General features: G+C 60.6%; 344 protein-coding genes, 1 tRNA gene, 1 other RNA gene, 5 pseudogenes and 1 riboswitch (1 of these 352 cut by a window edge). Of the genes and pseudogenes, 188 read left to right on the top strand and 163 right to left on the bottom strand.

The window, feature by feature from the left end; genetic code table 11:
• Positions 1-264: 264 nt before the first annotated feature.
• Complete coding sequence (locus KSS91_RS28065; RefSeq protein ID WP_126048271.1) at positions 265-1,938, top strand: putative bifunctional diguanylate cyclase/phosphodiesterase; 1,674 nt, start codon at positions 265-267, stop codon at positions 1,936-1,938.
• A 135-nt stretch (positions 1,939-2,073) separates the two neighbouring features.
• On the opposite strand, the gene KSS91_RS28060 is transcribed toward KSS91_RS28065, so the two are convergent.
• Positions 2,074-3,471, bottom strand: coding sequence for a NorM family multidrug efflux MATE transporter (locus KSS91_RS28060; protein WP_095964442.1), 1,398 nt, complete (start codon positions 3,469-3,471; stop codon positions 2,074-2,076).
• A gap of 157 nt (positions 3,472-3,628) precedes the next feature.
• Here KSS91_RS28060 and KSS91_RS28055 point away from each other — a divergent pair, with 157 nt between their 5' ends.
• Positions 3,629-4,549 carry a LysR substrate-binding domain-containing protein gene (locus tag KSS91_RS28055; RefSeq protein WP_015097348.1) on the top strand — a complete coding sequence of 307 codons (921 nt, stop codon included), beginning with the start codon at positions 3,629-3,631 and terminating at the stop codon, positions 4,547-4,549.
• A 130-nt stretch (positions 4,550-4,679) separates the two neighbouring features.
• Here the strand turns inward: KSS91_RS28055 and KSS91_RS28050 are convergent, their stop codons facing one another.
• The 3 genes from KSS91_RS28050 to KSS91_RS28040 all read right to left on the bottom strand — a co-directional run bounded on the left by KSS91_RS28050 (position 4,680) and on the right by KSS91_RS28040 (position 7,081).
• A complete protein-coding gene (locus KSS91_RS28050) occupies positions 4,680-6,173 on the bottom strand; it encodes a YifB family Mg chelatase-like AAA ATPase (RefSeq protein WP_217836702.1) in 1,494 nt (497 codons plus the stop codon).
• A gap of 178 nt (positions 6,174-6,351) precedes the next feature.
• Positions 6,352-6,522, bottom strand: a complete 171-nt coding sequence (locus KSS91_RS28045) for a hypothetical protein (RefSeq protein ID WP_167399546.1) — start codon at positions 6,520-6,522, stop codon at positions 6,352-6,354.
• A 22-nt stretch (positions 6,523-6,544) separates the two neighbouring features.
• Positions 6,545-7,081, bottom strand: coding sequence for a hypothetical protein (locus KSS91_RS28040; protein ID WP_007989502.1), 537 nt, complete (start codon positions 7,079-7,081; stop codon positions 6,545-6,547).
• Positions 7,082-7,273: 192 nt separating this feature from the next.
• Between KSS91_RS28040 and KSS91_RS28035 the strand changes: the two genes are divergently transcribed.
• Positions 7,274-7,537: a HigA family addiction module antitoxin gene (locus KSS91_RS28035; RefSeq protein WP_217836701.1), complete on the top strand. Its 264-nt coding sequence runs from the start codon at positions 7,274-7,276 to the stop codon at positions 7,535-7,537.
• A gap of 11 nt (positions 7,538-7,548) precedes the next feature.
• Here the strand turns inward: KSS91_RS28035 and KSS91_RS28030 are convergent, their stop codons facing one another.
• Both KSS91_RS28030 and KSS91_RS28025 read right to left on the bottom strand, forming a co-directional pair.
• Positions 7,549-8,067 carry a BRO-N domain-containing protein gene (locus KSS91_RS28030; protein WP_217836700.1) on the bottom strand — a complete coding sequence of 173 codons (519 nt, stop codon included), beginning with the start codon at positions 8,065-8,067 and terminating at the stop codon, positions 7,549-7,551.
• Positions 8,068-8,456: 389 nt separating this feature from the next.
• Complete coding sequence (locus KSS91_RS28025; RefSeq protein WP_007980822.1) at positions 8,457-8,717, bottom strand: accessory factor UbiK family protein; 261 nt, start codon at positions 8,715-8,717, stop codon at positions 8,457-8,459.
• 419 nt (positions 8,718-9,136) lie between these two features.
• Here KSS91_RS28025 and glnK point away from each other — a divergent pair, with 419 nt between their 5' ends.
• The 4 genes from glnK (at position 9,137) to sutA (ending at position 11,913) form a co-directional block, all read left to right on the top strand.
• The gene (glnK, locus tag KSS91_RS28020; RefSeq protein WP_002555808.1) at positions 9,137-9,475 is read left to right on the top strand and encodes a P-II family nitrogen regulator; all 339 of its coding nucleotides are present in this window, start codon (positions 9,137-9,139) and stop codon (positions 9,473-9,475) included.
• 35 nt (positions 9,476-9,510) lie between these two features.
• Complete coding sequence (locus KSS91_RS28015; RefSeq protein WP_015097345.1) at positions 9,511-10,848, top strand: ammonium transporter; 1,338 nt, start codon at positions 9,511-9,513, stop codon at positions 10,846-10,848.
• A gap of 214 nt (positions 10,849-11,062) precedes the next feature.
• Positions 11,063-11,488, top strand: coding sequence for a secondary thiamine-phosphate synthase enzyme YjbQ (locus KSS91_RS28010; RefSeq protein ID WP_015097344.1), 426 nt, complete (start codon positions 11,063-11,065; stop codon positions 11,486-11,488).
• A gap of 101 nt (positions 11,489-11,589) precedes the next feature.
• Complete coding sequence (gene sutA / locus KSS91_RS28005) at positions 11,590-11,913, top strand: dormancy-specific transcriptional regulator SutA (protein WP_015097343.1); 324 nt, start codon at positions 11,590-11,592, stop codon at positions 11,911-11,913.
• Positions 11,914-12,099: 186 nt separating this feature from the next.
• Here sutA and KSS91_RS28000 read toward each other — a convergent pair whose 3' ends face one another.
• Genes KSS91_RS28000 through lptM form a run of 6 tightly spaced genes read right to left on the bottom strand, consistent with a single transcriptional unit; the run spans position 12,100 to position 16,716 of the window.
• Positions 12,100-12,807 carry an HAD family hydrolase gene (locus tag KSS91_RS28000; RefSeq protein WP_095964314.1) on the bottom strand — a complete coding sequence of 236 codons (708 nt, stop codon included), beginning with the start codon at positions 12,805-12,807 and terminating at the stop codon, positions 12,100-12,102.
• The gene (gene xerC, locus KSS91_RS27995) at positions 12,804-13,703 is read right to left on the bottom strand and encodes a tyrosine recombinase XerC (RefSeq protein ID WP_217836699.1); all 900 of its coding nucleotides are present in this window, start codon (positions 13,701-13,703) and stop codon (positions 12,804-12,806) included. The genes KSS91_RS28000 and xerC overlap by 4 nt, the downstream gene beginning before the upstream one ends.
• A 2-nt stretch (positions 13,704-13,705) precedes the next feature.
• Positions 13,706-14,431: a DUF484 family protein gene (locus tag KSS91_RS27990; protein ID WP_217836698.1), complete on the bottom strand. Its 726-nt coding sequence runs from the start codon at positions 14,429-14,431 to the stop codon at positions 13,706-13,708.
• A gap of 13 nt (positions 14,432-14,444) precedes the next feature.
• Positions 14,445-15,275 carry a diaminopimelate epimerase gene (dapF, locus tag KSS91_RS27985; RefSeq protein WP_126048259.1) on the bottom strand — a complete coding sequence of 277 codons (831 nt, stop codon included), beginning with the start codon at positions 15,273-15,275 and terminating at the stop codon, positions 14,445-14,447.
• Positions 15,276-15,279: 4 nt separating this feature from the next.
• Positions 15,280-16,527 carry a diaminopimelate decarboxylase gene (gene lysA, locus KSS91_RS27980; protein WP_217836697.1) on the bottom strand — a complete coding sequence of 416 codons (1,248 nt, stop codon included), beginning with the start codon at positions 16,525-16,527 and terminating at the stop codon, positions 15,280-15,282.
• Between the two features lie 12 nt (positions 16,528-16,539).
• Positions 16,540-16,716 carry an LPS translocon maturation chaperone LptM gene (gene lptM / locus KSS91_RS27975; RefSeq protein WP_007980804.1) on the bottom strand — a complete coding sequence of 59 codons (177 nt, stop codon included), beginning with the start codon at positions 16,714-16,716 and terminating at the stop codon, positions 16,540-16,542.
• A 330-nt stretch (positions 16,717-17,046) separates the two neighbouring features.
• Between lptM and cyaY the strand changes: the two genes are divergently transcribed.
• The 3 genes from cyaY to rnk all read left to right on the top strand — a co-directional run bounded on the left by cyaY (position 17,047) and on the right by rnk (position 18,243).
• The gene (gene cyaY / locus KSS91_RS27970; RefSeq protein ID WP_007980802.1) at positions 17,047-17,379 is read left to right on the top strand and encodes an iron donor protein CyaY; all 333 of its coding nucleotides are present in this window, start codon (positions 17,047-17,049) and stop codon (positions 17,377-17,379) included.
• 4 nt (positions 17,380-17,383) lie between these two features.
• A complete protein-coding gene (locus tag KSS91_RS27965; RefSeq protein WP_217836696.1) occupies positions 17,384-17,605 on the top strand; it encodes a DUF1289 domain-containing protein in 222 nt (73 codons plus the stop codon).
• 227 nt (positions 17,606-17,832) lie between these two features.
• Positions 17,833-18,243, top strand: coding sequence for a nucleoside diphosphate kinase regulator (gene rnk, locus KSS91_RS27960; protein ID WP_007980800.1), 411 nt, complete (start codon positions 17,833-17,835; stop codon positions 18,241-18,243).
• Positions 18,244-18,250: 7 nt separating this feature from the next.
• On the opposite strand, the gene KSS91_RS27955 is transcribed toward rnk, so the two are convergent.
• Both KSS91_RS27955 and KSS91_RS27950 read right to left on the bottom strand, forming a co-directional pair.
• On the bottom strand, positions 18,251-21,094 hold the full coding sequence (locus KSS91_RS27955; protein ID WP_217836695.1) for a class I adenylate cyclase: 2,844 nt from the start codon (positions 21,092-21,094) through the stop codon (positions 18,251-18,253).
• 194 nt (positions 21,095-21,288) lie between these two features.
• On the bottom strand, positions 21,289-21,534 hold the full coding sequence (locus KSS91_RS27950) for a TIGR02647 family protein (protein WP_057712785.1): 246 nt from the start codon (positions 21,532-21,534) through the stop codon (positions 21,289-21,291).
• Between the two features lie 118 nt (positions 21,535-21,652).
• Here KSS91_RS27950 and KSS91_RS28450 point away from each other — a divergent pair.
• Positions 21,653-21,730, top strand: a pseudogene (locus KSS91_RS28450) (outer membrane lipoprotein carrier protein LolA); the annotation flags it as partial.
• A 15-nt stretch (positions 21,731-21,745) separates the two neighbouring features.
• On the opposite strand, the gene KSS91_RS27945 reads toward KSS91_RS28450, so the two are convergent.
• A complete protein-coding gene (locus tag KSS91_RS27945) occupies positions 21,746-22,030 on the bottom strand; it encodes a hypothetical protein (protein WP_217836694.1) in 285 nt (94 codons plus the stop codon).
• Positions 22,031-22,154: 124 nt separating this feature from the next.
• On the opposite strand from KSS91_RS27945, the gene KSS91_RS27940 reads away from it, so the two are divergent.
• A complete protein-coding gene (locus tag KSS91_RS27940) occupies positions 22,155-22,814 on the top strand; it encodes a glutathione S-transferase family protein (RefSeq protein WP_217836693.1) in 660 nt (219 codons plus the stop codon).
• 129 nt (positions 22,815-22,943) lie between these two features.
• Here the strand turns inward: KSS91_RS27940 and argH are convergent, their stop codons facing one another.
• Entirely contained in the window at positions 22,944-24,338 is a 1,395-nt protein-coding gene (argH, locus tag KSS91_RS27935) for an argininosuccinate lyase (RefSeq protein WP_217836692.1), read from the bottom strand.
• A gap of 524 nt (positions 24,339-24,862) precedes the next feature.
• On the opposite strand from argH, the gene KSS91_RS27930 reads away from it, so the two are divergent.
• From KSS91_RS27930 to KSS91_RS27900, 7 genes are all read left to right on the top strand, one after another.
• Positions 24,863-25,609, top strand: a complete 747-nt coding sequence (locus KSS91_RS27930; protein WP_015097334.1) for a LytR/AlgR family response regulator transcription factor — start codon at positions 24,863-24,865, stop codon at positions 25,607-25,609.
• A 138-nt stretch (positions 25,610-25,747) separates the two neighbouring features.
• Complete coding sequence (gene hemC, locus KSS91_RS27925; protein WP_217836691.1) at positions 25,748-26,689, top strand: hydroxymethylbilane synthase; 942 nt, start codon at positions 25,748-25,750, stop codon at positions 26,687-26,689.
• A complete protein-coding gene (locus tag KSS91_RS27920) occupies positions 26,686-27,453 on the top strand; it encodes a uroporphyrinogen-III synthase (RefSeq protein ID WP_217836690.1) in 768 nt (255 codons plus the stop codon). Before hemC ends, KSS91_RS27920 begins: the two co-directional genes overlap by 4 nt.
• 16 nt (positions 27,454-27,469) lie before the next feature.
• On the top strand, positions 27,470-28,633 hold the full coding sequence (locus KSS91_RS27915) for a uroporphyrinogen-III C-methyltransferase (RefSeq protein ID WP_217836689.1): 1,164 nt from the start codon (positions 27,470-27,472) through the stop codon (positions 28,631-28,633).
• Positions 28,630-29,868, top strand: coding sequence for a heme biosynthesis HemY N-terminal domain-containing protein (locus KSS91_RS27910; protein WP_217836688.1), 1,239 nt, complete (start codon positions 28,630-28,632; stop codon positions 29,866-29,868). The genes KSS91_RS27915 and KSS91_RS27910 overlap by 4 nt, the downstream gene beginning before the upstream one ends.
• Before the next feature lie 263 nt (positions 29,869-30,131).
• Positions 30,132-30,683: a disulfide bond formation protein B gene (locus KSS91_RS27905; protein WP_217836687.1), complete on the top strand. Its 552-nt coding sequence runs from the start codon at positions 30,132-30,134 to the stop codon at positions 30,681-30,683.
• A 177-nt stretch (positions 30,684-30,860) separates the two neighbouring features.
• Entirely contained in the window at positions 30,861-31,319 is a 459-nt protein-coding gene (locus tag KSS91_RS27900; RefSeq protein WP_015097328.1) for an Rsd/AlgQ family anti-sigma factor, read from the top strand.
• 60 nt (positions 31,320-31,379) lie between these two features.
• On the opposite strand, the gene KSS91_RS27895 is transcribed toward KSS91_RS27900, so the two are convergent.
• A complete protein-coding gene (locus KSS91_RS27895; protein ID WP_217836686.1) occupies positions 31,380-32,045 on the bottom strand; it encodes an FKBP-type peptidyl-prolyl cis-trans isomerase in 666 nt (221 codons plus the stop codon).
• A 192-nt stretch (positions 32,046-32,237) separates the two neighbouring features.
• Here KSS91_RS27895 and KSS91_RS27890 point away from each other — a divergent pair, with 192 nt between their 5' ends.
• Complete coding sequence (locus tag KSS91_RS27890) at positions 32,238-33,326, top strand: AlgP family protein (RefSeq protein WP_217836685.1); 1,089 nt, start codon at positions 32,238-32,240, stop codon at positions 33,324-33,326.
• On the opposite strand, the gene KSS91_RS27885 is transcribed toward KSS91_RS27890, so the two are convergent.
• A complete protein-coding gene (locus KSS91_RS27885; protein WP_217836684.1) occupies positions 33,323-33,787 on the bottom strand; it encodes a TIGR02444 family protein in 465 nt (154 codons plus the stop codon). The two genes, KSS91_RS27890 and KSS91_RS27885, sit on opposite strands and share 4 nt — an antisense overlap.
• A gap of 50 nt (positions 33,788-33,837) precedes the next feature.
• On the opposite strand from KSS91_RS27885, the gene KSS91_RS27880 reads away from it, so the two are divergent.
• The 5 genes from KSS91_RS27880 to KSS91_RS27860 all read left to right on the top strand — a co-directional run bounded on the left by KSS91_RS27880 (position 33,838) and on the right by KSS91_RS27860 (position 39,800).
• On the top strand, positions 33,838-35,748 hold the full coding sequence (locus KSS91_RS27880) for an ATP-binding cassette domain-containing protein (RefSeq protein ID WP_217836683.1): 1,911 nt from the start codon (positions 33,838-33,840) through the stop codon (positions 35,746-35,748).
• Complete coding sequence (locus KSS91_RS27875) at positions 35,748-36,329, top strand: mechanosensitive ion channel family protein (RefSeq protein WP_015097323.1); 582 nt, start codon at positions 35,748-35,750, stop codon at positions 36,327-36,329. The genes KSS91_RS27880 and KSS91_RS27875 overlap by 1 nt, the downstream gene beginning before the upstream one ends.
• A gap of 225 nt (positions 36,330-36,554) precedes the next feature.
• Positions 36,555-37,187 (top strand): homoserine/homoserine lactone efflux protein, encoded by a 633-nt coding sequence (gene rhtB / locus KSS91_RS27870; protein WP_015097322.1) that lies wholly within the window; start codon positions 36,555-36,557, stop codon positions 37,185-37,187.
• Positions 37,188-37,347: 160 nt separating this feature from the next.
• Complete coding sequence (locus KSS91_RS27865) at positions 37,348-39,246, top strand: FTR1 family protein (RefSeq protein WP_217836682.1); 1,899 nt, start codon at positions 37,348-37,350, stop codon at positions 39,244-39,246.
• Between the two features lie 98 nt (positions 39,247-39,344).
• Entirely contained in the window at positions 39,345-39,800 is a 456-nt protein-coding gene (locus tag KSS91_RS27860) for a YaiI/YqxD family protein (protein WP_007978855.1), read from the top strand.
• Between the two features lie 119 nt (positions 39,801-39,919).
• Here KSS91_RS27860 and elbB read toward each other — a convergent pair whose 3' ends face one another.
• Positions 39,920-40,588 carry an isoprenoid biosynthesis glyoxalase ElbB gene (gene elbB, locus KSS91_RS27855; RefSeq protein WP_217836681.1) on the bottom strand — a complete coding sequence of 223 codons (669 nt, stop codon included), beginning with the start codon at positions 40,586-40,588 and terminating at the stop codon, positions 39,920-39,922.
• 115 nt (positions 40,589-40,703) lie between these two features.
• On the opposite strand from elbB, the gene KSS91_RS27850 reads away from it, so the two are divergent.
• Entirely contained in the window at positions 40,704-41,939 is a 1,236-nt protein-coding gene (locus KSS91_RS27850) for a sterol desaturase family protein (RefSeq protein WP_217836680.1), read from the top strand.
• On the opposite strand, the gene KSS91_RS27845 is transcribed toward KSS91_RS27850, so the two are convergent.
• Positions 41,920-42,552: a DedA family protein gene (locus KSS91_RS27845; protein WP_015097318.1), complete on the bottom strand. Its 633-nt coding sequence runs from the start codon at positions 42,550-42,552 to the stop codon at positions 41,920-41,922. The two genes, KSS91_RS27850 and KSS91_RS27845, sit on opposite strands and share 20 nt — an antisense overlap.
• A gap of 207 nt (positions 42,553-42,759) precedes the next feature.
• Here KSS91_RS27845 and hemB point away from each other — a divergent pair, with 207 nt between their 5' ends.
• A complete protein-coding gene (gene hemB / locus KSS91_RS27840) occupies positions 42,760-43,773 on the top strand; it encodes a porphobilinogen synthase (RefSeq protein ID WP_217836679.1) in 1,014 nt (337 codons plus the stop codon).
• A gap of 18 nt (positions 43,774-43,791) precedes the next feature.
• A complete protein-coding gene (ppk1, locus tag KSS91_RS27835) occupies positions 43,792-46,014 on the top strand; it encodes a polyphosphate kinase 1 (protein ID WP_015097316.1) in 2,223 nt (740 codons plus the stop codon).
• Between the two features lie 147 nt (positions 46,015-46,161).
• On the opposite strand, the gene ppx is transcribed toward ppk1, so the two are convergent.
• The 5 genes from ppx to KSS91_RS27810 form a co-directional block, all read right to left on the bottom strand.
• Positions 46,162-47,664, bottom strand: a complete 1,503-nt coding sequence (gene ppx, locus KSS91_RS27830) for an exopolyphosphatase (protein ID WP_217836678.1) — start codon at positions 47,662-47,664, stop codon at positions 46,162-46,164.
• A 201-nt stretch (positions 47,665-47,865) separates the two neighbouring features.
• Positions 47,866-48,603: an amino acid ABC transporter ATP-binding protein gene (locus KSS91_RS27825; protein WP_217836677.1), complete on the bottom strand. Its 738-nt coding sequence runs from the start codon at positions 48,601-48,603 to the stop codon at positions 47,866-47,868.
• Positions 48,590-49,240, bottom strand: a complete 651-nt coding sequence (locus KSS91_RS27820; protein WP_126048223.1) for an amino acid ABC transporter permease — start codon at positions 49,238-49,240, stop codon at positions 48,590-48,592. Before KSS91_RS27820 ends, KSS91_RS27825 begins: the two co-directional genes overlap by 14 nt.
• Positions 49,237-49,905 (bottom strand): amino acid ABC transporter permease, encoded by a 669-nt coding sequence (locus tag KSS91_RS27815; RefSeq protein WP_217836676.1) that lies wholly within the window; start codon positions 49,903-49,905, stop codon positions 49,237-49,239. The genes KSS91_RS27820 and KSS91_RS27815 overlap by 4 nt, the downstream gene beginning before the upstream one ends.
• 22 nt (positions 49,906-49,927) lie before the next feature.
• Positions 49,928-50,713 (bottom strand): transporter substrate-binding domain-containing protein, encoded by a 786-nt coding sequence (locus KSS91_RS27810; RefSeq protein WP_217836675.1) that lies wholly within the window; start codon positions 50,711-50,713, stop codon positions 49,928-49,930.
• A 256-nt stretch (positions 50,714-50,969) separates the two neighbouring features.
• Between KSS91_RS27810 and KSS91_RS27805 the strand changes: the two genes are divergently transcribed.
• The 6 genes from KSS91_RS27805 (at position 50,970) to KSS91_RS27780 (ending at position 57,186) form a co-directional block, all read left to right on the top strand.
• Entirely contained in the window at positions 50,970-51,677 is a 708-nt protein-coding gene (locus KSS91_RS27805) for a FadR/GntR family transcriptional regulator (protein ID WP_217836674.1), read from the top strand.
• A 121-nt stretch (positions 51,678-51,798) separates the two neighbouring features.
• Positions 51,799-52,128 (top strand): thioredoxin TrxA, encoded by a 330-nt coding sequence (gene trxA / locus KSS91_RS27800; protein WP_003206727.1) that lies wholly within the window; start codon positions 51,799-51,801, stop codon positions 52,126-52,128.
• 247 nt (positions 52,129-52,375) lie between these two features.
• Positions 52,376-53,635, top strand: coding sequence for a transcription termination factor Rho (gene rho / locus KSS91_RS27795; protein ID WP_003206716.1), 1,260 nt, complete (start codon positions 52,376-52,378; stop codon positions 53,633-53,635).
• Positions 53,636-53,776: 141 nt separating this feature from the next.
• Positions 53,777-55,243 carry a 4-hydroxy-3-polyprenylbenzoate decarboxylase gene (gene ubiD, locus KSS91_RS27790; protein WP_015097311.1) on the top strand — a complete coding sequence of 489 codons (1,467 nt, stop codon included), beginning with the start codon at positions 53,777-53,779 and terminating at the stop codon, positions 55,241-55,243.
• Positions 55,243-56,211, top strand: a complete 969-nt coding sequence (locus tag KSS91_RS27785; RefSeq protein WP_015097310.1) for a CDP-6-deoxy-delta-3,4-glucoseen reductase — start codon at positions 55,243-55,245, stop codon at positions 56,209-56,211. The genes ubiD and KSS91_RS27785 overlap by 1 nt, the downstream gene beginning before the upstream one ends.
• Positions 56,212-56,517: 306 nt before the next feature.
• The gene (locus tag KSS91_RS27780) at positions 56,518-57,186 is read left to right on the top strand and encodes a gamma-glutamylcyclotransferase (protein WP_007978886.1); all 669 of its coding nucleotides are present in this window, start codon (positions 56,518-56,520) and stop codon (positions 57,184-57,186) included.
• On the opposite strand, the gene glpT is transcribed toward KSS91_RS27780, so the two are convergent.
• The gene (gene glpT, locus KSS91_RS27775) at positions 57,162-58,511 is read right to left on the bottom strand and encodes a glycerol-3-phosphate transporter (RefSeq protein WP_015097309.1); all 1,350 of its coding nucleotides are present in this window, start codon (positions 58,509-58,511) and stop codon (positions 57,162-57,164) included. The genes KSS91_RS27780 and glpT overlap by 25 nt on opposite strands.
• A 327-nt stretch (positions 58,512-58,838) precedes the next feature.
• Between glpT and KSS91_RS27770 the strand changes: the two genes are divergently transcribed.
• Positions 58,839-59,456, top strand: a complete 618-nt coding sequence (locus KSS91_RS27770) for an energy transducer TonB (RefSeq protein ID WP_217836673.1) — start codon at positions 58,839-58,841, stop codon at positions 59,454-59,456.
• A gap of 41 nt (positions 59,457-59,497) precedes the next feature.
• Here KSS91_RS27770 and KSS91_RS27765 read toward each other — a convergent pair whose 3' ends face one another.
• Positions 59,498-60,475: an NADPH:quinone oxidoreductase family protein gene (locus KSS91_RS27765; protein ID WP_217836672.1), complete on the bottom strand. Its 978-nt coding sequence runs from the start codon at positions 60,473-60,475 to the stop codon at positions 59,498-59,500.
• A 150-nt stretch (positions 60,476-60,625) separates the two neighbouring features.
• On the opposite strand from KSS91_RS27765, the gene KSS91_RS27760 reads away from it, so the two are divergent.
• Entirely contained in the window at positions 60,626-61,033 is a 408-nt protein-coding gene (locus tag KSS91_RS27760) for a flagellar basal body-associated protein FliL (RefSeq protein WP_095964287.1), read from the top strand.
• Between the two features lie 157 nt (positions 61,034-61,190).
• Here KSS91_RS27760 and KSS91_RS27755 read toward each other — a convergent pair whose 3' ends face one another.
• The gene (locus KSS91_RS27755) at positions 61,191-61,643 is read right to left on the bottom strand and encodes an EVE domain-containing protein (RefSeq protein WP_217836671.1); all 453 of its coding nucleotides are present in this window, start codon (positions 61,641-61,643) and stop codon (positions 61,191-61,193) included.
• 195 nt (positions 61,644-61,838) lie between these two features.
• On the opposite strand from KSS91_RS27755, the gene KSS91_RS27750 reads away from it, so the two are divergent.
• On the top strand, positions 61,839-61,994 hold the full coding sequence (locus KSS91_RS27750; RefSeq protein ID WP_007978897.1) for a hypothetical protein: 156 nt from the start codon (positions 61,839-61,841) through the stop codon (positions 61,992-61,994).
• Between the two features lie 35 nt (positions 61,995-62,029).
• On the opposite strand, the gene KSS91_RS27745 is transcribed toward KSS91_RS27750, so the two are convergent.
• The 4 genes from KSS91_RS27745 to KSS91_RS27730 form a co-directional block, all read right to left on the bottom strand.
• A complete protein-coding gene (locus KSS91_RS27745) occupies positions 62,030-62,635 on the bottom strand; it encodes a 5-formyltetrahydrofolate cyclo-ligase (RefSeq protein WP_007978899.1) in 606 nt (201 codons plus the stop codon).
• An 86-nt stretch (positions 62,636-62,721) separates the two neighbouring features.
• Positions 62,722-62,900: non-coding RNA, 6S RNA (gene ssrS, locus KSS91_RS27740), on the bottom strand.
• 30 nt (positions 62,901-62,930) lie between these two features.
• The gene (locus KSS91_RS27735) at positions 62,931-63,248 is read right to left on the bottom strand and encodes a cell division protein ZapA (RefSeq protein ID WP_007978902.1); all 318 of its coding nucleotides are present in this window, start codon (positions 63,246-63,248) and stop codon (positions 62,931-62,933) included.
• Positions 63,245-63,454: a TIGR02449 family protein gene (locus tag KSS91_RS27730; protein ID WP_007982902.1), complete on the bottom strand. Its 210-nt coding sequence runs from the start codon at positions 63,452-63,454 to the stop codon at positions 63,245-63,247. Before KSS91_RS27730 ends, KSS91_RS27735 begins: the two co-directional genes overlap by 4 nt.
• 194 nt (positions 63,455-63,648) lie before the next feature.
• On the opposite strand from KSS91_RS27730, the gene KSS91_RS27725 reads away from it, so the two are divergent.
• The 9 genes and pseudogenes from KSS91_RS27725 (at position 63,649) to gcvH (ending at position 72,871) form a co-directional block, all read left to right on the top strand.
• Positions 63,649-64,206 carry a YecA/YgfB family protein gene (locus KSS91_RS27725; protein ID WP_015097303.1) on the top strand — a complete coding sequence of 186 codons (558 nt, stop codon included), beginning with the start codon at positions 63,649-63,651 and terminating at the stop codon, positions 64,204-64,206.
• A gap of 27 nt (positions 64,207-64,233) precedes the next feature.
• Positions 64,234-65,568: a Xaa-Pro aminopeptidase gene (gene pepP / locus KSS91_RS27720; RefSeq protein ID WP_015097302.1), complete on the top strand. Its 1,335-nt coding sequence runs from the start codon at positions 64,234-64,236 to the stop codon at positions 65,566-65,568.
• On the top strand, positions 65,565-66,752 hold the full coding sequence (ubiH, locus tag KSS91_RS27715) for a 2-octaprenyl-6-methoxyphenyl hydroxylase (protein WP_217836670.1): 1,188 nt from the start codon (positions 65,565-65,567) through the stop codon (positions 66,750-66,752). The genes pepP and ubiH overlap by 4 nt, the downstream gene beginning before the upstream one ends.
• A 37-nt stretch (positions 66,753-66,789) precedes the next feature.
• A pseudogene (locus tag KSS91_RS27710) lies at positions 66,790-66,900 on the top strand (tetrameric acyl-CoA thioesterase); the annotation flags it as partial.
• A 9-nt stretch (positions 66,901-66,909) separates the two neighbouring features.
• Complete coding sequence (locus KSS91_RS27705; protein ID WP_162831824.1) at positions 66,910-68,127, top strand: 2-octaprenyl-3-methyl-6-methoxy-1,4-benzoquinol hydroxylase; 1,218 nt, start codon at positions 66,910-66,912, stop codon at positions 68,125-68,127.
• A gap of 246 nt (positions 68,128-68,373) precedes the next feature.
• On the top strand, positions 68,374-69,378 hold the full coding sequence (locus KSS91_RS27700) for an extracellular solute-binding protein (RefSeq protein ID WP_015097299.1): 1,005 nt from the start codon (positions 68,374-68,376) through the stop codon (positions 69,376-69,378).
• A 204-nt stretch (positions 69,379-69,582) separates the two neighbouring features.
• Complete coding sequence (locus KSS91_RS27695) at positions 69,583-71,199, top strand: ABC transporter permease (protein ID WP_217836669.1); 1,617 nt, start codon at positions 69,583-69,585, stop codon at positions 71,197-71,199.
• Between the two features lie 156 nt (positions 71,200-71,355).
• On the top strand, positions 71,356-72,438 hold the full coding sequence (gene gcvT / locus KSS91_RS27690) for a glycine cleavage system aminomethyltransferase GcvT (RefSeq protein ID WP_015097297.1): 1,083 nt from the start codon (positions 71,356-71,358) through the stop codon (positions 72,436-72,438).
• Positions 72,439-72,487: 49 nt separating this feature from the next.
• A complete protein-coding gene (gene gcvH, locus KSS91_RS27685) occupies positions 72,488-72,871 on the top strand; it encodes a glycine cleavage system protein GcvH (protein ID WP_007978918.1) in 384 nt (127 codons plus the stop codon).
• Positions 72,872-73,001: 130 nt separating this feature from the next.
• Here the strand turns inward: gcvH and KSS91_RS27680 are convergent.
• A pseudogene (locus KSS91_RS27680) lies at positions 73,002-73,139 on the bottom strand (DegT/DnrJ/EryC1/StrS aminotransferase family protein); the annotation flags it as partial.
• A 147-nt stretch (positions 73,140-73,286) separates the two neighbouring features.
• Here KSS91_RS27680 and gcvP point away from each other — a divergent pair.
• The gene (gcvP, locus tag KSS91_RS27675) at positions 73,287-76,160 is read left to right on the top strand and encodes an aminomethyl-transferring glycine dehydrogenase (protein ID WP_217836668.1); all 2,874 of its coding nucleotides are present in this window, start codon (positions 73,287-73,289) and stop codon (positions 76,158-76,160) included.
• Positions 76,161-76,347: 187 nt separating this feature from the next.
• Here the strand turns inward: gcvP and KSS91_RS27670 are convergent, their stop codons facing one another.
• From KSS91_RS27670 to KSS91_RS27650, 5 genes are all read right to left on the bottom strand, one after another.
• Positions 76,348-76,665, bottom strand: coding sequence for a DUF2388 domain-containing protein (locus KSS91_RS27670; RefSeq protein WP_085723777.1), 318 nt, complete (start codon positions 76,663-76,665; stop codon positions 76,348-76,350).
• A 68-nt stretch (positions 76,666-76,733) separates the two neighbouring features.
• Positions 76,734-77,183, bottom strand: coding sequence for an NfeD family protein (locus KSS91_RS27665; RefSeq protein WP_095964278.1), 450 nt, complete (start codon positions 77,181-77,183; stop codon positions 76,734-76,736).
• A gap of 8 nt (positions 77,184-77,191) precedes the next feature.
• Positions 77,192-78,112, bottom strand: coding sequence for an SPFH domain-containing protein (locus KSS91_RS27660; protein WP_015097293.1), 921 nt, complete (start codon positions 78,110-78,112; stop codon positions 77,192-77,194).
• 84 nt (positions 78,113-78,196) lie between these two features.
• A complete protein-coding gene (tfpB, locus tag KSS91_RS27655) occupies positions 78,197-79,981 on the bottom strand; it encodes a type IV pilus assembly ATPase TfpB (RefSeq protein WP_217836667.1) in 1,785 nt (594 codons plus the stop codon).
• Positions 79,982-80,071: 90 nt separating this feature from the next.
• Complete coding sequence (locus KSS91_RS27650; protein ID WP_217836666.1) at positions 80,072-80,410, bottom strand: ACT-like domain-containing protein; 339 nt, start codon at positions 80,408-80,410, stop codon at positions 80,072-80,074.
• Between the two features lie 126 nt (positions 80,411-80,536).
• On the opposite strand from KSS91_RS27650, the gene KSS91_RS27645 reads away from it, so the two are divergent.
• On the top strand, positions 80,537-81,001 hold the full coding sequence (locus KSS91_RS27645; RefSeq protein WP_008015415.1) for an Lrp/AsnC family transcriptional regulator: 465 nt from the start codon (positions 80,537-80,539) through the stop codon (positions 80,999-81,001).
• Between the two features lie 108 nt (positions 81,002-81,109).
• Here KSS91_RS27645 and KSS91_RS27640 read toward each other — a convergent pair whose 3' ends face one another.
• On the bottom strand, positions 81,110-82,477 hold the full coding sequence (locus KSS91_RS27640; protein WP_217836665.1) for a CYTH domain-containing protein: 1,368 nt from the start codon (positions 82,475-82,477) through the stop codon (positions 81,110-81,112).
• Between the two features lie 157 nt (positions 82,478-82,634).
• Between KSS91_RS27640 and argE the strand changes: the two genes are divergently transcribed.
• Together argE and argA are read left to right on the top strand one after the other, a co-directional pair.
• Positions 82,635-83,804: an acetylornithine deacetylase gene (argE, locus tag KSS91_RS27635; RefSeq protein ID WP_217836664.1), complete on the top strand. Its 1,170-nt coding sequence runs from the start codon at positions 82,635-82,637 to the stop codon at positions 83,802-83,804.
• Between the two features lie 244 nt (positions 83,805-84,048).
• A complete protein-coding gene (gene argA / locus KSS91_RS27630) occupies positions 84,049-85,347 on the top strand; it encodes an amino-acid N-acetyltransferase (RefSeq protein ID WP_150716308.1) in 1,299 nt (432 codons plus the stop codon).
• Between the two features lie 148 nt (positions 85,348-85,495).
• On the opposite strand, the gene tauA is transcribed toward argA, so the two are convergent.
• Positions 85,496-86,485: a taurine ABC transporter substrate-binding protein gene (gene tauA / locus KSS91_RS27625; RefSeq protein ID WP_217836663.1), complete on the bottom strand. Its 990-nt coding sequence runs from the start codon at positions 86,483-86,485 to the stop codon at positions 85,496-85,498.
• A 363-nt stretch (positions 86,486-86,848) separates the two neighbouring features.
• Here tauA and KSS91_RS27620 point away from each other — a divergent pair, with 363 nt between their 5' ends.
• The 9 genes from KSS91_RS27620 to KSS91_RS27580 all read left to right on the top strand — a co-directional run bounded on the left by KSS91_RS27620 (position 86,849) and on the right by KSS91_RS27580 (position 95,874).
• Positions 86,849-88,180, top strand: a complete 1,332-nt coding sequence (locus tag KSS91_RS27620) for an OprD family porin (protein WP_217836662.1) — start codon at positions 86,849-86,851, stop codon at positions 88,178-88,180.
• A 407-nt stretch (positions 88,181-88,587) separates the two neighbouring features.
• Positions 88,588-89,928, top strand: a complete 1,341-nt coding sequence (locus tag KSS91_RS27615) for an OprD family porin (protein ID WP_095964269.1) — start codon at positions 88,588-88,590, stop codon at positions 89,926-89,928.
• Positions 89,929-90,219: 291 nt separating this feature from the next.
• A complete protein-coding gene (locus KSS91_RS27610) occupies positions 90,220-90,858 on the top strand; it encodes a peroxiredoxin (RefSeq protein ID WP_015097285.1) in 639 nt (212 codons plus the stop codon).
• A 316-nt stretch (positions 90,859-91,174) separates the two neighbouring features.
• The gene (gene ssuE, locus KSS91_RS27605) at positions 91,175-91,768 is read left to right on the top strand and encodes an NADPH-dependent FMN reductase (RefSeq protein ID WP_015097283.1); all 594 of its coding nucleotides are present in this window, start codon (positions 91,175-91,177) and stop codon (positions 91,766-91,768) included.
• Positions 91,769-91,874: 106 nt separating this feature from the next.
• A complete protein-coding gene (locus KSS91_RS27600; RefSeq protein ID WP_102699625.1) occupies positions 91,875-92,840 on the top strand; it encodes a sulfonate ABC transporter substrate-binding protein in 966 nt (321 codons plus the stop codon).
• Between the two features lie 41 nt (positions 92,841-92,881).
• Positions 92,882-94,030: an FMNH2-dependent alkanesulfonate monooxygenase gene (gene ssuD, locus KSS91_RS27595; protein WP_015097281.1), complete on the top strand. Its 1,149-nt coding sequence runs from the start codon at positions 92,882-92,884 to the stop codon at positions 94,028-94,030.
• Between the two features lie 9 nt (positions 94,031-94,039).
• Complete coding sequence (ssuC, locus tag KSS91_RS27590; RefSeq protein WP_217836661.1) at positions 94,040-94,822, top strand: aliphatic sulfonate ABC transporter permease SsuC; 783 nt, start codon at positions 94,040-94,042, stop codon at positions 94,820-94,822.
• Positions 94,819-95,625: an aliphatic sulfonates ABC transporter ATP-binding protein gene (gene ssuB, locus KSS91_RS27585; protein WP_217836660.1), complete on the top strand. Its 807-nt coding sequence runs from the start codon at positions 94,819-94,821 to the stop codon at positions 95,623-95,625. Before ssuC ends, ssuB begins: the two co-directional genes overlap by 4 nt.
• A 33-nt stretch (positions 95,626-95,658) precedes the next feature.
• Positions 95,659-95,874: a TOBE domain-containing protein gene (locus KSS91_RS27580; protein WP_007967989.1), complete on the top strand. Its 216-nt coding sequence runs from the start codon at positions 95,659-95,661 to the stop codon at positions 95,872-95,874.
• Between the two features lie 175 nt (positions 95,875-96,049).
• Here the strand turns inward: KSS91_RS27580 and KSS91_RS27575 are convergent, their stop codons facing one another.
• Both KSS91_RS27575 and KSS91_RS27570 read right to left on the bottom strand, forming a co-directional pair.
• Entirely contained in the window at positions 96,050-96,688 is a 639-nt protein-coding gene (locus KSS91_RS27575; protein ID WP_217836659.1) for a TetR/AcrR family transcriptional regulator, read from the bottom strand.
• 223 nt (positions 96,689-96,911) lie between these two features.
• Positions 96,912-98,288, bottom strand: a complete 1,377-nt coding sequence (locus KSS91_RS27570; RefSeq protein ID WP_015097275.1) for a glutamine synthetase family protein — start codon at positions 98,286-98,288, stop codon at positions 96,912-96,914.
• A gap of 278 nt (positions 98,289-98,566) precedes the next feature.
• On the opposite strand from KSS91_RS27570, the gene KSS91_RS27565 reads away from it, so the two are divergent.
• The 4 genes from KSS91_RS27565 to KSS91_RS27550 all read left to right on the top strand — a co-directional run bounded on the left by KSS91_RS27565 (position 98,567) and on the right by KSS91_RS27550 (position 103,040).
• Positions 98,567-98,917, top strand: a complete 351-nt coding sequence (locus tag KSS91_RS27565; RefSeq protein WP_083884603.1) for a hypothetical protein — start codon at positions 98,567-98,569, stop codon at positions 98,915-98,917.
• Positions 98,918-98,955: 38 nt separating this feature from the next.
• Positions 98,956-100,314 carry a glutamine synthetase family protein gene (locus KSS91_RS27560; RefSeq protein WP_015097274.1) on the top strand — a complete coding sequence of 453 codons (1,359 nt, stop codon included), beginning with the start codon at positions 98,956-98,958 and terminating at the stop codon, positions 100,312-100,314.
• Positions 100,315-100,374: 60 nt separating this feature from the next.
• Positions 100,375-101,733 carry an aspartate aminotransferase family protein gene (locus tag KSS91_RS27555; RefSeq protein ID WP_217836658.1) on the top strand — a complete coding sequence of 453 codons (1,359 nt, stop codon included), beginning with the start codon at positions 100,375-100,377 and terminating at the stop codon, positions 101,731-101,733.
• A gap of 194 nt (positions 101,734-101,927) precedes the next feature.
• The gene (locus tag KSS91_RS27550; RefSeq protein WP_015097272.1) at positions 101,928-103,040 is read left to right on the top strand and encodes a polyamine ABC transporter substrate-binding protein; all 1,113 of its coding nucleotides are present in this window, start codon (positions 101,928-101,930) and stop codon (positions 103,038-103,040) included.
• Positions 103,041-103,043: 3 nt separating this feature from the next.
• On the opposite strand, the pseudogene KSS91_RS28650 reads toward KSS91_RS27550, so the two are convergent.
• A pseudogene (locus tag KSS91_RS28650) lies at positions 103,044-103,127 on the bottom strand (outer membrane lipoprotein carrier protein LolA); the annotation flags it as partial.
• A 153-nt stretch (positions 103,128-103,280) separates the two neighbouring features.
• On the opposite strand from KSS91_RS28650, the gene KSS91_RS27545 reads away from it, so the two are divergent.
• From KSS91_RS27545 to KSS91_RS27530, 4 genes are all read left to right on the top strand, one after another.
• Positions 103,281-104,378, top strand: a complete 1,098-nt coding sequence (locus KSS91_RS27545; protein WP_217836657.1) for a polyamine ABC transporter substrate-binding protein — start codon at positions 103,281-103,283, stop codon at positions 104,376-104,378.
• A 73-nt stretch (positions 104,379-104,451) separates the two neighbouring features.
• On the top strand, positions 104,452-105,594 hold the full coding sequence (locus tag KSS91_RS27540) for an ABC transporter ATP-binding protein (RefSeq protein WP_015097270.1): 1,143 nt from the start codon (positions 104,452-104,454) through the stop codon (positions 105,592-105,594).
• Positions 105,595-105,629: 35 nt separating this feature from the next.
• Positions 105,630-106,511, top strand: coding sequence for an ABC transporter permease subunit (locus tag KSS91_RS27535; RefSeq protein ID WP_191624904.1), 882 nt, complete (start codon positions 105,630-105,632; stop codon positions 106,509-106,511).
• Positions 106,508-107,398 (top strand): ABC transporter permease subunit, encoded by an 891-nt coding sequence (locus tag KSS91_RS27530; protein ID WP_015097268.1) that lies wholly within the window; start codon positions 106,508-106,510, stop codon positions 107,396-107,398. Before KSS91_RS27535 ends, KSS91_RS27530 begins: the two co-directional genes overlap by 4 nt.
• A 141-nt stretch (positions 107,399-107,539) precedes the next feature.
• Here the strand turns inward: KSS91_RS27530 and KSS91_RS27525 are convergent, their stop codons facing one another.
• Positions 107,540-108,181, bottom strand: coding sequence for an HD domain-containing protein (locus tag KSS91_RS27525; RefSeq protein ID WP_217836656.1), 642 nt, complete (start codon positions 108,179-108,181; stop codon positions 107,540-107,542).
• Positions 108,182-108,486: 305 nt separating this feature from the next.
• Between KSS91_RS27525 and KSS91_RS27520 the strand changes: the two genes are divergently transcribed.
• Positions 108,487-109,452 carry a GlxA family transcriptional regulator gene (locus tag KSS91_RS27520; protein ID WP_217836655.1) on the top strand — a complete coding sequence of 322 codons (966 nt, stop codon included), beginning with the start codon at positions 108,487-108,489 and terminating at the stop codon, positions 109,450-109,452.
• Between the two features lie 118 nt (positions 109,453-109,570).
• Here KSS91_RS27520 and KSS91_RS27515 read toward each other — a convergent pair whose 3' ends face one another.
• Both KSS91_RS27515 and KSS91_RS27510 read right to left on the bottom strand, forming a co-directional pair.
• Positions 109,571-111,970, bottom strand: a complete 2,400-nt coding sequence (locus KSS91_RS27515; RefSeq protein WP_217836654.1) for a penicillin acylase family protein — start codon at positions 111,968-111,970, stop codon at positions 109,571-109,573.
• Positions 111,971-112,073: 103 nt separating this feature from the next.
• Positions 112,074-112,655 (bottom strand): DUF6436 domain-containing protein, encoded by a 582-nt coding sequence (locus tag KSS91_RS27510; RefSeq protein ID WP_217836653.1) that lies wholly within the window; start codon positions 112,653-112,655, stop codon positions 112,074-112,076.
• Positions 112,656-112,751: 96 nt separating this feature from the next.
• On the opposite strand from KSS91_RS27510, the gene bipL reads away from it, so the two are divergent.
• Complete coding sequence (gene bipL / locus KSS91_RS27505) at positions 112,752-113,699, top strand: phospholipase BipL (RefSeq protein ID WP_217836652.1); 948 nt, start codon at positions 112,752-112,754, stop codon at positions 113,697-113,699.
• Between the two features lie 59 nt (positions 113,700-113,758).
• Here bipL and KSS91_RS27500 read toward each other — a convergent pair whose 3' ends face one another.
• Entirely contained in the window at positions 113,759-114,511 is a 753-nt protein-coding gene (locus KSS91_RS27500) for a DUF2059 domain-containing protein (RefSeq protein ID WP_217836651.1), read from the bottom strand.
• A 108-nt stretch (positions 114,512-114,619) separates the two neighbouring features.
• On the opposite strand from KSS91_RS27500, the gene KSS91_RS27495 reads away from it, so the two are divergent.
• Positions 114,620-115,252: a 2OG-Fe(II) oxygenase gene (locus KSS91_RS27495; RefSeq protein WP_217836650.1), complete on the top strand. Its 633-nt coding sequence runs from the start codon at positions 114,620-114,622 to the stop codon at positions 115,250-115,252.
• 2 nt (positions 115,253-115,254) lie between these two features.
• Positions 115,255-115,740, top strand: a complete 486-nt coding sequence (locus KSS91_RS27490) for a 2-thiouracil desulfurase family protein (RefSeq protein WP_217836649.1) — start codon at positions 115,255-115,257, stop codon at positions 115,738-115,740.
• A gap of 122 nt (positions 115,741-115,862) precedes the next feature.
• Here KSS91_RS27490 and KSS91_RS27485 read toward each other — a convergent pair whose 3' ends face one another.
• Entirely contained in the window at positions 115,863-116,447 is a 585-nt protein-coding gene (locus KSS91_RS27485) for a transporter substrate-binding domain-containing protein (protein WP_217836648.1), read from the bottom strand.
• A gap of 135 nt (positions 116,448-116,582) precedes the next feature.
• Between KSS91_RS27485 and KSS91_RS27480 the strand changes: the two genes are divergently transcribed.
• Positions 116,583-117,008: a DUF4399 domain-containing protein gene (locus tag KSS91_RS27480; protein WP_015097257.1), complete on the top strand. Its 426-nt coding sequence runs from the start codon at positions 116,583-116,585 to the stop codon at positions 117,006-117,008.
• 59 nt (positions 117,009-117,067) lie between these two features.
• On the opposite strand, the gene serA is transcribed toward KSS91_RS27480, so the two are convergent.
• A complete protein-coding gene (serA, locus tag KSS91_RS27475) occupies positions 117,068-118,297 on the bottom strand; it encodes a phosphoglycerate dehydrogenase (protein WP_007976393.1) in 1,230 nt (409 codons plus the stop codon).
• Between the two features lie 204 nt (positions 118,298-118,501).
• Between serA and KSS91_RS27470 the strand changes: the two genes are divergently transcribed.
• The 4 genes from KSS91_RS27470 (at position 118,502) to KSS91_RS27455 (ending at position 122,796) form a co-directional block, all read left to right on the top strand.
• A complete protein-coding gene (locus KSS91_RS27470) occupies positions 118,502-119,896 on the top strand; it encodes a D-2-hydroxyglutarate dehydrogenase (protein ID WP_032829505.1) in 1,395 nt (464 codons plus the stop codon).
• Positions 119,897-119,936: 40 nt separating this feature from the next.
• Positions 119,937-120,602: a fumarylacetoacetate hydrolase family protein gene (locus KSS91_RS27465; RefSeq protein WP_217836647.1), complete on the top strand. Its 666-nt coding sequence runs from the start codon at positions 119,937-119,939 to the stop codon at positions 120,600-120,602.
• Between the two features lie 253 nt (positions 120,603-120,855).
• Complete coding sequence (locus KSS91_RS27460; RefSeq protein ID WP_217836646.1) at positions 120,856-121,782, top strand: SdiA-regulated domain-containing protein; 927 nt, start codon at positions 120,856-120,858, stop codon at positions 121,780-121,782.
• Positions 121,783-121,878: 96 nt separating this feature from the next.
• Positions 121,879-122,796: an SdiA-regulated domain-containing protein gene (locus KSS91_RS27455; protein ID WP_217836645.1), complete on the top strand. Its 918-nt coding sequence runs from the start codon at positions 121,879-121,881 to the stop codon at positions 122,794-122,796.
• 146 nt (positions 122,797-122,942) lie between these two features.
• Here the strand turns inward: KSS91_RS27455 and rpiA are convergent, their stop codons facing one another.
• A complete protein-coding gene (rpiA, locus tag KSS91_RS27450; protein WP_015097253.1) occupies positions 122,943-123,617 on the bottom strand; it encodes a ribose-5-phosphate isomerase RpiA in 675 nt (224 codons plus the stop codon).
• 336 nt (positions 123,618-123,953) lie between these two features.
• Between rpiA and ilvA the strand changes: the two genes are divergently transcribed.
• Positions 123,954-125,468, top strand: a complete 1,515-nt coding sequence (gene ilvA / locus KSS91_RS27445; RefSeq protein ID WP_007976404.1) for a threonine ammonia-lyase, biosynthetic — start codon at positions 123,954-123,956, stop codon at positions 125,466-125,468.
• Positions 125,469-125,507: 39 nt separating this feature from the next.
• The gene (locus KSS91_RS27440) at positions 125,508-125,933 is read left to right on the top strand and encodes a DUF2269 domain-containing protein (protein ID WP_015097252.1); all 426 of its coding nucleotides are present in this window, start codon (positions 125,508-125,510) and stop codon (positions 125,931-125,933) included.
• Between the two features lie 91 nt (positions 125,934-126,024).
• Here KSS91_RS27440 and KSS91_RS27435 read toward each other — a convergent pair whose 3' ends face one another.
• Positions 126,025-126,681 carry a histidinol-phosphatase gene (locus tag KSS91_RS27435; protein ID WP_015097251.1) on the bottom strand — a complete coding sequence of 219 codons (657 nt, stop codon included), beginning with the start codon at positions 126,679-126,681 and terminating at the stop codon, positions 126,025-126,027.
• Between the two features lie 143 nt (positions 126,682-126,824).
• Between KSS91_RS27435 and KSS91_RS27430 the strand changes: the two genes are divergently transcribed.
• A complete protein-coding gene (locus tag KSS91_RS27430; protein WP_003229203.1) occupies positions 126,825-127,304 on the top strand; it encodes an RNA pyrophosphohydrolase in 480 nt (159 codons plus the stop codon).
• Positions 127,305-127,326: 22 nt separating this feature from the next.
• On the top strand, positions 127,327-129,606 hold the full coding sequence (ptsP, locus tag KSS91_RS27425) for a phosphoenolpyruvate--protein phosphotransferase (protein ID WP_217836644.1): 2,280 nt from the start codon (positions 127,327-127,329) through the stop codon (positions 129,604-129,606).
• 114 nt (positions 129,607-129,720) lie between these two features.
• Here ptsP and KSS91_RS27420 read toward each other — a convergent pair whose 3' ends face one another.
• Positions 129,721-130,467: an NRDE family protein gene (locus tag KSS91_RS27420; RefSeq protein WP_217836643.1), complete on the bottom strand. Its 747-nt coding sequence runs from the start codon at positions 130,465-130,467 to the stop codon at positions 129,721-129,723.
• A 134-nt stretch (positions 130,468-130,601) separates the two neighbouring features.
• Between KSS91_RS27420 and KSS91_RS27415 the strand changes: the two genes are divergently transcribed.
• The 3 genes from KSS91_RS27415 (at position 130,602) to KSS91_RS27405 (ending at position 133,309) form a co-directional block, all read left to right on the top strand.
• The gene (locus tag KSS91_RS27415; RefSeq protein ID WP_217836642.1) at positions 130,602-131,384 is read left to right on the top strand and encodes a sulfite exporter TauE/SafE family protein; all 783 of its coding nucleotides are present in this window, start codon (positions 130,602-130,604) and stop codon (positions 131,382-131,384) included.
• A 97-nt stretch (positions 131,385-131,481) separates the two neighbouring features.
• Positions 131,482-132,288 (top strand): prolipoprotein diacylglyceryl transferase, encoded by an 807-nt coding sequence (lgt, locus tag KSS91_RS27410; RefSeq protein WP_015097247.1) that lies wholly within the window; start codon positions 131,482-131,484, stop codon positions 132,286-132,288.
• A 49-nt stretch (positions 132,289-132,337) separates the two neighbouring features.
• Entirely contained in the window at positions 132,338-133,309 is a 972-nt protein-coding gene (locus KSS91_RS27405; protein WP_217836641.1) for a thymidylate synthase, read from the top strand.
• 124 nt (positions 133,310-133,433) lie between these two features.
• Here the strand turns inward: KSS91_RS27405 and cadR are convergent, their stop codons facing one another.
• Complete coding sequence (cadR, locus tag KSS91_RS27400) at positions 133,434-133,883, bottom strand: Cd(II)/Pb(II)-responsive transcriptional regulator (protein ID WP_217836640.1); 450 nt, start codon at positions 133,881-133,883, stop codon at positions 133,434-133,436.
• A gap of 93 nt (positions 133,884-133,976) precedes the next feature.
• Here cadR and KSS91_RS27395 point away from each other — a divergent pair, with 93 nt between their 5' ends.
• The 7 genes from KSS91_RS27395 (at position 133,977) to KSS91_RS27365 (ending at position 142,553) form a co-directional block, all read left to right on the top strand.
• Complete coding sequence (locus tag KSS91_RS27395) at positions 133,977-136,238, top strand: heavy metal translocating P-type ATPase (RefSeq protein ID WP_217836639.1); 2,262 nt, start codon at positions 133,977-133,979, stop codon at positions 136,236-136,238.
• Between the two features lie 16 nt (positions 136,239-136,254).
• A complete protein-coding gene (locus tag KSS91_RS27390; RefSeq protein ID WP_217838481.1) occupies positions 136,255-137,118 on the top strand; it encodes a LysR family transcriptional regulator in 864 nt (287 codons plus the stop codon).
• A gap of 251 nt (positions 137,119-137,369) precedes the next feature.
• Entirely contained in the window at positions 137,370-138,446 is a 1,077-nt protein-coding gene (locus KSS91_RS27385) for a putative 2-aminoethylphosphonate ABC transporter ATP-binding protein (protein ID WP_217836638.1), read from the top strand.
• Positions 138,446-140,170 carry a putative 2-aminoethylphosphonate ABC transporter permease subunit gene (locus KSS91_RS27380; protein ID WP_217836637.1) on the top strand — a complete coding sequence of 575 codons (1,725 nt, stop codon included), beginning with the start codon at positions 138,446-138,448 and terminating at the stop codon, positions 140,168-140,170. Before KSS91_RS27385 ends, KSS91_RS27380 begins: the two co-directional genes overlap by 1 nt.
• A gap of 33 nt (positions 140,171-140,203) precedes the next feature.
• Positions 140,204-141,229, top strand: coding sequence for a putative 2-aminoethylphosphonate ABC transporter substrate-binding protein (locus tag KSS91_RS27375; protein WP_015097240.1), 1,026 nt, complete (start codon positions 140,204-140,206; stop codon positions 141,227-141,229).
• 135 nt (positions 141,230-141,364) lie between these two features.
• Positions 141,365-141,931 (top strand): phosphonate degradation HD-domain oxygenase, encoded by a 567-nt coding sequence (locus tag KSS91_RS27370; protein ID WP_217836636.1) that lies wholly within the window; start codon positions 141,365-141,367, stop codon positions 141,929-141,931.
• A 91-nt stretch (positions 141,932-142,022) separates the two neighbouring features.
• A complete protein-coding gene (locus KSS91_RS27365; RefSeq protein WP_217836635.1) occupies positions 142,023-142,553 on the top strand; it encodes a hypothetical protein in 531 nt (176 codons plus the stop codon).
• 12 nt (positions 142,554-142,565) lie between these two features.
• Here the strand turns inward: KSS91_RS27365 and KSS91_RS27360 are convergent, their stop codons facing one another.
• Both KSS91_RS27360 and KSS91_RS27355 read right to left on the bottom strand, forming a co-directional pair.
• A complete protein-coding gene (locus tag KSS91_RS27360) occupies positions 142,566-143,942 on the bottom strand; it encodes a GTPase/DUF3482 domain-containing protein (protein WP_217836634.1) in 1,377 nt (458 codons plus the stop codon).
• On the bottom strand, positions 143,935-145,305 hold the full coding sequence (locus KSS91_RS27355; protein WP_217836633.1) for a DUF2868 domain-containing protein: 1,371 nt from the start codon (positions 145,303-145,305) through the stop codon (positions 143,935-143,937). Before KSS91_RS27355 ends, KSS91_RS27360 begins: the two co-directional genes overlap by 8 nt.
• An 85-nt stretch (positions 145,306-145,390) precedes the next feature.
• Here KSS91_RS27355 and KSS91_RS27350 point away from each other — a divergent pair, with 85 nt between their 5' ends.
• Positions 145,391-145,903, top strand: coding sequence for a dihydrofolate reductase (locus tag KSS91_RS27350; protein ID WP_102673480.1), 513 nt, complete (start codon positions 145,391-145,393; stop codon positions 145,901-145,903).
• A gap of 122 nt (positions 145,904-146,025) precedes the next feature.
• Here the strand turns inward: KSS91_RS27350 and KSS91_RS27345 are convergent, their stop codons facing one another.
• Complete coding sequence (locus KSS91_RS27345; protein ID WP_217836632.1) at positions 146,026-147,417, bottom strand: L-cystine transporter; 1,392 nt, start codon at positions 147,415-147,417, stop codon at positions 146,026-146,028.
• 242 nt (positions 147,418-147,659) lie between these two features.
• Here KSS91_RS27345 and KSS91_RS27340 point away from each other — a divergent pair, with 242 nt between their 5' ends.
• From KSS91_RS27340 to KSS91_RS27330, 3 genes are all read left to right on the top strand, one after another.
• Positions 147,660-148,715 carry an HAD family hydrolase gene (locus tag KSS91_RS27340; RefSeq protein WP_217836631.1) on the top strand — a complete coding sequence of 352 codons (1,056 nt, stop codon included), beginning with the start codon at positions 147,660-147,662 and terminating at the stop codon, positions 148,713-148,715.
• Between the two features lie 745 nt (positions 148,716-149,460).
• Positions 149,461-149,748 (top strand): DUF6124 family protein, encoded by a 288-nt coding sequence (locus tag KSS91_RS27335; protein ID WP_102699986.1) that lies wholly within the window; start codon positions 149,461-149,463, stop codon positions 149,746-149,748.
• Positions 149,749-149,935: 187 nt separating this feature from the next.
• Positions 149,936-151,408 (top strand): PAAR domain-containing protein, encoded by a 1,473-nt coding sequence (locus KSS91_RS27330; protein ID WP_217836630.1) that lies wholly within the window; start codon positions 149,936-149,938, stop codon positions 151,406-151,408.
• Between the two features lie 565 nt (positions 151,409-151,973).
• Here the strand turns inward: KSS91_RS27330 and ilvD are convergent.
• From ilvD to KSS91_RS27300, 6 genes are all read right to left on the bottom strand, one after another.
• Entirely contained in the window at positions 151,974-153,815 is a 1,842-nt protein-coding gene (ilvD, locus tag KSS91_RS27325) for a dihydroxy-acid dehydratase (protein ID WP_007976450.1), read from the bottom strand.
• Between the two features lie 366 nt (positions 153,816-154,181).
• The gene (locus tag KSS91_RS27320) at positions 154,182-154,640 is read right to left on the bottom strand and encodes an REP-associated tyrosine transposase (RefSeq protein WP_217836629.1); all 459 of its coding nucleotides are present in this window, start codon (positions 154,638-154,640) and stop codon (positions 154,182-154,184) included.
• Positions 154,641-154,793: 153 nt separating this feature from the next.
• Positions 154,794-156,020, bottom strand: a complete 1,227-nt coding sequence (locus tag KSS91_RS27315) for a multidrug effflux MFS transporter (RefSeq protein WP_007978937.1) — start codon at positions 156,018-156,020, stop codon at positions 154,794-154,796.
• A complete protein-coding gene (locus KSS91_RS27310) occupies positions 156,013-156,978 on the bottom strand; it encodes a diiron oxygenase (RefSeq protein ID WP_007978939.1) in 966 nt (321 codons plus the stop codon). The genes KSS91_RS27315 and KSS91_RS27310 overlap by 8 nt, the downstream gene beginning before the upstream one ends.
• A gap of 5 nt (positions 156,979-156,983) precedes the next feature.
• Complete coding sequence (locus KSS91_RS27305; protein ID WP_007978941.1) at positions 156,984-158,054, bottom strand: SagB family peptide dehydrogenase; 1,071 nt, start codon at positions 158,052-158,054, stop codon at positions 156,984-156,986.
• Positions 158,055-158,448: 394 nt separating this feature from the next.
• A complete protein-coding gene (locus KSS91_RS27300) occupies positions 158,449-159,645 on the bottom strand; it encodes a class I SAM-dependent rRNA methyltransferase (protein WP_217836628.1) in 1,197 nt (398 codons plus the stop codon).
• A gap of 153 nt (positions 159,646-159,798) precedes the next feature.
• On the opposite strand from KSS91_RS27300, the gene KSS91_RS27295 reads away from it, so the two are divergent.
• Both KSS91_RS27295 and mutM read left to right on the top strand, forming a co-directional pair.
• On the top strand, positions 159,799-160,668 hold the full coding sequence (locus KSS91_RS27295) for an HDOD domain-containing protein (protein WP_102699978.1): 870 nt from the start codon (positions 159,799-159,801) through the stop codon (positions 160,666-160,668).
• 42 nt (positions 160,669-160,710) lie between these two features.
• A complete protein-coding gene (mutM, locus tag KSS91_RS27290) occupies positions 160,711-161,523 on the top strand; it encodes a bifunctional DNA-formamidopyrimidine glycosylase/DNA-(apurinic or apyrimidinic site) lyase (protein WP_217836627.1) in 813 nt (270 codons plus the stop codon).
• A gap of 141 nt (positions 161,524-161,664) precedes the next feature.
• Here mutM and KSS91_RS27285 read toward each other — a convergent pair whose 3' ends face one another.
• From KSS91_RS27285 to KSS91_RS27265, 5 genes are all read right to left on the bottom strand, one after another.
• A complete protein-coding gene (locus KSS91_RS27285) occupies positions 161,665-161,916 on the bottom strand; it encodes a YfhL family 4Fe-4S dicluster ferredoxin (protein WP_003195146.1) in 252 nt (83 codons plus the stop codon).
• Positions 161,917-162,095: 179 nt separating this feature from the next.
• Positions 162,096-162,575 carry a pantetheine-phosphate adenylyltransferase gene (coaD, locus tag KSS91_RS27280; RefSeq protein ID WP_015097227.1) on the bottom strand — a complete coding sequence of 160 codons (480 nt, stop codon included), beginning with the start codon at positions 162,573-162,575 and terminating at the stop codon, positions 162,096-162,098.
• Between the two features lie 115 nt (positions 162,576-162,690).
• Entirely contained in the window at positions 162,691-164,286 is a 1,596-nt protein-coding gene (locus tag KSS91_RS27275; RefSeq protein ID WP_217836626.1) for a GMC family oxidoreductase, read from the bottom strand.
• A gap of 152 nt (positions 164,287-164,438) precedes the next feature.
• Positions 164,439-164,984: a twin-arginine translocation pathway signal protein gene (locus KSS91_RS27270; protein ID WP_217836625.1), complete on the bottom strand. Its 546-nt coding sequence runs from the start codon at positions 164,982-164,984 to the stop codon at positions 164,439-164,441.
• 28 nt (positions 164,985-165,012) lie between these two features.
• Positions 165,013-166,443 carry a coniferyl aldehyde dehydrogenase gene (locus KSS91_RS27265; RefSeq protein WP_126048109.1) on the bottom strand — a complete coding sequence of 477 codons (1,431 nt, stop codon included), beginning with the start codon at positions 166,441-166,443 and terminating at the stop codon, positions 165,013-165,015.
• Between the two features lie 145 nt (positions 166,444-166,588).
• On the opposite strand from KSS91_RS27265, the gene KSS91_RS27260 reads away from it, so the two are divergent.
• On the top strand, positions 166,589-167,260 hold the full coding sequence (locus tag KSS91_RS27260) for a TetR/AcrR family transcriptional regulator (protein WP_015097223.1): 672 nt from the start codon (positions 166,589-166,591) through the stop codon (positions 167,258-167,260).
• A gap of 34 nt (positions 167,261-167,294) precedes the next feature.
• A complete protein-coding gene (locus KSS91_RS27255) occupies positions 167,295-168,149 on the top strand; it encodes a sulfurtransferase (RefSeq protein WP_217836624.1) in 855 nt (284 codons plus the stop codon).
• A 121-nt stretch (positions 168,150-168,270) separates the two neighbouring features.
• On the opposite strand, the gene KSS91_RS27250 is transcribed toward KSS91_RS27255, so the two are convergent.
• The 5 genes from KSS91_RS27250 to KSS91_RS27230 are packed head-to-tail and all read right to left on the bottom strand — an operon-like array spanning position 168,271 to position 173,615.
• Positions 168,271-169,110, bottom strand: a complete 840-nt coding sequence (locus KSS91_RS27250) for an AraC family transcriptional regulator (RefSeq protein ID WP_217836623.1) — start codon at positions 169,108-169,110, stop codon at positions 168,271-168,273.
• A 3-nt stretch (positions 169,111-169,113) separates the two neighbouring features.
• A complete protein-coding gene (locus KSS91_RS27245; RefSeq protein ID WP_217836622.1) occupies positions 169,114-170,112 on the bottom strand; it encodes a hydrolase in 999 nt (332 codons plus the stop codon).
• Between the two features lie 56 nt (positions 170,113-170,168).
• Entirely contained in the window at positions 170,169-170,777 is a 609-nt protein-coding gene (rsmD, locus tag KSS91_RS27240) for a 16S rRNA (guanine(966)-N(2))-methyltransferase RsmD (RefSeq protein WP_015097219.1), read from the bottom strand.
• Positions 170,777-172,267: a M16 family metallopeptidase gene (locus tag KSS91_RS27235; protein ID WP_217836621.1), complete on the bottom strand. Its 1,491-nt coding sequence runs from the start codon at positions 172,265-172,267 to the stop codon at positions 170,777-170,779. Before KSS91_RS27235 ends, rsmD begins: the two co-directional genes overlap by 1 nt.
• Positions 172,260-173,615, bottom strand: coding sequence for a M16 family metallopeptidase (locus tag KSS91_RS27230; protein WP_217836620.1), 1,356 nt, complete (start codon positions 173,613-173,615; stop codon positions 172,260-172,262). The genes KSS91_RS27235 and KSS91_RS27230 overlap by 8 nt, the downstream gene beginning before the upstream one ends.
• 343 nt (positions 173,616-173,958) lie before the next feature.
• Between KSS91_RS27230 and ftsY the strand changes: the two genes are divergently transcribed.
• The 4 genes from ftsY to rpoH all read left to right on the top strand — a co-directional run bounded on the left by ftsY (position 173,959) and on the right by rpoH (position 178,153).
• Positions 173,959-175,491: a signal recognition particle-docking protein FtsY gene (ftsY, locus tag KSS91_RS27225; protein ID WP_217836619.1), complete on the top strand. Its 1,533-nt coding sequence runs from the start codon at positions 173,959-173,961 to the stop codon at positions 175,489-175,491.
• Entirely contained in the window at positions 175,488-176,159 is a 672-nt protein-coding gene (gene ftsE / locus KSS91_RS27220) for a cell division ATP-binding protein FtsE (protein WP_007975383.1), read from the top strand. Before ftsY ends, ftsE begins: the two co-directional genes overlap by 4 nt.
• On the top strand, positions 176,156-177,178 hold the full coding sequence (ftsX, locus tag KSS91_RS27215) for a permease-like cell division protein FtsX (RefSeq protein ID WP_007975385.1): 1,023 nt from the start codon (positions 176,156-176,158) through the stop codon (positions 177,176-177,178). The genes ftsE and ftsX overlap by 4 nt, the downstream gene beginning before the upstream one ends.
• Positions 177,179-177,298: 120 nt before the next feature.
• Positions 177,299-178,153, top strand: a complete 855-nt coding sequence (gene rpoH / locus KSS91_RS27210) for an RNA polymerase sigma factor RpoH (RefSeq protein WP_007975386.1) — start codon at positions 177,299-177,301, stop codon at positions 178,151-178,153.
• 159 nt (positions 178,154-178,312) lie between these two features.
• Here rpoH and mtgA read toward each other — a convergent pair whose 3' ends face one another.
• Positions 178,313-179,035, bottom strand: coding sequence for a monofunctional biosynthetic peptidoglycan transglycosylase (gene mtgA, locus KSS91_RS27205; protein ID WP_126048094.1), 723 nt, complete (start codon positions 179,033-179,035; stop codon positions 178,313-178,315).
• 74 nt (positions 179,036-179,109) lie between these two features.
• On the opposite strand from mtgA, the gene KSS91_RS27200 reads away from it, so the two are divergent.
• The 4 genes from KSS91_RS27200 (at position 179,110) to trmB (ending at position 181,352) form a co-directional block, all read left to right on the top strand.
• Positions 179,110-179,490 (top strand): DUF423 domain-containing protein, encoded by a 381-nt coding sequence (locus KSS91_RS27200; protein ID WP_217836618.1) that lies wholly within the window; start codon positions 179,110-179,112, stop codon positions 179,488-179,490.
• Between the two features lie 71 nt (positions 179,491-179,561).
• The gene (thiS, locus tag KSS91_RS27195) at positions 179,562-179,762 is read left to right on the top strand and encodes a sulfur carrier protein ThiS (protein ID WP_160386128.1); all 201 of its coding nucleotides are present in this window, start codon (positions 179,562-179,564) and stop codon (positions 179,760-179,762) included.
• Positions 179,763-179,822: 60 nt separating this feature from the next.
• Complete coding sequence (locus KSS91_RS27190) at positions 179,823-180,617, top strand: thiazole synthase (protein WP_007975390.1); 795 nt, start codon at positions 179,823-179,825, stop codon at positions 180,615-180,617.
• Between the two features lie 9 nt (positions 180,618-180,626).
• Entirely contained in the window at positions 180,627-181,352 is a 726-nt protein-coding gene (gene trmB, locus KSS91_RS27185) for a tRNA (guanosine(46)-N7)-methyltransferase TrmB (RefSeq protein ID WP_015097212.1), read from the top strand.
• A 131-nt stretch (positions 181,353-181,483) separates the two neighbouring features.
• Here trmB and KSS91_RS27180 read toward each other — a convergent pair whose 3' ends face one another.
• The 10 genes from KSS91_RS27180 to KSS91_RS27135 all read right to left on the bottom strand — a co-directional run bounded on the left by KSS91_RS27180 (position 181,484) and on the right by KSS91_RS27135 (position 188,464).
• Entirely contained in the window at positions 181,484-181,807 is a 324-nt protein-coding gene (locus tag KSS91_RS27180) for a DUF3392 domain-containing protein (RefSeq protein ID WP_007975393.1), read from the bottom strand.
• 9 nt (positions 181,808-181,816) lie between these two features.
• Positions 181,817-183,022, bottom strand: coding sequence for a radical SAM family heme chaperone HemW (hemW, locus tag KSS91_RS27175; protein WP_225923717.1), 1,206 nt, complete (start codon positions 183,020-183,022; stop codon positions 181,817-181,819).
• Complete coding sequence (rdgB, locus tag KSS91_RS27170) at positions 183,019-183,615, bottom strand: RdgB/HAM1 family non-canonical purine NTP pyrophosphatase (protein ID WP_007975395.1); 597 nt, start codon at positions 183,613-183,615, stop codon at positions 183,019-183,021. The genes hemW and rdgB overlap by 4 nt, the downstream gene beginning before the upstream one ends.
• Positions 183,612-184,046, bottom strand: a complete 435-nt coding sequence (locus tag KSS91_RS27165) for a DUF4426 domain-containing protein (RefSeq protein ID WP_015097210.1) — start codon at positions 184,044-184,046, stop codon at positions 183,612-183,614. The genes rdgB and KSS91_RS27165 overlap by 4 nt, the downstream gene beginning before the upstream one ends.
• Before the next feature lie 26 nt (positions 184,047-184,072).
• On the bottom strand, positions 184,073-184,693 hold the full coding sequence (gene metW / locus KSS91_RS27160; RefSeq protein WP_007975398.1) for a methionine biosynthesis protein MetW: 621 nt from the start codon (positions 184,691-184,693) through the stop codon (positions 184,073-184,075).
• A 7-nt stretch (positions 184,694-184,700) separates the two neighbouring features.
• A complete protein-coding gene (metX, locus tag KSS91_RS27155; protein WP_217836617.1) occupies positions 184,701-185,840 on the bottom strand; it encodes a homoserine O-succinyltransferase MetX in 1,140 nt (379 codons plus the stop codon).
• A gap of 184 nt (positions 185,841-186,024) precedes the next feature.
• Entirely contained in the window at positions 186,025-186,318 is a 294-nt protein-coding gene (locus KSS91_RS27150) for a DUF167 domain-containing protein (protein WP_015097208.1), read from the bottom strand.
• Positions 186,319-186,322: 4 nt separating this feature from the next.
• Positions 186,323-186,913 (bottom strand): YggT family protein, encoded by a 591-nt coding sequence (locus tag KSS91_RS27145; protein WP_126048084.1) that lies wholly within the window; start codon positions 186,911-186,913, stop codon positions 186,323-186,325.
• A gap of 10 nt (positions 186,914-186,923) precedes the next feature.
• Entirely contained in the window at positions 186,924-187,742 is an 819-nt protein-coding gene (proC, locus tag KSS91_RS27140; RefSeq protein WP_217836616.1) for a pyrroline-5-carboxylate reductase, read from the bottom strand.
• Between the two features lie 35 nt (positions 187,743-187,777).
• The gene (locus tag KSS91_RS27135; protein ID WP_015097206.1) at positions 187,778-188,464 is read right to left on the bottom strand and encodes a YggS family pyridoxal phosphate-dependent enzyme; all 687 of its coding nucleotides are present in this window, start codon (positions 188,462-188,464) and stop codon (positions 187,778-187,780) included.
• Positions 188,465-188,520: 56 nt separating this feature from the next.
• Between KSS91_RS27135 and KSS91_RS27130 the strand changes: the two genes are divergently transcribed.
• Positions 188,521-189,555 carry a type IV pilus twitching motility protein PilT gene (locus KSS91_RS27130; RefSeq protein WP_217836615.1) on the top strand — a complete coding sequence of 345 codons (1,035 nt, stop codon included), beginning with the start codon at positions 188,521-188,523 and terminating at the stop codon, positions 189,553-189,555.
• Between the two features lie 84 nt (positions 189,556-189,639).
• Here KSS91_RS27130 and KSS91_RS27125 read toward each other — a convergent pair whose 3' ends face one another.
• Positions 189,640-190,260, bottom strand: coding sequence for a C40 family peptidase (locus KSS91_RS27125; protein ID WP_015097204.1), 621 nt, complete (start codon positions 190,258-190,260; stop codon positions 189,640-189,642).
• Between the two features lie 251 nt (positions 190,261-190,511).
• Between KSS91_RS27125 and KSS91_RS27120 the strand changes: the two genes are divergently transcribed.
• Positions 190,512-190,931, top strand: a complete 420-nt coding sequence (locus KSS91_RS27120; RefSeq protein WP_102699957.1) for an NINE protein — start codon at positions 190,512-190,514, stop codon at positions 190,929-190,931.
• A 91-nt stretch (positions 190,932-191,022) separates the two neighbouring features.
• Here the strand turns inward: KSS91_RS27120 and KSS91_RS27115 are convergent, their stop codons facing one another.
• The 7 genes from KSS91_RS27115 to gshB form a co-directional block, all read right to left on the bottom strand.
• Positions 191,023-192,294 (bottom strand): dihydroorotase, encoded by a 1,272-nt coding sequence (locus KSS91_RS27115; RefSeq protein ID WP_217836614.1) that lies wholly within the window; start codon positions 192,292-192,294, stop codon positions 191,023-191,025.
• The gene (locus tag KSS91_RS27110; protein ID WP_104450136.1) at positions 192,291-193,310 is read right to left on the bottom strand and encodes an aspartate carbamoyltransferase catalytic subunit; all 1,020 of its coding nucleotides are present in this window, start codon (positions 193,308-193,310) and stop codon (positions 192,291-192,293) included. Before KSS91_RS27110 ends, KSS91_RS27115 begins: the two co-directional genes overlap by 4 nt.
• A 27-nt stretch (positions 193,311-193,337) precedes the next feature.
• Positions 193,338-193,841, bottom strand: a complete 504-nt coding sequence (gene pyrR, locus KSS91_RS27105) for a bifunctional pyr operon transcriptional regulator/uracil phosphoribosyltransferase PyrR (protein WP_015097201.1) — start codon at positions 193,839-193,841, stop codon at positions 193,338-193,340.
• A 79-nt stretch (positions 193,842-193,920) separates the two neighbouring features.
• A complete protein-coding gene (ruvX, locus tag KSS91_RS27100) occupies positions 193,921-194,358 on the bottom strand; it encodes a Holliday junction resolvase RuvX (protein ID WP_007975412.1) in 438 nt (145 codons plus the stop codon).
• The gene (locus KSS91_RS27095) at positions 194,358-194,930 is read right to left on the bottom strand and encodes a YqgE/AlgH family protein (protein ID WP_015097200.1); all 573 of its coding nucleotides are present in this window, start codon (positions 194,928-194,930) and stop codon (positions 194,358-194,360) included. Before KSS91_RS27095 ends, ruvX begins: the two co-directional genes overlap by 1 nt.
• Positions 194,931-195,119: 189 nt before the next feature.
• Positions 195,120-196,019 carry an energy transducer TonB gene (locus tag KSS91_RS27090; RefSeq protein ID WP_015097199.1) on the bottom strand — a complete coding sequence of 300 codons (900 nt, stop codon included), beginning with the start codon at positions 196,017-196,019 and terminating at the stop codon, positions 195,120-195,122.
• A 64-nt stretch (positions 196,020-196,083) separates the two neighbouring features.
• Entirely contained in the window at positions 196,084-197,037 is a 954-nt protein-coding gene (gshB, locus tag KSS91_RS27085) for a glutathione synthase (protein ID WP_217836613.1), read from the bottom strand.
• A 346-nt stretch (positions 197,038-197,383) separates the two neighbouring features.
• Here gshB and pilG point away from each other — a divergent pair, with 346 nt between their 5' ends.
• The 15 genes from pilG to madM all read left to right on the top strand — a co-directional run bounded on the left by pilG (position 197,384) and on the right by madM (position 214,968).
• Positions 197,384-197,788, top strand: coding sequence for a twitching motility response regulator PilG (gene pilG, locus KSS91_RS27080; protein ID WP_007987791.1), 405 nt, complete (start codon positions 197,384-197,386; stop codon positions 197,786-197,788).
• 57 nt (positions 197,789-197,845) lie between these two features.
• Entirely contained in the window at positions 197,846-198,211 is a 366-nt protein-coding gene (gene pilH, locus KSS91_RS27075) for a twitching motility response regulator PilH (protein WP_007975417.1), read from the top strand.
• Positions 198,212-198,221: 10 nt separating this feature from the next.
• Complete coding sequence (locus tag KSS91_RS27070) at positions 198,222-198,761, top strand: chemotaxis protein CheW (protein WP_217836612.1); 540 nt, start codon at positions 198,222-198,224, stop codon at positions 198,759-198,761.
• 153 nt (positions 198,762-198,914) lie between these two features.
• Entirely contained in the window at positions 198,915-200,975 is a 2,061-nt protein-coding gene (locus tag KSS91_RS27065) for a methyl-accepting chemotaxis protein (RefSeq protein WP_217836611.1), read from the top strand.
• 37 nt (positions 200,976-201,012) lie between these two features.
• A complete protein-coding gene (locus KSS91_RS27060) occupies positions 201,013-207,027 on the top strand; it encodes an Hpt domain-containing protein (protein ID WP_217836610.1) in 6,015 nt (2,004 codons plus the stop codon).
• Positions 207,020-207,481 (top strand): chemotaxis protein CheW, encoded by a 462-nt coding sequence (locus tag KSS91_RS27055; protein WP_104450128.1) that lies wholly within the window; start codon positions 207,020-207,022, stop codon positions 207,479-207,481. The genes KSS91_RS27060 and KSS91_RS27055 overlap by 8 nt, the downstream gene beginning before the upstream one ends.
• Positions 207,482-207,702: 221 nt before the next feature.
• Positions 207,703-209,373, top strand: a complete 1,671-nt coding sequence (gene mdcA / locus KSS91_RS27050) for a malonate decarboxylase subunit alpha (protein WP_116579621.1) — start codon at positions 207,703-207,705, stop codon at positions 209,371-209,373.
• Positions 209,373-210,263 (top strand): triphosphoribosyl-dephospho-CoA synthase, encoded by an 891-nt coding sequence (locus tag KSS91_RS27045; protein ID WP_217836609.1) that lies wholly within the window; start codon positions 209,373-209,375, stop codon positions 210,261-210,263. The genes mdcA and KSS91_RS27045 overlap by 1 nt, the downstream gene beginning before the upstream one ends.
• Complete coding sequence (locus KSS91_RS27040; protein ID WP_008001147.1) at positions 210,263-210,562, top strand: malonate decarboxylase subunit delta; 300 nt, start codon at positions 210,263-210,265, stop codon at positions 210,560-210,562. The genes KSS91_RS27045 and KSS91_RS27040 overlap by 1 nt, the downstream gene beginning before the upstream one ends.
• The gene (locus KSS91_RS27035) at positions 210,555-211,406 is read left to right on the top strand and encodes a biotin-independent malonate decarboxylase subunit beta (RefSeq protein WP_007975426.1); all 852 of its coding nucleotides are present in this window, start codon (positions 210,555-210,557) and stop codon (positions 211,404-211,406) included. Before KSS91_RS27040 ends, KSS91_RS27035 begins: the two co-directional genes overlap by 8 nt.
• Positions 211,403-212,206, top strand: a complete 804-nt coding sequence (gene mdcE / locus KSS91_RS27030; RefSeq protein ID WP_217836608.1) for a biotin-independent malonate decarboxylase subunit gamma — start codon at positions 211,403-211,405, stop codon at positions 212,204-212,206. Before KSS91_RS27035 ends, mdcE begins: the two co-directional genes overlap by 4 nt.
• Complete coding sequence (locus KSS91_RS27025; protein ID WP_217836607.1) at positions 212,200-212,820, top strand: malonate decarboxylase holo-ACP synthase; 621 nt, start codon at positions 212,200-212,202, stop codon at positions 212,818-212,820. The genes mdcE and KSS91_RS27025 overlap by 7 nt, the downstream gene beginning before the upstream one ends.
• Positions 212,817-213,728: a malonate decarboxylase subunit epsilon gene (mdcH, locus tag KSS91_RS27020; protein ID WP_217836606.1), complete on the top strand. Its 912-nt coding sequence runs from the start codon at positions 212,817-212,819 to the stop codon at positions 213,726-213,728. The genes KSS91_RS27025 and mdcH overlap by 4 nt, the downstream gene beginning before the upstream one ends.
• A 57-nt stretch (positions 213,729-213,785) precedes the next feature.
• The gene (madL, locus tag KSS91_RS27015) at positions 213,786-214,202 is read left to right on the top strand and encodes a malonate transporter subunit MadL (RefSeq protein WP_217836605.1); all 417 of its coding nucleotides are present in this window, start codon (positions 213,786-213,788) and stop codon (positions 214,200-214,202) included.
• 1 nt (position 214,203) lies between these two features.
• A complete protein-coding gene (gene madM, locus KSS91_RS27010) occupies positions 214,204-214,968 on the top strand; it encodes a malonate transporter subunit MadM (RefSeq protein ID WP_217836604.1) in 765 nt (254 codons plus the stop codon).
• Between the two features lie 111 nt (positions 214,969-215,079).
• Here the strand turns inward: madM and KSS91_RS27005 are convergent, their stop codons facing one another.
• A complete protein-coding gene (locus KSS91_RS27005) occupies positions 215,080-215,994 on the bottom strand; it encodes a LysR family transcriptional regulator (protein WP_015097186.1) in 915 nt (304 codons plus the stop codon).
• A gap of 212 nt (positions 215,995-216,206) precedes the next feature.
• On the opposite strand from KSS91_RS27005, the gene trhA reads away from it, so the two are divergent.
• Positions 216,207-216,824, top strand: coding sequence for a PAQR family membrane homeostasis protein TrhA (gene trhA, locus KSS91_RS27000; RefSeq protein ID WP_217836603.1), 618 nt, complete (start codon positions 216,207-216,209; stop codon positions 216,822-216,824).
• Here trhA and KSS91_RS26995 read toward each other — a convergent pair.
• Positions 216,821-217,738, bottom strand: a complete 918-nt coding sequence (locus tag KSS91_RS26995) for a LysR family transcriptional regulator (protein WP_217836602.1) — start codon at positions 217,736-217,738, stop codon at positions 216,821-216,823. The two genes, trhA and KSS91_RS26995, sit on opposite strands and share 4 nt — an antisense overlap.
• Positions 217,739-217,847: 109 nt before the next feature.
• Here KSS91_RS26995 and KSS91_RS26990 point away from each other — a divergent pair, with 109 nt between their 5' ends.
• The 3 genes from KSS91_RS26990 to KSS91_RS26980 are packed head-to-tail and all read left to right on the top strand — an operon-like array spanning position 217,848 to position 220,399.
• Positions 217,848-219,089 (top strand): D-amino acid dehydrogenase, encoded by a 1,242-nt coding sequence (locus KSS91_RS26990; protein WP_217836601.1) that lies wholly within the window; start codon positions 217,848-217,850, stop codon positions 219,087-219,089.
• Between the two features lie 27 nt (positions 219,090-219,116).
• Positions 219,117-219,467: a RidA family protein gene (locus tag KSS91_RS26985; protein WP_217836600.1), complete on the top strand. Its 351-nt coding sequence runs from the start codon at positions 219,117-219,119 to the stop codon at positions 219,465-219,467.
• 29 nt (positions 219,468-219,496) lie between these two features.
• Positions 219,497-220,399 (top strand): transporter substrate-binding domain-containing protein, encoded by a 903-nt coding sequence (locus KSS91_RS26980; RefSeq protein ID WP_126048042.1) that lies wholly within the window; start codon positions 219,497-219,499, stop codon positions 220,397-220,399.
• Positions 220,400-220,503: 104 nt separating this feature from the next.
• Here the strand turns inward: KSS91_RS26980 and KSS91_RS26975 are convergent, their stop codons facing one another.
• Positions 220,504-221,223, bottom strand: coding sequence for a 16S rRNA (uracil(1498)-N(3))-methyltransferase (locus KSS91_RS26975; RefSeq protein WP_217836599.1), 720 nt, complete (start codon positions 221,221-221,223; stop codon positions 220,504-220,506).
• A gap of 142 nt (positions 221,224-221,365) precedes the next feature.
• Positions 221,366-222,772, bottom strand: a complete 1,407-nt coding sequence (locus KSS91_RS26970; protein ID WP_217836598.1) for an adenosylmethionine--8-amino-7-oxononanoate transaminase — start codon at positions 222,770-222,772, stop codon at positions 221,366-221,368.
• 223 nt (positions 222,773-222,995) lie between these two features.
• On the opposite strand from KSS91_RS26970, the gene KSS91_RS26965 reads away from it, so the two are divergent.
• The 3 genes from KSS91_RS26965 to KSS91_RS26955 all read left to right on the top strand — a co-directional run bounded on the left by KSS91_RS26965 (position 222,996) and on the right by KSS91_RS26955 (position 226,587).
• Positions 222,996-224,765, top strand: coding sequence for a flavin monoamine oxidase family protein (locus tag KSS91_RS26965; RefSeq protein WP_217836597.1), 1,770 nt, complete (start codon positions 222,996-222,998; stop codon positions 224,763-224,765).
• 650 nt (positions 224,766-225,415) lie between these two features.
• The gene (locus KSS91_RS26960) at positions 225,416-225,967 is read left to right on the top strand and encodes a cytochrome b (RefSeq protein WP_217836596.1); all 552 of its coding nucleotides are present in this window, start codon (positions 225,416-225,418) and stop codon (positions 225,965-225,967) included.
• 32 nt (positions 225,968-225,999) lie between these two features.
• On the top strand, positions 226,000-226,587 hold the full coding sequence (locus tag KSS91_RS26955; RefSeq protein WP_015097179.1) for a YceI family protein: 588 nt from the start codon (positions 226,000-226,002) through the stop codon (positions 226,585-226,587).
• A 180-nt stretch (positions 226,588-226,767) separates the two neighbouring features.
• Here KSS91_RS26955 and rhlE2 read toward each other — a convergent pair whose 3' ends face one another.
• The 4 genes from rhlE2 to ahcY all read right to left on the bottom strand — a co-directional run bounded on the left by rhlE2 (position 226,768) and on the right by ahcY (position 232,270).
• Positions 226,768-228,630: an RNA helicase RhlE2 gene (rhlE2, locus tag KSS91_RS26950; protein ID WP_217836595.1), complete on the bottom strand. Its 1,863-nt coding sequence runs from the start codon at positions 228,628-228,630 to the stop codon at positions 226,768-226,770.
• Positions 228,631-228,852: 222 nt separating this feature from the next.
• On the bottom strand, positions 228,853-229,668 hold the full coding sequence (locus KSS91_RS26945) for a substrate-binding periplasmic protein (RefSeq protein WP_126048033.1): 816 nt from the start codon (positions 229,666-229,668) through the stop codon (positions 228,853-228,855).
• 186 nt (positions 229,669-229,854) lie between these two features.
• Complete coding sequence (gene metF, locus KSS91_RS26940) at positions 229,855-230,700, bottom strand: methylenetetrahydrofolate reductase [NAD(P)H] (protein WP_104450110.1); 846 nt, start codon at positions 230,698-230,700, stop codon at positions 229,855-229,857.
• A 160-nt stretch (positions 230,701-230,860) separates the two neighbouring features.
• Entirely contained in the window at positions 230,861-232,270 is a 1,410-nt protein-coding gene (ahcY, locus tag KSS91_RS26935) for an adenosylhomocysteinase (protein WP_007975450.1), read from the bottom strand.
• A gap of 23 nt (positions 232,271-232,293) precedes the next feature.
• Positions 232,294-232,393, bottom strand: a riboswitch (S-adenosyl-L-homocysteine riboswitch).
• Positions 232,394-232,591: 198 nt separating this feature from the next.
• On the opposite strand from ahcY, the gene KSS91_RS26930 reads away from it, so the two are divergent.
• Together KSS91_RS26930 and KSS91_RS26925 are read left to right on the top strand one after the other, a co-directional pair.
• Positions 232,592-232,996, top strand: coding sequence for an acyl-CoA thioesterase (locus KSS91_RS26930; RefSeq protein WP_102699934.1), 405 nt, complete (start codon positions 232,592-232,594; stop codon positions 232,994-232,996).
• 145 nt (positions 232,997-233,141) lie between these two features.
• Positions 233,142-234,038 (top strand): formate/nitrite transporter family protein, encoded by an 897-nt coding sequence (locus KSS91_RS26925; protein ID WP_217836594.1) that lies wholly within the window; start codon positions 233,142-233,144, stop codon positions 234,036-234,038.
• A 3-nt stretch (positions 234,039-234,041) separates the two neighbouring features.
• On the opposite strand, the gene KSS91_RS26920 is transcribed toward KSS91_RS26925, so the two are convergent.
• Positions 234,042-235,211, bottom strand: a complete 1,170-nt coding sequence (locus KSS91_RS26920; protein WP_217836593.1) for an MFS transporter — start codon at positions 235,209-235,211, stop codon at positions 234,042-234,044.
• A gap of 319 nt (positions 235,212-235,530) precedes the next feature.
• Here KSS91_RS26920 and KSS91_RS26915 point away from each other — a divergent pair, with 319 nt between their 5' ends.
• Positions 235,531-236,364 carry an EamA family transporter gene (locus KSS91_RS26915; protein WP_217836592.1) on the top strand — a complete coding sequence of 278 codons (834 nt, stop codon included), beginning with the start codon at positions 235,531-235,533 and terminating at the stop codon, positions 236,362-236,364.
• A 49-nt stretch (positions 236,365-236,413) separates the two neighbouring features.
• The gene (locus KSS91_RS26910) at positions 236,414-236,797 is read left to right on the top strand and encodes an MAPEG family protein (protein WP_217836591.1); all 384 of its coding nucleotides are present in this window, start codon (positions 236,414-236,416) and stop codon (positions 236,795-236,797) included.
• A gap of 142 nt (positions 236,798-236,939) precedes the next feature.
• Here the strand turns inward: KSS91_RS26910 and mltA are convergent, their stop codons facing one another.
• The gene (gene mltA, locus KSS91_RS26905) at positions 236,940-238,124 is read right to left on the bottom strand and encodes a murein transglycosylase A (protein ID WP_217836590.1); all 1,185 of its coding nucleotides are present in this window, start codon (positions 238,122-238,124) and stop codon (positions 236,940-236,942) included.
• A 128-nt stretch (positions 238,125-238,252) separates the two neighbouring features.
• On the opposite strand from mltA, the gene KSS91_RS26900 reads away from it, so the two are divergent.
• Entirely contained in the window at positions 238,253-238,702 is a 450-nt protein-coding gene (locus KSS91_RS26900) for a c-type cytochrome (RefSeq protein WP_217836589.1), read from the top strand.
• Positions 238,703-238,832: 130 nt separating this feature from the next.
• Here KSS91_RS26900 and KSS91_RS26895 read toward each other — a convergent pair whose 3' ends face one another.
• The 4 genes from KSS91_RS26895 to KSS91_RS26880 form a co-directional block, all read right to left on the bottom strand.
• Positions 238,833-239,228: a DUF1090 domain-containing protein gene (locus KSS91_RS26895; RefSeq protein ID WP_102699240.1), complete on the bottom strand. Its 396-nt coding sequence runs from the start codon at positions 239,226-239,228 to the stop codon at positions 238,833-238,835.
• A 96-nt stretch (positions 239,229-239,324) separates the two neighbouring features.
• Entirely contained in the window at positions 239,325-241,004 is a 1,680-nt protein-coding gene (gene ligB, locus KSS91_RS26890; RefSeq protein WP_217836588.1) for an NAD-dependent DNA ligase LigB, read from the bottom strand.
• Between the two features lie 253 nt (positions 241,005-241,257).
• Positions 241,258-242,448, bottom strand: coding sequence for a methionine adenosyltransferase (gene metK / locus KSS91_RS26885; RefSeq protein WP_008050251.1), 1,191 nt, complete (start codon positions 242,446-242,448; stop codon positions 241,258-241,260).
• An 18-nt stretch (positions 242,449-242,466) separates the two neighbouring features.
• Complete coding sequence (locus tag KSS91_RS26880; protein WP_217836587.1) at positions 242,467-243,462, bottom strand: ArsR/SmtB family transcription factor; 996 nt, start codon at positions 243,460-243,462, stop codon at positions 242,467-242,469.
• 262 nt (positions 243,463-243,724) lie between these two features.
• Here KSS91_RS26880 and tkt point away from each other — a divergent pair, with 262 nt between their 5' ends.
• The 6 genes from tkt (at position 243,725) to fba (ending at position 250,086) form a co-directional block, all read left to right on the top strand.
• Positions 243,725-245,722, top strand: coding sequence for a transketolase (tkt, locus tag KSS91_RS26875; RefSeq protein ID WP_015097167.1), 1,998 nt, complete (start codon positions 243,725-243,727; stop codon positions 245,720-245,722).
• Positions 245,723-245,873: 151 nt separating this feature from the next.
• A complete protein-coding gene (gene epd, locus KSS91_RS26870) occupies positions 245,874-246,926 on the top strand; it encodes an erythrose-4-phosphate dehydrogenase (protein ID WP_217836586.1) in 1,053 nt (350 codons plus the stop codon).
• 12 nt (positions 246,927-246,938) lie between these two features.
• Complete coding sequence (locus KSS91_RS26865; RefSeq protein ID WP_007975464.1) at positions 246,939-248,102, top strand: phosphoglycerate kinase; 1,164 nt, start codon at positions 246,939-246,941, stop codon at positions 248,100-248,102.
• 35 nt (positions 248,103-248,137) lie between these two features.
• On the top strand, positions 248,138-248,359 hold the full coding sequence (locus tag KSS91_RS26860; RefSeq protein ID WP_015097165.1) for a hypothetical protein: 222 nt from the start codon (positions 248,138-248,140) through the stop codon (positions 248,357-248,359).
• 56 nt (positions 248,360-248,415) lie between these two features.
• Positions 248,416-248,757 (top strand): MliC family protein, encoded by a 342-nt coding sequence (locus tag KSS91_RS26855; protein ID WP_217836585.1) that lies wholly within the window; start codon positions 248,416-248,418, stop codon positions 248,755-248,757.
• 264 nt (positions 248,758-249,021) lie between these two features.
• Positions 249,022-250,086: a class II fructose-bisphosphate aldolase gene (gene fba, locus KSS91_RS26850; RefSeq protein WP_007975467.1), complete on the top strand. Its 1,065-nt coding sequence runs from the start codon at positions 249,022-249,024 to the stop codon at positions 250,084-250,086.
• A 192-nt stretch (positions 250,087-250,278) separates the two neighbouring features.
• Here fba and KSS91_RS26845 read toward each other — a convergent pair whose 3' ends face one another.
• The gene (locus tag KSS91_RS26845; RefSeq protein ID WP_217836584.1) at positions 250,279-250,947 is read right to left on the bottom strand and encodes a polysaccharide lyase family 7 protein; all 669 of its coding nucleotides are present in this window, start codon (positions 250,945-250,947) and stop codon (positions 250,279-250,281) included.
• Positions 250,948-251,268: 321 nt separating this feature from the next.
• Between KSS91_RS26845 and KSS91_RS26840 the strand changes: the two genes are divergently transcribed.
• From KSS91_RS26840 to KSS91_RS26830, 3 genes are read left to right on the top strand one after another with little or no spacing between them, the layout of a single operon-like run.
• Complete coding sequence (locus KSS91_RS26840) at positions 251,269-253,392, top strand: putative bifunctional diguanylate cyclase/phosphodiesterase (protein WP_217836583.1); 2,124 nt, start codon at positions 251,269-251,271, stop codon at positions 253,390-253,392.
• 45 nt (positions 253,393-253,437) lie between these two features.
• Positions 253,438-253,953, top strand: coding sequence for a YgjP-like metallopeptidase domain-containing protein (locus tag KSS91_RS26835; RefSeq protein WP_217836582.1), 516 nt, complete (start codon positions 253,438-253,440; stop codon positions 253,951-253,953).
• Positions 253,954-253,963: 10 nt separating this feature from the next.
• Positions 253,964-254,260, top strand: coding sequence for a winged helix-turn-helix domain-containing protein (locus tag KSS91_RS26830; RefSeq protein ID WP_126048012.1), 297 nt, complete (start codon positions 253,964-253,966; stop codon positions 254,258-254,260).
• A gap of 97 nt (positions 254,261-254,357) precedes the next feature.
• Here the strand turns inward: KSS91_RS26830 and KSS91_RS26825 are convergent, their stop codons facing one another.
• Positions 254,358-254,810, bottom strand: a complete 453-nt coding sequence (locus KSS91_RS26825; RefSeq protein ID WP_015097160.1) for a GNAT family N-acetyltransferase — start codon at positions 254,808-254,810, stop codon at positions 254,358-254,360.
• Between the two features lie 258 nt (positions 254,811-255,068).
• Between KSS91_RS26825 and KSS91_RS26820 the strand changes: the two genes are divergently transcribed.
• Positions 255,069-255,806, top strand: coding sequence for a substrate-binding periplasmic protein (locus KSS91_RS26820; RefSeq protein ID WP_217836581.1), 738 nt, complete (start codon positions 255,069-255,071; stop codon positions 255,804-255,806).
• A 155-nt stretch (positions 255,807-255,961) separates the two neighbouring features.
• Here the strand turns inward: KSS91_RS26820 and yccS are convergent, their stop codons facing one another.
• The 9 genes from yccS to betI form a co-directional block, all read right to left on the bottom strand.
• Entirely contained in the window at positions 255,962-258,145 is a 2,184-nt protein-coding gene (gene yccS, locus KSS91_RS26815) for a YccS family putative transporter (RefSeq protein WP_217836580.1), read from the bottom strand.
• A gap of 224 nt (positions 258,146-258,369) precedes the next feature.
• Positions 258,370-259,548 carry a BaiN/RdsA family NAD(P)/FAD-dependent oxidoreductase gene (locus tag KSS91_RS26810; protein ID WP_217838479.1) on the bottom strand — a complete coding sequence of 393 codons (1,179 nt, stop codon included), beginning with the start codon at positions 259,546-259,548 and terminating at the stop codon, positions 258,370-258,372.
• 152 nt (positions 259,549-259,700) lie between these two features.
• Positions 259,701-261,038 (bottom strand): ATP-dependent RNA helicase DbpA, encoded by a 1,338-nt coding sequence (dbpA, locus tag KSS91_RS26805; protein ID WP_238540823.1) that lies wholly within the window; start codon positions 261,036-261,038, stop codon positions 259,701-259,703.
• Between the two features lie 105 nt (positions 261,039-261,143).
• Positions 261,144-262,571, bottom strand: coding sequence for a multidrug transporter subunit MdtD (gene mdtD, locus KSS91_RS26800; RefSeq protein WP_217836579.1), 1,428 nt, complete (start codon positions 262,569-262,571; stop codon positions 261,144-261,146).
• Positions 262,572-262,704: 133 nt separating this feature from the next.
• Positions 262,705-264,042, bottom strand: coding sequence for a TldD/PmbA family protein (locus tag KSS91_RS26795; protein WP_015097156.1), 1,338 nt, complete (start codon positions 264,040-264,042; stop codon positions 262,705-262,707).
• Entirely contained in the window at positions 264,042-265,484 is a 1,443-nt protein-coding gene (locus KSS91_RS26790; RefSeq protein WP_217836578.1) for a TldD/PmbA family protein, read from the bottom strand. Before KSS91_RS26790 ends, KSS91_RS26795 begins: the two co-directional genes overlap by 1 nt.
• A gap of 275 nt (positions 265,485-265,759) precedes the next feature.
• On the bottom strand, positions 265,760-267,460 hold the full coding sequence (gene betA / locus KSS91_RS26785) for a choline dehydrogenase (RefSeq protein WP_217836577.1): 1,701 nt from the start codon (positions 267,458-267,460) through the stop codon (positions 265,760-265,762).
• 180 nt (positions 267,461-267,640) lie between these two features.
• Complete coding sequence (betB, locus tag KSS91_RS26780) at positions 267,641-269,113, bottom strand: betaine-aldehyde dehydrogenase (RefSeq protein WP_015097153.1); 1,473 nt, start codon at positions 269,111-269,113, stop codon at positions 267,641-267,643.
• 60 nt (positions 269,114-269,173) lie between these two features.
• Entirely contained in the window at positions 269,174-269,767 is a 594-nt protein-coding gene (gene betI / locus KSS91_RS26775) for a transcriptional regulator BetI (protein WP_007975486.1), read from the bottom strand.
• A 381-nt stretch (positions 269,768-270,148) separates the two neighbouring features.
• Here betI and KSS91_RS26770 point away from each other — a divergent pair, with 381 nt between their 5' ends.
• Entirely contained in the window at positions 270,149-272,089 is a 1,941-nt protein-coding gene (locus KSS91_RS26770; protein WP_225923779.1) for a BCCT family transporter, read from the top strand.
• A gap of 255 nt (positions 272,090-272,344) precedes the next feature.
• On the opposite strand, the gene choV is transcribed toward KSS91_RS26770, so the two are convergent.
• From choV to KSS91_RS26755, 3 genes are all read right to left on the bottom strand, one after another.
• Positions 272,345-273,523 carry a choline ABC transporter ATP-binding protein gene (gene choV, locus KSS91_RS26765; protein ID WP_015097151.1) on the bottom strand — a complete coding sequence of 393 codons (1,179 nt, stop codon included), beginning with the start codon at positions 273,521-273,523 and terminating at the stop codon, positions 272,345-272,347.
• Positions 273,520-274,365, bottom strand: a complete 846-nt coding sequence (gene choW, locus KSS91_RS26760) for a choline ABC transporter permease subunit (protein ID WP_041474967.1) — start codon at positions 274,363-274,365, stop codon at positions 273,520-273,522. The genes choV and choW overlap by 4 nt, the downstream gene beginning before the upstream one ends.
• Positions 274,366-274,442: 77 nt before the next feature.
• Complete coding sequence (locus KSS91_RS26755) at positions 274,443-275,390, bottom strand: choline ABC transporter substrate-binding protein (protein WP_217836575.1); 948 nt, start codon at positions 275,388-275,390, stop codon at positions 274,443-274,445.
• A 435-nt stretch (positions 275,391-275,825) separates the two neighbouring features.
• Here KSS91_RS26755 and KSS91_RS26750 point away from each other — a divergent pair, with 435 nt between their 5' ends.
• On the top strand, positions 275,826-277,202 hold the full coding sequence (locus KSS91_RS26750; RefSeq protein ID WP_007995657.1) for an L-serine ammonia-lyase: 1,377 nt from the start codon (positions 275,826-275,828) through the stop codon (positions 277,200-277,202).
• Between the two features lie 523 nt (positions 277,203-277,725).
• Positions 277,726-278,829, top strand: a complete 1,104-nt coding sequence (gene gbdR / locus KSS91_RS26745) for a choline metabolism transcriptional regulator GbdR (RefSeq protein WP_007975492.1) — start codon at positions 277,726-277,728, stop codon at positions 278,827-278,829.
• 112 nt (positions 278,830-278,941) lie between these two features.
• Here gbdR and KSS91_RS26740 read toward each other — a convergent pair whose 3' ends face one another.
• The 6 genes from KSS91_RS26740 to KSS91_RS26715 all read right to left on the bottom strand — a co-directional run bounded on the left by KSS91_RS26740 (position 278,942) and on the right by KSS91_RS26715 (position 284,444).
• On the bottom strand, positions 278,942-279,208 hold the full coding sequence (locus KSS91_RS26740; protein WP_007995656.1) for a hypothetical protein: 267 nt from the start codon (positions 279,206-279,208) through the stop codon (positions 278,942-278,944).
• A gap of 385 nt (positions 279,209-279,593) precedes the next feature.
• A complete protein-coding gene (locus tag KSS91_RS26735) occupies positions 279,594-280,757 on the bottom strand; it encodes a gamma-butyrobetaine dioxygenase (protein ID WP_217836574.1) in 1,164 nt (387 codons plus the stop codon).
• Positions 280,758-280,770: 13 nt separating this feature from the next.
• Positions 280,771-281,247, bottom strand: coding sequence for a thioesterase family protein (locus KSS91_RS26730; protein WP_217836573.1), 477 nt, complete (start codon positions 281,245-281,247; stop codon positions 280,771-280,773).
• A gap of 164 nt (positions 281,248-281,411) precedes the next feature.
• Positions 281,412-282,377, bottom strand: a complete 966-nt coding sequence (locus KSS91_RS26725; protein ID WP_102700688.1) for an L-carnitine dehydrogenase — start codon at positions 282,375-282,377, stop codon at positions 281,412-281,414.
• Positions 282,378-282,517: 140 nt separating this feature from the next.
• On the bottom strand, positions 282,518-283,405 hold the full coding sequence (cdhC, locus tag KSS91_RS26720) for a 3-dehydrocarnitine:acetyl-CoA trimethylamine transferase CdhC (RefSeq protein WP_007975497.1): 888 nt from the start codon (positions 283,403-283,405) through the stop codon (positions 282,518-282,520).
• A gap of 94 nt (positions 283,406-283,499) precedes the next feature.
• Positions 283,500-284,444, bottom strand: coding sequence for a choline ABC transporter substrate-binding protein (locus tag KSS91_RS26715; protein WP_217836572.1), 945 nt, complete (start codon positions 284,442-284,444; stop codon positions 283,500-283,502).
• Positions 284,445-284,669: 225 nt separating this feature from the next.
• On the opposite strand from KSS91_RS26715, the gene KSS91_RS26710 reads away from it, so the two are divergent.
• The gene (locus tag KSS91_RS26710; RefSeq protein WP_217836571.1) at positions 284,670-285,665 is read left to right on the top strand and encodes a GlxA family transcriptional regulator; all 996 of its coding nucleotides are present in this window, start codon (positions 284,670-284,672) and stop codon (positions 285,663-285,665) included.
• Here KSS91_RS26710 and KSS91_RS26705 read toward each other — a convergent pair.
• The 3 genes from KSS91_RS26705 to KSS91_RS26695 all read right to left on the bottom strand — a co-directional run bounded on the left by KSS91_RS26705 (position 285,662) and on the right by KSS91_RS26695 (position 289,363).
• A complete protein-coding gene (locus tag KSS91_RS26705) occupies positions 285,662-288,322 on the bottom strand; it encodes an RHS repeat-associated core domain-containing protein (protein ID WP_217836570.1) in 2,661 nt (886 codons plus the stop codon). The two genes, KSS91_RS26710 and KSS91_RS26705, sit on opposite strands and share 4 nt — an antisense overlap.
• 162 nt (positions 288,323-288,484) lie before the next feature.
• Positions 288,485-288,901 carry a DUF3010 family protein gene (locus KSS91_RS26700; protein ID WP_217836569.1) on the bottom strand — a complete coding sequence of 139 codons (417 nt, stop codon included), beginning with the start codon at positions 288,899-288,901 and terminating at the stop codon, positions 288,485-288,487.
• A gap of 60 nt (positions 288,902-288,961) precedes the next feature.
• Positions 288,962-289,363, bottom strand: coding sequence for a lysozyme inhibitor LprI family protein (locus KSS91_RS26695; protein ID WP_217836568.1), 402 nt, complete (start codon positions 289,361-289,363; stop codon positions 288,962-288,964).
• A 224-nt stretch (positions 289,364-289,587) separates the two neighbouring features.
• Between KSS91_RS26695 and KSS91_RS26690 the strand changes: the two genes are divergently transcribed.
• The 8 genes from KSS91_RS26690 to KSS91_RS26655 all read left to right on the top strand — a co-directional run bounded on the left by KSS91_RS26690 (position 289,588) and on the right by KSS91_RS26655 (position 299,462).
• The gene (locus tag KSS91_RS26690; protein WP_015097138.1) at positions 289,588-290,565 is read left to right on the top strand and encodes a dipeptidase; all 978 of its coding nucleotides are present in this window, start codon (positions 289,588-289,590) and stop codon (positions 290,563-290,565) included.
• A 78-nt stretch (positions 290,566-290,643) separates the two neighbouring features.
• Entirely contained in the window at positions 290,644-291,174 is a 531-nt protein-coding gene (locus KSS91_RS26685; protein WP_007975505.1) for a DUF5943 domain-containing protein, read from the top strand.
• Between the two features lie 15 nt (positions 291,175-291,189).
• Positions 291,190-293,250 (top strand): dimethylglycine demethylation protein DgcA, encoded by a 2,061-nt coding sequence (gene dgcA, locus KSS91_RS26680; RefSeq protein WP_007975506.1) that lies wholly within the window; start codon positions 291,190-291,192, stop codon positions 293,248-293,250.
• Positions 293,251-293,404: 154 nt separating this feature from the next.
• Positions 293,405-295,348: a dimethylglycine demethylation protein DgcB gene (dgcB, locus tag KSS91_RS26675; protein ID WP_015097137.1), complete on the top strand. Its 1,944-nt coding sequence runs from the start codon at positions 293,405-293,407 to the stop codon at positions 295,346-295,348.
• A complete protein-coding gene (etfA, locus tag KSS91_RS26670; protein WP_217836567.1) occupies positions 295,348-296,568 on the top strand; it encodes an electron transfer flavoprotein subunit alpha in 1,221 nt (406 codons plus the stop codon). The genes dgcB and etfA overlap by 1 nt, the downstream gene beginning before the upstream one ends.
• A 15-nt stretch (positions 296,569-296,583) precedes the next feature.
• Positions 296,584-297,354, top strand: coding sequence for an electron transfer flavoprotein subunit beta (etfB, locus tag KSS91_RS26665; protein ID WP_015097135.1), 771 nt, complete (start codon positions 296,584-296,586; stop codon positions 297,352-297,354).
• Between the two features lie 148 nt (positions 297,355-297,502).
• Complete coding sequence (locus KSS91_RS26660) at positions 297,503-298,069, top strand: GNAT family N-acetyltransferase (RefSeq protein ID WP_217838478.1); 567 nt, start codon at positions 297,503-297,505, stop codon at positions 298,067-298,069.
• A 226-nt stretch (positions 298,070-298,295) separates the two neighbouring features.
• Positions 298,296-299,462 carry a retropepsin-like aspartic protease gene (locus KSS91_RS26655; RefSeq protein ID WP_217836566.1) on the top strand — a complete coding sequence of 389 codons (1,167 nt, stop codon included), beginning with the start codon at positions 298,296-298,298 and terminating at the stop codon, positions 299,460-299,462.
• A 775-nt stretch (positions 299,463-300,237) separates the two neighbouring features.
• Here KSS91_RS26655 and gbca read toward each other — a convergent pair.
• Positions 300,238-301,533 (bottom strand): glycine betaine monooxygenase oxygenase subunit, encoded by a 1,296-nt coding sequence (gene gbca / locus KSS91_RS26650; protein ID WP_217836565.1) that lies wholly within the window; start codon positions 301,531-301,533, stop codon positions 300,238-300,240.
• Between the two features lie 283 nt (positions 301,534-301,816).
• On the opposite strand from gbca, the gene gbcB reads away from it, so the two are divergent.
• Positions 301,817-302,917 carry a glycine betaine monooxygenase reductase subunit gene (gbcB, locus tag KSS91_RS26645; protein ID WP_095964136.1) on the top strand — a complete coding sequence of 367 codons (1,101 nt, stop codon included), beginning with the start codon at positions 301,817-301,819 and terminating at the stop codon, positions 302,915-302,917.
• 127 nt (positions 302,918-303,044) lie between these two features.
• Here the strand turns inward: gbcB and KSS91_RS26640 are convergent, their stop codons facing one another.
• From KSS91_RS26640 to KSS91_RS26630, 3 genes are all read right to left on the bottom strand, one after another.
• Complete coding sequence (locus tag KSS91_RS26640) at positions 303,045-303,869, bottom strand: SDR family oxidoreductase (protein ID WP_126047966.1); 825 nt, start codon at positions 303,867-303,869, stop codon at positions 303,045-303,047.
• Between the two features lie 198 nt (positions 303,870-304,067).
• Positions 304,068-304,268 carry a hypothetical protein gene (locus tag KSS91_RS26635; RefSeq protein ID WP_217836564.1) on the bottom strand — a complete coding sequence of 67 codons (201 nt, stop codon included), beginning with the start codon at positions 304,266-304,268 and terminating at the stop codon, positions 304,068-304,070.
• A 187-nt stretch (positions 304,269-304,455) separates the two neighbouring features.
• A complete protein-coding gene (locus tag KSS91_RS26630) occupies positions 304,456-305,496 on the bottom strand; it encodes a threonine aldolase family protein (RefSeq protein WP_217836563.1) in 1,041 nt (346 codons plus the stop codon).
• A 144-nt stretch (positions 305,497-305,640) separates the two neighbouring features.
• Here KSS91_RS26630 and KSS91_RS26625 point away from each other — a divergent pair, with 144 nt between their 5' ends.
• From KSS91_RS26625 to KSS91_RS26585, 9 genes are all read left to right on the top strand, one after another.
• Positions 305,641-306,369, top strand: a complete 729-nt coding sequence (locus KSS91_RS26625) for a TraX family protein (protein WP_225923778.1) — start codon at positions 305,641-305,643, stop codon at positions 306,367-306,369.
• A 260-nt stretch (positions 306,370-306,629) separates the two neighbouring features.
• Complete coding sequence (glyA, locus tag KSS91_RS26620) at positions 306,630-307,883, top strand: serine hydroxymethyltransferase (RefSeq protein ID WP_007980421.1); 1,254 nt, start codon at positions 306,630-306,632, stop codon at positions 307,881-307,883.
• Between the two features lie 23 nt (positions 307,884-307,906).
• Positions 307,907-309,157, top strand: a complete 1,251-nt coding sequence (locus KSS91_RS26615) for a sarcosine oxidase subunit beta (protein WP_007980419.1) — start codon at positions 307,907-307,909, stop codon at positions 309,155-309,157.
• Between the two features lie 15 nt (positions 309,158-309,172).
• Entirely contained in the window at positions 309,173-309,502 is a 330-nt protein-coding gene (locus KSS91_RS26610; protein ID WP_007980417.1) for a sarcosine oxidase subunit delta, read from the top strand.
• Complete coding sequence (locus KSS91_RS26605; protein WP_217836562.1) at positions 309,499-312,516, top strand: sarcosine oxidase subunit alpha; 3,018 nt, start codon at positions 309,499-309,501, stop codon at positions 312,514-312,516. The genes KSS91_RS26610 and KSS91_RS26605 overlap by 4 nt, the downstream gene beginning before the upstream one ends.
• A 165-nt stretch (positions 312,517-312,681) precedes the next feature.
• Positions 312,682-313,314: a sarcosine oxidase subunit gamma gene (locus KSS91_RS26600; protein WP_104450050.1), complete on the top strand. Its 633-nt coding sequence runs from the start codon at positions 312,682-312,684 to the stop codon at positions 313,312-313,314.
• A gap of 150 nt (positions 313,315-313,464) precedes the next feature.
• The gene (gene purU, locus KSS91_RS26595; RefSeq protein WP_015097122.1) at positions 313,465-314,322 is read left to right on the top strand and encodes a formyltetrahydrofolate deformylase; all 858 of its coding nucleotides are present in this window, start codon (positions 313,465-313,467) and stop codon (positions 314,320-314,322) included.
• Between the two features lie 220 nt (positions 314,323-314,542).
• Positions 314,543-315,742, top strand: coding sequence for a formaldehyde dehydrogenase, glutathione-independent (gene fdhA / locus KSS91_RS26590; RefSeq protein WP_015097121.1), 1,200 nt, complete (start codon positions 314,543-314,545; stop codon positions 315,740-315,742).
• A 220-nt stretch (positions 315,743-315,962) separates the two neighbouring features.
• The gene (locus KSS91_RS26585) at positions 315,963-316,523 is read left to right on the top strand and encodes a DUF2780 domain-containing protein (protein ID WP_217836561.1); all 561 of its coding nucleotides are present in this window, start codon (positions 315,963-315,965) and stop codon (positions 316,521-316,523) included.
• A gap of 1 nt (position 316,524) precedes the next feature.
• Here the strand turns inward: KSS91_RS26585 and yihG are convergent, their stop codons facing one another.
• On the bottom strand, positions 316,525-317,412 hold the full coding sequence (gene yihG / locus KSS91_RS26580; protein WP_217836560.1) for a 1-acylglycerol-3-phosphate O-acyltransferase, YihG family: 888 nt from the start codon (positions 317,410-317,412) through the stop codon (positions 316,525-316,527).
• A gap of 164 nt (positions 317,413-317,576) precedes the next feature.
• Between yihG and rloA2 the strand changes: the two genes are divergently transcribed.
• The 3 genes and pseudogenes from rloA2 to KSS91_RS26565 all read left to right on the top strand — a co-directional run bounded on the left by rloA2 (position 317,577) and on the right by KSS91_RS26565 (position 321,162).
• Positions 317,577-318,083 (top strand): retropepsin-like aspartic peptidase RloA2, encoded by a 507-nt coding sequence (gene rloA2, locus KSS91_RS26575; protein ID WP_015097118.1) that lies wholly within the window; start codon positions 317,577-317,579, stop codon positions 318,081-318,083.
• Positions 318,084-318,124: 41 nt separating this feature from the next.
• Positions 318,125-318,214, top strand: a pseudogene (locus KSS91_RS26570) (two-component system response regulator CreB); the annotation flags it as partial.
• Between the two features lie 323 nt (positions 318,215-318,537).
• Entirely contained in the window at positions 318,538-321,162 is a 2,625-nt protein-coding gene (locus KSS91_RS26565) for an RHS repeat-associated core domain-containing protein (protein ID WP_225923716.1), read from the top strand.
• 49 nt (positions 321,163-321,211) lie between these two features.
• Here the strand turns inward: KSS91_RS26565 and KSS91_RS26560 are convergent, their stop codons facing one another.
• The 8 genes from KSS91_RS26560 to KSS91_RS26525 form a co-directional block, all read right to left on the bottom strand.
• Complete coding sequence (locus tag KSS91_RS26560) at positions 321,212-321,841, bottom strand: glutathione S-transferase (RefSeq protein ID WP_217836558.1); 630 nt, start codon at positions 321,839-321,841, stop codon at positions 321,212-321,214.
• Between the two features lie 179 nt (positions 321,842-322,020).
• Complete coding sequence (locus KSS91_RS26555) at positions 322,021-322,200, bottom strand: hypothetical protein (RefSeq protein WP_217836557.1); 180 nt, start codon at positions 322,198-322,200, stop codon at positions 322,021-322,023.
• The gene (locus KSS91_RS26550; RefSeq protein WP_217836556.1) at positions 322,197-323,327 is read right to left on the bottom strand and encodes a PepSY-associated TM helix domain-containing protein; all 1,131 of its coding nucleotides are present in this window, start codon (positions 323,325-323,327) and stop codon (positions 322,197-322,199) included. Before KSS91_RS26550 ends, KSS91_RS26555 begins: the two co-directional genes overlap by 4 nt.
• A 72-nt stretch (positions 323,328-323,399) precedes the next feature.
• Positions 323,400-325,835: a TonB-dependent siderophore receptor gene (locus KSS91_RS26545; protein WP_217836555.1), complete on the bottom strand. Its 2,436-nt coding sequence runs from the start codon at positions 325,833-325,835 to the stop codon at positions 323,400-323,402.
• 130 nt (positions 325,836-325,965) lie between these two features.
• Entirely contained in the window at positions 325,966-326,940 is a 975-nt protein-coding gene (locus tag KSS91_RS26540; RefSeq protein ID WP_217836554.1) for a FecR domain-containing protein, read from the bottom strand.
• Complete coding sequence (locus KSS91_RS26535; RefSeq protein ID WP_217836553.1) at positions 326,937-327,455, bottom strand: RNA polymerase sigma factor; 519 nt, start codon at positions 327,453-327,455, stop codon at positions 326,937-326,939. Before KSS91_RS26535 ends, KSS91_RS26540 begins: the two co-directional genes overlap by 4 nt.
• Before the next feature lie 194 nt (positions 327,456-327,649).
• The gene (locus KSS91_RS26530) at positions 327,650-328,357 is read right to left on the bottom strand and encodes a 3'-5' exonuclease (RefSeq protein ID WP_217836552.1); all 708 of its coding nucleotides are present in this window, start codon (positions 328,355-328,357) and stop codon (positions 327,650-327,652) included.
• Complete coding sequence (locus KSS91_RS26525; RefSeq protein ID WP_217836551.1) at positions 328,354-330,294, bottom strand: putative nucleotidyltransferase substrate binding domain-containing protein; 1,941 nt, start codon at positions 330,292-330,294, stop codon at positions 328,354-328,356. Before KSS91_RS26525 ends, KSS91_RS26530 begins: the two co-directional genes overlap by 4 nt.
• Positions 330,295-330,547: 253 nt before the next feature.
• Between KSS91_RS26525 and KSS91_RS26520 the strand changes: the two genes are divergently transcribed.
• Entirely contained in the window at positions 330,548-330,994 is a 447-nt protein-coding gene (locus KSS91_RS26520; RefSeq protein WP_217836550.1) for a response regulator, read from the top strand.
• 180 nt (positions 330,995-331,174) lie between these two features.
• Here KSS91_RS26520 and KSS91_RS26515 read toward each other — a convergent pair whose 3' ends face one another.
• Entirely contained in the window at positions 331,175-333,352 is a 2,178-nt protein-coding gene (locus KSS91_RS26515; RefSeq protein ID WP_217836549.1) for a malate synthase G, read from the bottom strand.
• Positions 333,353-333,919: 567 nt separating this feature from the next.
• On the opposite strand from KSS91_RS26515, the gene KSS91_RS26510 reads away from it, so the two are divergent.
• Positions 333,920-334,438 (top strand): glycine cleavage system transcriptional repressor, encoded by a 519-nt coding sequence (locus tag KSS91_RS26510; protein ID WP_095964119.1) that lies wholly within the window; start codon positions 333,920-333,922, stop codon positions 334,436-334,438.
• Positions 334,439-334,653: 215 nt separating this feature from the next.
• Here KSS91_RS26510 and rarD read toward each other — a convergent pair whose 3' ends face one another.
• The 5 genes from rarD to KSS91_RS26485 form a co-directional block, all read right to left on the bottom strand.
• Entirely contained in the window at positions 334,654-335,541 is an 888-nt protein-coding gene (gene rarD / locus KSS91_RS26505) for an EamA family transporter RarD (protein WP_217836548.1), read from the bottom strand.
• A gap of 217 nt (positions 335,542-335,758) precedes the next feature.
• Positions 335,759-336,733: a serine/threonine protein kinase gene (locus KSS91_RS26500; RefSeq protein WP_102670838.1), complete on the bottom strand. Its 975-nt coding sequence runs from the start codon at positions 336,731-336,733 to the stop codon at positions 335,759-335,761.
• A gap of 209 nt (positions 336,734-336,942) precedes the next feature.
• A complete protein-coding gene (locus KSS91_RS26495; RefSeq protein WP_217836547.1) occupies positions 336,943-338,844 on the bottom strand; it encodes a PhoX family protein in 1,902 nt (633 codons plus the stop codon).
• 65 nt (positions 338,845-338,909) lie between these two features.
• Complete coding sequence (locus KSS91_RS26490) at positions 338,910-339,674, bottom strand: TOBE domain-containing protein (protein ID WP_217836546.1); 765 nt, start codon at positions 339,672-339,674, stop codon at positions 338,910-338,912.
• A gap of 63 nt (positions 339,675-339,737) precedes the next feature.
• Entirely contained in the window at positions 339,738-340,478 is a 741-nt protein-coding gene (locus tag KSS91_RS26485) for a ComFC family protein (protein ID WP_217836545.1), read from the bottom strand.
• 93 nt (positions 340,479-340,571) lie between these two features.
• Here KSS91_RS26485 and bioB point away from each other — a divergent pair, with 93 nt between their 5' ends.
• The 10 genes from bioB to KSS91_RS26435 all read left to right on the top strand — a co-directional run bounded on the left by bioB (position 340,572) and on the right by KSS91_RS26435 (position 353,088).
• Complete coding sequence (gene bioB, locus KSS91_RS26480; RefSeq protein WP_217836544.1) at positions 340,572-341,627, top strand: biotin synthase BioB; 1,056 nt, start codon at positions 340,572-340,574, stop codon at positions 341,625-341,627.
• Positions 341,628-341,787: 160 nt separating this feature from the next.
• Entirely contained in the window at positions 341,788-342,966 is a 1,179-nt protein-coding gene (gene bioF, locus KSS91_RS26475) for an 8-amino-7-oxononanoate synthase (protein ID WP_015097099.1), read from the top strand.
• Positions 342,959-343,690 carry an alpha/beta fold hydrolase gene (locus KSS91_RS26470; RefSeq protein WP_102674208.1) on the top strand — a complete coding sequence of 244 codons (732 nt, stop codon included), beginning with the start codon at positions 342,959-342,961 and terminating at the stop codon, positions 343,688-343,690. The genes bioF and KSS91_RS26470 overlap by 8 nt, the downstream gene beginning before the upstream one ends.
• Positions 343,683-344,495, top strand: a complete 813-nt coding sequence (gene bioC / locus KSS91_RS26465) for a malonyl-ACP O-methyltransferase BioC (RefSeq protein WP_217836543.1) — start codon at positions 343,683-343,685, stop codon at positions 344,493-344,495. Before KSS91_RS26470 ends, bioC begins: the two co-directional genes overlap by 8 nt.
• Positions 344,492-345,172, top strand: coding sequence for a dethiobiotin synthase (bioD, locus tag KSS91_RS26460; protein ID WP_217836542.1), 681 nt, complete (start codon positions 344,492-344,494; stop codon positions 345,170-345,172). Before bioC ends, bioD begins: the two co-directional genes overlap by 4 nt.
• Positions 345,173-345,294: 122 nt before the next feature.
• Positions 345,295-345,591, top strand: a complete 297-nt coding sequence (locus KSS91_RS26455; RefSeq protein ID WP_217836541.1) for a pyrroloquinoline quinone biosynthesis protein PqqE — start codon at positions 345,295-345,297, stop codon at positions 345,589-345,591.
• Positions 345,592-345,869: 278 nt separating this feature from the next.
• Entirely contained in the window at positions 345,870-347,675 is a 1,806-nt protein-coding gene (locus KSS91_RS26450) for a phenylacyl-CoA dehydrogenase (protein WP_217836540.1), read from the top strand.
• Between the two features lie 197 nt (positions 347,676-347,872).
• Complete coding sequence (locus tag KSS91_RS26445; protein ID WP_217836539.1) at positions 347,873-349,165, top strand: GGDEF domain-containing protein; 1,293 nt, start codon at positions 347,873-347,875, stop codon at positions 349,163-349,165.
• A gap of 85 nt (positions 349,166-349,250) precedes the next feature.
• On the top strand, positions 349,251-351,047 hold the full coding sequence (locus tag KSS91_RS26440) for an acyl-CoA dehydrogenase C-terminal domain-containing protein (RefSeq protein ID WP_217836538.1): 1,797 nt from the start codon (positions 349,251-349,253) through the stop codon (positions 351,045-351,047).
• 262 nt (positions 351,048-351,309) lie between these two features.
• Positions 351,310-353,088 carry an acyl-CoA dehydrogenase C-terminal domain-containing protein gene (locus KSS91_RS26435; RefSeq protein WP_217836537.1) on the top strand — a complete coding sequence of 593 codons (1,779 nt, stop codon included), beginning with the start codon at positions 351,310-351,312 and terminating at the stop codon, positions 353,086-353,088.
• Between the two features lie 226 nt (positions 353,089-353,314).
• Here the strand turns inward: KSS91_RS26435 and KSS91_RS26430 are convergent, their stop codons facing one another.
• Positions 353,315-354,244 carry a LysR family transcriptional regulator gene (locus KSS91_RS26430; RefSeq protein WP_217836536.1) on the bottom strand — a complete coding sequence of 310 codons (930 nt, stop codon included), beginning with the start codon at positions 354,242-354,244 and terminating at the stop codon, positions 353,315-353,317.
• A 169-nt stretch (positions 354,245-354,413) separates the two neighbouring features.
• Between KSS91_RS26430 and KSS91_RS26425 the strand changes: the two genes are divergently transcribed.
• Together KSS91_RS26425 and KSS91_RS26420 are read left to right on the top strand one after the other, a co-directional pair.
• Positions 354,414-355,697 (top strand): aspartate aminotransferase family protein, encoded by a 1,284-nt coding sequence (locus KSS91_RS26425; RefSeq protein WP_217836535.1) that lies wholly within the window; start codon positions 354,414-354,416, stop codon positions 355,695-355,697.
• A 206-nt stretch (positions 355,698-355,903) separates the two neighbouring features.
• Positions 355,904-356,062 (top strand): YqaE/Pmp3 family membrane protein, encoded by a 159-nt coding sequence (locus KSS91_RS26420; protein ID WP_003228885.1) that lies wholly within the window; start codon positions 355,904-355,906, stop codon positions 356,060-356,062.
• Between the two features lie 145 nt (positions 356,063-356,207).
• On the opposite strand, the gene KSS91_RS26415 is transcribed toward KSS91_RS26420, so the two are convergent.
• The 10 genes from KSS91_RS26415 to KSS91_RS26370 all read right to left on the bottom strand — a co-directional run bounded on the left by KSS91_RS26415 (position 356,208) and on the right by KSS91_RS26370 (position 367,175).
• Positions 356,208-358,034: a S9 family peptidase gene (locus KSS91_RS26415; RefSeq protein ID WP_217836534.1), complete on the bottom strand. Its 1,827-nt coding sequence runs from the start codon at positions 358,032-358,034 to the stop codon at positions 356,208-356,210.
• Positions 358,000-359,172 (bottom strand): pyrroloquinoline quinone biosynthesis protein PqqE, encoded by a 1,173-nt coding sequence (pqqE, locus tag KSS91_RS26410; RefSeq protein WP_217836533.1) that lies wholly within the window; start codon positions 359,170-359,172, stop codon positions 358,000-358,002. Before pqqE ends, KSS91_RS26415 begins: the two co-directional genes overlap by 35 nt.
• A complete protein-coding gene (pqqD, locus tag KSS91_RS26405; RefSeq protein ID WP_015097086.1) occupies positions 359,144-359,419 on the bottom strand; it encodes a pyrroloquinoline quinone biosynthesis peptide chaperone PqqD in 276 nt (91 codons plus the stop codon). Before pqqD ends, pqqE begins: the two co-directional genes overlap by 29 nt.
• Positions 359,416-360,168, bottom strand: a complete 753-nt coding sequence (pqqC, locus tag KSS91_RS26400) for a pyrroloquinoline-quinone synthase PqqC (RefSeq protein WP_007993179.1) — start codon at positions 360,166-360,168, stop codon at positions 359,416-359,418. Before pqqC ends, pqqD begins: the two co-directional genes overlap by 4 nt.
• 129 nt (positions 360,169-360,297) lie before the next feature.
• Positions 360,298-361,209, bottom strand: coding sequence for a pyrroloquinoline quinone biosynthesis protein PqqB (pqqB, locus tag KSS91_RS26395; RefSeq protein ID WP_217836532.1), 912 nt, complete (start codon positions 361,207-361,209; stop codon positions 360,298-360,300).
• An 81-nt stretch (positions 361,210-361,290) separates the two neighbouring features.
• Positions 361,291-361,365 carry a pyrroloquinoline quinone precursor peptide PqqA gene (gene pqqA, locus KSS91_RS26390; RefSeq protein ID WP_003444522.1) on the bottom strand — a complete coding sequence of 25 codons (75 nt, stop codon included), beginning with the start codon at positions 361,363-361,365 and terminating at the stop codon, positions 361,291-361,293.
• A 160-nt stretch (positions 361,366-361,525) separates the two neighbouring features.
• Entirely contained in the window at positions 361,526-363,955 is a 2,430-nt protein-coding gene (gene pqqF, locus KSS91_RS26385) for a pyrroloquinoline quinone biosynthesis protein PqqF (protein ID WP_217836531.1), read from the bottom strand.
• Between the two features lie 38 nt (positions 363,956-363,993).
• Positions 363,994-364,788, bottom strand: a complete 795-nt coding sequence (locus KSS91_RS26380) for a carbon-nitrogen hydrolase family protein (RefSeq protein WP_217836530.1) — start codon at positions 364,786-364,788, stop codon at positions 363,994-363,996.
• Positions 364,789-364,800: 12 nt separating this feature from the next.
• Positions 364,801-366,483, bottom strand: a complete 1,683-nt coding sequence (locus KSS91_RS26375; RefSeq protein WP_217836529.1) for a flavin monoamine oxidase family protein — start codon at positions 366,481-366,483, stop codon at positions 364,801-364,803.
• A 230-nt stretch (positions 366,484-366,713) separates the two neighbouring features.
• Positions 366,714-367,175: an Lrp/AsnC family transcriptional regulator gene (locus KSS91_RS26370; RefSeq protein ID WP_007980298.1), complete on the bottom strand. Its 462-nt coding sequence runs from the start codon at positions 367,173-367,175 to the stop codon at positions 366,714-366,716.
• Positions 367,176-367,360: 185 nt separating this feature from the next.
• Between KSS91_RS26370 and KSS91_RS26365 the strand changes: the two genes are divergently transcribed.
• On the top strand, positions 367,361-369,715 hold the full coding sequence (locus KSS91_RS26365) for a glucose/quinate/shikimate family membrane-bound PQQ-dependent dehydrogenase (RefSeq protein WP_217836528.1): 2,355 nt from the start codon (positions 367,361-367,363) through the stop codon (positions 369,713-369,715).
• Between the two features lie 194 nt (positions 369,716-369,909).
• Positions 369,910-370,590, top strand: a complete 681-nt coding sequence (locus KSS91_RS26360; protein ID WP_217838476.1) for a zinc metalloprotease — start codon at positions 369,910-369,912, stop codon at positions 370,588-370,590.
• A gap of 16 nt (positions 370,591-370,606) precedes the next feature.
• Here the strand turns inward: KSS91_RS26360 and KSS91_RS26355 are convergent, their stop codons facing one another.
• The 3 genes from KSS91_RS26355 to KSS91_RS26345 form a co-directional block, all read right to left on the bottom strand.
• Positions 370,607-371,035, bottom strand: coding sequence for a hypothetical protein (locus KSS91_RS26355; protein WP_217836527.1), 429 nt, complete (start codon positions 371,033-371,035; stop codon positions 370,607-370,609).
• Positions 371,025-371,627: a nucleotidyltransferase domain-containing protein gene (locus tag KSS91_RS26350; RefSeq protein ID WP_217836526.1), complete on the bottom strand. Its 603-nt coding sequence runs from the start codon at positions 371,625-371,627 to the stop codon at positions 371,025-371,027. Before KSS91_RS26350 ends, KSS91_RS26355 begins: the two co-directional genes overlap by 11 nt.
• 68 nt (positions 371,628-371,695) lie before the next feature.
• Positions 371,696-372,016: a DUF3077 domain-containing protein gene (locus KSS91_RS26345; protein ID WP_217836525.1), complete on the bottom strand. Its 321-nt coding sequence runs from the start codon at positions 372,014-372,016 to the stop codon at positions 371,696-371,698.
• Positions 372,017-372,594: 578 nt separating this feature from the next.
• Here KSS91_RS26345 and KSS91_RS26340 point away from each other — a divergent pair.
• Positions 372,595-372,960: a type II toxin-antitoxin system RelE/ParE family toxin gene (locus tag KSS91_RS26340; RefSeq protein ID WP_102674224.1), complete on the top strand. Its 366-nt coding sequence runs from the start codon at positions 372,595-372,597 to the stop codon at positions 372,958-372,960.
• A complete protein-coding gene (locus KSS91_RS26335; protein ID WP_008051594.1) occupies positions 372,953-373,258 on the top strand; it encodes an XRE family transcriptional regulator in 306 nt (101 codons plus the stop codon). The genes KSS91_RS26340 and KSS91_RS26335 overlap by 8 nt, the downstream gene beginning before the upstream one ends.
• Positions 373,259-373,332: 74 nt before the next feature.
• Here KSS91_RS26335 and KSS91_RS26330 read toward each other — a convergent pair.
• Positions 373,333-373,409: transfer RNA gene (locus KSS91_RS26330), tRNA-Ile, on the bottom strand.
• 15 nt (positions 373,410-373,424) lie between these two features.
• Positions 373,425-376,776, bottom strand: the 3' portion of a protein-coding gene (locus tag KSS91_RS26325) for an EAL domain-containing protein (RefSeq protein ID WP_217836524.1). Its footprint extends 395 nt past the window's final position; the window shows 3,352 of its 3,747 coding nt (coding positions 396-3,747); its start codon lies beyond the right edge, outside the window; it ends in the stop codon at positions 373,425-373,427.

Raw genomic sequence — 376,776 nt, 5'->3', positions numbered from 1 at the left:
AGGTAATTTCAGGAGTCAGTCACGAAATGGGCCGGCATTTTAACAGGCTCAGCGATTTGTGCTGCTCTGTCCGACTTGTGACGTACCGCGCTATCTGTAATTGCCGGTTTTGTTACTTTCACGCAGGATGCGCAACGAATTTGCGGCTAATGTTCGTAATTCCGGATACAAAGGGCTCGTTTTGATAACTGATGTCATTGTCATTGGTCATCGGGACGGCATAATGCCCGTCGCCTACATCTTTGCAGAGTCTAGGGAGCTAGCTTGTCTACGCCTGTCGAACCCTTGCGTTTGCTGCTACTGGCCGAAGAGCCAGCGTGGGCAGCGTTGTTGCGCGAGTGTCTGGCTCCGATGGGGAGCTCGGCCGTGCTCATCAGCGCGCCGAGTTGGGAGTCGGTCAGCAGCCTGTTCGATGACAACCGCAGTGCGGTGTTATTGACCATCCCGCAACTTCAACCGGCGCCGGGCCGTTGCAGCCTGCCGACGGTGTTGCTGCTCGACCATGAGCCGCTGACCCCGCCCGACGGTGTAAGTGACTGGCTGGTGCGCGATCATCTCGATCCGGGCATGTTGCGCCGCTGCCTGCGCCATGTGCGCGAACGTGGCGTGCTGGAAAACACCCTGCAACGCCTGGCCGAGCAAGATCCGCTCACCGGCATCGCCAATCGCCAGGGCTTCCAGACCCTGTTGACGGCGCGCCTGGCGGAAAACGACGGTCGCGGCCTGGCCCTCGGTCATCTCGACCTCGATAACTTTCGTTACGCCAATGACGCCCTCGGCCATCAGGCCGGTGATCGCCTGATCCTGCAAGTGGTGGCGCGGCTCAAGAGCCAGCTTGAAGCCGGCGATCAACTCGCGCGCCTGGGCAGTGATGAATTCGCGCTGCTGATCGATACTCGTCGGGCACCCCAGCGTGCCGAGTGGATGGCCGAGCGCATCAGCGAAGCGCTGGCCGAACCCTATTGGGTCGACGGCGAAAGCTTGTTGATCGGCTCCAGCCTGGGCATCGCTTATGCCCGGGCCCAGGCCGGCGCGGACCCGCTGATGTGGCACGCGCACATTGCCATGCAGCAGGCCAAAAGCACCCAAGGCTGCACCTTTCACATTTTCAACGAACGCATCAATCGCAATGCCCGCAGCATCGCCGACCTCGAAACCGAACTGCGTCGGGCACTTCGCCGCGATGAGCTGGAGTTGCACTACCAGCCACGGCTGAACCTTGAAGACGGACAGATCGTCGGCCTCGAAGCGTTGGTGCGCTGGCGCCATGCCGAGCGCGGCTTGCTGCCACCAAGTGAATTCGTGCCGCTGGCCGAGCAAAGCGGTCTGATCGTGCCGCTGGGCTACTGGGTGATTTCCCGGGCCTTGCGCGACATGCAGGCGCTGCTTGAGCTGGGTTTGCCGCCGTTGCACATGGCGATCAACCTGTCGTTCCGGCAATTCCAGGACAGCCAGTTGCTGTCGACCCTGAGTCGCCTGATTGCCGAGCGCGGCGTCGAGGCGCAGTGGCTGGAGTTCGAACTGACCGAAACGGCCGTGATGCGCCGCAGCGACCTGGTCAAGCAGACCATGGACGCCCTCGGGCGCCTCGGTGTGCGCTTCTCTCTCGACGACTTTGGCACCGGCTTCTCGTCGTTCGTGCACCTCAACAGCCTGCCGATCACTTTGCTGAAAATCGACAAGAGCTTTGTCGGCGGCATGGAACAGCGTGAGGAAAACCGCAAGCTGGTCCACGCGATGATCAACCTGGCGCACAACCTCAACCTTGAAGTGGTCGCCGAAGGTGTGGAGACATCGGAGCAGCTGGATCTGCTGCGCGGGTTCGAATGCGATCAGGTGCAGGGGTATTTGATCAGCAAGCCATTGCCGCTGGCCGAGCTGGTGGAATATCTGATGTTTGGCTCCAGCCAGCAGCCGGCGCTGGAAGTCGTAAGCTGATCACGAGTAATTGGTTGCCACGGAACCCTGTAGGAGCGAGCTTGCTCGCGATGGTCGTCAACGATAACGCTGGTTGGCAGGTGCCCCGCGGCGTTCTCGTGTTTATCGCGAGCGGGCTCGCTCCTACAAGGGATCTCAGTCAGGCTGAGCGACTTCGAAGCGCTGCTCTGACGTCGTTTCGCGCTTGATCATCCGCTTCATCTTCCACTCAAACCCCAGCGTCAGGCTCACCGCCGCACACGCCAGCCCCAGCGCCAGGCCCCACCAGACACCCGTTGGCCCCCAGTCCAGGTGGAACGCCATCCACCACGCGGCCGGAGCGCCAATCAGCCAATAGCACCCCAGGCCCACCAGGAACGTGGTCTTGGCATCCTTGAGCCCGCGAATGCAGCCCATGGCGATGGTTTGGGTGCCGTCGAACAGCTCGAACCATGCCGCCACCGCCAGCAGGCTCACGGCAAGGTTGATGACATCGCGGAACGCCGGGTCGTTGTGGTCGAGAAACAAACCGACCAACTGATTCGGCAACAGCCAGAAGACCATGGCGAAACACAGCATCGCCGCCGCTCCGAACGCAATGCCGACCCGCCCGGCCAGCCGCGCATCAAGCAGTTGCCCGGCGCCGTAATGCTGACCGATGCGCATGGTGATCGCATAGGAAATCCCCGCCGGCACCATGAACGCCACCGAGACGATTTGCAGGGCGATCTGGTGTGCACCCAGTTGCGTGCTGCCCATGGTGCCCATGCACAGCGCGGCGAAGGCAAACAGCCCGACTTCCACCGCGTAGGTGCCGCCAATCGGCAGGCCCAGACGCCACAGTTCCTTCAGGTACTGGCGGTTCAGCCGTGACAGGCCCTGACGCAGCGGATAGGCCTCATAAGCCGGATGCCGGCGAATGTGCCACGCCAGCGCCAGGGCCATCAGGTTGGCGACAATCGCCGTGACCAGCCCGATGCCCATCAGCCCCAGCTTCGGCAGGCCGAACATGCCGGTAATCAGCGCATAGTTGAGCAGGAAGTTGGCCACGGTCCCGCCCAGGCTGATAACCATCACCGGTGTCGCGCGGCCAATGGCGCTGGTGAACCCGCGCAGGGCCATGAAGCTCAGGTAGCCGGGCAGGGCGAACGGCAGGAAGATCAAAAACTGCCCGGCCATCTGGACATTGCTTTCGGTCTGGCCGAACAGCAGCAGCACCGGTTTGAGGTTCCACAGCAGCAAACCGGCGACCAGCGCCATCAGCCATGCCAGCCACAACCCGGCCTGGGTCAGCCGGGTCGCCCCGAGAATGTCGCCGGCTCCCTGACGGATCGCGACCAGAGTGCCGACGGCAGCAATCACGCCGATGCAGAAAATCGACACGAACGAATAGGTCGCCGCGCCGAGTCCGCCACCGGCCAGCGCCTCGGGACTCAGGCGCGCCATCATCAGGGTGTCGGTGAGGACCATCAGCATGTGCGCCAACTGCGAGGCAATCAGCGGCCCCGCCAGCCGCAGGATGGCCCAGAGTTCAGTACGTGCTGGATGCTGCATGGTCATCACGCTCGATTCTGGAAGTGGACAGGAAAGGGTCGATTCTCGGCGCTCTGCGGCGTTTGCACAAAGGGATAAAAAGGATGGGTAGCATGATTCAAACTCATGCTGGATAGTTTCTGCTAGGGTATCCAAAACCGCTGTAGGAGCTTTCCTGATGTCGCGTCGTCTTCCTCCCCTATATGCCCTGCGCGCATTTGAAGCGGCGGCGCGACACACGTCGTTTACCCGGGCCGCGGAAGAACTGTCGATTACCCAAAGTGCGGTCAGCCGACATATTCGTACGCTCGAAGAGCATTTTGCCTGTCGCTTGTTTCACCGCAGTGGCCGCAACCTGCAACTGACCGAGTCGGCCCGTTTGTTGTTGCCGGGTATTCGCGAGGGCTTCACCGCCCTGGAGCGCGCCTGCAATACATTGCGCGCCGAAGACGACATCCTGCGCATGAAAGCCCCGTCGACCCTGACCATGCGCTGGTTGCTGGCGCGTCTCAGTCGCTTCCGTCATCTGCAACCGGGCAACGAAGTGCAGCTGACCAGTGCGTGGATGGACGTCGATTCCGTGGACTTCAACGACGAGCCGTTCGACTGTGCGGTGCTGTTAAGCAACGGACATTTCCCTCCGGACTGGGAGGCGAGTTACCTGTTCCCCGAGGAGTTGATCCCGGTCGGCGCGCCCAACCTGCGGGGCGACCAGCCCTGGGATGTCGAGCGCCTGAGCAACACCGAGTTGCTGCACCCGACGCCGGACCGCCGCGACTGGCGCAACTGGCTTGAGCGCATGGGCCTGGCCGAGCAGGTGTCGCTCAAGGGTGGGCAGGTGTTTGACACCCTGGAACTGGGCATGATCGCCGCCGCCCGAGGCTATGGTGTGTCTATGGGCGATCTGCTGATGGTCGCGGAGGACGTGGCTCAGGGACGCTTGAGTCTGCCGTGGCCGACAGCGGTTGCCAGCGGCTTGTGTTACTACCTCGTGTGGCCGAAAACCCGTCCCGGCGGCGAACGCATGCGCCGGCTCAGCGACTTTCTGCAAAACGAAGTCCGGTCCATGGAATTGCCGGATGTCGTGCATCTGAGTTGAAAGGATGTCTGCGGTTTCTACCCGGGCAAGCCCGCCCCCCACAGGGTTGGCGTCGATATGCCATCGCATGAACGACGCAGAACCTGTGGGAGCGGGCTTGCCCGCGAAGGGCGCGCCTCGGTTTCAGCACTCACTGAGTCGCCGGCCGATACTGCAACGCCTCCGCCAGATGCTCACGGCTGATCGCATCAACCTGTTCCAGATCCGCCAGCGTCCGTGCCACCTTGAGCAAGCGGTGCGCCGAGCGCAGTGACAGGGTCAGTCGTTCACAGGCGGATTCCAGCCAGTGCTCGTCGGCTGTGGATAACTCGCAGTGCCGGCGCAGGCCCGGCAGATCGAGAAAGGCGTTGGCACAACCCTGGCGCTTCTGCTGGCGCTCACGAGCCTGGGCGACAAGCACCGCAGCACTGGCGCTGTTCTCGCCAGGCTTCACTTTGGGATTCAACGCCGTGGCTTCCCGGGCGACAGTCAGGTGCAGGTCGATGCGATCGAGCAGCGGCCCCGACAGCTTGTTGCGATAACGCTGCACCATGTCCGGCGTGCAGGAGCAGCGCCCGCTTGGCTCGCCAAGATATCCACAGGGGCACGGATTCATCGCCGCCACCAATTGAAAACGCGCCGGAAAGCGTACGCGATCTTTCGCTCGCGAGATGACGATATGTCCTGATTCCATCGGCTCCCTCAGGACCTCCAATACCCTGCGTTCAAACTCGGGAAGCTCATCAAGAAACAAGACGCCGTGGTGGGCGAGGGTGATTTCACCCGGCTGCGGTTTCGAGCCGCCACCCACTAACGCGGGGCCAGAGGCGGAGTGATGGGGCTGGCGAAAGGGGCGCTGTGGCCAGTGACGCAAGGGCACACAACTGGTGACCGATTGAATCGCCGCCACTTCCAGCGCCTCGCTTTCGGTCAGCGGCGGCAGCAGCCCTGGCAAACGACTCGCCAGCAAGGTTTTTCCGGTCCCCGGGGGACCACTGAGTAACAGGTTGTGAGCGCCTGCAGCCGCAATCAGCAGCGCACGCTTGGCCGCCAGCTGCCCTTGCACTTCATTCAGGTCGGGATAAGGTTTGCTGGCGCAGAGCAGTCCATCGGAAGCATAAGGCTCGATCGGTGTATGCCCGTTGAAATGCGCGACGGCCTCCAGCAAATGGTCAACGGCAATCACTTTCAGTCCCGACGCCAGGCACGCTTCCTCAGCATTCGCCCGTGGCACCATCAGCCAGCGCCCGGCCTTGCGCGCCGCCAACGCCGCCGGCAACACCCCTCGAACTGCCCGTACCGCACCTGACAGGGCCAACTCCCCCAAACACTCCACGTCATCCAGTGTCAGCGTCGGCACCTGCACACTGGCCGAGAGAATCCCCAGGGCGATCGCCAGATCGAACCGCCCGCCATCCTTGGGCAAATCCGCTGGCGCCAGATTCAGCGTGATTCGCCGCGCCGGAAATTGCAGCCCCGAATTGATGATCGCACTGCGCACCCGATCCTTGCTTTCCTTCACCGCCGCCTCGGGCAGGCCGACCATGGTCAGGGATGGCAGGCCGTTGGCCAGATGAACTTCTACGGTGACGGCAGGCGCCTCCACGCCGACCTGGGCGCGGCTGTGGACGATGGAGAGGGACATGGTCGTTCCTTGAGTTGAAGAGCACCGCTTCCTGCGGGTTTTTGAAGGGTAGACGGGGGAGAGGGAATTGGTGGGGTGGATACGTGGGCAAAATTTCACGGGATATTGCGGTTACGAACCAGGGCATTGGCGAGGTACAAAAAACCGCCATTTAGACGGTTTCTTTCACGAAAGAGGTTCAGCTTCGTCCACCGGCCAACCAACCACCTGGCTCAAGTTCTTTACCGCGCGCGATGGCGACTTCAATAAAGCGTCGTTGATTGGCCGATAAATTTCCAGCCAAACGACGTGCTTCGGCGTGAAACTCAACAACTTGTAACAGCTTCGCCTTTCGCTTTTTTGGGCTCATACACACCTCCTGCGATTGGATGTTATTGGTCGCTCAAGTAGATGACAAGGCGGTTGTTATGGTCAAAGTCGAACCCGAGATCTCGATAATAAAAAACAACGTTCGGATCAGGGTCCTGGATTTCGATCTCTCTGCACCCAAGCATACGCGCATAGAAATCAGCGGCCAGTATCGCGATCGGGGCGATCAAGCCACGAAGCGGATGGGATCTGTCTGGATCACTCTGCAGAAGAACTACCTTCAGACAGAGAGCGCTCCTTCGCGGTGTTGCATAGCACAAGCCACACAGATTCTGCCCATACCAAATTGCCAAATCCAAACCTTTGGCATCTTTGCGCTTCCAGTCGGGGATGTGATCCCATGGGTATATTGTTGCTCCTTCCCATAAATGACATTTCTCTAACGCTGCTGCGGTAATCGGCTCAAACCTGACAGCTGCTACGTCCATTTTTAATGCACGAGGCGCGATGTTTTTAATAAATGCTTGGTAGGTAAGCTTCCGTGCGTTCGATTTAAAAGTCTGGTTACGAAGGTCCGTGCCTTTCCCTTTTCTTCTCATTGCTAACGTCTATGGAATATCAAGGCGAAAAGCGTAGGCGGAACGGGTCCGGGGAATAAATCAGGCTGGAGAGCTGCTTTTTGTAGGACCCTGCCGAGACAGATGAAGGACATCGGTGAAAGAGCGTGGATGGTCTTGCCGGATGAAGGCTGCTGCTTATGATCTCGCTGAATGCAGTCGTAGGAGGTGTGAATGAACAGGAATGGGATGTGCCCGATTCATCCTGGCGAAATTCTCTGCGAGGAGTTTTTGAAGCCGCTGGGCGTTACAACCGATGCTCTGGCTCGCTCGTTGAACGAGCCAGAGGCGGAAATAAGCGATGTTGTGAATCTGCGGAGCGATGTCAGTGTTGGTCTGGCGCATAAGCTATCCATTCACCTGAACACTACACCCGATTTCTGGCTGAATCTGCAATCGACCTATGAGTTGCGCTCAGCCCAGATCGAGTGTGGTTGAACGTTAAATATTCAGAGCGACTGCAGGACACGTGAAGCCCGCTTCCACCACGGTTTTACCGGGCGTCTGGACAGCTCGCGCTCTGTCATCATCTGCGGCACATCCTGCAACCGAATCCACGGCTGGTTATTCCAGTGCAGCAAGCTCAACGACATTTCCGGCCAGTTGAGCAGGCTCAGTTGTGGGCGTTCGGTTGTGGTGGGGTGTTGGGTGTCTCGCAGGGCGGGGACGACTTCGTGGGTGAGCCATTCACGCAAGGCTCGGTATTCGGGGCAGTAGTGGTATACGAGCATGGCGTAGACGCCGGATTCGCTGATCAGCAGGGTGTTTTCGATGCGGCCGTAGATGAGGGTTTGGGTGGTTTGGTATTGGTCGGGATCGAGTTTTTGGAGTTGGCGGTCGTTGAGGTGAATGCGGAGTAATCGGCCCAGGTCACGGGCGCTGAACCAGGGTTGGTTTTGTATTAGGAGGGCGTGGAGGTGGAGTTTGTGGCGGGTGAAGATCTGGGGGGTTAGGTAGTTTTCTTCCATCGTGCAGTTCTCGGGGTCGAGTGAAGAGAAACTGCCTCTGATCGTCGCCAAACGAAAAGGGTGGCAGCCATGCGCGGGTTGGCGAACCGGTGACGCCCGAAAAACCGGCAGACCTTAAGGTCTCCCACGCACAGCTGCCATAACTCAAGATGGGGAGAAACTCCCTATTTCGAATGTGGTCGTAGTGCGTCGGGGTTTTTCCAGGTCGCCAAACCCAGTGCTGAACATTCAGCGGGGATGAGCTTAGAGACCGGATACCTGGCGGCGCAATCGGACGGCGGCGTGATGTTTGTAGGACGTTGCCGGGATTTTTGCGGGGCTTGGGATCAAAAGATCGCAGCCTTCGGCAGCTCCTACAGGGGGCTGTGTTTCAAAGCGGGATTGATGGGTTACTCGGTTGGCGGATTGAGCTTCGCTTCCATCTCCGCGACCTTCGTTTCAAGAGCCTCCAGCCGCGCCCGCGTGCGTGCCAGTACAACCATCTGGCTATCGAACTCTTCCCGACTCACCAGATCCAGCTTGCTGAAGCCGCTCTGCAGCAACATTTTGAACTGGCTTTCGATTTCGGCTTTCGGCAGCGGCGTGTCACCGCTGAAGAGGCGGGAGGCGGTGCCGGTCAGGGCGTCGAGGAAGTCTTTTGGCGCGAGCATGGGCAATGTCCTGGAAACAATAACGGGCAGTGTATCACGCAGTGTCTATAGTCATTTGCGCGGGCAAAGGGTGCACGGTTTTCGCGCATCGGGATGGACGGCGTCGCACCGTTGTTGTGCGTAACGTGCCGGGTGTTGTCGCGAAGTATCCGCCATCCGCCGGTAAAGGCTTGAAAACAGTCAGTTTTGTGGAGATGGCAAGCTTTCTGCTTAGATGCTGGTGACCCATGCACTGATGCAGTCGCTGTGACGAATGCAGTGCGCCAGGCGAATCACGGGGAGTGCTTCGCAAGGAGCGGTTAGCTGGCGTCGGACGGGCAGGTAAGGCCGACGATGCGTTACAAAGCCAGGCACTGCGCTTAGACTTGAGACGGGTTTGTTTTCCTGGGGCAAGTCCACCAATTCGGGAGAGAGTTTTCATGAAGCTAGTCACTGCCATCATCAAGCCGTTCAAACTGGACGACGTACGCGAGTCGCTGTCCGAGATCGGCGTGCAGGGCATTACCGTCACTGAAGTCAAAGGCTTTGGTCGGCAGAAGGGTCACACCGAGCTGTATCGCGGCGCGGAATACGTGGTCGATTTCCTGCCCAAGGTGAAGATTGACGTCGCCATCGACGACAAGGATCTGGACCGGGTAATCGAGGCCATCACCAAGGCTGCCAACACCGGCAAGATCGGTGACGGCAAGATCTTCGTGGTCAATCTGGAACAGGCGATTCGCATCCGTACCGGCGAAACCGATACCGACGCTATCTAAGCCGCCACAAACCCAACGCCCCAGGAGAAAACAATATGACTCTGCGTAAATTCGCAGGGCTAGGAGCCCTGTTGTCCATCGTAATGCCCAGCCTTGCTTTGGCGGCAGACGAAGTGGCGGCCCCGGTCCTCAACTCTGGCGACACTGCCTGGATGTTGACCTCTACAGCCTTGGTGCTGTTCATGACCATTCCCGGCCTCGCGCTGTTCTACGGCGGCATGGTGCGGTCGAAAAACATTCTTTCCGTGATGATGCAGTGCTTCGCCATTACCGGTCTGATCAGCGTCCTGTGGGTCATTTATGGCTACAGCATCGCGTTCGACACCACCGGCATGGAGCAGGGCGTCGTCAACTTCAACTCGTTCTTCGGTGGCATGGGCAAGGCATTCCTTGCCGGTGTCACACCATCCAGTCTGACCGGTCCTGCGGCGCTGTTCCCTGAAGCGGTGTTCATCACCTTCCAGATGACCTTCGCCATCATCACGCCGGCGCTGATCGTCGGTGCCTTCGCCGAGCGGATGAAGTTCTCCGCGATGCTGGTCTTCATGGGCATCTGGTTCACCCTGGTTTACGCGCCGATTGCGCACATGGTCTGGTCCGGTAACGGCGGCCTGATGTGGGACTGGGGCGTTCTGGACTTTGCCGGCGGCACCGTGGTGCACATCAACGCCGGTGTGGCCGGTCTGGTTGCCTGCCTGGTGCTGGGCAAGCGCAAAGGCTTCCCGACCACGCCGATGGCACCGCACAACCTCGGTTATACCCTGATGGGCGCGGCCATGCTGTGGGTCGGCTGGTTCGGTTTCAACGCCGGTTCCGCCGCTGCGGCCAACGGTACCGCCGGTATGGCGATGCTGGTGACGCAAATCGCTACTGCCGCTGCTGCGCTGGGCTGGATGTTTGCCGAGTGGGTCACCCATGGCAAACCTAGCGCACTGGGTATCGCTTCGGGCGTGGTTGCTGGCCTGGTGGCAATTACCCCGGCTGCCGGTACTGTTGGCCCGATGGGCGCGCTGGTCATCGGTCTGGCGGCTGGCGTTGTGTGCTTCTTCTGCGCCACCACCCTGAAGCGCAAGCTCGGCTATGACGATTCCCTGGACGCCTTCGGTGTACACGGTATTGGCGGTATCCTCGGCGCAATCCTGACCGGTGTGTTCGCAGCTCCCTCCCTGGGTGGCTTCGGCACCGTGACCGACATCGCCGCACAAGTGTGGATTCAGTGCAAAGGCGTAGGTTTCACGGTGATCTACACCGCGATCGCCACGTACATCATCCTCAAGGTGCTGGATGCGGTCATGGGTCTGCGCATCAATGAAGAAGAAGAGGCGGTCGGCATCGATCTGGCGCTTCACAACGAACGCGGCTACAACTTGTAAGCACGCGCATAAAAAACTTGCCCGGCTTGCCGGGCATTTTTTTGTCTGAAATTTGTCTTTGCAGGGTGAGCTGAAAGGTTTTTTCCTACAGGTTTCAGGATGTTTACGTCGGGTGTTTTTGTGCGGTCGAAGGCTTACATGATTGAAGGAATATTAGGGCCTTTGTTTTTTCCCAGAGCGCGCTAGAATGCGCCCCGAACGTGCGGAGAACTGTATGTGGCAACAGACTCTGATTACCTTGCGGGCGAGGCCCCGGGGCTTTCACCTGGTAACGGACGAGTTACTCGCCGGCCTGCCTGAACTCAAGGCGTGTCGGGTCGGTCTGTTGCATTTGTGGCTGCAGCATACCTCGGCGTCGTTGACCATCAACGAGAACGCCGATCCGGCGGTACGTCGCGACTTCGAACGGTTTTTCAATCGTCTGATCCCACAAGGAGCAGACGGCTATGAGCATAACGACGAAGGCCAGGACGACCTCCCGGCGCACTTCAAGGCCAGCGTGCTTGGCTGTCAGCTCTGTTTGCCGATTTCGGCAGGCCGGCTGGCGTTGGGAACCTGGCAAGGCGTTTACCTGGGCGAGCACCGCGATCATGGCGGTGCCCGTAAAGTCCTCGCCACCGTGCACGGTGAAGAGGCATAGCCGCTGGTCAGCAGCGGCTGTTGATTTTTTTCCGGCAGCCTTCGACAGGGGGCAAAGCTGGGCTATAACTAATCTGCTTTTCGCAAGTCATGAGGTAGAACATGAGCGACGATGATCTGGAAAACGACGACCTCGAAGTAGGCGACGAAGACGAGGCTGAAGAAGGCTTGGAAGCGGCAGCGGAAGACGTTGCTGACGACGACGGCGGTGATGCGCCGGTTCCGGCCGCCAAAGGCAAGGCCAAGGCAGCGGTATCGGTCGATGAGCTGCCGAGTGTCGAAGCCAAGAACAAGGAGCGCGACGCCTTGGCCAAGGCCATGGAAGAGTTCCTGGCCCGTGGTGGCAAGGTGCAGGAAGTGGAGGCCAATGTGGTCGCCGATCCTCCCAAGAAGCCGGATAACAAGTATGGCAGCCGGCCTATCTGAGCCTGCTACCCGCTTGCTGAAAAAGCCCGCCGTCGCTGCGGGCTTTTTCATGCCCGGAACAAAATTTTCGGGTTGAACACAATCTACTGTGGGAGCGGGCTTGCTCGCGAAGGCGTCGTGTCAGCCAACATCAATGTCGACTGGTACACCGCATTCGCGAGCAAGCCCGCTCCCACAGGTTTTGTGTCAGGCCGAAGCCTTGTTCCACCGCGCCAACAACGCTGGTAACTCGGTCAGACTGCCAATCTGCGCATCCGGCAACCGTTCCGCTTCCCAGACCTTGCCCGCCGGGTTGAACCAGATCGCCCGCATCCCCGCTTGTTGCGCACCGGCAATGTCATCGCCCGGATGATCGCCAATATGAACCGCCGTATCAGCCGTCGCGCCGCCGCGTTGCAAGGCTTCATGGAACAGCCGCGCATCAGGTTTGGCGATGCCGATGTCTTCGGCGCACAACGCAAACTTGAAGTAGTCCGCCAGCCCCAGTCGACGCACATCGGCGTTGCCATTGGTGACCACGCCGAGGGCGTAATGGTTGGCCAGCAACTCCAGGGTCGGTTGCACCTCCGGAAATATTTCCAGCTGATGCCGGGCATGCAGAAACACTTCGAAACTTTGATCGGCCAGGTCCGACGCCTCGGCATGGGGATATCCGGCTTCTTCCAGGGCCTGGAACAACACGCGCCGGCGCAAGGCGCTGATGCGGTGCTTGAGGTTCGGCTCGATGCTCAGGATGCGTTCGCGTATGGCCCACAAATGCTCCACCGGCACCGCCCCCAGGTTGGGCGCATGTTCGGTCAGCCATGCACGCAATATGGCTTCGGCGCTGACGATGACGGGGGCGGTGTCCCACAGGGTGTCGTCGAGGTCGAAGGTGATCAACTGAATGCTCATGAATCGTCGCCTTTAATGCGTTTGGCCCTTGGGTGGGCGCTATCGTAGACCGTGGCCAGGTGCTGGAAGTCCAGGTGGGTGTAGATCTGTGTGGTCTTGATGTCCGAGTGCCCGAGCAGTTCCTGCACCGCGCGCAGGTCCTGGGAGGATTCCAGCAGATGGCTGGCGAAGGAGTGCCGCAGCATGTGCGGATGCAGGTTCTGTCCCAGCTCGCGCTCGCCAGCAGCCTTGACCCGCACCTGGATCGCTCGGGGGCCGAGACGTCGCCCCTGTTGGCTGACGAACACCGCATCGTCCGCCGGGTTGGCCATGGCCCGCAGTGGCAGCCACTGCTCCAGCGCTTCGCGGGCTTTTTTTCCTACCGGCAACAGGCGGGTCTTGCTGCCTTTGCCGAGTACCTGGACCATGCCGTCGGCGAGGTCGAGTTGATCGAGATTGAGTCCTGTCAGCTCCGACAGCCGCAGCCCGGAAGAGTAGAACAACTCCAGAATCGCCTGGTCCCGACGTGCCAGAAAGTCATCCTCCACACCACCTTCCAGCAGTTGCAGGGCGCGGTCGGTGTCGAGGGTTTTCGGCAGGCGGCGTTCACCTTTCGGTGGCGCCAGGCCGTTGGCCGGATCGTGGTCGCACAGGCCTTCGCGATTGAGGTAGTGATAGAGCCCGCGAACGGCCGACAGCAATCGCGCCAGACTGCGGGATGATTGCCCTTGGGCGTGCAGGCGGGCAATCAGGCTGCGCAGGCGCTGGATGTCCAGCGCCGCCCAACTGCCGATGTTCTGTTTGACGCACCAGCCCAGCAGTTTGTCGAGGTCGCGGCGGTAGGCCGACAGCGTATGCGGCGACACCTGCCGCTCACTGCGCAGGTGTTCGCAGTAAGCGTCCAGTTGTCGTTCCATGTTCAGCGTACCGAGCGCAGGGAATTGTTGACCCGCGGCAGCACGCGACCCATGACTTCAGCGATGTAGCTCAGGAACAAGGTGCCCACCGAGCTTTTGTAGTGCTGCGGATCACGGCTGGCGATGGCCAGGATGCCGTGGATGCCCTGGTGGCTGATGGCGACGACCGCGGTGGAGCCGATCTGCTTGCGCTGTTCTTCGCCGAACAGGAAGTCCAGTTCATGCTCGCGCAGGCTGCCGCTGACGCTTTTGTCTTCCGAGAGCAAACCGCCGATGGCCACTTGAGCTTCGGCGTGAGTGACCCAGCGGCCCACCGGCATGGCGTTGTCGCCGAGCAGGATGAGGCTGACGAAGGGTACCTGGAATTCCTGGCGCAGGCTGTCTTCGACGCACATCACTACGTCTTCCAGGCTGGCGGCGTCCATCAGCGCGAGGATCAGGCGACGGGTCTTTTCGAACAAACGGTCGTTGTCCCGGGCCACGTCCATCAAATGCGACAGGCGATGACGCAGTTCAATGTTGCGGTCGCGCAGGATGGTCATCTGACGCTCCACCAGCGACACGGTATCGCCGCGTCGATGGGGAATACGCAGGGACGGGAGCAGCTCTTCGTGCTCGACGAAGAAGTCCGGATGAGCCTCCAGGTACGCGGCAACAGCCGCCGCCTCCAGGCTTTCGGGCGGTGATTCGTCAGCTTGTCGTGCGGGTACCTGAGGCTTGTCGGTCATAGGTTTCGCTCACTCAAAGACGCACTTGTCCTTCATATACGCGCACTGCCGGGCCGGTCATCATCACCGGCTGGCCAGGACCTGCCCATTCGATGGACAAGCGCCCGCCAGGCAGGTCGATCAATAGTGGCGAATCCATCCACCCCTGGCTGATCGCGGCCACTGCGGCGGCGCAGGCGCCGGTTCCGCAAGCCTGGGTTTCCCCGGCTCCACGCTCCCAGACGCGCAACTGCGCGCGGCTCCGGTCGATGACCTGGATAAAGCCGACATTGACCCGTGCCGGGAAGCGCGGGTGATGTTCGATTTTCGGTCCCAGCTCATGCACCGGCGCGTTGTTGATATCGCTGACCCGCACCACGGCATGGGGGTTGCCCATGGACACGGCGGCCAGATCGACCGGGGTGCCGTCGACGTCGACCTGATAACTCTTGGCCTGCTCCGGTGCCTGGAACGGAATATCCGCCGGCACCAGGCGTGGGGCGCCCATGTTCACGCTGATCTGGCCGTCGTTACGCACGTCCAGTTCGATGATGCCGCTTTTGGTCTCGACCCGAATCAGCCGCTTTGCGGTCAGGCGCTTGTCGAGCACGAAACGGGCGAAGCAGCGCGCACCGTTGCCGCACTGTTCCACTTCGGAACCGTCGGAGTTGAAGATCCGGTAGCGGAAATCCACGTCCGGATTGCTCGGTGCCTCGACGATCAGCAACTGGTCGAAACCGATGCCGGTGTGCCGGTCGCCCCATTGCTTGGCATGCTTGGGCAGGATGTGCGCGTGCTGGCTGACCAGGTCGAGGACCATGAAGTCATTGCCCAGGCCGTGCATCTTGGTAAAACGCAGCAGCATGGTTTTACTCCGGCAGCAGGCTTTCGCCAGCAAACAACTCGGCTACCGTTTCACGGCGACGCACTTCAAATGCCTGATCACCGTCCACCAACACTTCAGCGGTACGGCCGCGGGTGTTGTAGTTGGAACTCATGACAAACCCGTAGGCACCGGCCGAATGCACGGCCAGCAGGTCGCCTTCTTCCAGGGTCAGCTGACGATCCTTGGCCAGGAAGTCGCCGGTCTCGCAGATCGGGCCGACGATGTCGTAGGCGCGGGCCGCGGATTGACGCGGGCGCACGGCCGTGACGTCCATCCAGGCCTGGTACAGCGCCGGGCGGATCAGGTCGTTCATGGCGGCGTCGACGATGGCGAAGTCTTTATGCTCGGTGTGCTTGAGGTATTCGACCTGGGTCAGCAATACACCGGCGTTGGCGACGATGAAGCGACCCGGCTCGAACACCAGCGCCAGGTCGCGACCATCGAGGCGTTCACGCACGGCCTTGATGTAGTCGCCGGCCAGTGGCGGCTCCTCGTCCTTGTATCGCACGCCCAGGCCACCACCGAGATCGATGTGGCGCAGGTAGATGCCGCAATCGCCAAGGCGGTCGACCAGGCCCAGCAGGCGGTCGAGAGCGTCGATGAACGGCGGCAGGGTGGTCAGTTGCGAGCCGATGTGGCAATCGACGCCGACCACTTCCAGGTTCGGCAGTTGCGCGGCACGCACGTACACGTCTTCGGCGTCGGCGATGGCGATGCCGAACTTGTTCTCTTTCAGACCGGTGGAAATGTACGGGTGGGTGCCGGCATCGACGTCCGGGTTGACGCGCAACGAAATCGGCGCGCGAACGCCCAGTTCGGCAGCGACCACTTGCAGGCGTTCGAGCTCGTCGGTGGATTCGACGTTGAAGCAGTGCACGCCGACTTCCAGGGCGCGACGCATGTCGTCACGGGTCTTGCCGACGCCGGAGAACACGATCTTGTCGGCGCTGCCGCCAGCGGCCAGTACACGTTCCAGTTCACCACGGGAGACGATGTCGAAACCGGCGCCCAGACGCGCCAGGACATTCAGGACGCCCAGGTTGGAGTTGGCCTTGACTGCGTAGCACACCAGGTGCGGCGTACCAGTCAGTGCATCGGCATAAGCCAGGTACTGGGCTTCGATGTGTGCACGGGAGTAAACGTAGGTCGGTGTTCCAAAGCGCTCGGCGATGGCAGACAGGGCAACACCTTCCGCGAACAGTTCTCCGTCACGGTAGTTAAAAGCGTCCATGAGGTTCCCTTATTATTGGTAGACGTCGTGCTTGTGTGCTTTGGAGGCAGGCTGCTGCTGCGACGACTTGGCTTGCTCGACAGGGTCCTGGTCTTCATCGGGCAGGTACAGCGGGCCTTTTTGACCGCAGGCCGACACAAGGCAGGCAACCGCGAGGAGCGCAGCAAGGGAAGAGATCAGGCGCTTCATGGCGAAATCCTTGAAAATGCATTAATTGCGCCGGAGTATACCGGCCACCCGGCAGCTTGCCTATGCAACGGACCGCCCGTCCGGCGGGGGTTGGGCCGATGTCCGCAACATAAGTGCAATCCATTGTGGGAGCGGGCTTGCTCGCGAAAGCGCTGCATCAGTCAATGCGGATGTCGACTGACACACCGCATTCGCGAGCAAGCCCGCTCCCACAGGTACAGCACTTGACCTATTGATATCGGCCCGCGGTCGTTATTCTTTGCATTCAGCAGGGCTCGGTCGTATCTTGCGGCGCTTGAGCCTGATCAGACACTTTTTGAGGTTGCCGTAATGAGTTTGTCCGAAGCGCGTTTCCACGACCTGGTCGATGCCACCCAGCAAACCCTGGAGGACATCTTTGACGACAGCGACCTGGATATCGACCTCGAAAGCTCGGCCGGTGTGCTGACCGTCAAGTTCGAGAACGGCAGTCAGTTGATCTTCAGTCGCCAGGAGCCGCTGCGTCAGCTCTGGCTGGCGGCGGTGTCCGGTGGTTTCCACTTCGACTACGACGAAGAAAGCGAGCGCTGGATGTGTGACAAGAGCGAAGAGCAGTTGGGTGAAATGCTTGAGCGTATCGTCCAGCAGCAGGCCGGTGTCGAGCTCGATTTCGAAGGCCTGTGAGATCGTGACCCAGCCTGCGTCTGTCCGCCCACCGAAGCCGCTCTACAGCAATATCAGCCCGGCGGTGCCGTCGCCGTGCAGCGGTGTGTGTCGGCTGGACGAGCAGAAAGTCTGCCTGGGCTGTTTCCGCCATGTCGAAGACATCCGCGAATGGCGCTCGGCGGACGATGATCGCCGCCGTGTCATTTGCGCCCAGGCCTCTGAGCGCAAAGCCACCGCCCTGTAGGAACTGCCGAAGGCTGCGATCTTTTGGCCGCTCTGAAGATTGCCGAAGAGCAAGATCAAAAGATCGCAGCCTGCGGCAGCTCCTACGCCGCCGGGTGGCGGCTTGTATATTTTTTGAGCTGTGATAGTGTCCGGTAACGCCTCAACCCATCGAGGCTTGTGAAAACCCCGCCTTTTTCTGGCGGGGTTTTGCTTTTTTCGTGCAGAAGAAAGGAGTCTGCCCAGATCATGACCGCACCTTCCATCACCCTTACCCGTCTGGACGTCCAGCGTCTGGAGCGTCTGATCGACAGCCTGGACGACACGCTGCCGGGCGTTATTGCGCTGCAAACCGAACTGGATCGCGCCGATACCGTGGTCGGCCACGATGAAGTGCCGGCGGATGTCGTGACCATGAATTCCCGCGTGCATTGCCGGGAAGAAGGCAGTGGCAAGGACTACCACCTGACCCTGGTGTACCCCAAGGATGCGAATGCCGACGAAGGCAAGGTCTCGATCCTGGCGCCGGTGGGCAGCGCGCTGCTCGGCCTGAAGGTTGGCCAGCATATCGATTGGCCGGCTCCGGGTGGCAAGACCCTGAAGTTGACGCTGCTGGAAGTCGAATCGCAGCCGGCCAATGGCGGCGCGTTCCCGGAGTGACATCCCCTCAGACCTGATCGAGCGCCTCGTTCAATGCCTGCTCCAGGTCTGCTTTGTATCGCAGGTAAAGATGGGTGGAACTCTGCCCTTCGCCGAGCAGGCCTGACAGGTCGAGGTCGGTGATGTAGCAGCGGTAGCGTTCGGTTTCCCGGCGCTGCCCGACGATTTCCCGGGCGACCACGCTGAACAGCTGGTCGCCATGCTCCAGTTCGGAAAACTCCCGTTGATTGCAATACAACGCCACCTGCACCTGACCTGGTGCGGCTTTGCCGACGATCGCCTGCACGTCGTAAAACGGTTTGTTCACCGGCGTCTGCGGCACTGGCCGGGCTTCAATGCGACGCGCCCGACCAGAGCCTGACGGCAGCAGCTGGCAATACAGGGTGTCGAGGTTCAAGGGGTGGGCAGCGTCCATCGGCAACAGGGCATCGCGACGGTACTGGATCGATTGCAGGAAGCGCTGCAGCGGCACCAGCAGGCTTTGCTCGTCGTGCCAGGGCAGGCGTTGCTGCCACAGGGCATTGAACTCATCGAGCACGTACAGATCAGCCTGATCTTCGTTGACCCGATAGAACACTTGGATGCAGTCCGGCTGGCCCGTTGGCAGGAACAGCGCTAGGTCGTGCTCTTGCAGTGCGTTTGGGTCCAGGTGAAGCGGGCTGTAGCTCGCCATTTCTTCACCCAGGTAGTCGATCAACGCCGGCAGGGTGGCCAGTGCGATGTGCTGGACCTGTCCCGGCACCAGCTCCAGTACGTGGTAGTGCTGCTGGACCTGGATCAGGTAGCGGTGATTGAGTCGGCTCAGCAGCAGGTTCTGCGCGGTGTCGAGGATGTCTTCCACCCGTTGGGCGATGAACTGCGCGCGGTTATGGCAGAAACAGCGCACCCTCAACTTCGGCTGTTGCGGCCCGGCGGGCAGGTTGTTGAGGTAATCGCGAATGCAGTCGAGCAGGGCGTGGGGGCCGTCGTAGCGAGCCACCAGCACTTCGTTCCAGCTATTGAGCGTGACCTGGTCCAGCGTCAGTACCAGGTTTTCCCGAACCCCGGCGTAGCTCAGGGAGTCGGTGCGCTCAGTGGTCATCAGGATGTTCAGGTCGCGATGGTGCTTGAGCGGATCGATGCCGACATTCACCAGAATCAGCACTTCACTCGGCACGCTGGCGCGCAACAGAGGTTCTTCGGCGACGGTGGGCAAGGGCAGGGCGATAGTCTGTTGCAGGCTGCCGAGCAGGTTGAACAGCTCGAACTCGCTCAAGTCGCTGGTACCAGGGTGCAGGGCCAGGCGGGTACTGCTGTCGATTACGCCATTGCGGTGGCACCAGGTCAGCAGCTCGAGCAAGTGACGGCTGCGTTTGATCGGCGCGAAATGTTCCCACTCCAGCGCCGTCAGGCTGCCGTTGTACAAGCCCCACTGGCTTTGCCCCGGTTCTTTCCTGTTCGGCGCGTGCACCAGCGTCAGGGTGTCTTCGGCCAGGTCCGGGGCGATACCGGGGTTGATGAATTCGACTTTGCCGGCCTTGCGCTCGAAAGCGGCGTATAGCCGACGTCCGAGGACGCTCAGGTCGCGCTTGTTGATGCGACTGACCGTTTGCTCCTGTCGGGCAAATTGGGTGAGGAAGCGGTAGCTGTAGTTCAGTTCATTGACCAGCGCCCGCCGCTCGGAGCCGACCTGGCGGACTTTCCACTGGCTGCGGCTATCGAGCAGGGCCAGTTGGCGCTGGTCCCAGCGCCATTCATGGGCCAGACGCTCAAGCAAAGAGCGTTGCCAGCTCTGGGTACGGCTGCTGCCAGTGAGTTTGCGATTGACCTTCAGGTACAGCGCGCGACGCACCAGTTCCAGCCGTTCCGGTTCGTTGCGGGCGATCAGGTATTCCTCGATGCGCCGGTACACCACGACGTACGGGTCCAGTTCGTCGAGGTCGAGCCGGTTGGCGAACACCGCTTGCTTGAAACGCAGGCTCAGGCAATGGACCCTGGGGTGTTCACTGGCATATACCTCGGTCAGCAGCAGTTTGAGTACCGACTTGTAGGGCGACTCGATGCCCTTGAACAACTGCCAGAGCCCGGCGCCGATAAATTCGCCGGGCGGGATAAAGGCCAGGTTGCCGAGGTCGAGGGTTTCATCGGCGCGGATAAAGCGCTTGGAAATCAAGGTATGGGTGTAGCGGTCGTAGCTCGATTCTTCGTAGACCGGCACCAACCACCAGATCGGCGTACGCCCGGCCAGCCAGATTGCAGTGCGGTAAAACTCGTCCAGCAACAGGTAGTGCTGGGTGGTGCCGCAATCCTCCGAACTCAGCTGGGTATCGCGCTCGCCACGGACGAAACGGGTCGGTTCGATCAGGAAAAAGTGCGCTTCGGCGCCCTGGCTGGCCGCCCAGGCTTCCAGCAGCTGGCATTTTTTGCGCAGTTCGGCGAGTTCGTTCTCGGTCAGGTCCGGCCCATGGCAGACCCACACATCCATGTCGCTCTGGTCGGCCTGGGCCAGGGTGCCGAGGCTGCCCATCAGGAACAGTCCGTGAATCGGCCTCGGCGGGTTGCTGCCATGGCGAGGCTTGTAGGAAAACGAGCGGGTCAGGCGCTGGGCTTCTGCGAGGACATGGGCCTCCGGTTCGAAATTCGACAGACCCGCCGGCGTACTGCCGGAAACGTAGCCGGGCAATAGCGGATGATTAACGTGGAAAAACAGCGGCAGCAAGGTCAGAACCCCTTGCTGGCGGGTCGACAAGCCTTCCATGGCGCGAGCCATGCGCCCTTCGTTAAGTTTCAGAAAACGTGCGCGCAGCTGGCTGAGAACCTTGCGGTCGATTCCCTCGTCCAGATCGGGGCGGATTTCATGGTTGCGGGTCATGTCAGCTCAAACCGGCTCGCAGGGCACGGACGTGGGGCTCTTCGGATGAGGGGCAGTTTAGCGCCTTGAGACGTGGACTTTTAAGCTGATTTGTTTTTCTGGCGTCAGATTTCTATCGGTGAAGACTGAAATCAGTGGGGGATGTGCCCGCGGAAATCCCTGAATCGGGGTCTCCGTGGGCGATGCGGCAGAATTCAGGCTGTTACTTCGGCGTTAAGAATAGTCAGCACGGTTTGCACATTTTGCGCGGCATCACGACCCAGGCTGGTCAGGTAACCGCCATCAGGCTGGTCGGTCAGTTCTTTTTCAAAGAGGCGTTTGGCGGCGGCAATGTGTTTCGGGGCAGCGGTCTGATGAATTTTCAGACCTTCCTGGGAACTGTCCAGGTTGAAGAGTGCAAGGACTTCCAGTTCGGCAACCAGCTCAGGGGTAAGCGACATAAGGACTCCAGACTTTCTAGGAATTGGACGACAGCGCCCCTAAGGTGAACCCGCTTGTCCGGCATGTCCAGTGCTGGCGACAGGGTTTTTTTCCTTTGTAGGAGCGAGCTTGCTCGCGATGGTCTTCAACGATGACGCTGGAAACCTGACGCCCCGCGGCGCTCTCGGGTTTTTCGCGAGCAAGCTCGCTCCTACAGGGGGGGGCGTAGGCCTACTGCTTTTGCGGCGGCAACTCGGGCAATGCGCGCAGCGCGGCTTCGTACCATTCGGTATTGAACGCGCGGTCTTCTTCGAGTATCGCGTCGATTTCTACCGCCAAAACGTGAGCCATCAGGTTGAGAATCTCTTCCCTCTCGTAGCCCACCAGGGTCAGCTTGTTGAAGGTCGCCTTGGCCGCTGGCGGGTTGTCGCTTTCGATCTGATTTTCGATAGCTTCGATCAAGGTATTTTCGGTGAATTCTTCTTCTTCGTCTTCGATATCGATTGGCTCGCTCATGGCAGGCTCCTCCGGGAAAGGCGGCCAGTTTACCCGTATTCATTGGCGTGATGCTGCTGGCAAGAAACCCTCGAGCGTTCTATAAACAGGCACTGCCCACCCCGCACGGCCTGGAGGCTTTGTGATGATCAAGCTTTATGGATTCTCCGTCAGTAACTACTACAACATGGTCAAACTGGCGCTGCTGGAAAAAGGACTGCCTTTCGAAGAAGTGCCGTTTTACGGTGGCACCACCCCCGAAGCACTGGCCATCAGCCCGCGAGGAAAGGTCCCGGTACTGCACGTAGAGCAGGGGTTCATCAATGAAACCAGCATAATCCTTGAGTACCTCGAGCAACATCAGAACGGCACTCCGCTGCTGCCGAGCGACCCGTTCGAGCGCGCGCAGGTACTGGCACTGGCCAGGGAAATCGAACTGTATATCGAGCTGCCAGCGCGAGCCTGCTACGCCGAAGCGTTTTTCGGCATGACCCTGCCGGATGCGATCAAGGAAAAAACCAAGGCTGAACTGTTGCTGGGGATCGCTGCGCTGGGCCGGCACGGCAAATTCAGCCCTTACGTGGCTGGCGACAGCTTGAGCGTGGCGGATCTGTATTTCCTGTTCAGCGTGCCACTGGCGTGTGGCGTGGCGCACAAGTTATTCGACATTGATTTGTTGGCTGAAATGCCGAAGGCGAGGGCGTTGCTGGAGCGGTTGGGGGGCAACCCGAACGTGCAGCGCGTGGCGGCGGATCGGGAAGCGGCAATGCCGGCGTTCATGGCGATGATTGCGGCCAGGAAGTAGATTTTTGCGGCGTTCTGTCGATCGCCTTCGCGGGCAAGCCCGCTCCCACATTGATAGGCGTGACACACGAAACCAGTGTCTGACACATACCTTTGTGGGAGCGGGCTTGCTCGCGAAGCTTTTGACGATTTAGCGGCTGGCCAGAAGTGCCTGACCGCGAGCCACAGCAGCCTTCACCTGCGTCGGCGCGGTGCCGCCGATGTGGTTACGGGCATTGACCGAGCCTTCGAGGGTCAGCACGGCAAACACGTCCTGATCGATCTGGTCGCTGAACTTGCGCAGTTCTTCCAGGCTCATTTCCGCCAGGTCCTTGCCGCTGTCCACGCCGTACTTGACGGCATGACCGACGATTTCGTGGCAATCACGGAATGGCAGGCCGCGACGCACCAGGTAGTCGGCCAGGTCGGTGGCGGTGGAGAAGCCGCGCAGGGCTGCTTCGCGCATCATCGCGTGCTTGGGCTTGATCGCCGGCACCATGTCGGCAAAGGCCCGCAGCGAGTCGCGCAGGGTGTCGGCGGCGTCGAACAGCGGCTCCTTGTCTTCCTGGTTGTCCTTGTTGTAGGCCAGGGGCTGGCCTTTCATCAGGGTCAGCAGGCCCATCAGCGCGCCGAATACGCGACCGGTCTTGCCGCGAACCAGCTCCGGAACGTCCGGGTTTTTCTTTTGCGGCATGATCGAGCTGCCGGTGCAGAAGCGGTCGGGCAGGTCGATGAACTGGAATTGCGCGCTGGTCCACAGCACCAGCTCTTCGGAGAAGCGCGACAGGTGCATCATCGCGATGCTGGCGGCCGAGCAGAATTCGATGGCGAAATCGCGATCGGAGACGTTATCCAGCGAATTGCCGCCAACCGCGTCGAAACCCAGCAGTTGTGCGGTGTATTCACGATCGATCGGGTAGGTGGTGCCGGCCAGTGCCGCACTGCCCAGCGGCATGCGGTTGGTACGCTTGCGGCAGTCGACCAGGCGCTCGTAGTCACGGCTGAGCATCTCGAACCAGGCCAGCATGTGGTGCCCGAAGGTCACTGGCTGGGCGGTCTGCAGGTGGGTGAACCCCGGCATGATGCTGGCGGCTTCGCGCTCTGCCTGCTCCAGCAGGCCTTTTTGCAGGCGAGTGATTTCGGCCAGGATCAGGTCGATTTCGTCACGCAACCACAGGCGGATATCGGTGGCGACCTGATCGTTACGGCTGCGGCCGGTGTGCAGTTTTTTACCGGTCACGCCGATGCGGTCGGTCAGCCGCGCCTCGATGTTCATGTGGACGTCTTCAAGGTCGATGCGCCAGTCGAACTGGCCGGCCTCGATTTCACCCTGGATGGTCTTCAGGCCATCGATGATGCTGTCGCGCTCGGCATCGGTCAGCACGCCGACCTTGGCCAGCATGGTGGCGTGGGCGATCGAACCCATGATGTCGTGGCGATACAGGCGCTGGTCGAAAGTGACGGAGGCGGTGAAGCGGGCGACGAAGGCGTCGACGGGTTCACTGAAGCGGCCGCCCCAGGACTGATTGGTCTTGTCAGTGCTCATGAATTCGCTCGTATCGGCTTGAAGAAAGAAGGCGTGGAACGCTGGCGCGGATAATAACAGGGTTGCCAACCCTGTCGCTGACACTGGTCGATACGTTTTTTTGTGTAGGAGCGAGCTTGCTCGCGATGGGCGTTAACGATAACGCATACTTTCTGGATAAACGCGTCGGCGCCAGGTTCATCGCGAGCAAGCTCGCTCCTGCATAAGCGCAACGATATTTTTCATTTGAGCAATAACGTCCCGGCAAACGTCTACAGTTGGACAGTAGGATCAGCGCACTTCTCGGTGCAGCCGCTGACCACAAGTAGAGGGGGGGTGTTCATATTGCATATCAGCAAACCCTGTGGCGATGTGTCGCCAATGCGGGCCTGGGCCGCCAATCGCCCGGCAGATGAAAATTTAGCCGCCGGACCAGCGGCACTTTTTGACGCTCGGGCTAGTCTTAGCGTGGATCGCGGTGACGGACGTCACTTCACCTGTCTACGCTATCCTTGTGCGAGACTCACGCAGGAATCCAGCGCAATATGAATGTCCTGATCGTTGATGACGAACCCTTGGCCCGCGAGCGCCTGTGCCGAATGGTTGGCGAACTCGAGGGATACAGTGTCCTGGAGCCTAATGCCACGAATGGCGAAGAGGCGTTGGCACTGATCGACAGCCACAAGCCGGATATCGTGCTGCTTGATATCCGCATGCCCGGCCTCGATGGCCTGCAAGTGGCTGCACGGTTATGCGAACGCGAAACTCCGCCCGCCGTGGTGTTCTGCGCCGGGCCCGATGAATTTGCCGTGGAAGCCTTACAGGCCAGCGCCGTAGGCTATCTGGTGAAACCTGTGAGAACTGAACAGTTACATGACGCATTAAAGAGAGCCGAGCGCCCCAATCGTGCCCAGCTCGCCGCCCTGACCCGCCCTGCTGCCGAAAGCGGCAGCGGACCGCGCAGCCATATCAGCGCCCGAACCCGAAAAGGGATCGAGTTGATTCCGCTGGATCAGGTGGTGTACTTCATTGCCGACCACAAATACGTAACCTTGCGTCACGAAAGCGGTGAAGTACTGCTCGATGAGCCACTCAAGGCCCTCGAGGACGAGTTCGGTGACCGTTTCGTGCGTATCCATCGCAACGCACTGGTCGCCCGTGAGCGTATCGAGCGACTGCAACGCACACCCCTGGGGCATTTCCAGCTGTTCCTCAAAGGCCTCAATGGTGATGCGCTGATCGTCAGCCGGCGCCATGTGGCTGGCGTGCGCAAGATGATGCAACAGCTTTAAACAGCCGTTCGCAGGCGAATTTCACACCCGATTGCCGGACATCCGGGGCCAGGGAGGCCGGGTAGTATCTGATACAAGTCAAAGTGGATTTGGCTGAGCTGTTATTATCCGCCGTATCTATTCAGTACGGATTGATCCATGTCCTCTCGCCAAATCCGCATCGCCACCCGCAAAAGCGCACTCGCCCTGTGGCAGGCCGAATACGTCAAAGCCCGCCTTGAAGCGGCTCACCCGGGCCTGCTGGTGACTCTCGTCCCCATGGTCAGCCGTGGTGACAAGCTGCTTGACTCACCGCTGTCGAAAATCGGCGGCAAAGGCCTGTTCGTCAAGGAGCTCGAAACTGCGCTGTTGGACAATGAAGCCGACATCGCCGTGCACTCCATGAAGGACGTGCCGATGGACTTCCCCGAAGGTCTCGGCCTGTACTGCATTTGCGAACGGGAAGACCCGCGCGACGCCTTCGTTTCCAACACCTTCGCCAGCCTGGATGAGTTGCCTCAGGGCAGCATCGTCGGCACCTCCAGCCTGCGCCGCCAGGCGCAATTGCTGACCCGTCGCCCTGATCTGGAAATCCGTTTCCTGCGCGGCAACGTCAACACGCGCCTGGCCAAGCTCGATGCCGGTGAATACGACGCCATCATCCTTGCCGCTGCCGGCCTGATCCGGCTGGGTTTTGAAGATCGCATCACTTCGGCCATCAGTGTCGACGACAGCCTTCCGGCCGGTGGCCAGGGCGCTGTGGGTATCGAATGCCGCAGCGCCGACAGTGAAATCCATGCGTTGCTGGCGCCCCTGCATCACCAGGACACCGCCACCCGCGTGACCGCCGAACGCGCCCTCAACAAACACCTCAATGGCGGTTGCCAGGTACCGATTGCCTGCTACGCCGTGCTGGAGGGTGAACAGCTCTGGTTGCGCGGACTGGTGGGCGATCCTGCCGGTGGCCTGCTGCTCAGCGCACAAGCCCGTGCCCCTCGCGGCGATGCCGAGGCACTGGGTGTGAGTGTCGCTGAAGACCTTCTGAGCCAGGGCGCCGACGCCATTCTCAAAGCGGTCTATGGCGAGGCAGGTCACGAGTGATCGGCTGGCGCTTGCTGCTGACGCGTCCCGCCGATGAGGCGGCGGCGCTGGGCAGCTTTTTGGCCGGACAGGGGATTTTCAGCAGCAGTCTGCCGCTTTTGGACATAGTGCCGATTGCGGCGACTGACACAATGCGCCAGGTGATTCAGACGCTGGAAAAGTTCTGCGCAATCATCGTGGTCAGCAAGCCGGCCGCCCGGATCGGCGTCGAACTGCTCGAGCGGTTTCGGCCCGCGCCGCCCGCTGTGAAGTGGTTCAGCGTCGGCGCGGCGACAGCGCAGATCCTCCAGTCTCACGGATTGGATGTGAGCTTCCCGGCAGAAGGCGATGACAGTGAGGCCTTGCTCGAACTTTCCCGCCTGCGCGAGGCTATCGCACAACCCGATGGGCGAGTACTGATCCTGCGCGGGGAGGGTGGGCGCGAATTGCTGGCTGAGCGTTTGCGTGAGCTTGGTGCTAGTGTCGAGTATCTGGAGCTGTACCGCCGGGCAATGCCGATTTACCCGCCGCAAGTGCTACCGCAACGGATCCAGGCGGAACGCCTGAACGGGCTGGTGGTCAGCAGTGGACAAGGTTTTGAGCACCTGCATCAATTGGCCGGCGATGCCTGGCCGCAATTGGCGCGGTTGCCGTTGTTTGTACCAAGCCCCAGGGTTGCCGAGCTGGCGCGTGTCGCCGGGGCCAAAACAGTTGTGGATTGTCGCGGCGCGAGTGCCGCGGCCTTGCTGACGGCGTTACGGGAGCAACCCGTACCCGTTTTCTGATGCAAAGGATGGATACGTGAGCGAAACAGCCTTGCCTAAAGATGACTCGCGACCGGTGCTTGATGCACCTGTTGATGCTCCTGTAGATGAAATGCCACCACCACCACCAGCTGCCGAGCAGCGTCGAGGCAATGGTCTGGCAATCCTCGCGCTGATGTTGGGTGCGGCCGGTGTAGCGGTGGGCGGTTGGGGTGTCTGGCAGGTGCGTCACCTGCAAGCCAATAGTCAGCAGCAACTGAGCCAGGTACAGGCGTTGAATGACCAGGCGCAAAACCTCAAGCTCAATGAGGAGCGCCTGAGTGCACGCCTGGCGCAATTGCCCCCCGCCGATGAGCTGGAAGCACGCAGTCGCCTAGTGATCCAGCTGCAAGGTGATCAGCAGCGTTTGAACCAGCGTCTGGAAACCGTACTTGGCGCCAGTCGCAAGGACTGGCGCCTGGCCGAGGCCGAGCACTTGCTGCGTCTGGCCAGTCTGCGACTGTCTGCCTTGCAGGACATCAGCAGCGCCCAGGCGCTGGTCCAGGGTGCCGACGAGATACTGCGTGAGCAGAACGATCCGGGCGCCTTTGCCGCGCGCGAGCAGGTGGCCAAGACCCTGATAGCCCTGCGCAGTACCGAGCAACCGGACCGCACCGGGCTGTTTCTGCGGCTGGGCGCACTTCGTGATCAAGTGGCCAGCCTCACCGAGCTGGCACCGGAGTACAAGGACCGTGGCGATTCGCTGCTGGGCCTGACTGCCGATGGCGATGGTGCCAGTCGCTGGGCGCAATGGTGGGATCAGATTTCGCGTTACATCCGTATCGATTTCAATGCCGATACAAACGTTCGCCCATTGCTGGCCGGCCAGAGCCTGATTCAGGTGCGCCTGGCCCTGAGCCTGGCGCTGGAGCAGGCACAGTGGGCGGCACTCAATGGCCAGGCTGCGGTGTACTCTCAAGTGCTGGACGAAGCGCGGGACATACTCAAGGGCAACTTCAACCCGGACAACTCGCAAAGCAAAGTCATGCTTGAGCAGGTAGCCGAGCTGAGCAGACAACCTGTCACCGTAGTCACCCCGGACATGACCGGCACCCTGAGCGCGGTGCAGGGATACCTGGAGCGGCGCAACGTCAACGCCGAAGATTCGGTCAAGCCAATGGCCAGGCCTGCTGCGAACACCGCGCCGGAGGCCACGCCATGAAGCGCCTCTATGTGATCGCGTTCCTCGTGATTGCTGCTGCCGCTGCGCTGGGGCTGGCGATTGCCGAACATTCCGGTTACGTGCTGATTGCCTACAAGACCTTCCGTTACGAGTCGAGCCTGTGGGCTACTTTGGCGCTGGTGGCTGTGCTGTGGCTGCTGATCTGGGGTATCAAGGCGCTGGTCGAACTGGTGATGGCTTCCAGCGGGGTGGTCAACCCGTGGTCCCGGCGTAATCGCAGCCGTCGGGTGCAGGTGGCGATCGAGCACGGTCAACTGGACCTGGCCGAGGGGCGCTGGGCCAGCGCGCAACGACACTTGCATCGGGCTGCCGAGGCCGAGCGCCAGCCGTTGCTTTACTACCTCGGTGCAGCCCGCGCCGCAAACGAACAAGGCAATTACGAAGAAAGCGACAACTTGCTGGAGCGCGCCCTGGAGCGTCAGCCTCAGGCCGAGTTGGCGATCGCCTTGAACCACGCCCAGTTGCAGACCGACCGCGGTGATACCGACGGCGCCCTTGCCACCCTGCAAGCCATGCGCGAGCGCCATCCTCATAATGCACAGACCCTGCGTCAGTTGCAGCGCCTGCTTCAGCAGCGTGGTGACTGGTCGTCAGTCATTCGCCTGCTGCCGGAGCTGCGCAAGGACAAAGTTCTGCCGGCGGCCGAACTTACCGAGCTGGAGCGTCGGGCCTGGGGGGCGAACCTGTCTCTGGCGGCGCAACGGGAGGAAGACGGAGCGGTGGGCAAGCAAGCGCTCGAACGTGCCTGGCAGCAACTGACCTCGGCGCAACGCCAGGAGCCGCAACTGGTGCTCGCCTATGCCGAGCAACTGCGGCAATTGGGGGCTCAGGTCGAAGCCGAGGAGGTCCTGCGCACCGCGCTCAAGCGCAGCTACGATCGTCATCTGGCTCGTCTCTACGGGCTGGTGCGCGGCAATGATCCGGCCCGCCAGTTGCAGGCCGCTGAAGGCTGGCTCAAGGACCATCCGGCCGATCCGGGCCTGCTGCTGACACTGGGCCGTCTGTGCCTGCAAAACAGTTTGTGGGGCAAGGCCCGGGACTATCTGGAAAGCAGCCTGCGTGTACAGCGCAATCCGGAAGCCTGTGCGGAGCTGGCGCGGCTGCTGGCGCAAATGGGCGATACCGAACGCAGCAACCAGCTGTTTCAAGAAGGCCTGGGATTGCTGGATGAACGCTTGCTCGCTGCCCCTCTGCCAGTGCCAGTGCGCGCTTGACCCATTCGCTGGCGCCAGGCTCCGGCGTCTGTGTGATGAACTGTGGCGAGGAAGCAATCGTCCTCGTCGCAGTGAGATGATTCGCTGAAACTCGGTTACCCATTCTCGTCGCAGGCAAAGTCCTACAGAGGACTACTTTTTATCCTCTCGTCTGCGTCGGGATTTCCCTACACTTCTGCTGAAGTCTCCGTGGGCGCCTGCCTTGAAAGGCCGCCGCGCTTTCCTCTACCGTAACGGCCTGTCACTACTTTTACGGATAAGCCATGTCTTTGGCCTGCTCACGCTCCTTGTTTTTCATGGCTTTCATTGCGGGTGCCCTGGCGTTGGGCGTTTCCTACTACCTGGAGTATGCGGTCGGCCTGCGGCCTTGCGGCTTGTGTCTGGTGCAGCGGTTTTGTCTGGTGCTCCTGACCGGTGTCTGCCTGATGGCTTCGGTCCATGGTCCAGGTCGCATCGGAACCGTTCTGTATTGGCTGCTCTGTCTTGGTTTCAGCCTGGCCGGCACTGTCACGGCGTGGCGACAGGTTTTGCTGCAAAGCCTTCCGATGGAACAGGCAGCGGTGTGCTCGACCCATCTGGCGGATCTGTTCGCCGGTTCTGCGCTGCTCTCCGTCCTGCAGCAAGTGTTCAAGGGCGCTGTCGATTGTGTGGAAATTTCATGGACGCTGTTTGACCTGAGTCTCACGGAGTGGAGTCTGCTGTTCTTCGTCGCGATGATGATTCTGGCTGTTTACCAGTCGTTGCGACAGGTCTGGATCAGCTATCAGCGACCACTCAGCGACGAGTCGTCGCACCGGGCCTTTGCCGGCGATTAAACACTTGTATGAACTTTATCGCCTGCGTACCTTGAAGCCAGTGTCGTGCGGGCATAATCTGGCCCGCACGTGTCATTGGAATTATGTTGCTCGATGACGCTCTGCCTGACCGCCCACCGATGTTACAAGAGGCGTGCGGGCATAGAGCAGCTGACCCACAAGGGAAGAGAGATCACCATGCTCGAAAGTTGTCAGAATGCTCAGGAACGCTGGGGTGGAGTGCACCTGCTGATCGATCGCTGGTTGCAGGAACGACACGAACTGATCGGGGCCTATGACGCTCTTGGCGCAAAGCCTGAGGCGTTGGGTGAGAACCGCAAGCCTTTGCAGGAGTTCTGCGGCGTGCTGGTCGATTATGTATCGGCCGGGCACTTCGAGATCTACGAGCAGCTGACGGGGGAGGCCAAGGCCTTCAACGACACGCGTGGCCTGGAGCTCGCCGAGACGATCTATCCGCGCATCGACGTCATCACCGAGAAGCTGCTCGCGTTCAATGACCTGTGCGATGAAGGCAAATGCGTCGCCGAGAAATTCAAGGAACTGGGTGGCCTGCTGCATGAACGCTTCGAGCTGGAAGACTGCCTGATCGAAGTGTTGCACACAGCCCACAAGGAAGCCGATTCGGTTCAGGCCTGAAGCGCTTTCTGCAAGATCTCGAAACGGCGTGCCAAGGCACGCCGTTTTTCGTTTGTGTGGTCAGCCGGTGGCACCGCGCAATTCGACTTCAAACACCAGCGGTGTGAACGGTGCGATCACGTCACCGGCACCCTCGGCGCCATAGGCCTGGGCCGATGGAATCACCAGTCGCCATTTCGCCCCGACCGGCATGTTTTGCAAGGCGCTGCGCCATCCGGCGATCACGCTGTCGAGACCGAACCATTGAGGCTGACTGTTCTGATCGAACACCGTACCGTCGGGCAAGCGACCGATGTACAGCACCTGCACCTTGCCGTTGGGTCCTGCCTTGGCGCCTGCGCCCGGCGTCAACTCGGTCAGCAGCACGCCGTCAGCCAGTTCGCGCACGCCGGGCCTGGCTTTCTCGGCGACGAGAAAACGCTGTTCCTTTTCCTGTGCCAATTCGCTTTGCGGCTCGGCTGACTGCATGGCAATCCGCGCTTCATGCTCGGTCAGTATCTGCTGGATCTGCTCGTCTTTCAGCGCCAGCGGCTTGCCCTGATAGGCTTGTTGCAATCCATCGACCAGTGCCTGGAGTTGCAGATCGGGAGCCTCCTGGCGCAAGCGTTCGCCAAGGCTTGCACCCAGGCTATAGGCGAGATCGTGGGCTTCATTTTCCTGTGTTTTTTCGGCGGCCTGGGCGACCGAAAAAAACACGCACAGCGATAAAAAAAGGTGGCGCGACATGGGCACTCTCCGACCTGAATTGCGGGCGATTATGCCAGTGAGAATGCGCGCAACGGTGAACTGCTTTCACGCCGACGCAGAAGTTTTTCAGTCCTTTGCAACGCAACGCTTTCGATAGTGTCAACATGCCCTAGCGGCGGTTGCTACAGAGGTCTAGTATGAGCCGCACTCACTTCAGCCAGGAGGTAAACCATGTCGGCCACCAAGAAGCCAGTAAGCACTCCATTGCACCTGCTCCAACAACTCTCGGGCAGCCTGCTCGAGCATCTGGAAACCGCTTGTTCCGAAGCCTTGGCTGATGCTGAAAAACTGCTCGCCAAACTGGAAAAGCAGCGCGGAAAAGCGCAAGAAAAACTGCACAAGTCCCGCACCAAATTGCAGGACGCTGCGGCGGCCGGAAAAGCCAAGGCGCAAGCCAAGGCCAAGGGCGCAGTAACCGATCTTGAGGCGCTGCTCGATGCCCTCAAGGATCGTCAATCGGAAACCCGCGGCTACATTCTGCAACTCAAGCGCGATGCCCAGGAAAGCCTGAAACTGGCCCAGGGCGTCGGTCGTGTACAAGAGGCTGTCGGCAAGGTGTTGTCATTGCGTGCGGCCAAGCCTGCTGCGGCACCTGCGAAGAAAGCCGCTGCCAAACCGGCGGCTGCAAAAGCACCGGCCAAGCCTGCTGCTGCAAAACCGGCAGCTGCCAAACCGGTAGCTAAAACCGCTGCTGCAAAACCAGCGGCAAAACCTGCAGCGAGAAAACCGGCCGCTGCCAGCGCCGCAAAACCGGCTGCTAAAACCACGGCTGCCAAACCTGCCGCTGCACGTCCTGCTGCTGCTGCAAAAACCGCTGCTGCAAAACCAGCGGCAAAACCGGCTGCTAAACCAGCTGCCCGCACCGCTGCTGCGAAACCTGCTGCCAAGCCGGCTGCAAAACCTGTCGCTGCAAAACCGGCCGCTAAACCAGCAGCCAAGCCAGCGGCAAAACCTGCTGCAAAAGCGGCTGCCAAACCTGCTGCTAAACCAGCCGCAAAACCAGCTGCAGCGAAACCAGTCGTTGCCGCCAAGCCAGCCGCCGCCAAGCCGGCTGCTGCAAAGCCTGCTGCAAAACCCGCAGCCAAACCTGCAGTGAAGAAGCCGGTTGCTGCCAAGCCAGCCACCGCGCCAGTTGCCAAGCCAGCCAACCCGGCTCCGGCAGCAACGTCTGCTTTAGCTGCAGCCACCTCGACAGCCACGCCAGCGCCAACGCCGGCCGCCGCATCGATCGCAGCATCCACCCCAACCAGCGCTTCCTAAGTGCCGGTTACCGCGACGCGCAGCTGATGCAGCGCGTCGCGGTGCAGGTGGGCGGCCTCGGCCGCCGCACCTTCCAGCCAGGCCGCCAGATCGGTCTCGGCATTTTGCGGCCAACTCTGCGCCGCTCTCTCCAGCCGCAATAACAGATGCCGTTCGGCTTCCAGTTCGAGTGCCTTCACTTGTTCACGCAAGGTATGCAAGTCGGCGTCTTCCGTAGCCGCGGCTTTCCACTGTGTGCGCAAGATGCGCAACGGCCGAACGACATCGATGTCCCACGAGGTGGCCACACCGCGCAGCTGCTGCAAGCGCTGCTCATCGAAAGCCACGCCTCGTTGTCCCAGCCACGCACCACACAGCAGCAGACACACATTGACCCCCGCCGATTGCAATTGCAGGCATGCCTGCTCAACACCGGGGCGGGCGTAAGTGGTCAGGGAAAAGCTCCACAGGTCAGAGGACATAGTGCTACTCGCGCCAGTTGCGAGCGAAGCTGGTAGACTCCGCCGCCATTATGATTCGACTTCAGAACCTGACTTTACAGCGTGGCCCGCAACGTCTGCTAGAAGACGCCGAGCTGACCCTGCACGCCGGCCAGAAAGCCGGCCTCATCGGTGCCAATGGCGCCGGCAAATCGAGCCTGTTCGCCTTGCTTCGGGGCGAGCTGCACCCGGACTCGGGTGATTGCTTCCTGCCGGCCGACTGGCGTATCGCCCACATGCGCCAGGAGGTCGACACCCTCGAACGCCTGGCGGTTGACTACGTGCTCGATGGCGACCTGCGCCTGCGCCAGGTGCAACACGACCTGGCGGCAGCCGAAGCGGCCCATGACGGTGCCGCACAGGCCCGCCTGCATTCGGAACTCGACAGCGCCGACGGTTACACCGCTGACGCCCGGGCGCGCAAGTTGCTGGCCGGTCTTGGGTTCACCAACGAGCAGATGGATCGCCAGGTCGGGGATTTCTCCGGTGGCTGGCGGATGCGTCTGAACCTGGCGCAGGCCTTGATGTGCCCATCGGACCTGCTGCTGCTCGACGAACCGACCAACCACCTGGACCTCGACGCCATCATCTGGCTTGAGGAGTGGCTCAAGAGCTATCCGGGCACCCTGATGCTGATCTCCCACGATCGGGACTTCCTCGATGCCGTGGTTGACCACGTGGCCCACGTCGATCAGCGCAAGATCACCCTGTACCGCGGTGGCTACAGCGCCTTCGAGCGCGCCCGTGCCGAACGCCTGGCCCAGCAACAGCAAGCCTACGAGAAGCAGCAGGCGCAACGTGCGCATATGGAAAGCTACATCGCCCGCTTCAAGGCCCAGGCCACCAAGGCCCGTCAGGCTCAGAGCCGGATCAAGGCCCTGGAGCGGATGGAAGAGCTGACTGCTGCCCACGTCGATTCGCCGTTCGACTTCGTCTTCCGCGAATCGCAGAAGATTTCCAGCCCGCTGATCGACCTGTCCGATGCCCGCCTGGGTTACGGTGACAAAGCCGTGCTGGAGAAGGTCAAGCTGCAACTGACCCCGGGTGCGCGAATCGGTCTGCTCGGCCCTAACGGTGCCGGTAAATCGACCCTGATCAAGAACCTTGCCGGTGAGCTCTCGCCATTGGCCGGTCGCCTGACCCGTGGCGAGAACACCGTGGTCGGTTACTTCGCCCAGCATCAGCTCGACTCTCTGGATTCCAAGGCCAGCCCGTTGCTGCACTTGCAGCGCCTGGCACCGACCGAGCGCGAACAGACTCTGCGCGACTTCCTCGGCGGTTTCGACTTCCGTGGCGCGCGGATCGACGAGCCGGTGCTGAATTTTTCCGGTGGTGAAAAGGCGCGCCTGGCCCTGGCGTTGATTGCCTGGGACCGGCCGAACCTGTTGCTGCTCGACGAACCGACCAACCACCTGGACCTGGAAATGCGCCTGGCGCTGACCATGGCCCTGCAGGAGTTCAGTGGTGCGGTACTGGTGGTCTCTCACGATCGTCATCTGCTCAAAAGCACCACCGACAATTTCTATCTGGTGGCGGACGGCAAGGTCGAGGAGTTCGACGGTGACCTGGAGGACTACACCCGCTGGCTGGTGGAGTATCGCCAGCGCAATGCCCCGGTCAGCAGCACCCCGGTCAATCCGGACAAGACCGACAAAAAAGCCCAGCGTCAGGCCGCAGCGGCGTTGCGTCAGCAACTGGCCCCACACAAGCGTGAGGCTGACAAGCTTGAAGCCGAACTGGGCGAGCTCCACGAAAAACTGGCGAAGGTCGATACCAGCCTCGGCGACAGCGACATTTACGAGCCGGCGCGCAAGAACGAATTGCGCGATCTGCTGGCCGAGCAGGCCAGGCTGAAAGTGCGTGAAGCGGAGCTGGAAGAGGCGTGGATGGAGGCCCTGGAGTTGCTGGAAAGCATGCAGGCGGAGCTGGAGGCGCTGTCCTGATGGACGCCTTCAAACTGCCGTTGCCGGCGGTGTGGGTCGAGCCGATCTGGCTTGGCGTGCAAATCCTGCTGATCCTGATCGCCGGCTACTTCACCCAGCGCTTCGTCGCCAAAGGCCTGACCCGTCTCGGTGAGCGTTACCCGTTTCCGCCGCAACTGATCATGCCGCTGCGGGGCGGCTTGCGCTGGCTGATCATGGGCAGTGCGCTGATTTTCGTGCTGGAACGACTCGGTGTATCGGCCACGGTGCTCTGGACCGCGTTGTCCGGTTTCGTCGCGGTCGCGGCGGTGGCGTTTTTTGCCATGTGGAGCGTGCTCTCGAACCTGTTGTGCGCGATCCTTATCTTTACCGTCGGCCCGTTCCGCATAGGTGACGTGGTCGAGTTGGTGGACACCACCGACAAGCCCGGCGTCAAAGGCCGGGTGGTGGCGATCAATCTTCTTTACACCACGTTGCTCGAGGCCGAAGAACTTGGCACTGGCAGCGCCATGGTGCAGGTGCCCAACAGTTTGTTCTTCCAGCGTTCGGTGCGGCGCTGGCGCGGGACGGATGTGTTTCCTTCCAGCGGGTTTGAAAAGTAAACCTTCTGCTGCCTGATACACCGCTTTCGCGAGCAAGCCCGCTCCCACAGGTGATCGCGTTCTTATTAGCGACATCGGTCTGATGTGGGAGCGGGCTTGCTCGCGAAGGGGCCCTCAAGCACTGAGCGCTGGTCGGCCGTCCCATGTCCTACAAAAAATCGGTAGTCATCCAATCAAAGCCGCATTAGCTTAGACATCTGTCACGAGTCTGAGTCGAGGTGTGCAATGGAGCTTCAAACATGGCTGGCGTTTTTTGCCGCCTGCTGGGTGATCAGCCTGTCCCCCGGTGCCGGCGCCATTGCGTCGATGTCCAGCGGCCTGCAATACGGCTTCTGGCGCGGCTATTGGAACGCCTTGGGCCTGCAACTGGGCCTGGCTTTGCAGATCGCCATCGTCGGTGCCGGTGTCGGTGCCATTCTCACCGCGTCGGCCACGGCCTTCTACGCCATCAAATGGTTTGGCGTGGCGTATCTGGTTTACCTCGCGATCAAGCAATGGCGCGCGCTGCCCAGCGATATGAGCGATGACGCCTCAATGCGCCAGATCGGCAAGCCGATGGCTCTGGTGTTCCGTGGTTTTCTGGTGAACATCAGTAACCCCAAGGCGCTGGTGTTCATGCTGGCGGTGCTGCCGCAGTTCATCGATCCCCATGCTCCGCTGCTGATTCAGTATCTGGTGATCGGCGTGACCATGGTCTGCGTCGACCTGATCGTCATGGCCGGCTACACCGGTCTGGCGTCCAAGGTGCTGCGTCTGTTACGCACACCGAAACAGCAAAAACGCATGAACCGGACCTTTGCCGGGCTGTTCATCGGGGCGGCGGCGTTTATGGCGACGTTGCGCAGAGCCGCCGTGTAGAACGGCGACTGACAAAAAAGGCGACCCTGATGGTCGCCTTTTTCATTTGGGGAGCCGTTCCCGAAACCGATGCAATTACGAAGAAGTATCAACAAAGCTTGAGCGAAACCCGTCAGGCGTTAACAATATGTAACTTCGTATTTCCAATTGAGATTCATTCATGATTGCCCCCTCCCGTTTCCTGGCCTGGCTGGTGTTGCCGCTGTTGGCGGCGTGCAGCTTTCAGTTGCTGGCCGCACCCGCCGAAGGTGCACCGCAAGCGCTGCACTTGCTTGATTACATCGGCGCGGATTACCCGGATACGGTGCAGGCGGGCGGCATCACGGACTCGTCCGGATTTCGCGCGCAGCAAGAGTCGGTCAGGACCCTGGGAAGTCTGATTGCAGCCATGCCGGCCAAGCCGGAAAAAGCCGCGCTGGAGCAAAGCCTGGCCGCGCTGGGAAATTCCATCGGCACCCATCAGGACGGTGCCGAAGTTGCGCGCCAGGCCCGGCAACTGGGTGCGAAGCTGGCCGTGGCCTATGAAGTCAGCCAGGCCCCGGTCATTACGCCGGACCCGGTGCGTGGCGCACCGCTGTACGCTCAGCATTGTTCGGTCTGCCATGGCGATACAGGGGCCGGCGACGGCCCGGCGGGTGTCGGCATGACGCCAGCGCCGACCGATCTGCGTGATGCTTCACGGCTGGACCGCCTGAGTCTCTACGCGATCTACAGCACCCTCGGTCAAGGCATTGAAGGCACTGACATGCCGGCCTTCGCCGACCAGCTGGATGATCGTCAGCGTTGGGATCTGGCCACCTATATCGCCAGCTTCAGCAGCACCCCGGCGACGGCCAGTGCTGACAAAACCTACAACATTGCCGACCTGGCCCGTCAGACTCCGGCCGAAGTACAGGCTGTCGAAGGCCCGCAAGCCGCCGCGACGTTCCGTGCCCAGCGGGCGCAACCGCCCCAGGTCAAGCGTGGCCCGGCACAACTGCTTGACTACACGGCGGCCACCCTGGACAAGAGCATCGCGGCGTATCGTGCCGGCGAGCATGATCAGGCTTATGACTTATCGGTAGCCGCGTATCTGGAAGGCTTCGAGCTGGTCGAGAGCTCGCTGGATAACATTGACGCCAACGTGCGTAAAGACACGGAAAAATCCCTGATGGCCTACCGTCAGTCGTTGCAGGACGGCTTGTCGGTGAGCGAGGTCGAGCAGCGCCTGGACGCGGCCAAGGACAAGTTGAAGGCCTCGGCCGACTTGCTGGGTAGCGACGGTTTGAGCTGGTCGCTGAGTTACATTTCCGGCTTGCTGATTCTGCTGCGCGAAGGTCTGGAGGCGATCCTGGTGCTGGCCGCGATCCTTGCCTTCCTGCGAAACACGGGCCAACAGGCGGCGGTGCGCAGCGTCAACGTCGGTTGGGGGCTGGCGTTTCTGGCCGGGTTGGGCACCTGGGCGCTGGCAGCCTATGTGATTGATGTCAGCGGTTCGCAGCGCGAGTTGCTGGAAGGCGCGACGGCGTTGTTTGCCAGTGTCATGGTGCTGTGGCTGGGTGTGTGGATGCATGACCGTCGTCACGCGGCGGCCTGGCAGGATTACATCAAGACCAGCCTGGTGGGTGGCGGTGGGCGTTTCGGCTTTGCGACCCTGGCGTTTTTCTCGGTGTATCGCGAACTGTTCGAAGTGATTCTGTTCTACGAAACCCTGTGGCTGCAGGCAGGTCCCGCAGGGCACAACGCCGTGTTGGCCGGTGGGGCCACGGCGGTGGTGTTGCTGGTCGGCCTGGCCTGGGTGATTTTGCGCGGATCGGCGAAGTTGCCGCTGGCGCTGTTCTTCAGCATCAACGCGAGTCTGCTGTGCGCCTTGTCGGTGGTGTTTGCCGGGCATGGTGTGAAAGCGCTGCAGGAAGCCGGGATTTTCGGCACGCGGCCGGTGCCGTTCTTTGACTTTGACTGGCTGGGGATCCATGCCGATGCCTACTCGCTGAGTGCTCAGGCGGTGGCGATCATTGCGATTGTCGTGTTGTATGGGCGTAGTCGGATGGTTGAGAGGCAGCGGGTGCAGGTTTCTTAAACGGCATTCGCTTCGCTCACTTTCGCGGGCAAGCCACGCTCCCACAGGTTTAGTGGCGCTTGGCCTGCCCGTGATGCTTTTCAACAGAGGAAAAACCAATGCGTGTATGGATCGATGCCGATGCCTGTCCACGGGCGGCCAAGGATCTGGTGGTGAAGTTCGCCCTCAAGCGCCAGTTCGAAGTGGTGCTGGTGGCCGGGCAGCCGCAGACCAAGCCGGGGCTGGCGCTGGTCAAGCTGATCGTGGTGCCGAGCGGCCCGGATGCGGCGGACGATTACCTGGTGGAGCACGCGGTGCCTGGTGAACTGGTGATCTGTAGCGATGTGCCGCTGGCCGATCGTCTGGTGAAGAAGGGCGTGGCAGCGCTCGACCCGCGGGGCAAGGAATTTGACGCGCAGAACATGGGGGAGCGGCTGGCGGTGCGCAATCTGTTCACCGATTTGCGCGAACAGGGGCAGATGGGGGGTGGGCCAGCACCGTTTGGCGAGCGTGAGAAACAGGCGTTTGCCAATGCGCTGGACCGGATCCTCACCCGGCTGGCCCGCAATTCTTAAGACCTGCGGCGAACCCTGTGGGAGCGAGCTTGCTCGCGATAGCGGAATTACAGACAACATCAAAGTTGAATGTGTTGTCCCCATCGCGAGCAAGCTCGCTCCCACATTTTTGAAGGGTGTCAGGCGTCGTTTTCGTGGGTCAGTTCCAGTACCCGGTCTACCAGCTTGTTGATCCCCGACGCCACTTCACTGATCGATTGCGCCAGCATGTAGGCCGGGGTGCTCACCAGTTTGCGTGCCTTGTCTTCGACGATGTCACTGACCGCGCAATCGGTATGGGTCGCGCCCATCTTGTTCATCGCGGCAGCGGTGTCGGTGTCATTGCCAATGGTGCAGGTGACGCCGGGACCGTAGATCTTGGCCGCCAGGGCAGGGGAAATGCACATCAACCCCACCGGCTTGCCGGCCTCGGCAAAGGCCTCGGTCAGGGCCAGGACATCCGGTTGAACGCTGCAGCCGGCGCCTTCGATGGCGAAGTTGGACAGGTTCTTGGCTGAGCCGAAGCCGCCGGGCACGATCAACGCGTCGAAGTCATCGACGTTCGCGTCACGGATGTCCTGGATGTTGCCCCGGGCAATTCGCGCCGACTCGACCAAAACGTTGCGCGATTCGGGCATTTCTTCGCCGGTCAGGTGATTGATTACATGCAACTGCGCGATGTTCGGTGCGAAGCACTGCACCTGCGCCCCGCGTTGATCCAGGCGCAACAGGGTGATGACGCTCTCGTGGAGCTCGGCGCCGTCGTACACGCCACAACCGGAAAGGATCACTGCAACTTTTTTGCTCATGGGCTTTTCTCCAGATTCATGGCGTTAAATGTCCACTAATTTGTCACTCGTTGCCATAGGGTTAATTCGCAGTTACACATAGCATTTGTCTTCAGGATTCCGATCAGGGCGCGTCATGGACTTCATTCTGTACGCGGTGCCGTTCTTCTTTGTGCTGATCGCCCTTGAGCTGCTGGCCGACCGTCGGCGCGGGGTGAGCAACTATCGGCTGGCTGACGCGATCAACAGCATCAGCACCGGCGTGCTGTCGACCACCACGGGACTGCTGACCAAAGGCATTGGGCTGGTGACCTACGCGTTCGCCTTCAAGCATCTGGCGTTGTTCGAGTTGTCGGCCGACAGCGCCTGGACCTGGGTGTTTGCCTTCGTCTTCTACGATTTCTGCTACTACTGGCTGCATCGCCTGGGCCACGAGCGCAACATTCTCTGGGCCGCGCATTCGGTGCATCACCAGAGCGAGGATTACAACCTGTCCACGGCGTTGCGCCAGACCAGTACCGGATTCCTCCTGGGCTGGATCTTCTATCTGCCGATGGCGGTGTTTGGTGTGCCGCTGCTGGTGTTCGTCAGTGTCGCGGCGCTGAACCTGCTGTATCAGTTCTGGGTGCATACGCGGCACATTCCTAAGCTTGGCTGGTTCGAATGGTTTTTTGTCACGCCGTCCAATCATCGGGCTCACCATGCACAGAACGCTCTGTACATGGATCGCAACTACGGCGGCGTGTTCATTGTTTGGGACCGTCTGTTCGGCTCGTTCCAGGAAGAAGACGATAATGAGCCGGTGATCTTCGGCGTGACCACGCCGCTGGCGAGCTGGAATCCCGTGTGGGCGAACGTGCAGTTCTACGCGCAGTTGTGGGCCGATGCGCGGCGTGCCGAAAGCACCTGGGACAAGCTGCGGATCTGGTTCATGCGCACGGGCTGGCGCCCGGCGGACGTGGCGGCCAGATACCCGATGAACAAGCCGGACCTGAACCAGTTCCGCAAATTCGAGGTGCCGCTGGAAGGGCGTCAGCAGCTCTACGTCGTGTTGCAGTTCTGCGTCTATATCGCACTGGGCAGCTACTTGATGAATCTCGAACCGAAGCTGTCAGTCGCCGCCCTGGTGCTGGGCTGGGGGGCGGGGGCGTTCGGTCTGTTTGTGCTGGGCGTGGCCCTGGAGAATCGCCCATGGGCGTTGAAGCTGGAGCTGGTACGGCTGGCGTCGAATCTGCCATTGGCATGGCTGGCCCCGATGGTGGGGCTGTGGCCGGCCAGCGCCGTGGGCTGGGTCGGCCTGCTCAGTTACAGCCTGTTGAGCGGCATCGGCCTCTACTGTTGCAGAAACCGCATCACTCGGTTGGCGTCGTAGGGCCTTCGGTATTGGACCGCGCAGCTTTCAGGGCCTGCTCGTCGGCATAGACCTGCTTGGCCAGGCGGGCATTCTTGAAGCGCCGGCGCAGCCACAGCACGAGGCCCAGGACCAGCAGGGCGCCGAGCACCCAAAGTTCGTACTTCTTCACACTGCCGAGCATGCCTTCGAGCACTGCGCCGAAATGGTAAGCGGCCGCCGCCAGGGCTGCGGCCCAGATCGCCGCGCCAATGCCGTTGAGCAGCAGGTAACGGCCCGGCGGATAGCCCGACAGCCCGATGGCCACCGGCATGACCGTACGCAAACCGTAGACGAAGCGGAAGCTCAGTACCCAGATGTCCGGATGCTTGCGAATGTGCTCCAGCGCCCGGTCACCCATCATCTGCCAGCGCGGCTTGCGCGCCAGCAGTTTTCGACCGTGCTTGCGTCCCAGGAAATACCACAGTTGGTCGCCGGCATAGCTGCCGAAGAAGGCCACGACCACCACCAGGTTGATGTCCATGTATCCACGGAACGCGAGGAAGCCCGCGAGTACCAGGATGGTTTCGCCTTCGAAGAACGTGCCTAGAAAAAGGGCAAAGTAGCCGAAGTCATGCAGAAATTGTTGGAGCATTGTCTGGGTGCTGGCGAAATGAACGCGCAGCCTAACCCTTCGGACACATTCAGGAAAGTGTCCAAATGTGTCTCGACGTGAACATTTCCTACAACGACAATGGAATGCGGCTACACGTCGCAGGGTGCACATAACTGTCATACGTTCGTCATAATGGGCACTTATAACTGTCACGCTCGCCCGTCTGCGCGGGCTCAGGAGTCTGCCGTGAGCTTTACCCCCGCCAACCGTCTGTTCCCCGCAACCCGCCTGCGCCGCAACCGTCGTGACGACTTCTCGCGTCGACTGGTCCGTGAAAACCTCCTGACCGTCGACGACCTGATCCTGCCGGTGTTCGTTCTGGACGGTGAAAACCGTCGCGAAGCGGTGGCTTCGATGCCGGGCGTCGAACGCCTGACCATCGACCTGTTGCTGGAAGAGGCGGCCAAGTGGGTCGAACTGGGGATTCCGGCGCTGGCGCTGTTCCCGGTGACGCCTTCGCAACTCAAGTCTCTGGATGCTGAGGAGGCCTGGAACCCCGAGGGCATCGCCCAGCGCGCCACCCGTGCGCTGCGTGCGCAATTCCCTGAGCTGGGCGTGATCACCGACGTCGCCCTGGATCCGTTCACCACCCACGGCCAGGACGGCATTCTTGATGAAGAAGGCTACGTGCAGAACGACATCACCGTCGACGCACTGGTCAGGCAAGCCCTGTCCCACGCCGAAGCCGGCGCTCAGGTCGTGGCCCCATCGGACATGATGGACGGTCGCATCCAGGCGATTCGCGAAGCCCTTGAAGTGGCCGGTCACGTCAATGTACGGATCATGGCCTACTCGGCCAAGTACGCCAGCGCCTACTACGGCCCGTTCCGCGATGCGGTCGGTTCGGCGCTGAACCTGGGCAAGGCCAACAAGGCCTCCTATCAGATGGACCCGGCCAACAGCAACGAAGCCCTGCACGAAGTCGCGGCGGACTTGTCAGAAGGCGCGGACATGGTCATGGTCAAGCCAGGCATGCCGTACCTCGACATCCTGTGCCGGGTCAAAGAAGAATTCAAAGTGCCGACGTTTGTCTATCAAGTCAGCGGCGAATACGCCATGCACATGGCGGCGATCCAGAATGGCTGGTTGAGCGAAGGGGTTATCCTCGAGTCGCTGACCGCTTTCAAACGTGCAGGCGCCGATGGCATCCTGACGTACTTTGCCGTTCGTGCCGCTCAATTGTTACGAGAGCAAAAATAGCCCTCCCAGGAACATTCGATGAATACCGAAGTACTCACTGAAGTTGCCGTAAAAGACGCTCAACCGGTGGTGGAGCAAGTCGACGAGACCCCGCCGGAGCTGGAGCCAGCTCCGCCCGCAGCGGTCGTCGAACCCGCTGCGACAGCACCGGCGGTGGCCATTCCCGGTCTGGATGACAGCAGCCTGTACATTCACCGCGAACTGTCGCAACTGCAGTTCAACATCCGCGTGCTGGAGCAGGCGCTGGACGAGTCCTACCCATTGCTGGAGCGGCTGAAGTTTCTGCTGATCTTCTCCAGCAACCTGGACGAGTTCTTCGAAATTCGCGTTGCCGGCCTGAAGAAGCAGATCACCTTCGCCCGTGAACAGGCGGGCGCCGATGGTCTGCAACCGCATCAGGCGCTGGCGCGCATCAGCGAACTGGTACACGGTCACGTCGATCGTCAGTACGCGATCCTCAACGACATTCTGTTGCCGGAGCTGGAGAAGCATCAGGTCCGTTTCATCCGCCGCCGTAATTGGACGACCAAGCTCAAGACCTGGGTGCGCCGCTATTTCCGCGACGAGATCGCACCGATCATCACCCCTATCGGCCTCGACCCTACGCACCCGTTCCCTTTGCTGGTGAACAAGAGCCTGAACTTCATCGTCGAGCTCGAAGGTATCGACGCCTTCGGTCGCGACTCCGGTTTGGCGATCATCCCGGCGCCACGGCTGTTGCCGCGCATCATCAAGGTGCCGGAAGAAGTCGGCGGCGCCGGCGACAACTATGTATTTCTGTCGTCGATGATCCACGCTCACGCCGATGACCTGTTCCAGGGCATGAAGGTCAAGGGGTGCTACCAGTTCCGCCTGACCCGTAACGCCGACCTGGCGCTGGACTCCGAAGACGTCGAAGACCTGGCCCGCGCCTTGCGCGGCGAGCTGTTCTCCCGTCGCTACGGTGACGCAGTGCGCCTGGAAGTGGCCGACACGTGCCCGAAACACCTGTCCGACTACCTGCTCAAGCAGTTCAACCTGAGCGAGACCGAGTTGTACCAGGTCAACGGTCCGGTGAACCTGACGCGGCTGTTCAGCATCACCGGCCTGGACAGCCAGCGCGAGCTGCAATACCTGCCGTTCACCCCGCAGATCCCGAAACTGCTACAGAACAGCGAGAACATTTTCAGCGTGATCAGCAAGCAGGACATCCTGCTGCTGCACCCGTTCGAGTCGTTCACCCCGGTGGTCGACCTGCTGCGCCAGGCCGCCAAGGACCCACACGTACTGGCGGTGCGCCAGACGCTATACCGCTCCGGCGCCAACTCGGAAATCGTCGATGCGCTGGTGGATGCGGCGCGTAACGGCAAGGAAGTCACGGCGGTGATCGAATTGCGTGCGCGGTTCGACGAAGAATCCAACCTGCAACTGGCCAGCCGCCTGCAGGCAGCCGGTGCGGTGGTGATCTACGGCGTGGTTGGCTTCAAGACCCACGCCAAGATGATGCTGATCCTGCGTCGCGAAGCGGGCGAGATCGTGCGTTATGCGCACCTCGGCACTGGCAACTACCACGCCGGCAACGCCCGCCTGTACACCGACTACAGCCTGCTGACCTCCGACGACGCCTTGTGCGAAGACGTCGGCAAACTGTTCAGCCAGTTGATCGGCATGGGTAAGACGCTGCGCATGAAGAAGCTGCTGCACGCGCCGTTCACCCTGAAAAAGGGCATGCTCGACATGATTGCCCGGGAAACCCAGTTCGCCCTCGACGGCAAACCGGCGCACATCATCGCCAAGTTCAACTCGCTGACCGATCCGAAGATCATCCGTGCGCTGTACAAGGCCAGCCAGTCAGGCGTGCGCATCGATCTGGTGGTGCGTGGCATGTGCTGCCTGCGGCCGGGCATCGCCGGGGTTTCCCACAACATCCATGTGCGTTCGATCATCGGCCGTTTCCTGGAGCACACCCGGGTCTTCTACTTCCTTAACGGCGGCGATGAGCAGATGTTCCTCTCCAGTGCCGACTGGATGGAGCGCAACCTCGACAAGCGCGTCGAGACTTGCTTCCCGGTGGAAGGCAAGAAGCTGATCATGCGGGTCAAGAAAGAGCTGGAGCTGTATCTGACCGATAACACCCACAGCTGGAGCCTGCAGCCGGACGGTCGTTACGTGCGTAACACACCGACTGGCAACCAGAACCCGCGCAGCGCCCAGGCGACATTGCTGGAGCGTTTGGGCAGTCCGATCCTGGCCGTGCGGTAAAACGGAACCTGTGGGAGCGGGCTTGCTCGCGAAGGCGGCCCAGCAGCCAACATTGATGTTGGATGGGATGGCCTCTTCGCGAGCAAGCCCGCTCCCACATAGGGTTGTGGACAAAAAAAGGCCTTCCGAAGAAGGCCTTTTTCAATTTCAGCGGGCGGTCAACACGATGTCGACCCGGGTCAGCCATTGCGCTTCAATTTCAAAGTCGGCCTGGGTCAGCTGGTTTTCGTCCAGCCAGTTCTCCGGGAACACCACTTCCAGGCTGTTGCCATAGGCGTTCAGTTCCACCTGGGGCATTTGCTGGGTGCCGCGGATGTGGTGGAACAGGATCGCAAAGCGCAGTAGCACGCACAGACGAATCAATTTGACGCCGTCGTCGCCGAAATCGGCGAACTTGTCCTTTGGAATGTTGCGACGGTGGCCGCGTACCAGCAGCGCGAGCATCAACTGGTCTTCGCGGGAGAACCCGGCGAGGTCCGAGTGCTCGATCAGGTAGGCGCCGTGCTTGTGGTACTGGTAGTGAGCGATGTCCAGGCCCACTTCATGGACCTTGGCCGCCCAGCCCAGCAGTTCGCGCCAGACGCCGTCTTCCAGGTCCCAGTCTTCGGCCACCTGGTCAAACGCATGCAGCGCCTTGCGCTCGACCCTTGCCGCCTGATCCTGATCGACGTGGTAGCGCTCCATCAACGAAGTGAGGGTACGTTCGCGCACGTCCTCGTGATGGTGGCGGCCCAGCAAGTCATAGAGCACGCCTTCGCGCAGGGCGCCTTCGCAGTGATCCATGCGTTGCAGTTCGAGGGAGTCGAAGATCGCTTCGAGAATCGCAAGGCCCGCCGGGAAGATCGCCCGGCGATCCGGTTTGATACCTTCGAAATCGATTTTTTCGACATCGCCCAGCTTGATCAGTTTGCGCTTGAGCCAGGCCAGGCCTTCGGCGTTGACCTCGCCGGTGCCGTGGCCGCCAGCCTTCAGCGCCAGACCGATGGCGCGGATGGTGCCCGAGGAGCCGATGGCTTCATCCCAGGTCAGGCGGTGCAGGGCGTGCTCGATGCTCATGATCTCCAGCCGCGCCGCCGTGTACGCCTGGGCGTAGCGGGCCGGGGTGATCTTGCCGTCCTTGAAATAGCGCTGGGTGTAGCTGACGCAACCCATCTGCAGGCTTTCGCGCAGCAGCGGTTCGAAGCGCTGGCCAATGATGAATTCGGTACTGCCGCCGCCGATGTCGGCCACCAGGCGCTTGCCTGGGGTGTCGGCGAGGGTGTGGGACACGCCGAGGTAGATCAGGCGCGCTTCTTCACGGCCGGAAATGACTTCCACCGGGTGGCCGAGAATTTCTTCGGCGCGATGGATGAATTCGGCGCGGTTGCGGGCTTCACGCAGGGCGTTGGTGCCGACGATGCGCACGGCCCCCGTGGGCATACCGTTGATCAGTTGGGCGAAGCGCTTGAGGCAATCGAGCCCGCGCTGCATCGATTCTTCGTTGAGATGGCGTTCTTCGTCGATGCCGGCGGCCAGCTGAACCTTCTCCCCGAGACGCTCGAGAATACGGATTTCGCTGTTCTGGGCCTTGGCCACGACCATGTGAAAGCTGTTGGAGCCCAGGTCGATTGCGGCGATCAGGGACAGATTCTTGGCTTGGGATTGCGGCATGGTCGGGGGTCTCGGTCGATAACCTCGACATCGTGCCACGATCAAAGGCTGCCGCCAACGCGTAGGTGACCGCTTTGCGGTCAATCGCGAGCAAGCTCGCTCCCACAGGGTTCCAGGTTGCCTCTAATCCCGCGACCGGCGCAGGACCCATGTGGGAGCGAGCTTGCTCGCGATGACGGTATCGCTGGCGCTGAAGGTTTGTCAGACCGCTGCTTCGACCGTGCCAATGAAATTCGCCAGCTCCGCCGTCTGCGGATTGGCGAACAAAACTTTCGGATCCCCCACCTCATGCACCTTGCCCTGGTGCATGAACACCAACTTGTCCCCAACCTCCCGGGCGAAGCGCATTTCGTGAGTGACCATGATCAGTGTCATGCCTTCCCTGGCCAGTTGCCGGACCACGCTCAGCACTTCATTGACCAGCTCCGGGTCCAGGGCCGAGGTGATTTCGTCGCACAGCAACACTTTTGGCGACATCGCCAGGGCGCGGGCAATCGCCACCCGCTGTTGCTGGCCGCCGGACAGTCGATCCGGAAAGGCATCGAACTTTTCACCCAGGCCTACCCGCTCCAGCATCTGTCGCGCCAGTTCGGCAGCCTTGGCCTTTGGCACCTTCTGCACCACTTGCGGCGCCAGCATGACGTTCTCACCCACGGTCAGGTGCGGGAACAGGTTGAACTGCTGGAACACCATGCCGACTTTCTGTCGCAAGCTGCGCAGGTCGGCGCGGGCGGCGTCGAGGTATTCGCCGTCGACTTCGATCACACCGTCATTGATCGACTCCAGGCCGTTGAGGGTGCGCAGCAAGGTGGATTTGCCCGAGCCACTGCGGCCGATGATCGCCACCACCTGGCCTTCCTCGATGCTCAGGTCGATGCCTTTGAGCACATGATGGTCGCCGTAGTATTTATGCAGGGCGGAAATTCTAAGCAGAGGCATGCAGTCTCCTTTCCAGGTAGCGCGCACTGAGCGACAGGGGGTAGCAGAGCAGGAAATAGCCAAGGGCGACGAGGCCATAGACCATGAAGGGTTCGAAGGTCGCGTTGGCGAGCATGCCGCCGGTCTTGGTCAGTTCGGTGAAGCCGATGATCGAGGTGACGGCGGTGCCCTTGACCACTTGCACCGAGAAGCCCACGGTCGGCGCCACGGCGATGCGCAGGGCTTGTGGCAGGATGACGTAGCGCAGTTGCTCCAGCGGATTGAGCGCCAGACTCGCCGAGGCTTCCCACTGGCCGTTGGGGATCGACTCGACGCAGCCGCGCCAGATCTCCGCCAGGTAAGCGCTGGTGAACAGCGTCAGGGCAATCGCCGCTGCCATCCACGGCGAGATTTCCACCCCGGCCAGGGCCACGCCGAAAAACACCAGGAACAGCTGCATCAGCAGCGGCGTGCCCTGGAACAGTTCGATGTAGGTGCGGGCAAAGCTGCGCGGCAGGGATTTACCCGATATGCGCATGACCATGATCAGCAGGCCGATCAGCCCGCCGCCAACGAACGCCACCAGCGACAGCGCCAGCGTCCATTGCAGGCCGGTGAGCAGGTTGCGCACGATGTCCCAGAAGGTGAAATCACTCATCGGCTGCTCCTTGCGATGAACCGTTGGCCGATCCAGTTCAGCAACTGGCGGATCAGTAGCGCCAAGCACAGATAGAGCAAGGTCGTCAGGGCGTAGGTTTCAAAGGCGCGGAAGTTGCGCGACTGAATGAAGTTGGCGGCGAAACTCAGCTCTTCAGTGGCGATCTGCGAGCACACCGCCGAGCCGAGCATGACGATGATGATCTGGCTGCTCAGGGCCGGCCAGACTTTGCCCAGTGCCGGCAGCAGCACCACATGGCGGAACGCTTCGAAGCGCGTCATCGCCAGTGCCGCCGCAGCTTCCAGCTGACCCCGGGGGATCGCCTGGATGCCGGCGCGGATGATCTCGGTCGAATAGGCGCCGAGGTTGATCACCATCGCCAGCACCGCCGCCTGCCATTCGGAAATCTGCACGCCCAGGGACGGCAAGCCGAAGAAGATGAAAAACAGTTGCACCAGGAAGGGCGTGTTGCGGATCAACTCGACGTAGACCGCGAAAATCCCCGCGAAAGGCCGGATGTTCCACGCCCGCACCAGCGCCCCGACGATGCCCAGCCCCACGCCGAGCACAGCGCCGATGGCGGTCAGCTCAAGGGTGAACAACGCACCGCGCAGCAACAGATCGGTGTTGTTCACCACCGGCAAGAAGTCGAACTGATAAGCCATAACGTCTCTCCTGCGTGCGAGATCAGAGGTCGGCCGGCAGTGGTTCTTTCAGCCAGGTCAGGGCGTTTTTCTCCAGTGCACCGTCGCTCTTGGCGGTAATGAGAATCTGGTTGACCTTGTCCAGCAGCGCCGGCTCGTTCTTGTTCACACCGACGTAGACCGGCGAATCCTTGAGCTTCACTTTCAGCGCCGGCACGCGTTTCGGGCTTTTCTCGCTGATCGCGACCATCACCACGTTGCCGCTGGCGATCAGGTCGACCTGGCCCGCCAGGTACGCGGCGATGGTCGAGTTGTTGTCTTCGAAGCGCTTGATGGTCACGCCTTCGGGGGCGACCTTGGTCAGCTCAATGTCTTCGATGGCGCCGCGGGTGACGCTGATGGTCTTGCCCTTGAGGTCGTCCAGGGTCTTGATGTCGGCGTCTGGCGGACCGAATACGGCGAGGTAGAAGGGCGCGTAGGCGCGGGAGAAGTCGATGACCTTCTCGCGCTCCGGGTTCTTGCCGAGGCTGGAAATCACCAGGTCGACCTTGCCGGTGGTGAGAAACGGGATGCGGTTGGTGCTGTTGACCGGGGTCAGTTCGAGTTTGACCTTGAGCTGGTCGGCCAGCAGTTTCGCGGTGTCGATATCGAGGCCACGGGGCTTCATATCCGGCCCGACCGAGCCGAAGGGCGGGAAGTCCTGGGGCACGGCCACCTTGAGGACGCCGCGCTTGACCACATCCTCCAGACCGTCGGCGTGGGCGGGTGCCTGGGTCATCATCAGGCTGGCAAACAGGGCTGCGAGGAGGGCGCTGAAACGCTGGGTCATGGCAAATCTCCAAATCGGCAAGAAGTGATTTCTGCCGATCGATAGAGCATGGGCCATGCCAACATAGGGTCTTGGGGGCGCCAGAGCGCGGTTTTGCTGGTGCCGAACGGTCTTACTGGTCTGAACAGTCAAGTTGTGTTTCGCACCCCGATGGCGCAGCCGGGGAAATCGCCGAACCCCCATGGGGCACGACTTGCCGGGCGTCGCGAATAGCTTTACAACTGAGCGCACATTGGCCTGGTTCGTCTGGAAAACCATGAACTCGATCTCCCGCGCCGTACCCGAAGTGGCGCTGCAAGCCATCCGCAAACTGATTACCGAACAGGGCTTCGGGCCGGGGGATGCCTTGCCCTCGCAACGGGACCTGGCGGTACAGCTGGGCGTAAGCCGGGCTTCTTTGCGCGAGGCGTTGTCGTCCCTGAGTGCGCTGGGTGTCATCAGCATCCAGCCGGGCAAAGGCGTGTTCGTACAGGCGCCGGTGGAGTTGCCGCGAGGCGAGGCCGCACCGGTCTGGCCGTTTGCGGCGCAGGCTTCGCCGCTGGATATCTTCCAGTTGCGCTACGCGCTGGAGGGGTTTGCCGCGGGGCTGGCGGCCGTGACCTTGAGCACCGAGGAACTCGATGCACTGGAAGACAATGTCGCCGCCATGCGCAACGAACTCAAAGCCGCTGATTTCGAAGCGGCGGCGCGCCTGGACTTCGAATTCCACCGGCGCATCCTGCTGGCCAGCGGCAATCAGGCAATGTTGAGTATCCTCACCGCCAGCGCCGATATCTTCCTGGAAAGCCAGAAGCTACCGTTCATCCGGGCCGAGCGGGCCATGGAAACCTGGCAGGAGCACCGCAAGATCCTGCGCGCGCTGGCTCGCCGTGCCTCTGGCGCCGCGCAAAAAGCCATGCACGAGCATGTGCGTAACGCGGCGTTGCGCACCGGAATCGCCTTCATCGCTCCCGCCACGGCGTGATTCGGGCTATACCCAAACTCATGGAACACCATAGCGAGACTCAATCATATGCAGCTTCCTGAACGAGGGAAGGGCAGCTATGATGGGCCACGTTTTTTTGCTTACAACCCTGGAGAATTCCATGAGCAGCGATCTTATCAAACACGTTAGCGACGCTAGCTTCGAGGCCGACGTACTCAAGGCTGAAGGCGCTGTACTGGTCGATTACTGGGCTGAGTGGTGCGGTCCTTGCAAAATGATCGCTCCTGTTCTGGACGAAATTGCCGAGACCTACAAAGGCAAGCTGACCGTCGCCAAACTGAACATCGACGAAAACCAGGAAACCCCGGCCAAGCATGGCGTGCGTGGTATCCCGACCCTGATGCTGTTCAAGAACGGCAACGTTGAAGCGACCAAGGTCGGCGCTCTGTCGAAGTCGCAACTGGCTGCCTTCCTCGACGCCAACATCTAAGCGTCGCTGCAAAGTGTCCTGAAAAAGCCTCGCAAATAGCGGGGCTTTTTGCGTATTCAGGGCTAGACGCTCCCAAACTCAGGTGGTACATTCGGCCCCGCACTGGTTTCTCCATTGCCCCCTGCTAGCCGTCGCCGACGCACTCCTTTTCGAATAAGTACGCGATCCTGTCGCCTTCTCTGCGGCGCGGCCTCATTAAGCCAAAAGCTTAATTTCCCCCCTCCATAAATGATTACGTCATTCCTATATGAATCTGACTGAACTCAAGCAAAAGCCGATTACCGAACTGCTCGAATTGGCCGAACAGATGGGCATAGAAAATATGGCCCGTTCGCGCAAGCAGGACGTGATTTTCTCCCTGCTCAAGAAGCACGCGAAAAGCGGTGAGGAAATCTCCGGTGATGGCGTGCTGGAGATTCTCCAGGACGGCTTCGGCTTCCTGCGCTCCGCTGACGCTTCCTATCTCGCCGGTCCAGACGATATCTACGTCTCGCCGAGCCAGATCCGTCGTTTCAACTTGCGTACCGGTGACACCATCGTTGGCAAGATCCGCCCTCCAAAGGAAGGCGAGCGTTATTTCGCTCTGCTCAAGGTCGACACGATCAACTTCGACCGTCCGGAAAACGCGAAAAACAAGATTCTCTTCGAGAACCTGACCCCGCTGTTCCCGACCGTACGCATGAAGATGGAAGCCGGTAACGGTTCCACCGAAGACCTGACCGGTCGTGTCATCGACCTGTGCGCCCCGATCGGTAAAGGCCAGCGCGGTCTGATCGTTGCTCCGCCGAAAGCGGGCAAGACGATCATGCTGCAGAACATTGCCGCGAACATCGCGCGTAACAACCCTGAAGTTCATCTGATCGTGCTGCTGATCGATGAACGTCCGGAAGAAGTAACCGAAATGCAGCGCACCGTGCGCGGCGAAGTGGTTGCCTCGACGTTCGACGAGCCGCCAACCCGCCACGTGCAGGTTGCCGAAATGGTGATCGAGAAGGCCAAGCGCCTGGTCGAGCACAAGAAAGACGTGGTGATCCTGCTCGACTCCATCACCCGTCTGGCCCGTGCCTACAACACCGTGATCCCGAGCTCCGGCAAGGTACTGACCGGTGGTGTCGATGCCCACGCCCTGGAAAAACCGAAACGTTTCTTCGGCGCCGCGCGGAACATCGAAGAAGGCGGCTCGCTGACCATCATCGCCACCGCGCTGGTTGAAACCGGCTCGAAGATGGACGAAGTGATCTACGAGGAATTCAAAGGCACCGGCAACATGGAGCTGCCTCTGGATCGCCGCATCGCTGAAAAGCGCGTGTTCCCGGCCATCAACATCAACCGTTCCGGCACCCGCCGCGAAGAGTTGCTGACCGCCGACGACGAGCTGCAGCGCATGTGGATCCTGCGCAAGCTGCTGCATCCGATGGATGAAGTGGCTGCCATCGAGTTCCTGGTCGACAAGCTGAAAACGACCAAGACCAACGATGAGTTCTTCCTGTCGATGAAACGCAAGTAAGTCGAGCAGGCACAAAAAGCCGGGGAAACCCGGCTTTTTGCTATCCGATTTTTGATCAGGTGGCAGTTCGTGGTTCTGAACCGAAGGGTTCGGCGCTAAACTGCCTGCCCCGAACGCCACGGCCAAACACGAGGCTTACGCATGCAGTATCGCGACTTGCGCGACTTTATCAGCGGGCTGGAACAGCGCGGCGAACTCAAGCGCATTCAGGTTCCGGTGTCCCCAGTACTGGAAATGACCGAGATCTGCGACCGCACCTTGCGCGCCAAAGGCCCGGCCCTGCTTTTCGAAAAGCCCACGGGTTTTGACATTCCTGTGCTCGGCAACCTGTTCGGTACACCTGAGCGCGTAGCACTGGGCATGGGCGCGGAAGCGGTGAGTGAACTGCGCGAGATCGGCAAACTGCTGGCGTTCCTCAAGGAGCCCGAGCCGCCGAAAGGCCTGAAGGATGCCTGGTCCAAGCTGCCGATCTTCCGCAAGATCATCTCGATGGCGCCCAAGGTGGTCAAAGATGCGATCTGCCAGGAAGTGGTCATCGAAGGCGACGACGTCGACCTCGCGAAGTTGCCGGTGCAGACCTGCTGGCCAGGCGACGTCGCGCCGCTGATCACCTGGGGCCTGACCGTCACCAAGGGGCCGAACAAGGACCGACAGAACCTCGGTATCTACCGTCAACAGGTGATTGGCCGCAATAAAGTCATCATGCGCTGGCTGAGCCACCGTGGCGGTGCACTGGACTATCGCGAGTGGTGCGAAAAGCATCCGGGCCAACCTTTTCCTGTTGCCGTTGCATTGGGTGCAGACCCGGCGACCATCCTCGGCGCCGTGACCCCGGTGCCCGACAGCCTTTCCGAATACGCCTTCGCCGGCCTGTTGCGCGGTAACCGCACTGAGCTGGTGAAATGCCGCGGCAACGACCTGCAAGTGCCGGCCACCGCCGAAATCATCCTTGAAGGCGTGATCCATCCGGGCGAGATGGCCGATGAAGGCCCGTACGGCGACCACACCGGTTACTACAACGAAGTCGACAGCTTCCCGGTGTTCACCGTCGAGCGCATCACCCACCGGATCAAGCCGATCTACCACAGCACCTACACCGGCCGCCCGCCGGATGAGCCGGCGATCCTCGGCGTCGCGCTGAACGAAGTGTTCGTGCCGATCCTGCAGAAGCAGTTCCCGGAGATCACCGATTTCTACCTGCCGCCCGAAGGTTGCTCGTACCGCATGGCCATCGTGACCATGAAGAAGTCGTATCCGGGCCATGCCAAGCGGGTAATGCTGGGTGTCTGGTCGTTTTTGCGACAGTTCATGTACACCAAGTTCGTTATCGTCACCGACGACGATATCAACGCCCGGGACTGGAACGACGTGATCTGGGCCATCACCACGCGCATGGACCCCAAGCGCGACACGGTGATGATCGACAACACGCCGATCGACTACCTGGACTTCGCCTCGCCGGTGTCCGGCCTGGGGTCGAAAATGGGCCTTGATGCCACGCATAAATGGCCGGGCGAAACTACCCGTGAGTGGGGCCGTGTCATCGTCAAGGACGATGCGGTGACCCAGCGGATCGATGCCATCTGGAATCAGTTAGGAATAGATTGATGCGTGTAACCTTGCAGCCCTCCGGAGCAGTGCTTGAGATATTGCCCGGCGAGCGGATTCTCGATGGCGCGCGGCGACTGGGCTACGAATGCCCGCAAAGTTGCCGCAACGGCAATTGCCACGTGTGCGCGGCGCTGCTGGTGGAAGGTCGGGTCGAGCAGGCCGGCAATGTGCGTGATCATGGCGAGTTCTACACTTGCATAGCGGAGCCGCTGGAAGACTGCATCGTGCTGTGGGATGGCGTGCTCGCCTTGGGAGAACTGCCGGTGCGCAGCGTGTCGTGTCAGGTCATTGAGTGCAAGGACGTGGGCGGCGATACCTGGCGCGTGCGTCTGCGGGCTCCGGCCGGCAAACCGCCGCGCTACCACGCCGGGCAGTACCTGATGATCGAGCGCGAGAACGGCGAAAAGTCCGCCTTCTCCCTCGCCTCTGCACCGCATGCGGGGCGCGACCTGGAAATCCACGTACTGGCGCGCGAATCCAGTGCGCTGAGCCTGATCGAGCAGCTTCAGCGCAACAGTATGGTGCGGGTCGAGTTGCCGTTTGGTGATACCCACCTGGAGGAGTTGCCGGACGGCCCTCTCGTGCTGATTGCCGCCGGCACCGGCATGGGTCAGGTTCACGGCCTGATCGAACATTGCCGGGCCACGGGTTTCAAGCATCCGGTGCATTTGTATTGGGGCGTGCGTCGTCCGGAAGACTTTTATCAAGTCGAGCACTGGAACGAATGGCTGAAACTACCCAACCTGTTCCTGCACAAGGTCGTCAGCGATCAATGCGGTTGGGAAGGGCGCTGCGGCATGTTGCATGAAGCGGTCTGTGAAGACTTTCCCGATCTCAAGGCCCTGCATGTCTACGCCAGTGGCTCGCCGGCCATGGTCTACGGCACCCTGGATGCGTTGGTCGAGGCGGGGATGGACGCCCATCAGATGCGCGCCGATGTGTTTGCCTACGCACCGCGCTCCTGATCCTGCCCGCCTGTAGGAGCGAGCTTGCTCGCGATGGGCTCAAGAACACCGCGAGTAGCCTGACCTCCCGCGTAATCGTTAACGACCATCGCGAGCAAGCTCGCTCCTACAGGTTTATAACTCTCTATATAGCCTATCGGTATTTATAAACTTATATAAATTCCGGTAGGTTATATTTCATTCAAGCAATTAATTAAGAACTGTGCCATGGCATTCAAATTGCCTTAAAACATATGTGCCTTATTGTTACAGCTGTGCGTTCTATTAAGTAATTCTTCACCCGCGGGGAGCTGAACGCTATTCGCCATGAGCGCCATCGAATCTGCTTTTTTGAATCTGGCTTACCCTCCGCGGCTCGATCTGGGGCCGCAGCTCACTCACGAACAATTGCTCAGCTCGATGCAGTCGACCATGGCCCGTCACAAGGGTGGGCCGGTGTGGCTGTTTGCCTATGGCTCGCTGATCTGGCGGCCTGAATGCACGGCGGTTGAACGGGTTCGCGGCCGGGTGCATGGCTACCATCGCGGGTTGTACCTGTGGTCCCACGAACATCGCGGCACCCCGGAAATGCCCGGCCTGGTGTTCGGCCTGGATCGCGGTGGCTCTTGCAGCGGTTTCGCCTATCGCTTGCCCGAAGAGCAACTCGAAGCGTCGCTGTACGCGCTTTGGCAGCGCGAGATGCCATTTCCTTCCTACCGCCCGCACTGGCTTAACTGCCGACTCGAAGATGGCAGCCAGGTTCAGGCCTTGGGGTTTGTGCTGGAGCGACATCTGCCCAGCTATGCCGGCAACCTGCCGGACCACGTGCTGAGCCATGTGTTCGAAAACGCTTGCGGGCGTTACGGCACCACTCGCGATTATGTCGAGCAGACCGCGCACGCCCTGCGTAGCCACGCCATGCCAGACCGGAATCTGGAGGCGCGGCTCAAGCGCTGTAAATCAAAGGCCGATCAAGCGAGTGCTTCGCGGCCCTGACTGGCGACTTGTTTGTGACGTAGCGTCGGGGCGAGGAAGGCCATCGCCAGCAGGCAGGCGCCCACCAGTAGCACGAAACCGCCGTCCCAACCGAAATGGTCCACGGTGTAGCCCATCGCTGCACTGGCCGCGACCGAACCGCCCAGGTAACCGAACAGGCCGGTGAAGCCCGCCGCCGTACCGGCCGCTTTCTTCGGTGCCAGCTCCAGCGCCTGCAGGCCGATGAGCATGACCGGGCCGTAGATCAGGAAGCCGATGGAAAGCAGCGCAATCATGTCGATCATCGGGTTACCGGCCGGGTTGAGCCAGTAAACCAGCGTCGCGACCGTCACCAGCGCCATGAACACCATGCCGGTCAGGCCGCGGTTGCCGCGGAAGATCTTGTCCGACATCCAGCCGCACAGCAGGGTGCCTGGGATACCTGCCCACTCGTAGAAGAAATACGCCCACGAGGTTTTGTCCACGGTGAAACCCTTGGCTTCCTTGAGGTAGGTTGGTGCCCAGTCCAGCACGCCGTAGCGCAGCAGATAGACAAAGACGTTGGCCAGGGCGATGTACCAGAGCATTTTGTTGCGCAGCACGTATTTGACGAAGATTTCCTTGGCGCTGAATTCCTCTTCGTGGCTGGCATCGTAGCCTTCCGGGTAGTCGTTCTTGTACTGCTCAATCGGCGGCAGGCCAACCGATTGCGGGGTGTCGCGCATGGTTACAAAGGCAAACACCGCTACCGCCAGTGCCACCGCTGCCGGCACGTAGAACGCCGCATGCCAGTCATTGAACAGGCCCATGCCGATCAGGAAAAGCGGGCCGATCAGGCCGCCGCCGACGTTGTGTGCCACGTTCCACACGGACACCACGCCGCCACGTTCCTTCTGCGACCACCAGTGCACCATGGTCCGGCCACTCGGCGGCCAACCCATGCCCTGCGCCCAGCCGTTGATGAACAGCAGAATGAACATCATGGTCACGCTGGACGTCGCCCATGGCGCGAAACCGAAAATGAACATCACGCCAGCCGACACCAACAGGCCGAACGGCAGGAAGAAACGCGGGTTGGAACGGTCGGACACCAGGCCCATGAGGAACTTCGACAGGCCGTAGGCAATCGCGATGGCGGACATCGCCAGCCCCAGCTGACCGCGGGAGTAACCCTCGTCGATCAGGTACGGCATGGCCAGGGAGAAGTTCTTGCGCAGCAGGTAGTAACCGGCATAGCCAATGAAGATGCCGGCGAAAATCTGCCAGCGCAGGCGTCGGTAAGTGCTGTCTATTTTTTCTTCAGGCAATGGAGCCTGATGTGCGGCAGGACGAAAGAAAGCAAACATTCAAGAGCTCCAGATTTCTTGTTTTGACTGCGGTTGCGAATGTTACAGTTTCGTTACCGAAAATAGCACCGGTTCTCATCGGCAAAACAGCGGAAATGTTGGATATCGCGCATTCCTTTATGAACATGTCGCTCAGGTGAAAGTGAAGGGCGTTGTAGGAAGCGTTACCCACCCATGATTTACGCGACTGATCCGTCCCGGGTAGGGCAATTCTTTGGGAAATGTCCTGCTCTGTTACCGGAAGCCGTGACCTTCAGTGCAGCACCCTTGAGCTTTAACCTTTGCCGTACAGCCAGTTGTGGCGTTTCAGGTGCGAGGGAGAGGAGGATGCGGTGGTTTTTGTTTGTGGTGCTGTTGTTTGTTGTGTCTGTTGAAAGCAGCGCAGGGGAGGTGTTCCTGATACCGGAAAACAACCCCAAGCCGATTTACCCACCGGCGCTGCATCGGGCTGGAGTCACCGGTAATGTCCGGGTCAGGTTCATGGCACATGCCAACGGCTCGGTCAGCAAGGTGAGCATTTTGCAAAGCGATCACCCTGATTTCGCCGAGGCGACCAGGGTCGCCATAGCGCAGTGGCGGTTCAAGCCATGGACCGTTGAGGGTGACAAGCCTGAGGAGCAGGAAGTCGTTGCTCCGATGATGTTCAGGTTCGATGTGCATCTACCGCTGCATCTCAACCAGTGGCTCAAGGCATTGAGATGCCGCGATCTCAATGCGGCGCTGGCGCGTGCCCCGGAGCACGAGTGGATTGATTCCACCGCCTTCCATTACATCCGGGCTTATCTGTCGAACGCGTTTTCCACGGCAACACTGCCGACCGAACGGCGTCTGGCATTGATCGCCGATATGAACAGAAAGGTGCCGATCATTATCAGGCAATGCTCGAACAACCCGGGATCCAGGTATGTAAGGTTTTTGCCGGAAGACATCCGCCAGTTACTGTAGGGAAAGAGCCTGGACTCAGAGGTCCGGGCCCTTTGCCGGATTCAGCGAACCTGCACCACCACTTTCCCGACTGCTTTACGCTGGCCAAGATCGTTGATCGCCTGCGCCGCATTGCCCAGTGGATACACCTGCGACACCAGCGGCTTCAGCTTGCCTTCGGCAAACCAGTCAAACAGCTGCTGGAAGTTCGCCGCGTTGTCCTGCGGCTGGCGTTGGGCGAATGAGCCCCAGAACACACCGAGCACTGCTGCGCCTTTGAGCAGCGCCAGGTTGACCGGCAATTCGGGGATTCGCCCGCTGGCGAAGCCGACCACCAAAAGGCGACCGTTCCAGGCGATGGCGCGGATGGCCTGGTCGAACAGGTCGCCGCCCACCGGGTCGTAGATCACGTCGGCGCCCTGGCCATCGGTCAGGCGCTTGATTTCGTCCTTGAGGCTGGTTTCGCTGTAGTTGATCAGTTCATCGGCGCCGGCGGCCTTGGCCACGGCGAGTTTTTCCGCGCTGCTGGCCGCGGCAATCACCCGGGCGCCCATGGCTTTGCCGATTTCCACCGCCGCCAGGCCGACACCGCCGGAGGCACCCAGCACCAGCAGGGTTTCGCCCGGTTGCAGGTTGCCGCGCTGCTTGAGGGCGTGCATCGAGGTGCCGTAGGTCATGCTGAAGGCGGCGGCGGTGTTGAAGTCCATGGATGGCGGAATGGGTAACACGTTGTAGCCCGGCACGGCGACCTGTTCGGCAAAGCTGCCCCAGCCGGTCAGGGCCATGACCCGGTCACCGACTTTCAGGTGGCTGACCTTCTCGCCGACTTCGCGGACCACGCCGGCCGCTTCGCCACCCGGAGAAAACGGGAAGGGCGGCTTGAACTGGTACTTGCCCTCGATGATCAGCGTGTCGGGGAAATTGACCCCGGCGGCGTGCACGTCCAGCAGGATTTCATTCTTCTTCGCGACAGGACTGGCGACGTCTTCCAGCACCAGCGATTCGGCAGGGCCGAAGGCTTTGCACAGCACGGCTTTCATCAGGGCTATTCCTTTGGGAGTGATGGCCGATAAGTGTAGGTGTGTGGGTCGAAGGGTCAACGAGCATGCCCGGCCCTGATAGTCAGCCATAAGCTTGTGCTTGCATGGCGGGTCGTTATGCTAGGCCGCAAACCGGATAAGGAGTGAATTGTGAAAGCGTGGATCATGTTGTTGCTGGCCCTGTCCCTGCCTGTGGCAGCGGTGGCCGAGGAAGCCAAAGAAGATACCGCTCCGAAGGTCAGTTACATCACCCTGAGCCCGCCGTTCGTGGGCAACTACGGCCTGGATGGCACGCCGAAACTGAAAGTCTACAAGGCTGATGTGGCGTTGCGGGTGACCGGTGACGAGGCTGCCAAGGCGGTGAAGGCCAATGAACCGTTGATTCGCAATCAATTGGTCGCGCTGTTCGCCCAGCAGACCACCGAGACGATGAACAATGTCGAGGCCAAGGAAAAGCTGCGTCAGGAAGCCCTGAAACAGACCCAGCAGGTGATGAGCGACGAAACCGGCAAGCCGGTGGTTGAGGATTTGTTGTTCAACAATCTGATCATCCAGTAAGTCTTCTGGCGCCTGTACCGGCCTCTTCGCGAGCAAGTCGAATCGTCGCACCGCCGCTCCCACAGTGGTTTTGTGTTGAAGCACAATCACATGTCCACCTCAGAACCCTGTGGGAGCGGGCTTGCTCGCGAAGAGGCCAGTCCAGGCGATGAACAACTCAAGGCTTTAAAGCGATCACCGCCGCCCACTGCTCCGGCGTCACCGGCATCACCGACAGTCGCGAACCTTTCTGCACCAGCGGCAATTCGGCCAGCGCCGTCTGCTGCTTCAGGTAATCCAGCTTCAGCACCCTGGCAAACGTCTCGACATGGGCGACATCGATCGCGCTCCAGGCGTTTTTCTCCGCCGTTGCCTTCGGGTCGTAGTAATGACTTTCAGGTTCCAGCGCCGTCGGGTCCGGATACGCGGCTTCGACAATCTTGCCGATACCGGCGATGCCCGGCTCCGGGCAGCTGGAATGATAGAAAAAGAACTCATCCCCTACGGCCATGGCCCGCAGGAAGTTGCGTGCCTGATAGTTGCGAACCCCGTCCCAGCGCGCTTTGCCGAGCTTTTCCAGCCCTTTGATCGAGAGTTCGTCGGGCTCGGATTTCATCAGCCAATAGGCCATGTCTTTTGCTCCTTGCGTGGTGATTGAGCAACTTGTCGGCAATTTTATGACAAACCGACAGTCGGTTGACGTCAGCATTTGCGCAGCGGTTCACGTTGTCGCAAAATGCCGGCCTTTAAAGCTTGACGCTGCTGCACGGCCTACAAACGGAAACCGCTGCTGTCATCGTGTAGATCTGCCTTTGGGGGGCAATCGATGAAACGCAAACCGGATTTACTATGGATTTTGGTCATTTTGTTTGGCCTTGGCGTCGTGACCACCGGCTATGCCCAAAGCCTGTGGGCCAGCAAGACCGATGCACCGGTCGAGCTCGCCCAGTTGCAGCAACAGTCGACCGCCTTCAAGCGCTGATCCTGTTGTCCCGGCGTCGCTGATCGAAGTGGCGCCTAGCCTGCGTAATACCAGGCTTTGTCTGTCACTGTTCCCTGCAGCGGCACATCCCAGCTCGCCTGAGCCAATCGCTCCACCTTCTGACACTCATGTGCCAGCCCCAACAGCGTCGGCTTGCGCCAGTCATTGCGGCGCGCCAGATAGGCCAGGCTCCGATCGTAGAAGCCGCCGCCCATCCCCAGGCGTCCGCCAACATCGTCAAACCCCACCAATGGCAACAACACCAGGTCCAGCGCCCAGATTCTGCGTTGCCGGGCGAGGTTGGCCCGAGGTTCGAGAATGCGGAAGCGGTTGGGTTTGAGTTTTTCCCCGGGCCGGATGCGCTGGAATACCATTTTGGTTCGCGGCCAGGCACTCAGCACCGGCAGATAGGTGGCCTTGCCCCGGCGCTGTGCGGCACGCAGCAACAGGCGCGGATCGATTTCACCGTCGGTCGGCAGATAAAGCGAGATGTGTCTGGCGCGGCGGAACAGCGGTTGCTGGGCCAATTGCTTATACAGCCCGCGAGCGGCCTGGCGCTGCTGACTGGGTGTCAGTGCGCGACGGGCCTTGCGCAGCATGCGTCGAAGTTGCGGGCGGGGAAGCAGCGCAGGTTCGGTCATGGATTCGGACTTCTGCAGGACGGATACACAAAGCGTACCCGCAAAAACGCCAATGCCGGTATTTAAACCGGCATTGGACTGGAATCAGGCTCCCCGAATGTGTCGCTGTCGACTTAGCCCTTGAACCCGAAAGTTCAAGGTGGAAGATGCAGTAGGCTTTAAGGCTTTCCGTCTAGCGGACATGCACACCAGCCCAACGTGCAACCTCCAGGGTATAGCAAATCGGCTCAGGGACATCGCCAACTGGCAAACACCCCAGGGAGTGAGTGCAGTATACCGCAAGCGGCGACGCGAATCAGCCTTTGGTGACGTCCGGATCGGTCGCCAGGACCAGATCGACGCGATCGAGCAGGTCGCGAACCTGCTCACGGGTCGAGCCGCTGACCTGAACGTCCGGGCGATCTTCCTTGTGCAGCAGGTCGTGGGTGATGTTCAGCGCAGCCATCACGGCGATACGGTCGGCGCCGATGACTTTGCCGCTGCTGCGGATCTCGCGCATCTTGCCGTCCAGATAACGGGCGGCGCTGACCAGGTTACTGCGCTCTTCCTGAGGGCAGATGATCGAATACTCTTTGTCGAGAATCTGCACGGTGACGCTATTGCTTGAACTCATGAGTCTTGCTCCAGGGCCTTGAGGCGCGAAATCATCGACTCGACCTTACGCCGGGCGATTTCGTTTTTTTCAATGAGATGCGCGCGTTCCTCGCGCCAGGTCTTTTCCTGAGCTAGTAAGAGTCCATTTTGACTCTTAAGTTGCTCGACTCGGGTAATCAGCAATTCGAGTCTGGCCATCAGCGCTTGCAGGTCGGTGTCTTCCATTGTCTTCACTGTCTGATGGGTATTGGACTGTAGGAGCGAGCTTGCTCGCGATGGTCGCCAACGATAACGCTGGATCCCTGACAACCCGCGGCGTTCTCGGGTTCATCGCGAGCAAGCTCGCTCCTACAGGGGTAGTCGATGTAGGATACAAGGCCTTCATTCTAGACATAGCGCCGTCTGGCGCCTAGCTGCCCATGACCATTCAGAATTCCCCGTACCAAGGCTTCGCCACCCTGCTGACTTCCAGCGGTTACAACGTCTCGCCTGCTGAACTGCACGGCCTGTTGCTCGGCCGCAGCTGCGCAGGCGCCGGTTTCGACGCCGAAGGCTGGCTGATAGACGCCGCCGAACTGCTCGAAAGCGAGCCGCAGGACAACGTTCGCAACGCCCTGATCGGCTTGCAAGAGATGGTAAAAGGCGAGCTCACCGGCGATGACGTGACCGTCGTTCTGCTGCTGCCGACCGACGACGCTCCGCTCACCGAGCGTGCCGCCGCCCTGGGCCAATGGTGCCAGGGTTTCCTCAGCGGTTTCGGATTGAACTGCCGTGACAGCAGCGCCCTGAGCACCGAGGCCACCGAAGTGCTGCAGGATCTGGCGGCCATCTCCCAGGTGCAAGATGCGCTGGAAGAGTCCGACGACGGCGAAAACGACTATATGGAGGTCATGGAGTACCTGCGCGTCGCGCCGCTGCTGCTGTTCTCCGAGACCAAGAAAGACGTGCCGGCCGCCGCCAAACCGTCGCTGCACTAATCGTTTGCCAGGGAACGCCATCTGCCCATGATCCACATCCCGAAATCGGAATACAGCCGTCGCCGCAAGGCCCTGATGGCGCAGATGGAACCCAACAGCATCGCCATCCTGCCCGCCGCCGCGGTGGCCATTCGTAACCGCGACGTCGAGCACGTCTATCGCCAGGACAGCGACTTCCAGTACCTCAGCGGCTTCCCTGAGCCCCAGGCGGTATTGGTGCTGATGCCTGGGCGTGTGCATGGCGAATACATCCTGTTCTGCCGCGAACGCAACGCCGAGCGCGAATTGTGGGATGGTCTGCGTGCCGGGCAGGAAGGCGCGATTCGCGACTTCGGCGCCGACGACGCCTTTCCCATCACCGATATCGACGACATCCTGCCGGGCCTGATCGAAGGCCGTGACCGGGTGTATTCGGCCATGGGCAGCAACCCCGAATTCGACCGCCACCTGATGGAATGGATCAACGTGATCCGCTCCAAGGCCAACCTCGGTGCCCAGCCGCCGAACGAATTCGTTGCCCTGGATCATCTGCTGCACGACATGCGCCTGTATAAATCGGCGGCAGAAGTGAAAGTGATGCGCGAGGCGGCGCGGATTTCCGCCCAGGCGCACGTACGGGCAATGCAGGCCTGTCGCGCCGGGTTGCACGAATTCAGCCTGGAAGCCGAGCTCGATTACGAATTCCGCAAGGGCGGGGCGAAGATGCCGGCCTACGGGTCGATCGTCGCGGCGGGGCGCAACAGTTGCATCCTGCATTACCAGCAGAATGACGCGCTGCTCAAGGACGGTGACCTGGTGCTGATCGACGCCGGGTGCGAGATCGACTGTTACGCCAGCGACATCACCCGGACCTTTCCGGTCAGCGGCAAGTATTCAGCGGAGCAGAAAGCGATTTACGAATTGGTGCTGGCCTCCCAGGAAGCGGCGTTCGCCGAGATCGCGCCGAACAAACACTGGAACCAGGCGCACGAGGCCACGGTCCGGGTCATCACGGCCGGGCTGGTCAAGCTGGGTTTGCTCCAGGGTGACGTTGACGAACTGATCGCCAGCGAAGCCTACAAGGCGTTTTACATGCACCGCGCCGGCCATTGGCTGGGCATGGATGTGCACGATGTCGGCGAATACAAGGTCGGCGGCGAGTGGCGCGTACTGGAGGTCGGCATGGCGTTGACCGTGGAGCCGGGGATCTACATTGCTCCGGACAACCAGAGCGTGGCGAAGAAATGGCGTGGCATTGGCGTGCGCATCGAGGACGACGTAGTGGTCACCAGAACCGGCTGTGAAATATTGACGGGCGGCGTGCCGAAAACCGTCAGCGAAATCGAGGCCCTGATGGCGCAAGCACGGACACAAGCGGCATGAGTCGAGTCAACCTGGCAATCATTGGTGGCGGGCTGGTCGGTGCGAGTCTGGCGCTGGCCTTGCAGGCTGGCGCCAAGGCCCGAGGCTGGAAGATCGTGCTGATCGAGCCGTTCGCCCCGGGGGACACCTGGCAACCGAGTTACGACGCTCGTTCTTCGGCGCTGTCCTTTGGCTCGCGGCAGATTTACCAACGCCTGGGCGTCTGGCAGGAAGTTTCCCGCCGCGCCGAGCCGATCAAGCAGATTCATGTTTCCGACCGTGGTCGATTCTCGACGGCGCGCTTGTCGGCGATGGAAGAGGGTGTTCCGGCGCTGGGTTATGTCGTTGAAAACGCCTGGCTCGGCCAATGCCTGTGGCAAGGCCTGGACAAGGACGTGATCAGCTGGCGTTGCCCGGCGGAAGTCACCCGCATGGAGCCGCTGACCGATGGCTATCGCCTGACCCTCAATGATGAAACCACCCTTGAGTGCGACCTCGCGGTGCTCGCTGACGGCGGCCGCTCCGGCCTGCGCGAGCAACTGGGGATCGGCATCCGCAAGCGTCCGTACAACCAGAGCGCGCTGATCGCCAATATCACCCCGAGCGAGGCCCACAACGGCATGGCCTTCGAGCGTTTCACCGACGAAGGCCCGATGGCGTTACTGCCGCTGCCGGAAAACCGCTGTGCACTGGTCTGGACCCGCCTGGGCATGGACGCGCAACGCCTGGCAGCCCTCGATGAGCGCAGTTTCCTCAGTGAATTGCAGGGTGTCTTCGGTTATCGCCTCGGTACGTTGAAGCAGGTCGGTGCACGACATCTGTATCCGCTGACACTGGTCGAGGCCGAAGAACAGGTGCGCCCGCATCTGGCGGTGCTCGGCAACGCGGCGCACAGCCTGCATCCGATTGCCGGTCAGGGGTTCAACCTGTCCCTGCGCGATGCCCAGGCCCTGGCCGATGCCTTGCTCGCCAGCGATAAACCCTTGGGCGACTTCGCTACCTTGCAGGCCTATCGCGAGCATCAGCGTCTAGATCAGGACCTCACAGTGGGCTTCTCCGATCAGGTCACGCGCCTGTTCGGCAGTACCCAGCCGCTGGTGTCCCTGGGTCGCAACATCGGCTTGCTCGGCCTCGACCTGTTGCCACCGGCCAAACGCTGGTTTGCCCGACAGGCGATGGGGTTGGGGACGCGACCGGATGCGTAGCTGGCTGATCCGCCGGTTTGGCGGGGCACGATTGATAAAAAACCTGCCGTACTTGCAGGTCGACATTCATGACGGCGTCGGCCACCTGGTGGCGCGGGTCGGGAAAACCCTTTACGTGCGGCTCAAGCCGCAAGAGAGACAGGCTTAAAGCATGGAAATGCGCGCAGATCTGCTGATTGTCGGGGCCGGAATGGTCGGCAGCGCCCTGGCGCTGGCGTTGCAGAACAGCGGGCTGGAAGTCCTGCTGCTGGACGGCAGCCCCATGAGTGTCAAACCCTTCAACGCTCAGGCCGCGTTTGAGCCGCGGGTGAGCGCCTTGTCGGCTGCCAGCCAGCGGATTCTTGAACGCCTTGGCGTCTGGGACGGCATCGCCGGGCGGCGCAGCAGCCCCTACACCGACATGCAGGTCTGGGATGGCAGCGGCACCGGGCAAATTCACTTCTCGGCGGCCAGCGTGCATGCCGAGGTGCTGGGGCATATCGTCGAAAACCGAGTGGTCCAGGATGCCTTGCTCGAGCGCCTGCACGACTGTGACCTGGGGTTGTTGGCCAATGCACGGCTGGAACAGATGCGCCGCTCGGGCGATGACTGGCTGCTGACCCTGGCCGATGGCCGCACCCTGCGCGCACCGCTGGTGATCGCAGCGGATGGCGCTAACTCGGCCGTGCGGCGCCTGGCCGGGGTCGCGACCCGCGAATGGGATTATCTGCACCATGCCATCGTCACCAGCGTGCGTTGCGCCAAGCCGCATCAGATGACGGCCTGGCAGCGCTTCACCGACAACGGTCCGTTGGCGTTTCTGCCACTGGAGCGCGACGGCGAACAGGATTGGTGCTCGATCGTCTGGTCGACCACACCCGGCGAAGCCGAACGCTTGATGGCGATGGATGATCAGGGTTTCTGCAAGGCACTGGAGCGAGCCTTTGAGGGGCGGCTCGGTGAAGTGCTCAGCGCCGACCCGCGCCTGTGTGTGCCTCTGCGCCAGCGGCATGCCAAGCGTTATGTGGCCGAAGGCCTGGCGTTGATCGGCGACGCGGCCCACACCATTCACCCGTTGGCCGGGCAGGGTGTGAACCTCGGATTCCTCGATGCCGCCGTGCTGGCCGAAGTGTTGCTGCAAGCGGCAACCCGTGGCGAACGCCTGGCGGATGTGAAAGTCCTCAGCCGTTACGAGCGTCGGCGCATGCCCCATAACTTGGCACTGATGGCGGCGATGGAGGGCTTCGAGCGCTTGTTCCAGGCGGATCCGTTACCGGTGCGCTGGTTGCGTAATACCGGGTTGAAAATGGTTGAGAAGATGCCCGAGGCCAAGGCCTTGTTCGTGCGTGAAGCGCTGGGGTTGACCGGGGATTTGCCGGCGCTGGCCAAGCCCTGAGTTCTGCATAGAGGCTACTGGCCTCTTCGCGGGCAAGCCCGCTCCCACAGGTATCGCTTTGGGCACGGGATTTGTGAACGACACCGGCCACTGTGGGAGCGGGCTTGCCCGCGAAGGCGTCAGCACAAGCACCAAAAATTCCAGGCGTCGCAACATCCAGTAACGCCTCCGCGATCAGCTTCGATTGAGAAGCTAAATGTGAGTCCTTATCATTTGCCCTCATTTTCCAATCGAGAGACCGCTCCCATGTTGGCACCGAAGCGTCTACTGACTGCACTGGCCCTGACCCTGATCGGCAGCACCGCCGCCCAGGCCGCTGATGAGGTGGTGGTCTACTCCTCGCGTATCGACGAGCTGATCAAGCCAGTATTCGATGCCTACACCGCCAAGACTGGCGTGAAGGTGAAGTTCATCACCGACAAGGAAGCGCCGCTGATGCAGCGGCTCAAGGCCGAGGGCGCGAATACGCCGGCCGACCTGCTGCTGACCGTCGATGCCGGCAACCTCTGGCAAGCCGAGCAGATGGGCATCCTCCAGCCGTTCACCTCGAAAACCATCGACGCCAACATTCCGCTGCAGTACCGGGCAGCCTCCCACGCCTGGACCGGCTTGAGCCTGCGGGCGCGGACCATTGCCTACTCCACTGACCGTGTGAAGCCGGGCGAACTGACCACCTACGAAGCACTGGCCGACAAGCAATGGGAAGGCCGCCTGTGCCTGCGTTCGGCGAAGAAGGTTTACAACCAGTCCCTGACCGCGACCATGATCGAAGTGCACGGCGCCGGCAAGACCGAGGAAATCCTCAAGGGCTGGGTCAAGAACCTGTCTACTGACGTATTCTCCGACGACACCGCGGTGCTTGAAGCGATCAATGCCGGCCAGTGCGATGTTGGCATCGTCAACACCTACTATTACGGCCGCCTGCACAAGCAGAAGCCGGATCTGCCGGTGAAACTGTTCTGGCCGAACCAGGCCGACCGTGGCGTACACATCAACCTGTCGGGTATCGGCCTGACCCAACACGCGCCACACCCAGAAGCGGCCAAGGCCCTGGTGGAGTGGATGACCACGCCTGAAGCGCAGAAAATCTTTGCCGACGTGAACCAGGAGTTCCCGGCCAACCCGGCCGTGCAGCCATCGGCTGAAGTCGCCGCATGGGGCAAGTTCATCGCTGATACCTTGCCTGTGGAAATCGCCGGCAAGCGCCAGGCTGAGGCGATTCGCCTGATGGACAAGGCTGGCTGGAACTAAATCGACCGTTATACTGCGCCCCGCCCATGCGGGGCGTTTTGTTTAAGTGCCCCGTGCTTTTGACTCCGTAGGAGCGAGCTTGCTTGCGATGAGCGTCAGGGCACCGCGGACCGTCAGGCTCCCTGCGTTATCGTTGACGTTTTTCGCGAGCAAGCTCGCTCCTACAGTGTCGATTTCACCCATTAATAGTAGAGAACCAAGCCTGTGGCCCACCCCGCCCAACGCCGCTGGTATCCCGTCGTCTTCGCCATCGCTGCGCTGGTCCTGTTGCCCCTGAGCGTCTTGCTGCTTTCCTGGCAAACCATCGACGTTCAAATCTGGTCCCACCTGTGGGATACGCAGATGCCGCGCTTGCTGGGCAACACGCTGACGCTAGTGTTCGGCGTTGGTGTGGGTGTCACCCTGCTGGGTGTCAGCCTTGCCTGGCTTACCAGCCTTTGCGAATTCCCCGGCCGGCGCTGGCTGGACTGGGCGCTGATGCTGCCCTTCGCGATTCCGGCCTATGTGCTGGCCTTCGTCTTCGTCGGCCTGCTGGATTTTGCCGGGCCCGTGCAAACCCTGCTGCGCGAATGGTTCGGCAGCGGTCTGCGACTGCCGCGCGTGCGCTCCACGGGCGGGGTGATTGTGGTGCTGGTGCTGGTTTTCTATCCCTATGTGTATCTGCTCGCCCGCACGGCCTTCCTCGCCCAGGGCAAAGGCCTGATGGAAGCGGCGCGGGTCCTGGGTCAATCGCCCTGGCAAGCGTTCTGGCGCGTGGCATTGCCCATGGCGCGGCCAGCCATCGGTGCGGGTGTGGCATTGGCGCTGATGGAAACCCTGGCGGATTTCGGCGCCGTGTCGGTGTTCAACTTCGATACCTTCACCACGGCCATCTACAAGACCTGGTACGGTTTTTTCAGTCTGTCTTCCGCCGCGCAACTGGCCAGCTTGTTGCTGCTGGTGGTGATGCTCGTGCTCTACGGCGAACGGCGTGCTCGCGGGGCCAACCGGGCGGGCAACGAGCGGCCACGGGTCAAGGCGCTGTACCACCTGCGGGGCTTGAAGGCTCTGGCGGCCTCGACCTGGTGCGGTCTGGTGTTTGCCTGCGCTTTCGTTATCCCGATGCTGCAATTGGCGGTGTGGTTCTGGCAGCGCGGGCGCTTCGATCTCGACGAGCGCTACACCGGGTTGATCGTCCATACCTTGTACCTGGGGGCGATGGCGGCGTTGATCACCGTCAGCGTCGCCTTGTTGCTGGCGTTTGCCCGACGCCTGGCGCCCACCCGGGTCATTCGTTCCGGGGTCAGTCTGGCCAATCTGGGTTACGCCTTGCCGGGCTCGGTGCTGGCGGTGTCGATCATGCTGGCGTTCAGTTACCTGGATCGCGAGCTGGTGATCCCGCTCTCGAGCTGGCTCGGTGGCGCGGGCAAGCCGCTGCTGCTGGGCAGTCTGTCAGCGTTGTTGCTGGCCTATCTGGTGCGCTTCATTGCGGTGGCCTACGGACCACTGGAAAGCAGTCTGGCGCGTATACGGCCATCTTTGCCCGAAGCGGCACGTAGCCTTGGCGTCAGTGGGCCGCGACTGTTTTTCAAAGTGTATCTACCGTTGTTGTTGCCCGGCACCTTGAGCGCGGCGCTGCTGGTGTTCGTCGACGTGCTCAAGGAAATGCCCGCGACCCTGCTGATGCGCCCGTTTGGCTGGGACACGCTGGCGGTGCGGATCTTTGAAATGACCAGCGAAGGAGAATGGGCGAGGGCATCTTTGCCAGCGTTGACCCTGGTGCTGGTCGGGCTGCTGCCGGTCATCGGATTGATCCGGCGCTCTGCGCATCGAAACAGCTAGGTGTCAGTCCTACACCTTGCGGCTACAATGCGCGGCATTCGGTGCGGTCCGTCTGACAGACCAGGTAGCTGAAATCGGCTAAAGGCCTTTTGTTTCAAGGCATTCAGTCCGTGCAGCACTTGCCCGCACCTTCGCCACGCCCGGAAGGAGAAACCCATGGGACAGCGTACGCCTCTGTATGACCTTCATCTCGCGCTCGGCGCAAAGATGGTCGATTTTGGCGGTTGGGACATGCCTCTGCATTATGGATCGCAGGTCGAGGAACACCATCAGGTGCGCCGCGATTGCGGTGTCTTCGATGTATCCCACATGACCGTTATCGACGTCGGCGGCCCCCAGGCCAAAGCCTGGCTTCAGCATTTGCTGGCCAATGATGTCGAACGCCTGCACAGCTCCGGCCGTGCGTTATACAGCACCATGCTCAACGAGCAAGGCGGCATCGTCGACGACATGATCGTCTACCGTCTCGACGAGGGCTATCGCCTGGTGGTCAATGCCTCCACTCGCGATCAGGACATGGCCTGGATGCAAGCGCGTCTCGACGGTTTCGACGTGCAGCTTCGCGAGCGTTCCGAGTTGGCGATGCTGGCCATCCAGGGGCCTCACGCCCGACAAAAAATTGCCGAGCTGGTCAACCAGTCTCGCGGCAACCTGATCCAGCTCCTCAAGCCCTTCGAAGGCCTGCCCGATGGTGACTGGTTCATCGCGCGCACCGGTTATACCGGCGAAGACGGCCTGGAAATCATTCTGCCGGCGGATCAGGCACCCGGGTTCTTCAACGATCTGGTCGGTGCCGGGATTTCTCCCATCGGTCTTGGCGCGCGGGATACCTTGCGGGTCGAAGCCGGCATGAACCTTTACGGTCAGGATATCCAGCAAGATGTTTCACCCCTGGCCTCCAATATGGCCTGGACCATCGCCTGGGAACCTGCCACCCGGCAGTTCATCGGGCGCAAGGCCCTGGAAACCGAGCAAGCCGCTGGTGTACAGCACAAACTGGTCGGTCTGGTCCTTGAGGAACGCGGTGTTTTACGCGCTCATCAGGTCGTGCGCATCGCCGATGTTGGCGAAGGGGAGATCACCAGTGGTAGTTTCTCTCCTACGCTTAGCAAGTCGATAGCACTGGCGCGCGTGCCGATGGCAACTGCAGACCGCGCTGAAGTGGAAATTCGTGGCAAGTGGTACCCGGTCCGGGTGGTCAAACCGACCTTCGTACGCCACGGCAAAACCTTGATCTAATCTTTTCCAGCGGTTAACGACCGCTGACAATTTCCTGAGGACACAGAACATGAGCAATATCCCTGCCGACCTGCGTTTTGCCGAAAGTCACGAATGGGCACGTCTGGAAGCCGATGGCACCGTCACCGTGGGCATCAGCGATCACGCGCAGGAAGCGCTGGGTGATGTGGTGTTCGTCGAGCTGACCGAAGTCGGCAACGTGTTTGCCGCTGAAGATCAGGCGGGTGTCGTTGAATCGGTTAAAGCCGCTTCCGATATCTACTCCCCGATTGCCGGTGAAGTGATCGCGGTCAATGAAGACCTGAGCGCTTCGCCGGAACTGCTCAACAGCGACCCGTACGGCGCGTGGATCTTCAAGCTCAAGCCAAGCAACACCGCCGATCTGGAAAAACTGCTGGATGCCGCCGGCTACAAGGCCGCCATCGGCGAGTAATACTCGCCCCCCCGTAGGAATTGCCGCAGGCTGCGATCTTTTGCCTTTGTTTTTAAAATCAAAGTCAAAAGATCGCAGCCTGCGGCAGCTCCTACAGTCAAGACCGCAAGACGGCTTTGCTCATCGCCGTGAACATGCCCTCCTTAAAACCGCGCTCGCGGTAAAGGCTCAACAGGTGAATCGGTGGGTAGTGATAGCCGATCCCGATCCAGACCCCCAATGCCTGCATCTGCGCCATGAAAGTCGCCCGTGCCTGGGCCGCATCCTTTGCGCGTCACCGGGTCTATGTCGGCAAACACCGGGGTGGCGGAGCCGGATTGGCTGACGACGCCACGCCATCCACGCGAAGATCGACTGCTATGCTGGTTTGACCGTGTTGCATCGACGCTGAGCGCCAGTCAAGAGAGAGCCCGTCATGTCCCAGTTGCCGTCCCTGAGCCAGTTACACGACCCCAATGCCTTTCTGCGCCGCCACCTAGGACCCGATGCCGCCGAGCAACAGGCGATGCTCGACAGCCTTGGCCTGGGCAGCCGGGTCGAATTGATCGAGCAAACCGTGCCGCCAGGCATCCGCCTCAACCGGGCGCTGGACCTGCCCCCGGCGCTCGATGAAGAGGCCGCCCTGGCCAAGCTGCGTGGTTATGCCGAGCAGAACCAGGTATGGACCAGCCTGATCGGCATGGGCTACCACGGTACCCTCACACCGGCGGTCATTCTGCGTAACGTGCTGGAAAATCCCGGTTGGTACACCGCGTACACACCCTATCAACCGGAGATCGCCCAAGGGCGGCTCGAAGCGCTGCTGAACTTCCAGCAAATGACCATCGATCTGACCGGTCTGGAACTGGCCAACGCCTCGCTGCTCGATGAGGCCACCGCCGCGGCGGAAGCCATGGCCCTGGCCAAGCGGGTCGCCAAGTCCAAAAGCAATCTGTTCTTTGTCGACGAAAACTGTCACCCGCAAACCATTTCCGTGGTGCAGACCCGCGCCGAAGGTTTCGGCTTCGAGCTGATCGTCGACGCTGTGGATAACTTGAAGCAGCACCAGGTGTTCGGCGCGCTGCTGCAATACCCTGACACCCACGGCGAGATCCACGACCTGCGGCCGCTGATCGATCACCTGCACGCGCAACAGGCCCTGGCCTGTGTCGCCACGGATTTGCTGAGCCTGTTGTTGCTGACCCCGCCGGGTGAACTGGGCGCCGATGTGGTGTTCGGCTCGTCCCAGCGATTTGGCGTGCCCATGGGCTACGGCGGGCCGCATGCGGCATTTTTTGCCAGCCGCGATGAGTACAAACGGGCGATTCCAGGGCGGATCATCGGTGTTTCGAAAGATGCGCGGGGCAACACCGCCCTGCGCATGGCCCTGCAAACCCGCGAGCAACACATCCGCCGGGAGAAGGCCAACTCCAACATCTGCACGGCCCAGGTGCTGCTGGCCAATATCGCCAGTTTCTATGCGATCTACCACGGCCCGGAAGGACTCAAGCGGATCGCCCAGCGGGTTCACCGGCTGACCTGCATCCTGGCCGCCGGGCTTGAGCGCAAGGGTATCACCCGGGTCAACCGGCACTTCTTCGACACCCTGACGCTGGAAGTCGGCGGCACCCAGACCGCGATCATCGAAAGTGCCCGGGCCGCGCAGATCAACCTGCGCATTCTCGGGCGCGGCGAACTGGGCTTGAGTCTCGACGAGACCTGCGACGAAACCACCGTGGCGAAGCTGTTCGACGTGTTTCTGGGGGCCGATCACGGGCTCAGTATCGAGGACCTGGATGCCGAAGTCCTGCCTGGCGGAATTCCCCAAGGGTTGGTGCGAACTTCGCCTTATCTGCGCCATCCGGTATTCAGCGCCCATCACAGCGAAACCGAGATGCTGCGCTACCTCAAGCAACTGGAAAACAAGGACCTGGCGCTCAATCAATCGATGATCCCGCTGGGCTCCTGCACCATGAAGCTCAACGCCACCAGCGAGATGATCCCGATCACCTGGCCGCAGTTCGCCAACCTGCACCCGTTCGTGCCGAAAGAGCAGGCCGCCGGATACGGGCTGATGATCGAGGAACTGGAGCGCTGGTTGTGCGCGATCACCGGTTTCGATGCAATCTGCATGCAGCCCAACTCCGGTGCCCAAGGCGAATACGCCGGCCTGCTGGCGATTCGCAAATACCATGAGAGCCGGCAACAGGGCGGCCGCGATATCTGCCTGATTCCTTCGTCGGCGCACGGCACCAATCCCGCGTCGGCGCAAATGGCCGGGATGCGCGTGGTGATCGTCGAGTGTGACGAGGCGGGCAACGTCGACCTGGATGACCTCAAGGAAAAAGCCGCGCAGGCCGCCGACAAACTCGCCTGCCTGATGGCGACCTATCCTTCGACCCATGGCGTGTATGAGGAAGGCATCAGCGAAATCTGTGAAGTGATCCACCAGCATGGCGGTCAGGTGTACATGGATGGCGCCAACCTCAACGCCCAGGTCGGGCTGGCGCGGCCGGCGGATATTGGCGCCGATGTCTCGCACATGAACCTGCACAAGACCTTCTGCATTCCCCATGGTGGCGGCGGTCCGGGCATGGGGCCGATCGGAGTACGGGCGCATCTGGCGCCGTTCGTGGCCAACCATCCGGTGGTGCCGATCGACGGGCCGCAGCCGCAGAATGGCGCCGTCAGTGCGGCGCCCTGGGGCAGTGCAAGCATTCTGCCGATCAGCTGGATGTACATCGCCATGATGGGGCCGCAACTGGCGGACGCCAGCGAAGTGGCGATCCTTGCTGCGAATTATCTGGCGCGGCATTTGTCCGGTGCCTTTCCGGTGCTCTACACCGGGCGTAATGAACGGGTAGCCCACGAATGCATCCTCGACCTGCGACCGCTCAAGGCGTTGACCGGCATCACCGAAGAGGACGTCGCCAAGCGCCTGATGGACTACGGCTTCCACGCCCCGACCATGTCGTTCCCGGTGCCGGGGACGCTGATGGTCGAACCGACCGAAAGTGAATCGAAGGCGGAGCTGGACAGGTTTATCGGGGCGATGCTGAGCATCCGCGCGGAAATCAACGAGGTGCAGAACGGTAACTGGCCGGCAGAAGAAAACCCGTTGAAAGGTGCGCCGCATACGCTGGCCGATATCACCGGCGTGTGGGAGCGACCGTACAGCATCGAGCAAGCCGTCACGCCGGACGCGCATACCAAGGCTCACAAATACTGGCCGGTGGTGAACCGGGTGGACAATGTATATGGAGATCGGAACCTGTTTTGTGCGTGTGTGCCGGTTGACGACTACCGCTGACCTCCCAGGCAATACATAACCCCTGTGGGAGCGGGCTTGCTCGCGAAGGCGTCGTGTCAGCCAGATTTATGCTCAATGACACACCGCTTTCGCGAGCAAGTCGGATCGCCGCACCGCCGCTCCCACAGGGTTTTGTGTGGGGCAAAAAAATGCCGCTCATGTGAGCGGCATTTTTCATTCGCAACGCTTATTCAGACGCCACGGCATTCTTCGCCAGGATCGCGTTCGCCAACTCCATGTCCGTGGCTTGCAGGCCCGGGTTGTCGGCGCGGACTTTCTGCATGGCCGCTTCCAGGTACGGGCCGCGGATACCGCCATCGCTGGCGACGAAGCTGCTGGCATCGTCCTGGGCCGCGACCACCAGCTTGTGATCCTTGGATGTCAGATAGCTCGAACCGGTGGTTGCACCGGACGTAAGAACGTTACGCCAAAAAGTATCGGCCATCGCCGAACCGACAGGCAGGGACAACAGCGCGACGGTAGCGACAGCAAGTTTGAAACGCATGACAGGGTGACTCCACTGGGTTGACTACGCGGTTGGATTGCCAACCCCCAATCGAGTTCCGTGGCTGCCTATTCCGTCGTTTCGACCAGCAGGATCGCGCCTTGCTGGCCGACCACTCGCACGCGGCTGCCAATGGCAGCGTCCGGCCCGCGAGCCATCCACACGCCGTCGGCCACCTTGATTTTGCCGCGACCGTCGACAATTGCTTCATGCACAACGAAGGTCTTGCCGATCAGTTCCTGGCCACGCAGGTTCAGGTGCGGCTGATCGCTCAGGCGAGTCGCTGTGCGCTGACGTCGCCACCAGTACAAGGCGGTGGCGATCGACAACAGGCCGAACAACAGGAACTGCCATTCCCACGACAGGCCCGGCAGGAAGAAGGTCAGGACGCCCACGGCAGCTGCTGCCATACCGATCCACAGCAGGTAGCCGCCGGCGCCGAACACTTCAAGAATCAACAACACCGTGCCCAGCGCCAACCAGTCCCAGAACGAAAGATGCTGCAAAAATGCCCACATGGCGCGCCTCAGGCTTTCTTGTTATCGAAAGTGGCTTTGACGATTTCACCAATGCCGCCCACCGCGCCGATCATCGAACTGGCCTCCAGGGGCATCAGGATCACTTTGCTGTTGTTGGCCGAAGCCAGGTTGCCCAGCGCGTCGATGTACTTCTGCGCCACGAAGTAGTTGACCGCTTGCACGTTACCGCTGGCGATCGCTTCGGATACCACCTTGGTGGCCTGGGCTTCTGCCTGGGCTTGCCGCTCCCGGGCTTCGGCCTCCAGGAAGGCCGCCTGCCGACTGCCTTCGGCTTCGAGGATCTGCGCCTGCTTCTTGCCTTCGGCGGTCAGGATCGCTGCGGCACGCAGGCCTTCGGCTTCGAGGATCTGTGCACGCTTGATCCGTTCGGCTTTCATCTGCCCACTCATCGCCGCCATCAGGTCGGCGGGTGGGCTGATGTCCTTGATCTCGATCCGGGTGATCTTGATGCCCCACGGCGCGGTCGCTTCATCGACGGTGCGCAGCAGTTTTTCGTTGATGCCGTCCCGCTGGCTAAGCATGGCGTCGAGCTCCATCGAGCCGAGCACTGTGCGGATGTTGGTTTGCAACAGGTTGCGGATGGCGTGCTCGAGGTTGTTGACCTCGTAGGCAGCCTGGGCCGTGTTGACCACCTGGAAGAAGCACACGGCGTCGATTTGCACCGTGGCGTTGTCGGCGGTGATGACTTCCTGTGGCGGAATATCCAGCACGCTTTCCATCACATTCATCTTGCGCCCGATGCGGTCCATGACCGGAACGATGACGTTCAGCCCCGGCTTGAGCGTGTTGGTGTAGCGCCCGAAACGCTCGACGGTCCATTCAAAACCCTGGGGCACGACCTTGAAGCCCATGAACAGAATGGCGACCACCAGGCCGACAAAAAGCAAAAGCACACTACCGATCTGCATAACGATTCCTTGTTGATGTGTGGATCTGTGGAGTAGCAATCGTTGGAGTGTAGCGGTGCCGATGGCGGATAAGAACAGCCGGGTTCAGTTCTGCTCGCTCTGGGGCGTCACGCGCAGCACCTCCTCGATGGTCGTCAGCCCGGCGGCGACCTTTTGCGCCCCCGACAGCCGCAGGCTGCGCATGCCTTCCTTGAATGCCTGGCGTCGCACGGCCAGCAGATCGGTATCGGGACTGATCAACGCCTTGATGCCATCGCTCAGTTGCATGATTTCGTAGACCCCGGCGCGGCCGCGATAACCGGTATCGCGGCATTCCACGCAACCGATGGCCTGCTGGGCATTGTCTGGCAGCGGGGCCTGCCAGGGGCGGGTCAGGGTTTGCCAATCGTCTTCGCCCAGCGCCAGTGGCGCCTTGCAGTGCGGGCACAGGGTTCGCACCAGTCGCTGGGCCATGACGCCAAGCACCGTGGCCTTGATCAGGTAATGCGGCACGCCGAGTTCCAGCAGGCGGCTGATGGCGCCGGGCGCATCGTTGGTGTGCAGGGTCGATAGCACCAGGTGCCCGGTGAGCGCCGCCTGGATCGCCATCTCCGCGGTTTCGAGGTCGCGGATCTCGCCGATCATGATGATGTCCGGGTCTTGTCGCATCAGCGCACGCACGCCAGCGGCGAAGGTCAGGTCGATGTTGTGTTGGACCTGCATCTGGTTGAAGGCCGGCTCGACCATTTCAATCGGGTCTTCGATGGTGCAGAGGTTGACCTCCGGCGTCGCCAGTTTTTTCAGGGTGGTGTAGAGGGTGGTGGTCTTGCCCGACCCCGTCGGCCCGGTGACGAGGATGATGCCGTGGGGCTGGCGGGTCATGTCCTGCCAGCGGCGCAGGTCGTCGGTGGAGAAACCGAGCTGGTCGAAATCCTTGAGCAGGACGTCCGGGTCGAAGATCCGCATGACCATTTTTTCGCCGAAGGCGGTGGGCAGTGTCGACAAACGCAATTCAACTTCGCCGCCGTCCGGGGTCTTGGTTTTCACCCGGCCGTCCTGGGGTTTGCGTTTCTCCGCGACGTTCATGCGCCCCAGGGTTTTCAGGCGACTGACGATGGCCATGGTGACCTGGGGCGGGAATTGGTAGACGTTGTGCAGCACGCCGTCGATGCGAAAGCGCACCGTGCCTTGCTCGCGACGGGGCTCGATGTGGATGTCGCTGGCGCGTTGCTGGAACGCGTACTGGAACAGCCAGTCGACGATGTTGACGATGTGTGCGTCATTGGCGTCCGGCTCCTGGTCGCTGGCGCCGAGGTTGAGCAGCTGTTCGAAATTGCCGAGGGTGCTGACGTGCGGGTCGGCGCTGTTGGCCCCGGTGACCGATTTGGCCAGACGGAAAAATTCGACGCTCAAGCGCTGGATGTCCACCGGGTTGGCCACCACACGCTTGATCGGCAATTTGAGCACATGGGTCAGGTCCGCCTCCCAGCCGCTGACATAAGGCTGGGCGCTAGCCACGGTCACCGCATCACGGTCGATCGCTACCGCGAGGATCTTGTGGCGCTGTGCGAAGGCATAGGACATCAGCGGGGTCACGGCCGCGACGTTGATTTTCAACGGATCGATGCGCAGATAAGGCTGTCCGGCCTGCCGGGACAGCCACAGGGTCAGGCTTTCCAGGTCCAGCAGTTTGCCGGGGCGGCTGAGGTCGCCCAACTGTTGGCTGGCAATGAACTCCAGCGGATGCATTTGGCCATGGGTGGCGTTGCGGCGGCGGGCATTGAGCGCGTGTTCGGCCGAATCCTGGCTGATAAAGCCCTGGGCGACCAGTTCGCGCAGCACATCATTGAGATCCAGCCAGCGGTCCTGAAAGGCGAGTTGTACGGACATGCGGGCTCCTTTTGAACGACAGTGCGCAAAGGATAGCCGTGGCCCGGCTGACCGCTGGGCCACTACCCGACGAAGCCGTTTCGGCGTTTTTCAGCCCGCCGCCTGTATCGTTTCGGCCCAGGCAGAGTCAGCTTCCTGCAGCTCAACCGAGCAGACGCAGATCAGGTTACGAAGTTTTTCAGCGATCACTTGCGCGCGGTGCCAGCTCAAACCGTCGATGACGATATCGATAGTCAGCCAGTCGTCCTGGCGCTGCACGTTGACCTGTTCCGGCGTGAGCGATTGCAAGGCGAACAGATTGAGGGCGCGACACAGCAGGTCCGGTTCGGCCTCGGCCAGCATTTGATAGTGAACACGGCAATGGGCATTGCTGACGTTCCAGACATCGGCGCGGGCAGGTGGGGTGTTCACGGCTTCGAGATACGGCATGGTCAGGCTCCAGAATTACTGGAGAAATATTTACATCCTGTGCCGGGTATTTCTTCTCTATGATTGGCCAGATGGCAGGAACACAGACTTAATCAATTCACATATCAAGAGATTGAAGGTTTTTTTATGCAAAGCGAACTGGACAGCTACGACCGCAAGATCCTCGCCTTGCTGCAAGAGGACGCTTCGCTCTCCAGCGCGCAGATCGCCGAGCAGGTGGGGCTCTCGCAATCGCCTTGCTGGCGACGTATTCAGCGGATGAAGGAGGAGGGCATCATTCGCGGCCAGGTGACCTTGCTCGACCGCAAGAAAATCGGCCTGAACACGCAGATCTTCGCGGAGGTGAAACTCAATGCCCACGGGCGTTCGAACTTCACCGAATTCACCGAGGCGATTCGCGGTTTTCCGGAGGTGTTGGAGTGTTATGTGCTGATGGGGGCGGTGGATTTTCTGCTGCGGATTGTCACGGCGGACATCGAGGCGTACGAGCGCTTCTTCTTCGAGAAGTTGTCGATGGTGCCGGGGATTCAGGAGGTCAACTCGATCGTGGCGTTGTCGGAGATCAAGTCCACGACGAGTTTGCCGGTCTGATGTTTTGTGGTGAATGTACGGGCCTCTTCGCGGGCAAGCCCGCTCCCACAGGGGATTTGTGTCGATCACAGATCCAGTGTGGGAGCGGGCTTGCTCGCGAAGGCGGTATTACAGACGCAGCAACATCTTCCAGGCACGGTTCTGATACACCGCAATCGCCTGCTGCTTGCGCGCATCCAGGACTTCGTCGGTGATCGATTCGTTGGCCAGTTGCGCCAGTTTATTGAGTTCGCCGTACAGGCGATCCATTTCCGGGATCTCCAGCACGTTACGCGCATGGTGCAGCCACACCTGGATGCGTTCGATGCGCGGCAGTTGCTCGGCCAGGTCTTCCGGTTGTTGCTGATAGCGTTGCAATTGCAGCGAGTTGGCTTCTTCACCCAACAGGCGTGGCAACCAGCTGCCCAGTTGCGCAGCACCCTGGCGATTGCCACGGGTGTTGCGGTCGGCAGCCCAGGTGCGGGCCAGCAGCCAGCGTGAGGTCGTCAGTGAGAACAGGCCCCAGCGCGGGTCTTCGAGTTCTTCAAGGAACTGCTCGGGCGCGGCTTTGCGCACGTCTTCATCGTCCAGGCCGGCCTGGACCAGCGGACGCCAGTCTTCCAGCAAGGCATCAAGGGCGATGCGCAGGTCGTGAGTTGACTGACGTGGTGCGGCTTGACCAAGGCTGCTGATCAGCGCGCGCATTTCGGCCAGGCACTCGACCCAGTCCTGCAACAAGCGCCAGTGACCGTTGAAGCGATACTGCTCGGCCAGGCGCTGGCTGCTGCCGAGCAAGTGCCAGCTCAGTGCGGCGAACGTGTCGTCCAGCGGTGTTTCGGCCGTGATCTGCGGCGCCGGCAGGCTCAATGAATAGCTGTGGGCGTCGTACAGGCGATAACCGCGCTCGGCCTTGCTGATATCGCATGGCATCAGCGCCAGTTTCTCGGCCAGCTCGGCAGCCAGCTCCAGCAATGCGGCCGGCTCGCCTTCACGCAGCTCCAGCTCCAGCTCGCAGATTTCTTCTTTCTGCTTGCCGACCACTACGTGGCCAAGGTCCAGGGCGGCTTCGATGACCACTTTGGTCTTGCCACGGCCCCAGGCGATTTCCGCGCGTTCGCGGACGAAGTCGGTGGTGAAGATCGGCTTCAGGGTTTTCTTGTCCAGTGTGGCCAGTTCCTCGGGCCAGCATTCGCCATCGAGTTTCTTCAGGTCGAGCTTGGCTTTGGGCAGGTTCCAGTCGTACTCGTTACGCACCGACAGGCCGGCGACACTCTGGCCGCGGGTCTTGAGGGTCTGGATCACTTCTTCGCCATCCTTGCGCAGGCGCAGGGCGACTTTGGCCTGGGCCAGATCGCGCTCTGGGGTGTCGAAGTACTGATTCATCAACTCACGGCGTTCCCAGCCACTTTTGTTGCGTTTTTTCAGTAAGGGGTGCTCGCGCAGGGCGGCGAGGGTTTCGCGGCTGACGCGGAGTTTGATTTCGGTTTCTTTCTGCATGGCCGGAAAATCCAGGATCGGGAGCGCAGCCGGGGGAATGTGTGGCTGCCAAGGTCGTGCAGTGTACAGGACTCAAGGTTAGTACGCGCCGAGACGGTTTATTCCTGTCATCGGTTGGTTCTATGATGAACCTCAATTCGGGTGCCGGGAGTCAGCGATGCCATTGCCGTCGATGAAAGAACAGTTCGCTGCGCTGATCGCCGCGCCGTCCGTCAGTTGTACCCAACCCAGACTCGATCAAAGCAACCGCCCGGTCATCGATCTGCTGGCGACGTGGCTCGGTGAGCTGGGTTTTACCTGCGAGATCCAGCAGGTCAACCCCGGCAAGTTCAACCTGCTGGCCAGTTTCGGCTCAGGCCCCGGCGGCCTGGTGCTGGCCGGGCACAGCGATACCGTGCCGTTCGACGGTGCGCTGTGGCAAACCGACCCGCTGAAGCTGACGGAAGTCGACGGTCGTTGGGTCGGTCTGGGCAGTTGTGACATGAAGGGCTTTTTCGCCCTGGCGATCGAGGCGGTCATCCCGCTGCTCGATCAGCCGTTCAAACAGCCACTGCTGATTCTCGCCACCTGCGATGAAGAAAGCTCGATGTCCGGTGCCCGCGCGCTGGCCGAAGCTGGGCGGCCGCTGGGGCGGGCGGCGGTGATCGGCGAGCCGACCGGGCTCAAGCCGATCCGTATGCACAAAGGCATCATGATGGAACGCATCGACATCCTCGGGCAGAGCGGTCACTCTTCCGACCCGCGCCTGGGCCACAGCGCCCTTGAGGCCATGCACGATGCCATCGGCGAACTGCGTGGTCTGCGCTTGTTATGGCAGCGCGAATTCCGCAATCCACAGTTTGGCGTGCCGATGCCAACGATGAACTTCGGCTGCATCCATGGCGGCGACAATCCCAACCGCATCTGCGGCCAGTGTTCGCTGGAATTCGATTTGCGACCGCTGCCCGGCATGGACCCCAAGGTCCTGCGTGCCGAGATCCTGCAGAAGCTCAAGCCGGTTGCCGAGCGGCATCAGGTCAAGATCGATTACGCGCCGTTGTTCCCCGACGTGCCGTCGTTCGAACAGGCCGAGGACGCAGAACTGGTGCGTATTGCCGAAAAGCTCACCGGACACAGCGCCGAAGCAGTGGCGTTCGGCACCGAAGCACCTTATCTTCAGCGCCTTGGCTGTGAAACGCTGGTGCTTGGCCCGGGTGATATCGCTTGTGCCCATCAGCCGGGGGAATACCTCGAAATGTCACGTTTGCAGCCTACGGTGCATCTATTAAGGCAACTGATCGAACACTATTGCCTGACACCGGCCCAAGCCGCGGTGTCAACCACTTGAACGCAACACTTGTAGGAGCTGCCGAAGGCTGCGATCTTTTGATCTTTGGTTTTAGAATCAAGAGCAAAAGATCGCAGCCTTCGGCAGCTCCTACTGGGGGCGCGATTAAATTGCCAGTTTCCAAACCCGTATTCATGAGGAGAGCGCGCGTGTCGCCAAGCCTGTTCCGACGATAACCATCAGCCCGCTGTGCGTTTTCAGTTTCGCCCTTTTTTCGGCTGCTATTTATTACAGGCCCAGGTTCATGCCCGAATACGTCAATTGGCTTCGTCACGCTTCGCCTTACATCAACGCCCACCGCGATTGCACCTTTGTCGTCATGCTGCCCGGCGACGGCGTTGAACACCCGAACTTCGGCAATATCGTCCACGACCTGGTGCTGTTGCACAGCCTGGGCGTGCGCCTGGTGCTGGTTCACGGCTCCCGGCCGCAAATCGAAGCGCGCCTCGCGGCCCGTGGCCTGACCCCGCACTACCATCACGGCATGCGTATCACCGATGCCGCGACCCTGGAGTGCGTGATCGACGCGGTCGGCCAGTTGCGCATTGCCATTGAGGCTCGCCTGTCGATGGACATGGCTTCGTCGCCCATGCAGGGCTCGCGCCTGCGGGTGGCCAGCGGCAACCTGGTGACGGCACGGCCGATCGGCGTGCTTGAAGGCGTCGACTATCACCACACCGGCGAAGTGCGCCGGGTCGACCGCAAGGGCATCAACCGTCTGCTGGACGAGCGCTCCATCGTGCTTTTGTCGCCGCTGGGTTATTCACCGACCGGTGAGATTTTCAACCTGGCCTGCGAAGACGTCGCCACCCGCGCGGCCATCGACCTGGGCGCGGATAAGCTGCTGCTGTTCGGTGCCGACCTGGGTCTGATCGACGAACACGGGCGCCTGGTGCGCGAACTGCGTCCGCAGCAAGTGCCGGCGCATCTGCAACGGTTGGGCAGCAACTATCAGGCAGAATTGCTGGATGCCGCGGCCGAAGCTTGCCGTGGCGGCGTGGCCCGCAGCCATATCGTCAGTTACGCCGAAGACGGTGCGTTGCTGACCGAGCTGTTCACCCGCGACGGTGGCGGCACTCTTGTGGCCCAGGAACAGTTCGAAGTGGTACGCGAAGCCGCCATTGAAGACGTCGGTGGTTTGCTGGATCTGATCAGTCCGCTGGAAGAGCAGGGCATCCTGGTGCGCCGTTCCCGCGAGGTGCTGGAGCGCGAAATCGAGCAGTTCAGTGTGGTTGAACGCGAAGGCATGATCATCGCCTGTGCGGCGCTGTATCAGATCGCCGATTCGGACACGGGTGAACTCGCGTGTCTGGCGGTGAATCCGGAGTACCGCCATGGCGGTCGCGGTGATGAGCTGCTGGAGCGTATTGAAACCCGCGCGCGAGCTCAGGGATTGAAAACCTTGTTCGTCCTCACCACCCGCACCGCGCACTGGTTCCGCGAGCGTGGCTTTGAACCTAGCAGCGTCGACCGGCTGCCGTCGGCGCGGGCGTCGCTGTACAACTATCAGCGTAATTCCAAGATCTTCGAAAAAGCCCTTTGATGTTGAAGCAGTGACGGTCCCTGTGGCGAGGGGGCTTGCCCCCGTTCGGTCGCGAAGCGGCCGCAAGACCATGCGACTCGGTCAGGCAGGCTTTGGGCTGCCCCGCAGCCCAACGGGGGCGAGCCCCCTCGCCACAGGTTTCAGTGGATTACTCGGTGACAAACTTCGCGCTGACATACGGCGAATAATCCGGCAGCACCGTCTCCACTTTCCCTTGCTCCTTCAAGAATTTCGCCGTCTCGCCAATGGCCTTGGCCGTGCCGCCGTCCAGCAGCGCGGTGCTCTGTTGCGCCTTGGCATCGGGGAATGCGGAACCGGCCAATAGCTCCGGCACATCGGCGGCGTTGGCACCGGTCAGTTTGGCGATTTTCTGGACGGGCTCCGAGTCGACTGTCCAGTTGGCTTTATGCGCTGCGTAATCAGCAAAGGAGTCGAGGGTGACCTTGGCGAATTTGACCACCACATCTGGGTGCTTCTCTGCGTAATCCTTGCGCGCCACCCAGACCTCAAAGGTTGGCGCGCCCCATTGGCCGACCTGCGCAGCGTCGGTCAGGGTCTTGCCAGTCTTGCGGATTTCTCCCAGTGCGGGCGACCAGACAAACGCGCCGTCAATATCGCCGCGCTTCCAGGCGGCGGCGATTTCTGCTGGCTGCAGGTTCACCACTTTGACTTTCGAACCGTCCAGGCCCCAGTGCTTCAGCGCACCGAGCAGGCTGTAGTGGGAGGTTGAAACGAAAGGCGTGGCGATGGTCTTTCCGATCAGATCTTGCGGTTTTTCGATGCCGCTGCCGTTACGTACCACCAGCGCTTCAGCGGCATTGATCTGGGCCGAGACGATGAACGCGACAATCGGCAGGTTGCGCGAGGCGGCAGCGGCCAGCGGACTGGAGCCGAGATTGCCGATTTGCACATCGCCCGAGGCAATCGCCGTGACCACTTCCGGGCCGCTGTTGAAGCGCCGCCAGTCGATGGGCTGGCCGATGGTTTTTTCATAAAGGCCATCGGCCTGGGGCACTTTGCTGGGGTCGATTCCGGTTTGATAACCGACGGTGAGGTTCGCCGCCTGAGCGGTGAAAGAAAATGCGAGAGATACACAAGCTGTAACAATTGATCCGGATAGTGCGCGTTTGGTCGTCATGGGGCCGCCTTTCGGTGAAGGATTTGTTTCCGAATTGCGTAAAAACTAAACGATATAAAAAAGTAAAAATAAATACCGATTAGGAATTAGCTTATGAGCCAAACCCTCTATTCAGGGGGGGTCTCAAAATTGGGAGCTAAATTCCTAAACGGTATTAGAAAAGAATCGAGTAATTCTTTTCAGGTTCATGACGAGTTCATGACCCTGCAGGGACCAAAAAACCGGGGGTTAGACTATGGTCGTAGACACACATGGTTACGATTGACTTGTGGGTCACGGTCTGGCGCTAATCGCGCATCTTAGGATTTCGGGCGACGACTCGAGACCAGGAATACAAGAATTAGAATCGAGAGGAGCTTCACAATGAACAAGTCCACCTTGGCTTTGGCCGTGGCCGTAGGGGTAGTGGCGCAGCAGGCAGGCGCCGCAGGTTTCCTGGAAGACAGCAAGGCGTCCATCAGTTCCCGGACCATGTATTACAACAACGATAACCGTGAAGGCGGTGCGGATCAGAGAGAGTCCGCAGAAGGCCTGAAATTCGATTATCTGTCCGGCTTCACCCAAGGCACAGTCGGTTTCGGTATCGACGCCCAGGCACTGCTGGGTATCCACCTGGACGGCGGCAAGGGTCACCACCCAGACAACAACACCTTCTTCCCAAGCGACAGCGATGGTTCGGCCGTGTCCGAATGGACCCGTGCAGCCGCTAACGTCAAGGCGCGCTTCTCGAAGACCGAAGCCCACCTGGGTGGCGCTCTGGCACCCAACTTGCCGATCCTGGTCGCGAACGACAGCCGTCTGCTGCCACAGACCTTTGACGGCGGCACCATCACTTCGAAAGAAATCGACAACGTGACCTTCAACGCAGGTCAGTTGGAGCATTCGGCAGGTCGCGCCTCCTCGAACTCCACCGGCCTGGCCGTGGCTGGCGGTACAGAGGGCAGCAACAAGTTCTACTACGGTGGTGCTGACTGGAAGGTCACCAAGGACCTGACCCTGCAGTACTACCACTCGAATCTGAAGGACTACTACAAGCAGGATTTCCTGGGCTTGATCCACGTGCTACCGATCAGCGCCAACCAGTCCTTCAAGACGGATATTCGTTACTTCGACAGCAGCTCCGACGGCAGGAACGGTGATCCGGGTTTCCGTTTCAACAACAACAACGGTTTCGCCAAGAATCCGGGCGAGGTCGATAACAAGACCTGGAGCGCCATGTTCACCTACACCCTGGGTGGCAACGCTTTCCTGCTCGGTCATCAGCGCGTCAGCGATGACGGTGGTTTTGTTTACCTGAACCAGGGCAACGTGGTCGATGGCAATGGCCGTCCGGAAGGGAACGGCGGCGCCAGCTTCTACCTGTTCACCGACTCCATGATCAACGGATTTGTTCGTGCCGGTGAAAACACCACTTTCGGCCAGTACTCCTATGACTTCGCAGCGCTGGGTGTGCCGGGCCTGAAAACTTCGATCGCCTACCTGCACGGCGATGACATCAAGGCGACCAACGGCAGTGGTCCTGACAGCTCCGAGTGGGAGCGCGACATGCGGATCGACTACACCATCCAGCAGGGTGCTCTCAAAGGTTTCGGCGTAACGCTGCGTAATGGCGTCTACCGTGGCAGTGAAGTTTCCAACAACCCTGATGTTGACCAGACTCGTGTGATCTTCAACTACACCTACAGCTTCCTGTAACAAGCCTTGTGAAAAAGCCTCGTCTGTTGACGAGGTTTTTTTTGAGCTGATTTTTATATTCCATAATGATCTTTATTGATTATTTATTATTCTTTTTGGTTTTTATCCATCCCGCTTAAAGTGCGTCTGTCCGACACTCATCCCTGAGCTCGGATTCGCAATTTCGTCCCTCGACAATCAGTTTCAGGAATCGGCCTTGCCGCCGATACCTCGATTCTGCCGTGGGAAGCCATATTCCACAGTGCTATTAAAAACACTTAAACAATTCTTTCTGGCTTTAAGGCCATGTATCCTGCGGCCCGCCAAACGACCGGCCTAGACGGTTTGCCGCGAATTTATGCATTCAGGATCCCGGGCAATCGATTCGGGACCAGGAACGTCAGAACTAGAAACGAGAGGAGCGAAACATGAACAAATCCACCTTGGCCATGGCTGTGGCCGTCGGGGTATTGGCCCAGCAGGCAAACGCCGCGGGTTTCATCGAAGACAGCAAGGCAACGTTGGGGCTGCGTAACTTCTACATCAACACCGACTACCGCGACGGTACCGGTCCCAACAAAAACGAAGAGTGGGGCCAAGGCTTCGACCTGCGTTTCATTTCCGGTTACACCCAGGGCACCGTCGGTTTCGGTATCGATGCGATCGGCCTGTTGGGCGTCAAGCTGGATTCGGGCGGCGGTACCAACGGCGCCACGGCGACTTCTTACGGCGGCACGGTTTTCCCGAGCAAATCCAATGGCGAGGCGGTAGATGATTTCTCCAGCCTGGGCCTGACCGCCAAAGCCAAGGTTTCCCAGACTGAACTGAAACTGGGCACCCTGCAGCCGAAAAACCCGGTGATCGTGACCAACGATGGTCGTCTGCTGCCGCAAACCTGGCAGGGTGGCCAGATCACTTCCGCCGAGATCAAGGACCTGTCGCTGGTCGGTGGTCAGATCGAAGCCGTTAAAGGCCGTAACTCCAGCAACAACGATCAAATGTCGATTTCCGGTGCGAACACTCGCGGTACCAAGTTCCGCGACAGCAACAAGTTCATCTATGCCGGTGGCGACTACAAGATCACCAAGGACCTGACAGCCCAGTACTACTACGGCAAGCTGGAAGAGTTCTACAAGCAACACTTCCTGGGCCTGGTTCACAACTGGGCAATCGGCCCGGGCGTGTTGAAGTCGGATTTCCGTTATTTCAACAGCTCTGATGATGGTGCCAACGGTCACGACCCGCTGTACTACACCACTGGCAACTACAACGCGCCAAACGGTAAAGGCAAGGTCGACAACAACCTGTACAGCGGCCTGTTCCTGTATTCGGTTGCCGGTCATACCTTCGGTGGCGGTTACCAGGTCAGCAACGGCAGCAGTGACTTCCCTTGGCTGAACCAGGGTGACGGTTCGTCGAACTACACCATCACCGATTCGCAAATCCAGAAGTTCGGCCGTGCTGGCGAGAAAACCTGGCAAGCACGTTACTCATTCGACTTCGCCAAGGTCGGCGTGCCTGGCCTGACCGCGGGTCTGGTGTACCTGCACGGCGACAGCATCGATACCGTCAACGCCAAGGGTGGCCAGGCGGCCAACGGTGCTTCCGAGTGGGAGCGTGACCTGAGTGTTGCCTACGTGGTGCAGGAAGGTCCGTTGAAGAACCTGGGCCTGGCGTGGAAAAACGCGACCTGGCGCACCGACCTGCCGAACACCCGTTCGCAGGACGAAAACCGCCTGATCGTCAGCTACTCGATCCCGCTGTTGTAATAGCGCTCGCGTAACCGATGCAAAAAAGCCCCGCCCGGTATTGCACCGGGCGGGGCTTTTACATGTTCAAGACGGGTTCACCCCCGTAATCCCGTCCTGAAGTTCCCTCTTTGCAGCAACTCAAGGCCTTCTCGAACCTCGTGGCCGATCTTCGACGGGTTGCGCGTGCTCGTCCAGTGAACAGATCTTTAATATTTCTTAATGATCTAAATAAATCGATATTTATTCTTTTTAATAGATAAAAAACACAGGCAAAGTTGAACCCATCAAGCACTCACAAGGAGCAGCACCATGGGTCTCAGACTTGGCGATATCGCCCCCGATTTCGAACAGAACTCCAGCGCCGGCATCATCCGTTTCCACCAGTGGCTGGGCGATAGCTGGGGCGTGCTGTTTTCCCATCCGGCGGATTTCACGCCGGTATGCACCACCGAACTGGGTTTCACCGCCAGGCTCAAGGATGAGTTCGCGGCACGCGGTGTCAAGGCAATCGCACTGTCCGTGGACCCTGTGGAGTCGCATCACAGATGGATCGAGGACATCAATGAGACGCAGAGTACCGTGGTCAACTTTCCGATCCTGGATGACGCCGACCGCAAGGTCTCGGACCTCTACGACCTGATCCATCCCAACGCCAACGACACCCTGACCGTGCGTTCGCTGTTCGTGATCGATCCGAACAAAAAGGTTCGGTTGACGATTACCTACCCGGCGAGCACCGGGCGCAATTTCAACGAAATCCTGCGGGTGATCGACTCGCTGCAACTCACCGACAACTACAAGGTGGCCACGCCGGCCAACTGGCAGGACGGTGATGAAGTGGTGATCGTGCCGTCGCTCAAGGATGAAGAGGAAATCAAACAGCGCTTTCCCAAGGGCTATCGGGCGGTCAAGCCTTACTTGCGCCTGACGCCGCAGCCCAATCGGTAAGTCACCGGTATCGGCGGTGTGGCTGATGCCGTCTTCGCGAGCAAGCCCGCTCCCACATTTGTCCGCGTCCATCTGTGGGAGCGGGCTTGCTCGCGAAGGCGTCGGGTCAGACACCACAAGCACCCACAAAGCAGGGGACTTCAGGCCGTTTCGACGGCCTTTTTTTTGCCCGAATGAAGTTGTTTTTTATATTTCTATAACGAATAACCAAATGAATAAATATGATTTATGGATATATGAATCAGCTGTTAAGGTCACTCCATCGAAGCGAGATCGCAAACCGCGAATCGCCAACACCGCTCAAGGAATCGTCTGAATGTTGGTCGTCTCACTCGGAGGTAGTCCCAGTCAGCGCTCCCGTTCCGGGGTGCTACTGGACCGCTCCAAGCGTTGGTTGCAAGAACAGGGTGTGGAGGTGGTGAGTTATCAGGTACGGGACTTCCCGGCCGAAGACTTGCTGCATGCACGCTTCGACAGCCCGAAGGTCATTGACCTGCTGCAACAGATTGAAAACGCCGATGGCCTGCTGATCGCTACGCCGGTGTACAAGGCTTCGTTCTCCGGCGCATTGAAAACCGTGCTGGATCTATTGCCCGAACGCGCCCTGAGCCACAAGGTGGTGTTGCCGATGGCAACTGGCGGCAGCATCGCCCACATGCTGGCGGTGGACTACGCGCTCAAGCCGGTGCTGTCGGCGTTGAAAGCCCAGGAAATGCTCCACGGGATTTTCGCCGTCGACAGCCAGATCGCTTACGGCGAAGGCAGCGCCCTGGCGCAGTTGGCGCCCGAGCTGGAACAGCGCCTGGACGAATCGCTGGAGCTTTTTCTCAGCGCCATGGCACGACGGCCCAAGCCGCTCGATCCGAACCTGTTGAATGAACGTTTGTTGAGTGCTCGCTGGAGCATATGAGCTCCACCGAACATTAGCCCCACCGGAAAATTGAAGTACTGGCCTTACTCGCCCGCCAACGGGCAAGCAGGTGCAGCCAAAACCCAACTGCAAAAAGGAGAGCGCCATGCGCCCTGTCATTTTGCGTCGTGGTCTGGTCGCTCTGTTTGCTGCGGCTGTCACCTTCGGCGCCATTACTCAAGCCCAGGCCGAGACGTTACGAATCGGCTATCAGAAATACGGAACCCTGGTGCTGCTCAAAGCCAAGGGCACCCTGGAAAAACGCCTCGCCGCCCAAGGCGTGGACGTGCAATGGACTGAATTCCCCGGTGGCCCGCAACTGCTTGAAGGCTTGAACGTCGGCTCCATCGACTTCGGCGTTACCGGCGAAACCCCTCCCGTGTTCGCCCAAGCGGCCGGCGCTGATCTGCTTTACGTCGCCTACGAACCGCCAGCGCCGCACAGTGAGGCGATCCTGGTGCCGAAGGGCTCGCCGATCAAGTCGGTGGCAGAGCTCAAGGGCAAGAAGGTCGTGCTCAACAAGGGCTCCAACGTGCACTACCTGCTGGTGCGTGCGCTGGAAGACGCCGGCCTCAAATACACCGATATCCAGACCGTATTCCTGCCGCCGGCCGATGCCCGTGCTGCGTTCGAGCGTGGCAGTGTCGACGCTTGGGTCATCTGGGACCCATACCAGGCCGCCGCCGAACAACAGCTGCAAGCTCGCACCCTGCGCGATGGCCAGGGCATCGTCGACAACCATCAGTTCTACCTGGCGACCAAACCCTACGCGCAAAAAAATCCCGAGGTGATCAAGACTCTGGTGGAAGAAGTGCGCGCGGTGGGCGAGTGGTCCAGGGCCAATCCTGAGGACGTGACCCAGCAAGTCTCGCCACTGCTCGGCCTGTCGGCAGACATCACCCGCACTTCGGTGAAACGCCAGGGCTACGGAGCCTTGTTCCTGACTCCGGAAGTGGTCGCGGCGCAGCAGAAAATCGCCGACACCTTCTACCAGCTCAAGCTGATTCCAAAGCAACTGAGCATCAAAGACGTGATCTGGACGCCGCCGGCAGCCGTTGCCAAAGCTCAGTAATGAAAGCCCAGTAAATCGATTTCCCAAGGAGACCACTCCACATGAGCCTCAATATCTTCTGGTTCCTGCCTACCCACGGCGACGGCCATTACCTTGGCACCGCCGAAGGCGCGCGCGCCGTTGACCACGGCTACCTGCAACAAGTCGCGCAAGCGGCGGACCGACTGGGTTTCGGTGGCGTGCTGATTCCCACCGGCCGCTCCTGCGAAGACTCCTGGTTGGTGGCGGCGTCGCTGATTCCGGTGACCCAGCGCTTGAAGTTTCTGGTTGCCCTGCGCCCCGGGATCATTTCCCCGACGGTGGCGGCGCGTCAGGCCGCGACCCTGGATCGGCTGTCCGGCGGTCGTGCGCTGTTCAACCTGGTGACGGGCGGTGATCCGGAAGAGTTGGCCGGCGATGGTCTGTTCCTTAGCCACGAAGAGCGCTACCAGGCTTCTGTGGAGTTCACCCGTATCTGGCGCCGCGTGCTGGAAGGCGAAACCGTTGATTACGACGGCCAGCACATCAGCGTGAAGGGCGCGAAACTGCTCTATCCACCGATCCAGCAGCCGCGCCCGCCGCTGTACTTCGGTGGCTCTTCGGATGCCGCGCAAGACCTGGCTGCCGAACAGGTGGAAATGGTCCTGACCTGGGGCGAGCCGCCGGCCGCCGTGGCGGAAAAAATCGAACAGGTCCGCGCCAAGGCCGCGAAGCTCGGACGCACCGTGCGCTTTGGCATTCGCCTGCACGTGATTGTGCGCGAAACCAACGATGAAGCCTGGAAAGCCGCGGATCGACTGATCTCCCATCTTGACGACGACACCATCGCTCGTGCCCAGGCGTCGCTGGCGCGCTTCGATTCGGTCGGTCAGCAACGCATGGCCGCATTGCATGGCGGCAGCCGCGACAACCTGGAAGTCAGCCCGAACCTGTGGGCCGGTGTCGGCCTGGTGCGTGGCGGTGCCGGTACGGCGCTGGTGGGCGATGGCCCGACCGTGGCCGCCCGCGTGAAGGAGTACGCGGACCTCGGCATCGACACCTTTATTTTCTCCGGTTATCCACACCTGGAAGAGTCGTACCGAGTCGCCGAACTGCTGTTCCCGCACCTCGATGTCGAGCGTCCTGAACTGCCGAAAAGTGCGGGCTACGTGAGTCCGTTCGGCGAGATGGTCGCCAACGACATTCTGCCCAAAGCCGCGTCCCAGAGCTGAGGCGCGGTCATGAAGAAAATCATCCACAGTCTCGCGCCTTGGGCGTTGCCGGTGTTGTTGCTGGCGGTGTGGCAGTTGAGTGTGTCGGCGGGCTGGTTGTCGACACGGATTTTGCCGGCGCCGGTTGCCGTGATCGAAGCTGGCGTGAGCCTGGTGCGCAGCGGCGAAATCTGGACGCACCTGGCGATCAGTGGCTGGCGTGCCGCGCTGGGCTTCACCATCGGTGGCGGCATCGGTTTGATCCTGGGTTTTATCACCGGCCTGTCGAAGTGGGGCGAACGCCTGCTCGACAGTTCGGTGCAGATGATCCGCAACGTGCCACACCTGGCGCTGATTCCGCTGGTGATCCTGTGGTTCGGCATCGACGAGTCGGCGAAGATTTTCCTGGTGGCGCTGGGCACGTTGTTCCCGATTTACCTCAACACCTATCACGGCATCCGCAACGTCGACCCGGCATTGGTGGAGATGGCGCGCAGTTATGGCCTGACGGGTTTCAGCCTGTTCTGGCAGGTGATCCTGCCGGGGGCGCTGCCTTCGATTCTGGTTGGCGTGCGCTTTGCCCTGGGCTTCATGTGGTTGACGTTGATCGTCGCGGAAACCATCTCCGCCAGTTCCGGTATCGGTTATCTGGCGATGAATGCCCGGGAGTTCTTGCAGACCGACGTGGTGGTGCTGGCGATTCTGCTGTACGCGGTGCTCGGCAAACTGGCCGACCTCGCGGCCCGTGGACTTGAGCGTGTGTGGCTGCGCTGGCACCCGGCGTATCAGGTTGCCAAGGGAGGTGCGGCATGATCGCGGAACAACCTCCACGCCTGCTGCGCGGCATTCCGCTGGCGGTGCGCAAGCTGCAAAAAACCTTTGGCTCGCGGCAGGTGCTGCGCGAAATCGACTTGCACATTCCGGCGGGCCAGTTTGTCGCCGTGGTCGGTCGCAGTGGCTGCGGCAAAAGTACCTTGCTGCGATTGCTCGCCGGCCTCGACCAACCAACCGGCGGCGAGTTGCTCGCCGGTGCCGCGCCATTGAGCGACGCGCGGGAGGACACACGGCTGATGTTCCAGGAGGCGCGTTTGCTGCCCTGGAAAAAGATCATCGACAACGTCGGTCTGGGACTCAAGGGCAACTGGCGGCCGCAAGCGCTTGAAGCCTTGGACGCGGTGGGCCTGGCCGACCGCGCCAACGAGTGGCCGGCAGCGTTGTCCGGTGGACAGAAGCAACGCGTGGCTTTGGCCCGTGCGTTGATTCATCAGCCGCGCCTGCTGTTGCTCGACGAACCCCTGGGTGCGCTGGATGCCCTGACCCGAATTGAAATGCAGCAACTGATCGAACGGCTCTGGCAGCAGCACGGCTTCACGGTGTTGCTGGTGACCCATGACGTCAGTGAAGCGGTGGCGATTGCCGATCGGGTGATCCTGATCGAAGACGGTGAAGTCGGCCTCGACCTGCACGTGGAACTGCCGCGCCCTCGAGTGCGCGGCTCCCACCGGCTGGCGGCGCTGGAAACCGAAGTCCTCAATCGCGTGCTGGCGCTGCCCGGCCAACCACCGGAGCCGGAACCTGTTTCACCCTTGCCTACGCAATTGCGTTGGGCTCAATAACTCAAGTCTTACCCAACGACAGGAATCAACATCATGACTATCAAGGCCATCAACGTTCGCAACCAGTTCAAAGGCTCCATCAAGGAAATCGTCCTCGGCGACGTGCTGTCGGAAATCGACGTGCAGACCGCTTCTGGCATCGTCACTTCGGTGATCACCACGCGCTCGGTGAAAGAGCTGGAACTGGCGGTGGGCAGTGAAGTGATCGCGTTTGTGAAATCCACCGAGGTGTCGATCGCCAAGTTGTAAGTCACATGCGTAAACAACAACCCCGAAGGGATTGAGCCCTTCGGGGTTTTTGTGCATGTGTATCAGCGGTATTCGCGGCGCGGCCGTCGCGAGCAAGCCCGCTCTCACATCTGGAATGCATTCCCCTGTGGGAGCGGGCTTGCTCGCGAAGAGGTCGGCGTGACCAATAAAAATCTCAGGATGGAATGCCGCGCTTGGGCAGGTATGGCGGCAGATAAAGCCCCACATAAGCATCAAACACCCGCATCCCTTCCTCGGCCATGCGCGGCGTAATCTGCCCGTGCTGCTGCACCGAGCGCGCATACACCCGGTCGCCAAGCTCCATGGCCAGGGCGAACACATCGACATCATCCGGCAGCGTCGGCAGCACGAAGTGGTGATCGAACAGCTTGTGCATCAGCTCGCCCAGTTCGAGGTCGTGCTGGCGGTCAGCCTGAGTGACTTCGGTCAGGCCGTGCTGGGCGAGGATCAGTTGGCGGGCGGCGGCGTCCTCTGCGTAGATGTCCAGCATGCGTTGTTCCACCAGGCGCGACAGATCGCGCCAGCTGCCGAGGGCGTGATGATTGATGGGTGCTTGCAGGCACGCGCGGAAGGCCGCATGGACGTCGGCGGTCAAGGCTTCGAGCAACGCCGGGACGCTGGCGAAAAAGTGGTAGACCGAGGAGGGCGGGATCTCCGCGCGCTCGGCGACGCTGTAGATCGACAGACTGGCCACGCCCTCGGCCGCCAGCAATGTGCGGGCCGCATCGAGTATCGAATCGATCCGCGCCTGGCTGCGGGCACGGGGTTTGCGGGGGGTGGCTACGCGTGTCATTGAAGTCTCCTGCGGGGCAGGGGGCATTGTACGAGTCGGGTTGTGTGTTGTCTGCCCGGACACCTTCGCGGGCAAGCCCGCTCCCACAGGGATTGGTTTCGTACACCCGATTTGTGGTCGACAACGAACCCTGTGGGAGCTGGCTTGCCAGCGATCCGCCGCAGGCGGCCATAAAAAAACGCCGCAGGCTGTGAAGCCGGCGGCGTCTTTTTACTGCACCCGATTAAACGGTATGCAGGTACCAGTTGTACTCGAGGTCGGAGATGGAGTGTTCGAACTCCTCCAGCTCGCTCTCTTTACAGGCCACGAAGATATCGATGTATTTCGGATCGATGTACTTGGCCATGACTTCGCTGTCGTCCAGCTCGCGCAGCGCATCACGCAGGTTGTTCGGCAGGCTTTGCTCATTTTGCTCGTAGCTGTTGCCTTCGACCGGAGCGCCAGGCTCGATCTTGTTGACCAGACCGTGGTGCACGCCTGCCAGGACCGAAGCCATCAGCAGGTACGGGTTGGCATCGGCGCCGGCCACACGGTGTTCGATGCGCACGGCATCGGCAGAACCGGTAGGCACGCGAATCGCTACGGTACGGTTGTCCAGGCCCCAGCACGGCGAGTTCGGCACGTAGAACTGTGCGCCGAAACGACGGTAGGAGTTGACGTTCGGGCAGAGGAAAGCCATCTGCGCCGGTAGGGTCTCGAGCACACCGCCGATCGCGTGACGCAGTGCGGCGTTCTGCTCGGGATCCTCGCTGGCAAAAATGTTCTTGCCGTCTTTGTCGAGAATCGAGATGTGGACGTGCAGACCATTACCCGCCTGGCCTGGGTAAGGCTTGGCCATGAAGGTGGTGTCCATTTCATGGTCGTAGGCGATGTTCTTGATCAGGCGCTTGAGCAGGACCGCGTAGTCGCAGGCCTTGATCGGATCGGCCACGTGGTGCAGGTTCACTTCGAACTGCGCCGGGGCACTTTCCTTGACGATGGCGTCGGCCGGAATGCCTTGCTCTTTGGCACCTTCCAGAATGTCCTGGAGGCAGTCGACGTATTCGTCGAGGTCGTCGATCAGGTAGACCTGGGTCGAGTGCGGACGTTTGCCGGAAACCGGCGAGCGAGGTGGTTGCGGACGACCGTTCACGTTCTCCTGGTCGATCAGGTAGAACTCCAGTTCGAACGCGGCGCAGATGGTCAGGCCCATTTCGTCGAACTTGCGCACCACATTGGCCAGAACTTCACGCGGGTCGGCGAAGAATGGCTCGCCTTCGAGTTCGTGCATGGTCATCAACAGTTGCGCGGTCGGGCGCTTCTGCCATGGCTCGTTGCACAGGGTATCGGGGATTGGATAGCAGATTCGGTCAGCATCACCGATGTCCAGGCCCAGGCCGGTGCTTTCCACCGTCGAGCCGTTGATATCCAGAGCAAATAGAGAGGCCGGCAGGTTGATGCCTTTCTCGTAAACCTTGTGGAGGCTGGTGCGTTCGATGCGCTTGCCGCGCACCACACCATTCATATCCGCAATCAGAAGGTCAACGTACAGAACCTCAGGATGTTCCTTAAGGAACGCGTTCGCTTCGTTAAGCTGAACGGCACGCGGGGGTACCGACATGATGCAACACCTTTGTTGTTAAAAATATCAATCATTGATCTTTTCTGGTTTCAGTCAACCCGAACGGCATGCCGAAGTCAAGCGAGGCCTTTTTTGCCCTAAAAAAGCGCTCGTGTGGCTTTTTTGAGGCACTTTGGGGCGATTTTACTCCGCTGGACGTATTGGCGGCCGCGAGCTTGAGCGGGCCGTGTTGTATTTTTTACGGGGGTGTTGTGTAAAAAAATGAACAAGGCTAAGCTCGAATCAAACCCATAACAGCAATAATACCGGGGTGCTTCATGTCTCGCCTGCCGATAATCGGCGTCACCGACTGCTCAAGACAGCTCGGTCGGCATGTTTATCACATCAGTGATGACACGACCGTCCGTTCCGTGGTCTCGGCGCTTGCGGTGATCCTCCCATCCGCGACGGTTCAACCGTCCCCGTCCGATATTCTGGACGGTCGCGATGGCACCCCCATTACGGTTACTCCATTCAATATAGAACCGATTCACAATAGCGGCCTGACCATCGTTCGGGGCATCGCTCGTGATTCTGCACGCTCGGCTTCTGCGGCAGTGTTGGCAAACACCATAATCTGCCGCAGAAACGCTCTACAACGCGACGCCGATGCGTCAAACAACGCCTGACCTTAAAAGGGTCAGACAACTCAAGCCTAGAAGCATTTATGAGTAACAACCTCGACCAGCTCACCGATTGGTTGAAAAACCACAAGATCACAGAAGTCGAATGCATGATCGCCGACTTGACCGGGATTACCCGGGGCAAGATTTCGCCGACCAACAAATTCATCGCCGAAAAAGGCATGCGCCTGCCAGAAAGCGTTCTGCTGCAGACCGTGACCGGCGATTACGTCGAAGACGACATCTATTACGAACTGCTCGATCCGGCTGACATCGACATGGTCTGCAAGCCGGACGCCGACGCCGTCTACGTGGTGCCATGGGCCATCGAGCCGACCGCCATCGTTATCCACGATACCTACGACAAGCAAGGCAACCCGATCGAGCTGTCGCCGCGCAACGTACTCAAGAAAGTCCTGAAACTCTATTCCGACAAAGGCTGGCAGCCCATCGTGGCGCCGGAAATGGAGTTTTATCTGACCAAGCGCAGTGACGACCCGGATTACCCGCTGCAGCCGCCGATCGGCCGCTCCGGTCGCCCGGAAACCGGTCGCCAGTCGTTCTCCATTGAAGCTGCGAACGAATTCGATCCGCTGTTCGAAGACGTCTACGACTGGTGCGAACTGCAGGACCTGGACCTCGACACGCTGATCCACGAGGACGGCACGGCGCAGATGGAAATCAACTTCCGTCACGGCGATGCCCTGTCCCTGGCCGACCAGATCCTGGTGTTCAAGCGCACCATGCGCGAAGCCGCGCTCAAACACGACGTGGCCGCGACCTTCATGGCCAAGCCGATGACCGGCGAGCCGGGCAGTGCCATGCACTTGCACCAGAGCATCATCGACATCGAGACCGGCAAGAACATCTTCTCCAATGAAGACGGGACCATGAGCCAGTTGTTCCTGCACCACATCGGTGGCTTGCAGAAACTCATTCCCGAACTGTTGCCGCTGTTCGCTCCGAACGTCAACTCGTTCCGCCGCTTCCTGCCCGATACCTCGGCGCCGGTGAACGTGGAGTGGGGCGAAGAGAACCGCACCGTGGGCCTGCGGGTTCCGGATGCCGGGCCGCAGAACCGTCGGGTGGAAAACCGCCTGCCGGGCGCCGATGCCAACCCGTACCTGGCGATTGCCGCGAGCCTGCTCTGCGGGTACATCGGCATGGTCGAAGGCCTGAATCCGAGTGCGCCTGTGGTAGGGCGTGGCTATGAACGCCGCAACCTGCGCCTGCCCCTGACCATCGAAGACGCGCTGGAACGCATGGAAAACAGCGCGACCATCGAGCGTTACCTTGGCAAAAATTTCATCACTGGCTACGTCGCGGTCAAGCGGGCCGAGCATGAAAACTTCAAGCGCGTGATCAGTTCGTGGGAAAGGGAATTCCTGCTCTTTGCCGTCTGATGCGCCGGGCGCCGCCGCAGTCGAGCGGCGCCTTCACCTGATTTTTTTTAGGAGATTCACATGACCAACAACAACCCGCAAACCCGTGAATGGCAAACCCTGAGCAACGATCACCACCTGGCTCCGTTCAGCGACTTCAAGCAGCTGAAAGAGAAAGGCCCGCGGATCATCACCAACGCCAAGGGCGTTTACCTCTGGGACAGCGAAGGCAACAAGATCCTCGACGGCATGGCCGGCCTGTGGTGTGTCGCAATTGGTTATGGTCGCGATGAACTGGCCGATGCCGCCAGCAAACAGATGCGCGAGCTGCCTTACTACAACCTGTTCTTCCAGACGGCGCACCCGCCGGTACTGGAACTGGCCAAAGCCATCGCCGACATCGCGCCGCAAGGCATGAACCATGTGTTCTTCACCGGTTCCGGCTCTGAAGGCAACGACACCATGCTGCGCATGGTTCGTCACTATTGGGCGATCAAGGGCCAGCCGAACAAGAAAGTCATCATCAGCCGCAAGAACGGCTATCACGGTTCCACCGTGGCCGGCGCGAGCCTGGGTGGCATGACGTACATGCATGAACAGGGCGACTTGCCGATCCCGGGCATCGTCCACATTGCCCAGCCGTACTGGTTCGCCGAAGGCGGCGACATGACCCCGGAAGAATTCGGTGTGTGGGCGGCCAATCAGCTGGAAGAAAAGATTCTGGAAGTCGGTGTCGACAATGTCGGAGCCTTTATAGCCGAGCCGATCCAGGGTGCCGGTGGCGTGATCATTCCGCCAGACACCTACTGGCCGCGCATCAAGGAAATCCTCGCCAAGTACGACATCCTGTTCGTGGCTGACGAAGTGATTTGCGGTTTCGGTCGTACCGGCGAGTGGTTCGGCAGCGATTTCTACGGCCTCAAGCCAGACATGATGACCATCGCCAAAGGCCTGACCTCGGGCTACATCCCGATGGGCGGCCTGATCGTGCGTGACGAAGTGGTGGAAGTCCTGAACGAAGGCGGTGATTTCAACCACGGCTTCACTTACTCCGGTCACCCGGTGGCAGCTGCGGTGGCGCTGGAAAACATCCGCATCATGCGCGACGAGAAAATTATCGAGCGCGTTCATGCAGAAACGGCACCGTATTTGCAAAAGCGCCTGCGGGAACTGAACGATCACCCGCTGGTGGGTGAAGTTCGCGGGGTGGGTTTGTTGGGGGCCATCGAACTGGTCCAGGACAAGGCCACGCGCAAGCGTTACGAGGGCAAGGGCGTCGGCATGATCTGCCGCCAGTTCTGCTTCGACAACGGCCTGATCATGCGCGCCGTCGGCGACACCATGATCATCGCTCCGCCACTGGTGATTACACCGGCGGAAATCGATGAACTGGTGACCAAGGCTCGCAAGTGTCTTGACCTGACCCTGAGTGCATTGTAGGGCTAAGTGCTAGGCTCTGAGCGGAAGTCCGAAGTTCTGCATATGAAGTTGGAACTTTCGCTCAGAACTGTCAGAAAGCATGACCGTTTCCTTGAAAGACCGATGTGGATCTTGCCAGACTAGCCGCGGTTCCAGTTGCCCGGGTTCGGCCGCTGAACAAGTGGTTCAAAAAAGAAAAATTTGGAGCATTACGCATGAAGGCACTAGGTAAAAAGCTCGCTGGCAAGACTCTGCTTGCCATGTCCGTGATGGGTTTGATGGCGGGCGCGGTTCAGGCCGATGACAAAGTACTGCACGTGTACAACTGGTCCGACTACATCGCACCGGACACCGTCAAGAAGTTTGAAGACGAGTCGGGCATCAAGGTTGTCTATGACGTCTTCGACAGCAACGAAACCCTGGAAGCCAAGTTGCTGGCAGGCAAGTCCGGTTACGACATCGTTGTACCGTCGAACAACTTCCTGGCCAAGCAGATCAAGGCTGGCGTCTACCAGAAGCTGGACAAGTCCAAGCTGCCTAACTGGAAGAACCTGAACACCGACCTGCTCAAGGCCGTTTCCGTGAGCGACCCGGGCAACGAGCACGCCTTCCCGTACATGTGGGGTTCGATCGGTATCGGCTTCAACGCCGAGAAGGTCAAGGCAGCACTGGGTGCCGACGCACCGACCAACTCCTGGGATCTGCTGTTCAAACCTGAAAACGCCGCGAAGTTGAAATCCTGCGGTATCAGTTTCCTCGATTCGCCAACCGAGATGATCCCGGTGGCGTTGCACTATCTGGGCTATCCAACCGACAGTCAGGACAAGAAACAACTGGCCGAAGCCGAAGCGCTGTTCCTGAAAATCCGCCCTTCGGTAGGTTACTTCCACTCGTCCAAGTACATCTCTGACCTTGCCAACGGCAACATCTGTGTGGCCGTGGGTTACTCGGGTGACATCTACCAGGCCAAGTCCCGCGCGGAAGAAGCCGGTGACAAGGTGAAAGTCAGCTACAACATTCCGAAAGAAGGTGCCGGCAGCTTCTACGACATGGTCGCCATCCCTAAGGATGCCGAAAACGTCGAGGGCGCCTACAAGTTCATGACCTTCCTGCAGAAGCCGGAAATCATGGCTGAAATCACCAACGCCGTACGCTTCCCGAACGGTAACGCGGCCGCCACGCCGTTGGTTGATAAAGAAATCACTGCTGACCCAGGCATCTACCCGCCAGCGGACGTGCTGGCCAAGCTGTACGCGATTGCCGACTTACCGGCCGCGACCCAGCGGATCATGACCCGCAGCTGGACCAAGATTAAATCGGGTAAATAAGTAAAACCCTGTAGGAGCGAGCTTGCTCGCGATGAACCTGAGAGCACCGCGGGGTGTCAGGCACCCCGCGTCATCGTTGACGACCATCGCGAGCAGGCTCGCTCCTACAAGGGTCTGTATAAAAGTTTTGCTGGAACGGTTTTTCGAGGGTAAGTTGCGCGCCGGTTTTGTTGCCGGGCAACCACGGTTGTCATGTAGCGCGGGGCAACTTGGGCCCAACTAATTTCAGAGGACCTCCACGTGCCTGTTTTTTCTTTGTTACGCAATGCCATGCTGGTGGGCGCCGGGCTGACGATGGCCGTCAGTGTCCAGGCCGCCGGTACCGTGCATATTTATAACTGGTCGGACTACATCGGCGAGACCACCCTGGCGGACTTCCAGAAAGAGACCGGGATCAAGCCGGTTTATGACGTTTTCGATTCCAACGAAACCCTGGAAGGCAAGTTGCTGGCCGGGCGTACCGGCTACGACGTGGTCGTGCCGTCCAACCACTTCCTCGGCAAGCAGATCAAGGCCGGAGCTTTCCAGAAGCTCGACAAGTCGCAGCTGCCGAACTATTCGAACCTCGACCCGGTGCTGCTCAAGCGTCTGGAGCAGAACGATCCGGGCAATCTGTACGCCGTGCCGTACCTGTGGGGCACCAACGGCATCGGCTACAACGTCGACAAGGTCAAGGCTGTGCTGGGCGTCGATACGATTGATTCGTGGGGCGTGCTGTTCGAGCCGGAGAACATCAAGAAGCTGCAAAGCTGTGGCGTCGCGTTCCTCGATTCCGCCGATGAAATGATGCCGACAGTGCTCAACTACATGGGCCTGAACGCTAACAGCACTGATCCCAAGGATTACGAAAAGGCCACCGCCAAGTTGCTTGCCGTGCGCCCTTACGTGACCTACTTCCACTCATCCAAGTACATCGCGGATCTGGCCAACGGCGATATCTGCGTGGCGATCGGTTTCTCCGGCGACATCTTCCAGGCCAAGAACCGCGCCGAAGAAGCCAAGAAAGGTGTGAACATCGCCTACTCGATCCCGAAAGAAGGCGGCGCGCTCTGGTTCGACATGCTGGCGATTCCGAAGGACTCGGCCAACGTCAAGCAGGCTCACGCCTTCATCAACTATTTGCTCAAGCCTGAGGTCATCGCTCAGGTCAGTGATTACGTCGGCTACGCCAACCCGAACCCCGGGTCGGACAAGCTGATGGAACAGTCCATTCGCACCGATGAAGCGGTTTATCCGCCCCAAGAGGTACTCGACAAGACCTACGTGTCGGTCGAGTTACCGCCGAATATTCAACGTTTGATGACCCGCAGCTGGACCAAGGTCAAGTCGGGTAAATAGCTTCAAGGCTCAAACTATCCAAGGTTGGCTCACCTTGAGCGAACTGCACTCTTTTTTTTTGGGAGTTTCGTAAATGGCAGTTGCCTCCGGCGCCTATAAGAAAGCCCTCGAGGGCGACCAGCAACCTAAACAGGTGCTGGTCAAAATCGACCGGGTCACGAAGAAGTTCGACGAGACGATTGCCGTGGACGACGTGTCCCTGGAAATCAAGAAGGGTGAGATCTTCGCCCTGCTCGGCGGCTCGGGATCGGGCAAGTCCACATTGCTGCGCATGCTTGCAGGTTTCGAACGGCCCACGGAGGGGCGCATTTTCCTCGATGGCGTAGACATCACTGACATGCCGCCCTACGAGCGGCCGATCAACATGATGTTCCAGTCCTATGCCCTGTTCCCGCACATGACCGTGGCGCAGAACATCGCTTTCGGCCTCAAGCAGGACAAGATTCCGAACGCTGAAATCGACGCCCGCGTCGCCGAAATGCTCAAGCTGGTACAGATGAGCCAGTACGCCAAGCGCAAGCCGCATCAGTTGTCCGGCGGCCAGCGTCAGCGTGTGGCCCTGGCCCGTTCCCTGGCCAAGCGACCGAAGCTGCTGCTGCTCGACGAACCGATGGGCGCACTGGACAAGAAACTGCGCTCGCAAATGCAGCTGGAGCTGGTGGAGATCATCGAGCGTGTCGGCGTAACCTGCGTCATGGTGACCCACGACCAGGAAGAGGCCATGACCATGGCCGAGCGTATCGCGATCATGCACCTGGGCTGGATCGCCCAGATCGGCAGCCCGATCGACATCTACGAAACCCCGACCAGCCGCCTGGTCTGTGAATTCATCGGTAACGTGAACATCTTCGAAGGCGAAGTGATCGACGATGCCGAAGGCCACGCGATCATTACCTGCAAAGACCTGGATCGTCAGATCTACGTCGGCCACGGCATCAGCACTTCGGTGCAGGACAAGTCGGTCACCTATGCGATCCGTCCTGAAAAACTGCTGGTCACCGCCGACATGCCGACCTGCCAGTACAACTGGTCCAGCGGCAAGGTGCACGACATCGCCTACCTGGGCGGGCACTCGGTGTTCTACGTCGAACTGCCAAGCGGCAAGCTGGTGCAGTCGTTCGTGGCCAACGCCGAACGTCGCGGGCAGCGTCCGACCTGGGGTGATCAGGTCTACGTGTACTGGGAAGACGACAGCGGCGTGGTGCTCCGCTCATGAACATGCGCAAATTCAAGCGTCGACTCAATCGAATAATTCCCGGTGGCCGTCAGATGGTCATCGGGGTTCCCTTCATCTGGCTGTTCCTGTTCTTCATGCTGCCGTTCTTCATCGTTTTGAAGATCAGCTTCGCCGAAGCGGACGTGGCCATTCCTCCCTACACCGAAATCTACAGCTACGCCGAGCAGAAGCTGCAGTTGCTGCTTAACTTGGGCAACTACGCGATGCTGGCCGGTGACGAGCTGTACATCGCCGCTTACCTCGGCTCGTTGAAGATGGCGCTGTTCAGCACCATCCTCTGCCTGCTGATCGGCTACCCGATGGCCTACGGCATCTCCGTTGCCCGCAAGGAAGTGCAGACGGTGCTGGTGCTGCTGATCATGATGCCGACCTGGACCGCGATCCTGATCCGCGTGTATGCGTGGATGGGCATCCTCAGCAACAACGGCCTGCTCAACGGTTTCCTGATGAGCATGGGCTTGATCGACGAGCCGCTGCAGATCCTCAACACCAACCTGGCGGTCTACATCGGTGTGGTTTATTCCTACCTGCCGTTCATGATCCTGCCGCTGTACGCCAACCTGGTGAAGCACGACCAGAGCCTGCTGGAAGCCGCGTCCGACCTGGGTTCGAGCACCTTCAACAGCTTCTGGAAAATCACCGTGCCGCTGTCGAAAAACGGCATCATCGCCGGCTGCATGCTGGTGTTCATCCCGGTGGTGGGTGAGTTCGTGATTCCGGAACTGCTTGGCGGCCCGGAAACCCTGATGATCGGTAAAGTGCTCTGGCAAGAGTTCTTCAACAACCGTGACTGGCCGGTGGCGTCTGCCCTGGCGGTGGTGATGCTGGCGATCCTGATTGTGCCGATCATCCTGTTCAACCGCAGTCAGGCCAAGGAAATGGAGGGTAAAGAATGAAGCGCTTCCGTTTCTCCAGCCTGATGCTGGTAGTGGGTCTGTTGTTCATCTACCTGCCGATGCTGATCCTGGTGATCTACTCGTTCAACGCCTCGAAACTGGTGACGGTGTGGGGCGGCTGGTCGATCAAGTGGTACGTCGGCCTGCTCGACAACTCGCAACTGATGGGGTCGGTGGTGCGCTCGCTGGAAATCGCCTGCTACACGGCGGTGGCGGCGGTGGCTCTGGGTACCCTGGCGGCGTTCGTGTTGACGCGTATTACCCGCTTCAAGGGCCGTACCCTGTTCGGTGGCCTGGTCACCGCGCCGCTGGTGATGCCTGAGGTGATCACCGGTCTGTCGCTGTTGCTGCTGTTCGTGGCCATGGCGCAGATGATCGGCTGGCCGCAGGAGCGCGGCATCGTCACCATCTGGATCGCCCACACCACGTTCTGTGCGGCCTATGTGGCGGTGGTGGTTTCGGCGCGCTTGCGCGAGCTGGACCTGTCCATCGAAGAGGCGGCCATGGACCTGGGCGCGAAACCGTGGAAGGTGTTCTTCCTGATCACCATCCCGATGATCGCGCCGTCATTGGCGGCCGGCGGCATGATGTCGTTCGCCCTGTCGCTGGATGACCTGGTGCTGGCGAGCTTCGTGTCGGGCCCGGGGTCCACGACCCTGCCGATGGAAGTGTTCTCGGCGGTACGTCTGGGCGTGAAGCCCGAGATCAACGCCGTGGCCAGTCTGATCCTGTTGGCGGTGTCGATCGTGACCTTCCTGGTCTGGTTCTTCAGCCGTCGCGCCGAAGAAAGCCGCAAGCGTGCGATCCAGCAAGCGATCGAAGAAGCTGCCGCTGATTCGTGGAAGCAACCGGACGTGCGTCGCGCGCAGGCACCGGAAGCGGCTTGAGCCTGAAGTCGGGTTGACCACAACTTTGTGGCCAACCCGGTCCATATGTGGGAGCGGGCTTGCTCGCGAAGAGGGAGTGTCAGCCGACATCATAGTCGCCTGACACACTGCATTCGCGAGCAAGCCCGCTCCCACATTTGTTTATGCGATCCACGGAGATCGGCGAATGACCTCGACGAAATTCATCGGCTTGAATCCCGGTTCCTGATCCACCAGCACATCCGTCTTCACATTCCCGAACGTAGTCTGTGGACGATGACGCAAGCCATCGGCAAACGCGCAGATGATGCACTCCTTGAACCCCTCGCCCCGTGGATGCGCATGCACCACCGCTTCGCGCTGCACGCTGGAGAACGCCGCGTAGTCCATGCCCAGCACGTCCATCTCGACTCCAGCCGTTACCAGTGCCACGGTGGGTCGCAAGTGCTGAGGAACGCCCGGTGTGGTGTGCAGCGCAATCGATAGCCAGACCTGTTCGATATCGTCGTCGCTCAGCCCGTAAGGCTTGAGAAATGCGGCTGCCGCATTGGCTCCATCGACTTCGAAGCGCTCGTTGTCGTTTCGGTGACCCTCCACCAGGCCCAGGTCGTGGAACATCGCGCCGACGTACAGCAACTCCGGGTTGTAGGCCAATTGCTTGCGCTCACCGCTCAGGGCGCCGAACAGGAATACCCGACGTGAGTGGTGGTAGAGCAGGTCCGATTCGATGTCACGGATGTATTCGGTGGTGGCCTTGGCCAGCGCGCTGTCGGGGATCCTGATGCCGGCGATGGTGGTGCTCATGGAGTTTTCCTCGTCGTGAACGCCTGGGTGGCGCTGAGGGTTTCAGTCTGTTCCGCCCCTCGAAACCGGACAATCGCGCCATGGCTGCGATCCCGGCCAATGAGCATGCATATCGCGCCAACCTCGCTTGTTGGAGCTGGATTGGCTAGGGTGCATGCAGCCCCTGTAGGAGAGAGTCTGCTCGCGATGGCGGTCAACGATGACGCTGGCTGCCTGAATGAACGCGGTGTCCTCACGTCCATCGCGAGCAAGCTCGCTCCTACAAAGGGACGGTGCAATCAGATCCAAAGGAGGCGATTCACGTCATGAGTAAAACCATCGCCATCGTGGTCTTCGCCGGCGTCCAGTCGCTGGATGTCACCGGGCCCATGGATGTGTTTTCCGAGGCCAATCGATTCCTTGCCCCGCAGGATCACTATCGGCTGGAGGTGATCGGCGTCGAGCACGGGATAATGGCGTGCTCCAACGGTTTGGCACTCAATGCCCATCGGCATTTCAGCGAAGCGCTCGAGGCGTACGACTTGTTGTTGGTGGCTGGCGGGCCGCAATTGCCGTTCATGAGTTTCGGCGTGGCGTTCGACACCTGGCTGCGCGGGGCCTGCGGGCGGGCGCAACGGTTTGGCTCGATCTGCAACGGCGCCTTCATGCTCGCACGGGCGGGGTTGCTGGAGGGGCGCACGGTCACCACGCATTGGCAGGACGCATCGGATCTGGCGGCGCTGTGTCCCTCGTCCCGGGTGGAAGCGGATCGTCTGTACGTTGAGGACGGCGATCTGTTCACCTCGGCCGGGGTCACAGCGGGGATCGATCTGTCGTTGTATCTATTGGGCCGGGATCACGGGCCGGAAGTGGCACTGAATGTCGCCAAGCGGCTGGTGGTGTTCACCCAGCGTTCGGGCGGACAGTCGCAGTTCAGCCCGTTCCTCACGCCCCACGCCGAACCGACTTCGGCGGTGGCGATGGTCCAGCATTACGTGCTGGCCAACCTGACGGGCGATTTAGCCATCGCTGACCTGGCCAATGCGGCCAACATGAGTGCGCGCAATTTTTCCCGGGTGTTTGCCAGGGAAGCGAAAATCACCCCGGCCGAGTTCGTCGAGCGCGCGCGGGTCGATGCGGCGCGGGTGATGCTCGAAAGCACGCGTGCGCCGCTCAAGACCGTGGCCTATCAGTGCGGTTTCCGCGATGCCCAGCACATGCGCAGTGTGTTCAATCGCAGATTGGGGGTGACGCCGCAGCAGTTCAGGTTGAATTTTGCGGCGATGGTTTGAGCTGACATTTTTGTTGCCTGTGAGGGCCTCTTCGCGAGCAAGCCCGCTCCCACATGAGATCGCGTTCCAATGTGGGAGCGGGCTTGCTCGCGAAGAGGCCGGTCCAGCCAATGCAAAATTACTGAGCAGCCCGCGCCGGCAACAGCTTCAACGTACTGCGCGTATTGGCCGTGACTTCTTCATCATTGAGATGCGCCTGGAAATACATCCCTTCGATGTAGGCCTCGGCTTGATCATCATAGTGATTGTCGAACACTACACCGCTCTGGCCAACCGGGTTAACGGTCAGGCTGTGGGCCGGGTCGGCGAAGTCGATCAGGCGCCGGGTCGAAGGGCCGTAGGTGACGGGCCAGGGTGCCGGGCCAATCTTCGCCGAGAGGTTGTTCGGCACTTCATGGCTGCCGGGGGCGGCGAAGGGGCCGACGTTGAAGACCAGGTCCAGCGGCTTTTGTTGGCCCAGCGGATGACCATGGGTCAAGGTGTGCGCGCTACCCCACCGCCATTGCGAGGCGTCTGCGCCGAGGGTGCTCTTGAGGTGTGTGAGGCTGGCTTGCCAGGCGGCCTTCACCGTGTCGGCGCGGGCTTCCTTGCCGAGGGTACTGCGGTTGTCCCACCACGGTGAATCGGCGCTGGCGGCCAGGCGGGGGAGTGCGGCGTCGATCACCCGGGTCGAAAGCAGCGTTTCGAAGAATTCGTTGCCCAGCTCATCGTGCATCGTCGCGTCAGCCAGATTGAACAGCAACTGGTTGAACAGCGTGGCGCTGGTGGAATCGAGCGGGTAGTCGCCTTTCCACTGGGCCAGTTGCTCCACCAGTTTGAGTTCGGCGGGGTCGCTCAGCACTTCGCGCAACACCGGCAGCAGCGGCGCCAACAAGCGCGGGCCGTAGGCGGTGGTAGTGCCCAACTGCAGTTTCTGGCTGTTTTCCAGGTCCCATTTCACGGCTTTGTCGCCGAGCTGGCGATTGAGCTGCTGACCACGATCGGCAAGGTTGTAATAGCCGGGAATCTCCATGCCGGTCGGCGACACCGGCTGGAAGTTGGCCGATACGATGTAGCCCCGCGCCGGGTTTTCTTCCTGAGGGTTGGCGCTGAACGGGTAGAAGCCATCCTTGTCGGCCTCGGCGGTGCTGCCGTCGAGGATGAACCATGGGCGTACACCCGCCGGGCGTTTCGGCAGTTGCGCCGCCGCCCACCAGCCGATGTCACCCTTGGCATTGGCCCATACAACGTTCAGGCCCGGTGCCTGGATTTTTGCTGCGGCACTGCGGGCCTTGGCCAGGGTGTCGGCGCGGTTGAGCTGGTAGAAACCGTCCAGGATCGGGTTCTGGCTTTCGAGAAACGCCCACCACATGGCAATCGGTGTCTTGCCGACGCCGCTGCCCAAGGCATCGTTGACGATTGGGCCGTGGGGCGATTGACGCAGTACCAGCGTCACCGGTTCCTGGCCCTTGACCGCAATCTTCTGTTCGCTGGTGACCATGTCCACCCACTTGCCGCGATACCAGACCTGATTGGGATTGTCCGGGTTGACCTTCTCGGCGATCAGGTCGAGGTCATCGTTCTGGAACATGGTGATGCTCCAGCCGAAGTCGTTGTTCATGCCCAGAGAGGCGAACGGCATCAAGGCCTGGTAGTGGCCGTAGAGTTCAAAGCCCGGCGCCGAGAGCTGCGCTTCGTACCACACCGACGGCGCGGAGAAACGGATATGCGGATCACCCGCCAGCAGAGGCTTGCCGCTTTGGGTCCGGCTGCCCGCGACGACCCAGGCGTTACTGCCCTCGAACTGGGGCAGGCCGTTGTCAGCCAAGGCCTGTTCGCTCAGGCGGGCGAGGGCGTTGAGGTCTTTCCAGTCGGCGCTGGCCAGGGAAGGTGCGGTCCCGTCGAGCACGCCTTTGGACTGCCAGTCGAGATCGAAAACGCTCAGGTAGTCAGGGCCCAGTTGATCGCGCACGAACGTCAGCAAGGGTTCGGTACGAAATGCTGCCGCAAAACTGTAGGCCATGTAACCGGCGATGCTGATGGTGTCCTGGGCGGTGAACGGGCGTTTTGGAATGCCCAGCACATCGAACTCCACGGGTTTGGCGTGGCTGTCCTGATACTGGTTGATGCCGTCCAGATAGGCCTGCATGGCGATGAAAGAGGGTGACTGTTTGTCGAGATTGGCGAAGTAGGTTTCGGCGCGTTCGCGAATGCGCAGGCTGCGCATCAGTTTGTCGGTGTCGAGCAGCTTCGGTCCGAGCACCTCGGCCAGTTCGCCACGGGCCAGACGACGCAGGACTTCCATCTGGAACAAGCGGTCCTGGGCATGCACGTAGCCGAGTGCGCGATACAGGTCGGTTTCGTTGTCGGCGCGGATATGCGGAACGCCGCGCTCGTCGTAGCGCACGGTGACTGAGCCTTGCAGGTGTTGCAGTTCGACCATGCCCTGGCGTGACGGCTGCTTACTGTAGAGGTACCAGCCGGCTCCGGCGGCCAGCACGACGATCAACAGCGCGAGAGCGGTCAAGCTGCGTTTCATGGGGACTCCTTGTTGTTATTGTGATTCCAGGTGCCACTGTGTAACACGACGCGCCGGTTTGGCGCATCGCCCGTAGGAGGGATTCGTATTGGCGTGTCTTTGCTTACTTCGCCGGATCGACAGGCCACGGGCAGTAACACCCCACGGCCAGTGTGTGCGTGGCACTCACCGCACGGCCTTCATCCAGCGCTTGCAGGATGGGTTCGATAAAGCTGTTGCCGGAGTTGCAGGTCAGGCCTTCGCTGTAGGGGCCGAAGTAGGCCAGTTTGCCGCTGCGGTCCCAGATCGCCACGGCCGGGCTGGCGGGGATCTGTTCGGATCCGGGCAGGACGTCGATGGTTTTCAGGCGGCTCAAGGTGCCCGGTAACTGGCCATGGCTACCGGGTTTTTGCACGGCGTAGAATTCCACGCCATGGGGTACATAGCGCTCGACCAGTTCGGTCAAGTGTTGTTGATTGCCGACGTTGCACGGGCAGGCCGGGTCCCAGAAATGCACCAGGCGGATGGCGCCAGGGCCTGCGAGGTCATCGGGAAGACGCAGCGGATCACCCGAAAACATCGCCGTGTGCTCGCTGAACGCCCGCAGGTAACGCCCCTGGAACCAGTCGTAGGCCGCCCACAATACGCCGGTACACACCACGGCGAGCAGGCTGGCAAACAGGGTGGCGCGAAGGGGCGGGTGCATCGGTTCAGTCCTCGAAGGTCGGCTAGCTTGCCATGCTTGCCGCGACAGATGAATATCGCAGGCCTATAAAGTCCGTTTCACGCTCTGGAATCGTCCATGCCGGCCACTTTCGACCCCGATCTTCTACGTGCAAGCTTGCTGCCACTGGCGGCCGGACAGCCGTTGTCGGCTCAGGCGAAGGCCTACCAGCAGTTCTACGGGCTGGATTTTGCGCCGCGTCAGCTGCGCAGCGGTCTTGGGCGCTTCGAGGTCGATGGATACGAGCTGGTCAGCCAGTTCTGGTGGCCCGAGCGGGCGAAAGCGACGCTGTTTGTCATCCACGGCTTCTACGACCACACCGGGCTCTACCGGCATGTGATCGAGTGGGCACTGGACCAAGGCTTTGCGGTGATTGCCTGCGACCTGCCGGGGCATGGCTTGTCCAGTGGCGAGCGGGCGAGCATCAAGGATTTCGCCGAGTACCAGGACACGCTGCAGGGGTTGTTCAGCGAGGCGCAATCCCTCGATTTGCCGCAACCGTGGCACCTGTGCGGACAAAGTACTGGTGGGGCGATCGTGATCGATCATGTGTTGAATGCGGGGGCGAGCAGCCCGGCCCAGGGTCAGGTGATCCTGTTGGCACCGTTGGTGCGGCCGCGGGCGTGGGGTTGGTCGCAATTGAGCTATTACTTGCTCAGGCCTTTCGTCAAAGCCATCGCCCGCCGCTTCAGCGAGAACTCCAACGACCCGGCCTTTCTGCCGTTCCTGCAAGCCGATCCATTGCAGCCGCTGCGTCTGCCGACAGCCTGGGTTGGCGCGCTGGCACGCTGGATCAAACGCGTTGAAGCGGCGCCGGTCAGCACCAGGCGGCCGCTGATCGTGCAGGGGCAGGCGGACATGACCGTGGATTGGGAACATAACCTTGAAGTGTTGCGGGGCAAGTTTGATCGGCCGCAGGTCCTGATGTTGCCTGAGGCGCGGCATCATCTGGCGAATGAAACACTGGTGATGCGGCAGGAGTATTTAGGGTTTTTGACCAAGCGGATCAAGGGTCGGAATCCTTAGCGACAGTGATGGCCCCATCGCGGGCTTGCCCGCGATAGCGATCTGTCAGGCGCCGATAATCATTGGCTCAGGTTCGAATTGCTCTGCCCCACCGCCAACCCCGCGCGAATCGCCGCCAATGCTGCCTGATAGTAAGCCTGGCCTTGCGTCGATTCGGCAAAGGTCGCGAACTCTTCCAGCTCGTCGTCCGACAGGTCGCGATAGACATACAGCAGCGTGTTGTTCAGGTCGCTGCCAATCTGGTCCATCAGGCGCTGGCGCTGGCCGTTGAGCATGCCCTGGGCCTGACCGGCACCGAGCAATCCCGGGATCATCGAACTCAGGCTGTCGGCGGCCACACCGGCAATCGCCAGGCTGACTTCCGCGCCGGCCTCGCGAGCAGGCAGCGCTTGTGCCAGATGGCCGATGATCAGCAGGCGGCTGTCACTGGCCTGCATCTTTGGCAAGCCTTTGGCATTTTTCGCCAGTTGGTCGCGACGTGTCGCCAGCAACTCGGCAGCGACGATTTTCTTGCCCAGAGGCGACTGGAAAAACGTCAGTGCAGGTTTTGGATCGGCGAGGTTCTTGCGCAATTGCGCTTCGGCGCGCTGGTCCACGGCCTGGGCGGAAAATCGCTGATTGCTGTTATTGACCAGAGCCTGATACACCGCCGGAGGCAGGCTGCCCTGATAGCGTTGCTGGGCAGCCGAGAGGGCGTCGTTGAAATGCGCGCGTTGTTGCGGCCAGCCGGCGACCTTGTACAACTGGTCGTGGCCGTCTGCCCAGGCGGGCAAAACGCAGAACATCAGCAGTGATAAAAGCAAACGGCGCATAGGGACTCCAGTCAGCAGGCGACTATTCTCCGTGTGGCATCCGTACTTGTCGAGAATTCGTATCAACCCGCTGCGCGGCTCTGTCGGATTTTCGGGCACAGGAATACTATGCGCGGCATGCAAATATCCTCTGATCACCCGCTGCTGTTACGAATCGTCGACGACCTGGCCGAGCACGGCTGGTCGCAGCAGAATATTTTCCTGCCTCAGGACCTGGCCCGAGCGCTGGCGGCCGAGTGTCGCAAACGTGCTGCCGAGGGTGAACTGGCTCCGGCCGCCGTGGGTCGAGGGCCGTCGTCGGAGATCCGCGAAGGGATTCGTGGCGACCATATCCAATGGATCGACCCCGGCCAGGCCGAGGCTTGCGACAGCTATCTGAGTTTGATGGACAGCCTGCGCGAGGCGATCAATCGTGGTCTGTTTCTCGGCCTGGAGGATTTCGAAAGCCATTTTGCGATGTACCCGCCCGGGGCGTTCTACCTCAAGCATGTCGATCGCTTTCGCGATGACGACCGGCGCATGGTTTCAGCGGTGGTTTACCTCAATGACGGCTGGCTTCCCGAGCACGGCGGCTCGTTGCGCATGTACCTCGACAACGATCGCGTCCACGACGTGCAGCCTACCGGCGGCTGCCTGGTGGTGTTTCTTTCCGGAGAGGTTCCCCACGAAGTCCTGCCCGCGACCCGCGATCGCCTGTCGCTGACGGGCTGGTTCCGGCGGCGCGGCAACGAGCCGTTCTGATCATGCAGAAGATTCTCGTCAGCCGCTGCCTGTTGGGCCACCGCGTTCGTTACGACGGCGGGGCCAGCGGGCCGTTCGATCAGCTTCAGCAATGGCTCGACGAAGGTCGGATCGTACCGTTGTGCCCGGAGGTCGCCGGTGGCTTGCCAACGCCTCGGGCGGCAGCGGAAATTCCAGGCGGGCAGGGCGCACAAGTCCTCGATGGCCAGGCCGCGGTGATCACCACCGAGGGCGAGGATGTCAGTGCAGAGTTTTTGTCGGGGGCGTATCAGGCGCTGGAACTGGTGCAAAAACACGGCATCCGCATTGCTGTCCTCAAGGCCAACAGCCCGTCCTGCGGCAACCTGCTGACCTATGACGGGACGTTCAGCGGGGTGAAGGTCGATGGCGAGGGCGTGACGGCGGCGCTGCTCAAGCGTCATGGCGTGCAGGTGTTCAGTGAGGTGGAGTTGCCGCAGGCGGCTCAGGCGTTGGCAGCACTCGATTAACGAGCGACAAAAGACACTGTGGGAGCGAGCTTGCTCGCGATGGCGGCCTGACATTCAACATCAATGTTGACTGGACTGGCCTCATCGCGAGCAAGCTCGCTCCCACAGGTTCTGCATTCACTTCAGTTCTGCAGCTTCGGCACCACATCCGCCCCCAACCACTTCTGCTCCAGCGCTCGCAGTCGCCCATCATCCTTGATTCGCTGCAGGGCGCTCTCCAGGCTGGCATGGAACGCCGGATTTCCCTTCTGAAAAGGAATCGCCAGGCTCACGACCGGGTTGGTTTTGGGCTTCTCTTCGGTCAACGACTGCACCAGCAGAATGGAACGCGGTTCTTCTTTCTGCGCGATCAATTGCGCACGGGCTTGAACGTAAGGTTCGCTGAAATCGAAACGATCCCTGAGATCCGGGGTCACTGCTATGTGGTTGATAGCGATGTCGTATTTGCCGCTTTCGACGCCGGTCAGCAGATCGCTGCCGTCGGTGACGACAAAGTCGGCCCGGACATCGAGTTCACTTGCCAGCAGTTGGCCCAGTTCGACTTCGAAGCCGGCGAGCTTGTCGCCATCCTTGAAGTTGAATGGGGGAGTGTTGGCTTCAACGGCTATGCGCAACTCGCCCCGGTCGTTGACGTCATCAATCAGTTCGGCATGAGCCAAAGGGCTCAGAAGGGGTAGCAGGCAGATCAGGCCAGGCAGAAAGCGCATGGTCACTCCTTTGAATTTATTATCGCGACCCTTTGATTCAGGCTCGCTTTGCTATGGTTGTCGAGTGCCTTCGACAACGAATGGCCATGAAGTTGTCATGGTCACGCGGATTTTACGAAAAAACTGGAGAAGAGAATGAAAACCTTTATGTCACGTGCTGCTTTGGCTGGCCTGTTGATGGGTGTTTCGGTGCTGGCCAGTGCTGCAACGCCGGCTCCGGAAGGCGCTAAAGTGTCGATCGTGTCTCCCAAGGACGGCGCGAATATTCCACAGACTGTCGTCGTCAAGTTCGCTGTCGAGAATATTGCCTTGGCACCGGCGGGCGATCCCACCAAGAACACCGGACATCACCATTTGCTGATCGATGTCGATGAGTTGCCAGCCGCCGGAGTGCCGATCCCCAAAGACGCCAATCACCAGCATTTCGGCGCCGCGCAGACCCAGGCTGAAGTCACGCTCACGCCGGGCAAACACACCCTGCAGCTTGAACTGGGCGATAGCAACCACATGCCGTTCGATCCGCCGATCGTTTCCGAGAAGATCACCGTCAACGTCAAGTAACGTTATTGCGTCAATGAAAAAGGGAGCCCGAAGGCTCCCTTTTTTGGCTCAAGCCGCAATCAGAACAACACACGACTACGGATGGTGCCTTTGACGTGTTGCAGCTTCTCTTGCGCCAGGTCCGAGTACTCGGCGTCGACGTCGATCACCACGTAGCCAACCTTCTCGTTGGTCTGCAGGAACTGACCGGAGATGTTGATGCCATTTTCGGCGAAGACTTTGTTGATCTCGCTGAGTACACCCGGAATGTTTTCGTGGATGTGCAGCAGGCGGTGCTTGCCAGGGTGAGCCGGCAAGGCCACTTCCGGGAAGTTCACGGACGATACCGACGTACCGTTGTCGCTGTACTTGACCAGTTTTTCCGCGACTTCCAGACCGATGTTGGCCTGGGCTTCAGCGGTAGAGCCACCGATGTGCGGGGTCAGGATCACGTTGTCCAGGCCACGCAGCGGGCTTTCGAACTCTTCGTCGTTGGAGCGTGGCTCCACCGGGAATACGTCGATGGCCGCGCCGATCAGGTGCTTGTCCTTGATGGCAGCCGCCAGGTGGTCCAGTTCGACCACGGTGCCGCGGGCGGCGTTGATCAGGATGCCGCCTTTCTTGATGGCGCGGATTTCTTTCTCGCCCATCATCCACTGGGTGGCGGCGGTTTCCGGTACGTGCAGCGAAACGATGTCGGACATCGCCAGCAGCTCGTGCAGGTTGCCTACCTGAGTGGCGTTACCCAATGGCAGCTTGGTGATGGTGTCGTAGAAGTACACCTGCATGCCCAGGCCTTCCGCCAGGACCGACAGTTGAGTACCGATCGAGCCGTAACCGACGATGCCCAGCTTCTTGCCACGGATCTCGAAGGAGTTGGCCGCGCTCTTGATCCAGCCGCCACGGTGGCAGGAAGCGTTCTTCTCAGGGATACCGCGCAGCAGCAGGATCGCTTCGGCCAGCACCAGCTCCGCTACGGAACGGGTGTTGGAGTAGGGCGCGTTGAACACCGCGATACCGCGTTCGCGGGCAGCGTCCAGGTCGACCTGGTTGGTGCCGATGCAGAAACAGCCGACCGCAACCAGCTTCTTCGCGTGATCGAAGATCTCTTCGGTCAGTTGAGTGCGCGAGCGAATGCCGATGAAGTGAGCGTCGGCGATCTTTTCCTTGAGCTGGGCTTCCGGCAGAGAACCCGTGAGGTACTCGATGCTGGTGTAGCCCGCCGCCTTGAGGACGTCGACAGCCGATTGGTGGACGCCTTCGAGAAGAAGGAACTTGATCTTGCTCTTATCGAGAGAAGTCTTGCTCATCTGCGTAAACCTGTATCCCGGAGAAAATTGGCAGGAAATGGTCAACAGACGCTGACCCGAGCGGCATGACAGCCGTCGCCGCAGAATAGCCGTTGGGCACTATGCTGCGGGGTCGGTATGCTAGCATATGCGCCCCGCTAAACACTCATTCCTGCGACGTGAAGCGTTCTCAGGATGACCATGAATTGTTCGAGAGTTCTGTCGATGACCAATCCTGCCCTGATTGAAGAGCTGAAGACCCTGGTTGAGCCTGGCAAGGTGCTGACCGATGCCGACTCCCTGAATGCTTACGGTAAGGATTGGACCAAGCATTTCGCCCCCGCTCCGACCGCCATCGTGTTCCCCAAGACCACCGAGCAGGTCCAGGCCATTGTCCTGTGGGCCAATAAACACAAGGTCGCGCTGGTGCCGTCCGGCGGTCGCACCGGCCTTTCCGCCGCAGCGGTAGCGGCCAATGGCGAAGTGGTCGTGTCGTTCGACTACATGAACCAGATCCTCGACGTGAACCTCACTGACCGCACCGCCGTGTGTCAGCCGGGCGTGGTCACCGAGCACCTGCAGAATGTGGCCGAAGAAAACGGTCTGTACTACCCGGTGGACTTCGCTTCGGCAGGATCGAGCCAGATTGGCGGCAATATCGGCACCAATGCCGGCGGGATAAAGGTGATTCGCTACGGAATGACCCGCAACTGGGTCGCTGGCATGAAGGTCGTCACCGGCAAGGGCGACGTGCTGGAACTGAACCGTGACCTGATCAAGAACGCCACCGGCTACGACATGCGCCAGCTGTTCATCGGGGCTGAAGGTACGCTCGGGTTCGTGGTCGAAGCGACCATGCGCCTCGATCGCGCGCCGAAAAACCTGACCGCAATGGTCCTCGGCACCGCCGATTTCGACTCGATCATGCCAGTGCTGCACGCCTTCCAGAGCAAACTCGACCTGACTGCCTTCGAATTCTTCTCCGACAAGGCCCTGGCCAAGGTCATGGCCCGTGGCGACGTGCCGGCGCCGTTCGAGTCCGACTGCCCGTTCTACGCGCTGCTGGAATTCGAAGCGACCACCGAAGAAGTGGCCAACCACGCCCTGGAAACCTTCGAGCACTGCGTCGAGCAGGGCTGGGTGCTGGACGGCGTGATGAGCCAGAGTGAAACCCAGCTGCAGAACCTGTGGAAGCTGCGCGAGTACATTTCCGAAACCATCTCCCACTGGACGCCGTACAAGAACGACATCTCGGTCACCGTATCGAAAGTCCCGGCGTTCCTGAAGGAAATCGACGCGATCGTCGGCGAACACTACCCGGACTTCGAAATCGTCTGGTTCGGCCACATCGGCGACGGCAACCTGCACTTGAACATCCTCAAGCCGGATAACCTGAGCAAGGACGAGTTCTTCGCCAAGTGCGCCACCGTCAACAAGTGGGTGTTCGAAACCGTCGAGAAGTACAACGGTTCGATCTCCGCCGAACACGGTGTGGGCATGACCAAGCGGGATTACCTGACCTACAGCCGTTCGCCGGTCGAGATCGAGTACATGAAAGCGGTCAAGGCAGTGTTCGACCCGAACGGCATCATGAACCCGGGCAAGATCTTCGCGGTTTGAGCTGCAAACCTTACGCACCCTTGAAGGCAGGAGACGGTAAATGAGCTATCAGCACCAGTATGTCGACGGAACGCGTATTCATTTCCCGTTGGGGAAAGTGGTGTGCATCGGCCGCAACTACGCCGAACACGCCAAGGAACTGGATAACCCGGTGCCGACCGAGCCATTGCTGTTCATCAAGCCGGGCAGTTGCGTGGTGCCGCTGGAAGGCGGATTCAGCATTCCGGTCGAGCGCGGTTCGGTACATTACGAGGCGGAAATCGCGGTGTTGATCGGCAAGCCCTTGTCGACCAAGCCGAGCCGTGAAGAAGTGCTCGACGCCATCTCCGGTTTTGCCCCGGCCCTGGACCTGACCCTGCGCGACAAGCAGGCCGAGCTGAAATCCAAGGGTTTGCCGTGGGAAATCGCCAAGTCCTTCGACGGTGCAGCGGTGATTGCTCCGTTCGTGTCCGGCAGCACCTTTGCCGACCTGGCCGACATCGGCATCCGCCTGACCATCAACGGCGAAGTGCGCCAGGACGGCAACAGCAGCGCAATGCTCAACCCGATCGTGCCGATGATTCAGCACATGGCCGGCTGCTTCTCGTTGCAGGCCGGGGATGTGATCCTCACCGGCACGCCAGTGGGCGTCGGTCCGCTGAATGTCGGTGACGAGATCGTCCTGGAACTGCCGGGCGCCAGCCGCTTCACCAGCAGCGTTCGCTAGTTCGCCGCCGTACCCTGTGGGAGCTGGCTTGCTCGCGAAGAGGGCGTGACAGTCGACATAAGTGTTGCCTGACACACCGCTTTCGCGAGCAGGCTCGCTCCCACCTTGGTTTTGTCGTGGCCTGTAGATGACTCACCCTGTCATTTCCCGTTTTTTTCACATCCAGTCTGGATAATTTCAGGGCTATTGGCCTCTGAACCGGCCCCAAACTGTGCTATTACCCCTAGCCTGAATTTCTGGAACGCATTCCCCAATGGCCACTCCTCCGCTATCCGCGCTTAAACCTGCACGTCACTCTCGCTTCAGCCTGCGTTGGCACACCTGGCTGCTGCTGGTGGCCGTTGTCGCCTACGGCGTTGCATTTGCCATGCACTGGGATTCGCGGGGCGTGCTCTGGGTGAAAGAGCAATTCAAAAGCCCGGCCGAGCGTCAGGCCAGTATCTGGCTGCCGGACTATCGCGCGGTGATCGATGCCAAGCCGTTGCCGGGCATGGAGAAGGACGAAGCATCGGACGTGGCCTATGACCCTCAGACCAAGACCCTGTTTTCGGTCATGGGCAAGAACCCCTTCCTGGTCGAGTTGAACCTGCAGGGTGATGTGCTGCGCAAAATGCCATTGGTTGGCTGGAGCAACCCTGAGGGCGTCACCGTGCTGGGCGACGGCCGACTGGCCATTGTCGATGAGCGCGAGCATCTGATCGCTATCGTCAAGGTCGATGCCGACACCCGCGAACTGAACATCGCCGACTTCCCGAAATACGACCTCGGCCCTTCCAAAGACCAGAACAAAGCCTTTGAAGCTGTTACCTGGGATCCGCGCAATCAGCAACTGGTGCTGGGTGAAGAGCGCCCGCCGGCATTGTTTGCCTGGAAGGGTGACGGCAAGGTCCTGACCGGCGACAAGCTGAAGCTGGCCAGTCATGCACTGGACATGCGCAACCTGTCGGCGCTGGCCATCGATCCGCGGACCGGCCACATGCTGGCGCTGTCCGCCGACTCGCACCTGTTGCTGGAGCTGGACAAGAAGGGCGAGCAGGTCAGTTTCATCACCCTTTTGCGTGGCTTCAACGGCCTGAAAAGCACCATTCCGCGCGCCGAAGGCGTGACCATGGATGAAGCGGGCACGCTGTACATGGTGAGTGAGCCGAACCTGTTTTATCGCTTCGAAAAACAGAGGTAATGCCTCTGTGTATGCGTAAAAGGCCCGCGGCCATTAAGCTTCAGTTCAGACGGGCGTGATATTTCATCCGCCTGTTTTGACCCTGAGTCCAACCGAATGCGTCGATTTGCCCGCCCCAAATCCCTGATTCTGATCCTGTCGGTGATCTCGCTGATCGCCGTGGTTGCGCTCGGCCAATACCTGCGTCTGTTCGAGCGTGCCTGGTTCAATCTGCATACGCTTTGGCAGCCGCTGAGTTCCCAGGCCATGGGCCTTGATCAATACCGGGTCGTGACCGAAGCGCAGGCGATCGATGGCCTGGCGGACAACGTTTCAGCGTTGACCTACGACCCGGTGCGCAAAAGCCTGTTCACCGTCACCAACAAACACAGCGAGCTGATCGAGTTGTCCCTCGACGGCAGGATTTTGCGCCGTGTGGCGCTGGTCGGTTTCGGCGATCCGGAGGCGGTGGAATTCATCAGTGAGGACATCTATGTGGTCACTGATGAAAGCCAGCAGCGGCTGATCAAGATTCGTCTGGAGCAGGACACCACTTTCGTCGATGCGGCAGACGCCGAGCAGATGACCATTGGCGTCCACATGGGCGGCAACAAGGGTTTCGAGGGCCTGGCTTACGATTCTGTGGGCAAGCGCCTGTTTGTCGCCAAGGAGCGCAACCCGATGTTGATCTACGAGGTGCACGGTTTTCCGCGTTTCAATCCTGAAGAATCCTACTCGATACACGTGATCAACGACCCCAAGCGTGATGCCGGGATGTTCGTGCGGGATCTGTCGAGCCTGCAATACGACGAGCGCAGCGGGCATTTGCTGGCGCTGTCGGATGAGTCACGGTTGATTCTGGAGCTGGATGTGAGCGGGCGTCCGCTGAGCACAATGTCATTGGGCAAGGGGCGCCAGGGCCTGCAAAACACCGTGCCGCAAGCGGAGGGGATCGCCGTGGACGACGACGGTACGCTGTACCTTGTCAGCGAGCCGAACCTGTTCTACGTGTTCAAGAAACCCGCACAACTCTAACCGACACCACAAAACAAATGTGGGAGCGGGCTTGCTCGCGAAGGCAATCTGTCAATTGACATCTCTATCGACTGACACGGCCCCTTCGCGAGCAAGCCCGCTCCCACAGGTATTTCATCTGCCCACAAACAGGTGGGCAGTCTGGCTTACTCGGCGCGCAGGGTCTTCACACCTTCGCTGGTACCCAGCAACAACAGATCCGCCGGACGCGCCGCGAACAGACCATTGGTGACCACGCCGACGATCGCGTTGATCTGTGTCTCCAGCTCCACCGGGTTGGTGATCTGCATGTTGAACACGTCGAGAATGATATTGCCGTTGTCGGTCAACACGCCTTCGCGGTAAACCGGGTCGCCACCGAGCTTCACCAGTTCGCGGGCAACATGGCTGCGGGCCATCGGGATGACTTCCACCGGCAGCGGGAAAGTACCGAGGACCGGCACCAGTTTGCTGGCATCGGCGATGCAGATGAATGTCTTGGCCACGGCCGCGACGATCTTCTCGCGGGTCAGCGCGGCGCCGCCGCCCTTGATCAGGTTCAGGTGCTCGTCGCTTTCATCGGCACCGTCGACATAGAACTCCAGGTCGCTGACGGTATTCAGCTCGTACACCGGAATCCCGTGGCCCTTGAGGCGCGCGGCGGTGGCTTCGGAACTGGCGACGGCGCCATCGAATGCGCCTTTGTGCTGGGCCAGGGCATCGATGAAGCAGTTGGCGGTGGAGCCGGTGCCGACCCCGACGATGCTCTTGTCGTCGAGTTTCGGAAGGATGAAGTCGACGGCGGCCTGGGCCACTGCCTGTTTGAGTTGATCCTGGTTCATGCGGGCTCCGGAGTGCCGAGGAGGGAACGAAAGGCCGGCATTATAGGCTTCGGGGCGGGGAAGGTCATTGCCCGATTGGCGGAGAGTAGGTGCATGGGTGCCGGATTGCTTTTGTGGCGAGGGGGCTTGCCCCCGTCGGAGTGCGAAGCGCTCCCCCTGCATTCTTTTATGCACTCCGAATCAACAGGTTTACGACTGCTTCGCAGCCGAACGGGGGCAAGCCCCCTCGCCACAGGTATAACGTCTGGCCTAAAACCACCGGTTTAGTGTGGTCGTGCGGCCGAAAGCCGGGTTAGACTCCTTGGTCCCGCCCAACCCGCTCAGTGATGCTTTCCGATGCTTGAACAGTACGTCAAAAAGATCCTCACCTCGCGCGTTTATGACGTTGCCGTAGAAACCCCGCTGCAGTCTGCCCGCCAGCTTTCCGAGCGGCTGGGCAACAGCATTTGGCTCAAGCGCGAAGACTTGCAGCCGGTGTTCTCCTTCAAGATTCGCGGCGCCTACAACAAATTGACCCAGTTGAGCGACGAGGAGCGCGCCCGCGGCGTAGTGACGGCTTCGGCGGGCAACCATGCGCAAGGCCTGGCCCTGGCGGCGAAGGTGCTGGGTGTGAAAGCGACCATCGTCATGCCAAAGACCACCCCGGAGATCAAGGTCGAAGGCGTGCGCTCGCGCGGCGGTAAAGTGGTGCTGCACGGCGATTCGTTCCCGGAAGCCCTGGCTTATTCGCTGAAACTGGTCGATGAAAAAGGCTACGTCTACATTCACCCGTACGACGATCCCCACACCATCGCCGGGCAGGGCACCGTGGCGATGGAGATTCTGCGCCAGCACCCGCAGCCACTGGATGCGATTTTCGTCCCGGTCGGCGGTGGCGGCCTGATTGCCGGCATTGCGGCGTACGTGAAGTACCTGCGCCCGGACATCAAGATCATCGGCGTCGAACCGGATGACTCCAATTGCCTGCAAGCCGCCATGGCGGCGGGCGAGCGTGTAGTGTTGCCGACCGTGGGCATCTTCGCCGACGGTGTTGCAGTGGCTCAGATCGGTCAGCACACCTTTGACATCTGCAAGGACCATGTCGATGAAGTGATCACCGTCAGCACCGACGAAATCTGTGCCGCCATCAAGGATATCTACGACGATACCCGCTCGATCACCGAACCTGCCGGCGCTTTGGGCGTGGCCGGGATCAAGAAGTATGTCGAGCAGCGCGGTGTCAGCGGCCAGACTTTCGTCGCCATCGACTCCGGGGCCAACGTCAACTTCGACCGCCTGCGCCACGTTGCCGAGCGCGCGGAACTGGGCGAGGGCCGCGAAGCCATCATCGCCGTGACCATTCCCGAGAAGCCGGGCAGCTTCAAGGCGTTCTGCGAAGCCATCGGCAAGCGCCAGATCACCGAGTTCAACTACCGCTACAACACCGGCAGCGAAGCGCACATCTTTGTCGGCGTGCAGACCCACCCGGAAAACGACCCGCGCAGCGCCCTGATCGCCAGCCTGAGCGAGCAAGGTTTCCCGGTGCTGGACCTGACCGACAATGAACTGGCCAAGCTGCACATCCGCCACATGGTCGGCGGGCGTGCGGCGCATGTGGTCGACGAAGTGATCCTGCGTTTCGAATTCCCGGAGCGTCCGGGGGCGCTGTTCAACTTCCTCAACAAGCTCGGCGGGCGCTGGAACATCTCGATGTTCCATTACCGCAACCATGGCGCGGCGGATGGTCGGGTCGTCGCGGGCCTGCAAGTGCCGCACGACGAGCGTCACCTGGTGCCGGCGGCGCTGGAAGAAATCGGTTACCCGTACTGGGATGAAAGCGACAATCCGGCCTATCAGCTGTTTCTTGGCTGAGGGGCTACCCTGATGGGCAGGTCATAAGGAAATCGAACAATGGAAACGTTAACTGCCCTGAAAGCGGCGCACATGGTGGCAACGGTTGTACTGCTGGCCTGTGCGCTGGGTCTGGGAGTCTGGGTTTTGCTTGCGCGGCGCAAGGGTGATGCAACGGCGGGAAGCCGCACCCTGCAACGGCCACGTGTATTTGTCTGGCTGTTGATGGGGCTGGCGCTGCTGAGCATGCCGTTTACCGGCTGGTGGATGGTGCACCTGGTGGGCTGGCCGTTGGGACATACCTGGTTGCTGGCCTCCAGTGTGCTGTACACCGTGGCGGCACTGGCGTGGTTCTGGCTGCTGGTGCGGCTGAACAAGCTGCGCAAAGCGCCGGGTGGCGTGGGTAAGTTCACCTTTGCCCTGGCGTTGTTCAGTTTTGTCTGTTTTGTCGCCATTGCGGGCTTGATGGGAGCGAAGCCGGTTTAATCCGAAAAGATCGCAGCCTTCGGCAGCTCCTACAGGTGTACACATTCCCCCCCCCCTGTAGGAGCTGCCGAAGGCTGCGATCTTTTGATCTTCAGTCGCGCAACGAAATCACCGGCCAGCCACGCTTCTCGGCCTCGGCCCGCAGGTTCGAATCAGGATCGACAGCGATCGGATTCGTCACCTGTTCCAGCAGCGGCAAATCATTCATCGAGTCGCTATAGAAGTAGCTGTCTTGCAGCGTAAACCCGGTTTCTTCCAGCCAGCGATTCAGCCGCGTCACCTTGCCTTCGCGGAAGCACGGAACATCGGTGCTGCGTCCGGTGTAGCGACCGTCGAGCATTTCGCATTCGGTGGCGATCAGGGTTTCGACGCCCAGGCGCTCGGCGATAGGCCCGGTGACGAAGCGGTTGGTGGCGGTGATGATCACCAGTTTGTCACCGGCGTCGCGGTGCTTGGCCAGCAGTTCGATGGCCTTGGGCAGCACGATCGGTTCGATGCAGTCGCGCATGTAGTCGCTGTGCCACTGATCCAGCGTGGCCATTTCGGTACGCCCGAGGACTTCCAGGCAGAAGTTCAGGTAAGCAGCGTTATCCAGTTTGCCGGCCAGGTAATCCTGGTAGAACTCATCGTTGCGTGCCTTGTAGGCGACGGCGTCGAGAAAGCCGCGCTCGCACAGGTAATCGCCCCAGGCGTGATCGCTGTCACCGCCCAGGAGGGTGTTGTCCAAATCGAATAAAGCCAGGCGCATTGCAGTTACCCGCTGAAAAGTCAGTAAAAAGGCGACAAGAATACGGTCTTTTCACAAGAGTGCACATAAGGTAGGAACCTTCGTTGCCGCCTTAACAACCTTTGTGGAACAATGCGGCGACATGCGTTTGCGAGGTTGTTGCCGTGATCGACCCCGATGGTTTTCGCCCCAATGTCGGGATCATTCTGACGAATGACGCCGGCCAGGTGCTATGGGCTCGCCGAATCAATCAAGATGCCTGGCAGTTTCCGCAGGGTGGAATCAACCCCGAAGAGACGCCGGAAGACGCCTTGTACCGCGAGTTGAACGAAGAAGTAGGCCTGGAGCGCGAAGATGTTGAAATTCTCGCCTGCACCCGGGGTTGGTTGCGCTATCGTTTGCCGCAACGTCTGGTACGTACCCACAGCCAACCGCTGTGCATCGGCCAGAAACAGAAATGGTTTCTCCTGCGCCTGATCTCAAACGAGCAGCGGGTGCGGATGGATTTGACCGGTAAACCGGAATTCGATGGCTGGCGCTGGGTCAGCTATTGGTATCCGTTGGGCCAGGTGGTGACATTCAAGCGCGAGGTGTATCGACGCGCTCTCAAAGAGCTTGCCCCGCGCCTTTTAGCGCGCGACTGACGACGGAGTTCGACCCCGAGCCATGCTCAATACGCTGCGCAAGATCGTCCAGGAAGTTAACTCCGCCAAGGATCTCAAGGCGGCGTTGGGGATTATTGTGTTGCGCGTCAAAGAGGCCATGGGCAGCCAGGTCTGCTCGGTCTACCTGCTTGACCCCGAGACCAACCGCTTCGTGCTGATGGCCACCGAGGGCTTGAACAAGCGCTCGATCGGCAAAGTCAGCATGGCACCCAACGAAGGTCTGGTTGGCCTGGTCGGTACGCGCGAAGAACCCCTGAACCTCGAAAACGCTGCGGACCACCCGCGCTACCGCTACTTCGCCGAGACCGGTGAAGAGCGCTTCGCCTCATTCCTCGGGGCGCCGATCATTCACCACCGCCGCGTCGTCGGCGTGTTGGTCATTCAGCAAAAAGAACGTCGTCAGTTCGATGAAGGTGAAGAAGCCTTCCTCGTGACCATGAGTGCGCAGCTCGCCGGTGTTATCGCCCACGCCGAAGCCACCGGCTCGATCCGTGGCCTCGGTCGTCAGGGCAAAGGCATCCAGGAAGCCAAGTTCGTCGGCGTACCGGGTTCGCCGGGTGCGGCAGTGGGTACGGCGGTGGTCATGCTGCCGCCGGCCGACCTGGATGTGGTGCCGGACAAGACCATCATCGACATCGACGCCGAACTCGGGCTGTTCAAGACCGCCATCGAAGGCGTGCGCGCCGACATGCGCGCGTTGTCGGCCAAGCTTGCCACGCAGTTGCGCCCGGAAGAACGGGCCCTGTTCGACGTCTACCTGATGATGCTCGACGATGCCGCGCTGGGCAACGAAGTCACCACGGTGATCAAGACCGGTCAGTGGGCCCAGGGCGCGTTGCGCCAGGTGGTCACCGATCACGTCAACCGTTTCGAATTGATGGACGACGCCTACCTGCGTGAGCGCGCCTCGGACGTCAAGGACCTCGGCCGGCGCTTGCTGGCCTATTTGCAGGAAGAGCGCCAGCAAACCCTGGTCTACCCCGACAACACCATCCTGGTCAGCGAAGAGTTGACGCCGGCAATGCTCGGCGAGGTGCCGGAAGGTAAGCTGGCCGGCCTGGTGTCAGTGCTCGGTTCCGGTAACTCCCACGTCGCCATCCTCGCCCGCGCCATGGGCATCCCGACCGTGATGGGCCTGGTCGACCTGCCGTACTCCAAGGTCGACGGCATCCAGATGATCGTCGACGGCTACCACGGCGAGGTCTACACCAACCCGAGTGACGTGCTGCGCAAGCAGTTCGCCGAAGTGGTCGAGGAAGAGAAGCAACTGGCCCTCGGGCTGGATGCGCTGCGTGATCTGCCGTGTATCACGGTCGATGGCCACCGCATGCCGCTGTGGGTCAACACCGGCCTGCTGGCGGACGTGGCGCGGGCGCAGAAGCGCGGTGCCGAAGGCGTGGGCCTGTACCGCACCGAAGTGCCGTTCATGATCAACCAGCGGTTCCCGAGCGAAAAGGAACAACTGGCGATCTACCGCGAACAACTGGCCGCGTTCCACCCGCAACCGGTGACCATGCGCACCCTGGACATCGGTGGCGACAAGTCGCTGTCGTACTTCCCGATCAAGGAAGACAACCCGTTCCTCGGCTGGCGCGGCATTCGCGTTACCCTCGACCACCCGGAAATCTTCCTGGTGCAGACCCGTGCCATGCTCAAGGCCAGCGAAGGCTTGAACAACCTGCGCATTCTGCTGCCGATGATCTCCGGCATTCATGAGTTGGAAGAAGCGTTGCACCTGATCCACCGCGCCTGGGGCGAAGTGCGCGACGAAGGCTGTGACGTGCCGATGCCGCCGATTGGCGTGATGATCGAGATCCCCGCGGCGGTGTACCAGACCAAGGAGCTGGCGCGGCAGGTGGACTTCCTGTCGGTCGGCTCCAACGACCTGACCCAATACCTGTTGGCCGTGGACCGCAACAACCCGCGGGTTGCCGATCTTTACGACTACCTGCACCCGGCGGTGCTTCAGGCATTGCAGAATGTAGTGCGTGACGCCCATGCCGAAGGCAAACCGGTGAGCATCTGCGGTGAAATGGCCGGTGACCCGGCGGCGGCCGTGCTGTTGATGGCGATGGGTTTCGATAGCCTGTCGATGAACGCCACCAACTTGCCGAAGGTGAAGTGGATGCTGCGCCAGATCAACCTGAGCAAGGCCAAGGAATTGTTGGCCGAGCTGATGACCATCGACAACCCGCAGGTTATCCACAGCTCGTTGCAGCTGGCGCTGAAGAACCTCGGGTTGGCGCGGATGATCAATCCGGCGGCGATCAAGCCCCTATGAGCCTGTAGCGGCCTCTTCGCGAGCAAGCCCGCTCCCACACTGGATTTGTGAACAACGCAAATCCCCTGTGGGAGCGGGCTTGCTCGCGAAAGGGCCCGCACGAACAACGCAAAATTATATTCTGATCTCCACTTCCCCAAGATGCCCGCCATACGGCCCGAAACTGCGTTCGACGATATGTCGCGTGCCATCCGCCTGCATAATCAACGCCGTACTCGCCCGCGTCCCATAACTCTGGCTGGCAATGAACACACTCGACAGCAACGTCTCGGTTGCCAGCCCCACTCCGGTGTCCGGCAACTCGGCAAACGGCGCGGTCTGCGCATCGCTCAATAACGCCAGCAGTGCCTGAGGCTGCGGATCATCCAGCACCTCGCTCAAGGCTGCCCTGGCCTTGAGTAGCTTTGGCCACGGCGTATCCAGCCCGGCATTGGATAACCCGTAGACCCCCGGGGCCAGCATGACGGCTTCCGATTCCCGTTGATTGAAGTGCCAGAGCTCATGGGGATTGCCGACCAGCAGGTTAAAGCCACCATATTCCAGCGAACGGTCGACAACATCGGCTAAATAGTCGTCAATTGGCATTTCCCCGGTGAGAAATCGCGCGACCAGCTCCCCACGAGACTTGCGCCCTGGCGGTCGATGGGGGTCGCGAATGTTGGTCAGCGCGGCAAAGCGTCCGTTGGCACCGACACCGAGCCAGGTACCACCGGCCTCCAGGTCGCGTCCGGCGTACACCTGGGGTGCTTCGGGCCATGGCGCCAGTGGGAGGCTGGGGCGGGCGTAGAATTCATCGCGATTGGCCGCCACGACCAGCGGCTGGGCATGGCCCGGGCGCCAGGCAAAAACAATCAGGCACATAAGGGCGTCCTTGTGTGTTTTTTGCTCACTCTACGCAGACATCGCTCATCGATCCATCGCCTTGCACAGTGGAGCTTGAGGCTATGCATCCGTTACCATGCCGCTCCGGTTTTGGGGATGCGGGCGGGACAACCATGGAATTTCTGCTCTATCTGGCGCTCGGCGCCTGTGCAGGTGTGCTCGCCGGGCTGTTTGGCGTGGGTGGCGGGATCATCATCGTCCCGGTGCTGGTGTTCAGCTTCAAGGCCCAAGGCTTCGATCCATCGATCCTCACGCACCTGGCGGTGGGGACGTCCCTGGCGACGATCATCTTTACCTCGGTCAACGCGGTGCGCGAGCATCACCGCCGTGGCGCCGTGCTTTGGCCGATCTTCATGTGGATGACCGTCGGCATACTGATCGGTGCCGGGTTCGGCGCCTTGACGGCGGAAGCGATTTCCGGCCCCAACCTGCAGAAACTCATTGGTGTATTTGCCTTGGTGATCGCCGCTCAACTGGCACTGGACGTCAAACCCAAGGCCAGCCGAACCGTGCCGGGCAAACTCGGTCTGACCGTGGCAGGCAGCGTGATTGGCTGGGCCTCGGCGATTTTCGGCATTGGCGGCGGTTCGTTGACCGTGCCATTCCTGACCTGGCGCAGCGTACCGATGCAGCAAGCCGTGGCCACTTCATCGGCCTGCGGGCTGCCGATTGCCCTGGCCAGTGCATTAAGTTTCATGATTCTGGGCTGGCACGATCCGTTGCTTCCGGCCCATAGTCTCGGTTTTGTTTATTTGCCGGCGCTGCTGGGCATTGCCCTGACCAGCATGGTGTTCGCCCGTTTGGGCGCGCGACTGGCCCACAGGTTGTCGCCGAAGTTGCTGAAAAGGCTGTTTGCCGCTTTGCTGTTCTTTGTCGGCCTGAACTTTCTACTCTGAAGCATCTGCTCTGACGGGCAGCGCAATCCTGGCTTAATCCTGAGGTGGCAGCGTCGCCCGGGAATTTTTAAGATTTGAACTCTAACGAGGAGTCGCAATGCTGCCTTACCCGCAGATCGACCCGGTGGCCCTGGCCATCGGTCCGCTGAAAATCCACTGGTACGGCCTGATGTACCTGATCGGCATCGGCGGCGCCTGGCTGCTGGCCTCCCGCCGGTTGAACCGCTTCGACCCGACCTGGACCAAGGAGAAGCTCTCCGACATGGTGTTCTGGATGTCGATGGGGGTGATCGTCGGCGGACGCCTGGGTTATGTGCTGTTCTACGATCTGAGCGCCTATCTGGCCAACCCGACGCTGATTTTCGAAGTGTGGAAGGGCGGCATGTCGTTCCACGGCGGTTTCATCGGCGTGATGCTGGCGGCGTTGTGGTTCGGCAAGAAGAACAACAAGTCGTTCTTCCAGCTGATGGACTTCGTTGCGCCGATGGTGCCGATTGGCCTGGGGGCCGGGCGTATCGGCAACTTCATCAACGCCGAGTTGTGGGGTAAGGCAACCGATGTGCCGTGGGCGATGGTCTTTCCGACCGATCCGGCGCAACTGGCGCGTCATCCGTCGCAGCTGTACCAGTTCGCCCTCGAAGGTGTGGCGCTGTTCCTGATCCTCTGGTTGTTCTCGCGCAAGCCGCGGCCGACCATGGCGGTATCGGGCATGTTCGCGCTGTTCTATGGCATCTTCCGTTTCATCGTCGAGTTCGTCCGCGTACCGGACGCGCAACTGGGCTATCTGGCCTGGAACTGGCTGACCATGGGCCAGGTGCTGTGCCTGCCAATGATCGTCGGCGGCCTGGTCCTGATCTGGCTGGCGTATCACCGCGCCCCGGCAACGCCAGCGGCAGCCGTATAAAATTCGAACCCCGCAGCGATGGCTGCGGGTTCAAGGACACAGGTAATTCATGAAGCAATATCTCGAACTGGTCGCCCACGTCATCAAGAACGGCACCAAGCAGGCCAACCGTACCGGCGTGAACACCATCAGTTTTCCCGGCGCGATGCTGCGTTACGACCTGCAGGAAGGTTTCCCGGCGATCACCACGCGCAAGATGGCCTTCAAATCGGCCATCGGCGAAATGTGCGGATTTCTGCGTGGCGTGAACAACGCTGCCGAATTCCGTGCCTTGGGCTGCAAGGTCTGGGACCAGAACGCCAACGAAAACGCCCAGTGGCTGGCCAACCCGTTCCGCCAGGGCGAAGACGACCTTGGCGAAATCTATGGTGTGCAATGGCGCAAATGGCCGGCGTACAAGCAGATTCCGCTCAGCAACCCGGCCGCCATCGAGCAGACCCTCAAGCAAGGTTATCGCCAGATTGCCGAAGGCGAAGAAAACGGCCAGGCCTATGTGGTGCTGTACAAGGCTATCGACCAGGTTCGCCAGTGCGTCGACACCATCATCAAGGACCCGGGCAGCCGTCGCATCCTGTTCCACGGCTGGAACTGCGCCCAGCTTGATGAAATGGCCTTGCCGCCGTGCCACCTGCTGTACCAGTTCCACCCGAATGTCGAGACCAGGGAGATCTCCTTGACCCTCTACATTCGCTCCAACGACCTGGGTCTGGGCACGCCGTTCAATCTCACCGAAGGCGCCGCGTTGCTGAGCCTGATCGGTCGCTTGACCGGCTACACGCCGCGCTGGTTCACCTATTTCATCGGTGATGCGCACGTCTACGAAAATCACCTGGACATGCTCAACGAACAGCTCAAGCGTGAACCGTTCCCGATGCCGAAACTGGTGATTTCCGACCGTGTACCGGAGTTTGCCAAGACAGGTCTGTATGAGCCGGAATGGCTGGAACGGGTCGAACCGGGCGACTTCTCGCTGGAAGGCTACGAGCACCACGCGCCAATGACCGCACCGATGGCGGTCTGAAGTACAACGCCTGAACCTGTGGGAGCGGGCTTGCTCGCGAAAGCGGTCGATCAGTCGACGTTAATGTTGAATGAACAACCGTATTCGCGAGCAAGCCCGCTCCCACATTTGTTTTGTGGTGTTCTCAGTGGCCGTGACTACGGCCGACATGGGAATGCTCAGCCTCCGTCGCCACAACCCCGCCGCTCACTTCCAGCCGCTGCAAAATCCCGCATTGATCGATACCCGGCCTCTCGCCGCAGCGTTGGCGCAGGTCGAGCAGTTGTGCCTGCAAGGCCAGCAGGCCGTCGATACGCGCCTTGACGTGGTGGATGTGCTCATCGATCAGTGCGTTGACGCTTTCGCACTGGTCCTGCGGACTGTCGCGAAATGCCAGCAGGCTGCGGATTTCCTCGAGGGTCATGTCGAGGGTGCGACAGTTGCGGATGAAGGTCAGGCGCTCGGCGTGGGCCTGGGTGTAGACGCGATAGTTGCCGTCACTGCGGGCCGGTTCCGGCAGAAGGTTCTCGCGCTCGTAGTAGCGGATCGTCTCTACGGCGCAGTCCGTGAGTTTCGCCAATTCTCCAATCTTCATGACGACAATCTCCAAAACTCCAGAATGGGTGCTTGACCCTGTAGTGGCTACAGGGTCTTTACTGGGCAGCAGGCACTCTTATGGACGCAACCAATGAGCGATTCTCAGCATACCCACAAACCTGTGGCCGAACATGAAATCGGCGTTAAGCTTCGACCCTTGCCCAAGCATGACCATGGCGGTCATGGCGACGCTTGCTGTTCATCAAAAACGGCAGCGCCTGCGCGGGTCACGCTGAGCGCATCGCCGACGGCGGGTGCCCGTCTGAGCAGCTTTCGCATCGAGGCGATGGACTGCCCGACCGAGCAGACGCTGATTCAGAACAAGCTAAGCAAACTGACAGGCGTGCAGCAGCTGGAGTTCAATCTGATCAACCGGGTGCTCGGCGTGACCCACGATTTGCCAGGCACCGAGCCAATCATCGAGGCGATCAAGTCCCTGGGCATGCACGCCGAACCGCTGGAGCAGGGGGCTGAAGCACCGGCAGCGAAACCCGAAAGGAAACACTGGTGGCCATTGGCGTTGTCCGGTGTGGGCGCATTGCTGGCGGAAGTCATCCACTTCACCGCTACCGCGCCTGATTGGGTGGTCGCGGTCATTGCGCTGGTGTCCATCCTCAGCGGCGGTCTCGGCACCTATAAAAAGGGCTGGATCGCGCTCAAGAACCTCAATCTGAACATCAACGCGCTGATGAGCATTGCCGTTACCGGCGCCATCCTGATCGGTCAATGGCCGGAAGCGGCGATGGTGATGTTCCTGTTCACCGTGGCCGAGCTGATCGAGGCTCGCTCCCTGGATCGTGCACGCAATGCCATCGGCGGGCTGATGCAGATGGCGCCGGAGCAGGCGACGGTGTTGCAGGCCGACGGCAATTGGGTCGAGCAGGATGTCAAAATCATCGAAATCGGCGCGCGGGTGCGTGTGCGTCCCGGCGAACGCATTGGTCTGGACGGCGAGGTCCTGTCCGGGCGCTCGACCATCGACCAGGCGCCCATTACCGGGGAAAGCCTGCCGGTGGAGAAAACGGTCGGCGACAAAGTGTTCGCCGGCACCATCAATCAGGCCGGTTCCCTTGAGTACGCGGTCACTGCCGTCGCGGGCAATTCGACTCTGGCACGCATCATTCACGCCGTTGAACAGGCGCAAGGCGCGCGGGCGCCGACCCAGCGATTCGTCGATCAGTTTTCGAAAATCTACACCCCGGTAGTGTTTGTTCTTGCGCTGGCCGTGGCGGTCATCCCACCGCTGTTCATGGGCGCGTTGTGGTTCGACTGGATTTACCGGGCGCTGGTGCTGCTGGTGGTGGCGTGCCCGTGTGCGCTGGTGATTTCCACGCCGGTGACCATCGTCAGCGGCCTCGCGGCGGCGGCGCGCAAAGGGATCCTGGTCAAGGGTGGCGTCTATCTGGAGGGCGGTTACAAGCTCGACTACCTGGCCCTGGACAAGACCGGCACCATCACCCACGGCAAGCCGGTGCAGACCGATTACCTGTCGCTGGACCCGACCGCCGATGCATCGGCGCCAGCCATTGCCGCCGCGCTGGCCGGGCGTTCGGATCATCCGGTTTCCCTGGCCATCGCCAAAGCGGCTGTGGATAACCAAAGCGCGACGCTGATTGTGGATAACTTCGAAGCCCTGGGCGGGCGCGGTGTGCGCGGCGAGATCAACGGCCAGCTCTACCATTTGGGCAACCATCGTCTGGTGGAGGATCTGGGCCTGTGCTCTCCGGCGCTGGAAGAAAAACTGTTTGCCCTGGAAAAGCAGGGCAAGTCGGTGGTGCTGCTGCTTGATTCGTCCGGTCCTTTGGCACTGTTCGCTGTCGCCGATACGGTGAAGGCGTCCAGTCGCGAAGCCATCGAGCAACTGCATGACCTTGGCATCAAAACCCTGATGCTCACCGGCGACAACGTTCACACCGCGCAGGCCATTGCCGCGCAGGTTGGCATAGATGAAGCCAGGGGCGACCTGTTGCCAGGGGACAAATTGCAGTCTATCGAGGCCCTATATGCTCAGGGGCACCGGGTCGGCATGGTCGGCGACGGCATCAACGACGCGCCTGCACTGGCGCGTTCCGAGATCGGTTTCGCCATGGCCGCTGCGGGCACCGATACTGCGATAGAAACCGCCGATGTCGCCCTGATGGACGATGATCTGCGCAAGATCCCGGCATTCATTCGTCTGTCGCGGCAGACGTCGAGCATCCTCAAACAGAACATTGCCCTGGCATTGGTCATCAAGGCGATCTTTCTTGGGGTAACCTTCGCTGGGGTCGCTACCATGTGGATGGCAGTGTTCGCCGACATGGGCGTGAGTTTGCTGGTGGTGTTCAACGGTTTGCGCCTGCTGCGCAAGTAAAGAATGAGGGGTGGTTGTGCTGAGTGCCGAGCTGAAGGCGTTTTACATGGTGGCCCGCCTGGGCAGCATTACCCAGGCTGCCAAAAAGCTTGGCCTGAGCCAGCCGACGGTGACGACGCAGATCCGCAACCTCGAGAGTCAGTATTCGGTTGAGCTGTTCTACCGTGGCGGTCGGCGTCTCAGCGTCAGTGAGGAGGGTGCGCGGCTGTTGCCGATGGTCAAGGTACTGATGCAGCAGGAAGCCGACATCGAGTTTTTTTTGCGTAACTGCGGCCAGGTCCAGGGCACATTGCGCATTGCCGCCACGGCGCCGTATTACATCCTCGACCTGGTGAAAACCTTTCGCGAGCGTTTGCCGCAGGTGGAGGTGTCGGTGGAAATCGGCAATTCCCAGCAAGTGCTCGAAGCGCTGGAAGATTACCGGGTCGATGTCGCGGCGTCGTCACAGTTGCTCGATGACGCGCGCCTGATTCGCCGGGTGCTCGGCAGCGATCCGCTGGTGCTGGCGGTGCATCGCAATCATCCACTGGCGGTTCATGATCACGTACCACTTGGCGCCCTGGCCGGGCATACCCTGCTGATGCGCGAACCGGGCTCGACCACCCGCCGCCTGACCGAAGAGTTGCTGGCCAGCGCCGGAGTGAGTTTCGGGCCGCTGCTGGAGATCGGCAGCCGCGAGTCGATCCGCGAAGCGGTGCTGCGCAACATCGGCATCAGCATCATCGCCCGCCAGGAAGTACCCCATGATCCGCAACTGCGGGTGCTGACCATCGAGAATGCACCGCAGATCCCCGAATATCTGTATTGCCTCAAGGAACGCAAAAGCGCGCGGTTGCCGGCGGCGTTTCTGGGGTTGGCGCAGGAAATGGCCCCGGCCTGAATTCTGGGGTGCCTGTACCGGCCTCATCGCGAGCAAGCTCGCTCCCACAGTGGGTTTGAGGTGAAACACAAATTGTGTGAACACCCAAAATCCCTGTGGGAGCGAGCTTGCTCGCGATGGCGGCCGATCAGGCGACTCAAAACTTAACCCAAAATCCTCGAATACCACTATCGGCAGTTTTTGCCTTACTGCCACATGACGGACTCATTACAACCCTAGGATGGCCTTCATCTGCTAGATGAGGTCCGTCCATGAACAACTCGATCGCAACTGCCCTGACCAACCCCGGCGCCCCGATGAGGGTGCGTGGCATCCAGAAACGTTTCGGCGCTTTCACCGCGCTGGATAATGTTTCACTCGACGTGGCGGCCGGTGAGCTGGTGTGTCTGCTGGGTCCGTCGGGCTGTGGCAAGACCACCTTGCTGCGCTGCATCGCCGGCCTGGAAAAGCAGGACAGGGGCGAGTTGTACCTGGGTGATCGCGACGTTTCCCACCTGGCTCCCCAGGCGCGGGACTACGGCATTCTGTTCCAGTCCTACGCGTTGTTTCCCAATCTCACCGTCGAAGCGAACATTGCCTACGGCCTCGCCGGCAATGGTCGCGACCAGATTCGCCAGCGTGTCGGTCAGATGCTGGAACTGGTCGGCCTGAGCGGCAGCGAGAAAAAGTATCCCGGTCAGTTGTCCGGTGGCCAGCAGCAGCGGGTTGCACTGGCTCGCGCGCTGGCCCCGGCACCGTCGCTGTTGCTGCTCGACGAGCCGATGTCGGCCCTCGATGCCCGGGTGCGCGAGCATCTGTGCACCGAACTGCGCCAGCTGCAGCGCAACCTCGGCATCACCACCCTGATGGTGACCCACAATCAGGACGAGGCCATGTTGATGGCCGACCGTATCGCCGTGATGAACAACGGCAAGGTCGAGCAGTACGCCACGCCCCAGGAAATCTACAACCGCCCGGCCACGCCGTTCGTGGCGGAGTTCGTCGGCCAGGGCAACTGGTTGCCGTTCCAGCGCAGCAGCGACAGCCACGCCCAGGTCGGCGGGATGAACATGCGCCTGGCCGAAGGCAGCGCCAAGACCGCCTCGGGCCGTTTGTTCTGCCGCCCCGAAGCGATCAACGTCAATCCGCTGGTGCACGAGGAAAACCTGTTCCCGGCCAAGGTTCGCGAGATCACCTTCCTCGGCAACCGCTGCCGCATGAGCTTCGAGCTCGATCATTTGCCGGGCCATGCGCTGTTGGCGGAACTGGCACCGGAAGCCATGCCGCGCCTTGGCGCCCGGCAGATCATGGTCGCCTTGCCGCCGCGCAGCCTGCAGGTGTTTGCCTGATGAGCGCGAACATTGCGCTGCCGCTGCCACAACAGCAGGTTCGGCAGACTTCCCGTGCCGAGATCGGTGACCGGCTGTTCGTGGTCGGCGGCAAAGTGCTTCTGCTGGTGCTGTTGGGCGTTGCCGTATTGATGCCGTTGCTGGCGATCTTCTGGCGTGGTTTCAGCGCTGAAGCCGGGCAGGGTGGTGGTTGGGTTGCAGCGAAAGAACTGGTGACCAGCGAGAACTTCCACTGGTTGCTCGGCAACAGTCTGAAGGTTTCCCTCAGCGTCGCGGCGATTGTCGTACCTCTGGCTTATCTGTTTGCCTACGCGCTGCAACGCACCCTGATTGCGGGTAAAGGCCTCTGGCGTGGCATTTCCCTGCTGCCATTGATGGCGCCGTCGATGCTGCCCGGGATTGCGCTGGTTTACCTGTTCGGCAACCAGGGCATGCTGCGTGGCCTGCTCTCGGACAACATCTACGGCTTCTGGGGCATTGTTCTGGGTGAGGTGATCTACACCTTCCCGCACGCCTTGATGATTCTTCTGTCGGCCTTGTCCCTGGCGGATGCGCGATTGTTCGATGCGGCTTCAAGCATGGGCGCCAGTCCGGCGAAAGCGTTCCGCAGCATCACCTGGCCGGCGACCCGTCAGGCGGTTTTCGCTGCGTTCTGCCTGGTGTTCACCCTGACCATCACCGACTTCGGTGTTCCAGTGGTGGTCGGTGGCGATTATCAGGTTCTGGCACTGGAAGCCTATAAAGCCGTGGTCGGCCAACAGCAATTCGGCCGCGGTGCCTTGATCGGCATGGTGTTGTTGCTGCCGGCGCTGTTCAGCTTTGGCGTCGATGCCTGGTTGCGTCGGCGTCACGGCGACTCCATGAGCGGTCGTGCCCAGGTGTTCAAGCCTGCGCCATCGAAGCTGCGCGACGCTTGCTACCTGGCCATCGTCCTGTTGATCAGCGCGGCGTTGCTGCTGGTGTTCGGCATGGCGGTGTTCTCGTCCCTGGTGAAGTTCTGGCCGTACAACCTGTCGCTGTCGCTCAACCACTATCAGTTCAATGAAACCGCCGGCGGTGGCTGGCTGGCCTACGGCAACAGCTTGAAGATGGCCTTGGGCACTGCATTGATCGGCAGCCTGCTGATTTTCACCGGCGCCTACCTGATGGAAAAAACCAGGGGCCAGCGCGGCCTGAACCTGACCTTGCGCATGCTCAGCTTCGTACCGATGGCGGTGCCGGGCCTGGTGTTGGGGTTGGGTTATGTCTTCTTCTTCAACCTCACTGGCAACCCGCTGCACGGGCTGTACGGGACCATGACCCTGCTGATCGTCTGCACCATTGCGCACTATTTGACCACCGCGCAAATGACCGCCACCACCGCATTGCGTCAACTCGATGCTGAGTTCGAAGCCGCCGCGCTGTCGCTCAAGGCGCCGCTGTACCGCCATTACTTGCGCGTCACCGTGCCGATTTGCCTGCCAGCGCTGCTGGATATCGTGCGCTATTTGTTCGTCTCGGCCATGACCACCGTCTCGGCGGCGATCTTCCTCTACAGCCCCGACACCATCCTCGCGGCGGTGGCGGTACTGAATATGGACGACGCCGGCAACGTCGGCGGCGCGGCGGCGATGTCGACCCTGATTCTTTTCACCTCGGCGGGCGTGTCGCTGCTGCTGGCCGGGGCTTCGCGCGGTTTGCTGCGCCGCTCCCAGGCCTGGCGGCAGACCGCGCCCGGTCACTGATTCACACCCTCAACTCAAATACAGGAAAAGATCATGTTCAAGCCTATGGCCCTGGCCGCCGCTGTCCTCACCGCTTTCAGCCTGAACGCCTTTGCGGCGAAAACCGAGTTGACGGTGTACACCGCCCTCGAAGCCGAACAGCTGAAAACCTATAAAGAAGCCTTCGAAAAGGCCAACCCGGACGTCGAAATCAAATGGGTGCGCGATTCCACCGGCATCATCACGGCCAAGTTGCTCGCCGAAAAGGCCCGCCCGCAGGCTGACGCCGTGTGGGGCCTGGCGGCCTCCAGCCTGGCGATCCTCGATCAGCAAGGCATGCTGCAAAGCTATGCACCGAAGGACCTGGGCAAGATCGGCGCCAACTACCGTGACGCCGCCAACCCGCCAGCCTGGGTCGGCATGGATGTCTGGGCCGCGACCATTTGCTTCAACACCGTCGAAGCCGAAAAGCAGGGCCTGACCAAGCCCGTGAGCTGGCAAGACCTGACCAAGCCTGAGTACAAAGGCAAGATCGTCATGCCGAACCCGGCATCGTCCGGCACCGGCTTCCTTGACGTCAGCGCCTGGCTGCAAACCTTCGGCGAGAAGCAGGGCTGGGCCTACATGGACGGCCTGCACCAGAACATCGGCCAGTACGTTCACTCCGGCTCCAAGCCTTGCAAACTGGCGGCTGCGGGTGAATTCCCGATCGGTATTTCCTTCGAGTACCCGGCCGTTCAACTGAAACGCCAGGGCGCACCGCTGGACATCATCCTGCCGAAGGAAGGCCTGGGCTGGGAAATCGAAGCGACTGCCGTGATCAAGGGCACTGCCCACGAAGAAGCCGCGAAGAAACTGGCTGACTTCTCCGCCAGCCCTGAGGCGATGGAGTTGTACAAAGAAAACTTCGCCGTGCTCGCCCAGCCTGGCATCGCCAAGCCGCAGACCGAACTGCCAGCCGACTACGAACAGCGCCTGATCAAGAACGACTTCGCCTGGGCCTCGAAGAACCGCGACGAGATCCTGACCGAATGGCGCAAGCGTTATGACGGCAAGTCCGAGAAAGTGGCGGCCAAGTAAGATCTTCATCGGCTGAAAGGGCCTCTTCGCGAGCAAGCCCGCTCCCACAAGGTATTGGTGATCACTGTGGGAGCGGGCTTGCTCGCGAAAGCGGTCTACCATTCACCACAAATCTCACTGATCGGGAGACTTCTGATGCACAGCCATGAACAAACCGTCGCCAAGGTCTTCGCCCTCTATGAACGCTTTGGCGACAGCGACTACATCGGCGAGCCAGTGTCGCAGATCGAGCACATGTCCCAGGCCGCCCAATGCGCGATGGCCGAAGGCTTCGACGACGAAGTCGTGTTGGCGGCGTTCTTCCACGATATCGGGCACATCTGCGCCGAGGGTGCCGAGAACATGGGCGGCTACGGCGTGGTCAGCCACGAACGGCTGGGCGCCGATTATTTGCGCAATGCCGGCTTCAGCGAACGCATGGCCCGGTTGGTGGAGTACCACGTCCAGGCCAAGCGTTATCTGACACTCAGGGAGCCTGGGTACTACGAACGCCTGAGCGAAGCCAGTCGCCGGACCCTGGAATATCAGGGGGGTGTGATGACCGAAGCCGAAGCCGATGCCTTCGAGCAGGACCCGTTGTGCAAAGTCAGTTTGCGCATGCGCCAGTGGGATGAACAGGCCAAGGAGATGCATGTGCCGGTGATTGATCTAGGGGTGTTGAAGCGCAAAGCCATCAGAGTCTTGTCTCTCGAAGCCTGCTGAAACGCCCTACAAGTAAATGAAACTGTTCGCGCAGAGAGTTCCGACGAGACGGGCTAGCTTGATCGGCCCTTATTCAATGAGAAACTCCACCATGCGTTACTTGAAAGTGACTGCCCAGGACCGCAGCGCGAACGGCAAGGCCGACACCGTCCTCCTGCATTTTTTCGAGGAGAGTAGCGGGGCAGAGGACAGACTCATCCATAAAGCCTATGCGCTGGATATCACGGCTGATGGCAAGGTTGATTTCCAGGTCGGTGATGTAAACAACGATGGTAAGGAAAACACCAGGGACGAGCGGTTGCTCAAGTCGTTTGCCAACGCCTACTTGCAGCTCAAATGGTTCAACCGCGGCGAGACCTGGGATCGTTATCTGAAGATATTCACCGAAGATTTCGCCAACGACGGTTCTCCAGACACCGTGCGCCTGCACTTTCACGAAGGCGTCGGCAAACCGTCGGATCAAACTATTGTTTACACCGCGTCCGCCTATGACACCAACAACGACGGGAAGCTGGATTGGCTGATCCACTTCGATATGGATAACGACGGTGACCAGGATGCGGTGGATCAGCAGCGCGTCTCACAGCTCAGCACTGCGTATCTGCAATTCAACTGGCGCTGACGATCAGCAAGTTCACAACTGCTGCGCCAACACCTCAACCTGCTCCTGCCGCTCCGCCTGATTCAACTTCGCATGCGGATTCAACGACGACCACTGCGGATGCGCCCGAGCCTTGTTCAAAGCCTCGGGCAGTTTGCCTTCGCGCCAACTCTTTTCCTGAGGCGTGGCCACCTGGATGCTGTCCATCGCCGCATGCCCACGGGCGTTCAGCGCTTGCAGCAATTGCCGCTGGCGCAGCGCCAACAGGCGCAGCACGTTGTCATCCACCGTCAGTTCGCGCTGGCCCTTGATCTTGCCCAGCAAGCGGCTGCCATAACTGCGTGCGGTTTGCAGGGCGCCACCTGCGATGGCGCCGGCCAGTGCAGCGGCACCGAGCGTAATCCCACCCACCAGCAAATCGACCCCGGCCCCGGCAGCGGCGCCTGCGGCAATTCCACCGCCGACGCGCACACCCAGTTGCTTGAGGGTTTCCGGGTTGAACAGGTCATCGCCCCAACGGCCATCGAGCAGCGGCAAATCACTGGCCGCGGCATCCTGTGGGCGGAAGGCGTAGAGCTTGAGCAGGGCCTCGACGCAACGCTGCTCACGCTGGCGTACGGCTTTGCGCAATTCGCTGATCGCCTGTTGTTCCTGCTCGGCTTCACTGACCACGCTGCGCCGGCAAGCCGCGCAATCGATCAGCAATTCGGCAATCAGTCGCTCCGCGCTTTGCTGGCGAGCCAGACGCTGGGCCTGCTGATCGGCGATCAGGCGCTCGAGTTGCGGCCGGGCAGTTTCCAGTAGCAGGGCGAGACTTTCATAGAGTCGACGCTCGCCGTCTTCCGGCGGCGCGACACTGTCGAAACGCACCAGGGCATGCAAGCCCAGCCGCGCCAGCGCTTCACGCCAGGCCGGTTCGCGGTGGTTGGCGCTGCTGACGAAATTCAGCACCGGCAGCAAGGGTTTGCCGCAACTGGCCAACACTTCCAGCTCGTCGCGATACTTGGCCAGCACCGGCTCACGGGCGTCGATCACATAGAGACCGGCATCCGACGCCAGCAACTGGCGCAGCACCTTGGCTTCCTGTTCGAAGCGTTGCCGGGCTTCGCTGCCATCCAGGAAACGCGCCAGGCGTGCCGGACCGTCGAGGCGTTCACCCGGGCGTTCCAGGCGTTCGAGGTAATCGAGCAGGGCGATGGCGTCTTCCAGGCCAGGGGTGTCGTAGAGGTCGAGCAGTGGCTCGCCGTCCACCGACAACCGTGCGCCCTCGACATGCCGCGTGGTACTGGGGCGATGGGACACCTCACCGAAGCCGACGTCGCGGGTCAGGGTGCGCAACAACGAGGTTTTACCGACGTTGGTGTGACCGACCACGGCGAGTTTCAGAGGCTGCTTCCTGGTGTCAGTCATGACCCGTCTCCAGCCAGTTCATCGGTGCACAATCGGCAAACGGCAACTCAAGCTGTTGCAGCGCCACGTGCCAATCGCCCAGGCGCTCGGCGTCCAGCGCTTCACCGGGCGGCGCCTGCAGCAACCACACGCGGGTGGCGCTGGCGCTGCGGGCCAGTTCGGCAATCAAGGCCAGGCTGCCGCGATCCGGTGAACGCCGTGGATCGCAGGCGATGGCCAGGCGTGCCGGGGGAAAGCGGCTGAGTTGTTCGAGGAGTTTGTGTCGCGACTCGCGACTGTCGAGGATGCCGGCGTTACTGACGTTTTTCGGCAACTGCGGTGGCCACGGGCGTTGGTCGTCCAGTTCGATGGCGACCAACAGCGCACCGTCGCTTTGCTGCTCGGTGACACCGTTTTCCACGCGGTGCAGTTGCGCCGGTGCCGCATCGCTGACACCGAGGCGCTCGCTGGTGGGCATCAAGCGTTCGCGCAACTGCGCGTAACCGGGCAGGTTCAAATCCAGGCGCAGCGCTGTTTGCCCTGTCTTCCAGCGCCACAGGCAAAGCAGCGCGAGCAGCAGGCGCGGCAAAACGCCGTAGACCAGCAGTACGCCCACCAGCCAGGCGGCCCAGGCCTGGCGGGCGCTTTCGATGTTCAGTGCGGCATCGCCACTGGCGCGGATCATCTCCACGGTCGGCACGCTGAAGCCAAGCAGGGCCGGCAACGCACCCAGCGCCTGAGTGACGGCGATAAAGCTGTCGGCACCGAGGATCGTGGTTTCCCAGACAAAGCCGTAGCGCCGGGTCGCCATCAACATGAGCAGGATCACCAGCGCGCTGAGCATCGCCAGCAACCACAGGCTGTTGACCAGCACACCGATGGCCCAGCGATTGAGTTTCTGCCGTTGCAGTAACAGGAGCAGGGCGGGGGCCAACTGCGCGGCTTTGGCGTCCCGAGCGAGTTTTTCGCTGAGCCATAGCCACAGGCGTCCGAGGCTGGCGCCGTGTTCGCCGGCAAATACAAGCCCTAACGCCCAACTCAGCAGCAGAACCAGATTGAGCCCGAGCAGGCTGCCCAAGGCCCAGAACACATTCACCGGGTGCAGGCCGTCGCTCATAGCCGCGAAGGCCAGGCCGGCGCCGCTGATCACGGCCAGTACCGCCAATACCAGCAGCGCCAGCCGCGAGCCTTGCAGCCAGTGTTTGAGGGCTGTAGTCAGGCCATCGCGTTCAGCCAGCCACAGGGCGCGGCGTTGAATGCGCGCCGGCAAATCGCCGCCGGCGCTGCGGGCCAGTCGGTTGGCTTCCAGGTCTTCCAGGGGGCCTGCGTGTTCTTCGCGCAGGCGGATGGTTTCTGTCAGCCAGAGGGTATTGAGTTCAGTCACGCGGCATCCCGTCGCTTAAATGAGCTGTGAGCATAACCGCTGTGGCGCTTATCGGCGAAAGCGAGGCTCTGGTATCCTCGCCGGCATGACTAAATCACTCCCCCTCAGCCTGATCGCAGCCCTCGGTGAAAACCGTGTGATCGGCGTCGACAACAGCATGCCCTGGCACTTGCCGGGAGACTTCAAATATTTCAAGGCCACCACCCTCGGCAAGCCGATCATCATGGGTCGCAAGACCTGGGATTCCCTCGGTCGTCCGCTGCCGGGCCGTCTGAACATCGTGGTCAGTCGCCAGGCGGATCTGCAGCTCGAAGGCGCGGAGGTTTATCCGTCGCTGGAAGCCGCCGTCGTTCGCGCCGAAGCATGGGCGAAGGAGCAGGGCGTCGATGAGTTGATGCTGATTGGCGGCGCGCAGTTGTATGCGCAAGGGCTGGCGCAGGCTGACCGGTTGTACCTGACCCGCGTGGCGCTGAGCCCGGAAGGGGATGCCTGGTTTCCGGAGTTTGATTTGAACCAGTGGAAACTGGTGTCGGATGTGCCGAATCCGGCGGAAGGCGATAAGCCCGCGTACAACTTCGAAGTGTGGGAAAAAGCTTAAGAGCTTCGCGAGCAAGCCCGCTCCCACATTTGATCTCCTGCGGATACAGAATCCATGTACGCCGCAGGACAAATGTGGGAGCGGGCTTGCTCGCGAAGGGGCCCCCTCAGTCGCTGGAGGATTTAAGCCTGCGCCAACGCCGAATGCTCATCCACATCCAGCAGCGCCTTATCGGTCTGCTGCATCACCTGACTGGTGATCGCCCCGGCCGTCATCGAACCACTCACGTTCAACGCCGTACGCCCCATATCAATCAGCGGCTCGACCGAAATCAGCAACGCCACCAGTGACACCGGCAAGCCCATCGCCGGCAGCACGATCAGCGCGGCGAACGTCGCGCCGCCACCGACACCGGCCACCCCGGCCGAACTCAGTGTGACAATCGCCACCAGCGTCGCGATCCACAGCGGGTCCAGCGGGTTGATGCCCACGGTCGGTGCCACCATCACCGCCAACATCGCCGGGTACAGACCGGCACAGCCGTTCTGGCCAATGGTCGCGCCGAACGAGGCGGCGAAACTGGCGATGGACTGCGGGATGCCCAGGCGGCTGGTCTGCGCTTCGATGCTCAACGGAATCGTCGCTGCGCTGGAACGGCTGGTGAACGCAAACGTCAGCACCGGCCAGATCTTGCGGAAGAACCGCAGCGGGTTGATCCCGGCGGCCGACACCAGCACGCCATGCACCACGAACATCAGGGCCAGGCCGATGTAGGACACCACCACAAAACTGCCGAGCTTGATGATGTCTTGCAGGTTGGAACCGGCTACCACTTTGGTCATCAGCGCCAGCACGCCGTACGGGGTCAGCTTCATCACCAGGCGCACCAGACGCATCACCCAGGCTTGCAGGGTGTCGATGGCGTTGATCACTTTCTGACCTTTCTCGGCATCATCCTTGAGCAATTGCAGCGCCGCGACCCCCAGGAACGCAGCGAAAATCACCACACTGATGATCGACGTCGGCTTGGCCCGCGCCAGGTCTGCGAAGGGGTTTTGCGGAATGAACGACAGCAGCAGCTGCGGCACATTCAGGTCGGCGACCTTGCCGGCGTAATCGGTCTGGATGGTTTGCAGGCGCGCCATTTCCTGAGTGCCGGCCACCAGGCCTTCGGCGGTCAGGCCGAACAGGTTGGTCAGGCCGATGCCGATCAACGCCGCGATGGCCGTGGTGAACAGCAGCGTGCCGATGGTCAGGAAGCTGATCTTGCCCAACGACGACGCGTTGTGCAGGCGGGCCACGGCGCTGAGGATCGAGGCGAACACCAGCGGGATCACGATCATTTGCAGCAGCTGCACATAGCCGTTGCCCACCAGGTCGAACCAGCCGATCGAGGCTTTCAGCACTGGGTTGCCGGCACCGTAGACAGTGTGCAACGCCACACCGAACGCCACGCCCAACACCAGCGCGAGCAGGACTTTTTTCGCCAGGCTCCATGTCGTGTGGCGGGTTTGCGCCAGGCCGAAGAGCAGGGCGAGGAACACCAGCAGATTGAGGATCAGCGGCAGATTCATGAAGACTCCGATAAGACTTGTGCCGGTTGCACCCTTGGGCAACCGCGAACCGGCAAGCCTAACAGCTTGAAAACTAATGAATTAATATCAAAAACGTATGATATCCGTCGCTTTTGGAATAAGCGGATGTCGCTGTCAGAAATGCAACTGGCGCGAAAGGGACGCGGACGGTCGCTGACAGACGAGGACTGTCACACTTATTTGTTAGCGTCGATCTCTTTCACATTCAGGGAGAAACGCCAATGAAGTTCGCACCGAAATTACTCGCTGCAGCACTTTGCCTGGGCCTTGCCGGCCAGGTTTTCGCAACGGATCTGAAACACTGGCCAGCCGATCAGGCCAAGGCGCTGGACGCGATGATCGCCGCCAACGCCAACAAGGGTAACTACGCGGTGTTCGACATGGACAACACCAGTTACCGCTACGACCTCGAAGAGTCGTTGCTGCCGTTCATGGAGAGCAAGGGCCTGATCACCCGCGACAAGCTCGATCCCTCCCTGAAACTGATGCCTTTCAAGGACACTGCCGACCACAAGGAAAGCCTGTTCAGCTACTACTACCGCCTCTGCGAGCTCGACGACATGGTTTGCTATCCATGGGTCGCCCAGGTCTTCTCCGGCTTTACCCTCAAGGAACTCAAGGGCTACGTCGACGAGATGATGGCGTCCGGCAAGCCGGTGCCGGCGACTTATTACGAAGGCGACGTGGTCAAGAAGCTCGACGTCAACCCGCCGAAAATCTTCACCGGCCAGCAAGAGCTGTACAACAAACTGATGGAGAACGGCATCGAGGTCTACGTGATGACCGCCGCCTCCGAAGAACTGGTGCGCATGGTCGCGGCCGATCCGAAGTACGGCTACAACGTCAAGCCGCAGAACGTGATTGGCGTTTCGCTGCTGCTCAAGGACCCGAAGACGGGCGAACTGACCACCGCGCGCAAGCAGATCACTGACGGCAAATATGACGAGAAGGCCAACCTTGGCCTCGAACTGACCCCGTACCTGTGGACCCCGGCGACCTGGATGGCCGGCAAACAGGCGGCGATCCTGACCTACATCGATCAGTGGAAAAAACCGGTGCTGGTGGGCGGCGATACCCCGAGCAGCGACGGCTACATGCTGTTCCACAGCGTTGACGTGGCCAAGGGCGGCATCCACCTGTGGGTCAACCGCAAGGACAAGTACATGACCCAGATCCAGGGCATGATGGCCAAGAACGCCGCGGCCCAGGCCAAGGAGGGCTTGACGGTGACTGCCGACAAGAACTGGGTGGTCGTGAAGCCTGAAGAGATTCAATAAGACCGAGTCGCCTCCATCGCGAGCAAGCTCGCTCCCACAAAGATCTCGGGTGAAACACAGACTGTGTGAACACCGTAGATCCCCTGTGGGAGCGAGCTTGCTCGCGATGAGGCCACCCCATCCAGCCTCAATGTTGGCAGTTATACCGCCATCGTGAGCAAGCTCGCTCCCACACTGATCTCGGGTGACATGGAAATTGTGTGAACACCGACGATCCCCTGTGGGAGCAGGCTTGCCCGCGATGAGGCCACCACATCCAGCCTCAATGTCGGCAGTTGTACCGCCATCGCGAGCAAGCTCGCTCCCACAAAGATCTCGGGTGAAACACAGACTGTGTGAACACCGTAGATCCCCTGTGGGAGCGAGCTTGCTCGCGATGAGGCCAGTCGGTGCAATGAAAGCCTTTGTCTGATCGACATCTCCTGACAGTCACAACCTACGCATTCTTGCGTAAGGGACTACGTCTACGCCAGAATCCGCCGGCTTGTGCGCCTGGGGGGCGGCTTCTATCGTTTCCGCGTCACTGAACATCAGTGATCGGGTTTGGTAGCCCGTGTTCACCTCGGCGCATTGCGCCACCCTTTGCAGGGTTCGTTTCTGTCTCTGCTCATATGGTGGCCATGCGCAGGGCATCTTCGGACGCGCCGGGTTCCTGGTGACCGGTCTACCAACCTGCGTATGGCCGCCACCCTTCGTTTGGTAGCGAGGGTGATGGCTCCTTTTTTCTCACCCGGAGTTCCATCAAATGTTGAAAGTTACTCCCGATCCTCCCGATTGCGACAACCTCTCCGCCCGCATCAACGCCACCCCGCGTAAACCCAGCCAAACATTCGTCATCGCACCGGGCCTCGACACCGAAACCCTGTTGGCCCACGCCTGCGAATCCCTCGCCTCGGCCAATGTCATGGCTAGCGATTTCGCCGGACTGCTCGAAGGCTCTCAACGCAGCACGATGCTGGGGATCGCCCAGGTCATCATGCTGGGCGAACTGGCGGTGAACCAGGCGCTGGATAACCTCGACCCGCAGGAATAACGCGGATAAAAAAATGCCCCGCACTTGGCGGGGCATTTTCATGTTCGACGGTTAACGCGAGCACACCGACGTCCATATCCAGTCGCTTTTCTGAATTGACCTACATCAATCAAGGACGCGTCTGATTTTTCCTCCACTTCGCCTCTTCTAGCGTGCGTCCTTTCGATCTGACAAGGACACATTTCGCATGAAGCGCTATTACATCACGGTCGGGGCCAAAACCACCGTCGGCGGCACTGTCGTCAGTGGTTTGCCTCATGGCCGCATCAATGGCCAGTCCATGGCCCGCGAAGGCGATGAAGTCAAATGCCCGGAATGCGACAGCACCGGGACCATCATTTGCGTCGCCCCACGCCTATCGGAGGAGTGGGATGGACGTAAGCCCGCCCTGGATGGCGACCTGTGCAAGTGCAAGTGCGATCCGCCGCCCAAGCTGATTGCCAACCAGACTTTCAGGAGCCAGCGGATAGAAACCGGCAATGTTGCGCCACCTGTCCGAGCTGCCGCCCAACCCGCCACGCCAGCCGATGTACGACAACCGACAGCCGAGCCACGCCCCTCCAGCTTCACCCCGCCGCCAAGCCGTCCTCTAACGAGCTATAGCGAGCAGTCGGGACAGGTCTGCCAGAACCTGTGGCGCAGCTATCAGCAAAGAGCCGAAGCCATTGTGGCGCCGGGCGGCATCCTGATCTCCGACCCAAAGGCGCGTAATCGCGCGATCAATTCGGCGTACGCCCGATTGTGGCTGGAGGATCAGCGCTTCCAATGGGCGGGCCTGGCGGCGTTCGCCTCCAAGCAGGTGGGTTGTGGTTTGCTGCATGCGGCTGATTCGATCGACAAGATCCAGGGCGAACATGAAGCGCAATTACGCTGGAGGGATGCGATCCGCAGAGGATTCTCCGGGTTGTTCGACAAGCGAAGCGAGCATGAACGGCAGCAGAGCGCTCAACGAAGTGAGAAAGCGCGACAAGAATACGAACAAGCCCGCCGCAACAACCCGCTGCCTGGCGGCAAGCGGAACGAAGTTGAATCATTGTCGTACGTGCAGAAGCAACTCCAGTACGTGCACGACATGCTGGCGCTTGGCAATACCACGCTGTTTTTGGATGTGTTTCCGCTACACGCTTTTTACAAAGAGCGTGGGTTGTCGGCGCTCAGGACTTGCTTGGGCGCTCGTCAAGATATTTATGAACATGATCAGTATCCAGTCCTGTGGCCGATCGAGCAGAAGAAGGTGATATTTGGTTATAACCACAAGGAAATCCTACAAGCCTTCGAAGCCGTTGATGCAGGCAACATCACCGAAAGTGTTGTTTTTCTTGCCGAACATGAACAGAAGAACATCCTGCAGCCAGCAATGTACAGTGACCTGAATCTGGTGGCTTTGCTACTTGGCAATCAGTTCTCTTATGTTACGAACTTACCGTCCGGTGCCGCTGCAGCCGTCGAACTGACCCTGGCAAGCCAGTGCCGTCCCAGTGACGATGGACGTACAGTTGGTTTCAGCAGCGATTACTTTGCCAATCTGGCCGACATCCATCAACGCATGCCCTTCGTACTTAAGGCCGCGACGCAATTTGATGAGCTGCTGCGGCGCTCTGATCGCCACCTCATCGAACAGGCGATTCTTGACATTGCCGCAGGCCGGGGCGTGCGATGAGGTCAGAATATTTAACTCGGCGAGTTACTTTAATGGAGTAGATGTACATGGTGGTACGCATTTTTTGGTCAGCTATATATTTGGTTGGAGGTGTTCTGCCTGCTGTTGGGTTGGCTCTACTCAGTCTGTTTTTTACGATGTTTGGTGACTTGTTTGGCATATTGCTAAGCACACTCGCATGGCTGGGAACTATCGGGCTTTTACTGGCGTCGTTCAACTGGCCTAGTGGCGTCAGGCCGTGTCGCAGGCTAGTTATATCAGTAATGTTGGTAATAGGCTTGATTGTAATATTTCCTGTGCTGATATATTCATTAACTCACCCTAGCAGCAAGATGTGGTTTGGTGCGGTAGTTCTTGGGCCGACATTGTTAGCGCTTCACTACCTGTGGAAAGTTGCGCGGAGCTCTCGCTCCCGCGAATAAGGAACTCTTGCTTTTTGATTCCCTGATATAGGGCGTTTTGATATGGAAAGTTAGAAGTGCCAAGGACCGATATGATCGACTGATAATTGATCCAAAAAAATACCCCGCACTTGGCGGGGTATTTTTTGTTCAGCGATCAAGCATCAAAGCCCGTCAAGCATCGCCTTGTTACGCACCGCACCCTTGTCGGCGCTGGTCGCCAGCAGGGCGTAGGCTTTCAGTGCGGTGGTCACTTTACGTGGACGCACTTCCACCGGCTTCCAGCCTTTCTTGTCCTGCTCGACCCGGCGTGCGGCCAGTTCTTCGTCGCTGACCAACAGGTTGATCGAGCGGTTCGGAATGTCGATCAGCACCTTGTCGCCGTCCTGCACCAGGCCGATCGCGCCGCCGGCAGCCGCTTCAGGCGAAGCGTGGCCGATGGACAGACCGGAGGTGCCGCCGGAGAAACGGCCGTCGGTGAGCAGGGCGCAGGCTTTGCCCAGGCCTTTGGATTTCAAGTACGAAGTCGGGTAGAGCATTTCCTGCATGCCCGGGCCGCCTTTCGGGCCTTCGTAGCGAATGATGACGATGTCGCCTTCCTTCACTTCGTCGGCGAGGATGCCGCGTACGGCGCTGTCCTGGCTTTCGAAGATCTTGGCGTTGCCTTCGAAGACGTGGATCGACTCGTCGACGCCAGCGGTTTTCACCACGCAGCCGTCCAGGGCGATGTTGCCGTAGAGCACGGCCAGGCCGCCTTCTTTCGAGTAAGCGTGCTCGACACTGCGGATGCAGCCGTTTTCACGGTCGTCGTCCAGGGTTTCCCAACGGGTCGACTGGCTGAACGCGGTTTGCGTCGGGATACCCGCCGGACCGGCCTTGAAGAAGTGGTGAACCGCTTCGTCGTTGGTCTGGGTGATGTCCCACTTGGCGATGGCTTCTTCCATGCTGCGGCTGTGCACGGTCGGCAGCTGGGTGTGCAGCAGGCCGCCACGGGCCAGCGAACCGAGGATGCTGAAGATACCGCCAGCGCGGTGCACGTCTTCCATGTGGTACTTCTGGATGTTCGGCGCGACCTTGCACAGTTGCGGCACGTGGCGGGACAGACGGTCGATGTCGCGCAGGTCGAAATCGATCTCGGCTTCCTGGGCAGCGGCCAGCAAGTGCAGGATGGTGTTGGTGGAACCGCCCATGGCGATGTCCAGGGTCATGGCGTTTTCGAAGGCCTGGAAGTTGGCGATGTTGCGCGGCAACACCGACTCGTCGTTCTCGCCGTAGTAACGCTTGCACAGCTCGACGATGGTGCGGCCGGCCTGCAGGAACAGCTGCTCGCGGTCGCTGTGGGTGGCCAGGGTCGAACCGTTGCCCGGCAAGGCCAGGCCCAGCGCTTCAACCAGGCAGTTCATCGAGTTGGCGGTGAACATGCCGGAGCACGAACCGCAGGTCGGGCAGGCGCTGCGCTCGTACTCGGCGACTTTCTCGTCAGAAGCGCTGGAGTCGGCGGCGATCACCATGGCGTCGACCAGGTCGAGGCCGTGGGAGGCGAGTTTGGTCTTGCCGGCTTCCATCGGGCCGCCGGAGACGAAGATCACCGGGATGTTCAGGCGCAGGGACGCCATCAGCATGCCAGGGGTGATCTTGTCGCAGTTGGAAATGCAGACGATGGCGTCGGCGCAGTGGGCATTGACCATGTACTCGACGGAGTCGGCGATGATCTCGCGGCTCGGCAGCGAATACAGCATGCCGTCGTGGCCCATGGCGATGCCGTCATCGACAGCGATGGTGTTGAATTCCTTGGCCACGCCGCCAGCGCGTTCGATCTCGCGGGCGACCAGTTGCCCCAGGTCCTTGAGGTGCACGTGGCCCGGTACGAACTGGGTGAACGAGTTGGCAATGGCGATGATCGGCTTCTTGAAGTCGTCATCTTTCATCCCCGTGGCGCGCCACAGTGCGCGGGCGCCGGCCATGTTGCGGCCGTGGGTGGATGTTTTCGAGCGGTAATCAGGCATGAAGCACTCCGGGCGGCTAATCAGGTATCAAAAGGGAAGTGAGCTTCTATTGACGTCTGGAACACTCAGAAATGGCCGCGTGTCCGGAAGTTGCCGATAACTTTGCGGGATCGCCGCGCGCTTCAGCTTGAGCTCATAAACCCGCCGGGGATGACTGGCGATGAATGTTCGCGATTCTACACGGCTGGCGGCTGGAGGGAATGCCTGCAAACCTGGAGGTAGCATTCACAAGACGTGCGGGCACTCCATTTCCTGTAGGAGCGAGCCTGCTCGCGATAAACCTGAGAGCGCCGCGGGGGTACCAGGTTTCCCGCGTTATCGTTGACGACCATCGCGAGCAGGCTCGCTCCTACAGTGATTTGTGCATCAGAGCCAGATGGCGTCCCAGAGTGGGTAGCCGCCGATATGGTCGACGAGGCCTGCGCGTAGCGGGTTGGCGATGATGTATCGGGCAATGGCTTTCAGATCTTCCTCGCGACGCAGGGCTCGGGCGAAGTAGCCCTTTTGCCATACAGGAGCATGTAGATCCCGTTTCTGATTGATGAGGCGTGTGCAGCGAGATTTGGTGGCTTGCACCAGTTTCGGTAAATCACCGTTGTGCAATTCAATCAGCCAGTGGAAGTGATCCGGCATGATTACCCAGGCTATAGACGTGGCATAGCCAGCTTCCTGAGCCCTCTTGAACTCGTGCACCAAAAAGCGGCCAGTGCGCCAATCCTGGAAGAATGGTTGTCGTTCATGGGTGACAGCGGTCAGGTGATAGATGCGACCGAATTGCGAGTGCCGACCTGTGCGTAATCGATGGGCTTTTGGCGTGTTGGACATTCCGTTGTCCTCTTCGGTGATGGGAAGAGAAAACGGTAGGCGTGGTGTGGGAGGTTGTCGCTTCGGCAGTGGATCAGGATGTGTCCTGCACCTGTAGGAGCGAGCCTGCTCGCGATGAAATCGAAGACGCCGCGGGGTATCAGGTTTCCCGCGTTATCGTTGACGACCATCGCGAGCAAGCTCGCTCCTACAGGAAGGGCGGCGATTGATCAGGGTATTAAGGCCGAGCGCCACCGCGCTGAGCAGCAGGAACGCCAGTGCCAGGGTCGTTTGCAGATCTATACCACTTAGATTGATCAATGCGCTGGTCAAGCCGCCAAAAATGAAAACCAGTGTGTTCCCGGCCGACGCCGAAGTGCCGGCGTTGTCCGCAAACACGTCCATCGCTTTGGATGTGGCAATGGGGCGGGCAATGGTCGTGCCGGCGGTGCAGATGATCATCGGCACCAATACCGTCAGGGTCGAAAGTCCAAGCCTGCTTGCGAGTAAAAGCATCACCACTCCCGAGAAGAAAATCAGGCCCAAGCCGACGATGATTTGAGTATTGGGTGTTATCCGGCTGGAAAGCATCCGGGCGGCGATGCCTCCAATGATATAAGCCGCGCCATAGAGCAGAAGGGTCAGGGAGAATGCATAGGGCGACATGCGTAGCTGATCCATGAAGATCAACGGCGAAACGACGATAAAGGAAAAATGGCAGGTAAAAGCGATGGCCGCGATTAACCAATAGCCCAAGAAGCTCGCATTGCCACACACCCGACGATAGGCGTGGAAAATGTTTTGGCGTGAGGTCACGGCAGGTCGCTGGTCTTCCAGCATGAAACACGCCTTCAGAAACACGACGACGGCCAAGGCTATAAACAGGAAAAAGCTACCGGGCCAATCAAGTGCTTGCTGCAAGACACTGCCCAACAACGGCGAGACGGAAATGAATACCCCGCTGGCCGTGACCATCAGAATCCGCAGCCGATCCCGCTCCTTGCCTTCAAACAGATCCTGGACTAGCGCCTGCGACAGCACGAAGCAACCGCAGCCGATGGCCTGGACCACGCGGAACACCAGGAACCCTTCGAGTTCGGTGGTCAGCAGGCAGCCGGCGGCTCCCACGATCGAAACCGCCATACCTGCCAAGAGCAGACGTTTGCGGCCGATAGTGTCCGAGAGCGGTCCGATCACCAGTTGGGAAAGAGAGAGGCCGATGGCAAACAGGCTGATGGATAGTGCGATGTTGGAAGGCGTGGTCTGGAAGTGTTTCGCCAGCGCGGGGAAGGAGGGCAGCAAAACGTCCAGGGGGAAGACGCCGAGTAATACCATCGTCATTAATAGAACAACCGCTGCCCGGCGCTTTTTTGCACTTACCGCATATTTTTCATCATTCATCAATAAGCCCTGCTTGGGAGAACAGTTGCCTATTGGTAGGCAGGTCAAAGAACCCAGCCTCTTTCAATGCTTGAAATGTGGCGCTGGCACTCGATCGGATGCGAAGAAGACGAGCGTGCTCGTCCGACATACAAGCAATAATTTGTGCAACTGACTTTTCGCTAAGGCCGACGCTGCGTAGGCTCCCGCTGAGCCAGCATTCATCTGTTTCAAAGAAAATAAGCAGAATCTCTATGAGCAGCTTGGCGGCTTCTGCGCGCTGAACGCCGCTAAAGTTCTGCCAAAAATAATGAAACACTTCGCAGAAGTAGCGACTGTGTCGCGCCTCGTCAGCGAGATGGTCTCTGAGCATTTCCTGAACGGTGCTCACCAAAGCATCGCGGCAAGCCTCGAGCAGCTCCTTGGCGATAATCGTTTCCGAGACGAAGCCCACAAGAAACCACACCAATGCTTTGTGCTTGGTCGATGTGCGATCGATCAGTTCATTCAGTCGGGTTATTCGTAGGGGCATGACCGGCCGGTCAGTCATGCCATAAAGGTCCGCAATCTGTTCGGCAAGATTACTGGAGAACAGCGCGTGATAGCCTTCATCAGTGTATAGCTGCAGTGCAGCTGTTTTCATCCTTGTAGGAATAGCAATGCCCAGTTCGTCGTGGGCGATGATTTCAACTGATCGGTTGACGATGCGGTGTTCAAGCAAGGTAGTGTAGTCAAGAAAGTGCACCAAATGGTTAGCAGAAAGGCGTTGAGCGATTGCTTTGTTTTTTGCTTTGATCGCTGGGTGATTTAGATAGAAAAGAAAGGCCGGTGGAAACCAATATCGAGTTTCTAGTTGTTCATTTAAGTCTGAGGGTAATAGATAGCAGTGCTCACTGCTTCTGACTGAGGATCGTGTGTTCCAGTCACCAAGGGTGAAACGGCGGGCCCACATGATGCGGTCGTTTGGGGAGCTGTTCATTGCCCCTACTCCTGCGCAGTTAGCAGCGATTTCAACTCTTTGCACATCACTTGCCCGTCACTCTTGCCGCAACCAACAAAAAACAACACTTGCTCTGGACTATCTTCCAACCCCAACAACGCTTCCACCTGATCATCTGTCAATGCGCCGGTCAACCAAGTCTTCAACCCCAGTGCGGTGGCTGCTAGTTGGAATGTCTGGGAAATATGGCCAGCTTCGATGTAAGCCATTCGATAGGCTCGCGAGTGCTCATATTTCCACCAAAGCTTGTCGAATCTACAGGTTATGAACAATCCAACTGGCAGGTTATTGATGAAGTGTTGCCCGGATAGAAGATGCCCTAACGGTTGATCGGGCAAATGGTTGACGAAGCTCAGCGCGTGCACCGTGGGATGATAGGCGTAGAAACCGTTTTTAAGACCAACCACGTTTTGAACCTGAAGAAAGCCTTCACAGGCATTTAGCCCACCACCAGATGGACTGCTTCGCCGGGCTCCGAGGCCTTCGGCAGTGCTTTCATCGATTTCGTTTTCGCGCTCATGCAAATATCCGAGGGTCAGGTAAAGAAGTGTACTGATGATCTCTAGTGAAATAGCTTCACCTGTGAAAGTGCGGCAGGTTTTTCGTTCAATCAGAACGTTTGCTAGGGAGCGCTCCGGCAGGCAAGAAGGGAATGGTAGGGCAGTTAGGTCGCGAGCCAAGCATTCCGCGACTCTGGTTGGAGGGGGGGAGGTGTTGAGGACGTTTGTACAATGATCGAGATATAGGGTTGACCATTCATGGATATCTTGCGGAACGTGATCGCAAGGGATGTTCTTGGTGCCAATATGGAATATTTTTGATAGTTCATCCCAGCCCCATTTTGTGTGGGTGGACTTGGTGTTTGTAAGGATTCCTGCACTAAAAAGTTGAGAGTCAATTTCATTTGAGTCGTTGAAGTTGTTTGGGTTTTTGATTAGCTCGGCAAGTCGGGTTGAATACTCAAGGTTGAGTTCAAACTGTTTGTGATTTTTGTAATCCCAGATTATTTGGTTGGGGGTGCGCGGAAGTATGAATACATGAGGGTTTATTTGCATGTTAATTGATTCTCTGGGTGGTGCCCTGTAAAGCGCTGAGTAGCCGGCACTCCCCAGCGCTTCATTTACTTATCAGGCTTTCTTGGAAACCAGAAAAGCCAAGTTTGCAATGTGGGAAGCTTCCAGAGTAATTGTTTTCATGGTTGGAACTCCTTGTGATTTAAGTAAATGTCACTTCGTAGTGACAGCTCAATCATAGGTGTCGGTGATATTTTTTCAAGAGGATGTTGAGTAAGAATATTCTAATAATGTTGTCGGAAAGGTCCTACATATTAATTGGCTTTGTAGTTTTTGAATAAATAACAATAACGTAGCGTACCGCTAGGGGGGAGGCGAGAAGTTTTGTATGTGTTTTGGGGGGGGCAAGTCGCTCCCCCCCAATAAAATGGTGCAATCAGCTGTTTGGCAACAACCGGCAAGTAATGCTCTTGATGTAACGAGTCTCGGCAATCGCCGGGTGCACCGGATGATCAGGCCCCTGGCCGCCACGTTCCAGCATCTGGATATTGCGGTCCAGGTGACGGGCGCTGGTCAGCAGGATGTTCTGCAGGTCGTCTTCCGGCAGGTGCATCGAGCAGGATGCGCTGACCAGGATGCCGTCCTTGGTGAGCAGGCGCATGGCTTGCTCGTTCAGGCGGCGGTAGGCGCCTTCGCCGTTTTTCATGTCTTTCTTGCGCTTGATGAACGCTGGCGGGTCGGCCACGATCACGTCGAAGCGTTCTTCGCTGGCTTTCAGTTCTTTGAGGGCTTCGAACACGTCGCCTTCGATGCAGGTCATTTTCTCGGCGAAGCCGTTCAGCGCGGCGTTGCGCTCGACGCCGTCAAGGGCGAAGGCCGAGGCGTCGACGCAGAACACTTCGCTGGCGCCGAACGCGGCAGCCTGCACGCCCCAGCCGCCGATGTAGCTGTACAGGTCCAGCACGCGTTTGCCTTTGGCGTACGGTGCCAGGCGTGCGCGGTTCATGCGGTGGTCGTAGAACCAGCCGGTTTTCTGGCCCTGGATGACCGGCGCTTCGAATTTCACGCCGTTCTCTTCCAGTGCGACCCACTCCGGCACCAGGCCGAATACGGTTTCGACGTAGCGGGTGAGGCCTTCGGCGTCACGGGCGGCGGAGTCGTTCTTGAACAGGATGCCGCTTGGCTTGAGCACTTGGGTCAGCGCCGCGATCACGTCGTCTTTATGGGTTTCCATGGTCGCCGAAGCGATCTGCACCACCAGGATGTCGCCGAAACGGTCGACCACCAGGCCAGGCAGCAGGTCGGAGTCGCCGTAGACCAGGCGATAGAACGGCTTGTCGAACAGGCGCTCGCGCAGGGACAGGGCCACGTTCAGGCGGTGCACCAGCAGCGATTTGTCCAGCGGCAGCTTGATGTCGCGCGACAGCACACGGGCGCAGATCAGGTTGTTCGGGCTCATGGCAACGATGCCCAGCGGCTTGCCGCCGGCGGCTTCGAGGATCGCCTGGTCGCCGGCCTTGAAACCGTGCAAAGGCGTAGCGGCTACATCGATTTCGTTGCTGTAGACCCACAAGTGACCGTTGCGCAGACGACGGTCGGCGTTGGCTTTGAGGCGCAGGCTAGGCAGGGACATGTCGTCGCTCCGGAAAAAAGAGCGGGAGTATAGCGTGTTGAGACCCCGGATTGGCCTGCAAGTGGACATGTGGCGAGGGTTGTCTTGCGATTTGGTATGTCGGATCCAACTTCATAAAGGTTAGAATCGTCGTCTGACCCAGAGTGTGTACTTATGTCCCAAGAGCTGACTTCCGAACAGATCCAACAAGCCCTGCAGGGCATCAGCGTACCGGCCCAGCCGCAGATCATGGTGGATTTGCAGATGGAGCAGTACATGCCCGACCCGGATCTGGAAGTCATTGCCAAGCTGATATCCCAGGATCCGGGCCTTTCCGGTTCCCTGCTGAAGATCGTCAATTCGCCGTATTACGGGCTGAGCAACAAGATTGCCTCGATCCAGCGCGCGGTCAATCTGCTGGGCAGCCGCTCGGTCATCAACCTGATCAATGCGCAGTCGATCAAGGGCGAGATGAATGACGACACCATTGTCACCCTGAACCGTTTCTGGGACACCGCTCAGGACGTGGCCATGACCTGCCTGACCCTGGCCAAGCGCATCGGCGTTGAAAATGGCGACGAAGCCTATGCCCTGGGCCTGTTCCACGACTGCGGCGTGCCCTTGATGCTCCAGCGTTTCCCCGACTACATGGGCGTTCTGGAGCAGGCCTATGCCAATGCCAGCGCCGAATGCCGGGTGGTGGACACGGAGAATCAGGTGTTCAATACCAATCACTCGGTGGTCGGCTATTACACGGCCAAGTCCTGGCGTCTGCCGGAGCACGTGAGCGCGGCGATCGCCAATCACCACAATGCGTTGGCGGTATTCAGCGATGAGACTTCGCGCAACAGTTCGTTGAAGAACCTGTTGGCGATCCTGAAAATGGCCGAGCACATTTGCGCGTCGCATCGGGTGCTGGGCAACCAGGCCGAAGATCACGAGTGGAACAGCATCGCGCCGCTGGTGCTCGATTATGTCGGCCTCTCGGACTACGACTTCGAGACCCTCAAGCAGACGATCCGCGACCTCGGCACTCATCGCTGAGTGTCGGACCTTTCCAGGCCATGCGCCTGATCCGAGAGCACCATGCCTGAATTGCCAGAAGTCGAAACCACCCGTCGCGGCATCGCGCCGTACCTGGAAGGCCAGCGCGTCAGCCGGGTGATCGTGCGTGATCGCCGTCTGCGCTGGCCGATCCCCGAGGACCTCGATGTGCGCCTGTCCGGCCAGCGCATCGTATTGGTGGAGCGGCGCGCCAAGTACCTGCTGATCAACGCCGAAGTCGGCACCTTGATCAGCCATTTGGGCATGTCAGGCAACTTGCGTCTGGTGGAGGCCGGATTGCTGGCTGCCAAGCATGAGCATGTGGACATCGAACTGGAGTCGGGCCTGGCACTGCGTTACACCGACCCGCGGCGCTTCGGCGCCATGCTCTGGAGCCTCGATCCGCTCAATCACGAATTGCTGATTCGCCTGGGGCCGGAACCGCTGACCGACCTGTTCGACGGCGAGCGCCTGTTCCAGCAGTCCCGTGGCCGTTCGATGGCGGTCAAGCCGTTCATCATGGATAACGCGGTGGTGGTGGGCGTCGGCAATATCTATGCGACCGAAGCGTTGTTCGCCGCTGGAATCGACCCGCGCCGCGAAGCCAAGAGCATTTCCCGTGCGCGGTATTTGAAACTGGCCATCGAGATCAAGCGCATCCTGGCGGCCGCCATCGAGCGCGGCGGTACCACGCTGCGGGACTTTATCGGGGGTGACGGTCAGCCTGGCTATTTCCAGCAGGAACTGTTCGTGTACGGCCGTGGTGGCGAACACTGCAAGGTTTGTGGCACGGGGCTGCGGGAAGTGAAGCTGGGGCAGCGCGCCAGTGTTTTTTGCCCGCGTTGTCAGAGCTGATCGTCAATTATAGTTTCAGTGAGGCTGATGACGCTTTCGCGAGCAAGCCCGCTCCCACAGGGGATTTGTGTACGGCGCAGATCCCCTGTGGGAGCGGGCTTGCTCGCGAAGAGGCCCGAAAGAGCGCTGAAAGCCTGAAAATCAAGCCTTACCGGTAATCTTCCGATATTTCTCCATCAACTGTTCTTCAGTCTCCGGATGGGCTTCGTCCAGTGGAATGCAATCCACCGGGCAGACCTGCTGGCACTGCGGTTCGTCGTAGTGGCCGACACACTGGGTGCACAGGTTCGGGTCGATCACGTAGATCTCTTCGCCCTGGGAAATGGCGGCGTTCGGGCACTCGGGTTCGCAGACGTCGCAGTTGATGCAATCGTCGGTGATGATCAGGGACATGCTAACTCCAGCCGGGGCGGCAGGCCCGGGCGCAATAAACCAATGGGTACAATTGTGCCGCATTGGCGCTGTGGGAGCGAGCCTGCTCGCGAAAAACCATCTGACACTGCGGTCTATCCGGTTTTACGCGTCAACGTTGACGTCCATCGCGAGCAGGCTCGCTCCCACAGTGGCGGGGGTTACTTCTTGAAGCGCTCGGTCAGGGCTTCCGCCACCGTAGGGTGTACGAACTTGGTGATATCGCCACCCAGGGCCGCAATTTCACGGACCAGCGTCGAGGAGATGAACGAATAACGCTCGGACGGGGTCAGGAACAGGCTTTCCACATCCGGCGCCAGTTGGCGGTTCATGTTGGCCAGCTGGAATTCGTATTCAAAGTCCGACACCGCGCGCAAACCACGCAGGAACACGTTGGCATTCTGCTCTTTGGCGAAATGCGCCAGCAGCGTCGAGAAACCGACGACTTCTACGTTCGGCAGATGTTTAGTGACCTCGCGCGCCAGTTCCACCCGTTGTTCCAGAGGAAACAGAGGGTTTTTCTTCGGGCTGGCGGCGACGGCGATGATCACGTGATCGAACAGGCGCGAGGCGCGTTCGACCAGATCGCCATGGCCCTTGGTAATAGGGTCGAAGGTACCTGGGTACAACACTCGGTTCATCGCGTCGTCCTGGCGGGAATCCGTTGGGGAGTCGGATGGTATCGCAGCCTTCCCGGTCGGCCAAGTCGCCTGTTGGGTAAGAAAGCACTATAGACGATGGGAATAATCGTCATTTTCATGGGTTTTTTAAACGCTCGGCCAGGGAAGTTGCCAGTTGTGCCGTCAGTCCGTAGACCGACAATTGCGGATTGGCGCCAATGCTGGTGGGGAACAGCGAGCCGTCGTGGATCGACAGATTGCCCAACTGATGATGCCGGCCGAGGCTGTCGGTCACCGCGTTTGCCGGGTCCTCACCCATTGCGCAGCCACCCATCACATGGGCACTGCCCAGGCGTGTGCGGTACAACTCCAGGCTCAGGCCGTCGATCAGCGTGCGGGCTTCAGCGAGGGTCTTCACGTAACGGGCGTCGGCGTGCATAGGCATGACGGCCTTGGCGCCACCGGCAAACTGGATCTCGGCCATGCTGTGGAATGCCCGGCGCAAGCCATCCCAGGCGTAAGGCGAGAGCTGGTAATCCAGCAACGGCGTGTCGTCGCTGCGCAATTCGACGCTGCCACCGGGGCTGTCCGGGTGAAAGCCGTCCCGCAGCAACGCCAGCATGGCGTGGGTATGGGGCAGATTGGCCATGTGTTGCGAATTCTCCTGACCGAAACCGCCAAGCAAGGTTGCGGCCAGCGCCGGATGCAATGGCGGAACCTCCAGCTTGAAGGACATCTTGCCCGTGGTGCCGTCCTGCCACTGGAAGTGGTCGGAATAGATCGACTGCGGCGCACCGTAGAACGGGTTGACGACTTCATCGAACAACGCGGCGGACATGTTCACCGGGTGCAGGAACGTACGTTTGCCCAAGCGCTTGTGCGGGTCGGGTGCCCCGGAGCGCATCAGCAAGGCCGGGCTGTTGATGCCGCCACCGGCCAGCACGAAATGCCGTGCCTTGACCGTGATGGTGCGCCCGGTCGGTGCGACGCAGCGTTCATCCATAGCCGAGCAGTGCAGGCCGGTGATTTTGTCGCCGCTGATCATGAGTTTTTCGGCGCGGGCCAGGTAAAGCAGCTCGCCGCCTTTTTCCAGGGTCGCCGGAATGGTGGTGACCATCATCGATTGCTTGGCATTGGTCGGGCAGCCCATGCCGCAGTAGCCGAGGTTCCAGCAGCCGCGAACGTTGCGCGGGATGACGTGCCAGCTGTATCCCAGTTCCTGGCAGCCCTTGCGTATCACATCGTTATTGGCGTTGGGCGGCACCATCCACGGCGCGACGCCCAGGCGCTGCTCCATTTTCTCGAACCACGGCGCCATGTCCGCCGGGCTGTGACCCTTGACGTTGTGCTCTTTGGCCCAGTGTTCCAGGGTGGGTTCCGGGGTGCGGAAACTGGAGGTCCAGTTGATCAGCGTGGTGCCGCCCACCGCACGGCCCTGGAGGATGGTGATTGCGCCATCCTTGCTCATGCGGCCGATGCCTTCCTGATAGAGGCTGCTGTAGGCCTGGTCTTCGAGCAGCTTGAAGTCGCTGCTGGTCTTGAGCGGGCCTTCCTCGATCAGCAGCACTTTGAAGCCGGCCGCACTGAGGATTTCGGCGGTGGTACCGCCGCCGGCACCGCTGCCGATGATCGCCACGTCTGCTTCGAGTGTCAGGTCCTGGGTCAGTTGTGAGCCGTTGTAGGTTTTCCAGCCTCGGGCCATGCCTTCGCGAAACGGATCGGGTACGGGCATCTTTGATTCTCTTTTTATTGTTGGAGTAGACGGTGAAGCGGCTGACGCTATCGCGGGCAAGCCCGCTCCCACAGGGTCGAGTCGTTCACAAAAGGTGCGGCCACCTCAAACCTGTGGGAGCGTGGCTTGCCCGCGAAGGGGGCGACTCGATTTCAGACGGTGGGCGGCCCGGGATACCCGCAATGCGCCCACGATTCCTTGCGGCCGTACCAGGCCATCATCACCAGTTGCAGCATAGAGCTGTGGCCCATGCGCAACAGGCTCAACGAGCTGTTTTCCCAACGGTCGAGGAATTGCCGGATATCGTCGGCGCTGGCGTTTTCCCAGCTGCCCCAGATTCCGGTCAACGGTCCGCGAGTGACGGCCATGCCCAGCACATCGAACAGTTGCCGGGTCAGTTTGAGCATTTCCGGCGACAGATGCGCGAGGTTGTAATCCAGGCTTTCAAGTGTGCCTTCGACAGCCTCGGGCATCCGTTCGGAGGTCACGGCGCCATCGAGCATGACCGGAATCAACGCACGCAAGAACATCAGGTCGCCGCTGCGCAGCGTGACGAAGCCATTGGCCGGGACGCTCGCCGAACAGCCGCTGAGGCTGGCGCCCAACCCGGCAGTGGCGAGAAAGGCGCTGGCGCCGAGGCTGAATTTAAGCAACCCGCGCCGTGACAGCGCGGGTGTATCGGACAGACTGGGATTCATTATTGTTATTACCCGGCGGTGATGATCGTTAGCGGATGAACAGCTTCTGGATCAGCTTCTGGATCGACTTGCCATACGGCGGGTAAATCAGTTTCGCCGCGTTGAACCGCTGTTTGATCAAGACACCCTTGGCCTTGCTGAAGGTCAGGAAGCCTTCATGGCCGTGGTAGTGGCCCATGCCCGAGGCACCGATGCCGCCGAACGGCATGTCGTCCTGGGCGACATGCAGCAGTGTGTCGTTCAGGCACACGCCGCCGGAGTGGGTCTCGTGCAGCACGCGCTGTTGTTCGCGTTTGTCGTAGCCGAAGTAATACAGCGCCAGTGGGCGCGGGCGTTGATTGATGTAGGCAAACGCCTGGTCCAGATCCTTGTACGGCACGATCGGCAGCAGCGGCCCGAATATTTCGTCCTGCATCACCGTCATCTCGTCAGTGACATTGAGCAGCAGGCTATGGCTCATGCGGCGGCCCTGGCCCTGGTCGAACAGCGGCATCAGCAGCGCCCCCTTGCTGGTGGCGTCGCTGATATAGCCGTTGAGGCGGGCCAGTTGTCGCTCATTGATGATCGCGGTGTAGTCCGGGTTGTCGGCCAGCGTCGGATAAAACCCGCGGACGGCAGAGCGGTAGGCTTCGACGAAACCTCCCACGCGATCCTCCGGCACCAGCACATAGTCCGGGGCCACGCAGGTCTGGCCGGCGTTCAGGGTTTTACCGAAGGCGATGCGCTCGGCGGCGTCCTTGAGCGGTACATCGCGGGAAACGATGGCCGGGGACTTGCCGCCGAGCTCAAGGGTCACCGGGGTCAGGTTTTCCGCAGCGGCGCGCATCACGTGTTTGCCGATGCTGGTGGCGCCGGTGAACAGCAGGTGATCGAACGGCAGACGTGAAAACGCCACGCCAATGTCTGCCTCGCCAAGGACCACGCACACCAGGTCTTCGGGGAAGATGCGCGCCAGCAGTTGCTTCATCAGCAGGCCGGTCGCGGGGGTCGACTCACTGAGCTTGAGCATCACCCGGTTGCCCGCCGACAGCGCGCCGACCAACGGACCGACGGCCAGGTACAGCGGGTAGTTCCACGGCACGATGACCCCGACCACGCCCAGCGGTTGGTAAACGACTTTGGCAGAGGCGGGCTGGAATGCGACACCGACCTTGCGCCGCGAAGCTCGCATCCAGCCCTTGAGGTGTTTGCTGGCGTAATGGATGCCGTGCAGGCTGGGCATCAGTTCGGCGACCAGGGTTTCATCGGCGCTGCGATGGCTGAAGTCCTGGCTGATCGCATCGATCAAGGCCTGGCGTTCGCTGTTCAACAAATCCTTCAGGGCCTTGAGCCATTGCTGGCGCTGCGCGGCGGGCGGCATCGGGTTGGCGGCGTAGGCGGCACGCTGGGCGTCGAACAGGGCCTGAAGCTCTTCCAGCGGCTGCTGTAGGTTTTGCAGGTAGGAAATATCAGCAGTCATGGTCGGCTCCGGATTTATTTTAATAAGGCACTTTTTAGAGTCTATGCTCTAAAAAGTCAAATGACATCCAGGAACAGCTTTGTTTTATCCGCTCGCGGATAGATCTAAGATGCCCGTCAACGCACTCTGAATTAAAGCTCAAGCCATGGCCCCACGGATCAAAACCAGCGAGCGCATCGTGCAGAACAGCCTGGAGCTGTTCAACCAGCAGGGCGAGCGCAGCATCAGTACCAACCACATTGCTGCCCATATGGAAATTTCCCCGGGCAACCTGTACTACCACTTCCCTAACAAGCAGGCGATCATCGCCGTGCTGTTCAGCGAGTACGAAAGCCTGGTGGACAGCTTCCTGCGTCCGCCCCAGGGGCGTGCCGCCACGGTGGAAGACAAGCGCTTCTACCTCAAGGAGCTGCTGTCAGCGATGTGGCGCTACCGGTTTTTGCATCGCGATCTCGAACATTTGCTCGACAGCGACCCCGAGCTTGCCGACCGCTATCGGCGCTTTTCCCAGCGCTGCCTGATCCAGGGTGGGGCGATCTATGAAGGTTTTGTCGCCGCCGGCATTTTGAAAATGGACAAGGTGCAGATCGAATCCCTGACCCTCAATGCCTGGATCATCCTCACGTCCTGGGTGCGCTTCCTGTGCACCACGCGGGAGAACTCCAGCCACTTGAGCGAACAGGCCATTAAACGTGGGGTTTATCAGGTGCTGGTGCTGGAAGCCGGGTTCGTCACGGATCAGTCCCGCGATGCGGTCAAGGCCTTGTTCGAAGAGTTTTACGTGCCCCTGGCCCAGGCGCTCGAGGAAGTGTCGTAGGATCGACGTCTGATAAAAATCACAGGAGCCCGTTATGCCCATTGCGCAATTGATCAGCCCGCAAGCACTGGACCTGAAAAAGGATCAGCCGGGGCTGGTGATTCTCGATTGTCGTTTTGCCCTTGAAGACCCGGATTACGGTCAGCGCAGCTATGCCGAAGGGCACATCGCCGGTTCGAGCTATGCCGACCTCGAGCGTGATTTGAGTGGCGCGGTGGTCAAGGGCGTGACCGGGCGCCATCCGCTGCCCGAGCCGGCGCAACTGATCGAGCGCCTGCAGGCCTGGGGCATCAACGCCGATAGCGAGGTGGTTCTGTACGATGACGGCCCGGGTGCCTATGCGGCGCGGGCCTGGTGGTTGCTGGCCTGGTTGGGCAAGCGCGACGGTGTATTTATCCTCGATGGCGGCCTCAAGGCCTGGCACGCGGCCGGTTTGCCGCTAAGCCTGGATGCTCCGGCGATCACTCGTGGTTCCTTCACCGGCAGTCCTGACACGGCGTTGCTGATCAGTGCCGAACGGCTGCAGAAGCGCCTCTCCCGGCCGGAACTGACCCTGCTCGATGCCCGCGCACTGCCGCGCTTCAAGGGGGAAGTGGAACCGATCGATCCGATTGCCGGGCACATTCCCGGCGCTCAATGTGCGGCGTTTACCGACAACCTGGGCAGTGACGGGCGTTTTCTGCCGGCCGATCAACTCAAGCAGCGTTTTGCCGCAAAACTGGGCGATCGTTCGCCGAAGGATCTGGTGGCGTACTGCGGTTCCGGCGTGACGGCGTGCCACAACCTGTTTGCGTTGTGTCTGGCCGGTTATCCGTTGGGTTCGTTGTATGCCGGGTCGTGGAGTGAGTGGATCAACGAGCCTGCGCGGGGCGTTGCCACGGGCGAATAAACACCACACAACCCTGTGGGAGCGGGCTTGCTCGCGAAAGCGGTGGATCATTCAATATTGATGTTGACTGACACGACGCTTTCGCGAGCAAGCCCGCTCCCACATTGGTTTTTTGTCGCTATCAGGATTTTGGCAGTTGCCGGGCACTGCGATACGCCCCCGGTCCAACCCCATACACCTGCTTGAACTGCCGACTCAGGTGGCTCTGGTCGGCAAACCCCAGTTGCATGGCGACTTCCAGCGGCAGACAACCACTCTGCAGCAACGCCCGCGCCCGTGCGATGCGCTGTTGCATCAACCAGGTGTGCGGCGGCATGCCGGTGGCCCGACGGAACACCCGGGCGAAATGGAAGGGCGAGAGGTTGACCGCCGCCGCCAGCGTCTCCAGTGAGGGCGGCGCTGCCAGTTGCGCGTGCAGCAATTCCTTGGCCAGGCTCACGGCTCGGTGTTCCTTGCCGGGTTTACCGGCATCGGGCACCGCCGCGTGACGCTGCAACAGCGACAGCACCAGTTCGCGCCAGACCGTTTGTTGCTGCAAGGCGGTGGCGGGGCTTTCCAGCAAGCGATGGAGTTGGCAGAAGCCGTTCACCAGGTCCTGGTCGCGATACAGCGTGGCGCCGAAGGCCGGCAGGTGGTGGGTCGGCAGTTCGAGTTCGGCCAGCAGCGAGGTTATCTGCCCGCTGTCCGGATAAAACGCCCGGTAAAGCCAGCCATCCTCGGTGCCTTTGTGGCCGGTGTGCAATTCATCGGGGTTGATCAGCACCAGCGTGCCGCTGCCCGCGAGGTGTTCGGCACCGCGATAGCGGTAACGCTGGGCGCCGGCCATGATCATGCCGATCACATAGCCGTCATGCACGTGCGGGGCAAAACGATGATCGATGTAGCGGGCGGACAATAACTCGACCCCGGTCAGGGGCGGGGTTTGCCAGAAGTGGATTGACTCGCCCTGGTCAGCGTCCATGATTCAAACGCGCCCGGTGAGGGCCAGCCACTCGGGGATGCGCCGTTCAAGGTAGTAACCCGGTTGCCTGAGCGTGCCGTCGACGAAGCCGACATGCCCGCCCTTGGCTTGCAGCTCGAATTGCGTGGATGCGGACAACTCATCGGCGTGCGGCAAGCTGTGGGGAAACACGAAGGGATCGTCGGCGGCCTGTATCATCAAGGTCGGCGTACGAATTTCGCCAAGGAAATAGCGACTTGATGCGCGGCGATAGTAATCCTCGGCATCGGCGAAGCCGTGCAGTGGCGCGGTGACGCGGCCATCGAAATCCCAGAACGTGCGCATGTTTTCCAGCGAGCCAAGCGCAGCTAATGCGGCCAGTCCATCCTCGCGTCCGTCGTGCTGGAACTGTCGCTGTTTGTTCTTGATGTAGGCGACCATCTCGCGCATGAAATGTGCCTGGTAAACCTTGGAGAAACCCTGGCCGATGCGGTCGGCGCACTGGTCCAGGCGTAACGGCACCGATACCGCCACGGCTGCAGCCACACCGCTGTCGCTGCCGGTTTCGCCCAGATGCTTGAGCAGGACATTGCCCCCCAGGGAGTAACCCACCGCATACAGGGGGGCGAGAGGTCGTTTGGCCCGCAAGTGTTTGATCGCTTCGGCCAGGTCATCACTGGCACCGGAGTGGTAACTGCGTGGCAGCAGATTGGGTTCGCCAGAGCAACCGCGCCAGTTCAGCGCGACGCTGGCCCAACCCCGGTCACCCAGGGTTTTTTGCAAGCCAGCGACATAAGGTGAATTCGAGGACCCGGTGAGCCCGTGCAGCACCAGCACCAAGGGCGCGTCGACGCTGTGCGGACCGTGCCAGTCCAGATCGAGAAAGTCGCCATCTTCAAGCCACAGGCGTTCGCGCTCGCGGCCGATGTGCACGGTTTTACGCCACAGCGGCCCCCACAAGGTTTGCAAGTGCGGGTTACCGAGGCCGAAGGCTGGGGTGAAGCGTTCTGGCGGATGGGGCACGTTCTTTCTCGATGCAGCGGTGCGTATCGGGTACGCACCTTTTTCAGGCCGGTCGATTAACCGGCGATCTCTGCCATACGTTGCCACAACGAGTAGTAGACGCGCCCGGATTTCTGCTCGCGGTGCAGGCGCCAGTTCTCCGGCAGGCCCAGGGTCGACGGCGCGGACTCGCTTTCGGTGTACACCCAGGCATCTTCGGCCAGCCATTGGCGCTCTTCGAGCAACTTGCAAACGGCGGGCAGCAGGTTCTGGTTGAACGGTGGGTCGAGGAACACCAGGTCGTAGGCCGTTGCGGTCTGGGTTTCCAGATATCGCAGGGCATCGGCGGTCTGGACCTGGCCGTTGGTGCACCGCAGGGTGCCCAGGTGCTCCTTCAGGCTGGACACCGCGATGCTGCTGGCGTCCAGCGCCTGGCCCATGGCCGCGCCACGGGACAGGGCTTCGAGGAACAGCGCGCCGCTGCCGGTGAACGGGTCGAGCACCTTGGCGCCCGGCACGTAAGGCGCGAGCCAGTTGAACAGGGTTTCACGCACGCGGTCCGGCGTCGGGCGCAGGCCCGGGGCGTCGGGGAAGCTCAGTTTGCGGCTGCGCCATTCGCCACCGATGATGCGCAGCTGGTTCACGCCGTTATGGACGTTTTTGGCGGGTTTCTTGGGACTGGCCATTAATGCTCCGGAACCCCGAGCGGCTGCTCGGAAGGTTTATCAGTAGGGGCCGGTAACGGCTTTTGCGGCACGGTCGGGCCAGCGCTGACGATGACCATTTTGTCTGTGCCCAGGTGTTTGTTCATGGCGGCTTTGACCTGTTCGACGGTCAAGGCCTGAGACTGTTGCATGAATTCTTCCAGGTGGCTCAACGGCAGGTTGTAGAAACCGATGGCGCCCAGTTGGCCGACGATATCGGCGTTGCTGGCGGTGGACAGCGGGAAGCTGCCGGCCAGTTCGCGCTTGGCGTCGTCGAGCTCCTTTTCGGTCGGGCCGGTTTCAAGGTAGTCGGCCAGGACGTCCTGCACCAGTTTCAGGGTGCCTTCGCTCATCTCGGCGCGGGTCTGCAGGTTGATCATGAACGGGCCGCGCACCTGCATCGGGGTGAAGCCCGAATACACGCCGTAGGTCAGGCCACGCTTCTCGCGCACTTCGCTCATCAACCGGGTGCCGAAACCGCCGCCACCGAGAATCTGGTTGCCCATGGACAGCGCCGCGTAGTCCGGATCGTCGCGATCGATGCCCAATTGCGCGAGCATCAGGTTGGTCTGCTTGGACGGGAACTCTATGTGGCCGATGCTCGCCTTCGGCTCAGTCGGCTGCGCGACTTTTGGCAATGCCGGACCTTTGGGCAGGGCGGCGGAAACCTGTGCGGCAATCGTTTCGGCTTCGGCGCGGGACAGGTCGCCGACCAGCGCGATCACCACGTTACCCGCTGCGTAGGCTTTCTCGTGGAAAGCACGCAGCTGTGCCTGGGTGATCGCCGGTACGCTTTTCGCCGTGCCGTCGCTGGAATGCGCGTACGGGTGATCACCGTACAAGCGGCTCATCAGTTCCAGGCTCGCCAGTTTGCCGGGGTTCTGTTTCTGGTATTCGAAACCGGCGAGCATCTGGTTCTTGATGCGCAGCAGTGAGTCGGCAGGGAAGGTCGGCTTGCCGATGACTTCGGCAAACAGCTTCAGGGCCGGCTCGCGCTTGTCCTTGGTACTCAGGCTGCGCAGTGAAGCGATTGCCATGTCTTTGTAAGCACCGTTGCCGAAATCGGCGCCCAGGCCTTCGAAGCCCTGGGCAATGGCGCCGACGTCTTTGCCGGCCACGCCTTCGTTGAGCATGGCGTTGGTCAACAGCGCCAGGCCCGGCGTATCGCCGTCCTGGCTGCTGCCGGCGGCGAAGATCAGGCGCATGTCGAACATCGGCAGCTCATGGGCTTCGACGAACAGCACCTTGGTGCCTTCGGCCGTGTTCCAGGTCTGCACGTCCAGCTTGCGGTGGTCCGGCGCCTTGCCGTTGAGCTCGGTCAGCGATTGCAGTTTCTGGCTGGCCTTGGCTTTGTCCAGAGCTTCACTGGCACTGGTTTCGCCGGAGCGCGACATGTAGAACGCGGCAGAGCCGATAACGGCGACAGCGATCAGCCCGATCAGGGGCAGACGGGAGGGTTTACGCTCACTCATGAGTCGTCTCCAGAGGCAGTACATGGGCGACGCTGAGACGTTCGCGGGTGAAATACAGCTTGGCGGCTTTCTGGATATCTTCCGGAGTGACGCTTTCCAGGTCGGCCAGTTCGGTGTCCATCAGCCGCCATGACAGGCCGACGGTTTCCAGTTGGCCAATGGCTGTGGCCTGGCTGGTGATCGAGTCACGCTCGTAGACCAGGCCGGCGATGACTTGTGCACGAACCCGTTCGAGTTCTTCGGCAGTCGGCGCAGTAGTTTTCAACTGATCGAGCAGCTTCCACAATCCGGCTTCTGCCTGGGCGATGGTCTTGTGTTTCTGCGAGTTTGGCGATGCCGACAGGGTGAACAGGCTATCGCCACGGGTGTAGGCGTCGTAACTCGACGAGCCGCCGGACACCAGTTCTTCTCCGCGCTCCAGTTGCGTCGGGATGCGCCCGCTGTAGCCGCCGTCGAGCAGCGCCGAGATCAGGCGCAGGGCATTGACCAGGCGTTTGTCTTCGGCGGTGGCAATGCTCGGCACGTTGAAGGCCAGCATCAGGCTGGGCAGTTGGGTTTGCACATGCAGGGTGATCTGGCGCTCGCCCGGTTCGGCCAGCTCCAGCGGCTTTTTCGCGGCCGGCACATCACGCTTGGCGATCGGGCCGAAATAGCGTTGGGCCAGAGCCTTGACTTCGTCCGGCGTCACGTCGCCGACCACTACCAGCGTGGCGTTGTTCGGCACGTACCAGGTCTGGTACCAGTGGCGCAGTTCTTCGACCTTCATTCGCTCAAGATCGGCCATCCAGCCGATGGTCGGCGTGTGATAGCCGCTGGCCGGGTAAGCCATGGCCTTGAAGCGCTCATAGGCTTTGGACATCGGCTTGTCGTCGGTGCGCAGGCGACGTTCTTCCTTGATGACCTCGATTTCCTTGGCGAACTCGTCGGCCGGCAGGCGCAGGCTGGCCATGCGGTCGGCTTCCAGTTCGAAGGCTACGCCCAGGCGATCCCGGGCCAGCACCTGGTAGTACGCGGTGAAGTCGTCGCTGGTGAATGCATTCTCTTCGGCGCCGAGGTCGCGCAGGATCAGCGAGGCTTCACCGGGGCCGACCTTCTCGCTGCCCTTGAACATCATGTGTTCCAGAGCGTGGGACAGGCCGGTATTGCCCGGCGTCTCATAGCTGGAGCCGACCTTGTACCAGACCTGGGAAACCACAACAGGCGCACGATGGTCTTCGCGCACGACCACCTTCAAGCCATTGTCGAGAGTGAATTCGTGGGTGGGTTGCGGGTCGGCAGCCAGGGCCGAAAGGGGCAGGCAAACTGTGCTGAGCAGCAGGCCTGCGGCGCGGCGGGCAAGAGCATTCATTCGTTTTCAAACCTTTGGGGCTGCCCGCTTGTTCTTAGCGTCAGCGGGCGAGAGGGTGCTAGGATACTGATCCGTTTTACTGGCGGCCACGCCTATCAGGCCTTTGATTGGCCTGCGGGTTGTATGGGTTACCGGCAGAAACTTTGAGTTTGTCAGCTAAACTCTGCGTTTTCGCCGACGATGCCGTTTCAGTCCTTCGTATTAGTCGACCTTTGAGGCGCCGTTGGCACCTCGACAAAATGTTGCGCGTGAACAAGCTGGGTCAATCACAGTCTGTTCTGCATCGATTATTTATTTGCCGGGGCGCCATTGGCGCGTCGCTACCGTGAGATAGCCGTCCTCCATGTTTGGTTCCAACGACGACAAGAAGACCCCAGCTGCGGCTGGCGAGAAGAAAAGCCTGTTCGGATGGCTGCGCAAAAAGCCGCAGGAACCCGTCGTCGAACAGCCACAAGCCATTCCTGAGCCAGCGCCGACGCCGGTCCCGGTAATAGAAGAAGCGCCCGCGCCGGTTGTTCTGCCGGTTGCCGAGCCGTTGCTGCAACCCAAGGTTGAAGCCGCTCCCGAACCCGTAAGCAAAATTGTCACCGAGCGGCCGCTGGCCCCTACAGCCGAACCGTGGTTGACCCTGCCGGTAGCCGAAGAGCCCGTGGCATTGGTCGAAAATGACCTGGCCCCCCACGTGACCCCGCCGATTCCGGCCCCGGCAGCGTTTACGCCTGCACCGGTTCACGCGCCTGTGGTCGAAGCGATGGTTGAACCCGTCGTCGTGGCCGAGCCTGTTCCCGTTGTCAGCCAGGCAGAGGTTCCGGTATTCGTTGCTCCGGTTGCTCCGGTTGCTCCGGTTGCTCCGGTTGCTCAAGCACCGGCACCCGCTCCGACGCCTGCGCCGATCGCGACGCCCGTCGAAACCCCGGTAGAACCCGTACGCACCGAAGAAACCAAAGCCGGTTTCTTCGCCCGCCTCAAGCAGGGCCTGTCCAAGACCAGCGCCAGTATCGGCGAAGGCATGGCCAGCCTGTTCCTGGGCAAAAAGGTCATTGATGATGAACTGCTCGAGGACCTCGAAACCCGTTTGCTGACCGCCGACGTCGGTGTCGAAGCCACTTCGGTGATCATTCAGCGTCTGACGCAGAAGGTTGCGCGCAAGGAGCTGGCCGACGCCGACGCCCTGTACAAATCCCTGCAAGCCGAGCTGGCGGCCATGCTCAAGCCCGTCGAGCAGCCGCTGAAAATCGCCTCGCAGAACAAGCCGTTCGTGATTCTGGTCGTCGGCGTCAACGGTGCTGGCAAGACCACCACCATCGGCAAGCTGGCTAAGAAACTGCAGTTGGAAGGCAAAAAAGTCATGCTTGCCGCCGGCGACACCTTCCGTGCTGCGGCGGTAGAGCAGTTGCAGGTCTGGGGCGAGCGTAACAAGATCCCGGTGATCGCCCAGCATACTGGCGCCGACTCGGCCTCGGTGATCTTCGATGCCGTGCAGGCCGCCAAGGCTCGCGGCATCGATGTGCTGATCGCCGACACCGCTGGCCGCCTGCACACCAAAGACAACCTGATGGAAGAGCTGAAAAAGGTTCGCCGCGTCATCGGCAAGCTCGACGCCGACGCACCTCACGAAGTGCTCCTGGTGCTTGACGCCGGCACGGGCCAGAACGCCATCAACCAGGCCAAACAATTCAACCAGACCGTCGAACTGACCGGCCTGGCGCTGACCAAGCTCGACGGCACCGCCAAAGGCGGGGTGATTTTCGCCCTGGCCAAGCAATTCGGCCTGCCGATCCGCTACATCGGCGTTGGCGAAGGCATCGATGATTTGCGTACCTTTGAAGCAGAACCCTTTGTCCAGGCATTGTTTGCCGAGCGGGAGCGTTCATGATTCGTTTCGAACAGGTCGGTAAGCGCTACCCGAACGGTCACGTCGGCTTGCATGAGCTGAGCTTTCGAGTCCGTCGTGGCGAGTTTCTGTTTGTCACCGGCCATTCCGGCGCCGGTAAAAGCACCTTGTTGCGGCTGTTGCTGGCCATGGAGCGTCCGACCAGCGGCAAATTGCTGCTCGCCGGGCAAGACCTGAGCACCATCAGCAACGCACAGATTCCTTTCCTGCGTCGGCAGATCGGCGTGGTGTTCCAGAATCACCAGTTGTTGTTCGATCGCACGGTGTTCAATAACGTCGCATTGCCTTTGCAGATCCTCGGGCTGTCCAAGGCCGAGATCGCCAAGCGCGTGGACTCGGCGCTGGAGCGAGTAGCGCTGTCGGATAAAACCGATTTGTACCCGGGAGACCTGTCCACCGGTCAGCAGCAGCGCGTCGGCATCGCCCGCGCCATCGTCCATCGCCCGGCCTTGCTGCTGGCGGATGAACCGACCGGTAACCTCGACCCGCGTCTGGCCGCCGAGATCATGGGTGTGTTCGAAGACATCAATCGCCTGGGCACCAGCGTGCTGATCGCCAGTCACGACCTGGCCCTGATCGCCCGCATGCGCCATCGCATGCTGACGCTGCAACGCGGTCGATTGATCGGTGACGGGGAGGCCGCGGTATGAGTGCAACACGTAGCCCCAAGGTTTCCGAGCGCGTGGCCCCGAAAGCCGCCGATCCGCAGCCGCAAAAGAAAAAACACGACGATGACGACGGGCCGGACTTCGCCACGTTGTTCCGCGCCTGGATCGAAAGCCATCGCGCCAGCATGGTCGACAGCCTGCGTCGCCTGGGCAAGCAGCCTATCGGCAGTTTTTTCACCTGCATGGTGATGGCGGTGGCCCTGAGCTTGCCCATGGGGCTGTCACTTTTGCTAAGTAACGTCGAGCGTCTGGGGGGTTCCTGGCAGCGTGCGGCGCAGATTTCCCTGTATCTGGACCTTGAGGCCAAGCCGGCCGAAGGTGAATCGCTGCGCGATCAGATCAAGGGCATGCCGGGCGTCGCCGACGCCGAATACGTTGGCCGGGATCAGGCGCTGGAAGAGTTCCAGCAACAGTCGGGGCTGGGCGAGGCGCTCAAGGAATTGCCGGAGAACCCGCTGCCGGGCGTGGTCCTGGTGACGCCGAACGAGGTCGACAAGCCGGCCCTTGAAGCATTAAGACAAAAACTATCCGAGCTGCCGAAGGTACAGCAGGCGCAACTTGATTTAGTCTGGGTCGAGCGTCTGGCAGCCATCCTCAAGCTGGGTGACCGTTTTGTCTTCGGTCTGACCGTGCTTCTGGTTTCTGCATTACTTTTGGTGATAGGCAATACCATTCGTCTTCATATTGAAAACCGCCGCACAGAGATAGAAGTGATTAAACTGGTTGGCGGCACTGACAGCTATGTGCGCAGGCCCTTCCTGTACATGGGGGCGCTGTATGGCTTCGGTGCGGGGATTCTGTCCTGGGGCGTGCTTGCGTTCGGCCTTGATTGGCTGAACGACGCGGTGGTAGGGCTGGCCGGTCTGTACGGTAGTGATTTTGCGCTGGCTGGAGTGCCAGTTGCCGACGGTCTGTCTCTCTTGCTTGGCGCGGTGCTGTTGGGGTATATCGGTGCATGGATTGCAGTCGCACGCCACCTGAGGGAGCTTGCGCCTAAGTAGTATCATTTTGCTCGTATTGACCTTTCAGCGTTTATGGGTTTTAGGGAACTTGTCTTTCGGTTTCCGGTCAATTTTCGCAGTGCTGAACTGCACGAGTTTGTAAGTCGGAGGTTTTTTCGTATGACCAATTCTTTGCAACCTGCATATGCTCTGGTCCCGGGTGCGAACCTGGAGGCCTATGTGCACACCGTCAACAGCATTCCATTGCTGTCGCCGGAGCAGGAGCGTGAACTGGCCGAGAGTCTCTATTATGAGCAGGATTTGGGGGCGGCTCGGCAGATGGTGCTCGCCCACCTGCGTTTTGTCGTACATATCGCCCGTAGCTATTCCGGCTACGGCCTGGCCCAGGCTGACCTGATCCAGGAAGGCAACGTCGGCCTGATGAAGGCCGTGAAGCGCTTCAACCCGGAAATGGGCGTGCGCCTGGTGTCCTTTGCCGTGCACTGGATCAAGGCGGAAATCCACGAGTTCATCCTGCGCAACTGGCGCATCGTGAAAGTCGCGACCACCAAGGCCCAGCGCAAGCTGTTCTTCAACCTGCGCAGCCAGAAAAAACGCCTGGCCTGGTTGAACAACGAGGAAGTTCATCGCGTAGCTGAAAGCCTGGGTGTAGAGCCTCGGGAAGTGCGTGAGATGGAAAGCCGCCTGACCGGCCATGACATGGCCTTCGACCCGGCTGCCGAAGCGGACGACGACAGTGCTTTCCAGTCGCCGGCCAACTATCTGGAAGACCACCGGTACGATCCGGCGCGTCAACTGGAAGACGCCGACTGGAGCGACAACTCCAACCACAATCTGCACGAAGCGCTGGAAGTGCTGGACGACCGTAGCCGTGACATTCTCTACCAGCGCTGGCTGGCAGAAGAAAAAGCCACGCTGCACGACCTGGCGCAGAAGTACAACGTGTCGGCCGAGCGTATTCGCCAGCTCGAGAAGAGCGCGATGAACAAGCTCAAGTTGTCGATCGCTGCGTAACTGGCGAGCAGGCAGTAAAAAAACCGAGCAGTGATCCTGTGGGAGCGAGCTTGCTCGCGATGAGGTCCGAACATTCAATACATAAGTTGAATGTCAGGCCGTCATCGCGGGCAAGCCCGCTCCCACAGTGGTTTTCAGGGCCTGAAGAATTGTGATCGGTTATTGGGACCAAGGTGCCCGACGCGAATCGTTCAGGCCCACCAGGTAGCTATCCCCGCCCAATTGGCTCATCTGTTGTCGAATCCAACCCGCTCGCCGCGATACGTATGAAGTCGGATGGCTTGCGCTCCAGACCCGCGGGTTTGGCAGTACGGCGGCCAGCAAGCTCGATTGCTGTCGGCTGAGGTTTTTCGCGCTGGTCCCAAAATGATGCCGTGCCGCAGCCTCTGCGCCAAACACCCCGTCATCCCACTCAACGCTATTCAGGTACACCTCAAGAATTCGCTGCTTTGGCCAGAACACTTCGATCAGCCCGGTGAACCAGGCTTCCAGGCCTTTGCGCAGCCAGCTGCGGCCAGACCACAGGAACAGGTTTTTCGAGACTTGCTGGCTGAGTGTGCTGGCGCCACGGATCGAACCGCCGCGCTCGTTATGGGCAAACGCCGCCTGAATCGCGCCGATATCGAAGCCCCAGTGCTCCGGGAATTTCTGGTCTTCGCCGGCAATCACCGCGACTTTCAGGTCGTCGGAGATCTCGTCCCAGGGTTTCCAGGTCCGTTGCAGGTCGATGGGCTCACCGTCAAACCAGGATTCGATCTTGCGCTCGACCATCAGCGTCGTCCCCGGAGGCGGCACCACGCGAAAGATCAGCACCAGCAATACGCTGCCACCCATGAACCAGAGCACGGCCTTGGAGAAATGACGGAAATAGATACGCAGCATAGAGATGGCTTGGCCGAACCCGTTGAGCGGGCCATTATACAGGCCCTTTGGATCGAAACTGACTGGAGTTCTGCATGCTGCGTGGCTTTCTGATGCTGGCCGCTTTTTTCGGCTTCACCGGTGTCGGCCTCGGGGCCTTTGCCGCCCATGGCCTGAAGAACCGCCTGAGCGCCGAGTACCTGGCGATCTTCCACACTGGCGTCACCTACCAACTGGTGCACGCCCTGGCGTTGCTCGGTATCGCAGCGCTGGCCGCGCAGGTTCCCGGTCGTTTGGTCACCTGGGCCGGCGCATCGTTTGCCGTCGGAATCCTGTTGTTTTCCGGCAGTCTTTACGTGCTGACGCTGACGGGTATCAGCAAGCTCGGCATCATCACGCCTTTCGGCGGTCTAGCATTCCTCGTGGGCTGGTTCTGCCTGGGACTCGCCGCCTGGCGCTTGCAGCTTACCGCTTGACGCTTGTTGCTGACCTTTAGGTCATGATCGGGCTAGAATGCCTGCCCCAAAAAATGATGGCGGCATCCGGCATGCGCATTCAGTTGAACGGCGAATCCTTTGAACTGCCCGACGGTGAAACCGTTGCGGCCCTGATCACCCGTCTGGACCTGACCGGACGCCGGGTGGCGGTCGAACTCAATCTGGATATCGTCCCGCGCAGTCAGCATGCAGACACCACGTTGAACGACGGCGACAACGTCGAAGTGGTGCACGCCATCGGCGGCGGCTAGTAGTTTCGGCCGAGTGGCCACAGAATTCTGCAAGAACCTCACCCCTACAGAGGATTTCCCATGAGCATCGTTCGCAGCGACAAGCCTTTCGTCCTGGCTGGTCGTACTTACCAGTCGCGTTTGCTGGTCGGTACCGGCAAGTACCGTGACATGGAAGAAACCCGCCTGGCCATCGAAGCCTCGGGTGCCGAGATCGTCACCTTCGCCGTGCGCCGCACCAACCTCGGTCAGATCGAGGGCGAGCCGAACCTGCTCGAAGTGCTGTCGCCGGATCGCTACACCTTCCTGCCGAACACCGCCGGTTGCTACGACGCCATCGAAGCCGTGCGCACCTGCCGCCTGGCCCGTGAGCTGCTCGATGGCCACAATCTGGTGAAGCTGGAAGTGCTGGCCGATCAGAAAACCCTGTTCCCCAACGTGATCGAAACCCTCAAGGCCGCTGAAACGCTGGTCAAGGAAGGCTTCGACGTGATGGTCTACACCAGCGATGACCCGATCATCGCCCGGCAACTGGCGGAAATCGGTTGCATCGCGGTGATGCCACTGGCCGGTCTGATCGGTTCGGGTCTGGGTATCTGCAATCCGTACAACCTGCAGATCATCCTCGAAGAAGCCAAAATCCCGGTGCTGGTGGATGCCGGCGTCGGTACCGCTTCCGACGCCACCATCGCCATGGAGCTGGGGTGTGATGCGGTGCTGATGAACTCGGCCATTGCCCACGCCCAGCAGCCGGTCATGATGGCTGAAGCCATGAAACATGCGATCGTCGCAGGCCGCCTGGCTTACCTCGCCGGCCGTATGCCGAAAAAACTCTATGCCAGCGCCTCTTCGCCGCTGGATGGTCTGATCAAGTAAGAGCCATTGATGACTGAATCGAACGACACGCCAATCCAGACGGAAGAAGGCGACGAGCGCCAACACCGCCGCATCAAGAGTTTCGTGATGCGTGCCGGGCGCATGACCGAAGGCCAGCAACGCGGCCTGGAGCAGGGCGCGCCGCTGTTCGTGCTGCCGCTGGCCGACGCGCCGGTGAATTTCGACCAGGTGTTCGGTCGCTCGGCACCGCGCTCGCTGGAAATCGGTTTCGGCATGGGCCATTCGTTGCTGGAAATGGCAGCGGCTGCGCCGGACCAGGACTTCATCGGCGTCGAGGTTCACCGTCCGGGTGTCGGGGCGCTGCTCAATGGCGTGCTGACGCAAGGCCTGACCAACCTGCGGGTCTACGATTGCGATGCGATCGAAGTGCTCAACCGCTGCGTGGCCGATAACAGCCTTGATCGCCTGATGCTGTTTTTCCCGGATCCGTGGCACAAGAGCCGTCACCACAAGCGTCGTATCGTCCAGGCGTCCTTCGCCGAGCTGGTACGCAGCAAGTTGAAGGTCGGCGGCATTCTGCACATGGCCACCGACTGGGAACCGTACGCAGAATACATGCTGGAAGTGATGAACGTTGCGCCGGGTTACCGCAACCTGGCCGAAGACGGCAAGTGCGTACCGCGCCCGGCCGAGCGCCCGATCACCAAGTTCGAACGCCGTGGCGAGCGTCTTGGGCATGGCGTGTGGGATTTGAAGTTCGAGAAGCAGTCTTAAACTGTACTCAATACAAACTGTGGGAGCGGGCTTGCTCGCGAAGGCGTCGTGTCAGTCGACATTAATGTTGTCTGATACACCGCATTCGCGAGCAAGCCCGCTCCCACATTTGTTTTGTGTGTGGCTTGAGATCAGCGGCGGTCAGCTACTACGCCAATGAGTACCAGCACCACCAACAACACCGGCGCCAGGCTGTAGTTGTTGAACTGGCTCAAGCCGCGCACGACCCAGGGCGTGGCATAGATCAGCGCCGCACCGCTGCCGATCATGCACAGTAGAGCCATCAGTGGCACGCGCAAGGCGCCGGCGATGCTGCCCAGGCGCTGCTCGACCCAGCCTTTGAAATCCGCACCAAACAGCACCAGCAGGCAGCCCACCAGGGCCAGGGCGATTTCCGAGAGATTGCTGCGGCTCCAGCGAGACACGGTGGCAAGCAGGTCGAGTACCAAATCCATTCGATTTCCTTATGTCAGAAATTTCTGCAGCAAGTCGTTGAGGAAGAGTTGTCCGCGTTCGGTGGCTACCAGGCGTGACGGTTCGACCTGCAACAGGCCGCTTTGTTCGGCTTCACGTCGGCCTTCAGCAAGGCTTTCCAGGGTCATGCCGGTACGTTCAGGGTACAGCCGCGATTCGACGCCTTCTGTCAGGCGCAGCGCGTTCATCAGGAATTCGAACGGCATTTCGTCGTTGGTCAGCGCTTTCTCGCCGGCCCGGAAGCTTTTCGCCGGATTCAGGTAATCCTTCGGCAGGCGGGTTTTCCAGGTGCGGACAATGCGCCCGTCCGGGTGACTGAGCTTGCCGTGGGCACCGGCGCCAATGCCGATGAAGTCGCCAAAACTCCAGTAGTTGAGGTTGTGTCGCGCCGGGCGACCGGGCAGGGCATAGGCCGAGACTTCGTACTGTGCGTAACCGTGTTCGGCCAGCAGCGCTTGCCCGGCCTCCTGAATGTCCCACAGCGTGTCGTCTTCCGGCAGTGTCGGCGGCTGGTTCCAGAACACCGTGTTCGGTTCCAGGGTCAGTTGATACCACGACAGGTGTGTCGGTTTCAGGGCGATGGCTGTGCGCAGGTCGGCCAAGGCATCGTCCAGGGACTGATTCGGCAAGCCATGCATCAAGTCCAGGTTGAAGTTATCGAAGCCGGCCTGCCGCGCCATGCCGGCGGCACGTACGGCTTCGTCGCCGTTGTGAATCCGGCCCAGGGCCTGGAGTTTTTCCTGCTGGAAGCTCTGGATGCCGATCGACAGGCGGTTGATCCCCAGTTTCCGGTACGCCACGAACTTGTCTTGCTCGAACGTACCCGGGTTGGCTTCCAGCGTGATTTCGATGTCGCTGGCAAAGGGGATGCGTTGTTCGACGCCTTTGAGCAAGCGACCCAGGGAATCGGCACTGAACAGGCTCGGCGTGCCACCACCAAAGAAGATCGAGCTCAGTTCACGGCCATAGACGGCGTGCAGGTCCTGGTCGAGATCCGCCAGCAACGCGTCGACATACTCTTCTTCCGGCAGCTCAGGGCTGGCGGTGTGGGAGTTGAAGTCGCAATAAGGGCATTTGCGCACACACCACGGGATGTGGATGTACAGCGCCAGGGGCGGCAACACAGGCAATGCCGCCCGGGGCGATGAAGCGTCGCCGCCGAAGATCAGCGGCGACGCGGATGATTCACGGGTCATTTCAAGCCCAGACGCTGGCGCAGCAGATCCATTGCACGGGCGCGGTGGCTGATCTGGTTCTTGTCGGCAGGGCTCAACTCGGCGCTGGAGCAATCGCGCTCCGGCACCCAGAACAGCGGGTCGTAGCCAAAACCGTGTTCGCCGCTGGCCTGGGTCAGGATTCGCCCGTGCCACAAACCTTCGCAGAGGATCGGCAACGGATCGTCGGCGTGACGTACCAGTGCCAGCACGCAGACGAACTGCGCCCCACGCTCGGCTTCAGGCACGTCTTTCAGCACGTCGAGGAGCTTGGCGTTGTTCGCTGCATCGCCCTTGCCGTCGGCATAACGCGCCGAATAAATGCCAGGCGCACCACCGAGGAAATCCACCGCCAGCCCGGAATCGTCGGCCAGCGCCGGCAAACCGGAAATGCGCGCGGCATTACGGGCCTTGAGGATGGCGTTCTCGACGAACGACAGACCGGTTTCTTCAGGCTCGACGCTGCTGAACTCGCCGATCGAGCGCAGATGCACCGACTCGCCGAGCATGGCCTGGAGTTCCTTGAGTTTGCCGGCGTTATGGCTGGCCAATACGAGTTGCGTGAAGTTGATCATTGGCCAGGGAAGAGCTCTTGGTTGAAATTGATGGTGTTGATTTTGTCACCGGTCTGCACCTTGATCTCGAAGGTGCGGACTTCCTGCTGATCCACCGGATATTGCGCGATGTAGTAGATCGCGCCTTGTTCGGTGATCTGTTTGAACTTCAGTGGCACGGTCTGGCTGGTCAGGTCTTTGACCGAACCGCTCACCTGGGCCATCAGTGGCTTGCCTTCCTTGAGCACCGAGATATTGATCACGCCCTGGTTCTTGCTGCGGACCAGTTCGGCGGACTTGGCAATGTCCGGGGTCAGGAAGGTGGAGTTGAAGGTGTTGTAGTGCACCGTCACGTCGCCGAAGGTTTCCTGGCGCTCGCCCTTGATGGCTTCGGCGCCCATGGCGGTGACGCTCAGGCAGGCAGTGAGTAGAAACAAAGCAAGACGACCCATGATCGTTCTCCTTGAAATAAGTTGGATCAGACCGCGACCTTGTGGTCGGAAAGTCCCGGACTGCTGACGCGGTAGATTCCGATCTCACCTAACAGATTAGGCCATAGCTTACTGGCCCACCCGTGCCGATGCTGTTGATCCACGGCAAGCCGATCAATGACCTTCGCTTCACGTTCGCGACACAAGGCTTCAAAGTCCGCGAAGGTGCAGAAGTGGATGTTCGGCGTGTTGTACCAGGTGTACGGCAGGAACTCGGAAACCGGCATCCGGCCCTTGCTCGCCAGGTACCAGCGGCAGCGCCAGTGACCGAAATTCGGGAAGGTAATGATGCACTGACGGCCCACGCGCAGCATTTCTTCGAGGATCTTGTCCGGGTAATGCACGGCTTGCAGCGCCTGGGTCATGACCACGATGTCGAAACTGTTGCTGGCGAAGTTGCCCAAGCCCTTGTCCAGGTCCTGTTCGATGACGTTGATGCCCTTGGCCACGCACTCGGCAATGTTGTCGGCGTCGTTTTCCAGGCCATAACCGGTGACCTGCTTGTTGTCGCGCAGCCAGGTCAGCAGTTCGCCATCGCCGCACCCGAGGTCGAGCACGCGGCTGCCGGCGGGGATCCATTCCTGGATGATTTCCAGATCAGCTCTCATGGCTTTCTCACAACGTAATGCGGTTCATGTAATTGCCGAATGCCTGCAGGTAGCGCGGGATCGGAATCAGGAAGGCGTCGTGGCCTTGTGGTGCGTCGATCTCGAGGTAGCAGACGTCCTTGCGCGCGGCCATCAGCGCGTCCACCAACTCTCGCGAGCGGGCAGGGGAGAAGCGCCAGTCGGTGGTGAACGACATCACGCAGAACTTGGCTTTGGCACCTTCAAAGGTTTTCGCCAGGTTATCGTCGAAGTTCGCCGCCGGATCGAAGTAATCGAGCGCCTTGGTCATCAACAGGTACGTGTTGGCATCAAAGCGCCCGGAGAACTCTTCGCCCTGATAGCGCAGGTAGCTTTCGACCTGGAACTCGACGCTGTGGAAGTCGTAGTTGAGCTTCTCGCTCTTCAGGCCGCGGCCGAATTTTTCGCCCATGGAGTCGTCGGACAGGTAGGTGATGTGCCCGACCATCCGCGCCAGCATCAGGCCGCGCTTGGGGATCACGCCCTGTTCCTGGAACGAACCGCCGTGGAATTCGGGGTCGGTGAGGATCGCCTGGCGCGCCACTTCGTTGAACGCGATGTTCTGTGCCGACAGCTTGGGGGCCGTGGCAATGGCCAGGCAGTGACGGATGCGGTCGGGGTAGGTGATGCTCCATTGCATCGCTTGCATGCCGCCGAGGCTGCCGCCGATCACGGCCGCGAACTGGGCGATGCCGAGGCGATCGGCCAGGCGCGCCTGACTGTGCACCCAATCCTCGACGGTCAATACCGGGAAATCGGCGCCGAACGGCTTGCCGGTGTCCGGGTTGATGCTGCTCGGGCCGGTGGAGCCGTTGCAGCCGCCGAGGTTGTTCAGGCTGACCACGAAGAATTTGTTGGTGTCGATTGGCTTGCCGGGGCCGATGCAGCTGTCCCACCAACCGGGTTTACGGTCGTCGGCGCTGTGGTAGCCAGCAGCGTGGTGGTGCCCGGACAAGGCGTGGCAGATCAGCACGGCGTTGCTCGCCGTGGCGTTGAGCGTGCCGTAGGTTTCGTAGATCAGGTCATAGGCCGGGAGCGAACGACCACAGGCCAAAGCCAGCGGATCGCTGAAGTGCGCCACTTGCGGCGTCACCAGACCAACAGAATCGGGGGGAAAGGCAGCTGGCATCGACCCTGCTCTCATTGAAATGAGGCGTAAGTCTAAAGACCGCTGGGGTTAGCGGCAAGCAAAGGCCGGGCCTGATTTCTTTCAGTAAGACCGAGGTGCACCATTCGCGAGCAAGCCCGCTCCCACAGAGGAGCGCATTACCCTGTGGGAGCGGGCTTGCTCGCGAATGAGGCGACTCGGTGGATCAGGCTGGACGCACCAGATCAGGCAAATCCGGCAACTTCTTCGGCGAGCAGATCCGCACCCGTTTCTGCCGGTTCAACTCGCCACTGATCAAGCTGACCTGGCTCTTGGACACGCCAAACGCCTTGGCCAGAAACGCCATCAGATATGCATTGGCCTTGCCCTCGACTGGCGGCGCGGTCAGGCGGATCTTCAGACGATCACCGTGCAGCCCGGCGAAGTCATCGCTACGGGCTGCCGGTTGCAGGTGACACTCCAGAATCAGGTCGTCACCGTCCCAGCGAAACCAGCTCACCGGGTCAGATCAACACGCGGAGGATTTCCGGCATCATGGTCAAGGCGGCGAGGTTGTTGATCACCAGCATGTCGACCAGTTTGATTGCCAGGAACGCAAAGATCGGCGACAGATCAAGCCCGCCCAGGTTCGGCAGGAACTTGCGGAACGGCGCCAGGGCCGGCTCGCAGATGTCGTTCACCAGTTCGGCGCCCGGGTTATGGCTGCCCGGTGCGACCCAGGACAGGATCACGCTGATGATCAGGGCAAAGAAGAAGATGTTCAGGAATAGCGCGGTCACACCGATGAGCGACCAGATCAGCAGTTGCAGCGGGTTGCCGATGGTGCCGTAGGTCAGCAACAGGGTCAGGGCCATCAGTGCCAGTTGCACCAGGATCGCCAGCACCAGCGAGGACATGTCCAGGCCGAACACGCTCGGGATGATCCGGCGCAGCGGCTTGAGCAGCGGCTGGGTGGCCTTGACGATGAACTGGCAGATCGGGTTGTAGAAGTTCGCCCGCACCAGTTGCAGTACGAAGCGCATCAGCACGATCAGCAGGTACAGGCTGCCGAGGGTTTGCAGCACGTAGACCGCTGCGGTGTTCAATCCAATCATGAAAAGCTCCTTATTGACCCAGTTGTTCGGCCATCTCGGCCGAGCGATGCGCGGCAGCGCCGAGTGCTTTTTCGACCAGGGCTTCAAAGCCATTGGCCTGGAACGACTTGATTGCAGCTTCCGTGGTGCCCGCAGGGGAGGTGACACGGCGGCGCAGCTCGGCCGCGTCGACGTCACTGGAGACCGCCATGTGCGCGGCGCCCAGTGCGGTTTGCAAGGTCAGTTGCGCGGCGATGTCCGCCGGCAGGCCAAGTTTCACGCCGGCGGCGGTCATGGCCTCGATCAGCAGGAAGAAATACGCCGGGCCCGAGCCGGAAACGGCGGTGACGGCGTCCAGTTGCTGCTCTTCATTGAGCCATAAGGCGATGCCGACCGCGGACAGCAGCTCCTGGGCTTGCTGGCGCTGTTCGGTGGTCACCTGGGCTGTTGCGAACAAGCCGCTCACGCCCTGACGCAGTAGCGCCGGGGTGTTGGGCATGCAGCGCACGATCGGCTGGGCGCCAAGCCAGTTGTTCATGCTGGCGCAGGTGATGCCTGCAGCGATCGACACCACCAGTTGATGGGGCTTGAGGCTTGGGCGAATCGCTTCGCACACGGCTTTCATCGCCTGCGGCTTGACCGCAAGGACGACGACGTCGGCGCCTTCGATGGCCTGGGCGTTGTCGGCGAAGGTTTCGATACCGTGTTCAGCGCTCACGCGGGCGCGGGTTTCTTCGCCCGGATCGCTGGCGCGGATCTGCGCGGCTTCCAGACCCTTGGCCCGCAGGCCGCCGATCAGGCTGGCGGCCATGTTGCCGGCACCGATAAAGGCAATACGCGTCTTGCTCATGTCAGGTCCTTATAAAGAAGAGAGTCGGTCATGGGTTATGGCCGATCGTAATCACGGGCGCCAAACAGGGCCGTACCGATACGGACCCAGGTGGCGCCCTGGGCAATGGCCGACTCAAGGTCGTGGCTCATGCCCATGGAAAGTGTGTCTAGTGGCAGATTCAGGCTGGCTTGCAGGCTTTGCACGGCCGCAAACGCGGCGTCCTGGGCGGCGCGATCTTCAGTCGGCTCAGGGATGGCCATCAGCCCGCGCAACGTCAGGCGCGGCAGGGCGCTGATGGCACTGGCCAGGGCCGGCAGGTCAGCCGGGGTGCAGCCGGATTTGCTGGCTTCACCGCTGACGTTGACCTGAATGCAGATATTCAGGGGCGGTAAATCGGCAGGACGTTGTTCGGACAGACGTTGTGCGATTTTCAGACGATCCACGGAGTGCACCCAGTCGAAGTGCTCGGCGATAGCACGAGTCTTGTTCGATTGAATGGGGCCGATGAAGTGCCAGATCAAGGGCAGGTCGGCCAGTTCAAGCTGTTTGCCCAGCGCTTCCTGCAGGTAATTCTCGCCAAAGTCGCGCAGGCCGGCGGCGTAGGCTTCACGCAGGTCCTGTGCGGGTTTGGTCTTGCTTACGGCCAGCAGATGGACGCTGTTTTCGGCGCGATTGGCGGCAAGTGTTGCGGCATGGATGCGCGAACTAACTTCGAGAATGTTGTCTGCTATGGTGGACATCAAGAGGCGCCAGCGGTCTGAAGGTTCGCGGCATTCTACTGGAATTGAGAGGCGCTATGGATATCACTGAGCTGCTGGCGTTCAGCGCCAAACAGGGGGCATCGGACCTGCATTTGTCTGCTGGCCTGCCACCGATGATTCGGGTGGATGGCGATGTGCGGCGCATCAACCTGCCGGCCCTGGACCACCAACAGGTGCAGGCGCTGATCAATGCCATAATGAATGACACCCAGCGGGCGGACTTTGAGAAGCATCTGGAAATCGATTTTTCCTTTGAAGTGCCCGGTGTGGCGCGTTTTCGGGCCAATGCGTTCAATCAGAGCCGTGGCGCGGGTGCGGTGTTTCGCACCATTGCGGCGAAAGTGCAGAGCATGGACGAACTGGGCATGGGGGAAGTGTTTCGCAAAATGACCGACGCTCCCCGCGGCCTGGTGCTGGTGACCGGCCCGACCGGTTCCGGCAAATCCACCACGCTGGCGGCGATGATCGACTACCTCAATAACCATCGCCATCACCACATCCTCACCATTGAAGACCCTATCGAGTTTGTCCACGAGCCGCGCAAGTGCCTGATCAACCAGCGTGAGGTCCACCGCGATACCCGCAGCTTCGCCACGGCCTTGCGCTCGGCGTTGCGGGAGGATCCGGACGTGATTCTGGTGGGGGAGATGCGCGATCTGGAAACCATACGCCTGGCGTTGACCGCCGCCGAAACCGGCCATCTGGTGTTCGGCACGCTGCACACCACGTCGGCGGCCAAGACCATTGACCGGGTGGTGGACGTGTTTCCGGGGGACGAGAAGTCAATGGTGCGCTCGATGCTCTCCGAGTCGCTGCTGGCGGTGGTGTCCCAGACGCTGGTGAAGAAGGTCGGCGGCGGACGCATCGCGGCCCACGAAATCATGCTGGGGACGTCGGCGATCCGCAACCTGATCCGCGAGGACAAGGTGGCGCAGATGTACTCGGCGATTCAATCGGGAGGGGCGTTGGGAATGCAGACGCTGGATATGAGCTTGAAGGACCTGGTGAACAGGGGGTTGATCAGTCGTGATCATGCGCTGGAGAAAGCGCGGTCGCCGGATAGCTTTTGATGATCCAGAAACGCCATCGCGGGCAAGCCCGCGATGAGGCAATCATATTCAAAGCTATTCCCGAGGTTGACCTCGGTAGTTAAATCAGCGCTGAACAACCCGCATCTGATTCGGCTCTTTCGGCAGAACCCGCTTGGCAACCACGTAGTGGTTTTGCCAGTACGGTTTCTTCAGGGTATCGATGCTCACCGACTTGCCGCGACGTGGCGCGTGGATGAAGCGGTCGTTGCCCAGGTAAATGGCGACGTGATTGACCCGGCGGCTCTTGATGTTGAAGAAAATCAGGTCGCCCGGTTTCAGGTCGTTGCGATCGACTTTCTCCCCATGACCGCTGGCCATGGCGTTGGAGGTGCGTGGCAGGTCGAACGTGGCGTCATTGAATGCGTATTTCACCAGGCCGCTGCAATCGAAGCCTTTGCTTGGGCTGCTGCCGCCCCAACGATAGGGGGTGCCAAGGACGTTCACGGCGCGGCTCAGCACGTCGCTGCTTTCCTTGGTGCCCATCGGTGGAACCAGGCCGCTTTTGCTGTTGGCCAGGCTTGGAGCATATTTAGTGGTTTTTTTGTCTTTGCTCGAAGGAGCAGAGACATGGGATTTTGGGGTGTAACCATTAACGTTAGGAAGACGTTGCTCACGATTGGTGGCGTGGGCGGCCAGTGGCATCAAAAGGCAAATGGTTAGCCATGTCTTGAAAAATGAACGCATTAGGCAAGGCTCTTAATAAGTTAGCGCGCAACTTTATAACAGCTTTTTTGCCGCTTCCGAGGCCGTTGGTCGATTCAACCTGGGGGGCAATGGTGGCAAAAAAGCGGCAGAATGGCGCAATTGTCGGACAGAAGTCCGGTGTTACAAGGCTTTGACGGGAGTGAAGGTAGCATTTGCCATACGTCGGGTGCCTGTAAAAAAGTCACAAAGAATTGAAGAATATTTATCTATCGCGTGAATCGAGGTCATTCATGAACCCCTATCAACAGACTTATCCGCAGCAAGACACCCACAGCAAAGTGATCGGTTATCTGCTGTGGATTTTCGGATTTACCGGCGCTCACCGCTTCTATTACGGCAAGCCGGTGACCGGGACGATCTGGTTCTTCACCTTTGGTTTGCTGGGCATCGGCTGGCTGATCGACCTGTTCCTGATCCCGGCGATGGATCGCGAGGCTGACCTGCGGTTTACCGCAGGGCCCATCGAATACAACGTGGCGTGGATTCTGCTGACGTTCCTCGGAGTGTTCGGTGTGCACCGGATGTATCAGGGGAAATGGATCAGCGGGCTGCTGTACCTGCTCACCGGCGGGTTGTTCTTTCTCGGGGTGCTGTATGACTTCTGGACGTTGAATGACCAGGTGTCCGTGCGTAACGCGCAGCGTCGATAAGCGAAGAGCAAAAGATCGCAGCCTGCGGCAGCTCCTACACAGGAATATGCATTTCCCTGTAGGAGCTGCCGCAGGCTGCGATCTTTTGTTTTTAAGCCTGGTGGCTAATGCGCCCATCCACCAGGGTGTAACGCACTACACCCGGCAGGCTGTGGCCAATGAACGGGCAGTTCTCGCCCTTCGACAACCAGGTTTCGCCCGCGACGGTCGAGGTCGCCGGGTCGAACAGCACGATGTCCGCCGCACCACCCACCGCCAGTTTGCCTGCCGGCAGGCGCAAGGCCTCGGCAGGGCCGGCGCTCAGGCGCTTGAGCAGCGTCGGCAGGTCCAGCAAGCCGTCTTCCACCAGGGTCATCGCCAGTGGCAACAGTAGTTCAACGCTGCTGATGCCCGGCTCGGTGGCGCCGAACGGTGCCAGCTTGGCGTCACGCTCATGGGGTTGGTGATGGCTGGAGATGGCCGAGATCACGCCGGATTTCACCGCTGCGCGCAGGCCATCGCGGTCGGCGCGGGTGCGTAGCGGCGGCTGGACGTGATACAGGCTGCTGAAGTCGATCAGGGCTTCGTCGGTCAGGATCAACTGGTACAGGGCGACATCCGCGGTCACCTTCAGGCCCCGGGCTTGGGCCTGGGCGATCAGTTCCACGCCACGGGCACTGGTGAGCTGGCTGAAGTGCGCGCGCACGCCGGTCTGTTCAACCAACAACAGATCCCGGGCCAGGGCGACGGTTTCTGCGCTTTCCGGGATGCCCGGCAGGCCAAGGAAACTGGCGGTCGGGCCTTCGTGAGCCAGGCCGCCTTCGGCCAAGTCGTGATCCTGGGAGTTGAAAATCACCGTCAGGTCGAAAGTTGCCGCGTAGTCCAGTGCCCGGCACAGGGTGCGGGTGTTGCGGAAACTCTCCAGGCCGTTGCCGAAGGCCACACAACCGGCATCACGTAAGGCAACCAGCTCGGCCAGCTGTTCACCATCCAGGCCTTTGCTCAGGGCGCCAATCGGGAAGACTTTGGTGTTGCCGGCCTCACGGGCGCGGTCGAGGATCAGTTCGGCCACCGCCGAGGTGTCCAGCACCGGTTTGGTCTTCGGCGGGCAGCACAGGCTGGTCACGCCGCCAGCCGCCGCCGCGCGGGTTTCGCTGACAATCGAGCCTTTTCGGCTGTAACCCGGCTCGCGCAGGGCAACGTTGAGGTCGACCAGGCCGGGAGCGGCCACCAGGCCTTTGGCGTCGATCGTGTCGACAGCGACAAAACCGGCGGGCGCCGCGCCAAGGGCGACGACTTTGCAGGCTTCAATGTGGATATCGGTCACTTGATCCAGGCCGCTGGCCGGATCGATCACGCGGGCGCCGAGAATGCTGAGCTTCACTGTGCGTTCTCCTGTTCGAATTGGCCCTGCTCGAATTGACGCTGCGCAGTCTGCCCGCTCATGGCCATGGACAGCACGGCCATACGAATGGCGATCCCGTAGGTCACCTGGTTGAGGATTACCGAGTGCGGGCCGTCGGCCACTGCCGACTCGATTTCCACGCCGCGGTTGATCGGCCCCGGGTGCATCACAATGGCATCGGGTTTGGCGCCGGCCAGGCGCGCAGTGGTCAGGCCGAACAGGCGGTAGAACTCGCCTTCGCTAGGCAGCAGGCCGCCGGTCATGCGTTCACGCTGCAAGCGCAACATGATCACCACGTCGACGTCTTTCAGGCCTTCAGTCATGTCGGTGTAGACCTTCACGCCGTATTGCTCGATGCCGATCGGCAGCAGGGTCTTCGGTGCGATCACGCGAATGTCCGGGCAACCGAGGGTTTTCAGGGCCAGCATGTTCGAGCGCGCCACCCGCGAGTGCAGGATGTCGCCGACGATGGCCACCGAAAGGTTTTCGAACCCGCCCTTGTGCCGGCGAATGGTCAGCATGTCGAGCATGCCCTGGGTCGGGTGCGCGTGCCGGCCGTCACCGCCGTTGATGATCGCCACTTGCGGGCAGACATGCTCGGCGATGAAGTGCGCGGCGCCGGAATCGCCGTGGCGCACGACGAACATGTCGGCGGCCATGGCTTCGAGGTTACGCAGAGTGTCGAGCAGGGTCTCGCCCTTGCTCGCCGACGACGTGGACACGTTGAGGGTGATCACGTCCGCCGAGAGCCGTTGGGCCGCCAGTTCGAAGGTGGTGCGGGTACGGGTCGAGTTCTCGAAGAACACATTGCACACGGTCTTGCCGCGCAGCAACGGGACTTTCTTCACGGCCCGGGCGCCGACTTCGAGGAAGGAATCGGCGGTGTCGAGGATTTCCGTCAACAGCTCACGGCGCAAACCGTCGAGCGAGAGGAAGTGGCGCAGCTGGCCCTGATCATTGAGCTGCAGCGGGCGCTTGGTGTCTAGAGGCGTCATCGCAAGGGGGACTCTCAATAGGGCGAATTAAAGGGCGAGGTCTTGCAGTTCGAGCGCGAGCTCCGGACCCGACAGCTTCACCCGTTCGTGGGCGGCCAGCGACAGGGTCGCACCCACCACGTTCGGGCGGATCGGCAGTTCGCCGGCGTCCAGGTCCAGCAGGCACACCAGCGTCACGCTGGCCGGGCGGCCGTAGTCGAACAGTTCGTTCATGGCAGCGCGGATGGTCCGGCCGCTCATCAGCACATCGTCGATCAGCACCAGGTGCTGGCCTTCGATCTCGAACGGCAGCGCCGAAGGGCGAACCTGCGGGTGCAGGCCGTTCTGGCTGAAGTCGTCGCGGTAGAAGGAGACGTCGAGAGTGCCGAGGGGCTCATTGCTGCCCAGCTCCTTGAGCAGGGCCTGGGCCACCCAGACGCCGCCGGTACGAATGCCGATGAAGCGCGGGTCGCTGATGCCACGGTGTTCCAGGTGGGCCTTCAGGCGCGTGGCCATCTGGCTGATCAGTTCGGCGGGATTGGGCAGGCTCATGGTTGCTCCTTCTTGGGCCCGAGCCGGGTTTCACGCAAGGTGGCTCGGGTTGTAGCTAAGAGAGACGCATCGCGGCTCTTCAGGATTCGAACAGTGCGCCATTTTCGTCGAGCCAGCCTTGCAGCAGCAGGGCGGCGGCGATGGCGTCGACCGGGTTGTCGCGGTAACTGCCTTTCTGGCCACCACGAGCCAGGCGTTCGCCCTTGGCCTCGAAGGTGGTCAGGCGTTCATCGTGGGTATAGAAGGGCAGGTTGAATCGGCCGTTCAGGCGCCGGGCGAATTTTTCCGCGCGAGCGCACATGTCGCTGGGCGTGCCGTCCATGTTCAGCGGCAGGCCGACCACCACGGCATCGGGTTTCCACTCTTTGATGAGGGCTTCGACCTGGTTCCAGTCAGGAATGCCGTTCTGCGCTTTCAGGGTGCACAGCTCACGAGCCTGGCCGGTAATCACCTGGCCGACCGCAACGCCGATCTGTTTGGTGCCGTAATCAAACCCCAGAATCAGCTTCAGGGCCATCAGGCGTGCCCCGCCTGGCTGGTCAGCAGGCTGAGGTTGACGCCCAGGTGTCTGGCGGCCGCTTCCAGGCGAAGTTCGCTGCTGGTGTTGAACAGGATGTCGGCGTCAAACGGGCAGTTCAGCCAGGCGTTCTGGGCCAGTTCGGCCTCCAGTTGCCCGGCTTCCCAGCCGGCATAACCGAGGGCGATCAGGCTTTTTGCCGGGCCGACGCCGTCAGCGATGGCGAACAGTACGTCCTGGGACGTCGACAGGGACAACTCATCTTCCAGATCAACGGTCGCCTGGAAACTCTGCCCCTTGGGGTGAAGGACGAAGCCGCGATCGGTTTGCACCGGGCCGCCGATGAAGATCGGCACATGCTGGCAGAGCGCTGGCGGTTCGATTTCCGGGCGTAATTGCTCAAGGATATCGGCCAGGTTCAGCTCTTGCGGACGGTTGACCACCAGCCCCATGGCACCATTGGCCGTGTGCTCGACGATGTAGGTCAAGGTGTGCGCAAAGTTCGGGTCGGCCATGTGCGGCATGGCGATCAGGAATTGATGCTTGAGGTAGCTGGGGCTGACGTTTTTCATGTGCGCTAGTGTGGCGTTCGAGGGGCGAACTGACAAGCCGGGGATGCGCAGGAAATGCCCCGATTTCACTGACAATGGAGATCACTGTGGGAGCGGGCTTGCCCGCGAAGGCGTCAGGTCAGTCGACATTTATGCCAAATGTACCGGCCTCTTCGCGGGCAAGCCCGCTCCCACAGGGTTATATGCTGGTCAGTTGCTTGAGAGGCGATCGCCGCGGGCAAACTTCCAGGTCCGGATGATCTCCAACCGGTCAACATCCGACAGATCCCCGGTAAAGGGTGCGAACGGCGCCGCCAGCCGGACGATCCGTTGCGCCGCCTGGTCCAGCAGCGGCTGGCCTGAAGATTCCAGTACCAGCACCTCATACAGCGAGCCGTCACGGTTGATCGACACCATCAGGCGCAAATTGCCGTAGATCTGTTTGCGCCGTGCTTCGTCGGGGTAATTGAGGTTGCCGATGCGCTCGACTTTCTTGCGCCATTCGTCTTTGTACCAAGCGCCCTTGTCGCGCATGGTCGAGGCGGCGCTCAAGCGGTGGATGCGCGGGCGCTTGGCGTACAGTTGTTGTTCGGCAGCCAGTTCCGCTTCCAGGCTGGCGATGTCGCTGGACAGCCGCTCACTGTCGAACGTCGGCGCCTGGACCTGAGGTTTGACCTCGGTCTTGGGCTCCTCGGTCTTGGCGGGGGCTTTTTTCGGCTTCGGCGCCACGGTGGTCACGGCAGCCTTCGGCGGGGCTTCCTGCGCTTCAGGCTTGGCGGCCGGCGGTGGCGTGACTTTCTGTACCTTGTTGTCCTGGAAGGGCGCGACCTCGGTGGTCTTGGGAATCGCCTTTTTATCCAGGGTGCCGCTGCCTTGCTGGTTCTCTTGCGCCAGGAAATCGGCCTTTTCAGGCTTCTTTTCGCTTTTGAAGGTGGCGAGGGTGATTTCCAGGGTTTTGCTGATCTGCTTGGGCTCGACCACGGCAAACCCGACACCCAGCAGCAAGGCCAGGTGGATCAGCGCCGCCAGAAACAGGGTAAAACCGAGGCGATCGGCCGGGCGCACGCCACGGTGGGCGAGTTCGGCAGGCAGATCGGACGGGAGGGTCATGACAAGGAAACCAACATCGCGTTTTCACAGGCCGCGCATGATAACGCAATGTTGGTTTGGCTAATCAACGTGCCTTGAGCTTCTGATCGATGGCATCCATCAGCAGGCCGCCGATATCGGTGCCAAAGGCATTGTCAATCTCGCGGATGCAGGTCGGGCTGGTGACATTGATCTCCGTCAGGTGCTCGCCGATCACGTCCAGGCCAACGAACAACAGGCCTTTTTCACGCAGGGTCGGGCCGACTTGTGCGGCGATCCAGCGATCCTTTTCGGTCAGCGGACGGGCTTCGCCACGGCCGCCGGCGGCGAGGTTGCCACGGGTTTCACCCTGGGCCGGAATCCGTGCCAGGCAATAATCCACAGGCTCGCCGTCGATCATCAGGATGCGCTTGTCGCCGTCCTTGATGGCCGGCAGGTAGGCCTGGCCCATGATCTGCTGGGCGCCGAGGGCCGTGAGGGTTTCGAGGATCACCGACAGGTTCGGGTCGCCCGCGCGGTGACGGAAGATCGACGTGCCGCCCATGCCGTCCAGCGGCTTGAGGATCACATCGCCGTGTTCGGCGGCGAATTCACGCAACACGTCGGCGCGGCGACTGACCACGGTCGGCGGCGTGCACTGCGGGAACAGCGTGGCGAACAGCTTTTCGTTGCAGTCGCGCAGGCTCTGCGGCTTGTTGACCACCAGCACACCGGCGCGCTCGGCCTGTTCCAGCAAGTAGGTGGAGTAGACGAACTCCATGTCGAACGGCGGATCCTTGCGCATCAGGATCACATCCAGATCGCTCAGCAGCGCGTCGCTTTCGGCGCCCAGTTCGAACCATTTTTCCGGGTTGGCGAACACCTGCAGCGGCCACATCCGCGCCCGGGCCTGGCCCTCGCCCTGATACAGGTCGCGCTGTTCCATATAGAACAGCTCCCAGCCACGCTTCTGCGCGGCCAGCAGCATGGCCAGCGAGCTATCCTTTTTATAGGAAATGCTGGCGATAGGGTCCATGACAATCCCGACGCGAACGCTCATTGGGTTTTCCTCGAAAAATGGGGGCCGGACGTTGATCTTCTGTGGGAGCGAGCCTGCTCGCGATGGCGTGTCAGTCGACATCAATGCAGCTGATACACCATCGCGAGCAGGCTCGCTCCCACAAAAAGCGATCAGGCCAAAGGGCCGTATAAAAGTGGCGTCAGAGTGGCGCTGAGTGTGTTTGCGGTCAAGGAAAAACCATCGCCCCGGTCGGCCGATAGATTGGTTCTGGAGACTGTGCTAAAAAGGCTGCCATGCCGTGCTGGCCCTTGAGTATCAAGGGTTTCGAGCCGCCAATTACCCGCAAACGGACAATTTGATTCGTAAAGGCGACGCAGAGCATCTTATGGAACAGCACCCCAGCGCCTTGAAGGTCATGGTGATCGACGATTCGAAGACGATCCGTCGCACCGCCGAAACGCTGCTCAAGAACGTGGGTTGTGAAGTCATCACGGCCATCGACGGCTTCGATGCCCTGGCCAAGATTGCCGACAACCACCCCGGCATCATCTTTGTCGACATCATGATGCCGCGCCTGGATGGCTATCAGACCTGCGCCCTGATCAAGAACAACAGTGCGTTCAAGTCCACCCCGGTGATTATGCTGTCATCCAAGGATGGCCTGTTCGACAAGGCCAAGGGGCGCATCGTCGGCTCCGACCAGTTTTTGACCAAGCCTTTCAGCAAGGAAGAGTTGCTGGATGCGATCCAGGCCCATGTGCCTGGTTTCGCCGCCGTTTTGCCGCAGTAGGACACGCACAGTGACGCTCGGCCATCGGGCCCTGCGTCGACAAGAATGGGGAAGACTATGGCACGTATTCTGATCGTCGATGATTCGCCGACCGAAATGTACAAACTGACCGGCATGCTGGAAAAGCATGGCCATGAAGTGTTGAAAGCCGAAAACGGCGCCGACGGCGTGGCCCTGGCCCGCCAGGAAAAGCCCGACGCTGTCCTGATGGACATCGTCATGCCCGGCCTCAATGGTTTCCAGGCAACACGCCAGTTGACCAAGGACCCGGAAACCGGACACATCCCGGTGATCATCATCACCACCAAGGACCAGGACACCGACAAGGTCTGGGGCACGCGCCAGGGCGCCAAGGACTACCTGACCAAGCCGGTCGATGAAGAGACCCTGATCAAGACCCTGAACAACGTGCTGGCCGGTTGATCGTCAGGCCATGAACGAGTCGCTGACGGCTTTCGAACTGCTGCTGCAGATCGACCAGCGCTGTCGTTTGCTGGCGGCGGACTTGCCGTCCCAGCCGACCCGTCGGGACAGCTGGAGCGGCATCGGTTTTCGCCTGGGCGAGCACTGGTACGTCGCGCCCATGAGTGAAGTCAGCGAAGTCTTGCATGAGCCGCGACTCACTCAGCTGCCGGGGGTCAAATCCTGGGTTAAGGGTGTCGCCAACCTGCGCGGGCGATTGCTGCCGGTCATGGATCTGAGCGGTTTCTTCGGGCACGAGCTTTCGGCGGTGCGCCGCCAGCGCCGGGTGTTGGTGGTGGACCACGATGAGGTGTTTGCCGGGTTGCTGGTCGATGAAGTCGTCGGCCTCCAGCACTTTGCCCGGGACAGCCTGGAACCCGTGCCGGCAGACGAGCTGAAGGGGCCGGTGGGGGCATTCGTCCAAGGCCGGTTTCAGCGCGGGCAGTGCTGGCAGGTGTTCAGCCCGTTTGCGTTGACGCGGTCTCAGGGGTTCATGAACGTCGCGGTGTAAACGGAACAACAGCGATCCAATGTGGGAGCGGGCTTGCTCGCGAAGGCGGCAGTCCATTCAACATTGATTTTGGCTGATCTACCGCTTTCGCGAGCAAGCCCGCTCCCACAGGGTCCCGGGCAGGCCAGGAAGTGGGTTAACAGGCGAGGACCGATGACAAAAACAAAAGCAGGCAAGCCAATGGAAGGGTCGCGCAGCCGTTCGCAGATCATCGTGCTGTTCATCGCGCTGATCGTCTTCATCATGCTGCTGTTCGCCAACTTCGCGTACCTCAACACCCAGGCGACCTACGACAAACAGTACATCGGCCACGCCGGCGAACTGCGCGTGTTGTCCCAGCGCATCGCCAAGAACGCCACCGAAGCGGCCGCCGGCAAGGCTGCCGCGTTCAAGTTGCTCAGCGATGCGCGTAACGATTTTGCCCGGCGCTGGGGCTATCTGAAGAAGGGCGACCCGGCCACCAGCCTGCCACCGGCCCCGGCCACCGTGCGCCCAGAGATGCGCGCGGTGCAACAGGACTGGGAACGCCTGCTGAAGAACACCGACGCGATTCTCTCCAGCGAGCAAACCGTACTGTCCCTGCATCAGGTCGCCGCGACGCTGGCTGAAACCGTGCCGCAGTTGCAGGTCGAGTACGAAAAAGTCGTCGAGATCCTCCTGCAACGGGGCGCCCCGGCGGCCCAGGTGGCCATGGCCCAGCGTCAATCGCTGCTGGCCGAGCGGATCCTCGGTGCGGTCAATACGGTATTGGCCGGCGACGAAAACTCACAGCAGGCCGCCGATGCGTTCGGGCGTGACGCGACGCAGTTCGGCAAGGTGCTCAACGGCATGCTCCAGGGCGACCCGGCGCTCAAGGTCAGTCAGGTCGAAGACCGCGACGCCCGTGCGCGACTGGCGGAAATTGCCGAGCTGTTCGAGTTCGTCTCGGGCTCGGTGGACGAGATCCTCGAAACCTCGCCTGAGCTGTTCAAGGTCCGTGAATCGGCCTCGAACATTTTCAGTCTCTCGCAAACCCTGCTCGACGAGGCTTCACACCTGGCCAGCGGTTTTGAAAACATGGTCGGCGGGCGCACCACCGACACCATAGGCGGTTATGTGCTGGGCTTGCTGGCGCTGACTTCGATCATCCTGATCGGCCTGGTGATGGTGCGCGAAACCAATCGCCAGCTGCGCGAAACCGCCGAGAAAAACGAGCGTAACCAGAACGCGATCATGCGTTTGCTCGACGAGATCGAAGACCTGGCCGACGGCGACCTCACGGTGACGGCCTCGGTGACGGAAGACTTTACCGGCACCATTGCCGACTCGATCAATTACTCCGTCGACCAGTTGCGCGATCTGGTCGCGACCATCAACCTCACCGCCGGCCAGGTCGCCGCCGCCGTGCAGGAAACCCAGGCCACCGCCATGCACCTGGCCCAGGCATCGGAACATCAGGCCCAGCAGATTTCCGAGGCCTCGATGGCGATCAACGACATGGCCGAGTCCATCGACCAGGTGTCGGCCAATGCCGCTGAATCTTCGGCGGTTGCCGAGCGCTCGGTGGAAATTGCCAACAAGGGCAACGAGGTGGTGCACAACACCATCCACGGCATGGACAACATTCGCGAGCAGATTCAGGACACGGCCAAGCGTATCAAGCGCCTTGGCGAGTCGTCCCAGGAAATCGGCGACATTGTCAGCCTGATCGATGACATTGCCGACCAGACCAACATCCTCGCCCTCAACGCGGCCATCCAGGCGTCCATGGCTGGCGACGCCGGTCGCGGTTTCGCCGTGGTGGCCGATGAAGTGCAGCGGCTGGCCGAGCGCTCTTCTGCCGCCACCCGGCAGATCGAGACTCTGGTGCGGGCGATCCAGACCGACACCAACGAGGCGGTCATCTCCATGGAGCAGACGACGACCGAAGTGGTGCGCGGCGCCCGTCTGGCGCAGGATGCCGGTGTGGCCCTGGAAGAAATCGAGGGTGTGTCGAAGACGCTCGCGGCGCTGATCCAGAGCATCTCCAATGCCGCGCAACAGCAGACGTCGTCGGCCGGCCAGATTTCCCTGACGATGAACGTGATCCAGCAGATCACCTCGCAGACGTCGTCAGGTTCCACCGCCACGGCCGACAGCATCGGCAACCTGGCTAAAATGGCCAGTCAGTTGCGTCGTTCGGTGTCCGGTTTCACCTTGCCGGATGCCAGGGCGCAGGTTGTGGACAAAGCTTGAACCGCCCATGGGTATCTGAATTGTGATTGGAGTGGTTATGGGTGATCGGCACGACTATGTGGCCCTCGAGTGGGTCAAGGGCGAGATTGCCGAAACGCTGAAACAGGCTCATCACGCGATCGAGAGCCTGCTCGATGACCCGCAGGCGACGCATGCGCTGGATGAATGCCTTGCGTGCATCCATCAGGTCCACGGCAGTTTGCAGATGGTCGAATTCTACGGTGCGGCATTGCTCGCCGAAGAGATGGAACAACTGGCCATGGCCTTGCAGGGTGACCGCGTCAGCCATCGCGACGAGGCGTTGCACCTGTTGATGCAGGCCCTCGGACAGTTGCCGATCTACCTGGACCGGGTGCAAGGTGCGCGCCGCGACTTGCCACTGGTGGTGTTGCCACTGATCAACGACCTGCGCAGCGCCCGTGGCGAAAGCCTGCTGTCGGAAACCAGCCTGTTCAGCCCGCAATTGCCCGAGTTGCCTGCGCTGGACGCAGAATCGCTGGCGCAGCTTGAGCCGGCCGAATTGCCCAATGTGCTGCGCAAGCTGCGGCAGATGCTGCAAATGGCGTTGGTCGGGTTCCTGCGTGAGCAGGATAACGAAACCAACCTCGATTACCTGGCCAAGGTCTTCGCCCGCCTCGAAGCACTGTGCGCCAATGCACCCCTGAACCCGTTATGGCAGGTGGCCTCGGCGCTGGTCGAAGGCATGCAGGGCGGAGCGATCGCCAACAGCCCGGCCTTGCGCAGCCTGTTCAAGGACGCCGACAAAGAACTCAAGCGCCTGCTCGAAGAAGGCATGCGCGGCATCAATCAACCGGCGCCACCGGAGCTGCTCAAGAGTTTACTGTTCTACATAGCCAAGGCCGAACATCCCACCGGGCAGATGCTGACCATGAAAGAACGCTACTCACTGGACGACGCGCTGCCCGACAGCGCGATAGTCGATGAAGAACGCGCGCGGCTGGCCGGTCCCGACCGTGATGCCATGCGCTCGGTGCTGGCAGCGCTGTGCGAAGAGCTGGTGCGGGTCAAGGAACGCCTGGATCTGTTCGTGCGCAGTGACCGCCAGCACACCGCTGACCTCGACAGCCTGCTGGCGCCGCTACGGCAAATCGCCGATACCCTGGCGGTCCTGGGCTTCGGCCAGCCGCGCAAGGTGATCATCGATCAATTGGCGGTGGTGCTCAGCCTCGCCCAGGGCCAGCGCGAACCCAACGATGCGATCCTCATGGACGTAGCCGGGGCCTTGCTGTACGTCGAAGCGACGCTGGCCGGCATGGTCGGCACCGTGGAGCCGGAGAGCCAGGATGACAATCGCCTGCCGACCACCGACCTGACGCAGATCCATCAGATCGTGATCAAGGAGGCCCGCATTTGTTTGCAGCAGGCCAAGGACATGATCGTCGACTACATCGACGCCGATTGGGACCGCCAGCATTTGCAGGCACTGCCGGCCTTGCTGACCCAGGTGCGCGGCGCGCTGGCGATGATTCCGTTGAGCCGGGCGGCGAGCCTGGTCGACACCTGCAATCACTTCATTCGCGAGCACCTGTTGCTCGAGCCGGGTCAGCCGGGCTGGCAGGAACTGGACAGCCTGGCCGACGTGATCACCAGCATCGAGTACTACCTCGAGCGCCTCGGCGATGACCCGCAGGCGCAGGGTGAAAACCTGCTCGATGTCGCGGAAAAAAGCCTGGCGAGCCTCGGGTTTTTCCCCAGTGAGCAGCATGTGCCCGTGCTGGATGATGTGCTCAACCCGAGCGAAGCGCAGGTCATGCAGATGATGCAGGAGCTGGATGATCCGCAGATTGTCCAGACCCTGGCCGATGTGCTCGCCAGCCCGGTTTCGAGCCTGAACCCGCCCGCCCTGGACACCCCGGGCAGCCTGTTGCCGCCACCCCCGGGCGAAGAACCGGTGGACGAGGAACTGCGCGAGGTGTTCCTTGAAGAGACCGACGAAGTCCTGGAAATCCTGCGCGAGTATTTGCCGCGCTGGTCAGCCAATCCTGACAGCCGCTCGGCCCTGAGCGAACTGCGCCGCGCGTTTCATACCCTCAAGGGCAGTGGTCGCATGGTGCGTGCCCTGGTGCTGGGCGAGCTGGCCTGGGCCGTGGAGAACCTGCTTAACCGCGTACTGGAAAACAGCGTGGAGCCCGGCGCTACGGTGCAGCAACTGATCGGCGACGTGCTGCATCTGCTGCCGGAGCTGGTGGCTGAATACGCCGCCAATGCCCAGCGTCAGCGCAACGATGTCGACCAGTTGGCCGCCCGCGCCCATGCCCTGGCCAAGGGTGACGAACCGGTGTCCGATGAGGATACGCAGGATGTCGCGGCCCTCGACCCGCTGTTGCTGGAGATCTTCCGCAAAGAGGCGCAAACCCACTTGGGCAGCCTCAATCGCTTCCTTGATCAGGCTGCCGAGCACGTGCCGTTGCAGGCCAGTGACGAATTGCAGCGCGCCTTGCACACCCTCAAGGGCAGTGCCTATATGGCCGGTGTCTTGCCGATTGCCGAGCTGGCCGCGCCACTGGATCAACTGGCCCGGGAGTACAAGGCGCACCTGATCGCGCTGGACCTTGATGAAGTGGAATTGCTGCTGGAAGCAGAAGGGCTGTTCCGCCTCGGTCTGCGCCAGCTCAAGACCGATCCGCTGGCGGAAATTCCCGGCGCCCTGCATTTGATTGAGCGAGCCAAAGCGCTGCTGGCCGAGCGCCTGGAAAACCTCCTGAGCACACCTAACACCGGGCTGCGGATCAAGCGCGATCCGCAACTGATCAACAACTTTCTCTCCCAGGGCATGGACATCCTGCTGGACGCCGAGAGCCTACTACAACGTTGGCAGCAACACCCCGGCGAACGCCAGGAACTCAGCGCGCTGCTGGATGAATTGACCACCCTCGGCGAAGGCGCCCACCTGGCCGAGCTGCACCCGGTGGATGAGCTGTGCGAGGCGTTGCTCGACCTCTACGGTGCCGTGGAAGAAAGCAGCCTGGCGGTCAGCGAGCGGTTTTTCCATGAGGCTCAGGGTGCCCACGAAGCGCTGATCAATATGCTCGACGAACTGGCCGCCGGTCAGGAAGTCAGCCCGCAGCCGCAACGGATCAGGGCCTTGCGCGAGTTGCTCGACGAGAGCCTCGACCCGTCGGCCATGGGCCTGATCCGCAGTGATGGCAGCCGTACCCTGAGCATCCGCGAGCTGGGTGCTGCCACCGAGGAACTTGAGCGCACGCTACCCCCTGTAGGAGCGAGCCCGCTCGCGATGGACGTTAACGATGACGCGTTACCATTGGATAAACGCGGCGCCGGTGAGACCATCGCGAGCGAGCTCGCTCCTACAGGAGAGGGGCGCGCACTGGATGATGAAATCGTCGCGATCTTCCTTGAAGAGGCGGTGGATATCCTCGAAAGCGCCGGTCAGGCCCTGCAACGCTGGTTGCGTGACTCGGACAACGCCGCGCCGCTGTCGTCCCTGCAACGGGACTTGCACACCCTCAAAGGCGGCGCGCGCATGGCCGAGGTCGGGCCGGTTGGCGATCTGGCCCATGAACTGGAAAGCCTTTACGAAGGTCTGGTGGATCGTCGCTACGCCTACAGCGACTCATTGGCGGTGCTGTTGCAGCAGAGCCATGACCGCTTGGCGCAGTACCTTGACCAGTTACGGCACAACCAGCCCTTGGGCGATTGCGCTGAGCTGATCGAGGCCATTCGCGCCTACCGGCAGGGCCATTCAGGCGCCGCCGAGGTCAGCGAACTGGCAGCCACTAATGACTCGGCCGCCCATGATCCCGAGTTGCTGGAGATCTTCCTCGAGGAAGGTTTCGACATCATCGAAAGCTCCGGTGCGGCGCTTGAGCGCTGGCAGGCCCAGCCTTCGAGCCGTCAGGAAGTGGAAACCCTGCTGCGCGACCTGCACACCCTCAAGGGCGGCGCGCGCATGGTGGAAATCGCCGCGATTGGCGACCTGGCCCATGAACTGGAGTTCCTCTACGAGGGCCTGTCCACCGGCGTGTTGCAGCCGACGGCGCCGTTGTTCGCGCTGTTGCAACGCAGCCATGACCGCCTGGCGCAGATGCTCGACGCGGCCCGGGCCGGTGAGCCGATGCCGCCCGCCGATCGCTTGATCGATGCGATCAAGAACTTCAGCCACCCGGCAGTGCCCGAAGCGCCCACGGCGGTTGCGTCGCCGGCCACGCCCAAGGCCGAGCCACTGGCGCCGTCGTCCGATGCCGGCGCCGACATGGTCAAGGTCTCGGCGGAGTTGCTCGACGATCTGGTCAACCTGGCCGGTGAAACATCGATCTTCCGTGGCCGGATCGAACAGCAGGTCAACGATGCGCACATCGCCCTGAGCGAGATGGAAACCACCATCGAGCGCATGCGCGACCAGTTGCGCCGCCTCGATACCGAAACCCAGGGGCGGATCCTCAGCCGCCAGCAAGTCGACGCCGAACGCCTGGGCTATGAAGAGTTCGACCCGCTGGAAATGGACCGTCACTCGCAATTGCAGCAACTGTCCCGCGCGCTGTTTGAATCGGCCTCTGACTTGCTCGACCTCAAGGAAACCCTCGAGCGACGCAATCAGGAAGCGGAAAACCTCCTGCAACAGCAGGGCCGCATCAACACCGAGTTGCAGGAAGGGCTGATGCGCACGCGCATGGTGCCGTTCGAACGCATGCTCCCGCGGTTACAGCGCATCGTCCGCCAGGTGGCCAGCGAGCTGGGCAAGGACGTGGATTTCATCGTCGATAATGCCGAAGGCGAGATGGATCGCAACGTGCTTGAACGCATGGCCGCGCCGCTGGAACACATGCTGCGCAACGCCGTCGACCACGGCCTGGAGTCCGTCGAAGCGCGGCTGGCGGCGGGGAAGCCGGCCAAGGGCAAGATCACCCTAGATCTGCTGCGTGAAGGCGGCGACATCATTTTCGACATCCGCGACGACGGCGCCGGTGTGCCGCTGGACGCGGTGCGGCGCAAGGCGATCAAGCGCGGCATGCTCGCCCCGGACAGCGTCATCAGTGATCACGACGTGTTGCAGTTCATCCTGCAACCGGGGTTTTCCACGGCCGAGAAAATCACCCAGATCTCCGGTCGCGGCGTCGGCATGGACGTGGTGCATGAAGAGGTGCGGCAACTGGGCGGCACCATGAGCATCGACTCGGTGCCCGGGCAGGGCGTGCATTTCCGCATTCGCCTGCCGTTTACCGTCTCGGTCAACCGGGCGCTGATGGTGCAGTGCGGTGAGGACCAATACGCGATCCCGCTCAATACCATCGACGGCATCGTTCGCGTCCTGCCCAATGAGCTTGAAGGTTATTTCCGTTTCGATTCACCAACCTACGAATACGCCGGGCAACGTTACGAGCTGTGCTATCTGGGTGAGCTGCTGAAAACCATCCCGCGCCCGAAACTGTTGGGCCAGAGCCTGCCATTGCCGGTGCTGCTGGTGCAGTGCAACGAACGACACATCGCGGTGCTGGTGGACGCCATGGCCGGCACTCGCGAGATTGTGGTCAAGAGCCTGGGGCTGCAGTTCGCGGCGGTGCAAGGGGTCTCCGGGGCGACGATTCTTGGCGATGGCCGGGTGGTGCTGATTCTGGATCTGCTGGCGCCGATCCGCGCCATGCAGGCCCGCGTACCCCAGCGTCCCGCGGGGCAGGAGGTCGAGGTCGAACCGCATCGGCCGTTGCTGGTGATGGTGGTCGACGACTCGGTCACCGTGCGCAAGGTCACCAGCCGCTTGCTCGAACGCCACGGCATGAACGTACTGACCGCCAAGGACGGGGTCGATGCCATGCTGCTGCTGGAAGAGCACATGCCCGACCTGATGCTGCTGGACATCGAGATGCCGCGCATGGACGGCTTCGAGGTCGCGACCCAGGTGCGCAACGACGAACGCCTGCAGCACCTGCCGATCATCATGATCACCTCCCGCACCGGGCAGAAACACCGCGACCGCGCCATGGCCATCGGCGTCAACGACTACCTGGGCAAGCCGTACCAGGAATCGGTGCTGCTCGAAAGCATCGCCTTTTGGAGCAAGACCCATGCTTGAACACCGCACCAGCAACCTCACCGGCCTGCTGCTGCCGTTGGCCGACCGCAACCTGATCCTGCCCAACGTCGCCGTGGCCGAGCTGATCGACTACCAGCAACCGGGGACCTTCGATCTCGACACACCGCCGTGGTACCTGGGCCTGGTGACATGGCGCGAACGGCAGATACCGCTGCTGAGTTTCGAGTCGGCTTGCGGGCAGAAAATCGTCATTGGCGAGCGTGCGCGGATCGTCATTCTCAACGCTCTCGGCGGGCGACCGGAGCTGAAGTTCATCGCGCTGCTGGTGCAAGGGATTCCGCGCTCGTGCAAGCTCGACAGCCAGTTGAGTTACGTGGATGTGCCGTTGTGTGCGCTGGAGCAGGCGGCGGTGCAGGTGGGGGAGCAGGTGGCGAAGGTGCCGGATTTGCTGGCGCTGGAGGCGTTGTTGGTGGATGCCGGGTTAATCAACTGATCCCGATTCAGTGGTGATCTAACCGGCCTCTTCGCGGGCAAGCCCGCTCCCACACTGGATTTGTGTTCGCCACGGATCCACTGTGGGAGCGGGCTTGCCCGCGAAGGCGTCAGCCCAGACAACCATTACCCTGAGCGTAACGTTCCGTCACTCTGCTTGATTGATGCCCCCACCCAACACTCCTAATGTGACCCCCACGACAGCGAACCCGTGGAGTGGTCATGACAACAACAATATCCCCCGACTCGCGATGGACGCGACGGCGCAGCGAAAAGCAGCGGCGTCTCGAGCTGGTGCGAGGTCTTGCCGACGGTGTGGTGTTGCCCACCGATAACATCGTCGCGGCGCTGGAGGCGTTGATCCTGCCGGGCGACCGCGTGGTGCTCGAAGGCAACAACCAGAAGCAGGCGGATTTCCTTTCACGTTCCCTGGCCAAGGCCGACCCCGCGAAGTTGCATGACCTGCATATGATCATGCCCAGCGTCGGACGCTCCGAGCACCTGGACCTGTTCGAGCGTGGTATCGCGCGCAAGCTCGACTTCTCTTTCGCCGGCACCCAAAGCCTGCGCATCAGCCAGCTGCTCGAAGACGGCCTGCTGGAAATCGGCGCGATCCACACCTACATCGAGCTCTACGCACGGCTGGTGGTGGACCTGATTCCCAACGTCGTGCTCTCGGCCGGTTTCATGGCCGACCGCGCCGGCAACATTTACACAGGGCCGAGCACCGAAGACACCCCGGCGCTGATCGAACCGGCGGCCTTCAGCGACGGCATCGTCATCGTCCAGGTCAACCAGTTGGTGGACGATGTCAGCGACCTGCCGCGCGTCGACATTCCCGCCTCCTGGGTCGACTTCGTGGTGGTGGCCGACAAACCGTTCTACATCGAACCGCTTTTCACCCGCGATCCACGGCACATCAAGCCGGTGCACGTGCTGATGGCGATGATGGCGATTCGCGGCATCTACGAAAAACACAACGTGCAGTCCCTCAACCACGGCATCGGTTTCAACACCGCGGCCATCGAGCTGATCCTGCCGACCTACGGCGAATCCCTCGGCCTCAAAGGCAAGATCTGCCGCAACTGGACGCTCAACCCGCACCCGACCCTGATTCCGGCGATTGAAAGTGGCTGGGTCGAAAGTGTGCATTGCTTCGGCACCGAACTGGGGATGGAGAACTACATTGCGGCGCGGCCGGATGTGTTCTTTACCGGGCGGGACGGTTCCCTGCGTTCCAACCGGATGTTCAGCCAACTGGCCGGGCAATACGCGGTGGACCTGTTCATCGGCGCGACCTTGCAGGTGGATGGCGACGGCCATTCCTCCACCGTGACTCGCGGGCGCCTGGCCGGATTCGGCGGCGCGCCGAACATGGGCCACGACCCGCGCGGTCGTCGCCACGGTACCCCGGCCTGGCTCGACATGCGCAACACCGACGTGGCCGAGCCGATGCTCGAGCGCGGCAAGAAGCTCGTGGTGCAGATGGTCGAGACCTTCCAGGAGGGCGGAAAACCGACCTTCGTCGAAACCCTTGATGCCGTTGATGTAGCGAAGAAAAGCGGCATGCCGCTGGCGCCGATCATGGTCTACGGCGACGACGTCACCCATTTGTTGACCGAAGAAGGCATCGCCTACCTATACAAGGCGCGTTCACTGGAAGAACGCCAGGCGATGATCGCCGCCGTCGCCGGGGTGACCGCCATCGGCCTGCGCCACAATCCCAAAGACACCGCGCGCATGCGCCGCGAAGGCTTGATTGCCTTGCCCGAAGACCTCGGCATCCGCCGCACCGACGCCACCCGCGAACTGCTCGCGGCGAAAAGCGTGGCCGATCTGGTGGAGTGGTCCGGTGGCCTCTACAACCCGCCCGCCAAGTTCAGGAGCTGGTAATGCACGCATTCAACCTGCAACCCAAAACCCTGAGCCAGGCCGAGCGGCTGGCGGACCTGGCGGTGGACGCGCTGATCGACGAGGCTGACCTGTCGCCGAAACCGGCACTGGTCGATCGTCGCGGCAATGGCGCTCACAGCGATTTGCACCTGGGGTTGATGCACGCTTCGGCGCTGTCCCTGTGGCCAGCCTTCAAGGCGATGGCCGATGCCGCGATAGCGTTCGGTGAGATCGGCTTGCCCCTGCGCGAAGCCGTGGGCCGGATCGGTCGCGAAGGCGAGCAAGCGATGCTCGACACCACGGGCGGCGTGAATACTCATCGCGGGGCGATCTGGGCCTTGGGCCTGTTGGTCACTGCCGCTGCGCTGGACCCTGAATCCACGGCTGCAAGCAGCGTATCGATTCGTGCGGCGCGTCTGGCGTTGCTCGACGATCGTTACGCGCCTCGTCCCCTCAGCCACGGTGCTCAAGTCGCTCAACGCTACGGCGCTCGCGGAGCCCGTGAAGAAGCGCAACTGGGTTTCCCGGCGGTGTTGCAACGCGCGTTGCCGCAACTCAAATGCAGCCGCGCCGCCGGCCATGGCGAACAGAACGCCCGGCTCGATGCGCTGCTGGCGATCATGACGAATTTGGCCGACACCTGCGTGCTGTACCGCGCTGGAGAACAAGGTCTGCACACCATGCAACTCGGCGCCCAGGCAGTGCTCGATGCCGGGGGTAGCGCCAGCCTCGCCGGACGTCGCCGCCTGCATGAGCTGGACCAACAACTCATCGCGTTGAATGCCTCGCCCGGCGGCGCTGCAGACCTGCTCGCAGCCTGCCTGTTCATCGACCGTATCGAGTCGGGCGACAGCCTTTTCCTCTGCCATTCACGAAGGGAAGCTTTTTGATGGAAACCTTATCCTTTGAATTCCCCGCCGGGCAGCCGCCACGCGGCCGCACCCTGGTGGGCTGTGTCGGTTCGGGTGATCTGGAAGTGCTGATCGAACCGGGTCAGGCCGGCAAGCTGACGATCAACGTGCAGACCTCGGTCAATGGTAGCGAACAACGCTGGCAGCATCTGTTTGCACGGATGTTCGACGGCCAGACGCCGCCGGCGATGGCCATCGACATCCACGATTTCGGCGCGACACCCGGCGTGGTGCGCCTGCGTCTGGAACAGGGTTTCGAGGAGATCGGCCATGACTGACAGCGCATCCCTGCTGAACAAACACAGCTTCGTCGAACTCGGTGCGCGGCAGCGGGCCAAGGCCTTGCTCGACGCCGGCACTTTCCGCGAATTGCTCGACCCTTTTCAACGGATCATGTCGCCGTGGCTGTCGCGCCAGGGCGTGGTGCCGCAAGCCGACGACGGTGTGGTGATCGCCAAGGGCAACCTCGATGGTTTGCCGGTGGTGATCGCCGCCATCGAAGGCGCGTTCCAGGGTGGCAGCCTCGGTGAAGTCGGTGGAGCAAAAATCGCCGGTGCGCTGGAACTGGCCGCCGAAGACAACCGCAACGGCATCCCGACCCGCGCCGTGCTGTTGCTGGAAACCGGCGGCGTGCGTTTGCAGGAAGCCAACCTCGGTCTGGCGGCGATTGCCGACATCCACGCGGCGATTGTCGATTTGCAGCAGTACCAGCCCGTGGTCGGAGTCGTGGCGGGCAGCGTCGGTTGCTTTGGCGGCATGTCGATTGCTGCCGGGTTGTGCAGCTACCTGTTGGTGACCCAGGAAGCGCGACTGGGCCTGAACGGCCCGCAGGTGATCGAGCAGGAAGCCGGACTCGAGGAATACGACTCCCGCGACCGGCCCTTCATCTGGAGCCTGACCGGTGGGGAGCAGCGCTTCGCCAGTGGTCTGGTGGATCGCTATGTTGCCGACGACGTGGCGCAGATTCGCCAGCAGGTGGGTGAGTTGCTCCAGCAAGGATTGCCGGCGCAATCACGCAGTCGCCAGGCCGAATTGTTCCTGCAACGCCTGGCGCGTCTGGACGCCGAACCGCAAATCGAGCCGTCCGTGGTTCGCGATCTGTACCAAGGAGAACGCCCATGAGCTCGTATTCCCTGCGTGGTTTGAACTGGTTCAACGCCTTGAGTGCCGGGGCGCAAGCGGTCGAGGGTTTGCCGGCTTCGCTGAAGGTCGCGGACGGTTCGCTGGGCGATCAGCCTGTGCGTTTCATCGCGGTGGTGGCCGACCCGGAAAACCGCTTCGTCCGTGCACGCAATGGCGAAGTGGGGTTGCTCGAAGGCTGGGGCCTGGCCAAGGCGGTGGATGAAGTCATCGCCGCCGATCAAAACAAGGCACGCAAGCGCGCCCTGATCGCCATTGTTGACGTGCCGAGCCAGGCTTATGGTCGCCGCGAAGAAGCGCTCGGCATTCATCAGGCGTTGGCCGCAGCGGCGGGCAGTTACGCCCGCGCTCGTCTGGCCGGCCATGCGGTGATCGGTTTGCTGGTGGGCAAGGCGATGTCCGGGGCGTTCCTGGCCCACGGCTATCAGGCCAATCGCTTGATCGCCCTGCGCGATCCGGGGGTGATGGTGCATGCCATGGGCAAGGCGTCGGCGGCGCGGGTGACCTTGCGCAGCGTCGAAGAACTCGAAGCTCTGGCGGCCAGTGTGCCGCCGATGGCCTATGACATCGACAGCTATGCCAGCCTCGGGCTGCTGTGGGAAACCTTGTCGGTGGAACAGATCGAGCAGCCGACTGCGGCGGATCTGGCGCGGGTGACCGAGTGCCTGGGTCAGGCGATGGGTGATATCGCCCAGAAGGGTGCAGATCTCAGTGGTCGTCTCGGTGCGGCCAATCGTGCGGCGTCGAGCAAGGTTCGCCAATTGCTGAGGGCGCAGTGGTGAGTGCGCTTCTGGCTCACGACCTGCTGTGGGGCATGACCCCGCGGCAGTTGCCTGCGGATGCCCCGACCTGGGTGATCGATTCGATCAGTGTCGGCCAACCGGTGGTGGTCCGTCGCGCCTTGAGCGCGGCGGGGCAGGTGGCGGTGGGCGTGCGCGGGCCGTTGCGCGAGCAGCGGTTTGCGACGCAGATGGAAGTCGCCGCCATCACGCGGCGGGTGCGGCCGGAAGAGCTCTGCCATCTTCAAGGCCTGCGTGATTTCCCGGCGCTGCGTGCCTTGGCGCAACTGCGCTCGCAGCTCGAAGAAAGTGGCTGGATCTGGGGTGTCAGTGGCAGTGCCGGGTTTGAGTTGGCCAGCGGGTTTGCCGCATTGCACGAGGGCAGCGATCTCGATCTGATCCTGCGTACACCTCGCCCGTTGAGTCGTGCCGACGCGCAGGCGCTGGTGGCCGTTCTCGACACGGCCGTGTGCCGCGTGGACCTGCAATTGCAGACACCCTTGGGCGCCGTTGCCTTGCGCGAGTGGGCCGGTGCTTCGTCGCGGGTCCTGTTGAAAAGTGCCACTCATGCCAGTCTGGTCACTGACCCGTGGCATCCACAGGAGCAGGCAGCGTGAGCAGCTTGCTGGTGTTCCCCGGCCAGGGTGCGCAGCAACCCGGCATGCTGACGCGTTTGCCTCGGGAAACGTTGTACGAGGCGAGCGATTGGCTCGGTGAAGACGTGACGCAGCTGGATTCTGCCGAAGCACTGCGGTCGACGAGGGCGGTTCAGCTTTGCCTGCTGATCGCTGGCGTCGCCGCTTCACGCCAGCTGGCCATGGCCCCGGACTACGTGGCCGGCTTGTCGATCGGCGCTTATCCGGCGGCAGTGGTGGCGGGTGCCTTGGGTTTCAGCGATGCACTGCATCTGGTCAGCTTGCGTGGTGAGCTGATGCAGCAGGCTTATCCACAGGGCTACGGCATGACCGCGATCATCGGTCTGGAGCTGGCCTTGGTGGAAGATTTGTTGGCGCAGGTTCACAGCGCCGATGCGCCGGTCTATCTGGCCAATATCAACGCCGATAACCAGGTGGTGATTGCCGGTAGCGATGCGGCGATGAAAGCGGTAGCCGAGTTGGCGAAAGGTCGCGGAGCCGGACTGGCCAAGCGACTGGCAGTGAGCGTGCCGTCCCACTGCCCACTGCTTGAGGTGCCCGCGCAACAGTTGGCCGAAGCCTTCGCCAAAGTGCCGCTGCAAACCCCGAAGATGGGCTACCTGAGCGGCAGCCGTGCGCGTCCGCTGATCAAGCCTGAAGCCTTGCGTGACGACCTGGCCTTCAACATGTGCCGCATCGTCGATTGGCGCGGCACGGTACAAAGCGCCTACGAGCGTGGCGTACGTCTACAGATCGAACTGCCGCCCGGTGCGGTGCTGACCGGGCTGGCGCGCCGGGTGTTCGAGCAGGGCACCGTGATTGCCTTCGACGGTGCGCGGCTCGATACCCTGCAGGCGCTGATGCGTGAGGAGGGAAGCCGCCACTCCTAAAACTCAGGCTTCGAACAACAAAAACAACATTCGAAATGCACTTTGAGGACTACAACAATGATTATTTACGGTGTGGCGCTGTTGGCGATCTGTACGCTGGCAGGGGTGATCATGGGTGACATGCTCGGAGTGTTGCTGGGCGTGAAGTCAAACGTCGGCGGCGTCGGCATCGCGATGATCCTGCTGATTTGCGCACGGTTATGGATGCACAGGCGTGGCGGCATGACCCGGGAGTGCGAGATGGGCGTCGGTTTCTGGGGCGCGATGTACATCCCGGTGGTGGTGGCGATGGCGGCGCAACAAAATGTGGTCACGGCGTTGCACGGTGGTCCGGTAGCGGTGTTGGCGGCGATCGGTTCGGTGGTGGTTTGCGGTTGCACCATTGCCCTGATCAGCCGGACCCACAAAGGCGAACCCTTGCCCGATGAAGCGGCGGATGTAACGCCGGTTGGCGCACCGGCAGGAGGTCGCTGATATGTGGGATTTGATCAAGAGCGGTCTGGAACACAACGGTCTGGTCACCGCATTCGGCTTCGTCGGCGTGATCATGTGGGTGTCAGTGGTGATCTCCAAACGCCTGACCTTCGGACGCATCCACGGTTCGGCGATTGCCATCGTCATCGGCCTGGTGCTGGCCTGGGTTGGCGGAACTATGACCGGTGGGCAAAAGGGCCTGGCGGACTTGACGCTGTTTTCCGGCATCGGGTTGATGGGTGGCGCGATGCTGCGGGACTTCGCCATCGTCGCCACGGCATTCGAGGTGCAGGCCACGGAAGCGAAAAAGGCCGGCTTGATCGGCGTGATCGCGCTTTTGTTGGGCACGGTGCTGCCGTTTATCGTCGGTGCGTGCATGGCCTGGGCATTCAGTTACCGCGATGCGGTGAGCATGACCACCATTGGCGCCGGTGCGGTGACTTACATCGTCGGCCCAGTGACCGGAGCCGCGATTGGCGCCAGTTCCGATGTGATGGCGCTGTCGATTGCCACCGGCCTGATCAAGGCGATCCTGGTGATGGTCGGCACGCCGATGGCGGCGCGCTGGATGGGCCTGGACAACCCGCGTTCGGCGATGGTGTTTGGCGGGCTGGCCGGCACTGTGAGCGGCGTGACGGCGGGGCTGGCGGCGACAGATCGGCGCCTGGTGCCTTATGGCGCGTTGACCGCGACCTTCCACACCGGGCTTGGGTGTCTGCTGGGGCCTTCGCTGTTGTTCTTCATTGTTCGCGGGATTGTCGGCTAGGTTCAGGGGCTGAGTTGTCGGGTCCGACGCCTTCGCGGGCAAGCCCGCTCCCACATTTGGAATGCGTTCGAATGTGGGAGCGGGCTTGCCCGCGAAGGGCGCGACTCGGTTTCAAGCCTGCCGATTGGCATACATCCGACACTCCGCCAGCAACGCCAGCAGGTTCGGATCACGCTCCTTGGCCTTCAGGAACACCACGCCAATGTGTTGCTGCAAGCGGTACTTTTCCTGCAACGGGATCAGCTTCACCCGGTTCTCGTACACCGCCGCAATCCGCCCCGGCAGCAACGCATAACCCACGCCCGAACTGACCATGCTCAGCAGGGTGAAGATGTCGTTGACCTGCATCGCCACCTTCGGCTCGAACCCTGCCTGCTCGAATACCCGCTTGCCGTCCTGATGGGTGGCGAAGCCCTGGGTCAGGGTGATGAAGGTTTCATCGCGTACTTCGGCCAGGTCGACTTCTGTGCGCTGGGCAAACTTCGAGTCGGCGGGTGTGGCGAGGAAGATGTCGTCGGAAAACAGCGGGATCTGTTCGCAATCCGGGTCGTTGATGCTGTCGTCCAGGGACACGAGGATCGCATCGACTTCCATGTTCTTGAGCTTGTAGAGCAGGTCGATATTGGAGCCCAGAATCAGGTCGATGTTGAGTTCGCTGCGGCGGATTTTCAGGCCCATGATCAGTTGCGGTACGGTCTTCACCGTCAGCGAATACAGCGATCCCAACTTGAAACGCTCGGCCGAGAACCCGGCGGCCTCGCGGGTCAGGCGCACGCTTTCGACGACATCCTGAATCAGCTTCTGCGCCCGCTCTTCGAGTACGTAAGCGCTTTCCAGCGGCGTCAGGCTACGGCCTTCGTGCTTGAACAACGGGCAGCGCAGAGCACTTTCCAGGGAATGGATCGCCCGATGCACGCTGACGTTGCTGGTCTGCAACTCGGCGGCGGCGCGTGCCAGGTTGCCGGTGCGCATGAAGGCCAGGAACACCTCGAGTTTTTTCAGGGTCAACTCTTCATCGATCAGCATGGGGCGGACTCTTTTTGGTATCGGTCAATTGTGCCCGTTAAACACGGAGCGTTGTAGGAGCTGCCGAAGGCTGCGATCTTTTGACGTTGAAGATCAAAAGATCGCAGCCTTCGGCAGCTCCTACAGGGATCGTGACGTACGGAAACATTGCACTTTTACGCTTGAGGCTTGAGCCTTGTTTTGCGGTAACCATTTTTTAAGGCGGGTAATCGATGTATCACGGGGAACGATTGAATGCCTGGACGCATCTGGCCGGGGCCGTGGCGGCGTTTATCGGCGGGGTGTGGCTGATTGTTCTGGCCAGTCTCGACGGCAGCCCGTGGAAGATTGTCAGCATGGCGATCTACGCCTTTACCTTGCTGGTGCTTTACAGCGCATCGACCGTGTACCACAGCGTGCGCGGGCGCAAGAAAGCGATCATGCAGAAGGTCGATCACTTCTCGATCTACCTGTTGATCGCCGGCAGCTACACGCCGTTCTGCCTGGTGACCCTGCGCGGGCCGTGGGGCTGGACCTTGTTCGGGATTGTCTGGGGGCTGGCGCTGATCGGCATCCTGCAAGAGATCAAGCCGCGTTCGGAGGCGCGGATTCTGTCGATCGTGATTTATGCGGTGATGGGCTGGATTGTGCTGGTGGCGGTCAAGCCGCTGCTCGCGGCGCTGGGCGGCGCCGGATTTGCCTGGCTGGCCTCGGGCGGGGTGTTGTACACGGTGGGGATTGTCTTTTTTTCCCTTGACCATCGCCTGCGCCATGCCCACGGGATCTGGCACCTGTTCGTGATCGCCGGGAGTTTGCTGCACTTTGTGGCGATTTTCTTTTATGTCCTTTAAGGCTGTACCGGGGCCAGCCGATCCAGCTGCTCCCGGGCTCGGCGGCTGAATACCTGCAACAGGTCGTTCAAGGTGTGGGGCGGCGGTTCGGCGGCGCGGGTCACTGCATACAGGGTGATGGGTAACGGCGGTGCCAGGGGGCGGATCATTGTGTTGACGGGAGAGGCGCCAAGGGCGGTGAACGGATCGATCACCGCCAGGCCCGCACCGGATTCCACCATCGCCCGTGCCAGTGAGTAGGTTTGCACGGCGATGCGTACCCGGGGCGGCGGTTCGACCGCTTCCAGGTAACTGTCGAGCCGCGCGGCCAGTGGATCGGCGCTGGATAAACCGATCAGTGGCGCATCCGCCAGAGCCATCAGCGGCAACGGTTTACCCACCTCTTCCTGAGGCCAGTAACCACTCGGCGCCAGCGCCACCAGCACGCCAGACGCCAGCGCCTGGGCCTTGAGTCCCGGGTGATCCGGGCGTTGCAGGGTCAAGGCGACATCCACTTCGCGCATCAACAGGTTCTGCACCAGTTCGCGACTATGGGCGCTGGAGAGTTCGCAAGCGATGTCCGGGTATCGCCCGGTCCATTCGTGAATGGCCGGCGGCAGCAAAGACAGGGCCAGCGCCGGGGTGGCGCCGATGCGCAGGCTGTGGCCCGGTTCGCGGCGCAGGCTCTGCGCCAGGCGTCGCACGCCTTGCAGGCTTTCGCTGACCTTGTCCACTTCACGCTCCAGTTCCAGCGCTTCCGGCGTCGCCTGCAACTTGCCGCGTACCCGCAGGAACAGCGGGAAACCCAATTGTTGCTCGGCGTGCTGCAACACCTTGCTCACTGCCGGCTGCGAGACGTGCAGCAATTGCGCGGCAGCGCTGATCGAACCGGTCTGGCGGACGGCCTGGAAAATCTCGATATGGCGAAGACGCATGGCAAGTCCATAACCTTTGTTTATGGGGTTGCCATCTTTATGCATTGTTCAACGTCTGTCACCTGGCTCTAACCTTGGCCTCGTCTTCACAACGGGTTTAAGGACGGACATGGCTCAGCGTGTGTGCATCATCGGTGGCGGTGTGATTGGCCTGGCAACGGCCTATGCGCTGGTGCGCGACGGCTTTGAGGTGACGGTGGTCGAGGCACGGGACTCGCTGGGCAGCGAAACCAGCTTCGCCAACGGCGGCCAGTTGTCCTATCGCTATGTCGCGCCCCTGGCCGACGCCGGCGTGCCTTTGCAAGCCATTGGCTGGATGCTGCGCGGCGACTCACCGTTGAAGCTGCGCCCGCGCTTTGACCCGGCCCAGTGGCGCTGGATGGCATCGTTCCTCGGCGCCTGCCGCCGCTCGGTCAACCGCGAGAACGCCGCGCACTTGCTGCGCCTGGCGCTGTTCAGCCAGGACACTTTGAAGTCCTGGCGCGAGGACGATGGGGTGACGGGATTCCAGTGGCGGCGCAATGGCAAACTGGTGACTTTCCGTCAGGACAGCAGCTTCGAGCATGCGCGCCAGAGCCTGGCCGACCCGCAGCAACAGCAGGTGTTGTCGCCGGCCGAATGCGCGCAACTGGAACCGGCACTGATCGATGCGCCCTTTGTCGGGGCGATCTACACCCCGGACGAAGAGGTGGGCGACTGCCACGGTTTTTGCCAGCAACTGGCCGCCCGGCTGCAAGCGTCCGGCCGTTGCGAGTTTCGTCTCGGGCAAGCGGTAACCGGCATCCGCCACAGCAACGGCAGCGTCAACGCCATCGAACTGGGCGAGCAAGTGCTGCCGGTCGATCAACTGGTGATCGCCGCCGGTCACCGCAGTCCGCTGTTGGCACTTCCCGGGCTGCAACTGCCACTTTATCCGCTCAAGGGCTATAGCCTGACCGTGCCGATTGGCGCCGGTCACCGGGCGCCGGACGTGAGCATCACCGACTACGACCGCAAGATCGTCTATGCCCGCATCGGCAAGCAATTGCGAGTGGCGGCAATGGTCGACATTGTCGGCTTCGACCCTGCTTTGGACCCCAAGCGCCTGGCGCTGATCAAGCGTCAGGCCCATGACACCTTTCCAAATGCCGGCGCCTATGACGAAGCCGTCGAGTGGGCTGGCATGCGCCCGGCCACCCCTAGCGGCGTGCCGTTGCTGGGCGCGACGGCGTATCGCAACCTGTGGCTCAACCTCGGCCACGGCGCGCTGGGTTTTACCCTGGCATGCGGTAGCGGGCGCTTGCTCAGTGAGCTGATCGGCGAGCGCCAGCCGTCCATTGACCTGCAGGGTTTCAACCACCGGGCCGCCTGAATACTGATTTCTGAAGAGGACACTGCAATGACCATTACCCGACTGCACAGCAACCCGCGCCTGTCTGGCGCCGTGACCTTTGGCGACCTGGTGTTTCTCTCCGGGCAGGTGCCGGGCGATGCCCGGGATGCCAACGGCCAGACCCGTGAAGTGCTGGCGAAAATCGATACCTTGCTGGCCGAGGCGGGCAGCGACAAGGATCATCTGCTCAGTGCGACCATTTACCTGAAGAACATCACCGAGGATTTCGCCGCGATGAACGAGGTCTGGTCGGCCTGGCTATCGCCGGGGCAGTCACCGAGCCGCACCACCGTGCAGGCCGAACTGGCCCGCCCGCAGGTGCTGGTGGAAATCACCGTCATCGCTGCACGCGTCTGATAAACCAACACCCACAACGGAGAATAACAATGCAAAAAATCACGTTGCTCGCTTGTACGCTTGGCCTGTTGCTCGGCAGTCAGGTTCAGGCCAATGAAGCGCCGCTGACCGGCACTCTGAGCAAAATCGCCAGCGCCAATAGCATCACCCTGGGCTATCGCGATGCTTCGGTGCCGTTCTCCTACGTGGGTGATCACAGCGGCAAGCCGATGGGGTACTCGGTGGATCTGGCGGGCAAGATCGTCGAGCGCATCCAGCAGCAACTGGCGCTGCCGGACTTGAAGGTGAAGTACAACCTGGTGACCTCGCAGACCCGTATTCCACTGGTGCAAAACGGCACCGTGGACCTGGAGTGCGGCTCCACCGGCGTGACTGCCGAACGACAGAAGCAGGTGGCGTTCTCTTATGGTTTCATCTACGTCAAAGGCCAGTTGCTGACCGCGAAGGACAGCGGGATCAAGAGCTTCGCTGACCTGCGCGGCAAGAACGTGGTGACCACCGCCGGCACCACCAACGAGCGCTTCCTGAAAAGCTACAACGTCGATCACAAGATCGACATGTTCGTGATCAGCGCCAAGGACCACGGCGAAGCCTTCCAGATGCTGCAGTCGGGCCGGGCGGTGGCGTTCTACATGGACGACGCGCTGCTCTATGGCGAGCGCGCAAAGGCCAACGACCCGCACAAATGGGTGGTGGTCGGGGAGGAGCAATCGCGGGAGATCTACAGCTGCATGGTGCGCAAGGACGATCCGCAGTTCCTGGCGCTGGTCAACGGTGCGTTGGCGGAGCTGTACAGCTCGGGCGAGATCAATGGCATCTACAAACGCTGGTTCGAGCAGCCGATCCCGCCGAAGGGTTTGAACCTTGAGTTCCCGATGACCAGCGAACTCAAGGCGATCATTGCCAAACCGGTGAGTGATCCGGTGCAGTAGCAGCCAGATCGGCCTCTAGACCGTGTCGCGGCCATTCGCGAGCAAGCCCGCTCCCACAGTTGATCGCATTACCCTGTGGGAGCGGGCTTGTTCGCGAAGGCGGACTAGAAGTCGCCCCAAAGCTGCTGAGCTACTGCCAATGCAACCACCGGCGCGGTCTCTGTGCGCAACACTCGAGGGCCGAGGCGGGCGGCATGAAAACCGCTGGCCTTGGCCTGTTCGACTTCCCCATCCGACAACCCGCCTTCCGGCCCAATCAAAAACGCCAGCGTCCCAGGCTTGGCATGGCTGACCAAAGGCTCGGCCACCGGATGCAGTACCAGCTTCAACTCGGCTTGCGCCTGCTTCAACCAGTCAGCCAGCAACAGTGGCGGATGAATCAGCGGTACCCGTGAACGGCCGCATTGCTCGCAAGCGCTGATCGCCACCTGGCGCCAGTGCAGCAGGCGTTTGTCGGCGCGCTCGTCCTTGAGCCGGACTTCGCAGCGTTCGGTGAAGATCGGGGTGATTTCGCTGACGCCCAGTTCCGTGGCTTTCTGAATCGCCCAGTCCATGCGCTCGCCCCGGGACAGGCCCTGGCCGAGATGGATTTGCAGCGGCGATTCGATCTGCCCGGCGAAGCTTTCATCGATCTGCACCACGACGCGTTTTTTGCCGACTTCGACCAGCCTGGCGCGAAACTCCTGGCCCGAGCCGTCGAACAATTGCAACGCATCGCCCTCGGCCATGCGCAGCACGCGGCTGATGTAATGGGCCTGGGCTTCGGGCAACTCGTGCTCGCCGGTGCTCAGGGGGGCGTCGATGAAGAAGCGGGACAGTCTCATTCGGGGTCTCTGAAAAGGGTGTAAATATCTGGCGGCCCCATCGCGGGCAAGCCCGCTCCCACAGGTACAGCGCAATCCTGTGGGAGCGGGCTTGCCCGCGATGACGGTAGTCCGGTCAGCGCTGAAGCTTAGGTGAAATCAATCAACCCGGATCACGGAACCCCGGGTGGAAGTCCTTCGGCACCGCCACGCTGACGCTGTCACGGGTGGCAATGTCGATCCCTTCGCTGGCCACATCGGCCAGGAAATCGATCTGCTCCGGAGTGATCACGTACGGCGGCAGGAAATACACCACGCTGCCCAATGGGCGCAGTAAAGCACCGCGCTCCAGGGCGTGCTGGAACACCTTCAGGCCGCGACGTTCCTGCCACGGGTAAGCTTCCTTGCTGGCCTTGTCCTTGACCATCTCGATGGCCAGCACCATGCCGGTCTGGCGCACTTCGGACACGTTCGGGTGATCCACCAGATGCGCCGTCGACGAAGCCATGCGCTGCGCCAGGGCCTTGTTGTTCTCGATGACGTTGTCTTCTTCGAAAATATCCAGCGTCGCCAGGGCTGCCGCGCACGCCAGCGGGTTGCCGGTGTAGCTGTGGGAGTGCAGGAAGGCGCGCAGGGTCGGGTAGTCGTCGTAGAAGGCGCTGTAGACTTCGTCTGTGGTCATGCACGCCGCCAGCGGCAGGTAGCCGCCGGTCAGGGCCTTGGACAGGCACAGGAAGTCCGGGCGGATACCGGCCTGCTCACAGGCGAACATCGTCCCGGTGCGGCCGAAACCGACGGCGATTTCGTCGTGGATCAGGTGCACGCCGTAGCGGTCGCAGGCTTCGCGAAGGAGCTTGAGGTACACCGGGTGATACATGCGCATGCCACCGGCGCCCTGGATCAGCGGCTCGACAATCACGGCTGCGACGCTGTCATGGTTCTCGGCCAGGGTCTGTTCCATCGCGGCGAACATGTTGCGCGAATGCTCTTCCCAGCTCATGCCCTCGGGACGCAGGTAGCAGTCCGGGCTTGGCACTTTGATGGTGTCCATCAAAAGCGCCTTGTAGGTCTCGGTGAACAACGGCACGTCGCCCACCGACATCGCCGCCATGGTTTCGCCGTGGTAGCTGTTGGTCAGGGTGACGAAGCGCTTCTTGTTCGGCTGACCACGATTGAGCCAGTAGTGAAAGCTCATTTTCAGTGCGACTTCGATGCAGGACGAGCCGTTATCGGCGTAGAAGCACCGGGTCAGGCCTTCCGGCGTCATTTTCACCAGGCGTTCGGACAGTTCGATCACCGGTTGATGACTGAAGCCGGCAAGGATCACATGTTCGAGCTGATCGACCTGATCCTTGATGCGCTGATTGATCCGCGGGTTGGCGTGCCCGAACACATTGACCCACCAGGAGCTGACCGCATCGAGGTAGCGTTTGCCTTCGAAGTCTTCCAGCCACACGCCTTCACCGCGCTTGATCGGGATCAGCGGCAGTTGTTCGTGATCTTTCATCTGGGTGCAGGGATGCCATAACACGGCGAGATCGCGTTGCATCCACTGATTATTCAGGCCCATTTTCACTCTCCTGGAGGCGGTCCGTGACCTGCGCGGACAAACAATCGGGCAAGCCTATGCAATGCGTGCCACGGGGACAACCCATTGTGTCGAAAGAGCTACTTTGTCCAGGCCGATAGACGTTGCTGGCAGGTGCCTGATGGCTGACGTATCCTTCGCGGTTCTTGAGCCGTCTGGCTCGCAAAAACTGCTGTTTTCCTTGTGTAATTCCGGAGTTCGCTGAATGTCTGTCGGTTGGCTGCGCGCCTGTGCGCTGGTGATGTTGGGGCTGTTCAGCGTGTCTGCGCTGGCCAAGGATAAAACCGCGATCGTGATCGGCGGCGGCCTGTCGGGCCTGACTGCCGCGTACGAGCTGCAGAGCAAGGGCTGGCAGGTCACCCTGCTGGAAGCCAGGTCGAGCCTGGGCGGCCGTTCCGGCATGGCCACCAGCGAGTGGATCGGCAACGACAAGACCCAGCCGGTGCTGAACAAGTACGTATCGAACTTCAAGCTGAGCACCACGCCGGCCCCTGAATTCGTACGGACCCCAGGCTACCTGATCGATGGCGAGTATTTCTCTGCCGCCGATCTGGCGACCAAGCAACCGGCTACCGCCGAGGCGCTCAAGCGTTTCGACAAGACCCTGGACGATCTGGCGCGTTCGATCGACGACCCGCTGAACCCGGCCGCCAACAACACGCTGCACGCGCTGGATCAGATCAACGTGTCGAGCTGGCTCGACAAGCAGAACCTGCCGGCCACCGCCCGCCAGTTGATCAATCAGCAGATCCGTACCCGCTACGACGAACCTTCGCGCTTGTCGCTGCTGTACTTCGCGCAGCAGAGCCGCGTCTACCGTGGTGTCTCCGATCGCGACCTGCGCGCTTCGCGCCTGGTCGGCGGCAGCCCGGTGCTGGCCCAGGCCTTCGTCAAGCAGCTGAAAACCATCAAGACCAACTCCCCGGTTTCGGCGATCATTCAGGACAAGGACGGCGTGACCGTCAAAGTCGACAGTGTCGGTTATAAAGCTGACTACGTTGTATTGGCCGTGCCGTTGCGCGCCCTGAACAAGATCCAGATGACCCCGGCGCTGGACGCCCAGCACCTGGCGGCGATCAAGGGCACCAACTACGGCTGGCGTGACCAGATCATGCTGAAGTTCAAGACGCCGGTGTGGGAAAGCAAGGCGCGCATGTCCGGCGAGATCTACAGCAACACTGGCCTGGGCATGTTGTGGGTCGAGCCTGCCCTGAAGGGCGGCGCCAACGTGGTGATCAACCTGTCCGGCGACAATGCACGGGTGATGCAGGCATTCGGCGACAAGCAGATGGTCGATCAGGTGTTGATCCGCCTGCACGCGTTCTATCCACAGGCCCGTGGTTCGTTCACCGGTTATGAAATCCGTCGCTACAGCACCGACCCGTCGACTGGCGGCGCCTACCTGGCCTTCGGCCCGGGCCAGATCAGCAAGTTCTGGCGCCTGTGGGAACGCCCGATTCAGCGCGTAGCCTTCGCTGGCGAACACACCGATACCCTGTACCCGGGCACTCTGGAAGGCGCGCTGCGCACCGGTCAACGTGCAGCCAGCCAGGTTGAAGACCTGGCGGCGGGCAAGTCGTTCGAACCGGCCAAAGTGGTTCCGGCAGCGGCAGCGGCAGCGGCAGCGGCAGCGGGCGCTGGTGCGGTGGCGGCCAAGAAAGGCAACTTCTTCAGCAACCTGTTCGGCGGCTCGGATGACGAGAAGAAGCCGGAACCGGTCAAGACGCCTGAGCCTGTAGCACCGCCAGCACCTGCTCCGGCACCAGCCCCGGCCGCCGCGCCGGCACCGGTGGAAGCACCGAAGGCTGCGGCACCGGTAAAAACCGAGCCAGCCAAGAAGGCACCGGTCAAACCGGCCGCCAAGACCGAAACGAAAAAAGCCCCGGCCAAGGCACCCGTCAAGAAAGCCGAGCCGGCCAAGAAGCCAGCGGCCAAACCGGCTGTGACTCCGGCAACGGATGCCAAGGCGCAGTAACGTTCAGGCGTAAAAAAGCGCGGCTCAAGGGCCGCGCTTTTTTTTTGCCATCGCACATGAGACATCTCGACTTTGTCTACCAGTCCTACACGCCTCAGCGATACATCAGATGCCTCCCACAAACGAACCAGAGGGAGATGATAGATAGCGGCTGATCTTGAGCCCTACGATCTTCAAAAACTGGAGAATGTATGAAAGAACTAGCAGTAATAATCATATTGATAGCGCTTTCTGGTTGTGTAGAGGGACATATATTTCCTGGAGGATACGGCCATGAGCTGGCCTTTGAATGCGATATGAATCTCTACAGTCCTGATTGTTTACAGCCCCCTCCAGTGTTCCACAATTAGGGAGGGCGTGACGACTGAGACCAAGCCTCAGTGACGTTCAGGCAAAAAAAACGCGGCTCAAGGTCAAGGGCCGCTTTTTTTTGCCTGGAGAAAAACCGGGACCAGAATCGAATAAATCTTTTGATACAGGTGTTCTCTGGTTTGTATTCACTTTTTCTCACAATTTCGACTTTAATCTTTCCTTAACTCGCAGGCTTCAGACTGTTGATCGTATTTTTCGATATTTCAAAGCAAATTTTTCCGCTTTAATTCGATAGATAACTCGATACTCTTGAGCCAGCACTTACAGGGATCCAGGCAATGCAGCTACGTAACTCTACCTCCCGCTACGGCTGGGTCAGCATTTTCATGCACTGGAGCGTGGCACTGGCGGTCTTTGGTCTGTTCGCGCTTGGGTTGTGGATGGTCGGGCTCGACTACTACAGCACCTGGCGCAAAGACGCGCCGGACCTGCACAAGAGCATCGGCCTGGTGGTGTTGGGTGTGATGCTGCTGCGGGTACTGTGGCGCTTCATCAGCCCGCCGCCGCCAACCCTGGCCAGCTACAGCCGCATGACGCGCCTGGGCGCCAGGTTCGGTCATGGCTTTCTGTATCTCAGTCTGTTTGCTGTGTTGATTGCCGGTTACCTGATTTCCACCGCAGAAGGCGTCGGTATCCCGGTGTTTGGCTTGTTTGAAGTGCCTGCTCTGGTATCCGGATTGCCGGATCAGGCAGATACCGCTGGGGTGATTCACCTCTATCTGGCGTGGGTGCTGGTAATTTTTTCCGGCCTCCATGCGTTGGCAGCATTGAAGCACCACTTTATCGACCGTGATGTGACCCTCAAGCGAATGCTGGGTCGCAAAGCCTGAAGTTCAACCTCGACTCCCAAGGAAAACAAAGCATGTTGAAAAAGACTCTGGCCGCTCTGGCAATCGGTTCGGCCCTGTTGTCCGCCGGTAACGTAATGGCCGCTGATTACGTGGTCGACAAAGAAGGCCAGCACGCCTTCGTTGACTTCAAGATCAGCCACCTGGGTTACAGCTTCATCACCGGTACTTTCAAGGACATCGACGGCAAGTTCAGCTTCGACGCTGCCAAGCCTGAAGACAGCAAGATCGAGTTCAACGTGAACACCGCCAGCGTGTTCACCAACAACGCCGAGCGTGACAAGCACATCGCCAGCAAAGATTTCCTGAACGCCAGCAAAGCCACGTTTGTTTCCACCAGCGTCAAACCTACCGGCAAAAACGCCGCTGGCAAGGACACTGCTGACGTGGCTGGCGACCTGACGATCCTCGGCGTGACCAAGCCAATCGTGGTCAAAGCCACTTTCCTGGGCGAAGGCAAGGATCCATGGGGCGGCTACCGTGCAGGCTTTGAGGGTACTTTCAGCCTCAAGCGTTCCGATTTCGGCAAGCAGAAAGACCTGGGTCCATCGTCCGATGCGGTTGAAATGTACGTGACGTTCGAAGGTGTCAAAGCGAAGTGATGCTGAGTCTGTAGGAGCGAGCCTGCTCGCGATAGACACGAGAGCGCCGCGGAGCATCAGGCTTCCAGCGTTATCGTTGACGACCATCGCGAGCAAGCTCGCTCCTGCAGGGTTTTACATCAGCCATAAAAAAATGCCCCGGTTCTCACAAACCGGGGCATTTTTTATTGCAGCGACAAATCAGCGATTGCGGGTCAGCAGCGCTGGTTTTTCACCACGAGGACGGCTTGGCAGTTGATCCAGCTGCTCAGGTGTCGGGAAGCGGTCGGCTTTCGATTCCTTGTGCATGATCTTTGGTGCCGGGCCGCGCGGGTTCTGCACAGCCGGTTCCGAACGAGGCTGGTCGTCACGGGCCGGGCGGCGATTGCGTGAGTCTTCGCGGCGGGCCTGGCCATCGCGCGGTGCGCCACTGCGAGGCCCGTTACGCTTGGCCGGCGGGGTGCCGGTGCTGGCGCCATCGCTATTGCGCGGACCATTCTGGCGACCTTGTGGCTTGCCGGAACGTGGAGTGCCTGCGGCGGTGCCTTGTGCCGGAGCACCCGGACGACGACCACGACCTTGCGCGGGTTTCTGCTGCGGTACGTAGTCGACGCGGTTACCGAAGTTATCGATATCGTCGTCCAGGAACTCGTCCGGGGCACGGTCAGCGGCGGCACGTGGCGGTTGGCTCGGACGCTGTTCGCGAGCCGGAGTGCCTTCACGTGGCTTCTGCTGACGGGCAGGGCGCTCGCCGCGTTCGCCGGCCGGTTTTTCCTTGCCCTTGTCCTTGCCTTTGTCCTTGCGACCGCCGCCACCACCGCTGCCGTTCGGGCCGTCGCCGCGCGGGCCACGCGGATTGCGCGGGTTACGCATGTCCGGACGCTCGCGCACTTCAGGCTTTTCCGCCTCGATGGTGCTTGCATCGAAGCCCATCAGGTCGCCGTCGGCGATTTTCTGTTTGGTCATGCGTTCGATGCTTTTCAGCAGTTTTTCTTCGTCCGGGGCGACCAGCGAAATCGCCTCGCCCGAACGACCGGCACGGCCGGTACGGCCGATACGGTGCACGTAGTCTTCATCGACATTCGGCAGTTCGAAGTTGACCACGTGTGGCAACTGGTCGATGTCCAGGCCGCGGGCGGCGATGTCGGTGGCCACCAGGATGCGCACGGTGCCGGCCTTGAAGTCGGCCAGGGCTTTGGTGCGGGCGTTCTGGCTCTTGTTGCCGTGGATCGCGACAGCGCTCAGGCCGTGTTTGTCCAGGTACTCGGCCAGGCGGTTGGCGCCGTGCTTGGTGCGGGTGAACACCAGCACCTGTTCCCAGGCGCCAGCGGTGATCAGGTGCGCCAGCAAGGCACGCTTGTGGCTGGCCGGCAGACGGAATACGCGTTGTTCGATGCGCTCGACCGTGGTGTTCGGCGGCGTGACTTCGATGCGTTCCGGGTTGTGCAGCAGCTTGCCGGCGAGGTCGGTGATGTCCTTGGAGAAGGTCGCCGAGAACAGCAGGTTCTGGCGTTTGGCCGGCAGGCGGGCCAGGACCTTTTTCACGTCATGGACGAAACCCATGTCGAGCATGCGGTCGGCCTCGTCCAGCACGAGGATTTCCACGTGGGACAGATCGACGCTGCCTTGGCCGGCCAGGTCGAGCAGGCGGCCAGGGCAGGCCACCAGTACGTCTACGCCACGGGACATGGCCTGAACCTGCGGGTTCATGCCGACACCACCGAAGATGCAGGCGCTGACGAACTTCAGGTCACGGGCATAGATCTTGAAGCTTTCATGCACTTGCGCGGCGAGTTCGCGAGTCGGGGTCAGGACCAGCACGCGCGGTTGGCGCGGGCCGTGACGCTGGGATTTGTCCGGGTGACCGTTGGGGAACAACCGCTCCAGGATCGGAAGGGCGAAACCACCGGTTTTACCAGTACCTGTCTGTGCCGCGACCATCAGGTCGCGACCTTGCAACACGGCGGGAATGGCCCGCTGTTGCACCGGAGTAGGCTCGGTATAGCCCGCTGCCTCGATGGCGCGGACTAAAGCCTCGGAGAGACCGAGGGAAGCAAAGGACATGAGTAATCCTGTTTTAGTTAGGGCTTGGCCCAATGGGAGTCTTGCCTGGCGCGAATTGCGTTTAAGAGGACGCAATCCCGTCCGGTCCTGCTGGGTCTCGAAGGCTCGTCTGCAAGCGCTCGCGCGGGCTGAAAGCTGCGCAGTAGCGGGGTTGAGATGCCTTTAACGATTCCGGGCGTCCGGGCGTGAGCCTGGCGGGAAGGCCGGAGTATAACAGAGCAATCACTGCGCGCCGCTTTCCTGCTGCTCAACGGTTTTTTCCGTGGCGGCCGTAGCCTTTTCAGTCTTCATGTTCACGGCCGGTTCCGCACCATAGCGGGCACTCAGTTCGGCGTAGGCGGGTTCGCGCTTGAAGCGCTTGAGTTCGGCGCCGAAACGTTGCACCAGCAGATCCATGCCCGCATTGCGCCGCACCGCGAGAAACTGGCTTTGCTGGCTGATGATCGTGGGGTTTTCGGTGATCTTGTCGCGGATGCCCAGTTCATCGAGCAAATGCTGGCCGACCCGGCGGTCGGTAATCAATAGGTCAATCCGTCCGCGCAGCAGTTTGCCGAAGTTGGCTTCGTGGGTGGGCGCCGGCTCGCGAGTGAACAACGTGGAGTCGCTGAAGTCCTTGCTGTACAGGTAACCCGGCGAGGTGCCGATGGTCAGGCCGCGCAAGTCATCAAGGGTGCGAAACGGATGGGGCCGCTCATTGGCGTAGAACAACACGAACTGCACTTCAGACAGTGGTTCGCTGGGGTAGAGAAGGGTCGCATCACGCTCATCGCTGTGAAAGATGTCCAGCGCGCCGTCGGCCTGGCCTGATTCAAGCATCGACAGGCAGCGTTTCCATGGCAGGAACTGCCACTCCACTTCGATGCCCAGGCGCTTGAAGACAATGGCGGTGGTTTCGTAGTCCAGCCCCAGTGATTTGCCGTTGTCCTCGTACACATAAGGCGCCCACGGCTCGGTGACAATGCGCAACTTCTCGCCCCGGGCGGCGAAGCTCAGGCAAGTGAAGACAAGCACGGCGATTAACTGCGTGATCAAAGGCATGGGCTTGAGATTACGACGAGAAACCGGAAAGAGCCAGAAACTGACCGCAGATGCTCTAACTCCGTGGATTGCTGCACATTTATAGTGCGTTGAAGCAAAAGATCGCAGCCTGCGGCAGCTCCTACAGGGAATACACATTTCCCTGTAGGAGCTGCCGCAGGCTGCGATCTTTTGATCTTGCTTTGTTTAACGCGGCAACTTCAGGTTGTTCCACACCGCCAGGCTCGCTTCAGCCTGGTTCAGCGTGTAGAAGTGCAGCCCTGGAGCGCCACCTTGCAGCAGTTGTTCGCACATCTCGGTGATGACCTGTTCGCCAAAGCGCTGAATGCTCTGGGTGTCGTCGCCGTAGGCTTCCAGTTGCTTGCGGATCCAGCGCGGGATTTCCGCACCGCAGGCATCGGAGAAGCGCGCCAGCTTGCTGTAGTTGGTGATCGGCATGATGCCCGGCACGATCGGGATGTCCACGCCCAATGCCCGCACGCGTTCCACGAAGTAGAAGTAGCAGTCGGCGTTGAAGAAGTACTGGGTGATCGCGCTGTCGGCGCCGGCGTTGGCTTTGCGCACGAAGTTGGCGACATCGTCTTCGAAGTTGCGCGCTTGCGGATGCATTTCCGGGTAGGCGGCGACTTCGATGTGGAAATGGTCGCCGGTTTCTTCACGAATGAACTCAACCAGGTCATTGGCGTGGCGCATTTCGCCACTGGCCATGCCCATGCCCGAAGGCAGGTCACCGCGCAGGGCAACGATGCGCTTGATGCCGGCGGCCTTGTACTGGGCCAGCAGACCACGCAGGTCGTCTTTGCTGTCGCCCACGCAGGACAGATGCGGAGCGGCAGGGATTTTGACTTCGCTTTCCAGCTGCAACACGGTGTTCAGCGTGCGATCACGGGTCGAACCGCCGGCGCCATAGGTGCAGGAGAAGAAATCGGGGTTGTAGATAGCCAGCTGACGGGCAGTGGCGAGCAGCTTTTCATGCCCAGCATCGGTCTTCGTAGGGAAGAACTCGAAGCTGTAGCGACGATCTTGGGACATGGGAATACCCTTGAAAACGCGTAAGCCTGTGAGGCTTGCATATCCCATGTGGGAGCGGGCTTGCCCGTGAAAGCGGTGGGTCAGTCGACATTAATGTTGAATGATAAACCGCTTTCGCGAGCAAGCCCGCTCCCACAGGGAGAGCAGGCAGCAGAACCGATCAGTAGCGGTAAGCGTGCGGCTTGAACGGACCTTCGACGGTCACGCCGATGTAGTCGGCCTGGGTCTTGGTCAGTTGAGTCACGACGCCGCCGAAGCCACGGACCATTTCCAGGGCCACTTCTTCGTCGAGTTTCTTCGGCAGTACTTCAACGGTCAGACGCTCGGCTTTCTGGGCTGGCGACAGGTCGGCGTACTTCTGGCCGAACAGGAAGATCTGCGCCAGAACCTGGTTGGCGAACGAACCGTCCATGATGCGGCTCGGGTGGCCGGTGGCGTTGCCCAGGTTAACCAGGCGGCCTTCGGCCAGCAGGATCAGGTAGTCGTCGTTCTGTGGGTCGAAATCGCCAGCGCCGGTGCGGTGGATCTTGTGAACCTGTGGCTTCACTTCTTCCCATGCCCAGTTCTTGCGCATGAAAGCGGTGTCGATTTCGTTGTCGAAGTGGCCGATGTTGCAGACAACAGCGCGCTTCTTCAGGGCCTTGAGCATGTTCGAATCGCAAACATTGACGTTGCCGGTGGTGGTCACGATCAGGTCGATCTTGCCCAGCAGTGCCTTGTCGATGCTGGCTTCGGTACCGTTGTTGATACCGTCGATGAACGGCGAAACCACTTCGAAGCCGTCCATGCAGGCTTGCATGGCGCAGATCGGGTCGACTTCGGAAACCTTGACGATCATGCCTTCCTGACGCAGGGACTGAGCGGAACCCTTGCCAACGTCACCGTAGCCGATGACCAGCGCTTGCTTGCCCGACAGCAGGTGGTCGGTGCCGCGCTTGATGGCATCGTTCAGGCTGTGACGGCAGCCGTACTTGTTGTCGTTCTTGCTCTTGGTCACCGAGTCGTTGACGTTGATGGCCGGGATTTTCAGCTCGCCCTTGGCCAGCATGTCCAGCAGGCGGTGAACGCCGGTGGTGGTTTCTTCGGTCACGCCGTGGACGCGATCCAGAACCTGTGGGTACTTCTTGTGCAGCAGTTCGGTCAGGTCGCCGCCGTCGTCGAGGATCATGTTGGCGTCCCATGGCTGGCCATCCTTGAGGATGGTTTGCTCCAGGCACCACTCGTACTCTTGTTCGGTTTCACCCTTCCAGGCGAAAACCGGGATGCCGGCTGCGGCGATGGAAGCGGCGGCCTGATCCTGAGTCGAGAAAATGTTGCAGGACGACCAGCGCACTTCGGCACCCAGGGCAACCAGGGTTTCGATCAGCACGGCAGTCTGAATGGTCATGTGGATGCAGCCGAGGATCTTCGCGCCCTTGAGCGGTTGCTCTTCGGAGTACTTGCGACGCAGACCCATCAGGGCTGGCATTTCGGACTCGGCGATGATGGTTTCGCGACGGCCCCAGGCAGCCAGGGACATGTCGGCGACTTTGTAATCGGTAAAATCTGCAGGCGTGATAACAGCGCTCATGAAGAGCCTCCATTCGTAATGTATGCGAATGGGCGCCGTTGTGCGTTTAGTGTCTGGCTTAAGGCCAGGCAACGCCCCATCCGAGCCTGACAGGTCGAACCTGCTGCAGCGCCCCTCGGACAGGTGGCGGGAAAACGGTATCAAGTGATGATGACCGTTTTGAAACGGTGGCGATTATAGCGGGCTATGCTGATCTTCCAAAGTGTTTCTGTCGGTCAATGTCCGAACGGTAATCGAGACCATAGTCGATGCTCAATAGAGCTCTGGGTCGGGCTCTGCCATGATGGTCAGCATCATTCGGCAAGGCGCTCAGGAGTGAACATGAATTTCCACACCCGCAAATGGGTCAAACCCGAAGACCTCAATCCTAATGGCACTTTGTTCGGCGGCAGCCTGCTGCGCTGGATCGACGAAGAGGCGGCGATCTACGCCATCGTCCAGTTGGGCAACCAGCGTGTAGTGACCAAGTACATTTCCGAAATCAACTTCGTCAGCGCCTCGCGCCAGGGCGACATCATCGAACTGGGCATTACCGCCACCGAGTTCGGCCGTACCTCGATCACCCTGACCTGCGAAGTGCGCAACAAGATCACCCGCAAGAGCATCCTCACGGTCGAGAAAATGGTCTTCGTCAACCTCGGTGAAGACGGCTTGCCGGCGCCCCACGGCCGAACCGAGATCAAGTACGTCAAAGACCAGTTCCAGGACGATGACGCCGGCTCGTAATGCGAGCCCGTAGGAGCTGCCGCAGGCTGCGATCTTTGATCCTGATTTTTAAAGATCAAAGATCGCAGCCTGCGGCAGCTCCTACAGAACGGAATAGAACGCCCGCGTGTCGTAGCTAAATAGCCCGCCACTGGTTGCGCACATCATGAACTCGGCACAAGACGGCAAGACCCCGAACCTTTCGGTGCAAGAAGAGCATGAAGTCGAAAAGAGCCAGCCGCCCCGCGCCGCAGTGTTGCACGAGATCATCCGCACCCAGGGCGATCAGGAGCTCGAGCGCAGCATTGCCGCTTTGTGGTGGTCGGCGCTGGCGGCGGGGTTGACCATGGGCCTGTCGCTGATGGGCATGGGCCTGCTCAATTCGCGGCTGCCGGACGGCGAGGGATTCAAGGTGATCGCCAGTTTCGGTTATTGCGCCGGTTTCCTCGCGGTGATCCTCGCTCGTCAGCAACTGTTCACCGAAAACACCCTGACCGCCGTGCTGCCGGTGATGACCAAACCGACCCTGACCAACTTCGGCCGTCTATTGCGGCTGTGGACGGTGGTGCTGATCGGTAACCTCTGCGGCACCTTGCTGGTGGCGTATGTGATGCTGGAACTGCCGATTTTCGACAGCAAGACCGACGTCGCCTTCCTCGATATCGGCCGCAAGGTCATGGAAAACCACGCCAGCCAGATGTTCGCCAAGGGCATCGTTTCCGGCTGGATGATCGCGACCATGGTCTGGATGATTCCATCCATGGAGAGCGCCAAGATGTGGATCATCATCCTCATCACCTACCTCATGGCGCTGGGAGACTTCACCCACATCGTCGTCGGGTCGCTGGAGGTTTCGTATCTGGTGTTTGCCGGCGAGTTGCCGTGGAGGGACTTCTGGCTGGTGTTCGCCGGACCGACGCTGGCGGGGAACATCATTGGTGGCAGCTTTATTTTCGCGCTGATCAGTCATGCGCAGATTCGCAGCGAAAGCGGGCCACCGAAAGCATCAGCGGATCAGAGCGAAGCTGCTGATCCGCAGAAGATCAAAAAAACATCAAGGTGATGCTCAGCCCGCTACATTCAGCGCAGCCGCACCGCGACGCTGGCGATAGATGAAGAACAGTGCGGTCAGCACGGTCAAGCCGCTGACCAGTGCGCCGGTCCATGGCAAGTCCGCCAGGTTCGCGCCGCTGGCCACTACCAGGCCGCCAATCCATGCGCCGGCGGCGTTGCCGAGGTTGAAGGCACTCTGGTTCAGCGTTGAGCCGAGGTTCGGTGCTTCATGGGCCTGATCGATGATCAGCAGTTGCAGGATCGGGCACAGCGCGAAGGCGAAAGTCCCCCACAGTACCAGTGTGATTGCCGCCGGGATCACCGATTGGCTGGTTTGTGTGAATGCCGCCAGCACCACCAGCACCGCCAATGCCATGCCCACCAGCGATGGCAGCAAGCGGCTGTCCGCCAGACGACCGCCGAGCATGCTGCCGGCGGTCAAGCCAACGCCGAACAACAGCAACATGATGGTGACGCCGTGGGGGCTGACGCCAGTGATGTCCTGCAGGATCGGCGCGATGTAAGTGAACACACTGAACAGGCTGGTCGAGGCCAGTACGCTCATGCCCAGGGCCAGCAGCACGTTGGCCTTGCCCAGCACCTTGAACTCGCTGGCCAGGTTGGCTTTATCCATCGCGATGTTTTTCGGTAGCCAGACCCATTGCGCAATCGCGGCCAGCACACCGATCACCGACACCGCCCAGAACGTCGAGCGCCAACCCGCGTATTGCCCGAGCGCGGTACCCAATGGCACGCCGAGCACGTTGGCCAGGGTCAGGCCGGTGAACATCATGGCAATCGCCTGGGCCCGTTTGTTGGGGGCAACCAGTCCTGCAGCCACCACCGAACCGATGCCGAAAAATGCGCCGTGGCAGAGTGCCGTGATCACCCGCGCGGCCATCAGCGTGGCGTAATTCGGTGCCAGCGCGCAGAGCATATTGCCGAGGATGAACATCAGCGTCATGCCCAGCAGGGTGGCTTTGCGCGGCATGTTGGCGGTGCCGACGGCGAGGATCGGCGCACCGAACACCACACCCAGGGCGTAACCGGTGATCAGCAATCCGGCATCGGGAATGCTGACGCCGAGATCGCGGGCGACGTCGGGCAACAGGCCCATGATGACGAATTCGGTGGTGCCGATGCCGAAGGCGGCAACAGCGAGGGCAAGCAAAGCGAGTGGCATGCGCAAGGTCTCTGTCGGTAGTCTTGACGCTGTGATCAGGCATACGCAGGCCGACGACCGTTCTCGACGAGAGCGGGTCGTGCAGGATTTTTATTGGAATTGGTCTGTGCGCAACTGAGTGCGGCGTGGTCGTTTGCAGTATAAACAGCTGCTGACATATGGCGAATCAATTCTCTACCCGGATTCTCTGTAGGAGCGAGCTTGCTCGCGAAAGACGTCAAGTCGACGCGTTTATCCAGACAGCACGCGTTATCGTTAACGTCCATCGCGAGCAAGCTCGCTCCTACAGGGATCGTGTAGACAACAAAAGGAGTGGGCCGTGCTTGCGACGGCGTTGGTGTTGGTGGCGGCGCTGTTGCACGCGGCGTGGAATACCCTGATCAAGTTCAGTGCGGAGCGGCTGTTGGTGGTGGCCTGCATGGACAGCGTGGCGTTGCTATTCGTCGCGCTGATGGTGCCGTTCCTGAGCATGCCGCCGCTGGAGATCTGGCCATGGATCCTGGCATCAGCGGCGTTCGAGTTGCTCTACCGCTACTTGCTGATCCAGGCCTATCGGGTCGGCGACCTCGGGCTGGTTTATCCGCTGATGCGCGGCCTGTCACCGTTGGTGGTGCTGGCGCTGACGCTGATTTTTGCCGGGGAGGTGCTGACCCATCAGCAGATTTTCGGAATCCTGCTGATCCCGGTCGGCATGCTGTGCCTGCTCTGGCAGGGTGGTGGCGGTGCGCGTTTGCCGTGGTCGATGCTGCCGGTGGTGGCGTTGATCGGCCTGTGCATCGGTTGCTACACCTACATCGACGGTCAGGCCTTGCGGCGCTGGTCCCATCCACTGGATTACCTGGTCTGGGTCACCTTGCTCAGTGCCTGGCCGTTTCCATTGTTGGCATGGGTACGCAAGCGCCCCGCGTTCATGCTGTTCTGGCGCGAGCAGTGGCGCCTGGGCCTGGCGGTCGGGTTTTGCGTGTTGTTCAGCTACGCTCTGGTGCTGTGGGCGATGCAATTGGGCTCGATTGCAGAAGCGGCAGCGTTGCGCGAGATCAGCGTCATTCTGGTGGTGCTGTTTGGCATGCGTTACCTCAAAGAACCTTTTGGCGGGCCACGCCTCTTAGCCTGTGGGCTGGTGCTGATCGGCATACTGGTGATGAAGTTTTGATCGCCGTTGATGGATTCGATTTTCTACAACTTGAAGAAGGGACTGCGTAATGACGGTTGCTCTGTGGTGCATTTTGATTGCGATCTTCCTGCCGTATCTGTGCACGGGTGTCGCGAAGGTCAGTGGCGGGTTCCGACTCAAAGACAATCATGATCCACGAGGGTTTCTCGATTCCCTGGAGGGTTTGGGCAAGCGGGCAAATGCGGCGCAGCTGAACAGTTTTGAGGTGACGCCGGCGTTTGCAGCCGCGGTGATCGTGGCGCACCTGGCGGGCAACGCCGAATTGGTGACCATCAATGTGTTGTCGGTGCTGTTCATCACCAGCCGTCTGCTTTTCATCATTTTCTATCTGGCGGACCTGGCGATGCTGCGGTCGTTGATGTGGTTCGTGGGGATGGCGTTGATCGTGAGTTTCTTTGTGGTGTCCGTCTGAGTCTCAGGCGCTAATCAAGGCCTCTTCGCGAGCAAGCCCGCTCCCACATTTGATCCTCAGTGGACACAGATTCTGTGTTCGACAGTGATCCGGTGTGGGAGCGGGCTTGCTCGCGAAAGCTATCTGTCAGGCGATGCGAGACTCAAGGATTGGTTTTAACCGCATCGGCCACCTGCGGCACTTGCGGCAACGCCGCACCTTTGGGCCAGAGCATCCAGATCTGCCCCTGCTGTTTCATGTCCCCGGCCAGTTGCCCGGCTGCATCGCCGGTGCCCCAGAACAGATCCGCCCGGACTTCACCGGTAATTGCGCCGCCGGTGTCCTGTGCTGCTACGGGGCGAACCAGGGCTGTGCCGTCCGGCCTGGTGGTGGACAGCCACAGCAGGCTGCCCAGTGGAATCACCTTGCGATCCACGGCTGCGCTGTAACCGGCGGTCAGCGGTACGTTCAACGAACCGCGCGGACCTTCGTTACTGTCCGGGTTACGGGTGAAGAACACATAGCTGGGGTTGCTGCCGAGCAATTCGGGAATCCGCGACGGATTGGCCTTGGCCCAGGTGCTGATGGCGCCCATGGTCACGTCTTCTTTTTTCAACTCGCCCTGTTCCACCAGCCAGCGGCCGATCGGTCGATACGGATGGCCGTTCTGGTCGGCATAGGCGATGCGCAACTGGCGGCCGTTATCGAGCTGGATACGACCCGAGCCCTGGATTTGCAGGAATTGCAGGTTCATCGGATCGGTCAGCCAGGCCACGACCGGTGCCTTGACCCCTTTGCTCTCGATGGTGGCCGCATCGTCGTACGGCTTGAGCACGCGACCTTCAAGTCGACCGCGCAGGCGTTTGCCCTTGAGTTCCGGGTAAATACTGTCGAGGGCGACAATGATCATGTCTTCTGGGACGCCATAGACCGGGACATTGGCCGTGCCGGTCTGGGTCAGGCTGCCCGGATAGACCGGCTCGTAGTAGCCGGTGATCAAGCCGTCGGGGTTGTCGTTGGCGGCGCGCAGGCCATACACATCGAGATTCTGTTTGAGAAAACCGCGAATGTCGCTGGCGGTTTGCGGCACGTTGGCCGCCGCCGCGCAGGTGCCACCCCAGACCGGGTCGGCCTTGAGTCGGGTGCAGGCGCTGCGCCAGGAGCCGAAACCGGCGATCAGGTCGGTGTCGGACACCGCCGGCAGCGCTTCCCATGTGGCGCTGGAGTAAGTGGCCAGGGCATGGGTTTTCGGTTGTTGCTTGTCGCCACCGGTGCAGCCGGCGAGCAGGGCCATCATTGGCAGGGTCCAGGCCAGGCTGTGACGCCATGCCTTGTAACGGCTGTTCATGGAGTGATTCCTTTGCCGGTTGCCTGATCGCTCCATGCGCTCAAGCAACCCTTATTGATAATAGGGCTATTGGTCTTTGCCGATGACGCGAGGATACTGGCCGCCGTTTCCCGTGACCTGAAGCCACCATGACTCTTAAAAGACTTTCTGTTGTATTGCTGGCCTGCGTGACATTGTCCGCTTGTGGCGGTGTTGACCCCAACTCGCCGCTCGGTCAGCGCAAAGCCATTTTCAAGCAGATGCTCAAGACCGGCGAAGACCTGGGCGGCATGTTGCGCGGGCGTATCCCGTTCGATGGTCCGAAATTCGCCGAGGGCGCGGTGAAGCTCGATGGATTGTCCCGTGAGCCGTGGCAGCATTTTCCGCAGGCGCGCGAGGAGGATCACACCAGCGCCAAGAGCGATGTCTGGGAGCAGCAGGCACGCTTTCAGGGCATGGCCCGCGATCTTGAATCCGCCACCGGTGAATTGGTGATCGCCAGTCAGATTCAACCCTACAAGGCCAGCAACCTGGGGCCGGCGGTGCAGAAAGTCGAAGATGCTTGCAGTGCGTGTCATAAGGCGTTTCGGGATCATTGAGTGGTGTTGTTCGGTCTGACGTCTTCGCGAGCAGGCTCGCTCCCACAGGTGGTCTCATAACCCTGTGGGAGCGGGCTTGCTCGCGAAGGCTGCTTTAGTAGCACCAAAGATCCATGTTCGTTGCCAGTGCTTACTTATCCAGCTCATCCAAAGCGTCCTGCAATTCCTTGCGGGCATCGGCGAGTTTGTCTTTGCGCGTGTTGATCTTGTCGGGGTCGCCTTTGCTCATGGCCTTGTCGAGGTCTGCCTGACGCTTGCTGACTTCGTGCCTGGCGTCGAGCACCTTGTTTTCCCGCTCCTTCTTCAGCGAGGCGTCGGTGCAGTTGGCTTCGACTTCGCTCAGGGCCTTTTCCAGGCCGGCCTGCTGGTCGGCGTTGCCGTGGACCTTGGCCAATTCGATCTGGTTGACGATACCTTGCTTCTTGGCTGCGCAACCGGACAGCCCCGGCGCTTCCTCGTCCGCCATCAACGGGGTTGCCAGCATGCTGCACAGGGCCAGGAGGGCGAGCGGTGAAAGAAATTTCATAAAAGCTCCATGTAAGAAGGCAAGCGGGCCGGTGTGGCAATGGCTTGTTGGAGCCCAGCGGTCCCCAGGGGTTCCCGGTGGGCACAGGGCCGGCAGCTAAAAGCCGTCAATCCCCGCTTCACGTAACGTTTCACTCAAGGCCAGGACCTGCGGATCGCGGAAAAAAGCGTTCAGTTGCGCCGCGCGTCCCGGCCCGATACCGGCCTCGGCCTGCCATTGCTCGATGTCTCGCTGCGCCAGCGTCTGCCATGAATCGCCGAGAGGCACCGGACCTGTCGGCGGCAATCCCAGGGCTTTCAGCCAGTGCGCGAACGGGCGTTGCCGGGCCCGGTCGAAGCTGTCTGCAAGGCGAGCCGCACCGCGTTCGCCGAAACCGTCAATGGTAGCAAGCTCTTGGGCATCAAGGGTCAACCAATCCAGCAGACCGTTCAGGCGACCTGTTGCAAGAAGTTTTTCCCAAGTGCCCGGACCGACATAGGGTAGCGCCAGACCCTGTTTGCCGCTGAGCCAGGTCAGGCGTGCGAGAAATTGGCCCTCACAACCCGGAGTTGGCTGCCAGCAACTCAATGAATGAAAGTCCGCTGCCTTCGGCACATTCAATTCGGCGCGCTCGCTGCTGCGCAACACTACGCTATCGAGCCTGGGAATGGTCAGCCCGGCCAGGCTGATGGCGACCTGATCACCCGGACGTATGTCCAGCGCCCGCCAGCGTTGCAACGAGCCGACGCTGACGCGGTTGATCTGCCGGTCATCGAGCATCACCGGGGTCAGTTCAAGCACCGGAGTGATCCGCCCGGTCCGGCCGATTTTGAAATGAACCTGGCGGACTTCGGCCAGTGCCTGGGCGAAGGGATATTTCCAGGCGATAGCCCAGTAGGGTGGTCGGGCTTGCCAGCGTTCGGCGGCCGGGCGCTGGTTCTGGCGCAGGACGATGCCGTCGCTGGCAAAGGGCAGGGAGGCGCGATACCAGTATTCGCGCCAGCGCTCGGCATCGAAGACGGAGGTGATTGGCTGGCTGTAGGCTGTGGTATCCGGGAAGCCCAGCTCCGTCAGTGCTTCTGCCCGGGCGAGAGTGCCTGTCGGCCCTTGGGGCCAGTTCCAGACAAACAGGTCGATGCCGGCGGCCTGTTCGTTGCTCAATACTTTGCGCGCCATCAAACCCGCCACTGTGGCGCGAGCGTTGAGGCTGCCGGCCCGGGCCTGCACATGATCGGTCAGGCGCCAATACAGTTCGCCTTGCACGAGCAAATCCCGAGGCCGGGATAGCTGCTGCGGGATGGCCGGAATCTGTCGTGCCGGAGCCGTCCAGTCCTGACCGCTCTCGCCGTCGCCGCGGCTGATGGCCTGGGCCAACTGACCATTACGGTAAACCAGGGTCACCGCCACCCCGTCGATTTTAGGCTGGGCCCAGACGTCCACCCGGTCACGCAGCCATTTTTCGACGGCGGGCCGATCATGCAATTTGCCCAGGCCGGTGTGGGCGATGGGGTGGGGCAGCGCGCCGCGCGCGGTGCGCAAGGGGTCTGCGGGCGGGTTCAGGTTGAAGCAGTGGCGCCATTGGGTGAGTCGCGCACGGGACTGGTCGTAGAGTTCATCGGCGACCAGTGAATGTCCCTGGCGGTGATAGCTGTCGTCCCATGAGTCGATCTGCTGTTGCAGTGTGCCGACTTCCTTCAGAGCGCGTTCGGATGGCCAGTCCGGGCACTCGGTGGCGCTGGCATTCAGGCAGGCAAGGGTCAGCAGGGCGGCGAAAAACAGGCGCAGGTCGGGAAGCATCTTGAGCGTCCTTGCTCGGTGAGGTGCGTGAAGGCTAGGTCAGTATCAGTTGGCGCAGCGAGGGGGTGTTTTGCCGGGTATTTCTGGTGGCTGTGCTGGCCTCTTCGCGAGCAGGCTCGCTCCCACAGGGTTATGAGTTAGTCATGTGGGAGCGAGCCTGCTCGCGAAGGCGGTCTCGCGGTCTCAAGCGCAAGCCAATAAAAAACCCCGCAAGGCGCGAACCGTGCGGGGCTTCGGGTGTTGCGGGGAAGTCTTACAGGCCGGCAGCAGAACGCAGGGCGTCGGCGCGGTCGGTTTTTTCCCAGGTGAACGTGGTGAAGGTGTCGTCACCAACGGTCTTGGTTGCCGGGGTGCGACCGAAGTGGCCGTACGCAGCGGTTTCCTGGTACATCGGGTGCAGCAGGTCGAGCATGGTGGTGATCGCGTATGGACGCAGGTCGAACACTTCGCGAACCAGTTTGACGATCTTGTCGTCGCTGATCTTGCCGGTGCCGAAGGTGTTCAACGAGATCGAAGTCGGTTGGGCAACACCGATCGCGTAGGAAACCTGGATCTCGCAACGCTCGGCCAGGCCGGCGGCAACGATGTTCTTGGCCACGTAACGACCGGCGTAGGCCGCCGAACGGTCAACCTTCGATGGATCTTTACCGGAGAACGCGCCACCGCCGTGACGGGCCATGCCGCCGTAGCTGTCGACGATGATCTTGCGACCGGTCAGGCCGCAGTCACCCACCGGGCCACCAATGATGAACTGGCCGGTCGGGTTGATGTGGAACTGGGTGTCCTTGCTCAGCAGTTCGGCAGGCAGCACGTGCTTGACGATCAACTCCATCACGCCTTCGCGCAGGTCGTTGTACGACACTTCCGGGTTGTGCTGGGTCGACAGGACGACCGCGTCGATACCGACAACCTTGCCGTTTTCGTAGCGGCAGGTCACTTGCGACTTGGCGTCCGGACGCAGCCAAGGCAGCAGGCCGGATTTGCGGGCTTCGGCCTGGCGCTGCACCAGCTGGTGCGAGAAGGTGATAGGCGCAGGCATCAGCACGTCGGTTTCGTTGCTGGCGTAGCCGAACATCAGGCCCTGGTCGCCGGCACCCTGATCTTCAGGCTTGGCACGGTCGACACCCTGGTTGATGTCAGGGGACTGTTTGCCGATGATGTTCATCACGCCGCAGGTGGCGCCGTCGAAGCCGACGTCGGAGCTGGTGTAGCCGATGTTGGTGATCACGTCACGAACGATCTGCTCCAGGTCAACCCAGGCCGAAGTGGTGACTTCGCCGGCGATAATGGCCACGCCCGTTTTCACCAGAGTCTCGCACGCCACACGGGCGAACTTGTCTTCAGCAATGATGGCGTCCAGCACCGCATCAGAAATCTGGTCGGCGATTTTGTCCGGATGCCCTTCAGACACGGACTCGGAGGTGAAAAGGGAGTATTCGCTCATCTCGATGTTTTCCTGAAATTACCGATGGTGAGTGTCGCCAGCCGGTCGCTGAAAGTGGCGGACCTGGATCTGGAAACCATTACGTAAGCCTACATAGAGGCTTTCCCCGGGAACGAGTCCCGCAGCGGTGGCCCAACGGGCCAGATCGTCCTGTTCAAACCCCAGCCAGAGATCACCGCAGGCCTCCTTGGCCCAACTCTGGTTGTGGCTGCATAACTCTGTCACTAACAGGCTACCGCCTGGTTGCAGCAAATTGGCCATGTGCTTGAGCGCATCGGCCGGCGCGGCAAAATGGTGCAGCACCATGTTCAGTACCACGCAATCGGCCTTGAGGCTGACGCCGTTCAATGCATCGGCCAGTTGCAGGCTAACGTTAGTCAGCTTGTCGCGTTCGCAGACCTGGCGCGCCAGTTCGAGCATCGCGGTGCTGTTGTCCAGCGCCGTGACCTGCGAGAAGCGGCGCGCCAGTTCCGGCAGGAATGCGCCATCGCCGGGGCCGACTTCAATGGCCGTGGCGTCTTTGTCCAGGCTCAACTTGTCGAGCAGGGCCACCACGCTTTCGCGGTACTGCGGCAGGCCGGCGATCAAGTCTTGCTGAGCGCGAAACTTCTCCGCTACCCGTGAGAAAAAGTCCTGGCTGGCGGCTGCCCGTTGCCCGTGGACCTGGGCGATGCGCGCCTGCACTTCGGCTGGCAGCGTCAGGTTGTCCACTTCTTCGAGCAGGGCTGCGTGCAATTTGCCGCCCAGCAGTTCGGTATGGGGCAGGGCGCGACGGTAAAAAATCGCATTGCCTTCGCGGCGCGTTGCCACCAGGCCGGCCTGGGCCAGGACCTTGAGGTGGTGGCTCATGCCTGACTGGCCGATGCCGAAGATCTGCGCCAGTTCCAGCACGCCAAACGAATCGTTGGCCAGTGCGCGCAAAACATTCAACCGCAGGGGATCGCCGCCAGCCTTGCACAAGGCCGCCAGCTCATCGCAATCGTCATGTTGAATGGAGGGCACGCGTAAATTCATAAGGCCGGCAGTCTAGTCACGGGTCGAAGGCATCGCAAGAGCAATATCAAAAAGTTTTGATATTGCTCGATAGATGGCACTTCTTGACGTTAGCTTCAGTCAACAAACCGATGGCGGAAAGGTTTCATCAGGCGAATACGTCGTTATCCATTGGAAAAACGCCTTCAGATGACTATCTGTCATTGCCCCGAGGCGTCCGGGTGAGGGAAAATGCTCGCCTTTTTTCCGTTTCGTTTTATTCAAGTCCCCCAGGAGAACAGCGATGCCTAGCCGTCGTGAGCGTGCCAACGCCATTCGTGCCCTCAGCATGGATGCCGTGCAAAAAGCCAACAGCGGCCATCCCGGTGCCCCAATGGGTATGGCGGATATCGCCGAGGTACTTTGGCGCGACTACCTCAAGCACAACCCGAGCAATCCATCGTTCGCCGACCGTGACCGCTTCGTGCTGTCCAACGGCCACGGCTCGATGCTGATCTACTCGCTGCTGCACCTGACCGGCTACGACCTGTCGATCGATGACCTCAAGCAGTTCCGTCAACTGCACAGCCGCACCCCGGGCCACCCGGAACTTGGCTACACCCCGGGCGTTGAAACCACCACCGGTCCACTGGGCCAGGGCCTGGCCAACGCCGTGGGTTTTGCCCTGGCTGAAAAAGTCATGGCGGCGCAGTTCAACCGTCCTGGCCACAACATCATCGACCACCACACCTATGTGTTCCTGGGTGATGGCTGCATGATGGAAGGCATTTCCCACGAAGTCGCTTCCCTGGCCGGTACCCTGGGCCTGGGCAAGCTGATCGCCTTCTACGACGACAACGGTATCTCCATCGACGGCGAAGTCGAAGGCTGGTTCACCGATGACACGCCGAAGCGTTTCGAATCCTACAACTGGCAAGTGATCCGCAACGTTGACGGTCACGATCCGGAAGAGATCAAGACCGCGATCGACACTGCGCGCAAAAGCACGCAGCCAACCCTGATCTGCTGCAAGACCACCATCGGCTTCGGTTCGCCGAACAAGCAAGGCAAGGAAGACTGCCACGGCGCCCCGCTGGGTGACGCGGAAATCGCCCTGACCCGTGCGGCGCTGAAGTGGAACCACGGCCCGTTCGAAATCCCGGCCGACATCTACGCCGAGTGGGACGCCAAGGAAGCAGGTAAAGCTGTCGAAGCCGAGTGGGACCAGCGTTTCGCTGCCTACTCCGCTGCCTTCCCGACTGAAGCCAACGAACTGATTCGTCGCCTGAGCGGTGAACTGCCAGCTGACTTCAGCGAAAAAGCCGCGGCCTACATCGCCGAAGTGGCTGCCAAGGGCGAAACCATCGCCAGCCGTAAAGCCAGCCAGAATGCACTGAACGCATTTGGCCCGCTGCTGCCCGAGTTCCTCGGCGGTTCGGCTGACCTGGCCGGTTCCAACCTGACCCTGTGGAAAGGTTGCAAAGGCGTTACCGCCGAAGACGCCAGCGGCAACTACATGTACTACGGCGTGCGCGAGTTCGGCATGACCGCGATCATGAACGGCGTTGCCCTGCACGGCGGCCTGGTGCCTTACGGCGCGACCTTCCTGATGTTCATGGAGTACGCCCGCAACGCAGTGCGCATGTCGGCCCTGATGAAGCAGCGCGTGATCCACGTCTACACCCACGACTCCATCGGTCTGGGCGAAGACGGCCCGACTCACCAGCCAATCGAGCAACTGGCCAGCCTGCGCTGCACCCCGAACCTCGACACCTGGCGTCCAGCCGACGCCGTTGAATCGGCGGTGTGCTGGAAGTATGCGCTGGAGCGCAAGGACGGCCCTTCGGCCCTGATCTTCTCGCGTCAGAACCTGCAGCACCAAACCCGCAATGCGATTCAGATTGAAGAGATTGCGCGTGGCGGTTACGTATTGAAGGACTGCGCAGGCGAGCCTGAGCTGATCCTGATCGCTACCGGTTCGGAAGTCGGCCTGGCTGTTCAGGCCTTCGACAAACTGACCGAGCAGGGCCGCAAGGTTCGCGTGGTTTCCATGCCGTGCACCAGCGTGTTCGATGCCCAGGACGCCGGCTACAAGCAATCGGTCCTGCCGTTGCAGGTCAGCGCACGTATCGCCATCGAGGCCGCTCACGCGGACTACTGGTACAAGTACGTGGGCCTGGAAGGCCGTGTGATCGGCATGACCACCTACGGCGAGTCGGCGCCTGCGTCGGCCCTGTTCGAAGAGTTCGGCTTCACCCTGGAAAACATCCTGGGTCAGGCTGAAGAGCTGCTGGAAGACTAAATCCGGAAATCGGGTTGTCTGAACTGACGCTATCGCGAGCAAGCTCGCTCCCACATGGACGGTGTATACCCTGTGGGAGCGAGCTTGCTCGCGATGACAATGGAACATTCAACGCTGCACTAACGGATTCACCACGGTAATCGAGAACCCCATGCCTCAACCGCGTCCCTACAAAGTTGCACTCAACGGCTACGGCCGGATTGGTCGTTGCGTCTTGCGTGCGTTGTTCGAGCGAGGCTCGACGGCTGGGTTCGAGATTGTCGCGATCAACGATCTGGCGGACATGGCCAGCATCGAATACCTGACACGCTTCGACTCCACCCATGGCCGGTTCCCCGGCGAAGTGAAAGTCGACGGCGATTGTCTGCATATTAATGGCGACTGCGTGAAGGTCCTGCGCAGTGCCACCCCCGAAGGCATCGATTGGGCATCCCTGGGCATCGATCTGGTGCTGGAGTGCTCCGGCGCTTATCACACTCGCGAAGACGGCCAGCGTTTCCTCGACGCCGGCGCCCCGCGTGTGCTGTTTTCCCAGCCGATGGCCAGCGAGACCGATGTCGACGCGACCATTGTCTACGGCGTGAACCAGGATTGCCTGACCGGCGATGAACTGCTGGTGTCCAACGCGTCCTGCACTACCAACTGCGGCGTGCCGCTGTTGCGCCTGCTGAATCAGGCCATTGGCCTGGATTACGTGTCGATCACCACCATTCACTCGGCGATGAACGATCAGCCGGTCATCGATGCCTATCACCACGAAGACCTGCGCCGCACCCGTTCGGCGTTCCAGTCGGTGATTCCGGTGTCCACCGGTCTGGCGCGCGGTATCGAACGCCTGTTGCCGGAACTTGCCGGACGAATTCAGGCCAAAGCCGTGCGGGTGCCGACGGTCAACGTGTCCTGCCTCGATATCACGATGCAGACTGCCACTGCGACCGACGCCATCGAGGTCAACCGGATCCTGCGCGAAGCCGCCACCAGTGGCCCGCTCAAAGGCCTGCTGGCTTACACCGAGTTACCCCACGCAAGCTGTGATTTCAACCATGACCCACATTCGGCGATCGTCGATGCCAGTCAGACCCGCGTTTCCGGCCCACGGCTGGTGAACATTCTGGCCTGGTTCGACAACGAATGGGGTTTTGCCAACCGAATGCTGGACGTTGCAGAACACTATCTGCAAACAGCAACTTCAAAAAAACCGTAGGAAGTGCGACCCATGACCGTGTTGAAGATGTCCGACCTCGATCTGCAAGGTAAGCGCGTATTGATCCGCGAAGACCTCAACGTCCCAGTCAAGGACGGTGTTGTCACCAGCGATGCGCGTATCCTGGCCTCGCTGCCGACCATCAAGCTGGCCCTGGAAAAAGGCGCGGCCGTGATGGTCTGCTCGCACCTTGGCCGTCCGACCGAAGGCGAGTTCTCCGCCGAGAACAGCCTCAAGCCGGTTGCCGACTACTTGAGCCGTGCCCTGGGTCGTGAAGTGCCGCTGGTGGCCGATTACCTGGGCGGTGTTGACGTCAAGGCCGGCGATATCGTGCTGTTCGAAAACGTGCGCTTCAACAAAGGCGAGAAAAAGAACGCCGACGAACTGGCCCAGCAATACGCGGCCCTGTGCGACGTGTTCGTGATGGACGCCTTCGGCACCGCTCACCGTGCCGAGGGTTCGACCCACGGCGTGGCCAAGTTCGCCAAAGTCGCCGCTGCCGGCCCACTGCTGGCCGCTGAACTGGACGCACTGGGCAAAGCCCTGGGCGCCCCGGCCCAGCCGATGGCGGCCATCGTCGCCGGCTCCAAGGTGTCGACCAAACTCGACGTGCTGAACAGCCTGAGCCAGATCTGCGATCAGTTGATCGTCGGCGGCGGCATTGCCAACACCTTCCTGGCCGCTGCCGGTCACCCGGTCGGCAAGTCGCTGTACGAGCCGGACCTGCTCGACACTGCTCGCGCCATCGCCGCCAAAGTCAGCGTGCCGCTGCCAGTGGACGTGGTGGTTGCCAAGGAATTCGCTGAAAGCGCCGCTGCAACCGTCAAGCTGATCGCTGACGTCGCTGCCGACGACATGATCCTGGACATCGGCCCGCAAACCGCCGCGAACTTCGCCGAACTGCTGAAATCGTCAAAGACCATCCTGTGGAATGGTCCGGTCGGCGTGTTCGAGTTCGACCAATTCGGCAATGGCACCAAAGTGCTGGCCCAGGCCATCGCAGACAGCGCGGCGTTCTCCATTGCCGGCGGTGGCGACACCCTGGCTGCCATCGACAAATATGGCGTGGCCGAGCAGATCTCCTACATTTCTACCGGTGGCGGCGCGTTCCTCGAGTTCGTCGAAGGCAAGGTGCTGCCAGCCGTTGAAGTCCTGGAAAGCCGGGCCAAGGCCTGAGGGTCGCCCGTTTGACCAGGCAAGGGAGTGTTGACATGGTCAAGACGTTAGCGCTGTTGATCGTCGCAGGTTCGCTGGTGGCGTGCGGGAGTAACCCGAAGGCCACTGCGGAACCGGCGCCGTCCGAGTTGGACAAGGGCTGCTACCAGGCTGACTGGCAGGCCGAAACCAACCCGGTGCTCAACAAGCGTTCCGGGCCCGAAGGCCTGGACAAATACGAGACCCGGACGCCCGCCAAGGAACATGGCTGCCCTTGACGGGTCTGACTCATTACTCAGGGCTGGCAGCGTGCGCCGCCAGTCGAGGGACACGGATGAAAGGTTTTATCGCCGTTACGGCGCTGGCGCTGTTGGCCGGTTGTGCTCAGATGGATCAGTTGAACCCGTTCCAGTCGTCCGCGCCTGTGGATAACTGGACCACCTGGACCTGCGACAGCCAGGCCAAAGTGCTGTGGCGCTACACCGACGACAGCCGCAACGAAGTCGATGTGCGCCTTGGCGGTGCCGATCAGGTCTACCGCTTGAAGCAGGAACCGGGTGCATCGGGCTCGCTGTACAGCAATGACATGCTGGCGTTTCACATAAAAGGTGAGGAAGGCCTGGTTTACTGGGTCGCCACCAATGATTTGATCGGCCGTGGCTGTAGGGCTGATTAACACGATTGATTTGACGTACAGAGATCCAAATGTGGGAGCGGGCTTGCTCGCGAAAGCGGTGGATCAGCTTGCATAGATGTTGAATGTTGAGCCGCATTCGCGAGCAAGCCCGCTCCCACAAGGGTTCTATGCAGTTGTTGAGATTTTGGCATCACCCGAATTCGCAGCCCGGGCTCAACCCCCGATCTGCAATAACTTGAATAGCCGCCGCCGCTACGGCAGGCTGGCACGATTAACGACCCTCAACCGGGAGAGACACACACAATGGCACTTATCAGCATGCGCCAGATGCTGGACCACGCAGCCGAGTTCGGCTACGGCGTTCCAGCCTTCAACGTCAACAACCTTGAGCAGATGCGCGCCATCATGGAAGCCGCTGACAAGACTGACTCCCCGGTGATCGTCCAGGCTTCGGCCGGTGCTCGCAAATACGCCGGTGCACCGTTCCTGCGTCACCTGATCCTGGCGGCAATCGAAGAATTCCCGCACATCCCGGTGTGCATGCACCAGGACCACGGCACCAGCCCTGACGTCTGCCAGCGCTCCATCCAGCTAGGCTTCAGCTCGGTGATGATGGACGGTTCCCTGGGCGAAGACGGCAAGACCCCGACCGACTACGACTACAACGTGCGCGTCACCCAGCAGACCGTGGCCATGGCCCACGCCTGTGGTGTTTCGGTAGAAGGCGAACTGGGCTGCCTGGGTTCGCTGGAAACCGGCATGGCCGGTGAAGAAGACGGCATCGGCGCCGAAGGCGTTCTGGATCACAGCCAGATGCTGACCGACCCGGAAGAAGCCGCTGACTTCGTAAAACGCACTCAGGTTGATGCCCTGGCCATTGCCATCGGCACCAGCCACGGCGCCTACAAGTTCACCAAGCCGCCTACCGGCGACGTGCTGGCGATCGACCGCATCAAGGAAATCCACAAGCGCATTCCGAACACTCACCTGGTGATGCACGGTTCGTCTTCGGTTCCGCAAGAGTGGCTGGCGATCATCAACCAGTACGGCGGCGACATCAAGGAAACCTACGGCGTACCGGTTGAAGAAATCGTCGAAGGCATCAAGCACGGCGTGCGCAAGGTCAACATCGACACCGACCTGCGTCTGGCATCCACTGGCGCCATGCGTCGCCTGATGGCCACCAACCCGAGCGAATTCGACCCGCGTAAATTCTTCGGCGCCACCGTTACCGCCATGCGCGACGTGTGCATCGCTCGCTACGAAGCCTTCGGTACCGCCGGCAACGCTTCGAAGATCAAGCCGATCTCCCTGGAAGGCATGTATCAGCGTTACCTGAAAGGTGAGTTGAACGCCAAGGTCAACTAAGACCGGGCGTTAAGCTGCACAAATGAAGAACCCGCCGCGAGGCGGGTTTTTTGTGGGCGATGATCCATGGTCGACGCGGTCAGTGTGGGAGCGGGCTTGCTCGCGAAAGCGTTGTGTCATTCAACATCAATGTCGCCTGACATTACGCCTTCGCGAGCAAGCCCGTTCCACAGGGTCAACGGTGCCCCGACATTATTGATTGTGATCGATATCCAGTTTGCTGAAGGTCACTTTCCCGCCTTCAGTGGTGTACCCGGTGTTGTCCTGCACATAGACCCCGGCCTTGAAGTACAGCGGCTTGTTGCGCCAGGTTGTGCTGATTTGCGTATCCCACTGATAACCTGCAGCGCTGATGCCCAAGGCCCCGCCGGGGCTGAGGTGGATGAGGTAGTTGAACTCCTGGTCGAGTTTCACCCCTGTCGCAACAATGATCACCCGGCCTGTATCGTCATCGGGATGCATCCGGACCTTGGCGACGATATTGCCGGTGGCCGTACTGGTTTTGTATTGGTACTCGACCTTCACCAGAGGTTTCTGGCTTTGATAGGCATGGATCTGGCCGATGACGATTTTCCCGGAGCTCGGCACCTGGTTCACTGCCAGCGTGGCATACAACAAGTTGTCGGCCTCTGGGTAATACCAGTTTTTCAACGTGCCGTTGCTGTAGGTTTCACGTAATTCGGTGCGCGGATAAATCGCGTTTTCGGTACGGGAACCGGTCACGGGCGTCCAGAAAAACAATGTGCCGGTGTCGGAGTGGAAGTATTGATCCTTGAAGCCATCCACCAGTTTGGCGGTTTCGACGGTGTACGGCGGGCTGCCAACGGGAACGCTGAGGTTCCAGGTTGCGAGATCGATCATGTCGGTTCTTCCACTGGGTTCATGCTGCACGGGCGTGCCAGAAGCTCTAGACCGCACCTTTTAGGCGGCCTTTATAATCGTAGCGGGGTATTTTGTTAACGCTCGCCTGACGGGTGGTTGACGTCAACATCCTGTCGAAATGCCATCTTTCCCGGTTTTATGGGGCTGAACCATCGACCGTTAGTCGGCAAAAAGTCACAATGGTGAATGCTGGCTCACTGATACCTTCTGCTTTTGCAGAACCGGGTCTAGAGTGAAGGCACAGTATTTGTCCGGTTTTCACGAGAAACCGGCCTGACGCCCCGCAATTAGAGAAGCAGCATGGAATGCGCGCAACCCACGCCAGTAGAAGGCGGCTCAACCCTTTTAGTCGTAGACGATTACCCTGAAAACCTGATCAGCATGCGCGCGTTGTTACAGCGCCAGGGCTGGCGGGTCATTACTGCCACCTCGGGATTCGACGCCCTCGGCTTGTTGCTTGAACACGATATCGACCTGGTGTTGCTGGACGTGCAGATGCCGGGCATGGACGGTTATGAAGTGGCGCGCCTGATGCGCGGTAGCCAGCGGACCCGCCTCACGCCGATCATTTTCCTGACTGCCAATGAACAGTCCCAGGACGCGGTCATCAAGGGCTATGCCAGCGGTGCGGTGGATTACCTGTTCAAGCCGTTCGACCCGCAGATTTTCACGCCCAAGGTCCAGGCGTTGCTCGAACACCAACGCAACCGCCGGGCTTTGCAGCGCTTGAGTCACGATCTGGAATCCGCCCGGGCCTTTAATGCATCGGTGCTGGATAACGCGGCCGAAGGCATTCTGGTGTTGGGTGAGGACGGCCTGATCCGTTTTGCCAATCCGGCGATGTCGCGGCTGCTCAATGCCCCGGTGCAGGAACTGCAAGGCAAGGAGTTTCTGGACTATCTGCAAAAGCCCCATGTCCCGGTCTGGGCCGATTCAGAGTTTTTCACGGGCTACAAACGTGGCGATACCTTGCGCCTGCACGATGCTCTGCTGCGTACGACGCGTGGCCAGCAGGTGCCGGTGGCCTTGTCCTGTGCGCCATTGCCTGTCGAGCAACATGCAATGGTCGTGACCGTGCTGGACATGTCGGTGGTGCGTCATCTGCATCAGCAACTGGAGTTTCAGGCGGTCACCGATCCGCTGAGCGGATTGCTCAACCGCCGCGGTTTCTACCAGACCGTAGAGAACCTGCTGTTGCGCGGTGAGCGTTCCGACAGTTCCTGGGTCTTGATGTATCTGGACCTCGACGGCTTCAAGCGCGTCAATGATTCGCTCGGGCACGATGCCGGCGATCGGGTGCTGCGCTGGGTCTCCGAACAATTGAAGGCTTGCTTGCGGCCCTTCGACATTCTGGCGCGGATGGGTGGCGATGAATTCACCGCGTTGCTGGATCTGGAGTTTCCCGAGCAAGCGGCGAAGATTGCCGAAAAGCTCATCGAGCGCGTGTCGATCTGTCAGCAGGTCGACGGTCTCGATATCGCTCTGGGTGCCAGTATCGGCATTGCTACATTCCCCGATTGTGGTGCCAATCTCGACGGGATGCTGCGGGCGGCCGACATCGCCATGTACGAAGCCAAGCGTGCCGGTCGTCAGCAATATCGTTTCTACGATCACGAAATGAACGGTCGGGCGCGCTCGCGGCTGATGCTCGAAGAAAGTGTGCGCACGGCCATCGAGAACCGGGATTTCAACCTGGTGTATCAGCCTCAGGTTGCGATTGCGGACGGGCGGATTCGAGGCTTCGAGGCCTTGCTGCGCTGGCAGCATCCGAGCGTAGGCGACGTGCCGCCGGGACTGTTTTTGCCATTGCTGGAAGAGGCGCGGCTGATCAGTCGTCTGGGCAGCTGGATCTACCACCGCAGCGCGGGGCAGCGCAAAGCCTGGGAAACCCTGTTTACCGATGATCTGGTGCTCGGCGTCAGCTTGAGCAGCACGCAGTTCGGCATGCCCAATCTGGTCACCGAACTGCGCCAGGTACTGGAGCGCCATGGCTTGCAGCCGCGTCATCTGGAGGTCGAGATCACGGAAGAGGCCTTGATGCATCACCCCGAGGAAACCCGCAAGCAGTTACGCCTGTTGCACAATCTGGGCGTACGAGTGGCATTGGATGACTTCGGGGTCGGCCCGTGCTCCCTGTCGCACCTGCGCGACCTGGAGTTGGACACCCTCAAGCTCGACCGGCATTTGATAGCCCGCTTGCCGGACTCGGTACGGGATGCGGCGCTGGTGCGCAGTGTGATCGACTTGTGCAAACAGTTCGGGGTGCTGGTGATTGCCGAAGGGGTGGAAACCGTCGCGCAGTATGAATGGCTGCGGGCCAACGGCTGCGAATATGTGCAAGGCTTTCTGGTGGCCCGGCCGATGATGGCCGAGGACGCCGGAGTCTTTGTCCAGCCGTTTGACTGGAGCGCGCTGCCCCGCTGAATTCGCTACACTGGCGACCTTTCAGTGACCTGTATTGCCGCCCCGATGACCGAGTTGAAATATCTCCAGGCCTATCCCGCCACCTTGCAGGATCAGGTGCGCCAGCTGATCGCCGACGGTCGGCTGGGCGATTACCTGAGCCAGCGTTATCCGCAAAAGCATGGTGTGCAGAGCGACAAGGCGCTGTACACCTATGCCCTGGACCTCAAGCAGGAATACCTGCGTAATGCTCCTGCCATCGACAAGGTGCTGTTCGACAACCGCCTGGACCTCACTCACCGTGCCCTTGGCCTGCACACCACGATCTCCCGGGTGCAAGGCGGCAAGCTCAAGGCCAAGAAGGAAATCCGCATCGCTTCGCTGTTCAAGGAAGCGCCTTGCGAGTTCCTGAAAATGATCGTGGTGCATGAGCTGGCGCACTTCAAGGAATCGGACCACAACAAGGCTTTCTACAAACTGTGCGAGCACATGCTGCCGGGGTATCACCAGGTGGAGTTCGATGTGCGGGTGTACCTGACGTGGCGGGATCTGCAGGTGCTGCCGCAGGCTGCGATCTTTTAAGGAGCAATGGATGGACGTGAGCAAGACCAAGAGCAGCTTCTATCGCCGTTTGTATGTGGCGTACCTGATCGACAGCGGACTGGCCAGCAGCGTCCCGGCGCTCACCGAAGTGACCGGCATGCCCCGGCGCACGGCGCAGGACACCATCGCGGCGTTGGCGGATCTGGATATCCTCTGTGAATTCGAGCAGGAAGAGGGCGCGCGCAACCATGCGGGGCGCTATCGGATTCGCGAGTGGGGTGCGATTGATCGAGGGTGGATCGAGCGTAATCTGCGGCAGATCAAGGCGGTGCTGGAGTATCCCTGAAATCTTTCAGTGGTTTGACTGACGCCTTCGCGAGCAAGCCCGCTCCCACACTGGAATGCGGTCCCCTGTGGGGGCGGGCTTGCTCGCGAAGAGGCCCTTACGGACGACGCATGCCAATGTGTGGAATGCCATCTTCCACATATTCCTCACCCGCCACGACAAAGCCATAGCGCCCGTAATACCCCTGCAAATGCGCCTGGGCCGAAAGGTAGACCGGCAGGCCTGGCCAGTACTTCTCGATCTGTTTCAGCGCCTGATCCATCAGTTCATGCCCCAGGCCCACGCCGCGTGCCTGCGGGGCAATGATCACCCGCCCGATCACCACGTCGCCGCCCTGCGATTGCGGGTCAAGCAACCGCAGGTAGGCCACCAGTTGGTTACCGTCCCAGGCCATCACGTGGCAGGTGTCGCCCTCCAGGTCCTGGCCATCGATATCCTGGTAAACGCATTTCTGCTCGACGACGAACACTTCTGCGCGCAGCTGCAAAATGGCGTACAGCTGCTCCTTGCCCAGGTCGCTGTGATGTTTGCAGATCCAATCGACTGTCATGTTTTGATTCCCTGAAAACGTCGTTCCGATACTAAGCGCACTCACGCCAGAAGTCTTTATGGCAGGAGAATCTGTGACAAAGGCCAAAATGCCATCATTCATTTCTCGCGTGGATGTCTTCTTTGTGTAATCTGGATCGAAGCGCTGTGCTGTGGCTTCGCTGAGCTAATGTTGAGTGCCCGGGTATTGCCGGATCAGGGGCCTTGGGTTTTTGGCTGAAAACACGTCGGGCAATCGCCCGCTAAGGATTTTTCTAGCATGCCGCGATTGCATCGAGCTTTTGCCTTGATTGGATTGCTGTTGCTGGTTCAGGGTGCAGCGGCAGAAAAACTGCGGTTGGTCGCTGATGCCTGGCCACCCTTTACCGATGCCACGCTCATCAATGGTGGTCTGGCCACGGACATTGTCAGTACCGCGCTCGCCAGGGCCGGCTATGCCAGTGAGTTTGAACAAGTGCCCTGGGCGCGGGCCTTGATGGGGTTGGGTGAGGGCCGATATGACGTGCTGGTCAACGCCTGGTACACCGAGGAGCGGACAAGACTCGGCCAGTTTTCCGGCGAATACCTGCTCAATCGCGTACGTTTTCTCAAGCGTAAAGACGCGCCCATCGAATTCAATAACCTGCAGCAATTGCACACTTATCCGATTGCCATCGTGCGCGGTTACGCCTATTCGCCCGGGTTCGACAGCGATGACTCGTTGCAGAAAGTCCCCGTGCACAGCTTCGCCATGGCCGTGCGTATGGTCGCTGCCGACCGGGTCAAACTGACGCTGGAAGATGAGTACGTCGCCCGCTATTACCTCGCCCGCGAGTCACCCAAGGTACGAAACGCCGTGGAATTCCTGCCCAAGGCCCTGAGCGAGAACAGCCTGCATATTCTGGTCAGCCTGAAGAACCCGCAGCATGAGCAGATCGTTGCCGGGTTCGACCGGGAGATTGCGGCGATGAAGGCGGATGGCAGTTATGAAAAGTTGATGAAGCAGCATGGGATGTGAATGGGTTGTGCCAGTTTCGGTGTTGTTGCTGATGACCCCATCGCGAGCAAGCTCGCTCCCACAGTGGGCGAAGGCGAACACAAAGCTTGTGACCACCAGATAACCCTGTGGGAGCGAGCTTGCTCGCGATGAGGCCCGCTCAGACACCACAGATCTCAATCCTCACTCGTATCCTTGATGAGATGCGCCGCCAGTGTCCGCAACGGTCCGAGCTGCCGGCAGATCAGCGCCAGTTGTGTCTGCACCAGCCGCTGGCCTTCGTCGATTTCATCCGGCATCTGTTCCAGCTCATTGGCCAGTGCTTCTTCTTCATCGCTCTGGATCGCAATCGAAGCCTTGCTCGCCAGCCCCTGGGCGATCTCGTCGATGCTGGCAGCCAGTTTCACCCCGGCCCCCTCGATCAACTGTTCACGCACGTCTGCCGGCAGTTGGGTTTCCCGGTGCGCTCCCAGGCCTGACAGGTAACTGAGCAGCGTGTGCGACAGCACCAGGAAGCGGAAGCCCACGTCCGCTTCTTTTCGGAAATGCCCCGGCTCCATCAGCATATTGGCCAGCGTGGTCGACAGCGCCGCGTCGGCGTTGTGCGCGTTGCGGCGGGCCAGGCGGTAGGCCAGGTCGTCGCTTTTGCCCGCGGCGTACTGCTGCATGATCTGGCGCAGGTAAATGCTGTTGCAGGCCAGGGTGTTGGCCAGCACTTTGTTCAGGCGCCGGCCCTGCCAGTCCGGCAGGAACAGGAACACCGCCAGCCCGGCGATCAGGCTGCCGAGCAAGGTATCGAACAACCGTGGCAGGAACAATCCGTAACCGTCACCCACCTGGTTGAAGCAGAACAGCACCATCAGGGTGATTGCCGCCGTCGCCAGGGTGTAGCGAGTGGTGCGGTTGGTAAAGAACACCACCCCGGCGGCAATGGCGAAGCACGACTGGATCAGCGGGTTCGGGAACAGGTCGAACAGCGCCCAGGCCAACGTCAGGCCGATGGCGGTGCCAATGATCCGTTGACCGAGTTTGCGGCGGGTGGCGCCGTAGTTCGGTTGGCAGACGAACAGCGTCGTGAGGATGATCCAGTAGCCCTGGGACGGGTGGATCAAATGCACCATGGCGTAGCCGATACTCAACGCCAGGGGCAATCGCAGGGCATGACGGAACAGCAACGAGGTCGGCGTCAGCTGCGTGCGCAGGCGAACCCACACGTCCTTGAGGTTGCGGGGCGAACGGTCGAGCAAGCTGCTGTCGGTGGCGTCGGCCAGGGCGTCGGGGTTGCTGGCATCGCTGAGCAAGCGGTCGAGGGTGCCTAGGTTGGCTGCCAGTGCGCGCAGCGAACGCAGCAGGCCGCGCCAGGCCGGGTTGCTCTGGATGCGCAGGTGTTCGAGAGAGGCATCCAGATCGCTGAGAGCCTCGGTGAAACTGGCGTCATAGGTGAACGGTTGACGCATCTGGATCGATTCGGCCAGGGCACGGCAGGCTTTGCCTTGCTGACGCAACAGGCGTTGGCAGCGGAACATGACGTCACTGTGGAAAAACGCTTCTGCGAGTGCGTTGTACGGATAGTGTGAAGAGCTGGCGCGTTCGTGGATGTCCTGGGCGAGAAAGTACAGTTTCAGGTAGCGGCTGACCTTCGAACCCGGGCGCCCGTTGCTGACCCGGTGCAGGATGATTTCCTTGGCGGCATTCAGTGCCGCCACCACCCGGCCGTTCTGCTGGGCCAGTTCCAGGCGCCGGGCTTCCACATCCATCTGCCGGATCGGCTCGAACAGCGAGGATTTCAGCTTCAGGTAAAAGCCCAGTTCGCGGAACAGCCGCGCAAGGCTCTGCTGCACCGGCTGATTGGAAAACAGCGCCTGCCACAACACCGACAGCAGGCCATACCAGGCGGCACCGGCCACCAGCAGCACCGGCTCGTGCCAGACGTCGGTCACCGCGCCGCCACGCTGGTCCACGCCGATCATGGTGTAGACCGACAGGATCAAGGTTGCCGAAGCAATCGCGCCATAGCGCTCGCCGAGAGCGCCGAGCATGGTCAGGCAGAACGCGGCCAGGGCGAAAGCGATGATAAACAGCGAGGGGTAGGGGAAGAGCAGTTCGACGGACAGGGCGGCGACAGCGAAACACACCAGCGTCACCGCCAGCGCGTTGAGACGGCCCTGCCAGCTGTCGTCGGTCTCGGCCAGGGCACTGGCGATAATCCCCAGGAACAACGGGATCAGCAGGCCCATTTCGTCCTGATACCAACACAGCGCCATGGTGCCGGTCAGGGCAATGAACACCCGTACGCTGTAGCTGAATTTATCCAGCGCCCAAAGGCGCCGCAGAGACTGGCGGAACGAAGTCGATGACATGAAGTGCGAGGGCCTTCCGAGGCAATGACGCTAAATTGAGCCACTAATGACGCCGACGCAATGGCGCCTATCACATCAGACAGCAAAATCTGTTCCTTTGAGCTTCACGCATAACAAATGTGGGAGCGGGCTTGCTCGCGAATACAATCTGTCAGCCGATATCTCTGTCGACTGACACACCGCCTTCGCGAGCAAGCCCGCTCCCACATTTTGATTTGTGTTTGTCAGACGTACTGCGCCGCGGCGTAACCGGAGGCCCACGCCCACTGGAAGTTGAATCCGCCAAGATGCCCGGTGACATCCAGCACTTCGCCGATGAAATACAGGCCCGGGCTTTTCAGTGATTCCATGGTCTTGGACGACACTTCATTGGTATTGACGCCGCCCAGGGTCACCTCGGCGGTGCGATAACCCTCGGTGCCCGCCGGCACGACTTTCCAGCTCGCCAGTTTCTCGGCGATGTCAGCCAGTTCCGCGTGGGTGTACTGCTTCATCGGTTTGGAGACGAACCAGTTGTCCGCCAGCAGGTTGGCCATCTTCTTGGTGAAGATTTCACCGAGCAGGGTTTTCAGCTCGCTGTTGGGGCGTTCGGCTTGTTGCTGTTGCAGCCAGTCCGGCACGTCGTGATCCGGCATCAGGTTGATCTCGACGGTATCGCCGGACTCCCAGAACGACGAGATCTGCAAAATCGCCGGGCCGCTGAGGCCGCGGTGGGTAAACAGGATGTTCTCGCGGAAGCTCTGGTCGTTGCAGCTCACCAGACAATCCACCGATGTACCGGACAACTCGGTGCACAACACCTTGAGCTGATCGGTGATGGTGAATGGAACCAGGCCGGCGCGGGTCGGCAGCAGTTCGTGGCCGAACTGCCTGGCCACCTGGTAACCGAAGCCGGTGGCGCCCAGCGTCGGGATCGACAGGCCGCCAGTGGCGATCACCAGGGATTCGCAGGTGATCTGATCGAGCGTCGTGTCCAGCAAATAGCCTTTCTCAAGCTTCTCGATGGTCTGGATAGAGGTGTCCAGGTGCAGGCTGACGCCGACCTGGTCGCACTCGTTCAGCAGCATTTCGAGGATGTCGCTGGACTTGTTATCGCAGAACAACTGGCCGAGTTTTTTCTCGTGGTACGGCACACCGTGCTTGGCCACCATGCCGATGAAATCCCATTGGGTATAGCGGGCCAGGGCGGATTTGCAGAAATGGGCATTCTGCGAGAGAAAATTGCCTGGTTCTGTGTACATGTTGGTGAAATTGCAGCGACCACCGCCAGACATCAGGATTTTCTTGCCGGCCTTGTTGGCATGGTCGAGCAACAGCACCTTGCGCCCGCGCCCGGCGGCGGTCAGTGCACACATCAACCCTGCGGCGCCAGCGCCAATGATCACGACTTCGGTAGAGCGCAAAACGGTGTCCTCTTGATGACTCACCACAAAACAAACCTGTAGGAGCGAGCCTGCTCGCGATGGACGTCAACGATAACGCGGGGTGTCTGATACCCAGCGGTGTTCTGTCGTCCATCGCGAGCAGGCTCGCTCCTACAGGGGGCGATGCGTTTTTACAGGATGCGCACGCGCAACGAACGGCCCTTGATCTTGCCGTCGTTCAAACGCTGCAAGGCCTGCTTGGCGACGCCGCGCTCCACGGCCACATAGGCCTGGAAGTCGAAAATCGCGATCTTGCCGACCTGGGCGCCGGGGATGCCGGCGTCACCGGTCAGTGCGCCAAGAATGTCGCCCGGACGGACCTTGTCCTTGCGGCCGCCAGCGATGCACAGGGTGCTCATCTGCGGCAACAGCGGACCACCGCCCTTGGAGGTGAGGTTGTCCACCTGATCCCAGGTCAGCGGTGTTTTCTGCAATTGCTCGATGGCTTGTGCACGCTGCGCTTCGGACGGTGCCACCAGGCTGATCGCCAGGCCTTTCTCACCGGCGCGGCCGGTACGGCCGACGCGGTGGATGTGGATTTCCGAATCACGGGCCAGCTCGACGTTGATCACCATGTCCAGGGAATCGATGTCCAGACCACGGGCAGCAACGTCGGTGGCGACCAGTACCGAAGTACTGCGGTTGGCGAACATCGCCAGCACCTGGTCACGGTCGCGCTGTTCCAGATCACCGTGCAGGCCAACGGCGGAGATGCCTTTGGCGGTCAGGTGATCGACGGTTTCCTGAACCTGTTGCTTGGTGAAGCAGAAGGCTACGCAGGACGCCGGGCGGAAGTGGCCAAGTACCTTGGTCACCGCACTCATGCGGTCATCCGGGGAGATCTCGTAGAAGCGCTGCTCGATCTGCGTGTCGTCGTGGAACGCTTCGGCCTTCACTTGCTGCGGGTTGCGCATGAACTTCGAGGCCAGTTGCTTGATGCCTACCGGGTAGGTCGCGGAGAACAACAGGGTCTGGCGACGCTCCGGGGCCTGCATGATGATTTCTTCGATGGAATCGTAGAAACCCATGTCGAGCATGCGGTCGGCTTCGTCGAGGATCAGGGTGTTGAGGCCGTGAAGGACCAGCGAGCCCTTGCGCAGGTGCTGCTGGATGCGCCCCGGCGTGCCGACGATGATGTGCGCGCCGTGCTCCAGCGAAGCGATCTGCGGGCCGAGGGACACGCCGCCGCACAGGGTCAGGACCTTGATGTTGTCTTCGGCACGGGCCAGGCGACGGATTTCCTTGGCAACCTGGTCGGCCAGCTCGCGGGTCGGGCACAGGATCAGTGCCTGGCAACCGAAGTAACGCGGATTGATCGGGTTCAGCAGGCCGATGCCGAAGGCAGCGGTCTTGCCGCTGCCGGTCTTGGCCTGGGCGATCAGGTCCATCCCTTTGAGGATCACCGGCAAGCTTTGCGCCTGGATCGGCGTCATCTGGGCATAACCGAGGGATTCGAGGTTAGCCAGCATGGCGGCAGACAGCGGCAAAGTATTAAATTCGGTGGCGATGGTGGTCACGGGACTGGCCTGCAAAACAAAATGTCGCGCAGTGTACCAGTCCGATGGCCATTCGCCCTAAGGCTCTATGTGTTCTTCCGGACGTTTGACGCGCCGTCCGTCATTCTTTGACAGTTGCGAGAAGATTGTCGCGGCCAGCATCGCCATGATTCCCACGGTCACGAAGGTCAATTGGAATGCCCCCAGGACCGTGTCCACGCCATCATTACCAATCTCCGCCGTAAAGCCGCCGAGCAATGCACCGGCGCAGGCAACGCCCAGGCTCAGGGACAATTGCGCGACCACCGACAGCAGGCTGTTGCCGCTGCTGGCGCTGGCGTCGTCGAGGTCGATCAGGGTCACGGTGTTCATCGCGGTGAACTGCAGGGAGTTGATTGCGCCAAGGATCGCCAGCAGGCACAGCAGCAGCCAATACGGCGTCTGCTCGCTGACCAGGCCCATGCTCGCCAGCATGATGCCCAGTGCCAGGGTGTTGCCGGTGAGCACGATGCGATAACCCAGCCGCTCGATCAGTGGCCGGGCCACCCACTTGGCGATCATCGCCGCAGCGGCTAGCGGCAGCATGCTCATCCCGGCCTGGGACGGCGAATAGCCCAGCGCCACTTGCAGCAGCAACGGCACGAGAAAGGGCAGGGCGCCGCTGCCGAGGCGGGCGAACAGGTTGCCGAGAATGCCCACGGCAAAGGTTCGGGTTTTGAACAGCGACGGTGCGAACAACGGGTTCTCGATGTGTCCGGCGCGCAACCAGTACGCTGCCAGGCACGCCATGCCGCCGAACAGCAGCAACATCACCCGCAGGTGAGGCAGGTGCAATTCGCCCAGGCCTTCCATGGCGATGGTGATCAGAATCATCGCCGCGCCGAACAGCACGAAGCCCAGGCTATCGAAACGGGTGCGTTCCGAGCCGCGCAGGTCCGGGATGAATTTCCACACGGCGTAGCATCCCACCAGTCCCACCGGCAGGTTGATCAGGAAGATCCAGTGCCAGGTCAGGTATTGCACCATCCAGCCGCCCATGGTCGGGCCGATCAGCGGGCCGAGCAGCCCGGGAATGGTGATGAAGCCCATGATCCGTACCAGTTCCGAACGCGGGTAGGCGCGCAGCACCACCAGCCGCCCGACCGGCAGCATCAACGCCCCGCCCAGGCCCTGGATCACCCGGGCGCCGATCAGCAGGCTCAGGCTGCTCGACAATGCGCAGAGCAATGAGCCGAGACTGAACAGCAGGATTGCGCTGAAGAAGATCTTCCTGGTGCCAAAACGGTCGGCGATCCAGCCCGAAGCCGGGATCAGCAAGGCGACCGTGAGCATGTAGGCGATGATCACCCCTTGCATGCGCAATGGGTCTTCGGCCAGGTCGCGGGCCATGGCCGGCAGGGCGGTGTTGAGGATCGTCCCGTCGAGGGACTGCATGAAGAAGGCAATGGCGACGACCCAGGGTATCCAGCGGGCGGTGATAGCGTCGAGAGGCGGGCGGTTGGGCATGGGACCTCTTGTGGTGGTCAGGTAACCGGACCCTGTGGGAGCGGGCTTGCCCGCGAAGAGGTCGTCACATCCAACATCAAGGTCGACTGACCTACCGCTTTCGCGGGCAAGCCCGCTCCCACAGGTATTGCGTTTACAGCGTCAGGGTCAACCGGCTGACCAACGCCCCCGGCAGCAACGCCGAAGCCGTCGCCCGCTGGCTGTACGTACTCGCCGACAACAACAACTCCCGTTCCGCAGTCAACGCCTCCAGCCGCGAACCGAGCAGGCTGAAGGCGCTGTCATCAAAGCGCATGGTGTTGACCGGTGCTTGAATCTCGCCGTTCTCGACCCAGAAAGTGGCGAAGCGGGTCATGCCGGTCAGGCGCGCGGCCGGTTGATCCGAAAAGTTCAGGTACCACAGATTGCTGATGTACAGCCCCGTACCCAACTGCTTGAGGATGTCCGCGTCAGGCAATGCCCCGGCTTTCATGTTCAGCGCGCTCGGGGATTCACCGCCGCTGGCGCCGTTGGCAGTCAAACCGTATTCCGCGGCGCTGCGCGAACTCACCAGTTGTGCTCCGGCCTTGCCGTTGACGATCAACCCCAGGTCACTGCGCGGATAACCCTCATCGGAAAACGCCGGGCTCAGTGAACCGCTGACTTTTTCGTCCAGCGAGACCAGCGGGCTGAATGCGCTGTCGCCACCGTAGAGCCTTTGCAGCGGGCTGCTTTTGCTGGCGATCGACTGTGCCGAGAAACCACCCCAGCACAGCATGCCCATGATTTCTTCCAGCGCCGCCGGTGCCAGATAAGCGCGGTACTGGCCGGGCGCCAAAGTGCGTAGCGGCCGTCCCAGAAACTCAAGTTGCTCGCGGGCTTGCTCGAAGCGTTTGGCAAAGCCTTCGCTGTTCCAGTCCTGCCCGGCATAGCTGGCCTTTACCGCCTGGCCGTTCTCGTGGAACAGGCTGAAGTCGAAATTGAAACTGTTGGCCTGATGCCAGCCGAAGGCGCCCGAAGAACTGGCAAAACCACGACTGATCGGTCCGGCAGCGTAGAAACCGACAAGATCCAGGCCTTCGGCGGCCTGGGTGATTTGCGCGACCACCTGTTCGGTGTCCGGCAGCGGTTGGGCCTGCACGTTGTTGCTCTGCCAGCCATTGTGGTTGAGCAGCAGATACGGGTCCGGAGGTAGCAGCGGCAAGGTGTCGCGCAGCTGTTGCAGGCCTTCGTTCAAACGTTGCAGGTCAATCTGGGGATCGCCGGCCAACGTGATTTGCAGGTCGGCATGGCGGCCTTCGTTGATCAGTTTCAGGCCGATGCTCGCCTGCTGCACCTGACCGGCCTGACGCACCTTGGCGTGGTTGAAACGTATGAAGGCCGAGGATTCGGCGGCGTAGCTGAGGGTGAACTGTTCGGGCTCGTGAAGCGCTGCACGCAGGCTGTTGACCAGCGCCTTGAACGATGCGGACTGGCTGATTGACGGATGCATCAGGCGTCTCCTCCGAATACATCAACGTTACTGAACACGCAGGCCGGTGACGCGTGGCCGACGCGGATCACCTGGTTCGGCTCGCCCTTGCCGCAATTCGGTGTGCCGAGGACCTTGAAGGTACTGGCATCGCCGACAGCGCTGAGGCTTTTCCAGAACTGCGCGGAGATGCCCCTGTAATTGGGATTTTTTACCACGCCTTTGAGTTCGCCGTTTTCGATCAGTTGGCCCCATTCGCAGCCGAACTGGAATTTATTGCGGGCATCGTCGATCGACCAGGAACGGTTGGTCGACATCAGCACGCCGTGTTCGATACCGCCGATCAGCTGTTCGATGGACTGATCGCCCGGCTCGATGTTGAGGTTGGCCATGCGATCGATCGGCGGGCGATTCCAGCCACAGGCGCGGCTGTTGGCGACGCCGTCCATGCCGGCACGGAATTGCGACAACGCGCCGCCCAGCGGGCGCAGCAACAGGCCTTCGCGGATCAGGAACTGTTTGCTGGCGGGCGTGCCGTCGTCGTCATGGCCGTAGCTGGCGAGCTCCTCGGGGATGTCCGGGTCGAAGGTCACGTTGAGCAGGCCGGAGCCGTATTGCAGGCTGCCGAAATCTTCGGCTTTGACGAAACTGGTGCCGGCGTAATTGCGCTCGTCACCCAGTATGCGGTCCAGCTCCAGCGGGTGGCCGATGGATTCGTGGATTTGCAGCATCATCTGGTCGGGCATCAGCAGCAGGTCGCGCTTGCCTTGCGGTGTGTTCGGCGCCAGCAGCAGTTGCAGCGCCTGATCAGCCACCTGGGCACCGGCACCGATCAGGCCGCAGCGGCTGATGACGTCCGCCGCGCCTTGCTGGCCGAAGTTCTCGCGACCCAGGCTGCGGGTCTGGCTGTCTTTGCCGTCGTAGGCCGTGACGTCCAGGCCAGGGTACACAAAGCGTTGGGCCTGGCGCAGTTCGGCACCGGCGCTGTTGAGATAAATCTGCTCGACGTGAGTGATGCCGAGGCTGACCTGCCAGTTCACCAGGCGCTCGTCCCTGGGCACGGCGGCCGACTCGGCGCCGAGCAGTTGGTAGCAGTCGCTCAGGGACGGGAAGGGCTGGTCGAGGTTCGGCGAAAAGTAATCGGCGCGGTCGCTGGAAACAGCCTGTTCACGCAGGTCCAGCAAGGCATGGGGCTTGAGTCGACGGGCCTGGAACTCGGCGCGCTCGAGGGCGGCCTGCAGGCCTTGTTGCGACAGATCGTTGGTCGCCGCATAGACCTCGACGCCATTGACCCGCACGGTCAGCATCGCCCCTTCGTCACGGCTCAGGCTCGGCGGTTCGGCGATGTTCTTGCGCACCGACAGGTACTGCCCGGATTCGCGCACATAACGCAGGGAAAAGAATTCAGCACCCGTGCGCAAGGCAGCGAAGCGCTGCTTGAGCTGGGGGTAGAAATCGAACATTCGTGAACCTCCTGGTTATGGAGTGGCGATGGCGCGGTGCTGCGAGGGGAAGGGGTGAAACGATTGCGTGGCGCTAGATTAGGCCTGCGAGGGGGGAGGATCAAGTTTGGATCGGACTTGCGAGTGATTGCCGGGAGAGAGGTGTTGCCTGGCCGGGCCTCTTCGCGAGCAAGCCCGCTCCCACAGTAGTCCTGGCTGGATCACAAATCTGCAATCCAACCCGAAACCTGTGGGAGCGGGCTTGCTCGCGAATGGCCGTGACGCGATGTAACGCCTTACACCGTCTGGCTCACTTCCCGCACCGGCTTGCCCTTCACCGGTGCATCACCGGCCACATAGTAAGTGGCTGTGCTGCGCGGCAATGGCTTGCGACCACGGATCTTGTCGGCGATTTTCTCGGCCATCATGATCGTGGGTGCGTTGAGGTTGCCGGTGGTGATGATCGGCATGATCGAGGCATCGACCACGCGCAGGCCTTGCATGCCATGCACACGACCTTCGCCATCGACCACGGCCATGTCGTCGGTGCCCATCTTGCACGAGCAGGACGGGTGGAACGCAGTTTCGGCGTGTTCGCGGATGAACTTGTCCAGTTGCTCGTCGGTTTGCACCTCGATGCCGGGACTGATCTCGCGACCACGGAAAGCGTCCAGCGCCGGCTGTTGCATGATTTCACGGGTCAGGCGGATGCCGTCGCGGAACTCCTGCCAGTCCTGCTCGGTGGCCATGTAGTTGAACAGGATGCTCGGGTGCTGGCGTGGGTCCTTGGACTTGGCCTGGATGCGCCCACGGCTTGGCGAACGCATGGAGCCCATGTGCGCCTGGAAGCCGTGCTCTTTCACACCGTTGCTGCCGTTGTAGTTAATCGCCACCGGCAGGAAGTGGTACTGAATGTTCGGCCATTCGAATTCCGGACGGGTGCGGATGAAGCCGCCGGCTTCGAACTGGTTGCTGGCGCCGATGCCGGTGCCGTTGAACAGCCACTCGGCACCGATGGCCGGCTGGTTGTGCAGGAGCAGCGACGGGTACAGCGAGACTGGCTGGGTGCAAGCGTATTGCAGGTACAGCTCAAGGTGATCCTGCAGGTTTTCACCGACGCCCGGCAGGTCGTGGACCACCGGAATGTCGAGCTTTTTCAGCAGCTCGGCCGGGCCGACGCCGGAGCGTTGCAGGATCTGCGGCGAAGCGATGGCACCGGAGCACAGCAGCACTTCCTTGCGTGCTTTGACTTCAACGCGCTCTTCAGCGTCGCCGACCAGGTAACGCACGCCGACCGCACGCTTGCCTTCGAACAGGATCTTGTCGGTCAGGGCGTGGGTGACGATGGTCAGGGTCGAACGCTTCTTGGCGACGTCCAGGTAACCACGGGCGGTGGAGGCACGACGACCTTTCGGTGTCACGGTGCGATCCATCGGGCCGAAGCCTTCCTGCTGGTAGCCGTTCAAGTCTTCGGTGCGCGGGTAGCCGGCCTGCACGCCGGCTTCAACCATGGCGTGGAACAGCGGGTTGTTGCCGGCTTTCGGCGTGGTCACGCTGACCGGGCCGTCGCCACCGTGGTAGTCGTTCGGGCCGATGTCGCGGGTTTCCGCTTTACGGAAATACGGCAGGCAGTCCAGGTACGACCAGTCTTCCAGGCCTGGCAGTTTCGCCCAGCCGTCGTAGTCCATGGCGTTGCCGCGGATGTAGCACATGCCGTTGATCAGCGAAGAACCGCCCAGGCCCTTGCCGCGACCGCACTCCATGCGACGACCGTCCATGTGTGGCTCTGGATCGGTTTCGTAGGCCCAGTTGTAGCGACGGCCCTGCAGCGGGAACGCCAGGGCGGCCGGCATTTGTGTGCGGAAGTCGAAACGGTAGTCCGGGCCGCCGGCTTCGAGCAGCAGGACGGTGACGCCTGCGTCTTCGGTCAGACGGGTCGCCAGGGTGTTACCGGCCGAGCCGGCACCGATGATGATGTAGTCGAATTCTTGGGACATTGAATGCACCCTCTTTGATGGTGGTCAGGTCGGGCCTCGGCGAGTGCTGTGCACTCGATTCGCGAGCAAGCCCGCTCCCACATTTGATCTCTGGTGTACACAGAATCTGTGTCCACTGGTCCCTTGTGGGAGCGGGCTTGCCCGCGAAGAGGCCCTCGCAGGCACTACAAGACTCGGGTCTTAGAACACCGAGACGTAATCGCCCAGCTCGACCTGTACCGACTTGATGCGGGTGAAGTTGTTCAGCGAGCTGATGCCGTTCTCACGGCCGACACCCGACTGCTTGTAGCCGCCAACCGGCATCTTCGCGTCGGACTCGCCCCAGGCGTTGATCCAGCAGATACCGGCTTCCAGTTGATGAATCACGCGGTGCGCGCGGTTCAGGTCGCGGGTGACGATACCGGCGGCCAGGCCGAATTCGGTGTCGTTGGCACGGCGGATCACTTCTTCTTCGGTTTCGTAGGTGAGGATCGCCATCACCGGGCCAAAGATTTCTTCACGGACGATGGTCATGTCGTCGGTGCAGTCGGTGAACACGGTCGGGGCCACGAAGGCGCCTTTGGCGAATTCGCCGTCGGTCAGACGCTCGCCGCCGCACAGCAGGCGTGCACCTTCTTCCTTGCCCTTGGCGATGTAGCCCAGCACGCTTTCCATGTGGGCGAAGCTGACCAGAGGGCCGAAGTTGGTGTTTTCGTCTTCAGGGTTGCCGACGCGGATGCGCGCAACGCGCTCAACGATCTTGGCTTCGAAAGCGGCTTTCAGGTGGGCCGGTACGAACACGCGGGTGCCGTTGGTGCAGACCTGGCCGGAGCTGTAGAAGTTGGCCATCATCGCGGTGTCGGCAGCACGATCGAGGTCGGCGTCGTCACAGATGATCAGCGGGGACTTGCCGCCCAGTTCCATGGTCACGTCCTTGAGCGAAGAGCTCGAAGCGCTGGCCATGACTTTCTTGCCGGTGTCGGTGCCGCCGGTGAACGAGACTTTCTCGATGCGCGGGTGCTCGGTCAGCCAGGTGCCGACTTCACGGCCACTGCCGGTCAAGACGTTGAACACGCCGTTTGGCACGCCGGCTTCGGTGTAGATCTCGGCCAGTTTCAGGGTGGTCAGCGAGGTGACTTCGCTTGGCTTGAAGATCATCGCGTTACCGGCCGCCAGGGCTGGCGCGGATTTCCACAGGGCGATCTGGATCGGGTAGTTCCACGCGCCGATACCGGCCACAACGCCCAGCGGCTCGCGACGGGTGTAGACGAACGACGTGGTGCGCAGCGGAATCTGCTCGCCTTCGATGGCCGGAACCAGGCCTGCGTAGTACTCCAGCACATCAGCGCCGGTGACGATGTCGACGTAGCGGGTTTCGGAGTACGACTTGCCGGTGTCCAGGGTTTCCAGGGCGGCCAGTTCGTCGTTGCGCTCACGCAGGATTTCCACGGCGCGACGCAGGATGCGCGAACGCTCCATGGCGGTCATGGCGGCCCAGATTTTCTGGCCCTTTTCGGCGCTGACGACGGCGCGCTCGACGTCATCGAAGGTGGCACGTTGTACTTTTGCGAGGACTTCACCGTTAGCCGGGTTGATGGCTTCGAAAGTGGCGTCGCTGCTGGCGTCAGAGTAAGCGCCATCGATGTAGAGTTTTTGCAATTCGAAACGGGCCATAAAGTCCTCGCAAGTGCATCAGTGATTGGCGCGGTCCGGTGGTTGAGCGTTCTGTGTGCTCTAACTCACCTGCTTGGCCAGTTGGAAATCCATGTATTCGTAAGCGATCTGGTGCGCCTGCCCGGTGTCGAAAGCATCTCCCGACAGCGCGCCGCGCAACCACAAACCGTCAATGAGGGCTGCCAGGCCACGGGCTGCACTGCGCGCATCGTCGAGCGGCAGTACGCGGCGGAACTGGCAGCACAGGTTGGAATACAGACGGTGATCGTTGATCCGCTGCAACCTGTGCAAAGACGGGTGGTGCATGCTGGTGGCCCAGAAGGCCAGCCAGGTTTTCATTGCCGGGCCATTGACCTGGCTGGCGTCGAAGTTGCCTTCGATGATCACCTGCAGATGCGCCCGCGGGCTTGCATCTGTCAGCGCCTGACGGCGCGCGGTGACGTTCTCGCTGAGGACACTCATCAGGTACTGCGCCGTGGCAGCGATCAGGCCGTTCTTGTCCTGAAAGTAATGACTGATGATGCCATTCGAGACACCGGCCAAACGGGCGATCAGCGCAATGCTGGCGTCCCCCATTCCGACCTGATCGACCGCCAGCAATGTGGCTTCGATCAACTGCTGGCGACGGATGGGTTGCATACCGACCTTGGGCATCTTGCACATCTCCTTAGGCCTTCCGGCAGACGTCAAACGACTACCGGCTTGAAGGCCAGTCTATTTTGTTTTGATTGAACGTTCAATCAACAAAGAATAAGATCTGCGACAAATCGTCGCTGCCTACAGATTTTCCCAACATGTAGCGGCGGAAAAAATGACTTCCGAAACTGCTCGAAACCTACGCGCTGTGGCGCTCCAGGGGTTTCGGGCTTTTTTCGGGGTGTCTTTATATCACCCGCCGGTCGGCTGCCCACTAACCGATTGGTCGGGTAACTCGTTTGCCTTGCGTTCTTCTCTCGCACTGCCCGGAGCATCTGTGCCATGAGTTCTGCCTCGCTAATAAAGACCCCACCGCAGAAGGTGTCGGTCAACGGTTGGGTGTTCTACACCTCTACCGCGTTGATTCTGTTGTTGACCGCCATTCTGATCATCGCCCCGCAAGAGGCCGGCAGAATGCTGGGTACGGCGCAAGCCTGGTTGTCCCGCAGCTTCGGCTGGTACTACATGGTGGTGATTGCCGCCTATCTGATTTTCGTCGTCGGCCTGGCGTTTTCGTCTTACGGCAAACTCAAGCTGGGCAGCAAGGACGACACCCCGGACTTCAGCTACGGCGCCTGGGCGGGGATGCTGTTCTCCTCGGGTATCGGCATCTCGCTGTTGTATTTCGGCGCGTCCGAACCGCTGGACCACTACTTCAACCCGCCGGAAGGCGTGGCCGCCAGTAACCTCGCGGCACGTCAGGCAGTACAACTGACGTTCCTGCATTGGGGCCTGCACGGCTGGGCGATTTATGCACTGGTCGGCTTGGCGGTGGCGTACTTTGCCTACCGCCATAACCAGCCGCTGGCGTTGCGTTCGGCGCTGTATCCGCTGGTGGGTGAGCGTTGGGTCAAGGGCGCGGCCGGTCATGCGGTGGACGGATTCGGCATGTTCGTGACCCTGCTGGGTCTGGTGACCAACCTGGGGATTGGTTCGCTGCAAGTGTCGTCGGGCCTTGAAAACCTGTTCGGCATGGAGCACAGCAACACCAACCTGCTGATCGTGATCATTGTGATGAGCACGGTGGCGACCATCGCCGCTGTGTCGGGCGTGGAAAACGGCATCCGTCGTCTGTCCAACCTGAACATTGTGCTGTTCAGCGGCCTGCTGATTTTCGTCCTGCTGTTCGGCCCGACCCTGCACCTGCTCAATGGCTTCGTGCAGAACGTCGGCGACTACCTGAACGGCGTGGTGCTGAAGACCTTCGACCTCTATGTGTATGAAGGCGACGCCGAGAAGTCCGACCGCTGGTTGGGCCTGTGGACCCTGTTCTACTGGGCCTGGTGGATTTCCTGGGCACCATTCGTGGGCATGTTCATCGCACGTATTTCCCGTGGTCGCACGGTGCGTGAAATGGTGGCCGGCGTATTGCTGATTCCGCTGGGCTTCACTCTGGCGTGGCTGTCGATCTTCGGTAACTCGGCCCTGGACCTGGTGATGAACCATGGGGCGGTGGAGCTTGGAAAAACGGCGCTGGAACAGCCATCCATGGCGATCTACCAGTTGCTTGAGCATTACCCGGCGTCGAAGGTGGTGATCGGCGTATCGATTTTCGTTGGTTTCGTGCTGTTCCTGACCCCGGCGGATTCCGGCGCGGTGATGATGGCCAACCTGTCGTGCAAGGGCGGTACCGTCGATGAAGACGCGCCGCACTGGCTGCGGATCTTCTGGTCGGTGGTGATCACCCTGGTGACCATCGGCTTGCTGTTCGCCGGTAACTTCGAAGCCATGCAAACCATGGTGGTACTGGCTGGTCTGCCGTTCTCGGTGGTGCTGGTGTTCTTCATGTTCGGCTTGCACAAGGCCATGCGCCAGGACGTGCAGATCGAACAGGAGCAAGCGGAACTGGCGGCACGCGGTCGTCGTGGTTTCAGCGAGCGTTTGACCCAGCTGGACCTGCAGCCGAGCCAGTCGGTGGTGCAGCGCTTCATGGACAAGCAAGTGAGCCCGGCACTGGAAGATGCGACGGCGCAAATGCGTGCTCAAGGCCTGCAGGTTCAGACGCTGCTGGGCAAGTCCAAGCGTTGCATGGGCGTGCGCGTCGAGATGGAAGAGGGCAACCCGTTTGTCTACGAAGTCAGCCTGGACGGTTACCTGGCCACGCCGACTGAATCGGCACAGTCCGATGAGGCGCGTCAGCGTTTCTATCGCGCCGAGGTTTACCTGCATAACGGTAGCCAGGACTACGACTTGATGGGTTTCACTCAAGATCAGATCACCCGTGACGTGCTCGATCAGTTTGAAAGCCATCGGCAACTGCTTGGCCGGGTTTATAGCTAAAGCTTGGGTCTGCGGTGTACGGAATGCACCGCAATCCCTGTGGGAGCGAGCTCGCTCGCGATAGCGGAGGGACAGTCAACACTCATGTTGAATGTTAAGCCCTCATCGCGAGCAAGCTCGCTCCCACAGGTTGTTCACCGTACATATGGGAGCGGGCTCGCTCGCGAAGGGGGCATCAGCAGCAAAGCTGTTTGACCCGATACCCCATAAACAAAAACGCCGCGATTCTCTCGCGGCGTTTTTGCATCTGTTGCCTTACCCCAGGTTCTTGCCGAGCAGTGCGTGATACAGCTCGCTGTCGCCCAGAATCCCCACCACCTTGTTGTTGTCATGCAGCACCAGCTTGTTGCCGGTCTGATAACGAATCTGCAGCGCATCGCGCATGCCGATGTTCGAGTCCACCAGGGTTGGTCGACGACCCAGGCCTTCAACGGCCTGACCCGGTATCCAGTTCTGCAAGTCCAGCGCAGACCCGTTCTGGCGAGCGCCCTTGATGGTGTTGCCTTCAGCCAGATCCAGCCACGAATCACCGCCTGGATCCAGGCACACCGAACCGTTGATGCGTTTGCAATTGTCCAGGGTGCGCATCAGGCTGCGGCCGCACAGTACGTTCAGCGGGTTGGTGTGGGCCACGAAGGTCCGCACGTAGTCGTCCGCAGGGTTGAGGACGATTTCTTCCGGTTTGCTGTACTGGATGATCCGGCCGTCTTTCATGATCGCGATGCGGCTGCCCAGTTTCAGGGCTTCGTCGAGGTCGTGGCTTACGAATACGATGGTCTTGCTCAGCTTGCGTTGCAGTTCCAGCAGTTCGTCCTGCAGACCCTGGCGGATCAGCGGGTCGAGTGCCGAGAACGGTTCGTCCATCAGCAGGATGTCGGCGTCCATCGCCAGGGCACGGGCCAGGCCCACGCGTTGCTGCATACCACCGGACAGCTCGTTGGGTTTCTTGTTGCGCCACTGGGTCAGGCCTACCAGCTCAAGCTTGTCGTCCACCAGTTTGCGTCGTTCCTTCTCGGGCCGACCCTGCATTTCCAGGCCGAAGCTGATGTTCTCGCGAACGGTCAGCCAAGGCATAAGGGCGAACTTCTGGAACACCATCGCGATGCGTTTGGTGCGCATCATTTTCAGTTCGGCCGGGCTGCAGGAGGCGATGTCGATCTGCTTGCCTTCGTGTTCGACGAACAACTTGCCACGGCTGACGGTGTTCAGGCCGTTGATGCAGCGCAGCAGGCTGGACTTGCCGGAACCGGACAAGCCCATCAGTACGCAGATTTCACCTTTTTCGATATCCAGGCTGGCTTTTTCAACACCGACGATCTGCCCGGTCTTTTTCAGGATCTCGTTGCGGGTCATGCCCTGATCCAGCAGCTTGAGCGCCTCGCGTGGATCTTTGGAGAAGATAACGTCAACGTTATCGAAGCGAATAATGCTCATGCGTCACCCCCTACCTTGGCGTCGGGTTGTTTGCAGATACGGTCGAGCATGATCGCCAGCAGTACGATCGCCAGGCCTGCTTCGAAGCCCAGGGCGATATCAGCAGTGTTCAGTGCGTTGACCACCGGTTTGCCCAAACCATCGGCACCCACCAGTGCCGCGATCACCACCATCGAAAGAGACAGCATGATGCACTGGGTGATGCCTGCCGCGATGCTTGGCATGGCGTGGGGCAGTTCGATTCGCGAGAGCAGCTGACGCCGGGAGCAGCCAAAGGCCTTGCCGGCGTCCATCAATTCTTCCGGAACATCGCGGATACCCAGGTAGGTCAGGCGGATGGGCGCGGCAATCGCGAACACCACCGTCGAAATCAGGCCCGGGACCACACCCAGACCGAAGAGGGTCAGGGTAGGAATGAGGTACACGAAGGTCGGTACGGTCTGCATCAGATCGAGTACCGGACGCATTACAGTATAGAACATCGGCTTGTGCGCGGCGACGATGCCCAGGGGCACGCCAATGAGCACGCAGACCAGGGTGGCGAACAACACCTGGGCGAGGGTTTCCATGGTTTCCTGCCAGTACCCCAGATTGAGGATCAGCAGAAAGGAGGCAACGACAAACGCGGTCAGGCCCCATTTGCGTTGAATGAAGTGTGCCAGTAGAGCGATCAGGCCGATCAGCGCCAGCGGGTTGAACCAGGTCAGCGCAAATGTCACGCCGTGGATCATCGTTTCCAGTGTCACGGCGATTGCGTCGAAGGTGTTGGCGCCGTGTTGCGTCAACCATTCAACGAAGCCCGAGATGTACTGGCCTAGAGGTATTTTCTGATCAATCAGCATGGTAGTGAACGTCCGCATGCAAGGAAATAAACAGCCCGGACGGCGTGGGCCGTCCGGCATAAGCGATGCTCCCTAATTCAAGGCGTCAGTTTGGCTTTCACGGCCTCCAGGCCCGGTTTACCGTCAATGGTGGTCACGCCAGCGAGCCAGGTATCGAGCACCTGTGGATTCTTTTTCAGCCAGGCCTTGGCGGCCGCGTCAGGCTTCATCTTGTCGTCCAGGATGTTGCCCATCAGTTCGCTTTCCATGTCGACCGTGAACTCCAGGTTTTTCAGCAACTGACCGACGTTGCTGCATTCCTCGGCGTAGCCCTTGCGGGTGTTGGTCGCCACGGTGGCGGCGCCAAAGTCGGGGCCGAAGAAATCGTCGCCGCCGGTCAGGTATTGAATCTTGAAGCGCTTGTTCATCGGGTGCGGCGCCCAGCCGAGGAAGACCACGGCGGTGTCGCGTTTCTGCGCGCGGTCGACCTGCGACAGCATGCCTGCTTCGCTGGACTCGACGACCTTGAAGCCCGCGTCCTTGAGGCCGAAGGCGTTCTTGTCGATCATCGACTGGATCAGGCGGTTGCCATCGTTGCCAGGCTCGATGCCGTAGATCTTGCCGTCGAGCTCTTTCTTGAATTTGGCGATGTCGGAGAAGTCATGCAGCCCCTTGTCGTACAGCGCTTGAGGGACGGCGAGGGTGTACTTGGCACCCTTGAGGTTGGTGCGCACGGTTTCCACTGTGCCGGCATCGCGGTAGGCCTTGATGTCGTTTTCCATGGTCGGCATCCAGTTCCCCAGGAACACGTCCATGTTCTTGCCATCGGCCAGCGACTTGTAGGTCACGGGCACGGAAATCATGGTGGTCTTGGTCTTGTAGCCGAGGGCGTTGAGCACGACGCTGGTCGTCGCGGTTGTCGCGGTGATGTCGGTCCAGCCGACATCGGAGAAGTTTACGGTACTGCACTGCGCCGGTTCTGCGGCTTGCGCCAGAACCGGCAGACTAAGCATGGCGGCCAACAACAACGACGGGGAACCTTTCATGGATGGACTCCTTGGTGTTTTTTTTGGCAGTGTTCCGACTGGACCACCGCACTTATAGGTTGCGGTTGGATGGCGTTCTGGAGACAGCTCTACCACGGCGCCTTGCAATCGAGTCGATACGATCATGTACCAGTGAAAATCTGACGCCTACAGGGTGCGTCGTATCCAGTACAGGGATGGTCGCATCCAGTGTCGGTGACGTCGTTTACAGATTTTTTCAGCCCTTTTTCCCGCTCTGAACCGCAAAAAAACGGCGAAAACACGGCGTAAAAGACACGCGGCGCTGGTGGGCATGAGTGCGTCGGTTAGAGACGTCGAACAACTGGATAAAAGCTTGATGATGCGGCCATCTCGGCGGATTGCAGCTTGAGCGTAGCAGCTCCGTCACCCTGCGCTTTGGCGTGCGCAGTGGGCCCATTCAGGAGTTCGGCAGTCATGGCTATCAGTGTTTTCGACCTGTTCAAAATCGGCATCGGCCCTTCCAGTTCGCACACCGTGGGGCCCATGCGGGCCGCGGCGTTGTTTGTGCAGGGCTTGCGCGAGCGGGGTCTGCTGGAACAGGTGCGGCGTGTCGAAGTCCAGCTGTTTGGCTCGTTATCGGCCACCGGCATCGGCCACGGCAGCGACAACGCGGTGATCATGGGCCTGATGGGCGAGTGGCCGGATGCGATCGATCCGTCGCAAATCGGCATCCGTATCCAGGCCCTGCGCGAAACCCACACGCTGTTGCTCGACGGTCGCCTGTCGGTGCCGTTCGTCTGGGCTCGGGACATGCGCCTTATCGACGAAAACCTGCCGTTCCACCCCAACGCCATGACCCTGATTGTCGAAGGCGATGACGGTGAATTGCATCGCGACACCTACTATTCGGTCGGCGGCGGTTTTGTCGTCGATGAGGCGCAAGCTTCCAGCGGTGTCGTGGATCTGGATCGCACCGTACTTCCTTATGACTTTTCCAGCGCCGCCGAGCTGTTGCAGCTGTGCAAGAAGCACAACCTGCGCGTGGCTGAATTAATGATGGCCAACGAGAAAGTCTGGCGCAGCGAAGAGGAAATCCGCAGCGGTCTGATGAAGCTCTGGCGCGCCATGCAGGATTGCGTCGAACAGGGCTTGAAACACGAAGGCATCCTGCCCGGCGGACTGAACGTGCGCCGCCGCGCGGCGAAGCTGCATCGCAGCCTGCAGGAGCTGAACAAACCTAACGTGATTGGCTCGACCTTGAGCGCCATGGAATGGGTCAACCTGTTCGCCCTGGCGGTAAACGAAGAAAACGCCGCCGGCGGGCGCATGGTCACGGCACCGACCAATGGCGCGGCGGGGATCATTCCGGCCGTGCTGCACTACTTCATGAAGTTCAGCGAGGCCGTGACCGACGCCAATGTCGTCGACTACTTCCTCGGTGCGGCGGCGGTGGGCATCCTGTGCAAGAAGAACGCCTCGATCTCCGGTGCCGAAGTCGGTTGTCAGGGCGAAGTCGGTTCGGCCTGCGCCATGGCGGCCGCCGGGCTGGCGGAAATCCTTGGCGCCACGCCAGAGCAACTGTGCAACGCGGCGGAAATCGGTCTGGAGCACAACCTCGGCCTGACCTGCGACCCGGTGGGTGGACTGGTCCAGGTGCCGTGCATCGAGCGCAACGCGATTGCAGCGGTGAAGGCGATCAACGCTGCGCAGATGGCATTGCGGGGCGATGGCCAGCACTTTATTTCGCTGGATCGGGTAATCCGTACCATGCGCGATACCGGTGCCGACATGCATGACAAATATAAGGAGACATCGCGGGGTGGGTTGGCGGTGAGTGCGGTGGAGTGTTGAGTCAGTAACACCGAGTCGCATTCTTCGCGAGCAAGCCCGCTCCCACAGGGGCACGCATTCCAAGTGTGGGAGCGGGCTTGCTCGCGAAGGGGCCAGACCAGTCAAAATTGCGCGTTAAGTGAACACCTGCAACAACACATGCCACCTTTTGGCGCGTCGCAAACAGGTAAATCATGACCTCAAGGTCAGGGATCGAAACCGACCCTGACCGCCCGTCACCCCGTGCCTGCGGTGACACTCTTTCCGGGATCGTTTCAGCCCTGTTCCCACAAGTGCTACCGAATTGCTCACCGCTCGTGAGCCGGGGCGCTTACCAGTCCTGATGGCCATTTAAATCCCCACATCTTGCAAGACATATATAGACACATTCCGACGTCGTTTTTAGGAGTTATTGAACGTGCATTCAAATTTAGGCACGGCAATTGCTCTGTCATTACAAAGCCCGTCTCCCACGCGAGAACGCCGGCAATAACAAGAGCCTCCGCCTGAGGCCATCACCCGCTTTGTGTGAGGAGATACCGCGATGACGACGTTCAACTCCGGGGCCCAACCCCAGAACCGTGCGCCTCAATCCATCGGCTTTCTGCTGCTGGACAATTTCACGCTGATTTCTCTGGCGTCCGCAGTGGAACCCCTGCGCATGGCCAACCAGTTGTCCGGTCGCGAGCTGTACCGTTGGACCACCCTCACCGTCGATGGCGGCCAGGTCTGGGCCAGTGATGGCCTGCAGATCACCCCCGACGCCTCCATGCACAAAGCTCCGCCAATGGACACCGTCATCGTCTGCGGCGGTATCGGTATTCAACGCACTGTTACCCGTGAACACGTGTCATGGCTGCAAAGCCAGGCCCGCCAGTCCCGCCGCCTCGGCGCGGTGTGCACCGGCAGCTGGGCCCTGGCCTGCGCCGGCCTGCTCGACGGCTTCGATTGCAGCGTGCACTGGGAATGCCTGGCAGCCATGCAGGAAGCTTTCCCGCGAGTGGCCATGAGTACCCGCCTGTTCACTCTCGACCGTAACCGTTTCACCAGCTCCGGCGGCACCGCGCCGCTGGACATGATGCTGCACCTGATCAGCCGCGATCACGGCCGTGAACTGTCGGCGGCCATTTCGGAAATGTTCGTCTACGAGCGCATCCGCAACGAGCAGGATCACCAGCGTGTGCCGCTCAAGCACATGCTCGGCACGAATCAGCCAAAACTGCAGGAAATCGTTGCGCTGATGGAAGCCAACCTCGAAGAGCCGATCGATCTCGACGAACTGGCCGTCTATGTCGCGGTATCCCGTCGTCAGCTCGAGCGCCTGTTCCAGAAATACCTGCACTGTTCGCCGTCGCGTTACTACCTCAAGCTGCGCCTGATCCGCGCCCGGCAACTGCTCAAGCAAACGCCGATGTCGATCATCGAAGTGGCATCGGTGTGTGGCTTCGTATCCACGCCGCACTTCTCCAAGTGCTACCGCGAATACTTCGGCATTCCGCCGCGTGACGAGCGCGTAGGCTCCAACACTACCCAGCAAGTGGCGATGATGCCGTTGCCGCAAGCCTTGGTGCTGTCGCCGTTGTCCGGGCCGTTGTCGGCGTTGAGCCAGGCGCGTAATGAGTCGACGTTTGCCAGTGTAAGGCTTTAAATCGAGGCGCCTTCAATCGCGGGCAAGCCCGCTCCCACAGGGCTTTGTGTCGAGCACAAAATTAATGCTCTGACTCAAAGCCTGTGGGAGCGGGCTTGCCCGCGAAGGATTTTTATCGGCCTGTGTGGCTCTGCTGATACTCCGCCAATGCCGGCAACAACTGCTTGTCGATCGCTTGGCGCACCGCCGGCAGGATGGTCGCGCTGCTGGTGTACATCTGCTTGACCATGGTTCGCAGTGTCATCGCCCGTACATCGTTCAAACCCCGTACTGCACACTCACAGGCCTGCTCGGCGGTGGCGCCGGTGGGCACCTCGAATCCCAACGACTTGAGCTGGCCCAACAGGTCTTCCTGGTCTATCAAATCGGCGTGCATCATGACGCAATCCTTCTTCAGGGAACGGTGTCGTGGCTCGATTCTGGTAGGGCCACGCAGTAGCGGCAAGGGCGAATTGTCGCAATGGCCGCAATGGCTATGAACAGGTCGTTTTCGACTAACTTGCCGTTTGGAGGAGTGGGCACACTGGGCTCAGCTCGCTTCACGAAGGTTTGGTCACCCTCGCACGGCAGCTCCTCAACAGTACCCTCTGCCTCGATCCTGTCACGGCTTGATCGGGGCTTTTTTTGTCTGTGAATCAGTGGGTTTTGTGTCGATTAATAGACCGCTTTCGCGAGCAAGCCCGCTCCCACAGTTGACCGAGTCCCATCAGGGGAATGCGGTCGAATGTGGGAGCGGGCTTGCTCGCGAAGAACGATGACGCGGTCTAGCGTTGCAACACCAGAATCCGCGACAACAACTCATCCCGGTCGACATAGCAACCCTGGAAGTGCCGCGCCCCGGTGGCGGGGTCGAAGGCGTTGCGGGCGTGCAGGGTGCGACGGTTGTCGAAGCACCACAGCTCACCGGGATTGAGCCGCTGCATCAAGCGAAACCGGGGTTCGCGCGTCATCGCGATAAAGCGCCGGTAGGCGTGATAGAGCTTGGGCATCTGTTCCACCGAAGTGTCGAACGGCCCGCGCAGAAAGTTCGCCATGCGGATTTCCGATACCTGCCCCAACGTGTCCAGGGCAATGATCGGCGCGAGGCAGCGGTAGTCGCTGTGGCGGTCCTTGTTGCGAAACTCCACGGGGATTTCGCAAAGGCTTTTGAATGACTCCGGGTCTTCGCGACGCAGCGCATCGGCGATGGCAAACCCGTCGACAAAAATGCTTTCGCCACCCTCGGCGTCATTGACCAGGCAATGCAGGAATTGCAGCCCCGGTTGCAGCTCTCGGGTCGGCAAATCACTGTGCAGCGGCAGGTTGAAAGCGGTGTAGGCGTTGCTGTCGGCGTCGGCTTTGGATTGCACGTTGAACAGCACGCCGAAATTGCTCTCGCGGATGAAGGAAATCCGTTGCGCGATCAACTTCAGAGAGCCGGGCTCGGTGGGCACGCCACGAACCTGGGTCAGGCCGACATCGCGAACCGCCAGCAGCCATTGCAGCAACGCCTGCGGGTCGTTCATCAGTGCTTGATATTCGAATACCGGCAACTGCAAATCGCTGTGCCAGAGCCTGGCTTTGGGCTTGCGTGCCAGGCGTTCGGCGCGGGATTCATCGTCATAGGCGTGAGCGCGCAGCCAGCCGGGATCGAAGCGACTGGCGTGGCCATCCTGCCAATCCACCGACAGGCAACCTTCGGTGTCGATACGGGCGTTATCGGGCATCAGGTCTTGAGCCACATCGACGATTTCCAGCACTTGCTCGCGGGTCATGGTGTAGACGCACTGCGGGCACGGGCAGTTATCCCGCAGCCATTGATGGTGGAAAGGGCTGACGCGATCGTCGGCCCACTTCACCAGAACCCGGTCCGCCAGTGTCTGCACGCCAGTCAGCGCGCTGATCAACGGATAGGTACGAAAGTCGGCAAATGCAGCGGCGGTGTTCATGGCGATCTCCTTGTTATTTTTTTGGGGGTAATGCGATCACTCGGCCAATGTACCCGGGCGTTGGCAGGTCCACCTGTTCGGCGACGATGGCTTGCAGCCGATTCAAGGATTGTTCGCTGAACGGGGCCGAGCGCGGTCCGGCGAGATCCACGTGCAACAGCATCTGTTCGTTGCCTGCAAGCTCCTGGGCATCACCGACCCGATGCAGGCTGTGATAGAGGTGCAGGCGTTTGCTGTCGTGGGCAATGATTTGGGTGTGCACTTCGACTTGGGCGTCGAGTTTCACTTCGTGCAGATAATTGAGGTGCAGTTCGAGAGTGAACAGCGAGTTGCCGCTGGCTTCCCGGTTGTCGCTGTCCAGGCCCAGGCGATCCATCAGGGCATCGGTGGCGTAGCTGAAAATCAGCAGGTAGAAGGCGTCGCGCAGGTGGCCGTTGTAGTCGACCCAGTCGGGGATGATGGTGGTTTGGTAGGTGGTGAGGGTGGGCATGGTTTCTGATCCAATTTGTGTGGTGACTGGACTGCCGCTATCGCGAGCAAGCTCGCTCCCACAGTGATTTGCAGTGTGAATACAATCTATGTCACTCAGCAGATCCCCTGTGGGAGCGAGCTTGCTCGCGATGGGGCCAGTGCTGCTGGCCCCACAGCCTGGGCTTACTCGCTGAAAGCCATCCCATGCTTCTCTTTGGTGGTCTTCACCGCCTCGAGCACTGCCAGCAGGCAGTCATCACGATAGCGCTCCAGTGCCGAAATGCTGTGTTTTCCCAGCTGATCGCTGGTGCCCTCGACCACGTCGTCGATCAGTTTGTCGGTCAATTCCGGCGCCGGCAGGTAAGTCCACGGCAACTGCAACGCCGGGCCGAACTGCGCCATGAAGTGACGCATGCCGGCATCACCACCGGCCAGGGTGTAGGTCAGGAAGGTGCCCATGAACGACCAGCGCAGGCCCGCGCCAAAGCGGATCGCATCGTCGATTTCACCGGTAGTCGCCACGCCGTCGTTGACCAGGTGCAGCGCCTCACGCCACAGCGCTTCGAGCAGGCGGTCGGCGATGAAGCCCGGCACTTCCTTGCGCACGTGCAACGGGCGCATCCCCAGGGATTCATAGACTTTCATCGCCGCTTGCACGGCTTCGGGCGCGGTGTTTTTACCGCCGACCACTTCGACCAGCGGCAGCAGGTAAACCGGGTTGAACGGGTGACCGACCACGCAACGCTCCGGGTGTGTGGCACTCTCGTAGAACTCGCTCGGCAACAGACCGGAGGTGCTGGAGCCGATCAACGCATTGGGCTTGGCTGCCGCGCTGATTTTGCTGTGCAGGTCCAGTTTCAGTTCAAGGCGTTCCGGGGCACTTTCCTGGATGAAGTCAGCGTCGCGAACGCATTCTTCGATGGTTGCGACAAAGCGCAGGCGATCCTGCGATGCACCCGGCGCCAGGCCTTGTTTCTCCAATGCACCCCAGGCGTTGGCGACGCGTTTGCGCAGGGCTGCTTCAGCACCGGGAGCCGGGTCCCAGGCCACTACGTCCAGGCCATGGGCGAGGGCGCGGGACACCCAGCCGCTGCCGATGACACCGCTGCCTAGGGCGGCGAAGGTTTTGATTTCGGTGATAAAGCTCATGGTCACGTCCTGAATAGTTCAAAAAACCCTGTGGGAGCGGGCTTGCCCGCGAAGAGGCCGGTACATCCGACGAATCTTCAGCGGTAGAACCACCGCTTTCGCGGGCAAGCCCGCTCCCACAGGGTTGGGTGTAAGTTCTATTAACCGCGCTGGGTCAGGCCCATTTTCTTGCGGCCTTCAGCGGGGGTGAGCACGCGGGCACCAAGGCGGCTGAGGATTTCCGTGGCGCGTTCGACCAGTTGGCCGTTGGTCGCCAGCACGCCCTTGTCCAGCCACAGGTTGTCTTCCAGCCCTACCCGCACGTTGCCGCCGAGCAACACCGCTTGCGCCGCCATCGGCATCTGCATGCGACCGATACCGAAGCCGGCCCAGACCGCGTCGGCCGGCAGATTGTCGACCATGGCTTTCATGGTGGTGGTGTCCGCCGGCGCACCCCACGGGATGCCCAGGCACAGCTGGAACAACGGGTTGTCGAGCAGGCCTTCCTTGATCATCTGCTTGGCGAACCACAGGTGACCGGTGTCGAAGATTTCCAGCTCGGCCTTCACGCCCAGCTCTTGAATGCGTTTGGCGCCAGCGCGGAGCTGGGCCGGGGTAGAAACGTAAATGGTGTCGCCGTCGCCGAAGTTCAGGGTGCCGCAATCGAGGGTGCAGATTTCCGGCAGCAGTTCTTCGACATGGGCCAGACGAGTCAGCGGGCCGACCAGATCGGTGTTCGGGCCGAATTCCATCGGATTTTCGCCGGCACCGATTTCCAGGTCGCCGCCCATGCCGGCGGTGAGGTTGACGATGATGTCCACGTCCGCCTCGCGGATACGCTCCATCACCTCGCGATACAGCGCCACATCACGGCTGAACTTGCCGGTTTGCGGGTCGCGCACATGGCAGTGAACCACGGTGGCACCGGCCTTGGCGGCTTCCACGGCGGCAGCCGCGATCTGTTTTGGGGTGACCGGCACGTGTGGGCTTTTGCTGGTCGTGTCGCCAGCACCGGTGAGTGCGCAGGTGATGATGACGTCGTGGTTCATTTGGCGGTTCCTTACAGGCGAGTTTTTGGTTTTGGCCAGGCGTGGTGATCCCGTTCGCAGCCCCTTGGGGCTGCGAACGGTGGTGGGTTCGGGTTTATTTACTGGTCAGTTGCAGGTTTTCAGCGGCCGGTTTGCCATCGAAGGTGGTGACGCCTTCAAGCCAGCGTTTTTTGTCCTGCGGGTGATCCTTGAGCCATTGTTTGGCCGACTCGAAAGCGTCCTTGTGATCCAGCAGTGGCTGCATCATCCGGCTCTCGTCTTCGGCGGTGAACGTCAGGTTGCTCAGCAGGCGACCGATGTTCGGGCATTGCTGGGCGTAAGTCGGTGCGGTGACGGTCCACACGGTGGCCTTGCCTTCGTTCGGGCCGAGGGCGTCGTCGCTGCCGGTGAGGTAGGTCATTTTCACGTTGACGTTCATCGGGTGCGGCGCCCAACCGAAGAACACCACGGCTTCGTTGCGACGCACGGCGCGATCCACCGCGGCGAGCATGCCGGCTTCGCTGGACTCGACCAGCTGGAACTTGCCGAGGCCGAACTGGTTCTTGGAGATCATCGCCTTGATCTGGGTGTTGGCGCCCGAGCCAGGCTCGATGCCGTAGATCTTGCCGCCCAGTTCTTTTTCGAACTTGGCGATGTCAGCGAAGGTTTTCAGGCCCTTGTCGGCGAGATAGGTCGGCACGGCGAGGGTCGCGCGGGCGTCTTGCAGGCTTGGCGCTTCAAGCACCTTGACCTGTTTGGCATCGACGAACGGGGTGATGGTCTGGGTCATCAGCGGGTTCCAGTAACCGAGGAACAGGTCCAGACGCTGGTCGCGGATCCCGGCGAAGATGATTTGCTGGGAGGCGCTGGTTTGTTTGGTGCTGTAGCCGAGGCCATCGAGCAATACCTGGGTCATGGCACTGGTGGCGATCACATCGGTCCAGTTCACTACACCCATGCGCACGTTCTGGCATGCGGCGGGTTCGGCGGCCATGACACTGGCGCTCAGTAACGCGGTACCACTGAGTGCAAGAACACAGCTGCTGATCAGTCGTTTCATTCTCAGGTTCCTCGGCAGTTCGTTTATTGTGAGTTCCGGTGTCTGATGCGCCGGTGATGCCAAGTTACGCAGCAAAGCACCGATGAAAGCGCACTGCGGCGACCAGCTCTTGCACTGCAGCGACCTGCGCTCTTGAAAGCCGCCAGCAACTGGCGTATCAACATCCCTACGCTGCCCGCCCTCTCGTTACCTGGCCTCTTGTTACCTGCTAAGCGAGTGCGCTCCATGTCCCAGGATTTCTATTTCTTGTTGATGCCGGGTTTCTCGGCCATCGGATTTATCTCGGCCATCGAGCCGTTGCGGGTCGCCAATCGCTTTCGCGGCGAGCTTTATCGCTGGCATGTGCTGAGCGCCGATGGCGGGGCAGTGCTGGCCAGCAACGGTATGTCGGTCAACGCCGATGCGGCGCTGGAGCCGCTGAAGAAAGGCGCGACCTTATTGGTGGTCGCCGGCTTCGAACCTCTGAAATTCGCCACCCCGGCGCTTGAGCATTGGTTGCGCCGACTGGACAACGAAGGCGTGACCCTCGGCGCCATCGATACCGGCAGTTTCATCCTCGCCGAGGCCGGTTTGCTCGAAGGCCATCGCCTGACCCTGCACTGGGAAGCCATCGACGCCTTCAAGGAGTCATATCCGCAGCTCAGCGTCACCCAGGAACTGTTCGAGATCGACCGCCGGCGCATCACCTCCGCCGGTGGTACTGCCTCCATCGATTTAATGCTGGATCTGATCGCCCAGGCCCACGGCCCGGAACTGGCGATCCAGGTCAGCGAACAGTTCGTACTCGGCCGCATCCGCCCGCGCAAAGATCACCAACGCATGGAAGTCGCCACGCGCTACGGCATCAGCAACAAGAAGCTGGTGCATGTGATCGGCGAGATGGAGCAGCACAGCGAACCGCCGCTGAGTACGCTGGAACTGGCGGAATCGATCAAGGTGACGCGGCGGCAGTTGGAGCGACTGTTTCGGTTGCATTTGAACGACACGCCAAGCAATTTCTATCTGCGGTTACGCTTGGAAAAAGCGCGGCAGTTGCTGCGCCAGACGGACATGAGCGTGCTGGAGGTGAGTATTGCCTGCGGGTTTGAGTCACCGTCGTATTTTACCCGTAGCTACCGGGCTCGATTTGAGCGGTGCCCGCGGGAGGATCGGCGCGGTGTTGGCGCTCAAGAGCGCATCGGTGCGCCGCAGCCCCCTCCCACAAAGGCACCTGTCATTTAGTGAGCATCCCGAGACCTGAATTGGAGGACCAGAGCACTCAAACTGTCTGCATTGTGCGTGGTGATTGCTATTTGCGCATTCCACGCCTGACTTACTGGCGACCGGGGTTCATTTTGTGCGCGGAGGATGTGCTTCAAGAATGCAGGTCGGTTCTTTTCTTTGATTTTTGATACGTCAGGCGCATTTGCGGCAATCGATAGAGACTTCTCAAGTGCCGCTTTTATATTGGCGTCAATTGCCTCTGCTGTATCGTCACGTGATGAGTCAGCAAATAAATACCAGAAGTCTTTTGTCTTCGCATGAACATGACTGAGTTCGTGAAATATTGTCGCGGCGTTACGTGGTGGGGATTGTTGGCGGCCCTTGAGGTTCAAATAGACAACATCCATCTCCTGAGACTTGGACTTTTTCCGTACTGCCCTCTGTCCAGGCTTGAGTGGGTTATTTTCGGTAAAGACAAATCGATCACCACTGGCTTGATCCGATACTGCACCACGAAGGATTTTTTTTAGTTTGCTCCTGGCCACATTTGCAGCGATCTTCAGATGTTGTTCATCCATGCTTCGGCCGTATATATTCCTTAACTTTTCCTGCGTCGAAGGTGCCAGGTCTGGACTGCTGAGCGATGAAAGCGCATTTTTTGTGAAGTCAATCATCGCTGAGTAATCGTTCTGGAATTCGCGCCGCTGCTCGTCAGGCAGGTCTCTGACTCGTCGATAAAGTATCGCTTGTCCGGCGGCGACCATTTTCCTTTCGTATTCATTGACGGGCTCAACCGGTGCAAGCCCCTGGCTGTCCTTGAAGCGCAATGGATTGTTCTGAACCATCCGGTAGCGGTTCAAACCATCGATATCACCCGCCGGATCCGGGTTGATCCAGCGCTGTAACCAGGGTGCGTAGTAACGAAGCCCGTAGTAATAAAGCCCGGTGGCATCCCGTTCCTTTCCGGAGTATCGGAGTGTCTTGTAGCTGGCCTCGGTTTCACTTCGGGCGAGCCACCAGGCGGTGCCGCCAAAGGCGTAATAACCCTCCTGGCTGATCAGCGCGGCATCCTCGTCCAGTTCCAGCGTGCAGGATCCAAGGTGATCGCCCAGGCTGTAACGAATCTGGTCGTTGGCGATGCCTTCGGGCGGGTCTTCGTACCAATGCAAAACCCGCGCGTTGCAATCTCCAGCGTCAACATTCACGACATACCGTACTTCTTCGCGACCGTTGTAATGGATCTCCAACCCGGGCAGATAACGCACTTCTGTGGTTAAGGTTGCAGATTTTGTCTTGCGATGGAGTACCTTGCGTAGTCGCTGGCCGTGGCCGTCATATCGATAGAGTTCATCATCATTCGGTTCATCGTGTCTGGTGACCTGAATGACCTCGCTGAGTTGATTGCGACTGTCCCAGTGCATGATTTGTGCGCCAGGGGACAGGATCAACAAGTTGCCGTTGCTGTCGAAGCTCTTGATGAAGTCCGGCTCGCCTGTCTGCGGTTTAGGCAAGCTTCGGTTACTTGAAGGCTCGCTCACCATCTCACGGGTGTAACCTCGAAGGCCCTCATGGATGAGGGTTTGCAGGTTTCCTGCGGGATCATATGAGAATGTCTGTTTGTAACTACTTGTCACTGTCGATTGCGACGGGCGCGTTAAGGGACCCTGGCTCGCGGCAACGGATTCTCGACCGCTTGCCTCTATCAGTTGAGAAAGCGTGTCATACCGATAGTCGTTGGCGGGGTCAGTACGCTGGTTCCTGAAGTAGCGTATCGCTGCGACCGAGTCCCGGATCCGAGTGATATTGCCGACAGGATCGTAGGTGTAGGCAAGGTCCTGGAGAGCATGGCCTGAACGGCTTGAGGTGAGTTGCAACAGGCGATCGTTTTGAAGGTCATAACGGCGAGTTGTCGTAACACCATTGCCGGCAGTTTCGTGCTCGATCTGACCACTGACGTTGTAGCGCCTGTTACTGAGTAGCGTTTTGTCCGGCAGATGCCTGCGTTTGAGGGCTACCTGTATGAGCTGGCCTGCGATGTCATAGCCCAATAGCCTTTGGTTGTCCCGAGCATCGGTCTGGGTCACCAGGTTGTCCAGGGCATTGAAACGCCATTGGGTGGTTTCACCTTCGGCTTCGAGTTTGCTGTCGCGGTCAGTCAAGCGCTCTGGCCAATTGACTGCGGACAGCTCGTTCATGAACTGTCGGGATTCGCTTAACCGAGTGCCCGCGAGGCTGTATTCCTCGAGATGCAGACAGCCAGCCGTGTCGTCGTGGCGAATAAGGCGTCCGCACTGATTATGTGGGCTGTACTCGGCGCCGCTGTCGGCATAGACCATCCGCTCAGTCGTGGCAGAGGCGGCGTTGACAGCTTGCTCTGAGATGGCGATCGGGCGTAACAGGTTGTCGTACTCGATCTGACGTTGATTGTTCCGACCATCCCACTCGAATCGAAGCTCGCCGCTGGCGCCCGGCAGTCTTGCTTTCCAGCCGCCATCAACACTGCTGTTCAGTAATGGTTCGCCGGAGAGGCCGTACACCATGGTCAGATTAGGCTTGCCTTGCGTTGCCCATAGATGTGGGTCCCAGCCGGCGCTCAGGTGTCCGTTCGTGCTGTAGGCCTGACGGGTAATGCGCGGTTCCGGCGTTTCGTCCGGATGTGCGCGATAGTAGGCCACGCTGCGAATCTCATGGTGGCGTGGGTCCTGTGCCATCAAGGTTGGGGTGGAGCGGTGTAGGTTGGCGGCCATATGATCGTTGAGCGCTGATGGAAGATGCCCAATGTATGCGCCGCTTTTGCCGGATTGACTACTGTCAGAAATAACAGGTGCCGAGCTGATTTACTTCTTCATCAGCACCGAACACGCCACCTTGTACGCCTCATGCTGATACTTGTTCAGCGTCCCCGGCAGTTCGAAATTGTGCTTTTTAGCCTGGGCATTGATGGTCTGCGGAGACAGCAGCGTCACCTCGCAATTCTCCAATAACTGGAAAACCCCTTCGATCTTGAACGTGGTCGGCCCACCGGCGAATTCGCCTTTCTTGCTGCGCTTTTTGATCGCGATGCGGTCGATGGAGTTCTCCCGGACAAACGAAGCGACCTGGGCTGCGAACACTTTGACATTGGCGGCGTCATCGTCATCATCCAGGGCAATTTTCTTGGTGGCGAGCGCGACATGGCTCAGCGCCTGACCGTCCAGCGTGGCCACGGCGATGATCGCTTCGCTGCCTTTGATATCGATGCCGCAGACTTTCATGTTGAATCCCTTTACTGGCTGAAGCGTGCAGCTTACAGCTCAAGTTGGCTGGCGAATGGATCATTCCTGCCCAATCGACTCCAAAAACTCCGACCGTTCATCACTCATCCGCGCAATGCAATCGTTCTGGGCAATGGTGAACGCCTTGCTGCCACCGGTGGCCGGGAAGGCTTCGACGGCGCAGTCGGCATCCCGGGTCTTCAGCCATTGCTGTTGGGCGGCCTTGAGCTTGGCGGTGATGTCGGCCAGTTGCGACGGGTTTTTGCCGTATTGCGACTGCATGCGGTCGGCCAGGCCCTGGAGGTTTTCCTTTAGCAGGTCTTCGGCGCTGGTTTTGCTGAAGGCCGAGCACTCGAGGGTCTGGACGTCGTTTTCGACTTTATCGCACGGGTTGTCGTCGGACTCCTGCGCTGCGTGTACGCCGGTCGCAATCAATGCCAAAGCCAGAAGGATGGATTTCATTCAGGTCGCCGCTCTATTCCAGTGATGCAGCGAATTCTGGCCCAAGCCGAGGGCCTTGAACAGGTCGCTGAATAGGCCAGGAGACGACCCTTTGTCGCGGATTGACGCTTTCGGCAAACCCCCTGTCGTTTTTGCACCCGGTCGCCGAGGCACCGAGGCATATGCTGGCCCCAAAGCGCCGGCAGACGATTCGGCGCATGAATCGCTAATAAGGGGACAGCCTGATGAGCCCAGCCGAATTGCACGCCGACAGCATCGTTATCGACGGGCTGATTATTGCCAAGTGGAACCGTGAACTGTTCGAAGACATGCGCAAGGGCGGTTTGACCGCAGCCAACTGCACCGTGTCGGTGTGGGAGGGCTTTCAGGCTACCGTCAACAACATTGCCGCGAGCCAGAAGCTGATCCGCGAGAACAGCGACCTGGTGATGCCGGTGCGTACCACTGCCGACATCCGCAAGGCCAAGGAGCAGGGCAAGACCGGCATCCTCTTCGGCTTCCAGAACGCCCATGCCTATGAAGACCAGATCGGCTATGTCGAGGTGTTCAAGCAGCTCGGCGTCGGTATCGTGCAGATGTGCTACAACACCCAGAACCTGGTGGGCACCGGTTGCTACGAACGTGATGGCGGCCTGTCGGGCTTCGGTCGCGAAATCGTCGCCGAGATGAACCGCGTTGGCGTGATGTGCGACCTGTCCCACGTCGGCTCCAAGACTTCCGAAGAAGTCATCCTCGAGTCGAAAAAGCCGGTCTGCTACTCCCACTGCCTGCCGTCGGGGCTCAAGGAGCACCCACGCAACAAGTCCGATGAAGAACTCAAGTTCATTGCCGACCACGGCGGCTTTGTCGGCGTCACCATGTTCGCGCCATTCCTCGCCAAGGGTATCGACTCGACCATCGACGACTACGCCGAAGCCATCGAGTACGTGATGAACATAGTCGGCGAAGACGCCATCGGCATCGGTACCGACTTCACCCAGGGCCATGGCCAGGACTTCTTCGAATACCTGACCCACGACAAGGGCTACGCCCGCCGCCTGACCAGCTTCGGCAAGATCATCAACCCGCTGGGCATCCGCACCGTGGGCGAGTTCCCGAACCTGACCGAGACCCTGCTCAAGCGCGGCCACTCCGAGCGAGTGGTACGCAAGATCATGGGCGAAAACTGGGTGAACGTCCTCAAGGACGTTTGGGGCGAGTAAGCCACTGCACCTCTGAATCCTTTCCCCCGGCCGCCCGCGCCGGGGGCAACACAAAAATTTTTCTGGAGTTAAGTTTCCATGGCCAAGATCGCCCCGCAATTGCCAATCGAAGTCGACAGCGAGACCGGTGTCTGGACGTCCGACGCCCTGCCGATGCTGTACGTGCCACGTCATTTCTTCGTCAACAACCACATGGGCATCGAGGAAGTGCTGGGCGCTGAAGCCTATGCCGAAATTCTCTACAAGGCCGGCTACAAGTCCGCCTGGCACTGGTGTGAAAAAGAAGCCGAATGCCATGGCCTGGAAGGTGTCGCGGTGTTCGAGCACTACATGAAGCGTCTGTCGCAGCGCGGCTGGGGCCTGTTCAAGATCCAGGACATCGACCTCGACAAAGGCACCGCCAGCGTCAAGCTCGAGCACTCGGCGTTCGTCTATGTGTACGGCAAGGTCGGGCGCAAGGTCGACTACATGTTCACTGGCTGGTTTGCCGGCGCGATGGACCAGATCCTCGCCGCTCGCGGCAGCAAGATCCGCACCGTGGCCGAGCAAGTCTACGGTGGCTCCGAAGAGGGCCACGAAGACGGCTTGTTCATCGTCAAGCCGTTGTAAGTCGAGGAACCCGCCATGGCTTTCGAAGCAATGTTCCAGCCGATCCAGATCGGCAAACTGACCATCCGTAACCGCGTGCTCAGCACCGCGCACGCCGAGGTTTATGCCACCGACGGCGGCATGACCACCGATCGGTACGTCAAGTACTACGAAGAGAAAGCCAAGGGCGGGATCGGCCTGGCGATTTGCGGCGGTTCGTCCGTGGTGGCCATCGACAGCCCGCAGGAGTGGTGGAGTTCGGTGAACCTGTCCACCGACCGCATCATTCCGCACTTCCAGAATCTGGCCGATGCCATGCATAAGCACGGCGCCAAGATCATGATCCAGATTACCCACATGGGCCGTCGCTCGCGTTGGGACGGCTTCAACTGGCCGACGCTGATGTCGCCGTCGGGTGTGCGCGAGCCGGTGCACCGTGCCACTTGCAAAACCATCGAGCCGGAAGAAATCTGGCGGGTGATCGGTAACTACGCTCAAGCGGCCCGCCGCGCCAAGGCCGGTGGCCTGGACGGTGTTGAACTGTCGGCGGTGCACCAGCACATGATCGACCAGTTCTGGAGCCCGCGGGTCAACAAGCGTACCGACGAATGGGGCGGCACCTTCGAAGGCCGGATGAAGTTCGGTCTGGAAGTCTTGAAAGCCGTACGCGCCGAGGTCGGTGACGATTTCTGCGTGGGCATGCGCATCTGTGGTGACGAGTTCCACCCCGATGGCCTGTCCCACGAAGACATGAAGCAGATCGCCAAGTATTACGACGACACCGGCATGCTCGACTTCATCGGTGTCGTGGGTTCGGGTTGCGACACCCACAACACCCTGGCCAACGTGATTCCGAACATGAGTTATCCGCCGGAGCCGTTCCTGCATCTGGCTGCCGGCATCAAGGAAGTGGTCAAGGTTCCGGTGCTGCACGCGCAGAACATCAAGGACCCGAACCAGGCCACGCGTATCCTGGAAGGCGGTTACGTCGACATGGTCGGCATGACCCGCGCGCACATCGCCGACCCGCACCTGATCGCCAAGATCAAGATGGGCCAGATCGACCAGATCAAGCAGTGCGTCGGTGCCAACTACTGCATCGACCGTCAGTATCAGGGCCTGGATGTGCTGTGCATTCAGAACGCTGCTACTTCTCGTGAATACATGGGCCTGCCGCACATCATCGAAAAAACCACTGGCGTGAAGCGCAAGGTGGTGGTGGTCGGCGCCGGTCCTGCCGGGATGGAGGCCGCCCGCGTGGCCGCCGAGCGTGGCCACGACGTGACCCTGTTCGAGAAAAAGGAATTCATCGGCGGGCAGATCACCACCGCATCGAAAGCCCCGCAACGGGACCAGATCGCCGGTATCACCCGCTGGTATCAACTGGAACTGGCGCGGTTGAAAGTCGACCTGCGCCTGGGTACCGCGGCTGACGCGCCAACCATCATGGACCTGCGTCCGGACGTGGTGGTGCTGGCCGTCGGCGGTCATCCGTTCATCGAGCAGAACGAGCACTGGGGCGCAGCTGAAGGCCTGGTGGTCAGCAGCTGGGACATCCTCGACGGCAAGGTTGCACCGGGCAAGAACGTGCTGGTCTACGACACCATTTGCGAATTCACCGGCATGTCGACCGCTGACTTCATCGCCGACAAGGGCAGCCAGGTCGAGATCGTTACCGACGACATCAAGCCGGGCGTCGCCATCGGGGGTACATCGTTCCCGACTTACTACCGCAGCATGTACCCGAAAGAAGTGATCATGACCGGCGACATGATGCTGGAGAAGGTCTACCGCGAAGGCGACAAGCTTGTAGCGGTACTGGAAAACGAATACACCGGCGCCAAAGAGGAGCGGGTGGTTGACCAGGTGGTCGTGGAAAACGGCGTGCGTCCGGACGAAGAAATCTACTACGCGCTGAAGGAAGGCTCACGCAACAAAGGCCAGATCGATGTCGAAGCCTTGTTCGCGATCAAGCCGCAACCTTGCCTGGAACAGAGCGGCGACGGCTACCTGCTGTTCCGCATCGGCGACTGCGTGGCCCAGCGTAACGTGCACGCGGCGATCTATGACGCGCTGCGGTTGTGCAAGGATTTCTAAAGGCTGCACTTGACCCTGTGGGAGCGGGCTTGCCCGCGAATGCAATCTGTCTGCCGACATTGATGTCGACTGACCCACCGCTTTCGCGGGCAAGCCCGCTCCCACAGGAACCGCTGACCGCGTTTCTCCAAGATGTTCTGGTGGGAGCTTCACCATGTTGAACACCCTTCTTCCAATCCTGTTGTTCGCAGCCCTGGGCCTTGGTGTCCTGGGCGCGTTGCGGCGGGTGGCCATGTGGCGCCGGGGCCGGGCTTCGAAAGTCGACCTGATCGGTGGACTGTTCGCCATGCCCAAGCGCTACATGGTCGATTTGCACCATGTGGTGGCGCGGGACAAATACATTGCCAACACCCACGTCGCCACAGCCGGCGGTGCGGTGGCGTCCATCGTGCTGGCGATTCTGGTGCATGGTTTCGGCCTGCATAACCGCTTCCTCGGCTATGCGCTGCTTCTGATGTCGGCGGTGATGTTCGTTGGCGCGATCTTCGTTTACCTGCGTCGGCGCAACCCGCCGTCGCGTCTGTCGAAAGGCCCGTGGATGCGCCTGCCGAAAAGCCTGCTGGCATTCTCGGCCTCGTTCTTCCTGTTGACCCTGCCGGTGGCGGGCATCCTCCCGGAAAATTTCGGCGGCTGGCTGTTGGCAGCGATTCTCGGAGTTGGCGTGTTGTGGGGCGTGTCGGAGCTGTTCTTCGGCATGACCTGGGGCGGGCCGATGAAGCATGCCTTTGCCGGCGCCCTGCACCTGGCCTGGCACCGTCGCGCCGAACGTTTTGGCGGCGGCCGTTCCACCGGTTTGAAGCCGCTGGATCTCAGCGACCTGAGTGCGCCACTGGGCGTGGAAAAACCCAAGGATTTCACCTGGAACCAATTGCTCGGTTTCGACGCCTGCGTGCAGTGCGGTAAATGCGAAGCGGCGTGCCCGGCCTTCGCCGCTGGCCAGCCACTGAACCCGAAAAAACTGATTCAGGACATGGTCGTCGGCCTGGCCGGTGGCACCGATGCCAAATTCGCTGGCAGCCCATATCCCGGCAAAGCGATTGGCGAGCACGCTGGCAATCCGCATCAACCGATCGTCAACGGTCTGGTGGACGCCGAGACCCTGTGGTCCTGCACCACCTGCCGCGCCTGCGTCGAGGAGTGCCCGATGATGATCGAGCACGTCGATGCCATCGTCGACATGCGCCGTCACCTGACCCTGGAAAAAGGCGCGACCCCGAACAAGGGCGCCGAAGTCCTGGAAAACCTGATCGCCACCGACAACCCGGGCGGCTTCGCGCCGGGTGGGCGGATGAACTGGGCGGCGGACTTGAACCTCAACCTGCTCAGCGAAAAGAAATCCACCGACGTCCTGTTCTGGGTTGGCGATGGCGCCTTCGACATGCGCAACCAGCGCACCCTGCGCGCCTTCGTCAAAGTGCTCAAGGCGGCGAAAATCGACTTCGCCGTGCTCGGCCTGGAAGAGCGCGACAGCGGTGACGTGGCGCGGCGCCTGGGCGACGAAGCGACCTTCCAGCTGTTGGCCAAACGCAACATCCAGACCCTGGCCAAGTACAGCTTCAACCGCATCGTCACCTGCGATCCGCACAGTTTCCACGTGCTGAAAAACGAGTACGGCGCCTTCGATGGCAACTACCTGGTGCAGCACCACAGCACCTACATGGCGGAAATCATCCAGGCCGGCGCGCTGAACCTCGGTCAGCACAAAGGCGACAGCGTGACTTACCACGACCCGTGCTACCTCGGCCGCTACAACGGCGAATACGAGGCGCCGCGTGAGGTACTGCGCGCGCTCGGGATCGAAGTGAAAGAGATGCAACGTTCCGGTTTCCGCTCCCGCTGCTGCGGCGGTGGCGGCGGTGCGCCGATCACCGACATTCCGGGCAAGCAACGCATTCCTGACATGCGCATGGAAGACATCCGCGAAACCGGCGCCGAACTGGTGGCCGTGGGTTGTCCGCAGTGCACCGCGATGCTTGAAGGCGTGGTCGAACCCCGGCCGCTGATCAAGGACATCGCCGAACTGGTGGCCGATGCGTTGCTCGAAGACGCCGCGCCCGCCAAGACACCCGTCAAGCGTGAACCTGCGGAGGCCCACTGATGAGCGACATTATTCGCCGCGACCCTCGGGCCGAATGGATTGCCCGCAACCGTCTGCATCCACTGCACGCGGCCATGCAACCGGTGCAACACAGCTGGATGGGGCCTAACGGTGTCATCCGCAAGAATCCCCATGGCATTGGCTTTATCGGCCCCAACGGCATCAAGCGCATCGACCGTAGCGGCGCCCAGCAGGGCGGGACGAATAAACGTACAGCCGCTGTCGAAGTGCAATTGCCATTGCACCAGGTGGCCGCGCCGGCGTTTTACATCAGCGTGGTGCCGGATATGGTCGGTGGCCGCTTGAGCAGTCACGACCGCGACCTGCTGGGCCTGGCCCATCAACTGGCCGGCAAGGACGGCGCGGTGCTGGCCGTGGTGTTCGGCGAGCATAAGGAAAGCGCTTTTGCCACGGCGGGCGTCGATCGCCTGCTGGTGCTGGAAGGTGAAGAATTCAACGGTTATGCACCGGAACAGCGGGTCCAGGGCCTGCGGGCTGTGGATAACCAGTTCAGCCCACGACACTGGTTGTTGCCGGACAGTCGCACCGGTGGCGGGGAACTGGGTCGGCGCTTTGCCGCCGCCCTGGGTGAACGCCCGGCGACGCGGGTCTGGCAGGTCAAGGATCAGGAGTGCATCGGCCGCGCCGGTGCCGGTCTGCAAGACCTTGCCCGTCCGCTGGCGCGCTTGATTCTGGCGGCTGCCGAGTGCGCCGAACCGGTCAGCGAAACCCGTCATGAAGCATTGCCGGTGGAGTTATCCACAACCGTGGCGCGCAGCCTGTCGCGGATCGAAGATCTGGGCGCGGTGGCGGTGGATCCGGCGGCGATTCCGATGGCCGAGGCCGAGTTCATTTTCTCCGGCGGTAACGGGGTCAAGGACTGGGGACTTTTCCACAGGACCGCCGAAGCCCTCGGCGCGACCGAGGGCGCATCGCGGGTGGCGGTGGACGACGGCTTCATGGCCCGCGATCGTCAGGTCGGGGCATCCGGTACCTGGGTGACTGCACGGGTCTATGTGGCCGTGGGGATTTCCGGGGCGATCCAGCACCTGCAGGGCATTGGTGCCTGCGACAAGGTGGTGGCGATCAACCTCGACCCTGGCTGCGACATGATCAAGCGTGCCGACCTCTCGGTGATCGGCGAGAGTGCGGAGATTCTTCAAGCCTTGATCGAAGCGGTAGAGGCTTACCGCAACGACGCCAAGCGCGATGCGGCTTAAGGGAAGGAAAGGGTTATGAGCACGAAAATCATCAGCCTGGTGTCCATCGGCGCCCACCCGACGTCCGGTCGGCCGCGTCGCGCGGAACAGGATGCGCGGGCGGTGGAACTGGGCCTGCAACTGGCTGGGGATAACTTGCAGGTGCTGCATGCCGGCGACATCGCCGAGCCTGCGCTGCGCGCTTACCTGGGCATGGGCCTGGAACAGTTGCATGTGCTTGAGCAGCCCGAGGGTGCCGATGCGCTGCCGGCATTGACCGAGTATCTGCGTGATGCCGGTGCTCAGGTGGTGTTGACCGGCAGCCAGGCGGAAACCGGTGAAGGCTCGGGCATGTTGCCCTTCCTGCTGGCTGAAAGCCTGGGCTGGCCGCTGGTGGTGGGGCTGGCACAGGTCGAGTCCATCGATGGCGGTTCAGCGCTTGTGCTGCAAGCCTTGCCGCGCGGTCAACGTCGTCGGCTGAAGGTGCGCCTGCCGTTTCTGGCAACGGTGGACAACGCCGCGCCCAAGCCTCGCCAGAGCGCGTATGGCCCGGCCCGACGCGGCGTGCTGCAAGCGCAGGACGTTGAAGTCATCGATGATGAGCTGCTCGCGGTCGCCAGCCTGCAACCGGCCAAGCCACGGCCCAAGCGCCTGAAAGTGATCAAGGCCAAGAGCGGCGCCGACCGCATGAAAGCCGCGACGGCCAAGGCCAGTGGTGGGGGCGGGCAGGTGCTCAAGGGCGTGACGGCACAAGCGGGGGCTGAAGCGATCCTCAAGTTGCTGATTGAAGAGGGTGTGGTCCGCTGACAAATAGTCACCCTGGATCAAATGTGGGAGCGGGCTTGCTCGCGAAGGGGGCGTGTCAGTCGACATGAATATCGCCTGGCCCGCCGCTTTCGCGAGCAAGCCCGCTCCCACAGAAAAGCTTCATCTCACCGACATTTATGGGGGAACAATGGCCGTTGAATTTCGTTCGGCAGTGCGCGCCGATGCGCGTGAGATTGCGCGGTTGTTCCAGATTTCATCCGAGGGCGCTTCAGATTACATCTGGAGTCAGATCGCAGAGCCCGGGCAGGATCTGTTGGAGGTCGGTGCCATTCGCTATGCCCGGGACGATGTCGATTTCTCCTACCAGAACTGCCTGATTGCCGAGGCCGATGGCCAGGTCATTGGCATGATGCACAGTTACGCGATGCGCCACGATCCACTGGCGGTCCCGACGACCGACCCGGTGCTGGCGCCTTATGCCGACATGGAAGTGCCCGATACCCTGTATATCTCCAGCCTGGCCCTGCATGAAGGCTGGCGTAACCGGGGGCTGGGCAAGCAGTTTCTCGCCCATGCCCAAGAACGTGCCGACCGGCTCGGGCTCAATGGCCTGAGCCTGATCGACTATGCCGCCAACACTGGCGCCCGGCGTTTTTACGAGCGACACGGCTTCGCGGTCATCAAGACCTGCCAGGTCACCCCTCATCCCATGATCCGCGTCACAGGTGACGCCTATCTTATGCACAGACCCTGAGCTGGTTCGGGGGTTGTTCGAGTCGCGACAGTTATCCACAGCGCCACGCATCATTTATCTGGCTCCACGCTGACAAGGGCGGTGAGCTACAGTTTTCTATGCGCTGATCAAGGGTGCGGCACGCTTTCGGGAGTTTTCAGATATTCAGCGCTGACTCATAAAACCCGGTTTTATGACTGGCTTGAATATGAAGACTTTCGCTCTTTTGGCGCTCTTCGCTACGACCATGTGGGTATCCACAGGCTTGATGTCTGCCGTCCGGATAAAAGCCCCTGCGGCCGATCAGGACTTTTATCAGTGGGTCGAGACCGAGCAGGGGCGTAACGCGTCCCTGGCACAGTTGCGGCTGCAGTGCGACAAGGAGCGGGATGCCGATAAGCACCTCGACTGTTCGGTGTCGGTCCTGGCCAGAATGCTCGAAGCCAAGGTCGCCAACCAACTCCCCGAATACTATCTGGCGATCAAGGGCAGGCATGCCCGGGCGATAGAGGCCAGCGCCGGGCTGAAACCGCTGTTCTCCATGTTCGGCGACAAATCACTGGCTATCCTGGCGACGACTGGCAATTTCTCGGTCAGCGATTCGGTGCGGCATGAGGTGCTGCCGTTGCATCCGTATGCCAACGACTTTTACATCGCGCAAGAAGTGCTGCCATTTATCGATGTCGGCGCGGCCAATGGTGTCTCGGCGCGTTTTGTACTGGACACGGGGGCACCGCAAACCCGGGTCAACATCGACACTGCGAAACAGATGGGCATCAGGTTGTTGCCCGATGCCCAGTATCGCTACAGCACGTTTTATGGCGAAAAAGGCCTGGCTGCGAGGCTGGGCATTCTCAGGTCACTCAAGGTCGGCACCCGAGAGTTCAGGAATGTCCTGGTGTTTGTCAGCGACCGGGAGAATTTGCTGGGGCTGGACCTGATCAGCAAACTGGGGCGCTTGAAGATCACCAGAAACGCCCTGGAACTCAGTCCTGCGCCTGCCAGGCGCTGCGATGCGTTCATTGCCTTTAACCGCGTGGATCTCAACCAGCGGCTGGTGGTTGCCGCTCAACTGGATCGCCGCACAACGCTGGCCATCATCGATACGGGAAATGTCGACTACCTGACGGCCGCGTTACCTGGCAGACAGGCCAATGCCGTGCAGGCACTGACACCAGGAAGCTCGAACGGTTACACCGGCGACAACAAGCACTTTCAGCGCTTTGACGGCATATTGGTCATGCAAGGCAACATCATGGCGGTCAGCTACAAATACTACCCGGGCTTCACCATCCCGCCGTCGCTGCTGGGCGGGCAATACGTGCCGTCGATATTGCTCGGTTGGCGCGCCTTCAAAGACTTTGAATTGAACCTGGACCTGGGCTCAGGTCGCTCATGCTTCAATAAAGTCTGAACACGTTGGTGTTTACCCACAATCCCTGTTGGTGGTTCTGTGGATAACATGTTCGCCCCTCGCTACGGCCCATGTAATTCAAGCCCTGCAAGGCGTCGTTCAAAAAACAACCAGCCTCGCTCGTGTTTTTTCCAAGCTTTTTCAAGGGGATAAGTGCTGCTGTTAACGCAGACTTGCCCCCAATCTCTGTTGGCGCTTCTGTGGATAAGATGTTTGCTATCGGCTGCAGGCCTTGTAAATAGAGGTGTGCAGGTGTCTGATCAAAAAATGATCAAAAGGCGGTTTTGCATAGTCTGCTTTCACGCAAACGCTGGATTTCTCAAGGTTTCAGCGGTTTTCCACAGAGCTTTCCAAGTTAACCCCAAAGTCTGTTGGCGCTTCTGTGGATAAGGTGTTCGCCATCCTCTGAACGCCATGCAGGCCGTGGCTTTCAGGCTTTAGATCAAAAAACGACCAGTCCACGCGCGGAAGCAGGCTTCTGGATAAGTCACGGTTTTTCTTTGGTTTTCGTGAAGAAAATTTCCAGCATTTCCACAGTTGTCCCCAATAGCTGTGGGTGGAGGTGTGGATAACTTGTTTGCGGAAGGCTGGGAGGTGCGGCGGGCATAGGTCTAAACGAGATAGGTCATATTTCGTACAGTTCTATGAATGACAGGCAAGCCCCCTGTAGGAGCGAGCCTGCTCGCGATGGACGTCAACGATAACGTTGGCAACCTGACACCCGGCGGCGTTCTCAGGCTCATCGCGAGCAAGCTCGCTCCTACAGGGAGTGGATTTAGCCTTGGACCGGAACGCCTTTGAGGTACGGCGCAGGTTCGGCCCCCAGGTTGCTCAGCAGACGCTCGCTGTACCAGTCCACGAAGTTCACCACGCCGAACTCATAGGTCTTGGAGTACGGGCCAGGCTGGTATGCGGTGGAGTTGATGCCGCGCTGGTTCTCTTCGGCCAGGCGACGGTCCTGGTCGTTGGTGGCGTCCCAGACCTGGCGCATGCGCTCCACGTCGTAGTCCACGCCTTCGACCGCGTCCTTGTGCACGATCCACTTGGTGGTGACCATGGTTTCCTGGGCGCTGATCGGCCACACGGTGAACACGATGATGTGGTCGCCCATGCAGTGGTTCCAGGAGTGCGGCAGGTGCAGGATGCGCATCGAGCCCAGGTCCGGGTTCTTGATGCGGCCCATCAGCTTGGCACAGCCCTGTTTGCCGTCCATGGTCATCGACACGGTGCCCTTGAGCAGCGGCATGCGCACGATGCGGTTACGCAGGCCGAAGCTGGCGTGGGCGTAGGGGATCTTCTCGGCTTCCCAGGCGGCGGCGGAGGCGGCGACGTGGTCCTTGAACGCCTGGTCGGCGCGCGGGTCGGTGACGTCGTCCCATTCCAGCAGGGTTTTCAGCAGTTCCGGGTGCGACGCGTTGCAGTGGTAGCACTCGCGGTTGTTTTCCAGCACAAGCTTCCAGTTGGCCTTTTCCATCAAGGTGGTTTGCACCGCCACCTTGGTGTTTTCCATGTCGTACGGTTCCATGTAGTGGTTGAGCGTCGACAGGAAGTCATCGATGGCTGGCGGGTTCTCCGCCAGACTGATGAAGATGTAGCCGCCAGCAGTCTTCACGTTCACCGGTTTGAGGCCGTACTGATTCATGTCGAAGTCGGCGCCCATCTCGGTGCCGGCGAACAGCAGGCGACCGTCGAGTTCGTAGGTCCACTGGTGGTAGTGGCAAACCAGCTTGGCGACCTTGCCCTTGTCGCTGGTGCACAGGCGCGAGCCACGGTGGCGGCAGACGTTATGGAACGCGTGCACCACGCCTTCGGCGCCACGGATGACGATGATCGGGTTCTTGCCGACCTGCAGGGTCAGGTAGTTGCCCTTGGTGGGGATCTCGCAGGTCATGCCGGCGATCAGCCACTCTTTCTGAAAGATTTCCTGCATGTCGATATCAAACAGGCGGTCGTCGGAGTAAAACGGCTGCGGCAGCGAGAACGTGCGCTCACGCTCTTGCAGCATCTGTGCGGTGGCCTTGCGTGCGGGTTCCAGCGGATCGCCCAGGCTCAGTGTAGTAGTGACGTCCATCGTTTAATCCTCAAGGCCATTCTGTGTGGCCGGCGAAAGTGGCTAATCAGGGTTGCTACGCAAGGTGTAATGGTTGTGTCTTGGTATGGGGCGAGTGTGGGGCCGGCGCTGGCCAGAACCTTATCCATGGGCGACATGGTGCAATCTGTTCCCGACGCGCAAGCCCCGGTCGTTGGGGGCTGGTCGCGATAAGCATGTCAATGTCGCAGATAGGTAAATGGGTGATCCGCGCTATACGCAGAATCGCCAACATGAAGGCCGACAGTCGGCCGTGGAGATCAGCATGTCCAACAGCTTCCTGAATCCGGTAACCACCCAGACCTGGGCCAATGGTCGACACATTGTCCGTTGCGTCAAAGTCATCCAGGAAACCTGGGATGTGCGCACCTTTTGCTTCATGGCCGACCAGCCGATCCTGTTCTTCTTCAAGCCGGGGCAGTTTGTCACCCTGGAGCTGGAAATCGAAGGCCAGCCGATCATGCGTTCGTACACCATTTCCAGTTCGCCGTCGGTACCCTACAGCTTTTCGGTGACCATCAAGCGTGTGCCGGGCGGCAAGGTCTCGAACTGGCTGCACGACACCCTGCACGAAGGCCAGGAGCTGGCGGTGCACGGTCCGGTCGGGCTGTTCAATGCCATGGACTTCACCGCGCCGAAGGTGCTCTACCTCAGCGGCGGCGTTGGTATCACGCCGGTCATGTCCATGGCGCGCTGGTTCTACGACACCAACGGCAATGTCGACATGGTGTTTATCCACAGCGCCCGTTCGCCCAAAGACATCATTTACCACCGCGAACTGGAGCACATGGCGTCGCGGATCGAAAACTTCAGCCTGCACCTGATCTGCGAGAAGCACGGCATGGGTGAGCCTTGGGCCGGCTATCGCGGTTACCTGAACCACAGAATGCTTGAATTGATGGCGCCTGACTTCCTTGAGCGCGAAGTATTCTGCTGCGGCCCGACACCCTATATGAATGCGGTCAAGCGCTTGCTCGAAGGCGCAGGTTTCGACATGTCGCGTTACCACGAAGAATCCTTCGGTGCGACCCCGCCAGAGGCGCGCGCCGACGCAGTGGAGCACGCCGAGCAGGCAGCCGAGGCGCCGGAAGTCGACGCCGCGGACCTGCATCAAGTGGAGTTCACCGCCTCCGGCAAGAGCATCCGCGTGGCCCCGGGCGAGACCGTGCATGCGGCGGCGGCCAAGGTCGGCCTGATGATTCCGAAAGCGTGTGGCATGGGCATCTGCGGCACCTGCAAGGTGTTGAAGCTGGGTGGCGAAGTGGAGATGGAGCACAACGGCGGCATCACCGAGGAAGACGAAGCCGAAGGGTTCATCCTGTCGTGCTGCAGCGTGCCGAAGGGCGACGTGCGGATCGAATTCTAAGCGTTACGCAATACCCTTGTAGGAGCGAGCTTGCTCGCGATGGACGTCAACGATGACGCTGGCAACCTGGCACCCCGCGGCGTTCTCAGGTTCATCGCGAGCAGGCTCGCTCCTACAGGGGAGGGTTTTAGTCAATAAACAGATCTGTCATCAGCTTTTCGGTGCTGTCGGGCGCGAACCGATAGTGCTCGAACTCGGTCGCGCCGTTCTCCCGCAAGATTTCCTCATCGATCAACAACCGCCCGGTCAGGCTGCGGTTTGTGCAGCTCAAAATCACATGCGCGGCATCCGCCATGATCGCAGGCGTTCGCGCATGCTTGAATGATTCCTTCGACCCCAACTGAAACTCGATGGCCGCGGTGGCAATCATCGTCTGTGGCCACAGCGAGTTGACGCTGATGCCGTAATTCCTGAATTCCTCACTCATGCCCAGGGTGAGCATGCTCATGCCGTACTTGGTGACGGTGTACGGGCTGTACTGGGCGAACCATTTGGTGGCCAGGTTCAGCGGCGGAGACAGATTGAGGATGTGGCCGCCGGATTTCTTCAGGTACGGCAGCGCAGCCTGACTGCACAGCAATACGGCACGGGTGTTGATCTGGTGCATCAGGTCGAAGCGCTTGAGTTCAATGTGCTGGACCCCGGTCAGCTTGATCGCCCCGGCGTTGTTGATCAGTGCGTCGATACCGCCGAAATGTTCGTTGGCCCGGGCCAGCGCCTCGCGTACAGCATCTTCTTCACGTACATCCACCTGCAAGGCCAGCGCCTTGCCGCCTGCGGCTTCCACTTCCCGGGCCACGCTGAAAATCGTGCCCGGCAGCTTGGGGTGGGGTTCGGCACTTTTGGCGGCGATCACAATGTTGGCCCCATCGCGTGCGGCCCGCAGCGCGATCTCGCGGCCGATGCCACGGCTGGCGCCGGTGATGAACAGGGTTTTGCCTTGCAATGACATGCATACGCTCCTGATTGTTGTTATGCGAGCGGGGTGGCTCGACAGACAATGTAGACCAGGTCTTTCAGGAGCTACTGTGAGAAAGATGAAATGAAACAAACCTGTATGACAAAGGAACATCTACCTTCGCCATACAGGATTCGACTGTGAATCAGTTAGCCATCAACTCACAAAATGGATTGCCGGAGTCATGAATTATTAATCAGCTTTATACAGCTTGATTTCGTATGAGTTGTCCATCTGCTGCACGTACTGCTTAAGGGCGATTGTAAACGTGGATCCGTGCTGTGAAATGATGTCGCCGACCTGGGCAATTTTTTGAACTTCGTCCCAGCTCACGTTAGTGACAGTAGCTTTCGGGTCCTTGATCAGGACTTGGTTCAGGGCTTGAATGCTCATTTGAATTACTCTGCGCTAGAACATGGGGTGCGTCGAAAATTCGACACGCGATTGTTCCCGAAAGACTGCGCGAACTCCTTTTCAGGTGCTCAGACGTTACTTCGGCGATGCAGAGACGGTGAACTGTCAGAAATGCCAGTTCGGATGAACGGCGCGGCCGAGATGTGCAGCGCCGTTGACAGCGACCTCAGGCGCTCATCACTTCACGAATGTCCTTCGCCAGCTCGCGCACACGCTCTTCCTCGGTATCCCACGAGCACATGAAACGTGCGCCGCCGTTGCCAATGAAGGTGTAGAAGCGCCAACCCCTGGCGGCCAGGGCGGCAATGGCCGGCTCCGACAGTTGCAGGAACACGCCGTTGGCCTGTACCGGGAACATCAGTTCCACGCCAGGAATGTCGCTGACCAGTTCGGCCAGCAGTTGTGCACAGTGGTTGGCGTGGTTGGCGTATTTGAGCCAGGCGTCGTTTTCAAGGATGCCGACCCAGGGTGCCGACAGGAAGCGCATTTTTGAAGCAAGCTGCCCGGCCTGTTTGCAGCGGTAATCGAAGTCTTCGGCCAGTTTGTGGTTGAAGAACAGGATTGCCTCGCCCACCGCCATGCCGTTCTTGGTTCCGCCGAAGCACAACACGTCGACGCCGGCCTTCCAGGTCAGGTCCGCCGGGGTGCAGCCGAGGAACGCGCAGGCGTTGGAGAAGCGTGCGCCGTCCATGTGCAGGTTCAGGCCCAGTTCCTTGCAGGTGGCGCTGATGGCGCGGATTTCGTCCGGGGTATAGACGCTGCCGACTTCGGTGGCCTGGGTCAGGGTCACCACACGTGGTTTCGGGTAGTGGATGTCCTGGCGCTTGAGTGCGACCTCGCGGATCGATTCCGGGGTGAGCTTGCCGTTTTCGGTGCGGGCGATCAGCAGCTTGGAGCCGTTGGAGAAAAATTCCGGGGCGCCGCATTCGTCGGTTTCGACGTGAGCGGTTTCCGAGCAGATCACGCTGTGGTAACTCTGGCACAGCGAGGACAGCGCCAGCGAGTTGGCGGCGGTGCCGTTGAAGGCGAAAAACACTTCACAGTCGGTTTCAAACAGTTTGCGGAAATCGTCGGAGGCGCGGGCGGTCCATTCGTCGTCGCCGTAGGCGCGCTGGTGGCCGTGGTTGGCCTGTTCCATGGCCGCCCAGGCTTCAGGGCAGATACCGGAATAGTTGTCGCTGGCGAATTGTTGGCTCTTGTCGGTCATGGCCTGCTTCCGTGGTCGAGATGCCTATGGTGAAGCGTCCCGTGGTCAATGAGGGTGCGCACTGTACCCAAGATCGTCAGGTGCAGCGCACAGGATGTCGCTGTTTGGAAAATACACAGTCGAAGGGCAATTATGCACATGACGATGCACAAGGCCATGCACTTAACGCAGCGAGACGGGGCACTGGATCTGCTCAAGTGGCTGGCGCTTTTGAGCATGCTGCTCGATCACCTGAGATATGTCGGCTATTCCGCCGATTGGCTGTATGTGCCGGGGCGCCTGGCGTTTCCGTGGTTCTGCCTGGCGATGGCGGCCAATCTGGCGCGCGAGCGGACTACGACGACCGGTGGCCAGTGGCGCTATCTGGGGTGGTTGTTGCTGTTTAGCGCGGTGAGTGAAGTTCCCTACCGGATGTTCATTTCCCATCCCGACACCTTGAACGTGCTGCCCACCCTTGCCCTGGGCTGGCTGGTGGTTCGTGGCTGGCAGCAGCCGGTGCTTGCATCGCGACTGCTTGCAGTTGGCGCTGTCCTGCTGGCGGCGTTTTTCTCCCAGCGATTGATGTTCGGTTTTTTTGGCGTCCTGTTGCCGTTGGTCTTGCTGCTGGTACTGCACCGACCCTGGTATTTCGGGCTGTTGGCGGGGCTGGTCTGTCTGGCGGCCAATCAATGGCAGGTGCTGTATCACGCCGCACGACTGGGCAACCACGCGGCCATTCCGGCAATCGCCGCTTGTCTGATTGCGCCATGGCTCGGGCTGTTCTTGTTGCGACATGCCAAGGGCGTAAATCCACCACCGATGCGGCGCTGGGCCTATGCGCTGTATCCCGTGCATTTCCTTGTTTTACTGGCGCTACGTCAAGCACTTGCCTAATCCCTGTGGGAGCGGGCTTGCTCGCGAAGCAGGCACTTCGGTGTCCCAGACAGACCGCGTCATCGTTCTTCGCGAGCAAGCCCGCTCCCACAGGGGTTGCGTTGATCCATTTCCCGCCATGTCGTAAACGCACCTTTGCGTGGCGCCCGTAGGCATTTGACGACTCCAAGCCAGTCATACCATCGCTACCAAAGGGCACTGCCGAAAAGCCAGTGCCTCACCGAGACGAATGGCGCACCGCCGCCGCTGGGAGAGACGCGATGTTCAGCAAGCAAGACCAGATCCAGGGTTACGACGATGCACTGCTGGCGGCGATGAATGCCGAGGAGCAACGTCAGGAAGATCACATCGAGCTGATCGCGTCGGAGAACTACACCAGCAAGCGCGTGATGCAGGCCCAGGGCAGCGGCCTGACCAACAAATACGCCGAAGGTTACCCGGGCAAGCGCTACTACGGTGGCTGCGAGCACGTAGACAAGGTCGAGGCCCTGGCCATCGAGCGCGCCAAGCAACTGTTCGGCGCCGATTACGCCAACGTCCAGCCGCACTCCGGTTCCTCGGCCAACAGCGCCGTGTACCTGGCCCTGCTGCAAGCTGGCGACACCATCCTCGGCATGAGCCTGGCCCACGGCGGTCACCTGACCCACGGCGCCAAAGTGTCGTCCTCGGGCAAGCTGTACAACGCTGTGCAGTACGGCATCGACACCAAGACCGGTCTGATCGACTACGACGAAGTCGAGCGCCTGGCCGTCGAGTGCAAGCCGAAGATGATCGTTGCCGGTTTTTCGGCCTACTCCAAGACCCTCGACTTCCCGCGCTTCCGCCAGATCGCCGATAAGGTCGGTGCGCTGCTGTTCGTCGACATGGCCCACGTTGCCGGTCTGGTCGCGGCCGGTCTGTACCCGAACCCGCTGCCTTATGCCGACGTGGTCACCACCACTACCCACAAGACCCTGCGCGGTCCGCGTGGCGGCCTGATCCTGTGCAAGGCCAACGAAGAAATCGAGAAGAAGCTCAACGCGGCAGTTTTCCCGGGTGCCCAGGGTGGCCCGCTGATGCACGTGATCGCCGGTAAGGCGGTGTGCTTCAAGGAAGCGCTGGAGCCCGGCTTCAAGGCTTACCAGCAACAAGTGATCGACAACGCCCAGGCCATGGCCGGCGTGTTTATCAAACGCGGCTACGATGTAGTGTCCGGCGGTACCGATAACCACCTGTTCCTGGTCAGCCTGATCCGTCAGGGCCTGACCGGCAAGGACGCGGATGCCGCCCTCGGTCGCGCCCATATCACTGTGAACAAGAATGCTGTGCCGAACGATCCACAGTCGCCGTTCGTGACCTCCGGCCTGCGCATCGGGACCCCGGCGGTGACCACGCGCGGCTTCAAGGTGGCCCAGTGCGTCACGCTGGCCGGCTGGATCTGCGACATCCTCGACAACCTCGGCGATGCCGATGTCGAGGCCAATGTCGCCGAGCAAGTGGCAGCCCTGTGCGCGGACTTCCCGGTTTATCGCTGAGTGCGGTTTTGGAGTAAATGACTATGCAACGCTACTCGGGCTTCGGCCTCTTCAAACACTCTCTCAGCCACCATGAAAACTGGCAGCGCATGTGGCGCACGCCGACCCCGAAAAAGGTCTACGACGTGGTCATCGTCGGCGGTGGCGGGCATGGCCTGGCCACGGCTTACTACCTGGCCAAGGAGCACGGCATCACCAACGTGGCCGTGGTCGAGAAAGGCTGGCTGGGCGGCGGTAACACCGCGCGCAACACCACCATCGTGCGCTCCAACTACCTGTGGGACGAGTCGGCCCACCTGTACGAACACGCGATGAAACTGTGGGAAGGCCTGTCCCAGGACCTGAACTACAACGTGATGTTCTCCCAGCGCGGCGTCTACAACCTGTGCCACACCCTGCAGGACATCCGTGATTCCGAGCGTCGGGTCAGCGCCAACCGCCTCAATGGCGTAGACGGCGAACTGCTCGATGCCAAGCAAGTGGCTGACGAGATCCCGTACCTCGACTGCTCGAAGAACACCCGCTACCCGGTGATGGGCGCAACCGTCCAGCGTCGTGGTGGCGTGGCCCGTCACGATGCCGTGGCCTGGGGCTTTGCCCGGGCCGCCGACGCCCTTGGCGTGGACTTGATCCAGCAGACCGAAGTGATTGGTTTCCGCAAGGAAAACGGCGTGTGCATCGGCGTGGAAACCAACAAAGGCTTCATCGGCGCCAAGCGCGTCGGCGTGGTGACTGCCGGTAACTCCGGGCACATGGCCAAGCTCGCCGGTTTCCGCCTGCCGATCGAATCCCACCCGCTGCAAGCGCTGGTGTCCGAGCCGATCAAGCCGATTATCGACAGCGTGATCATGTCCAACGCCGTGCACGGCTACATCAGCCAGTCCGACAAGGGCGACCTGGTGATCGGCGCCGGTATCGACGGCTACAACGGCTACGGCCAGCGTGGTTCGTACCCGGTGATCGAGCACACCATCCAGGCCATCGTCGAGATGTTCCCGGTGTTGTCGCGCGTGCGCATGAACCGTCAGTGGGGCGGCATCGTCGACACCACGCCGGATGCCTGCCCGATCATTTCGAAAACCCCGGTACCGAACATGTTCTTCAACTGCGGTTGGGGCACCGGTGGCTTCAAGGCCACACCTGGCTCGGGCAACGTGTTTGCCGCAAGCCTGGCCAAAGGCGAAATGCACCCGTTGGCCGCACCGTTCTCCATCGACCGTTTCCACAACGGTGCGCTGATTGACGAACACGGCGCTGCTGCCGTCGCCCACTAACAGGAGAAATTTCCTATGTTGCATATCTTCTGTCCTCACTGCGGCGAACTGCGCTCCGAAGAGGAATTCCATGCATCCGGCCAGGCGCACATCCCGCGCCCACTGGACCCGAACAGCTGCACCGACGAGGAGTGGGGCGACTACATGTTCTTCCGCGACAACCCGCGTGGTCTGCACCACGAGCTGTGGGATCACGTCGCCGGTTGCCGTCAGTACTTCAACGTCACCCGCGACACCGTGACCTACGAGATTCTCGAAACCTACAAGATCGGCACCAAGCCACAATTCACCGACAAGACCGATAGCCCGAAAGCGGCCAGCACGGCTCTGGGAGAGAAGGTATGAGCCAGATCAATCGCCTGTCCAATGGCGGACGGATCGACCGCAACAAAGTCTTGAGCTTCACCTTCAACGGCCAGAACTACAAAGGCTTCGAAGGCGATTCCCTGGCCGCTGCACTGCTGGCCAACGGCGTCGACATCATCGGTCGCAGCTTCAAGTATTCCCGTCCGCGCGGCATCTTCGCCGCCGGTGCCGAAGAGCCGAACGCGGTGCTGCAGATCGGCGCCACCGAAGCCACGCAGATCCCGAACGTGCGCGCCACGCAACAGGCGCTGTATCAAGGCCTGGTCGCCACCAGCACCAACGGCTGGCCGAGCGTGAACAACGACATGATGGGGATTCTCGGCAAGGTCGGCGGCAAGCTGATGCCGCCGGGTTTCTACTACAAAACCTTCATGTACCCGCAATCGTTCTGGATGACTTACGAGAAGTACATCCGCAAGGCTGCCGGCCTGGGTCGCTCGCCGACCGAGAACGATCCGGACACCTACGACTACATGAACCAGCACTGTGACGTGCTGATCGTGGGCGCTGGCCCTGCCGGCCTGGCGGCTGCACTGGCGGCTGCGCGCAGCGGCGCCCGTGTAATTCTGGCTGACGAACAGGAAGAGTTCGGCGGCAGCCTGCTCGACTCCCGCGAAAGCCTCGACGGCAAACCGGCGATGGAGTGGGTGGCCAGCGTCATCGACGAACTGAAGAACACTCCGGACGTGCTGCTGTTGCCGCGCGCCACCGTCAATGGCTACCACGACCACAACTTCCTGACCATTCACGAGCGCCTGACCGATCACCTCGGCGACCGCGCACCGATTGGCCAGGTGCGTCAACGCATCCACCGGGTTCGTGCCAAGCGTGTGGTGCTGGCGACCGGCGCTCACGAGCGTCCACTGGTCTACGGCAACAACGACGTGCCGGGCAACATGCTTGCTGGCGCCATCTCCACCTACGTGCGTCGTTACGGTGTGGCACCGGGCAAGAAACTGGTGCTGTCGACCAACAACGACCACGCCTACCGCGTTGCCCTGGATTGGCTCGACGCCAGCCTGCAAGTGGTGGCCATCGCCGACGCCCGCAGCAACCCACGCGGTGCGCTGGTGGAAGAGGCGCGTGCCAAAGGCATCCGCATTCTCACCGGCAGCGCCGTGATCGAGGCCCGTGGCAGCAAGCGCGTGACCGCTGCCCGCGTGGCCGCCATCGACGTCAAAGCCCACGCCGTGACCAGTCCTGGCGAATGGCTTGATTGCGATGTGGTGGCCAGTTCCGGTGGTTACAGCCCAGTGGTTCACCTGGCTTCGCACCTGGGTGGCAAGCCGATCTGGCGCGAAGACATCCTCGGTTTCGTACCGGGTGAAGCACCGCAGAAGCGTGTATGTGTCGGTGGCATCAACGGTGTCTACGGCCTTGGCGATTCTCTGGCTGACGGTTTTGAAGGTGGCGCCCGCGCCGCTGCCGAAGCCGGGTTCCAGACGATTGAAGGTGTGTTGCCAAAAGCCCTGAGCCGTCTCGAAGAGCCGACCCTGGCGCTGTTCCAGGTGCCCCATGAAAAGAACACCGCACGTGCGCCGAAGCAATTCGTCGACCTGCAAAACGACGTCACCGCCGCCGCCATCGAACTGGCGACCCGCGAAGGCTTCGAGTCGGTCGAGCACGTCAAGCGCTACACCGCACTGGGCTTCGGCACCGATCAGGGCAAGCTCGGCAACGTCAACGGCCTGGCCATCGCCGCCCGTTCGCTGAACGTGACCATCCCGCAGATGGGCACCACCATGTTCCGTCCGAACTACACGCCGGTGACTTTCGGCGCCGTGGCCGGTCGTCACTGTGGGCACATCTTCGAGCCGGTGCGTTACACCGCGCTGCATCAATGGCACCTGAAAAACGGCGCCGAGTTCGAAGACGTCGGCCAGTGGAAACGTCCTTGGTACTTCCCGAAATCCGGTGAGGACCTGCACGCCGCGGTCAAGCGCGAATGCAAAGCCGTGCGCGACAGCGTCGGCCTACTCGATGCTTCGACCCTGGGCAAGATCGATATCCAGGGCCCGGATGCGCGCGAGTTCCTCAACCGCGTCTACACCAACGCCTGGACCAAGCTTGATGTGGGCAAGGCCCGCTACGGCCTGATGTGCAAAGAAGACGGCATGGTCTTCGACGACGGCGTGACGGCTTGCCTGGCCGACAACCATTTCGTCATGACCACCACCACTGGCGGCGCGGCTCGTGTGCTGCAGTGGCTGGAGCTGTACCACCAGACCGAATGGCCGGACATGAAGGTGTACTTCACCTCCGTCACCGACCACTGGGCAACCATGACCCTGTCCGGGCCGAACAGCCGCAAGCTGCTCAGCGAAGTCACCGACATCGACTTGAGCAGCGAAGCCTTCCCGTTCATGACCTGGAAAGAAGGGCTGGTCGGCGGTGTGCCGGCGCGGGTGTTCCGGATTTCGTTTACCGGTGAACTGTCGTACGAAGTCAACGTGCAAGCCGACTACGCCATGGGCGTGCTGGAAAAAATCGTCGATGCCGGCAAGAAGTACAACCTGACCCCGTACGGCACTGAAACCATGCACGTACTGCGGGCCGAGAAGGGCTTCATCATCGTCGGTCAGGACACTGACAGCTCGATGACCCCGGACGACCTGAACATGGGCTGGTGTGTCGGTCGCACCAAACCGTTCTCGTGGATCGGCTGGCGTGGCATGAACCGTGAAGACTGCGTGCGCGATCAGCGCAAACAGCTGGTTGGCCTGAAGCCGATCGATCCGACCAAATGGCTGCCGGAAGGTGCGCAACTGGTGTTCAACACCAAGCAAGCCATCCCGATGACCATGGTGGGTCACGTGACTTCCAGTTACCTGCACAACTCCCTGGGCTATTCGTTTGCCATGGGCGTGGTCAAGGGCGGGTTGCAGCGGATGGGCGAGCGAGTGTTCGCACCGCTGGCCGACGGCAGCGTGATCGAGGCGGAAATCGTTTCTTCGGTGTTCTTCGATCCGAAAGGCGAACGCCAGAACGTTTGATGGCTTCAAGACTTGTGAGTGGGCAATGACACCGAGTCGGCCCATTCGCGAGCAAGCCCGCTCCCACAGGGGAATGCGGTCGAATGTGGGAGCGGGCTTGCTCGCGAAGGCGGCGCAACAGCCACCACAAGGGCCGGAACCAACAGAATTCAGAACAGGTGCTTTATGACCGCAGCCAATGTTTACCAACAACGCCCAACCTCCGGGGCCAAGGCCGAGTCGTCGTTGCATCATGCCGACCTCGCCAGCCTGGTGGGCAAGGGTCGCAAGAACGCCGGCGTGACCGTGCGTGAGAAAAAACTCCTGGGTCATCTGACGATTCGTGGCGACGGCCACGATGCCGCGTTCGCCGCCGGTGTGCACAAGGCCCTTGGCATCGAGTTGCCGGGTGCGTTGACCGTCATCGTCAAAGGCGAGACCAGCCTGCAGTGGATGGGGCCGGATGAATGGCTGCTGATCGTGCCGACCGGTGAAGAGTTTGCCGCCGAACAGAAATTGCGCGAAGCACTGGGCGATCTGCACATTGCAATCGTCAACGTCAGCGGCGGCCAGCAACTCCTCGAACTGAGCGGGCCGAACGTGCGCCAGGTGCTGATGAAGTCCACCAGCTACGACGTGCATCCGAACAACTTCCCGGTGGGCAAAGCGGTCGGCACGGTGTTCGCCAAGTCGCAACTGATGATTCGTCACACCGCCGAAGACACCTGGGAACTGCTGATTCGTCGCAGCTTCTCGGATTACTGGTGGCTGTGGTTGCAGGATGCTTCTGCCGAGTATGGCCTCAGCGTGCAGGCCTGATCACCACCGTCACTGTAGGAGCGAGCCTGCTCGCGATGGACTTCAAGGCAACGCGTTGAATCAGAAAGTACGCGTCGTCGTTGACCTCCATCGCGAGCAGGGCTCGCTCCTACAGTAGGCATTCACCGATTTCACAGGAGTCACCGCCCCATGAGCCGCGCCCCAGACACATGGATTCTGACCGCCGACTGCCCAAGCGTCCTCGGCACCGTGGACGCGGTGACCCGCTTTCTGTTCGAGCAGGGCTGCTACGTCACCGAACACCACTCCTTTGATGACCGGCTCTCGGGCCGTTTTTTCATTCGAGTGGAATTCCGTCAACCCGACGGCTTTGATGAGCAATCATTCCGCGCGGGACTCGCCGAGCGCGGTGAAGCCTTCGGCATGATCTTCGAACTGACTGAACCGAACTACCGGCCGAAAGTGGTGATCATGGTCTCCAAGGCCGATCACTGCCTCAACGATTTGCTTTATCGCCAGCGCATTGGCCAATTGTCGATGGATGTGGCCGCGGTGGTCTCCAATCATCCGGATCTCAAGCCACTGGCTGACTGGCACCAGATTCCGTACTACCACTTCCCGCTGGACCCGAACGACAAGCCGTCGCAAGAGCGTCAGGTGTGGCAGGTGATCGAAGAGTCCGGTGCCGAGCTGGTGATCCTTGCGCGCTACATGCAAGTGCTGTCGCCAGAGTTGTGCCGCAAGCTCGATGGCAAGGCGATCAACATCCACCACTCCCTGCTGCCGGGTTTCAAGGGCGCCAAGCCCTATCACCAAGCCTACAACAAGGGTGTGAAACTGGTGGGCGCCACGGCGCATTACATCAACAACGACCTTGATGAAGGCCCGATCATTGCCCAGGGCGTCGAGGCAGTGGACCACAGCCATTACCCGGAAGACTTGATCGCCAAGGGGCGGGATATCGAAGGGCTGACGCTGGCGCGGGCGGTTGGATATCACATCGAAAGAAGAGTGTTTTTGAACGCCAACAGAACGGTCGTTCTCTAGATTTTTGGGGCCGCTTCGCAGCCCAGCGCGAGCAAGCTCGCTCCCACAGGTTTTGTGTTGTTCACAGATCTTGTGTCCACCCCCGATCCACTGTGGGAGCGAGCTTGCTCGCGATGGGGCCCTGACAAGCAACACAAGACACACAGGCAATAACCCGAGCACTTAACGCGCTGCCTGCCTGGGCGACGCGGTTCCATAAAAACAACATCGAGGTGAAAGCATGTCTGGCAATCGTGGTGTGGTGTATCTCGGCGCTGGCAAGGTCGAAGTACAGAAGATTGACTATCCGAAAATGCAGGACCCGCGCGGTCGCAAGATCGAGCACGGGGTCATTCTCAAAGTGGTTTCCACCAACATCTGTGGTTCCGACCAGCACATGGTGCGCGGGCGTACCACGGCGCAAACCGGCCTTGTGTTGGGCCATGAAATCACCGGCGAAGTGGTCGAGAAGGGCAGCGACGTCGAAAACCTGAAAATCGGCGACCTGGTGTCCGTACCGTTCAACGTGGCTTGCGGGCGCTGCCGTTCCTGCAAGGAAATGCACACCGGCGTGTGCCTGAGCGTCAACCCGGCGCGTCCTGGCGGTGCTTACGGTTATGTCGACATGGGTGACTGGACCGGTGGCCAGGCGGAATACGCCATGGTGCCGTACGCCGACTTCAACCTGCTGAAGCTGCCGGATCGCGACCGTGCGATGGAAAAAATCCGCGACCTGACCTGCCTCTCCGACATCCTGCCGACCGGCTATCACGGTGCCGTGACTGCGGGCGTTGGCCCAGGCAGCACTGTGTATATCGCTGGTGCCGGTCCGGTCGGTCTGGCAGCGGCGGCTTCGGCTCGCCTGTTGGGCGCGGCGGTGGTGATCATCGGTGACGTCAACACCGTTCGCCTGGCCCATGCCAAGGCCCAGGGCTTCGAGATCGCCGACCTGTCCCTGGACACGCCGCTGCACGAACAGATCGCTGCGCTGCTGGGCGAGCCGGAAGTTGACTGCGCCATCGACGCCGTCGGCTTCGAAGCCCGTGGCCATGGCCATGACGGCGTGAAACACGAAGCGCCGGCCACCGTCCTCAACTCGTTGATGGGCGTGGTGCGTGTGGCCGGCAAGATCGGCATCCCCGGCCTCTACGTGACCGAAGACCCGGGTGCTGTCGATGCTGCCGCGAAAATGGGCAGCCTGAGCATCCGCTTCGGGCTGGGCTGGGCCAAGTCCCACAGCTTCCACACCGGCCAGACCCCGGTCATGAAGTACAATCGCGCGCTCATGCAAGCGATCATGTGGGACCGTATCAACATCGCCGAAGTGGTGGGCGTTCAGGTGATCAGCCTGGATCAGGCTCCGCAGGGTTATGGCGAGTTTGATGCAGGTGTGCCGAAGAAGTTTGTGATCGATCCGCACAAGATGTTCAGCGCGGCGTAAGCGTTCGGGCAATACCAAAACGGCGACCTTCGGGTCGCCGTTTTGTTTGGGCTGTTACTCAGAACTGGTGATTCACGCCAGGATCAAAAGATCGCAGCCTTCGGCGGCTCCTACAGAGTCGCGACAAGCTCGCAGGGCCGGGAACAATCCTTGAGGGCGTCAGTCCAATGCGCAGTTTTTCGCCGCCCATTGCCGGGCGGTGTTCATCGAGGATGTCTGAATGAAGATTTCACGCGGTTTTGCACTGGCATCACTCCTGACCCTGGCTGCCAGCCCGACCTTTGCACAGTTCAACCTGAGTGATGCAGCCAATGTCATTGCCGGCATGAAGGGCGATGACGCGACCGCGACCGCCGCACCGACGCCGCAGACAGCTGATTTGCTGAGCACTCTCAGTGAATTGGACATCACCCCACAGCAAGCCATTGGCGGCGCCGGGGCGATGCTGGGCCTGGCGAAGAACCAGTTGAGTTCGACCGACTACTCGGAACTGGCCAAAAGCGTGCCGGGTATCGACATGCTCTCGGGCGGCGGTGAGTTGGGTGCGCTGGCCGGCCTGCTCGGCTCCAGCGGCAAAGCTGCAGGGCTGGATAATGCCCTGGGCAACGTCAAGGACAGCAACGACCTGAACAACGCCTTCAGCGCCCTGGGCATGGACAGCGGCATGATCGGCCTGTTCACCCCGGTGCTCTTGCAGTACCTCGGTCAGCAGGGCGTCGGCGGTACGCTGCTGAGCAGCCTGGGCAACATCTGGGGCGCCGGGGCCGGCACCGGTAGCTGAATCAGTAGCGCTCGGCGCGCAAGGCGTCGATGCGCCGGTCCTTCTCGATCCAGAGCTGGTTGACCCAGTTCTGGATCTTCTCGCGAAACACCGGATCGTTTTCGTAATCGCCCTGCCACAGCGCCGGGTCGAGTTCGCGGGTCTTGATGTCGATGATGACCCTGGGCACATTGCCGCTGATCAGTTCCCAGAACCCCGGAATCTTCTGCTGCGGGTAAACCACCGTCACATCGAGAACGGCGTCCAGCTGTTCGCCCATTGCCGCCAGCACGAATGCCACACCGCCAGCCTTGGGCTTGAGCAGGTGAGTGAACGGCGACTGCTGTTGCGCGCTTTTCGCTGCGGTGAAGCGCGTACCTTCCAGATAGTTGACCACCGTCACCGGCTGGCGCTTGAACAGCTCGCAGGCCTTTTTGGTGATCTCCAGGTCCTTGCCCGCCAGCTCCGGGTGTCTGACCAGGAACGCCTTGCTGTAGCGCTTCATGAACGGGTAATCCAGCGCCCACCACGCCAGACCCAGGAAGGGCACCCAGATCAGCTCTTTCTTGAGGAAGAATTTGAAGAACGGCGTGCGCCGGTTCAGCGTCTGGATCAGCGCCGGGATGTCGACCCAGGATTGATGGTTGCTGATTACCAGATACGAGGTATCGCGGCGCAGATCCTCACCGCCACGGATGTCCCATTGAGTGGGGATGCAGACGCGGAAAATCAGCTTGTCGATTTCCGACCAGGTTTCGGCGATCCACATCACGGTCCAGGATGCGTAGTCGCGAAAACGGCCGGGCAGGATCAGCTTGAGCAGGGCAAACACCAGCAATGGCCCGATCAGGACCAGGGTGTTGAGCAGAAGCAGCAGGGTCACGAAACAGCCGGTGAGCAGGCGGCGCATAAGTCACTCGTGGAAGCGGTTGGGCGCGCCATGATAAGCAGCTTCGGGCGACAGGCCAAATCGGGGGTGACGAATGTTTCACCTCCGGGTCGGTAACCTTGGGGGAACGATCAAGCGAACAACGGTCTAAAATCCGGCAGTTCACTCTTATGGAAGCCCATTACGTGAAATCCCTCCTTGCAGTGCTCTCCCTCATCGCTTTGCCGGTCATGGCCGCAGAGCCGACCCTGTACGGGCGTTACGAATACATCGCCCTGCCGGAAATCGGCGGGCAAGTCCTCAAGGCGAAAATGGACACCGGCGCCCTGACCGCATCGCTGTCGGCCAAGGACATCGAAACCTTCAAGCGTGACGGCGAAGACTGGGTGCGTTTCCGCCTGGCCACCAAGGATGCGGGCAACCAGGTCTACGAACACAAGGTCGCGCGAATCAGCAAGATCAAGACCCGCTCTGAAGAGGACGAGGAGGACAGCGAAGTTGTAGCGCCGAGCAAGCGTCCGGTGGTCGATCTGGAGCTGTGCCTGGGCAACGTCAAGCGCACCGTGGAGGTCAACCTCACGGACCGCAGCAGCTTCAACTACCCGTTGCTGATCGGCGCCAAGGCGTTGCGCGAGTTCGGTGCGGCAGTGAACCCGGCAAGGCGGTTCACGGCGGACAAGCCCGATTGCTGATTGACGGGGTGTGAGGCTTGGGGCACCGTTCGCCCACATCCCTGCCGGGCTCGGACGCCATGCCTCATATCCTGATTGTCGAAGACGAAGCGGCCATTGCCGACACCCTGATTTTCGCCCTGCAAGGCGAGAAGGTCACCCATTCATGAGCCTGTTCCTGGACTATCAATTCTGATAGTCCAGACGATCGGCAAGGCGCCCCCTCTGGGTGTTCATCTAGCCTTGAGCGATCAGCGTAGAGGGCCCAAGAATGGAAATCGCTTCTGTTGTACACCGACATACACCCCAACTTTCCCTGATCGACCCGCGTGGCCTCGCGGTAGCGACTGTGGTTTATCACCAGACACCCGATTCTGTGACCCGTCCCTCCTCGCGGACTACCCGACAAATTTATTCCGTGTCCGAACACTTGGTCGCGAGCCAGGACCCGCGCCTGGGCGCTGAGGGAGTTGGCGTGGATGCGGTCACCCGCGTGAACAGCCTGTCCGGGGCAGTGCTATTGGCCCAGAGTGTTGATGCGGGTTGGCGCCTTTCCTTGCAGGATGAGACTGGCCAAGTACGCCAACATTGGGATGGCATGGGGAATACGTCCTGCTTTGAGTTTGATGGGATGAGGCGGCCCTTGAACATTGAGCAATCGACTGCTCACGGCCCGGCGCTGTGCATTGAACGTTTTTACTATGGATCGTGCGGGCCCGAGTTCAGTCGGCGAAATCAATGCGGCCAACTGATTCGTCATGCGGATACGGCGGGGGTTCGTGCCGTGACTTACTTTGGTCTGCAAGGAGCACCGCTTGAAGAGTCTCGCCGCTTTCTATCCGAGTTCGAACACGCCGGCTGGCCCGCTAACGAGGATGAGCAGGATGCTCTGCTTGAACCGGACGCCGACAAAACCTACAGCACTCGGTGGCAGTACAGCGCGCTGGGGGAGTCCCTTCTGCAGATTGACGCCGCCGGGCACGTCCGGCGTTATCGACACGATCTGGCCGGTCAGTTGAAGGCTGCCTGGTTGGTTGTGGCCGGCAAGGATGAGCGCCTCCTGGTTAGCGATCAGATGTATAACGCCTCTGGCAAGATAGAACAGGAAAAGGCAGGAAACGGCGTCATAAGCATGTGGACCTATGATCCTGCTGACGACCGTATGCGGCAGTTGTCGGCCCGCAAAGGTGGACGCGTTCTGCAAGACCTGCGGTACGACTATGATCCGGTGGGCAACGTTATTTCCATGGACGATCAGTCCCAGCCCGTCATCTGGTTTGCCAACCAGCGCGTTGATCCGATCAACCGTTACTGCTACGACTCCCTTTATCAACTGATCAGTGCCACCGGTCGTGAAGTGGCATCAGTGGCCAATGGTCCTGGGTTGCCAGGATTAATTTCACCCGTGGACCCCAGTCGACTGCAGAACTACCTGCAAAGGTGGAGCTATGACGCAGGCGGCAACAGGATCGAACAACGTCATAGCGATAGGCCGAGCCATTTCATGGACATTGCGCCTGACAGTAATCGTGGCCTGGCTCGAGTTGAAGGCAAGGAGCCGGATTTTGGTGCGAGCTTCGACAGCAACGGAAATCTCAAGGTGCTGGTTCCAGGTCAACTGATGCGCTGGACGGCGCGCAACCAACTGGCGGAAGTGATCCTGGTCCATCGGCCAGGTGCTGAGAACGATAGCGAACGATACCTCTATGACAGTGCAGGTTTGCGGGTTCGCAAACTGCGCACTTTGCTGGCGGCAAATGTGACTCGAAAGGTGCAGGTACGGTATTTGCCTGGTCTGGAAATTCGCACCGAAGGGGCAGATACCGATGACGAAGTATTGCATGTGATCACGACGCAGGCCGGACGCAGTTCTGTTCGGCTATTACATTGGAAAGAGGGTCGGCCCTCTGGGATTTCAGAAGATCAACTTCGTTATAGCCTCGATGACCTTTTGGGTAGTAGTGCGTTGGAGCTGGATGAAGAGGCTGACTTGATAAGCTATGAAGGGTATTACCCTTATGGAGGGACTGCCTGGTGGATGGGGCGCTCCCAAGTGGAGGTTAAATATAAGTTTGTGCGTTACTCTGGCAAGGAGCTGGATGCAACTGGACTTTATTATTATGGGTTTCGTTATTATGCGACTTGGTTGGGGCGGTGGATTAATCCTGATCCGGCGTGGGGTGTTGATGGGTTGAACTTTTATAAAATGGTTCGTAATAACCCGGTCGTCCTTCGGGATGAGTTTGGCTTATATAGTGGTGCTGGTGATGTAGATGAAATTGCCGTTGAGCAAGTTCTCGGCTACAGGATTCTTGGTCGTGGTCGCGCACAGCTAACACCATCAACAAACCTACTCCTCGAACGAGGGCTAGATGCAGCTCAACGCGTACTAAACCAAACTATCACTGAGCTGGAAAGTGGCTCAACGATGGACGCCAGGCTGGATGATGTATACGGGAAAGGAATCGGTATTGGCTTCAAGCCTGCATTGATTAATTGGTATAAGAAACTAAGGGGAGAGTTCGTTTCATACATTTCTGGAAGTAACAGAGATCAATTTGTGTTTTTGGATTCTGCCCAGAAAAAAAATTCAACGCTAGCTTTTGTGTTTCCTCAAGATAAACACAAGCGCGTATTTTTAACTGCGAAGGCAGTGCAGGACGAAAAAAAGACACTTAATTTGGCTACGACGCTTATTCATGAGGTCTCACATTTAGTGCTTAATACGCATGACTTTTACTATTATTCAGAGGCGGCATTGTCAAAGGAGAATTACCACGATTTATTGGGTGAGTTAAAGTACGAGGCCGAAGTTGCTAGCAAAGGTTTGGAAGGCAGCCCATTAGACATTGTAAGGAAACTGACAGCGCTCGTCGCGGATAAAAAAATTAGTGATCGAGAGCTAATTGATATTTTTGGCACAGCAAATCTGTCAACACTAGCCCGCGGTATTGAAACGGATCCACAGTATCGATCCAGAGCCCTGTTCTACAATGCTGATTCCTTCTCGATGACGGCGATGCTTGTTGGCGGAGGAGCGCTCAGGAATTTGTTTAGACGTAATAGTAACCCGATGCCCGAGCCTGAACCGGATTACTGATTCTTGTGGCCAGTTTAGGTCCGGGGCTCTGCTTTCTACTGATTGGAAATCAACCCGACGGCCGGGTCTGAAGCATCGAAGGCCGCTGACTCACCTCGAAGTACCACGCCGCCAGTTGCGGATTTGCCGTGCGCCAATCCAGATCCGGATGGCGCAGGTCCAGGTAACCCAGGGCACAGGCCACGCTGATCGCGGCCACGTCGAAGTGGCTGGTCAGCTCGGCAATCGCGTCTTTTTCCAGCAGGGCCAGGGCGCGGCGGATCTTGTCGCGCTGGCCGTCGAGCCATTCGTCCCAGTGTTTCTCCGGGGCACGCAGGGCGACTTCGTAGCGCACCAGCACGGCCGCGTCCATGATCCCGTCGGCAAGGGAAGCGAGGGTCAGGCGCCGCCAGCGGGCCGAGCCTTCGCGGGGGATCAGCGGGTTGCCGACGTGCTGCTGATCGAGGTAGTCGAGGATGACCCGGCTGTCATGGATGACATTGCCATCGGCCAGGCGCAGGGCCGGGATTTTGCTCAGGGGGTTGTCGTCGATCAGGGTCAGGTCCGGGGTCACCGGGGTGAGGACGCTGGTCTGCAGCGCCACGCGGTCCTGTTGACCGGTTTCGTGCAGCAGCACCATGACTTTGCGAACGAAGGGAGAGAGCGGGTTGTGGTACAGGGTCATGCTCGGGGCGGACATGGCAGCGTCTCGATCGGTGGCAGTGTCGGGCAGCATAGCGTGTTGGGGCGATAGCTCAAGATGGCAAACACCCCTGTAGGAGCGAGCTTGCTCGCGATGGACTTGAGAACGCCGCTGGGTGTCAGGTTCCCCGCGTTATCGTTGACGACCGTCGCGAGCAAGCTCGCTCCTACAGGGGGTCAGCGGTGTTGCAGGAGGCCGCGCAGGGCCAGCACAGCCGGGATGCCCAGCCCCACCCAGCTCAGCGAGTCCCACACACCATCCCCGAGCAACGCGGCGAACAGCCCTGCCGCGCTGAGCACCGCGATGACGATGGGAATGGCAAAGACCTTCCAGAAATTCGACTGCCGGGGCTTCATGCCACGTTCTCCGCTTTTTCCAGCACAGGCTTGGCAGCCTTGCGCCGCACCACCCACAGGTAGACTCCGCTGCCGAGCACAATGATGGTCAGCACATCCAGGGTCGCCCAGAGGATTTGCATCGGCATGCCGCCGTAGTCGCCGAAGTGCAGCGGTTGCGACATGCCCATGGCATCCATGTACCAGGGTCGCTCGGCTACGGCAGTGACTTGCAGGGTGCTGGCGTCGATCAGCACCGGTGTCAGCAGGTGCGAAGTCAGGTGCGTGCTGCCTTTCATGAACACCGCGTAATGGTGCTCGCTGGAAAACCGCGTGCCGGGGAAGGCGATGAAGTCCGGCTGCATGCCCGGTGCGACGTCCTTGGCGATGTCGAGCAGACGGGTGGCCGGCGCCAGGTGCGTCAGCGGTGGCGCATCACGGTACGGCGCGACCATCGCGCTCAGGCTGTCGTTGCGCCAGGCGGCAATGATCAGGTCGGCGCAGGCACTGATCACGCCGGTCACGCCGACCACCAGGGCCCAGGTCAAGGTCACGACGCCGATCAGGTTATGCAGGTCGAGCCAGCGCAGGCGGGTGGATTTGTCCTGGCGCACGGTGGCGAACTTCAGGCGGCGCATGAATGGCAGGTACAAGACGGTGCCGGAGACGATCGCCACCACGAACAGAATGCCCATGAACGCCAACAGCAGCTTGCCCGGTAAGCCGGCAAACATGTCCACGTGCAGGCGCAGCATGACCATCATGAAACCACCGTTGGCCGACGGCATCTCCAGAGCCTCGCCGGTACGGGCGTCGAGCATGAAGGTGTGGGACGAATTGGGCTCGGTGCCGGCGGTAGGGGCCATGATCGCAATCGCGGCATTGGGTTCGTCGTCCTCGAAGCCGAAATACTGCATGACTTCGCCAGGGCGATGCTTTTCAGCCGCCGCTACCAGCTGCTGCAGATCAAGCCGCGGGGTGTCTGCCGGCATCTGCTTGAGCTCGGCCGCATCACCGAGGAGGTGGTCGATCTCGTGATGGAAGATCAACGGCAGGCCGGTCAGTGCCAGTAGCAACAGGAACACCGTGCAAACCAGGCTGGTCCAGGTATGAACAGCGGACCAGCGGCGAATTGTTTTACTTTTCATTTCATAGCCTTCAGAAAAACCAAAGCCGTCCACGAAGGACGGCCTGGTCATTGGGCGTATCAGCTCAATGTGTTACCACTTGTAGGTTGCACTGGCGACGACACTGCGCTGGTCGCCGTAGTAGCAGTAGAAGCTGTCGCAAGTCGAGATGTAGTCCTTGTCGAACAGGTTGGTTGCGTTAACGGCCAGCGAAGCGCCCTTGAGGCTGTTGTCCAGGCGACCGAGGTCGTAGTGTACCGCGGCGTCGAACACCGTATAGGCGTCGGCCTTGCCCGGCCAGGTGTTGGCCTCGTCGCCGTAAGTGTTGCCGGTGTAGCGCGCGCCGGCGCCGATGCCGAAGCCGTCGAGCACGCCGTTGTGCCAGGTGTAGTCGCCCCATACCGATGCTTGCTGGTTAGGCATCAGTTGCAGGCGATTGCCCTTGAATGCGCCATCTTGCACTTCGGACCTGGCCAAGGTGTAGGCGGCGGTGACCTTCAGGTTTTCGGTCACGTCGGAAACGGCTTCCAGCTCCAGGCCTTTGACTCTCACTTCGCCGGTCTGGCTGGTGACCGTCACGTTGCCCACATTGTTGGTGACGGCAACGTTTTTCTGGGTCAGCTCATACACAGCGGCCGTCAGCAGTGTGTTGCTGCCCGGTGGCTGGTACTTGATACCCAGTTCCCACTGCTTGCCTTTGGTCGGCTTGAACGAATCGGTCGGCGAGGCGACAGCATTGCTGGCCGGCTGGAACGATTCGGCGTAGGACAAGTAAGGCACGAAGCCCGAGTCGAACACATAGCTGATCGCCGCGTTGCCGCTGAAGTTCTTGTCGCGCTGGGTGTTGGTGGCATCACCCTTGTTGAAGAATTTGGTGCCGGTATGGACCCAGTCTTCACGGCCACCGAGGGTCAGGCGCCATTGGTCGAGGGCCATTTGATCCTGGACGTACAGACCGGTCTGGTAAGTCTTCTGGTCATAGTCATAAAACGCCGAGGAGCGTGGTGGACGGGTGATCGGCAAGCCATAGACCGGATCGTTGACGTTGATGGAAGGTGCGGTGCCAAAGATCGAGGTGTAGTTGGTGTTGCTGCGCTGGTGGTCCAGGCCGATCAACAGCGTGTGATTAATGTCGCCGGTGGCGAAGTCGGCCTGGAAGTTGTTGTCCACGGCGAACTGGCTGATGTCTTCGTCGACATTGGTCGTGCCGCGCCCGGTGTTGCCTTCATCGTCTACGACAAATCCGATGGAGGGAAAGTAGCTGTTGACGGTGACCGTCTGGAACGACAGGTCCGACTTGGTGTAGCGCAGGTTCTGGCGGAACTGCCATACATCGTTCAAGCGATGTTCAAAGGCATAACCCAGTGCGTAATAGGTGCGGTCGTAGAAATCGTAGTCCGGATCACCCAGGTTCTTGTGGTGCGAGATCTTGCCGAACGGCATGTCGATCTTGGTGCCCTGAATCGGATAGAACTGGCTGGTAACGCCGGTATCGTCACGGGTGAACTGCGTCAGCAGGGTGAAGCGGGTGTCTTCGTCGATGTTCCAGGTCAGGCTTGGCGCAATGTTGTAGCGCTTGTCATCGATATGGTCGATCTGGGTTCCGCCGTCACGCACCACGCCGCTCACGCCATAGAGAAACCGGCCTTCGTCGTCGATCTTGCCGGTGCTGGCGAAGTTGATCTGGCGATGGTTGTCGCTGCCGTACTGCAGCTGGATTTCGCTGCTGGCTTCGGCGCTCGGGCGACGGCTGACCATGTCCAGCAGGCCGCCTGGCGGGGTCTGGCCGTACACGGACGAGGCCGGGCCGCGCAGCAAGGCCAGGCGGTCGAGGTTCCAGGTTTCCTGTTTCGGGTTGGCGTAGACGCCTTTTGGCAGGGGCAGGCCGTCGAGGAACTGAGTCGGCTCGAAACCACGCACGCGCAGCCAGTCAGCGCGGGTGTCGCTGCCGTAGCTGCTGGCGGTGATGCCCGGCAGGTAGCGCACGGCGGCGTCAAGGGTATGCGCGTTGCGGTCGTCCATCTGCTCGCGAGTGACGACCGAAATCGAGCGCGGTACCTCGACCAGCGCGGTATCGGTCTTGGTGCCGGCGGCGGTCCGTTTGGCCACGTAGCCTTGCACCGGACCCCAGGCGCTTTCAGCGTCTTCCACGCCAATCACGCTGGTTGCCGGCAGAGCCATCACACCCTCGGGCACGGCCACCAGGCTGTAGGTGCCGGCACTGCTTTGCTCCAGTTGCAGCCCGGTGCCGCGCAGGGCCTCGCGCAGGGCGCCAGCGGCGTCGAACTGGCCGTTGACTGGTGCCGAGGTTTTGCCTGTCGCCAGGGATGGGTTCAACGACAAGGCCAGGCCCGCCTGGCTGGCGATCTGGTTCAGGGTGCTGGCCAGTGGTGCGGCTGGCAGGTTGTAGGCGCGAACGCTTGACGCCTGTTCAGCGGCGACCAGTTGGCTGCTCGCCAAAGGGGTGCAAAGGGCAACGGCGACCGCCAGCAAACCGGGGCGCAACAGGGTGTTCAGCGAACGGGACATACAGCGGCTCCTGAATGGAAATATTTCTCAATTGCCTGTGTGCCGAACGAGAATCAGAAAGTGATAGGGCTGGATGAAAATAATTTCTATTCAGTTATTCAATAAGCATTGAAGGGTTCTGTGTGCGGATTCAGGGCTTTGTTTCGGCCTTGGCTACTACCTTCACCCACCACTGCGTGTGCTGTTCAATCTGCACCGGCAGGGTCGGCAGCAGGGCATTGAGCGCCAGGTCGGTATCGCGCAGCGGGAAGCTGCCAGTGATGCGCAGGTCGGCGACTTCCGGCGCGACGCCTGTGTAACCGGGTCGATAACGGCCGATTTCATGCACCAGATCTTCCAGCCGCGTGTTGTCCACCACCAGCATGCCGCGGGTCCAGGCATCCGCGCCGAAATTGACGGCCAGAACCGGACCCAGGCCGTTATTGCGGATCAACACCTGCTGGCCTTCGCGCAGAATCTGTTCATCCGGGCTGGACTCGGGGTGAACCGCCACCGCCGACTGCAACACACTCAGGCGTGTGCCTTCTTCTTCACGCTTGACCAGAAACCGCGTACCCAGCGCGCGCATGCTGCCTTCACGGGTTTCGACGATGAACGGCCGGGGATCGCCATGACCGGTTTCAACCAGGATTTCGCCTTCCTGAAGCACGATGCGCCGCTGCTTCTCATCGAAGCGCACATCCAGGGCGCTGTGGGTGTTGAGATTGACCAGCGTGCCATCCGCCAGGCGCAGGGTGCGCTGCTCGCCAACAGCGGTGCGCTGGTCGGCCAGCCAGTAATCGATCGGCAGGTAACGTGGCCCGGCAAATAGCGCCAGGCCGATCACGGCCACCACGCTCGCCACGCCATTGCCGAGTTTGCGCACCCGTCGGCGGATGCCTTCGCGCGATTGCAGCAGGGCAGTGCGAGCCGGGCCACTGGCTGCGCTGAAGCGTTGGTCGAGCATGCCCAACTGGCGCCAGGCACGGGCGTGCTCTTCGTGGGCAGCGTGCCACTTGGCGAATTCTTCGCGCTCTACCGGGTTGGCGCCATCCATGGACAACTGCCAGGCAATCGCTGCGTCCAGCACGTTGGCCGATACCGGTTTGGAACCGAGCGGGTTCATGTCGGCTGACCATATAGCGCGATATAGCACTGGCGAATGCCCTGGGCCAGGTACTGGCGTACCCGCGGCACCGATACCCCCAGGCGCTCGGCGATTTCTGCGTGGCCAAGACCGTCGAGACGGTTGTAGAGGAACGCCGCCCGGGCCTTGGTGGAAAGCTTGCCGAGCAAACGGTCGATGTTTTTCAGGTCTTCGAGGATCATCTGCTGTTCTTCCGCCGACGGTTGTTCGGCTTCGGGAATCAGCATCAGCTCGGTGAGGTAAGCCTGCTCCAGCGCGGCGCGACGGAAATAGTCGAACAGCAGGCCCTTGGCGATGGCCACCAGGAATGCCCGCGGTTCGCGTGGTTCCTTCAGTTCCTCGCGGCCCAGCAAGCGCACGAACGTGTCCTGGCTCAGGTCTTCGGCCCGCTGTGGGCAGGCGACATTGCGTCGAAGCCAGGCCAATAGCCAACCGCGATGGTCGCGATATAACGCACCGACGAGTTCACTTTGAGGGCTTGGGACTGACGACACGCCGCATCACCGCTTGGGAAGTGTTAACTAACGAGAATTGTTCGCGATTGTGGCAGAGGCGCGGGAGGTCCGCAATCGGCGTTGGTCGGGAGACCGCGTCATCGTTCATCGCGGGCAAGCCCGCTCCCACAGGGGGTTCGGTACTCCTGTGGGAGCGGGCTTGCCCGCGATGAGGCCAGAGCAGGCGCCGAAGACTAGAAGGACGGGGCTTGTTGCCGCCGCTTCCACTGACTCAAGCGCTGTTGCAAATTCAGCGGGCTATGAATCTGCTGCTGCCGCGCGCGGCTGAACAGGATCAGCGCCAGTTCAGCGGTGGCCAGGGCGTCGGCGCTGGCGTGGTGACGTTCGAAGACTTCGAGTTTGAACCAGTCGATCCAGTCGTCCAGCCCGGCCTCGCGAAAGTGCGCCTGGGGGCATAGCAGCGGTGCAATGTCCGCCACGTCCAGAAACGGATGCTGCAACTTGAAACCCAGATGATCTTTCAGCGCACGGCTGAGCATGTGCTGGTCAAACGGCGCGTGGAAGGCCAGTACCGGACTGTCACCGAGGTACTCCATCAGGTCGAGCAGCGCTTCTGCGGGATCGCTGCCCGCCGCAATGGCGCTGGGGCCAATGCCGTGGATCAGCACGCTGGGGCCGAGTTTTACTTGCCGATATTGCAAGGTGCGTTCGAACTGCTGGCGAAAGTCGATGGCCCCGTCCTCGATCGCTACCGCGCCAATCGAAAGCACATGGTCTTTGTTCAGGTTCAGCCCGGTGGTTTCCAGATCGAGCACCACCCAGCGCTGCTCACGCAGGCTGCATTCGCCCAAGGCGGGAACGGCCGGCAAGCGTTCCAGGCGATGTTGCAGGTCGGCGGGCAGGGTGGGGCTCGGCGGGCGCAGCCATGAAAACAGGCTCATAACTGATACCGCAAGGTCAGGCTGCTCTGCAGGCGTTGGGCCTGACGCAGGGACTCACGCAGGATGCGTCGGTCCAGGTGATTGAGGCTGTCGGGATCGACCCGGTTCGAGTAGGGAAAATTCTCCCGGGTCTGTAATTGATGTTGCTGCATGCGGGTTTGCTGGATGAAGTGATAGGCCTCTTCGTACGCGGCGCCGTCCAGGGGTTCGATGATCTCTTTGGCGACCAATTGGCGAAAACGCTCCAGCGTGTTATTGGCCTCGATGCCATGGGCAAGGGCCAGTAGTCGGGCGCCATCGACAAACGGAGCCAAGCCCTGGATCTTCAGGTCCAGGGTGGCCTTCTCGCCATTTTTGCGCGTCAGCACGAACTCGCGCAAACGCCCTACGGGCGGGCGATTGCGCAGCGCATTCTCGGCCATCATGCGCTGGAACAAACGGTTGTCACCGACCTGATCGAGAATGCCCCGACGCAACTGCTCGCAGCCTTGCTCGCTGCCCCAGACCACGCGCAAATCGAAATAGATGCTCGAACCCAGCAGGTTCTCCGGGGTGGCCTCGCGGATGAACGCCGCAAAGCGCCGCGCCCATTCGGCCCGGGACAGGCACAGCTCGGGGTTGCCGGCCATGATATTGCCCTTGCACAAGGTGAAGCCGCACAGCGCCAGGCTCTGGTTGATCTGCTGGGCGATGGGCAACAACTTGCCGCGTATCTCGGCGGCATGGGCTGCATCCCTGGCTTCGAACAGAATGCCGTTGTCCTGATCGGTGTGCAGGGTCTGCTCGCGACGGCCTTCACTGCCGAAGCACAGCCAACTGAATGGCACGCCGGGATCACCTCTTTCGGCGAGGGTCAGTTCGATCACCCGGCACACGGTGTGATCGTTGAGCAGGGTGATGATGTGGGTGATCTGCGTCGAAGACGCGCCATGGGCCAGCATGCGCTCGACCAGTTGGCCGATTTCGCCCCGCAGCGCCACCAGGTTTTCCACCTTCGGTGCGTTGCGGATGGTGCGCGCCAGGTGCACCAGGTCGACCCGTTGCAGGGAAAACAGATCGCGCTCGGAAACCACGCCGCACAAGCGTTGGTCCTTGACCAGGCAGACATGGGCGATGTGACGCTCGGTCATGGCAATCGCCGCGTCGAATGCACTGTGGTCCGGCGACAGGAAAAACGGCGCCCGGGTCATGTGCCCTTCGATGGCTTCGTTGAAATCACTGCTGCCGTTGGCCACGGTCTGACGCAGGTCGCGCAGGGTGAAAATCCCCAATGGAGCCTTGAGTTCATCGACCACCACGATGCTGCCGACCTGTTGTTCGTGCATCAACGTCACGGCTTCACGCAAAGGTGTCTGCGGGGCGCATGACACCGGGTGGCGCATGGCCAATTCACCCAGTCGGGTATTGAGCGAATATTGGGTGCCGAGGGTTTCCACGGCTTTTTGCTGCACTTGCTGGTTGACCTGATCCAGCAGGCTGCTGACGCAGCGCAGGGCGAAGTTGCGGAAGGTGTCCGATAGCGAAAACAGGCGGATGAATGCCGGCTTGTTCAGCTGCAGGCAAAAGGTGTCTTCGCCGGCGAGGTGCTCGGTACGGGTGGCCCGTTCACCCAGCAACGCCGCGAGGGGAAAACATTCACCGGTGGCGATCTCGAAGACTGTTTCGATGCCACCTTTTGCCGTATCCGGACGCTCGCCCACGACCCGGCCTTGCTTGACGATATAGAAGTGCTCGACCGGGCCGTCGGCGGGTTTGATGATGCTCTCGCCGGGGGCGTAAAAGCGCAGCTGACATTGCTCGACCAGATACGCCAGGTGCGCGTGTTCCATCTGGTTGAAAGGCGGGAAGCGCTGAAGGAATTGCAACGTGCCCTGGATGTTCTGCAACACCGCGGTTTTCCCTGCCTGTGTGAAGGCGTCCGCTTTACTCATAACCATTACCGCAGTCTTTTTTGAATTGTTGTAGTCGGATGACCCGGACATGGTCGCCCCCTGTAACCGGGGTGCCCATTGGACGTAAGTCTAGGTAGGCCGTTAGCGCCCTGAAATGTCGGAAAAATCCTACGCAAGTGTGCGAAAAACCTCTCGGCCCCCCTATTGGAAAATTATGTGTCGGAGTGCACATTGGTGGTCAGCTTAGCGATGTCTCATAACTGTGCTAGGGAATTGAATAGAACATGTAGAGAACGCCATGTCCGACCACGATATTTTGAGCGACGCCGAGCGCGAAGCGCTGAGTGCCGTCATGCTGGAACCTGACCTGCCACCGCAACGCGTGCTGATTGTCGATGACGATAAGGACGCCCGGGACCTGCTGTCAGGGATCCTGGCACTGGACGGTATTCGCTGTCTGAGCGCGGCCAGTGGCGAAGCGGCACTCAAGATGCTGGAAGAGAAACCTTCGATCGGACTGATGATTACCGACCTGCGCATGGGGCATGTCGACGGTCTGGAGCTGATCCGACAGGTGCGCGAGTCGGTACGGGCGGCGTTGCCGGTCATCATCGTCTCGGGCGATGCCGACGTAAAAGATGCGATCGCCGCGATGCATTTGAGTGTGGTGGACTTTCTGCTCAAACCGATTGACGCCGACAAGCTGCTGGAGCTGGTCAAGCATGAGCTTGGGATGGAGCCTTAGTCCAAGCCGGTAAACACTGCACAAACCCTGTGGGCGCGGGCTTGCTCGCGAATACGTAGTGTCAGTCGAGTATTTTTTGGCAGATGCACCGCTTTCGCGAGCAAGCCCGCTCCCACAAATCAAACAAAAAAGCCCTGATCTTTCGATCAGGGCTTTTTCATGTCCGGCGCAGGCGCTCAGTTACAGGCCATTGGCGGCCTTGAACTCGCGACGACGACGGTGCAGGACCGGCTCGGTGTAGCCGTTCGGCTGTTTGGTACCTTCGACCACCAGTTCGACCGCCGCCTGGAAGGCGATGTTGCTGTCGAAGTTCGGGGCCAGCGGACGGTACAGCGAGTCGCCGGCGTTCTGCCGGTCAACCACCGGCGCCATGCGCTTGAGGCTTTCCATTACCTGCTCTTCGGTGACGATGCCATGGCGCAGCCAGTTGGCGATGTGCTGGCTGGAAATACGCAGCGTGGCACGGTCTTCCATCAGGCCGACGTCATTGATGTCCGGCACTTTCGAACAACCGACGCCCTGGTCGATCCAGCGCACCACGTAACCGAGAATGCCCTGGCTGTTGTTGTCCAGTTCGTTCTTGATCTGTTCGGCGGTCCACTGCGGGTTCACCGCCAGCGGGATGGTCAGGATGTCGTCTACCGATGCATGGGCACGTTTGGCCAGTTCGGCCTGACGGGCGAACACGTCAACCTTGTGGTAGTGCAGTGCGTGCAGTGCAGCGGCGGTCGGCGAAGGTACCCAGGCAGTGTTGGCACCGGCCAGCGGGTGAGCGATTTTCTGTTCGAGCATCGCTGCCATCAGGTCCGGCATGGCCCACATGCCTTTACCAATCTGCGCGCGACCTTGCAGGCCGGTGCTCAGACCGATATCGACGTTGGAGTTCTCGTAGGCGCCGATCCATTTTTCCGCCTTCATGTCCGCCTTGCGCACCATCGGGCCGGCTTCCATGGAGGTGTGGATTTCATCGCCCGTGCGGTCGAGGAAACCGGTGTTGATGAACACCACACGCTCGCTCGCCGCCTTGATGCAGGCCTTGAGGTTGATCGTGGTACGACGCTCCTCGTCCATGATCCCGACTTTCAGGGTATTGCGTGGCAGGCCCAGCACGTCTTCGATGCGACCGAACAGCTCGTTGGTGAACGCGGCTTCTTCAGGGCCGTGCATCTTCGGCTTCACGATATAGACCGAGCCGGTGCGGCTGTTCTTGCGGGAGCTGTTGCCGTTGAGGTTGTGGATCGCCGACAGGCAGGTCACCAGGCCATCGAGAATGCCCTCCGGCACTTCATTGCCATCTTTGTCGAGGATCGCGTCGATGGTCATCAGGTGACCAACGTTGCGTACGAACAGCAACGAACGACCGTGCAGGCTCAGTTCGCTGCCATCGACCGCGGTGTAGGTGCGGTCGGCGTTCATGGTACGGGTAAAGGTCTGACCGCCCTTGGCGACGGCTTCCGACAGATCGCCCTTCATCAGGCCGAGCCAGTTGCGGTAGATCACCACTTTGTCATCGGCGTCGACGGCGGCAACCGAGTCTTCGCAGTCCATGATGGTGGTCAGTGCGGCTTCCATCAGGATGTCTTTGACGCCGGCCGCGTCGGTCTGGCCGACCGGGGTGCTGGCGTCGACCTGGATTTCGAAATGCAGGCCGTTGTTTTTCAGCAGGATCGCGGTCGGTGCCGCGGCATCACCCTGGAAGCCGATCAGTTGAGCGTCGTTGCGCAGGCCGGTGTTGCTGCCGCCTTTAAGGGCAACCACCAGTTTGCCATCGACGATCTTGTAGCCAGTGGAATCGACGTGGGAGCCGGCCGCCAATGGCGCCGCTTCGTCGAGGAAGGCACGGGCGAAGGCGATGACCTTGTCACCGCGCACCTTGTTGTAGCCTTTGCCTTTTTCCGCACCGTTGGCTTCGCTGATGGCGTCGGTGCCGTAGAGCGCGTCGTACAGCGAACCCCAGCGGGCGTTCGAGGCGTTGAGCGCGAAGCGGGCGTTCATCACCGGCACCACGAGCTGCGGGCCGGCCATGCGGGCGATTTCGTCATCGACGTTTTGCGTCGTTGCCTGGAAATCGGCCGCTTCTGGCAGCAGATAACCGATGTCTTGCAGGAAGGCTTTATAGGCCGCGGCGTCGTGCGCCTGACCGGCACGTTCCTGGTGCCAGGAATCAATACGAGCCTGGAAATCATCGCGTTTGGCGAGTAGGGCTTTGTTCTTCGGCGCCAGGTCATGGATGACCTTGTCGGCACCGGCCCAGAACTTATCGGCGGTGAGGCCGGTACCGGGAATGGCTTCGTTGTTCACGAAGTCGAACAGGACTTTGGCGACCTGCAGGCCACCGACTTGAACGTGTTCAGTCATTGCTTGCCTCACTCTGCTCAGCTATTTCGCTTTTCAGCTCTTCAAATTAACAATGAAGCCTTGGCCATTTAAACCACAAACCCCTCTGCCAGTACATGCCCATGACGGGCGGCTGGGTTGGGACCAATCAACGGCTTGAGGCCTTGCTGACAGGGCTTTCAGGGTTGCGAACGGGCCTGCGGCAGACATCGATCCAACGTTATGTAGTGCGCGCTGCGGCATACTACATGATGAATTGCGGTTGTGAAAATTAGACTAATCACGTCGTTCTGCGACCCCATGACGCATTGCGGTCACGGCGCGGAACAGGATGTTCTCAAAAAAACAGTGGATTGTTCCAGTTAAATATCAAAAGTTGTACACGATTTCTCGGGTCAGTCAGTTCGGCGGTGCATCCATTCGCGAGCAAGCCCGCTCCCACAAGGACAGCGCATGACCCTGTGGGAGCGGGCTTGCCCGCGAAGGGGGCAGTCGATACACCTTTGATTCCGGATCTGCCCAGGCACCTTCCAACCCTTGCCTATACTTGGTTCTCTGTAACGAAAATCATGACCAGAGGGCTGCGCCATGGACCACCTCGTACTCACCGTTTTCGCACCGGACAAGCCCGGGCAAGTCGAGCGCATTGCCCAATGCATTGCCGAGCACGGCGGCAACTGGCTGGAAAGCCGCATGTCGCGCATGGCCGGACAATTCGCCGGCATTCTGCGGGTGGGGGTACCGGCCGAGGCCTATGACGAATTGGTCGATGCCCTGCAAGGCTTGTCCACCCAGGGCATTCGCGTATTGATCGCCGAAAGCAGCATCGAACAATCCTGCACCTGGAAGCCGATCGCGATGGAATTGGTGGGCAATGATCGCCCGGGGATCGTGCGTGACATCACACGCTTGTTGAGCGAGCAGGGGGTGAGTCTGGAACGGCTGGTTACCGAAGTGCGCCCGGCGCCGATGAGCAGCGAGCCGTTGTTCCATGCCGAAGCGATTCTTGCCGTTCCGCTGACGCTGTCGCTGGACGTACTGCAATCGCGCCTGGAAACCCTGGCCGACGATCTGATGGTCGAATTGGTGCTGCGCAGTGAGCCCTGATCAGGTTATCCAAGTTAAACGTGCACCGGCCTGTGGATAACCTGTAGAGACACCCCGCCAGGCCACGCCGACCGGGGTTCTTCAGGATCTGATCAAAAAACCAGCAGTTTCAGCCACTTGCGCACAATCAGCGGGGATCACGCTGTGGATAACCTTGGGAAGGAATGATGCAGGCCACGGGATTCGTGGCCTGTAGAGGTTTGTGTGTTTTTTGATCAGCTGCGACGACGCAAACTGAGCCACGCATCGACGCTGTAAACCGCGAGGCCGGCCCAGATGAACATGAACGCTACCAGGGTACTGGACGAAAGGTGCTCGCCAAACAGCAGCACCGCTTGCAGCAGCACCAATGTCGGCGCCAGGTACTGGAGAAAGCCCAGTGTCGTGTAGGGCAAATGCCGCGCAGCCGCGTTGAAGCAGACCAGCGGCACCAGCGTGACCGGCCCGGCTGCCACCAGCCACCAGGCTTCTGACGTGGCCCAGAACTCGGCCTGAGCGCTGTGGGCGGTCGGGTTGAACAGCAACCAGGCAATGGCGATCGGCACCAGCATCCAGGTTTCCACTACCAGGCCGGGCAGTGCCTTGACCGGTGCCTGCTTGCGAATCAGCCCATAGAAACCGAAGGTCAGTGCCAGCACCAGCGACACCCACGGCAAGCTGCCGACCTGCCAGACCTGTTGCGCCACACCCACAGCTGCCAGACCTACGGCAATCCACTGCATGCGCCGCAGGCGTTCGCCAAGGATCAGCATGCCCAGCAATACGTTCACCAAGGGGTTGATGTAGTAACCGAGGCTGGCCTCCAGCATGCGGCCGTTGTTCACCGACCAGACGTAGGTCAGCCAGTTGGCCGCAATCAGCGCACCGCTCAGGGCCAGGATCGCCAGGCGTCGCGGGTTCTCCCGCAGTTCACGCCACCAGCCGGGATGCTTCCAAACCATCAGCAACAAGGCGCCGAACAGCGCCGACCACAACACCCGGTGGATGATGATTTCCACGGCGGGCACGCTGGCGATGGCTTTGAAGTAGAGGGGGAAAAGTCCCCAGATGATGTAGGCACTCAGACCCAGAATGTACCCGCGACGCGGGTTGGCGGCTTGCATGCAGAATCCTTGCTTAGGCAGCTAACAAAGAAGGGATTGTAAGGAGATTTGTCTGCGAATGTCCTGACTGAATAGGTAGGTCTTTTGTGAACACAGTACCTGTAGGAGCGAGCCTGCTCGCGATGGACGTTAACGATAACGCGTGCTGTCTGGATAAACGCGTTGCCCTTGCGTTCTTCGCGAGCAGGCTCGTTCCTACAGGGGGGGGCAGGGTGGGTCAGAAGAGTTTTAGTGGCTCTTCCTGGAGCGCCGCCAGTTGTTCGCGCAGAGCCAGCACCTGATCACCCCAGTAACGCTCGGTGCCGAACCACGGAAAGCTGCGGGGGAACGCCGGATCGTCCCAGCGGCGGGCGAGCCATGCGCTGTAGTGCAACAGACGCAGGGCGCGCAAGGGTTCGATCAGCGCCAGTTCACGCGGGTCGAAGTCGTGGAATTCGTTGTAGCCATCCATCAGTTCCGACAACTGGCTCAGGCAATCCTGGCGATCACCGGCGAGCATCATCCAGATGTCCTGTACCGCCGGGCCCATGCGGCAGTCATCGAGGTCGACGATATGGAACATCTCGTCGCGGCACATCATGTTGCCGGGGTGGCAGTCACCGTGCATGCGGATGTTCTGGTGCGGCGTGTTGCTGTAGGCATCTTCCACACGCTTGAGCAGATCGCGGGCCACCGATTCGTAGGCCGGCAGCAGGCTGCGGGGGATGAAGTTGCCGTCGAGCAACGTGGCCAGCGAGTCATGACCGAAGTTTTTCACCGCCAGCGCTTCACGGTGCTCGAACGGCCTGGTCGAGCCGACCGCGTGCAGGCGTCCGAGCAACTGGCCCAGGCGATACAGTTGATCGAGGTTGCCCGGTTCCGGTGCGCGGCCGCCGCGGCGGGGGAACAGGGTAAAGCGGAAACCGTTGTGTTCGTGCAGGGTTTCACCGTTGTGAATCAACGGCGCCACAACCGGCACCTCGCAGTCGGCGAGTTCGGCGGTGAACTGGTGTTCTTCCAGAATCGCTTCGTTGCTCCAGCGTTGCGGCCGGTAGAACTTGGCGATCAGCGGCTCGGCGTCTTCGATGCCGACTTGGTAGACGCGGTTCTCGTAGCTGTTGAGCGCCAGGATGCGCGCGTCGCTGAGAAAGCCGATGCTTTCGACGGCATCGAGCACGAGGTCTGGCGTAAGGGTTTCAAACGGGTGGGCCATGCTGACTCCTGCGCGCAGCAGGCTGCTGCGTCCGGCCAGGCATGGTAGCGCAGACGGCGCGGTTTTAGTGGTTGGGCTTGAGAAGTGTGGTGTCCGGGCTGACGCCTTCGCGGGCAAGCCCGCTCCCACAGGAGATCTTCGGTGTGCCGCCGATCGCATGCGCACCGACAATCCAATGTGGGAGCGGGCTTGCCCGCGAAGAGGCCGGATCAGGCGCCGACGATCCCGCCATCTTCACGCGAGATGGCCATCACCGAAGACCGCGGCTTGCCATTGGGCAGATGCTCGGGGAAGGTCGAGCCACCGTTTTCACCCGGGTGCTGGATCCCGACGAACAGGGTTTTCTGGTCCGGCGAGAAGCTGATCCCGGTCACCTCGCAGCCCACCGGCCCGACCATGAAGCGGCGAATCTCGCCGGTCGCCGGATCAGCGCAGAGCATCTGGTTGTTGCCCATGCCGGCAAAGTCACCGGTGTTGCTCACATCGCCGTCGGTCAGGATCCACAAGCGGCCGGCGTTGTCGAAGCCCAAACCGTCCGGGCTGTTGAACATGTTCTGCGGCGTGATGTTCGACGAGCCGGCCTTTGGCGTCCCGGCATGTGCGGCCGGGTTGCCGGCCACCACAAAAAGGTCCCAGGCAAAGGTGTGTGAGGCGTGATCGTCGCGCTCGGTGCGCCAGCGCAGGATCTGGCCGTAGACGTTCTTCTCCCGTGGGTTCGGTCCGCCCACCGGTTGCCCGTCTTCGCCGCGCTTGGCGTTGTTGGTCAACGTGCAGTAGACCTGGCCATCCTTGGGGCTGACCACGATCCATTCCGGGCGGTCCATGCGCGTGGCTTTCACCACACTGGCGGCGAGACGCGCGTGGATCAGCACTTCAGCCTGATCGGCAAAGCCGCTGCTGGCGTCGATACCGTTTTTGCCATGGGTCAGTTCGATCCATTCACCCCGGCCCTTCGGGTGATCGGCGTTGCCGTCCCCTGCATCGAAACGCGCCACATAGAGGGTGCCGTGATCGAGAATGTCGCGGTTGGCCTTGGGGTTCTTGTGGTCGATCTTGTCGCGGCTGACGAATTTGTAGATGAACTCGCCGCGCTCATCGTCGCCCATGTACACCACGGCACGGCCATCGCCGGTTTCGGCCAGGGCGGCGTTTTCGTGTTTGAAGCGGCCCAGGGCAGTGCGTTTGACCGGCGTCGACTGTGGATCGAACGGATCGATTTCCACCACCCAGCCGTGACGGTTGAGTTCGTTGGGGTTCTTGGCCAGGTCGAAGCGCTCGTCGTGTTGGTGCCAGTTGATCTCTTTGCTGGTCACCACCGCGCCGTAGCGTTTTTGCGCCGGGTCGAACTTCTGCTCGGCGTTGCTGCTGCCGAAGCAGTCGGTGAAGTTCTCTTCACAGGTCAGATAGGTGCCCCACGGCGTCTTGCCGTTGGCGCAGTTCTGGAAGGTGCCGAGGACGTTCTTGCCGTGGGGATCGGCGCTGGTCTTCAGCAGTGCGTGACCGGCGGCCGGACCGCTCAGGCTGATCGGCGCATTGCCGTGAATGCGGCGGTTGTAGCGTGAGCCCTGGACGAACTGCCATTGGCCGTTCTTGCGCTGCACTTCAATCACCGACACACCTTCGCAGGCCAGCGCCTTGCGCACGTCCTCCGCCGATTGCGGCATGCCGCCGTGGGCGTAGAGGTAGCGGTAGTTGGTGTATTCGTTGTTGATCGCCATCAGCGCCCGGTCTTTTTCGCCCGGAAACTCGAACAGACTCATGCCATCGTTGTTGTCGCCGAACTGGGCCTCCTGATGCTCGGCGCTGCCTTTGCCGCTCGGGTCGAACGCCGGGCCGTCCTTGTGCAGGGGCTGGCCCCAACTGATCAACACCGAGGACTTGTAGCCCGGTGGCAGGGTGATGGCGTCGCTGGTGGCGGCGGCAATGCTGTCAAAGCCCAGCAACTGGCTGTTACCGGCGCTGACGCTGGCAGCCATCACGCTGCGGCTCAGCAGGTTGCCGCCGAGGAACATCGCTGCGCCGCACAGGGCACCTGCGCTGATGAAGCTGCGACGACTGAGGCCGACCATGGTTTCGAGGTCGGTGGACTGGTTTTCTTCTAATAGGCTCATTTCAGGCTCCCTGCGGTTTTGCAGACACCTTAATGGTGAGTAATGAACCTTTTGTTGCAGTTTGCTTAAAGCGGCGTACCCAGCAGAACCCTGGAGGGCGAAAACTCCACGCGCACGGGTTTGCCGCAGGTCAGCCCCAATGCCTGCAGATGCGTTGGTTCGTCCAGTGCGCACAGGGTCAGGCCGTTAGGCAGTGTGATGCGCACTTCGCTGGGGCCATCGTCGGCGTCGAGAATCTTCTCGATGGTGCCTTTCAGGCAATTGTTTCCCGGCGTTTCGGCTGAATCGACCTCCAGCACATCGAGCCAGCCGGCCTTGATCAAGGCCACCACTTCGGTGCCGATTTGCAGCTCCAGGCGCTCGGTGCTGTCGTGAGTGATTTGCGCATCGACGATCAAGCCTTCGGCGACCTCGAGGCGAATCAGGTCGTTGCGTCCCTGGGACTCGATAGCCATTACCTTGCCGTGTAACTGATTGCGCGCGCTGGTGCGCAGCATCAAGCGCCCGAGCAGGTCGAGGTCGCTGGCATCTTCAGCGGCTTCCAGCACCTGGGCCTGCAAGGCTTGCAACTTCTGGTACAGCCGCAGCACCCGCTCGCCTTCTATGGAGAGGCGGGCACCGCCACCGCCCTTGCCGCCGACAATCCGCTCCACCAACGGCTTCTGCGCCAGGTTGTTCAGCTCATCGATGGCATCCCAGGCAGCCTTGTAGCTCAGCCCCGCACTTTTTGCCGCACGGGTGATCGAGCCTTGTTCGGCGATGTGCTGCAGCAGGGCGATGCGCTGCGGACGGCGGACAATGTGCTGGGACAACAAGGTGGGCAAAGACATGGCAAGTCGCTTTGGGTGGTGGCGATGCAGAGGACGGTGGCGGCTTGGCACGCGTGAGTCAAGTCAGGGTGTCTCGCCGGGTTTGGGCGTGCGGGCCAGGCAATAGACGTCGACCCTCGCGGCACCGGCGTCCATCAACAGCCAGGCCAGGGCCTGGGCCGTGGCACCGGTGGTGAGGACGTCGTCGATCAGGGCCAGGTGCCGGCCTTTGACGGCAGCATCGGGTATCAGGGTGAAAGCGTTGCGCAAGTTCTTGCGGCGCGCTTGGGCATTCAAGGCCTGTTGGGCATCGGTGTCCTGGGTTCGCAGCAGCAACCGTTCGTCGCACGGAATGCTCAGTGCGTCACTCAACCAGTGGGCCAGCATCGCCGCCTGGTTGAACCCGCGCTGACGCAGGCGTCGGGTGGCCAGCGGTACCGGAATCAGCGCATCGGGTCGCTGCAGATCGTCTTCGAAGCGATGTTGCAGGTATTGAGCGAGAAGTTCTGCGAGTAAGCGGCCAAACGGCCACTTTGCGTTGTGTTTGAAGCGGGTGATCAGGCTGTCAACCGGAAAGCTGTAGGTCCAGGGGGCGATCACGTGTTCGAAGGCCGGTGGCTGCTTCAGGCAATGGCCGCAGGTCAGGCCCGCGGCCGGAAGTGGCAGGGCGCAGGTACGGCAGTGATCGCCCAGCCAGGGCAACTCGGTTTCACAGGCCGTGCAGACAGGGACGATGCCGTCGGCGGGTTCATCGCACAAAAGACACGCCTGTTTGTTTTTTGACCAGATGTAAACCTGTCCTTTGTGCTGTGGTTGACAGCGCATCGCTCTTCCTTAAATATGCCGAAATATCTGTGAGGCGGCTGTGACATTCCATGATCCAGCCGCATGCCAAAGCATAATTCAAAGGAAACGCCCATGAGCGCCAGCACCACTGCAACCCTGCGTCATGACTGGACTTTGGCCGAAGTCAAAGCACTCTTCGTTCAGCCATTCAATGACCTGCTGTTCCAGGCGCAGACGGTGCACCGTGCGCATTTCGACGCCAACCGTGTTCAGGTGTCGACCCTGTTGTCGATCAAAACCGGCGCCTGCCCGGAAGATTGCAAATATTGTCCGCAGTCCGGTCACTACAACACCGGCCTGGAAAAAGAAAAACTGATGGAAGTGCAGAAGGTCCTCGAAGAGGCCGCTCGCGCCAAGGCCATCGGTTCGACCCGTTTCTGCATGGGTGCGGCGTGGAAGCACCCGTCGGCCAAGGACATGCCATACGTTCTGAAGATGGTTGAAGGCGTGAAAGCCCTGGGCCTGGAAACCTGCATGACCCTCGGCCGCCTGGATCAGGAGCAGACCGAGGCGCTGGCCAAGGCCGGCCTCGACTACTACAACCACAACCTCGATACATCGCCGGAGTTCTACGGCAGCATCATCACCACCCGCACCTACAGCGAGCGTCTGCAAACTCTGGCCTACGTGCGTGAGTCGGGGATGAAGATCTGCTCCGGCGGCATCCTCGGCATGGGCGAGTCGCTGGACGACCGCGCCAACCTGCTGATCCAGCTGGCCAACCTGCCGGAGCATCCGGAGTCGGTGCCGATCAACATGCTGGTGAAAGTCGCCGGTACGCCGCTGGAAAATGCCGACGACGTCGACCCGTTCGATTTCATCCGCATGCTCGCGGTCGCGCGCATCCTGATGCCGCAATCCCACGTGCGCCTGTCCGCCGGCCGCGAAGCCATGAACGAGCAGATGCAGGCTCTGGCGTTCTTCGCCGGTGCCAACTCGATTTTCTACGGCGAGAAACTGCTGACCACCGCCAACCCGCAGGCCGACAAGGACATGCAGCTGTTCGGGCGCCTGGGGATCCTGCCGGAAGCCCGCGAAGAGCACGCCGATGAAGTGCATCAGGCAGCTATCGAGCAGGCGCTGGTGGAGCAGAAGAGCAGCGAGCAGTTCTATAACGCGGCGGTTTGAAGTCAGCGTTCATTCCTCTAAGGGAATGCAAAATCCCTGTGGGAGCGGGCTTGCTCGCGAAGACTGACTGTCATTCAGCATTGATGTTGACTGGACTGACGCTTTCGCGAGCACGCCCGCTCCCACAGGGGATCTGTGTCATCTGAAAGTCGAGGCCTGCATGTCTTTCGATCTCGCCGCACGCCTTGCTGCCCGTCGTGCCGAAAATCTCTACCGCCAGCGTCCGCTGCTCGAAAGCCCGCAGGGGCCGCAAGTGGTGGTTGATGGCCAGCCGTTGCTGGCGTTCTGTAACAACGACTACCTGGGGCTGGCCAATCATCCGCAAGTGATCGAGGCCTGGCGTGCCGGCGCTTCGAAGTGGGGGGTGGGCGGCGGCGCCTCACATCTGGTCATCGGCCATAGCGCCCCGCACCATGCCCTGGAAGAAGCCTTGGCCGACCTGACCGGTCGCCCGCGCGCGCTGCTGTTCACCACCGGTTACATGGCCAACCTCGGTGCGGTCACGGCGCTGGTGGGGCAGGGTGATACGGTGCTCGAGGACCGACTCAATCATGCGTCGTTGCTCGACGCGGGGCTGTTGTCCGGCGCGCGGTTCAATCGCTATTTGCATAACGACCCGGTGAGCCTGGCCAAACGCCTGGAAAAAGCCACCGGCAATACCCTGGTGGTCACCGACGGCGTGTTCAGCATGGACGGCGATATCGCCGATTTGCCAGCACTGGCCCGGGAGGCCAAGGCCAAAGGCGCCTGGTTGATGGTCGACGATGCCCATGGATTCGGACCGCTGGGCGCCAATGGTGGCGGCATCGTCGAGCATTTCGGTTTAAGCCAGGAAGAGGTTCCGGTGCTGGTCGGCACCCTCGGCAAAGCCTTCGGTACGGCGGGCGCCTTTGTGGCCGGCAGTGAAGAGCTGATCGAAAGTCTGATCCAGTTCGCCCGGCCTTACATCTACACCACCAGCCAGCCACCGGCGCTGGCCTGCGCCACGCTGAAAAGCCTGGAACTGCTGCGCAGTGAACACTGGCGTCGCGAGCATTTGCAGACGCTGATCCGCCAGTTCCGTCAGGGTGCCGAGCAGATTGGCCTGGAACTCATGGACAGCTTCACACCGATCCAGCCGATCATGGTTGGCGATGCCGGGCGCGCGGTGCGTCTTTCGCAAATGCTGCGCGAGCGCGGGTTGATGGTGACCGCGATTCGCCCGCCGACCGTGCCTGCTGGCAGCGCCCGATTGCGGGTCACGCTGACGGCTGCTCACAGCGAGGCTCAGGTGCAGCTATTGTTAAACGCACTGGCCGATTGTTTTCAACAACTGCAGCCGGAGCCAAGCCATGCGTGATCGTTTGATTCTGCTGCCCGGCTGGGGGCTCGGCGTTTCACCGCTGGAGCCTTTGGCCGCGGCTTTGCGCGGCCTGGACGAGCACTTGCGCGTCGAGATCGAGCCGTTGCCCGACCTGGAGTCGAGCGATCTTCAAGAGTGGCTCGATGAGCTTGATGCGACGTTGCCGCAAGACGCCTGGCTGGGCGGCTGGTCTTTGGGTGGCATGCTCGCCTGCGAACTGGCGGCCCGGCGTGGCGATCGCTGCTGCGGCGTGTTCACTCTGGCCAGCAACGCGTCTTTTGTCGCTCATGAACACTGGTCAGCCGCCATGCCAGGGGAAACCTTCGATGCGTTTCTGGCGGGATGTGCAGCCGATCCGCGCGCGACCTTGAAACGCTTTTCACTGCTCTGTGCCCAAGGCGCCGAAGACCCGCGCGGATTGTCGCGGTTGTTGCTCGCTGGCGCACCGAACACTGCCGCGCCAGTGCTGCTGAGCGGTCTGCAAGTGCTTGCGCAAGTGGATACGCGACAGGCACTGCAATCGTTCCGTGGTCCGCAGCTGCATCTGTTCGCCGGCCTTGACGGGCTGGTGCCGGCGGAGGCGGCGGGCGATTTACTGGCGTTGCTGCCGGACATAGAAATCGGTCTGATTGAGCAGGCCGGCCACGCGTTTCTTCTGGAAGATCCCCACGGTGTGGCGGGGGCGATCCAGGCCTTTTTGCATGAGTCCGGCGATGACTGATTTATCCCTTCCCAACCTGCCCGGCGCCTTGCCCGACAAACGCCAGGTCGCTGCATCTTTCTCCCGCGCGGCGCAAAGCTACGACAGCGTGGCCGAGTTGCAGCGTGATGTCGGCAGCCAATTACTCAGGCGCTTGCCGCGGGATTTTGTACCGCAGCGTTGGCTGGATCTGGGCTGCGGCACCGGGCATTTCAGTCGTGCCTTGGGTGAGCAATTTCCGAGCAGTCACGGTGTGGCGCTGGATATCGCCGAGGGCATGCTCAATCACGCCCGGCCATTGGGCGGTGCCACGCATTTCGTCGCCGGCGATGCCGAGCGCTTGCCACTGCAGGATTCGACCTGCGACCTGATCTTCTCCAGCCTGGCGGTGCAGTGGTGTGCGGATTTCGACTCGGTGCTCAGTGAAGCTTATCGAGTGCTGAAACCGGGTGGCATTTTTGCGTTTGCTAGTCTTTGTACAGGGACGTTGTTTGAACTGCGCGACAGCTGGCGACAGGTCGATGGCATGGTGCACGTCAACCGCTTCCGGGAGTTCGGTGTTTATCAGCAGTTGTGTGCGACCAGTTGCTTGAGGGTGGTCAGTCTGCAAAACCTTGCGCATGTGCTGCATTACCCGGATGTGCGCAGCCTGACCCATGAGCTCAAGGCACTGGGCGCGCACAATCTCAATCCCGGTCGACCGGGTGGCTTGACCGGTCGAGCGCGGATTTTGGGTTTGATTGAGGCTTATGAGCAGTTTCGTCAGGCCCAAGGCCTGCCGGCGAGTTATCAAGTGGTGTACGCCATTTTGGAGAAACCCTTATGAGCGCAGCCTATTTCATCACCGGCACGGATACGGATGTCGGTAAAACCACGGTCGCTGCGGGGCTGCTGCATGCGGCGCGTTCGGCGGGTTTGAGCACGGCGGCGGGCAAACCGGTCGCTTCCGGTTGCGATGTAACGCCCAAAGGCTTGCGCAACGCCGATGCGCTGGCCTTGTTGGCGGAGTGTTCGCTGCCGCTGACCTACGCACAGGTCAATCCGATGGCCTTCGAACCGGCCATTGCCCCCCATCTGGCGGCACGCGAGGCGGGCGTGGCGTTGACGGTGCAGTCGTTGCTGGCGCCGATGCGGCAGATTCTGGGTCTGCAAGCGGACTTCACCCTGATCGAAGGCGCCGGCGGCTGGCGCGTACCCTTGGCGGATCAGGACAATCTGTCGGACCTGGCCATTGCATTGAAGCTGCCGGTGATCCTGGTGGTCGGCGTGCGGCTGGGATGTATCAGCCATGCCTTGTTGACCGCCGAAGCGATCGCCCGGGACGGTTTGCAACTGGCGGGGTGGGTGGCCAACATCATCGACCCGAAGACCTCTCGGCTGGAAGAAAACCTCGCCACCCTGGCCGAGCGCCTCCCGGCGCCGTGCCTGGGACGTGTGCCAAAACTCAAGGCCGTGACGGCAGAAGCCGTGGCCGAGCACTTGCAACTGGACCTGTTGGACTGACGTTTGGCAATGCGGGCTTTGCCTATGACAAGGCACTGTGCCATTAGTGTTTTTGACGGGTGTTTTGCCAGCCACTCTGCTTCAATGGCCGTTGTTGATCCTTTGAAAGGACGAGTTCTCCCATGGAAATCTCAGGAAACACCGCTTTTTATGCCGGTCTGAGCACCCTTCAGACAGGGCAGAACCGTGTCGATCAAGCCGCCGGACAGATCGCCAACACCACCCTTGAGCGTTCGCTCACCAGCCAGTCCTCCGAGGCGCAGGTCGATCGTCTGCGATCGGTTGATCGCAGCCGGCAATCGGACCTGGCCAGCAACGTGGTTGAAATGACCCAAGGCAAGATTCAGGCGGAGCTGGGCGTGAAAGTCGCCAAGGCCGCCGATGAAGTGCTCGGAACATTGATCGATACCTACGCCTGATTCCTTGCCGAATCCGCACCTTCCAGCGCCGCGCCTGTTCGCGGCGTTTTTGTACGTAAGTCTTTCTTGCTCAACTAATCTTTTCAGGATGGCGGGCTGCTTCGGCAGCGCGGCGGCGGTGTCGTGTGCCTGAATGTCCAATCCTGCGATGACGAACGGCAAAAGATCGACGCTTGACAAGATTTGGGCGTAAACGTATGTTTCAAACAACTGTTTGATCGCAACAACAAATCAATGCGGTCGTTCATTCCCGGTTACATCAGCAGAGGTTTATCGCTATGCCTGACTACAAGGCCCCCTTGCGTGATATTCGCTTCGTTCGTGACGAACTGCTCGGCTACGAAGCGCACTATCAGAGCCTTCCGGCTTGTGCCGACGCAACTCCGGACATGGTTGACGCCATTCTTGAGGAAGGCGCCAAGTTTTGTGAGCAGGTACTGGCTCCGCTGAACCGTGTGGGCGACCTCGAAGGTTGCACCTGGAGCGAGTCCGGCGTTAAGACGCCGACTGGCTTCAAGGAAGCCTACAAGCAATTCGTTGAAGGCGGCTGGCCGAGCCTGGCTCACGACGTCGAGCACGGCGGCCAAGGCCTGCCGGAATCCCTGGGCCTGGCCATCAGTGAAATGGTCGGCGAGTCCAACTGGTCGTGGGGCATGTACCCGGGCCTGTCGCACGGTGCGATGAACACCATCTCCGAGCACGGCACCCCTGAGCAACAAGAGGCTTACCTGACCAAGCTGGTTTCCGGCGAATGGACCGGCACCATGTGCCTGACCGAACCGCACTGCTGCACCGACCTGGGCATGCTGCGCACCAAGGCCGAGCCTCAGGCCGACGGTTCCTACAAAGTCTCCGGCACCAAGATCTTCATCTCGGCCGGTGAACACGACATGGCCGACAACATCGTCCACATCGTACTGGCCCGCCTGCCGGATGCACCGGCCGGCACCAAAGGCATCTCCCTGTTCATCGTGCCGAAGTTCCTGCCGAACGCCGATGGCTCGGTTGGCACGCGTAACGCCGTGTCTTGCGGTTCCCTGGAACACAAGATGGGCATCCACGGCAACGCCACCTGCGTGATGAACTTCGACGGCGCCACCGGTTTCCTGATCGGCCCGGCGAACAAAGGCCTGAACTGCATGTTCACCTTCATGAACACCGCTCGTCTGGGTACCGCGCTGCAAGGCCTGGCCCACGCTGAAGTCGGTTTCCAGGGCGGCCTGAAATACGCTCGCGACCGTCTGCAAATGCGCTCGCTGACTGGCCCGAAAGCGCCGGACAAAGCCGCTGACCCGATCATCGTGCACCCTGACGTACGTCGCATGCTGTTGACCATGAAGGCGTTCGCCGAAGGCAACCGCGCGATGGTTTACTTCACCGCCAAGCAGGTCGACATCGTCAAGTACGGCGTGGACGAAGAAGAGAAGAAGAAAGCCGACGCACTGCTGGCCTTCATGACGCCAATCGCCAAGGCCTTCATGACCGAAGTCGGTTTCGAATCGGCCAACCACGGCGTGCAGATCTACGGCGGCCACGGCTTCATCGCCGAGTGGGGCATGGAGCAGAACGTTCGCGACAGCCGCATCTCGATGCTGTACGAAGGCACCACCGGTATCCAGGCACTCGACCTGCTGGGCCGTAAAGTGCTGATGACCCAGGGCGAGGCTCTCAAAGGCTTCACCAAGATCGTCCACAAGTTCTGCCAGACCAACGAAGGCAACGAAGCGGTTCAAGAGTTCGTCGCGCCGCTGGCTGCACTGAACAAGGAATGGGGCGAGCTGACCATGAAGGTCGGTATGGCCGCCATGAAAGATCGCGAAGAAGTCGGCGCGGCCTCCGTGGACTACCTGATGTACTCCGGTTACGCCTGCCTGGCCTACTTCTGGGCTGACATGGCGCGCCTGGCTGCCGAGAAACTGGCTGCCGGCACTTCCGAAGAGGCGTTCTACACCGCCAAGCTGCAGACTGCGCGCTTCTACTTCCAGCGCATCCTGCCGCGTACCCGCACTCACGTCGCTACCATGCTGTCGGGCGCCAACAACCTGATGGACATGAAAGAAGAGAACTTCGACCTGGGCTACTAAGCCTCAACGAAGTACTTGAAAAAGCCGCTGCTCCTTCGGGACCAGCGGCTTTTTTGCTTTTAGGGTTGCCCGTGGAATTAATGTTTGTAACGCCCTTTGAAAAATACCTCAGTAATTCACTCAGCAACTCGGGCTTTCTGCCGTTACAGTAGTGGGCACATTGCCATCTATTGATTTGACGGGTCGGAGCTTTACCCTTGCCGCGCTCATCCGCTGTACGTTTCAGTCATTTCCTGCCGTCATTGCTGCTGTTGCTGGCGGGGCTTGCGGCTGCATACATCAAGGATCTGAACGTCTTTTTCACCTCGCTGTTCAACGTGCTGCCCACCCTGGTGTTGTTGCTCGGCGGCGCCTATTGCGCGGTGTACCGACGCCAGCGTGAACTGTTTCTGATGGTCACGGTTTACATCGCCTACTTCCTGCTAGACACCCAGACCGACTATTACCGCGACAACGGCAAGGTGCGTGACGATGCCGCCGTGGTCTTTCACCTGTGTTGCCTGCTGCTGCCATTGCTGTATGGGGTGTTCGCGGCGTGGCAGGAGCGCACCCACCTGTTCCAGGACATGGTGGCGCGTTTCGCCGTATTGCTGGCGGTCGGCAGCGTGGCGCTGGGGCTTGAGCAAAGTTATCCACATGCGCTGCTGATCTGGTTGTCGGAGATTCGCTGGCCTGTGTTGCATGGTGCCTGGATGAGTCTGATCCAGTTGTCCTATCCGGTGTTCATTGCCGCGTTTGTGCTGCTGACCTGGCAATACTGGCGCAACCCGCGACCGCTGCATGCCGCGCAACTGGTGGGCTTGCTCGGGTTGTTCTGGATGCTGCCGAAGACCTTCATCCTGCCGTTCACGCTGAATATCATGTGCAGCCAGGTGATGCTGATGATCGCCGCCGCCGTTGCCCACGAAGCCTATCAAATGGCCTTCCGCGACGAACTGACCGGGCTGCCGGGCCGCCGTGCGCTGAATGAACGCATGCAACGGCTGGGTCGCAACTACGTGTTGGCCATGAGCGACGTCGACCACTTCAAGAAATTCAACGATACCCACGGCCACGATGTCGGCGACCAGGTACTGCGGCTGGTGGCCAGCAAACTGTCGAAAATCGGCGGTGGCGGTAAGGCGTATCGCTATGGCGGTGAGGAATTTGCCCTGGTATTTGCAGGCAAGACTCTCGAAGAATGCATGCCGCACCTGGAAGTCATCCGCGAGTCCATCGCCACTTACAACATTCAGCTGCGTAATCAGGAAAACCGCCCGCAGGACGACAATCAGGGGCGCCAGCGGCGTGCCGGTTCCGGTGCGTCGAGCGTATCGGTCACGGTCAGTATCGGCGTTGCCGAGCGGATCGATCAACGCACCCCGGAAGAGGTGCTCAAGTCCGCTGACCAGGCGCTCTACAGCGCCAAGGGCGCGGGGCGCAATTGCGTGATGGCGTTCGGGCAGAACCGTCGCGGCGCCGTGCGCATGGACGCCGCTACGGTTGAGTGATGATCGCGCATTCAGCGACTGGACATTGATTGTGGCGTAGTGTCGGCGGCAGTAGGTTGGAAAAAACTGCCGACGGAGAATGACCATGCCCGAGTACAAAGCTCCCTTGCGCGACATGCGCTTTCTGATCGACCACGTCTTCGACTTTCACAGTAGCTACGCCACGCTGGGGGCCACCGATGCCAGCCCGGACATGGTCAATGCGATCCTCGAAGAAGGCGCGAAGTTCTGCGAAAACGTGCTGTCGCCGCTCAACCGCAGCGGCGATGAAGAAGGCTGCCATTTCGACAACGGCGTAGTCACCACGCCCGCGGGCTTCAAGCAGGCCTTCGACCAGTATGTCGAGGGCGGCTGGCATGGCCTGGCGGCGGACCCGGGTTACGGCGGTCAAGGGCTGCCGATCTCTCTGGGCCTGGTCATCAGCGAGATGGTGGGTTCCAGCAACACCTCGTGGGGCATGTACCCCGGCCTGACCCACGGTGCGATGTCGGCGATCCACGCCCACGGCACCGAGGCGCAAAAGCAGACCTATTTGAAGAAGCTCACCGCGGGCCAGTGGACCGGCACCATGTGCCTGACAGAAGCACATTGCGGTACCGACCTGGGCATCATCAAGACCCGTGCCGTGCCAGCGGCCGATGGCAGCTATGCGATCTCCGGCAGCAAGATCTTCATCTCTGCGGGCGAGCACGACATGAGCGCCAACATCATTCACCTGGTGCTCGCCAAATTGCCGGATGCACCGGCCGGGACCAAGGGCATTTCGCTGTTTATCGTGCCCAAGTTCCTGCCCGATGCGGCGGGAGAAGCGGGCGAGCGCAACGGTGTGTCCTGCGGCTCGATCGAACACAAGATGGGCATCAAGGCCTCGGCCACTTGCGTGCTGAACTTCGACGAGGCCAAGGGCTTTTTGATCGGCGAGCCGAACAAGGGCCTCAACTGCATGTTCACCATGATGAACCACGCGCGGTTGGGCACGGGCATGCAAGGTCTGTGTCTGGGCGAGGCGAGCTTCCAGGGCGCGATCAAATATGCCAACGACCGTTTGCAGATGCGCTCGCTGACCGGCCCGAAAGCCCCGGAAAAAGCCGCCGACCCCATCATCGTGCACCCTGATGTGCGGCGGATGTTACTGACGATGAAAGCCTTCAACGAAGGCAACCGCGCGCTGACCTACTTCACCGCACAGTTACTCGACATTGCACACCTGAGCCCGGACGAAACGGCGCGCCAGGATGCCGAAGACCTGCTGGCCTTCCTCACGCCGATCTGCAAAGCCTTCATGACCGACACCGGTCTGGAAGTGACCAATCATGGCATGCAGGTGTTTGGCGGCCACGGGTTCATTCGTGAGTGGGGTATGGAGCAACTGGTACGCGACTGCCGGATCGCACCGATCTATGAGGGCACCAACGGCATTCAGGCGCTGGACTTGCTCGGGCGCAAGGTACTCGGCAGCCAGGGCAAGCTGTTGCGCGGGTTCACCAAAATCGTCCACAAGTTCTGCGCGGCGAACGCCGGACATCCACAACTGGCCGGGTATGTGGCGCAGCTTGATCAACTGAACCGGCAGTGGGGTGAGTTGACCACCAGGGTCGGCATGGCGGCGATGAAAAACCCTGACGAGGTCGGCGCCGCATCGGTGGACTATCTGATGTACAGCGGTTACATCATCCTCGGCTACCTGTGGTTGCGCATGGCGCTGGTGGCTCAGGCGCAGCTCGATGCTGGCAGCGGTGATGTTGGCTTCTGCCGGGGCAAACTGGCGACCAGCGAGTTTTACTTCAAGCGTCTGCTGCCACGCACTACCGCTCATCGGGCGGCCATTGAGGCCGGGAGCGATTGCCTGATGCAACTGCCGGCGGAGATGTTTGCGCTCTGACACCTACCCTGTAGGAGCGAGCTTGCTCGCGATGGTCGTGAACGATAACGCGTAAAACCAGATGTCCAGGGCGCCTTGGGGTTTTTCGCGAGCGGGCTCGCTCCTACAGTTCTTATGTTTTGCCTCTCCATATCGCAATGACTAAAAATAACAAAACAGTCATGAGCTGACCCTATGTGTCTTAAAAGTTGTTGAGGTACACTCCGACCCAACGAAACCAATCTTCCTGTGAATCACCTGTATAGATCTTGCGAGGTTTGCCATGGCTGACTACAAAGCGCCCCTGCGCGATATGCGCTTCGTCCTCAATGAAGTTTTCGAGGTCGCCAAACTCTGGGCCGAACTGCCTGCGCTGGCCGAGACCGTCGATGCGCAAACGGTCGAAGCCATCCTGGAAGAAGCCGGCAAAGTCACCAGCAAAAGCATTGCTCCGCTGAGCCGTGCCGCGGACGAGGAAGGTTGCCACTGGGCCGACGGTGCCGTCACCACGCCAGCGGGTTTCCCGCAGGCCTATCAGACCTACGCGGAAGGCGGTTGGGTCGGTGTCGGTGGCGATCCGACCTACGGCGGCATGGGCATGCCCAAGGCCGTTTCGGCCCAGGTCGAAGAAATGGTCAACTCCGCCAGCCTGTCGTTCGGTCTGTATCCGATGCTGACCGCCGGTGCCTGCCTGTCGATCAACGCCCACGCCAGCGAAGAGCTGAAAGCCGCGTACCTGCCGAACATGTACGCCGGCATCTGGGCCGGTTCCATGTGCCTGACCGAGCCACACGCCGGTACTGACCTGGGGATCATTCGCACCAAGGCCGAGCCTCAGGCCGACGGTTCCTACAAGGTCAGCGGCACCAAGATCTTCATCACCGGTGGCGAACACGACCTCACCGAAAACATCATCCACCTGGTGCTGGCCAAGTTGCCGGATGCACCGGCGGGGCCGAAAGGCATTTCGCTGTTCCTGGTGCCGAAGTTCATGGTCAATGCCGATGGCAGCCTGGGCGCGCGTAACCCGGCGAACTGCGGTTCGATCGAACACAAGATGGGCATCCAGGCGTCCGCGACCTGCGTGATGAACTTCGATGAGGCCGTGGGTTACCTGGTCGGCGAGCCGAACAAAGGCCTGGCGGCGATGTTCACCATGATGAACTACGAGCGCCTGGGCGTCGGTATCCAGGGCCTGGCCACGGGCGAGCGCTCGTACCAGAACGCCGTGGAATACGCCCGTGACCGCCTGCAAAGCCGTTCGCCGACGGGCGCGCAGAACAAGGACAAAGTGGCTGACCCGATCATCGTCCACCCGGACGTGCGTCGCATGCTGCTGACCATGAAAGCCTCGAACGAAGGTGGCCGTGCGTTCTCCACTTACGTAGCCATGCAACTGGACACCGCCAAGTTCAGCGAAGATGCCGCCACCCGCAAGCGTGCTGAGGACCTGGTGGCCTTGCTGACCCCGGTGGCGAAGGCGTTCCTGACCGATCTCGGCCTGGAAACCACCGTTCACGGTCAGCAGGTGTTCGGCGGCCACGGTTACATCCGCGAGTGGGGCCAGGAGCAACTGGTGCGTGACGTGCGCATCACTCAGATCTACGAAGGCACCAACGGCATTCAGGCGCTGGACCTGGTCGGGCGCAAGATCGTCGGCAGCGGCGGGGCGTTCTACAACCTGTTCGCCGACGAGATTCGTCACTTCACCGCAACGGCCAGCGCTGACCTGGCGGAGTTCACCATGCCGCTCAACGATGCCGTCACCACCCTCGATGAACTGACCGCGTGGTTGCTGGACCGGGCGAAGAGCAATCCGAACGAAATCGGCGCGGCATCGGTCGAGTATCTGCAGGTGTTCGGTTACGTGGCGTATGCCTACATGTGGGCCCTGATGGCCAAGGCGGCTTTGGGCAAGGAAGCGCAAGACGATTTCTACGCCAGCAAACTGGGCACCGCACGGTTCTATTTCGCCCGTCTGTTGCCGCGGATTCACTCGTTGAGCGCGTCGGTCAAGGCCGGTAGCGAATCGTTGTTCCTGCTGGAAGCAGGACAATTCTGATGACGTAATGGTTGTAAGCATTCTCTTACATAACGTGCTGCTGTTCTCCCATAGATGCAAATTGGATCCACAGCTAATCTACTTCTCATGGACGTAGCGCAGGAAGCGCAAAGCAACAACAGGGACACGTAGGATTCTGCCAGGACGGCGGAGTGAAATGGATGTCAGGGAAACAGTCTGCAAAGCCCCGCTTCGGCGGGGTTTTCTTTTGCCCGAAGAAAAGTTTCTAGCTCAGCCCGTCCAGGGCCTGCGCGCTGTTCAAACGTTCAGCCGGGCCATTTATCACTTCTTCCAGCAATGTCCGCAGCAAGGCCAGCGAGGCCTGCTGTCGTTGCACATCCCGACACACCAGCCCGACTTTCAGTGGTACTCGTGGTTCGCTCAGGGGCTTCCACAGCAGTTCGTCGTTGCCATGGGTCTTTTGCGAGCGTCCGGGCAGCACCGTCGCCAGGCGTGTGTGCGGCAGGCTGTCGAGGATGCCGGCCATGTTGTTCAGTTCGGCTTGCACCTGTGGGCGACGTCCGAGGTTCGCCAGTTGGGTTTGCCAGATCTGCCGGATTTGAAATTCCTCGCCCAGCAGCAACATCGGCAGCTCGGCGGCCTGGCTCATGGACACTTTCTTGAATTCACGCAGCGGGTGCTCTGCCGGGATGACCAGGGTCAGTTCATCTTCGTACAGCATCACGCCATGCAAACCCGGCTGGCGGGGCGGCAGGTAACTGATGCCGATATCCAGAGAACCGTTGAGCAGTCGCCGCTCGATTTCCAGTCCGGTCAGTTCGTAGATCTGCACGACAAGATGCGGCTGCGCCTTGCGCACGCGCTCGAGCATCTGTGGAACGAGGCTGGTATGCACGGTCTGCAATACGCCGATGGCCAGGGTACGCAGCGCCTGACCCTTGAAGTTGCCGAGCGCCTCCCGTGCCCGTTGCAGGCCATCGAGCAAAGGCAGGGCGTGGTTGTACAGCGTGTGGGCCGCGAGGGTCGGCAACAGGCGTTTACTGTTGCGTTCGAACAGGCTCACATCGAGGTTTTTCTCGAGGTGGCGGATTTGCTGGGACAGTGCTGGCTGGGAGATCGACAGGCGCTCGGCGGCCCGCCCCACATGGCCTTCTTCATAGACCGCGACGAAATAACGCAGTTGCTTGAAATCCATAAGTATTACTTATCGAAATTGCTGGGAAATCGAAATGGCTGAATGCCTTGCCTGAGCCTAGTCTAACCGCATTCACAGGGCTTACAGGGCCACAGAGCGCGATGAATACCCTTTGCTTCGATGGTGTTGACATAGGTAAGGCAAAAAACCTCATCAGAGGTTTTTTCGGATGAATCTGTTCAGTCTGCGTCGCAGTCCTCCCAGTCTTGATGATCTGGTCATGGACGCCTCCCTGCCTTCCACAGGCAATAGTCTTTCCAGCGAGTACTTGATGCCCGGTGTCGAGCGGCCGAAACAGGTGTTTGTGCGCGGCCAGGGTTCATGGCTGTGGGACAGCGATGACCGTGCGTACCTGGATTTTTCCCAGGGCGGTGGGGCCAACAGCCTTGGTCACAGCCCCTCGGTACTGGTCAACGCCATTACTGCCCAGGCTCAAGGGCTGATCAATCCGGGTTTTGGCCTGCATAACCGCGGCACGCTCAGTCTTGCCGAGCGTCTGTGTGCCAGCACCGGCAGTGATCAGGCCTACCTGCTCAATACCGGCAGCGAAGCCTGTGAGGCGGCGATAAAACTGGCGCGCAAATGGGGTCAACAGCATCGCGGCGGTGCGTCGCGAATCATTGTGGCCAACAACGGTAACCATGGCCGTAGCCTGGCGACGATGTCGGCGTCGGACAGTTCGACATTGGCCAACCGATTCGAGCCGCAACTGCCGGGCTTCAGCCATGTCCCGTTCAATGACCTTCCGGCATTGCATGCGGCCGTGGATGAACGGACCGTCGCGATCATGCTCGAACCGATCCAGAGCGAAGCCGGTGTGATCCCGGCCACCGCGCATTACCTCAAGGGCGTCGAACGCCTGTGCCGTGAACTCGGCATTTTGCTGATCTTCGACGAAGTGCAAACCGGCATCGGCCGTTGTGGCACCTTGCTCGCGGAGCAGTCCTGCGGGGTCACGGCGGATATCGTCGTGCTCGGCAAAGGTTTGGGCGGCGGCGTGCCATTGGCCGCGCTGCTGGCACGGGGCAAGGCTTGCTGTTTCGAACCCGGCGAGATGACCGGTACCCATCATGGCAATGCACTGATGACCGCAGCGGGGCTTTCGGTGCTCGATACGGTGCAGGACACGGCTTTCCTCAAGCACGTCACGGAAGCCGGTCAGCACCTGCGTGAAGGCTTGGGGCGTTTGGCCCATCGATATGATCACGGCGAGTTGCGCGGACAAGGGCTGCTTTGGGGGCTGACGCTGTCGGACGATTCCGCTGACGCGGTCGTCAAGGCCGCGCTCTACGAAGGCCTGTTGCTCAATGCCCCGCAACCCGACTGCCTGCGCTTTACCCCTGCGCTGAATGTCAGCAACGCCAACATCGATGAAATGCTCCTGCGCCTGGCGCGCGCCTTCTCCCGAGTACGCACCGCGCAATTGCAGTGCCGCAAAGGGATTGCCGTCTGATCCGACGTGCCCTGCACACATTCCCGAACCGTCTCGCGGTAATACGCACGCCTCACGCCCGACATTTTTGGTGTGGGGCGTTTTTTTGTCTGCGAAATTCAACGAAAGGGCGGAGCTTGGGAATAGAGGGACTGAACCCTGACAAACGGTACCGGTCGATTAGCTGTAGGGCTCGAACGAGCCCACCCCCAATCAGGAGCTGCCCCATGGACTTTATTCGCATCATCATCGCCATCCTGTTGCCGCCGCTGGGTGTGTTTTTGCAAGTAGGATTCGGCGGAGCGTTCTGGCTGAATATTCTGCTGACGTTGTGCGGTTACATTCCGGGGATCGTGCATGCGGTGTACATCATCGCCAAGCGCTGAATTTCGCGGCGGCAGGTCGGCCGCTTTCGCGAGCAAGCCCGCTCCCACAGGATTTGTGCACGCCACAGAACCTGTGGGAGCGGCGGTGCGGCGATCCGACTTGCCCGCGAAGGGGGCGCCACGGTTTCGGCAATGAGTGCGGACTTCAGTCCACTGAATCCATCACCCGCCGATAAAACAACCACTCCTGCTCCAGCGCATGGGCCTGATTGCCGGCCTTGCGAAAGCCATGGCGTTCGTCCGCGTAGTAATGCGCTTCGACCGGAATACCGTTGTCCCGCAGCGCCGCGACCATATCGCGGGTCTGTTGCGGGACGACCACGGCATCCTGTTCTCCTTGAAAGAAGATCATCGGCACGCGGATGTTGCCGGCATGCAGCAGCGGAGTGCGGGCGGCATAGCGTTCGGCGTCCAGCAGAGGATCGCCGATCAACCAGTCCAGATAGTCGCTTTCGAATTTGTGGGTCGCGCGCCCCAGCGCTACCGGGTCACTGACCCCATACAGACTGGCTCCGGCACAGAACACGTTGTGAAACGCCAAGGCGCAAAGCGTTGTATAGCCGCCGGCGCTGCCGCCGCGAATGAAGGCCTTGTCGCCGTCGATCAGGCCCCGTTCGTTGAGGTAACTGACCACGGCGCAAGCGTCTTCGACATCCACATCCCCCCAGCTCAAATGAAGCGCCTGACGATAGGCCCGGCCATAACCACTGCTGCCGCGATAGTTGAGGTCGGCCACGGCGAAGCCCCGCTGTGTCCAGAACTGGATGCGTGGATCGAGCATCGGGTAGCACGCCGACGTCGGGCCGCCATGGATGAACACCACCAGTGGCGGTTTCGCCTCGCCGGTCATTGCCGGGTAGAAGAAGCCGTGTGCTTCGCCTGAGCCACTGGGGTAGCGCAAGGTCTGCGGGCGGCTGATCCGTTCCGGAGCAAGCGGTGCGATGCCGCCAGCCAGTAACCTCACTTGCCGGCTCTGACGGTCGATGGCGATGACGGCGGTTGAACTGACGGGTGACGCTGCAATGCAATAAATGAACTGCCCATCCACGGCGAGATGGCGGAAGCGGCTGTAGTGGCCGGTGAAGTCGGCGCAGGAGTTGCCGCCTATGCCCAATCGGCCAAACCCGCCCTCGGTCCAACTGGCCAGATAGCTGTCGTTGCCCAGCGGCAACCAGGTACTGCCGCCGAGTTGCCAGGGCGCGGGGCCGTGGTCGGCGTTGGCACTTGGCAATGGGCTCAGGCCTTTCCCGGATTCCACCCATGGCTGCCAGTAACCGGCGCGATCCGTCAGGCAGTACAAGCGACCGTCGGCATCAAACCGTGGCTGTTGCACCGACTCTTGAGCACCGTCGCCCGCCACACAACGAGCCTCGGCAAACCCGCCATGGGCGAGGCGTTCGGCAACCATCAAGCGGGTTGCTGTCCATGGCTGATCCGGGCGACTCCATTCGATCCAGGCCAGGCGCCGGGCATCAGGGCTCAGCGTCGGTGCCGCGTAAAAATCAGCACCTTCGGCCAGCAGGTGGCGTGCGCCACCCAACAGATCAATTGCCACCAGTCGGTGTTGATCGCGATGCTCCTCGACCGCCAGCACTTGCCCGTTGGCGAACTGCAGATCGCCATAACGGCACGCACCGGACGTCAGTCTTTCGGGCGCTTCGTCTTGCAGTGATTGTCGATACAACTGCTGGTCAGTCTCGTTGACGAAAACGATGCCGTCGTCCGTCAGACAAAAGGCTCCACCGCCATATTCGTACACCCGACTGCGCACGCTGAACCCCGGCGGTGTCAGGCATTTCGCTGTGCCCTTACGCCAATGCCAGATCCGGCACGCCGCGTCTTCGGGGCGGTACTCGTTCCAGAACAGGCCCTGCCGACCGACCTGCAGTTCGGCAAAGTCGATACCGGCAGCCACGGCTTTGGCAGCGCTGAAAGGTTCAGCTTTTGGCGATGAGGCGTGAGTTTCGTTCATTGCGAAAGGCCAGTTGGTCGATGGTCTGGGTCGCGTGTTCGGCTTCTTCGCGAGCCTTGAGGATCACGCCGTGTTGTGGCGACTTGCTGCACACCGGGTCGGCATTGCTGGCATCACCGGTGAGCATGAACGCCTGGCAGCGGCAGCCGCCGAAGTCTTTTTCTTTCTCGTCACAGGAGCGACACGGCTCGGGCATCCAGTCGTAACCGCGAAAGCGATTGAAGCCGAACGAGTCGTACCAGATGTGCTGCATGCTGTGGTCGCGTACGTTGGGAAACTGCACCGGCAGCTGTCGGGCGCCGTGACAGGGCAGGGCGGTTCCGTCTGGCGTGACCGTCAGAAAAATACTGCCCCAGCCGTTCATGCAGGCTTTCGGGCGTTCTTCGTAATAGTCCGGGGTGACGAAAATCAGCTTGCACGGATGCCCTTGGGCTTGCAGTTTGGCGCGGTATTCATTGGTGATGCGTTCGGCGCGCACCAGTTGCTCCCGGGTCGGCAATAGCCCGACGCGATTAAGTTGCGCCCAACCGTAGAACTGGCAAGTGGCGAGTTCGACGAAGTCCGCTTCCAGTGCGATGCACAGCTCGATGATGCGGTCGATCTGGTCGATGTTGTGCCGATGGGTCACAAAATTCAGCACCATCGGATAACCATGGGCCTTCACCGCCCGGGCCATTTCCAGTTTCTGTGCAAAGGCCTTTTTCGAGCCGGCCAGCAGGTTGTTCACCTGCTCGTCGCTGGCCTGGAAACTGATCTGGATGTGATCGAGGCCGGCCTTCTTGAAATCGCTGATTTTCTGCTCGGTCAGGCCGATGCCGGAGGTGATCAGGTTGGTGTAGAAACCCAGTTTTCGGGCTTCGGTAATCAGCTCGGCGAGGTCCTGGCGCACCAGCGGTTCACCGCCGGAAAAGCCCAGTTGCGCCGCGCCCATTTCCCGCGCTTCACGGAACACCTTGATCCACTGTTCAGTGCTCAGCTCTTTGCCCTGCTCGGCGAAATCCAGCGGATTGGAGCAGTACGGGCATTGCAGCGGGCAGCGATAGGTCAGCTCGGCGAGCAGCCACAGCGGCAGGCCGACTTCCGGTTTTGGCGGCACTTGCACTGATGAATCAGGCAAGTTCGATCCAGTGCTGCGCACGGGCTACCTCCATGAATTGCTCGATGTCGTCACCGAGCTCGGGTACGCCGGGGAACTGTTGGTCGAGTTCATTGATGATCGCCGCGACATCCCGTTCACCGTCAATCAAGCCACCGATCAGTGCGGCACTTTCGTTGAGCTTGATCATGCCTTCCGGGTACAGCAGCACGTGGCCTTTCTGCGCCGGTTCGTACTGGAAGCGGTAGCCGGGACGCCAGGTCGGGGTCTTGCTGCGATCGAAACTCATAAGGTGATTCCTTTGTGCCAGACCCGTTCTCCGGTCACGCTGTGATACGGCGGGCGTTTCAGTTCGTAGGCCATGCTCATGGCATCGAGCATGCTCCAAAGAATGTCCAGTTTGAACTGGAGAATTTCCAGCATGCGCTCCTGGCCTTCGCGGGTGGTGTAGTGCTGCAACGTGATCGCCAGGCCGTGCTCGACATCACGCCGTGCCTGACCCAGGCGTGTGCGGAAATACTCGTATCCGGCCGGGTCGATCCATGGGTAATGCTGCGGCCAGCTGTCCAGGCGCGATTGGTGGATTTGCGGGGCGAACAGTTCGGTCAGCGAGCTGCTGGCGGCCTCCTGCCAGCTGGCGCGGCGGGCGAAGTTGACGTAGGCGTCCACGGCGAAGCGCACGCCGGGCAGTACCAGTTCCTGGGAGCGCAACTGGTCCGGGTCGAGGCCGACGGCTTGGCCCAAACGCAGCCAGGCTTCGATGCCGCCGTCTTCACCGGGCGCGCCGTCGTGGTCGAGCAGGCGCTGAATCCACTCGCGGCGGATCTCGCGGTCAGGGCAGTTAGCCAGAATGGCCGCGTCTTTCAGGGGAATGTTCACCTGATAGTAGAAACGGTTGGCGACCCAGCCCTGGATCTGCTCGCGGGTAGCCCGGCCTTCGTACATCGCCACATGGTAGGGGTGATGGATGTGGTAGTAGGCGCCCTTGGCGCGCAGGGCCGCTTCGAATTCGGCGGGGGACATTGGGGTGTCGGTCATCGGGGTTCTCCGGGGGAACAACCGTTGAAATCTTTGGTGTCTGGTCGGACGCCTTCGCGAGCAAGCCCGCTCCCACAATGGAATGCATTTCAAATGTGGGAGCGGGCTTGCCCGCGAAGGGGCCCTCAGCTACAGCACAATACTCATGCCGTCATACGCCACTTCAACCTGGCGCCGATCCAGCTCCGCGCGCTCGGGCGAATCTTCATCGAGAATCGGGTTGGTGTTGTTGATGTGGATAAGCACCTTGCGTTGCGTGGGCAGTTGCTCCAGCACTTCGAGCATGCCGCCGGGGCCGTTTTGCGCCAGGTGGCCCATCTCCCGACCGGTGCGGGTGCCTACGCCACGACGCTGCATTTCATCGTCATCCCACAGAGTGCCGTCGACCAGCAGGCAATCGCTGCCGGCCATGATCTCCAGCAGCGCTGCATCCACCTTGCCCAGGCCCGGTGCGTAGAACAGTTTGCCGCCAGTGCCCCGGTCCTCGACGATCAGGCCGATGTTGTCGCCCGGATGCGGGTCGAAGCGGTGCGGCGAGTAGGGCGGCGCGGCACTGCGCAAAGGTAGCGGGGTGAAGCGCAGGTTCGGGCAGGCCGGTACGCTGAAGCTCTGGTCGAGTTCGATGCGATTCCAGGTCAGCCCGCCATTCCAGTGGTTGAGCATGGTGAACAGCGGAAAACCGGTGCTCAGGTCTTCGTGGACCATATCCGTACACCAGACCTGATGCGGGCAACCCTCGCGCAGCATGAGCAGGCCGGTGGTGTGGTCGATCTGGCTGTCCATCAGGATGATCGCGCCGATCCCGGTATCACGCAGGGCGCGGCCCGGCTGCATCGGGGCGAAGCTCTGGAGTTGGGCGCGGATGTCCGGGGAGGTGTTGCACAGCACCCAGTTAACACCGTCATCGGAAATCGCGATGGACGACTGCGTCCGCGCCTTGGCCCGCAGGCTGCCGTCGCGAAAGCCTGCGCAGTTCACGCAGTTGCAGTTCCACTGGGGGAAGCCGCCGCCGGCGGCGGAACCTAGAATCTGGACAAACATGGACGCTCCATCATTTCAACGCTGAAAATAAAACGCCTCGGATAACCGAGGCGTTGTGCTGCACATCTGCCAAGGCAGAGATTAGCGGCTTGCGAAGTACATGGTGACTTCAAAGCCGATACGCAGGTCGGTGTAGGCAGGTTTGGTCCAGGCCATGAATTGAACTCCTTTTAGTGGGGGGTGGGACAGCGCTAGCTATAGGTATAGTCCACCTCGAGTCAGAGATGTTCCAGATAGTTAGGTTGCTATGTTACTCAAAATCTCAAAGAGATTGCCCGTGAAACTTTGAGAAAGCTCCTTACCGCCCCGGTAATGATCATTTTGCCGCTTGCCATGGAGTGCCCGGTGCAGGGCTGTTCGCCAGGCAATGCCAACCGCCCTCGGCCTTATTCAATCGTTGTGCTGCAACCAGCAGTTCGGATCGCCCGATCAGCAGGATTGCCTCGGGTAATTGCGTCAGAAAATCCGACGAGCGGCCGCGCAGTTTGCCCTGCCAAAGCAATTCCGCAGTCTGGGCAGTGGGCAACGCAGCAAGGGAAAATTGCTCGGCCAAGGCCTGGCGCTGGGCGATGAACGATTTGTCGTCGAGGGCATTGATCAGCATTGGCACATCGCTGAGGAACTGCTCGATGTGCTGCAGCAGATCTGCCGGCGCTACGTTCGGTGATTGCACACCGAACAGTAATCCGGTTGTCCCGTGAATCTGGCGCAGGGCGCTGAACACCGCATAGCCCAGTTGCAACTCCACGCGCAGGCGCTGGTAGAACGGCGTCTGACAGAAGTGCGCAAGTAGACGCCACGCGGCTTCGTCGGCCAATTCTCCGGTCACGGCAGGGCAAAACAGCAGCAGTGCGTGCTCGCTGGAATCGCTATCGACGGCGCTCCACAGGCGTTGTGACGAGATGGTTGGCGGTGGGGTCAATTGATTGTCCGGCGTGCCGGGAATACGGCTCAAGGCCAGGCCCATGGCCGCTTGAGTCTGGGCGGACAGGCCAATCGCCAGGCCATCCCAGCGTGCACTCGACCAAAGTTGCTGCGCGTCGTCCGTGTTCGCGGTGTGCGCAAGGCAGTGATCGGGCAATGCCTTGAGCAGTTGTCGAATGGGGATCAGCGCAACGCTCGCGTGCGTGGCTTGTGAGACTGCGGCGTCAGGTTGTGTCAGCTCTTTCAGCGCATGCTCCAGAACGGTGGGCATCGGCTCCTGCAGTCCGGTCATTTTCAGCAGCCATTCGTTGCCCGACGCACTGAAGGAAAAATCCACACCGGCCTGACGCGCGTCTTCGCGTAGCGGTTGCAGGTTATTTTCCAGTCGGGATTGAAGGGCACTGGCGGGACTCGAGTCCAGACGCCAGCGCAAATAAATCGCACCTTCCGCGCTGTTGTCCGGCAATACCTGGCTGAATTGCATCGGCGAACGTTCACGACGGCTTCGCGAGCGATCCTGGGCAAAGGTACGCAGGCCGCGGTGGGCGCTGGTCTGGCCACGAATCAATCCGGCGTTGGACGCTGGTGCTTCGGTGCGCAGGAACGGGTTGGGTGCGGGCAACTGCCATGGGCCACTGAAGTTATCCACAGCGCCGATTTGATTGAGGATTTGCTTGAGCGCTGTAACGCCTTGGCCAGATAACCCGACTTCGTGTTGTTCGCTGTCCAGTCGGGCCAATTGCAAGGCGCTGCTGACCTGTTGCTGGCGCTGGTGCAGGGTGGCGTATTCTTCGCGCAACCGGGTCCAGTCCTGCTGGGCAAAAAAGCTCAGCCAGTCCATCAGGCGTTCGAGAATCCCGGTCGGCAACCCATTGGCCGGCAAGGTGAACTCGATATGCAGCAAGGCTTGTCCTGCGAATTGGTAGAGCAACTGGGCTTTCAGGTGATCGGCCAGCCCGTGCTCGCGCAGATCCGCCGACAAGCCCCCGGGTTTTGCCGAATTCAGCCAGTGGCACAAGAATGCCAGCGCCTCGGCGCAAGAATCGGGCAGCGATTCGAGGGCGCACAGCCAATCCAGTCGCTGTTCTTCAGCCTGTTGATAACTTCTTTCTGAGGTCGACATCAGGGGCACGGGAGCGTGTTGCTCAATGCTTTCTCCCTTGGCGATGACGTTACCAAACGCTTCAGCCAAGGTCCTTAGCTCTTCGAGACTTTGCGGTCCGGCCAGGCTCAACGTCATCTGCCCGGTCTGGTAAAACCGCTGATAAAAATCCTGCAACGCCTGCTGAAACTCGGGCTGCTCTACAGGCAGGGTGGCGCGATTGCCGGCATGAAAACCGCGAAGCGGATGTGCTTCTGACAGTCCGTCGAACAGCGCAAATTGCTGCTGCGCTGCCGCATCCTGCGACCAGGCGACAAATTCCGCCTGCAGCACTTCCCGTTCCCGCTGCTGATCGTCCGGATTCATACGCGGATGGGCGAGCATGTCTGACAGACGCTCCAGCCCACCGGCAAATGCCTGGGGTGGCAGTTCGAAAAAGTAGTCCGTGGTGCGCTCGCTGGTTCGCGCGTTTATCTGGCCGCCATGACTCTGGACGTAGGCCATCAACCCTTGCCCGGCAGGAAAACGCTCAGTCCCCAGAAACAGCAGATGCTCAAGAAAATGCGCCAGTCCGGGCCACGCCAGCGGCACATCATGGCTGCCTGCGGCGACCCGCAATGCTGCTGCGCAACGCTTCAAATTCGGGGCATGACGCAGCGTCACCCGCAAGCCGTTGGCCAGGGTTTCAGTGTGGGGGCGAGGGTGATTCAGCGCAGGCATGGGCACTTCCAGAACAGTGAAGTGCCAATGCTAGCGGATTAGGACTTGTTCAGCTCGCCGTAAAGCTCGGGACGACGATCGATCAGGTAGCGATTGGCGGCCCGGGAATCGACCATCAACTGTCGATCCAGCTCACCGACAATCAGCGATTCATCCAGTCCCGCCTGAGCGATACGGCTGCCATCCGGCGCAGCAATGCTGCTCTGGCCGCAATAGTGGATGTCGCCTTCATGGCCACAGTAGTTGGCGTAAGCCACATAGCATTGGTTTTCGAAGGCGCGGGAACGCACGGTGACATCGGCGACGAAATCGAACGGAATCATGTTCGCGGTCGGCACCAGAATCAGCTCGGCGCCGCCCAGGGCCAGGCGTCGGGCATTTTCCGGAAACTCCAGGTCGTAGCAGATCAGGAAACCGAGTTTCCAACCGTTGAGCTCAACGATGGGAAACTCGTCGGAACCGGCACTGAACATCGAGTGATCGAGGTCGCCGAACAAGTGCGTCTTGCGGTAGTTGCACACGCGCTCGCCATTGGCGTCGATCAACTGCACGGCGTTGTAGATCTGCCCGTCCTCGGTGCGCTCGGGATAGCCATACAAGATGGCAATCCCGGTTGCCTTGGCAATGCGTGCGATCTGCTGCGCCGACTCACCGTTGTACACCTCCGCCAGTACGCTGACGGCATCGACGCCGATGTTGTAGCCGGTCAGGAACATCTCCGGCAGCACCAGCAGGTCCGCGCCTTTTGCCTCCAGCGCCAGTTGTTGCAGGCGTTGCAGGTTGCCGGCGACATCCAGCGGCAACGGTGGACATTGGTAAAGGGCTACGCGCATTTCGGATTCCTCTTACTCGGGCAGGGCGATCGGTCCGATCTCGTTGAACACATCTCCTGGACCCGGATTCTCGGCGTGAGTTGCACCGCCGAAGTGTTTCATGATGCCCCACACCGCGTTGAGCGAGGTCTGAACCGCGCCTTCAACCCAGGCTGGCGTCCACGAAACGTCGTCGCCAGCGATGAAGATCCCGCGCTGTTCTGCCGGCATGTCGTCCTGCATGAAGTGCGCGTACATGCGCTGGTTGTAGCGGTAGTGACCGGGCAGTGCGCCTTTGAACGCGCCGAGGAAATGCGGGTCGGCTTCCCAGGACACTGTGATCGGATCGCCGATGATCCGCGCAGCGATGTCGACTTTCGGGTAGATCTTCTTCAGTGCATCCAGCGCCAGTTTCACGCGTTTTTCCACCGGGTGCGGGAGCATTTTCAGCGCGTCGCTCATCCACGAGTACGACAGGCAAATCACCCCTGGCTTGTCATCGCCGTTGTCGAACAGGTAGGTGCCACGGGTCAGGCGATCGGTGAGGGTCATGCTCATCAGGTCGCGGCCGGTTTCCGGATCCTTGTCCTTCCAGAACGGGCGGTCGACCATCACGAAGGTTTTCGACGATTGCATGTAGCGGGTGCGGTCCAGGGCCATCCACATCTTTTGCGAGAACAAGGTTTCGTCGCATTCGATCTGGGTGGTCAGCAGCCAGCTCTGGCAGGTGGTCAACACAGCGGCGTATTCGCGGGTGTCGCCCCAGTTGTCGGTGACGGCGAAACGGCCGCCCGGTGCGTGGGCAATCTTCTTCACGCCGGTGCGTGGCGCGCCGCTGTGCAGGGAGCTGAGACTGGTGCCGGCCGGCCAGTGCGCGCAACGCTCCGGAACATGGCGCCAGATGCCTTGTGGCACCTGTTCCACGCCGCCGACCACCAGGTGCTGGTGATCGTCGCAATTGGTCATCACCACGCGGAAGATTTCCAGCATCGAATTCGGGAAGTCAGAGTCCCAGCCGCCGGTGCCGAAACCGACCTGGCCAAACACTTCGCGGTGATGGAACGACAGCTTGGCAAAGGCTTTGGAAGTGGCGACGAAGTCATAGAAGGTGCGGTCGTCCCACAGCGGCACCAGGGTGTTCCACAGTTCCTTGAGGCGCGGCACGTTGCGGTCGCGAATGGCTTGCTGGATATCCGAGAACTGCGAACCGGCTTCCAGGGCGTCGGCCCACGCGTCAGCCACTTCCTGGAACAGCGCAGGAAGGTCTGACAGCTTCTGTGCGTAATGGGTCTGGCCTTCGAGGTCGATGACCGTGCTGCCCGACGCAGGCGTCAGCGGGTTGGGGAACGGTTTGGTTTCCAGGCCGAGCTTGTCGACGTAGTGATAGAACGCGGTGGACGACACCGGAAAGCGCATGCCACCCAGTTCGGCCACGATGCCTTCGGCGCCGTTGAATGCCTGGGAGCGCAGACGGCCACCCATTTTCGAGGCTTCGTAGACGACCGGTTTCAGCCCCAGCTTCATCAGCTCATACGCGGCCACCAGACCGGCAATCCCGCCGCCGACAATCGCCACTTCGGCACCGTGATTGTGCTCGGGAATGCTGCCCAGCCCGGCCGGGTGTTCGATCCAGTCGTCGAAGGCGAAGGGAAAGTCCGGGCCGAAAATGGTGATTGGTTTTTTACCGTCTGCAGGATGGCGATTGTTCTTGTTCATGGCTGACCTTGCTGGCGACCCGACGCGCAATGCGGATCTGAGTATAGGAAAAGATGCCAGCCATTCTAGAGAGCACAGAACACGTTAATAAGACGCAAAGTGTCGTCGTTTTGCCATTTTATTGGTCGATATGACGAGTTCATACTTCAAGGTGACAATGTGAACCCCTGTGGGAGCGAGCCTGCTCGCGAAGAGGCCCGAACAGACACCACCTAAACCCCGGCACAAACTCAAACCGGCTGCCCCCGATCAATCTTGCTGCTCAAGATGATCGACGTCGTGGTCTTCTCCACCCCATCCACACTGCCAATCTGATCCAGCAACTGATCCAGCTGCTCCGGCGAATCGGTGCGCAACCACGCCACATAATCAAATTCACCACTCACCGCACACAACTGCTGTACCTGCGCCATCGCGCTCAGGCGGCGCAACACCTCCTTGCCGGAACGCGGTTGCACCGTGATTCCGACATACGCCTGCAACCCGCCATCCACCACCCGCTGCCCGAGGCGCACGCCGTAACCGGTGATCACTTTGGCCTTTTCCAGCCGCGCCAGGCGCGAGGTGACGGTGGTGCGGGCGATGCCCAGTTGCCGGGCGAGCATGGCCACGCTCTCACGGGCGTTGATCTGCAGGGCTGCAATCAACTGGCGGTCGATTTCGTCGAGAACGGGCGGGCGAGTGTCAGGCAAAGGGTTATCTCCAGCGGCATGGATCGGTGCGCAAGCATGTTACAGGCAGATTCTGTAGGACGCTCGCGACGGATCCCTGATCTGGCCTCAGTACCGTTCATGACATTTCTGCCTGCGACAAATTGCCATAAGTAACCAGTTAGTACATTATTCCGACCTTGTCACAAATGGGGAAAATGTCCGACATGAACAATTCTGGGGCTGCCGCCGGCAGCAAATGGTTGCTGGCGGGGCTGGGTGTGCTGATTGCACTGATCGGGCTCGGTCTGGCGGGTGGCGGCGGCTATCTGGTTGCGCTGGGCGGCAGCTGGTATTTCCTGCTGATGGGCCTGGCGATGCTGGTGTCCGGCCTGTTGATTGCCCGTCGCAAGCCGCTGGGCGCCTGGCTGTATGGTGTGGCGCTGGTCTTCACCGCGATCTGGGCGGTATGGGATGCCGGTCTTGAATACTGGCCGCTGGTCTCGCGGGTGCTGACCTTCGCCGTGATCGGTCTGGTGGTGGCGCTGATCTATCCGACCCTGGTCCGCGCTTCGGGCGCGACCGGCGGGCGTGGCGCCTACGGTCTGGCCGGCATTCTGGGTGCGGGCGTTGTAGCGACGATGGCCTACATGTTCGTGCCGACCCACGTGGTCAAGGCCTCCGTTGAACCTGCGGTCACGCCGGTCCTGCCGGGCACCGAGCAGAAAGACTGGGCGCACTGGGGCAACACCACCGCCGGCAACCGCTTTGCTGCGCTGGACCAGATCAACAAAGGCAACATCGACAAGTTGCAGGTCGCCTGGACCTTCCGTACCGGCGATATCCCGCAAAGCACCGGTGCCGGCGCCGAAGACCAGAACACCCCGCTGCAGATCGGTGACACGGTCTACACCTGCACCGCCTACGGCAAAGTCTTCGCCCTGGATGCCGACACCGGCGCCCAGCGCTGGAAGTTCGACCCGCAAGGCACCGCGCCCAACTGGCAGCGATGCCGCGGCCTGGGCTACTCCGAAACCCCGGCGTCTTCGGACAATCAGCCAACCGCCTGTACGAAACGTCTGTTTCTGCCGACCGGTGATGCCCGTCTGATCGCCATCAATGCCGACACCGGCAAGCCCTGCGAAGAGTTCGGCAACAAGGGCACCGTCGACCTGACCACCGACATGGGCGAAGTGAAGCCCGGTTACTACCAGCAAACCTCGACTCCGCTGGTCGCAGGGGACGTGGTGATCGTCGGTGGCCGCGTGGCCGACAACTACTCCACCGGCGAACCGCCGGGCGTGGTGCGTGCCTACGACGTGCGCAGCGGTGAACTGGTGTGGGCGTGGGATCCGGGTAATCCGAACACCAGCAAACGTCCGCCGGCCGGTGAGACTTACACTCGTGGCACGCCAAACGTGTGGTCGGCCATGTCCTACGACACCAAACTCGGTCTGGTGTACCTGCCGACCGGTAACGCAACGCCAGACTTCTTCGGCGGTCAACGCACCGAGTTCGACGATAATTGGAGCTCGTCCATCGTCGCCATCGACGTGAAAACCGGTCAGGTGCGCTGGCACTTCCAGACCACTCACCACGACCTGTGGGACTTCGACCTGCCGGCGCAACCGCTGCTGTACGACGTGCCGGACGACAAGGGCGGCACCCAGCCAGCCCTGGCGCAAGTCACCAAACAGGGCGAGATCTTCCTGCTCAACCGCGAAACCGGCGTGCCGATTGCCCGCGTCGAAGAGCGCCCGGTGCCGCAAGGCAAGGTTCCCGGCGAGCGCTATTCGCCAACCCAACCGTTCTCGGTCGACATGCCGTCAATCGGCAACAAGACCCTGACCGAGTCCGACATGTGGGGCGCCACGCCGTTTGACCAGTTGATGTGCCGCATCCAGTTCAAAGGCATGCGCCACGAAGGTGTCTACACCCCGCCGGGCATGGACCGCGCCCTGCAATTCCCGGGCTCGCTGGGCGGCATGAACTGGGGCAGCGTTTCGGTTGATCCGAACACGAACTACATGTTCGTCAACGACATGCGCCTGGGCCTGGCCAACTACATGATCCCGCGCGACAAGATCAAAGCCGGGGCCAGCGGCATTGAAATGGGCGTGGTGCCGCAGGAAGGCACGCCGTTCGGCGCCATGCGCGAGCGCTTCCTCTCGGCGGTTGGCATTCCGTGCCAGAAGCCACCCTTCGGCACCATGTCGGCCATCGACCTCAAGACCCACAAACTGATGTGGCAAGTCCCGGTCGGCACCGTACAGGACACCGGCCCGCTGGGCATCCGCATGCACCTGCCGATCCCGATCGGCATGCCGACCCTCGGCGCATCGCTCGCCACCCAGTCGGGCCTGCTGTTCTTCGCCGGCACCCAGGACTTCTACCTGCGCGCCTTCGACACCGGCAACGGCAACGAAATCTGGAAGTCGCGTTTGCCGGTGGGCAGCCAGTCCGGGCCGATGACCTACGTTTCACCGAAAACCGGCAGGCAGTACATCCTGCTGACGGTGGGCGGTGCGCGTCAGTCGACGGATCGTGGGGATTATGTGATTGCCTACGCTTTGCCTGATTAAGACATTGCGGACCCTTGTAGGAGCGAGCTTGCTCGCGATGGACGTTAACGATAACGCGTGCTGTCTGAATGGTCGCGGCGCGTTCAAGTTCATCGCGAGCAGGCTCGCTCCTACATGATTGTGCGGGGCGACAGGATGGACAGCGACAGTCACTCGTAGTCGAATACGAGAACGAAGGATCCGAGGCAATGGACATGACGACGAACCTGCCTGCCGCTGTACGCGACCGCGCATTGCAGATCGCCCATCACGAAATGGGGCACTACGTGGTGGCCCGCGTCCTGGGGTTTGAAACGGGCGGCGTGACTCTGGCCGTGACCAGGGATTTGCGCCACCAGGGCGGGGCCTCCATTACGCTGGTGCGGCCAATTTCGTCGATAGATGCCATGAAGGAGCATCTGGAAGCCCGGATGATGGTGCTCCTGGCGGGCGCCATGGCGCAGACACTCCCCTCAAAACCTTCAGCCGCAAAACGCGTCGACAAGCCCAAAGCCACCGCCATCCTCAAAGGCGAGCAGGGGGCAGAACAGGACTACGCAAAAATCAGAGAGCTTCAGCATCTGTTGCGCAACATCGTCTACCCCGATACCGATCCAGCATCGGGTGAGCGAATAACGGCGGAGCTTAAGGCGATGACTGATCGGGTGTGGTTGCGGACGCAAAAAATCATCGAGGAGCAGGCCGAGACGATTGCCGAATTGGCAGGGGCGCTGGTGGACGGTATGGCTCTTGTAGAGCAATGGGGGCGGGCGGCGGATACGTATGAGGTGGTGTTCACCGGGCCGATGCTGGAACGGCAGCGGGCGGTGAAGGCCATCCCTTCGTTACGTATTTGGACTGACAACTGCAGTGACGCCGTTCAGCACTCGAAATAACGAAGGGTCGAATGCGTTATTTGCTTGCGAGCATAGCGTCTTGCACCAGTGGCAACAGTACATCAGTCGCCGCCAACAGTTCAGCCAGAAGGGTTTCGTCCACATCCATATAACCTTCGTACTCAGCCAGATTGCGGCGCTCGTGACAAAGTACGAACAGGCGTACCTGGATTTTGTTCAGGCCGAGAGTATGTACAAGGCACTGAAAGACTAGATAACGACGGTCAGAGCGAAAGCCCTGCAGACGCATGGCCGTCAGTGCCAGGGCATGGGCGGCGTTGTAGGCGAGGTCGAAGCGACTGGCGAAGGACAGCGCCGAACTGTGAGCATCCTTCAAACGGTCCGTGGCCGATCTCAGCAGACCTTCACATTCCTTGCGATCTGGCGGTTCGGCTTTGAGGCCACCGCTACGCACTAGGTTCTCCAGATTTTCGTTACTGCCCATCGGCTACCTCTGCTGGGTTGCGGCCAATCAAATCAATTTTGTCCTGTTGTTCAACCCGCACGACAAAGCTGTTGCCGGCCGCCTTCTTGGTTTGCCAGTCGGCCAGGGTGTAGAGCGTTGGGTTAATGGTGCGGCCAAGCTGTTCCTCTACGGGCAGTACCCGTTCCATCAAGTCGCCGTAGCTGAGGTTTTCTCCAATCAGCATCAGGTCAATGTCACTGCCTGCATGCTCGTTACCCTTGGCAATGGAGCCGTAGATAAATACCCATACCAACTGATCAGACAGTGGAGACAAGGCTGCACGCAGCTGCTCTGCAATGCCAAAAGTCTTACGCACTATCCCCAGCAGTTCTGCATAGATGGGGCACTCAGGGTTGGCCTGGTAGTGCGTCTGATTACCCCGCCGACTCATGGTGAGAATGCCTGCGCCATGCAGGCGCTCCAGCTCACGCATCAGGCTGCCCTTGCCGACCTGCGCCCAGCGGGATATTTCATTGGCATAGAAGCTCTGATCCGGTTTGCCATAAAGCATGCCCAGCACTTTTTGCTGGGTGGCGGTAAACAGAGCATCGCTGAGCGGGATGGCAGGCATGGTCGGCTCTATAAGTCCCAAAAAGGGAACGATAGGTCCCTTTTTGGGAATTTTCAACTCTGCCGTGATTATGTGTTTTTCGATGGGGCTGCTTCCTTTCTGGTTTGAACAGGCCGCCGCGTCAGCACCTTTAACACATCATCGATCAGCGCTTTGCTCATTGTCGTCAGGTAATGCGCGGCCCAGGCGTGACGGTCGGAGTCCTGAGCGTAGGCAGCGTCCACGGTGAGGGACTTTGCGAGAAATAGCAGATCGGAGGCTTGGGCCAGGGCGTCGATGATGGGGACGTTGCGACAGACGTGGAACAGTGGTTGGTCCGAGAGAAACAGGAAGGGCGTGAAGCCAATGGTTTTCAGTTCTGAAGGTGCGGGCGAATCTGTTTTGGTCATGGTCATACTCCAGCGTTAGAGGAGTCGCCACGTTCGTTTCCAAGCGAGTGGGTGGCGGCTGTGCGCAGGTTGGAAACCGGGGACCAAAGATCCGGCACGCCCAAAGGCGTCCCGCGCACAGCTGCCATAACACAGAGTTCGCAGTCGTCAAAAACGTCTGGAATTGTGGTGGGGATGCTGTTGCGCTGTGATCCGACGGGTTTCCAAGCCCGATCGCTGAATGCTCAGCGACGTCCGGAGACTATCCCGTCGAAGAAAAGCACAACAAGGCGGCAAAGTGCCCAACAGCAAGATTCGGAGTTTGCCTACAAGGTCCTAAGGCGTCATCCGATATTTCGACACCCTCAGTAAACGAAGACTGGCACGACGAGTGATTTTCCAGGCCGGTGCATCCTTTGAGTCGTTGCGCCAAACGCCTGGTTCCTGCGTTGTCATGAGGGCACTGAAGCCATTGGCGAAACGGCAACCGCCGCCAGTAACCGTCGTTAACAATTGACAGGGGAATCAGGGTGGTTGGGCACCTCTGAAGCTCATACATTTATTCCTTTGAGGTTATATTCCTTTGGTGGCATATTTGTATGAAATGGGACGTCGAATACACGGATGAATTTGAGGCCTGGTGGGATCGCCTGAACGAGGCCGAACAGGACTCGGTTCAGGCCACGGTGATGTTGCTGGGCGAGGATGGCCCACACTTGGGTTTTCCACACACCAGCGATATCAAGGGTTCACGGCATGGGAACCTACGTGAGTTAAGGGTACAGCACGCTGGCAGGCCGTACCGTGTGCTGTACGCGTTTGATCCACGGCGCAGCGCGATCCTGCTGATTGGCGGCGATAAAACCGGCCAGGAGCGTTGGTATGCGGAAAACGTGCCGCTGGCCGAGCGTCTCTACGACGAGCACTTGGAGACATTGATGAAAGAGGGTTATGACAATGGCTAAAAAATTTGCTGATTTGGTGGCACGTCGCTCTCCAGAGTCTCAAGCGCGTGTCGAGGCCTTGCATCAGAAGCTACGAGCTCAAATGCCGTTGCACGAGTTGCGTCAGGCGCAAGCGTTGAGTCAGGACACACTGGCCAGGACACTGCATGTCAACCAGGCGGCGATCTCCAAGATGGAGCGGCGAACGGACATGTACATCAGTACTTTGCGCAACTACATCCGCGCCATGGGTGGCGAGCTGGAAATCATCGCCACTTTCCCCGAGGGCCAGGTAAAGATCGAGAACTTTGCCAACTGAACGATTAAAAAATGGCTCTACTGTTTCGGTCTATCCAGACACGCAAAAGCCGCGCAATGCGCGGCTTTCTTGTTTGGTGGGCCCACACGGACTTGAACCGTGGACCAAAGGATTATGAGTCCTCTGCTCTAACCAACTGAGCTATAGGCCCTCAGTAGGTCGCGGATTATAGCGACGGTTTCGCGGCTGTGCTATCCGAAAAAGCCATTACGGTTGTACGAAGAAACGTCGCGGCGAATTCGTCGGGGGGCAAGGGCAGGCTGACGATGTAGCCCTGGATCTGTTCGCAGCCCTCGGCGGCGAGGAATTGCTGTTGCGCCTGGGTCTCGACGCCTTCGGCAATCACGGTGAATTGCATGCTGCGTCCGAGGGCGATGATGGCGCGTACGATCGCCGCATCGTGGGGGTCGTCCGGCAGGCCGCGGACGAAGGACTGGTCGATCTTGAGGATGTCCAGCGGCAGACGCTTGAGGTAGCTCAGGGACGAGTAGCCGGTGCCGAAGTCATCGATGGCCAGTTGCACGCCCAGATGTTTGAGTTGATGCAATACCGCCAGTGCTTCTTCGGCCTGGCTCATGATGAAGTTTTCGGTGATTTCCAGTTGCAGGAATCCGGGGTTGAGGCCGTTGTCCTTGAGTAACTGCTCGATACGACCCAGCAGGTTGGGCTGGCGCAATTGGGCGCCGGCAAGGTTGACCGACAGTGGGCCGGGGCTTTCGTACAGGCGGTGCCATTCGGCCATCTGGCGGCAGGCGGTTTCCAGGACCCAGTCACCGATTTGCAGGATCATGCCGTTTTCTTCAGCCAGCGGGATGAAGTGTTCCCGCGGCACGTCGCCAAAGGTCGGGTGGCGCCAGCGGATCAGGGCTTCGGCGCCGACCAGGCTGTAGTCGTCGAGGCTGATTTTCGGTTGGTAGCACAGGTGCAACTCGTTGCGTTCGATGGCGCGGCGCAGTTCGTGCTCCAGCGCCACGCGTTCGCTGGCCTGGGCGGTGAGGTCGCGGGTGTAGCTTTCGACGCGGTTGCGGCCCTTGGCCTTGGAGCGGTACATCGCCGCGTCGGCGTTCTTGATCAGCGTGGCAACGTCGCAACCATCCTTGGGATAGAGGCTGGTGCCAATGCTGGCGCTGATGAAAAACTCGTGTTCGCCGGCCTGGAACGGCGCGGCGAAACAATTGAGTAATTTGGTGGCGATGTTGTCGGCATCACTGGGTTGTTGCAGGCCCGGCAGCAGGATAATGAACTCGTCACCGCCCAGGCGTGCCACGGTGTCGATGTCACGCAACTGCTCCTTGAGACGTGCGGCAATGCCCTTGAGCAGCAGGTCGCCCACCGGGTGGCCGAGGCTGTCGTTGATGTGCTTGAAGCGGTCAAGGTCAAGGAACAGCACGGCGCCCTGGCCGCCGTTCTCCTGCTGGTTGTTGAGTGCCGTCAGCAGGCGGCTTTCGAACAGCGTGCGGTTCGGCAGGCCGGTCAGCGGGTCGTGGTGCGCCTGGTAGTCGAGTTTGGCCTGGGCATGCTTGAGGCTGGAGATGTCGGCGAATACCGCGACAAAGTGGGTGATGAACTTGTCGCGGTTGCGCACGGCGCTGATGGTCAGCCAGCTTGGGTACAGCTCGCCATTTTTGCGCCGATTGGAAATCTCGCCCTGCCAATGACCTTCGGCAGTCAATTGATGCCACATGGCCGCGTAGAACGCGCTGTCATGCAGGCCTGAGGCGAGCAGACGGGGCGTGTGGCCCAGCGCTTCGCTTTCGCTGTAACCGGTGATTTCGGTGAAGGCACGGTTGACCGCACTGATGTGCTGTTGGGTATCGGTGATCAACACGCCTTCGGCGGTGCTTTCGAATACGGTGGCGGCCTGTTGCAGTTTTTCCTGCATCAGGTGCCGCTCCGTGATGTCCCGGGCGATGGTCAGCATGCAGTCGTCATCGCCGATCGGCAGCGGACGGCTGGACACTTCACAGAGGCGGATCTGCCCGTCGCTGCGGCGGATATGGCAACTGAAGTCGCGGACAAAACCGTCCCGATGCAGCAGGTCGAGCATTTGTTTGCGTTCATTGAGATTGACCCAGATCCCCAGGTCCAGCACTGAACGATCCACCGACATGGCACTGTTGAATCCGGTGATGCGACTGAAACCCTCGTTGACCTCCATCAGCAAACCGTCACTTTGCCGCGACAGCAGCAGGCCGTCGGGGGACGCGTGGAAAGCCTTGGCGAACTTTTCTTCGGACGTTTGCAGTTGTTGCTGGGTTTCCTTGAGCTGGGTGATGTCCCGCACCACGACCACCAGCGCCGGTGTCATGTCGAGATCGAACGGTTCGGCGGAGATCAGCCCGGTGAACACCTGGCCGTTGCTGCGACGAAAGGGCATTTCCAGGTTGCGGATGCTGCCGGCCTGCAAGCGTTGCAACAGACCCGGTCCAACGCCGGGAATCCCCCAGATGTTCAGGTCGGTGGCGGTCAGTCCAATGACGTCCTCGGCTTTGAGGCCGATCTGTTCTTCGAACGCTTCGTTGACCTCCAGCAGGCAACCGTCGCTCAGGCGGGCGATCACCAGAATGTCAGGGCATTGCTGGAACACGGAAGCGAATTTCTGTTCCGACAGGCGCAGCGCTTCTTCGGTGCGCTTGGCGTCGGTGATGTCGATCATCAGCCCGCGCAACACCGGCTCTTGCCCGTGTTCGATCAGGCTGACGATGTCGCGCACCCACAGGCAGCGCCCGTCGGCGGTGATCACCCGGTAATCAAGGCGGTGATCGCGCCCGGCCAGCACTTCGTGATCGCAGAAAGTCTGGGCACGAGTCAGGTCGGCGGGGTGAATGATGTTGCGCCAGAAGCCCGGAATCAGCCAGTGGGAGAGGGGGTAGCCAAGAAGATCTTCGGCGTGGGGCGATACGTAGCTGTAGGTGTAGTCGGTGACCTTGGCTTCCCAGGCGATGGCCGACAGGCTCTCTACCAGGCCACGGTAGTGGTACTCGCTGCTGCGCAGTTCCTGTTCAAGATCGACCCGGCGGGCGATTTCCGAACTCAAGCGGCGGTTGATGCGGATAACCGCCGCCAGCACCAGGGTCAATAGCAGCAATCCGGGCAGGCCATACACCAGCAGGTCATTCCAGAATGTTCGATGATCGATGACGTTACCGACCCAATGCTCCTGAATGGCGCTGATTTCGGCGGGGCTCATGTCCGCCAGGACTTTGTCGAGAATGCCGACGAGGATTGCGTTGTTGCGGGGTACGGCCATGGCCAGTTGATAGCGATAGGGGGTTTCACCGCTGACATACAGCCCATCGAGCTTGAGCTGGCGCAGGCTCCAGACGCTGGACGCCAAGTCGCCCACCACCGCATCCACTGCACCCGTGGCCAGCGCCTGTAACGCCGAGCTGACGTTGGGCATCGCCACCAGGTTCAGGTCGGGATTGTGGGTGCGCAGCAGTTCGTGGGGAGCGTAGTTTTCCACCACGGCGATTTTCAGGCCATACAGGTCTTGCAGGTTGTGTGGCTGGGCGCCC

The sequence above is a fragment of the Pseudomonas azerbaijanorientalis genome (assembly GCF_019139795.1).
In the GTDB taxonomy this organism is placed as follows: domain Bacteria; phylum Pseudomonadota; class Gammaproteobacteria; order Pseudomonadales; family Pseudomonadaceae; genus Aquipseudomonas; species Aquipseudomonas laurylsulfatiphila.
The sequence above is the reverse complement of the archived record's forward strand: the minus strand, read 5'-3'. Positions and strand labels throughout refer to the sequence as shown.

Bases quoted from the DNA above. Each gene is read 5' to 3' on its own strand.
- KSS91_RS28060 (WP_095964442.1), bottom strand. From the start codon at position 3,471: ATGCAGCATCCAGCACGTACTGAACTCTGGGCCATCCTGCGGCTGGCG.
- KSS91_RS28055 (WP_015097348.1), top strand. From the start codon at position 3,629: ATGTCGCGTCGTCTTCCTCCCCTATATGCCCTGCGCGCATTTGAAGCG.
- KSS91_RS28050 (WP_217836702.1), bottom strand. From the start codon at position 6,173: ATGTCCCTCTCCATCGTCCACAGCCGCGCCCAGGTCGGCGTGGAGGCG.
- KSS91_RS28045 (WP_167399546.1), bottom strand. From the start codon at position 6,522: ATGAGCCCAAAAAAGCGAAAGGCGAAGCTGTTACAAGTTGTTGAGTTT.
- KSS91_RS28040 (WP_007989502.1), bottom strand. From the start codon at position 7,081: ATGAGAAGAAAAGGGAAAGGCACGGACCTTCGTAACCAGACTTTTAAA.
- KSS91_RS28035 (WP_217836701.1), top strand. From the start codon at position 7,274: ATGAACAGGAATGGGATGTGCCCGATTCATCCTGGCGAAATTCTCTGC.
- KSS91_RS28030 (WP_217836700.1), bottom strand. From the start codon at position 8,067: ATGGAAGAAAACTACCTAACCCCCCAGATCTTCACCCGCCACAAACTC.
- KSS91_RS28025 (WP_007980822.1), bottom strand. From the start codon at position 8,717: ATGCTCGCGCCAAAAGACTTCCTCGACGCCCTGACCGGCACCGCCTCC.
- glnK (WP_002555808.1), top strand. From the start codon at position 9,137: ATGAAGCTAGTCACTGCCATCATCAAGCCGTTCAAACTGGACGACGTA.
- KSS91_RS28015 (WP_015097345.1), top strand. From the start codon at position 9,511: ATGACTCTGCGTAAATTCGCAGGGCTAGGAGCCCTGTTGTCCATCGTA.
- KSS91_RS28010 (WP_015097344.1), top strand. From the start codon at position 11,063: ATGTGGCAACAGACTCTGATTACCTTGCGGGCGAGGCCCCGGGGCTTT.
- sutA (WP_015097343.1), top strand. From the start codon at position 11,590: ATGAGCGACGATGATCTGGAAAACGACGACCTCGAAGTAGGCGACGAA.
- KSS91_RS28000 (WP_095964314.1), bottom strand. From the start codon at position 12,807: ATGAGCATTCAGTTGATCACCTTCGACCTCGACGACACCCTGTGGGAC.
- xerC (WP_217836699.1), bottom strand. From the start codon at position 13,703: ATGGAACGACAACTGGACGCTTACTGCGAACACCTGCGCAGTGAGCGG.
- KSS91_RS27990 (WP_217836698.1), bottom strand. From the start codon at position 14,431: ATGACCGACAAGCCTCAGGTACCCGCACGACAAGCTGACGAATCACCG.
- dapF (WP_126048259.1), bottom strand. From the start codon at position 15,275: ATGCTGCTGCGTTTTACCAAGATGCACGGCCTGGGCAATGACTTCATG.
- lysA (WP_217836697.1), bottom strand. From the start codon at position 16,527: ATGGACGCTTTTAACTACCGTGACGGAGAACTGTTCGCGGAAGGTGTT.
- lptM (WP_007980804.1), bottom strand. From the start codon at position 16,716: ATGAAGCGCCTGATCTCTTCCCTTGCTGCGCTCCTCGCGGTTGCCTGC.
- cyaY (WP_007980802.1), top strand. From the start codon at position 17,047: ATGAGTTTGTCCGAAGCGCGTTTCCACGACCTGGTCGATGCCACCCAG.
- rnk (WP_007980800.1), top strand. From the start codon at position 17,833: ATGACCGCACCTTCCATCACCCTTACCCGTCTGGACGTCCAGCGTCTG.
- KSS91_RS27955 (WP_217836695.1), bottom strand. From the start codon at position 21,094: ATGACCCGCAACCATGAAATCCGCCCCGATCTGGACGAGGGAATCGAC.
- KSS91_RS27950 (WP_057712785.1), bottom strand. From the start codon at position 21,534: ATGTCGCTTACCCCTGAGCTGGTTGCCGAACTGGAAGTCCTTGCACTC.
- KSS91_RS27945 (WP_217836694.1), bottom strand. From the start codon at position 22,030: ATGAGCGAGCCAATCGATATCGAAGACGAAGAAGAAGAATTCACCGAA.
- KSS91_RS27940 (WP_217836693.1), top strand. From the start codon at position 22,155: ATGATCAAGCTTTATGGATTCTCCGTCAGTAACTACTACAACATGGTC.
- argH (WP_217836692.1), bottom strand. From the start codon at position 24,338: ATGAGCACTGACAAGACCAATCAGTCCTGGGGCGGCCGCTTCAGTGAA.
- KSS91_RS27930 (WP_015097334.1), top strand. From the start codon at position 24,863: ATGAATGTCCTGATCGTTGATGACGAACCCTTGGCCCGCGAGCGCCTG.
- hemC (WP_217836691.1), top strand. From the start codon at position 25,748: ATGTCCTCTCGCCAAATCCGCATCGCCACCCGCAAAAGCGCACTCGCC.
- KSS91_RS27910 (WP_217836688.1), top strand. From the start codon at position 28,630: ATGAAGCGCCTCTATGTGATCGCGTTCCTCGTGATTGCTGCTGCCGCT.
- KSS91_RS27905 (WP_217836687.1), top strand. From the start codon at position 30,132: ATGTCTTTGGCCTGCTCACGCTCCTTGTTTTTCATGGCTTTCATTGCG.
- KSS91_RS27900 (WP_015097328.1), top strand. From the start codon at position 30,861: ATGCTCGAAAGTTGTCAGAATGCTCAGGAACGCTGGGGTGGAGTGCAC.
- KSS91_RS27895 (WP_217836686.1), bottom strand. From the start codon at position 32,045: ATGTCGCGCCACCTTTTTTTATCGCTGTGCGTGTTTTTTTCGGTCGCC.
- KSS91_RS27890 (WP_217836685.1), top strand. From the start codon at position 32,238: ATGTCGGCCACCAAGAAGCCAGTAAGCACTCCATTGCACCTGCTCCAA.
- KSS91_RS27885 (WP_217836684.1), bottom strand. From the start codon at position 33,787: ATGTCCTCTGACCTGTGGAGCTTTTCCCTGACCACTTACGCCCGCCCC.
- KSS91_RS27880 (WP_217836683.1), top strand. From the start codon at position 33,838: ATGATTCGACTTCAGAACCTGACTTTACAGCGTGGCCCGCAACGTCTG.
- KSS91_RS27875 (WP_015097323.1), top strand. From the start codon at position 35,748: ATGGACGCCTTCAAACTGCCGTTGCCGGCGGTGTGGGTCGAGCCGATC.
- rhtB (WP_015097322.1), top strand. From the start codon at position 36,555: ATGGAGCTTCAAACATGGCTGGCGTTTTTTGCCGCCTGCTGGGTGATC.
- KSS91_RS27865 (WP_217836682.1), top strand. From the start codon at position 37,348: ATGATTGCCCCCTCCCGTTTCCTGGCCTGGCTGGTGTTGCCGCTGTTG.
- KSS91_RS27860 (WP_007978855.1), top strand. From the start codon at position 39,345: ATGCGTGTATGGATCGATGCCGATGCCTGTCCACGGGCGGCCAAGGAT.
- elbB (WP_217836681.1), bottom strand. From the start codon at position 40,588: ATGAGCAAAAAAGTTGCAGTGATCCTTTCCGGTTGTGGCGTGTACGAC.
- KSS91_RS27850 (WP_217836680.1), top strand. From the start codon at position 40,704: ATGGACTTCATTCTGTACGCGGTGCCGTTCTTCTTTGTGCTGATCGCC.
- KSS91_RS27845 (WP_015097318.1), bottom strand. From the start codon at position 42,552: ATGCTCCAACAATTTCTGCATGACTTCGGCTACTTTGCCCTTTTTCTA.
- ppk1 (WP_015097316.1), top strand. From the start codon at position 43,792: ATGAATACCGAAGTACTCACTGAAGTTGCCGTAAAAGACGCTCAACCG.
- ppx (WP_217836678.1), bottom strand. From the start codon at position 47,664: ATGCCGCAATCCCAAGCCAAGAATCTGTCCCTGATCGCCGCAATCGAC.
- KSS91_RS27825 (WP_217836677.1), bottom strand. From the start codon at position 48,603: ATGCCTCTGCTTAGAATTTCCGCCCTGCATAAATACTACGGCGACCAT.
- KSS91_RS27820 (WP_126048223.1), bottom strand. From the start codon at position 49,240: ATGAGTGATTTCACCTTCTGGGACATCGTGCGCAACCTGCTCACCGGC.
- KSS91_RS27815 (WP_217836676.1), bottom strand. From the start codon at position 49,905: ATGGCTTATCAGTTCGACTTCTTGCCGGTGGTGAACAACACCGATCTG.
- KSS91_RS27810 (WP_217836675.1), bottom strand. From the start codon at position 50,713: ATGACCCAGCGTTTCAGCGCCCTCCTCGCAGCCCTGTTTGCCAGCCTG.
- KSS91_RS27805 (WP_217836674.1), top strand. From the start codon at position 50,970: ATGAACTCGATCTCCCGCGCCGTACCCGAAGTGGCGCTGCAAGCCATC.
- trxA (WP_003206727.1), top strand. From the start codon at position 51,799: ATGAGCAGCGATCTTATCAAACACGTTAGCGACGCTAGCTTCGAGGCC.
- rho (WP_003206716.1), top strand. From the start codon at position 52,376: ATGAATCTGACTGAACTCAAGCAAAAGCCGATTACCGAACTGCTCGAA.
- ubiD (WP_015097311.1), top strand. From the start codon at position 53,777: ATGCAGTATCGCGACTTGCGCGACTTTATCAGCGGGCTGGAACAGCGC.
- KSS91_RS27785 (WP_015097310.1), top strand. From the start codon at position 55,243: ATGCGTGTAACCTTGCAGCCCTCCGGAGCAGTGCTTGAGATATTGCCC.
- KSS91_RS27780 (WP_007978886.1), top strand. From the start codon at position 56,518: ATGAGCGCCATCGAATCTGCTTTTTTGAATCTGGCTTACCCTCCGCGG.
- glpT (WP_015097309.1), bottom strand. From the start codon at position 58,511: ATGTTTGCTTTCTTTCGTCCTGCCGCACATCAGGCTCCATTGCCTGAA.
- KSS91_RS27770 (WP_217836673.1), top strand. From the start codon at position 58,839: ATGCGGTGGTTTTTGTTTGTGGTGCTGTTGTTTGTTGTGTCTGTTGAA.
- KSS91_RS27765 (WP_217836672.1), bottom strand. From the start codon at position 60,475: ATGAAAGCCGTGCTGTGCAAAGCCTTCGGCCCTGCCGAATCGCTGGTG.
- KSS91_RS27755 (WP_217836671.1), bottom strand. From the start codon at position 61,643: ATGGCCTATTGGCTGATGAAATCCGAGCCCGACGAACTCTCGATCAAA.
- KSS91_RS27750 (WP_007978897.1), top strand. From the start codon at position 61,839: ATGAAACGCAAACCGGATTTACTATGGATTTTGGTCATTTTGTTTGGC.
- KSS91_RS27745 (WP_007978899.1), bottom strand. From the start codon at position 62,635: ATGACCGAACCTGCGCTGCTTCCCCGCCCGCAACTTCGACGCATGCTG.
- KSS91_RS27735 (WP_007978902.1), bottom strand. From the start codon at position 63,248: ATGAGTTCAAGCAATAGCGTCACCGTGCAGATTCTCGACAAAGAGTAT.
- KSS91_RS27730 (WP_007982902.1), bottom strand. From the start codon at position 63,454: ATGGAAGACACCGACCTGCAAGCGCTGATGGCCAGACTCGAATTGCTG.
- KSS91_RS27725 (WP_015097303.1), top strand. From the start codon at position 63,649: ATGACCATTCAGAATTCCCCGTACCAAGGCTTCGCCACCCTGCTGACT.
- pepP (WP_015097302.1), top strand. From the start codon at position 64,234: ATGATCCACATCCCGAAATCGGAATACAGCCGTCGCCGCAAGGCCCTG.
- ubiH (WP_217836670.1), top strand. From the start codon at position 65,565: ATGAGTCGAGTCAACCTGGCAATCATTGGTGGCGGGCTGGTCGGTGCG.
- KSS91_RS27705 (WP_162831824.1), top strand. From the start codon at position 66,910: ATGCGCGCAGATCTGCTGATTGTCGGGGCCGGAATGGTCGGCAGCGCC.
- KSS91_RS27700 (WP_015097299.1), top strand. From the start codon at position 68,374: ATGTTGGCACCGAAGCGTCTACTGACTGCACTGGCCCTGACCCTGATC.
- gcvT (WP_015097297.1), top strand. From the start codon at position 71,356: ATGGGACAGCGTACGCCTCTGTATGACCTTCATCTCGCGCTCGGCGCA.
- gcvH (WP_007978918.1), top strand. From the start codon at position 72,488: ATGAGCAATATCCCTGCCGACCTGCGTTTTGCCGAAAGTCACGAATGG.
- gcvP (WP_217836668.1), top strand. From the start codon at position 73,287: ATGTCCCAGTTGCCGTCCCTGAGCCAGTTACACGACCCCAATGCCTTT.
- KSS91_RS27670 (WP_085723777.1), bottom strand. From the start codon at position 76,665: ATGCGTTTCAAACTTGCTGTCGCTACCGTCGCGCTGTTGTCCCTGCCT.
- KSS91_RS27665 (WP_095964278.1), bottom strand. From the start codon at position 77,183: ATGTGGGCATTTTTGCAGCATCTTTCGTTCTGGGACTGGTTGGCGCTG.
- KSS91_RS27660 (WP_015097293.1), bottom strand. From the start codon at position 78,112: ATGCAGATCGGTAGTGTGCTTTTGCTTTTTGTCGGCCTGGTGGTCGCC.
- tfpB (WP_217836667.1), bottom strand. From the start codon at position 79,981: ATGTCCGTACAACTCGCCTTTCAGGACCGCTGGCTGGATCTCAATGAT.
- KSS91_RS27650 (WP_217836666.1), bottom strand. From the start codon at position 80,410: ATGCCGTATCTCGAAGCCGTGAACACCCCACCTGCCCGCGCCGATGTC.
- KSS91_RS27645 (WP_008015415.1), top strand. From the start codon at position 80,537: ATGCAAAGCGAACTGGACAGCTACGACCGCAAGATCCTCGCCTTGCTG.
- KSS91_RS27640 (WP_217836665.1), bottom strand. From the start codon at position 82,477: ATGCAGAAAGAAACCGAAATCAAACTCCGCGTCAGCCGCGAAACCCTC.
- argE (WP_217836664.1), top strand. From the start codon at position 82,635: ATGCCATTGCCGTCGATGAAAGAACAGTTCGCTGCGCTGATCGCCGCG.
- argA (WP_150716308.1), top strand. From the start codon at position 84,049: ATGCCCGAATACGTCAATTGGCTTCGTCACGCTTCGCCTTACATCAAC.
- tauA (WP_217836663.1), bottom strand. From the start codon at position 86,485: ATGACGACCAAACGCGCACTATCCGGATCAATTGTTACAGCTTGTGTA.
- KSS91_RS27620 (WP_217836662.1), top strand. From the start codon at position 86,849: ATGAACAAGTCCACCTTGGCTTTGGCCGTGGCCGTAGGGGTAGTGGCG.
- KSS91_RS27615 (WP_095964269.1), top strand. From the start codon at position 88,588: ATGAACAAATCCACCTTGGCCATGGCTGTGGCCGTCGGGGTATTGGCC.
- KSS91_RS27610 (WP_015097285.1), top strand. From the start codon at position 90,220: ATGGGTCTCAGACTTGGCGATATCGCCCCCGATTTCGAACAGAACTCC.
- ssuE (WP_015097283.1), top strand. From the start codon at position 91,175: ATGTTGGTCGTCTCACTCGGAGGTAGTCCCAGTCAGCGCTCCCGTTCC.
- KSS91_RS27600 (WP_102699625.1), top strand. From the start codon at position 91,875: ATGCGCCCTGTCATTTTGCGTCGTGGTCTGGTCGCTCTGTTTGCTGCG.
- ssuD (WP_015097281.1), top strand. From the start codon at position 92,882: ATGAGCCTCAATATCTTCTGGTTCCTGCCTACCCACGGCGACGGCCAT.
- ssuC (WP_217836661.1), top strand. From the start codon at position 94,040: ATGAAGAAAATCATCCACAGTCTCGCGCCTTGGGCGTTGCCGGTGTTG.
- ssuB (WP_217836660.1), top strand. From the start codon at position 94,819: ATGATCGCGGAACAACCTCCACGCCTGCTGCGCGGCATTCCGCTGGCG.
- KSS91_RS27580 (WP_007967989.1), top strand. From the start codon at position 95,659: ATGACTATCAAGGCCATCAACGTTCGCAACCAGTTCAAAGGCTCCATC.
- KSS91_RS27575 (WP_217836659.1), bottom strand. From the start codon at position 96,688: ATGACACGCGTAGCCACCCCCCGCAAACCCCGTGCCCGCAGCCAGGCG.
- KSS91_RS27570 (WP_015097275.1), bottom strand. From the start codon at position 98,288: ATGTCGGTACCCCCGCGTGCCGTTCAGCTTAACGAAGCGAACGCGTTC.
- KSS91_RS27565 (WP_083884603.1), top strand. From the start codon at position 98,567: ATGTCTCGCCTGCCGATAATCGGCGTCACCGACTGCTCAAGACAGCTC.
- KSS91_RS27560 (WP_015097274.1), top strand. From the start codon at position 98,956: ATGAGTAACAACCTCGACCAGCTCACCGATTGGTTGAAAAACCACAAG.
- KSS91_RS27555 (WP_217836658.1), top strand. From the start codon at position 100,375: ATGACCAACAACAACCCGCAAACCCGTGAATGGCAAACCCTGAGCAAC.
- KSS91_RS27550 (WP_015097272.1), top strand. From the start codon at position 101,928: ATGAAGGCACTAGGTAAAAAGCTCGCTGGCAAGACTCTGCTTGCCATG.
- KSS91_RS27540 (WP_015097270.1), top strand. From the start codon at position 104,452: ATGGCAGTTGCCTCCGGCGCCTATAAGAAAGCCCTCGAGGGCGACCAG.
- KSS91_RS27530 (WP_015097268.1), top strand. From the start codon at position 106,508: ATGAAGCGCTTCCGTTTCTCCAGCCTGATGCTGGTAGTGGGTCTGTTG.
- KSS91_RS27525 (WP_217836656.1), bottom strand. From the start codon at position 108,181: ATGAGCACCACCATCGCCGGCATCAGGATCCCCGACAGCGCGCTGGCC.
- KSS91_RS27520 (WP_217836655.1), top strand. From the start codon at position 108,487: ATGAGTAAAACCATCGCCATCGTGGTCTTCGCCGGCGTCCAGTCGCTG.
- KSS91_RS27515 (WP_217836654.1), bottom strand. From the start codon at position 111,970: ATGAAACGCAGCTTGACCGCTCTCGCGCTGTTGATCGTCGTGCTGGCC.
- KSS91_RS27510 (WP_217836653.1), bottom strand. From the start codon at position 112,655: ATGCACCCGCCCCTTCGCGCCACCCTGTTTGCCAGCCTGCTCGCCGTG.
- bipL (WP_217836652.1), top strand. From the start codon at position 112,752: ATGCCGGCCACTTTCGACCCCGATCTTCTACGTGCAAGCTTGCTGCCA.
- KSS91_RS27500 (WP_217836651.1), bottom strand. From the start codon at position 114,511: ATGCGCCGTTTGCTTTTATCACTGCTGATGTTCTGCGTTTTGCCCGCC.
- KSS91_RS27495 (WP_217836650.1), top strand. From the start codon at position 114,620: ATGCGCGGCATGCAAATATCCTCTGATCACCCGCTGCTGTTACGAATC.
- KSS91_RS27490 (WP_217836649.1), top strand. From the start codon at position 115,255: ATGCAGAAGATTCTCGTCAGCCGCTGCCTGTTGGGCCACCGCGTTCGT.
- KSS91_RS27485 (WP_217836648.1), bottom strand. From the start codon at position 116,447: ATGCGCTTTCTGCCTGGCCTGATCTGCCTGCTACCCCTTCTGAGCCCT.
- KSS91_RS27480 (WP_015097257.1), top strand. From the start codon at position 116,583: ATGAAAACCTTTATGTCACGTGCTGCTTTGGCTGGCCTGTTGATGGGT.
- serA (WP_007976393.1), bottom strand. From the start codon at position 118,297: ATGAGCAAGACTTCTCTCGATAAGAGCAAGATCAAGTTCCTTCTTCTC.
- KSS91_RS27470 (WP_032829505.1), top strand. From the start codon at position 118,502: ATGACCAATCCTGCCCTGATTGAAGAGCTGAAGACCCTGGTTGAGCCT.
- KSS91_RS27465 (WP_217836647.1), top strand. From the start codon at position 119,937: ATGAGCTATCAGCACCAGTATGTCGACGGAACGCGTATTCATTTCCCG.
- KSS91_RS27460 (WP_217836646.1), top strand. From the start codon at position 120,856: ATGGCCACTCCTCCGCTATCCGCGCTTAAACCTGCACGTCACTCTCGC.
- KSS91_RS27455 (WP_217836645.1), top strand. From the start codon at position 121,879: ATGCGTCGATTTGCCCGCCCCAAATCCCTGATTCTGATCCTGTCGGTG.
- rpiA (WP_015097253.1), bottom strand. From the start codon at position 123,617: ATGAACCAGGATCAACTCAAACAGGCAGTGGCCCAGGCCGCCGTCGAC.
- ilvA (WP_007976404.1), top strand. From the start codon at position 123,954: ATGCTTGAACAGTACGTCAAAAAGATCCTCACCTCGCGCGTTTATGAC.
- KSS91_RS27440 (WP_015097252.1), top strand. From the start codon at position 125,508: ATGGAAACGTTAACTGCCCTGAAAGCGGCGCACATGGTGGCAACGGTT.
- KSS91_RS27435 (WP_015097251.1), bottom strand. From the start codon at position 126,681: ATGCGCCTGGCTTTATTCGATTTGGACAACACCCTCCTGGGCGGTGAC.
- ptsP (WP_217836644.1), top strand. From the start codon at position 127,327: ATGCTCAATACGCTGCGCAAGATCGTCCAGGAAGTTAACTCCGCCAAG.
- KSS91_RS27420 (WP_217836643.1), bottom strand. From the start codon at position 130,467: ATGTGCCTGATTGTTTTTGCCTGGCGCCCGGGCCATGCCCAGCCGCTG.
- KSS91_RS27415 (WP_217836642.1), top strand. From the start codon at position 130,602: ATGGAATTTCTGCTCTATCTGGCGCTCGGCGCCTGTGCAGGTGTGCTC.
- lgt (WP_015097247.1), top strand. From the start codon at position 131,482: ATGCTGCCTTACCCGCAGATCGACCCGGTGGCCCTGGCCATCGGTCCG.
- KSS91_RS27405 (WP_217836641.1), top strand. From the start codon at position 132,338: ATGAAGCAATATCTCGAACTGGTCGCCCACGTCATCAAGAACGGCACC.
- cadR (WP_217836640.1), bottom strand. From the start codon at position 133,883: ATGAAGATTGGAGAATTGGCGAAACTCACGGACTGCGCCGTAGAGACG.
- KSS91_RS27395 (WP_217836639.1), top strand. From the start codon at position 133,977: ATGAGCGATTCTCAGCATACCCACAAACCTGTGGCCGAACATGAAATC.
- KSS91_RS27385 (WP_217836638.1), top strand. From the start codon at position 137,370: ATGAACAACTCGATCGCAACTGCCCTGACCAACCCCGGCGCCCCGATG.
- KSS91_RS27380 (WP_217836637.1), top strand. From the start codon at position 138,446: ATGAGCGCGAACATTGCGCTGCCGCTGCCACAACAGCAGGTTCGGCAG.
- KSS91_RS27375 (WP_015097240.1), top strand. From the start codon at position 140,204: ATGTTCAAGCCTATGGCCCTGGCCGCCGCTGTCCTCACCGCTTTCAGC.
- KSS91_RS27370 (WP_217836636.1), top strand. From the start codon at position 141,365: ATGCACAGCCATGAACAAACCGTCGCCAAGGTCTTCGCCCTCTATGAA.
- KSS91_RS27365 (WP_217836635.1), top strand. From the start codon at position 142,023: ATGCGTTACTTGAAAGTGACTGCCCAGGACCGCAGCGCGAACGGCAAG.
- KSS91_RS27360 (WP_217836634.1), bottom strand. From the start codon at position 143,942: ATGACTGACACCAGGAAGCAGCCTCTGAAACTCGCCGTGGTCGGTCAC.
- KSS91_RS27350 (WP_102673480.1), top strand. From the start codon at position 145,391: ATGACTAAATCACTCCCCCTCAGCCTGATCGCAGCCCTCGGTGAAAAC.
- KSS91_RS27345 (WP_217836632.1), bottom strand. From the start codon at position 147,417: ATGAATCTGCCGCTGATCCTCAATCTGCTGGTGTTCCTCGCCCTGCTC.
- KSS91_RS27340 (WP_217836631.1), top strand. From the start codon at position 147,660: ATGAAGTTCGCACCGAAATTACTCGCTGCAGCACTTTGCCTGGGCCTT.
- KSS91_RS27335 (WP_102699986.1), top strand. From the start codon at position 149,461: ATGTTGAAAGTTACTCCCGATCCTCCCGATTGCGACAACCTCTCCGCC.
- KSS91_RS27330 (WP_217836630.1), top strand. From the start codon at position 149,936: ATGAAGCGCTATTACATCACGGTCGGGGCCAAAACCACCGTCGGCGGC.
- ilvD (WP_007976450.1), bottom strand. From the start codon at position 153,815: ATGCCTGATTACCGCTCGAAAACATCCACCCACGGCCGCAACATGGCC.
- KSS91_RS27320 (WP_217836629.1), bottom strand. From the start codon at position 154,640: ATGTCCAACACGCCAAAAGCCCATCGATTACGCACAGGTCGGCACTCG.
- KSS91_RS27315 (WP_007978937.1), bottom strand. From the start codon at position 156,020: ATGAATGATGAAAAATATGCGGTAAGTGCAAAAAAGCGCCGGGCAGCG.
- KSS91_RS27310 (WP_007978939.1), bottom strand. From the start codon at position 156,978: ATGAACAGCTCCCCAAACGACCGCATCATGTGGGCCCGCCGTTTCACC.
- KSS91_RS27305 (WP_007978941.1), bottom strand. From the start codon at position 158,054: ATGCAAATAAACCCTCATGTATTCATACTTCCGCGCACCCCCAACCAA.
- KSS91_RS27300 (WP_217836628.1), bottom strand. From the start codon at position 159,645: ATGTCCCTGCCTAGCCTGCGCCTCAAAGCCAACGCCGACCGTCGTCTG.
- KSS91_RS27295 (WP_102699978.1), top strand. From the start codon at position 159,799: ATGTCCCAAGAGCTGACTTCCGAACAGATCCAACAAGCCCTGCAGGGC.
- mutM (WP_217836627.1), top strand. From the start codon at position 160,711: ATGCCTGAATTGCCAGAAGTCGAAACCACCCGTCGCGGCATCGCGCCG.
- KSS91_RS27285 (WP_003195146.1), bottom strand. From the start codon at position 161,916: ATGTCCCTGATCATCACCGACGATTGCATCAACTGCGACGTCTGCGAA.
- coaD (WP_015097227.1), bottom strand. From the start codon at position 162,575: ATGAACCGAGTGTTGTACCCAGGTACCTTCGACCCTATTACCAAGGGC.
- KSS91_RS27275 (WP_217836626.1), bottom strand. From the start codon at position 164,286: ATGCCCGTACCCGATCCGTTTCGCGAAGGCATGGCCCGAGGCTGGAAA.
- KSS91_RS27270 (WP_217836625.1), bottom strand. From the start codon at position 164,984: ATGAATCCCAGTCTGTCCGATACACCCGCGCTGTCACGGCGCGGGTTG.
- KSS91_RS27265 (WP_126048109.1), bottom strand. From the start codon at position 166,443: ATGACTGCTGATATTTCCTACCTGCAAAACCTACAGCAGCCGCTGGAA.
- KSS91_RS27260 (WP_015097223.1), top strand. From the start codon at position 166,589: ATGGCCCCACGGATCAAAACCAGCGAGCGCATCGTGCAGAACAGCCTG.
- KSS91_RS27255 (WP_217836624.1), top strand. From the start codon at position 167,295: ATGCCCATTGCGCAATTGATCAGCCCGCAAGCACTGGACCTGAAAAAG.
- KSS91_RS27250 (WP_217836623.1), bottom strand. From the start codon at position 169,110: ATGGACGCTGACCAGGGCGAGTCAATCCACTTCTGGCAAACCCCGCCC.
- rsmD (WP_015097219.1), bottom strand. From the start codon at position 170,777: ATGGCCAGTCCCAAGAAACCCGCCAAAAACGTCCATAACGGCGTGAAC.
- KSS91_RS27235 (WP_217836621.1), bottom strand. From the start codon at position 172,267: ATGAGTGAGCGTAAACCCTCCCGTCTGCCCCTGATCGGGCTGATCGCT.
- KSS91_RS27230 (WP_217836620.1), bottom strand. From the start codon at position 173,615: ATGAATGCTCTTGCCCGCCGCGCCGCAGGCCTGCTGCTCAGCACAGTT.
- ftsY (WP_217836619.1), top strand. From the start codon at position 173,959: ATGTTTGGTTCCAACGACGACAAGAAGACCCCAGCTGCGGCTGGCGAG.
- ftsE (WP_007975383.1), top strand. From the start codon at position 175,488: ATGATTCGTTTCGAACAGGTCGGTAAGCGCTACCCGAACGGTCACGTC.
- ftsX (WP_007975385.1), top strand. From the start codon at position 176,156: ATGAGTGCAACACGTAGCCCCAAGGTTTCCGAGCGCGTGGCCCCGAAA.
- rpoH (WP_007975386.1), top strand. From the start codon at position 177,299: ATGACCAATTCTTTGCAACCTGCATATGCTCTGGTCCCGGGTGCGAAC.
- mtgA (WP_126048094.1), bottom strand. From the start codon at position 179,035: ATGCTGCGTATCTATTTCCGTCATTTCTCCAAGGCCGTGCTCTGGTTC.
- KSS91_RS27200 (WP_217836618.1), top strand. From the start codon at position 179,110: ATGCTGCGTGGCTTTCTGATGCTGGCCGCTTTTTTCGGCTTCACCGGT.
- thiS (WP_160386128.1), top strand. From the start codon at position 179,562: ATGCGCATTCAGTTGAACGGCGAATCCTTTGAACTGCCCGACGGTGAA.
- KSS91_RS27190 (WP_007975390.1), top strand. From the start codon at position 179,823: ATGAGCATCGTTCGCAGCGACAAGCCTTTCGTCCTGGCTGGTCGTACT.
- trmB (WP_015097212.1), top strand. From the start codon at position 180,627: ATGACTGAATCGAACGACACGCCAATCCAGACGGAAGAAGGCGACGAG.
- KSS91_RS27180 (WP_007975393.1), bottom strand. From the start codon at position 181,807: ATGGATTTGGTACTCGACCTGCTTGCCACCGTGTCTCGCTGGAGCCGC.
- hemW (WP_225923717.1), bottom strand. From the start codon at position 183,022: ATGACCCGTGAATCATCCGCGTCGCCGCTGATCTTCGGCGGCGACGCT.
- rdgB (WP_007975395.1), bottom strand. From the start codon at position 183,615: ATGATCAACTTCACGCAACTCGTATTGGCCAGCCATAACGCCGGCAAA.
- KSS91_RS27165 (WP_015097210.1), bottom strand. From the start codon at position 184,046: ATGGGTCGTCTTGCTTTGTTTCTACTCACTGCCTGCCTGAGCGTCACC.
- metW (WP_007975398.1), bottom strand. From the start codon at position 184,693: ATGAGAGCTGATCTGGAAATCATCCAGGAATGGATCCCCGCCGGCAGC.
- metX (WP_217836617.1), bottom strand. From the start codon at position 185,840: ATGCCAGCTGCCTTTCCCCCCGATTCTGTTGGTCTGGTGACGCCGCAA.
- KSS91_RS27145 (WP_126048084.1), bottom strand. From the start codon at position 186,913: ATGATTGGATTGAACACCGCAGCGGTCTACGTGCTGCAAACCCTCGGC.
- proC (WP_217836616.1), bottom strand. From the start codon at position 187,742: ATGAGCAAGACGCGTATTGCCTTTATCGGTGCCGGCAACATGGCCGCC.
- KSS91_RS27135 (WP_015097206.1), bottom strand. From the start codon at position 188,464: ATGTCCACCATAGCAGACAACATTCTCGAAGTTAGTTCGCGCATCCAT.
- KSS91_RS27130 (WP_217836615.1), top strand. From the start codon at position 188,521: ATGGATATCACTGAGCTGCTGGCGTTCAGCGCCAAACAGGGGGCATCG.
- KSS91_RS27125 (WP_015097204.1), bottom strand. From the start codon at position 190,260: ATGCGTTCATTTTTCAAGACATGGCTAACCATTTGCCTTTTGATGCCA.
- KSS91_RS27120 (WP_102699957.1), top strand. From the start codon at position 190,512: ATGAACCCCTATCAACAGACTTATCCGCAGCAAGACACCCACAGCAAA.
- KSS91_RS27110 (WP_104450136.1), bottom strand. From the start codon at position 193,310: ATGACGCCTCTAGACACCAAGCGCCCGCTGCAGCTCAATGATCAGGGC.
- pyrR (WP_015097201.1), bottom strand. From the start codon at position 193,841: ATGAGCCTGCCCAATCCCGCCGAACTGATCAGCCAGATGGCCACGCGC.
- ruvX (WP_007975412.1), bottom strand. From the start codon at position 194,358: ATGGCCCTGAAGCTGATTCTGGGGTTTGATTACGGCACCAAACAGATC.
- KSS91_RS27095 (WP_015097200.1), bottom strand. From the start codon at position 194,930: ATGAAAAACGTCAGCCCCAGCTACCTCAAGCATCAATTCCTGATCGCC.
- KSS91_RS27090 (WP_015097199.1), bottom strand. From the start codon at position 196,019: ATGACCCTCCCGTCCGATCTGCCTGCCGAACTCGCCCACCGTGGCGTG.
- gshB (WP_217836613.1), bottom strand. From the start codon at position 197,037: ATGAGCGTTCGCGTCGGGATTGTCATGGACCCTATCGCCAGCATTTCC.
- pilG (WP_007987791.1), top strand. From the start codon at position 197,384: ATGGAACAGCACCCCAGCGCCTTGAAGGTCATGGTGATCGACGATTCG.
- pilH (WP_007975417.1), top strand. From the start codon at position 197,846: ATGGCACGTATTCTGATCGTCGATGATTCGCCGACCGAAATGTACAAA.
- KSS91_RS27070 (WP_217836612.1), top strand. From the start codon at position 198,222: ATGAACGAGTCGCTGACGGCTTTCGAACTGCTGCTGCAGATCGACCAG.
- KSS91_RS27065 (WP_217836611.1), top strand. From the start codon at position 198,915: ATGACAAAAACAAAAGCAGGCAAGCCAATGGAAGGGTCGCGCAGCCGT.
- KSS91_RS27060 (WP_217836610.1), top strand. From the start codon at position 201,013: ATGGGTGATCGGCACGACTATGTGGCCCTCGAGTGGGTCAAGGGCGAG.
- KSS91_RS27055 (WP_104450128.1), top strand. From the start codon at position 207,020: ATGCTTGAACACCGCACCAGCAACCTCACCGGCCTGCTGCTGCCGTTG.
- mdcA (WP_116579621.1), top strand. From the start codon at position 207,703: ATGACAACAACAATATCCCCCGACTCGCGATGGACGCGACGGCGCAGC.
- KSS91_RS27045 (WP_217836609.1), top strand. From the start codon at position 209,373: ATGCACGCATTCAACCTGCAACCCAAAACCCTGAGCCAGGCCGAGCGG.
- KSS91_RS27040 (WP_008001147.1), top strand. From the start codon at position 210,263: ATGGAAACCTTATCCTTTGAATTCCCCGCCGGGCAGCCGCCACGCGGC.
- KSS91_RS27035 (WP_007975426.1), top strand. From the start codon at position 210,555: ATGACTGACAGCGCATCCCTGCTGAACAAACACAGCTTCGTCGAACTC.
- mdcE (WP_217836608.1), top strand. From the start codon at position 211,403: ATGAGCTCGTATTCCCTGCGTGGTTTGAACTGGTTCAACGCCTTGAGT.
- madL (WP_217836605.1), top strand. From the start codon at position 213,786: ATGATTATTTACGGTGTGGCGCTGTTGGCGATCTGTACGCTGGCAGGG.
- madM (WP_217836604.1), top strand. From the start codon at position 214,204: ATGTGGGATTTGATCAAGAGCGGTCTGGAACACAACGGTCTGGTCACC.
- KSS91_RS27005 (WP_015097186.1), bottom strand. From the start codon at position 215,994: ATGCTGATCGATGAAGAGTTGACCCTGAAAAAACTCGAGGTGTTCCTG.
- trhA (WP_217836603.1), top strand. From the start codon at position 216,207: ATGTATCACGGGGAACGATTGAATGCCTGGACGCATCTGGCCGGGGCC.
- KSS91_RS26995 (WP_217836602.1), bottom strand. From the start codon at position 217,738: ATGCGTCTTCGCCATATCGAGATTTTCCAGGCCGTCCGCCAGACCGGT.
- KSS91_RS26990 (WP_217836601.1), top strand. From the start codon at position 217,848: ATGGCTCAGCGTGTGTGCATCATCGGTGGCGGTGTGATTGGCCTGGCA.
- KSS91_RS26985 (WP_217836600.1), top strand. From the start codon at position 219,117: ATGACCATTACCCGACTGCACAGCAACCCGCGCCTGTCTGGCGCCGTG.
- KSS91_RS26980 (WP_126048042.1), top strand. From the start codon at position 219,497: ATGCAAAAAATCACGTTGCTCGCTTGTACGCTTGGCCTGTTGCTCGGC.
- KSS91_RS26975 (WP_217836599.1), bottom strand. From the start codon at position 221,223: ATGAGACTGTCCCGCTTCTTCATCGACGCCCCCCTGAGCACCGGCGAG.
- KSS91_RS26970 (WP_217836598.1), bottom strand. From the start codon at position 222,772: ATGGGCCTGAATAATCAGTGGATGCAACGCGATCTCGCCGTGTTATGG.
- KSS91_RS26965 (WP_217836597.1), top strand. From the start codon at position 222,996: ATGTCTGTCGGTTGGCTGCGCGCCTGTGCGCTGGTGATGTTGGGGCTG.
- KSS91_RS26960 (WP_217836596.1), top strand. From the start codon at position 225,416: ATGCAGCTACGTAACTCTACCTCCCGCTACGGCTGGGTCAGCATTTTC.
- KSS91_RS26955 (WP_015097179.1), top strand. From the start codon at position 226,000: ATGTTGAAAAAGACTCTGGCCGCTCTGGCAATCGGTTCGGCCCTGTTG.
- rhlE2 (WP_217836595.1), bottom strand. From the start codon at position 228,630: ATGTCCTTTGCTTCCCTCGGTCTCTCCGAGGCTTTAGTCCGCGCCATC.
- KSS91_RS26945 (WP_126048033.1), bottom strand. From the start codon at position 229,668: ATGCCTTTGATCACGCAGTTAATCGCCGTGCTTGTCTTCACTTGCCTG.
- metF (WP_104450110.1), bottom strand. From the start codon at position 230,700: ATGTCCCAAGATCGTCGCTACAGCTTCGAGTTCTTCCCTACGAAGACC.
- ahcY (WP_007975450.1), bottom strand. From the start codon at position 232,270: ATGAGCGCTGTTATCACGCCTGCAGATTTTACCGATTACAAAGTCGCC.
- KSS91_RS26930 (WP_102699934.1), top strand. From the start codon at position 232,592: ATGAATTTCCACACCCGCAAATGGGTCAAACCCGAAGACCTCAATCCT.
- KSS91_RS26925 (WP_217836594.1), top strand. From the start codon at position 233,142: ATGAACTCGGCACAAGACGGCAAGACCCCGAACCTTTCGGTGCAAGAA.
- KSS91_RS26920 (WP_217836593.1), bottom strand. From the start codon at position 235,211: ATGCCACTCGCTTTGCTTGCCCTCGCTGTTGCCGCCTTCGGCATCGGC.
- KSS91_RS26910 (WP_217836591.1), top strand. From the start codon at position 236,414: ATGACGGTTGCTCTGTGGTGCATTTTGATTGCGATCTTCCTGCCGTAT.
- mltA (WP_217836590.1), bottom strand. From the start codon at position 238,124: ATGAACAGCCGTTACAAGGCATGGCGTCACAGCCTGGCCTGGACCCTG.
- KSS91_RS26900 (WP_217836589.1), top strand. From the start codon at position 238,253: ATGACTCTTAAAAGACTTTCTGTTGTATTGCTGGCCTGCGTGACATTG.
- KSS91_RS26895 (WP_102699240.1), bottom strand. From the start codon at position 239,228: ATGAAATTTCTTTCACCGCTCGCCCTCCTGGCCCTGTGCAGCATGCTG.
- ligB (WP_217836588.1), bottom strand. From the start codon at position 241,004: ATGCTTCCCGACCTGCGCCTGTTTTTCGCCGCCCTGCTGACCCTTGCC.
- metK (WP_008050251.1), bottom strand. From the start codon at position 242,448: ATGAGCGAATACTCCCTTTTCACCTCCGAGTCCGTGTCTGAAGGGCAT.
- KSS91_RS26880 (WP_217836587.1), bottom strand. From the start codon at position 243,462: ATGAATTTACGCGTGCCCTCCATTCAACATGACGATTGCGATGAGCTG.
- tkt (WP_015097167.1), top strand. From the start codon at position 243,725: ATGCCTAGCCGTCGTGAGCGTGCCAACGCCATTCGTGCCCTCAGCATG.
- epd (WP_217836586.1), top strand. From the start codon at position 245,874: ATGCCTCAACCGCGTCCCTACAAAGTTGCACTCAACGGCTACGGCCGG.
- KSS91_RS26865 (WP_007975464.1), top strand. From the start codon at position 246,939: ATGACCGTGTTGAAGATGTCCGACCTCGATCTGCAAGGTAAGCGCGTA.
- KSS91_RS26860 (WP_015097165.1), top strand. From the start codon at position 248,138: ATGGTCAAGACGTTAGCGCTGTTGATCGTCGCAGGTTCGCTGGTGGCG.
- KSS91_RS26855 (WP_217836585.1), top strand. From the start codon at position 248,416: ATGAAAGGTTTTATCGCCGTTACGGCGCTGGCGCTGTTGGCCGGTTGT.
- fba (WP_007975467.1), top strand. From the start codon at position 249,022: ATGGCACTTATCAGCATGCGCCAGATGCTGGACCACGCAGCCGAGTTC.
- KSS91_RS26845 (WP_217836584.1), bottom strand. From the start codon at position 250,947: ATGATCGATCTCGCAACCTGGAACCTCAGCGTTCCCGTTGGCAGCCCG.
- KSS91_RS26840 (WP_217836583.1), top strand. From the start codon at position 251,269: ATGGAATGCGCGCAACCCACGCCAGTAGAAGGCGGCTCAACCCTTTTA.
- KSS91_RS26835 (WP_217836582.1), top strand. From the start codon at position 253,438: ATGACCGAGTTGAAATATCTCCAGGCCTATCCCGCCACCTTGCAGGAT.
- KSS91_RS26830 (WP_126048012.1), top strand. From the start codon at position 253,964: ATGGACGTGAGCAAGACCAAGAGCAGCTTCTATCGCCGTTTGTATGTG.
- KSS91_RS26825 (WP_015097160.1), bottom strand. From the start codon at position 254,810: ATGACAGTCGATTGGATCTGCAAACATCACAGCGACCTGGGCAAGGAG.
- KSS91_RS26820 (WP_217836581.1), top strand. From the start codon at position 255,069: ATGCCGCGATTGCATCGAGCTTTTGCCTTGATTGGATTGCTGTTGCTG.
- yccS (WP_217836580.1), bottom strand. From the start codon at position 258,145: ATGTCATCGACTTCGTTCCGCCAGTCTCTGCGGCGCCTTTGGGCGCTG.
- dbpA (WP_238540823.1), bottom strand. From the start codon at position 261,038: ATGCTGGCTAACCTCGAATCCCTCGGTTATGCCCAGATGACGCCGATC.
- mdtD (WP_217836579.1), bottom strand. From the start codon at position 262,571: ATGCCCAACCGCCCGCCTCTCGACGCTATCACCGCCCGCTGGATACCC.
- KSS91_RS26795 (WP_015097156.1), bottom strand. From the start codon at position 264,042: ATGCATCCGTCAATCAGCCAGTCCGCATCGTTCAAGGCGCTGGTCAAC.
- KSS91_RS26790 (WP_217836578.1), bottom strand. From the start codon at position 265,484: ATGTTCGATTTCTACCCCCAGCTCAAGCAGCGCTTCGCTGCCTTGCGC.
- betA (WP_217836577.1), bottom strand. From the start codon at position 267,460: ATGTCCCAAGAATTCGACTACATCATCATCGGTGCCGGCTCGGCCGGT.
- betB (WP_015097153.1), bottom strand. From the start codon at position 269,113: ATGGCCCGTTTCGAATTGCAAAAACTCTACATCGATGGCGCTTACTCT.
- betI (WP_007975486.1), bottom strand. From the start codon at position 269,767: ATGCCCAAGGTCGGTATGCAACCCATCCGTCGCCAGCAGTTGATCGAA.
- choV (WP_015097151.1), bottom strand. From the start codon at position 273,523: ATGAGCATTATTCGCTTCGATAACGTTGACGTTATCTTCTCCAAAGAT.
- choW (WP_041474967.1), bottom strand. From the start codon at position 274,365: ATGCTGATTGATCAGAAAATACCTCTAGGCCAGTACATCTCGGGCTTC.
- KSS91_RS26755 (WP_217836575.1), bottom strand. From the start codon at position 275,390: ATGAAAGGTTCCCCGTCGTTGTTGTTGGCCGCCATGCTTAGTCTGCCG.
- KSS91_RS26750 (WP_007995657.1), top strand. From the start codon at position 275,826: ATGGCTATCAGTGTTTTCGACCTGTTCAAAATCGGCATCGGCCCTTCC.
- gbdR (WP_007975492.1), top strand. From the start codon at position 277,726: ATGACGACGTTCAACTCCGGGGCCCAACCCCAGAACCGTGCGCCTCAA.
- KSS91_RS26740 (WP_007995656.1), bottom strand. From the start codon at position 279,208: ATGATGCACGCCGATTTGATAGACCAGGAAGACCTGTTGGGCCAGCTC.
- KSS91_RS26735 (WP_217836574.1), bottom strand. From the start codon at position 280,757: ATGAACACCGCCGCTGCATTTGCCGACTTTCGTACCTATCCGTTGATC.
- KSS91_RS26730 (WP_217836573.1), bottom strand. From the start codon at position 281,247: ATGCCCACCCTCACCACCTACCAAACCACCATCATCCCCGACTGGGTC.
- KSS91_RS26725 (WP_102700688.1), bottom strand. From the start codon at position 282,377: ATGAGCTTTATCACCGAAATCAAAACCTTCGCCGCCCTAGGCAGCGGT.
- cdhC (WP_007975497.1), bottom strand. From the start codon at position 283,405: ATGAACCACGACGTCATCATCACCTGCGCACTCACCGGTGCTGGCGAC.
- KSS91_RS26715 (WP_217836572.1), bottom strand. From the start codon at position 284,444: ATGAAACGACTGATCAGCAGCTGTGTTCTTGCACTCAGTGGTACCGCG.
- KSS91_RS26710 (WP_217836571.1), top strand. From the start codon at position 284,670: ATGTCCCAGGATTTCTATTTCTTGTTGATGCCGGGTTTCTCGGCCATC.
- KSS91_RS26700 (WP_217836569.1), bottom strand. From the start codon at position 288,901: ATGAAAGTCTGCGGCATCGATATCAAAGGCAGCGAAGCGATCATCGCC.
- KSS91_RS26695 (WP_217836568.1), bottom strand. From the start codon at position 289,363: ATGAAATCCATCCTTCTGGCTTTGGCATTGATTGCGACCGGCGTACAC.
- KSS91_RS26690 (WP_015097138.1), top strand. From the start codon at position 289,588: ATGAGCCCAGCCGAATTGCACGCCGACAGCATCGTTATCGACGGGCTG.
- KSS91_RS26685 (WP_007975505.1), top strand. From the start codon at position 290,644: ATGGCCAAGATCGCCCCGCAATTGCCAATCGAAGTCGACAGCGAGACC.
- dgcA (WP_007975506.1), top strand. From the start codon at position 291,190: ATGGCTTTCGAAGCAATGTTCCAGCCGATCCAGATCGGCAAACTGACC.
- dgcB (WP_015097137.1), top strand. From the start codon at position 293,405: ATGTTGAACACCCTTCTTCCAATCCTGTTGTTCGCAGCCCTGGGCCTT.
- etfA (WP_217836567.1), top strand. From the start codon at position 295,348: ATGAGCGACATTATTCGCCGCGACCCTCGGGCCGAATGGATTGCCCGC.
- etfB (WP_015097135.1), top strand. From the start codon at position 296,584: ATGAGCACGAAAATCATCAGCCTGGTGTCCATCGGCGCCCACCCGACG.
- KSS91_RS26660 (WP_217838478.1), top strand. From the start codon at position 297,503: ATGGCCGTTGAATTTCGTTCGGCAGTGCGCGCCGATGCGCGTGAGATT.
- KSS91_RS26655 (WP_217836566.1), top strand. From the start codon at position 298,296: ATGTGGGTATCCACAGGCTTGATGTCTGCCGTCCGGATAAAAGCCCCT.
- gbca (WP_217836565.1), bottom strand. From the start codon at position 301,533: ATGGACGTCACTACTACACTGAGCCTGGGCGATCCGCTGGAACCCGCA.
- gbcB (WP_095964136.1), top strand. From the start codon at position 301,817: ATGTCCAACAGCTTCCTGAATCCGGTAACCACCCAGACCTGGGCCAAT.
- KSS91_RS26640 (WP_126047966.1), bottom strand. From the start codon at position 303,869: ATGTCATTGCAAGGCAAAACCCTGTTCATCACCGGCGCCAGCCGTGGC.
- KSS91_RS26635 (WP_217836564.1), bottom strand. From the start codon at position 304,268: ATGAGCATTCAAGCCCTGAACCAAGTCCTGATCAAGGACCCGAAAGCT.
- KSS91_RS26630 (WP_217836563.1), bottom strand. From the start codon at position 305,496: ATGACCGACAAGAGCCAACAATTCGCCAGCGACAACTATTCCGGTATC.
- KSS91_RS26625 (WP_225923778.1), top strand. From the start codon at position 305,641: ATGCACAAGGCCATGCACTTAACGCAGCGAGACGGGGCACTGGATCTG.
- glyA (WP_007980421.1), top strand. From the start codon at position 306,630: ATGTTCAGCAAGCAAGACCAGATCCAGGGTTACGACGATGCACTGCTG.
- KSS91_RS26615 (WP_007980419.1), top strand. From the start codon at position 307,907: ATGCAACGCTACTCGGGCTTCGGCCTCTTCAAACACTCTCTCAGCCAC.
- KSS91_RS26610 (WP_007980417.1), top strand. From the start codon at position 309,173: ATGTTGCATATCTTCTGTCCTCACTGCGGCGAACTGCGCTCCGAAGAG.
- KSS91_RS26605 (WP_217836562.1), top strand. From the start codon at position 309,499: ATGAGCCAGATCAATCGCCTGTCCAATGGCGGACGGATCGACCGCAAC.
- KSS91_RS26600 (WP_104450050.1), top strand. From the start codon at position 312,682: ATGACCGCAGCCAATGTTTACCAACAACGCCCAACCTCCGGGGCCAAG.
- purU (WP_015097122.1), top strand. From the start codon at position 313,465: ATGAGCCGCGCCCCAGACACATGGATTCTGACCGCCGACTGCCCAAGC.
- fdhA (WP_015097121.1), top strand. From the start codon at position 314,543: ATGTCTGGCAATCGTGGTGTGGTGTATCTCGGCGCTGGCAAGGTCGAA.
- KSS91_RS26585 (WP_217836561.1), top strand. From the start codon at position 315,963: ATGAAGATTTCACGCGGTTTTGCACTGGCATCACTCCTGACCCTGGCT.
- yihG (WP_217836560.1), bottom strand. From the start codon at position 317,412: ATGCGCCGCCTGCTCACCGGCTGTTTCGTGACCCTGCTGCTTCTGCTC.
- KSS91_RS26560 (WP_217836558.1), bottom strand. From the start codon at position 321,841: ATGTCCGCCCCGAGCATGACCCTGTACCACAACCCGCTCTCTCCCTTC.
- KSS91_RS26555 (WP_217836557.1), bottom strand. From the start codon at position 322,200: ATGAAGCCCCGGCAGTCGAATTTCTGGAAGGTCTTTGCCATTCCCATC.
- KSS91_RS26550 (WP_217836556.1), bottom strand. From the start codon at position 323,327: ATGAAAAGTAAAACAATTCGCCGCTGGTCCGCTGTTCATACCTGGACC.
- KSS91_RS26545 (WP_217836555.1), bottom strand. From the start codon at position 325,835: ATGTCCCGTTCGCTGAACACCCTGTTGCGCCCCGGTTTGCTGGCGGTC.
- KSS91_RS26540 (WP_217836554.1), bottom strand. From the start codon at position 326,940: ATGAACCCGCTCGGTTCCAAACCGGTATCGGCCAACGTGCTGGACGCA.
- KSS91_RS26530 (WP_217836552.1), bottom strand. From the start codon at position 328,357: ATGAGCCTGTTTTCATGGCTGCGCCCGCCGAGCCCCACCCTGCCCGCC.
- KSS91_RS26525 (WP_217836551.1), bottom strand. From the start codon at position 330,294: ATGGTTATGAGTAAAGCGGACGCCTTCACACAGGCAGGGAAAACCGCG.
- KSS91_RS26520 (WP_217836550.1), top strand. From the start codon at position 330,548: ATGTCCGACCACGATATTTTGAGCGACGCCGAGCGCGAAGCGCTGAGT.
- KSS91_RS26515 (WP_217836549.1), bottom strand. From the start codon at position 333,352: ATGACTGAACACGTTCAAGTCGGTGGCCTGCAGGTCGCCAAAGTCCTG.
- KSS91_RS26510 (WP_095964119.1), top strand. From the start codon at position 333,920: ATGGACCACCTCGTACTCACCGTTTTCGCACCGGACAAGCCCGGGCAA.
- rarD (WP_217836548.1), bottom strand. From the start codon at position 335,541: ATGCAAGCCGCCAACCCGCGTCGCGGGTACATTCTGGGTCTGAGTGCC.
- KSS91_RS26500 (WP_102670838.1), bottom strand. From the start codon at position 336,733: ATGGCCCACCCGTTTGAAACCCTTACGCCAGACCTCGTGCTCGATGCC.
- KSS91_RS26495 (WP_217836547.1), bottom strand. From the start codon at position 338,844: ATGAGCCTATTAGAAGAAAACCAGTCCACCGACCTCGAAACCATGGTC.
- KSS91_RS26490 (WP_217836546.1), bottom strand. From the start codon at position 339,674: ATGTCTTTGCCCACCTTGTTGTCCCAGCACATTGTCCGCCGTCCGCAG.
- KSS91_RS26485 (WP_217836545.1), bottom strand. From the start codon at position 340,478: ATGCGCTGTCAACCACAGCACAAAGGACAGGTTTACATCTGGTCAAAA.
- bioB (WP_217836544.1), top strand. From the start codon at position 340,572: ATGAGCGCCAGCACCACTGCAACCCTGCGTCATGACTGGACTTTGGCC.
- bioF (WP_015097099.1), top strand. From the start codon at position 341,788: ATGTCTTTCGATCTCGCCGCACGCCTTGCTGCCCGTCGTGCCGAAAAT.
- KSS91_RS26470 (WP_102674208.1), top strand. From the start codon at position 342,959: ATGCGTGATCGTTTGATTCTGCTGCCCGGCTGGGGGCTCGGCGTTTCA.
- bioC (WP_217836543.1), top strand. From the start codon at position 343,683: ATGACTGATTTATCCCTTCCCAACCTGCCCGGCGCCTTGCCCGACAAA.
- bioD (WP_217836542.1), top strand. From the start codon at position 344,492: ATGAGCGCAGCCTATTTCATCACCGGCACGGATACGGATGTCGGTAAA.
- KSS91_RS26455 (WP_217836541.1), top strand. From the start codon at position 345,295: ATGGAAATCTCAGGAAACACCGCTTTTTATGCCGGTCTGAGCACCCTT.
- KSS91_RS26450 (WP_217836540.1), top strand. From the start codon at position 345,870: ATGCCTGACTACAAGGCCCCCTTGCGTGATATTCGCTTCGTTCGTGAC.
- KSS91_RS26440 (WP_217836538.1), top strand. From the start codon at position 349,251: ATGCCCGAGTACAAAGCTCCCTTGCGCGACATGCGCTTTCTGATCGAC.
- KSS91_RS26435 (WP_217836537.1), top strand. From the start codon at position 351,310: ATGGCTGACTACAAAGCGCCCCTGCGCGATATGCGCTTCGTCCTCAAT.
- KSS91_RS26430 (WP_217836536.1), bottom strand. From the start codon at position 354,244: ATGGATTTCAAGCAACTGCGTTATTTCGTCGCGGTCTATGAAGAAGGC.
- KSS91_RS26425 (WP_217836535.1), top strand. From the start codon at position 354,414: ATGAATCTGTTCAGTCTGCGTCGCAGTCCTCCCAGTCTTGATGATCTG.
- KSS91_RS26420 (WP_003228885.1), top strand. From the start codon at position 355,904: ATGGACTTTATTCGCATCATCATCGCCATCCTGTTGCCGCCGCTGGGT.
- KSS91_RS26415 (WP_217836534.1), bottom strand. From the start codon at position 358,034: ATGAACGAAACTCACGCCTCATCGCCAAAAGCTGAACCTTTCAGCGCT.
- pqqD (WP_015097086.1), bottom strand. From the start codon at position 359,419: ATGAGTTTCGATCGCAGCAAGACCCCGACCTGGCGTCCCGGCTACCGC.
- pqqC (WP_007993179.1), bottom strand. From the start codon at position 360,168: ATGACCGACACCCCAATGTCCCCCGCCGAATTCGAAGCGGCCCTGCGC.
- pqqB (WP_217836532.1), bottom strand. From the start codon at position 361,209: ATGTTTGTCCAGATTCTAGGTTCCGCCGCCGGCGGCGGCTTCCCCCAG.
- pqqF (WP_217836531.1), bottom strand. From the start codon at position 363,955: ATGCCTGCGCTGAATCACCCTCGCCCCCACACTGAAACCCTGGCCAAC.
- KSS91_RS26380 (WP_217836530.1), bottom strand. From the start codon at position 364,788: ATGCGCGTAGCCCTTTACCAATGTCCACCGTTGCCGCTGGATGTCGCC.
- KSS91_RS26375 (WP_217836529.1), bottom strand. From the start codon at position 366,483: ATGAACAAGAACAATCGCCATCCTGCAGACGGTAAAAAACCAATCACC.
- KSS91_RS26365 (WP_217836528.1), top strand. From the start codon at position 367,361: ATGAACAATTCTGGGGCTGCCGCCGGCAGCAAATGGTTGCTGGCGGGG.
- KSS91_RS26360 (WP_217838476.1), top strand. From the start codon at position 369,910: ATGACGACGAACCTGCCTGCCGCTGTACGCGACCGCGCATTGCAGATC.
- KSS91_RS26355 (WP_217836527.1), bottom strand. From the start codon at position 371,035: ATGGGCAGTAACGAAAATCTGGAGAACCTAGTGCGTAGCGGTGGCCTC.
- KSS91_RS26350 (WP_217836526.1), bottom strand. From the start codon at position 371,627: ATGCCTGCCATCCCGCTCAGCGATGCTCTGTTTACCGCCACCCAGCAA.
- KSS91_RS26345 (WP_217836525.1), bottom strand. From the start codon at position 372,016: ATGACCAAAACAGATTCGCCCGCACCTTCAGAACTGAAAACCATTGGC.
- KSS91_RS26340 (WP_102674224.1), top strand. From the start codon at position 372,595: ATGAAATGGGACGTCGAATACACGGATGAATTTGAGGCCTGGTGGGAT.
- KSS91_RS26335 (WP_008051594.1), top strand. From the start codon at position 372,953: ATGGCTAAAAAATTTGCTGATTTGGTGGCACGTCGCTCTCCAGAGTCT.